At 43.4% G+C, this 461373-nt stretch carries 384 protein-coding genes, 2 tRNA genes, 1 pseudogene and 1 riboswitch (2 of these 388 cut by a window edge); of the genes and pseudogenes, 171 read left to right on the plus strand and 216 right to left on the minus strand.

Annotated elements, in window-relative coordinates:
* Together hemW and ACO067_RS10870 are read left to right on the plus strand one after the other, a co-directional pair.
* Positions 1 to 614, plus strand: the 3' portion of a protein-coding gene (gene hemW / locus ACO067_RS10865) for a radical SAM family heme chaperone HemW (protein WP_421873942.1). It extends 517 nt beyond the left edge of the window; only the last 614 of its 1131 coding nucleotides appear in the window; its start codon lies beyond the left edge, outside the window; its stop codon occupies positions 612 to 614.
* Between the two features lie 35 nt (positions 615 to 649).
* Positions 650 to 1015, plus strand: a complete 366-nt coding sequence (locus tag ACO067_RS10870; protein WP_421873944.1) for a hypothetical protein — start codon at positions 650 to 652, stop codon at positions 1013 to 1015.
* Here ACO067_RS10870 and ACO067_RS10875 read toward each other — a convergent pair.
* The 5 genes from ACO067_RS10875 to ACO067_RS10895 all read right to left on the minus strand — a co-directional run bounded on the left by ACO067_RS10875 (position 1012) and on the right by ACO067_RS10895 (position 7404).
* On the minus strand, positions 1012 to 1734 hold the full coding sequence (locus ACO067_RS10875; protein ID WP_421873946.1) for a LytR/AlgR family response regulator transcription factor: 723 nt from the start codon (positions 1732 to 1734) through the stop codon (positions 1012 to 1014). The two genes, ACO067_RS10870 and ACO067_RS10875, sit on opposite strands and share 4 nt — an antisense overlap.
* Entirely contained in the window at positions 1731 to 2762 is a 1032-nt protein-coding gene (locus tag ACO067_RS10880; protein WP_421873948.1) for a sensor histidine kinase, read from the minus strand. Before ACO067_RS10880 ends, ACO067_RS10875 begins: the two co-directional genes overlap by 4 nt.
* A gap of 81 nt (positions 2763 to 2843) precedes the next feature.
* Positions 2844 to 5699 (minus strand): excinuclease ABC subunit UvrA, encoded by a 2856-nt coding sequence (gene uvrA, locus ACO067_RS10885; protein WP_421873950.1) that lies wholly within the window; start codon positions 5697 to 5699, stop codon positions 2844 to 2846.
* Positions 5700 to 5727: 28 nt separating this feature from the next.
* Positions 5728 to 6447, minus strand: a complete 720-nt coding sequence (locus tag ACO067_RS10890) for a TIGR00730 family Rossman fold protein (RefSeq protein WP_421873951.1) — start codon at positions 6445 to 6447, stop codon at positions 5728 to 5730.
* 54 nt (positions 6448 to 6501) lie between these two features.
* Positions 6502 to 7404 carry a TIGR01777 family oxidoreductase gene (locus ACO067_RS10895; RefSeq protein WP_421873953.1) on the minus strand — a complete coding sequence of 301 codons (903 nt, stop codon included), beginning with the start codon at positions 7402 to 7404 and terminating at the stop codon, positions 6502 to 6504.
* A gap of 14 nt (positions 7405 to 7418) precedes the next feature.
* On the opposite strand from ACO067_RS10895, the gene ACO067_RS10900 reads away from it, so the two are divergent.
* Positions 7419 to 8006, plus strand: a complete 588-nt coding sequence (locus ACO067_RS10900; protein WP_421873955.1) for a hypothetical protein — start codon at positions 7419 to 7421, stop codon at positions 8004 to 8006.
* A 74-nt stretch (positions 8007 to 8080) separates the two neighbouring features.
* Here ACO067_RS10900 and ACO067_RS10905 read toward each other — a convergent pair whose 3' ends face one another.
* The 3 genes from ACO067_RS10905 to ACO067_RS10915 all read right to left on the minus strand — a co-directional run bounded on the left by ACO067_RS10905 (position 8081) and on the right by ACO067_RS10915 (position 13518).
* On the minus strand, positions 8081 to 10870 hold the full coding sequence (locus ACO067_RS10905) for a TonB-dependent receptor domain-containing protein (protein ID WP_421873957.1): 2790 nt from the start codon (positions 10868 to 10870) through the stop codon (positions 8081 to 8083).
* A gap of 217 nt (positions 10871 to 11087) precedes the next feature.
* Positions 11088 to 12317 carry a hypothetical protein gene (locus ACO067_RS10910; RefSeq protein WP_421873959.1) on the minus strand — a complete coding sequence of 410 codons (1230 nt, stop codon included), beginning with the start codon at positions 12315 to 12317 and terminating at the stop codon, positions 11088 to 11090.
* Positions 12318 to 12531: 214 nt separating this feature from the next.
* Positions 12532 to 13518, minus strand: a complete 987-nt coding sequence (locus ACO067_RS10915; protein ID WP_421873961.1) for an AAA family ATPase — start codon at positions 13516 to 13518, stop codon at positions 12532 to 12534.
* Between the two features lie 125 nt (positions 13519 to 13643).
* Between ACO067_RS10915 and ACO067_RS10920 the strand changes: the two genes are divergently transcribed.
* Positions 13644 to 13979 (plus strand): TraR/DksA family transcriptional regulator, encoded by a 336-nt coding sequence (locus ACO067_RS10920; protein WP_421873963.1) that lies wholly within the window; start codon positions 13644 to 13646, stop codon positions 13977 to 13979.
* Between the two features lies 1 nt (position 13980).
* Here ACO067_RS10920 and ACO067_RS10925 read toward each other — a convergent pair whose 3' ends face one another.
* The 3 genes from ACO067_RS10925 to ACO067_RS10935 form a co-directional block, all read right to left on the minus strand.
* Complete coding sequence (locus ACO067_RS10925; RefSeq protein WP_421873965.1) at positions 13981 to 15030, minus strand: ArsO family NAD(P)H-dependent flavin-containing monooxygenase; 1050 nt, start codon at positions 15028 to 15030, stop codon at positions 13981 to 13983.
* A complete protein-coding gene (locus tag ACO067_RS10930; protein ID WP_421873967.1) occupies positions 15027 to 15647 on the minus strand; it encodes a protein-tyrosine-phosphatase in 621 nt (206 codons plus the stop codon). The genes ACO067_RS10925 and ACO067_RS10930 overlap by 4 nt, the downstream gene beginning before the upstream one ends.
* Positions 15648 to 15831: 184 nt before the next feature.
* On the minus strand, positions 15832 to 16038 hold the full coding sequence (locus ACO067_RS10935) for a hypothetical protein (RefSeq protein ID WP_421873969.1): 207 nt from the start codon (positions 16036 to 16038) through the stop codon (positions 15832 to 15834).
* Between the two features lie 184 nt (positions 16039 to 16222).
* On the opposite strand from ACO067_RS10935, the gene ACO067_RS10940 reads away from it, so the two are divergent.
* The 4 genes from ACO067_RS10940 to ACO067_RS10955 all read left to right on the plus strand — a co-directional run bounded on the left by ACO067_RS10940 (position 16223) and on the right by ACO067_RS10955 (position 20716).
* A complete protein-coding gene (locus ACO067_RS10940; protein ID WP_421873971.1) occupies positions 16223 to 19324 on the plus strand; it encodes a sensor histidine kinase in 3102 nt (1033 codons plus the stop codon).
* 115 nt (positions 19325 to 19439) lie between these two features.
* Positions 19440 to 19512 (plus strand) — tRNA-Gly (locus ACO067_RS10945).
* A gap of 233 nt (positions 19513 to 19745) precedes the next feature.
* Positions 19746 to 19831: transfer RNA gene (locus tag ACO067_RS10950), tRNA-Leu, on the plus strand.
* 282 nt (positions 19832 to 20113) lie between these two features.
* Positions 20114 to 20716 (plus strand): Abi-alpha family protein, encoded by a 603-nt coding sequence (locus ACO067_RS10955; RefSeq protein ID WP_421873973.1) that lies wholly within the window; start codon positions 20114 to 20116, stop codon positions 20714 to 20716.
* Between the two features lie 90 nt (positions 20717 to 20806).
* Here the strand turns inward: ACO067_RS10955 and ACO067_RS10960 are convergent, their stop codons facing one another.
* Both ACO067_RS10960 and avs2 read right to left on the minus strand, forming a co-directional pair.
* Positions 20807 to 21883 carry a hypothetical protein gene (locus ACO067_RS10960; protein WP_421873975.1) on the minus strand — a complete coding sequence of 359 codons (1077 nt, stop codon included), beginning with the start codon at positions 21881 to 21883 and terminating at the stop codon, positions 20807 to 20809.
* A 1-nt stretch (position 21884) separates the two neighbouring features.
* Entirely contained in the window at positions 21885 to 26603 is a 4719-nt protein-coding gene (avs2, locus tag ACO067_RS10965; RefSeq protein WP_421873977.1) for an AVAST type 2 anti-phage system protein Avs2, read from the minus strand.
* A 206-nt stretch (positions 26604 to 26809) separates the two neighbouring features.
* On the opposite strand from avs2, the gene ACO067_RS10970 reads away from it, so the two are divergent.
* Together ACO067_RS10970 and ACO067_RS10975 are read left to right on the plus strand one after the other, a co-directional pair.
* On the plus strand, positions 26810 to 29128 hold the full coding sequence (locus tag ACO067_RS10970; protein ID WP_421873978.1) for an AAA family ATPase: 2319 nt from the start codon (positions 26810 to 26812) through the stop codon (positions 29126 to 29128).
* On the plus strand, positions 29125 to 30063 hold the full coding sequence (locus ACO067_RS10975; protein WP_421873980.1) for an HNH endonuclease: 939 nt from the start codon (positions 29125 to 29127) through the stop codon (positions 30061 to 30063). The genes ACO067_RS10970 and ACO067_RS10975 overlap by 4 nt, the downstream gene beginning before the upstream one ends.
* A gap of 5 nt (positions 30064 to 30068) precedes the next feature.
* Here ACO067_RS10975 and ACO067_RS10980 read toward each other — a convergent pair whose 3' ends face one another.
* The gene (locus ACO067_RS10980) at positions 30069 to 30647 is read right to left on the minus strand and encodes a hypothetical protein (RefSeq protein ID WP_421873982.1); all 579 of its coding nucleotides are present in this window, start codon (positions 30645 to 30647) and stop codon (positions 30069 to 30071) included.
* A gap of 22 nt (positions 30648 to 30669) precedes the next feature.
* Here ACO067_RS10980 and ACO067_RS10985 point away from each other — a divergent pair, with 22 nt between their 5' ends.
* Positions 30670 to 31206, plus strand: coding sequence for a hypothetical protein (locus ACO067_RS10985; protein ID WP_421873984.1), 537 nt, complete (start codon positions 30670 to 30672; stop codon positions 31204 to 31206).
* Between the two features lie 607 nt (positions 31207 to 31813).
* Here ACO067_RS10985 and ACO067_RS10990 read toward each other — a convergent pair.
* Complete coding sequence (locus tag ACO067_RS10990; RefSeq protein WP_421873986.1) at positions 31814 to 32635, minus strand: hypothetical protein; 822 nt, start codon at positions 32633 to 32635, stop codon at positions 31814 to 31816.
* Positions 32636 to 32884: 249 nt separating this feature from the next.
* Positions 32885 to 33358, minus strand: a complete 474-nt coding sequence (locus ACO067_RS10995; protein ID WP_421873988.1) for a JAB domain-containing protein — start codon at positions 33356 to 33358, stop codon at positions 32885 to 32887.
* A 251-nt stretch (positions 33359 to 33609) separates the two neighbouring features.
* Between ACO067_RS10995 and ACO067_RS11000 the strand changes: the two genes are divergently transcribed.
* The 4 genes from ACO067_RS11000 to ACO067_RS11015 all read left to right on the plus strand — a co-directional run bounded on the left by ACO067_RS11000 (position 33610) and on the right by ACO067_RS11015 (position 37571).
* On the plus strand, positions 33610 to 34662 hold the full coding sequence (locus tag ACO067_RS11000) for a tail fiber domain-containing protein (protein WP_421873990.1): 1053 nt from the start codon (positions 33610 to 33612) through the stop codon (positions 34660 to 34662).
* Position 34663: 1 nt separating this feature from the next.
* The gene (locus ACO067_RS11005) at positions 34664 to 35281 is read left to right on the plus strand and encodes a hypothetical protein (protein WP_421873992.1); all 618 of its coding nucleotides are present in this window, start codon (positions 34664 to 34666) and stop codon (positions 35279 to 35281) included.
* 53 nt (positions 35282 to 35334) lie between these two features.
* Entirely contained in the window at positions 35335 to 36309 is a 975-nt protein-coding gene (locus tag ACO067_RS11010) for a M43 family zinc metalloprotease (protein ID WP_421873994.1), read from the plus strand.
* A 482-nt stretch (positions 36310 to 36791) separates the two neighbouring features.
* On the plus strand, positions 36792 to 37571 hold the full coding sequence (locus ACO067_RS11015; protein ID WP_421873996.1) for a metallophosphoesterase: 780 nt from the start codon (positions 36792 to 36794) through the stop codon (positions 37569 to 37571).
* 593 nt (positions 37572 to 38164) lie between these two features.
* On the opposite strand, the gene ACO067_RS11020 is transcribed toward ACO067_RS11015, so the two are convergent.
* From ACO067_RS11020 to ACO067_RS11075, 12 genes are all read right to left on the minus strand, one after another.
* Positions 38165 to 38767 (minus strand): hypothetical protein, encoded by a 603-nt coding sequence (locus ACO067_RS11020; protein ID WP_421873998.1) that lies wholly within the window; start codon positions 38765 to 38767, stop codon positions 38165 to 38167.
* Positions 38768 to 38784: 17 nt separating this feature from the next.
* Entirely contained in the window at positions 38785 to 39009 is a 225-nt protein-coding gene (locus tag ACO067_RS11025; RefSeq protein WP_421874000.1) for a hypothetical protein, read from the minus strand.
* Positions 39010 to 39022: 13 nt separating this feature from the next.
* Complete coding sequence (locus tag ACO067_RS11030; protein WP_421874002.1) at positions 39023 to 39853, minus strand: M48 family metalloprotease; 831 nt, start codon at positions 39851 to 39853, stop codon at positions 39023 to 39025.
* Between the two features lie 2 nt (positions 39854 to 39855).
* A complete protein-coding gene (locus ACO067_RS11035) occupies positions 39856 to 41151 on the minus strand; it encodes a type IV secretory system conjugative DNA transfer family protein (RefSeq protein ID WP_421874004.1) in 1296 nt (431 codons plus the stop codon).
* Positions 41148 to 41720: a hypothetical protein gene (locus ACO067_RS11040; RefSeq protein ID WP_421874007.1), complete on the minus strand. Its 573-nt coding sequence runs from the start codon at positions 41718 to 41720 to the stop codon at positions 41148 to 41150. The genes ACO067_RS11035 and ACO067_RS11040 overlap by 4 nt, the downstream gene beginning before the upstream one ends.
* Before the next feature lie 216 nt (positions 41721 to 41936).
* On the minus strand, positions 41937 to 42479 hold the full coding sequence (locus tag ACO067_RS11045; RefSeq protein ID WP_421874009.1) for a hypothetical protein: 543 nt from the start codon (positions 42477 to 42479) through the stop codon (positions 41937 to 41939).
* A gap of 7 nt (positions 42480 to 42486) precedes the next feature.
* Positions 42487 to 43176, minus strand: coding sequence for a hypothetical protein (locus ACO067_RS11050; RefSeq protein WP_421874011.1), 690 nt, complete (start codon positions 43174 to 43176; stop codon positions 42487 to 42489).
* Entirely contained in the window at positions 43173 to 43454 is a 282-nt protein-coding gene (locus tag ACO067_RS11055; protein ID WP_421874013.1) for a hypothetical protein, read from the minus strand. Before ACO067_RS11055 ends, ACO067_RS11050 begins: the two co-directional genes overlap by 4 nt.
* Entirely contained in the window at positions 43451 to 44485 is a 1035-nt protein-coding gene (locus tag ACO067_RS11060; RefSeq protein ID WP_421874015.1) for a hypothetical protein, read from the minus strand. The genes ACO067_RS11055 and ACO067_RS11060 overlap by 4 nt, the downstream gene beginning before the upstream one ends.
* Before the next feature lie 114 nt (positions 44486 to 44599).
* Complete coding sequence (locus tag ACO067_RS11065) at positions 44600 to 44896, minus strand: helix-turn-helix domain-containing protein (RefSeq protein ID WP_421878298.1); 297 nt, start codon at positions 44894 to 44896, stop codon at positions 44600 to 44602.
* 121 nt (positions 44897 to 45017) lie between these two features.
* Positions 45018 to 46085 (minus strand): hypothetical protein, encoded by a 1068-nt coding sequence (locus ACO067_RS11070; protein WP_421874018.1) that lies wholly within the window; start codon positions 46083 to 46085, stop codon positions 45018 to 45020.
* Positions 46076 to 47311, minus strand: coding sequence for a tyrosine-type recombinase/integrase (locus tag ACO067_RS11075; protein ID WP_421874020.1), 1236 nt, complete (start codon positions 47309 to 47311; stop codon positions 46076 to 46078). The genes ACO067_RS11070 and ACO067_RS11075 overlap by 10 nt, the downstream gene beginning before the upstream one ends.
* Before the next feature lie 385 nt (positions 47312 to 47696).
* On the opposite strand from ACO067_RS11075, the gene ACO067_RS11080 reads away from it, so the two are divergent.
* The 4 genes from ACO067_RS11080 (at position 47697) to ACO067_RS11095 (ending at position 54528) form a co-directional block, all read left to right on the plus strand.
* Positions 47697 to 49367, plus strand: a complete 1671-nt coding sequence (locus ACO067_RS11080; RefSeq protein ID WP_421874022.1) for a tetratricopeptide repeat protein — start codon at positions 47697 to 47699, stop codon at positions 49365 to 49367.
* A gap of 210 nt (positions 49368 to 49577) precedes the next feature.
* Entirely contained in the window at positions 49578 to 52394 is a 2817-nt protein-coding gene (locus ACO067_RS11085) for a TonB-dependent receptor (RefSeq protein WP_421874024.1), read from the plus strand.
* 61 nt (positions 52395 to 52455) lie between these two features.
* A complete protein-coding gene (locus ACO067_RS11090; protein WP_421874027.1) occupies positions 52456 to 53511 on the plus strand; it encodes a phytase in 1056 nt (351 codons plus the stop codon).
* Between the two features lie 63 nt (positions 53512 to 53574).
* Positions 53575 to 54528 (plus strand): metallophosphoesterase, encoded by a 954-nt coding sequence (locus tag ACO067_RS11095; protein ID WP_421874028.1) that lies wholly within the window; start codon positions 53575 to 53577, stop codon positions 54526 to 54528.
* A gap of 174 nt (positions 54529 to 54702) precedes the next feature.
* On the opposite strand, the gene ACO067_RS11100 is transcribed toward ACO067_RS11095, so the two are convergent.
* Positions 54703 to 61824, minus strand: coding sequence for a cadherin domain-containing protein (locus tag ACO067_RS11100; protein WP_421874030.1), 7122 nt, complete (start codon positions 61822 to 61824; stop codon positions 54703 to 54705).
* A gap of 361 nt (positions 61825 to 62185) precedes the next feature.
* Here ACO067_RS11100 and ACO067_RS11105 point away from each other — a divergent pair, with 361 nt between their 5' ends.
* The 8 genes from ACO067_RS11105 (at position 62186) to ACO067_RS11140 (ending at position 69603) form a co-directional block, all read left to right on the plus strand.
* A complete protein-coding gene (locus tag ACO067_RS11105; RefSeq protein WP_421874032.1) occupies positions 62186 to 65293 on the plus strand; it encodes a histidine kinase dimerization/phosphoacceptor domain -containing protein in 3108 nt (1035 codons plus the stop codon).
* Entirely contained in the window at positions 65290 to 65988 is a 699-nt protein-coding gene (locus tag ACO067_RS11110; RefSeq protein WP_421874033.1) for a LytR/AlgR family response regulator transcription factor, read from the plus strand. The genes ACO067_RS11105 and ACO067_RS11110 overlap by 4 nt, the downstream gene beginning before the upstream one ends.
* A 97-nt stretch (positions 65989 to 66085) precedes the next feature.
* Positions 66086 to 66946, plus strand: coding sequence for a hypothetical protein (locus ACO067_RS11115; protein ID WP_421874035.1), 861 nt, complete (start codon positions 66086 to 66088; stop codon positions 66944 to 66946).
* A gap of 150 nt (positions 66947 to 67096) precedes the next feature.
* Positions 67097 to 67324, plus strand: a complete 228-nt coding sequence (locus ACO067_RS11120; protein ID WP_421874038.1) for a hypothetical protein — start codon at positions 67097 to 67099, stop codon at positions 67322 to 67324.
* 61 nt (positions 67325 to 67385) lie between these two features.
* Complete coding sequence (locus ACO067_RS11125; RefSeq protein ID WP_421874040.1) at positions 67386 to 67559, plus strand: hypothetical protein; 174 nt, start codon at positions 67386 to 67388, stop codon at positions 67557 to 67559.
* Between the two features lie 417 nt (positions 67560 to 67976).
* The gene (locus ACO067_RS11130; protein ID WP_421874042.1) at positions 67977 to 68288 is read left to right on the plus strand and encodes a Spi family protease inhibitor; all 312 of its coding nucleotides are present in this window, start codon (positions 67977 to 67979) and stop codon (positions 68286 to 68288) included.
* A gap of 197 nt (positions 68289 to 68485) precedes the next feature.
* A complete protein-coding gene (locus ACO067_RS11135) occupies positions 68486 to 69157 on the plus strand; it encodes a C10 family peptidase (protein ID WP_421874044.1) in 672 nt (223 codons plus the stop codon).
* Between the two features lie 47 nt (positions 69158 to 69204).
* Positions 69205 to 69603, plus strand: coding sequence for a hypothetical protein (locus ACO067_RS11140; protein ID WP_421874046.1), 399 nt, complete (start codon positions 69205 to 69207; stop codon positions 69601 to 69603).
* A gap of 11 nt (positions 69604 to 69614) precedes the next feature.
* Here the strand turns inward: ACO067_RS11140 and mutS are convergent, their stop codons facing one another.
* Entirely contained in the window at positions 69615 to 72227 is a 2613-nt protein-coding gene (gene mutS, locus ACO067_RS11145) for a DNA mismatch repair protein MutS (protein ID WP_421874048.1), read from the minus strand.
* A gap of 62 nt (positions 72228 to 72289) precedes the next feature.
* On the opposite strand from mutS, the gene ACO067_RS11150 reads away from it, so the two are divergent.
* The 3 genes from ACO067_RS11150 to ACO067_RS11160 are packed head-to-tail and all read left to right on the plus strand — an operon-like array spanning position 72290 to position 74248.
* Positions 72290 to 72829, plus strand: a complete 540-nt coding sequence (locus ACO067_RS11150) for an RNA methyltransferase (RefSeq protein ID WP_421874050.1) — start codon at positions 72290 to 72292, stop codon at positions 72827 to 72829.
* A 6-nt stretch (positions 72830 to 72835) separates the two neighbouring features.
* Entirely contained in the window at positions 72836 to 73534 is a 699-nt protein-coding gene (locus ACO067_RS11155; RefSeq protein ID WP_421874052.1) for a hypothetical protein, read from the plus strand.
* Positions 73535 to 73546: 12 nt separating this feature from the next.
* Positions 73547 to 74248: a hypothetical protein gene (locus tag ACO067_RS11160; RefSeq protein WP_421874054.1), complete on the plus strand. Its 702-nt coding sequence runs from the start codon at positions 73547 to 73549 to the stop codon at positions 74246 to 74248.
* On the opposite strand, the gene ACO067_RS11165 is transcribed toward ACO067_RS11160, so the two are convergent.
* From ACO067_RS11165 to ACO067_RS11245, 17 genes are all read right to left on the minus strand, one after another.
* The gene (locus tag ACO067_RS11165) at positions 74245 to 76713 is read right to left on the minus strand and encodes a TonB-dependent receptor domain-containing protein (RefSeq protein ID WP_421874056.1); all 2469 of its coding nucleotides are present in this window, start codon (positions 76711 to 76713) and stop codon (positions 74245 to 74247) included. The two genes, ACO067_RS11160 and ACO067_RS11165, sit on opposite strands and share 4 nt — an antisense overlap.
* Positions 76673 to 78016 carry an HTTM domain-containing protein gene (locus ACO067_RS11170; RefSeq protein WP_421874058.1) on the minus strand — a complete coding sequence of 448 codons (1344 nt, stop codon included), beginning with the start codon at positions 78014 to 78016 and terminating at the stop codon, positions 76673 to 76675. The genes ACO067_RS11165 and ACO067_RS11170 overlap by 41 nt, the downstream gene beginning before the upstream one ends.
* Entirely contained in the window at positions 78003 to 79091 is a 1089-nt protein-coding gene (locus tag ACO067_RS11175; protein WP_421874060.1) for an imelysin family protein, read from the minus strand. Before ACO067_RS11175 ends, ACO067_RS11170 begins: the two co-directional genes overlap by 14 nt.
* 38 nt (positions 79092 to 79129) lie before the next feature.
* Positions 79130 to 80251 carry a DUF4856 domain-containing protein gene (locus ACO067_RS11180; RefSeq protein ID WP_421874062.1) on the minus strand — a complete coding sequence of 374 codons (1122 nt, stop codon included), beginning with the start codon at positions 80249 to 80251 and terminating at the stop codon, positions 79130 to 79132.
* A 179-nt stretch (positions 80252 to 80430) separates the two neighbouring features.
* Entirely contained in the window at positions 80431 to 81987 is a 1557-nt protein-coding gene (locus ACO067_RS11185; protein WP_421874065.1) for a PepSY-associated TM helix domain-containing protein, read from the minus strand.
* Positions 81984 to 82262: a hypothetical protein gene (locus ACO067_RS11190; RefSeq protein ID WP_421874067.1), complete on the minus strand. Its 279-nt coding sequence runs from the start codon at positions 82260 to 82262 to the stop codon at positions 81984 to 81986. Before ACO067_RS11190 ends, ACO067_RS11185 begins: the two co-directional genes overlap by 4 nt.
* Positions 82252 to 82590 (minus strand): hypothetical protein, encoded by a 339-nt coding sequence (locus ACO067_RS11195; protein ID WP_421874069.1) that lies wholly within the window; start codon positions 82588 to 82590, stop codon positions 82252 to 82254. The genes ACO067_RS11190 and ACO067_RS11195 overlap by 11 nt, the downstream gene beginning before the upstream one ends.
* 1 nt (position 82591) lies before the next feature.
* A complete protein-coding gene (locus ACO067_RS11200) occupies positions 82592 to 83329 on the minus strand; it encodes a DUF4198 domain-containing protein (protein WP_421874071.1) in 738 nt (245 codons plus the stop codon).
* A gap of 55 nt (positions 83330 to 83384) precedes the next feature.
* On the minus strand, positions 83385 to 84641 hold the full coding sequence (locus tag ACO067_RS11205) for a DUF4374 domain-containing protein (RefSeq protein WP_421874073.1): 1257 nt from the start codon (positions 84639 to 84641) through the stop codon (positions 83385 to 83387).
* A gap of 28 nt (positions 84642 to 84669) precedes the next feature.
* On the minus strand, positions 84670 to 87009 hold the full coding sequence (locus ACO067_RS11210; RefSeq protein ID WP_421874075.1) for a TonB-dependent receptor: 2340 nt from the start codon (positions 87007 to 87009) through the stop codon (positions 84670 to 84672).
* 560 nt (positions 87010 to 87569) lie between these two features.
* Positions 87570 to 88100, minus strand: coding sequence for a ferritin (locus ACO067_RS11215; RefSeq protein ID WP_421874076.1), 531 nt, complete (start codon positions 88098 to 88100; stop codon positions 87570 to 87572).
* A gap of 102 nt (positions 88101 to 88202) precedes the next feature.
* On the minus strand, positions 88203 to 88541 hold the full coding sequence (locus ACO067_RS11220; protein ID WP_421874078.1) for a hypothetical protein: 339 nt from the start codon (positions 88539 to 88541) through the stop codon (positions 88203 to 88205).
* Between the two features lie 100 nt (positions 88542 to 88641).
* Positions 88642 to 88797, minus strand: a complete 156-nt coding sequence (locus tag ACO067_RS11225) for a hypothetical protein (RefSeq protein ID WP_421874080.1) — start codon at positions 88795 to 88797, stop codon at positions 88642 to 88644.
* A 105-nt stretch (positions 88798 to 88902) separates the two neighbouring features.
* Positions 88903 to 89040, minus strand: coding sequence for a hypothetical protein (locus tag ACO067_RS11230; protein WP_421874082.1), 138 nt, complete (start codon positions 89038 to 89040; stop codon positions 88903 to 88905).
* Complete coding sequence (feoB, locus tag ACO067_RS11235) at positions 89040 to 91007, minus strand: ferrous iron transport protein B (RefSeq protein ID WP_421874084.1); 1968 nt, start codon at positions 91005 to 91007, stop codon at positions 89040 to 89042. The genes ACO067_RS11230 and feoB overlap by 1 nt, the downstream gene beginning before the upstream one ends.
* Position 91008: 1 nt before the next feature.
* Positions 91009 to 91227: a FeoA family protein gene (locus tag ACO067_RS11240; protein WP_421874086.1), complete on the minus strand. Its 219-nt coding sequence runs from the start codon at positions 91225 to 91227 to the stop codon at positions 91009 to 91011.
* A gap of 65 nt (positions 91228 to 91292) precedes the next feature.
* The gene (locus ACO067_RS11245) at positions 91293 to 91934 is read right to left on the minus strand and encodes a response regulator transcription factor (RefSeq protein ID WP_421874088.1); all 642 of its coding nucleotides are present in this window, start codon (positions 91932 to 91934) and stop codon (positions 91293 to 91295) included.
* Between the two features lie 147 nt (positions 91935 to 92081).
* On the opposite strand from ACO067_RS11245, the gene fumC reads away from it, so the two are divergent.
* The 3 genes from fumC (at position 92082) to map (ending at position 95060) form a co-directional block, all read left to right on the plus strand.
* Positions 92082 to 93485 (plus strand): class II fumarate hydratase, encoded by a 1404-nt coding sequence (fumC, locus tag ACO067_RS11250; RefSeq protein WP_421874090.1) that lies wholly within the window; start codon positions 92082 to 92084, stop codon positions 93483 to 93485.
* Positions 93486 to 93562: 77 nt separating this feature from the next.
* Entirely contained in the window at positions 93563 to 94174 is a 612-nt protein-coding gene (locus tag ACO067_RS11255; protein WP_421874093.1) for an Ezrin/radixin/moesin family protein, read from the plus strand.
* 94 nt (positions 94175 to 94268) lie between these two features.
* Positions 94269 to 95060, plus strand: coding sequence for a type I methionyl aminopeptidase (gene map, locus ACO067_RS11260; RefSeq protein WP_421874095.1), 792 nt, complete (start codon positions 94269 to 94271; stop codon positions 95058 to 95060).
* 132 nt (positions 95061 to 95192) lie between these two features.
* Here map and ACO067_RS11265 read toward each other — a convergent pair whose 3' ends face one another.
* Positions 95193 to 95876, minus strand: a complete 684-nt coding sequence (locus ACO067_RS11265) for an OmpA family protein (RefSeq protein WP_421874097.1) — start codon at positions 95874 to 95876, stop codon at positions 95193 to 95195.
* 127 nt (positions 95877 to 96003) lie between these two features.
* The gene (locus tag ACO067_RS11270; protein ID WP_421874099.1) at positions 96004 to 96393 is read right to left on the minus strand and encodes a VOC family protein; all 390 of its coding nucleotides are present in this window, start codon (positions 96391 to 96393) and stop codon (positions 96004 to 96006) included.
* 91 nt (positions 96394 to 96484) lie between these two features.
* Here ACO067_RS11270 and ACO067_RS11275 point away from each other — a divergent pair, with 91 nt between their 5' ends.
* The 3 genes from ACO067_RS11275 (at position 96485) to ACO067_RS11285 (ending at position 99768) form a co-directional block, all read left to right on the plus strand.
* Entirely contained in the window at positions 96485 to 98242 is a 1758-nt protein-coding gene (locus tag ACO067_RS11275; RefSeq protein ID WP_421874101.1) for a chloride channel protein, read from the plus strand.
* A 399-nt stretch (positions 98243 to 98641) separates the two neighbouring features.
* Positions 98642 to 99130: a TlpA family protein disulfide reductase gene (locus tag ACO067_RS11280; protein ID WP_421874103.1), complete on the plus strand. Its 489-nt coding sequence runs from the start codon at positions 98642 to 98644 to the stop codon at positions 99128 to 99130.
* Between the two features lie 8 nt (positions 99131 to 99138).
* Positions 99139 to 99768 carry a thioredoxin family protein gene (locus ACO067_RS11285; protein ID WP_421874105.1) on the plus strand — a complete coding sequence of 210 codons (630 nt, stop codon included), beginning with the start codon at positions 99139 to 99141 and terminating at the stop codon, positions 99766 to 99768.
* 40 nt (positions 99769 to 99808) lie between these two features.
* On the opposite strand, the gene ACO067_RS11290 is transcribed toward ACO067_RS11285, so the two are convergent.
* The 5 genes from ACO067_RS11290 to mazG all read right to left on the minus strand — a co-directional run bounded on the left by ACO067_RS11290 (position 99809) and on the right by mazG (position 104380).
* Complete coding sequence (locus ACO067_RS11290) at positions 99809 to 100258, minus strand: SRPBCC family protein (RefSeq protein WP_421874107.1); 450 nt, start codon at positions 100256 to 100258, stop codon at positions 99809 to 99811.
* Positions 100259 to 100347: 89 nt separating this feature from the next.
* Positions 100348 to 101604 carry a DUF418 domain-containing protein gene (locus ACO067_RS11295; protein WP_421874109.1) on the minus strand — a complete coding sequence of 419 codons (1257 nt, stop codon included), beginning with the start codon at positions 101602 to 101604 and terminating at the stop codon, positions 100348 to 100350.
* A gap of 1 nt (position 101605) precedes the next feature.
* Positions 101606 to 103039: an N-acetylmuramoyl-L-alanine amidase gene (locus ACO067_RS11300; RefSeq protein WP_421874111.1), complete on the minus strand. Its 1434-nt coding sequence runs from the start codon at positions 103037 to 103039 to the stop codon at positions 101606 to 101608.
* Positions 103036 to 103413, minus strand: coding sequence for a BlaI/MecI/CopY family transcriptional regulator (locus ACO067_RS11305; protein WP_421874114.1), 378 nt, complete (start codon positions 103411 to 103413; stop codon positions 103036 to 103038). The genes ACO067_RS11300 and ACO067_RS11305 overlap by 4 nt, the downstream gene beginning before the upstream one ends.
* Before the next feature lie 151 nt (positions 103414 to 103564).
* The gene (gene mazG / locus ACO067_RS11310) at positions 103565 to 104380 is read right to left on the minus strand and encodes a nucleoside triphosphate pyrophosphohydrolase (RefSeq protein ID WP_421874116.1); all 816 of its coding nucleotides are present in this window, start codon (positions 104378 to 104380) and stop codon (positions 103565 to 103567) included.
* Positions 104381 to 104516: 136 nt separating this feature from the next.
* Here mazG and ACO067_RS11315 point away from each other — a divergent pair, with 136 nt between their 5' ends.
* Entirely contained in the window at positions 104517 to 104747 is a 231-nt protein-coding gene (locus ACO067_RS11315; protein WP_421874118.1) for a hypothetical protein, read from the plus strand.
* A gap of 88 nt (positions 104748 to 104835) precedes the next feature.
* A complete protein-coding gene (glmM, locus tag ACO067_RS11320) occupies positions 104836 to 106233 on the plus strand; it encodes a phosphoglucosamine mutase (RefSeq protein WP_421874120.1) in 1398 nt (465 codons plus the stop codon).
* Between the two features lie 9 nt (positions 106234 to 106242).
* On the opposite strand, the gene ACO067_RS11325 is transcribed toward glmM, so the two are convergent.
* Complete coding sequence (locus tag ACO067_RS11325) at positions 106243 to 106707, minus strand: YHS domain-containing (seleno)protein (RefSeq protein ID WP_421874122.1); 465 nt, start codon at positions 106705 to 106707, stop codon at positions 106243 to 106245.
* Positions 106708 to 106713: 6 nt separating this feature from the next.
* Positions 106714 to 107346 (minus strand): NUDIX hydrolase, encoded by a 633-nt coding sequence (locus tag ACO067_RS11330; RefSeq protein ID WP_421874124.1) that lies wholly within the window; start codon positions 107344 to 107346, stop codon positions 106714 to 106716.
* 65 nt (positions 107347 to 107411) lie between these two features.
* Between ACO067_RS11330 and ACO067_RS11335 the strand changes: the two genes are divergently transcribed.
* On the plus strand, positions 107412 to 108554 hold the full coding sequence (locus ACO067_RS11335) for a cysteine desulfurase family protein (RefSeq protein WP_421874127.1): 1143 nt from the start codon (positions 107412 to 107414) through the stop codon (positions 108552 to 108554).
* Positions 108547 to 109953 carry an N-acetylmuramoyl-L-alanine amidase gene (locus tag ACO067_RS11340; RefSeq protein WP_421874129.1) on the plus strand — a complete coding sequence of 469 codons (1407 nt, stop codon included), beginning with the start codon at positions 108547 to 108549 and terminating at the stop codon, positions 109951 to 109953. Before ACO067_RS11335 ends, ACO067_RS11340 begins: the two co-directional genes overlap by 8 nt.
* On the opposite strand, the gene hemH is transcribed toward ACO067_RS11340, so the two are convergent.
* The 3 genes from hemH to ACO067_RS11355 form a co-directional block, all read right to left on the minus strand.
* Complete coding sequence (hemH, locus tag ACO067_RS11345) at positions 109950 to 110957, minus strand: ferrochelatase (protein ID WP_421874131.1); 1008 nt, start codon at positions 110955 to 110957, stop codon at positions 109950 to 109952. The genes ACO067_RS11340 and hemH overlap by 4 nt on opposite strands.
* 20 nt (positions 110958 to 110977) lie before the next feature.
* Positions 110978 to 111568, minus strand: a complete 591-nt coding sequence (locus ACO067_RS11350; protein WP_421874133.1) for a YqaA family protein — start codon at positions 111566 to 111568, stop codon at positions 110978 to 110980.
* A 77-nt stretch (positions 111569 to 111645) separates the two neighbouring features.
* Entirely contained in the window at positions 111646 to 112290 is a 645-nt protein-coding gene (locus ACO067_RS11355) for a hypothetical protein (protein WP_421874135.1), read from the minus strand.
* A 153-nt stretch (positions 112291 to 112443) separates the two neighbouring features.
* Between ACO067_RS11355 and ACO067_RS11360 the strand changes: the two genes are divergently transcribed.
* From ACO067_RS11360 to ACO067_RS11375, 4 genes are all read left to right on the plus strand, one after another.
* Positions 112444 to 112665, plus strand: coding sequence for a hypothetical protein (locus ACO067_RS11360; protein ID WP_421874137.1), 222 nt, complete (start codon positions 112444 to 112446; stop codon positions 112663 to 112665).
* Between the two features lie 62 nt (positions 112666 to 112727).
* Positions 112728 to 114431: a single-stranded-DNA-specific exonuclease RecJ gene (recJ, locus tag ACO067_RS11365; RefSeq protein WP_421874139.1), complete on the plus strand. Its 1704-nt coding sequence runs from the start codon at positions 112728 to 112730 to the stop codon at positions 114429 to 114431.
* Between the two features lie 24 nt (positions 114432 to 114455).
* The gene (gene lptB, locus ACO067_RS11370; protein ID WP_421874141.1) at positions 114456 to 115193 is read left to right on the plus strand and encodes an LPS export ABC transporter ATP-binding protein; all 738 of its coding nucleotides are present in this window, start codon (positions 114456 to 114458) and stop codon (positions 115191 to 115193) included.
* A complete protein-coding gene (locus tag ACO067_RS11375; protein WP_421874143.1) occupies positions 115193 to 116710 on the plus strand; it encodes a GH3 auxin-responsive promoter family protein in 1518 nt (505 codons plus the stop codon). Before lptB ends, ACO067_RS11375 begins: the two co-directional genes overlap by 1 nt.
* Here the strand turns inward: ACO067_RS11375 and ACO067_RS11380 are convergent.
* Positions 116707 to 117903, minus strand: a complete 1197-nt coding sequence (locus tag ACO067_RS11380; protein WP_421874145.1) for a hypothetical protein — start codon at positions 117901 to 117903, stop codon at positions 116707 to 116709. The genes ACO067_RS11375 and ACO067_RS11380 overlap by 4 nt on opposite strands.
* Before the next feature lie 214 nt (positions 117904 to 118117).
* Positions 118118 to 119155 carry an RluA family pseudouridine synthase gene (locus ACO067_RS11385; protein WP_421874148.1) on the minus strand — a complete coding sequence of 346 codons (1038 nt, stop codon included), beginning with the start codon at positions 119153 to 119155 and terminating at the stop codon, positions 118118 to 118120.
* A gap of 26 nt (positions 119156 to 119181) precedes the next feature.
* Between ACO067_RS11385 and ACO067_RS11390 the strand changes: the two genes are divergently transcribed.
* From ACO067_RS11390 to ACO067_RS11400, 3 genes are read left to right on the plus strand one after another with little or no spacing between them, the layout of a single operon-like run.
* Complete coding sequence (locus tag ACO067_RS11390) at positions 119182 to 120084, plus strand: 1-aminocyclopropane-1-carboxylate deaminase/D-cysteine desulfhydrase (RefSeq protein WP_421874150.1); 903 nt, start codon at positions 119182 to 119184, stop codon at positions 120082 to 120084.
* A 24-nt stretch (positions 120085 to 120108) separates the two neighbouring features.
* Positions 120109 to 121701, plus strand: a complete 1593-nt coding sequence (locus ACO067_RS11395) for a hypothetical protein (RefSeq protein WP_421874153.1) — start codon at positions 120109 to 120111, stop codon at positions 121699 to 121701.
* Positions 121698 to 123422: a DUF5723 family protein gene (locus ACO067_RS11400; protein ID WP_421874155.1), complete on the plus strand. Its 1725-nt coding sequence runs from the start codon at positions 121698 to 121700 to the stop codon at positions 123420 to 123422. Before ACO067_RS11395 ends, ACO067_RS11400 begins: the two co-directional genes overlap by 4 nt.
* Here ACO067_RS11400 and radA read toward each other — a convergent pair.
* Positions 123419 to 124792, minus strand: a complete 1374-nt coding sequence (gene radA, locus ACO067_RS11405) for a DNA repair protein RadA (RefSeq protein WP_421874157.1) — start codon at positions 124790 to 124792, stop codon at positions 123419 to 123421. The genes ACO067_RS11400 and radA overlap by 4 nt on opposite strands.
* A gap of 20 nt (positions 124793 to 124812) precedes the next feature.
* Positions 124813 to 125877, minus strand: coding sequence for a prephenate dehydratase (gene pheA / locus ACO067_RS11410; RefSeq protein WP_421874159.1), 1065 nt, complete (start codon positions 125875 to 125877; stop codon positions 124813 to 124815).
* Between the two features lie 154 nt (positions 125878 to 126031).
* On the opposite strand from pheA, the gene glyA reads away from it, so the two are divergent.
* Genes glyA through rpiB form a run of 3 tightly spaced genes read left to right on the plus strand, consistent with a single transcriptional unit; the run spans position 126032 to position 128573 of the window.
* Positions 126032 to 127303 (plus strand): serine hydroxymethyltransferase, encoded by a 1272-nt coding sequence (glyA, locus tag ACO067_RS11415; RefSeq protein WP_421874161.1) that lies wholly within the window; start codon positions 126032 to 126034, stop codon positions 127301 to 127303.
* 6 nt (positions 127304 to 127309) lie between these two features.
* On the plus strand, positions 127310 to 128146 hold the full coding sequence (gene tatC / locus ACO067_RS11420; RefSeq protein ID WP_421874163.1) for a twin-arginine translocase subunit TatC: 837 nt from the start codon (positions 127310 to 127312) through the stop codon (positions 128144 to 128146).
* Positions 128139 to 128573, plus strand: a complete 435-nt coding sequence (rpiB, locus tag ACO067_RS11425) for a ribose 5-phosphate isomerase B (RefSeq protein WP_421874164.1) — start codon at positions 128139 to 128141, stop codon at positions 128571 to 128573. The genes tatC and rpiB overlap by 8 nt, the downstream gene beginning before the upstream one ends.
* Here rpiB and ACO067_RS11430 read toward each other — a convergent pair.
* Complete coding sequence (locus ACO067_RS11430; protein ID WP_421874166.1) at positions 128563 to 129942, minus strand: hypothetical protein; 1380 nt, start codon at positions 129940 to 129942, stop codon at positions 128563 to 128565. The genes rpiB and ACO067_RS11430 overlap by 11 nt on opposite strands.
* 87 nt (positions 129943 to 130029) lie before the next feature.
* Between ACO067_RS11430 and rbfA the strand changes: the two genes are divergently transcribed.
* The 5 genes from rbfA (at position 130030) to ACO067_RS11455 (ending at position 137313) form a co-directional block, all read left to right on the plus strand.
* The gene (gene rbfA, locus ACO067_RS11435; RefSeq protein WP_421874168.1) at positions 130030 to 130410 is read left to right on the plus strand and encodes a 30S ribosome-binding factor RbfA; all 381 of its coding nucleotides are present in this window, start codon (positions 130030 to 130032) and stop codon (positions 130408 to 130410) included.
* Positions 130407 to 131633 (plus strand): ABC transporter permease, encoded by a 1227-nt coding sequence (locus ACO067_RS11440; protein WP_421874170.1) that lies wholly within the window; start codon positions 130407 to 130409, stop codon positions 131631 to 131633. The genes rbfA and ACO067_RS11440 overlap by 4 nt, the downstream gene beginning before the upstream one ends.
* A 116-nt stretch (positions 131634 to 131749) precedes the next feature.
* Entirely contained in the window at positions 131750 to 134689 is a 2940-nt protein-coding gene (locus ACO067_RS11445) for a DEAD/DEAH box helicase (RefSeq protein ID WP_421874172.1), read from the plus strand.
* 206 nt (positions 134690 to 134895) lie between these two features.
* Positions 134896 to 136152: a PDZ domain-containing protein gene (locus ACO067_RS11450; RefSeq protein WP_421874174.1), complete on the plus strand. Its 1257-nt coding sequence runs from the start codon at positions 134896 to 134898 to the stop codon at positions 136150 to 136152.
* A 27-nt stretch (positions 136153 to 136179) separates the two neighbouring features.
* Positions 136180 to 137313 (plus strand): NAD(P)/FAD-dependent oxidoreductase, encoded by a 1134-nt coding sequence (locus tag ACO067_RS11455; RefSeq protein WP_421874176.1) that lies wholly within the window; start codon positions 136180 to 136182, stop codon positions 137311 to 137313.
* Here the strand turns inward: ACO067_RS11455 and ACO067_RS11460 are convergent.
* Positions 137291 to 138145 carry a UbiA family prenyltransferase gene (locus tag ACO067_RS11460; protein ID WP_421874178.1) on the minus strand — a complete coding sequence of 285 codons (855 nt, stop codon included), beginning with the start codon at positions 138143 to 138145 and terminating at the stop codon, positions 137291 to 137293. The genes ACO067_RS11455 and ACO067_RS11460 overlap by 23 nt on opposite strands.
* 55 nt (positions 138146 to 138200) lie before the next feature.
* On the opposite strand from ACO067_RS11460, the gene ACO067_RS11465 reads away from it, so the two are divergent.
* Both ACO067_RS11465 and ACO067_RS11470 read left to right on the plus strand, forming a co-directional pair.
* Positions 138201 to 139298 carry a type III polyketide synthase gene (locus ACO067_RS11465; RefSeq protein WP_421874181.1) on the plus strand — a complete coding sequence of 366 codons (1098 nt, stop codon included), beginning with the start codon at positions 138201 to 138203 and terminating at the stop codon, positions 139296 to 139298.
* Positions 139295 to 139984, plus strand: a complete 690-nt coding sequence (locus tag ACO067_RS11470) for a methyltransferase domain-containing protein (protein WP_421874183.1) — start codon at positions 139295 to 139297, stop codon at positions 139982 to 139984. The genes ACO067_RS11465 and ACO067_RS11470 overlap by 4 nt, the downstream gene beginning before the upstream one ends.
* 334 nt (positions 139985 to 140318) lie before the next feature.
* On the opposite strand, the gene ACO067_RS11475 is transcribed toward ACO067_RS11470, so the two are convergent.
* Positions 140319 to 146084 carry a LamG-like jellyroll fold domain-containing protein gene (locus ACO067_RS11475; protein ID WP_421874185.1) on the minus strand — a complete coding sequence of 1922 codons (5766 nt, stop codon included), beginning with the start codon at positions 146082 to 146084 and terminating at the stop codon, positions 140319 to 140321.
* A gap of 224 nt (positions 146085 to 146308) precedes the next feature.
* Here ACO067_RS11475 and ACO067_RS11480 point away from each other — a divergent pair, with 224 nt between their 5' ends.
* Together ACO067_RS11480 and ACO067_RS11485 are read left to right on the plus strand one after the other, a co-directional pair.
* Positions 146309 to 149350: a SusC/RagA family TonB-linked outer membrane protein gene (locus ACO067_RS11480; RefSeq protein ID WP_421874187.1), complete on the plus strand. Its 3042-nt coding sequence runs from the start codon at positions 146309 to 146311 to the stop codon at positions 149348 to 149350.
* A gap of 2 nt (positions 149351 to 149352) precedes the next feature.
* Entirely contained in the window at positions 149353 to 150882 is a 1530-nt protein-coding gene (locus ACO067_RS11485; RefSeq protein ID WP_421874189.1) for a RagB/SusD family nutrient uptake outer membrane protein, read from the plus strand.
* A gap of 55 nt (positions 150883 to 150937) precedes the next feature.
* Here ACO067_RS11485 and ACO067_RS11490 read toward each other — a convergent pair whose 3' ends face one another.
* The 7 genes from ACO067_RS11490 to ACO067_RS11520 all read right to left on the minus strand — a co-directional run bounded on the left by ACO067_RS11490 (position 150938) and on the right by ACO067_RS11520 (position 189001).
* Positions 150938 to 151636 carry a LytR/AlgR family response regulator transcription factor gene (locus tag ACO067_RS11490; protein WP_421874190.1) on the minus strand — a complete coding sequence of 233 codons (699 nt, stop codon included), beginning with the start codon at positions 151634 to 151636 and terminating at the stop codon, positions 150938 to 150940.
* Positions 151636 to 153501, minus strand: coding sequence for a histidine kinase dimerization/phosphoacceptor domain -containing protein (locus tag ACO067_RS11495; protein WP_421874192.1), 1866 nt, complete (start codon positions 153499 to 153501; stop codon positions 151636 to 151638). Before ACO067_RS11495 ends, ACO067_RS11490 begins: the two co-directional genes overlap by 1 nt.
* A gap of 106 nt (positions 153502 to 153607) precedes the next feature.
* Positions 153608 to 160327 (minus strand): Ig-like domain-containing protein, encoded by a 6720-nt coding sequence (locus tag ACO067_RS11500; RefSeq protein WP_421874194.1) that lies wholly within the window; start codon positions 160325 to 160327, stop codon positions 153608 to 153610.
* Positions 160328 to 160714: 387 nt separating this feature from the next.
* Positions 160715 to 163792, minus strand: a complete 3078-nt coding sequence (locus ACO067_RS11505; RefSeq protein ID WP_421874196.1) for a T9SS type A sorting domain-containing protein — start codon at positions 163790 to 163792, stop codon at positions 160715 to 160717.
* Positions 163793 to 163811: 19 nt separating this feature from the next.
* The gene (locus ACO067_RS11510) at positions 163812 to 165998 is read right to left on the minus strand and encodes a hypothetical protein (protein WP_421874198.1); all 2187 of its coding nucleotides are present in this window, start codon (positions 165996 to 165998) and stop codon (positions 163812 to 163814) included.
* Positions 165999 to 166109: 111 nt separating this feature from the next.
* On the minus strand, positions 166110 to 169796 hold the full coding sequence (locus tag ACO067_RS11515) for a beta strand repeat-containing protein (protein ID WP_421874200.1): 3687 nt from the start codon (positions 169794 to 169796) through the stop codon (positions 166110 to 166112).
* 392 nt (positions 169797 to 170188) lie between these two features.
* A complete protein-coding gene (locus ACO067_RS11520) occupies positions 170189 to 189001 on the minus strand; it encodes a LamG-like jellyroll fold domain-containing protein (RefSeq protein WP_421874202.1) in 18813 nt (6270 codons plus the stop codon).
* A gap of 294 nt (positions 189002 to 189295) precedes the next feature.
* Here ACO067_RS11520 and ACO067_RS11525 point away from each other — a divergent pair, with 294 nt between their 5' ends.
* The 4 genes from ACO067_RS11525 to ACO067_RS11540 all read left to right on the plus strand — a co-directional run bounded on the left by ACO067_RS11525 (position 189296) and on the right by ACO067_RS11540 (position 196182).
* On the plus strand, positions 189296 to 192472 hold the full coding sequence (locus tag ACO067_RS11525) for a CHAT domain-containing protein (RefSeq protein ID WP_421874204.1): 3177 nt from the start codon (positions 189296 to 189298) through the stop codon (positions 192470 to 192472).
* Positions 192473 to 192514: 42 nt separating this feature from the next.
* The gene (locus ACO067_RS11530; protein ID WP_421874206.1) at positions 192515 to 193720 is read left to right on the plus strand and encodes a zinc-dependent metalloprotease; all 1206 of its coding nucleotides are present in this window, start codon (positions 192515 to 192517) and stop codon (positions 193718 to 193720) included.
* Positions 193721 to 193878: 158 nt separating this feature from the next.
* Complete coding sequence (locus ACO067_RS11535) at positions 193879 to 195249, plus strand: sensor histidine kinase (RefSeq protein WP_421874208.1); 1371 nt, start codon at positions 193879 to 193881, stop codon at positions 195247 to 195249.
* Between the two features lie 48 nt (positions 195250 to 195297).
* Positions 195298 to 196182, plus strand: coding sequence for a dienelactone hydrolase family protein (locus tag ACO067_RS11540; RefSeq protein ID WP_421874210.1), 885 nt, complete (start codon positions 195298 to 195300; stop codon positions 196180 to 196182).
* Between the two features lie 55 nt (positions 196183 to 196237).
* Here the strand turns inward: ACO067_RS11540 and ACO067_RS11545 are convergent, their stop codons facing one another.
* Positions 196238 to 196591, minus strand: a complete 354-nt coding sequence (locus tag ACO067_RS11545; RefSeq protein ID WP_421874212.1) for an STAS/SEC14 domain-containing protein — start codon at positions 196589 to 196591, stop codon at positions 196238 to 196240.
* Between the two features lie 165 nt (positions 196592 to 196756).
* Between ACO067_RS11545 and polA the strand changes: the two genes are divergently transcribed.
* The 4 genes from polA (at position 196757) to ACO067_RS11565 (ending at position 203775) form a co-directional block, all read left to right on the plus strand.
* Positions 196757 to 199528 (plus strand): DNA polymerase I, encoded by a 2772-nt coding sequence (gene polA / locus ACO067_RS11550; RefSeq protein WP_421874214.1) that lies wholly within the window; start codon positions 196757 to 196759, stop codon positions 199526 to 199528.
* A 131-nt stretch (positions 199529 to 199659) separates the two neighbouring features.
* Positions 199660 to 200607, plus strand: coding sequence for a threonine ammonia-lyase (locus ACO067_RS11555; protein WP_421874216.1), 948 nt, complete (start codon positions 199660 to 199662; stop codon positions 200605 to 200607).
* A 33-nt stretch (positions 200608 to 200640) separates the two neighbouring features.
* Positions 200641 to 202794 carry a S9 family peptidase gene (locus ACO067_RS11560; protein ID WP_421874219.1) on the plus strand — a complete coding sequence of 718 codons (2154 nt, stop codon included), beginning with the start codon at positions 200641 to 200643 and terminating at the stop codon, positions 202792 to 202794.
* A 102-nt stretch (positions 202795 to 202896) separates the two neighbouring features.
* Positions 202897 to 203775, plus strand: a complete 879-nt coding sequence (locus ACO067_RS11565; protein ID WP_421874221.1) for a diacylglycerol/lipid kinase family protein — start codon at positions 202897 to 202899, stop codon at positions 203773 to 203775.
* Here the strand turns inward: ACO067_RS11565 and lgt are convergent.
* Together lgt and ACO067_RS11575 are read right to left on the minus strand one after the other, a co-directional pair.
* Positions 203772 to 204548 (minus strand): prolipoprotein diacylglyceryl transferase, encoded by a 777-nt coding sequence (gene lgt, locus ACO067_RS11570; protein ID WP_421874223.1) that lies wholly within the window; start codon positions 204546 to 204548, stop codon positions 203772 to 203774. The two genes, ACO067_RS11565 and lgt, sit on opposite strands and share 4 nt — an antisense overlap.
* A gap of 186 nt (positions 204549 to 204734) precedes the next feature.
* Entirely contained in the window at positions 204735 to 205217 is a 483-nt protein-coding gene (locus ACO067_RS11575; RefSeq protein ID WP_421874225.1) for a PaaI family thioesterase, read from the minus strand.
* Positions 205218 to 205425: 208 nt separating this feature from the next.
* Here ACO067_RS11575 and ACO067_RS11580 point away from each other — a divergent pair, with 208 nt between their 5' ends.
* Positions 205426 to 206310 (plus strand): MBL fold metallo-hydrolase, encoded by an 885-nt coding sequence (locus tag ACO067_RS11580; protein WP_421874227.1) that lies wholly within the window; start codon positions 205426 to 205428, stop codon positions 206308 to 206310.
* 58 nt (positions 206311 to 206368) lie between these two features.
* Positions 206369 to 208516, plus strand: a complete 2148-nt coding sequence (locus tag ACO067_RS11585) for a DUF2339 domain-containing protein (protein WP_421874229.1) — start codon at positions 206369 to 206371, stop codon at positions 208514 to 208516.
* A 2-nt stretch (positions 208517 to 208518) separates the two neighbouring features.
* On the opposite strand, the gene ACO067_RS11590 is transcribed toward ACO067_RS11585, so the two are convergent.
* The gene (locus ACO067_RS11590; protein ID WP_421874231.1) at positions 208519 to 209154 is read right to left on the minus strand and encodes a response regulator; all 636 of its coding nucleotides are present in this window, start codon (positions 209152 to 209154) and stop codon (positions 208519 to 208521) included.
* Between the two features lie 202 nt (positions 209155 to 209356).
* Between ACO067_RS11590 and ACO067_RS11595 the strand changes: the two genes are divergently transcribed.
* Positions 209357 to 210184 (plus strand): universal stress protein, encoded by an 828-nt coding sequence (locus ACO067_RS11595; protein WP_421874233.1) that lies wholly within the window; start codon positions 209357 to 209359, stop codon positions 210182 to 210184.
* Between the two features lie 200 nt (positions 210185 to 210384).
* Positions 210385 to 212457, plus strand: coding sequence for a glycoside hydrolase family 97 protein (locus tag ACO067_RS11600; RefSeq protein ID WP_421874234.1), 2073 nt, complete (start codon positions 210385 to 210387; stop codon positions 212455 to 212457).
* A 71-nt stretch (positions 212458 to 212528) separates the two neighbouring features.
* Here ACO067_RS11600 and ACO067_RS11605 read toward each other — a convergent pair whose 3' ends face one another.
* The 3 genes from ACO067_RS11605 to ACO067_RS11615 all read right to left on the minus strand — a co-directional run bounded on the left by ACO067_RS11605 (position 212529) and on the right by ACO067_RS11615 (position 214695).
* Positions 212529 to 213398, minus strand: a complete 870-nt coding sequence (locus ACO067_RS11605) for a tetratricopeptide repeat protein (RefSeq protein WP_421874238.1) — start codon at positions 213396 to 213398, stop codon at positions 212529 to 212531.
* Positions 213399 to 213709: 311 nt separating this feature from the next.
* Complete coding sequence (locus ACO067_RS11610; RefSeq protein WP_421874241.1) at positions 213710 to 214141, minus strand: hypothetical protein; 432 nt, start codon at positions 214139 to 214141, stop codon at positions 213710 to 213712.
* A complete protein-coding gene (locus tag ACO067_RS11615) occupies positions 214138 to 214695 on the minus strand; it encodes an RNA polymerase sigma factor (RefSeq protein WP_421874243.1) in 558 nt (185 codons plus the stop codon). The genes ACO067_RS11610 and ACO067_RS11615 overlap by 4 nt, the downstream gene beginning before the upstream one ends.
* Positions 214696 to 214813: 118 nt before the next feature.
* On the opposite strand from ACO067_RS11615, the gene ACO067_RS11620 reads away from it, so the two are divergent.
* Together ACO067_RS11620 and ACO067_RS11625 are read left to right on the plus strand one after the other, a co-directional pair.
* Positions 214814 to 215167 (plus strand): DUF6249 domain-containing protein, encoded by a 354-nt coding sequence (locus tag ACO067_RS11620; RefSeq protein ID WP_421874245.1) that lies wholly within the window; start codon positions 214814 to 214816, stop codon positions 215165 to 215167.
* Between the two features lie 67 nt (positions 215168 to 215234).
* Positions 215235 to 215696 carry a hypothetical protein gene (locus tag ACO067_RS11625; RefSeq protein ID WP_421874247.1) on the plus strand — a complete coding sequence of 154 codons (462 nt, stop codon included), beginning with the start codon at positions 215235 to 215237 and terminating at the stop codon, positions 215694 to 215696.
* On the opposite strand, the gene ACO067_RS11630 is transcribed toward ACO067_RS11625, so the two are convergent.
* From ACO067_RS11630 to ACO067_RS11645, 4 genes are read right to left on the minus strand one after another with little or no spacing between them, the layout of a single operon-like run.
* On the minus strand, positions 215683 to 216234 hold the full coding sequence (locus tag ACO067_RS11630; RefSeq protein ID WP_421874249.1) for a DinB family protein: 552 nt from the start codon (positions 216232 to 216234) through the stop codon (positions 215683 to 215685). The genes ACO067_RS11625 and ACO067_RS11630 overlap by 14 nt on opposite strands.
* Entirely contained in the window at positions 216212 to 216484 is a 273-nt protein-coding gene (locus ACO067_RS11635; RefSeq protein ID WP_421874251.1) for a UBP-type zinc finger domain-containing protein, read from the minus strand. The genes ACO067_RS11630 and ACO067_RS11635 overlap by 23 nt, the downstream gene beginning before the upstream one ends.
* A gap of 11 nt (positions 216485 to 216495) precedes the next feature.
* Positions 216496 to 218151, minus strand: a complete 1656-nt coding sequence (locus ACO067_RS11640; RefSeq protein WP_421874253.1) for an FAD-dependent oxidoreductase — start codon at positions 218149 to 218151, stop codon at positions 216496 to 216498.
* Between the two features lie 16 nt (positions 218152 to 218167).
* Entirely contained in the window at positions 218168 to 219559 is a 1392-nt protein-coding gene (locus ACO067_RS11645) for an ATP-binding protein (RefSeq protein ID WP_421874255.1), read from the minus strand.
* A gap of 131 nt (positions 219560 to 219690) precedes the next feature.
* Here ACO067_RS11645 and ACO067_RS11650 point away from each other — a divergent pair, with 131 nt between their 5' ends.
* Together ACO067_RS11650 and ACO067_RS11655 are read left to right on the plus strand one after the other, a co-directional pair.
* Positions 219691 to 222564: a M16 family metallopeptidase gene (locus tag ACO067_RS11650; RefSeq protein ID WP_421874257.1), complete on the plus strand. Its 2874-nt coding sequence runs from the start codon at positions 219691 to 219693 to the stop codon at positions 222562 to 222564.
* A gap of 2 nt (positions 222565 to 222566) precedes the next feature.
* Positions 222567 to 223610, plus strand: coding sequence for a hypothetical protein (locus tag ACO067_RS11655; protein ID WP_421874259.1), 1044 nt, complete (start codon positions 222567 to 222569; stop codon positions 223608 to 223610).
* Positions 223611 to 223663: 53 nt separating this feature from the next.
* Here the strand turns inward: ACO067_RS11655 and ACO067_RS11660 are convergent, their stop codons facing one another.
* The 4 genes from ACO067_RS11660 to ACO067_RS11675 form a co-directional block, all read right to left on the minus strand.
* Positions 223664 to 224311, minus strand: a complete 648-nt coding sequence (locus tag ACO067_RS11660; protein WP_421874261.1) for a DUF4097 family beta strand repeat-containing protein — start codon at positions 224309 to 224311, stop codon at positions 223664 to 223666.
* Between the two features lie 20 nt (positions 224312 to 224331).
* The gene (locus ACO067_RS11665) at positions 224332 to 225114 is read right to left on the minus strand and encodes a DUF4097 family beta strand repeat-containing protein (RefSeq protein WP_421874263.1); all 783 of its coding nucleotides are present in this window, start codon (positions 225112 to 225114) and stop codon (positions 224332 to 224334) included.
* A gap of 69 nt (positions 225115 to 225183) precedes the next feature.
* Entirely contained in the window at positions 225184 to 225930 is a 747-nt protein-coding gene (locus tag ACO067_RS11670; protein ID WP_421874265.1) for a hypothetical protein, read from the minus strand.
* Between the two features lie 7 nt (positions 225931 to 225937).
* The gene (locus ACO067_RS11675) at positions 225938 to 226486 is read right to left on the minus strand and encodes an RNA polymerase sigma factor (protein WP_421874267.1); all 549 of its coding nucleotides are present in this window, start codon (positions 226484 to 226486) and stop codon (positions 225938 to 225940) included.
* 135 nt (positions 226487 to 226621) lie between these two features.
* On the opposite strand from ACO067_RS11675, the gene ACO067_RS11680 reads away from it, so the two are divergent.
* Both ACO067_RS11680 and ACO067_RS11685 read left to right on the plus strand, forming a co-directional pair.
* On the plus strand, positions 226622 to 226846 hold the full coding sequence (locus ACO067_RS11680; protein ID WP_421874269.1) for a hypothetical protein: 225 nt from the start codon (positions 226622 to 226624) through the stop codon (positions 226844 to 226846).
* A complete protein-coding gene (locus ACO067_RS11685; RefSeq protein WP_421874271.1) occupies positions 226831 to 227130 on the plus strand; it encodes a type II toxin-antitoxin system RelE/ParE family toxin in 300 nt (99 codons plus the stop codon). Before ACO067_RS11680 ends, ACO067_RS11685 begins: the two co-directional genes overlap by 16 nt.
* Here ACO067_RS11685 and ACO067_RS11690 read toward each other — a convergent pair.
* A complete protein-coding gene (locus ACO067_RS11690) occupies positions 227127 to 227873 on the minus strand; it encodes a DUF3667 domain-containing protein (RefSeq protein ID WP_421874274.1) in 747 nt (248 codons plus the stop codon). The two genes, ACO067_RS11685 and ACO067_RS11690, sit on opposite strands and share 4 nt — an antisense overlap.
* Positions 227874 to 227916: 43 nt before the next feature.
* Here ACO067_RS11690 and ACO067_RS11695 point away from each other — a divergent pair, with 43 nt between their 5' ends.
* Entirely contained in the window at positions 227917 to 228234 is a 318-nt protein-coding gene (locus ACO067_RS11695) for a hypothetical protein (RefSeq protein WP_421874276.1), read from the plus strand.
* On the opposite strand, the gene ACO067_RS11700 is transcribed toward ACO067_RS11695, so the two are convergent.
* Entirely contained in the window at positions 228231 to 229169 is a 939-nt protein-coding gene (locus ACO067_RS11700; protein ID WP_421874278.1) for an ion channel, read from the minus strand. The genes ACO067_RS11695 and ACO067_RS11700 overlap by 4 nt on opposite strands.
* Before the next feature lie 360 nt (positions 229170 to 229529).
* Between ACO067_RS11700 and ACO067_RS11705 the strand changes: the two genes are divergently transcribed.
* Complete coding sequence (locus ACO067_RS11705) at positions 229530 to 231089, plus strand: ATP-binding protein (protein ID WP_421874280.1); 1560 nt, start codon at positions 229530 to 229532, stop codon at positions 231087 to 231089.
* 76 nt (positions 231090 to 231165) lie between these two features.
* Positions 231166 to 232059, plus strand: a complete 894-nt coding sequence (locus ACO067_RS11710; RefSeq protein WP_421874282.1) for a YitT family protein — start codon at positions 231166 to 231168, stop codon at positions 232057 to 232059.
* Here ACO067_RS11710 and ACO067_RS11715 read toward each other — a convergent pair whose 3' ends face one another.
* From ACO067_RS11715 to prfA, 8 genes are all read right to left on the minus strand, one after another.
* Entirely contained in the window at positions 232060 to 232818 is a 759-nt protein-coding gene (locus ACO067_RS11715) for a LytR/AlgR family response regulator transcription factor (RefSeq protein ID WP_421874285.1), read from the minus strand. It abuts the gene before it with no gap.
* Positions 232815 to 233837, minus strand: a complete 1023-nt coding sequence (locus ACO067_RS11720; RefSeq protein ID WP_421874287.1) for a histidine kinase — start codon at positions 233835 to 233837, stop codon at positions 232815 to 232817. The genes ACO067_RS11715 and ACO067_RS11720 overlap by 4 nt, the downstream gene beginning before the upstream one ends.
* A complete protein-coding gene (locus ACO067_RS11725) occupies positions 233834 to 234829 on the minus strand; it encodes a sensor histidine kinase (protein ID WP_421874290.1) in 996 nt (331 codons plus the stop codon). Before ACO067_RS11725 ends, ACO067_RS11720 begins: the two co-directional genes overlap by 4 nt.
* Before the next feature lie 78 nt (positions 234830 to 234907).
* Positions 234908 to 236449: a hypothetical protein gene (locus ACO067_RS11730; RefSeq protein WP_421874292.1), complete on the minus strand. Its 1542-nt coding sequence runs from the start codon at positions 236447 to 236449 to the stop codon at positions 234908 to 234910.
* Between the two features lie 104 nt (positions 236450 to 236553).
* On the minus strand, positions 236554 to 237870 hold the full coding sequence (locus ACO067_RS11735; RefSeq protein ID WP_421874294.1) for a DASH family cryptochrome: 1317 nt from the start codon (positions 237868 to 237870) through the stop codon (positions 236554 to 236556).
* Between the two features lie 31 nt (positions 237871 to 237901).
* Positions 237902 to 238336, minus strand: a complete 435-nt coding sequence (locus ACO067_RS11740; protein ID WP_421874297.1) for a secondary thiamine-phosphate synthase enzyme YjbQ — start codon at positions 238334 to 238336, stop codon at positions 237902 to 237904.
* Positions 238333 to 239712 carry a right-handed parallel beta-helix repeat-containing protein gene (locus tag ACO067_RS11745; RefSeq protein WP_421874299.1) on the minus strand — a complete coding sequence of 460 codons (1380 nt, stop codon included), beginning with the start codon at positions 239710 to 239712 and terminating at the stop codon, positions 238333 to 238335. The genes ACO067_RS11740 and ACO067_RS11745 overlap by 4 nt, the downstream gene beginning before the upstream one ends.
* A gap of 26 nt (positions 239713 to 239738) precedes the next feature.
* The gene (prfA, locus tag ACO067_RS11750) at positions 239739 to 240812 is read right to left on the minus strand and encodes a peptide chain release factor 1 (protein WP_421874301.1); all 1074 of its coding nucleotides are present in this window, start codon (positions 240810 to 240812) and stop codon (positions 239739 to 239741) included.
* Between the two features lie 47 nt (positions 240813 to 240859).
* On the opposite strand from prfA, the gene ACO067_RS11755 reads away from it, so the two are divergent.
* On the plus strand, positions 240860 to 241519 hold the full coding sequence (locus ACO067_RS11755; protein WP_421874303.1) for a Tll0287-like domain-containing protein: 660 nt from the start codon (positions 240860 to 240862) through the stop codon (positions 241517 to 241519).
* Positions 241520 to 241538: 19 nt separating this feature from the next.
* Entirely contained in the window at positions 241539 to 243065 is a 1527-nt protein-coding gene (locus ACO067_RS11760) for a M61 family metallopeptidase (protein ID WP_421874305.1), read from the plus strand.
* Between the two features lie 58 nt (positions 243066 to 243123).
* Here ACO067_RS11760 and ACO067_RS11765 read toward each other — a convergent pair whose 3' ends face one another.
* Positions 243124 to 243696: a DNA-3-methyladenine glycosylase I gene (locus ACO067_RS11765; RefSeq protein WP_421874307.1), complete on the minus strand. Its 573-nt coding sequence runs from the start codon at positions 243694 to 243696 to the stop codon at positions 243124 to 243126.
* A 54-nt stretch (positions 243697 to 243750) separates the two neighbouring features.
* On the opposite strand from ACO067_RS11765, the gene ACO067_RS11770 reads away from it, so the two are divergent.
* Positions 243751 to 244866: a hypothetical protein gene (locus ACO067_RS11770; protein WP_421874309.1), complete on the plus strand. Its 1116-nt coding sequence runs from the start codon at positions 243751 to 243753 to the stop codon at positions 244864 to 244866.
* A gap of 7 nt (positions 244867 to 244873) precedes the next feature.
* Complete coding sequence (locus ACO067_RS11775; RefSeq protein WP_421874311.1) at positions 244874 to 245680, plus strand: arylamine N-acetyltransferase family protein; 807 nt, start codon at positions 244874 to 244876, stop codon at positions 245678 to 245680.
* Here ACO067_RS11775 and ACO067_RS11780 read toward each other — a convergent pair.
* The 4 genes from ACO067_RS11780 to ACO067_RS11795 form a co-directional block, all read right to left on the minus strand.
* Entirely contained in the window at positions 245657 to 246514 is an 858-nt protein-coding gene (locus ACO067_RS11780; RefSeq protein WP_421874314.1) for a hypothetical protein, read from the minus strand. The two genes, ACO067_RS11775 and ACO067_RS11780, sit on opposite strands and share 24 nt — an antisense overlap.
* Positions 246515 to 246558: 44 nt before the next feature.
* Entirely contained in the window at positions 246559 to 246960 is a 402-nt protein-coding gene (locus ACO067_RS11785) for a TerB family tellurite resistance protein (RefSeq protein ID WP_421874316.1), read from the minus strand.
* A 66-nt stretch (positions 246961 to 247026) separates the two neighbouring features.
* The gene (locus ACO067_RS11790; protein ID WP_421874317.1) at positions 247027 to 247440 is read right to left on the minus strand and encodes a TerB family tellurite resistance protein; all 414 of its coding nucleotides are present in this window, start codon (positions 247438 to 247440) and stop codon (positions 247027 to 247029) included.
* A gap of 43 nt (positions 247441 to 247483) precedes the next feature.
* Positions 247484 to 248245: an SDR family NAD(P)-dependent oxidoreductase gene (locus ACO067_RS11795; protein ID WP_421874319.1), complete on the minus strand. Its 762-nt coding sequence runs from the start codon at positions 248243 to 248245 to the stop codon at positions 247484 to 247486.
* Positions 248246 to 248524: 279 nt separating this feature from the next.
* Between ACO067_RS11795 and ACO067_RS11800 the strand changes: the two genes are divergently transcribed.
* The gene (locus ACO067_RS11800; protein WP_421874321.1) at positions 248525 to 249721 is read left to right on the plus strand and encodes a sodium:calcium antiporter; all 1197 of its coding nucleotides are present in this window, start codon (positions 248525 to 248527) and stop codon (positions 249719 to 249721) included.
* Here the strand turns inward: ACO067_RS11800 and ACO067_RS11805 are convergent.
* Positions 249718 to 250041: a Rieske (2Fe-2S) protein gene (locus ACO067_RS11805; protein WP_421874323.1), complete on the minus strand. Its 324-nt coding sequence runs from the start codon at positions 250039 to 250041 to the stop codon at positions 249718 to 249720. The two genes, ACO067_RS11800 and ACO067_RS11805, sit on opposite strands and share 4 nt — an antisense overlap.
* A gap of 69 nt (positions 250042 to 250110) precedes the next feature.
* Here ACO067_RS11805 and ACO067_RS11810 point away from each other — a divergent pair, with 69 nt between their 5' ends.
* Together ACO067_RS11810 and ACO067_RS11815 are read left to right on the plus strand one after the other, a co-directional pair.
* The gene (locus tag ACO067_RS11810) at positions 250111 to 250242 is read left to right on the plus strand and encodes a hypothetical protein (RefSeq protein ID WP_421874325.1); all 132 of its coding nucleotides are present in this window, start codon (positions 250111 to 250113) and stop codon (positions 250240 to 250242) included.
* Between the two features lie 3 nt (positions 250243 to 250245).
* Positions 250246 to 250941, plus strand: coding sequence for a metallophosphoesterase (locus tag ACO067_RS11815; protein WP_421874327.1), 696 nt, complete (start codon positions 250246 to 250248; stop codon positions 250939 to 250941).
* Between the two features lie 173 nt (positions 250942 to 251114).
* On the opposite strand, the gene gdhA is transcribed toward ACO067_RS11815, so the two are convergent.
* Positions 251115 to 252467 carry an NADP-specific glutamate dehydrogenase gene (gene gdhA, locus ACO067_RS11820; protein ID WP_421874329.1) on the minus strand — a complete coding sequence of 451 codons (1353 nt, stop codon included), beginning with the start codon at positions 252465 to 252467 and terminating at the stop codon, positions 251115 to 251117.
* A gap of 190 nt (positions 252468 to 252657) precedes the next feature.
* Between gdhA and ACO067_RS11825 the strand changes: the two genes are divergently transcribed.
* Positions 252658 to 252834: a hypothetical protein gene (locus ACO067_RS11825; protein WP_421874330.1), complete on the plus strand. Its 177-nt coding sequence runs from the start codon at positions 252658 to 252660 to the stop codon at positions 252832 to 252834.
* A gap of 8 nt (positions 252835 to 252842) precedes the next feature.
* Here ACO067_RS11825 and ACO067_RS11830 read toward each other — a convergent pair whose 3' ends face one another.
* Positions 252843 to 254744 carry a CASTOR/POLLUX-related putative ion channel gene (locus tag ACO067_RS11830; protein WP_421874332.1) on the minus strand — a complete coding sequence of 634 codons (1902 nt, stop codon included), beginning with the start codon at positions 254742 to 254744 and terminating at the stop codon, positions 252843 to 252845.
* A 153-nt stretch (positions 254745 to 254897) separates the two neighbouring features.
* The gene (locus tag ACO067_RS11835; protein WP_421874335.1) at positions 254898 to 255395 is read right to left on the minus strand and encodes a hypothetical protein; all 498 of its coding nucleotides are present in this window, start codon (positions 255393 to 255395) and stop codon (positions 254898 to 254900) included.
* A 94-nt stretch (positions 255396 to 255489) separates the two neighbouring features.
* Here ACO067_RS11835 and ACO067_RS11840 point away from each other — a divergent pair, with 94 nt between their 5' ends.
* Together ACO067_RS11840 and ACO067_RS11845 are read left to right on the plus strand one after the other, a co-directional pair.
* Positions 255490 to 256149 (plus strand): response regulator, encoded by a 660-nt coding sequence (locus ACO067_RS11840; protein ID WP_421874337.1) that lies wholly within the window; start codon positions 255490 to 255492, stop codon positions 256147 to 256149.
* A gap of 492 nt (positions 256150 to 256641) precedes the next feature.
* Complete coding sequence (locus ACO067_RS11845) at positions 256642 to 257022, plus strand: TerB family tellurite resistance protein (protein ID WP_421874339.1); 381 nt, start codon at positions 256642 to 256644, stop codon at positions 257020 to 257022.
* A gap of 170 nt (positions 257023 to 257192) precedes the next feature.
* Here the strand turns inward: ACO067_RS11845 and ACO067_RS11850 are convergent, their stop codons facing one another.
* The 4 genes from ACO067_RS11850 to ACO067_RS11865 are packed head-to-tail and all read right to left on the minus strand — an operon-like array spanning position 257193 to position 261656.
* The gene (locus tag ACO067_RS11850) at positions 257193 to 258365 is read right to left on the minus strand and encodes a thiolase family protein (RefSeq protein ID WP_421874341.1); all 1173 of its coding nucleotides are present in this window, start codon (positions 258363 to 258365) and stop codon (positions 257193 to 257195) included.
* Between the two features lie 27 nt (positions 258366 to 258392).
* The gene (locus ACO067_RS11855; RefSeq protein WP_421874343.1) at positions 258393 to 258755 is read right to left on the minus strand and encodes a four helix bundle protein; all 363 of its coding nucleotides are present in this window, start codon (positions 258753 to 258755) and stop codon (positions 258393 to 258395) included.
* 41 nt (positions 258756 to 258796) lie between these two features.
* Positions 258797 to 261199, minus strand: a complete 2403-nt coding sequence (locus ACO067_RS11860) for a 3-hydroxyacyl-CoA dehydrogenase NAD-binding domain-containing protein (protein ID WP_421874345.1) — start codon at positions 261197 to 261199, stop codon at positions 258797 to 258799.
* A complete protein-coding gene (locus ACO067_RS11865; protein ID WP_421874347.1) occupies positions 261183 to 261656 on the minus strand; it encodes a MarR family winged helix-turn-helix transcriptional regulator in 474 nt (157 codons plus the stop codon). The genes ACO067_RS11860 and ACO067_RS11865 overlap by 17 nt, the downstream gene beginning before the upstream one ends.
* Before the next feature lie 129 nt (positions 261657 to 261785).
* On the opposite strand from ACO067_RS11865, the gene ACO067_RS11870 reads away from it, so the two are divergent.
* Positions 261786 to 262361 (plus strand): hypothetical protein, encoded by a 576-nt coding sequence (locus ACO067_RS11870; RefSeq protein ID WP_421874348.1) that lies wholly within the window; start codon positions 261786 to 261788, stop codon positions 262359 to 262361.
* On the opposite strand, the gene ACO067_RS11875 is transcribed toward ACO067_RS11870, so the two are convergent.
* Positions 262358 to 263155 carry a hypothetical protein gene (locus tag ACO067_RS11875; RefSeq protein ID WP_421874350.1) on the minus strand — a complete coding sequence of 266 codons (798 nt, stop codon included), beginning with the start codon at positions 263153 to 263155 and terminating at the stop codon, positions 262358 to 262360. The two genes, ACO067_RS11870 and ACO067_RS11875, sit on opposite strands and share 4 nt — an antisense overlap.
* Positions 263156 to 263266: 111 nt before the next feature.
* Between ACO067_RS11875 and ACO067_RS11880 the strand changes: the two genes are divergently transcribed.
* Positions 263267 to 263722, plus strand: coding sequence for a GNAT family N-acetyltransferase (locus tag ACO067_RS11880; RefSeq protein WP_421874352.1), 456 nt, complete (start codon positions 263267 to 263269; stop codon positions 263720 to 263722).
* Positions 263723 to 263819: 97 nt separating this feature from the next.
* The gene (locus ACO067_RS11885; protein WP_421874354.1) at positions 263820 to 264182 is read left to right on the plus strand and encodes a hypothetical protein; all 363 of its coding nucleotides are present in this window, start codon (positions 263820 to 263822) and stop codon (positions 264180 to 264182) included.
* 1 nt (position 264183) lies between these two features.
* On the opposite strand, the gene ACO067_RS11890 is transcribed toward ACO067_RS11885, so the two are convergent.
* The 8 genes from ACO067_RS11890 to ACO067_RS11925 form a co-directional block, all read right to left on the minus strand.
* Entirely contained in the window at positions 264184 to 266001 is a 1818-nt protein-coding gene (locus tag ACO067_RS11890; protein WP_421874356.1) for a tetratricopeptide repeat protein, read from the minus strand.
* Between the two features lie 392 nt (positions 266002 to 266393).
* Complete coding sequence (locus ACO067_RS11895; protein ID WP_421874358.1) at positions 266394 to 268100, minus strand: Ig-like domain-containing protein; 1707 nt, start codon at positions 268098 to 268100, stop codon at positions 266394 to 266396.
* Complete coding sequence (locus tag ACO067_RS11900; RefSeq protein ID WP_421874360.1) at positions 268097 to 268870, minus strand: class I SAM-dependent methyltransferase; 774 nt, start codon at positions 268868 to 268870, stop codon at positions 268097 to 268099. Before ACO067_RS11900 ends, ACO067_RS11895 begins: the two co-directional genes overlap by 4 nt.
* A gap of 103 nt (positions 268871 to 268973) precedes the next feature.
* A complete protein-coding gene (gene mnmG, locus ACO067_RS11905) occupies positions 268974 to 270839 on the minus strand; it encodes a tRNA uridine-5-carboxymethylaminomethyl(34) synthesis enzyme MnmG (protein ID WP_421874362.1) in 1866 nt (621 codons plus the stop codon).
* 72 nt (positions 270840 to 270911) lie between these two features.
* Positions 270912 to 271337, minus strand: a complete 426-nt coding sequence (ybeY, locus tag ACO067_RS11910; protein WP_421874364.1) for an rRNA maturation RNase YbeY — start codon at positions 271335 to 271337, stop codon at positions 270912 to 270914.
* Entirely contained in the window at positions 271337 to 271738 is a 402-nt protein-coding gene (locus ACO067_RS11915) for an ATP-binding protein (RefSeq protein ID WP_421874367.1), read from the minus strand. Before ACO067_RS11915 ends, ybeY begins: the two co-directional genes overlap by 1 nt.
* The gene (locus ACO067_RS11920) at positions 271738 to 275115 is read right to left on the minus strand and encodes a DUF4175 family protein (protein WP_421874369.1); all 3378 of its coding nucleotides are present in this window, start codon (positions 275113 to 275115) and stop codon (positions 271738 to 271740) included. The genes ACO067_RS11915 and ACO067_RS11920 overlap by 1 nt, the downstream gene beginning before the upstream one ends.
* Positions 275116 to 275147: 32 nt before the next feature.
* Positions 275148 to 275507 carry a hypothetical protein gene (locus ACO067_RS11925; protein ID WP_421874370.1) on the minus strand — a complete coding sequence of 120 codons (360 nt, stop codon included), beginning with the start codon at positions 275505 to 275507 and terminating at the stop codon, positions 275148 to 275150.
* A gap of 200 nt (positions 275508 to 275707) precedes the next feature.
* Between ACO067_RS11925 and ACO067_RS11930 the strand changes: the two genes are divergently transcribed.
* Complete coding sequence (locus ACO067_RS11930; protein ID WP_421874372.1) at positions 275708 to 276235, plus strand: ComF family protein; 528 nt, start codon at positions 275708 to 275710, stop codon at positions 276233 to 276235.
* An 89-nt stretch (positions 276236 to 276324) separates the two neighbouring features.
* On the opposite strand, the gene gldJ is transcribed toward ACO067_RS11930, so the two are convergent.
* Both gldJ and mfd read right to left on the minus strand, forming a co-directional pair.
* Positions 276325 to 277650, minus strand: a complete 1326-nt coding sequence (gldJ, locus tag ACO067_RS11935) for a gliding motility lipoprotein GldJ (RefSeq protein WP_421874374.1) — start codon at positions 277648 to 277650, stop codon at positions 276325 to 276327.
* A 144-nt stretch (positions 277651 to 277794) separates the two neighbouring features.
* On the minus strand, positions 277795 to 281154 hold the full coding sequence (gene mfd, locus ACO067_RS11940) for a transcription-repair coupling factor (protein WP_421874376.1): 3360 nt from the start codon (positions 281152 to 281154) through the stop codon (positions 277795 to 277797).
* Between the two features lie 369 nt (positions 281155 to 281523).
* On the opposite strand from mfd, the gene ACO067_RS11945 reads away from it, so the two are divergent.
* Positions 281524 to 282288, plus strand: coding sequence for a S1/P1 nuclease (locus tag ACO067_RS11945; protein ID WP_421874379.1), 765 nt, complete (start codon positions 281524 to 281526; stop codon positions 282286 to 282288).
* 47 nt (positions 282289 to 282335) lie between these two features.
* Here ACO067_RS11945 and ACO067_RS11950 read toward each other — a convergent pair whose 3' ends face one another.
* Positions 282336 to 282794, minus strand: a complete 459-nt coding sequence (locus tag ACO067_RS11950; protein ID WP_421874381.1) for a hypothetical protein — start codon at positions 282792 to 282794, stop codon at positions 282336 to 282338.
* Positions 282795 to 282992: 198 nt separating this feature from the next.
* Between ACO067_RS11950 and ACO067_RS11955 the strand changes: the two genes are divergently transcribed.
* Positions 282993 to 284537: a DUF4301 family protein gene (locus ACO067_RS11955; RefSeq protein ID WP_421874383.1), complete on the plus strand. Its 1545-nt coding sequence runs from the start codon at positions 282993 to 282995 to the stop codon at positions 284535 to 284537.
* Positions 284538 to 284597: 60 nt separating this feature from the next.
* Here ACO067_RS11955 and ACO067_RS11960 read toward each other — a convergent pair whose 3' ends face one another.
* The 3 genes from ACO067_RS11960 to ACO067_RS11970 form a co-directional block, all read right to left on the minus strand.
* On the minus strand, positions 284598 to 286022 hold the full coding sequence (locus ACO067_RS11960) for a hypothetical protein (protein ID WP_421874385.1): 1425 nt from the start codon (positions 286020 to 286022) through the stop codon (positions 284598 to 284600).
* Between the two features lie 99 nt (positions 286023 to 286121).
* Entirely contained in the window at positions 286122 to 289082 is a 2961-nt protein-coding gene (locus ACO067_RS11965) for a VPS10 domain-containing protein (protein ID WP_421874387.1), read from the minus strand.
* Between the two features lie 99 nt (positions 289083 to 289181).
* A complete protein-coding gene (locus tag ACO067_RS11970; protein WP_421874389.1) occupies positions 289182 to 291620 on the minus strand; it encodes a zinc-dependent metalloprotease in 2439 nt (812 codons plus the stop codon).
* A gap of 163 nt (positions 291621 to 291783) precedes the next feature.
* Between ACO067_RS11970 and ACO067_RS11975 the strand changes: the two genes are divergently transcribed.
* Positions 291784 to 292347, plus strand: coding sequence for a 2'-5' RNA ligase family protein (locus ACO067_RS11975; RefSeq protein WP_421874391.1), 564 nt, complete (start codon positions 291784 to 291786; stop codon positions 292345 to 292347).
* Here the strand turns inward: ACO067_RS11975 and ACO067_RS11980 are convergent.
* Complete coding sequence (locus ACO067_RS11980) at positions 292331 to 292795, minus strand: DUF6702 family protein (protein ID WP_421874393.1); 465 nt, start codon at positions 292793 to 292795, stop codon at positions 292331 to 292333. The two genes, ACO067_RS11975 and ACO067_RS11980, sit on opposite strands and share 17 nt — an antisense overlap.
* A 149-nt stretch (positions 292796 to 292944) precedes the next feature.
* Between ACO067_RS11980 and ACO067_RS11985 the strand changes: the two genes are divergently transcribed.
* The 4 genes from ACO067_RS11985 (at position 292945) to ACO067_RS12000 (ending at position 296971) form a co-directional block, all read left to right on the plus strand.
* Entirely contained in the window at positions 292945 to 293178 is a 234-nt protein-coding gene (locus ACO067_RS11985; protein WP_421874395.1) for a hypothetical protein, read from the plus strand.
* 169 nt (positions 293179 to 293347) lie between these two features.
* Positions 293348 to 293926 carry a HupE/UreJ family protein gene (locus ACO067_RS11990; protein ID WP_421874397.1) on the plus strand — a complete coding sequence of 193 codons (579 nt, stop codon included), beginning with the start codon at positions 293348 to 293350 and terminating at the stop codon, positions 293924 to 293926.
* A gap of 13 nt (positions 293927 to 293939) precedes the next feature.
* Positions 293940 to 296153 (plus strand): M1 family metallopeptidase, encoded by a 2214-nt coding sequence (locus tag ACO067_RS11995; protein ID WP_421874399.1) that lies wholly within the window; start codon positions 293940 to 293942, stop codon positions 296151 to 296153.
* A complete protein-coding gene (locus tag ACO067_RS12000) occupies positions 296153 to 296971 on the plus strand; it encodes a hypothetical protein (RefSeq protein ID WP_421874401.1) in 819 nt (272 codons plus the stop codon). The genes ACO067_RS11995 and ACO067_RS12000 overlap by 1 nt, the downstream gene beginning before the upstream one ends.
* Here ACO067_RS12000 and ACO067_RS12005 read toward each other — a convergent pair.
* Positions 296968 to 297975: a potassium channel family protein gene (locus ACO067_RS12005; RefSeq protein ID WP_421874403.1), complete on the minus strand. Its 1008-nt coding sequence runs from the start codon at positions 297973 to 297975 to the stop codon at positions 296968 to 296970. The two genes, ACO067_RS12000 and ACO067_RS12005, sit on opposite strands and share 4 nt — an antisense overlap.
* A 74-nt stretch (positions 297976 to 298049) precedes the next feature.
* On the opposite strand from ACO067_RS12005, the gene ACO067_RS12010 reads away from it, so the two are divergent.
* Together ACO067_RS12010 and ACO067_RS12015 are read left to right on the plus strand one after the other, a co-directional pair.
* Positions 298050 to 298721 carry a hypothetical protein gene (locus ACO067_RS12010; RefSeq protein WP_421874405.1) on the plus strand — a complete coding sequence of 224 codons (672 nt, stop codon included), beginning with the start codon at positions 298050 to 298052 and terminating at the stop codon, positions 298719 to 298721.
* 75 nt (positions 298722 to 298796) lie between these two features.
* The gene (locus tag ACO067_RS12015; protein WP_421874407.1) at positions 298797 to 299078 is read left to right on the plus strand and encodes a DUF427 domain-containing protein; all 282 of its coding nucleotides are present in this window, start codon (positions 298797 to 298799) and stop codon (positions 299076 to 299078) included.
* 37 nt (positions 299079 to 299115) lie between these two features.
* Here the strand turns inward: ACO067_RS12015 and ACO067_RS12020 are convergent, their stop codons facing one another.
* A complete protein-coding gene (locus tag ACO067_RS12020; RefSeq protein ID WP_421874409.1) occupies positions 299116 to 299769 on the minus strand; it encodes a LiaF transmembrane domain-containing protein in 654 nt (217 codons plus the stop codon).
* Between the two features lie 211 nt (positions 299770 to 299980).
* Between ACO067_RS12020 and ACO067_RS12025 the strand changes: the two genes are divergently transcribed.
* Positions 299981 to 300367, plus strand: coding sequence for an Hsp20/alpha crystallin family protein (locus tag ACO067_RS12025; protein ID WP_421874411.1), 387 nt, complete (start codon positions 299981 to 299983; stop codon positions 300365 to 300367).
* A gap of 42 nt (positions 300368 to 300409) precedes the next feature.
* Here the strand turns inward: ACO067_RS12025 and ACO067_RS12030 are convergent, their stop codons facing one another.
* The 6 genes from ACO067_RS12030 to mutY all read right to left on the minus strand — a co-directional run bounded on the left by ACO067_RS12030 (position 300410) and on the right by mutY (position 307319).
* Positions 300410 to 300841, minus strand: coding sequence for a hypothetical protein (locus tag ACO067_RS12030; RefSeq protein ID WP_421874413.1), 432 nt, complete (start codon positions 300839 to 300841; stop codon positions 300410 to 300412).
* Positions 300842 to 301524: 683 nt separating this feature from the next.
* On the minus strand, positions 301525 to 303618 hold the full coding sequence (gene recG, locus ACO067_RS12035; protein WP_421874415.1) for an ATP-dependent DNA helicase RecG: 2094 nt from the start codon (positions 303616 to 303618) through the stop codon (positions 301525 to 301527).
* A gap of 204 nt (positions 303619 to 303822) precedes the next feature.
* Complete coding sequence (gene gldD / locus ACO067_RS12040; RefSeq protein WP_421874418.1) at positions 303823 to 304395, minus strand: gliding motility lipoprotein GldD; 573 nt, start codon at positions 304393 to 304395, stop codon at positions 303823 to 303825.
* On the minus strand, positions 304395 to 305756 hold the full coding sequence (gene gldE, locus ACO067_RS12045; protein WP_421874420.1) for a gliding motility-associated protein GldE: 1362 nt from the start codon (positions 305754 to 305756) through the stop codon (positions 304395 to 304397). The genes gldD and gldE overlap by 1 nt, the downstream gene beginning before the upstream one ends.
* 22 nt (positions 305757 to 305778) lie before the next feature.
* A complete protein-coding gene (locus ACO067_RS12050; RefSeq protein WP_421874423.1) occupies positions 305779 to 306246 on the minus strand; it encodes a single-stranded DNA-binding protein in 468 nt (155 codons plus the stop codon).
* 14 nt (positions 306247 to 306260) lie between these two features.
* Complete coding sequence (gene mutY, locus ACO067_RS12055; RefSeq protein WP_421874426.1) at positions 306261 to 307319, minus strand: A/G-specific adenine glycosylase; 1059 nt, start codon at positions 307317 to 307319, stop codon at positions 306261 to 306263.
* Between the two features lie 103 nt (positions 307320 to 307422).
* On the opposite strand from mutY, the gene ACO067_RS12060 reads away from it, so the two are divergent.
* From ACO067_RS12060 to ACO067_RS12070, 3 genes are all read left to right on the plus strand, one after another.
* Positions 307423 to 307713, plus strand: coding sequence for an HU family DNA-binding protein (locus ACO067_RS12060; RefSeq protein ID WP_421874428.1), 291 nt, complete (start codon positions 307423 to 307425; stop codon positions 307711 to 307713).
* A gap of 5 nt (positions 307714 to 307718) precedes the next feature.
* A complete protein-coding gene (locus ACO067_RS12065) occupies positions 307719 to 308510 on the plus strand; it encodes a tetratricopeptide repeat protein (RefSeq protein WP_421874431.1) in 792 nt (263 codons plus the stop codon).
* A 136-nt stretch (positions 308511 to 308646) separates the two neighbouring features.
* A complete protein-coding gene (locus ACO067_RS12070; protein ID WP_421874435.1) occupies positions 308647 to 310197 on the plus strand; it encodes an Rne/Rng family ribonuclease in 1551 nt (516 codons plus the stop codon).
* A gap of 59 nt (positions 310198 to 310256) precedes the next feature.
* On the opposite strand, the gene ACO067_RS12075 is transcribed toward ACO067_RS12070, so the two are convergent.
* On the minus strand, positions 310257 to 310916 hold the full coding sequence (locus tag ACO067_RS12075) for an outer membrane beta-barrel protein (protein WP_421874439.1): 660 nt from the start codon (positions 310914 to 310916) through the stop codon (positions 310257 to 310259).
* A gap of 83 nt (positions 310917 to 310999) precedes the next feature.
* On the opposite strand from ACO067_RS12075, the gene ACO067_RS12080 reads away from it, so the two are divergent.
* On the plus strand, positions 311000 to 311986 hold the full coding sequence (locus tag ACO067_RS12080; RefSeq protein WP_421874441.1) for a gliding motility lipoprotein GldB: 987 nt from the start codon (positions 311000 to 311002) through the stop codon (positions 311984 to 311986).
* Here the strand turns inward: ACO067_RS12080 and ACO067_RS12085 are convergent.
* Positions 311952 to 313157, minus strand: a complete 1206-nt coding sequence (locus ACO067_RS12085; protein WP_421874443.1) for a glycosyltransferase family 4 protein — start codon at positions 313155 to 313157, stop codon at positions 311952 to 311954. The two genes, ACO067_RS12080 and ACO067_RS12085, sit on opposite strands and share 35 nt — an antisense overlap.
* A 102-nt stretch (positions 313158 to 313259) precedes the next feature.
* Between ACO067_RS12085 and ACO067_RS12090 the strand changes: the two genes are divergently transcribed.
* The gene (locus ACO067_RS12090; protein ID WP_421874445.1) at positions 313260 to 314816 is read left to right on the plus strand and encodes a hypothetical protein; all 1557 of its coding nucleotides are present in this window, start codon (positions 313260 to 313262) and stop codon (positions 314814 to 314816) included.
* A 19-nt stretch (positions 314817 to 314835) separates the two neighbouring features.
* On the opposite strand, the gene ACO067_RS12095 is transcribed toward ACO067_RS12090, so the two are convergent.
* Positions 314836 to 316236 (minus strand): pyridoxal phosphate-dependent decarboxylase family protein, encoded by a 1401-nt coding sequence (locus tag ACO067_RS12095; protein WP_421874447.1) that lies wholly within the window; start codon positions 316234 to 316236, stop codon positions 314836 to 314838.
* Between the two features lie 101 nt (positions 316237 to 316337).
* Between ACO067_RS12095 and ACO067_RS12100 the strand changes: the two genes are divergently transcribed.
* Positions 316338 to 316910, plus strand: coding sequence for a DUF2911 domain-containing protein (locus tag ACO067_RS12100; protein WP_421874449.1), 573 nt, complete (start codon positions 316338 to 316340; stop codon positions 316908 to 316910).
* Between the two features lie 53 nt (positions 316911 to 316963).
* Here the strand turns inward: ACO067_RS12100 and ACO067_RS12105 are convergent, their stop codons facing one another.
* The 6 genes from ACO067_RS12105 to ACO067_RS12130 all read right to left on the minus strand — a co-directional run bounded on the left by ACO067_RS12105 (position 316964) and on the right by ACO067_RS12130 (position 320541).
* The gene (locus ACO067_RS12105) at positions 316964 to 317386 is read right to left on the minus strand and encodes a hypothetical protein (RefSeq protein WP_421874451.1); all 423 of its coding nucleotides are present in this window, start codon (positions 317384 to 317386) and stop codon (positions 316964 to 316966) included.
* A gap of 75 nt (positions 317387 to 317461) precedes the next feature.
* Positions 317462 to 318157, minus strand: coding sequence for a DUF6090 family protein (locus tag ACO067_RS12110; RefSeq protein ID WP_421874453.1), 696 nt, complete (start codon positions 318155 to 318157; stop codon positions 317462 to 317464).
* On the minus strand, positions 318154 to 318915 hold the full coding sequence (locus tag ACO067_RS12115) for a DUF6090 family protein (RefSeq protein ID WP_421874455.1): 762 nt from the start codon (positions 318913 to 318915) through the stop codon (positions 318154 to 318156). The genes ACO067_RS12110 and ACO067_RS12115 overlap by 4 nt, the downstream gene beginning before the upstream one ends.
* A 75-nt stretch (positions 318916 to 318990) precedes the next feature.
* The gene (gene nth, locus ACO067_RS12120; RefSeq protein ID WP_421874457.1) at positions 318991 to 319638 is read right to left on the minus strand and encodes an endonuclease III; all 648 of its coding nucleotides are present in this window, start codon (positions 319636 to 319638) and stop codon (positions 318991 to 318993) included.
* 95 nt (positions 319639 to 319733) lie between these two features.
* A complete protein-coding gene (locus tag ACO067_RS12125; RefSeq protein WP_421874459.1) occupies positions 319734 to 319967 on the minus strand; it encodes an anti-sigma factor family protein in 234 nt (77 codons plus the stop codon).
* On the minus strand, positions 319942 to 320541 hold the full coding sequence (locus ACO067_RS12130) for an RNA polymerase sigma factor (RefSeq protein WP_421874461.1): 600 nt from the start codon (positions 320539 to 320541) through the stop codon (positions 319942 to 319944). The genes ACO067_RS12125 and ACO067_RS12130 overlap by 26 nt, the downstream gene beginning before the upstream one ends.
* Positions 320542 to 320750: 209 nt before the next feature.
* Between ACO067_RS12130 and uvrA (ACO067_RS12135) the strand changes: the two genes are divergently transcribed.
* From uvrA (ACO067_RS12135) to ACO067_RS12175, 9 genes are all read left to right on the plus strand, one after another.
* Positions 320751 to 323540 carry an excinuclease ABC subunit UvrA gene (uvrA, locus tag ACO067_RS12135; protein ID WP_421878300.1) on the plus strand — a complete coding sequence of 930 codons (2790 nt, stop codon included), beginning with the start codon at positions 320751 to 320753 and terminating at the stop codon, positions 323538 to 323540.
* A gap of 60 nt (positions 323541 to 323600) precedes the next feature.
* Positions 323601 to 324362, plus strand: a complete 762-nt coding sequence (gene tpiA / locus ACO067_RS12140) for a triose-phosphate isomerase (protein ID WP_421874463.1) — start codon at positions 323601 to 323603, stop codon at positions 324360 to 324362.
* Positions 324362 to 325180: a 50S ribosomal protein L11 methyltransferase gene (prmA, locus tag ACO067_RS12145; protein ID WP_421874466.1), complete on the plus strand. Its 819-nt coding sequence runs from the start codon at positions 324362 to 324364 to the stop codon at positions 325178 to 325180. The genes tpiA and prmA overlap by 1 nt, the downstream gene beginning before the upstream one ends.
* Before the next feature lie 25 nt (positions 325181 to 325205).
* Positions 325206 to 330083 carry a hypothetical protein gene (locus ACO067_RS12150; protein ID WP_421874468.1) on the plus strand — a complete coding sequence of 1626 codons (4878 nt, stop codon included), beginning with the start codon at positions 325206 to 325208 and terminating at the stop codon, positions 330081 to 330083.
* A gap of 33 nt (positions 330084 to 330116) precedes the next feature.
* Positions 330117 to 331481: a dipeptidase gene (locus tag ACO067_RS12155; RefSeq protein ID WP_421874470.1), complete on the plus strand. Its 1365-nt coding sequence runs from the start codon at positions 330117 to 330119 to the stop codon at positions 331479 to 331481.
* 25 nt (positions 331482 to 331506) lie between these two features.
* Positions 331507 to 333492, plus strand: a complete 1986-nt coding sequence (locus ACO067_RS12160; RefSeq protein WP_421874472.1) for a protein-disulfide reductase DsbD family protein — start codon at positions 331507 to 331509, stop codon at positions 333490 to 333492.
* Between the two features lie 12 nt (positions 333493 to 333504).
* On the plus strand, positions 333505 to 334812 hold the full coding sequence (locus ACO067_RS12165; RefSeq protein WP_421874474.1) for a peptidoglycan DD-metalloendopeptidase family protein: 1308 nt from the start codon (positions 333505 to 333507) through the stop codon (positions 334810 to 334812).
* A gap of 70 nt (positions 334813 to 334882) precedes the next feature.
* Positions 334883 to 335563, plus strand: coding sequence for an OmpA family protein (locus ACO067_RS12170; RefSeq protein WP_421874476.1), 681 nt, complete (start codon positions 334883 to 334885; stop codon positions 335561 to 335563).
* Between the two features lie 8 nt (positions 335564 to 335571).
* Positions 335572 to 337629, plus strand: a complete 2058-nt coding sequence (locus tag ACO067_RS12175; RefSeq protein WP_421874478.1) for an OmpA family protein — start codon at positions 335572 to 335574, stop codon at positions 337627 to 337629.
* Between the two features lie 5 nt (positions 337630 to 337634).
* Here the strand turns inward: ACO067_RS12175 and ACO067_RS12180 are convergent, their stop codons facing one another.
* Entirely contained in the window at positions 337635 to 338402 is a 768-nt protein-coding gene (locus ACO067_RS12180) for a hypothetical protein (RefSeq protein ID WP_421874479.1), read from the minus strand.
* An 86-nt stretch (positions 338403 to 338488) separates the two neighbouring features.
* Between ACO067_RS12180 and ACO067_RS12185 the strand changes: the two genes are divergently transcribed.
* Together ACO067_RS12185 and ACO067_RS12190 are read left to right on the plus strand one after the other, a co-directional pair.
* Positions 338489 to 339898 carry an aldehyde dehydrogenase family protein gene (locus ACO067_RS12185; RefSeq protein ID WP_421874482.1) on the plus strand — a complete coding sequence of 470 codons (1410 nt, stop codon included), beginning with the start codon at positions 338489 to 338491 and terminating at the stop codon, positions 339896 to 339898.
* Between the two features lie 20 nt (positions 339899 to 339918).
* Positions 339919 to 340320, plus strand: a complete 402-nt coding sequence (locus tag ACO067_RS12190; protein WP_421874484.1) for a hypothetical protein — start codon at positions 339919 to 339921, stop codon at positions 340318 to 340320.
* Positions 340321 to 340326: 6 nt separating this feature from the next.
* Here the strand turns inward: ACO067_RS12190 and ACO067_RS12195 are convergent, their stop codons facing one another.
* Together ACO067_RS12195 and ACO067_RS12200 are read right to left on the minus strand one after the other, a co-directional pair.
* Complete coding sequence (locus ACO067_RS12195) at positions 340327 to 341859, minus strand: cryptochrome/photolyase family protein (protein ID WP_421874486.1); 1533 nt, start codon at positions 341857 to 341859, stop codon at positions 340327 to 340329.
* A gap of 32 nt (positions 341860 to 341891) precedes the next feature.
* A complete protein-coding gene (locus tag ACO067_RS12200; protein ID WP_421874488.1) occupies positions 341892 to 342593 on the minus strand; it encodes a hypothetical protein in 702 nt (233 codons plus the stop codon).
* Between the two features lie 162 nt (positions 342594 to 342755).
* Between ACO067_RS12200 and ACO067_RS12205 the strand changes: the two genes are divergently transcribed.
* The gene (locus ACO067_RS12205) at positions 342756 to 343538 is read left to right on the plus strand and encodes a TerC family protein (protein ID WP_421874490.1); all 783 of its coding nucleotides are present in this window, start codon (positions 342756 to 342758) and stop codon (positions 343536 to 343538) included.
* Positions 343539 to 343547: 9 nt separating this feature from the next.
* Entirely contained in the window at positions 343548 to 344708 is a 1161-nt protein-coding gene (locus tag ACO067_RS12210; RefSeq protein WP_421874492.1) for a class I SAM-dependent rRNA methyltransferase, read from the plus strand.
* Between the two features lie 5 nt (positions 344709 to 344713).
* Here ACO067_RS12210 and ACO067_RS12215 read toward each other — a convergent pair whose 3' ends face one another.
* The 7 genes from ACO067_RS12215 to ACO067_RS12245 all read right to left on the minus strand — a co-directional run bounded on the left by ACO067_RS12215 (position 344714) and on the right by ACO067_RS12245 (position 349153).
* Complete coding sequence (locus ACO067_RS12215) at positions 344714 to 344998, minus strand: Trm112 family protein (protein WP_421874494.1); 285 nt, start codon at positions 344996 to 344998, stop codon at positions 344714 to 344716.
* The gene (locus ACO067_RS12220; protein WP_421874496.1) at positions 344995 to 345636 is read right to left on the minus strand and encodes a thiamine phosphate synthase; all 642 of its coding nucleotides are present in this window, start codon (positions 345634 to 345636) and stop codon (positions 344995 to 344997) included. Before ACO067_RS12220 ends, ACO067_RS12215 begins: the two co-directional genes overlap by 4 nt.
* Entirely contained in the window at positions 345633 to 346694 is a 1062-nt protein-coding gene (locus tag ACO067_RS12225; protein ID WP_421874498.1) for an AIR synthase family protein, read from the minus strand. Before ACO067_RS12225 ends, ACO067_RS12220 begins: the two co-directional genes overlap by 4 nt.
* 3 nt (positions 346695 to 346697) lie before the next feature.
* Positions 346698 to 347423 carry a class I SAM-dependent methyltransferase gene (locus tag ACO067_RS12230; protein ID WP_421874500.1) on the minus strand — a complete coding sequence of 242 codons (726 nt, stop codon included), beginning with the start codon at positions 347421 to 347423 and terminating at the stop codon, positions 346698 to 346700.
* 58 nt (positions 347424 to 347481) lie between these two features.
* A riboswitch (TPP riboswitch) is annotated at positions 347482 to 347577 on the minus strand.
* Positions 347578 to 347682: 105 nt separating this feature from the next.
* Positions 347683 to 348216, minus strand: a complete 534-nt coding sequence (locus tag ACO067_RS12235; protein WP_421874502.1) for a TonB-dependent receptor plug domain-containing protein — start codon at positions 348214 to 348216, stop codon at positions 347683 to 347685.
* 30 nt (positions 348217 to 348246) lie between these two features.
* Positions 348247 to 348660 carry a hypothetical protein gene (locus ACO067_RS12240; RefSeq protein WP_421874504.1) on the minus strand — a complete coding sequence of 138 codons (414 nt, stop codon included), beginning with the start codon at positions 348658 to 348660 and terminating at the stop codon, positions 348247 to 348249.
* On the minus strand, positions 348653 to 349153 hold the full coding sequence (locus ACO067_RS12245; protein ID WP_421874506.1) for an RNA polymerase sigma factor: 501 nt from the start codon (positions 349151 to 349153) through the stop codon (positions 348653 to 348655). The genes ACO067_RS12240 and ACO067_RS12245 overlap by 8 nt, the downstream gene beginning before the upstream one ends.
* 78 nt (positions 349154 to 349231) lie before the next feature.
* On the opposite strand from ACO067_RS12245, the gene ACO067_RS12250 reads away from it, so the two are divergent.
* From ACO067_RS12250 to ACO067_RS12260, 3 genes are all read left to right on the plus strand, one after another.
* Positions 349232 to 349951 (plus strand): hypothetical protein, encoded by a 720-nt coding sequence (locus tag ACO067_RS12250; RefSeq protein ID WP_421874508.1) that lies wholly within the window; start codon positions 349232 to 349234, stop codon positions 349949 to 349951.
* 172 nt (positions 349952 to 350123) lie between these two features.
* Positions 350124 to 352790 (plus strand): AsmA-like C-terminal region-containing protein, encoded by a 2667-nt coding sequence (locus ACO067_RS12255; RefSeq protein WP_421874510.1) that lies wholly within the window; start codon positions 350124 to 350126, stop codon positions 352788 to 352790.
* Positions 352791 to 352797: 7 nt separating this feature from the next.
* The gene (locus ACO067_RS12260) at positions 352798 to 353334 is read left to right on the plus strand and encodes a RidA family protein (protein ID WP_421874512.1); all 537 of its coding nucleotides are present in this window, start codon (positions 352798 to 352800) and stop codon (positions 353332 to 353334) included.
* Between the two features lie 122 nt (positions 353335 to 353456).
* On the opposite strand, the gene ACO067_RS12265 is transcribed toward ACO067_RS12260, so the two are convergent.
* Entirely contained in the window at positions 353457 to 355790 is a 2334-nt protein-coding gene (locus tag ACO067_RS12265) for a TonB-dependent receptor (RefSeq protein ID WP_421874514.1), read from the minus strand.
* Between the two features lie 139 nt (positions 355791 to 355929).
* Here ACO067_RS12265 and ACO067_RS12270 point away from each other — a divergent pair, with 139 nt between their 5' ends.
* The gene (locus ACO067_RS12270) at positions 355930 to 356043 is read left to right on the plus strand and encodes a DUF433 domain-containing protein (protein ID WP_421874516.1); all 114 of its coding nucleotides are present in this window, start codon (positions 355930 to 355932) and stop codon (positions 356041 to 356043) included.
* Positions 356044 to 356160: 117 nt separating this feature from the next.
* The gene (locus tag ACO067_RS12275; protein WP_421874518.1) at positions 356161 to 356514 is read left to right on the plus strand and encodes a DUF5615 family PIN-like protein; all 354 of its coding nucleotides are present in this window, start codon (positions 356161 to 356163) and stop codon (positions 356512 to 356514) included.
* A 7-nt stretch (positions 356515 to 356521) separates the two neighbouring features.
* Here ACO067_RS12275 and ACO067_RS12280 read toward each other — a convergent pair whose 3' ends face one another.
* The 14 genes from ACO067_RS12280 to ACO067_RS12345 all read right to left on the minus strand — a co-directional run bounded on the left by ACO067_RS12280 (position 356522) and on the right by ACO067_RS12345 (position 368539).
* On the minus strand, positions 356522 to 358156 hold the full coding sequence (locus tag ACO067_RS12280) for a hypothetical protein (RefSeq protein WP_421874520.1): 1635 nt from the start codon (positions 358154 to 358156) through the stop codon (positions 356522 to 356524).
* A complete protein-coding gene (locus ACO067_RS12285) occupies positions 358144 to 359130 on the minus strand; it encodes a FecR family protein (RefSeq protein ID WP_421874522.1) in 987 nt (328 codons plus the stop codon). The genes ACO067_RS12280 and ACO067_RS12285 overlap by 13 nt, the downstream gene beginning before the upstream one ends.
* A gap of 19 nt (positions 359131 to 359149) precedes the next feature.
* On the minus strand, positions 359150 to 359686 hold the full coding sequence (locus ACO067_RS12290) for an RNA polymerase sigma-70 factor (RefSeq protein ID WP_421874524.1): 537 nt from the start codon (positions 359684 to 359686) through the stop codon (positions 359150 to 359152).
* Positions 359687 to 359698: 12 nt separating this feature from the next.
* Positions 359699 to 360649, minus strand: coding sequence for an aldo/keto reductase (locus tag ACO067_RS12295; protein WP_421874526.1), 951 nt, complete (start codon positions 360647 to 360649; stop codon positions 359699 to 359701).
* Between the two features lie 71 nt (positions 360650 to 360720).
* A complete protein-coding gene (locus ACO067_RS12300) occupies positions 360721 to 361164 on the minus strand; it encodes a hypothetical protein (RefSeq protein WP_421874528.1) in 444 nt (147 codons plus the stop codon).
* A 2-nt stretch (positions 361165 to 361166) separates the two neighbouring features.
* Positions 361167 to 361604 carry a DUF6265 family protein gene (locus tag ACO067_RS12305; RefSeq protein WP_421874530.1) on the minus strand — a complete coding sequence of 146 codons (438 nt, stop codon included), beginning with the start codon at positions 361602 to 361604 and terminating at the stop codon, positions 361167 to 361169.
* A 65-nt stretch (positions 361605 to 361669) separates the two neighbouring features.
* The gene (gene rfbD / locus ACO067_RS12310; protein ID WP_421874532.1) at positions 361670 to 362578 is read right to left on the minus strand and encodes a dTDP-4-dehydrorhamnose reductase; all 909 of its coding nucleotides are present in this window, start codon (positions 362576 to 362578) and stop codon (positions 361670 to 361672) included.
* Between the two features lie 9 nt (positions 362579 to 362587).
* Complete coding sequence (locus ACO067_RS12315) at positions 362588 to 363427, minus strand: peptidylprolyl isomerase (protein WP_421874534.1); 840 nt, start codon at positions 363425 to 363427, stop codon at positions 362588 to 362590.
* A 53-nt stretch (positions 363428 to 363480) separates the two neighbouring features.
* The gene (hemC, locus tag ACO067_RS12320; RefSeq protein ID WP_421874535.1) at positions 363481 to 364398 is read right to left on the minus strand and encodes a hydroxymethylbilane synthase; all 918 of its coding nucleotides are present in this window, start codon (positions 364396 to 364398) and stop codon (positions 363481 to 363483) included.
* On the minus strand, positions 364398 to 365300 hold the full coding sequence (rimK, locus tag ACO067_RS12325) for a 30S ribosomal protein S6--L-glutamate ligase (RefSeq protein ID WP_421874537.1): 903 nt from the start codon (positions 365298 to 365300) through the stop codon (positions 364398 to 364400). Before rimK ends, hemC begins: the two co-directional genes overlap by 1 nt.
* A 76-nt stretch (positions 365301 to 365376) precedes the next feature.
* The gene (locus ACO067_RS12330) at positions 365377 to 365808 is read right to left on the minus strand and encodes an ATP-dependent zinc protease (RefSeq protein ID WP_421874539.1); all 432 of its coding nucleotides are present in this window, start codon (positions 365806 to 365808) and stop codon (positions 365377 to 365379) included.
* A gap of 62 nt (positions 365809 to 365870) precedes the next feature.
* On the minus strand, positions 365871 to 366995 hold the full coding sequence (locus tag ACO067_RS12335) for an ATP-binding protein (protein ID WP_421874541.1): 1125 nt from the start codon (positions 366993 to 366995) through the stop codon (positions 365871 to 365873).
* Positions 366996 to 366997: 2 nt separating this feature from the next.
* Positions 366998 to 368194 (minus strand): GlmU family protein, encoded by a 1197-nt coding sequence (locus ACO067_RS12340; RefSeq protein WP_421874543.1) that lies wholly within the window; start codon positions 368192 to 368194, stop codon positions 366998 to 367000.
* Positions 368195 to 368293: 99 nt separating this feature from the next.
* Entirely contained in the window at positions 368294 to 368539 is a 246-nt protein-coding gene (locus ACO067_RS12345) for a type B 50S ribosomal protein L31 (protein WP_421874546.1), read from the minus strand.
* A gap of 89 nt (positions 368540 to 368628) precedes the next feature.
* Here ACO067_RS12345 and ACO067_RS12350 point away from each other — a divergent pair, with 89 nt between their 5' ends.
* From ACO067_RS12350 to ACO067_RS12365, 4 genes are all read left to right on the plus strand, one after another.
* Entirely contained in the window at positions 368629 to 370278 is a 1650-nt protein-coding gene (locus ACO067_RS12350; protein WP_421874548.1) for a hypothetical protein, read from the plus strand.
* The gene (locus tag ACO067_RS12355; protein ID WP_421874550.1) at positions 370278 to 372089 is read left to right on the plus strand and encodes an ABC transporter ATP-binding protein; all 1812 of its coding nucleotides are present in this window, start codon (positions 370278 to 370280) and stop codon (positions 372087 to 372089) included. Before ACO067_RS12350 ends, ACO067_RS12355 begins: the two co-directional genes overlap by 1 nt.
* Positions 372090 to 372160: 71 nt before the next feature.
* Positions 372161 to 372544 carry a hypothetical protein gene (locus ACO067_RS12360; RefSeq protein WP_421874552.1) on the plus strand — a complete coding sequence of 128 codons (384 nt, stop codon included), beginning with the start codon at positions 372161 to 372163 and terminating at the stop codon, positions 372542 to 372544.
* A 252-nt stretch (positions 372545 to 372796) separates the two neighbouring features.
* Positions 372797 to 374335, plus strand: coding sequence for a YifB family Mg chelatase-like AAA ATPase (locus tag ACO067_RS12365; protein ID WP_421874554.1), 1539 nt, complete (start codon positions 372797 to 372799; stop codon positions 374333 to 374335).
* Positions 374336 to 374784: 449 nt separating this feature from the next.
* Here the strand turns inward: ACO067_RS12365 and ACO067_RS12370 are convergent, their stop codons facing one another.
* Positions 374785 to 375255: a hypothetical protein gene (locus ACO067_RS12370; RefSeq protein WP_421874557.1), complete on the minus strand. Its 471-nt coding sequence runs from the start codon at positions 375253 to 375255 to the stop codon at positions 374785 to 374787.
* A gap of 7 nt (positions 375256 to 375262) precedes the next feature.
* Here ACO067_RS12370 and ACO067_RS12375 point away from each other — a divergent pair, with 7 nt between their 5' ends.
* Positions 375263 to 375592, plus strand: a complete 330-nt coding sequence (locus ACO067_RS12375) for an SOS response-associated peptidase family protein (RefSeq protein WP_421874561.1) — start codon at positions 375263 to 375265, stop codon at positions 375590 to 375592.
* Positions 375593 to 376231: 639 nt separating this feature from the next.
* Complete coding sequence (locus ACO067_RS12380; protein ID WP_421874563.1) at positions 376232 to 376459, plus strand: hypothetical protein; 228 nt, start codon at positions 376232 to 376234, stop codon at positions 376457 to 376459.
* 38 nt (positions 376460 to 376497) lie between these two features.
* Here the strand turns inward: ACO067_RS12380 and ACO067_RS12385 are convergent, their stop codons facing one another.
* The 3 genes from ACO067_RS12385 to ACO067_RS12395 all read right to left on the minus strand — a co-directional run bounded on the left by ACO067_RS12385 (position 376498) and on the right by ACO067_RS12395 (position 379257).
* Positions 376498 to 377772, minus strand: a complete 1275-nt coding sequence (locus tag ACO067_RS12385) for a sensor histidine kinase (protein WP_421874565.1) — start codon at positions 377770 to 377772, stop codon at positions 376498 to 376500.
* Between the two features lie 124 nt (positions 377773 to 377896).
* A complete protein-coding gene (locus ACO067_RS12390) occupies positions 377897 to 378517 on the minus strand; it encodes a thioredoxin family protein (RefSeq protein WP_421874567.1) in 621 nt (206 codons plus the stop codon).
* A 53-nt stretch (positions 378518 to 378570) separates the two neighbouring features.
* On the minus strand, positions 378571 to 379257 hold the full coding sequence (locus tag ACO067_RS12395; protein ID WP_421874569.1) for a DUF6962 family protein: 687 nt from the start codon (positions 379255 to 379257) through the stop codon (positions 378571 to 378573).
* 69 nt (positions 379258 to 379326) lie between these two features.
* Here ACO067_RS12395 and ACO067_RS12400 point away from each other — a divergent pair, with 69 nt between their 5' ends.
* The 4 genes from ACO067_RS12400 to ACO067_RS12415 are packed head-to-tail and all read left to right on the plus strand — an operon-like array spanning position 379327 to position 383755.
* Positions 379327 to 380703: a neutral/alkaline non-lysosomal ceramidase N-terminal domain-containing protein gene (locus ACO067_RS12400; protein ID WP_421874571.1), complete on the plus strand. Its 1377-nt coding sequence runs from the start codon at positions 379327 to 379329 to the stop codon at positions 380701 to 380703.
* Positions 380669 to 381754: an alanine racemase gene (locus ACO067_RS12405; protein ID WP_421874573.1), complete on the plus strand. Its 1086-nt coding sequence runs from the start codon at positions 380669 to 380671 to the stop codon at positions 381752 to 381754. The genes ACO067_RS12400 and ACO067_RS12405 overlap by 35 nt, the downstream gene beginning before the upstream one ends.
* Complete coding sequence (locus ACO067_RS12410; protein ID WP_421874575.1) at positions 381751 to 382866, plus strand: glycoside hydrolase family 3 protein; 1116 nt, start codon at positions 381751 to 381753, stop codon at positions 382864 to 382866. Before ACO067_RS12405 ends, ACO067_RS12410 begins: the two co-directional genes overlap by 4 nt.
* A 16-nt stretch (positions 382867 to 382882) precedes the next feature.
* Positions 382883 to 383755, plus strand: a complete 873-nt coding sequence (locus ACO067_RS12415) for a bestrophin family protein (protein WP_421874577.1) — start codon at positions 382883 to 382885, stop codon at positions 383753 to 383755.
* Between the two features lie 104 nt (positions 383756 to 383859).
* Here ACO067_RS12415 and ACO067_RS12420 read toward each other — a convergent pair whose 3' ends face one another.
* Positions 383860 to 386289, minus strand: coding sequence for an ABC transporter permease (locus ACO067_RS12420; RefSeq protein ID WP_421874579.1), 2430 nt, complete (start codon positions 386287 to 386289; stop codon positions 383860 to 383862).
* A 232-nt stretch (positions 386290 to 386521) separates the two neighbouring features.
* Between ACO067_RS12420 and ACO067_RS12425 the strand changes: the two genes are divergently transcribed.
* Both ACO067_RS12425 and ACO067_RS12430 read left to right on the plus strand, forming a co-directional pair.
* A complete protein-coding gene (locus ACO067_RS12425; RefSeq protein ID WP_421874581.1) occupies positions 386522 to 386911 on the plus strand; it encodes a hypothetical protein in 390 nt (129 codons plus the stop codon).
* A gap of 127 nt (positions 386912 to 387038) precedes the next feature.
* Positions 387039 to 387422, plus strand: coding sequence for a hypothetical protein (locus ACO067_RS12430; RefSeq protein ID WP_421874584.1), 384 nt, complete (start codon positions 387039 to 387041; stop codon positions 387420 to 387422).
* Here ACO067_RS12430 and lipA read toward each other — a convergent pair.
* The 5 genes from lipA to ACO067_RS12455 form a co-directional block, all read right to left on the minus strand.
* On the minus strand, positions 387415 to 388314 hold the full coding sequence (lipA, locus tag ACO067_RS12435; RefSeq protein ID WP_421874586.1) for a lipoyl synthase: 900 nt from the start codon (positions 388312 to 388314) through the stop codon (positions 387415 to 387417). The two genes, ACO067_RS12430 and lipA, sit on opposite strands and share 8 nt — an antisense overlap.
* A 59-nt stretch (positions 388315 to 388373) precedes the next feature.
* Positions 388374 to 389075, minus strand: coding sequence for a hypothetical protein (locus ACO067_RS12440; RefSeq protein ID WP_421874589.1), 702 nt, complete (start codon positions 389073 to 389075; stop codon positions 388374 to 388376).
* A gap of 35 nt (positions 389076 to 389110) precedes the next feature.
* Positions 389111 to 389461 carry a bacillithiol system redox-active protein YtxJ gene (ytxJ, locus tag ACO067_RS12445; protein WP_421874592.1) on the minus strand — a complete coding sequence of 117 codons (351 nt, stop codon included), beginning with the start codon at positions 389459 to 389461 and terminating at the stop codon, positions 389111 to 389113.
* A 1-nt stretch (position 389462) separates the two neighbouring features.
* Positions 389463 to 391094 carry a hypothetical protein gene (locus ACO067_RS12450; RefSeq protein ID WP_421874595.1) on the minus strand — a complete coding sequence of 544 codons (1632 nt, stop codon included), beginning with the start codon at positions 391092 to 391094 and terminating at the stop codon, positions 389463 to 389465.
* A 71-nt stretch (positions 391095 to 391165) separates the two neighbouring features.
* Positions 391166 to 393142, minus strand: a complete 1977-nt coding sequence (locus tag ACO067_RS12455; RefSeq protein ID WP_421874598.1) for an alpha-ketoacid dehydrogenase subunit alpha/beta — start codon at positions 393140 to 393142, stop codon at positions 391166 to 391168.
* A gap of 222 nt (positions 393143 to 393364) precedes the next feature.
* Here ACO067_RS12455 and ACO067_RS12460 point away from each other — a divergent pair, with 222 nt between their 5' ends.
* The 3 genes from ACO067_RS12460 to mnmD are packed head-to-tail and all read left to right on the plus strand — an operon-like array spanning position 393365 to position 395759.
* Positions 393365 to 394600 (plus strand): M16 family metallopeptidase, encoded by a 1236-nt coding sequence (locus tag ACO067_RS12460; RefSeq protein ID WP_421874601.1) that lies wholly within the window; start codon positions 393365 to 393367, stop codon positions 394598 to 394600.
* Positions 394597 to 395082: a 2-C-methyl-D-erythritol 2,4-cyclodiphosphate synthase gene (gene ispF / locus ACO067_RS12465; RefSeq protein ID WP_421874604.1), complete on the plus strand. Its 486-nt coding sequence runs from the start codon at positions 394597 to 394599 to the stop codon at positions 395080 to 395082. Before ACO067_RS12460 ends, ispF begins: the two co-directional genes overlap by 4 nt.
* On the plus strand, positions 395082 to 395759 hold the full coding sequence (gene mnmD, locus ACO067_RS12470) for a tRNA (5-methylaminomethyl-2-thiouridine)(34)-methyltransferase MnmD (protein ID WP_421874606.1): 678 nt from the start codon (positions 395082 to 395084) through the stop codon (positions 395757 to 395759). The genes ispF and mnmD overlap by 1 nt, the downstream gene beginning before the upstream one ends.
* 59 nt (positions 395760 to 395818) lie before the next feature.
* Here the strand turns inward: mnmD and ACO067_RS12475 are convergent, their stop codons facing one another.
* Positions 395819 to 396454 (minus strand): pyridoxamine 5'-phosphate oxidase family protein, encoded by a 636-nt coding sequence (locus ACO067_RS12475; RefSeq protein ID WP_421874610.1) that lies wholly within the window; start codon positions 396452 to 396454, stop codon positions 395819 to 395821.
* Between the two features lie 83 nt (positions 396455 to 396537).
* Between ACO067_RS12475 and ACO067_RS12480 the strand changes: the two genes are divergently transcribed.
* On the plus strand, positions 396538 to 397983 hold the full coding sequence (locus tag ACO067_RS12480; protein ID WP_421874613.1) for a PLP-dependent aminotransferase family protein: 1446 nt from the start codon (positions 396538 to 396540) through the stop codon (positions 397981 to 397983).
* Here ACO067_RS12480 and ACO067_RS12485 read toward each other — a convergent pair.
* Positions 397969 to 398712: a hypothetical protein gene (locus ACO067_RS12485; RefSeq protein ID WP_421874615.1), complete on the minus strand. Its 744-nt coding sequence runs from the start codon at positions 398710 to 398712 to the stop codon at positions 397969 to 397971. The two genes, ACO067_RS12480 and ACO067_RS12485, sit on opposite strands and share 15 nt — an antisense overlap.
* A gap of 151 nt (positions 398713 to 398863) precedes the next feature.
* Here ACO067_RS12485 and ACO067_RS12490 point away from each other — a divergent pair, with 151 nt between their 5' ends.
* Positions 398864 to 399985, plus strand: a complete 1122-nt coding sequence (locus ACO067_RS12490; protein ID WP_421874618.1) for a Fic family protein — start codon at positions 398864 to 398866, stop codon at positions 399983 to 399985.
* Here the strand turns inward: ACO067_RS12490 and ACO067_RS12495 are convergent.
* Genes ACO067_RS12495 through ACO067_RS12505 form a run of 3 tightly spaced genes read right to left on the minus strand, consistent with a single transcriptional unit; the run spans position 399982 to position 404666 of the window.
* Entirely contained in the window at positions 399982 to 401187 is a 1206-nt protein-coding gene (locus ACO067_RS12495; RefSeq protein ID WP_421874622.1) for an MDR family MFS transporter, read from the minus strand. The genes ACO067_RS12490 and ACO067_RS12495 overlap by 4 nt on opposite strands.
* Before the next feature lie 12 nt (positions 401188 to 401199).
* Positions 401200 to 402291 (minus strand): DUF4249 family protein, encoded by a 1092-nt coding sequence (locus ACO067_RS12500; protein ID WP_421874624.1) that lies wholly within the window; start codon positions 402289 to 402291, stop codon positions 401200 to 401202.
* Between the two features lie 5 nt (positions 402292 to 402296).
* Positions 402297 to 404666: a TonB-dependent receptor gene (locus ACO067_RS12505; RefSeq protein WP_421874626.1), complete on the minus strand. Its 2370-nt coding sequence runs from the start codon at positions 404664 to 404666 to the stop codon at positions 402297 to 402299.
* Between the two features lie 267 nt (positions 404667 to 404933).
* On the opposite strand from ACO067_RS12505, the gene ACO067_RS12510 reads away from it, so the two are divergent.
* On the plus strand, positions 404934 to 405908 hold the full coding sequence (locus ACO067_RS12510; RefSeq protein WP_421874628.1) for an endonuclease/exonuclease/phosphatase family protein: 975 nt from the start codon (positions 404934 to 404936) through the stop codon (positions 405906 to 405908).
* Here ACO067_RS12510 and ACO067_RS12515 read toward each other — a convergent pair.
* The 5 genes and pseudogenes from ACO067_RS12515 to ACO067_RS12535 all read right to left on the minus strand — a co-directional run bounded on the left by ACO067_RS12515 (position 405897) and on the right by ACO067_RS12535 (position 411431).
* Positions 405897 to 407522 (minus strand): arylsulfotransferase family protein, encoded by a 1626-nt coding sequence (locus tag ACO067_RS12515; RefSeq protein ID WP_421874630.1) that lies wholly within the window; start codon positions 407520 to 407522, stop codon positions 405897 to 405899. The genes ACO067_RS12510 and ACO067_RS12515 overlap by 12 nt on opposite strands.
* 37 nt (positions 407523 to 407559) lie before the next feature.
* On the minus strand, positions 407560 to 408435 hold the full coding sequence (locus ACO067_RS12520; protein ID WP_421874634.1) for a pirin family protein: 876 nt from the start codon (positions 408433 to 408435) through the stop codon (positions 407560 to 407562).
* Positions 408436 to 408495: 60 nt separating this feature from the next.
* Positions 408496 to 410871 (minus strand): ABC transporter permease, encoded by a 2376-nt coding sequence (locus ACO067_RS12525; protein ID WP_421878302.1) that lies wholly within the window; start codon positions 410869 to 410871, stop codon positions 408496 to 408498.
* Positions 410872 to 410919: 48 nt separating this feature from the next.
* Positions 410920 to 411096 (minus strand): annotated as a pseudogene (locus tag ACO067_RS12530) (permease prefix domain 2-containing transporter); the annotation flags it as partial.
* Entirely contained in the window at positions 411093 to 411431 is a 339-nt protein-coding gene (locus ACO067_RS12535) for a PadR family transcriptional regulator (protein WP_421874637.1), read from the minus strand. The pseudogene ACO067_RS12530 and the gene ACO067_RS12535, both read right to left, overlap by 4 nt.
* Positions 411432 to 411593: 162 nt before the next feature.
* Here ACO067_RS12535 and ACO067_RS12540 point away from each other — a divergent pair, with 162 nt between their 5' ends.
* Positions 411594 to 411791, plus strand: a complete 198-nt coding sequence (locus tag ACO067_RS12540; RefSeq protein ID WP_421874639.1) for a hypothetical protein — start codon at positions 411594 to 411596, stop codon at positions 411789 to 411791.
* Here ACO067_RS12540 and ACO067_RS12545 read toward each other — a convergent pair.
* The 4 genes from ACO067_RS12545 to rimO all read right to left on the minus strand — a co-directional run bounded on the left by ACO067_RS12545 (position 411788) and on the right by rimO (position 416405).
* Entirely contained in the window at positions 411788 to 412774 is a 987-nt protein-coding gene (locus ACO067_RS12545; RefSeq protein ID WP_421874642.1) for a YpdA family putative bacillithiol disulfide reductase, read from the minus strand. The genes ACO067_RS12540 and ACO067_RS12545 overlap by 4 nt on opposite strands.
* A gap of 149 nt (positions 412775 to 412923) precedes the next feature.
* Entirely contained in the window at positions 412924 to 413499 is a 576-nt protein-coding gene (locus tag ACO067_RS12550; RefSeq protein ID WP_421874645.1) for a 5-formyltetrahydrofolate cyclo-ligase, read from the minus strand.
* A complete protein-coding gene (gene bshC, locus ACO067_RS12555; RefSeq protein ID WP_421874648.1) occupies positions 413500 to 415059 on the minus strand; it encodes a bacillithiol biosynthesis cysteine-adding enzyme BshC in 1560 nt (519 codons plus the stop codon).
* Positions 415060 to 415091: 32 nt separating this feature from the next.
* Complete coding sequence (rimO, locus tag ACO067_RS12560; RefSeq protein WP_421874650.1) at positions 415092 to 416405, minus strand: 30S ribosomal protein S12 methylthiotransferase RimO; 1314 nt, start codon at positions 416403 to 416405, stop codon at positions 415092 to 415094.
* A 199-nt stretch (positions 416406 to 416604) separates the two neighbouring features.
* Here rimO and ACO067_RS12565 point away from each other — a divergent pair, with 199 nt between their 5' ends.
* Together ACO067_RS12565 and ACO067_RS12570 are read left to right on the plus strand one after the other, a co-directional pair.
* Positions 416605 to 417072 (plus strand): hypothetical protein, encoded by a 468-nt coding sequence (locus ACO067_RS12565; RefSeq protein ID WP_421874652.1) that lies wholly within the window; start codon positions 416605 to 416607, stop codon positions 417070 to 417072.
* The gene (locus tag ACO067_RS12570; protein WP_421874655.1) at positions 417072 to 417857 is read left to right on the plus strand and encodes a DUF6048 family protein; all 786 of its coding nucleotides are present in this window, start codon (positions 417072 to 417074) and stop codon (positions 417855 to 417857) included. Before ACO067_RS12565 ends, ACO067_RS12570 begins: the two co-directional genes overlap by 1 nt.
* Here the strand turns inward: ACO067_RS12570 and ACO067_RS12575 are convergent.
* Positions 417850 to 418134: a DUF721 domain-containing protein gene (locus ACO067_RS12575; RefSeq protein ID WP_421874658.1), complete on the minus strand. Its 285-nt coding sequence runs from the start codon at positions 418132 to 418134 to the stop codon at positions 417850 to 417852. The two genes, ACO067_RS12570 and ACO067_RS12575, sit on opposite strands and share 8 nt — an antisense overlap.
* Positions 418131 to 419228 carry a DNA replication/repair protein RecF gene (gene recF, locus ACO067_RS12580; protein WP_421874660.1) on the minus strand — a complete coding sequence of 366 codons (1098 nt, stop codon included), beginning with the start codon at positions 419226 to 419228 and terminating at the stop codon, positions 418131 to 418133. Before recF ends, ACO067_RS12575 begins: the two co-directional genes overlap by 4 nt.
* A 95-nt stretch (positions 419229 to 419323) precedes the next feature.
* Between recF and pdhA the strand changes: the two genes are divergently transcribed.
* The 4 genes from pdhA to ACO067_RS12600 all read left to right on the plus strand — a co-directional run bounded on the left by pdhA (position 419324) and on the right by ACO067_RS12600 (position 423005).
* The gene (pdhA, locus tag ACO067_RS12585) at positions 419324 to 420337 is read left to right on the plus strand and encodes a pyruvate dehydrogenase (acetyl-transferring) E1 component subunit alpha (RefSeq protein WP_421874663.1); all 1014 of its coding nucleotides are present in this window, start codon (positions 419324 to 419326) and stop codon (positions 420335 to 420337) included.
* A gap of 44 nt (positions 420338 to 420381) precedes the next feature.
* Complete coding sequence (locus ACO067_RS12590; RefSeq protein ID WP_421874666.1) at positions 420382 to 421083, plus strand: tetratricopeptide repeat protein; 702 nt, start codon at positions 420382 to 420384, stop codon at positions 421081 to 421083.
* Positions 421084 to 421151: 68 nt separating this feature from the next.
* Positions 421152 to 421634, plus strand: a complete 483-nt coding sequence (gene ribH, locus ACO067_RS12595; protein WP_421874668.1) for a 6,7-dimethyl-8-ribityllumazine synthase — start codon at positions 421152 to 421154, stop codon at positions 421632 to 421634.
* A 54-nt stretch (positions 421635 to 421688) separates the two neighbouring features.
* On the plus strand, positions 421689 to 423005 hold the full coding sequence (locus ACO067_RS12600; RefSeq protein ID WP_421874670.1) for an aspartate kinase: 1317 nt from the start codon (positions 421689 to 421691) through the stop codon (positions 423003 to 423005).
* A gap of 167 nt (positions 423006 to 423172) precedes the next feature.
* On the opposite strand, the gene ACO067_RS12605 is transcribed toward ACO067_RS12600, so the two are convergent.
* The 3 genes from ACO067_RS12605 to ACO067_RS12615 all read right to left on the minus strand — a co-directional run bounded on the left by ACO067_RS12605 (position 423173) and on the right by ACO067_RS12615 (position 427069).
* Positions 423173 to 424669: a sodium:proton antiporter gene (locus tag ACO067_RS12605; RefSeq protein ID WP_421874672.1), complete on the minus strand. Its 1497-nt coding sequence runs from the start codon at positions 424667 to 424669 to the stop codon at positions 423173 to 423175.
* Positions 424670 to 424733: 64 nt separating this feature from the next.
* Positions 424734 to 425966 (minus strand): Glu/Leu/Phe/Val dehydrogenase dimerization domain-containing protein, encoded by a 1233-nt coding sequence (locus ACO067_RS12610; RefSeq protein ID WP_421874674.1) that lies wholly within the window; start codon positions 425964 to 425966, stop codon positions 424734 to 424736.
* Between the two features lie 65 nt (positions 425967 to 426031).
* Entirely contained in the window at positions 426032 to 427069 is a 1038-nt protein-coding gene (locus ACO067_RS12615; protein ID WP_421874676.1) for an anhydro-N-acetylmuramic acid kinase, read from the minus strand.
* Between the two features lie 12 nt (positions 427070 to 427081).
* On the opposite strand from ACO067_RS12615, the gene ACO067_RS12620 reads away from it, so the two are divergent.
* From ACO067_RS12620 to ACO067_RS12670, 11 genes are all read left to right on the plus strand, one after another.
* Positions 427082 to 427864, plus strand: coding sequence for a type III pantothenate kinase (locus ACO067_RS12620; RefSeq protein ID WP_421874678.1), 783 nt, complete (start codon positions 427082 to 427084; stop codon positions 427862 to 427864).
* Complete coding sequence (locus ACO067_RS12625; protein ID WP_421874680.1) at positions 427861 to 429114, plus strand: hypothetical protein; 1254 nt, start codon at positions 427861 to 427863, stop codon at positions 429112 to 429114. Before ACO067_RS12620 ends, ACO067_RS12625 begins: the two co-directional genes overlap by 4 nt.
* Before the next feature lie 15 nt (positions 429115 to 429129).
* Complete coding sequence (locus ACO067_RS12630) at positions 429130 to 430437, plus strand: hypothetical protein (protein ID WP_421874682.1); 1308 nt, start codon at positions 429130 to 429132, stop codon at positions 430435 to 430437.
* On the plus strand, positions 430415 to 431011 hold the full coding sequence (gene lptC, locus ACO067_RS12635; RefSeq protein WP_421874684.1) for an LPS export ABC transporter periplasmic protein LptC: 597 nt from the start codon (positions 430415 to 430417) through the stop codon (positions 431009 to 431011). Before ACO067_RS12630 ends, lptC begins: the two co-directional genes overlap by 23 nt.
* 182 nt (positions 431012 to 431193) lie before the next feature.
* A complete protein-coding gene (locus ACO067_RS12640) occupies positions 431194 to 432480 on the plus strand; it encodes a hemolysin family protein (protein WP_421874686.1) in 1287 nt (428 codons plus the stop codon).
* 81 nt (positions 432481 to 432561) lie between these two features.
* Positions 432562 to 434712 carry a peptidylprolyl isomerase gene (locus tag ACO067_RS12645; RefSeq protein WP_421874688.1) on the plus strand — a complete coding sequence of 717 codons (2151 nt, stop codon included), beginning with the start codon at positions 432562 to 432564 and terminating at the stop codon, positions 434710 to 434712.
* Between the two features lie 65 nt (positions 434713 to 434777).
* A complete protein-coding gene (locus tag ACO067_RS12650) occupies positions 434778 to 435038 on the plus strand; it encodes a DUF493 family protein (RefSeq protein ID WP_421874690.1) in 261 nt (86 codons plus the stop codon).
* Positions 435039 to 435050: 12 nt separating this feature from the next.
* The gene (locus ACO067_RS12655) at positions 435051 to 435284 is read left to right on the plus strand and encodes a 4a-hydroxytetrahydrobiopterin dehydratase (protein WP_421874692.1); all 234 of its coding nucleotides are present in this window, start codon (positions 435051 to 435053) and stop codon (positions 435282 to 435284) included.
* Positions 435285 to 435287: 3 nt separating this feature from the next.
* The gene (rsmI, locus tag ACO067_RS12660) at positions 435288 to 435971 is read left to right on the plus strand and encodes a 16S rRNA (cytidine(1402)-2'-O)-methyltransferase (RefSeq protein ID WP_421874694.1); all 684 of its coding nucleotides are present in this window, start codon (positions 435288 to 435290) and stop codon (positions 435969 to 435971) included.
* Complete coding sequence (locus ACO067_RS12665; protein ID WP_421874696.1) at positions 435964 to 436755, plus strand: inositol monophosphatase family protein; 792 nt, start codon at positions 435964 to 435966, stop codon at positions 436753 to 436755. The genes rsmI and ACO067_RS12665 overlap by 8 nt, the downstream gene beginning before the upstream one ends.
* 44 nt (positions 436756 to 436799) lie before the next feature.
* Positions 436800 to 437342 carry a hypothetical protein gene (locus tag ACO067_RS12670; protein WP_421874698.1) on the plus strand — a complete coding sequence of 181 codons (543 nt, stop codon included), beginning with the start codon at positions 436800 to 436802 and terminating at the stop codon, positions 437340 to 437342.
* On the opposite strand, the gene ACO067_RS12675 is transcribed toward ACO067_RS12670, so the two are convergent.
* Positions 437339 to 438361, minus strand: a complete 1023-nt coding sequence (locus ACO067_RS12675; RefSeq protein WP_421874700.1) for an SPASM domain-containing protein — start codon at positions 438359 to 438361, stop codon at positions 437339 to 437341. The two genes, ACO067_RS12670 and ACO067_RS12675, sit on opposite strands and share 4 nt — an antisense overlap.
* Before the next feature lie 29 nt (positions 438362 to 438390).
* On the opposite strand from ACO067_RS12675, the gene ACO067_RS12680 reads away from it, so the two are divergent.
* Positions 438391 to 439608: a DUF4105 domain-containing protein gene (locus ACO067_RS12680; RefSeq protein WP_421874702.1), complete on the plus strand. Its 1218-nt coding sequence runs from the start codon at positions 438391 to 438393 to the stop codon at positions 439606 to 439608.
* Here the strand turns inward: ACO067_RS12680 and ACO067_RS12685 are convergent.
* The 8 genes from ACO067_RS12685 to ACO067_RS12720 are packed head-to-tail and all read right to left on the minus strand — an operon-like array spanning position 439598 to position 444516.
* Positions 439598 to 440218: a LysE family translocator gene (locus ACO067_RS12685; protein WP_421874704.1), complete on the minus strand. Its 621-nt coding sequence runs from the start codon at positions 440216 to 440218 to the stop codon at positions 439598 to 439600. The genes ACO067_RS12680 and ACO067_RS12685 overlap by 11 nt on opposite strands.
* Positions 440215 to 441252, minus strand: a complete 1038-nt coding sequence (locus ACO067_RS12690; protein ID WP_421874705.1) for a hypothetical protein — start codon at positions 441250 to 441252, stop codon at positions 440215 to 440217. The genes ACO067_RS12685 and ACO067_RS12690 overlap by 4 nt, the downstream gene beginning before the upstream one ends.
* The gene (locus ACO067_RS12695) at positions 441252 to 441761 is read right to left on the minus strand and encodes a DinB family protein (RefSeq protein WP_421874706.1); all 510 of its coding nucleotides are present in this window, start codon (positions 441759 to 441761) and stop codon (positions 441252 to 441254) included. The genes ACO067_RS12690 and ACO067_RS12695 overlap by 1 nt, the downstream gene beginning before the upstream one ends.
* Positions 441762 to 441776: 15 nt before the next feature.
* The gene (locus ACO067_RS12700; protein WP_421874707.1) at positions 441777 to 442208 is read right to left on the minus strand and encodes a YHS domain-containing (seleno)protein; all 432 of its coding nucleotides are present in this window, start codon (positions 442206 to 442208) and stop codon (positions 441777 to 441779) included.
* A gap of 54 nt (positions 442209 to 442262) precedes the next feature.
* Positions 442263 to 442742, minus strand: a complete 480-nt coding sequence (locus ACO067_RS12705) for a regulatory protein RecX (protein ID WP_421874708.1) — start codon at positions 442740 to 442742, stop codon at positions 442263 to 442265.
* The gene (locus ACO067_RS12710) at positions 442739 to 443215 is read right to left on the minus strand and encodes a YcxB family protein (protein ID WP_421874709.1); all 477 of its coding nucleotides are present in this window, start codon (positions 443213 to 443215) and stop codon (positions 442739 to 442741) included. The genes ACO067_RS12705 and ACO067_RS12710 overlap by 4 nt, the downstream gene beginning before the upstream one ends.
* A 3-nt stretch (positions 443216 to 443218) precedes the next feature.
* Positions 443219 to 444079 carry a carboxylating nicotinate-nucleotide diphosphorylase gene (nadC, locus tag ACO067_RS12715; RefSeq protein ID WP_421874710.1) on the minus strand — a complete coding sequence of 287 codons (861 nt, stop codon included), beginning with the start codon at positions 444077 to 444079 and terminating at the stop codon, positions 443219 to 443221.
* Positions 444080 to 444129: 50 nt separating this feature from the next.
* Positions 444130 to 444516 (minus strand): DUF4783 domain-containing protein, encoded by a 387-nt coding sequence (locus ACO067_RS12720; RefSeq protein WP_421874711.1) that lies wholly within the window; start codon positions 444514 to 444516, stop codon positions 444130 to 444132.
* Positions 444517 to 444679: 163 nt separating this feature from the next.
* On the opposite strand from ACO067_RS12720, the gene gpmI reads away from it, so the two are divergent.
* The 3 genes from gpmI to ACO067_RS12735 are packed head-to-tail and all read left to right on the plus strand — an operon-like array spanning position 444680 to position 448507.
* A complete protein-coding gene (gene gpmI / locus ACO067_RS12725; protein ID WP_421874712.1) occupies positions 444680 to 446188 on the plus strand; it encodes a 2,3-bisphosphoglycerate-independent phosphoglycerate mutase in 1509 nt (502 codons plus the stop codon).
* A 1-nt stretch (position 446189) separates the two neighbouring features.
* Positions 446190 to 446741: a hypothetical protein gene (locus tag ACO067_RS12730; RefSeq protein ID WP_421874714.1), complete on the plus strand. Its 552-nt coding sequence runs from the start codon at positions 446190 to 446192 to the stop codon at positions 446739 to 446741.
* The gene (locus ACO067_RS12735; RefSeq protein ID WP_421874715.1) at positions 446738 to 448507 is read left to right on the plus strand and encodes an ABC transporter ATP-binding protein; all 1770 of its coding nucleotides are present in this window, start codon (positions 446738 to 446740) and stop codon (positions 448505 to 448507) included. The genes ACO067_RS12730 and ACO067_RS12735 overlap by 4 nt, the downstream gene beginning before the upstream one ends.
* Positions 448508 to 448517: 10 nt before the next feature.
* Here ACO067_RS12735 and corA read toward each other — a convergent pair whose 3' ends face one another.
* Positions 448518 to 449645, minus strand: coding sequence for a magnesium/cobalt transporter CorA (corA, locus tag ACO067_RS12740; RefSeq protein ID WP_421874716.1), 1128 nt, complete (start codon positions 449643 to 449645; stop codon positions 448518 to 448520).
* Positions 449642 to 449863 carry a hypothetical protein gene (locus ACO067_RS12745; RefSeq protein WP_421874718.1) on the minus strand — a complete coding sequence of 74 codons (222 nt, stop codon included), beginning with the start codon at positions 449861 to 449863 and terminating at the stop codon, positions 449642 to 449644. The genes corA and ACO067_RS12745 overlap by 4 nt, the downstream gene beginning before the upstream one ends.
* A gap of 182 nt (positions 449864 to 450045) precedes the next feature.
* Here ACO067_RS12745 and ACO067_RS12750 point away from each other — a divergent pair, with 182 nt between their 5' ends.
* Complete coding sequence (locus ACO067_RS12750; RefSeq protein ID WP_421874719.1) at positions 450046 to 451056, plus strand: TerC/Alx family metal homeostasis membrane protein; 1011 nt, start codon at positions 450046 to 450048, stop codon at positions 451054 to 451056.
* A 3-nt stretch (positions 451057 to 451059) separates the two neighbouring features.
* On the opposite strand, the gene purE is transcribed toward ACO067_RS12750, so the two are convergent.
* Both purE and ACO067_RS12760 read right to left on the minus strand, forming a co-directional pair.
* Positions 451060 to 451587, minus strand: coding sequence for a 5-(carboxyamino)imidazole ribonucleotide mutase (gene purE / locus ACO067_RS12755; RefSeq protein WP_421874720.1), 528 nt, complete (start codon positions 451585 to 451587; stop codon positions 451060 to 451062).
* On the minus strand, positions 451584 to 452723 hold the full coding sequence (locus ACO067_RS12760; RefSeq protein ID WP_421874721.1) for a 5-(carboxyamino)imidazole ribonucleotide synthase: 1140 nt from the start codon (positions 452721 to 452723) through the stop codon (positions 451584 to 451586). The genes purE and ACO067_RS12760 overlap by 4 nt, the downstream gene beginning before the upstream one ends.
* A gap of 135 nt (positions 452724 to 452858) precedes the next feature.
* Between ACO067_RS12760 and ACO067_RS12765 the strand changes: the two genes are divergently transcribed.
* The gene (locus ACO067_RS12765; protein WP_421874722.1) at positions 452859 to 453011 is read left to right on the plus strand and encodes a hypothetical protein; all 153 of its coding nucleotides are present in this window, start codon (positions 452859 to 452861) and stop codon (positions 453009 to 453011) included.
* Here ACO067_RS12765 and ACO067_RS12770 read toward each other — a convergent pair whose 3' ends face one another.
* The 4 genes from ACO067_RS12770 to ACO067_RS12785 all read right to left on the minus strand — a co-directional run bounded on the left by ACO067_RS12770 (position 453012) and on the right by ACO067_RS12785 (position 457177).
* A complete protein-coding gene (locus tag ACO067_RS12770) occupies positions 453012 to 453410 on the minus strand; it encodes a hypothetical protein (RefSeq protein ID WP_421874723.1) in 399 nt (132 codons plus the stop codon).
* 55 nt (positions 453411 to 453465) lie between these two features.
* Entirely contained in the window at positions 453466 to 454707 is a 1242-nt protein-coding gene (locus ACO067_RS12775; protein ID WP_421874724.1) for a DEAD/DEAH box helicase, read from the minus strand.
* Positions 454708 to 454808: 101 nt separating this feature from the next.
* The gene (locus ACO067_RS12780) at positions 454809 to 455447 is read right to left on the minus strand and encodes a response regulator (protein WP_421874726.1); all 639 of its coding nucleotides are present in this window, start codon (positions 455445 to 455447) and stop codon (positions 454809 to 454811) included.
* Positions 455444 to 457177, minus strand: coding sequence for a tetratricopeptide repeat-containing sensor histidine kinase (locus ACO067_RS12785; RefSeq protein WP_421874727.1), 1734 nt, complete (start codon positions 457175 to 457177; stop codon positions 455444 to 455446). The genes ACO067_RS12780 and ACO067_RS12785 overlap by 4 nt, the downstream gene beginning before the upstream one ends.
* 163 nt (positions 457178 to 457340) lie before the next feature.
* Between ACO067_RS12785 and ACO067_RS12790 the strand changes: the two genes are divergently transcribed.
* On the plus strand, positions 457341 to 459107 hold the full coding sequence (locus ACO067_RS12790) for a hypothetical protein (protein WP_421874728.1): 1767 nt from the start codon (positions 457341 to 457343) through the stop codon (positions 459105 to 459107).
* A gap of 104 nt (positions 459108 to 459211) precedes the next feature.
* Here ACO067_RS12790 and ACO067_RS12795 read toward each other — a convergent pair whose 3' ends face one another.
* Positions 459212 to 461373, minus strand: partial view of a bifunctional UDP-N-acetylmuramoyl-tripeptide:D-alanyl-D-alanine ligase/alanine racemase gene (locus tag ACO067_RS12795; RefSeq protein ID WP_421874729.1) — the 3' portion only. Its footprint extends 253 nt past the window's final position; 2162 of the gene's 2415 nt are visible here — the last part of the coding sequence; its start codon lies off the right edge, out of view; its stop codon occupies positions 459212 to 459214.

The raw sequence follows: 461373 nt of genomic DNA on the forward strand, positions 1-461373 counted from the left end.
TGAACACACTACTGAGCTTCGACCTGGAGCACCTTTCTCTTTATGGACTCACTATTGAGGAGCGGACCGTATTTGGAAACTGGCACAAAAAAGGGCGGATCAGTGAAGTCTCAGAAGATACAGCTGCCAGACAATATGAAATGGCGATCAAAACAATGAAGGCTGCAGGATATGAACACTATGAAGTGTCCAACTTTGGTAAACCCGGATTTGAATCCAAACACAATACGGGCTATTGGGAGAATAAGAAATACCTGGGAATAGGCCCGGGAGCTCACTCATATGATGGGGTGAATCGTTCTTTTAACGTAAGTAACAATGCACAATACATCCGGTCTATCAAGGATGGGAAGTTGCCTTCCAGTGTTGAATCACTTTCAGAAACCGAAAGACTAAATGACTATTTATTTACTCACTTACGAACAAAAAAAGGACTGGACTGTACAGAAGTTTTGAAAAAATTCGGCGTGGATTTGCTGATGGATTACAAAAACCTCTTCGACCAGTGGCTGGACGAACATCTGATCCAATTAAACGAAAATAGATTGTCTCTTACCTCAAAAGGTTTCATGATTGCTGATGAAATCACGTGGAGATTGTTTTATGAGGATTAGAATTCTTACTTTTAGCATCAACCACCTTTGCATTAATGGATAAAGAACAGAAAAAGGCCGTTATGCTCTTGAAATCATTGATCCTGCACTACCATGGATTGGATGATGATGAGCGAGAGATATTGGAGAATGCTGCTACGAGGTTAGACAGTAAGGAAGAACTGGATTGGGCCAATTCGTTTATCTCAGAAGACTATTTATCAGCATTTGAAAGGTCCCGAGACTTTTTCGCCAAGATCATAGTGAAGTTTACAAATGAAGAGCGAATCGCCCACCTGCAAGATGCTTGGGAAGAAAACCACCAAAAAGGCTATGTCACTGAAATGGAAACCACAGCAATGATCAACTTATCCAAAGACTGGCAAGTGGAAAAAGAATTTCTGGAGGTGATCCAGAACTAAAGAGACATCTTTTCTTTGAACCGTGCTGCTTGTCTCCGGCTTACTTCGATCTTCTCGCCTCCTTTTAGCTGCACCAGCAACCCTCCATTGAACCAGGTATCAATATTCTCCACCCAACCCAAGTTGATGATATGCTTCCGACTGGCTCTAAAAAAAGTACGATCGTCCAGTCTTTCGTCCAGAGCATTTAGTGATTTGTGGATCATCGGCTTATTACCGGCGAAATAAACCTTGATGTAATTCCCGTCAGATTCAAACAGGCGTACATCAGCCAATTTTACGAACCAGCATTTGTCTCCATCTTTCACAAACACCTGGTCTTCTTTACCCAACGTTCGCTTATCCGATGATTTGGAGGCCTTACTATCTTCAGTTTCTACTTTCAATTTGCCAATAGCTTCTTCTAATCGTTCTGGTTGAATTGGTTTGAGTAAATAGTCGAGGGCGTTGACTTCAAAAGCTTTTAACGCATATTCGTCGTAGGCTGTTGTGAAAATAACTTTTGGCACGGAATCTAACGCCTCCAGCAAATCAAATCCTGTTTTGCCAGGCATCTGAATATCCAGAAAGATCAACTCCGGATTGAGCTGATTGATCTTCTCCAAAGCATCATCCACATCCGTAGCTTCACCAATTACTTCAATTTTTTTATGTGGCTCTAACAAGGAGATCAGCTCTTTGCGTGCCAATCGTTCATCATCTACAATTAGTGTTTTCATAAAGTCTTCGGTAAAACTACTTCTGTTAATACAGTCTTTTTGTTTTCATTAAATATCTGAAATGAAGCCTGATCACCATAGATCAGCTCCAATCTCTTGCGTGTGTTATTAAGCCCAAAGCCGGACTTCATATCTGTTTTGCCCGTTTCGTATTGGCCCGCATTTCTTACCTGTATTAGCAACCGTTCGTTATCCACTCGAGATATTATCTCGATCACTCCACCATTACGCAGTGTAGACACTCCATGTTTGATTCCGTTTTCTACGAGTGTTTGGATCATCAATGGAGGAATGAGGTAGTCGAGTGAATTTTCATCAATGTCGAACTTTGTCTTCAAACGCTCCTCATAGCGAATGGTTTCAAGTTCCAGATAATCCTTGACCATTTCTAACTCTTCTGCAAAGGTTACCAGCCGTTGGCGATCTACAGTGAGGGAGTTTCTGAGTATGTTGGATAGCTGTGTAATCGCACTCTTAGACTTAATTGGATTTTCGTCTACGAGTGCTCGAATGCTATTCAGAGCATTGAAAATAAAATGTGGATTGAGTTGTGATCTCAAGTTTCGCAATTCTATCTCTTTGGCCGCAGCCTCATATTTCAGCGACTTATTGTACCGCTCGAAATAATGAAAGATAAAATAGAATATAGTCCATATGAAGTATATGAACATGGTAAACAATACATTGAAAAATATGGTAAATGGAGCAAAATCCTGGCTGTTGAGTTCATCGATCAGCGACGAGTAGCCAAGTAAAAAGATGAAATTGAGCGCACTCAAAACGAAAATGAGTGAGAAGAGCCTCGGTATCAGCTGGACGAAACTGAGATTTAGCCAGTTGCGATTGATGACAATAAACCGTAGAAGATGAGTTGACCAGAGATAAAATAGCACCAGCAATAGCTCACCAATGATGTGATAGATATCAGGAGAGTTCTGGTTGGCCGTGGCGTACAAAAAGATCTGTAAAAGTCCATATAGGGACCACCCACCAATCTGACATACCCAGTAAATTCTCCGTTTATTCATGAATACTCCTCACACTAAACTCCCAAAAGAAATAAAATTTGGGAGCTCCGATAAACCAAAGACCTTTTTTTACACCAATGGTCACTTGAGTTCATCTCTTAAAAACTGTGCGGTATAACTTTCTTTGCTCTTCGCCACTTCTTCTGGAGTCCCCTGTGCTATGATCTGTCCTCCGCCTTCACCGCCTTCTGGTCCAAGGTCCACGATGTGATCGGCTACTTTGATCACATCCAGATTGTGCTCAATAATCAACACCGAGTTTCCTTTGGACACTAACTTTTGGACCACTTCCAACAAATGCTGAATATCCTGGAAATGCAGCCCAGTGGTTGGTTCATCCAGGATATAAAATGTCTTGCCGGTATCTCGTTTGGACAGCTCAGTCGCAAGTTTTACTCGCTGCGCTTCACCTCCAGACAGGGTAGTCGCATGCTGACCCAGAGAGATATATCCCAGCCCAACTTCATTGAGCGTCTCAATCTTCTTCAGAATTTTAGGTTGGTTTTCAAAAAACTCTACCGCCTGTTCCACGGTCATATCCAGCACATCAGAGATGGACTTACCTTTGAAGCGTACTTCCAGCGTTTCCCGGTTGTAGCGCTTACCTTTGCAGGTTTCACAGGGAACATGTACATCTGGTAAGAAGTCCATTTCGATCACGCGCATACCTCCTCCCTGGCAGGTTTCACAGCGACCACCCTTCACATTGAATGAAAAGCGGCCCGGCTTATATCCACGTATTTTGGCTTCTGGCAGCTCTGAAAATAACGCTCTAATGTCCGTGAAAACACCAGTATAGGTAGCTGGGTTAGACCTTGGCGTACGCCCAATAGGGGACTGATCTACTTCGATCACCTTATCTATCTGCTCCAAGCCTTTCAGCTCTTTGTGTGGTAAGGCTTCCGCTCTTGATTTGTAGAAAAACTTCCTCAGTATAGGATAGAGCGTTTCGTGGATCAGGGATGATTTACCGCTGCCAGAAACTCCAGTCACACAAAGCAATACACCTAGCGGCAATTTGAGGTTTACGTTTTTGAGGTTGTGACCTGTTGCACCTTTCAGTTCCAGGAATTCTCCGTTGCCTTTTCTTCTTTCTTTTGGTACTTCTATGGAGAGTTTACCAGTCAAATAATCCGACGTGAGGGACTTATTGTTGAGAAAATCCTTAGGTGGCTGAGCCGCCATGATATGACCTCCATGCCGACCTGCTCCCGGACCAATATCCACGATGAAATCAGACTCCAACATCATGTCTTTGTCATGCTCGACCACAATAACCGTATTTCCCAGGTCCCGCAGATCTTTAAGTGCCTGGATCAATTTCACATTGTCGCGTTGGTGCAATCCGATGCTCGGTTCGTCAAGGATGTAGAGTACATTAACCAGCTGAGTACCAATCTGAGTAGCCAGGCGGATACGCTGTGCTTCTCCACCTGATAGTGTTCTGAGCGGCCGATTGAGGCTGAGGTAGGTGAGGCCTACATCTAGCAAGAACCCAATTCGTTTTCGGATTTCTTTCAAAATCTCAGCCGCGATCACATTTTGACGATCGTCCAGTCGGCTCTCCAGGTCCACGAACCATTCAGCCAGTCGATTGATGTTGAGCTCTGCAAGCTCACCAATGTGTTTATCTGCAATTTTGAAGTGGAGTGACTCCTTTTTGAGCCGGTAACCCTCACAGTCCGGGCAAGTAGCTACATCAGTGAACTCTTCCACCCACTGACGGATTTTATCGCTTCCCGCATCCTTTTGCTTTTCAAGAAACTTGATGATTCCTTCAAACTTGGTATTCCAGTCGGTACCGGGATATTTCACAGAACTCACCGCCACAGGAATGCTGTCGCCATAAAGCAGCAAATCCATCACCTTCTCCGGAATGTCTTTGATCGGTGTAGTCAGGTTTACTTTGTTGCGCTTAAGGATGGCCTCTATTTTTTTGAAGATCCAGATATCCCGATACTCTCCTAATGGAGCAATACCACCTCGACTGATGGACAACTTATCATCAGGAATGACTGATTCTCTTGAGATCTCTTCAATGACTCCCAGTCCATTACACTTCTGGCAGGCTCCATAGGGGCTATTGAACGAAAATGTATTCGGTGCTGGCTCATCGTAGGATAGACCAGACTCTGGATCCATCAGGTATTTGGAAAAATGGGCAATCTCACCATTCTGGTCCTGTACCATCAAGATGCCATTGGCCTGCTTGAAAGCCGTCTGAATGGACTGGCGGATGCGTTTTTCATCCGTACTCTTTACAATTACACGGTCTACTACAATTTCTATATCATGAGTCTTGTAGCGATCTACTTGCATTTTGGGTACCAAATCCTGGATCTCACCATTCACTCGCACTTTGGTGAAGCCCATTTTTCTGATTTGTACAAATAACTCGCGGTAATGACCTTTACGACCTTTTACTACTGGCGCCAGTATAATTAGCTTCTCTCCATCGTAACTTTTCAGGATGTGTTCGAGAATCTGATCTTCAGATTGCTTGACCATTTTCTTACCCGAGAGGTAGGAGTAGGCCTCTCCGGCTCGTGCATAAAGCAACCGCAGAAAGTCATAAATTTCGGTAACGGTCCCAACCGTGGAGCGAGGGTTTCTGGAAGTCGTTTTTTGTTCGATTGATATTACCGGACTCAGTCCATTGATCTTGTCTACATCCGGCCGCTCCATGTCGCCAATGAAGGATCTGGCGTAGGCAGAAAAACTCTCCATGTATCTACGCTGACCTTCGGCATAGATGGTATCAAAAGCCAACGAAGATTTACCACTCCCGCTGATGCCGGTGATCACCACCAGTTGATTCCTGGGGATGGTCAGATTGACCTCTTTCAGGTTGTGCTCTCGGGCACCAAATATTTCTATGGATTGCTGTTTTTCTACTGAATCGCTCGGGCGATCCACTTCTGCATTTACCAGGGTCATTCTGCTATGGTTTCTTAAGCTCGAGTTCTTAGAAGTTCGGACTCAATAGATACTTGCTGTAGAAGTCGTCTATCTCGTGGACAGCCTCCTCCGCGGTATCTACCATCTTGAATAAATCAAGATCGTCTTCATTAATATTTTTCTCTGCCAGGAGTACATTTTTTACCCAATCAAATAGTCCTCCCCAGTACTCTTTGCCTACCAGCACAATGGGGAACTGTCCTATTTTCTTGGTTTGAATGAGTGTGATGGCCTCAAAGAGTTCATCCAATGTGCCAAATCCTCCTGGCATCACAATAAAGCCTTGTGAATACTTGACGAACATCACCTTCCTGACGAAGAAGTAGTCAAAATTAATGAGTTTATCTCGATCTATGTAAATGTTGTTGTGCTGTTCGAATGGAAGGTCAATATTTAAACCTACGGACTTACCTCCTTGCTTGTGAGCTCCACGGTTACCCGCTTCCATGATACCAGGCCCGCCACCGGTGATCACACCATATCCATGCCTAACTAGCCTTGCAGCAATGTCTTCGGCCATTTTGAAATATTTGTGGTCCTCTTTGGTCCTTGCAGAACCGAATATGGATACACATGGTCCTATTTTGGCAAGCTTCTCGAAACCATCCACAAACTCTGACATGATCTTAAAAATAGCCCATGAATCGGAGCTTTTGATTTCATTCCAATCACGATCCTTGAAGGCTTCCAGGATCTTTTCTTCTTGCTTGCTTTCCTTCTCTGTCATAAAAAATGTATTAGGGTTAATATAGGGCTGAAGATAAGTGGTTTCGTATTAACTTCAGGAGTTGATCAAATCTTTAACAGCAGCTTCAACCTCAGTAAACTTAAACTTAAAACCAGTGGACTGGATTTTATCTGAGAGCACGTAGTTACCTCCCAGTACCATTTCCGCCATTTCGCCAAGCATCAAACGCATGACAAATGCAGGAACATTTGGCAACCACAGTGGCTTATTCAGTACTCTGGCCAGCGTTTTGGTTAGCGCCTCATTTGATACGGGATTTGGTGCCGTAGCGTTGTAGGTTCCACTGAGTTTTTGCTCCAACACATGCTTAAAAACCAGACAAAGATCTTCGATGTGAATCCAACTCATGTATTGGAGACCAGTGCCTAACGGAGCACCCACATAAAATTTGATTGGTTTGACTATCTCGGCCATCGCTCCACCCTCGTCAGACAGTACCACACCTATCCTGACTTTGGCAACTGAGGTAATATCCGAGAACGTGTCTGCTTCTGACTCCCATTTTTTAACCACTTGAGCGAGAAAATCTTCGCCAGAACTGGAGTCTTCTTTCAAATGAGCCTCTCCAGTATCCATACCGTAGTAGCCAATGGCACTGGCACTGATGAATGATTTCAAGGTTATGCCCAGGTTGGAAACTTGTTCTTTAAGCAAGCGTGTAGAGTTCACCCGACTATCGATGATCACTTGCTTTCGTTCCATACTCCATCGCTTGTCGGCTACTCCAGCTCCTGCCAGGTGGATGATGTGGTCTATTCCGTCAAATGCTTTCGGGTCTATGTATTTTTCCTGTATATTCCACTTAAAGGTGGGATATGTTGCGTCTGGATCAGCTGATCTACTCAAGTGTGAAATCTCATGACCACTTTTGGAAAGAATTTTGCTGAGATGGGTACCAACAAGGCCGGTTCCTCCGGTGATTAATATCTTTGCCATAACTAGGACAACATATGACAAGCCGAATCCTCTTTTTTTCTACGCTATTTTTTTTGTGTCTGACAGGATGGAGTCAAGCATTCGACCCGAGGATTGAGGAAACCACACTGGCAGTGGGTGGATCCAATCGAAAGGGCTATTTAACTCGTTTTGATGTCTCCGCAAAAAAACTTGAAAAAGCCTGGTGGAGGTATTGTCGCGAATTTGGTCGGCCCTTAAACATGAAAGGATACTATCAAGTGACCATACCCAGTGAGTTGAATAGTGGCAATGTGAACCTCAACCTACTGAGCAAGTCCATGGCTAATAAGAATGGAAGTGCATTTTTTCTCACCCTAGACAAAAGTGGAGTGCCCGAGAGTAAGCAAGATTCCTACTACCAACAGGTGAAACTGATCATGCAGTCTTTCAAAGTTTCCTTTGCGGTGGATCAGTTAGAAGAAAAACTGGAGGACCTGGAAAAGGATGCCAAAAAAACGAGTAAGAAAGTGGCCAAATCTGATGGTGCCTCTAGAAAGCGTTATTTGACCCAGCTCCGAACTATTGAAGCACAAATCTCCACGGTGAAAGATCAGCTGATGCAGGTAAACAATGCTTATTAAAGCTTAAAACAAAAAAAGCCCCGACGCGTCCGTCAGGGCTATAATCCATTTTAAATGTAATGAAGATGAGTTATTTAAAATGAATAGCTGTAAGAAACAGTAAAGGTTCTACCAGGGTTTCTGTTTTGGAACACTGCTGTTTCAGATTCGGTACGATAAGTCAACTCATTATTATCGTCCAGAATATTTTGAATTCTTAGGCTTACTGATGATCCCAGGTCTTTGCCAAAGCTTTTTGATACTTTGAAATTCAAGCTGTGGAATGGACTAGTGTAAACCTCAGGAACGATAGACGCACTCACATAGGTTAGCGTTTGGCCCTGTACGTTATAAGAAAGGTTTGCTTGCCAATCTTGTTCTTGTGTCTCATAGTTTAAGAAAGCATTGATGGAGAATGGAGCCTGCATACTCATATTTCTATATCTATCCAATCCATTTTCAGTTCCCTTAAATGCAACCTCACTTTGGTACTCGTTTACTTCTACTCCGTCTACCTCTCCAACAGTAACAGTTTGTCGATCTACCCTTGAAATGGTGTAGGTGAAATTACCGCCTGTAGAGAAATTGTTGAACAATGGACCCAAGAATGAAAGATTCTTACGGGCTTCAAATTCAGCTCCAAAAGCTACCGCGCTGCCCACATTTCTAGGAGTCACCTGATTTGGTGCTACTTCATAAGAAACGATTGCGATGTGGTTAGTAAAATCCTTGTAGAATAATGATGCAGAAACCATTTCACCCGGATTATAGAAGTTTTCCCATCTCAGGTCGTAGTTCAGAATTTCAGCCTGCTTCACATCGATGTTACCAATAAATGTTAGTCCTGATACCGGATCATCTATAAAAGCACCTGATTTTTCTCTAAAGGATGGTCTAGCCAAAGTCTTGGTAAATGACCCTCTCACATTCATGTTTTCGGATAGGTTATAAATCAAACTCACAGAGGGCAAGAAGTTGGTTTCATCAAGTGTTTTCTCATCGATTTCCACATCATTACCATTTTCGGAAATCACGCCAGCGTAGTTCATACCTACCTTTTCCATTCGTACCCCATAGACAGATTTTAACTTGTCAGTGACCTGCATCTCATTCATTGCATAGATGCCAAGGATTGTTTGGGTACCATCGTAGAAGTTACTTATATCGGTACTATTTTGAATTACCAGTCCTTGTGGTCTGTCAGCACTGATAAAATTATCTCTCAGGTCATTTGGGTCCGAGCTATCTACGTTTTGAGATATCAGGTTGTCATAGAAATAGTTATACACTGAGAATTCACGGTCACGATAGTTGATCATAGATCCAAATTTGATCGTATTTTTCTCGTTCAGGTCATAATCAAAATCTAGCTTGAAGCTTTCATTCAGTTCATCCAGATTTCTCCAGAATCGATTGATTTTACCACCGTTTCTAAATGCATATTCTCCATCGTCATTGTTGATGCCTGTTTCTCTATAATCAGGCTCATATTGGTTTGATAGAATCAAAGAATTGGTCCAGTTGATACGAAAATCTCCAATCTGATGCTTACCGTAGGTAATGTTGTTAAACATATGTCTTTCGGTGTAGCTCAGAATGTCATTGTAAATAAATGCCGGGTTATTGAGAGCCGTATTTCTTCTGGTTCTTTTCAGCGCAGTGCTTTGTCCGTTCTGGATATTGATGAAGGTTGTTCCAATAGTAGTATTGGTTGATTTAGCTGCAATGGAAGCCAACCCACTCCATAGGACTTCATTAGTTGCAAGATCACCAATGGAGCGATAATCTCTCACCAGGTCAAGGTTACCCCCTGTGGTGTTCCTCTCGTACTGCTGTCTTTCAAAATCCTTGAAATAATTAGATCTATTTCTGTAAGTCAACAAGGCATTGTAACCCCAAGTCAGTTTCTTACCAACGATTTGATTTCTATGAGAAAAAGAGAAGCTACTATTCATAAAATTTGTGCCCCTTTTTCCTCCAAGTGTTGGGTCGAATTTATTGGTTGTTTCGTTGGTTCTCGGCAAGGATGTATTTGGCTCCACCGGCAAATCCCTCTTTCCATCATCAAAGCCCAACCAATCCGTAGATGAGCCATTGTAGGAAAGATAGTTGGAGTTAAAGTGCATGTCTGGATTATATCCTAAGCTCATGGATACTGACGTGCTGGGTACTTCAGGAAATGCTTTGGTCTGTATATCTATCAGACCACCAGTAAACGATCCAGGCAGGTTAGGAGTAAAGGTTTTGTATACCAATACGTTTTCCAGAATACCGGTAGGAAAGATATCGATCTGAACGTCGTTTCTATCTGGGTCCAGACCAGGGATGATCATCCCATTAACTGAGGTAAGGGTGTATCGATCTCCCAGCCCTCTCACATACACATACTTATCTCCTTGTATAGAAACTCCTGTTACACGTTTCATAGCAGAAGACAAATTACTGTCACCTATTTTTCTAAAAGTGGTAGATGAAATCCCGTCCAGTGTATTGACAGATTTCTTTTGTACTAGCATCACCCCTATGTCATTGTCTTTGGCAACTGTGGCCGTCACGACAACTTCTCCGAGTTGCTGTACATCTTCTTTCATGACCACATCGAGGATGGTGGGCTCGTCTGCCTTCACCTCTACTCCTTCTAGCACGATGGTTTGGAATGAAACTGATTGGAATACAATGTCATGTGTTCCTGCCGGTAGCTTGATGGAGTAGTTGCCATCAAAATCAGTTGAGGCACCAGTAGTAGTACCTTTTTTTACGACAGTCGCACCAAATAGTGGTTCTCCAGTGGCCTCCTCTAGGACCTTCCCTCTGACAAAGCCATCCTGAGCAAAAGCCTGGACAGCAGCAATCGCCACGATTAATGTTAATACCGTTTTTCTCATCTTCATAATAAAATTTGATGCAAAAGTAAATTGGCAGGATAGCCCCATCGTTACAGAAGTTTTACCCTTTGATTACCAATGATTTTGAGAAGGCGGGGATTTAGTAACATTCGGATAACAAATGTTACATTGGCTTTACACTCCTTAAAAACAAAAGCATCCGTCGACTGACGGATGCTTTGCGAAAAATTCTACTTAATTATGTGGATCTATGATCTTATTCTTCAAGAAGAGCTGGTAGATCGTCAGTGTATACTTCCCATGTAGCATTTACTGTGCTGAATGTGAGTGTACCGTCCACTACGTTTTGTGCCGCATTCTCCGTAGACTCAAATGCATCATCAAAAGAAGCATCCAATTTGATCTTACCGCCGTTGGCATTCAGGTTAGTAACGGAGCCCATTGCTTTTGATTTGAAATCACAGTGTACAGAAGCACCACCAACAGCTTCGATTGTTCCGTTTACCAATTTGAAAGAAGCTTTCATGTCTCCTTCTCTACCGTCGATCTCAAGGCCTTCGTCAGAGTCACCTACCCATACCAGGTAGTTAGTGATTGTTCCAGCGTAAGACTGGTCGATATCAAGACCGTCATCACCTACCTGGTTAACTACTACGTTGGTTACGTTTACTGTACCACCGAAGAATTCAACTCCGTCATCGCTATTAGCGTAGATTTCAATGTTTGTGATCGTAGTTCCTGAACCAACACCACCTAGTGTAAGACCGTTGATTTCATCACCTGCATCAGCATCGATGATAGCACCACCATGTCTGATAGATACATAAGAGATAGTACCAGAGTTATCAGAAGCATTGCTACCTCCGTATAGACCGTTAGCGTCACTAGCAGGAACACCTTCGATTTGCGCTGGAGAAGTTTCAGCAGAGATTGGTGCGTTACCAAGAACAACCAAACCACCCCACTTACCTCTAGTAGTAGCTGCTCCATTTTCTTCGTCAGTAGCAGTCATGATGATAGGCTCATCGGCAGTACCGATTGCGTTGATTTTCGATCCTTTAGCAATCATCAATACTGAAGCATCAACTCCTTGAAGAACTGTTCCGTCTACTTCTGTAGCTCCTTCTACTCTTGTTCCAGCCTCGATTGTCAAAGTAGCCCCGTTGATAACAGCTACTCTTCCCTGGATTTCCCATATTTTGTCAGATGTGAAAGTCATATCTTCAGTGATATTACCAGATACGATCTCACGCTCAGTAGCGTCAGTGTTGTAAGTACCTCCTTTAGTAAGTGTCCATCCGAATACTGATTCATCAGCACCAGAAGCTGACTCGTCTGTAGATACTTTACCTGCTACTGCTGCAGATACTGCATCAAGTGCAGCTTGCTGAACCTCTGCATCAGATGGTTCGTCATCGTCATCACTACATGAAGTGAATACTAGCGTTCCAGATAGGAACAATGCCATTGCAAAAAACTTTCTCATAATTAATACCTTTAATTCGTTTCGTTGTTGTTGATAGATTCAATCAATTACGAATGCAAAGGTGTCTGTGGAATGTTAACTGCTATAGCTTGGCTTGTTACGATATCATTAAACTAATATTGCATTTTTTACTTGTGAGTTACGTTTGTTAAGAAACCATGAACAATAAAAAAGCAGCCCGAAAGCTGCCATCTTTTATTGATTTGGGTGGGTCTTACTTGGATAGCTGAACCTTACCCAGTATCCTCCGAATGATTTCGTGTGTGGTGACTCCATCTGCTTCCGCTTCATAATTAAGCAAAATACGGTGGTTCATCACGTCATCGGCGATCTCTTTAATGTCTTCAGGAAGCACGTAATCCCGTTCATTGAAGAAGGCTACCGCTTTAGCCGCCAAATTCAAATTAATGGATGCTCTAGGTGATGCTCCAAACTGAATGTACTGTGCTTCTTCTGTGAGCCCATAGTCCTTAGGGTTTCGAGTGGCAAAGACGAGTTCGATAATATATCGCTCCAGACTTTCTGAAAGGCTGACCTGATTGATCTCCTCTCTGATGGAGAAAATGTCATCTTTAGTCAATACCGTGTTGATCTCCTGGCTGAAAGACATATTGGCCATTCGGCGCATTACTTCCAGCTCTTCTTCTTTGGTAGGGTAGTCTACATGCACCTTCAGCATGAATCGGTCTACCTGCGCTTCAGGCAGTGGATAAGTACCTTCCTGATCTACCGGGTTTTGAGTGGCTAGCACCAGGAATGGCCTGTCCAGCTTGAAAGTAGTCTCGCCAATAGTGACTGTTTTTTCCTGCATCGCTTCCAACAAAGCAGACTGCACCTTGGCTGGAGATCGGTTGACCTCATCAGCAAGAATCAGGTTAGCAAAGATTGGCCCTTTCTTTACTTCAAAATCGGCTTTTTGTTGATTGTAAATCATGGTACCGATCAGATCGGCTGGTAGTAGATCTGGTGTAAACTGAATTCGTTTAAAATCAAGTTTTAACACATCCGACAGGGTATTTACTGTCAGCGTTTTTGCCAGACCCGGAACACCTTCTAGTAAGATGTGACCTTGTGTAAACAATCCGATCAACAGTCTATTGACCATGTACTCCTGTCCCACAACGATCTTTCCTACTTCGCTGATGACCTGCTTGATCTTGGCCTGGTGTTCTTTCTTTAAGTCCTGATCTACTTGCTCCATATCTTTACTAATGTCTCATTAATTGGCTGCAAAAATAACCGCCTTTCGTTCAAACTGAAAATGATCGTCTACATGCACGCGGTTAATTAACGGGAAGTTTCATAAAAAGTGTTAAAATAGTCTTTATGGATCTAAATGAAAAAAGAGAAGTACAAGCGGCCATCGAAGAAAAGATCACAGAACTCACCAGCCGAATCAAAGATTTGCAGGAGGCTACCAAGCCCATGGGACTAGACAGTGCGGTGGGTAGACTCAGTCGGATGGATTACATTAACAACAAAACCATTGATGAAGCAAACTTGCGCCAATCAGAAGTTAAACTCAAAGCCCTGGAGCGGTGGTTAAGCCTCATTGATTCTGATCAATTCGGAAAATGTAGCAGATGCGGAAACGAGATTAATCCAAAAAGGCTGCTGTTTATGCCAGAAAGTACTAAGTGCGTTCATTGCGCAGGCAAATAACTCAACTTAGATACTCCTTTACTTCATGAGCCGTGGCTTTGGCTGATCTACCTACGCCTATAACAGTGGCAGACGCAAAGCCTGTCCAGCTTCCATAGCCGACCATCCACAGTCCTGGTAATTCACGAGATCGGGTGCCGTGGGTATCCACCTTGTTGTGGCGGAAGCTAATGTTCAAACCTCTTAAGTAATCAATCACTGGCAAATATCCGGTACAAAAGATGATGGCATCTAGCAGTATGGTTGTGCCGTCTGAGAGATGTATTCCTTTAGCAGTAAAAGTCTCCAGACCCACATGGTGCTTCAAAACACCCCGCTCACGTGCATCTACTACCGAAGGCACCATAACGATATGTCCAAGTGATGGTGGAATAAATTTCTTCCCTTTCTTTTTGGCCTCATAGAGCTGAGAGGCGGCATCAAAGAGGTACTTACCGTCTACATGATCTGGTAGAAAGTCAGGATCGTCTTTGGTAATCCAATAGGTATCTGCAACTTTTGACACTTCCGCCAATATTTGCGCCCCACTATTACCCTCCCCGATAATGCCCACACGTTTTCCCTCAAAAGAAGTGGGACTTTGATACTTCGCTGAATGGATGATTGATCCGTTAAAACTGTCCAGTCCGGTAAAGTCCGGAATTATGGGCTTCTTAAAACTACCAGTAGTACTGATCAAAACTTTACATCTGTAGTCGCCACCATCAGTGTTTAGGTAAAAGAGCTCTCCTTCTTTTGTTACGGACTTAACTTCAATCGGACGCTGTACCTTCAGCCGATAATGCTTTTCGTAATCAGTCAGATACTGGATCATTTCTTCCCTGGTGGGGTAATGCGACGTTCCTCCCTGCAGAATTCTCCCTGGCAGTGAGCTCCATTGAGCCGGCGAAAAGAGCTTAATAGAATCCCAATAATGCTGCCAGGATCCTCCGGGCTCATTTTCAGCATCGAGTATGAGATAGTCAAGTTTTAGTCGTCGCAAATAATAGGCAACTGCCAGTCCACTTTGCCCACCGCCTACTATAATGATGTCACAGTATTGTTCGGTCATGAGGCCACTAACCCAAACACATAAAACATTTCAGTAGCTATTTGGAAGGATCGCTCTTCATACTTAGACTGCTGCTGTGGGGTGCCATCATAGTGTTTAGGGTCTTCATAGCGCAAGGGTATTCGTACATCTGCGCCAGGAATGATAGGACAATTCGCATCAGCCTCCTCACACGTCATTATAGCTGCAAAATCCTTTTGAGGATTGGTAGAATCATCAAAGGTTTTACTCCAGGCAGTGAGGTAAGTGCTTTCGTTGATACCAATGGTATATCTTGGGTTGCTTTCTCCGACCATTGATACTGAGAAACCCGCCTTCTTAATAGCTGCAACCGCATTTGGGTGAAATGCCGTGGCTGCTGTACCACCAGAGTACGTATTGCACGATACCTGATAGTAATAGGCTGCTGTAAATGCCCAAATCTGGCTGAGATGACTTCTGCGAGAATTATGAGTGCAGATAAAATTGAGCCGAGGTGTTTCTCCAGACTGACTAGGGTTGCTTAAATAGTCAACTAATTGGTGAAGAACTCCCTTTCTGTCCTCATTGATGGCATTGGCATTATTGATAGCTTTTTCACAATAGCGTTGTAACTCTTTATTTAGTAGGTCATTCATCAGATTCATAATGGTTCCTCGAGCACAAGTTAGTGGAAAGCTTGCTGAAGACAGGAAATGCAGTTTCAATTTCTGCCCGCCAAAAGTTTGGACATTAAAAAACCCCGACGGTAAACGTCGGGGCCCCAACCAGCTATAGACAAGACCGTTGCAGCGCAACGGACTTACTTTTATTCTCTTTTATTCAAGCACTCGCTATCCTTCCAGGTGATTCATTTCTGGCATTGTTGAGCTGTGCCACTATTTTTTTTACTAATACCATTTCCGATTCTTCTAATTCGTAAAGTACTTCGAGACTTTCTCCGGTGAGGGACTCGTTTACTTTATGATCCATTTCAGATCCGTGGTTGTAAGCACCACTGTTAGGACTGTACCAAATCAAATACTTCATCAGTCGGCGGTCTTGATTACATTACGAAGATGGGACTTAATTATCAACCAATCCTGCCAAAGTGCTTTAAAATCCTGCCAATTCATAAAAATCAGCTATTTTGGTAGATAGAAGCAGTTTTTACAAGGAAAATTCCTAAGTTTTTCTCAATTTCTGCTGAAAAATAATACGTTCAATAGCTCGAATGTCACTTAAAATCGGTCCAATATTCTTTCATTCACTACTCGTGTTGAGCCTTTTACTCACGAATTATTCGGCTTCATCGCAAGTATTTCCTGCCTCAGTATATAAGGATCAGAAAGGTATGGCGTCTAACCGAATCACAGATATTATTCAGATGCCAAACGGAGAGATATGGATTGCTACACAAGATGGTGTGAGCAGATTTGATGGCATGTATTGGTCCACCTTTCCCGATTCACTACCCATTCCCTACGGTGTCGGCAAGGTGAGGATGGAACTCCTGGCGGACTCTAGTCTGATCATGGCTAGCTCCAATTCTGATGGATTCCGACTGTCTCTATTTCAAAGGGGTAGTTGGTCAGCTATTCAGCCACCAGCTGCAATCAGTGAGGCAACTTCCTTCAATTTCCAAATGATGAAAGGGGTAGGAGGCAAACCTTCTTATCCCGCCTTTTCATTTGGGCGGCAGGTCTATTTCCTCATTAACGGCGTATGGCAATCCATTTCCCTACCGGGATCCTCAGAAAAGTATGCTGTGACCCTGCTTCAATACAGGGACAAAATCTTAGTGGCCACAAGAGATGAGGTTTATAGGATAACCGATGGTAAAAAGGTATCCAAACTATACTCCCACCCTGACATCCGTAAAATGACCATGAGTGCCGATGGTCAATACATCTATTTATTGCACGAGAGAGCCATATCACAAATCAGTGCAGACGGTAGCCAACATCAGTACATTATCCAAAACGAGCCGCTCGGAAATTATGCCACGGTTGGTCAGACTTGTCTCTTTCTATTTCAAGATCAACTCTATTATAGTCTCAATTCACCCTTGACCCAAGTCAACCTTAAAACTGGTGACAGAAAACAAATACTGACTGACTACTACACTGCCGACCACACCTGCATGTCAGCCATGGTAGACAGTGAGGGCAGCATATGGGTAGCTACGCTAAGAGGGGCTTTCAGAGTAAAAGACCTTTCCATCCTCAACTATGATAAAGAGGTCCTGATAGAAGATGAAGTCACAGCCATCTATGAAGATGCTAATGGGGATAGGTACTTAGGCTCCAATGTCGGCTTATCGGTACTAACTAAAAATGGAAACGTTACCCATTATCCCTTTAACAATGTAGCCATCAAAAACAGAATCATGGACATCATCAAGCATGATGAAGAGATTTATTTAAGTGTCTCTTATGAGGGTATCATGAAATTCAATGGAGATGGCCTGGAACTTGTTCCCTCAAGCAAGCAATTGATCGGAGCATCAGATCTACATAGTTTTGATGGGGAGCTCTACTGCTCTGCCGGTCCTGTGATGTATCGACGCGTAGACAATGATTGGACCGTAGCATTGGATCTTCGTCCCATTAAGGAGGCCATGATTCGCAAAATCCTGATTGATGATATTCATCAGCTGTTATTGACGGATGCCGGAGTGATCAGCCTCATAGATTCCACGGTCATTCAGTCAGCGGATCTGTATAAAAACAATGTGTATTCAGCCATCAACTTTCAAAATCAACTTTACCTTGGCACCGCTGCGGGCATCTCCAGAATTGAAAATGAACAAATTATTGAATCAGGCTACTCCGTAGAATCACCCGTGTATGCACTCAGCTCTCCCAATGATAGAGATCTCTGGGTCGGCACTGGTTCGGGAATGCTCTGCTTCACTCCGCAGAACACCTATCAATACACCAAAAATAACGGACTGGTAGGAAATGAGATCAATAGAAACGCGTTTCTCTTTGCTGAGGACGGGTCATTACTGGTAGGAACAGATGAAGGCATGTCCGTCATTGACCCAACTCATAAACGAAAAGCTCCAGTGCCGAACATAGAAATTGTTGGAATAGAAGCCAATCAAAAACCAATAGATCAGTATGACCTTTCTTTCCAAATCAACAGTCTTAAGTTCAGCTTTAGGTCCACTTCCTATTACAATATTGAAGAGCTAAGTTATCGAGTAAGACTACTTGGTCTGAATGAGGATTGGGAATACATTCCCTTTGCTGAACAGAACACGGTCAGCTATCCGAATCTATCTCCCGGAGCATACCAGTTTGAGGTGCAAGCTCATATAGGCAATGGTGAATGGAGCAAAGTGGCCAGAAGTCCAAAAGTTCACATTGAAGCGGCATTCTATGAGCAAGTTTGGTTTCGGATTGTTTTTGTCATTTTCATCGTCAGTTCATTAGTTTATATCTATCGATTTAGAAGTCGTTTACTTAAGGAGCGAAATGAAGAACTTGAAAACCGTGTACTTGAAAAAACCCAGGAACTAGAACATAGAAATCGTGAACTGATTCACACGATAGAGGACCTCAAGGCTGCACAGGGCCAGTTGATCCAGTCGGAAAAACTGGCATCTATGGGTCATCTCACTTCGGGAATAGCCCATGAACTCAACAATCCACTCAACTACATCCGTGGAGGTGCCGAATGTATCATGCGAAACCTGGAAGAACTCACCGTCTTGCTCAATGGGTGGAAAAAGAGACCTGCCAATATGGAGATGATCATGGAGGAGAGTCGCATGCTGGCAGAGTCCATCCTGGAAGGTGCCAACAAAAGCACTGGTATTGTCAAAAGCCTTGGATCCTTTACAGCCGATTCACAAAACTTTTATTCTTTCACAGATTTGCAAAAAGAAGTTGAAACTTCACTGACACTTCTAAACAACGAAATCGGCTTTCGTATCATTATCAACAAAATGTTTGGCAACATCCCACCGATAGAGTGTTATCCTGCAAAAATCAACCAAATGCTGGTGAATATCCTGCTGAACTCTATCCAGTCCATTAAAGATCGGGGTGAGATCACCATTCGATACTACAGGAAAGACGATCAACGAATAGCCCTGGAAATATCAGATGATGGCGAGGGTGTGCCAACCCATCTCCATGAAAAGGTATTCGAGCCATTTTTCACCACAAAAGATTCCAATCCAGGATTAGGCCTTACCATTGCCAAATCGATCGTTCAGGAACATAAAGGGACCATTGTATTTATCTCCAAGCCAGGTCTGGGCACCAAAGTGAAAATTCAACTACCCGTCAGTCAAACCTATCATCCAGAATTGGAGGAGGAATAGTAAAAACCCTGTGCAAACCTTTAACTAAAATTCATTTTAAGAATTTTTCTTACCTGACCATTGCAATTTTCAAGTGTTCATTTAAATTTGCAGTCCCTTTGAACGAGAGGGACAAGCGAGAGTAGCTCAGCTGGTAGAGCACAACCTTGCCAAGGTTGGGGTCGCGGGTTCGAATCCCGTCTCCCGCTCATAGGAAGCTTTTAAGAACAATTGCTGAATCGTTATTAAAAACGACAAGCATAACCTTGAAAGATTGGGGTCGCGGACGGTCCGCCGCAGCGGTTCGAATCCCGTCTCCCGCTCAAAAAAAAGAGCCGCAGAAAAGCGGCTTTTCTTTTTTATGAAGGATGGTTAGAAAGTGGCCATCACATATATTAAAGAAATTGGCTAGCCAATAGCCACATCTAGAATCTAGATGGACGCCTCGGTGGTGGAATTGGTAGACACGCAGGACTTAAAATCCTGTGACCCTTAAAGGTCGTGCGGGTTCAAGTCCCGCCCGAGGTACACTTAAGCCTGATAACTAATTGATTATCAGGCTTTTGTTTTTTATAGGTGGCAGATTTGGTGGTAAAACTTTTTTTAAATATTTATTCGGAGTTTCTAAATGCCTCTAAAAATCCAAATTCCTCTCCCTCTTGGGCCTAAACAGCCGAGGATTTTTTCAGGTATAATGGCAAATACGAATGGGTTGAGTTTTATATTCTAAATCTCGACTCCAGAAAGCACTCAACCGGATCTTCATATTGATTAGCCAAAATTTTAATTACAAACAACTATATTTCTTCTATGAACGAAATTGTAGAAAAAGCTTTTTCTTATCTGGATTTGTTGGTAACTCCACCTTTAAAGGAGCTAGGAGGTCTGCTTGCCGATCAAGCCAAGATGTTTAGATATAAAAATCAACTTAGGCTTATATCCAATGTAGAAAAAATTCATAAAAAACGCGGAATTGCTCCTCGCAAAATCCCTTTAAAATTAGCCTATAATTTAATTGATGAAGCATCGTGGGAAGAAGATGAAAACTTGGTTAATATGTGGTCCCAACTATTAGCTAATGCAACAGATTCAAAAAACCCAATTAATTTTCATAATGTATTTGTGAAGATATTATCCGAATTGTCGAGTCAAGAGGCATCCTTACTTTCTAAATTCATCTCAGAGGAAGGAAAAACTCAATACCTTTTTCCAGGCAACTTAAACAGCATGCTAGGAAAAGACTCTAATGACAGTCAAGGTCGAATTATTGCAAATAATCTGGAAAGGTTAGGGATTCTCCAGTCTCAAAGGACTAATAGCTTAAAAGGGATTGGTGCGCTTAGAGCCAATTACTATATTCTGACTGATTTAGGCAGGCTTTTTATTAAAGAGTGTTCTAGTAGGCCCATCTGATTCTACACATTGGTTTATAACCTGCCCTTATTGTATTTCTTTTTTTCCAAAATTCTGGGGATTATTATATTGACATCTGTGTAAATTCATTTACTCTTTGACTATGAATGGTGTATTATCAGTCATAAAGTGAGTGCTAAAGTTAAGTTTGTCATATATGTCCTTTCCATCCACGCGGAATATATTTCGAAGTGTGGGATTATCGTAGGTAAAGTGTAGTTCGATATGATCAGTTATGTTTCGATTTTCGTGTTTAAGAACTCTTACAAGGCATTCTTTATTTGGTAATAAATGTTTGTTTTCTCCATTCGCACTTATCAAATACTTTTTGCAATAAATCATCTCAAATAGTTCAACACTGTTATTTCCTACGCTTCCATGATGTGACAATTTTACCCATTCACAAATAAGTGGGTTAGCCGGTGAATAACCTTTTTTACGTAGGCTATTAATAATTTCTGAAGGAATGGAATCAGCTAACCAAAGAATTCGTCTGTTCTGGTACTCTGAGATAAATGATATACTGCTTGCGTTTTCGACCGAGCTGTCTTCCTCCCACTTTTGCAAGTCAAAATCATCAATTGGAATGTGGTAATCACTTTGATTGGTCGAAACCGTGCTGCTGATAGTCTCACCCTCAATCCTTTCATATGGAGTGGAAATGTTCCCGTATTTTTCTCTCAAAGAATTTAATTGGTTTTGAGAGGGTGAAAGAAAAATAATTTTAAGACCAAACAATTCCACATCATTCCAGGTGTTCACAACATTGTCGTGCCAGTGAATATTTGAACCAATAAGGTAGCTTTCTAATTGCTCTCCCTGCTTGATGCTTGCTGCACCACTCCAAATGGAGGTATTATTACTACTTGCAAAGCCACGAGCTGAGTTATAGAATGCGGACTCGATTAAATTATTTTGTTCGCCATTTTCTACTGATTTTAGATAAGCCAAAATACCTCCAATGTGATCTTCATGGATATGGGAGATGATCCAAGAGCCAATCGATTCACTATTCTTTTGGATTTCTTTTATTTCATTGAAAAGTACGGATCGAAAGGTTCGTTTAAAGCCAGAATCAATGAAAACATTATGGCTCTTGTTATCTGTTCCTTTGAAATGGATGCGTGCAGCATCACCACATTCAGCTTGATAAAAAGTTACCTCCATTTCAATCCCTTTTTGCTAGTCGAAGTGATCCCTTTAATCGTTTTCCTGAATAATTGTATATGCCATTAATTACTTTGAACTCACTTTTGTCTCTACCCTTTCGCTCAGATATAAAGTTTTTCTCTCCAAGAAGCGTCCATATGATCTTTAGATTTTTGCTTTTGAGATAGTTTAAAAAGGGCTGCTTTTTAATAAGTACTTGATTTCTGTTCGGATTCAAAACAACCAGCTCACCATTAGCATCGTGAAACTCTCCATCCCTTTGAGAATACTGAAGCCCCATTTCCTTAAAAATCATTTCGCAAGGCATGTCGTAAATAAAGTGGGTGCCTGATTTATCATCACTCATTTCACCCACAGCGTCAGAAGTAGTTACGATGACCTGATAGCCCGAATCATCTAGTTCTTGCCATTCTCCTTGGTTTGACTCCTTTGACACATCAGACCAATAGTTCTCTCTATTGCAAAGACCAGTGTTTGGGTGAGGGTTTTCAGGTAACCATCTTCCCCAAAAACTTTGTTCTTTCAGCCAAGTCAAAGTAACCTCTTCCTCTTCAGTGCTAACTAAATAAGCTTGGATCAGGTACCATATTTCCTTTCTGTCAGCCTCGTACTTATCCTTTCCTATCGGCTTTGGTTCTTCCCAATTGATGTTAGCCTTTAAGTATATCCACTCCTCACCAACTTCATCTTTTCTCTCAATTATTTGTCGTGGATCGGGGAGATCTTTATGACTTACAATCCATTCAGAAACAGGAATATGCCAATGCGAATACTTCCAATCCATCCACCAGTTATTCGATAATTCAATATTTCTATCTTCATCATTGGAATTCTTCCTTGTAATAAATGCTGGATCAATATCCCGTAAATAATTTTGCCAAGGCCCTTTATAGTATTGATATTTAGTTTTTTCTCCATATGGTTCCTTAAACTTATAATTGTCAGCCACCTTCGCCATTATCTCATGAAATGCTATCCATTGATATTTCTTACCAATTCGCTCAATGCTTGCCCCATCTGTTTCAGCACGCCTTTCGGCCATGCGATCATATTCGCCATGGAGCTCTAAATCGTATCCTAAATCGAACACTCGTTTGACTATCCATCTTTTTATAGGTGTACTATCTAATGAATCATGAAGATAATTATGGCTTTTCTGCTTGGAAAGGAAGTGACTTATGAGCTTCGTCTTGAAAAAATGATATTCATTTTCATCTAGGAGCCTTTTTAATTCCCCATCCACTGTTTCAGTACCTTCTTCAAAACTTTGTATCCATTCATTGTACTTGTCCAGAGTGAGTCTCCTAACTAGGTTTTCTTTGTTTTGAGAGTACATGCTTTTCAGTTCAATAAGTTGTTTATAAGCTCTTATCGCCTGTCTCGCATCTTTTCTTAAGTTTTTCAGAAAGTCTATATATGCCAGGTCAACTTTAAAACTTGAACGCTGAAAGCCTCTCAAAGCACTTGAGATCGTATATTTTCCGAAATCCCACTCGAGAACAGAAAACGAAATCTTGTTTTGCATTCTCCCATTTCCCTTTTCGAAATCGGGAGTATTATAATCAAGCTTATAGGTTTTGAGCTCATCTTCATCGGGAATTGACTCTGGCATATTACTCCCATACGGTGGCTGTATTCTGTTTATATCTCCGATCAGCTCAATACCTTGGTGAACTGCATATTCCACGGTATTCTTAGCGTAATCTCTGAGTAAAACATGCTCAGGGGGATTCTTCGAGAAAACACTCGTAAGAACATACTGAGCAATTTGCTTGAGGGACTCTGCTTTTGTGGTCCTTAATGCGCATCCATAGGCAACAGCATATAATCTTTCGAGTATGTATAGATCATCAATTCCTTCAAAGGCATTAAGGACTTTCAAGAGGGTTTTAGGTTGTTCCTGCAATAGGTTTACCAAGGCCTTAGTTGTCTGATCTCTAAGAGATCGTTTGGTCGATGATAGTACCCAAGCCAACGTCTGAGCTGTCAATCTTGCTGTTTCATCATCTGTTTTGTCCGAGATATGATCTTGCCAAGCCCAATCAATTAATCTACGTATAGGATGTGCATTGCCATAATCGTCAGATGAAGAAAAATAATGTAAGTGTAGTTGCCAAAAGGAATCTCTTTCCGGCATATTCATGCCCATCATTCCTCGATGGAATCGGTCGCTATTGAAAGGATGGTTGTTATAAGATGTTAATTCTATCAAACTGAAAAGCCAGGAATCTTCATTCAAGTAGAACAGATCGCTCTTAATCCAATTGTTCAGCTTATCCAAATCCATCGATGATGACTCTCGCCACCTTAGACTATCAACAAATAATCTACTAACAAGTTCTTTGTTTCCACTAAAGTCATTTTCTTCATTCTCATGAAAAACCCAATTGAATACCTCAAAAATCTCCAACTGATACTTTTCGGGTAATATAATGGCAATGGCCTCAAGGGTGCCTCTATGATAAAAAGATCCGTTTTCTATAAGTTTTCCTAGACGCTCTTCGTGGAGAAATGCCTTTTTGATTGCCTCTGAATTCTGATATGGCTCCAGAAGTTCTTTTGCGACTAAGAAATCCCCAAATCGTTCATAAGAAAAATAAATAAATTCTATTTTTCGATCGCAACTGTAATCGTCATATAGGTTTTGAATTAAAACACCTTCCAATATCAGATCATCTAATAGATTAGGGCAGTTCGCATATTTAGAGTCAAAGAACTCTACAGCCTCGCTCAGCTTGAAAACCGTTCTTCCCTTTTCATCGAAACAAGCTATCGCTAATTCGTGTATGGCTTGTTTAAGTATGTGATTTCTGCGAGCATATTCTTCCCTCTTGGAGATTAGTTTTTGGATAACTGCCTCTTCATAGAGATCGAAAATCTTTCCAATACCATTAAATCCTGATGGAAACTTTTTTTGACCAGCTTGTTTCAGGCCATCACATATTAGCAACAAAAAGAGTGGCCTTGTGAATTCTGGTGACAGGAGGGGGAAGTTCGGTTGCTCTAGATCATAGTGTTTACAAAACAAGCGTAGAGCTTCATACTCATTACCTTTAAAGCCTTGGTGTTCTATTTTCGCAATAGTTTCATCTGCATCAAGTTGACTTGGAATAATAGAGGAATAGTATGTGCTACGAACTGATACGGCAAGACCTATGTATGAAAATTCCGACACTTCTTTTACAAAACCAGAAAGCTCGTTGAACCACAGTCGCTTTCCGTCGCCTTCATTTAAAGCATCTATTAAGATTAAAGCTCGGCTACCAATTTGCTCGCCTATTGAATTCAGGGAAGATAAGAATTCTTCTTTGGTGCATGAAAGTCCCAATTGATCGAAAATGTTCTGCCACACACTTCTACCATTATGAAATAATTGACCAAGCAATAATATTGTAGGCTGCTCATTACGACCTCTTTCATGAGCGATATCCCCAAACAGATGAGATTTTCCTGATCCTGCTTCCCCTTGAACAATTAGGCAAGGGTGATTCGATAGCGAAATATTGATTTCATTAAGATTTGAGATAAAAGTATGATTGAATCTCTGGATTTGATTTAGCTTGTGAATTTCCTTTTCAAAAGGAGGGTTATAGCTGTAGTCTTGCTTTGATGGTCTATTTGTTTTTTCAATTTCCCTGCGCTGATCATAGAGTTCATAACTTTTTTCTCTTGCAGCTTTACTCAAAGCGTTTATCCTATCCTTATAATCTGAAATATCAATGGTTTTATCTGGACTCCAATCAATAGTAGGTAACCATTCAATCAAATCCTTTTTTAAAGACTCGTATCCTAACTCAATCTCTCTAATGGTTTCGTAATGCTTAGATGATGAGTAAAATCGAGCTGTTAACCACTCATCAAATAAGTGGGTAAGGCGAGATTTAAATATCCTGTCTTTTGTCAGATCATTGAATAGCAAAGCTATGGGCAATCTGAAATTTAATTTCGAATCAAATCTTGGACCCAGATTGGCAATAGCCGTTTTAAGGTGCTTACTAAAGAAAGAGGGCGTTAACTGATGCTTGCCCAAATAACTAAATGATAATTCTTCTAGGTAATTTCTTTTTATGATTTCATTGACTGTGTCCAAGTATTGACAATAGATAACCTTACCTTTCTCTTCCTCCCTATACCGGGTAAAGATTCCAAATAAGTAAACCTCATGATCTGATTTCAGAAACACCCCGCTTCCGGAGAAGCCTTTGACGGACCATTCTAAATAATCATCTTTTAGTTCAACCTGAAACCTATTGCTTTCGGTCATTTGTTGGAGCCAAGTGGGGTTAATGCACGCTAATTCCTTTCCTTGGGTAGCGTTGGGAAAGCCTTTAAGTGTAAATTCATTTAGATCCAACCGATCCCTAATAGCTCTAATTTTTGGAAGAGTTCCAGTTACAATCTCCACCATTTCCTTTTCAAAAACGAGAATAGCAATATCCTCATCTGCAGATGTTGAAACTAAAGAGTAATCTATCTCCTTTTCTAAGGAAATATATTTATTGGAGTTTGGGTCAAGGAAATCAACTAAAACTAGTTTTCTTGGGGATGTAAATGATTCTGAATTTTCAAATAAGTTATGAGCTGCTGTGAGAACATAGATTTTATTATATAGCTCAGAGCCATGATAGATAATCCCTGTTCCAATAGGAAGCTTACTCGAAATGGATTTAATTCTTACCGTAAGGGTGGATAATAATTGGTCGTTGGCGGCAGTCATATATTCCTTTTTTCAATTTCTTATTAACCCATCAGACTTTAGACGTGAATCAGGTAAATCAAATAAATTTTGGGTAATCCCACCAAGAACTCTGATTAAACTAGAAGTAGTGGATTTTTCTCCATGACAACCATTATCATTATTAGCGGAATGAGTTATGAATATAGTAAATTATCGCGTTGTATCAGTTCTAAAATTCAAATCAAGTGGAAGATCGAAAAGTCTATTTTGGAGGTTACCATTATGGTCATGACAGTTTACTAAATCGCTTTATTGAGAAGGGTATCTGGGAACAAGGTGGAGAGGAATCAGATGGAGTTTCTGCTGTACCAGTGGGATCCATTTTCTTTCTTAAAACCACTTCTACAAAGAAAAAAACCCTTTTCTTAACTGCTGCTGGACTTGTAACTGACAACCCACAAGATGGCTCAACTTTAATTATTAATTGGATTTACAAACCTCAAGACCTGGAAGAAGTAAGAATTCCGAATCTTGCTGCAAATTATCCTTCACGATTTGGTGAGTTTAACAAAGAACATCACTTATTAATCTCAGAGTTCTTTCAACCCTATCGATTTGAAAAATTGCTGAACCCAGAACCTACTTGGGAATTACTTTATTATTGGGTCAATGATGAAAGGACCGATTACGGGCCTGGCATTTGCTTATCCAATAGGTTCAATATTCAATTGTATTGGGAAAATGGAGAACCTCCTAGCTTATCCCTTACAAAAAACCATGACTATATCCCTAACTTCTTCGGTCACCAAGTTTCTAATCTCTCCGTAATAATTGGTGAAAATGGGGCTGGGAAAACTAATCTGACGTATTCAATTATTTCAAAATTAACAGGCTATAAGCACATTTATGGCTATGAGTATGTCTTGGTTTTTTACAATGGTGTTGATAAAATATCTATCCATGAAAGCCTTACCACTAATGGTGATGCCAAGGAATTAAGGGTTAAATCAAGCCTCCCTATTCGTTATGATGTTATAAAATCAGAAAATGGCAGAGGTTTTTATGGTCAACCACATGAAGTAGAACTGCTACCGGAGGACTCAGGACTTATCTACTTCAATCCTATCTACGATTTCCGTGACTACCCTTATCACTTCGATACTCGTAATTTCTCTGACGTATCATCCAATTACCTACTTTTCAATGACAATCAATACCGCAATACTGGAGATTATGACATGATGGCCTTACACAGATCACAGGATATTCACAGAAACATTAATCTTTTGAATCTTCTACAAGAGAGTTTGGCCGTTATTGACCAGATCAATATTCCTGATCGCCTCGAAATCGAAGTGTTAAAGACAAATAATATTGAAAAAAGTGATCTAGGATGGAAAGCAAGATCTTTGATGGAATTGATAAGAACATATGGCTCCTTGACAGCCGGAGGGGTTCATAATACTAATATTGATAAATCCAGAGATTCAGAAAGCAAATTGGAAATGGCTCTGAAGGAAAAAGCCATTACGTGGTTGCTAATTAATCTATTTGACCATTTTTTCTACTGCTATGCAGACATAAAGGATCTAGACGATGAGCTCTTAGGATTAACGTCTGAAGATTTTGTTCATTTTAGAGGGAATAATCTTAATGTGGAAAAATCTCTTGATTGGCCTACAATAGGTGTAGAACAGTACCGCGAAATCGTTTTGGATTTCTTCGACAGACAAAAGTTACTTCAAGACAAAGAACCCAATTTAATTATCAAAATTAGAAGGTTGATTGAAATTGTTATAGCACATGCAGTAGTAAAGGAAGAGAATGAAGCTACATTCATTTTACCAATTGAACAGGGTTATGAGTTCTTATCAATATGCGAAGAATATGCTTCAATTTTTCACAACAAATACCGAAAAAGCATAACACGCGTTCAATGGAGAAATATTAGTTCAGGAGAACTTAGCCTATTAAATCTATTTTCAAGAATCCATTTTGGAATAGAAAACCTTAATACCGAAAACAACCAATTTACAGTTCCTAAGTCCATATTTCTTATAGTTGACGAAGGCGATCATGGGCTACATCCCCAATGGCAGAAACAATTCTTAGATACTCTTCTTAGTTTCTTAAAAAGCTACGAGGACATTAAATTTCAAATTTTCATTGTTTCTCATTCTCCTATCATACTTTCTGATATTCCAAAATCACATGTGGTCTACTTACAAAAGAATACTGAATCCTTAAGTCAAATAAGATCAGACGAGCATTCGGAAACCTTCGGATCGAATATTCATACACTATTCCGAGACACTTTTTTTATTAGAGACGGCTTGATCGGTTCATTTGCCAAAAAGAAAATAGATGAGCTTTTTGAAAGGGTTAGCAAGGCAAAATCATTAGATGAGAACGAGATAGATCTACTATTGAAAGAGATAGAACTAATCGGTGAGCCAATACTTCGTAAAGCCCTCCAGGAAAAGCTCTATGAAAGTCGGGGTTATGATGAGTTAGAAGAATACTATGAAAATCAATTGAAACGGATTCGAAATATAAGGAGATGAGAAGACTGGAAGGAATAAATCAAACAACTGATGTTCTAGCTTATAAACATCGAAAATCGCTAAGTGATAATTCTGGAGGATTTCGATGCCCTAAAAAACAACTCGAAAAGTTCTTGAAAAAGAAGCATCAACGAAAATGGAAGACAGAGTTTATCACTAAAATTATTGCGGATTTTGAGAAAATCATCGTCGCAAAACCCATGGAACTTTTCCGTTTAGCTAAAAAGCTAGGACCTGTAACTAATGCTAATTTCTCAAAATTCATTAGACAAAATCTTAAATACGAAAAGTTTAGATCAAGTAAGTTAGCTCTAGATTTCATTGGTAACCTGGGTATCAAATCTTGCCCTTATTGTAATGCCCAGTATGTATTGTCATTAGATAAAGAAGGGAAAGCTCTATGCCAATTCGATCATGTAATATCGAAAGACTTATACCCCTATCTTTCAATTTCTTATTTCAACTTAGTTCCTTGTTGTGCTTCCTGCAATCACATGAAATCAAATACGGACGTATTAAATGAGGCTAGTTTTGTACACCCTTTCAACGATTCTTTTGCTGATAAAATCTTATTTAAGGCTTCTCCCAGTGCAATTAATAAGTTCTATACCAATGGTAGAACTGTAAGGGGGGATGTTAATATCATAATCGATAAACTGGACAATGTAGATTATCATTTAGATACTTTCAAGCTTCTAGAAGTCTACAATGAACACCATGATTATATAGATGAAATCTACCTTAAATCAATCATGTACAATTCATCACGTAGAAAAGAACTTACCAGGTTATATGTACACACAAAACAAATGACACAAGAAGAACTTGATAGGTTAATATATTCTACATATATGTCAAAAGAAGATATCAACAAAAGGCCTCTAGCCAAATTCCAACAGGACTTGATCGATCAATTTAATGGATTAAACTCTTGAAGCGATTACAATAAATAGTTCTCGTATATAAAGTATTTGGTAATAATCCGTTCATAGTAATGGTTAGGCCTTATTTTTTGAGATTCCTTATCAATCAAACTTCTAATTACCTGAATTAAATTACTCTGCGCTGCAGTAGATGGAGACTTTTGCCCGTTAATCAATTGTTCAATTTTTAATCGATACAAAGTCAAGAACTTTATTTCTTGTTTGGTGAAGAACTTATTATCAAGGACATTTAAATTTATTTTGAAATTATAATTCTTTTCTATTGGCTTAGTTTTCACCTTGTTTCCTAAGTAGTCTGAACCTAGATCAAAATACCAGTGGTACCTTCCATTCCGATCTATATCGTAATCAGCAAGGTTAGTAAGTAAGTCTCTGTTATTACTTTGTATTAAATCTTTCAAAAGACTAGTAACATGCTTATATCCTAGCTGCTTACATAGCACTTTAATCTTTTGCCTTTCCTCTATTTCTGTAGATCTAATTGGCCTTTGATAAGGTGGCGTATTATTTATTATCTCTTTTATGATTGAATTTAACTCTACCGCTATATTTGATTTATTTTCGTGTCTTCTCATAATCTCGTCAAAATTAGTAGTATTGAATTATTCAAGCATTCCTCATTACTATAATGGAATTCGTTTCGACTCACAACTGGAGTTAAAGTTTGCTCTACTCATTGAACATAATTTCGTTTATGCTGCCCATCCTAAAGAATTTTTCCAGAAAGATCTGGAGACAGGTAAAATCATTCTTACACCTGAGATTCATTCATATAAGCCTGACTTCTACATTCGTTCATTAAAAGACAACATTGCCTCATATATTGAAATTAAACCAAGTCCAAGATTTGAAAAATCTAAAGAATTGAGACTGAGTATAATGACTGAAAACCTAGCTCAATCCGATACCGATTTCAAGTGGATCTTTGAAGATCAAATCGTATTGCCTAATGATCAATACGAAAAATTAAAAATGTTAATTGCTAATCAGAGCTTAGAAAGAAAATTCTATAATCTGGCAAACAAGTTCTATCGTAACCTCTACAAGTATCCATTTAACCTAATAAAAGGTTGGTCTTTTCAGGAATACAAGAGCTTTTTACATGAGGGCACATATCCATTTAGAGAAGAGTAATATTTGATAGGCGTAGCAATTAAATGCGACTTAAGATCCTGCGAATCTGCAGTATTATTAAAATTGCAGCCCCCTTAACGTAAACATTCATCTGAAAAGGAGAAATGCCAAGTATCAAGGTGTTAGTTATAAACTATTGCGAGAATTTACTCCAAGTATCAGGTTCGAAACCTTTAACTTTGGTTAATCGTTTTAACGAACATAGTGCACTTTGCACGTACATTAGCAGAAAATAAAGATAGCATTTCCTAAAGGACTTGCTATTTTTTGCCCTTATTGCGAGCGGTAACCCTTGGGATTAATTGATTGCTTTGAATTTCGTGATAAGAGATTTAATTACTCTATAATACCGTCAATTGGGCGATAGTTAATGAACTGTAAATGATCCCTCGCAATTTAAAGAAGGCCTTCAAAAGCCTACGTTTAGTTGGTTCTAACTGACTCCTCGAGGGTAACTATTTTCTGCGACGTAAGATCTGCTGTTACTCTTCAATGATTAAATTCAGTATATTTCATTGACACTAAATAACTGATTAAAATGTTGTCTATGCCGATGATATGTAGATCTATTTAAATAGATGTAAGCCTCAAAATGTAAATTATAAATTTAAAAACTACTCCCATCGATTATTAACGGCTTATTAACTTCCCTTTGTCCGCTAAATATTGTTTTTAAAGAATTGAATAGAGTTTTCTGGAATGGATTGAGACTATTATCTAAAATTTTAGGAGCTTCTTTTAATACGCTGGAACTGAAAGCACCTCCAGTTCTCCAATCCATGCCCTTTGGTTGTCCCCAGCCCAACACATTATATCCAAATGGAGCGTTTTCAATATCATCGTATATTGATCCCAAACTTCTGACAATTGCGTCATTGAAATCTGCGTTATGTGGAGCTCCCCAACTTATAGATTGTCCTGGTTCAACAGCTCTAGGTTTTCTTATAATCGCATGTGTAAGATAAGTTCTTGTAAAACCCATTTCTACAGTTTTTGAGGTCTGCTTTCGACCAAAACCTGTAGAAAATGCTTTCAGAGTATTTATACTTTCTATTTTTCGAATTTTCACTTGAAACCCAATTGCACTATTAGTATCGATAGCTCCATCTCCTTTCAAGAAATTTCCAGCAATAATGTCTAGGTCACCTGGTTTGCTATGAGGCCATTCTGGAATAAGATCTTTGGTTTTAATTTCTATTCCAATCCAACAGTTTGGATATTCAATGCCAACGGATCTAAAAAACTGATAACAAAGCGTGGAATTGGTTAAGAGCTTTCTTACAATATCTAATTCACCAAACGAAAACAATATTTCGTTTTCTTCACTATTAGAACTATCCTCACCAAAAGTGAATTTATATTCAGTCTTTCCCGGTTCAAGTTCAAATCGTTGATAAATCGTAACCGGTTCTATTTGGATTTTAGCCATAAATTCAGTCTGTAAATATCTTAGAACTACTTAGTTGAAGTTACTAAATATGCAGGGATTTCCATTTATGAACAGCTCCATTATAAACCTAAGAATAGCTTTAGCTGAACAATTATGAAATAAAAGTTTCTTTCAACAGATATTAAGAAATGAATGAGATTACTCATTAGAATAATGAGTTATGGAGCCGCAAAGTTCTGCTAAACTCAACGATAGTAGAGGTGTGAAATATTAACGCTTTTGAGAGCATTAGATCATGCACTCATCAGAAAAGGAAAAATACTTACCTCTCTCTTCTGTAACAATGATATGGTCTAGGAGTGATATTTCCATCACTTCACAAGCAGCCTTTACCTTTTTGGTTACATTCAGGTCAGCTTGTGACGCCTTGAGATTTCCTGACGGATGATTGTGGGCAATGATAATTGATGACGCATTTGACATTAAAGCATGCTGCATAATGACCTTCACATCAACCACAGTTGATGATATACCTCCTATGCTAATTAAGGCATATGACAATGGTTTGTTGCCACGATCTAAGTTAAGAGAAATGAAGGCCTCCCGGTAATTGAGAGCCACCGGCCAGATTGAACATAGTAATTCAGCAACGTCCCTTGAAGAGTGGATTTTGATCTGTTCGAAATGGGCATCTGGTTCTTTCACTATTTGAATTTCCTGGATTGATTTTTTGAATGGTTGGATAATTTGTTCTTGTGACATTGGTATATGCATTAAGTGAAACATGATTTATGCCTCACCTACATCAAGAACTCAATGACCAAAAGGAAGCGCAATAAACAAGTATAGGCCAAAGGGAAGGCTTTATGGCGAACCTTTTCAGTGGCATTTAGGGATGGGAGTACTTTGAGGGCTTGATGTTAGCTTTGTATTGAATTAATTTTTCATTGGGATATTTGTGTTTTTATCTATTTGTTGCGTTATTCAATATCTTAATAACTTTTATTCGCCTAATGAAAACTATAAGTACCACATTTCTATTGTTGCTTTCTGGAATTGTCTTTGCTCAATTAAAGTACTCTGGATCTAGTTTGGGTATAGGGACATCTAGCCCAAGTTCTAGATTAAACGTTCATGGATCTTCTGCAAATCTTGAAATTAGTAACCCTACTGAAAGTGAATCAGGAATACTATTTTATGATCACGGATACGAGAGTTCTCAATATGCCAAAATTCTGTTTGATTGTGCAGGGTCTAATGCTCTAAACTTTTATTTCAAAAGTACAACTCCGTCACTATCACTTAGCGGCAGTACCGTTACAGTAAAAAATCATTCTTTCTCAACAACTGCTTTAACACTTAGTGGAAATCTTTACACCTCTGTTGGAAACGCTCAGCTTGGCTCTAATAGTACTCCATGGTATCAGGGAAGAATTAGGTATTTATATCGTGACTATGAATATTCACTTTCAGATAAATCGGTCAAAAAAGAAATCAAACCAATTGAACATGGAATAGGTATCATAAACAAACTAAATCCGGTCTCATACTTTATGCGCGATACCTCTAATACAAAAAAACAGTATGGATTTATTGCTCAAGAAGTTAATGAGGTTTTGCCCGAACTTACTTCATATGATGAAGAAATGGATCTAATGTATCTCAATTATGAGGGAATTATTCCGATTCTGGTTCATGCATTACAAATGCAACAGAAACATATTGATAAACTTGACAGCATCATTGCTTTTCGGGGACCAAAAAACGAGAAAAATACCGAAGATGTCTCTGAGCTCAATTCACCAACATCTAGGTTAGGTCAGAATCATCCTAACCCATTCAATAAATCAACAAAAATAGATTTGTACATTAAGCAAAAAGCAATATCTGCATATCTCTATATTTTCGATTTCAACGGAATACTAAAAAGATCATTTACCATTACTAATCGGGGAAATTCATCAGTTCTGATTGAAGCCAATCAGTTTAGTCCAGGTATTTACCATTATTCGTTGGTTGTTGATGGTAAAGAGGTTGATACAAAAAAAATGATTTTGACCAATTAGGATGATTTCAACTCATGATAAGATATTGATTATTATTTTATCTCTGGTTACAACTCTTGTAACGCTAGGAGGATGTAAAGAGGACATTTCAAGTCCTCGAGAAGCAGACACTACCGATATTGATAGCGTAGATTCTTCTTTGATAATTGATAGCACCTTGATTTATCCAAAATGCATACCTTCAGCTTCTAATGAATACAATACCTCTGCATGCTTAAATATATTTTTCGCTAAAGCTATTGATAATTCAGGAACGGGATACGTCGCTGTTGCAATTGATCCAGAAGATGTAACTATAGGAACAGAATGCCAACGGTTTGAATTACCAATGGATGGGATCGAAGTCTTGTATTTGAAATCCAAACAAAATCCGGACAGCGTTTATTTCAATTTTTGTTCAGATGCATGTTGCGCCCCCAATTATGCAGAGCCGATCAAATATGATCTTTTGAAAGGATCGCTTGAGGTATCAAGTGATCTAGAGAAAGTAACGTCTGAAATGGGTGAATTCCATATTTCAGCAAGACTTGATACACTACATTTTTCCGATGGAACTGCTGATACAACTATTACTAACATTATTGTAAATGAAATTACTGTAGGATGGTGGCCAGGATAATTTTTCTTTTAATTCTTCTTCAATCTCAGTATATAACTCTAAAAGCTCAGCTTTTGGAGTTAGAAATGTGTAACGATTTTTTCACTGAAAACGATATTAACAATCTTCCAACTGCACCACCAGGTGGTATTCAACTTCCTCCCGGTGGCGGGACTCTTGAATTTCAGGTCAATCACCATGTTTTTTACGATGCCTCTGGTGATCCAAACTCAATTGATATGGACGAGGAAATTATAGCGCGATTAATGGATGACCTTAATGAAGAATTTACTGCAATTTCTGTTGAGTTCCGATTGGGCTGTATTTATTATCATAATAGTAACACATACAACAACTCATTAATCAATAATCTTTTAGCCGAAGCTCATGGAATTTATGGTATTCCTGGGTCGTTTAATGTATACTATTCTAATTCAGGAGCGTGTGGTCAAGCGTACATCGGAGAACGATCATTTGCCTACAGTGGCATATCAATAACCGATATTTGTGTTCAAACTGAAAGTAAAACTTTCGTTCACGAATTCGGTCATAGGTTTGGTCTACTACATACACATGAGGGTAATTACTCATTAAGTTGCACTCAAGGCAATGAATTAGTCGATGGAAGTAACTGTCTTACAAAAGGCGATAGAATATGTGACACACCAGCTGATCCAAATTTGCAAGGGAGAATGTCAGGTTGCTCCTATACCGGGACTTGCACAGATTCGAATGGTGATACATACAATCCTCTAACGAATAATTACATGAGCTATGGAACAAGGGAATGCTCAACAAGCTTTACAAGTGATCAATATGCCATAATGAGTGTATTAGCAAATGGTTCGAACTTCAGTCAGTTTCTGATTTCAGAGAGCAACCTTGGAACAAAGACTTACAGCTCCAATAATCAGATAAGTAATCAAGCGGTTACCTATAGTAATTTGACCATAACAAGTGGAGCTAATCTAACCATAGATGCATGCGAAATGACCATTGAGAATTCGCTTACAATAAACCCGGGATCACAGTTAACCATTGATAATTAGACCGTAAGATGCAGCCCCAATCATATTCAACCTTCTAAAGCACTATGGACTTGAATCATACACTCCCGAGAGAATTTCCTTGTTGGCATTCCTGTAGAGTTTTCAGGCTGATTTTCTTTGGGACATAAAACATGAAGGATATCTACCGTCTTTTAACACCATACCAAATCTGCCTGTAACATCAACATTTCTAAATCATTTAGAATAAGGCTGGTTTGCGCTGATCACTCGAAGCAAAGTATTCCTAGAACAAATTCGTCAGTGTCCAGATTATACCAATGTTAGCTTTGCATAGATCAAGATTCGCTGAGTTTGGCTTGAAATTAGCTCTAGCTAGCTGAGGTGGTGTTCAGCTTGGCTGAAGTAATTAAACCCATTTTAAATCTTGGCTCAAGTTCAACGTAAACTGGCTGATGATCCGCAACATTTGACAAGTTGATTTACGATATTTGAACAACTACCCGATTTTAAATTCTCGACTATTGACTATACAGTACGCTTCAGACCTTCACCTTGAATTTCCTGCCAATCAACAATATCTCCTTAAGAATCCCATTGAGCCTATCGCAAAGGTTTTGTTACTCGCTGGAGATTCGATATTACTAAATGATACAGTGAATAGCTCTAAGGTCTTGGATCTATTATCTGAAGGTTTTGAGAAGGTCTACATGATTCCTGGTAATCATGAATTCTACGGAAAGCATTTCCCAATTGCTGCAGCACTACCTTCATTCAGGAAACAGGTCCGAGAGAACATGCATTATGTTAATAATGAAACGATTATAATTGGTGATGTGAGGATTCTATTCACAACATTGTTCTCACAAATTCCTGATAGTGAATCAAGCAATATCAAAAAGTCAATTCAGGACTTTCATAGAACCAGGTACCACGAAGACTCTATGCTTTCTCTTTCAATAGATGAATTTAACCACTGCCATAAAGTTTGCCTGGGTTATTTGTTACTTGAATTAGAAAGACCATTTTATGGCAAGACTGTAGTGGTAAGTCACTTCCCACCATTCACTAAAAAATGGATCAAGGACTATCCTGAATTTCCTATGGATCTCTCTCCATATTTTCATGCAGATCTAGAATGGGTCTGTAAAGAGCATGCGATTGATCATTGGATATCCGGCCACACACATATAAACTTTGAGTCATTTAAAATTGGTAATACCTGGATGCATAGTAACATGCTCGGCTATGTGGAGCACGATGACTATAATCAATTTAACAAGAGAGCCATTCTAGATATTTGAATCACTCCTGTCTCAGTTTCTTTGATCTATCAGTTCAATTTATGTGTATCAAAGGGCTTGGATTGGATCGCATCAAAAAAGACCTTACCATTATTCTCTTCCTTTGACATCATGATAAATTACCGAATGTATGTTGTCATTGGTGACTTGCAAGTACAAAGGGGTGTAAATTGACTTGTTAGTTCTTCTTGGATCAAGATTAACTGGATTCCGCTAACATATGGCTCACGGCCGGCTGCTTCTAGCAAAAGATTGGCTCAATTGTAGCTCAACCAAAAAGAAATTTGGCTGCTGCAGATATATGGTTTGTTCAGAATAACTGAAGCACTTGAATACTAAGTAAAAATTTGCAAGTAGAAGGAGTTATTTTCTATAGAGATAATGTAATGCAATCGTTTATCGATCAGAATCAATAATTGAGGATGAACTTTTAAGTCCTCGAATGTAATTTCTCCAGTATGCCTGATTTCATACAATTCAAACCTTAGTTCTTTCAGTATGAGATGGCTGCTTAAAGTGTATTTCATAAGGCTTAAAATTGAAAGAGGGATACTCTGAACCCTCTCTCTGTGTTTACCTATAGACAAGAAGTTTCAATTCACCTCAGGCTGTTTACTATCTATGAATGCTTCAATTAATTTCTCCATATTATACTGGATGTCGATATGCATTGGGGTTATAGTTCTATGTTGTTTGAACACCAATCCATCAAATGGATCAAACTTAAAAAAGTGCATGTTAAAGTTTAATTTCTCAAACAAGTAACGCATAACACTAAGCGTATCAATATTGAAATTGTAAGTTTGCCCTACTACGTGGGTGTGAAACCTTATGTTGCCGTTATCACAGAACAGCTTTATCATATCGTTGGTTTGAAGATATCGTTCGATAAAATGTAGATATCGCAATACCTGTCCAGCAACATTCAAATTCAATTCATTACGCTTTAGCTCTACAATATGAATATCAAAGTACTTATTATTATCACCGGTTGTGTGGTGATAACAGAGTAAATCGATGTAGCCAGCATCACCTGCATTAAACTCTGATGAAATGGATACTTCACCGTGGATCTCTTCATTTTGACCAAGTGCGTATTCCAGAATACGGTCTTGTAATAAAGTAATGCCATCTTCATTTGTTTCTAATAGTGATTGATGCAGATCCTTTTCCTTTTTAAAATAAATATTCGACATGATCATTGTTGGTTTAGTTATTCAACATAAGTACTCATCAAGTACATTTTGGTATCCTCCAATGCCATCTCCCTCACCTGAGGATAGTTCCAGCTTGGATAGCTAACGGTAATTCTAGTTTCAGCCTTCTCGAAAACCTGAAGGGCTTCAGCATAAATTTCCATGTAGTCAATTTCATTTTGGTCGATTTTCAGATCCTGTATCAACCCAAAAATGATCGGATTTAATTCATGATTACTCATACTCTTGTATTGATTAGTTAAAGACAGATTCTAATTTTAAAATTCTCTTGGGGGAAGAGGGGTGTGTATCTAGTACCCCTTCAATCCAACTCTTCTTGGTTTCTCGTTGACTCATTTTATGAAGAAATGACATTAAGCCATCTTTAAAACCGTGAGTTGCAGAAAACCAATCTGCTCTATACTCCTCGTATCTTGAGATACTCAACACTATCAGGTTAATCAAGAATGTAATAAGCTGAAGAGGAAGTAACACTAGCAAAAAGGGTAATCCAATGATCATCAATGGAGGAAAACCTTTACAAAAGCCCACAATAGAGTCAAGAATTTTAATTAGGAAAATCATTGGTATTTGAAGTGTCGATCTCACACTTGAGAAATAAGAATCCCGGTATTTCATATGTGCATATTCATGTGCAATGACTCCCCTTAATTCATCAGCTGAAGTAGATTGAATCAATGCTGAATGGAATACCATATAGTGTCCAATCACAAAAGCATTAGCTTCCATATTTTCATCGATCACACTTAGATAAATTCCTTTTAGATAATCCACCTCTTGAGCCACTTCCTCAATGGCTGGCAGGAGTAATTCTCGTTCACTTTCCAAAAGCCTTCTACCTCCATAAAAGCGAATAACAATGGGTGTAAACATGACTGACAACAGTGAAAGCACTACCCAAACAACAGATATTACTCCCCAGGTAACAAAGACATACAGCATTGTCACGTCAATAAAGAATCCTACAGCCAATAGGGCTACAAATGAAAAAAAGAATAATGGAAGCGCCGTTTGGAAAATCGTGCATAGCACAAATACGATAGCTCGTTTAATTAATGTTATCATGATTATAAATAGTTGATTTGAACTTTCTTTATTCTTGACTTATCCTTTTGGCAAATGAAGCATTCGCCCACCTTCAAGCTTTTTAAATCATCAGGATGAACATGGAATTCTCTGGTGTTTCTGGCCGACCCTACATTCAAAGATTGTCCCTCTTTAAGCTGCTGAGTTATTTGAATACTTTGCCTGGTTCCGAAGTACTTACTCACACTTTCAGCGGTATTATTGCTGTGTACCCGGTGACATATCAATAGATTGGCATTGTTTAAAATTTGGTCTGACCATTCCTTGAGATCCTCTAGTGATTGAGTTCCTACAATGGTGTGAGCACCAAATTCTCTTCCCTGGTTAATGAGGTTCAAAACCTGACCACCAGCAAACACACTGAATTCATCGAATATCAAGAGAACAGGCTTCCTGACACGCTCAATGGTAGATTTGATATCATTGATCACCACCTTCCCAATGAAAGAAGCAAACTCCGGAAATTTTAGTGCTGGCAATTTGAAGTAAACAGATTCATTCCGGCTGATAATGTCCTCTAGCACAATAACATTGGAGTCATGTTTGGTGATGTAATCTCCAAAGTCGCTATGAATCACCATTGAAAGATGATTATAGATGCCCTTCAGCTCACTGGACTTGATTGAGTCTGTTAGGTTAACAATATGTTCCACAAGGGAACTTCTAGAATTCCTCGCTTCTTTAATAAGGTTGCTGGGATTGAGCAGATTCAATAGAGTCTCCAAAGTAAACTTTTGGTCTTTCTCCTTGAGTAATTTGAGTGTAATCTGGAGATAGTCACTAGCAAGCGTTTTGTAGTAGTCACTTTCCCACTGGTCTTTTATACAAATGATTCGATCTTTAATTTCGCTAGGAGAGCCTTTCAGAAAATCATACGACGAGTGATCTAAACAATTGAAGCCATGTATTTTCCCATTAGATTCAGTATGTAAGAATTCAATTAAATCATCTGAAGACTTACCATCCACATAGATTATTGGAAAGCCAAGATTCTTAAATGCCTTATAGAAATTTTTTATAGTTACAGTTTTACCTGCTCCTGTTGTCCCTAGCAGTAGACAAAACTTACTAATGTCCTTAGTTTCCAGTCGAAAATCAGATTTAAAAGACTTACCGATTAAAAACTCAGCCTCTCTATCTTTTGTCAGATGTGTATCCTTGTTCTGTTGAACTCTTACTGAATTGGAAGAACTTTTGGCCCATCTGATCAACAAATAGGCCATGAAAACAAAAACTGATCCTACCAATACATAGAGCTTATAGTCTTCCCAATTCATATCAATTCTCTAGTTTCAATAAAGTCTATGCCGTCAAAACAGCTATTCAAATAATCCATCAATTCCCGAGGAACGAAATAAACCACCTTGTCTATCTCCATATTCTTCAAATAGAAATTTCGAATATTCTCCATTCTATTTTTTGACTTCCTGCTCAACTCTATCTCCAGTGAAATTCTTTCCTTCCCATGCCTCAAAATCATATCTGGATAGTGATCCCAATCACAATTTTTTCTTATTTCTCTCTCAGTCATAAAGGACTCTACCCGATCATTTCCACACATTCCTAGAAACACATCCACAACTGATAAATCATGTTTCAATGTCGCTATATGTAGCTCTCTCAACTTCTCATTTTCAGTAAACTTTGCTCCATCTGTAGTACATGTAAAGACCCCACACTCATTATGAAAAACTCTTGTATGATCCACCATACCTATCTTCTTCAGTCGACTCATTACCTGGTAAGCCCTCACCTGACTCAATCCAAAATATTTACTGATTTGATCAATATTCACTCTTCCAAATCGATTGATAAACTCAAGTATTTCTGTATCTCTTCTGGTCATTTCTTCACTAAATATTTTCCAATTACATAGTTATCATCACGCGTTATTCACTCCTCCATCCACCCCACCCGTGACCCCTTGCTCTGACGTAGTGAGTGAGGGGTCACGGGTGAAGGGTGGTTTAATTAAAGCCGAAAACGCGTGATGGACCATGTATTGAGGTATTATTGAATACTGACATATATAATTCGTCTTAACAGTGTTTTATTGGGTGTATTACTGGGTAAGAGTCCTTCCAAATAGGACCATCCTTCCACAAAATCCATGGACTATCACTTCGTATTGTATATAATCCAGGTTACTCGTTAAGCCATCAGTTGGAATTCTAATAACTGGATTCTCCGGACAAATAGTTTGACAACCTACTCTATCTGGTAAAGCTGGAAATTGATTTGTTTGGCAGTCAAAAGGTGATCCGTCCTGATATGAGCATTTAGACCAGTCATTAATCTTGACTCTGAGTTCCCAGGTCACAGTCATCCAAAATGGAACTTGATCCATAATTACATAGTCCGCATCCTCGCGAAAAACAACATCTAAATTCTCAACTCCTATTTTCAAATAGTTGCATGATCTACCTGTGTTTCTCCAGTAATCTCTAGGCGCATTTAGCGTATCAAACGCCATTTGGCAATGAGTTGAGGACTCATAAAAACAATCTCCAACTTGTGGATCTTTATGCTTAAGAACTGGAAGTTCTTCCTCAGAACAACCAAACATTAGGAGACTAAGAATCGACAGACTAATTAGATTTCTCATAGAGATATTATTTTGATTTAGGTGTGATACTTTTTATTAATTCAGGCGATGAGGAACATGATCTGAGGTGTCCATTCCTTTGATTTGAGTTTTCAAATTCTTGACCACAACGTGGGCATACCTTTGGGTCATCTCTGGCAATAAGTTGGCTCAATTTGGCAACATAGTCGCTTAGACTCTGCTCCACCTGGCTCAGCTCTTGCTTTCCTTCGCTCAGCTGAGCATTCAATTGCTCAATGTTCGCATGTACCTTACCTAGTTCGGCTCGTTCATTCCATCTGGATATAAATAAGTGATTGTAGGCAAAATCGAAGATTGCAAAGAACACTGAGATTGTGGCTTTAAAGGCGTAAGACAGAATGGGGAATCTTATTTCTTTCCCCGGAACAATTTTGGGATTCCACACCTCCCAGAAGTAGGCATTAATAAATAAAGTAAAAATGAACATTACCCATTTTATCCACTCTCCTGAATCATCCTTAGATATTTTAAATCGGTCAAGATGAGAGCTAAAAACTAGCAGTGAAAAAACAACCACAACAGATACCAACCCAGAGGCTAGAGTTCTAACATTTTCATCAAGCGGTAGGTAATTATAAAAAAGGAACTGTACCTCAAAATACCTATAACCCACAAATATGATCAACCCTAAAACTACCGAATCAAAGCCCGTTAGAAACTGTGCAACTCTTTTCATAGATCAGAAATTTCAAGTCCATTTTTAAATCGCATCATCTCTTGACCGGTCTTATTGTTGTAGATAATAGCAATCTCATACATGGAGGATAGACGATCTGATTTAGCCAAACCTACAAGCTTCTCCATACCGTATGTTATATCCTGATTTCTCAAAGATTTAGATGTCTCAAAACTGTAATAGATCATTTCTCCATAGCCATTTACTAACCGTTTCCACTTAACCCACATTCTGGTCTGAGCTTGTCTTTTCATCTTTTCTGTGAACTGGATACTCATGGTTTCAGATATTTCGGGTAGGAGTACACAAACCATTTATTGAGGCGTTCATTCTCGAATGAGCCAATCTGTGAGCCATGTTTAACAATCATTCTCGAAAGGCCATTACCCAAAGTGGCTTGAGAGGATTGTTTCACTTCCTTTTCTAGAGATAGACGGGTTCGTCGCATCTGAATATTGATCTTCTTCTGATTGTCCCAGGCTTCAATTCGAATAAACCTGAACCCCTTTCTCTCATAAGAGAAGAAATGATAAGGATCTGGGGGAGTCACCTCAGGATGTTTTTCAAACCAAGTTGCAGCGTAGCTCAGATAATTCATCTGCCGGAAATAGACATCCCAAAGGCTTTTTTGTGACTGGGCCATTTTGATAGTCAGTAAATCCTCAATCAGCTCGAGGATGACGGATTCCCGCTTGTTTGAAAACGACCGGTCCCAATAAATTTTGCGCTTGGCAAATGTCCAAAAGTCTTTAGCGTGATCAGAAATAGAGCCCGTTCCCGGACGCTTGACGTACGGAACGTCATTTGTGTCTCGGGAAACACGGTGCTCCTCAATGTTCTTGGAAGAGTTCTTGGTTGTGTTATCAACACCTGTCAATTTATTTTTTACAAGATCAGGTTCAAGAACTAAAGGATGATCTTTTTTCCGATCAGGGTCAAAAGAGAATAATATTACCTCCGGATTAATATATACTTTCAACCCTCGGCCAGTCATTTCAGTAGTTAATACAATACCTACATCTATTAATCTCATTAATTGATTTCTTATGCTCCGAGGTGTACAATCACAAAGCCGAGCCAAAGAAGTACAGTTAGATGAAGTGTAGAATCCTAATGCTCGATCCTGGTAACTAGACTGGTTCCAGTTTTCAATCACAAAATTCAATAGATATCTGGCTAGCAGTTGATGAGATCCTCTCAACATCCCTGGAGAGATTCTCTCTTCTTTGAATTTTTTCAATGACTTAAAGGCATCCCGTTTAGGTATGTTGTAATCCAACACCCATTCAGGCATCTGTGAATTGTTCATAGTGATATTTTGATTTACTATCCACTATGGCTACCTTAGTCGTGCAAGAACATTGAGGAGCACATAGCGTGTTCTTTAAAAGGAAGCAACCCAAATAAATTGAGTTGCTTTTTTTTATGATCTTGCTGCTTGTAAAAGGTGCGGGTTTTTTTGCACTACTTTTCTCAGCTGCGACTTATAATATCTGATTCGAGAACTCCCTTCTATTTGTTGATAAGGAACTTTGCCGTCTTTCTTCCATTTGATAATGGTAGTTTGACTTACACCCAGAAATTCAGCGGCTTCTTTTTGGTTGAGAGTCTCATCTTCTTCATTCAGTTCTTTTGGAATCAAGTTTTGCTCTTGTAAAACCTCCTTTAAGAATTGTTTAAACTCACTCAAGCTTAAGCTAATTGTAACTGCTCTTTCCATATCCAATTAAATCAATATTTATTGGCTAAAGTCAGCTTCAACTTTGTTCTTTAAAACGATTCTTCAAAAACGCCCAGGAAAAAATTAAGATCGGCTTTAATTTAAATTAGATGGCACTAATTCAGGATGCCAAAATTTGACAAACGCCCATGAATTCAGATTCTGTTATCTCCTTAAACTTCATTCTCGTACTTGGTTTAAGCGAATTTTCAATTGAACGCTTGCTTAAACCATCAATTGCAAATACTCGACTGACCATATTAGCAATATCAACGACTCTTCCAGATATCACCTGATCATTATGCCAATATCTAAGGGCACATTTGAGATCATTCGCAAAATTGTTTGAGACAATCTTGAACCTGGGTATTTCAAGTGGATATTTCGATAAATACTTGCTTGGCATATCGAATAAGAGTCTAACTAATGAGTTTATATCACTTTTCTCAATGTATATCATTTCGATTTTGCTCATATACTCTATGAAACGACTAATAACTGATGGTTTTCCACAATAGACGGCTGATCTTGAATGATTAAACAGATCAGGAAAAGTTTTATCCCATTCATACTGATCATAATAGAGGCTGAGGTATAACGCATTTTTAGTATAGAAACGGCGACATACAGAAATATCCCCTTTCCAATTTCCTGATGAACTAAGCTGAGGGATAAAATCAAATGTGGCAACTCGCACACCCAGCAGCTTCGAAAGCTTTTCATAGTCTATCTTATTGATATATTCCTCTAGTATCGATAGTGCGAAAACTGACCTCTCTCTCAAATCATTTGACCGGAAAATATCATCATTTCTTTGGATAGTTTTGAGAAATATTTTTGGGTAATTAGACATTTGAAAGCTAATTCCAAGTTTTAGTAATGCATGTGCTTCAAATTTGCTAGCCAATCTAATAGCTAGTGACTGACTCATTGAATAATAGTCCAGGTGCCTATTAATATTATCAACTCCAATTCTTGATACTTGAATCTCATGAATTACCTGGCATAAGTAACTTCCATATAAAAATTCAAATTTGTAGTTTTCAAATCCAGAAGGAGTTAAACACTTTAGAATTCGATGTAATAAATGAAGCTGATTAATTCTATCCTCAGATAGTTGATCAAGAGATCGTTTTCCTCCTTCTTTCAATGCTAACTCTAAAAAATTATTACTTGGTGTCAACCCCATGCTTTTGCCATTTCACTTTTTCTATAACTATCAGCCACTTTCACATACCTTCTAAACGACTCCTGTTTCTTGTGGCCTGTAATCTCCTTAACCACTGTCTCATGCATTCCTAGAATCAAGGAATTAGTCACAAAAGTCTTTCTGGCCGTATGGCTTGTAATCAGCTCGTATTTTGGCTTTGTTTCTTGTGTTCTGACTCCCCCAGAATCATTATAAACAGTAATTGGTTTATTGATGCCGACTTCCTGACAACACTCTTTGATGTAATTATTGAATTTCTGAGCAGAAATCTTTGGAAGAGGATCCCATATGGTTTGTTTATACTTATTCAAGATTTGTTTGCTGAATCGATTGAGTGGAATTGTAACATTGACTTCATTGGTTTTATGTATCCGCTTCAGAATATGATCTTTATAAACCTCTGAAGGTTTCAAGTTAATAACATCAGAGAATCGAAGGCCAGTAGAACAGGCAAAACAATATATATCTCTAACGTGGGATAATCTTTTAGATTCAAACGGATAATCAAACAGTATCTGAAATTCTTCCATAGTCAAGTAGATAATTTCCTTCTCCGACTCCTTTGCTTTAAATTTTTTGTAATTGACATTTGAATGGTATCCTCTGTCACTGGACCACTGCATAAATGCTTTTAATACCTGAATGATCTTCTTGAAGTAATTGATGCTCCACTTCTTTTCCTGGAAACTATAGCTCCGGAGTAATTCAAAAAACTCCTGGTCGATTTCCTCAAAGTCTATCGTAATCAACTTGTCATTCTGATAAGTCTCCAGGAGGCTTCTTACTGTTTGAATTCCTTTGATCGTTCGCTCCTTCTTGTAAGACTTACTAACCTCAATGAACTCATCAAACGTTTGGAAAAATGACTTTCTATCTACCTCGATCAAATTCGGGTTGTCTATTCTTTTCAGGATAAACTCCTTCGATAGCTTTGACCCAAACTTCAGTATATGCCGATTGATCTTATGAACAGATTCTCGGATATTCTCCAGACGTTCATTAAATTCTTCATGGCCATTGTAATCTTCGGAAGATCCAGATCTCTTTACAACTTCCTTGGCAGTATTCCAGTGACCGGGTTTTACTCGTACCTGCTTCACTGCTTTCCGGATTCTTTGACCGTTGAAAGTAATGAGCATATAGATCGGAGCATATCCGGACTGAGAAATTTTTTGACTATTTATGTAAAAGCTCAGATTAATCATAGGTGGAAAGATTGGTGGCAAAGAATAAATAAAAGTTCATTTAACATCATTTAAGCGGATTAAATCAAAAGACATAATTTGAATTTAAGATAAAAAAAATGAACAAAATGCAATGCCAGAAACGGCTATGTCCCGCCCGAGGTACAGAAAGGTGATTCAGCAACGGATCACCTTTTTTCGTTTTAACAGAATTTAAGCACGACCGTAAAAGGTCGTCGGGTTCAAGGCGCACGGCTAGTGGCCCGCCCGAGGTACTTGAAAAGCAACTCACTATTGGGTTGCTTTTTTTGTTTCCCCCACATTAAACCTTCGTTATCCTTCTTTTAAATCTGCTATTCTCTACTTGTAGACGCTTATTTTCGTAAGAAACCCATCGATCTATGCTATGAATCGACAGTGGCTTCTGCCGATTTTAATCGCTTTGCTCGGCCTCTATTCCTGCCGGGACTACACCGCTAATGAGGAGCACCTACCAATAGACGGTCTGCTTGCCCTTGCAGACAATATCCAGTTTACCCAGAGCGATACTGCTCTTGCTATTGTGCGCCAGGCGTTGGAAGAAAGCCAATCCATTGGTTATACCCACGGAATCGCACGGAGTTCCCAGCTGATGGGAGATCTCCTATACCACATAGGCGGTCTTGGTCCCGCCACCCAACATCTCAATAAGGCACTTAGCCTCTACCAGTCTGAGGGCAACCCACTGCAACAAGCTTATGTTAATCTCTCTTTGTCCAAAGTATACCAGCGCTCTGGCAACCAAAACCAGTCTTTCCTTTACCTTCACCAGGCACGCCAGTTGTTTGGTGAGTTAAATCACGAGTTGGGGATGTCCATGGTTTTTAGCAGTCTGGGTCACTTTTATGAAAAAGCCCAGCAATACGACAGTGCGCTACAATATCAAAAACGTGCATTGACACTGCTGGAAAAAATCGGGGAGAGCGCTGGCTTGTCCGAAATCCATGACAACATTGGTAGTATCTATGAAGACCTCAATCAGTTTGATCAAGCTCAGAAACACTTCGAAATAGCACTCGAACTCAACGAAAAAAACAACAACCAGGCCTCAGCAATCGTCAACCTCAACAACATTGGCGACACCTACCGCAAGCGTGAGCAGTATGAACAAGCCCTCAATTACAGCTTGCAAGCCCTTGATCTCGCCGAGTCTGCTAACCTCGATTACCAGATCAAAAGCGCCTGCCGAGATCTATCTAAAATCTATGAGGCACTCAGACAGCCAGAAAAGGCCCTTTCTTATCTCACCCGCAGCTATGAAATCACCGACGACCTTTTCAGCGAGCAGATTGCGGCGGAAATCGCCAACACGCAAGCCGTCTACGAACTCGAGCAGAAGCAACAGCGGATTTCCATTCTAGAAAAAGAACAAGGTTTCAACCGAACAATCACCATTCTATCATCGACGGGAGTCTTACTGTTTCTCATTCTGGGTGGTGCAGTTTCCTATCAGCAAAAATCCAAGAATATCAAAAAACGAAAACTCCTTGAAGCTGAAGCTACTCTTGCCAAAACGCAACTGGAAGTGACTCAATTGAGTGAACTAAAATTAAAAACCGAACTAGAGAATATAGCCCTGAAGGAAGAGCAGCTCCAGCAGGAACTCGAGCTGAAGAGCAAGTCACTGACTAAAAGTGCTCTGCACATGATTCAAAAAAACGAGTTTCTTCATGACATCCGCAAGAAACTGAAAGATGTGCGCAAAGGAGAACCTGAGCTACAGGACAAACGCATCAAAAAGCTTATCAAGTCCATCGAACTTAACTTCAATATGGATGATGACTGGCAAGAGTTCGAAACCATTTTCCAGCAGGTTCACTCGGTGTTCTTTGAGAAACTAAAAATGCTCTATCCGAACCTTTCACCAGCTGAAGTAAGACTCTGCGCGATGCTCCGGCTCAACCTACACTCTAAGGACATGGCTGCCATTATGGGCATCTCTCAAGACAGCCTGCGAATAGCCCGCTACAGACTCCGCAAAAAACTTGGACTGAGTAAGGGCTCGAATTTGTATTCGTTCATCATGAATATCAGCTAAAACATGAATTCGCAGATAACTTGTAAAAGAGTCATATTAATACAGAATTAACATTTAGCACATTGATATACTGATAGTTACAAAATCTTGTTGCCTTTTTGTTGACCCTTACTTACCCCTATGTTGCTGTTTTGTTGATAGGGCTTTCACACCCAGTTAATACGCCAAATCTACATTGGCACCACGAAACAAAACACTGACAAACAACCGATGAAAAAACAACTACTTATCACATCACTTTGCTTGCTATCAGCTGTGTTGCTCAACGCACAGGCAAGCTTAAAGGGACGCGTATTAGACGAGAATGGTTTGGGTCTGCCGGGTGCTACCATTCAGGTAACTGACCTGGCTAACGTGGGAGGCATCTCTGATGCAGATGGATTTTACCTTATTCAAAACCTACCGGAAGGACCACACACCGTAAAGATCTCCTTTATAGGATATGCCGCTATCGAAAAGGAAGTAACTCTAAGTAGTGGAATCAACGAATTGGATACGGATATGGAACCCGGTGTGATCATCGGAGATGGCGTGCTGGTACTTGGTGATCGACTGAAAGGTCAGGCCAAAGCCCTGAACCAGCAGCGAACCAATGAAAACATCACCAATGTAGTAGCTGCAGACCAGATCGGACGGTTTCCAGATGCGAACGTAGGAGATGCCATGAAGCGTATCCCGGGCATCACCATGCAGGGAGATCAGGGCGAGGCACGAAACATTATCATCCGTGGACTTGCGCCTCAGCTGAATTCAGTTATGATCAACGGAAACAGAATTCCGTCAGCTGAAGGAGATAATCGAAACATTCAGATGGACCTGATTCCTTCAGATATGATCCAGATGATCGAAGTGAATAAAGCCATCACTCCAGACATGGATGCAGATGCCATTGGTGGATCGGTGAATTTGGTCACCCGTTCGAATCCTTCAGGAGAGCGTATCTCAGGAACTCTGGCCAGTGGTTACAACGCACTATCTCAACAGCCTATTTGGACAGGCGCTTTCATCTACGGTAACCGATTCCTAAACAACAAACTGGGAGCAGTAGCTTCCCTGTCTTACAACAACCACGACTTTGGCTCCGACAATGTGGAAGCTGAATGGGCAGAAGGAGATAATGGTGCATTTATCGAAGAGTTTCAGATCAGAACTTATGAGGTCCAGCGAATCAGAAGAAGTGCTTCACTGAATTTGGATTATGAATTTAACAAAAAGCATAAAATCTTCCTAAATGGCATGTACAACTGGCGAGATGACTGGGAAAATCGTTACCGACTGGTATTAGCGGAAATTGAGGTACCTGATGCCAATGGTGTATCATTCGTAGGCGCTCTGGAAAGAGAAACCAAAGGTGGAATCGGCAATGATCGTGTGGACTACAGCAGACTGGAAGATCAGCGGGTAAGAACCTTCTCATTGGGCGGTGAGCACCTATTTGGAAACGCAGAACTTACCTGGATGGGAGCCTGGTCACGTGCCTCTGAAGAACGTCCGAATGAGCGCTATGTAGTCTATACTGCAGAACCAGAAGTGGAAGTAGACGGTGAAGATGAAGCGCAAGGCATTCTCTTTTACCAGGACATATCCAACCCAAGAAAACCACGATTCACTGGAGCTCCTGGTGATGGGTTCTCTTATGGTGGCAATGACCCTGAAGTAACCGGACTTTCACTATTTGAACTGGATGAGATCACTGAAGAAGAGCAGTACACTCAGGAGACAGATATCAACGGAAGAATTGACCTGAAATTACCAATCGCACAGAAAGGCTACATCAAACTAGGAACCAGATATCGATTCAAAGAAAAGGAAAGAAATAACTCTTCTTTCTTTGAATACAGTTTCCTCAATGATGAGTTTGAGACATTGGATCAGGTACCTCTTCTAAACAAAACCGACAAAGGATTCTTGCCTGGAGAACAGTATGCGTCGGGTTCATTTGCCTCCAACATTTGGCTCGGTGATCTGGATCTTGGCAATGCTGGAAGATTTGAAAGTGAGTCCAAACCAGACGAATACCTGGCTGAAAACTACCTGGCGACTGAAACCATCATTGCGGGCTATGCCATGGCAAAGTATGACTTGACTCCAACTTTGAGTACCACGGTTGGTGTCCGAATTGAAAATACTTCATTGGAATACACTGGAAACGAAGTAGAAAATGAAGAGGACTTTGTGCGCTCCATCACAAATACTGACAGCTACACCAACTTCCTTCCCGGTGTACATTTCAAATACAACGCTACCGACAACCTGGTGCTAAGAGCAGCATGGACCAACTCTTTGGCCAGACCAAATTACTTCGACCTGGTGCCTTATGTTGACAACCGCCCGGATGATGAAGAGATCTTTTTGGGTAACCCAGAGTTGGAGCCTACCACTTCCATGAATATTGACTTCATGGCTGAGAATTATTTTGAGTCGATCGGTTTGATTTCATTTGGCTATTTCAACAAGAACATCGACGGATTCATCTACGTGCAGGCCTCTGAAAATGCAGATGGTTTTGAGGTGTACCAGCCTCAAAATGGCGGTACTGGTACAATTAACGGTATCGAAACCTCTTTCCAACGTCAGCTAGACTTTTTGCCGGGAGCGCTAAAAGGATTGGGAGTATACCTCAACTATACCTACACCAACTCCAGTGCAGATGGTGTAGCCAACGAAGATGGCGAAGAGCGTGAGGAACTGGGTCTTCCTGGCACTGCCAAGAACCTTTTCAACGCTTCTCTTTCGTTCGAAACCAAAAAGCTGATCATCAGAGCTTCATTGAATTACTCTGGAGACTACATCGATGAAGTAGGTGGTGAAGCATTCACTGACAGGTACTACGACGAGCAAATGTTCCTGGACATCAATGCCTCTTATGCATTTACGAACAACTGGAGATTCTTTGTGGAGGCCAATAACCTCACCAACCAGCCATTGAGATACTATCAGGGTGTTCAGGACAGAACCATGCAGATGGAATATTACAATGCCCGTTTCAACGCGGGAGTGAAATTCGACCTGTTCAACAGTAAATAAATAACCTAACCAAAATGGGTATCTCGTTCTCGGGATACCCACATTTTTAAAATCCAACTCAATGAAGTATTGCATTTATGCAGCTGTAGGTTTAGTGCTAGCAGCATGTGGTTCTAAACAACCAGAACTTGCTCGGGTGCAACCGAAATATGTAACCGATACGGTCAGCTATGACAGTGACGATCCAGCCATCTGGATCAACAAAGAAGACCCAGCCAACAGCTTAATTCTTGGAACAGACAAACAAGAACTGGACGGTGGGTTATATGCCTTTGATTTAAAGGGAAAGAAACTAACGGATCGACAAGCGTATCCGCTAGATCGACCCAATAATGTGGATCTGGCTTATGATGTCACCATCGGAGCAGATACCTTCGATGTAGCCGTGGTTACCGAACGCGGAAAAGGACAGATTCGAGTGTTCAGTCTTCCAGACCTGACGCCACTTGATAATGGAGGAATACCCGTATTCGTGGATGACAGTGTGAACAACAAAGTAATGGGTGTCGCCCTTTACAAACGACCCACCGACGGTAAACTCTTTGCTATTGTGAGTAGAAAAGAGGGGACCGCCAATACAAACCAGTACCTGTACCAATATGAACTGAAAAGTGATAGTGTAGCTATCTATGGAGAATTGGTCAGGAAGTTTGGTCAGTTTAGCGGCACCAAGGAAATAGAAGCTGTGGCTGTTGATACCGAACTTGGTTATGTCTATTATTCTGATGAACACTATGCGGTACGGAAATACTTTGCGGACCCTGACAAAGGAGATGAAGAACTTGCTCAGTTTGCCCTAAATGGGTTTGCGGATGATCGGGAAGGAATCTCGATTTATAAAACAGGACCTAAGACGGGTTACATTCTCGTTTCAGATCAAGGAGCGAATCAGTTTCAGGTGTTTCCAAGAGAAGGTTCTCCAGAAAACCCTCATGACCATCGCGTGATCGCTACCATCCCAGTCACAGCTATGTCGAGCGATGGATCAGAGGCTACTTCTATGGCACTAGGGGAAGATTTTCCGAAAGGCCTGTTTGTGGCCATGTCTGACAACAAGACCTTTGAAATCTACGACTGGCGCGATCTGGAAAAGCACATTACTCAATCAATACAATAGTTTTTCTCTAATACCTCAAAGGGCTTCCATTGATTTGGGAGCCCTTATTTTTACCACTTTCCTATGAAGAAACTTATCTATATCACACTCATTCTGACATTTTTCGCCTGTCAGCCCACCAAATCTCCTGAAAAATCCGTGCCTCAGTTATCGGAAGACTTCCAGGAAATAGAAGATGCCTACTATGTCTACACCATTGGGGACTGGGGCAGAAATGGCGAAGATGGCCAGCAGGAATTGGCAGACATGATGGGAATTGCCGCCAGGAAAATAGAGCCAGAGTTCATCATTGCCACAGGAGATAATTTTTACCCCAATGGAGTGGCCAGTGTACAAGATCCACTTTGGCAGTCTTCCTATGAGGAAGTCTACTCCGCACATTCACTCAATGTAGACTGGTACGTAGTGCTGGGCAATCACGACTATCGGGGCAATCCACAAGCCGAAGTGGACTACACGAACATCAGCCGAAGGTGGAACATGCCCTCGCGCTACTTCCATAAAGACATTACCACAGACGATGGTGCCTCTATTCGGTTGGTATTTATTGACACTTCGCCACTGAATGACGAATACTATCATGAGGAAAAATACAAAGATAAAGTCATCGGACAGGATACAACGGCCCAGCTTCAGTGGATGGATAGTTTGCTAGCCGAGAAATTTGACTGGAAAATTGTAGTAGGGCATCATCCACTCTACTCAGGAGGCAAAAGGATTGACGATCAAAACTTCGTGCGTCCTCATCTCGAACCAAGATTTGAAAAGTTCGGTGTGCATGCCTACCTGGCAGGGCATGAGCATGACTTGCAGCACATCAAACCAGCTGACAAAGTCACCCATCATTTCATCTCCGGAGCAGGATCGGAAGTGCGACCAACAGGGATGTTGGAGTCTTCACTTTTTGCTGAATCAATTCAAGGTTTTTTATCCACAGCCATCACCAAAGACTCGCTCTACTTTGAGTTTGTGAGCTATGAGGGAAACAGACTCTATCAGTTTTCTCAGAAAAAATAGCCATTCCTCTCACTACAAAAAATAAGGGCAGCCACCTGGGACTGCCCTTTTGCAAATCCGCCAGCTGGCGTACTTGCTGCCTTAGTTTTATATACAAGTTTTTCTTTTTTACCCTTCCCGATAGCTATCGGGACTAAAGGGAAAGAAAAACAATGAGTACTGATTTAGTATCAATTACTTCTTAATCAGCTTCCTCAAAGAAACCCCATCTGCATTTCGGATTTCCATCAGGTAGATGCTCTCTTTTAGGGTTTCTACATTCAGCTCTATTTCATTGGTAAATGATCGCTCGGTAATGACCGTTCCTTTCAGATCCATGATGCGAATAGAAGCTTCACCAGTCACCTGCACGTTGACAAAACTGGTAGCCGGATTCGGGTAAACGGATAGTTCAATTTCATCTTCAGCGCCGAGTACTTCTACCACAGAAACAGTAATAGAAACACCCTCTTCACTCACGACAGCCGTTACGTCCAGCGATGATTGATTTTCATCAAAGGTGACTGTAGAATTACCTAAATCAACAGGAACGCCATCTATATTAACTACCAGTTGATATTCACCATTCGGAATCCCATTGATCTCAAACGCTCCGTTTTCATCTGTAACCACTTCGGTCATGATCCTTTCATCTGAAGTACGAATCAGGAAGACTGAGACACCTACAATAGGCGTGCCTTGCAGGATGCGCCCCTGAACAATTCGTCCACCACCATTCTCACCTTCGATCACCGCACCGCTGATCTTACCTTCTCCGTTGAGCAGGTTCTCCTGGGCTTTCGCAATCATCTTGATGTTCTGCTCTGATCTATTTTCTGTATGCTTGGTTGAGGAAGAAGACTGCACGGTATTGCCAAGATAAGTGCGGAAATAATCATCCAAAGCCGTAGGAATAACCGAGACAAAGTACTCTTTAGCCGGTATATCGGCATAATAGGTTCCATCTGCTTCCAGTGGCAAATCTAATGGATCAGTGTTCTGATTTTCTCTTACCCTCACATAGCCTGCTGAAAATGCTTCGTCATTTTCATCTACTATTACACCCTCGATGAAGATTTCAGGGTCTTGCTCTTTGAACCAAGCGTGGATAGGATAACCCGTCTCCTGATCCATTTGCCAAACTTCACTTTCTCCATTTATGGTTTCTCCAGTAAAGTCCCACCCTGTCTCAATGAATGTCTTTAGACGTTGCATTTCAACAGTTGTTTTAGCAGTACCTGCCTCTACAAGTACCTGGTCATTAACATCTGAATCCCAAAAGGAATTACGGATCGTTCCGTCAGAATAACCCACTAGAGCACCAATATAATCCATATAATCTGCATCCAGTATCTCCCCTGCAGCGTACGAATTTTCAATCGTTCCTGCATTTGCACCAACCAGGCCACCAACAAATTGTGCTCCCTCAAGTGTATTATCCATAGATACCAATGAATAACTATTGGATATAGTACCCAGATTAGTCCCTACCAAGCCACCAGTGTATACAGTGGAATTGGCAACTGGATTAATGGTACCAGTAACAAAGCATTCTCTAACTGTTCCATAATTATAATAAACTAAGCCAGCACCATAGCAATTATTTAAGTCTACCACGCCGAGGCGTTCAATGACAGCCTCGGTTGAAGTATATAAGAATATGGATGTCAAAGTTAGATCAGTGCTACTTCTATTGTTTGAAATTACATGTCCGTTACCATCATAAATACCTGAAAACATAATCTCCAAAGGATCTTCCTCAGATAGAATACTCCCATCAGGAATGTTTAATGCAGTAGCCCCAACCAGACTGATGTCATTCATCTGTCGGAAATGAAGACCAAGGTCCTCTTCAGACACACTCAAATGACGTAGCTCACTCTCTGCGGTTATTAGGTAGGGTGATTCTGCTGTTCCATTCCCTCCGCTGTAATCAAAGCGATCCGTAATGGACACTGCAATTTCAACCGTGCTAGTCAGCCCCACATTATCAGTAGCGGTCAGATCCAACTTGAAAATATTATCACCATCACTATCTAGTGGAGTCTCAAAATCAGGAATGGTCAGAAAACTGATTTCATTGCCATTGGCCAGGCTAAACAACGCTTCATCTTTATCGGTACCAAGCGTGAAGGTCACTTCTTCATCTGCCGTAGCAGTGTAGGCTACTCCTGTGCCATCTTCTACGAAATCAACGGCCAACTCTGATGTGATAGATGGTGCAGTATCATCAACATTAGTTACTGTTATTGTGACACTCAAAACCGATTGTCTTTCTGTATTATCTGTGGCAACTACCTCAACCAAATACACATTATCCTTATCCGCATCCTGAGGATCTTCAAAATCAGGGGTTGCCTTAAAAGTCAACACTCCTTCCGTGTTGATTGAGAATAGATCCCCATCAGTCCCAGCTAAGCCCCAGGTTACCTCCTGGCTGGAAGTATAAGTGCTTGACGAAAAAGAGTTTTCCTCCCAGCTCAACAGGCTTTCTCCACCAATCTCAGCAGGACAAATTGGTTGATGCGCAAACAGGCGCGGGTACCCGCTGCATCCGACTCCATTGTCCATAATCCAAACAGGATCAATGTTATTGTCAGGATCACCTATGAAATCCCAACCAACATCTTCAAATGTGCTTTGATTAAATAACTCGAACGTTGTTTTAGCGGTACCAAGTCCTGCCGGTACGCCGCTGACATCTGAATCCCAAAAGGAATTACGGATCGTTCCGTCAGAATAACCCACTAGAGCACCAATATAATCCATATAATCTGCATCCAGTATCTCCCCTGCAGCGTACGAATTTTCAATCGTTCCTGCATTTGCACCAACCAGGCCACCAACAAATTGTGCTCCCTCAAGTGTATTATCCATAGATACCAATGAATAACTATTGGATATGGTACCCAGATTAGTCCCTACCAAGCCACCAGTGTATACAGTGGAATTGGCAACTGGATTAATGGTACCAGTAACAAAGCATTCTCTAACTGTTCCATAATTATAATAAACTAAGCCAGCACCATAGCAATTATTTAAGTCTACCACGCCGAGGCGTTCAATGACAGCCTCGGTTGAAGTATATAAGAATATGGATGTCAAAGTTAGATCAGTGCTACTTCTATTGTTTGAAATTACATGTCCGTTACCATCATAAATACCTGAAAACATAATCTCCAAAGGATCTTCCTCAGATAGAATACTCCCATCAGGAATGTTTAATGCAGTAGCCCCAACCAGACTGATGTCATTCATCTGTCGGAAATGAAGACCAAGGTCCTCTTCAGACACACTCAAATGACGTAGCTCACTCTCTGCGGTTATTAGGTAGGGTGATTCTGCTGTTCCATTCCCTCCGCTGTAATCAAAGCGATCCGTAATGGACACTGCAATTTCAACCGTGCTAGTCAGCCCCACATTATCAGTAGCGGTCAGATCCAACTTGAAAATATTATCACCATCACTATCTAGTGGAGTCTCAAAATCAGGAATGGTCAGAAAACTGATTTCATTGCCATTGGCCAGGCTAAACAACGCTTCATCTTTATCGGTACCAAGCGTGAAGGTCACTTCTTCATCTGCCGTAGCAGTGTAGGCTACTCCTGTGCCATCTTCTACGAAATCAACGGCCAACTCTGATGTGATAGATGGTGCTGTTTCATCAGCGTCTGTCACAGTAATACTTATTTCAAATGTAGCAACGTTACCGGCTGCATCCATTGCAACCAGATCAATCAGATACGTATTGTCTTGATCAGCATCTTGAGGTGTTTCGAAATCAGGTGCAGTGACGAAACTAATTTCATTTCCCTGCAATAAGAAAAAAGCTTCATCTTTGGTTGTGCCAAGCGCAATGGTAGCTTCAGGATCATCGGTTACCACCAAATAGGCTGCCACGGTTGCATTCTCCTCAAAAGTCACTGCACTTTCAGATGAAAGACTTGGAGCAGTAAGGTCCGTTACCGTAATTGTAAAACTTTGATTTGCAGTACCTCCGTTTCCATCATTAAGAGTTAATGTTATTGCAAAATCACCTGACTGACCAGCCGGGTCCCCAGTGAGTTCAGCTTCATTAATAGAAGTTCTTCGAATACTGCTATTTCGATTGTCTGAAATAAACAAAGCACCAGATGCATCAATTGCGATTCCCTCTGGTTCATTGAAGCTCGCCTCTTCTCCTACACCATTAATATTTCCTGCCGTTGCTGATCCCGCCAAAGTGCCAACTACTCCCTGAGGAGAGATGGTCCGAATACGGTGATTCATCCGATCTGTAACATAGATCATACCTGATGCACTCACCGAAACATCGCTCGGCCAATTGAAACGGGCTGTTTCAGGTGATCCATCCAAATAACCTGGCTGTCCTGAACCAGCCAATGTGGTCACCACTCCTTCAGGAGTGACTTTTCGTATGCGATTGCCCCCTTTTTCAGTGACAAGAATATTACCTAATCCATCTATCCCCAAACCATACGGAATATTAAAACTGGCCCCTGTCCCAGTCCCATCAACACTCGCTGTAGCCCCTGATCCCGCCAATGTACTCACTACTCCGCCTGGAGTCACCTTTAGGATTCGGTTGGTGTTGCCGTCTGAAACGTATACATTCCCCGCAGCATCACAGACTATCCCTATTGGTCCGTCAAAACCTGTTGCAACTGTTGTAACCTCTCCCGCAGGTGTAATTTTTCTAAGCCTATTGCCAACAGTCTCTATTACATATACGTTGTTGGAAGCATCCACAGTAACGTCTGTAGGTCCATCAAAGGATGCTGAAGTCCCCTGACCGTCCTGACTCCCGGGATCACCAGAGCCTGCAAATACAGTATGTTCTCCTTCAGAGCTTATTTTATAGATTCGGCTTTGAAATAAACCTGCGTAGTATAGGTTGCCTGAATCATCAACAGCTAACCCAAATGGTCTTGACACACCCATTTCTGCACCAACCTGAGTGCTTGTAATAACACCCCCTAAATCCAAAGATAGCCATTCAGGTAGTGCTGATGAGGATAACGATAATTCATCTCCATCAGGGTCTTCCTTAAGTATTACATAATTATAAATTTCATTGTCATCTACAGCTGTAATAGGACTAGACGTAAAGTAGGGGTCCTCGTTAACATTGGTTACCATAACTGAAACAATCTCCGGATCAGAGGTATTCGTCCCATCACTTACCGTCAATGTAAGCGTATAACTGGTTGATGTTTCAAAATCAAGGTTGGTATTGTCGGTGACTGTAAGTTCACCTGTGACTGCATTTACCGCAAAGACACCGTCTCCATTACCAGAGGTGATCGACCAGCCACTAAATGTCGTATTGGAATCGTCATCTGTGGCCTCTAACGTTCCCAGACTGGTCAGGTTGACAGCATCTTCGGCTATAGTAAAACTTTGAGAGGCCGTGATTACAGGCAAATTGTCATTGATGTCTATTACAGTTATTTCAATTGTTTCTTCTGCAGAAGTGGCCACACCATCACTTACAGTAAGCGTAAGTGTATAACTGGAGTTAATTTCGAAATCAAGCGTGGTATTATCAGCGACAGTGATTTCGCCAGAAGTGGCATTGATATCAAACAGACCATCATCATTTCCAGCTGTGATCATCCAGTTGCTAAAGGAGGTGTTCGCATCCCCATCTGTCGCCACTACCGAACCAATAACAGTCAGATTTTCAGCATCCTCTGAAACACCAAAAGTTTGAGAAGCAGTAATAACCGGACTTATGTCATTCACATCATTTACAGATATCGTAATAGTTTCTTCCGCCGAGGTGGCTATTCCATCGCCTACAGTTAGTGTGAGCGTGTAGCTGGTAGAGTTCTCAAAATCAAGCGTGGCATTATCAGCTACGGTGATTTCGCCAGAAGAAGTACCAATCGCGAATACACCATCATCATTTCCGGAAGCGATCGTCCAGTTGACCAGATTATCTGACTCAGCGTCCACCGCAGCCACTGTGCCCACTACCGTTAGGTTCTCAGCGTCTTCATTGACATTGTAGCTCTGAGAAGCTGTAATCACAGGAGCGGTATTATCACGAGGACCATAACTAAACATTCCGGCTTGACCAGCACCGCTATTATGAATAGTACTAGTAGCCGCAATAGTCAAACCATCCGCTGATATTGCTACGGCACTTCCAAATCCATCATTCGAATCATCACCTGGAATGGAATCGCCCACTATTTCCCATGCAGTGCCTGACCAATTGTAAATTTCAACGCGCCCATTTGGAGAAACAGTTGCTTCCTGAAGCGGAGCACCGATAATTGCATAGCTTCCATCACTCGAAAGTCTTACGGCCTTACCAAATTCGTCTCCATCCACCTGAGAACCATCTCCCTCCAGGGATGGAATGCTGTCGCCCATTTGCAACCAATCCGAGCCATCATATTCAAATATTTTGGCTATGCCATAGTAATTGTCAGAAGCGAACAAATCCTGTGGTGCACCCACGGCGATTCGATTCTGGTCCGCACTTAAGCTAACCGACCAGCCGAAATAATCGTGGGGTTGACCAATGAGTACATCGGGTGAAGACCAGGAACCTCCCCAGCTTCCTTCAGAATACTGGTAGATCAACACCCTCCCAGCATTATCGAAGGCACTGGTAGTGGTCTCATAAGCTGGAGATCCTACTACTAATAAACTATCAGTATCAGACACTTGTAAACTAACAGAAGTGCCTGAATTCTCAGAATCGAAAGTTCCTTCGACATCCGCACCAATTTGTGACCAGCTCGTACCTGTCCACTTATAAACTCTTGTGACACCTCTAAAGGAACCTGCTCCATTATATCCGGGTGCGCCAACAGCCAGTACTTCACCATCTGATGACAAACTCACTGATTGCCCAAAAAACTCTCCTGAATTTGATGCGATCAACTTTGATCCTTTTAGTACCCATGTATCGCCACTTCGTTCATAAACCTTCACATATCCTGAAGCAGCAAAATCATCAAAGATATCGCTGGTATTGGCTCCTATAGCCACCACAGAACCATCATCACTTAGACTCACAGAAAGCCCGAAGCTATCATTCATTTCGTCTCCCGAAATATCTGTCCCTATCTGATTCCAATTCGCTCCTGATTTTTCATAAACCCGCACTACACCTGTATTATCGGCACTGGAGGCGCCAATTGCGACAATTGTACCATCGGCAGACATGGCTATAGCCGACCCAAGACCATCGCCACTACTTCCATCAATATCATCACCCAGTTGATTCCAGGTAGATTGTGCCAAGATGGTAGTGGTTATGGTCCACACTGCAGCGGTAAGAAAGAGTTTTAAACGTTCCATATTAATTGGGTTGGTTTTAATCTAATGATTCCAAAAACGGTTATTCGTTTCTTATCGACCCATCACGCGAATCGGTACTGATAAATCTTATGAACAGATCATAACTTGAGATGAAGTCGAATTAAGTCACCTGAAATCTAGCTTTTGAAATGTTTCGGATACAAAAAATGTTGAGTTTGACCATTTTTTGTATGAGTTTGACATGGTCTTGATGCTGATCTACCCAAAATAGGGTAGGTATTTTACCGAAGAATTATAAAGGATTGGTCGATGAATAAACCGTCATTACCTAAGAACTTTAGGAGATTATGCATTTCTTTAAGCATCTTTTCATGAGCAAAGAGCAAGTGAAGTTTCCCGAATGAAGTTCGTAACGAAGAGTGCTTTCCTGGTGATCATTTTATGCGGTTGGACGCCCTGTTCAGCTCAGGAATATGTAATTACTAAAAAAGTCATTAGCGTTGAAAATGGACTGGCGGACAGGAGAATTCAGGATGTATTTCGTGATAGCAGAGGATTTACCTGGTTTAGTACGGCAAATGGTTTGAATCGATATGATGGGCACCAGCTGACCTCCTTTACACAAGAAGATGGACACTTGTTACATAGTCAGGTAGGCGAAATCAACGAAGATGCTCGAGGTAATCTCTGGATCGCGCATAGTATTCCCCCCAACAATCAGGTCATTGAATTAAGTATTTTCGATCCGCGGGTTAACCAGAGTACCTCGCTGGAGACCTACCTGGGTTATGAACTTCCCTTCAAACAAACAGCTATCAAACTCATATCAGACTCCCATGAAGCTGGCGACATTTTACTGACGACTTTAGATCATGAAGTGTATGTAGGTGGTGGTGACTCCCTGAAGTTGTCCTTTCTATACCAGCATGATGAATCTATCGATAGAGTATTTATACGAGGAGAGCACATCTGGATTATTGGTAGGTCCAAAGTGATCAAGCTGGATCACTCAGGTGCGATCAAAAAAGAACTACCACGGCCTGGATACCACTACTGGCTTGGCATTGATGCCGACGGGCGAATTTTATCCAGCTCATTTGATCGGGATCTGGGATTTAACAGCCTGGTTTTCGCTGATACCCAACCACTCTTCTTTCTACCTGCCGAATCACCCGTTTCTTATCGAGTACTTGGAGTAGATATTTATAATAATCGAGTATGGATTGAATCTTACACTTCTCAAACCTTGGAAGTCTATACTTTGGAGGGAGAATTGCTTGCTATAGCCCAAAATGATGAAGTGTACGATCCTTATGCTCCCACTAGCTGGATCGACGAAGCAGGGAATTTTTGGGACAAGCAGGGCGGCAAAATATTCTCATACACACTCACTCAGTCCAATTTTAGAACCTTTCTCACTGATGGAGACTCTTATGGCACACAGAGTTACAACACGCGTGGTATGGTAGTCATTGGTGACACACTCTATACTAACGGATTGGGTCACACCTTTGCGATCCACCTTGAAACTGGTGAGAAGAAACCCATCATATCCGGGACGGAATATTACACGAAAAGACGAAACCTCTATGACCCACTGGATGAGCGAAAGCGTCATGCTTTTTGGCTAGACTCTGACCAAAAACTATGGTTTACCGATGAAGGGTTTCGGCTCTCCTGGTTTGAACCCACAAACAGGATACACCAGGATTACTATTATGCAGTAGAAACAGAACAAAGAGATCCATACCCGAACATGCAGTGGGCCATTCATCGGGATAGTCAAGGCCAATTATGGATCGGCCATGGATCCGGAATTTCTTATCTCAATGATGTGGATAGCCTACAGGTTTTGGCGATTGATCCAGCGTTTTCAGAGTTGAGTGCCTCAACTGTTTACCACATTCATGAGCGTGGAGATACACTCTGGCTGGCCACTACTTCGGGTATTTATCTACTGAATACCCAGGAGCAAAAAATTGTGGACCGTTATCACAGTAAGGGTGCTACTAATCGCTTCATCCCACATGACCACATTGCTCATATCAACGAATTTGAATCAGATATTCTCTGGATGGCATCCAAAGGAGGCGGGATTATAAAACTGGACTTAAGCGATAACTCCTTCCGACAGTGGACTACCAAAGATGGTCTTACGCACAATGAAACCTATGGGATCTACCAGGATGACTTTGGGTTCCTGTGGGCCAGTAGTGCCAATGGGATCATGCAAATCATGCCTGGAAGTTTTGAGATCAATAGCTACTTTGAATCCGATGGGCTGGCACATAATGAGTGCAACACCATTTCGCACTATCAGGCACCGAACGGGAAGCTGTTCTTCGGGGGGATCAATGGGATCAACATGTTAGATCCCAAAGACTTTCTGCAGAACTCTAATCCTTCAAAAATCTACATTACTGCTTTCAATAAACAATCCCGTGAAGATGGTTCATTCGAAAATAGCATTCGTGAATTCCTGGATCAGGATAGTGTATTTCACATTTACCCATCTGATTTGGGGTTTCAGGTGACTTACTCCATCATTGACTACCAAAGTGAAAAGCTCCAATATGCTTATAGAATTGAAAACTTTGATCCCCAGTGGAGCTATAGTGACAAGCCTGAAATCAGCGTTCGATCACTACCGTATGGTGAGTATACTCTGGTGCTGACTGGAAAGGGGACGGCCAACCGATCAGCAGAAACCATTAGAATACCCGTTATTATCCACAGGCCGTTTTACCTCCAGACATGGTTTATCATGTTAGTCGTAATCATCAGTGGTATTGGCATAGGACTGATTGTCAAATGGCGCGAAAGAAGCTTAAAAGAGGCCAAGATACAGCTAGAGCAACAAGTCCGGGATCGTACGCAGGAACTGCAAGTTGAAAAAGAGCAGGTAGTGAAACAACTACATGAGAAAGAGCTACTGAGACAAGAGGTCCATCATCGAGTGAAAAACAACCTGACCTTTTTGAAGGGACTTTTGTATCTGAGAGCCAACGCGAGCACGAGTGCAGAGGTTAAAATGGTATTGGATGAATGTCAGGCCAGAATACAAACAATGGCTCTCGTTCATCAAAACCTCTATGATGTCGACAATACAAGTGAAGTGGACTTCAAATCATTTATCAATGAACTCTTTGGTGAGCTGCATACCCTCTTCGATACGGAAAATAAAGTGAAACTTGAGATTGAATCAGCAGGCTTGAAACTAGACATGAGGCTATGTATTTTTATCGGCTTGATCTTAAATGAACTGATCACCAATTCTTATAAATATGCCTTTCACAAAGTGGAGCAAGGACATGTGTACATTCAAGTACATGAAACCATAGATTGTATTAAATTAGAATATGCTGACAATGGCCAGGGACTGAACGAAGGTTTCCATCCAGAAAACTCTAAAGGCTTTGGCTTTAAAATAATCAGTATACTTCTTCGCCAGACTGATGCGGAACTGACTTATTCGGACAAAATATTTAGACTTTCTATTCCCAAATGAAGAAGCTTTTCAAAATCCTCATAGTAGAAGATGAACTCATGATCGCCGAGATGCTGCGAGAGATGCTGATGGAGCTTGGCTACTCGGTGGTGGCTACGGCCAAAAACTACAAAGAAGCCGTACAACATCTGGAAAACGGACCAGATCTCGATTTGGTGATCTTAGATATTAATTTGAGTGATGAAAAAAATGGATTGGATTTAGGACAGCTAATCAAGGAAGATTTCCGAAAACCATTCATCTACCTCACGTCCTATTCAGACCCCAAAACGATCAACCAAGCGGCCAGCACCGAACCTGCTGCATACATCTTGAAACCATTTACCAAGGGCGATCTTCATGCGACTATTGAGGTGATCAAGGCCAGGCAAAAACCCAGTGGCCAATCCGTGACCATTCGAGATCATGACATGACCGTCAAAATTCAAATAGATGATGTGCTGTATGTGAAATCTGATAACATCTACCTGGAGATCTATACAGAATCCAAAAAATACATCCATCGCAGTTCGCTAGAGGGTCTGCTCGATGAAGTCAATCATTCCAACCTTGTAAGAACACATCGATCTTATCTGGTCAATATCAACAGAGTACAGGCAATTAACGGTCAAAACGCCATCATCAATGGAAAAAAAGTGCCTATATCCAGAAAACACAAAGAGGAACTCACGGAATTATTCATCTCGAAAGGTTAACATCAGGTCATAAGTCATCTTCAAAAAGATTTATTATTTTGCCAACCACCAGCGTATAGAGAAGATCGTTTACTTTTTCACGATCAAACAGTATTCCATGAGATTTTGGCAACTTATCCTGCTGGGTGCACTTGTAGCATGCCAGTCCAACAAAGACCCTCGAGATAGCAATTACCCAATTAATACCAGCACTTATGAAAGTGGACTGGCAGTTGGGTCCATCACTGACCAGCGACTATTGGAAATATCCGGACTAGAGTACAGTCTCAAAAACGCGCATCATCTGTGGACACACAATGATAGCCAGGGTCAGCCCTCACTCTACCTGATAGACACTTCAGGTACACTCCGCATGACCGTTTACCTCCAGGGAGCGGAAAATTATGACTGGGAAGACATTACTTCCGATGGCGAACACCTTTACATCGCTGATATTGGAGACAACCGCGCAGTGAGACCTTCCACCAAAATCTACATGCTGGAAGAGCCTTTAAGGATGTCTGAAGATTCAGTGGTGGTGAAAGACTGGTTAGAAATGACACTTTCGTATAGTAACGGACCAAGAGATGCGGAAACATTGATGTATGATTACCTATCAGGTAAATTAGTCATCGTCTCCAAGCGGGATGATTCTTGCATGATCTATTCGTTTGAATTTAGCGCCGGTGATAGCATCAACATCACCCCGAAAGGTCAAGTGGACCTCCGCATGTTCACGGCCGGAGATATGGATGAATCCGGTGCAGTGGTGCTCAAAAACTACAACTCCATGTTTTACTGGTCAGCCAGCAATGAGCCTTTCGTAGAGCGATTTGTCAACGGACCTGATTCACGAATACCTTACACGGTGGAGCCACAAGGAGAAGCGGTCACTTTTGCCTCAGAAGGTTCCTTATATACGGCCAGTGAGTTCAATGAGCATGCAAAACAGCAACTTTACCTTTATCGAAGAAAATAGGCTTTTAGTCAGAAAGACTATTACTTGGGTAGAATAATATTATGTAATTAGCAAATTACATGATATATTTCATCAACAGATTTTCATTTTTTGAAATATTATATAGATTCGTTGCAATTTTTTAACCGAATGTTTTTAAAGCCCTCAACCATGAACTTAAACAATCCCATCAACTATGACCATGAGTTGCTCATGCTCGAATTGCAACCAGATGAACTGGAAATGGCCAAAGTATGTGCCATTAAAGTAAAGGCTCATTTGGAAAAACTCTGCAGACAGAATGCTCATTACCTACCAAATCTGACGGTGGTCAATAGCATCATTTCACAATACGAAGAGGCTCTAAACTGCGGCAACCGCAGATCTGGTTGGAATTAATTTCACTACTCAAAAATCCATGGATAATCTTTGGTTCGTATGTGTCTTAAAAAAATAGAACATGGATTATCAACCAGACCACTCAGACCGTTTGAGAGAACTTCAAATCGCCCAAAGAATACATCGCAGACTTAGCGAACGAGCCATAGAAGAGAATACTGCTGAGGCTTTGAGCAGATTAAATACCATCAACTCAACCATCAATCAACTAAAGTCTCAATTGACTGTCCATTGACGAGAAGGCTTCTTTTTTCCAATCACGGAGGTTTACCTTCCTGCGCCAACACTAGGGCAAGTCTACAGTCATCGAGTGCTTTTAATGCTCAGATTCGGCATTATCCTGAAAAGTTGGTTTGAGGGAATTCACCCCTTGCTCTTCAAGATTTCTTTCATCTCATTCACAATTTAATCAATAGAACTACCTTTTCAATGGCATATACTGACCAGATAGCATTTTTTCAGTTAATGTAATTTTTTGCTCTTCTAAATTAACGTTAAATTGGAATTTAATTCCGTTCACAAAAAACAAAAATGAGATTAACTAAACATTCCCAAATCATCTTTGGCTGTATTATTATGTTTTTGGGTGCCTGTAATGAAGAAAAGATTCCAGGAATCGAGATAGAAACTCCAGAATCAATCGCAAATTCGCTTGAAAAGATACTATTCTCCTGAAAATCAAAAGGAACACGGTTATGAGGTAGCCCAAAATCATGCGATACGCATAGCTCAAAACCATTTTGACCTTCGAGCTGAATATTTTGGAAAGCAAAAAATATTAAAACAGGTTAAAAATCTTGAGATAATCAGAGATTCCATTTCCCAAAAACCACTTCTATATGTTATCCAGTACAAATCTGGTTTCTGTATAATGTCAGCTGATTCAAGAGAACAACCAATTCTAGCCTACTCAGAAGACAATGATTGGATAGGATCTTCATTGAGAGGTCCTGATATTTTTTAAAAATCTACGGAAATAACATTAAGAAAATCAAAAATAAAAATGAAAAGCAAAGAGTCGAAATCGGAGGTGTTTGGAAAAAGCTTTCTTCGGTTAATCCTAAAGGTGGAGCGGCCGATCTAATCATTGAACCAACTGGATGTAATCCGGATAACTGTAATTACTACAGTAGTGTAGCAACTACCCGCTTTGTTGATGCTTTGGCTAGGTGGGGTCAAGATTTTTCATTCAATTTTTATTTACCAGCTAAAAGTAACTGCGATGATTGTGACAGGATTGCGGCAGGGTGTGGACCAGTAGCCATTGGAATGTTACTCCGTTACCACGAATTTCCAGTAATGAATATGTCTTTCAATGGACAAACGGCATTTACCGACTGTGCAAATATGCCGAGGTTTGCAGGTGGTTGTAGTAACAATACGGTTGGATTCAGAAGTAGTGCAATGTTGATAAGAATAGCAGGCAATGTTATGAGCTCCGATTATGGAGGTGTATTTGGTTGTGAAACTGCCACTTATCCCGCTAATATTGGTGATGGGCTAGATTTCTTTGGATACTCCCACGATGGTAAAGGGAAGTTATCAGATCGATTCTTTGATGTACAAAATGACCTTGAGAATCAGATTCCTGTCATTTTTAGTGGTGCTACCAGTCCTGTTGGAAACAATTGGCACATTTGGTTGGCTGATGGTTTCCAACAGACCTCTTATGAACAATGTCATAATAATGTATGCAGCTATTATAGCTACAGCAGTTGGAGTATGAATTGGGGACAACATGGAGATGGTAATGGATGGTATTCTACGAGTCCAAACTCCATAGATGAATACGATGAACTGCTCCGAGTCTACACGAATATACGTCCAATTTAATCGTGAGTAATTTGAAAACTTTGATACCACTCCTGATCTCAGTTCTAATGACAGCCTTTTCATGTCATCAAGAAGAAGCGCAACGAATTCATTTTCTATATGGATCCTATCAACACACAGAAGATACGTCCCTCTATTTTTCGATCGGATTGGTTCCAATAGGTAAAAATAAAATCAATACGGTACAGTATTTCTATTCTGTAAAGGATAGTATTTATGATAATTTCTATGAACTAGACCGAAAATATGACTCTGATAGCAAGCAATCGCTGATTACTACAAGCGAAAATCAACACCTAATGATCCATCACATAACTGACACTCATATAGAAGTTCACGGTCCCTCTGAAGACATGGAAGACTTGCAAACCAATGCTAACGAATATAAAAGATTACCCGAAGGAATTCAGATTTTACCCGATTCGGTATTATTTCCATCAGATTGATGCAGACATCTCTAGCCTTTGCTTTTCAAGATTTCCTTCATTTCATTTACCTTCAGCAAAGCTTCCACTGGAGAAATGGTATTAATATCGATACCACGAAGTAGCTTCATCACTTGCTCAAAGCGAGGATCACTTTCAAACAAGTTGAGCTGAAACTGGCTACTAGGCACCTCTGCCAGTTTTTCCTTTTCACTCTCAGAAAGCTTATCAGCTTCCAGATGCTTTAATATGGTATTGGCACGAATCACCACCTGATTGGGCATACCGGCCAGCTGAGCCACATGGATACCAAAGCTGTGCTCACTTCCTCCTGGCTGTAGCTTCCTGACAAAGATGATCTTGTTGTCCAGTTCTTTTACTGCCACATTGAAATTTTTCACACGCGGCAGATCATTTGTCAATTCATTGAGCTCGTGATAGTGCGTAGCAAAAAGGGTTTTGGCCTTGTAACTTTCGTGATTGTGCAAATACTCTACAATAGACCAGGCAATGCTGATTCCATCATAGGTACTCGTTCCCCGGCCGATTTCATCCATCAGTACCAGAGAGCGATTGCTCAGGTTGTTGAGAATGCTGGCGGTCTCAGTCATCTCCACCATAAAAGTAGACTCTCCTCGAGACAAGTTATCCGAAGCACCCACTCTGGTAAACACTTTATCCACCAACCCGACTCGGGCATAACCTGCTGGAACGAAGCAGCCCATTTGAGCCATCAAAACGATCAATGCTGTCTGTCTTAGTAATGCCGACTTACCGGCCATATTCGGTCCGGTGATGATCATGATCTGCTGGCTTTCATCATCCAGGTACACATCATTGGGGATGTAGTCCTCCTCGGGTGGCATGTTCTGCTCGATCACTGGATGTCTGCCTTCTTTGATATCGAGTGAAAATTCCTCAGTAATGTTTGGCTTGATGTAACTGTTGCGCTTGGCCAGGTAGGCAAAAGAAGTCAGACAGTCTAAGGATGCAATGGTGCGGGCATTCTGCTGAATCACCTCGATGTATTCTGCTGCAAACGAGACCAACTCCTGATAAAGCTTCTGCTCGATGACAAAAATCTGGCTTTCTGCATTGAGGATTTTCTCCTCATAAACTTTCAACTCCTCGGTGATGTAGCGCTCTGCATTCACCAACGTCTGCTTTCGGATCCAATCACCAGGCACCTTGTCTTTGTGTGCATTGGTTACCTCCAGGTAGTAGCCAAACACCTTGTTGTAGGCGATTTTCAAAGAGGAAATACCTGTGCGCTCCGTCTCTCGCTCCTGAATTCCTTTTAGGTAGTCCTTGCCAGAAAAGGCCAGCTTTCTCAGCTCGTCCAGTTCCTCATTCACTCCATCTTTGATAATGTTTCCCTGGGTGGCGTTTATCGGTGCATCATCTTTTAGCGAAGCATCCACATTTTCGAGAAGCGCTTCACACTCGTTTAGTTGATCCAGGTACTGTGCAAAAACGGCATTCTCAGACTTTCTTAGTTCTTCTTTGATCGGCCTGATTTGGTTCAGACTTTTCTTCAGCTGGCCAAGTTCTCGTGGGTTGATCCGGGCGGTTGCCACTTTAGAAATCAATCGCTCCAGATCACCAATTTGTTTCAGGTAAACATTGACTTCATTGAGCAACTCCTCCTCATTCATAAACGCCTCCACAGTGGCCAGTCGGCGTTCGATCTGTTCTTTGTTCTTGAGTGGTAGCACCATCCATTTGCGCAGCAGCCGACTCCCCATAGGGGTCTGTGTGTTGTCCATGATGTCTATCAGTGCAGTACCATCGGATTGGCTTGGATGGATCAATTCCAGATTCCTGATGGTAAACTTATCCAACCATACATACTGCTGCTCATCGATTCGCGATAGCTGTCCGATGTGTTTGACCTCCCGGTGCTCCGTTTCCTCCAGGTAAAACAAGATCGCTCCGGCAGCAATGACGCCCAGCTTCATTTCTTCTACGCCATAGCCCTTTAGGTTGTTGGTATTGAAATGACGGGTGAGCTTTTCATAGCCATACTCGATGCTGAAGATCCAGTCCTCCAGGTGGAAGTTAATGTAGTTATTGCCAAAAGCTTTCTCAAACTTCTCACGCTCTCCCTTCGAGTAAATGATCTCCGATGGCTGGAAGCCCTGGATAAGTTTCTCCACATAATCAATGGTGCCCTCGGCCACCAAAAACTCACCCGTGCTCAGATCCAGAAAGGAAACGCCACAGCCTTTTTCACCATAGTGAATGGACGCCAGGAAGTTGTTTCGGCGCTGCTCCAGCACATTGTCATTCATGGACAGGCCAGGAGTGACCAACTCAGTAACGCCTCGCTTCACTATCCCTTTGACCGACTTGGGATCTTCCAGCTGATCACAGATGGCCACCCGATTACCAGCCCTTACCAGACGAGGCAAATACGCATCCAGTGAATGGTGTGGGAATCCCGCCAGTTCGATGTGTGAGGCAGAACCATTGGCGCGTTTGGTCAGCACTATGTCCAACACCTTACTGGCCTTCACTGCATCTTCTCCAAAGGTCTCGTAAAAATCTCCTACTCTAAACAGTAGCAAGGCGCCAGGATACTTAGCCTTGATGGCATTGTACTGTTTCATCAGGGGAGTTTCCGCACTTTTTTTTGCTTTGGCCATCGTGGAGAATTGGTGGTAGTTTTGACGTGAAATTGGTCACAATATTAAAGAAAGACGAGCGCATGCGAAAACTAAAAAACGAAGAGCTGGGCAGATTGAAACCTGAAGCATTTGCTGAGAGTGAGAAACTTAATGCCTGCATCATCTTGGACGACATCCGTAGCATGAACAACGTGGGAAGTGCCTTTCGTACCGCTGATGCTTTTCGAGTAGAGAAAATCCATTTGTGTGGAATTACTGCGACTCCACCTCATCGGGATATTAATAAAACTGCTCTGGGAGCCACAGAAACGGTTGCCTGGGAGCATCACAGAGATATTTTAGACGTTATAGAAGAACTCAAACAGCATGGATATCAGATTGTAGCCGTAGAGCAAGCTGATATGAGTACCATGCTGGATACTTTTCTACCTAAGCCCGATCAAAAATACGCATTCGTGTTTGGTAATGAAGTCTTTGGAGTGAATGACAGGGTAGTGGCTGAGTCAGATGTTGTATTAGAAATACCGCAGTTCGGAACAAAACATTCGTTAAATATTGCTGTAAGTTTGGGAATCGTCGTTTGGGATTTTTATAATAAGGCTGGAACTTTTGAAAACTAATCAACTATGAACAAACTATTTTTTGGATTAGGAATGATGCTCACATGGATGGCAACCGCACAGGAAAGTACCATCGTTGGTGGAGATGTACAGGATTTGTCCAGAGTAAATAACTCGGGGATACTTTTCAACAATCGTGGCTATGCGGTCTCCAAGTATTCAGGTTCACCTTTTTTAGCCGAAGAGTGGGCGAAGGGCTCAGTCACTCTAAAAGACGAAGGGAAAATTGATGACCTGTTGTTGGTTTTGGACTTCTATAAGAAAGAACTCTACGTAGAGAAAAACGGGAAGAGCATTGCCGTGCCTAAAGCCAACCTGGAAGCATTCAGTTTAACCCTGAATGGTCAACAGGTGAATTTCATTCCAGTGGAAATGGGAAATGAAACGGTCTACGGAGAGCTGCTTTATCGGTCTGAAAAATTCGATCTGTTAAAAATTACTGAGGTGACCTTCATCGATGCAGATCAGTACGACCAAACCTTCAAATCAGGTAATCCAAATGACGAGTACCGCCAGTCTGCCAAATTTTACATGGACAGAGCGGGAGAGTTAATCAAACTGCCATCATCAAAAGGCAGATTCAGCAAGCTGTTTCCGGGAGAGGAAAAGGCGGTAAAAAGCTATCTGAAAAATCAAAACATTGACTTAAGCAGTCAAAGAGATCTCGTCATTACTTTTGAAAAGCTGGATAACATGATTCGATAATTTGAGAAAACTATGAAAGAGCTCATAAAATACAGCTTCACCGTGATTAGTTGTACAATTGGTTGCCTGGCACAAGCGCAGCAAGGTCAGGCTTTCATGCAGGAAAACCTGCAGGAAATCGGTCAGGCAAATAATTACCAGATGGTTTACACCTACAACAACATTTCTTCAACTACTGTTGGCTCTCCGTACCTCAGTGATGACTGGGCTGCTGGTAGTGTAAAGTTGGAAGATGATCAGGTACTGAAAAACCTTCAGTTGAAGCTGGATCTCTATCAAAATGAACTCATTCTCAAGAAAACAACCTCTGAAATCTACTTTCCTAAAGACCGCATCAGCAGCTTTGACTTGACTACCGATGGATCGAAACTAGAGTTCATCAAAACCCAACTGGATGATGAGGCGGTGTTTTTACAGGTGCTAGTTACCAATGAATCCTTACGACTACTCAAACAAAGAAAAGTCACGTTTATCCCCGCAAGAAACGAAGGTGCTTACAAATCAGCCAGCCCCAATGACGAATACAAAGAATCCGCAAAGTTCTACCTGCGGCAAAATGGAGAGCTGATCAAAGTGCCTAAAGCATACGGTAAGTTTGCCAAGCTTTTTCCTGACCAGAAGAACACCATCAAAGATTACTTAATCGACAATCGAATTGACTTGCAAAAAGAGGCGGACCTGATCGTCACTATCAACTACATCAGCGACCTCTAAAACTGGAATTCTACGCCAATGTAAACGTTTCTAGGCTTGGCCGGAATGATCCCCGGACCGGGATATCCTGCAGCACGCCGGGTGAAGTAGCTCTGATCTGTGAGATTGTTAATACCCGCTTCAACTTTCAAGAACCGTATGGTATAGTTCATGGACAAGTCCATCACATAATAGGATGGAATAATCCCCTCTACAGCAGTTGGGACTGGTGGTGTGCTATCGGCATTGGAGGCGTCTGAGAAGTGCTCGGCCACATAAGTGTATAGGTAAGAGATACCCAAATTGCCCCTGCGATAGGTCAAGCCTGTCTTGATATTAATAGGAGGTACCAACTCTACTTCATTTCCCTCGATCCCCTGTTCCTGATTGCTGATGTAGCGCGAATAAATCACGGCCAGGTTCAGAAAAGTAGTCAGTGACGTCTCACTAGTAGGCTTGATCCATTTGATGATATCCGTCTCTATGAAGTTTTCGAGTCCAACAATCGCCGCATCGGCAATATTGGTTCGGTATCGGAAGGTCCGGTCTACCAGGTTATTGAATCGTGGATCGGGTTCTGTACGCAACACACTTCCTATTCGATCTCTGTAAGACAAGAAGAAGGCAGAAATATCGTATCTAAACTTACCCTGTTTTGCTCCACGGATTCCCAGGTCTATATTGAAGCCGCGCTCATCATCTATGTTTTCGTCCACTTCTAGCGATGGATTGTCTACTCGGATGTCATTGAAATTGATGGCACGGAAGTTCTGCGAAAAGTTAGCATACAGCTCCAAGACCTCAATGTGTTTATAACTTACACCAAGCCCGACCAACGCAAAACTTCTGACCTTTCCTTTGTCTTCATTGATCCGCTCTTCGTACAAAACATTGCCGGCTAAGTCTTCTCGTCGATCGTAGTAGTAGCCAATGGCTTCTGTATCGATATACTCATAACGGAGTCCCGGAGTGACACTCAGTTTTGGTGTGATGTTCCAGATGTTTTCTGCAAAGAAGGCAAGATTGCTACTGGGAAACTCAAAATCCGAATCATCAGGTTCACCAGGATTGACGAAGGTAAAATCGGCTCCAGAGCCATTAGACCCTTCTCCCTGTTCTCGGAGTGTGCGACCACTATACAGCCGGTTACCCACGAGCAGTACAGATCGCTGACCCAAGAGTGGATAGTGGTAAATCACCCGAAACTCATTTCCCCAGTTGTTATAATCGTCTTTTAGCAAGTTTCGGTTTTCATCTTCCACATCCGGCCGGTCTATTCGACCAAGATTGCCAACAGCATATCGGTTAGCAGAGAGATGAAACGTTCGGTTATTGAATTTGAGCCTCGATGAAACGCGGTAGTTCCATTCCATAGCTGTCAAGTTCCAGCCTACATCAAACCAATTGCGTGCACGCTTGGACTGAGTTGGGTCCTGGTAAAACTCCAGATCGGTCAGTCCCCCAGGTTGCTGCGCCTGATAGGTCATGTAGGTATGCTCAAGCTTTACATCCACAAAGGGAGTGAAGCTGTACTTCACTGAAGCAAAAAAGTTGTGCTGGTCTTGCTGCGAGTTGGGTCGCCAGCCTTTGCTGCGTTTGTACTGATAAAAGGTGTAATAATTGAATTTGCCTACGGTCCCGCCCACACTTTGGAAGGCATTGTACAACCCGAAGGATCCAAACGTTTGATTGAATAAAAATGCCAGCTTCTTGTCAGCGGGACCTTCTTTGAAATCAAAGTTGAGCATGCCACCAAACTGCGTTCCATACTGCAAGCCAGCTGCGCCGCGCACGAGTTCTATTCGGTCGAGTGCTTGAACAGGTGGGGTGTAGTAGCTCTCTGGATATCCCAATGCATCTGCTGAAATGTCATAGCCGTTTTGCCGGACATTGAAATTAGAAGTTCGGTTAGGATTCAAGCCGCGTCCACCGATTCCCAGATTGATTCCAGCTCCGTCATTCTCCCAAATGTTCAACCCTGGAACTCGAGAGTACACCTGCCGACCCACATTGGCTGCCTTGTTGCCAATGATGCGGTCTACTTCGATCAACTCAGTCTTCTTGGCCTCATAAATGGCAGATCCCGAAACTGATTCCAGCCATCCTATTCCCAAGTCCTCTGAGCGGCTATCACTGATGGTTACTTCATCTAGTTCCGTCTCCAGCTCTGACAGAGTGAAGCCAACCTTGAGATCGTCACTGGCTACCTCTATTTCCTTGTAAGCTGTCTTGTAGCCTGGCACAAAAGCCACAACTTTGTAGTTTCCGGCTTTCACCTTGGTAAAGCGGTAAAAACCTTGTTCGTTGGATTCCGCCTTTAAGCCAGTGCCATCTAGAAACACCATTCCCTGAACAGGCTGGCCTTGTACATCCACTAACGTTCCTGAGATGGACTGAGCGAACAACACATTGCCTAGCACTAGCAGCACGATGGTCCAAAGGCATTTATTCATAGTCCAGAATCCAGTCTTTCGTTCTCCAGTCATTCTTCACTTCTGTTAGATCTACCATGGGATCAATAAATCGTTTATTCGGCTGCCCATTCAGCGTCACATACACATCGGCAGTGATCACGGGATCGGTCATTCCTTGTTGCTGAAATTCTTCTTCCAACATTTTGGCATACTGCACCATCATATCCGGCTGAGTGGACATCATCTTCTCCTGCTGCGGCGTTAGATACTCATAGTTAGCAACCATCGTGCGCTTATCCGAACCTTTATTCTGAACATAGAACGTGGCCTGCCCAGCCTTTTCCATGAGCATCACTCGCCAGGAAAACCGATAGCCTTGCTCGGTCCAGAATAAGTTGCCCGGATACATCAGATGCCTAAAGGGAAGTAGCAGTTGGATCACAATGAATATAGTGAATACCCATTTGACACCTAGTTTTAACTCTGACGTAACCACTGATCTCCGCTTCCAATGGAATACTCGTTTCAGTTTGTTCAATAGGCCTTCGTGGAATTCTGGACTGAAGAAAATGGTTGTTATCACGATCATGATGAATGGAAACATCCCAATTGGGAAAAGCCACCAGGTCATTAAATGAAATGCTATCACCAGCAGATAAGCGATCCCACGAGTCTTGTTCCAGGCTAAAAAGAATGGGATGGTGGTGTCATATACCATTCCAAACCAGCTAAAGATGTATGCAGTCAGCTTGTACTGAAATACCCAACCGATTACAGGTTGATAAACATTGGCGGAGAGCCACATTTTCAACGGTTGTGCTTCCAATAGCCACGTCGCATTCATCTTGGCAATGCCTGCAAAGAAATAGAGTACTCCCATTTGGAACCGAAGGATGTTAAGGAATGCAATTGGCACCTCCACTAGTGGTTTGGTCCAACCAAATTTGACATCCAGAGAAAAATCTCGATGCGCTGGCAACCAACACATGAGGAAAGCTATGAGGCTGACGAAGTAGTAATGGTTGAGGTAGTTGGTCTTGTCCAGCAGCTCCACATAGGTGAAGAGTACAAGAAAGGAGATGCTGCTCACCCGATAGGCCAGGCCTAGCACAATCAACAAAGAGCAGAGGACCATTCCTGCGAATACTCCATACATGCCTATCTCTGGTAATGGACGAATACTGTCGATAAAAGGAAAATAGAACTTAGGCGCAACGTAAAGATCATGGATCCAGCCTTTAGCCCAAAAACGAATGGTGGATGCTAACATTAGCATCCCAAATAAAATCCGAAAGGTTACCAACGGAGCAATGGTAACCTTTCTGTGGATCAGTCGATCAAATAGTATGGTACTATAGGCGCTAGTCCCCGTCATTGTCCTGATAGGTGATAACCACTCCCATACTGGATGCCATGTCCGTTTTGAACATCACAATGAGCCGTTGCATTTCGGCAAATACCTGAAGCACCGGACCTATGTCATTGGTGATTTGGTCTGTGAGTGGGTCATTGAGTGAGACACCCTGAATCACCTGGAACTGTGAATCAATCTTTTCCGAAAGATCTTCATTGGATGTGGTCGTTGCTTCGATGGCTTTCAAGTACTCTTCTATACCTACATCATCACCTCCTTTGTACAGCTGATAATAAGCATCCATATTAGCCTCGAACAACTCCACGGAATAGCCTGCATAATAAGCCTCTGTGGCTGTTAAGATTGGTTCTCCGAGCGAACGTACACCAGCGGGGATGCCAATTTTGCCATCTCTCGTATTTCGCTCAAAATTCAGATTCATGGCGTTCACCAACTTCCCAACAGAACTGCCCACATTTACTCCATAGGAATCCTCACTTGTAAATGTGCCAATGTAGTTGCCACCCTCGGCAGTCCAGGCAGTATAAACAGCACTGGCAGCAGCTGCTATCTGACTGGATACGGCTTTTACATACTCAAGCTGCTGTGAGGTGAATGCACTGACCAGTTCTTCATCGGTCATCTCTGACGAATATATAAAATATCCCAATGTTTGAAATCCTCTCGCGTCGGCATTGCTGAGTGTGCTGAGGTCGTAAGTTCCTTCTTTCAGATTTCTTTCGATCTGGTTGAGGTCTATCGGGTAAATATTCAGCACACCAGAAAGTGCGTAGGTTTCCGCAGGACCAAACTGATAAGGACTGCAATATTGCCACGCTAGACGCGCTTCCTTCAAGTTAGTTCTGGCTGAGGCGAGATTGACTACTGAAGGGTCAGCAGCCAAAGCCTGAATGCTTGTATTTAGTGCTTCTGCCGTCTCCTTAAGGTTTTGGTAAGCAGGTAAAATGAGGTTATTCCCAAGGTTTTCCAACATCGGTCCCTGATCGAAATCATTTATCTTGCCAAGTAGGTCTCCATCAGAAGAACATGAACTAATCATCACTGGGAGGAAGAGTAGAGTGAATAGCTTTCTCATTTTATCTGCTTAGGCCAATTATCGTTTTGAAAGAGTGTTTATAGGTCGTCGGCAAATTCGGCCAATGAAGGGTACGATGTAACAAGGATCTCTTTTGCATTATTGAAGCTTTCAGCAGAAATTGTCCAAAAATCTCCATCCGTGCCAAAGCCACTGTTTAATACCTGATCCAGGTCCTCTGATGTAATCTGCCTGTTTGGACTATATTTCAGGGATAGTGCAAAACCATATCCCTCTGAAGCATGGTGAAACAGACTGCCAATTTCCCCATTACTGAGATCCGTAAGACCTTCGTTGATGTAGTGAATGGCCGTGGCAGCTGCAATCAGTTCAAACTGCTCATAAATGATTTCACGTTGCTCGTCTTTAATGTCATAGGCTTTGTTGACAATGGCAGTTCGTCCCTTGAGAAAGGCATCCTTGAGTATAGCCGCACTGCCTAGGTAGGCTTCCCGACCATACGTATAGTTGCCCCAAAAACGGTTTTCACCATCTTCGTCAAACTCCACATTGACACCCCAGTAGCCAAAGGCTTCATCCCAATGATGTTCCATCGCCGTATAGTTTGCCCCATCGGAAAGCTCAGTGTTCTCCACATCATTACCAATTTTGGCATCTGTTAGGTATTCATTGTAAATCTGGTTTAAGAAAGTGGCTCCCATCAGACCTTTCTCCATCAGCTGCGTGTATTCCCAGCCTTTCTCATCTACGAGGATAAATCTGTCTGAACTTCGAGCAATCAAACCAGCCTGGCCTTGGGTAGCTGGTTCTACTGACATGCTCGCCGCAGCAGCAGATGACAAGATATCCTTGAAAAAAGTGACGTCAGCCAGGAAAGTTTTATTCTCCACTTGTTTGCCGCTTTCATTTAGCTCCGTGCTAGCGAAAGGGTCATTCTGATTGGCAAACATATCTAATAGAGTGGCTTCTGAAAGTTCGGCTCCATCATTGGCGGTACCAATGTAAGCCTTCAGCTCAGCTAACATATCTAGTCTGGCAGTCTGTCCTGAAAAGCTGACTGTAGACTCGCCGTTTCGGGTAAATTCATAGGTTGCTGGTACTTCCATTACTACCTCCGGATCTTCCGCATCATTGCATGCACTCAATAGAGCGGCCACCAGAAGTACTACATATTGTTTGATCCCTTTGATCTGATTCATTGCTAGTTTGCTTATTTAAATTAATTCTAAATAAGCGCAAAGTTGATTCAACGAAGGAGACTTGACAATCGCTATCGATAGGCAATTAGCAATTCACTAGTAGTAGTGACTAGTGACTAATAGTAGTAATGAATCACGAGGCAATGAGCCGCTTACTAGTTTTAGTCCCTGATAGTGATTTAGTAATCAGGTGCTTTCATAATTGCCCCAATAAAAAGTGTAATGACGGAAGTTATGCTCCAAAAGACATCCACCACAAAGATCTGAATGCGTCCGTCTTGCCAAGTTTCCCACATCCAATTACCAGTGACCAACCCATTGACTATGGGCACCATAAAACCCAGTAAAGCACCAGAGATCAAGCAAAACCTGGTGGTGAAAAAATGGTCGCGCCTAATGCCAAGCATTAGCGATACCACCAACCAAGTAATGAAGAAGAATTTATAGATCATCAGGTGTGGCATTGGGTTCGTAGCATCTTTGAAGATTTTAATAAACGAAAAGCTTAGCGCAATAACGGGATACATGGAGAGAGAAACCGCCATGAAGATACTGGCCACCCAGAGGTTTGCCCGTCGTTTCCACTGAGCATTGCTGCGTTTGTCCCGAGCTTCTACCCAGATCAATACTCCAGATAAAATCACGAAACAGGAAATGATACCAAATGTAAAGAAGATGATTCTCAAGCCATGGCCACCAAAATCACCAAAGTGCAACCGATGAATGGTTTGATCGGCACCTACTACATAGCTGAGATTATCCTCTTCAGTGATACGGATCAGGTCGCCAGAAGCATCGAATATTGCTCGGCCTAGTCCAGCAAAAGCGTGGTCTGGATTTGGTCTGGCTTCTACGATGACACGCATGCTTGCATCGCCATAGTTCTGAACGACCACTCGGCTTAGGTTGCTGTGAGTCCAATATGAAGATGCTTCCTCGATCAGCATATTCAAAGAAAGATTTCCAGATATCGGTAAGTTTTGGAACCGTTGAGGTGCTGGCTGTTCCATGAGTTCTCGATACATGTGCTCACGGTCATTTTTGTAAATAAGCGAACTGGCAGGCGCTAACATCACCGTAGTACCTATCATCAGCACTGCGCCAGTCACTGCAAATACGAATTGAAAGGGGAGTCCTATTAGCCCCAAAGCTGTATGTGCATCAGTCCAAACTGTCTTCAGCTTGGCCCAGGGACGAAACACATAAAAGTTGGAGATGATTTTTTTCCAATGAACGATCACTCCTGTGATGATCGCAAACAAAAAGAAAAACGCTACAAACCCAGACATCAGATAACCATAAGGATAAGGTATCTGCGCAAAAAAATGAAGGCGGTAAATGAACTCTCCCAGAGTGTATGAGGAAAAATAATTGGTCTCCTCATAGGTGCTGCTATCTATGTAGGTAAACACACTCTTGAGTTGTACTTCAGTAGCAGCGGAATCCATCGATGGCTCCATTGATACCATGATGTTGCGCTCTTGATGTGGTTGGCGAATGTTGATATTTCTACCATAAAGACTCCCATGCCCGGCCTCTAGAGAATCGAGAATTTGATCATAATCCGTATTCATCTGTGTGCCAGGTGCCACCGTTTGATTTCGCTCCCAGGCGATAATGTCATCCCTAAAGAAACTGATCGAACCGGCAAAGAAAATGACGTACAGAGCCACACTGATAACCAGACCGCTTACTGTATGCGTGTGAAACAGTATGTTGTAAATGCGATTGCTCATGAGTGGAGGTAATAGAGTGTGGAAAATATTACTGTCAGGCAGAAGTACAGACCCCAGGCTATCCACCCATTTTTGAAAAGAAAGGCACAGACCATGAGGCCGGCCCAAACAATAAAACCACCAAAAATGAGTGTGACCATGGTGCCTGCTTGATCTGTCCAGAGTGATAAAGCCATAAAAAAACTCACTGACACGAAGTAACCACCCAGAAAGCCGGCGGTTATTTTGACAAATCGCTGAACAGGTGAGCTGAAATATTTCTTGTTAGCGGGCATTAGCAAGCATTTCTAAAAGGAATGAAACGGTACACACCATACTCGCTGAACGGAGGGATATGTAGCCCATCGGGGCTAGCAGAATGACAAGACTGCCGACCGACGAGAGCAAAACCAAATAAGCAAACAGACCTGATCCCAATCCAAACACGAGCACAAAACCAACCAAACCGATCAGTAGGAAACCCAAACCAATTACGTTTCCTACTCTAGCATCTGAGCGAACGAATTGCTCTAGTTTATTGGGTGGGGCGAGATCGGCTTTGGTGGATGTCTGATAGCAACCCCAAAATCCTAGAAAGGTCAGGTAAGTACTTAATGAGATCATCCTACAGAGCTATTGCATAAGTGGCGCAGTGCCAGATAAATTCATATTCTTCCCCTTTGTAGGTACCGGGAACTTCCTCCTTTTTAGTGGTCTCTACAGTATAGGTGGTAGCCCATGGCAGTTTGAAGCCTACTTGTCCATTGGCATCTGTATGGAGCTTTTTACTCCAGAGATCGGAGACAAATACTGAAACTTCCTGGCCTTCTATAGGTTCACCTTTAAACAATACTTTTAAGACAACTTCGCCATCTTTCGCAGCTGTTTTTTCGGAAGCATTGACCACAACAAGTCCACTGCTGTTAGTAGCAGCCGAGCTCTCTACTTCTTTACCCACTACAACTTTAGCTGTAGAGTGATAGTGCGTTTTGAAAATTCCAAAATCATACTGCGTATAGTCGATTACATCTATCTCGTCATTGTTGAGCACGACGGTGTAGGTTCCAATCTCAGAAGGGATGAACTCCCCAACAAAGGCCTCTTTACCTGCGGTAGTCACTATCTCTACTTTATCTCCAGAAGGAGCTATGGCCCATAGTTGAAAGTTCTTCACTCCAGCGAAGTTTTCACCTGCCGGATCTTCAATCACACCGTAGGTATATTCCCCGAAGTAAACGGTCACTTCGTGGGCTTTACCTACATCACCAGTCTCAGCGGTCTGCACCCACAGGTAGTGAGCTGAAGCAGGACCGAAGGTAAACGCAGCAGCTATTAGTAGCATACTTTTGATTAAGTTGATCATGTCTGAATTGGCTAGAATGGGGGAGTGACTCACTCACCCCATTGTAAAACATCGATTAATTGTGCTTAAAAATTCCTTGTAGTTCTATACCATCAATCTGGGCGCCTCTTTCTGCAGTAGCCGTTTCAGGATCGATTAGATACACATAGGCCTCACCCGTTGAGTTTTGTCGGATAGACATGTAGACTTTGCCATCCTCTACCAGATATGGTGTTTGGTACTGACCTGCATGTACCGGAATGTCGTTCACGTCGGTGATGGTCTGAGCCTCCAGGTCAACAATCACCACTTTCAACACATCATAGTTGCCAAAGCCTGCCCACTGTAGATCGGCAGATATGTCTTCCGAAGCTTCAGACACTCGAGCCACTGCTTTGCCATTGCCCACGTACTTCGCATTGAGAATTTTGTATCCGTATTCTTCCTCCACATTGAAGAAATAATCGCTATCGAACTCAGTCTCTCCAGCATTGATTTTGAGAATTCCGGATGGTTTACTCACGTGTGTGAAGCCGGCAAAGAAAGAAGAAGAAGAGATGGTGTAGATGTCGCCACCTTCATCTACCACTAGCGAAGGCTGACCACCGTAGTAGCCGACCGGGCTGGTGCGGTCATCTTCGAAGGTTTTGATATATTCCAAATCAGGATACGAGTACACACTGACCAGAGCTTTATCCACATTGGGTGTAAGCCAAGACGTGCCGTGAAGCGGATAAAGAGAAACGTAAACTCTGTCACCTGCACGGTGAACACTGGTAGGCCACGCGTTTAGCTGAACCTCTGCATCAAGCGAATCCACATAGTAAAACGACTCATAGATTGGGTGGTTAACTGTGCGAGTAATGGAAACATCATTGGCATCCACCACCTGCAGTTGACAGTCAAAAGAACCGCCACCCCACGGAGCACCGATGGCTAGGAAGGTGTCATCATCCAGTTCACCCACTACATCGATTCGCTCAAAGACGAATTTTGAATTTAGGTACAATTCCCCTTCGTCTATACGATACCCAATACATTCGTTTAGCGTGTAACCGAGCGAAAAATAATTGTCTCCGTATGAAGCGTAGTACGACCAGCCTGCCTGCTCGATCCCCTGTCCATCAGAGGTAATTGTCCCAGACATCAAATCATCTGCTGTAACGATATAGTCCGCTGAGGCATCACCCTCCGTAGCTCTCAAACCCACCACATAGCCAGACCATCCTTCGGTACCTTCACCTGGTTCCGGATCGTCACTGTCACATGAGCTAAATACTGTTGTTGCTAGTAGGGCTATCAATGCCCAGATATTGAATTTGTTGGTTTTCATTAATCGTATTATTTAAAATTTCTAAAAGTCAATTGGATAGGAACCAGCTCAGCTTTAGGCTGAATGATCTCCCGGGTTTTTGCATGGCGAAGTTGTCATAGACCACCGCGTCAGTAATGTTGTTGCATGCCAGCGAAGCATTGTATTTTCCCTCACCAAATGAGTAGGAGGCTGTCAGATTGTGCGATAGCTGTCTGGGGATATCGTACTTGTATCTCCTCGTACCCTGGCTTGGCCATTTCCAGTAAAACTTGTCCACAAATACACTGAGCCAATTGATAGCAAGCTTGCTACCTTGATAGCCCACATCGTGGAATTGCAGCCCTGCACTGAAATTGCCGAATAGGAATGGCTGATTCGGCAGGTCATCCTTGTACAATCTGTCACTCTCATCGGCATTGATGTTCTTTTGCTTGGTCACGTTGAGACCCAGATTCAATAAGCTCTTGTAGGTGTATTTGACGCCTGCCTCAATGCTTGTAAGATTGACTTTTTCCTGGTTGAGGTAGTTAGAGTTTCTCGGCTGGGACGCATCCAACCGGATAAAATTGGAAGCCTGGCGAAATAGGTAGTTCCCTTCAAATCTCAAGGTTTGGTTTTGGAATACCTTGCTAAAAAGTACTCCTGCATTGTAGTTGTTGCTCTGCTCTGGTTCGAGCTCAGTGTTGTAGGTGATGGTCAGTCCATTGCCAAACATCTCAGATCCATCTGGCAGCCGATAAGTGTTTTCATAGGATAGCTTTAGTTGTATCCACTTGGTGAGGAAGTAGGTGGATGCCACTCCAAATCCATATTTTTCAAAACTCATCTCGAACTCCTCAAACTCACCCGTTAAATCATCCTCCACACGAGTATTGGCCTCCATTGCAAATCGCTTGGCAAAGAGTGAAGTCTTCCACTGATCATCAAGCAAGACCAGGTTGTAGGCAAGTGCGGAAATATTTTTAGTGATCGTGTTGGGTGTGGTGAAAGGAATTTCATAAGACTCTCTAAGTGGGTCCTGACCAACTCTCGAAAAGCGGTTGTAGGAATGATTGAAAGAAACAGACTGGCTCTGGCCAATGCGGTAGCTGATGTTTCCCGTTACTAGCTGAGACTCATCATCAAAGGTGAAATGTGATTTGTTGTAAGTAAACTCTCCGGCATTGTTGATGCGCTCAGTAAAGTCGCCATACCAGTTGTAGGTTCTGGAACTGGTATCCACACGAGCAGACTGCCTCTTTGTGAGCATGCCGTAGAGTCTCACATCCAGTCCATTGAATAGCAAATCCTTTTTCAGGTACTTGAATGTAGGGATGAGCACCTGATCTTCAGTTTCCACTTCACCAAATACATCCTGCATGTTCAGGCCAGTCTGGACTTCTTTGTCATTGCCTGAAGCGATCAACCCGACAAACAGTCGATCTGCGTATGGCTTACCCACCACACCAATTTCCAGCTGGGCAGTTCTAGACACGTAGGCATCATGAAACCGACGAACATTCACAGTATCTAACTTTCCAGACCCATCGGACCTGGGGACTTCCACATCACGCATCAGGTAGTTGTTGTCTGAATAGTTGTAAAACAGGTTGGCATTAAATGTCAGACCAGTGCCCGGCTCGGTATATCTACCCAGGATGGAGGCTCGATGTGTATTGAATGACCCAATAGAATAGGAAGCATTCACAAAGTTTTTGATGTTTTGATCGGTGGTTACATTGACTGCTCCTCCCAGTGCGTCGGCACCCAGGTGAACAGGCACCACACCCTTGTACACCTCTATACCAGAGATCATGTTCACCGGAATGTTATTGAGAGATAGAGAGGTGCCAAAATTGTCCATCGGTACCCCATCCAGGAAAAATTTTACTTGCTTACCCGTGAATCCATTCAGAGAAAAATCAAAGGAAGACCCGAGTCCTCCTTGTTCTCTGATTCTCACACCAGACACAGTACCTAGCACTTGATTGACGTCCAGGTTCTGCACTTTTAGAGGCTTCACATCTACCACAGAAACGGCATAGGGTTGCTCTCTGACTTCTGCCGCCTCAGACTTACCTACCACTTGCACTGCATTGAGTTCTGTGGTGCTTACCTTCATCAGGATAGTCGGTAGCTCTATGGATTTTATTAATTCAACTGATTCCTGATGATCCTCAAACCCCACACCTGAAAAGGTCAACGTGTAAGACCCTTTTGATAATCCCGAAAAACGAAAACGACCATCAACATCCGTGGATACTCCTTTACTTATTTCAGCTATCTGTACCGTGATCCCAGGAATTCCTTCCTGAGAATCGTCCATGATGTTACCAGATATTGACAACTGCCCGAATCCAGAAGACACAAGGAAAAAAATGAATAGAAAGTAAAAGGTTGGTTTCATTTTGCACTTTGCTTATTTAGAATGTTTCTAAACAACATTGCAAAAGTGTATCAGCAACACTTACCTGTCAATCGCTATTGATGAGGGTTTTTTACGGTGCTAGTAGTAGCTAAGCGTGCTCACTACTCATAGTGTTAGGTCCCTAACCCTAGCACCATCTGCATCCCTAGTGTTAGCTAGTGATGATTGTAGCGGCACTAACTACCGTGGAAGGGAATCCTTTCTCTTGATTTTGATCTGATATACCCTGTGAAGCTCTTTGATGCGCGCTTTCAGATAAGGACAAGAAGATTGATTTACCGCATCCCTGATTATACACTCACATTTTGAGGGATCGCATTCAATGCGCTGTTCTAGCTGAGTGAAGAATTGGTCGAACTGTTGGATGTCCATGACTTGGTGGTTGATCTATACAAAGATTCTGAATCCCAGAATCTCAATCAATCGCTAGATATCAGGGTTTTGTAACTACCAGTAGTAGTGAGTACCTCACTAGAAGTAGGCACAAAAAAAGGAGAACCATTTCTAGTTCTCCTTTATACAGGTGTATGAATGTATTCTTATGCTTCGGGATTGTATTCAATGCTCAGGATTCGCTCCTCTACCATTCCAAGGCCTATTTTATCCTCTCCCAGTACATCAAATAGTTCGAGGCATCTTCTCGCTACGTATTCCTCCTCGATCTGCTCTGTCACAAACCATCTTAGAAATTCTTCGGTAGCGATATCTCCAACTTTTCTGACCACCCGCACCATATCGTGGATAGAATCCGTAACGGCGATTTCCATTTCCAATTGTTTCTCAAAAACGGTTCTCAGCTTGTCAAATTCGTGCTGTGAATCCCCCACTGAAGGTGATATAGCGTCACATTCCATATCCACCAGGTAATGGAAAAATTTCATCTGATGCTCACGCTCCTGATCTGCCTGTTTGAAGAAATGCTCCGCACAGTTGTCATAGCCAGCTTTGTCGCACCAGGCGGCCATCGCCAGGTAAGCTGCCGAGGACTGAGCCTCCATTTTTATTTGTTTGTTGATTATATCTACTACTTCGTCCTGAAGTACTGAATGTCTCCTCAAAATATCCTTCATAGCTTCAAAAAGTGTTTAATACTACTATACAAAGGAACACGAAAAGATCGTGAAAGGTCTTATTAGGCCATAATTTAAAACTATTCTAAAGAAGCGGTTTCCCTAAAAAACCTTTCTTACCAGCTGCTTGTGAATCACACTATTGAGCTCCAGCATGGTAAAGGCACCAGCAAAAAGTTCTTTTAGCTCCATTACATTGTGGATGGTCAAGGCGAAAATACGGTCGCAGTGTGGCATGTGTACAATCTCCACATCGGGAGTATCACTGGACAGCAGTGTAACCAGGTCTATTTTCTGAATTTTCCGTTTGAAGGTGATCAGTTCACAGGCACGAAATGTCACCGTATCTCCTCCGAAATGGAGAATGTAGTGCTCGGTAGCATCGCATTGATGCAAGGAGGCATTGGCTGTTTCGTAAATAAGTTCTTTGGTACTTTCCATTCTACCTATCCTTCCTAATTCCTAAATAATTGTGTGAATTGATTCATTGCTGCTTATAACCAATGCCGGTTCTCAATTTCAAATTCCTGGATTATCCAGGTTAAATCTTCGGACACTTCTTGCAGTGTCTACCCTTCTTCTTGTACTTCTTGCAGCATTTCTTGAAAACACACTCCGTGCGCTCCATCACCGATCCATTGTCAAATGGGCAAAATGACTGAAATTCCTGCTCCTCTATCGGTGTTTCCTTGATCATTATTTAGAATAATTCTAGATAGCAAAAATCACTCAAATTTCAAGGGTTTACAATAGCTATGCGTAGGTAATTGTATCACTAGAAGTAGTGATTTCGAACTAGTGATTATTTGGAGGCAATTTCGTTAGCGGCACACTTCTCACAGCCGGGCTGCTTCTTCCCTGAAAACTGATTGTACAGCCTTCTGCCCAGCAGAAACCCTGCTACTAAAAACAATCCGATTACGATCAGTGTCTGTACCATTAGCTCATCAATTGATAAGTGATCCATGCAGCGACATATGCCAGAGCGGTCATATACACCAACTGTATCAATGGATATTTCCAGTTTTTAGTTTCACGAAATACGATCGCAAGAGTACTCATGCACTGCATAGCAAAGGCATAGAAGATCATCAGCGATAACCCGGTAGCAAAAGTGTAAACTGGTTCATTAGTACCCCGAATTTTTTCATTCCGCATTCGATCCAGCAGCGTCTCTTCGGTATCAAAATCTTCCCCAACTGAGTAGATAGTGGCCATCGACCCTACAAAAACCTCCCGAGCCGCAAAGGACGTAATCAGAGCTATACCAATTTGCCAGTTGTAACCGAGTGGTTTGATAGCCGGCTCTATCGCATGTCCCAAAATTCCAATGTATGAATTGGACAAACTAACAGAGGATACTTCCTTTTCATAAGCTTCTACTTGCGATTCCGTAGCAGGTTCTGGAATTTCGGATACAGCCTCTTCTATACGATCCCCAGGACCGTACGAAGCGAGCACCCACAGGATGATGGAAATACTAAAAATGACTTTACCGGCATCAAACACAAAAAGCCTCACCTTTTCCCAAAGTGTTACCACCAGATTGTTCCATCGCGGCATCTTGTACAATGGAAGTTCCATGACGAGGAAGCTCTTCTGGCGTGTTTTCACGAATACCTTAAAAGCCAATGCAGCTAGTAATGCCGCAACAACACCAATCAGGTACAAACCAAGTAGCACCAACCCCTTCAGGTTGATGACTCCTCCGACCATCGTATCTGGTACTACCAGCGCAATGAGCAAGGTATAAACAGGTAGTCGAGCTGAGCAGCTCATCAATGGAGTGACCATAATCGTGATGAGTCGTTCCTTCCAGTTATCAATAGTTCGAGTGGCCATAATAGCTGGTATTGCACAAGCCACACCAGAAATCAGTGGCACGACGCTACGACCATTCAATCCAAAGGGCCGCATAAAGCGATCCAGAATGAACACTACACGACTCATATACCCTGTTTCTTCCAGGATGAAAATAAATCCAAAAAGCAACGTGATTTGAGGAATAAAAATGACCACTCCTCCCAGGCCAGGAATGATTCCTTCGGCCAGAAGGTTGGTTAGTACACCGGCTGGCATGGTGTCTTTTGCCCATTTACTGGCTGAAATAAACAACGAGTCGATCAGGTCCATGGGCCACTCTGCCCAGGCGTAGATCGCCTGAAAAATAATAAATAGCACAGCCAGGAAAATGACATATCCAAAAAAGGGATGTGTCAGTATTTTATCCGCTGTGCGGTGTCTCTTGAGGAGAGATTTGGGAAGGGGCCTTTCTTTCACCACAAACGAGAGGACCTGACGAATCTTTTTATAACGGTTTTCTACTCGCTGCTTTCTTACCTCCGGATCATCGATCAGGAATTGGCCTTTGTCAAATTCTCCACCTAGAAATGGCTCGCGCGTCTGGCTGGGTTTGTTTTCTTTCAGGTGATCTATCAATTCACTTACCCCCTTGCCCGTGCGAGCGATGATCGGTAAGATGTCCACACCACCCAATACCTCACTCAGTTTTTCAATGTCAATCACCAAACCCTTCTTGTCAGCTACATCGGTCATGTTCAGTGCCATGGTCACCGGCACTCCCAGGTCCATCACTTGAGTAAATAGCAACAGGTTACGCTCCAGATTAGAAGCATCTACCACCACCACGATTCGGTCAGGATAATCACTGTGCTGTTGATTGCGTAAAAGATCGTAAACGACCTTCTCATCTTGTGTTTTTGGATATAGGCTGTAGATACCAGGCAGGTCCAGGATGGAGATAGCACTCTCCGAACGCTTGAGTTTACCGGATTTCTTATCTACCGTAACTCCTGGAAAATTCCCGATTTTTTGATTGAGCCCGGTTAGTTGATTAAAAAGTGATGTTTTGCCAGAGTTGGGGTTGCCAACCAACGAGATCTTCATATTACTCCACTTCTACAAGTGATGCCTCATCTTTTCTCAGAGACAATGTATATCCATCCAGATCGATTGCTATAGGTCCACCAAATGGAGCTTTAAAGACAACTTCTACAAGCTTACCTGGATACAAACCCATGTCTACTAATTTGGAGGTGACTCCATTCTGTGAAAGACTCTTCACAGTCATGGTTTTGTTCAGCTGAAGTAAATCAAGTGTTGTCATTTATTCTTGGATTGATGCAAAATAAAAGAGTTGAGTAATCAGATACAATCGCTAATGCTAGTGAATTATGCTTTGACCAACCCAGTCTCCATCGCGTAAACAATAAGCTCAGTTGGCGACTTCAAATTAAGCTTCTTTAAAATATTCTTTCTATGACTATTGATAGTATGAACACTGACATTTAACTCATCAGCAATCTGAACGGTCTTATGCCCTTTGGTGATTAACTGCAGTACTTCATACTCTCTGGGAGAAAGGTCGGTGGGTTCACAGTCTACCTCCTTCTCCTCACTGCTATTATCAATAAGTAGGTCCAGGATACGATTGCAGTAAAAGCGACTGTTTTTAGATACCGACTCGATGGCATTGAGGATTTCTCCCTGGCTGCACTTCTTCGTGACGATACCTTTGATCCCCATATCCAACAAGGGTTTGATGTGCTCTTTCTTGTCTTCATTGGTAATGATGAGCACATTAGTGGCCTTCGAAGCAACTACCTGATTGAGCAGTGATCTCAGCACTGGATCATCACTCTGATAGTCCATCAGCAGCACATCAGGATGCTGCTGCAGCACTGATTTCATCAATTCCTCCGCACCTTCTACAACTCCTGCCAGCTCAAACGCATCTTTCTCCTGCACCATGTGGATGAGTCCCTCACGCGTCAAAAACTGAAAATCAGAAATCAGAACCTTGATCTTTTTCATTTATTTAGAATGATTCTAAACAGCAAATCTAGTTTGTTAACTTGAAATAGACAATTTGGTTGCGATTTGGTTGAATAAACAATTGAAATCAGCCTGTTTGAGTTAATTTTGGGTCGATAACATTCATATAAAAACCTATTTAGTGATATGGAATTCCGTACCGAGCACGATACCATGGGGGAAGTCAAAGTACCCGCTGACAAATACTGGGGAGCGCAAACAGAACGCTCCAGAAACAACTTTAAAATAGGAGGTGCCAATATGCAGATGCCACTGGAAGTGGTTCATGCATTTGCCATCCTCAAAAAGTCAGCCGCACAGGCCAACCATGAGCTGGGTGTGTTGCCAGAAGAAAAAAAGAATCTTATCGCTCAGGTATGTGATGAAATCCTGGAAGGAAAACTAGATGATCAGTTTCCACTGGTCATCTGGCAGACTGGATCGGGCACTCAGTCCAACATGAACTGCAATGAAGTGGTGGCTAACCGGGCTCATGTGATCAACGGTGGATCACTGAGTGATGAGAAAAAAGCTATTCATCCAAATGATGATGTGAATAAGAGCCAATCATCCAATGACACCTTCCCAACAGCCATGCACATTGCCTCTTACAAGCTGATCGTGGAAAACACTATCCCTAAAGTGAAAAAGCTTAGAGATACTTTGAAGTCCAAATCAGATCAATTCCAGGATGTGGTGAAAATTGGCCGTACGCACTTTATGGATGCCACTCCCTTGAGCTTGGGACAGGAGTTTTCCGGTTATGTGTCCCAACTTGACCATGGACTGAAAGCATTGGAAAACACTTTTGCGCACCTGAGTGAACTAGCACTGGGTGGAACTGCTGTAGGAACTGGATTAAATACTCCACAGGGATATGATGTGCTGGTCGCTAAGAAAATTGCAGAAAATTCAGGACTGCCTTTCATTACCGCCGAGAATAAATTTGAAGCGCTGGCTGCTCATGATGCCATGGTGGAAACTCACGGAGCTTTGAAGCAATTAGCTGTGAGCTTAATGAAAATAGGCAATGACATCCGTATGCTGTGCTCCGGTCCTAGAAGTGGTATCGGCGAAATTGTCATTCCAGAAAACGAACCAGGATCCTCCATTATGCCTGGTAAAGTAAACCCAACGCAGTGTGAAGCCCTGACGATGGTTTGTGCACAAGTCGTTGGTAACGATGTAGCAGTATCCGCAGGAGGCATGTACGGACAGTTTGAGCTCAATGTATTTAAGCCTATGATGGTTTACAATGTGCTCACTTCTGCCAGACTGATTGGCGATGCATGTGAGTCATTCAATGATAACTGTGCCGTGGGAATTGAGCCAAATTATCCGGTCATCAAAGATAAACTGGAAAAATCCCTAATGCTTGTGACAGCTTTAAATACGCATATTGGATATGAAAATGCGGCTAAAATTGCTAAAAAAGCGCATAAAGAAGGAACAACCTTAAGAGAAGCAGCTGTAGAGCTAGGCTTACTTACCAGCCAACAGTTTGACGAATGGGTACGTCCAGAAGATATGATTGGTAGTTTAAAAAAGTAAATTTTTGACTTTTTTTTAGTTATTTTAGTACTTTAGTGTTAGTTATGTAATTAATTATGAATCAACAGATTATAAGTATGAAAAGAATTGTCGCACTTTCAGTATTTGTTTTGTTCGTTGCAATGGGATACAATGCAAATGCGCAGTTGTCCAAACAAGAGAAAAAAGAGTGGAAAAAAAGAATCAAAGCTTTGGAACCAGAGCAATTCAAAACTCTTGTAGAGGAGAACAAATCTTTAAAAAGTCAAACAGCTAGTTTGAAAAACGAACTTGCTGGAGTAGATGATAAAATCGCCGATAAGGATGATCAGATTTCATCTTTGCAAAAGCAGGTATCTTCTCTAAGAGATGAGTTGGCAGAAGCAAACTCTAAACCTAAGCAACCTGCACAGCAGGCGGCAGACCAGGGAGGCATCAATGAGAATGTCGGCGTGGTATTCAAGGTGCAGATAGGAGCTTACAATGCAAAGGATCTAAGCAAATATGGTAGCAAGGCTAAAAACTTCTCACAAGAAACTGAGAATGGTCTGAACAAGTTTACTGTAGGAGCATTCAGAGACTACTGGGAAGCTGATACGTTCAAGAAATACCTTCGGGAAATGGGCGTAAAAGATGCATTCATTGTTTCTTACAAAGATGGTCAGCGAGTAGACATCAAAGAAGTTTTGGAAGGTGTGACCAAATCATAACTTATAAATACCGAACAATATAAAAGCAACAAAAACCCTTCGGCATGCCGAAGGGTTTTTTGTTTGTGTTAATTTTGTAGGCTCATTTAGCATTATGACCCATTACAAGACCAAAGAAGAAATTGAAATCATGCGCGAAAGCGCTTTGATCGTGTCAAAAACACTCGGTCTCATGGCTGAGCATATCAAGCCTGGAGTCACGCCACTGGAGTTGGATAAGATAGCGGAGGAGTTCATTAGGGATCAAGGTGCAGAACCGGGTTTTTTAGGTTTGTATGATTATCCGAACACGATCATCACATCGGTAAACGAACAAGTAGTACATGGTCTGCCCACCAAAAGACCACTGCAGGAAGGTGATATAGTTGGTCTGGATTGCGGAGCACTAAAAAACGGATTCTATGGAGATCATGCCTACACTTTTGCTGTGGGAGAAGTGAGTGATGACATCAAGCAGTTGTTAAAAGTAACGAAAGAGAGTCTTTACAAAGGTATTGAGCAGACCGTGGCTGGTAACCGCATCGGAGACATTGGTTATGCGATCCAGACATACACTGAAAGCTTCGGCTATGGCGTAGTGCGCGAACTGGTTGGTCACGGATTGGGTAAGAAGATGCATGAGTCTCCTGAGGTACCCAACTATGGCAAAAGAGGACGTGGCGCTAAGTTAAAAGAAGGTCTGGTCATTGCGATTGAACCTATGATCAACATGGGAACTCGCAGAGTGGTGCAGCTATCAGATGGATGGACCATCGTGACGGCCGACCGAAAGCCATCGGCACACTTCGAGCACGATGTGGCCATCGTGGATGGTAAACCGGAGATTCTGTCCTCCTACCAGTTCATCGAAGAAGCCTTAGAAAAAGTAAATGGACTAGTGGTGTAGGACACCGAGTCTAGAACATTATAAAAGAGGCCGTCTCAAAAGCAATTTCAACGGCCTCTAGTTTTTTGTATAAGTGAGTTTCCCCAGATAGGTACCCGAATATGCTTCCCTGTTGGGACGAGCTTTTTTCACTTAGAGCTCTCCATTTTCAGCCATTTTTTTCATTTTGTCATTGGCATAGATAGCAACTTCTACTCGCCGGTTTTGAGCCCTGCCTTCCGCCGTAGAATTGTCTGCTACTGGCTGTGATTCTCCATAGCCCATGGTGGTTAATCTGCTGGCTTTCACTTGCTGAGAAGTGAGATAAGTGGCCACGGTATTGGCTCGTTGCTCAGAAAGTGTTTGATTGTAAGCATCTGGGCCAGTGGCATCTGTATGACCCTCTATCAGAATATTCGTATTCTCATACTTATTGAGGGTTTCAGAGAGTTCGCTGAGGTTGCTCCTTGTCTCCGATTTCAAATCATATGAATCCAATGCGAAAAGTAATCCTGAGTCAAAAGTGATTTTAATCCCTTCACCGACTCGTTCCACATCAGCACCTTCCAGGTCTTGCCTAAGCTCTTCTGCCTGCTTGTCCATTTGCCTACCGATCAGTGCGCCTGCTGTACCGCCAACTGCGGCACCTATGATGGCCCCAACTGCTGTGTTGTCTTTGGAGTTTCCAATCACCGCACCAATAGCTCCTCCTGCGGCGGTACCGATACCAGCACCTTTGCTAGCATTGGATGCTTTGCAGCTCCCTAGGATTATGGCTGTGGAAGCTACAGTCAACGACAAGATGAGAGGCATTAATTGTATTGGTAGTTTTTTCATGATCCTTTGTGGTATTTGGTTCTACACCACCTCTTGCCAAACTTGTACCATGTCACCAGAATGGTAAAACAGCCAATCACAAGCGATCCTTCTATTCAAAATGAAGTGTGTCTTCTCATTTTAAGAATTATTCCCACATGCCCGCCGGAACAATTTCCAGCACATGGCCATCTGGATCTTCGAAGTAAAAAGACTCAAAATCTGCGGGCCATTTTTGCTCGCAGGTAATTTCGATCCCCCGATCCATGCATTGCTGCTTTACAGAAAGATAATCTCGCTGCTCTACCTCAAAAGCAATGTGTTGCTTGCCACTAGCAAAGTGTGGAGGCAGTACCTTCTCATTTTTGGTAACCTCGGCTATAAAACACAACAAGACCGAGCTACCTACCCGAAAGAAAATATGCCTACCATCCACCTGGGAGATTACAGGCATTCCCAGCTGGTCATGGTAGAATCTCCGGGTCTCGCCCAGCTTGGAGACATATAGACAGGTCTCTTTTATTTGCGTGAAATCCATGAAATTTTTGCTTTTATTAAAGTTATCCCTAATTGTGAAGTTTTACCTTTGCGCGGTGTCCGATATAAATAAGAAGTTAACGCACGTCTTGATGCGCTTCCTGGTCTGGCGACTGAAGCATATTAGTGATAATAATTTCCTTCTTATCGTTGCCAGCCTCGTTGGTCTCATTGCAGGATTAGCTGCGGTGACCTTGAAAACCACCGTCCACTATGTACAGCACCTGCTTCAGCAAAATCTGGACCTTACCAAAATTAACTACCTCTACATTGTCTACCCTGCCATTGGAATTGTTTTGACTATTCTGGTCAGGAAATTTGTACTTAAAGACACACCTGGACACGGGATCACCAGGATACTCCGGGCTATCTCCAAAAACTCCAGCAGAATCCGTAGACGATACATGTTTAGCAACATGATCAAAAGTGCGATCACTGTTGGTTTTGGTGGATCCGTAGGACTGGAGGCCCCCATTGTGGTAACTGGCTCAGCTATTGGGTCCAATTTTGGTCAATTTGTCCATCTGGATTACAAAAAAAGAACACTACTCATCGGGTGTGGAGCAGCAGGTGCCATCTCAGCCATTTTTAACTCGCCCATAGCCGGTGTGATCTTCGCTATTGAGGTAATTCTGACCGAAGTGAAAATCAGCAAGTTCATCCCCATACTGATAGCATCTGTCAGTGGGCAGTTGATCTCCATCATTTTGCTCGGTGAAGATGTACTCTTCTCCTTTAAGATTGTGGATAGCTTCCAGGCATCCGATACGGGGTATTACATCGCCCTGGGTGTGCTGTCTGGTCTGGCTTCCCTCTATTTTACCCGTGTAACATACTGGACGGAAGGCTTCATCGATGAAATCAAAAATATCTATGGCCGTGCGGCTATTGGGGGTCTAGCTCTGGCATTAATTATCTTCATATTTCCTCCGATATATGGTGAAGGCTATGACTCCATTCTGTCTTTGCTCAAAGGCAATCATGAAGGGTTCTTCAGTGGCAGCTTCTTTTACTCCCTGGCAGACCAGGATCTGGTAATAGCTGGTGTTCTGTTTCTAATCATATTGGCGAAACCATTTGCCACAGCACTGACCATCGGCTCTGGCGGCAGTGGTGGGGTATTTGCACCTTCGTTATTTATGGGAGGAGTTGTGGGGTTCTTTTTTACCCGAGTGATTGAAGTCCTGCATCCTTCTGGAAATATCAGTTCTAGCAACTTTACTCTGGTAGGGATGTGCGGCGTAATGAGTGGCGTATTGCATGCACCACTTACGGCGATCTTCCTGATTGCCGAGATCACTGGCGGATATACACTATTCGTTCCATTAATGATTGTCTCGGCCATCAGTTTCACCACCATATCCTACTTTGAAAAACACAGCATTTATACGAAGAAGCTTATCGAGAAAGGGGACTTGATTCAATACGATCGGGATCGAATCGTCCTTAGTCTAATCGATCTCAAAAAAATCATTGAGAAAGACCTGCTTTCCATTCATCCAAACGCCCCACTCAAAGATCTGGTAGACCTGGTCAAAATTAGCAAACGAAATATATTTCCGGTGATCAACGAGAATGGTGAGCTAGAGGGAATTGTCACCCTTGATGACATCCGTGACATCATGTTTGATCGGGAGAAACAAGAAAACCTCATTGTGAAGACCATCATGCAGAAACCACCAGCCCAGGTGGGCCCTCAAGAAAAAATGCAATCAGTGATGAATAAATTTGAGTTAACACAAGCCTGGAATCTACCAGTTATTGACAATGGCAAGTATCTTGGGTTCGTATCAAAATCTCGAATTTTCAACGCCTATCGCAAGAAACTTATACGTCAGACCAAGGAATAAGCGTTTTTATTACGAATACGTTCTGTTTAACGTGATTTTTCCACTTTTCATTTCTAATCAGAGATATCCACACTACTTTAATTGAGGATTAGCATTATAACTTACTGTATTACTGAGAGTTATAGTCGTTTTTCAGGGGTGTGTGGATAAAGTGCATAAAATGTGAATAAATAGTTTGAAGTGGTATTGTGCCAAAAACCATCTTTTTGTAAGTTCCCAACCTAAGAATAAGAGCTATAGTAGATAGGTAATTCACGTATAAATATTGTAGCAACAGAAAAGGCATCATTTCCTCATCAAGATGCTTATTAATTTATTAACACAGAATGATCCTCAATAAGCTTCATTCAATAAGCAATCTTGAAATAGTGCAATAAAAAATTTATGGAACATTCTCTCATGAAATTCGTATGCACAAACATGCGATTGTTTTTGATTCTAAGCCTTTTGAGTATTGGCACTTATGCATACAATCAAGAGATTAAATTGATCTCTGTTGAATCACTTGATAATCTTCTAGCAGAACAAAGTGAGTCCGTCAGGGTGTACAATTTCTGGGCTTCCTGGTGCGGGCCGTGCGTGAAAGAAATGCCTCATTTCGAAGAGGTCAATAGCACCAAACAAGCAGAAGTCGTATTCATCAGCCTGGATTTCCCAGAAGATCTCGCCAAGGCACAAAAACTGATTGATAAGAAAGGAATTCAGTCGACTACTTATCTGCTGAACTCTACTAACTACGACGATTACATGCCCAAAATCAGCGAGGCATGGAGCGGCGCAATTCCTGCCACCTTGTTCGTTTCGCCTTCGGGTAAAAGATACTTCTACGAAAAAGCATTTGAAAAAAATGAATTGGTTCAAGTAGTTAAAAATTTAGCTTCAAAATGAGTAATCCTATGAAAAAGACGATTCTAGTAATAACCGGTTTATTAGTGACAGTAGCAGTCTTATTCGTCAATGCTACAGATGCCAACGTCAACGGATACGAAGTGGGTGATTATGCGAAAGACTTCTCTTTGAAAAATATTGATGGTAAAATGGTTTCGATGGCTGACTATGGAAATGCCAAGGGATTCATTGTTGTATTTACTTGCAACACCTGTCCATACGCGAAAGCCTATGAGCAACGAATCATTGATTTGGATAAGAAGTATGCATCCAAAGGATTTCCGGTTATAGCAATTAATCCAAACGATATCACTAAGCAGCCAGATGACTCAATGGACAAAATGGTTGAAAGATCTAAGGAAAAAGGATACACATTCCCTTATTTGCGAGACGACAGTCAAGAAATCACCACAGCATATGGCGCTACCAAAACACCACATGTATATGTGCTGAATAAAGAAGGATCGGACAAATACAAAGTGGAATACATTGGGGCCATCGACGATAGCCCTAGAGAAGCTGCAGATGCCAAAGAAAAATATGTGGAAGATGCAGTGGATGCACTCCTAAGCGGCAAGAAGCCATCAGTCACATCCAAAAGAGCCATCGGATGTACTATCAAGTGGAAAGATGCATGATAGAAAAGAATTGATAGGATCAGGAACAGAGCAGCCCATACTAAGGCTGCTCTTTTTGTTTGAATACTTTTTTGTAGACTGGCTTGCGATAAAGGAATTGAGCAAATAGAACAGGGTACATGATGAAGTCTGTAACGATAGTACCTGTAGAGAACTGAATATCATCAATAATTACCGAACCCGTGTTGGTAGATTGCACAACGTGTCGATGCCTCCAGGTCTTTAAAAAAAATGGCAGCTTCACTCCCTCATCTACAAAATACCACTCCCTCTCACTTTCACCATGATCGGTAATGCCACTCTGCCAAATTTGCTTGAAGAGCAGGAAGTTTAGCTCCAGTACCACTCTGTCTCCTTTTTCACACCCACCAAACTCCAGGAGTTTCACTGGGGGAAAAGGTGGGTTTAGTGCTTTAAATAACTGCTGGTTGAATCCACGACTTACTTTATCCAATCTGGCAAAAACTTTTGTCTCAATCTTTAACCTCATGGCATGACTAACTAACGTTCCTGGCATTGGTTTGCGGCTATCAATGATTTGTGAGCACCTATAGGTCCTTTCCGGTCAGTTAACTAGTATTATGCCGAATAAGTCAGCTTTTTCCAAAGCCACTCCAATGGACCAAACTGATGATTTCTCAACCATAATGTGCTGAACACCATTTGAATTACCCAAATCGCAATCACTATCGGTAAAAGTTCTGTCCTGGAAAATTCATTGTAAAACCCAAGCCCAAAGCCATAGAAGATAAAGGCACAAATAACCGACTGACCGATGTAATTGGTAAGCGCCATACGCCCCACACAGGAGAATGGCTGGTATCGAGAACCGGTGAGCAGTGCTTGGTAAAGGCCGTTCAACATCAGCACATACCCGATAGCTAATACTTCCTTATAAAACAACGCCTGAAAACCATCTGCAACTTTGATAATGGGTTTTTCATAATATTCATAAGTCCAATGATAACTCCAGTTGAAGCTTAGCCATAGTCCTAGTATCAACACGCCAACTGTTACAGGCCAATAAAAAGATACCAATCGATAATTGTGAAAGATACCTAGACGATAGAAAAGCATACCAAGTAGCATAAGCAACAACGTCCGTAATACAATTCCTTGAAAATAAAACCGCCCACTTGATACCTCTACATGACCAAGATTCTCTAAAACATTACTCCAGTAGCCACCCGATCTCGCCTGAATGATACTTTCACCATCTGGTGAGGGAATGGAAGTAATTCTGTCCCAGGTTTCAATAGCCTGCAGCTGTTCAAGGGTTCTGCTTAAAGAGTCAACAGTCAAAGCCTCCTCGTAAGCGTAAAATTTTTCCGCTCGTGCCACAGTCGATTGGTAGGACCGATAGCCCAGCGTAGTGATGATAATCATCATCATTAACACCAGATACTTATTGTTGAATAACCTGAAAGGGAAAAGCAATAGTCCACACACGGCATAATGATACAGGATGTCTCCATTCCAAATAAATATGGCATGCACCACCCCAAAAATAAACAGCCAAAATAACCTCCTGGCGTAAATATCCATCCCCCGAAGCCCAATGCTTTTGGACTCCATCCGCTCCAGGAAGATGTAAAAACCAACCCCAAAAAGCAGTGCAAACATGGAAAAGAACTTACCTTGAAAAAACAGGTACACCCAAAATCGAACTTCTCGATCTAGTGGCCCATCAAACCCAAAGGTATTTGGCAAAAAGGGGTTCGGGTAAGAAAACGATTCGACATTGATCATCAAAATGCCCAAAACGGCTATCCCTCGAATAAAATCTAAAGTCCCCAACCGCTGAGCTGCAGGAATAGGATCAATCTTGCCGGCCAAACTACCTCGCTGCTAATTTGATCGCTTTGACCAGACGCTGGGCTATCTCCCTTTGCCCTACTGATGAAGTCATTTCGGCTTCCATCTCTGGATTGGAGAAAACACCTATTATAGCCATTACGGAAGGACATTTGGCATTCTTCAAAACGTAATAGTCAGAATACCCTACCTCATTGTAGTCTTCATCGCCAAACTGTGCCGCTATAATTCTTGCCAGGTACTCCGACTCTTGTGCATATCGCATAGCCTCATTATAAATGAATAACCGCTGCTCCTTATCAGTGCCTTGCATGACTTCCACATGAAGTGAAATGTTCAGGTCCGCATCTTTCGTTTTGTTCACACGCTCTTCAAGTGACAAGAAATCATCATCAGATCTAGTGGTGATAATTTTAACATTAGATCCCTTAAATTCTAGCTGAACTAACCGAGCTACATTAAGAACCACGTCCTTTTCGAAGAAGCCAGATTTACCAATCGCACCATGATCCTTTCCTCCGTGTCCTGGATCTAACACTACAACAAATTCTTCATCACGATTCAATTGTGATTCAGGCTTTATTACAAAGGAGCAAATAAATATGCTTAACAACAGTAATACTGTAATCCATCTAGATATACTGAGTATTCTTGTCGGTCGATTTTTGTAGATCATCTTCAATCTATTCTTAAGTGATAAATAAGAGAAATTACTAGTTAGGGGAATGTTGATCGGATTATACTGAGCGGCTTCTATCAGACTAGACAGGTAATTCTTCAGTTTATGGGGATGTTTAATGACACGATCATCTACTTGATACTCATGGTTCAATCTAATTGCCCTTCGATAACAATAAACCAATGGGTTAAACCAACATAGAACTGTCAGTATTTCAATGATCAGGACGTCTACGCTATGCATAAAGTAAACGTGTGATTGCTCGTGAGACATGAGGTCATCATCCTGCATTTGATCTCTTCTTTGTATAAAGATGTATTTCCAAAATGTAAATGGCTGTTTGATTTGATCATTAAGAACCACATGGTATCCATTTACATCCGAAATTAGTCCGCTAATAATCAGTTTACGAATTGATACTAGTCCTCTCAACATTCTTACCAGCATGATCAAGATGCCAACTACGTAGAGGTAATTAAGAAGAACGTTTAAGGTTAAATTGTCTTTGGGAAGAGTTGTGCTTTCAGAAGCAACATCTGCAAATCGATCAACCCTAATGAGGCTGGAAACCTCTATTGCTTCAGATAACCCATTAACTGCATCACTAGATTCTATGGCAATGGGAATACTGATTAAGGGTACAACTAAAGACAGTATGGCAGATGCTAAAAGATAAATCCTATTGATGGCAAATGACTTTTCTTTTATTAATAGCAGATAATACATAAGTAAGAATACCGCCATAGGTAGCATAGAAACGGCAACAAGTCTAGTCATGATTTCTCGCGTTTTGCCTCTATCTCCTCTTCAATCAATTGCTTAAGTTCTTCCAACTGATCAACTGACAACTCTGTTTTTTTAGCGAAAAATGATCCGAACTGACTTGCAGAATTGTTGAAAAAGTCCTTCATCATGGATTTTATCTGACTGGAGAAGTAGTCAGTCTTTTTCACTTTGGGATAATATTCTCTGACACTTCCTCTTTGATAGAAACCAACATAATCCTTCTTAATCATCCTCGTAACCATAGTTGCCACCGTGGTATAGGCAGGTTTGGGATCTGGAAATTGCTCTACTAGATCTTTCATGTATGCAGTGTCCAGTTTCCAGAGATACTTCATGATCTGCTCCTCGCTTTGATTAAATTTCATAACTACACTAGTAATTTATATACTACAAATGTAGTAATTATTTTCAAAGTAAAAAGCGCGATTCTGGCGGACCTTTTGATCACCCGGAGTTTGACAAGAGAATTCTCCTTCGTTTACTTTACCCTATACCAGTAAACAATGCTAGTTCCAACTAAAGAGATTTCGCTTCATTCCAATACTTATCCATCTCCTCCAGGGTCATTTCGGATAAGGTTTTGCCGTCTTTTTTGGATTCAGATTCCAGATAGTTGAAGCGCTTGATAAACTTCTTATTGGTACGCTCGAGAGCCTCCTCAGGATTGATATCAATAAACCTAGAATAGTTGATCAGCGAGAAAAGTAAGTCGCCAAATTCATTTTGTGCCTTCTCACGATCGATTTGATTTTCGTCTTCAAGGTTGAATTCTGCCATGAACTCGTTCATTTCTTCTTCTACCTTCTCCCAGACCTGCTCCTTTTTCTCCCAATCAAACCCAGCTCCACGTGCCTTTTCCTGGATACGCATCGCTTTGACCATTGCCGGCAAGGAAGTAGGCACCCCTCCCAGCACAGATTTGTTGCCCTTCTCCTTCAGCTTGATCTTTTCCCAGTTCTCCTTCACTGCTTGCTCATCCTCTGCTTTAGTATCTCCATAAATATGCGGATGCCTTCTGATGAGTTTTTCACATACTTCGTTGAGCACATCAGCTACATCAAATGCTCCTTTTTCCGATCCGATTCGTGCATAAAAAATCATATGCAGCATCAAATCTCCCAGCTCCTTTTTGACTTCCTCCAGATCGTTTTCCAAAATAGCATCACCCAGTTCATAGGTCTCCTCGATGGTCAGGTGTCGTAGTGTCTCCATCGTTTGTTTTTTGTCCCAGGGACAGTTTTCCCGTAGCTCGTCCATGATCGTGAGCAGCCGATCAAATGCGTTCAATTTCGATGCTCTCTTGGGATCAGGTTTTGTCAGAATTTTGGACATAGGGAAATCATTAATGATTTAGGATTGTTAAGCTTAATGATCAGGAAAAAGAAGATTTGTCTAACGGGTATAGAAATCTATCTGATGGTTCCTGATGAACACAAATATTCTTATTTTTGCGTCAAATTGTAACCCTATGGCTACTGTATTACTTGGAATCGGATTTATTGCGTTGTTTTTTGTGCTGATGTCAGTACGCCTCATTTTCAAAAAAAATGGAGAGTTTAAAGGTACATGTGCTTCTCAGAGCCCTTTTCTGAATAAAGAAGGAGCGACATGCGGCTATTGTGGAAAGACCATGACCGGAGACGAATCATGTGGAAATTCAGATTCTGAGGTAAATAAAGTGATGGCTAAATTCAGCTAGTCAATCCCTAAAGCCAGTAGCAGATTATCATAATTATCGTCAACACTGACAGGCTTTCACCCGCCTTGTCCTAAATATTCATAATCGATTGTCACTAATTAAATCAATCTCAGGTCTAAGAGGGACCGTAGGAGGTAAAATAGGAGAGACCCTCACGCCAATTGATGTTGCTAAGTTTTCTGCCGGGTATGGTATGTGGATCAAAGAGCGGCACGACTCACCAAAAGTAGTTATCGGTAGAGACGCCCGGCCCTCTGGTCGTGTGTTCCGCTCCATAGTGGAAAGCACACTCAGAGCTCAGGGAATAGATGTGGTAGACCTGGGACTATCCACTACCCCTACTGTAGAAATGGCAGTAGTCAACGAGCAGGCCCAGGGAGGAATCATCCTTACAGCAAGCCATAATCCATCTGGTTGGAATGCCCTGAAGCTACTCAACGAGAATGGGGAGTTCATCTCCGCTGAAGATGGGAAAAAAGTATTGGAATGGGCCGAGTCTGCCGATTTAGAGTTCGTGGACCCAAAGAAATTTGGGGAGTATCGCGAAGATGATACATACATCGACTGGCACATTGACCAAATACTCGCTCTGGATCTTGTCAATGTAGAAGCAATCAAAGCCGCCAATTTCAAAGTAGCGGTAGATGCTGTCAATAGTACCGGAGGTATTGCTGTTCCCAGACTATTGAAGAAACTAAACGTGGAAGTGACCGAGCTCTACTGTGAGCCAAACGGAGTATTTCCACATAATCCAGAGCCTCTCCCAGAGAATATTACCCACATCTGCAATGAAATTGCCGGAGGACAATATGATCTTGGGTTTGTCGTAGATCCTGATGTGGATCGCCTGGTCATGGTATGTGAAGACGGTGTTTCTTTTGGTGAAGAATACACGCTCGTGGCAATAGCAGATTATGTGCTGAAAAAGAAGCCTGGCAATACCGTTTCTAACCTGTCTTCTACCCGTGCACTGAGAGATGTCACAGAAAAACATGGTGGTCAATACACCGCCTCGGCAGTTGGAGAAGTAAATGTAGTCACGGAGATGAAAGCTGAAAAGGCGGTGATCGGTGGTGAAGGAAATGGAGGTGTGATTCTTCCAGAACTGCACTATGGGCGAGATGCTTTGGCTGGAATCGCATTGTTCCTTTCTCATTTGGCAGAGTTTGGAAAGAGTGCTTCGATGCTTCGCTCCACCTATCCAAGCTATCACATTTCCAAAAATAAAATTGAGCTCGATCCGACACTTAATCTCGATGAAGTGCTAGAGAAGTTAAAAGCGCAGTACGCAAAAAATAAGTCAACGACCATTGATGGGTTGAAGATTGAGTTTGATAAAGAGTGGGTACACCTGAGAAAATCCAATACCGAACCGATTATCCGAATTTACGCAGAGTCAGAGAGCCAGTCTACGGCAGATCACCTGGCCCAAAAGCTCATGATGGATATTAAGGAATTGATCTCCAATAATGGAGATAGGATCTAAGCCCATTAGTCACGCAAATAGGTCCTTACCAAAAAGCTTTAAGAGCAGGTACTTCCAATAAATGAAGTACCTGTTTGCTTTTATAGGGATGGTGTCTTTAGTCATAGACCACCGATCGTCCGCTGATGTAATTTTTGACTCTTTATCTTCTTCCCACCTGGCCTGCACGTATTTGGCAAAGTTCAGATAAAGCTTGCCATGGTAAATGGTAAAGGCGTCCATTTTCGGTTTCGCTTTGTAGCCGTTAGCAGCTCCAAATGCGCAATAACCTGCATATTGAGGAAGGTATTTCTCCGGTTCCGCTTTGAACAAATCCAAATGACGATTCTCTGAAAAATACCAGGTCAGCTCCTGGTATACAAAGCTGATCGCTGGTCGTCCTTTAACAGCTTGATGTTTCACAAAATATGCAACCGGATCATAGCCTTCCAGTGCCACACCCCGCTGATGATAACATGTTCCTAAATGCTCCATTGCCTATTAATCATATTCAATAGACCCTAAGGACCCGGCCAGCTCAATAAGTTTCCTGATTTGCGCTTCCGTATTTCGATGAAGCGACAAAGGTGGCAGCTCATCCAACCCAAAGAACCCACCATCAAGTGCCTCGTGGCCTACGTTCAATTCACCTTCGACGATCTCACACAAAAAATTAATCTTATAAACCGACCGCAAATCATCGGGATGGTTGTGCTTGGCTTTGTCCCATACTGACAGTACTCTGACAGGTTTCACCTTCAATCCGGCCTCTTCATAAACCTCTTTTACGATATTCTCAGAGGGCGAATACCCAATATCACACCAGCCACCAGGCATGGCCCATTTTTGATCACTTTTTTCCTGGATTAGTAATATTTTGTGATCTCTTATAACCACTCCTCGCACATCTACCTTGGGAGTGGGGTAATCGTTATCCAGCTGTTCAAATTGAAATTGCACCTGATCCAAATTGGCATTCGACAGCTCGGCCAGCAGCGCATTGGTGGTATCTCTCATTTCTTCATAGCGCTCCACATCATACGGGTTTTCTGTGTACGACAGTCCTGTTTTGGCCATCGCCTGGATGCGCTTCAAATACTCCAATATTTTCCGGTTCATCTGCTTATCTGACATGATCTGTGTGCTTCGCTAGATTAAATCATTAATTTTGCAACGTTACTAAATCATACCCCAAACCAATGGAGAAAGTTTATTTAGATAATGCTGCCACCACCCCTTTAGATGAAGCGGTATTTGAAGAAATGAAGCCTTACATGCTGAATTACTTTGGCAATCCTTCGTCCATTCATTCGCATGGCCGGCAGGTACGTGCAGCAATAGAAAAGGCACGAAAAAAGGTGGCTGACCTACTGAACACTTCTCCCTCTGAAATCTTCTTCACCTCTGGTGGCACGGAAGCAGACAATACAGCCATTAGATGCACTGTAGAAGAATATGGGGTAAAAAACATTATTACTACTGGCCTGGAACACCATGCAGTACTCCACACGGTAGAGATGCTCGCCAAAAGAGGAGATGTTAATCTGCACTTACTGGACTTAGATCCTCAGGGACGTGTTGATCTAAATCAAATAGATGAACTACTGAAAAAGGATCCCAATACCCTGGTCTCTCTCATGCATGCCAACAATGAAATTGGTACGCTCAATGACATAGATGCCATTGCCAACCTGACCAGGGAACATGGAGCCATTTTCCATACGGATACCGTCCAGACGATGGGTCATTTCAAGCATGATTTGCAAGAACTGAAAGCCAATTTCATAGTTGGATCGGCGCATAAATTTCATGGGCCAAAAGGTGTGGGCTTCTTGTATGTCAATCACGAAAGGAAAATTCATCCGTTCATTCATGGAGGTGCCCAAGAACGCAACATGCGCGGTGGTACGGAAAATGTCTATGGAATCATCGGCTTGGCCAAGGCACTTGAGCTAGCCTATTCTCATATGGATGAGCACCGTAAGCACATTGAAGGGGTGAAGCAGTATATGATCGATCAGTTGAAGATTAACATTGACGGGGTAGAGTTCAATGGAACTTCGGCTGATCTGGACAACAGTCTCTATACTGTACTGAACGTGAGCTTGCCACCAAGTGATGACAATGACATGCTGCTTTTCAACCTGGATATCAATGGCATCTCCGCCTCTGGAGGTAGCGCTTGCAGCAGTGGATCCAATGTGGGTTCGCATGTGCTCACAGCCTTGGGATCAGACCCCATGAGAGGAGCTATACGTTTTTCATTCAGCCGGTTCAATACCAAAGAGCAGGTAGATTACGTTATAAGTAAACTGAATGAAATACTAACAATTCGTGTATAGAAAAACAGCTTTACTTCTTGTCTTTTGCGGGTTGTCTTTCTGGGCACTTGGTCAACAGAAGTTCATCACCAAATTTGAAATAGAACCATCGTTCCGAAAGCTGATCGATGAGCCTACTACGGCGGTTGTATTTAAATCAAATGCAGATCTTGGTGACTTCATCACGCTCACAATCAACGGAGAAAAAGTAGCCATTCCTTTCGATCCTGATGCGCCAGACTTCACTTACTTCAAGTCATTGGATGGGCAACTAATCATCAAAGCGATCAGTTCTGAATCTGCGGGCTCCATTCACTTGATTAATACCGCCTCTGCTCCAAAACTCAAAAAACCGACCCGTACAGATCAGGAAGTGTGTCACTTTACACTGGACCCGATTCCTCAGGCTGAGTGGCGGAATGGACTTCCAGCACCTTCCTACTCCAGAACGTTTACGGACGTAGAGCATGTCATCGTACACCATTCAGCAGGATCGAATACAGCTACGAACTATACCCAAGTAGTACGAGACATTTACATTTACCATACTCAGTCCAATGGATGGTCGGACATTGGCTACAATTATCTCATCGCTCAGAATGGCGCACTCTATGCTGGTCGGGATCCTGGAGCAGGAGAGCAGGACAATGTGATGGGTGCCCATTTTTGTGGACGCAACAGCACCACGATGGGAATTTGCCTGTTGGGAAACTACCAAACGGCAGAAGTTTCCTCGGACACCTGGATGACGCTACAGCAAGTGGCTGCATTCAAAATGCAAAAAGAGGGTCTGGACCCTACAGCCAGTGCTTCACATCCTTTAGGGACTATAGGACACATTGCTGGACATAAGGATGGCTGCAGTACGCTCTGCCCTGGACAAGATGTTTATGATCAATTGGCGATGCTGAGAACACAAGTAAATGATTTAGTTCAGACATGCGGTCGATCGCTCGAGATCAGCTTGAGTCAGCAAACCATTGATGCTGGCGAGCAGATTGCTTTTGAGAATCTTAGCAGTGGGTATGATTCCTTCATTTGGCATTTTGATGGAGGCAATCCAGCTTTAGCTTACTGGAGCGAAGGTATTGTCACCTATGATTATGCTGGTGTTTTTGATGTCCGGCTGATCGGAATAGTCGGAGACATTCAAGACACTCTGGAGTATGATCATCTGGTGGTAGTTCGAGATGAGCTTTCCATTTTTCCGAACCCGACCTCAGCCCTCTCAGATTTATCCATTGCTACAGGTCGCTCCATAAGTAAGGTGAAAATCACTGGCTTGGATGGTAAATTATATTACAATAACGCCAGCATTGAGGAGCATGGCTTTCAAGTACCACCACTCAGGCAAGGGCTTTACCTTATGGAAATCTATACTGATCAAGGTTTGGAAAAACGAAAGTTGGTCATCAATTAACCCTTCACCAAACCTGCCAAACTCTCAATCCACAGGGGATCATCATTCAGGCTCTCTACCAGATCCCATTGCTCACCGCCAGCTTCTTCAAACTCTTCCTTGTATTCCTGGCCTACTTCGATGGTCGTCTCCAGACAATCCGAAACAAATGCAGGAGAGAATGCCAGTACTTTGGTCTTCCCATTTTTCGCGAGTTCTTTGAGCACATCTTCTGTATATGGCTTGATCCATGGGTCCTTACCCAGACGTGATTGGAAACAAACCGTGTATTTCTCTTCCGGTATTCCCAATCGCTCAGCCACCAGACGAGTAGTCTGAAAACACTGCGCTCGATAGCAAAACTGGTTGCGCTCGTGAAACTTACTACAACAGCTTCCTAGCTGGCATTGGTTACCCACCGAGCCTTTACGTATCTGCCGCTCAGGCAATCCATGGTAGCTGAATACGAAATGGTCGTAAGCTGTTTTCTCCATCCATTGGCGGCCATTTTTGGCAATGACTTCCAAAAACTTGTCATCTTCTAAAAACTGTGAGGTGAATTTGATCTCTGGTATTATTTGCCACGTTTTGGTGATATCCATCACTTTGTCAATCACCGAACCAGTAGTGGCTGAAGCATACTGGGGAAACAAAGGAATAACATGGATACTGGAGACGTTCTTTTCCTTGAGCTTTAGCAAGCCCGACTTTACTGATGGATTTTGATAGCGCATGGCATATTCCACCACATACTCATCACCCAGCAATTTTCTCAAAGGGTCCAGAAGATCTTCCGTATAATATTTCAATGGAGATCCTCTTTCGGTAAATAGTTTACGGTATTCTCCAGCAGATTTAGGAGCTCGAAAAGGTGCTATAATCAAATTGACTAGCATCCATCTGGGTACTGCCGGGATGTCAATCACCCGTTTATCACTCAAAAACTCTCTCAGGTATTTCCTTACGTCTGATACTTCTGTAGAATCTGGTGTACCAAGATTGACCAGTAAAACCCCTTTTTTCATGAAATGCTTCTCTAATTCACTCACAAGATGTGAGCCTCCCAAATGATCATTGCATAGACGATGAACCTGGCAAACCTTAAGGTAGAAAATGCGAGGAATCTCCTATAAGGATACTTGACCGTGCCCATTAGCATGCAAATACCTGAAAACGGCAAAGGTGTCAATGCAGCTACAATAACTAAGAATCCACCAAAGCGGTTTAGATGTTTTTCGAATCTGCCTAAATAATTCTTCCGAACCGTCTGATAAAACTGGGTGGTACTAAAATGAGACCCGATATAATACCCTAGAACACCAGCCAGATAAGAAATCACGGACAAACCGATGATATTGGCGATGTATAGTGTCATCACTTCATCCCTCAGAGACCAAATCATAAACAACTCAGGTGGAATAATTCCAAACACCGTTTCAGACACGAAAAATATTCCGTAGATGATCAATGGCTGGTCGTAGAGATCTCCCAACACTCCTTTGAGAGTGAAATCATAGTTGGCCTCCAGGTAGAAGTAACCTCCCACCACCACTATCAACCAAATGATGCCACGAAATAGATTTCGCAAGAAAAATCGAATGCGCTCCTGGCGGTCACTTTGAGGGTTTACGTCCATGTGATCAAGGTTGGGAAACGTTTATTTTCGAACATACGAAGTGTCTAAATCTAAGGTTTGACAGTCGGTCGCCAAAACTAAGATTTTTCTTTCTCCTTAGTTGGTTTTGTCTCCGCCTTTTCGACCTTTTTACGCTGCTGGTAGATGACTTCCCAGAATGGATCAGTTAATTCGGTGTATTTGCCGTTAAACTGGGTGAGCATCACCTTGACCGCATAGTTCAATCGGTTGACTGCATCGCGGTAGTAGTCCAGTCTGTTTTGTGGATGAAATATGAAAAACTTGATAATAGGAAATGCTTCTGTTCTAAATATGCCCAACGTCTTGTTGACTGATAGCTTACCTTCTTCCAGACTGGTGATGGCCTTTTCACAGCTTTGGGCCAGTCCTTGCAGCAGCTGGCTATAGATAGCGAAGGTGTTCACTTCTGATTCTTCATATGCGCCTATTGTTTCCTCACAGTGCGCTTTGAGGATGCGCACTCCCGGCAGACTACTGACGGATTCAGTAAACACATCTGGTTGCCAGAGGATTTCCCGAAAAGTGAATATGCTTGGGAGCAACTCCGTATCGTAAGACTCATCAGACTTGAGCTCCACTAACATGTCGTGTGAAATGTCCCTAACTACAAAGTCTCCAGCCACCAGGTTGTAGGACCACCCTTTCTCACTGGAGTCAATGAGATCAGAAAAGTTCCATATTTCACTCAAGGATATCTTCATACTGCAATTTAGACCCTCAATATAAATCATTTATCCACTTAGGGGAAGTCATTCTCAAAATTGCCTACTAACCAAACGTAACAAATACATAATGTCCGAAAGCAGGCAAATTACCAGCAATATAGTATGCTTGCATAATAATTTGATAGCTCTATGACTCGTAAAGCATCGCCTATTTACTATGAAGGGAACAAAATTGTCAGAATATCTGACTTGCCTTTCTCACAGTCCTCACTTTTCTCCGGATGGATTCAGCCCAATCATTTTGTTATTCTGGGTGAGAAGAATGACTTTGACTGTGTGAAATATGAAGATTACGAATACTGGTACCAAAACTATTTCATTGGTGAAATGGATTTGGATGACATGATCTGATCCTCTTTCAATCATTCCAAAAGCTAGACCGGTATCTTGCCATTTTTTCTTAATTTCCCATCATGGAAAAAAGGTGGGTGCAGAAAGAACCAATTCACAACGAGTCAAAAGAATCGCTAGCAAAGGCGCTGAACATCAGTGTCGATCTCACCGAACTGCTCCTCCAGCGAGGCGTCACCACCTTTGAAGAAGCAAAAACCTTTTTCCGTCCCTCGCTAAACCACCTTCATGATCCGTTCCTGATGAAAAATATGGACAGAGCTGTAAACAGGCTCTGTGACGCTATATTCTCACAAGAGAAGATCTTAATCTATGGCGACTATGATGTGGATGGAACCACCTCGGTATCCTTAGTCCATGGATTTCTCAGTAAGTATTCTGAGCAAATGTCCTATTATATACCGGATCGATACACCGAAGGCTACGGCATCTCCTTTCAAGGCATTGAGCACGCCAAAGCGGAAGGGGTACGGTTAATCATCAGTTTGGACTGTGGCATTCGGGCAGTAGATCAGGCGGCATTAGCACGATCATATGGTATCGATCTGATCATCTGTGATCACCACCTTCCAGGTGAAGTATTGCCAGACGCGTTGGCTGTGTTGGACCCAAAACAAGCCGATGACCACTATCCATACAAAGAACTATCAGGCTGTGGTGTTGGCTTCAAGTTGCTCCAGGGGTTTTGCATGCAAAACTCCATTGATTTGGAAGAGCTATTCCAGTTTATGGACCTGCTGGCTGTGAGTATCGCTTCGGACATAGTGCCGATCACCGGAGAGAACAGAGTCATGGCATTCTACGGTCTGAAAAAGCTCAACCAGTCACCTTGCCCGGGACTCAAGGCGCTCATTGAGATAAGTGGCTTGAAGGGAGAGTTGGATATCTCTAGCATTGTGTTCTATATCGGCCCCAGAATTAATGCCACAGGACGGCTCACACATGCGCATGACTCTGTGAGGCTACTCACGGCCAAAGACACTTCAGAAACTGAAGCATTTGCCGAGGTGCTCAATGCTAAAAACAGTGAACGAAAAGAGTTTGATAAGAGCATCACAGAAGAAGCACTGGAAATGGTGGCTGCTGACGAGCAGTTGAAAATTGCACGGAGCACTGTGCTCTTCAAAAACGACTGGCACAAAGGGGTGATTGGCATAGTAGCATCTCGCTGCATTGAAAAGTACTACCGCCCTACGATTATTCTGACCGAATCTTCAGAAAAAGCAACCGGAAGCGCCAGGTCCATTGAAGGTTTTGACATTCATGATGCCATTTCGCAGTGCAGCGACCTGCTCGAGCAGTTTGGTGGACACACTCATGCAGCAGGTCTGACATTGCCAATCGAAAATGTACCTGCCTTTCAGCAGCGCTTTGAAGAAGTCGTCGCTAGCTCCATCGCCAGTGAAATTCTCACTCCAAAAATAGACGTAGACCTGGAAGTCCAACTGGATTTTGTAAACTATAAGAACTACTCCATTATTAAACAAATGTCTCCTTTTGGGCCGCACAATCAACAGCCTGTTTTTGTGACCCGTGGGGTCACGCTCAAATACCCTCCAAAAATTGTCAAGGAAGAACATCTTAAAGTTTCCATATATCAAGATGACCCTAAGTTCGTTTATGAAGCAATAGGATTTGGACTGGCAGAAAAAGCCGAGCTAATTCAACAAAACCAAACATTTGACATAGCTTACCAGATCGAGGAAAATGATTTCAGGGGAAACAAAAGCCTGCAATTGAATATTAAGGATGTAAAAATTGCTTAATATCTTGCAAGGCCAATCTAGATTATGGAATTAAGAGCAGAGCACTTAGTCAAGAAGTACAAAAACAGAAAAGTAGTCAACGATATTTCCGTATCGGTGAATCAAGGCGAGATAGTTGGACTCCTGGGACCTAATGGAGCTGGAAAAACCACTTCCTTTTACATGATTGTGGGACTGATCAAACCCAACACCGGTAATATATTTCTGGACAAAGAGGACATTACTGGCCTGGCCATGTACCGAAGAGCCAAGAAGGGGATTGGGTATCTGGCGCAGGAAGCGTCGGTGTTCAGGAAGCTATCCGTAGAAGACAACATCCTGGCTGTATTGGAGATGACCAAGCTTTCCAAAGCAGAACAGAAAGAAAAAATGGAGTCTCTCCTCGAAGAATTCAGCCTCACACATGTGCGGAAAAACCTTGGGATGGTACTCTCTGGAGGCGAACGCCGAAGAACGGAGATAGCACGTGCTCTTGCAGTTGATCCAAAATTTGTTTTATTAGATGAACCATTTGCGGGTGTGGACCCTATTGCCGTAGAAGAAATACAGTCCATAGTAGCGCAGCTAAAAGAAAAGAACATTGGGATATTGATCACAGATCACAATGTGGACGAGACGCTCTCGATCACCGATCGAGCTTACCTCATGTTCGAAGGAAACCTGCTCAAAGCGGGTACTCCAGAGGAGCTGGCTGCAGATGAACAGGTTCGGCGGGTTTACCTCGGCAAAAACTTTGAGCTGAGACGACCAAAAAAGAATTAATGGAGATTATCAATTCCATATTGACCTGGGTCATGAAAAAACGAATTCATGACATTGAGCTGTTCATGAAATATCCGCATGAGGTGCAGGAAGAACTGCGCATCTCTCTGCTCAACCGTGCAGCCAAAACCGAATATGGGTTAAAATATGGGTTTGAGTCCATCACCACTCGTGAGGAATACCAGCGCAACGTACCCATCGTCTCGTATGAAGACCTTTTTCCTTACATAGAGCGCTTGATGAAAGGAAGACAAAATGTACTCTGGCCGTCAGAGGTACGGTGGTTCGCCAAATCGTCTGGCACTACCAATGCCCGAAGCAAATTCATCCCCGTATCGCCAGAAGCTCTCGAAGACTGTCACTACAAAGGAGGCAAAGACTTACTTTCCATCTATGTGAATAATTACCCTGACACCAAGATGTTCACCGGAAAAAACCTGGTAATAGGTGGTAGTCAGCAAGTCAATCAGTTTGACAAAAACGCCAAATCTTACTACGGTGACGTGTCGGCGGTCCTGATCAAAAACCTGCCCTTTTGGGCACAGATGGTCCGAACCCCCTCATTGGACATTGCTCTGATGGACGAGTGGGAAGAGAAAATTGAGAAAATGGCGCATTACACCATCGATGAAAATGTGACCTCTATCTCCGGAGTACCTACCTGGACCATTGTGCTGCTAGAGCGCATATTGGAACTAAGAGGTGTTGATTCCATACTGGATGTCTGGCCAAACCTGGAGGCCTTTATTCATGGTGCTGTGGCTTTCAAGCCATACCGGCAGCTGTTTAAAAGCCTGATCCCTTCGGAGAACATGCGGTACATGGAGACCTACAATGCTTCTGAGGGCTTTTTTGGCATTCAAGATCTTACCGACTCCACTGAAATGCTCTTGATGCTAGATTATGGCATTTATTATGAGTTCATCCCTGTAGAGGAATGGGATAACGAAAACCCGAAAACGCTCAGTTTGGAAGAAGTGGAAGTTGGGAAGAACTATGCCATCATCATCTCCACCAACGCCGGCCTGTGGCGATATAAAATCGGAGATACAGTCCGATTTACCTCAGTGGATCCTTACCGCATCAAAATCAGCGGCCGCACTAAACATTTCATCAATGCTTTTGGTGAGGAGCTTATCATTGAAAACGCTGAGGAAGCCATCTCTGCTGCCTGTGAACGAACCATGGCCGAAATGGAAAACTTCACTGCTGGGCCCAGATATTTACAAGCAGGTGCCAAGGGATGTCATGAGTGGGTGATTGAGTTTAATAAGCACCCAGATGACCTGGAGCGATTCAAGCAGATACTGGACGAAAAACTCCGAGAGATCAACTCCGATTATGATGCCAAACGTCATAAGGATATGGCTCTCACTGCACCCATTATCCATCAGGTACCAAAAGGAACCTTTTATAGCTGGATGAAAGGTAGAGGTAAACTAGGAGGGCAGAACAAAGTTCCTCGCCTATCAAATAACCGCGAATACCTGGACGATTTACTAGGTGTGTTGGCCTAATTCTTTACATCTACCACAAACAAATCTAAGTCCCCAGTCGAAAAAATTCTGTCGGAAGAGATCAGCGCCTTAGACTCAGAGGTCATAGAAAAACTAATATCGTCATCTACTGAGTTTATTGGGATTCCTGCATTGACTGGATTACTCCACATACTGGTTTCCGGATCTTTCTCCACAAAATAGATATCATGCTTCCCAACACCGCCAGGCCGGTTAGATGAAAAATACAGCCGCTTTCGATCATCTGTCAAGAATGGATAATCCTCATCATATGGACTGTTTGCCAGACCGGGGATAGGTGTTGGTTGCAGCCATTCTCCCGTAGATCTCAGTTTAAATGATTCAAACAGATCCAAACCATTCGTGCCATTGGGTTTAGAAAAAATGATCCTTGTTTTATATTCATTTACGTAGATATGACTAGCATCCTTCAGAAATGGCAAATCCTCATCATCGGTTACATCCCATCCCTGATCAGAAAGCTGTACGGTATATAAATGCTGCTGTGTTGGATCAAAAAGAACAAGAGATTCCTTCACACTAAGTACATCGAGCATCTCAGTGCTAATCGGTACTGTAGAGATAACCGCCGGCTTTCCCCAGCCAGATTTGGTCTTGTCGGTTTTGAATATTTCAAACTTGCCTTCACTATTTCGGTCGGACAGAAAAACCAATTGACTTTCGTCTGCCAGCAGGACCCCGGGCATTTCAGCATTTCGCGAATTGATAGGCCCTTCAAAAGGAAATATAGAAGACTGATCGGAGGCGCTTATGATCAACTTCAACTTGGCATTCGCATCTGCCTTGTATTCATCCAATCCGTCCACAGAAGCTACTTCATTTAGAAATCGATTGAATGATTGATCTGCCTCGGCTAGCAAAAAGCGTTTTAGCTGAACAAGGCCTACCCAGTAATGAAACAACGAGCCTGCTTCTGGAGCACCCTCAAATGCCAAGAGCTTGTCGATCGGCGTGTTTCGGTACTTATGACTGAGCATCGCACATAAGACCGAGCGATAGTTGGCATCTTTATAATCATGGATGTAACTGAACGATTCGATTGCCAGATCGTACTGTTCCTGATCCATGTATTTCACGGCCTTGTTGTAAGTAGCTAAATCATCTTGTGCGTTACTCCTAAATGCAAATAACAGCAGGGATGCACACAGAATAGATTGTGTAATTCGTAACATCTGAGTCTAGTGGTTGGTTAGTCGCACAGAAATTACCAATAATTTTATAAATATCATAGCTCACACAGAGCGAATAAATGCACGATACAGGCATTGAATCAGTTAATTGTTAAGAATCTGATAATAGATCAACTCATAAATTCTCAAAATCATCATTGAGAAGCGAATAGGAGAATCACATCTATGAAGAATGTAATATTAAGTCAACGAATATTTATTCGGACTCACTGTGGTGGGTGACATAACTCTCCCACTTGTCTAACACGCTCTTAAAATCCTCCGGTAATTCGGAATCGAACTGTACCTGTTTGCCGGTGACCGGATGAACGAACCCAAGGGTCTTAGCATGCAAAGCCTGTCTTGGCATCACTTTGAAGCAATTCTGAACAAACTGCTTGTACTTAGTAAATACCGTTCCTTTCAGAACCTGATCTCCACCGTACAATGCATCGTTAAACAACGGATGTCCGAGATACCTCATGTGCGCTCTGATCTGGTGAGTCCGACCAGTCTCGAGATTGCATTGGATTAGTGATACATAGCGGAGGTTTTTCAATGTTTTGAAATGGGTAATGGCATTTTTACCAAAATCTCCGTCAGGAAAAGCTGTCGTCACCCTGCGATCTTTTAGACTCCTGCCCACATGTACATCTATAGTACCATCAGCTGGATCAGGCTCTCCCCACACCAGCGCATAATAGGTCCTTTCGATACTATGATCAAAGAATTGCTTGGCCAGACCATTCATGGCTTGCTCTGTCTTGGCAATCACGAGCAGGCCTGAAGTATCCTTGTCGATTCGGTGGACCAGTCCCGGACGACCTTCATTTCCCTTCATTTCGGGCAAATTCTGAAAATGGTGAGCAAGTGCATTTACTAGTGTCCCAGACCAGTTTTGATGGGCAGGATGTACCACCATTCCAGCATCTTTGTTGACCACCAGCAAATGTTGATCTTCGTAGACAATGTTGATGGGGATATCTTCTGGAATGACCTCATCCTCCCTGGGAGGCTCTTGTAAATAGACATGAACCGAGTCTCCGGGGTGTACTTTATAATTTGGTTTCACGGCTTGACCATTGACCTTCACGAAACCATTCTTAATTTCTTGCTGCACCTTATTACGCGTCACGTTTGGCAAACGATCCATTAAAAACTTATCGATACGCAAAAGTTCTTGCCTAGGGTCAGCCACAATGTGGTGATGCTCAAACAACTCCTCTTCCTGCGACTCTTCTTCTATCTCACTCATGGGGCAAATTTATCTAACTTCGTCTTATGGTGAGCATCCCGTCTCCAGTACAGCGAATCCAGTCAGTTGATTTTGACCAACATGAAGTAGAAGTATGGGTCAAAAGAGAGGATTTGATTCACCCTGAAATAATGGGAAACAAATGGCGCAAGCTCAAATACAACCTGATCGAGGCTCAAAAGTCAGACTCCAGCACTCTAGTGACATTTGGTGGAGCTTATTCCAATCACATTGCTGCCACGGCCGCTGCTGCCAGGGAGTGCGGACTCCCATCTGTTGGCATCATCCGAGGAGATGAGCTCTCTACTGACTCGAATCATACACTGCGGGAAGCTGCGGCTAATGGCATGGAACTTCGGTTTGTGGACAGACAATTGTTTCGCACATTGAAAGCCGACCCGAAACTGATACCTCATTATAACGACTATTACGTGCTGCCAGAGGGAGGAACGAACCACCTGGCGATCAAAGGCTGTGAAGAAATCGTGTGGGAATTGGAGGAGCACTATGACTATGTGGTCACAGCGGTAGGAACGGGTGGTACTATGGCAGGTGTGCTGAAAGGATTAAAAGGGAGGTCAGAGGTGATAGGTATCTCCTCTTTGAAGGGTGCGTGGATAGATCAAGAGTTTGCGCTGCTGTGTCAACAGTTTGACATCACCGAGACTAACTACCAGATCATCAAAGACTTCCATTTTGGTGGGTATGGTAAGGTAACCGATGAGCTAATTGACTTCATTAATCGAACGAAACAGAAAAATGGCCTGCAATTGGACCCGATTTACACTGGGAAAATGTATTTTGGCGTTAGTAAACTAATCAAAGACCAGTTTTTTCCACTTAATTCAAAGATTCTTGTCCTTCATACTGGGGGTTTGCAGGGGATTGCGGGTTATAATGAAAAAGCAGAAAAAAAGATCTTGCTTTAGTTGAAAATTACCAATTTTGTAGTTGTGAAGAACATTCTGATCACCGCCTTGATACTCTTTACGTGCCTAGCGTGCAACGTAAACGAACTTGATTTCTCTGATCTTGAGAAACCAAAACTACAGCAGACTGTTGCCATCCCTCTTGGCACCATCTCCTACACCATGAGAGAACTGATCGACAAGATCGGGGATACTTCATTGGATCTTCAGGAGGACAGCACCTCGCTTATTCAATTGAATTATTATGATACCGCAAGTTTTGACTCTGGCGAAGACATCATATTCATAGATGATGTACTGAACTCTGAATCAATCTATGTGGATGCTACCCCTGCCAGCAGTGAAAGTCAGGTGATACAGGTACTGGATAACTTCACATTTAACTATCCTTCTGAGGACAATAAGCAGGTGGACAGTGTCTTTTACAAGGCTGGCCAAATGACGCTAACCGTGAGTTCGTATTTGTCACAGGACATTTCTTATGATATAGCTATCCAGAATACTCGCCGGGTGTCCAATGACACGCCGGTTCAGTTTTCAGGTAACCTTGCAGGCAACTCAAGTGCCTCCTCATCCATTGATCTTTCTGGACATAAGACGTTCTTGGCTTTTTCAGAAACTGAGGGCAACACCTTTTCCTTAGATGCGGATATTTCTATCTTCCTCAACCCAGGGGAGTCTATCGCTCAGAATGACAGCATTGCTATAACGCTGGTTTACGAAGATCAGGAATTTGAAATTCTCTATGGCAAGTTTGGTCAGGACCGTATCAATGTAGGGAATGAAACCCTTGACGTGAAGTTCTTCTCCGATCTTGGTGAAAGTGGACTCCGATTTGGCAGTCCAGAAATCAATTTTTATTTCAGCAGCTCCTTTGGGCTGCCTATGGGTGTTTTGTTTGATGGCATGTATGCTGTGGACAGTGCGGTCTCAGGTAATGACACCATTTATTTGCAAGGAGATGCCACTGTGGATCCGCAAGTGGTAGACGCAGCAGCGTCACCAGGCCAGTTTGTGGCTTCTGTGGTTACCCTTAATCCAGAAAACTCCTCACTTAGAGAACTCTTAGGAGTATCACCAAACACCATTGGTTTTAGTCTCACGGCATTGACCAACCCCGAGGACGCTTCAGCATCCAACTTTGTGATGGATACGAGTAGAATCTCCACCAACATTGAAATGAAATTGCCACTAGAGCTCTCATTAGATAATCTCACCAGAGAGATTGATTTTGACCTGGGTGATGGACTTAGCTTTGACGAGACCGACTCGGTGAGCATACGAGTAGTCACAGAAAATGAATTTCCTTTTTCTGCACAGCTTGGACTTCAGATTCTGAATGAAAATGATAGCATCCTTCATGAAGTAGCCTCTAACCTGATTGTAGAAATTCCATTCCTGAACCTACAAGGGATAGTAACGCAGAGCAGAAAGCAAGTATCAGACGTACCACTAAACAAGGATGGTATAGAAGCTCTCAAAGTCGGTAAAAAGCTGAACCTGATTCTGACGCTCAATACACCAAAAGGCAATCGGGATGTTTTTGTAAAAGTATTGGCTGACTACAAGATCGACATTAAGGTATCAGCAGTAGGCAAACTGAACATTGAACTATGAGGTTAAAAAAACATATTGCATGGTTCATAGTCGGGCTGTTCTTTTGCTTCACTATCAGTGCACAGACAGGAATCAGCTTCTTTAACCTTGGTAACACTACCTTTCAAAACAGTTTTTACAATCCATCATTCATTCCAGAAGGCAAAGTATTTATAGGCCTGCCAGCACTCTCTGGGGTTCATGTCAATATCAACAACAAGTTTGACTACTCAGATGTCATCACTAAAGGTGAATCTGGCGGAAATCAAATCAACCTTAACACCTTTCTCTCATCTCTTCAGAGGAATAATTATGTAAGTACCAGTCTGGACATCAGCCTGTTACATGTTGCTTACTCTACAGACAATGGACTGAATTTCTCACTCTTTGCCAACGAACGTGTCGAAGCAGACGTCATCTATACCCGTCAGCTGATGGAATTTGGAATCGACGGAAACCTGTCACAGCTAGGCGAAGCGGTTCGTATAGATAAGACAGCTGCCTCTGCCTCCTATTTTCGTGAAATCGGTGTGGGGTTTGCCGGTGCGATCCCAAGATATAAAATCTCTGTTGGCGCCCGGTTGAAATATCTTCAGGGTTTTGCCAATGCGAGCACTTCAAAATATACAGCAGAGCTTACCACCAACAACGTAGATTATCGGCTGGACCTAGACTTACGGGACGCAGCTTTAAGAACCAGTGGTTTTGACATATTGCAGGGTAAATCTGGTGATATTGGATCTCATCTGATCAACAACCCTAACAAAGGATTTGCTACTGACCTGGGATTCTCCATGGAGCTCAACAGGTATGTGAACGTTTCTGCATCTATCGTGGATCTGGGATTTATTTCCTGGAAAGAAGACATTACCAATTACACCATTCCCGATACAGTGATGCGCTACTCAGGATTGGATCTACGTGAACCATCCAATCTGGAACAGAATATTGAGGACTCTCTGATCAACCGGTTTAAAGACCGTGTGGTAAAAACTCAGGACACTTACACCACCATGCTCAATCCAAAAATGTACGCTAGCATGTCATACAAAACACCAATAGGAGGCGATGTGGTAGGGTCACTTGGTACCAGATATATTAAGGGACGCCTGAATTACCTACTAGGTGTGGGATACAGACATCAGTTCGGAAAAGTCTTCACTGGATCTGCAAGTGTGACCAGACTTCCACAGCAGTTTATGAATATTGGGGCGGCACTGGCAGTAAAAGGTGGGCCAGCTCAGCTCTATTTGGCCGTAGATCACATTTGGAATTTCGACCTGACAAAAGCCAAAGCTTTCGATTTTAGAGTAGGAATGAACTTCATTTTTGGCAAGCGCAATAAAGACAAATCAGATTCTCCATTTGCTGCCGGAACCCAAAAGAGAGCTACAAACAGCGCCTCCTCCAACAGTTTCCTTGGAAGCAAAGTAAAAGTCAAAGGCCAGGAAGGTATCTATACGATTATAAGGAAACAAGATCGCAGAAAGAAAAAGGATTACACCAACCCGGGGTCAGACATCCCTAGTGAAAATGAGAATTTCAACGGAGAAGTGAAAAGCGCACCGATCCCTACTGGTGACAATAAGGTAACTGGAGGTCAAAGTGATCCGATTCCATCTTCTAGCAAAAAAGTAAGAGGGGGTAAGTCAGATCCAATTCCGTCGGGTAACCGCAAGGTGAAAACCAAAAGGAGCTCACCTATCCCCAAAGACAAGAAGAAACGTCGTAAAAACAACTAGGAGAACAAATCCTGAAAAGCATCTGCCAGCCGTGTGAATGCTTTTACTTTGATGTCAAACTTCGATAAATCTACACCTTTGATGTTGTGTTTGGAGACATAAATCTCTGCAAACCCCAAACGTGCTGCTTCGGTAATTCGTGATTCTATCCGGTTAACTGCGCGGATCTCACCACCCAGACCAACTTCTGCCGAAAAACACACCGAACTAGGAATAGCCACATCGTCAAATGAAGAATATATACTTGCACAAATGGATAAGTCCAATGCGGGATCGTTCACTTTGATACCTCCAGCGAGGTTTAAGAAAATATCCTGAGTGCTCAGACGAACACCCAAACGCTTTTCCAAAACAGCCAGAAGCATGTTAAGTCGCTTCACATCAAAGCCAGTAGTACTTCGCTGTGGATTGCCATAAGTGGCAGGACTAACTAAAGATTGTACTTCTATAAGTAGTGGCCGATTACCTTCCAAGGTAGCGCCAATTCCTACTCCACTTAAAAAACCATCACGCGGAGAGATAAGTACCTCTGATGGGTTGGTTACTTCTCTGAGGCCAGACTCTCGCATTTCATAAATGCCAATCTCGGAAGTAGACCCAAAACGATTCTTGGACGTACGAAGAATCCGATAAGACAAATGGCGATCCCCTTCAAACTGCAAGACCGTATCTACCATATGCTCCAGCACTTTTGGCCCGGCGATCGCTCCATCTTTATTGACATGGCCGATCAGGAAAACGGGCACATTGGTCTGTTTGGCATATTTCATCAATTTGCCTGTGCACTCTCTGACTTGTGAAATAGAACCTACCGACGCTTCGATGGCATCTGTATAAAGGGTCTGGATGGAGTCAACGATCAGTACATCCGGCTTAAGCTGAGCCGCATGTGTCAGTATATCAGCCAGAGAGGTTTCGGCGAGCAAGTAGCAATCCTCGGCGCGAATCCCGATACGTTCGGCTCGCATCCGGATCTGCTCCAGGCTCTCTTCACCAGACGCATACAAGGTCTTCACATTCTTCATGTGGATGGACATCTGTAAGAGCAAGGTGGATTTGCCAATACCCGGCTCACCACCTATTAGCACCAGCGATCCTGGCACAATTCCTCCACCTAACGTCCGGTCCAGCTCGATACTTCCCGTACGAATCCGGCGCTGATCATCAAATTGGAGTTCCTGAATCCTGGTTGGCTTATTTCTTGGTCTCGAATCATCCTGCCAAACTTCCTTGTCGGAAGCTCCTCCTGATTTCGAAACCACTTCCTCTACATAGGTATTCCATTCACCACATGCAGGGCATTTACCAATCCATTTGGGAGAATTAGCACCACAGTTTTGACAGAAATAAGCTGTTTTGGTCTTCGCCAATGACTTTAGTTTTTATAGGTCTAGCAGATCTGTACGTAGCTTCCCAGCCACATCAGATTGTCCGCGTAAGGTTTGATTGTATTCTGAACTTTCTCTTCATGGAAGTGTCCTTCGAATTCTACAAAGAACACATACTTGAAAGTAGTTCCTTTTTTAGCGGGTCGGCTTTCCACCTTGCAAAGGTTAATACCAGCATTCTGGAAATTCTGAAGGAAGCGCACCAACGATCCTGGCTCGTCGGGCAGTTTAGCAATCACAGAAGTCTTGTCCTGGCCACTCATTTGATTGACAAAATTTTGACTGATGATCAAAAAGCGTGTTTGATTGTCCGCCGAGTCTTGAATGTTTTGATACAGAATGGGAAGCCCATATTGCCTCGCCGCTATTGGCGCACAAATGGCAGCTGCACCTTCTTCCTCTCCCGCCATCTGGCAGGCACGGCTAGTTGAACTCACCGGCACCAGTTTCACTGGATGCTTGAAATAGTCGTTGAGGAAATTTTTGCACTGTCTGAATGCAATATCTCGTGAGTATACTACCTGCACATTTTCCAGATTATCCTCTTTGCTGGCAAAGGCAAAGTGAATAGGTAGCACCACTTCCGCGGCTATGGTCAGTTTGTGCTGTGCCAGCAGATCTATTGTCTCCTGAACAGTCCCTTCTTGATTGTTTTCAATAGGAACCACCCCAAATCGTGCTCTTGAGGTTTTCACCGCCTCAAACACAGATGGAATAGTATCCAGAGGAATGTAATCACTCATGGCTCCATAGCGACTTTCTGCTGCCTGGTGAGTAAAACTACCCTCTGGACCGAGGTAGGCAATCCGCTCTGGAAGTTCATAATTTCGGCTTACCGCGAAAATCTCAAAAAAGATCGCCTCGATTGCCGCCCGATTAAGTATTCCGTTGCTGTTGGCTTCAAGCCTGTCTACAATAGCTTTTTCTCTCTCAGGCCTGTAAATAGCACTTTTGTCATTTCGTTTGAGAGCCCCAACTTCCTTGACAATCTCCATACGGCTATTGAGCAGCTTGATGAGTTCATCATCTATTTCATCTATACGCTTTCTTAAGTCATCTAACATCACGATCTCCTAAAAATTTGAAAAGCTAAAATAACCTTTTGCCATAAGAATAACGAGCAAAATTCAGATTGGTAAAGTGAGGGTGTTCCACTAATTTTGGCGCTCAATTACTAAACCACCTACCCGCTTTACCCCGGCAGGTAAAACCACATAGGACATGAAAAGAGACGAAAAGCTATTTGCCTTAATCGAAGCTGAAAAGAAAAGACAAATCGAAGGGATTGAACTGATCGCATCGGAGAACTTTACTTCACCCCAGGTGATGGAAGCTGCTGGCAGTGTACTGACCAACAAATATGCGGAAGGTCTCCCAGGGAAGCGATACTATGGTGGGTGTGAAGTAGTTGATGAGGTGGAGACATTAGCCATTGAGCGAATTAAAGAACTCTTTGGTGCCAGCTGGGCCAACGTACAACCGCACTCCGGAGCCCAGGCCAACGCCGCAGTATTTCTGGCTTGTCTCCAACCGGGTGATAGCATCCTGGGGTTTGACTTATCACATGGAGGTCACTTGTCGCATGGCTCTCCAGTTAACCTTTCGGGAAAATACTATGATGCCCACTTCTACGGTGTAGAAAAAGAAACTGGACTAATCAATATGGACGTGGTGGAAGAAACCGCTAAAAAAGTTCAGCCAAAGATGATCATATGTGGAGCTTCGGCTTACAGCAGAGATTGGGACTATGAGCGATTTAGAACCATCGCAGACGAAGTAGGTGCGGTATTGCTTGCAGATATTTCTCACCCATCGGGTTTGATTGCCAGGGGGCTACTGAATGATCCGCTGGATCACTGCCATATAGTGACCACCACCACTCACAAGACACTAAGAGGTCCACGAGGTGGCCTGATCATGGTACGAGAAGACAATGAAAACCCATGGGGAATCAAAACACCTAAAGGAGTAGTGCGAAAAATGAGTTCAATTTTGGACTCTGGCGTTTTCCCAGGCACACAAGGAGGTCCTTTGGAGCACATTATTGCTGCTAAAGCTGTTGCCTTTGGAGAGGCTTTATCTGATGAATACATGGAATATGTCCTCCAGGTACAAAAGAATGCCAAGGTAATGGCTCAGGCCTTTATCAACAAAGGGTATGATCTGATCTCTGGTGGAACCGATAACCACCTGATGCTACTGGATCTTCGCAGCAAAGGCATTACCGGTAAGGACGCTGAGCAAGCACTTGTCAGTGCAGATATTACCGTCAATAAAAACATGGTTCCTTTCGATGACAAATCACCGTTCATTACGTCTGGTATCAGAGTAGGTACGGCAGCCATCACTACGCGTGGCATGAAAGAAGCCGACATGGAAAAAACAGTGGAGTTTATTGACACAGTAATTACCAACCATGATAACGAAGCAAAACTGAAGGAAGTGAAATCTGCGATCAACGAGTGGATGAAAAAGTTTCCTTTGTATCAATAAATCCATATGCCGCTAGATCAGATAGAGGACGAGATAGAGATGACCTTTCTGGATCACCTGGAAGAACTCAGGTGGCACTTGATAAGGTCTCTTGCAGCCATTATGGTATTTGCAGTGGCGGCCTTTTTTGCAAAAACATTGGTATTTCACACCATTTTGTTAGGACCAAGTAGAGTAGACTTCTGGACCTATGAGATGCTTTGTAAACTCTCAGATATTCTCAAATCTGAGGCCTTGTGTATTGATGAATTGCCCTTTATCATTCAGAGCCGAAAGATGACCGGGCAGTTTTCCATGCACGTCACTTCTTCTTTTGTGATTGGTATCATCTGTGCTTTTCCTTATGCATTTTGGGAGATTTGGAGATTTATCAAGCCTGGTCTTTACCCGAGAGAACGAAAGGCAGCCAGAGGAGCCACCTTCTTTGTGAGCTTGCTGTTCATCCTGGGAGTAGTGTTTGGATACTTCATCGTCACACCAATCTCTATCAACTTTCTGTCCAACTATCAGCTGGACCCAACCATCCTGAATGAATTTGATATCATCTCGTACATCTCAACGGTAATTACTTTAGTCCTGGCTTGCGGGATTTTATTTCAGCTGCCGATTGTTGTGTATTTCCTGACTAAAGCCGGACTGATCACACCGCAGATATTAAGGACCTACAGGCGACACGCCATCATAGTAATACTGATATTGGGTGCGATGCTGACACCACCAGATCCATTTAGTCAGATATTAATAGCGATTCCTCTGCTTGGTCTGTACCAGGTGAGTATTTATATTTCTGCCAGAGTGATTAAAAAAGAAGCAACTACAGAAATCCAAAAAGTAGATGAGTAAAAGAATAGCCATAGGCGGAGATCACGCCGGATACCACCACAAAGAAAAAATGGTCGAATTCCTGGAGTCTAAGGGATATGAGGTGAAGGACTTTGGTCCGTATTCTGCGGACTCTGCGGATTATCCAGATTTCGTTCACCCAGTATGTCAATCCATCGAAAGTGGCAATCATGATTTTGGGGTGTTGATTTGTGGGTCAGGCCAAGGAGTAACCATCACGGCCAACAAACACCAAAAAATCCGTGCCGCATTGTGCTGGGACACCGACCTGGCCGCTGTGACCAGACAGCATAACAATTCGAATGTGGTGTGTCTGGCAGCCCGCTGGACTGCCTACGAGCTAGCTGAGTCGATTGTGGACACTTTTCTCAACACAGAGTTTGAAGGAGGTCGCCATCAGCGACGGGTAGATAAAATCAGTTGCTAACTCGAGTATATTCCTCTGGAGCAGTTTGTTGATAGTGCTCGCCAAAGTGAGGAAATCGGTGAAATAGTTTAGATGCCACTTCACCTTCACGGTCTATAATCAGATCTGGTTGAGACTTAACTATGCCACGATACAATCCCGAAACGCCATCAAAGTAATCTAACTGCTCGATCTTCCTTGCACTTACAAAAGGATCTAAGAAAGGGCCTCCTATGGGGTTATTCTGGTAGTCATCGATTTCCAGACCTATTCCCATCAGTGTTCGATCCTGTGGCTCAGATTCAGAGCTAACTATGATTCCTTTTAGTTCTTCTGACTTCAGCCAGAAGTACGGATAGATGATCATACCTATGACCAAAGCATATGGAACGAATACTTTCCAAAAACGTCTTTTCAAACCAAGAAAATAATAGGTTAGAAAAAAGGTGATTGAAGGGACGAAAAAGACCAAATCTGCGGTAGTTAACTCAGCATTTAGCATCAACACTACACCACCTGCTGCTATGAACAACAACATCACTTGCTGCATCTTTTGCTGAAAATTGGTTACTCTCTGAGTGAACACCACAGACACACCAAAGAGCATGGTCAGGGCCAGCATACCACCAACCTTAGTTAAGTCCAGAAAATTAATATACCAGGTCTTTTCTTTTAAAAATGGGGTAAGAAAAAAGTCATAGAGGAAATCACCATTGGCATCAAACCAAAAATAATATGCCCAAACCACCAGCAAAACCACTCCAGCACCATAGATAAAAAGCAATATGCGTCGGGTCACTGCAGATGAGAAGAGAACCAAGCTGAGCAAGACAATCAAAAAGTAAATCGCAGATGGCAGATAACAAAGCATCGCCAGGCCAAGGTAGAGACCACTGTATAGAAACAATTCGTCGGTGACTACATTGTCTATCCGTCTGAAGACGTGGTTCAGTGCCATCAAAATGAAAGTAACCGCGATGAGCTGAGGACTCAGCGCAAAAAAGTCCATAGTGGCTGACATGCAGATGACATATAGAAAGGCTGGCAGGTAATTGTTTTCAGCATATGCCTTGTTGCGAATGAGCATCCTATTGAAAAGGCCTGCCTGCAAAGTGATCAATAGCGTGCTGAAAATGACATGTACCCATCGGGATCGGCCAAAGAAAATGTCCAGCCACTTATAGAAGAACACCGCCACAGGACCCGTGTAATCATATAGATCGCGATACATAGTAAACCCATCTCCCAATCGCTGACCTACGAGCATCCACTTCAACTCAGGAATAGACAGAGGCATGCCTACGATGCTCCAAACCACCCGGATCATCACCAGGATTAAGAATACAAAGATGATTCTATAAGGGTCGTTTATTCTAAAAAACTTTAGCAAGCTGTCGGGTTTTCTGCCTTTTGAGTTTCGAAATTAACAAATTAAATTGATGCTGGGAGAGCCAAAATCCTTGATATTTGCAGCAAGATGACACAAAGTAAAAGACAAGTTAAGTACGGCCGCCAGATTCAAAAGGATTTGGGTCAAATCTTTCAGAAAGATCCAAGACACTTTTTTGGCAACAGCCTGGTGACCATTACCGGCGTGGAAATGTCTCCAGACCTGAGTCTGGCCAGAGTGTATCTGAGTGTCTTCCCGATAAAAGACGCTGAAGAGGTGTTTTTCAACCTGGATGAGAAGAAAAGTGAAGTACGCAGAAACCTGGGTCGCCTCATCGGCAAGCAGGTTCGAATCGTACCGGAGCTTGCTTTCTTCCACGATGATACAGAAGAAAAAGCCTCCAAAATGGATCAACTCATAGACAACCTGAACATTCCGCCGGCAGAAGATAACGACGAAGAAGAGTGAACCTATCTTACTTCATAGCCAGACGCTACTTTTTGTCTAAAAAGAAAAAAAGCTTCATCAACGTGATCTCTATCATTTCCATGTTGGTAGTGGCTATCGGTACCATGGCGCTGGTGATTGTTCTCTCTGTTTTCAATGGGATGGAAGATCTCTTGAGAGGACTTTACAGCAATGTAGATTCCAACCTGGTGGTGACACCCTCAAGTGGTAAAACCTTTGACTACACCCCAAACCTAAGGGATCAAATCTCGGCTATTGATGAAGTAACCTACATCACAGATGTAATAGAAGACAATGCGCTCATCGGCTATAACAATGCCAAACGAGTAGCCACTGTCAAAGGAGTGGCAGAAAACTTTATCGACGAAGGTCGGCTGGATAACTACCTGGTATTTGGAGAACTGAAACTGCGGGAAGACAATGTCAATTATGCCATAGTAGGCAGAGGCGTGCAATATGATCTGTCCATTAATCCGAAAAATGATTTCCACACCATTCAGATGTACTTTCCTGATGAAATCAAACCTGGCCAGCTCAATCCAGATAAAATGTACCGCCTGCGCAATATCATGCCCGGAGGTGTTTTTGCCATCGAGAAATCGTATGACGAAAACCTCATATATGTCCCTGTATCATTTGCTGAGGAGCTGTTTAACAAAAAAGGACAGAGAAGCTCCCTGGAAGTGCAGTTAGATACAAAAGCAGATACCAGGGCTGTAAAAGAACAATTGCAACAAGTACTCGGTGCAGACTTTCGGGTCCTGACAAATGACGAAGTACATGGCGGACTTTACAAAGTACTGTCGTATGAAAAATTCTTCGTCTTTCTGACATTTTCAGTTATCATAGCCATAGCCTCAATCAACATCTTCTTCTCACTCAATATGCTTGCTATTGATAAGAAGAAAGATGTAGCCATCCTCACCGCTCAAGGTGCCTCAAGTAAACTCATCAGGAGTATCTTTTTGTATGAAGGGTGCATAGTGGCATTTACCGGAGCCTTCACCGGATTGTTTCTGGGCCTTGCCATCGTGCTGCTTCAACAGGAATTTGGGTTGGTGACCATGGGCATGCAGACGGCTATTATGGATGCATATCCGGTCAAGATCGAGTGGGCGGATATCTTCTTCACCATTTTATGCATCATTATAGTCACCTTAATCACCGCCATCCAACCCGCCATTAACGCTGCGAAAAACGTAAGACTTAGCGAGTTACAATAGACATTTCATTCATAACGTAATGGTAAAGTGCAAAACTTCACAATCTCTTACCAAAGAAGTTTGTGATTTTTAGTCGGTTTTTTATTAGCTTCGAAATTTGCCCGGTATAAAAAGTTATGAAAGTATCCCCGGATCAGCCTTTTCAAATTGTCTATTCTCTCTTTGAGCACGAATACCTCGGATTCTTGTTTGAATCCTTTGTGATCCAGCTCAACGAGAAAGGAAATCTCACCTTTTCCCACCAGAACATCTCGGCGCAGAATGCCGATGAATTTGACTCTGGGCTGGATGCCAATGATTATGAGCTGATCAAGACAATGGATCAAATGCAGCAAAAAGCTGTTTTCAATCATTTTCATAAGAAGAAGCTGAAAATGGATGAGTTTTTCCTGAAAGTCTTCGATAAGAAAAATGAAAATGAGGCTGACAAGATACTGCGCGACGAAATAGACCGGTACCTGGAGAGAAGACGCTCAAAAGTGCTCTCACTGATGGCGGGCAAACAGCTCTACGAAATGGGCAAAGACGGGGAACCGGCGTGGAAACAAATTCATATCTCCGATGAGAAAGCTTCTATACTCTTTCATTTCAGACGTAACGAAGACAACACTCATTACTTTCCCACCATCAAACTGAAGGAGGAGAAGGTTCATTTCTATCAGAATAATAGCCTCCTCTTGTGCAAGGAGCCTGCCTGGTTGGTCGTTAATGACACGCTCTTCACATTTGAGAAAGAGGTGAATGGCAAGAAGATCAAACCTTTCTTCAATAAGAAATTCATTCTCATTCCTAAAAACGTAGAAGAAACCTACTACAAAAAGTTTGTGGCTCCGCTCATTGCTTCGTTTGATGTGTATGCCAAGGGGTTTGAGATCAAATCAGAGGCACTGACCCCTACACCGGTGCTTACGTTCTCAGAGCTGGCTTCAGCCTCCCAAAGTACAGGATCTTTGTTTGACTCTAATAATGATGAAAATGGTGAGCCATCAGTTTCTAAAATACTCTTTGAGCTCAGCTTTAAATATGGAACCTATTCCTACAAGGCAGATAAGCTAAAGCAAGTCAGTGTCTCAGTAGAAAAGAAGGAGGATGATTATGTTTTTCATCGGATCAAACGAGATTCAGCCCAAGAGAAAGACTTCATCGAAACCCTAAATAAAACTGGGCTGCAGCTTAAAAGCTCCAGATCTACCCTGAATAAAACCAATGCGATCTCCTGGTTAAATGAAAACCTGGAAGCTTTGAAAGCCAGCGGCTTTGAAATCAATCAGCAAGACGAGTCTGTAAAGAAATACTTTCTGGGTACTACCAATATCGACCTGGAAATTTCCGAAAACATCGATTGGTTCGATATCAAAGCCATCATCCGGTTTGGTGATTATGAAGTATCGTTCTCTGACATTCGCAAGTACATCCTAAACCATCAGCGGGAATTCAAACTCCCAAGTGGAGAATATGCGGTAATTCCAGACAGATGGGTTGATGAATACAGCGATCTCTTTGCCTTTGCCAAGGAAGGAGAAGATAACCTGACACTCAATAAAATGCACGTGTCACTGGTCAAAGACCTCAAGGACAGTAACAATGCCAAGGTAGCAATGACCCGAAAGCTGGAAAAGCTACTCGACTTTGATACGATAGAAAACGTCACTCTACCTGCCAAATTCAATGGTGAGCTTCGTCCATATCAGCAGGCTGGTTTTAACTGGCTGCACTTTCTCAATGAATATGCCTTTGGCGGATGCCTGGCAGATGACATGGGTCTTGGTAAGACGGTTCAGACCCTGACTTTGCTACAGAGTGAAAAAGAAAAGGACAATGGTTCCACGAGTTTGCTCATTATGCCCACCTCGTTGATTTACAACTGGGAAATGGAAGCCAATAAGTTCACTCCAGACTTGAAAATACTGAATTATACAGGCACGAATAGAGATAAAGATCCAGAGAAGTTTGCCAGATATGACATAGTGATTACAAGCTATGGTATCACCAGAATTGATACGGACATTCTACAGGAGTTCTATTTCAACTACATCATCCTGGATGAATCTCAGGCGATCAAAAATCCAGACTCCATTATCTCCAAGTCGGTAAGAGAACTGAAATCAAGAAGAAAACTGATCCTCACAGGTACCCCTATAGAGAATAGTACGCTGGACCTCTGGTCACAGATGTCATTCGTCAATCCGGGACTACTCGGCTCTCAAAAATTCTTCAAGACAGAATACCAGATTCCTATTGAAAAGAAACGGGATGAACTGCGTACTAAAAAACTCAATGCGTTGATCAAGCCGTTCATCCTCAGACGCGAGAAAACCCAGGTAGCTAAAGACCTGCCAGAAAAAGTAGAGAACGTTCGCTATTGCGACCTGTCTGAGAAGCAACGTGAATACTACGATAAAGAGCGCGACAACTACCGCAATAAAATCCTGGACGTGATCGAGCACGACGGCATTCAAAAATCGCAGATGATATTACTGCAGGGATTGACCAAACTGCGGCAAATCGCCAATCATCCATCCATGGTGGATGAAGGCTATGATGGAGATTCAGGAAAATTCGAAGATATCTGCCACATGATCTCCAATGCTTTGGGTAAGGATCACAAACTCCTGATTTTTTCTCAGTTTGTGAAGCATCTAAAAATCATAGAGAAGTATCTAAAAGAAGAAAAAATCAATTATTCCTATCTGGATGGGTCTGTAAAAGACCGAAAAGGAGAGGTGGAGAAGTTTCAAAACAGCGATGATGTACCTGTCTTCTTAATTTCTTTGAAAGCAGGTGGTCTTGGTCTCAATTTGACACAAGCTGACTATGTATTCTTGTTAGATCCCTGGTGGAACCCTGCCATAGAAGCACAAGCTGTGGATAGAGCTCACCGCATAGGCCAAACCAACAAAGTGTTTACTTACAAGTTCATAGCACGAGATACAGTAGAAGAGAAAATCCTGAAACTACAGCAAAACAAACTGCAGCTTGCCCAGGACTTGATCACCATAGAAGAGAGTTTTGTTAAAAGCCTTACCAAAGAGGATATCACCAAGCTATTTGACTGACAACCCCCTTATTCTTGTAGTCGATTTATAGTTAACTCTCAGTTGGAAATCTCGCTACCGCACTTTGTCAGATTAGCAAACAATGATATTGTCCTAGTGTTATTGTATCTTCAGTAGCATATCTGACCTATCAGGTGGGCGCCGAAAAGAAAGAAATATCACCATTCACATTAGGGAAGCTTTGGCCTGTGTTGTTAATCCAACACATGCTGAAGAAACTAGGCCTATATTGTCTTTTGATCAATTTCACACTCATGCTGAGTGCCGTCACCATAGCCAACAATGGGAATGGTCAGAATAAGATCGGTTTTGTGATGCCTAGTAAGACTCGAAAGGTAGAAATCCCTTTTGATATGTATAACAACCTTATTGTTATACCCGTGCACATTAACAACACCCTCACTCTAAAATTTATCTTGGATACAGGCGCTGAGTCAGCCATTCTTACTGAAAAACTATTCGGAGATCTTTTAGGACTGAATTATGTGCGCCAGATCAACATCAATGCACCCGGGGAGCGTGACTCATTACAAGCATTTGTGGCCACTAATGTGACCATGTCGTTGCCTGGAGGCATCACTGGCCGGGGCATGAACATGCTCGTTCTTAAAGAAGACTATCTGGAGCTCAACAAAAACCTTGGAGAGGAGGTTTACGGCATTATCGGTTATGATGTTTTTAGCAGATTTACGATCAGTATTGATTATGACGATCGGGTACTCACTGTATATGAACCTGACTCCTTCAAACCCCGACGATCTCACACCAAGATTCCCATGGAGATCGTTAATACTAAACCATACATCTCCATGACGGTCAAGCAAAAAGACCGAGAAGACACTGTGACCCTAATGGTGGATTCGGGGGCCAGCCACGCCATGCTGCTAGATGTAGATAACACTGAGGAGATCATTGTTCCGCAGGAGGTCCTACCAACGGCATTGGGCTATGGACTTGCTGGGGAAATCCCCGGATTCATAGGTCGCATGGGGGCCTGTGTGGTCAATGATTTTAGTTTTGATGAACCTCTGGTGTCCATCCCCATGTCAGGCTCTTACATGAAAGCCATCAAGCGAGGCTCCAGACAAGGCACGGTCGGTGGAGACATCCTTTCACGCCTCAATGCCACATTTGATTATCAAAACAATGTGCTCTACGCCTCCAAGGGCAACCGGTACAAGGACAAATTTGAATATAATATGAGTGGAATGATACTGGCTGTAGTAGGTGAGGACCTGGACTCTATGAAAGTAAGCCGCGTCAGCCCCGACTCTCCCGCAGAAAAAGTGGGCATTTTGCCAGGAGACATCATTAAAAAAATCAATGGAAAAACACTCTACAATAGCACTTTCACCGAGATCAATTCATTGCTACGCTCGCGAGAAGGCAAAAAAATTCGGGTAGTACTGTGGAGAGATGATAAAAAGATGAAACTAAAGTTCCGCTTGAAGAGATTGATATAATATTGTGTATCACTAATCCGAAGTGGAATGTATGATATCGCCATCATAGGTGGAGGTTTGAGTGGATTGATCAGCAGCATACTCCTACGTAAGTCTGGGCTTGAAGTAGTGCTGTTGGAAAAGAATACGTATCCATTTCATCGGGTATGTGGAGAGTACATATCCAATGAGGTGATTCCTTTTTTAGAAGAGCACGACCTCTACCCTGCAGATTTAGCTCCCGCATCAATTGACAAACTGATCATTAGCTCCACGAACGGCCGGTCATTTAAGTCGGATTTGGCGCTTGGTGGATTTGGTATCAGCCGCTACCGGTATGATCACTGGCTCATGACCCGTGCACAACAGCTTGGAGTGAAGGTGATGGAAAACACCACCGTGCAAACTGTAGAACGAACGGCAGAAGGATGGAGTCTGAAGGCAGGTCAGCAGCACCTTAGCAGCCGGTTAGTAATCGCTGCGCACGGTAAACGCTCCAAACTTGATCAAAAGCTCAACCGAAGATTTCTTCAAGAGCATTCTCCGTACGTAGGAGTGAAGTACCACGTACAGACAGACTTTGCTCCAGATACGATCGCACTTCACAACTTTAGAGGAGGCTACTGTGGCTTCAGTAAAATAGAAGGTGACCTCTATAACCTGTGCTACCTTACCCACAGAGATCAAATAAAAAAAGCAGGTGATATATCCACTTTTGAACGCCAGGTATTACATAAAAATCCCCACCTGAGATCCCTATGGGAGTCATCGGACTTTGTGTTTGAAAAGCCCGCAGTAATCAATGAGATCTCATTTAAGCCAAAAGAGCTCATCCATGAAGGCATCCTGATGGCAGGAGACTCCGCCGGTATGATCACGCCACTTGCTGGAAACGGCATGGCCATGGCCATTCGCTCAGCCACAATACTATCCAACATTATTGCCACGCATCATCACAACGGTGAGTTCGATCTGGAAAAGATCTACGCAGTGTACGAACTAACCTGGAAACAGACATTCGAGACCAAACTCTGGAAAGGACGGCAAATTCAAAAAATATTTTTTAGCCACCCAATCTCTTCTTCTGTGGCTGTCTTCACCGGAAAGTTCTTTTCCAATATCACCCAGTCGATCATCCGTCAGACGCACGGCGAACCGTTTAGTACAGCAACAGCCATGTGAAAAAAGCATTGAGACAGGCAGATGAAACCAGGTTGAGTCGCATGGTATTCTCAAAATTGGCCTGTTCCTGTGACCTCCGCACCTGCAAATACCAGTATCCAAAATAAATGAGTACAGGAGACAAACTGACCAGAAACAGGAGCGCCATGGTGAATGAGAAGTAAGTAGTGAAAAACCAGTAAAACAAAGCCATTGATATGCTGAAACAAACCGCAGTGAAGTGAAAGGTGTCCAAAACACCTAGAATCAAACTCAAAGTAATATCCCCGCGTCGGGCATCCTCCTCATGCTGGTAGACTTGCGTCATTGGATATGATCCAAATAGTAGCAACGTACTTAACAACCCAGCCCACTGCAGCATTGGAGAGAAGAGAAGTGATTGGTATCCCATCCCTACACATACCATCATAAAGGTGAAATACCCCTGAAAGACTCCAGCAGTAAGCCAGCCAATGATTGGCCGTTTCTTCAGCCGGATCGATGGATGGCTATACGCCTTACTCACCAGTCCATAAACCAGCATCATGGCCGCAAACTGCCAGGAGAGCACCAAACCGATCACTATGGCTATCACATCCATAACCCATGATACATAATACAGCTCCTTTGTCACTTTGGGAGGAACCTTTACTCCGCCAATGCTTCCTTCGTCTTTGTCATAGTAGCTATTGTACCCATTGCTGGCTGGATAGAGAAAGAAGTGCAGCAGCACAAATATCAGTGCCAGTTTCAACCAGTCCGTTTCTGGCAAACAAGCAGCGGCAAAGAGAAATACTGGCAGCAGAAAAAAGGAGAACGGAAATCGTAAATGGACGATTGTTGACTTTTTCATAAGTTGAGTGAACCTCTTGCGAAAAGTTAGTTATTATTACTTAGCTTCAGCTTATATGACGTCATACATTTCTTCGATCGGAACAGCCGTACCACCCAATCGGGTCAGTCAACACCAAATCAGTGAATTCATGGTGCGACATCTGGGCCATTCAGAAGAAGTAAGCAAAATGATTCAGTTACTCTATCGGGCCAGTGGAATTAACTATCGTCATTCGGTAATTGAAGATTTTGGTAGAGAAATAGGGAACTACTCTTTCTTTCCCAATAACCAGGAGCTTGAGCCGTTTCCATCAGTCTCCGTGCGTATGAACCTCTATAAGCAAAACGCAGTAGAGTTGGCTATCAATGCCATTCATGACTGCATCTCTTTGAATGAGGCAAGACAGATCACACATCTGGTCACGGTTTCCTGCACTGGGATGTACGCCCCAGGTATAGATATCGAGATCATCGAAAGGCTTGGTCTAAGTACAAACATTCAGAGGACTTCCATCAATTTTATGGGCTGCTATGCTGCATTCAATGCGCTGAAAGTAGCCGATGCTTTGATTAAATCTCAACCAGATAGCAAGGTCTTACTAGTGGCGGTGGAGCTGTGTAGCATCCATCTGCTGAAGAATACATCCGAAGATAGCCTCCTGTCAAATGCCCTTTTTGGAGATGGTGCTGCTGCAGTTTACCTCACCGGCAACCCATCTGGGATTTCCTTGGAACTCGCTTCCTTCTATACCGACATTGACTCACGTGGCAAAGATGCCATGGCCTGGCACATTAGTGATTTCGGCTTTGAAATGACTCTATCCAGTGAAGTACCAAACGTGATCAAAGAGGGCATCGGTGAGCTCACCAGAAAACTCCTTGATAAAATTGGTTTGAAAGTACGGGACATAGCGCATTTTGCCATACACCCGGGAGGTAAGCGCATACTTCAGGTAATCGAAGAAGAATTGGCGCTATCCAAAGCGCAAAACGAACCGGCTTACCAGATTTTGAAAAACTTTGGCAACATGAGTTCGCCTACAGTATTATTTGTAATCAAGGCTATCATGGAGCAACTGACCACCGCCAACAGTGGAGAGAATATCCTCAGTTTTGCGTTTGGGCCCGGCCTTACTCTAGAAAGTATGCTCCTTAAAGTTCATACCAGATGAACCTACAGCAGCGATCGGAAGAACTAGAGATTATGGATGACCTGAATATATCAGGTGATGTGGTTCCACAAACGCTTCATGAACTAGATGTAATCAATCGTTTGCTCGGTGGCAATCAAATTAGTCTGTCTGCCTTTCGAAGTGTGATCAAAAAAGGGCCAGTCCGATCACTAGTGGATCTGGGCTGTGGAAGCGGCGATATCCTCATTCATATGAGTCGTATTAGTCCTAATACTGAGTTTACGGGTATTGATGCCAACAAACACATCATCGATTATGCCTCCAATCACACCAGGCAATTTGACACTGTTCATACTGTGTGCGAAAACATTTTTTCGGATAGTTTCAAAGAAAGGACTTATGATGTCATCCATTGCTGTCTGTTCTTACATCACTTTACAAAAGAGGAATTAATCCAGCTCTTTACCCAATTCAAATCACAAGCCCAAAAGGCTGTTATCGTTAACGATCTGCATCGACATTTTTTGGCTTATCACTCTATCAAGTGGATTACCAGGCTTTTTTCAAAATCCTATATGGTCAGAAATGATGCCGCTGTATCCGTGGCAAGAGGGTTCAAACGCAAAGAACTGGAAGAAATTCTCACTGCTGCGGGTATTGGTAACTATTCACTCAAGTGGAAGTGGGCCTTTCGTTGGAAATTGATCATCCAAATCAGCGAATAGATTAATCGAGTCTTATGCTCGATAACCTGGAAAGCAAGAAGGCCGTCAGGTTGAATACCTGCCGGCCCTCCAAAAAATCTATGCCTTTGCTACCACTTTCTGAATCTATCTACAGGGCATCCTGAATAGTGCTTTAGCAAGGCTTATAAGGGGCACGGCCACATTGTATGCAGTGTGCTTACCTGCTCCATCAGAGATGAAACAGGTCTCTGGTTGAGGTCCCCAGTCTTTCGACGTAAGCCAAAACTAAAAATTTAACGGTAATACATGGTACTATTTCAATATTATTTTTAAATATACCATTATTATGGTAGTCTGATCTACTCTTAATGGGTTAGTGTTTCACCACCAGTTTAGTGGAAATCACCCGGTTTCGATGCGTGATATCTACTACGTTTAGGAAATAAACTCCATTCCTTACTTCAGAGCAGTCCCATTCGATAGGTTCGTTGTTCTCCGAACTATAGGTGGTGCGGTACAGCTCTCGTCCATTTAGGTCCAGTACCCGTATTAGGTGTCCGTCCAGTAGATCCGGTAATTCAAATACCATGCGTTCACTTGCCGGGTTAGGATAGGCAAACACCTCAGGCTTCCAGCCTATGGCCAGCAGATTGGTTCGTTCTACGAAGATTCCGTCCTCAGTCACAGTAGCCTGGAGTACAATGGTATTATTGGTGGTCCCAGCTTCTCCGATTTCGAACTCTACATAAGAGTCAGGGTCCATCGGGATACCCGGGTACTCGATGTTGAATCGGTAAAGACCTGCAGGAATATTCTCAATAAGGAACCTTCCTTCATCGTCGGACTCCACATAAGCCACCAATTCAAATTCGCCATCTTCCTGATCGATCCTGCCCTTTGGCACAAATCGTCGTATTGAACAACCGGCTCTTTTTACCTTTCTTCTTGCATCGATTCTCCCATCGGTTTCATCCTCACCAAAGTCGGATTCCACACCTCCAGAGAGCGTTCCTGAACCGTCATCTGGTGTCAAAGGAGGAGGAATAACAGTCATTTGCATGGTGTCCTGTAACGCCTCTCGAAAAACCAAGGTGTCTGCCTCCTCCCATAAGAAGGTGTTTTTATAATAGGTAGGTAAATACTGATCTGGGTTAGACCGGATACCAATGAGGTAGTCTCCTAGTAGTAGGTTTTCAAACAGGACATACCCCTCTGTGAAACTTAAGCCATCAGGATCACCTCCACCAGATGCCAATCGCGGGATAGAGTCAAAAGGCAATTTAGGTCCTCGGTTTCGAAGAGCATATGCTGCTCCTTCAGCTAATAATTCGTCTCCACCATACACAGCGATCTCCAGATTGGCCGTAGCCCACAGTTGTACTGGAGCAGTTTCTAGTGTCAAGCCTGGCAACAACTCATTGGTGACGGTTAATTTGAAGCTGCCCATGTTGTCATAGTCCAATGACTCTACTAGATAGAATGCGCTCGTTCCTGTCTCCAGGTCATTAAACTGCCTGTCAAACGTGTTGAAATTATCCACACTCCATTGGTACTGATTTTGTTCTCCTCCTATGCTCGATTGAAAAGTATAAGAAGAGCCTTTCGGCAAAGCAAGGCTATCGGTCTGGCCGATTATCGCTTGTGGAGCATAGTCATCAGATGTGCCAAATAATGCGGCATTACTTTCCAGATCTCCAAAATCCAACTGATTATTAGCAACATTCACTGTGTTTAATGCCTGCAAAGAAGTAAGGGTAGGTATACCAGAAAGAAGGTTGTCTGAAAGATTCAGCACGATCAATGAATCCAACTGCAACACAGTAGTGGTTAGACTCCCTTCCATACCTTTTTCTGCAAGATTCAGCACTGTGATTCTTCCGTCCTCTACAGCCAGCTCACTGCGATCTGCCAGACTCAGCGTGTTCCAGTCAGCAGCTGTATTAGCCCATGTCTCCCCATTCATTTCCACATAAATGTTGGCAACTGCAATGGAGTCCTGCTCCAGTGGGGTGTATTGAGCCAACACATTGGGCACCGACTGCCCCGGATTTAGGTTGGCTTCTGCATCCTCCGCGGTAAAGTACACATCGTAAAGAGCCATCCGCTCAAATGACGCAGTGACCATTTCTGAGATGGTCTGATCTGTGGTTTCATAAGAGAATGATCCAATGGCTACTTGTCCTGTAAGTGCGGCACCTCCACTGGCAGCATCTTTTACCTGAGTGGCAGTCGGTAGGCTGTTCCCATCTTCAAGCACGACCATGTATATGCTTCCAACTTCATTCAGCTGATAGGTGGCTGTCAATTCATCACCGACAATAGCCACAGATAGTTCTTGAAATGCAGGCGCAGTATTTGGCTCGTTGATTGCAAATACAGCATCAGAAGTATCCCCAACGGAGTATCCAGCAACTGTAGCTCGTATAAGTGCAGATGTGGTCACTGGCTGGGTAACAGTCCATGAAAAGGAAGAATCTCCATAGGTGTACAAAGCGGCTTCTGAAAGAGTATAAGGGAATGACGAACCACCGTCAATGCTCAAGTCGATGGTAATGATATCTGTCGTGTCTAAATCGGTCACCTCAAATGCAATATCATAAGTCTCATTCTGAACCCACTGTTCGCCCCCGTTTGGACTGGTCAAGGTTAGCGATCTGTTGACCACACCAATTGTAAATACGGAATCAGAGGTGTCACTCAGGTTCTGTGTCGTGTTTTGTACCAAGATCAGGGCATTTGCTGTTGGTGTATTGTCAACTGTCCAGGCAAACGTATTGTCACCATATGTAGTACCTGCAATACCGGATGACAAGGCGCTGTACGTTTGACCTCCATCCGTGCTGAGACTAATGGTCACCTCATCCGTGCTGACCCACTGAGCAGCATCCCATGTCACCACTTCGGTAGTTCCCACTTCTACAAACTCACCCCCGTTAGGACTAGTCACAGTTACAGATGGTTCGATAAATTCCTGTATGGTGAAAAATGCATCACTTACATCCTCTACTCCCTGAGTGGTATTGGCCACTTTGATCAATGCGCTGGTACTCACACTATCCGGAACGGTCCAGGTGTAAGATTGTCCTAATTGGGATGAGATGTCTTTGATGATCAGTGCATAAGGACCATCATCTACGGACAAACTCACAGCAATACTATCGGTGTCCTCAATATTTGCTTCGGTCCAGGAGATTGTCACTTCATCACCTACCGTGTATGTAGCTCCGCCATTAGGTGTAGTGACAGTGATGATCGGTGACAGGTTAGACATGGCTCCAGATATCTGCCACAATGAAGTAGTATTACTACCAGAAGGTCCAGTCCAAGTTCCTTCCAGATTATACAATCCTCTGTCTGGAAGGTAATCACCACTTTGCAGATCAAATCGGTAATAAGCCAGTAGGTTTTCGGAGTTCTCTGGTACAGTAGTAGAAATGAATTCCTGTATTTCTGTAAGTGTACGAGCATCACTCCAAAACCGAAGCTCATCCAGCTCTCCGGCAAAGTAAAACGAACTACCAGAAGGCTGCTGACCAATGGTCATAGGTATCGTACTTTGGAGATTTCGTGATCCCAGACCCGACTGAGAGGCCTCCAATGCTCCGTTTAAATAGATAGAAGCTGAGTCTCCTGCTCGTACCAGCGCCATATGGTACCAGGTATCTGTTTCTACAGAAGTAGTAGAGGTCAGATCTGGGCTATTGCTACCTATGTATGCAGCTATGGTACCGTCTGTTTGTACGTAAATCCCTTGAGAACCTGAGGTTGATCCATTAAAGTCTGAAACAATAATTCTACTGGAACTCAAATCTGCTATTTTAAACCAGGCTTCAATGGTATACGCATCTGTACCAAAGTCAAAGGCTTGTGCACTGTCCAGAGTCACCTTGTCATCGGTGCCATCAAAGCTCAGTGATCGCCCGGGAGGAATGTAATTGGTACCATAACGCGGCTCTGATGCAGTAGTCAACGTAGCGTTTACTGCTACCACCCGCCACCAAAAACCAGCATTGCTACCGATGGTTGATGTGGTGTATTGTGTTGAGTTCACCGCCAGGTTATTGGCGTAATTGGTCCAGGTCTGTCTGTCAGCAGAATATTGCACCCGATAGCTCGTTTCGGAGGTGTCATTGTCTACCCAGTGTAGCGTCAGGGTACTGTTTGTATTCTCTATCACATAAAGATCTGTAGGTGCTAATGGTGGTGCCGCAATCGAAAAGTTCGCGTCACTCACATCAGTGATACTTTGTGTGGAATTGGTAATTCGGACCAGCCCTTGAGAGGTCACTGTATTCGGTACAGTCCAGGTGTAAGTGTTTCCAGTCAGATCTGAATAAGCTCCATCGAAAATAGTCGTGTAGTTTGTTCCATTGTCTGTGGAGTAGTCAATGACCACATTGTCAGTGCCTGGCCAGGTAGACCCGAGCGACCAGCCAATCTCCTGTGAACTCCCCACGGGCAATACCTCTCCTCCATTGGGATAATACAAAGAAGCTGCCGGACAAGTAGCGCATATTGTAAACGATAAGGTGGTGTCAGCAATATTGCGGGAAGTATTTCGTACGATCAACTTAGCCGAGGTACTTTCCACTGCTGGTACCGTCCAGTTATAGGTACTGCTGTCTCCATTATTGGTAAAAAAGCTATGGTTGAAGCTATTGATGTTGACAGAAGTCGCTCCACCATCAAGGCTATACCGCAGATTAAAAGCATCATTGGTACCAAGGTCGGCGTTGAGCCACGTGATTGGCAATACCGAACCCTGGAGTACGTACTGCCCATTTACTGGAGAAAGGATATCCACTGTAGGCTCGAAGTATACCCTTATAGCCGAGCTAGTATCTGAAATATTTCTGCTGGTGTTCCGCACAATGAAGGTAATGTCCTGATCCAGATTGGTCCCAAAGTCAGGAAGGGTCCAGGTGTAGGTAGATGAGTCTCCATTGTTGGTAAAAAAGCTATGGTTGAAGCTATTGATATTCACGGAAGTCACTCCGCCATCCAGACTATACCGCAGGTTGAATGCATCGTTGGTTCCCAGGTCAGCATTGAGCCAGGTAATATCGATCGTTTCGAAAAACTTCCGCTCTTCTGTCCCCTCAGGTGACAAGATGCTCACATCCGGCTCAAAGTATACCCTAATAGCTGAACTGGTGTCTGAGATATTTCGGCTGGTGTTCCGTACAATGAAAGTAATGTCCTGGTCCAGATTGGTCCCAAAGTCAGGAAGCGTCCAGGTGTAGGTAGATGAGTCTCCATTGTTGGTAAAGAAGCTATGGTTGAAGCTATTGATATTCACGGAAGTAACTCCACCATCCAAGCTGTACCGCAGGTTGAATGCATCGTTGGTTCCCAGATCGGCATTCAGCCAGGTAATGTCAATCGTCTCGAAAAACTTCCGCTCTTCGGTCCCCTCAGGTGACAAGATGTTCACATCAGGCTCAAAGTAGACACGTATTGCCGAACTGGTGTCAGAAATATTTCTGCTGGTGTTACGCACAATAAAGGTAATGTCCTGGTCCAGATTGGTCCCAAAGTCAGGAAGTGTCCAGGTGTAGGTAGACGAGTCTCCATTGTTGGTAAAAAAGCTATGGTTGAAGCTATTGATATTCACGGAAGTCACTCCACCATCCAGGCTGTAACGCAGGTTGAATGCATCGTTGGTTCCCAGGTCGGCATTGAGCCAGGTAATATCGATCGTCTCGAAAAACTTGCGCTCTTCGGTCCCCTCAGGTGACAAGATGCTCACGTCTGGTTCAAAATAAACGCGCATGGCAGCACTAGTATCCGCAACACCTGCTGTGGTATTTCGCACGATAAACTGGATGTTTTGATCAAGATTCGTCCCAAAGTCTGGCAGTGTCCAGGTGTAGGTAGACGTACTACCGCTGTTGGTAAATGAGGAATGATTGAAGGAGTTGATATTGACAGAGGTGACACCACCATCCAGACTGTAGCGGATGTTAAATGCATCATTTGCCCCCAGGTCGCCGTTTTCCCAGGTGATATCAATCGTCTCAAAAAACTTCAGCTCTTCACTACCTGAAGGTGAAGTGATAGCAACAGATGCCTGAGCGAATACGAATGTGGCTGAAAGGGTTAAAACAGCGGCGAATACTATATGTGTTAGCGACTTCATAGACAGTTTATTTCAAGTTGATAAAATTAGACCATCGAGAAAGTCACCGGAATACCCTGCTCACGGTATATGACCTGCGTACTGCAAAGTATTTTCATTTAAATTGATGTGATTTGCCTAAGGAATTCGTGGATTCGTCCATCTAATTAGGAATAAGGCTGACAAAACTTTATTTTGGAGTGTTTATTCTAGCTATTTTTATACGCCTACAAATAATTCAACACATGAGAATAATTATCACCTGCCTGGCTGTAATCCTTTGCGCTCATTTCGGGTACGCTCAAGAGATGATGCTCAAAGGCAAAATCATTGATCAGCGGACCAATGAGCCCTTGGCTGGAGCTAAAGTTTCCACTGGTCCTGACAACTCCACGCTGACCAATCAAAATGGAGAATTCCAGCTGGCCATCACAGATAGTTACCAAAGTGTGACCATCACTGCCGAAGGTTATACCACACAAACCATTTTCCTTGGAGGAAAAACCACTCTGGATCTACAAATGACCTCCACGACAGATTCCGATAAACAAGGCAATACACTTGGTAGCGATGACCTGGGCAACCAGCCTGTGGTAGACCTGGAGCAATCTACGCAAGGAAGAGCTGCTGGGGTGTTTGTACAGAATAGTGGTGGACAGCTTGGTCAGGGGACCAAAGTTAGAATCCGTGGTGGTTCTTCTCTTACTGGCTCCAACGACCCACTGTATGTGGTAGATGGTGTGCCTTTGACTTCAGATAATCAATCAGACATTGATCCATCCTCAGTGGAGTCCATTGAAATACTTAAAGATGCTGCTGCCACTGCTCTTTATGGATCAAGAGCTTCCAATGGTGTAGTGCTTATCACTACCAAAAAAGGTAAAAGTGGCAAGTTGAAAGCTGATATAGAGTATCAGTTTGGTATCAGTCAGGCACCAAGAAGACTCGACATGATGGACGCTGATCAGTACCGCATTTTGTTTTTTGAGTATACCATCAGAGCACTGCTTAATAATCCTCTTCTCATTCCTGATGGAGAGATTTCAGCTACCAACTTGGGTGATTTTGTATCACGACAAAGCCTGGAGACCTGGTACAATGATCTGGTAGCACTTCGTGAGACTGCCATCAGCAATGGACAGGATGAACTCACCTATGCGTTCCCAAATGATGACGAAATTACGATCAGTACGAACAATCCAATTTTCCGAATCAACTACGATACAGACTGGCATGATAAAGCTTTTCGTACAGGTATTTCACAAAAAGGAAACGTAAACCTTTCAGGCGGCTCAGGCAAACAAAAAGTATTTACCAACTTCAATTACCTAAACCAGGAAGGTATACTGATCGGCAACTCCTACGAACGATTTGGGACGCGCCTCAACCTCAATAGTGAGTGGAGCGATCGCATCAGCTCTAATATCAGTTTTGGGTATGCGCGCACTAGCAACAACAAGGTGCCAGATGAAGCCAATGATGGTAACCCTGTGCAAATGGTACTGCTGCCACCTGCAGACGAATCAGACCCCAATAACAATTATGTATTGCGAGTGAGGTCTTCTGAGTACAACCCTGAAACAGAAATCTACGGTTCTACTTACCTGGAGACAACCAATCGATTGAATGGAAATGCTTCCATTAACGTGGATCTTACTGATAATCTCACACTAAGTGTGGACGGAGGTCTGGATTATCTCGATCTAAGAGACGAACGCAGACAAGGTCCAGCCACACAAGAAGGCACTCCAACAGGTTTCTCCCAACAGTCGACTGCTGAGGTCGTCAATTACCTGTTCAACGGATCATTGGATTACAACAAAACAATTGGTGAGAACCAGCTGTCAGTTCTGGTCGGAACCTCCTACCAGAATTCTAACACTTTATATACCTTTCGGTCTGCACGCATCAACTCCATCTCCGATTTGGAGTCGCTCACCGAAAATGACCCATCCTTGCTGACAGTACCTGTGCCTGGATCTGCTTTTGCTTTCCTCTCGTTTTTTGGATCGGTGGGATATGACATTCAGAATAAATACTCCATACAGGTAAATGCTCGTGCTGATGGATCTTCGCGCTTTAGTGAAGAGAACCAATTTGGGGTATTCCCAGCCATTGGTGCAGGATGGACCATTTCCAATGAGTCATTCCTGGCAGGAAACCCTACAGTGAGCTTCCTCAAACTAGACGCGAGTTTTGGTTTGTTAGGAAACACTCCTTTCGACGATTTCTTGTATCGGACCAACTATTTCAATGTGATCTATGGCAACAATAGTGGTATCCGTATCTCCAACCTGGCCAACTCTCAGCTCAAATGGGAGTCCACGCAGCAGTTTGATTTATCACTAAGTTATGGCCTGATTAACAATCGAATCACTGGGTCAATCAGCTATTATTTGAAAAACACTTCGGACCTACTATTTCCTGTTCCGGTCACCCAGACCTCAGGTTTTGGCAATGTGATCAAAAATGGCGGTCAGTTGCAAAACTCAGGAGTTGAGTTTGACATCACCTCCACGAATGTTGACAATGGTACATTTAGATGGTCCACAAGCTTCAACATTTCTACCAACAAAAATGAGATCAAGGATATAGGAGGAACTCCTCTTATCTCAGGTGTCAATGCCTTTATAGAAGGAGAGCCAGCTGGGGTTTTCTATATGCCAAAATATATTGGAGTGAATCCAAATAATGGTAAAGCCCAATACGAAGATGCCAATGGGCTGCCTCGTGAGGATTACGATTTCGTGTTGAGCAATGGTGGACGGCAGGTAGTTGGAAATCCCAACCCAAAATTCTATGGCGGATTTAGCAACAGCCTGAGCTACGGACCGGTAGACTTCAACTTCATGTTTCAGTTTGTGCAAGGAATAGATCTTTACTGGGAGTCTGGTGAAATCATTGCTAATAGCGGATATGGCCTTTACAACCAAACCAATGATCAGGAAAACAGATGGTACGCTCCTGGTGACAATGCGGATTATCCAGTGCTGGACCCAGCTGTGGAAACCCCAAATCCATCCAGCAGATGGATAGTGGATGGAAGCTACATCCGGTTGAAAACAGTCACTTTATCATACAATGTACCGGTCAACTTTGGTTCGCTTTCCATATATGTAGGTGGTCAAAACCTGTTTACCATCACGGATTACCCGGGATTTGATGCTGATGTGTCTTACTCAGACCCAGCTGGTGGGGCATTTGCCGCCAATATCAACCGTGGTATAGACTTCTTCTCTACGCCGCAACCTAGAATATTTACTACAGGAGTTAAAATCGGATTTTAGTCATGAAAAAGTATTATCCATATATCATCATCGCCATCATCTCGCTGAGCAGCTCATGTAGTAGTCTGCTAGACGTGGAGGCAGAAAATACCATCAGTGGCAACGTGCTCACTGATGCAGAAACCATACAAAAAGCACTTACCGGGTGCTACTACACTTTTAACGGGATCAGTGATGGGACCGAAGGTGGAGAGCTCATGGGAGGTGATTTCATTATCATTCCCGAACTGCTGGCCAGAGTGTCGCCCAATGGAGCTCAAGAGTACGCCTGGCAGACCATTCTAGCACCAAACTCTTATCGAAACTTCGTGAATAAGGAGGTAATAGAAAGCAATGATCGAGTAGCCACCAACTGGCGTAAAGCTTTTGAAGTCTTCAACCTGCTGAATAACATCCTGGCCAATGTGGATGTGATTACCGATACCAATGAGCGCAACAGGATTCAAGGTGAAGCTTTGGCAATGCGTGGGATTTTGCTTTTTGAAATGGTCGTGCTCTGGGCACCACAATACGATGCTACAGGAGTAGATCCGGCTTCAGATGATGCGTTTCCATTCACCACAGAGCCAATTACAGATATTAATGAAATCCCAAAATTGAGCTCGGCTGATATCAAAACAATCGATCAGATCTATGATCAGGCCGAAGCGGATTTGAGTCAGGCTTCCGGTCTATTGGAGTCATTTGGCACCAATGGAACTAGCCTTTCCTACTTTGCTTGTCAGGCATATCTTGCTAAACTCAGCCTTCAAAAGGGTGAGTTCGGCGATGCAGAAGATTACGCTGATGAGGTCATTTCTAGCGGTGAGTATTCTCTTGCTTCAAATTCGTTGCTGGCATTTAACAACAACAGCAACAGCAGTGAAGACATCTATGCCATCCAGCAAACCCTGGCCAACAATGTAGGTGATAGAAGTAGCGGCTATGGACTAACAGCTTATTTTTCTTCATTGACTGAAAGTGGAATAGGAGTCTACAGACTGTTTAGCCCTACTTTCTTTAACCCAAATAGCTGGCACAATTCACCAAACTTTGAAGCTGCTGATCTGCGTGGATCCATTGACCTGAGCGTGGATGAAAACACCACTAGCAGTCAGATTACTACCGCATACTACAAGAGTGTGGTGGATAATTTTGATGAAGCGGTTTCCACTTCTAAATACACCAGCAGTGAACACGTACTACCTATCATCCGATTGGCAGAAATGTACCTCATACGTGCAGAGGCTAATTATACCAATCTAGGCGATGTTTTAACTCCACAGGCACTAGCTGACCTCAATGCGATCCGAACTAGAGCAGGAATAGCTGAACTGACACTTGCTGACTTCCCAGATCAGGCAGCATTCTTTGACAGCCTGGTAGTGGAGCGCACCAGAGAGTTTATGCACGAAGGAATGCTGCTCGAAGATCTGAAAAGATGGGGAGGATTTATCGGAAGTGCTGTAACTTCGGCTAGTGAATACGATCCGTGGGACGAAGAGTTTGTGCTCCCTATCCCTAGATCGGAAAGAGATACGTGGACTGACTAAGATTTTACCTATTACCAACTAACCTGAAGAGGCCTCTTTTGAGGCCTTTTCTCTTTTATAACGTCACCAAAAAGGCCTGGAGATCGGCTTTATAAGCCTTACCAATAGGCAGCTGGTGATCTCCAAGGTGAACCATACCTTCGGTGATGATATCAATCCGTTCAAAATTGATGAGGTACGACTTATGGATGCGCAAAAAGCCTTTATCTGCCAGCTTCTCCTCGGTCTTTTTCAATGTATGCGCCAGAATAAATGGTCCCTTGTCCGAATACACGCGACAGTAGTTGTCATCCGCCTCCAAATAGATAATCTCAGATGGCAGTATTGCCACCAGGTCCTGATTGTTTTTGACAAATAACTTGGAAGACTCGAACCGCTCTACCGTTTTGCGCTTCTTTAGCAAAGCCAGATCAATATTGATTTTCAGGTCTTCTTCATCAAAGGGTTTTAGTACATAAGCTGCTGGAAAGGTATGTTTAGCCCGCTCTACAGTAGGCTTGTCATAAAATGAAGTAATGTAAATAAACTGAATATGGAGCTCTGTATATAGCTTTTGACCCAGGTCTATTCCGTCTTTGTCACCATCCAGATTGATATCAAGTAACGTCAAGTCTGGTTGTAACCGACTAATCTCAGCAATTGCCTTTTCATAATTAGAAGCCTGACCAACCACTTCATGTCCTAGATCTTCCACACAAAACACCAGGTCTTGCCGAATTATTGGTTCATCTTCTACGATATAAATGCTTGCCATTATGCCAGTTTATAGTTGGAAATACGAATTAAAAACCGGGTGCCATTTTCCTGTACGGACTCTACTGTGGCATTGAGTTTCTCTGCCAGAGAATCAATAAGTGTCATCCCAAAAGAGCCTTCGGACTTGCGCGATGAGTCCATACCGACTCCATTGTCTGCTACTTCCAGCATCAATGTCTCAGCTTCCTGAAGCAAGCTAATCTTCAAAGCTCCTTTTTCATTTTCAGGAAAGGCATATTTCAAGGAATTGGTGAGCAGTTCATTCAGAATTAAACCCAATGGAATGGCAGTATCAATATCGAGATTAATAGATGCAACATTCTTATCAACTGTGATTCGTTCATCTTTGATTTTATAAGAAGTGAGTAAGGCACGAGTCAAATTGTCAATGTACTCAGGCATATTAATACCTTCTATGTTTTCCTGCTGATAGAGTTTCTGGTGAATCAATGCCATGGATTTCACACGATTTCTCCCTTCCTGCACGGCATCTATTGCACTCTTATCTTTAATGAATCGAGCCTGCAGGTTGAGCAAACTAGAAATGATTTGTAGGTTATTTTTAACCCGATGATGGATTTCCTTTAATAGCACTTCTCGTTCGTGAAGAGCTTTGGATATCGTTCCGTTCTTATCTGTAAGTATCCTATTGAACTTGGACTTTTGGCTGAATTGCCAGAGAACCAACCCAACCACAATCAGCAGGGTAACAATTGCTACCAGATACAGCATTCTTTCTGAGGCTTGTTTTTCCAGCTGTAACTCATTCTGTTCGTTTTTCAGTGCAAGGGTCTCTATTTCACGCTCCTTTTTCTCAGTCTCGTATTTTTTCTCCAGTTCATTCAGCGCATTGATTGCTTCCGTATTTACCAGAGAGTCCTTATACACCATATAGTCCTCATGCGCGGCTAATGCACGTCTATAATCCCCTTGGATCTGATACGCCGTATACAGCAGGTGGTGTGCGTCCCTAATATGCGAAATCATTTTGCGCTCTGTTGCTTCTGCTAATAGTTGTGAGGCTAGGCCAATAGCTTCCTTGGTGTGACCAGCCTGGTTTTGCATCTTGGATAAGTTTGCCAATGCAGAAAGATTCACTTCTATGTTGACTGTTGGGTCAACGATAAGCTCCTTATACGTTTTTTCTGCATTCTGTAGTTGATTCTGGCGTTCATAAATCTCTGCTAGATTGAGCTTGTTGAATCCACGCAAATAATCCACGTGATGTTCGTCGATGTATTTAGCAGCTTCTTTATGAGCCAAGATAGCTTCTTCCCATTTTCCTTCGTTATCCGCAATCAGAGCAAGCCCCACATAGCTATATGCCAGCTGATCACCATCGTCAAGTTCCTTTGCACGTGCAATACTTCTTTCTGTAAATTCACGAGCCTTATCCAGCTGACCCATATCAAAATAAATTCCCGAAAGGTTGTTGATGATTGACGCCTCAAAACGAACACTTGGCGTGTCCTTCTTGTCCTGAAGTATGTTTAAGGCTTTAAGGAAATTATCCAGAGACTCCTGGTTTTGACCTGCTCGTCGCTGCACATTTCCAAGACCATTGTATGCGCGAGCAAGCTGATAGTGCTGACCATCACCTGCTACTTCTATCAACTTGTGGAAATATCCCTGTGCGGAATCAGCCGAACCAAGCATTCCATAAGAAATACCGAAATTCAAAAGGTACTCCCCAAAAAGTGAGTCAGAGTAATTCTGATCCAGATTTACCTGATTCAATAGTAGCAATCGTTCATTAGGATTTTTTACGGTGTCTAGCGCGGATAGTGTTTCTTTCATTGATTGGCCACAGACGGACAAAGCAATGAAGCTGCTAATGCAAGCGATAACAATTCTAGGGCTCATAAATAAGGCAGTTGGGTAATCGAATTTACCCAATTTTCATTATCAAAAACGAAAAAAGGCCCCAAAAGAGGCCTTTTAATGATATCACCTGTTTTAATATGGTTTGTTAATGATGCTTCACGTAGACTTTGAAGGTGGTGATCTTAGCTGCCCCTTCGCTGGTGTCTACGAAGTTGAGCAGGTAGATGCCGCCACTCACGCCGCTCACATCAAAGGTCAACTCTTTGTCATAGCCCTTCTCGATCACCTGCTGGCTGACCACATTGCCCTCCAGGTCGATCAACCGTACCTCCACCGTAGCACTCATCAGCTTGCTGTAGCTGATCTGCACATAGTTGTCTGCTGGGTTCGGGTACACGCTCAGGTCTTTGAAGTATTTCCGGTAAAAGCCCAACCGCTCGATCTTCTCTACCACAATCCCATCTTCGGTAACCGTAGCCTGTAGCACCAGCACCTCATCTTCTATGCCATCGCCTCCAATCGTAAACTCTACATACGAGTCCGGATCCATCGGGATACCCGGATACTCGATGTTGAAGCGATACTTGCCGTCTTCCAGTCCCGTAAACTCAAACCTTCCCTCGTCATCTGACTGTACATACGCATACAGCACATACTCGCCCTCTTCATCTTCCTGATCCGTTCTACCCTTAGGCACAAACCGCCTCACCGAACAACCCGCTCGCTTCACTTTCCTTCGTGCATCGATCCGATCTCCACTATCCACTGGCTTGTCCGGTAGGTCTGCCTCTACGCCCCCTTCTATCTTCGCTCCTACTGTCCCCGGTGGTGGTGGAATCTGTGCCATCAACAGCTCTTCTGAAAAGTCCTCGCGAAGCTCGATCGTGTCAGCCTCCGTCCACAAGTCGGTGTTCGAATAGTAGGTCGGAAGGTACTCATCCAGATCATCCGGTGCTACAGCTATCAGGTAGTCCGCCAGCAGCAGCTCCTCAAACAAGAAGCCTGTGCCCGCACCTCGTACCGTCTGGATCGTGTCATACCCCGAACTCGTTTTTGTCGCTTTCAGTGCATAGGCCTCTCCGTCTATAAACGGCTGGCCATCCAGATCCAATGCCGTGAACTCCAGGTTCGCTGTGGCCATCACCACCGTGGAGCGGACCGTCAGCGTCAGGTTCGGTACCAAAGTGCTCGTCACCGTAGCACGGTATCTACCCTGCGTCTCATAGCTCAGTGATGGAATGTCTATGGTAGAAGCGCTGTTGTCTAGTTGGGCTGTGTCCAGATCGTTTTCCAGCGTCCAGCTGTACACATTCGCCGTACCGCCTACTGTCGCTTTTACCTGGTAGGTGCTGCCTACCGGGATCGTGTCTCGTACTGCTGTACCTACCAACCTCTGGTCGCCATAGCTGAACGTCGGGGCCGCAAGGTCCATGTTCTTCTCCAGGTCATCAAACTCCAGGTTGTTACCGCTGATGTCCAATGTCGTCAGGTTCGATAGTCTTGAGAAGTCCGGTACCGTCGAGATCCGGTTGCCTCCCAAATCAATAGTGGTCAGCCCCTGGATGTCCAGGATGTCTCGTGGCAACGTGCCCGTGATGTTGAAGTCCGGTAGTTCCAGACCTACCACTCGTTCTGGGTCCGTACTGATCGCTACTCCTTCCCAGGCAGTCTGGTCGGTTTCCTCGTCCCAGTTATTGCCCGTCCAGTCCCAACTAGCTCCATTCATCTTGGTGTAGATGTTTCTAAGCGCCGCAAAGTCTCTTTCCAGTGATGAGACCTTCAGCACAATAGGCTGGGTCGTCAATGTGCCAGTTACTGTGCTGTTGGTTACCTCTGCATAGTAAGCTCCCTCATCACTAAAGTCACTGATCGACAATGTCCAGCTACCTCCGGTCTCGCTTACTGCACTAACCTCTCCGCTAACCAAATCCTGCTTAAACCAGCTATAGCTGTTCGCACTACCACTGATCGTTCGGTCGATCAGGTAATCGGTGCCCTGTTGCTCCAACGTCTCTATGTAGGTACTCACGCTATCCTGTGGCAGGTAATCAAAGTTCGTTACTCCTGCATTCGCCTCCAGTGAGCCAAACTCCAGTCGGTTGTTAGTAACTGTCAGTGTTGTCAGGCTCGTTAAGCTGGTCAATGCCGGGATGCTCGTGATCTGGTTATCACTTAAGTCCAGGTTCGTTAACGATTCCAGTCCTACCGTGATCTCTGGAAAGTCTCCTGTCAGGTTTTGATCGGTCAGATCCAGGCCGGTCACTCGTGTATCGGTCATCGTCACGCCACTCCAATCCGGTAGGTTCGCCCCACTCATCCAGTTGTTGTTCGTCCAGTTCGATCCATCCAAAGCATCATAGATACTCATCAGGGCTAAAGAATCAAGCACCGTGTTCGGGTCCAATAGGGTGGTCACGCTGATCACGTTACTATTCTCTGAAATGTCTGAAGATGGATAAACGGCTCTGACTCGATAGTAGTACGTCTGGCCATAAGTCAGCCCTAGCACTACCAGGCCAGTCTCGCTTGCATTCACACTCAGGTTGTCATAGCCACTCAGGTTACTGCCAAAGCCTGCATCAGCTGATACATCTACCTGATAGCTCTCTACTCCTGCACGGGCATTCCACTGCGCGGTGAAGCCAAAGTAACCCACTTCACTCGCTGCGATCGCTGTAGGTGCCCCAGGTAAAATCGTCAGTTCATCTGTTGTACTGTCGCTGCCCGTATTGCCGGCCTCATCGGTAGCTGTTACTGCTACATCATAAGTGCCTACAGCCAAAGATGCTATCGTGCCTTGTGCCAGGGCCCAAGTGCCATCTCCATTGTTTGTAGCAGTATAGCTGCCTCCGTCTACAATTACCTCAACCACAGCACTCGTGTCATTTACTGTCCCGCTTAAGGAAGGCCGGTCCTGAAGGGTTTCCACACTGTCCACTGCCACTGCTGGAGAGGTCAAATCGATGGTAATCACAGCAGTGGTGGTGTCCGCATTACCGGTAGGGTCTGTAGCAATTGCTTCAACGGTGTAGACTCCCTCGCTCAAATCTGCAATAGAGCCTTGAGCCAGGGTCCACGTGCTATCCCCGTTGTTAGTAGCAGCATAGTTAGCACCTTCTGCAATGACGGTAATAGATGCGTTGACGTCATTAATCGTACCCGTTAGTTCAGGGCTTATGTCGTTGGTATAAATATCTGTAGCTGTAATAATCGGACTGGTCAGGTCAATAGTGATCACAGCTGTGGTGGTATCTGCATTACCTAAAGAATCTATCGCAAATGCTTCAAAGGTGTAGACTCCCTCGCTCAAATCTGCAATAGAGCCTTGAGCCAGGGTCCACGTACTATCACCGTTGTTAGTTGCAGCATAGTTAGCACCTTCTGCAATGACGGTAATAGATGCGTTGACGTCATTAATCGTACCCGTTAGTTCAGGGCTTATGTCGTTGGTCAGTAAGTCACCCAAAGTGATTATTGGAGCGGTACTATCGATTAGTAATTCGTCCGTAGTAGTATCTGTCCCAACATTACCAACCGAATCGGTAGCCGTAACTGCCACATCATAGATACCATCAGCCAGAGCAGCGATAGTACCAGATACGATCGTCCAGGAAGTACCATTATTAGTAGCAGAGTAGGTGTTTCCGTTTACTTCTACCTCGATCGACGCTGAAGGGTCATCAATCATACCTCCTAATTCAGGACTGGTCTCAGAAGTAGCCAGCAGATTGACCGTAACAACGGGTGGTTGTCCATCTAATGGCACACCTGATGTAATCCAGTTAGATCCAGCAGTGAAGTTGAAATTGGTAAGTGTACCATGGTTAGCTGCTGTACTCTGGTCCAAAGTCAAAGTTCCTGAACCTTCATCTAACTGATAGTATCCCAAAAGATCTGATTCATTACCCAATAGAGGAGTTGTTCTATCAGAGAAATCAGTTTTGGCAAAGGCCCAGAATTTCACCTCATCTAATGCAGCATCTCCTGCTAGTTTTGCCTCCACGCCATTAGCCGGGAAGGTGATATCACCTGTGAGCATGTTTGCAGTGCCATCCAAAACACCGTCAATATAAATCGAAATGATGGTGTCTGAACGGACATACGCTACATGGTGCCAGGTATCGTCATTGATTGTGGTGCCATTCTGTATGGACCCTCCGCTTCCTCCATCTGTTGTTCTTATGAAAAAGTATGGGGACCCCTGATAAACTCCAGCTATCAGAATTTGAGGCTGACCTGATCCGTTCGCATCCACTTGCTCGAAATAATTGTACTGACTGGAACTGGCCGCAGGTACCTTCATCCACATTTCGATCGTGAAGTCAGCCCAGTTCTGAAGCACATGATTGCTAAGGACCACCTGATCATCTACACCGTCAAACTGAAGTGCAGAACCCGGAAAATCTATCGCATTCTCCACTATAGTGAAGGTGCTTCCTGCAGATAGTCCGCCATCAAGCTTATTCTTAGGGTCTGCGATACCAAAATTTTCAATTACTGGTAACGCCACATTGAAGGAATTACCAACAGTGGCCGCAGGACTTATATCTGCAGTGACATAAAAGTAATACGTCTCTCCATCCTGAAGGGTAGGACTCGGTGCTACACCTACTCCACCTGGAACATTGGCCCCATAGGAGTCAATATTTAGTGGTGTGGCACTGGCAAAATCATCCGCATCCACCGAATAGAAAACTTCAAAGCCATCCTGAGCAAAATCCAATGAATCGAATGCCCCTTCCAGGTAAAGTCCGGCACCTGTTGGGCTAATTGTATCCCCACTAGCCATGTAGCTGAACTTGTAGATTAAAGCATCTTGAGCTCCCTGCTCTAGATCCGCATTACTGAGTGGCAGTGTCTGGATAGTCACATCAGGAATTGCTTCTGCAATAGTGAAGGTACTTCCTGCTGCCAAGCCATTGTCAAAGGCATCCAATAGGTTCGCCTCCTCAAAGGCAAAATAACCTTCTTCCGCTGGCTGGTCAAAATCAATGGAGTTTCCAACTGTTGCTGTAGGTGAAACATCTGCAGCCACATAATAATATATAGTGTCCCCCCCATCGTAAATTCTGTTTGGGTAGGTCATACCAACAGAGCCGTCAGGAATTCCTAGCGGATCATTTAATGCAAATAACGTCGTCCCTAGTTCAGTGGCATTGGCAAAATCGTCCACACCAATTGATTCATAGAAAGTAAAATTGGTAAAGTCTGATTGGGCGTAGTTCAGTGTAGTGTCTTGTAAGAAGAATCCCAGTATTTCTATCGGCCCTCCACTGGCTACAATTCGATATTGATAGATAAGGTTGTTTGTACTACCCTGATATATTTCACCTCCGGGCAATGGAACTGTAGAAAGTAAGGCATTTCCTGGCAGCTGGGTAGTTGTGAGGGTGTCAGATGCAACTGCGGAAACTTGCCTATCTACATTGTCAACCACCACATATACATTGTAAAATGTTTCAGGTGCAACGGGGCCAATTTCGAAACTAGATGTTCCTGATACATTGGAGAAGCTTCCGCTCAACTCAGCTGCAATATCCTCCTCATCTGTCCCAGCAATAATTTGCGTAGCTGTAGGTGAGATCGACGATTGAGTCACCACGTAATATAGTGTAACGTTCTGATCCACAGTAGCCGTCAACTCAAAGCTTTCACTCCAGGGTTTAGTTACCGCTACATCCGAGAGTACAGGCGGCCCCAATACTGTAAAGGTCTCTGTGGTTATACAACCATTTTCTGAATCGGTTATTTCCACGGTGTAGTCTCCTTCACTTAATCCTTCGATTCGTACACTTGTAGAGTCAGCCAATGGTGTAGAGTTGTCAGAACCCAAATACCATTGGTAGCTATAACTGCCACTTGCTCCAGTGACTGCAGAATCAAGGCCCAGCACTCCGTCATTGCCACCCGTGGTGGAGACATTGATGTAACCAACTACCCCAGGGTTAACCACAGGTGCATTTGGAACATCATTGATTATGACAGTATCTAAAACAACACAAACAGGAGAGTAGAAGTCTGTAATAACAATCGTATACACATCGGGGGCGAGACTAAACTCACCTACTGTGGATAGATAATAAAGCGTATCTTTAGCAAACGGGGCAATAGTAGTATCTGTGCCCACATAATACTCAACTATGTAATCAGATAACCCACCTGTTTCACTCACATCAATACTTCCATTAGAAGAGCTACAATTGGTATTATCCGATAGTGTGTAACTAATTTCTGGCAATTGCTCAACAAGCGTTGTGTCTATTGAATTAGATTGAACCCCATCATATTCTATGTATATGTTGGTATAATTACCGGAAGGTAAAGCTGAGATGTAAATTCCCTCTGTTTGCTCAATCGATATTGGACCGACGGGAATACCATCCTGAGTATAGTATAAATCATAGAAAATACCATATATCCCTCCATCCAAGGCAATCTCACCATCTACACTTCCACATGAAGGATCGTAGGTATAGCCAAAAGAAATACTCGGGGCCAGTATATTGACTTGTACAGAATCTTTAAAAGTCCCTGTTTGATTGGTGACGTTGGTAATTTTCAACCAGACTCCATTTTGCGCGGGTGCTCCGACATCCCATTGATAGTTATTGAGCGTGAGCTCATTTATGGTCTTTCCGGTTTCTAATAAATTGTAAGTAGCACCGCCATCATAACTGACACTAATGTCAATAAGGTCAGTGGTGGCATAACCAGCGGCATCAAACTCCACATCCTGCAGCTCTGCGATCTCTATATCAGAGGCGTCCGAAGGATTGGTAATGGAGATTTGGGCTTGTACTTGTGTAGTAAATAACCAGGCGGATAGGGTTGCTATTGCTGCTAAAGTTTTTCCAGTTAAACTCATAACGGCGTTTTCAGGAATTAAAATTGAATATTCAGTTGCGTTAGCTAGTAAACGAGGTGCGAAATTCAAGACACTGTCAGTCACATCTACATCCGCTGTGACATCTACAGTTTCCACCAAAGTTGAATCTAGCCTATTGCGAATTTCAATATTTCCAGAACCAATTGCAATATTCTATTGAAAGTTACCTGAATTGGGGTATGGGGAACCGCCTCATTCTCACCAATTTAGGGTACTATGAGCGTGCTCATCGAAATTAAATAAAGAGTAATGGAGGTAATCTATATCTTCAAAATCAGCAAATATATCCAGAGTCACTTCCAACAATTGCCCCTTTCACAGCAATGAATTCGTTGCCTTCGTCACCAGTAAGCTAAAGTAGTTACCCTACTTGTGATGCTTCACATATACCTTAAACGTGGTAATCTTCTCAGCCCCGAGATTCGTGTCCACAAAATTGAGCAGGTAAATACCGCCGCTGATATCACTCACATCCATATTGAGTTCCTGATTATATCCCTTTTTGATTTTTTGCTCTTTCAGCACCTGACCCTCTAGGTCCATTAAGCGTACTGTCACACTTGCACTCATCAGCTTGCTGTAGGCAATCTTCAGGTAGTCTTGGGCTGGATTTGGATATATACTCAGGTCTTTGAAATACTTTCTGTAGAACCCAAGACGTTCGATCTTCTCCACCACAATCCCGTCTTCGGTAACTGTGGCCTGCAGCACTAGCACCTCTTCCTCTATGCCGCCCTCGCCGACGGTAAACTCCACGTAGGAATCTGGATCCATTGGTATGCCGGGATATTCAATGTTGAAGCGATATTTACCATCTTCCAGACCAGTAAATTCAAAACGACCTTCGTCATCTGACTGTGCATAGGCATACAGGACATACTCGCCTTCTTCTTCCTGATTGGTTCGGCCTTTTGGAACAAATCTACGCACACTGCACCCAGCTCGTTTCACTTTTCTCCTCGCATTGATACGCCCTTCCTCCGGATCAACAGGCTCTTCTTCAAAGTCACTCTCTACAGTCCCACTGACAGCTGCACCATCTGGGTTGTTGGTCTCATCTGGTATCTCTGCCATGTACAAAGTATCGCTTGCGTCCACCCGTAGAATGAACTCTTCAGCATCCGTCCACAAATCTGTACTCGGATAATAAGTAGGTAAAAACTCATTGAGGTTATCCGGGCTTACCGCAACGAGGTAATCGCCTAAAATGAGTTTATCAAATTTAAATCCAGTTCCAGCACCCCTGACTGTTTTGATGGTGTCGTATGGATTTCCCGGTAATGTAACCCGAAGTGCATAAGCCTCTGCGGCTATGAAAGGTTGATCACCCAGATCCAAAGCCGTGAAATCTAAATCTGCAAATGCCATCACTCGATGAAATCTACTTTTGAGTATCAAATCCGGAACTAGTGGACTAGCCACTCGCAGCTCGTAACGACCCATATTTTCATACGTCAATGAGTCAATGATCAAGTCAGCACCATTTGCTCCTGCTAACACAGAATCAGTAGCAAGATCATTTGTCAAGTACCACTGGTACTCGTTTTGACTTCCCCCTACTGGTTTGGAAATCTCATAAGCTGATCCTGCACGGATGGTATCGGCAACTCGAACGCCGAAGCGTTTCTGATTGGAATAATCCAAAGGAGCAAATGCCACATTGGACTCCAGGTCTTCAAAGGTCAATAGGTTCTCCGCAAAATTCAGACTGGTTACATTGGGTAATGATCCAGTCAAGGTTGGCAACCCGAAAATGTCATTTCCCGAGAAGTCTGCAGAAACAAGACTCTGAATATCCAAAAGTTCTTCTGGCACTTCACCTGACAAATTCAGACCTGACATATCTAAAGACGTCACCCTGCTGCTGGTAATATCCACCTCATCCCATTCAGACATAGGCAAATTAGGCCAGTCAGTAATGGTACTGCTTTCTGTGACCAATGCATCGTACAGGACCAAAAGAGAAGCCGAATCACGCTCTGTACTAGAAACTCTGAGTACTACCGGAGCGGTCGTTAAAGTCAACCCTGGCACATTGGTATTGGTGACCTGCGCCACGTAACTTCCATCTGCCGTAAAATCATCGATGGATACATCAAATGAACTACTGGTCTGACTTATGGCTGTACTATTCTTAGTCCATGAATATGAGTTGGCAGATCCACTTACCGTACGGTCTATGGTGTAAGTATTCCCGATTTGCTCAAGTGTACGAACCCTTTTGAGTACTTCTTGCTGTGGAGCGTAGGTAGCATCAGGATGTGTGGACAATACACTTTCCAGTGTGCCAAACTGAAGCACATTTCCAGATACGTCGAGTGATTGAAGTGCTGTGAGATTGCTGAGATCACCTATAGCAGTCAACTCATTATCCTGAAGGTTTAGAGCAACCATGGCTTCCAGTCCTTCTGAAATTGATGGGAAATCATTGGTCAGATTGTTGTTAGAGAGGTCCAGTTCGGCAACTCGCTTGTCTACCAATGTCACCTGCCCCCAAAGATCCAGGTTGTTATCCAGCCAACCGCTTGCGGCGGCCCAGTTGGTTCCTCCGGTACTTTCATAAATCTGCAATAAGGCTAACGAATCAGCTTCGCGAAGTTCCTCATCGAACAGTTTACCGATCGCATAGATTCCTGCCATTGAAAGCTCATTAGCCGTCACAGTACCTTCAGTTAGCGTACCAGAGGTAGTCAGCTGTCCAAGACCCCTAAAGCGAGCATCCGTAGAGGCGCCATAAGCCACGGCAAGATCTGTGGTGTTATCGACTACCGATTCGTTGACAACAGGCAGTTGCACTCTCATAGAGGATAGTGTGCCGGAGGCTTCAGAGATATTCCAGTAGCGTTCATTGGACACGTCAAGTAAACTATTGCCAGCTATAGCCAGAGGGTCTGCTGCAATAGCTTCCACAGCAATGGCCGGGGAGGAGCCGGTAATACTGGTGAGCATCACCGGGGTATAGGTGGTTCCATCAGAAACTGGATAGTATAAAGTATCTGCGCCCGATCGAATGAGTCGTCCAGTGATATAGGCATTCGAATCAAAACCAGATAAGTCCCCTGTCACTTCTAATCGAGCAGTATCTACCATGATTATTGCATTGTCGAGCGTAAGGTTTGATACCGTGAATCCTGAAAGCAGAAATTTGTTACCCGGTGACATTTCAATGGTGCTAATGGTGTTCCCATTGAAATCGAGGTACTGATCCACTCCATTAGCTAGCAATGTACCGGCGCCTGTATAGGAAGCAACACTGATGGAATCATTGAAAGATAGTGTGCCTTCATTGGTAAGGGTAGATGCCACCGCTAGAGGACCCTGGATGCTAACTGGCAATCCTGACTCGATGGTAACAGGCAGTCCGGATTCTAGTACTACCTGTGATATCAATGGACTTGAGACCAGATAACAAAGAAGATAAAGATATTTAATTCGCTTAGGCATAGGGGTTGAATTTTACATTCTAGACGTTGTTGCTAAGTACAGTTTTTACTACAAACCAGTTATTTCCTACTGCACGCAGGGTGATGCATACAATCTCCCCATATACAATACTCAAGGTAAAAGGCGTTGTGGAGGACATCCCTTCGTATAAAAAGCTATCACCACTTTGTAGCGTCAGAGAATGACTGACGGTAGTGGTAGATGTGACCATGATGATTAATTCTCTTCCCGTGTTGGATGAAGCGAAAGGCAAAGTCACTGTCTGTCCTTCAACATTGCTACTCAGTGCTACTATATGATCAGTATTGGAAATGTTGTAGGCCGTCGCTCCAGTGGAGATCAAATTGGACACTACCGCTCCTCCTGTGGTCAGGTTACCAGTAGTTGTAACATTTCCGTTAAGTTCCGTATCCCCAACCACATCCAGACGTGCAGAAGGAGTAATGCCTCCTATGGCCAGATCGCCGGAGATATTGGATGTAAACTCTCCAAAACTGGTTGAGCTACCACCATTATAAATGGTCAATCCAGATCCTGTTCCGCTGTTCTGAATCTCAACAGTGGAGATACTGGTTCCGGTATTTGAGTTGGAAAAATAAGCCGTACTGTTGGTGCCGTTTGAGTTAACACTAAAGGCGATGGAGCCATTGGAGTTGTTATCAACAGTGAATCTCCCTGCCTGACCGAGTCCTGTGGTATAAGCATTAATCGCTCTGCCCGTTCCATTAATTATCCGAGCATCCACTGCATAGCCGTTGTTAGAGCCATTGTCTATTTCAAAATATCCTGCAGATCCGATTCCCGTGGTACGAGCGGCTATGGCATCCTCAGCATTCGTCACATCGGTTATATTGAATTCGGCCACAGGACCCAACCCGTCATGATTGACATAGAGTGCAGCGGTACCATTGTTATCAGAATTAGAAATAATATTGACGGCATTATTGGTGTTAGAAGGATTGCTGGAGTTGAAATAAGCCACACTTCCAAAGCCGGTATTTTCCAGGTCAAACATGTTACTACCGGAGTTTTCAGTCGCATTGAATGGGAAAGTCAACCCACCAAAATTGATCCATTCACCACCTGTATAGCCATAAAAAGAACCTCCTGTATAGGCGATAAGACCAGAGGAAATATCTGCACTGTCTCTGACCTGTCCTATTTCAACAGCCCCACGAAACTCAGCATGGCGGTTATCTTTTAAGGTGAGTGTGGTATTAATGCTATTGAAAGCATCGGTGCCAGCACCCAAAGAATCCCCAGTTAAAAACTCGATGTTTCCGTCTGACATGAATATAAATGATGAACGACCATCTTCCACATTCAGTAATCCACCACCATCATAACTAATATTATCTGAGATGATTCGGCCATCCACTCCGAGAGAATCTACCCGAAAGTCAAAGAAATGCATTCGATCTTGCACCTGGAAAGCAGAAAGAGGTGTACTCGTACCCACTCCAACTTTGCCTTGAGTGTAGTGAAGATCGCCACCATTGTAAGACCATAGGGCTGTATCAACTGACCCTAGTTGTGAATCTATGTAGTTTTTAGTAGCAGCGTCCTGAGCATTGACTGGATCAGACAAGTTAGTAATAGAGCTACTACCGGCATCATTACTGCTCACTAGTAGTTCAGAGAGGGTAGGAGTAGCAATGCCTGCTACTGAAGTGTCTACATAATTTTTTGTTGCCACATCCTGAGCATTTGTAGGGTCAGATACATTGATGATTGCTTGTGATCCTGCATCATTATCAGCAATGAGCAATTCACTAAACGTAGGGGTCTCAACTGTTGCCACAATTGAATCAGCATAATGCTTGTTCACTGCGTCAGCATCATTTACAGGTGCTGCCAGGTCCGTGATACTCAATCCCCCAGCACTGTTTTCTGTGGTAAGAAGCTCACTAAGTGACTGGTTGGCCATAGTCAGCCACTGACCACTATACCAGAAATAGAGTGCACCTTCATCCGTGTCAAAAACCAATAATCCATTGTCCGTATCGGTGAGATTATCAGTAAAAGCGGTAGCTGTGCGTTGTGCGGTTGTGTATCTGGGAATGAGAATTCCCTGATTCCCTGTAGGAGAGACAATTTCCAGCACGGCATTTGGGTTAGGCGTATCTGTACCAACTCCCATGGAATTTTGGGCCATTGAAGCAGCAGATAATAATAAGAATAGTACAAGTAGATCTAAGCGTTTCATGTGTATTGGTGATCTGGTGGAGATTCAATTCTATATTGAAATAGTATAATTATTTCACTTCTTATTACAATCTAATTAAATCCTTGAAAATCAGCAAATTGAATTAATCACTCAATCGGGTTTTGTAACCTGATAGTATATCTTAACTCCGGTCAGGCTAGCCTGCGAAGAGTATGCTTGAAAAGTAACCAAGTAGTTGTCTGTGCTATTATCTATCGTAATACTCAATGTATTGTTTGAAAATGAAGTCACGCCACTTGTTGATCCTGGAATGGAGGTAACCACCGTGGGAGTTGAAGCTGTACTATAAGATTTCTCAATGAACCTGAACTCTGCCGGGCCACCATTAGTATTTCTTCCCCAAACGTCTATTTGTGTCACAACTGCACCATCAGGCAAATGCACAGGAGCTCCTATCAATATGCTAGTCCCTGGTGTGCCCGAGTAAGTTCCTACCTCCGCTCCTGAGTTATAAGTGGTCGTGAAATCTTCCAAGCCTGTGATTTTCAGTGCTTTGAAATCAACAGGAGTAAGCGCGAGTATCTTCGTCTTGGCTGTGGCATACTTCACATCACCAGTGAGCTGAATATTACCTGTCACATCCAAAGCCTCAGCAGGTGAGACTTTGTTAATGCCCACATTGCCAATACTGTAATAGATATCACTCCCCGAATTAGACCATTGTGAGGGCACAATTGCTCCGACCTGAGTATCTACGTATCCTCTGGTGGCAGCATCCGTAGAGACGGAGGGTGAAGCCAGGTTGGTTAACGTATTTCCACCCATACTAACATCCGCCACAGCTGCACCAAAACCACTAAGGGGAATTGCCGCTTTATTTAAATCAGCATTGGCGATAGTACCATCAAGAATAGCAGAGGAGGTCACCGATGCAGCCAAGACAGAACTAGCTGTAACGTTGCTCAAGCCGGACCCATCTCCGGAAAACGAGGCTGCTGTAACTGTGCCATTCACGTCTAGCTCAGTTGACGGGTTGTTGGTGTTGACGCCCACATTGTATGTTGAGCCTGGCTGTCCATCTCCCAACACGATGGTGTTGGCTGTACTGGCGTTGACATTGGATCCTATGGCTACTGCCGCGCTGGCATCTGCAAATGCTCCAGCTCCAAGTGCCATGGCATCATCAGCAATAGCAATTGCAGAATTTCCGACTGCAATGGTGTTATTATAAATTCCATTACCAGATGATGGACCAGCATTGGTTCCTATAGCGATGTTAAAACTACCAGTGGTATTGAAACGGCCTGTATTATAGCCCAAGTATGTATTACCTATACCAATGGTATTTGACACTCCTGCGCGATAACCAACCATGGTGTTATTGTTCGCCGTTGTTCCGTTTCCGGCTAACCATCCAATTATCGTGTTGCTAGATTCGGTTGTCAGAGAATTACCCGTTGCACGGCCATAGAGCACATTGTAAGTACCAGTGGTCAACGAACTTCCAGATAGCACACCAGCAGAAAGGTTACCCTCAGTTTCCATCTCACGAATTGGAAGCGTAAGGTTAGTTAACCCACTTCCATCTCCAGTGAATGAAGTGGCAGTTACATCACCGGCGCCATTTAGCGTATAATTAGACGAGTTGACGGTATACAAGGCAGAACCAGCTCCTGCACTTACTGTAATATTCTGTGCGTTGGTCCCGAGGCTGATTCCTGCATCACCAGACACTGCAAAGTTGTTGCCTGGAGTAGTGACAATTGATGGATTTACATTGTAAGCGCTTTGAAGACTGATGGAGGTAATTTCACCATCCACATAAGACTTGGTAGCTGCATCTGTTGAGTTGGTGGGAGTGCCCAGAGCTGTCAGGTTGAACCCTCCCATACTCACATCAGTAGTGGGAGCACCAAATCCACTTAGAGCTATATTGGACTTATCCAAATCCACATTGGCGATAGACCCATTGGTGATTTCAGCTGATCCCACTGTACTGGAAGTAGCCAGAGATCCCAATCCCAGATTAACTCGTGCAGATGCTGCGGTACCTGAGAGTTCACTGAGGTTATTGGTGATCAGAAGTGTGTTGGCAAGAGAAGAGTTGATGATGCTTATGTCACTTGTATTAGTCGCAATATTGGATTCATTGGTTCCGACCTGGGCATCAAGTAAGTCGTCTGCACTAGCTAAACTGGAAGCACCGGAGATATAATTGGCTCCACCATTCGCCTGATAGGTACCATCTGGGTTTAAACCAGAACCTGTCTGAGTATCATTCAATTCCGATTGAAGTGTGGAAATATTGGACGCATTGTTAGCTATATCTCCAGTTGCCAGGTCAATATCACCTTGCAGTTCCACCAATCCCGCCTGTACATCTGTGGCTGTAAGATTTCCAGATGCAGTAACTGCCACTTCTGTTGCCGTTTGGTTATCACCATCAGCGATCCCAGCCGGAATTCCAGATAGTTTGCTCCAGTCAACACTATTTATTTTGATATCCGTAACGGCTCCATCCACAATATCTCCGGTATTTACAGAAGTGATCCCTACGTCATCTCCATCAGAAAGCCCAGACGGAATTCCAGAAATACTGGTAAAAGGAAGTTGTCCGGCCTGCCATGATCCAAGTGTATAAACCATCGCATCTCCCTCACTTGCCAAGACACCGATCTTCGCCCCAGTTACAGCACCATTGGCCAATTTTGGAGAAGATATGCCATTGTCTCGAACCTCTATTCCATTTGCTGCTATACTGTAAGCCAGCGTAATGCCATCTACAAAACTGACCGACAAACTATCAGCTGCGTCAACCACACCACTTCCATCAATGTCGTACACACTTTGCAACATATCTCCACCAGAAGATCCTGCATCAATGTCAGCCTGTAGTTCTACCAGTGCTCCCTGAACATCTGTGGAAGTCAGATTTCCAGTAGGTGTTACTGCTACTTGGGTAGCCGTCTGAGAATCTGTGAAGGTTGCTCCAGCTGGAACTGACGTTTCAACAGTGAACCCATTTAAGGTATTCGCCACTTCCGCAGTATCGGCATAGCCATCAGTGTTAAAATCATAGACCGCTTGTAGCATATCTCCCGTTCCAGCTCCAAGTATTTCAGTTTGTAGTTCTTCCAATGCGGCCTGTACATCAGTAGATGTGAGATCTCCTGTTGCAGTGACTTCCACATCAGCGGCAGCTTGGTCATCCGTAAAGTCTGCCGCAGCTGGCACGGAAGATTCTATAGTAAAACCGCTCAAGCTACTTGCCACTGTGGCCGTATCGACAAAACCATCTCCATCTACATCATAGGAGGACTGCAACATATCTCCATTCCCTGCTCCTAAAATCTCAGTCTGTAGTTCTTCCAGAGCACCTTGTACATCCGTAGCTAACAGATCACCAGTTGCAGTGACCTCCACATCGGCAGCTGTTTGTGAATCGGTGAAGACTGCATTTAGTGGTACGGAAGTCTCTATCGTATAGCCATTCAATGAATTAGCTACAGTCGCGGTATCTACTTCTCCGTTTGAATCCTGATCATAGATGGATTGTAGCATGTCACCAGATGCAGCAGATACAAGGGCCCAATCATCTGTAAGCCAATAGTAAAAGACACTTTCATCTGTATCAAACACGAGGAGTCCATTGTCAGTATCGGATAGGTTCTGAACAAATGCCGTGGCAGTACGCTCTGCTGTGGTGTATGATGGTACTAAAAACCCCTGATTATTGGTAGGTGAAACCAGGTGTAGTACTGCATTGGCATTGGGTGCAGTGGTCCCAACACCCATCGAGTTTTGCGCATTTACCTGCGAGCCCGCTAAGAACAGCATGAAACATGCTAATGCGAATTTGGTATAAGAAGAGGTGGAAAACGGTAGCCAACAAAGAAGTAGCCCTAGAACCCTCTGTCCGGCTACCGGTTTTCCCTTGAATCCCCAACCAGCTAAATATTTGGATTCAATTCTCTTACACAATTTTTGGTGAATACTTGACCAGTCAATCCTGATCGGGTGATGCGATTGATACTTCATAGGGCTTTGTAAATTTTAAATGCTGGGGGTAATAAAACATATTGAAATTGTAAAATATGGACCATCCCAGCAAACGAGTTTTAGTAAACGTCCAATTGAGTTAAGTAAACCGTATGAAATATTTAGGCATTAAATACAAAAGGCTCCGAAATTGGAGCCCTTCATATCATCACCTGTTTTAATAATGTTTGCTAATGATGCTTCACGTAGACTTTGAAGGTGGTGATCTTAGCTGCCCCTTCGCTGGTGTCTACGAAGTTGAGCAGGTAGATGCCGCCACTCACGCCGCTCACATCAAAGGTCAACTCTTTGTCATAGCCCTTCTCGATCACCTGCTGGCTGACCACATTGCCCTCCAGGTCGATCAACCGTACCTCCACCGTAGCACTCATCAGCTTGCTGTAGCTGATCTGCACATAGTTGTCTGCTGGGTTCGGGTACACGCTCAGGTCTTTGAAGTATTTCCGGTAAAAGCCCAACCGCTCGATCTTCTCTACCACAATCCCATCTTCGGTAACCGTAGCCTGTAGCACCAGCACCTCATCTTCTATGCCATCGCCTCCAATCGTAAACTCTACATACGAGTCCGGATCCATCGGGATACCCGGATACTCGATGTTGAAGCGATACTTGCCGTCTTCCAGTCCCGTAAACTCAAACCTTCCCTCGTCATCTGACTGTACATACGCATACAGCACATACTCGCCCTCTTCATCTTCCTGATCCGTTCTACCCTTAGGCACAAACCGCCTCACCGAACAACCCGCTCGCTTCACTTTCCTTCGTGCATCGATCCGATCTCCACTATCCACTGGCTTGTCCGGTAGGTCTGCCTCTACGCCCCCTTCTATCTTCGCTCCTACTGTCCCCGGTGGTGGTGGAATCTGTGCCATCAACAGCTCTTCTGAAAAGTCCTCGCGAAGCTCGATCGTGTCAGCCTCCGTCCACAAGTCGGTGTTCGAATAGTAGGTCGGAAGGTACTCATCCAGATCATCCGGTGCTACAGCTATCAGGTAGTCCGCCAGCAGCAGCTCCTCAAACAAGAAGCCTGTGCCCGCACCTCGTACCGTCTGGATCGTGTCATACCCCGAACTCGTTTTTGTCGCTTTCAGTGCATAGGCCTCTCCGTCTATAAACGGCTGGCCATCCAGATCCAATGCCGTGAACTCCAGGTTCGCTGTGGCCATCACCACCGTGGAGCGGACCGTCAGCGTCAGGTTCGGTACCAAAGTGCTCGTCACCGTAGCACGGTATCTACCCTGCGTCTCATAGCTCAGTGATGGAATGTCTATGGTAGAAGCGCTGTTGTCTAGTTGGGCTGTGTCCAGATCGTTTTCCAGCGTCCAGCTGTACACATTCGCCGTACCGCCTACTGTCGCTTTTACCTGGTAGGTGCTGCCTACCGGGATCGTGTCTCGTACTGCTGTACCTACCAACCTCTGGTCGCCATAGCTGAACGTCGGGGCCGCAAGGTCCATGTTCTTCTCCAGGTCATCAAACTCCAGGTTGTTACCGCTGATGTCCAATGTCGTCAGGTTCGATAGTCTTGAGAAGTCCGGTACCGTCGAGATCCGGTTGCCTCCCAAATCAATAGTGGTCAGCCCCTGGATGTCCAGGATGTCTCGTGGCAACGTGCCCGTGATGTTGAAGTCCGGTAGTTCCAGACCTACCACTCGTTCTGGGTCCGTACTGATCGCTACTCCTTCCCAGGCAGTCTGGTCGGTTTCCTCGTCCCAGTTATTGCCCGTCCAGTCCCAACTAGCTCCATTCATCTTGGTGTAGATGTTTCTAAGCGCCGCAAAGTCTCTTTCCAGTGATGAGACCTTCAGCACAATAGGCTGGGTCGTCAATGTGCCAGTTACTGTGCTGTTGGTTACCTCTGCATAGTAAGCTCCCTCATCACTAAAGTCACTGATCGACAATGTCCAGCTACCTCCGGTCTCGCTTACTGCACTAACCTCTCCGCTAACCAAATCCTGCTTAAACCAGCTATAGCTATTCGCACTACCACTGATCGTTCGGTCGATCAGGTAATCGGTGCCCTGTTGCTCCAACGTCTCTATGTAGGTACTCACGCTATCCTGTGGCAGGTAATCAAAGTTCGTTACTCCTGCATTCGCCTCCAGTGAGCCAAACTCCAGTCGGTTGTTAGTAACTGTCAGTGTTGTCAGGCTCGTTAAGCTGGTCAATGCCGGGATGCTCGTGATCTGGTTATCACTTAAGTCCAGGTTCGTTAACGATTCCAGTCCTACCGTGATCTCTGGAAAGTCTCCTGTCAGGTTTTGATCGGTCAGATCCAGGCCGGTCACTCGTGTATCGGTCATCGTCACGCCACTCCAATCCGGTAGGTTCGCCCCACTCATCCAGTTGTTGTTCGTCCAGTTCGATCCATCCAAAGCATCATAGATACTCACCAAAGCCAAAGAGTCCAGGACGGTGTTCGGGTCCAATAGGGTGGTCACGCTGATCACGTTACTATTCTCTGAAATGTCTGAAGATGGATAAACGGCTCTGACTCGATAGTAGTACGTCTGGCCATAAGTCAGCCCTAGCACTACCAGGCCAGTCTCGCTTGCATTCACACTCAGGTTGTCATAGCCACTCAGGTTACTGCCAAAGCCTGCATCAGCTGATACATCTACCTGGTAGCTCTCTACTCCTGCACGGGCATTCCACTGCGCGGTGAAGCCAAAGTAACCTACTTCACTCGCTGCGATCGCTGTAGGCGCACCCGGTAAAATCGTCAATTCATCTGTCGTACTGTCGCTGCCCGTATTGCCGGCCACATCGGTAGCTGTTACTGCTACATCATAAGTGCCTACAGCCAAAGATGCTATCGTGCCTTGTGCCAGGGCCCAAGTGCCATCTCCATTGTTTGTAGCAGTATAGCTGCCTCCGTCTACAATTACCTCAACCACAGCACTCGTGTCATTTACTGTCCCGCTTATGGAAGGGCGGTCTTGAAGGGTTTCTTTAATGCTGATCGATACATCAGGTGCCGTTAGGTCCACTGTTAAATTAGCTGTAGTTGTATCGGCATTGCCTACTGCATCGGTAGCAATGGCCTCCAGGGTGTAAACTCCTTCTGCTAAATCGCCAATCGTGCCTTGTGTTAAAGTCCATGTGTTATCACCATTGTTAGTCCCTGCATAACTGGAGCCATCTACATTCACTGTTATGGTGGCATCTGCATCGTCAACAGTACCTACTAGCTCTGGACTTGGATCACTTGTCACTAAGTCGGCCAGAGTAATGGTCGGTGAGGTCAGATCAATAGTCAATGTCGCCGTTGCAGTATCCGCATTACCTACGGCATCCGTAGCGATAGCCTCCATGGTGTAAACTCCTTCTGCTAAATCGCCAATTGTGCCTTGTGCTAAAGTCCAGGTGTTATCACCATTGTTAGTCCCTGCATAACTGGAGCCATCTACATTCACGGATATAGTGGCATCAGCATCGTCAACGGTACCTACTAGCTCGGGACTTGGGTCGCTTGTCACTAAGTCGGCCAGAGTAATGGTCGGAGCTGTCAAGTCTTCTACTACATCGTTCACATCTATTTGAACATCTAAAGTATCTGCATTTACTCCATCGGTTAGTCGGACAGCAAGCGTGAATGAAGTATTCAACTCAAAATCAACATCAGCAGAGTCAGCCACACTGATCGATCCGTCAGCAATGGCAAAAGCTGAGTTTCCATCACTATTCACATCCGTGTTGCCTGACACAATGCTCCAGCTGTAAACGGTGCTTGTAGTATCTGCATCACTGTAGGTAAGAGTTAATACCTCGGTGCCAGAAGCACTGTTCTCATCAATAGACACTACTCCAGGGTCAGTGATGATTGGAGCATTATCGTTCTCATCCTGAACGGTGATTTCCATGGCAAGAGTACCCACGTTACCAGCCGTATCTGTTGCCTCTATAGTTACATTGTAGATGTTGTCCGCTCCATCATCCTGAGGTGTTTCAAAATCAGGAGCTGTTGCAAAGACAAGATTTCCATCTACATCGATGGTAAAGAATCCAGCATCTATACCACTCAAGGACCAGGTGGCGATCTCATTGGAGGTGTAAACATCAAGTGCTGTCGCATTTTCTGTTCGCGTGATATTCGTCGGTCCAGTGATCACTGGAGGCACAGTGTCCATCACCGTTTGATTTAGTATCCAATCCGTAGCAGGATCCATGTTGGTCAACACTCCATTGTATCCCTTTCCAGTCAAATCCTCGACAATTGTATTGCCAGGGCCGTCATTGAATGAATAGTAGAGCTCCAAACCAGCAGTGGTTGCATCCACAGAATCCATTGCATTGTTAATCTCAGCTTCTGTTCTGGCTATAGACCAGATTCTGAATTCATCCAGTACAACACCCTCAGGTGAAGCATAGCCAAGGATCAGGTTACCCAATCCACCGAAGTTCATAAATGACATGGTTCCCATAGTAAGTGGTACACCATCTAAATAGGCAACTGCACTAATCCCTCCACCATCACTCACTATAGCAAAGTGGTGCCATGCCGAATCATTAGGGTTTGCTTCGTAAATCTGGTAATTGCCAAGTGCTCCGAATAGCTGCACATCACCTGGGTCAGAGCCTAGCATCATAAAATCAATTTCTCCATCGAACTGGAAGACATTGAAGTTGTTGCCTGGCACCATGCTGGAGTTAAATTCAAACTCGATCGTGAATGTAGACAAACCATGAAGTGGGTTGCCATTTACATTGATTTGCTCTGAGCCTCCCTGAAAATCAATTGCATAATCTCCCGAATTAATTGGCCCGGCATCCACCAGCAACTCATTGGTGGTAGCATCTGATGCCACATTTCCCGCCAGGTCACTGGCTTCTACCAGTACATCATAAATTCCATCGGCTAATCCTGAATAAGAATTACTCCAAACTCCTGCATCTACCGTCAAAGTATCCCAAGTCGTTCCCGCATCGATTGAAACTCTTAAGTAATCTGTCTCCAGATCATCGTAAGTACCAGACAAAGTCGGTGAGTCGCTGGTAGTAGACAACACGTCAACAGTGGGAACACCTGGCGCCGTTTGATCAATGATTAGCGTTTCCTCAATGGTAGATATGTTGCCGGCAGTATCCATTGCATCCACTCTGAAGAAGTCATAAGTACCGATACCTGTCCAATCTGGGTGAGTAGTCAAATCAAAGCTCCAGGTATTACCGGTTACTGTAGCCGATGCAAAATCACCACGGTCTGCTAAAACCACCGTTACAGTGGCCGTTTCGTCATCGATCGTTCCAGTGAGTGTAGTGCTATTGGTATATCCGCTATTGGTATTTACAGTAAAGGTTGGTGCTGTGATATCAGTGGACTCATAGGGAACAAAAGACCAACTATCAATGAAGATATTACTTTCACTGGCATCATCTGCCGTAACTCTTACGTAAAGCGGCTCACCAGGATCACCTACATTTTCCACTTTCGTCGGGCCGAATGATGCCGAGTTTATCAGCAATGTATCATAGGCAGAGAAAGTAATTCCATCACCAGAAACTTCAATATAAGCCGTGGCTGGTGCTCCATTAGATGCATAGAAAAACTGTATTTCGTGACCTGCATCGGCAACAGGTGCGATAACCGAACCTGAAGAACCTGCATAAAGACCCAATGAAACAGCACCATCCTCCACAGGACCGTCATTTCCATAAGCTGTGGCAAACATCCATTCACCAGTACTTAGTAAAAGCGTCTCATCATAGTTGACATACTCAAGCTCTTCAAAGCTCTCTACTACTGGTGCAACAGACGGTTCCTCAGTTGTTCCATCTGATTTAAAATCATCCAAAATTAGGTTTTGAGCACCTCCGGTAGTTTCAATTTTTACGGATCCATTTACGGATTCACCAAAGTCATACCTAAAGTTTATTGGCTCAGAAGGATAGGTGAGTGCTCCAATAGCAGAATAGCTTTGACCTCCATCATCAGTAAATAAAATGTCTCCAGCTACCCCATCAGTACCTTCCTGATCGTAGGTAAATTCGATGTAGGTCATACCGTATAATGTTGGTGTCTCAAGTGAATTTCCAATTCCCTGGATCAAGGAGACATAATCAAGATTTCCATTAAGATTGACAGCATTCCATTCACCAGAAGATAGAGTTAATGTACCTGTGTAGCCAGTGAGGTCCAGATTTTCGTCATTGAAGTCTTCTTCAAATGCTGGACTTTCCGTGACGTTATTTCCAAATACAAATTCATCTAAGAAGAGGTTGTCTACACTGTTAAAGTCATCAATAACAAGGCTAAGCTTGACAGTAGATCCCGGATAATTTGGCTCATACATATACTGAGTCCATTCTCCTTGCTCTTCGTAAATCGTCTCCACTGGAGTAGGTGTTCCTCCATCAACTATCTCATAGATGGTAAACTCTGTGCCTACGGTGTTGTACCAGAAAGACAATGATGTCTCACCGTCAAACTCTGGTGTCATCAATGAACCAGAGTTTACATAGCTAAGCTCCACAGCATAAGAGCCTTCAAAAACAGTAGACATTGTACCATTAGCAAAGATTAACTCCCATTCACCGGTAGGTAAAACCACTGTTCCATTATATGGTACCTGCCCAAGTGACTCAAAGCTTTCTACCAATTCATTGCCTGACTGCTGAGCTGCAGTCAACTGGAAGTTATCAAAAATTGCCGCATCAAAAGACTCCAACAATATCACTTTGACAGTGCCGGTAAAAGGTACTGTGAAATCGTAGTGATACGTTTCGTAAGCGGTGGATGTGGTACTGATAGGACCAACAGGTGTTGGTAATCCACCATCAGATAGTTCTATTAAGAAACTGGCTTCAGCACCCCCCAATGATCGATAATCAACATCAAATGATTCTATTTCGGTAAATCCAAAGGACTGCAGTGCGTCACCAGCGGAAGCCAATAAAATTGAGTTACCTGAACCACCAAACACCTCTCCGGGATCTGTAGTAACCTCAGCATTTGTGAGTGTCCATACTCCTTCGGTAAAATCAAAATCACCCGAAACAGGCGTTCCCGTATCTCCAATATAGGTGTCAAAATCTTCATAATAGCTGATACCGCCTTCGCCACCAGTACCTCCGTCCCAATTGATGGTACCAGCATCTCCTGTAAAGTGGAAATCCGAACCGGCAAAAGGCCCTGTTGCAGAAGGTAAGTTGATAGTTTGCGCTATCCCGTTATTGATAAAGACGTTATACACAGGTCCTGTATTGAAGAAGAAATCATTAAATGTCTTTTCTCCTAAATCAGCAATGAAAGTCATGTATGCCGTACCTGTTCCACCAGAGAATGACAGCTTGTTGAGGTTGACATCTCCGCCAGAAAAAGCGAGTCCCGCTCCACCCAAACCGATCAGTTCTACATAATCCAGATTGATAGACCCACTATTCTGAGTGATGCTGAACGACCCTTCATCCGCAAAAATGAATGAAGGAGAACCCTCTACATCATCCCATCCGGTGATGTCCACCGATCCACCATCTATGATCATCTGCGCTCCGTTGTTCAATACAAGGGAGTTTTGGTTCATATTAAAGTATCCACCATTGACAACTATTCCGCCAGAACTATCAAATGAACCTCCGTAGAAGTTCATGTCTCCATCGTCCAGAATTAAGAACTGGTTGGTAGCGAATGTCATTGGTGCGTCTGCATAGAAGTACCCACCTGGGATATTCATACTCATGGTAGGAAGAGGAACATCCGTAGCATCAAAACTCTCCATGTTTCCATCTACCACCAGCTGCGCACCTAGCTCAAAACCAAGTGAATCAGCACTGTAGAAAGTGAAATATTCACCAAGATTCAGGTCATAATTATCCAGATAGAATATCGACCCGTATTCGTTGGTTACAAATTCATAGTCATAGTTAAAGTCACTGAGAAGCGTGACTGTACTCGCACTCTGGTAACTAAACGAATAGAAATCTCCACCATAAATGGTGTGCTCCGTACCATCAGAAACTAGCCTCCATTTATAGCTGGAGGTGATATCTCCATAGCTTTCAAAAATGGCATCTTCGGTGAGTATCAAATCTGAGTTGTCTGTAAACTGCACATCTAACCCCGCTCCAATGCGAAGTGTGTCTGCCACAAAAAGCACATTATTGCTGTAGAAGTCCATGGTCAAGCTACCCGTACCCTCAAAGATCAACGACCCATAGGTAATATCTCCTGCGTGCTTGTATGTCTGATCCACTCCATTCAAAATAACCCTTCCATAGTTATGTGTAAATGTTGGGAAATTCGGACTGGACATTTTATTGAAATCGCCACCTACCATTAGGGTGTTAGCGTTTAGGTCAAATGTGCCCGCTGATAATGTGAAGTCGTTTATCTGCGCCTCAGCAACATCCAGGGTTACGTCATGTAAAATTTCTACATTTGATACCTCGATTGGGACAGAGCCTCCCCAGGTAGCTGGGTCACTCCAGTTACCCGCCTGCACTGTCTGGAGCACTCCAGATGATATATATCTTTCGAAGCTGAAGTCATCAATGTACAAATCACCACTAGTACCACCAGCAACAGCTATTTGGATTCTAACTGCTGACCCTGGAGCTTCTACCGAGCCACTGAATTGCATAAAAGATGATGACGTTACTGTGGTACTGGTAGCAGGAGGATTATCGAATGGTTCAAACGCCCCTCCATCCACTGATTTGTAAACATCAAAGCTCACATCAGTTCCATTTGTAGCGTAATAAAATGAAATGTTGCCTCCACCATTTACATAGGGCGAGACAATAAAGCCATTAGCGAGTCTTTCCAACCCGACCGAAGATGCTCCAGAATAAACCGTACTAGCATTACCATAAGCATCGCTAAATTCCCATGTTCCAGAAGATAACTGCTCCTCACCAACATACGACACTGTATTGAGAGTTTCAAAATCCTCCAACGTAGGTGCTACGGCACTTTCCAGATCAAAATAGGAGGTACCCGCAGCTGGAGTCGTGACCGTAGCGGTCAGAGTAGGGGAGTCATCAAAACTACCCGAAATGGACCAGGCTGTACCGCCGTAGATGGTGGTTTGTCCTCGTTGTGTTTTTCCCTGGGTACCCGTAACTGGATCTACCTCATAGATGTGGATGGTCGCAGAGTCGGCAAAGGCTTCTACTGTACCTGACACATCCGATGTGCCGATTGTGCCGATCACTGGCGGTAACAATCCGCCATCAGAGCCCCCTAACAGTTCGATCCCATGGCCATTCTCAAAGATGCTGTTGTTTTCTATCCTGGTATATAAGTATGAATCACTCACCAATTGGATGGCCGGACCATCATTGAAAGCAATGACATTTGTCTGGCCCGTGGTACCCCCAATAAGGATTGGGTCGCCATAAGAAGGAATACCTGATCCGTCCTCTGAGCCTATTCCGATACCATTCGGAAATGCATTCAAAAGATCATCAGCACCTATATAATTGCCATGGATATGAAGTTCGTTGGTGGTATTGTATGGGTTTTGTAACAGTATACCATAAGTTGTATTACCAGAAATAATGTTGCTTTCCAGTACACCTCGACCACCAGCATAAACACCTATATCGTTAGGAATAGCTGATGATTTATCGGCAGACAACCCGATGATGTTGCCAGAAATGGTATTGGTCCCATAGCCGATGGCAAGGCCAATTTCATTGTTTCCAGAGATGACGTTGTTGTCAATCACATAGTCACTAGCTTCCACATAAGTATAACCCAGATCAATACCAATTTCATTAGGCACAGCAAAAGAACCAGTCGGGTCAAGTCCGACGTAGTTGTGACTAATGGTGTTGGTATAGCCATATTCGATTTTAATCCCTGTTTGATTGCCAAATATGGCATTGCGCTTGTTGGCCGCACCGATGATAGCATTATCCAGGTTGTCTGCATAGATACCATAGTCAAATCCGGTAATACCCAGACCATAAACTGCAGTGCCTTCGTAACCTCCGAGATACAAGCCATAACCTGTTCCCTGACCCACAATGACCACCATTTTGTCATTATCCGGATCAAACCCTGGCTGAGTGGAAGCGTCCAATTGCACCGTGTAAGAATAATAGTTGTAGACATCTGGCAAATCAGACTCCAACACAATCTCCCAGGATCCATCACTTCCATCTCCAGGAAGGTTAAACTCAATGATAGAATTTCCTTCAAGAGCGGTAGCGTCGTAGATTGCTTCTCGTAGTGACCCGGCACCATCATCTGCATTGGAGGTCACGGTAAATACCGTGGTGCTACTCAGTGTAGATATATCTAGTTTGATTGGTGTACTTTGCCGGTTGGAAGGATCGGAAAAATCCTCCGCAACAAGATATAGATCGTAATCAGTTTCCTCTGTTAAATCCGTAATACTGGTAGAAGCGGTCGTGCCAATATTAAAGAAGGTCTCGGCAGTAGCTCCCCCTGAGCCAGTACCACTGACCACTTCCGCAGAAGTTGGAGCGGTAGCACCATCAATCAGTAGTACCCCAAATACCAACCCACCTTCATTCGACTCCACAGCCAGGTCAAAGCTGGTGCCTGTGATGTTGGAGATGGTCGGTGTACCATTGATAAATACTGGAGCAAATACATCCAAATCAAAGGCTGTTGATGCACTATAGACAGGTGCTCCTGTAACAACCCCGCTGTGAGCATTTCCAGAAATATCAGACACATCACCAGAGGTAGTATTGAAGCTAAACGATAGTTGAGGCCCCGAACTCTGTTCGGTATAGGCATCTTCGATGATTTCCACAGCGCTCCTTGCTGTATTCCAAATCTGGAAGTTGTCCATTCCACCTTGTAAGAAGAATGAACCAGCGTATGCACCAATATCTAGACTATAAGTAGCCGGAGATGATGAAAACGCAGAGAATGTACCAAGATCTGTAGGGTTGCCATCTTTGTAAATGGTAAGGCCAGTGCCATCACCTACCAGCGCATAGTGGTGCCAATCGGTGTCTGTGATGAAGTCGGTGTCCGTTCTTGCATCGAGGACATACTGACCAGATGCTCCTCGAAGAATAGCCATGCGAAGACTGTGGTCATTCGTACCATTATTGAACTCCAGGAAGAATCCGTGATCCAAAGTGCCGGCTCCTGTTATGGCGATGGTTTGTCCGGTTTTTTCGAGCTCATCTATTCGCAACCAAAACTCCATGGTAAACACTCCTGATTGCTGGATGAAGTCCGTGTTGACAGTTGCTACATCGATCTGATCATTAGATCCATCAAACGTGATGGCGTTTTGAATTGTGGGTGTACTAAAGTCCGATGGCACAAAAGTAGCGCCAGTGATTGTTCCGTCATTTGTATTCACAGAGCGGTCTACTATTGCAGCACCTCCGTTTTCATCCATGGAGTAGTATGCAGCTAGTTTTGGTTCGTTACCTACCAGTGGAGTAAAGCGGTCTGAGAAGTCAGTTTTTACTGAGTCAGACCAAATTCTAAACTCATCAATTGTTCCAACAAAGGAATTCGGATTACATTCTCCACCTGATGAATTCAAAACATTGCCAATACCAAAATGGGAAGTACCATCCTGAATGTCAAATGGAAAACTACCCGATGATGCATCCAAAGAACTAGTACTGGCAGACCCGTTGAGGTAAAATTGAACACGATCAAGACCATCATTGGTGTCAATTGATCCATCATAGGAAATAGCCAGATGATACCATGTGTTAGCTTGGAGTGGCTGGTCCATTTTGATTCTCCGTTCACTAGACCCATTTAAGGTTAAATAACTGAACAGTACTACATCGTTAGCGGCATCAAACTGCACTGTAATTTGCCGTTGATTTTCTCCACAATTCGAGTTTCCAGACTTACCGAAAATCGGAAAGCTTTGGTCGAGGTTATCAAGTTTCAGCCAAGTAGAAATGGTGAATTTTTTATCCACTCCAGCGATAACCTCGTCAAAAGAATCTCCAAGGTCAAGGAAATCTCCTGATCCATCAAAACTCAATGCATTACCAGGAGTGACCATGAAAGCAGTTCCTTCCGATTCAGCGCTCCATACTATGCCGTTATTAGCGCTGATTCGGTAGTAATAAACCGTACCTGTCGTAAGCGAAACACTCACCGGATCAGAACCATCCGGAGTAGATATCAATAGATCTTCTTCAACAAATGACCCAAATGCTGGATCAGTGGATACATCCACATTGATCTGATTAACACTTCCGACTTCCCAGTTTGCTGTGAACCCTGTAGTCGTAACATCTGTAGCGTTATAAATGATTGGTCCCCCAACTGCAAAGGCCTCAGAAGTCACCCAATTGGTACTCGTTCCGGTTTTGGCAAATCCTGAAAGAGTCCCTGAATTGGAGTTTCCGGAGAGATCAGTAATAGCATCTGCATCAGCAATCCCCGAATTATCTGCATCAGCAATCCCTTCGTCAAATCTGTAATAGGCCACTAATCCTCCTTCACTACCCGAGAGGGTGTTGTCCATGTTAGCTCTAATATCCGTATCCAGCTTGGCATAATTCCATACACGAACTTCATCAATCAAGCCATCGAAACTTCCTGCTCCACTATTGAATGAGCCGATAAACAATCCGTCATTACCTGTAGTAGGGTTTTGAGTGGTAGATGTCTGAGCTTCCTCCACGCCGTCTACAAAGATTGTTAGTGTATTGGCACTATTACTAAATACTCCAGCAATATGGTGCCACTTTCCATCATTGACTAGAGACGTTCCCTGAGCCTGAACACCACCACTAGCATCAAAGCGTACTTGCGCATAGCCATTATGAACCACTAGTGAATAGTTTTGATTTCCGGATGCTGGCTTGGTAATTATTCTCTTGTATGAACCAGAAGCTTGTGAAGTTTTAATCCAGGCCTCCAAAGTAAAACTGGACAAGTCTAACTCACTACTTTCAGCGATACTGACAAAATTCGTTTCATTAAAACCTAATGCAGCACCAGGTTCAACCTGAAAGGCTTTACCATCAGATTCTTCACTCCACACGGATCCATCAGTATAGCTGATTCGATAATAATAAACAGTCCCCGGTGTGAGAGAAACACTCACTGGGTCAGAACCATCTGGGGTGGAAATAAAGAGATCCTCTTCAACAAATGAGCCAAAACCCGGATCTGTCGATACATCCACATTGATCTGAGTGGCTGATCCAAGTTCCCAATTGGCAGTGAAGCCAGTGGTGGTAACTAATGTGGCATTGTAAACCGTAGGGGCCACTAATACCCCAGCTTGTGAAGGTGTGTAAGTAGCATCAGTCACCACCCCATCATTCATGTTGACCGATCTATCTATCAAAGTTGTCGATCCCGGTCCTTCATCAAATGCGAAGTAAAGCCCCAATTTAGGCTCATTACCCTGAGCTGAGGCATAGCGATCTGAAAAGTCCGTTTTTACACTATCAAACCATATTTTGGTCTCATCCAGCTCTGCATCAATCACATAGGCATTGTCTGAATCGAAGGTGCCCAATTGGAGTTTAGGATTGACTGGTGTATTTAGCGCAACATTGTTATCAATTGTTTCTACAAAGCTGCCGTTGATATAAACATCCGACAGGTTACTGCCATTGTAAACGATAGCCAAATGTGTCCATTGGTCAACAGGTATGGAAGCAGTAGTAGCAGTGGCGTCATTGCTGCTCAGGCGGTGAAGTTTTACTAATCCGCTGGCTCCATCATACCCAATTATCAGCGTTTGGTCAGCAACTGGAGTATCCGCTCCCCACCAGGTTATCCATCGGTCACCTGTTTGACTGGACCTTTTGATCCATGTTTCGAACGTGAAAGAACCGTTGGATGAAGGAATGTTACTAGAAGGTACTGTTACATAATCAGCATCTGCATCAAAACTCAATGCATGCCCTGGAAATGCTTCCGTTGTTGCAAATTCTATGTTTGATTGGCTGGAGGCATCTTCATTTCCATTAGTAGCAGTCACCCGAAAGAAATAGCCCTGATTCGTAGGAAGACCCACTATAGCACCAACAGCGGTACCAGCACCAACAGTACTACTGCTCACAATATTTGCGTCGAAGTTGTCATAGCTGGTAGACCACTCTACGAGGTAATCGGTGTTGTCGGTAGCTACATCCGTCCATGCCAATTCGATGCTGGTTGCATCGCGGTAATACCCAACTAAATCGGTTGGTGCTGCTGGAGGAGGCACGGTATTCAGATAAAGGGCTGTGACACCCCCGCTATAATCATCTGTACCTGTTAATAGCAAATCCAGATCACCATCTCCATCATAGTCACCCCAAGAAACTGTACCGTATGCAAAGTTGTCGAGCGTAAAACCGGCATCTTCGAATGTGCCGGCATTGTTCGTATAAATCGTAGTGGCAAAGTCTGTATCTCCGCTTCCATTGATAACCAGGTCAAGATCACCATCGCCATCATAATCTCCCCATGAGACATCTCCCTCAGCATTTGGCATCAAAGTGGCATTGATATTGATAAACGAACCAGCATCATTTCGATAAATGAAAGGTTCATTACTAAATGATGCATCAGACCCTGTTACGATCACATCCAAGTCTCCGTCATTGTCATAATCACCCCAATCCGCCTTACCCCATGCTTTACCCTCAAGACCTGCGGCAATGTCTGTAAATACACCATTATTATTACTATAAATGATCGCATTTCTTGAAGTATTGTTGTCCGTAAAGCCACTGGAAAGCAAGTCCAAATCACCATCTGCGTCATAGTCCCCCCATTTAAGACCACCTTTGTTGTGACCTGTTAAACCAGCTCCTATATTGGTGAAAACTCCGCCATCATTTTCATAAATCGTGGTTGAGGCGAGAATTGATCCGCCATCATATAGACCTTGAACAGCCAGGTCCAAATCTCCATCATTATCATAGTCACCCCAGTCCGCACTTGCATAATAGACGCCTTGAAGTCCGGCAGAAATGTCCGTGAAAGTGCCTGCATTATTCTGATAGATAATCGACACTGGAGTACCACCACCGTCGGCTCCAGCAATAAAAAGGTCCATATCACCATCATTGTCATAGTCACCCCAAACAGATGCTCCATTGTATACTGGAGTGAGGGAAGCTCCTATATTGGTGAAAACCCCGGCACTGTTGTTGTAAATGATCGCTAGCTCCGAGCCATACTCAAAATCAAATCCAGTGAGGACCACATCCAAATCTCCATCATTGTCGTAATCTCCCCATGACGCAGAACTCTCTACTACTCCGTCCATAGTCGTAGTGGTTTTGACAAATCCACCTTCAAATGAACCAGATTCCACTTTGAATGATAGCGTGAAAGGTTTCGCCGTTTCGCCGCCTGTTCCGAGTACTCCCGAAGTAATCACCACTGATACATTTTCCCCAGCTAAAAAGTCATTGTCTGGATTAATGGTGAGCGAAGTAGTACCTCCTCCGGCATAAGTAGCAGTAACCAGACCAGATTGACTACCCCATACCTTGATATTAGATGACGTGAGAGAAGCTCCATCCAGCATGGCATCAAAATCGATAATGATATCGTCACTAGCAACGATGTTGTTTTCTAACTGTACGGGAGTAGTAGTGGTAACGGACATAAACTCCGTTAGGGCACTAGAGGTAACCCAGTCTGCGGCACTCATTCCGCCTGATAGGGCTCCATCATTGCTATTCCCAGACAAGTCTGGCAGCAAGGTCCCTGTGGTTTCGTCAAACCGGTAGTAGGCTACTAATCCTTGTTCATTACCTTGGACGGAGTTGTAAGTATGATCACTTATTTCAGTAGGTGTGCGGAGGTCATTCCAGATTCGGATTTCGTCTATCTCCCCAGTAAAATACTGCTGATCAGCATTTCTACCGATGTTAAGGTTGGAAGTGATTCCCGTGTTCCCATTGTGAGTAAATGCAGACCCAACAGCTGCGCCATCAACATAGAACTGCCCGGTACCTCCGTGCTGAAAAGTCATGGCCACATGGTGCCACTCTCCATCGGCCACAAATACACCGGAAGTTTCTATTTGTACCGCATCCCACGTAACCAAAACTCCCGCATCGACAAATAAACCATACATTGGGTCATTGGCCAAAATGGATTTAAAGCCAGCTGTGGCATCACTCGTTTTAATCCAGGCCTCTACAGTTCCCTCAGATAGGTCATCAATAGAAGCGGCATTTGGGACATTCACGTACTCTGAAGTTTGGCTGCCATCGAAAGTCAAAGCATTTCCCGGCTGCACCATAAAGGAGACTGGATCAGAACCTTCACTGTAACCACTGCCATCATCATAAAAGATTTGATAGTAGAGCTGCTGCCCAACATAGCCGGACAGATCCTGACCAAACGTAAACCTGGTAGCCGTACTCGGACTTGGTATGGATATGCCCGAAGCAAATGGAGACTGCATGTCCTCATTGTCATCTACATGAATCAATATGCTGGAAGCAACCGGTATGAGTTGAAAATTGATTCTAATACTTGATTCACTGACATTGGTGGCCTGATAGGTGATTGGAACCATCGCCGTGGAAGGCGTCCACACGGGGTTGTTGTAGGATATAGCAAACGTCGAATTAGTAGCTGGTGTCTGAGGGTAGCCAGTTTCTACCGTAAATGTTGTGGTGGTATTGGAGGTGATGTTTTGATCAAAGGCTGCTGGCGTTATCTCATCAAAGGTCCTTAATACAAATCCAGCCATGTTGTCACTGGCAAAGTCAAATCGATCATAGGTCGGATTGGAAGTAATGACATTAGTAGCGACCGTGGATATCATTCCCACTTCACCAAAGAGTCTGGCACTATATCCGTTGGGACTTTCATCATTTAGCGTAAAACCAGCTATCTGATCAAAGCTAAAATACGCCTCCAGGTTATCGTCAGCTGATGGATAATGCTCATACATGTCATTCAGCACTTCACCTGAGCTTCTGCCATCATTCCATATTTTCAGCTCATCTATCTCTCCACCGAAGAAGTACTCTATGCGCTGCCCAGGAGTATTGCCAGTTGCCTGTGCTCCAATGAATGCTTGAGTTCTATTGGTGTAGGTGCCAGAAATGTCTGCTGTAATAGCACTATCAATCTGATTACCATTTACAAACAGCCTGTAATCCGCTCCTGACTTGGTCAAAGCTGCATGATACCACTTGTCTGGGGCTATTTTCGGTCCCGTTAACGTCACTTCAGCCGTGGTAGCATCGTTTCTCTTCGAAAAGGTCAACACACCAGTGGTTGGTGCGATGTACAGCCAGTTGACAGCTTCATTGTTTGAAACTCCAGTGCCATACCCAAAAATAGTTTGATAATCTGCCGTAATTCCATCGAGCTTGAACCACATTTCATAACTGTAGCTATCCGAAGCATCGTTCATTATTTTGATATCAGAGGCATCCACAAAGTCATTATATCCATCGAAGTATAGGGAATGGTTGCCTACCTCACCCACAGTCATCACACTACCGGCAGTTACACCAGATCCAATGTAATTGATCTCGTTGGTAAAATTGAAGGTGTTGAAGCTACTTGTCTCCGGCTCTATTATGGAAAAGGTATTCCCGGCAGTAGCTCCAGCATCCATGTCAGCCGTCACCCAGAAATAAGTAGTGGAACCTGTCGTATACGTCTGATTATATATAAGAGCAATCATCGCTCCCCCTGGGTTGCCTGCCGTATCGATGCTACACCGGGTACCAACAGGCGAGGCTGTACCAAAGTCATTGGTCGTGTTCTCCCAAAGCTGGAATGCGTTAAGGGCAAAATCGGCACTATCAAAAGTGCCTGTCAGATCGAAGAGATATCCCTGGCTTTCAATGCTAGTGGTAGCCACATCCATCTGCCACCCGTAGATGACGTTATTAGTAGATCCAGGCACCAGATCTGAAGCTGGAACGCTAAGGGTGTTGAATGTGACGTCTGCAAGAGTGAGGGTAGTGAACTCCTGAGCTAGTACTACTGATTGGTCATTAGTTGTTGCAGTATTGGCATCAATATCTGCCACAAAATATATATAATATTGAGTGCCGGAGAGCAGGTCATTGCCTCCCGAATGTTCCGTACTTCCCAAATCATTGAAGGTATAGTTTCCACTACCTAAACTCCAGTTTTTCCAGTTATATGCTGGAGACCCTGTGTGATCTGTACTATCAATTATCTGCAATGCTGTTGGCTGAGTAGGTGAAGTAGTTATCACATAATATAGTGTAGCTGAATTATCAATCGTCACATTGGTCACGTTGAGTGAATTGGTTCCAATTTCTAATTGTAAATCATATAGATTAATAGCCGGTGCTGGATTTAAAGCAGGGCCAGATGTAGTCCAGGTTGGAGTACCGTTAATCGTTCCGTCATTATCTCCGATGGTCTTATCACTTACATTAGGACCTGATCCATCAGAAAAATCATAATAGGCAAGTAAGCCAGATTCACTTCCAGTAAGCTCATTGGAGTAATTGGCCTGTATGTCTGTCGCACTTCTAACTTCATTCCATACTCGCACCTCATCGATTTGTCCACTAAAAAAGTCCCCGTCGGTCGGACCAGCACTAATGTAAGAAGATCCAATTCGGTTCACTGCCATCGCCGTTTGGTAAGTGGTGGTATAGGACGTTTCGTCAAGAACACCATCAATATATATGTTCACTTCGAAGGAAATTGGATCATGAGTAATCGCTATGTGGTGCCAGTTTCCATCGTTAACCGATGTAATGCTCTCTATGATATCATAGTTGGTTGACACTCCTGTCCAATGAGTGTACCGTACTTTACCAGCATTGATTCCGAACGAACCACGAATATTGTTATCTGTATCACCAATTACAGAAAGGGCAGAGTTGCCAACATAACTAGGTGTACTGGCTGTAGATGTAGTACTGATCCATGCCTCATAGCTGAGACCGGTATTCAAAGAGGACCGTGTGGTTTGAACTCTCGTAGCACCATCAAAAGTGAGGGCACTGTTCTGCCCCACACCCCTCCAGGAAAGCAGCATGAACAAACTCAGAAATAAGAAGGACTTAAAGATAGTTTTCCCCTGGCGGATGGGTGTTGTGGTGTAGGTCATAGCAGTGATATGTTGCGGTTTTGCGATAGATGCCGGAAAATTAGGCCTTCATCTCCAAAATTCGAATACCATATACTTGGTATTTACATGATTCTATTACCTAAATTACTTGCAACGAGGCGTTTAGCCACCATATGTTTCGATAAACACTTCCACTGACGCGATCAATGACCATAATTACAAATCGGTTCATACTTATTACATTTACTCTCGTCGAAAGTCTGATTTGGAATTTGTTTGCATCAAAAAATATTAGTTATTTTATATTTTCTATTAAAAAAATTTAATTCCGCCATGGTTCGAATAGCATTTTCAACCCTACTGACCCTCTTTTGTCTTCAACTGGCAATGGCTCAATCTCCATTCAAAGACAAGAAAGACCAGAAGTTTTACACTAAGATTGACAACTTCTACAATAATGGAGAATATGAAAAAATTCTCGATAACGAAGAGGCTATCCTCACCTATGTAGAAGGCCGGGAAGATACTGTAGCTGCAGTAATGAACTTCTTTCTCGGGGATGCCTACTTGCTTCTCTACAATGATCTGGAGACTAGTGTAGGCTTTTTCCGCAAGGAATATGAACTCCGCAAAAAAGCTGGTTTCAAAGACGAGGCCTTCACCCAGGCTGCCTTCAATTTGGGTTATACACTCGATGAACTGGGTTATTACCGAGAGACAGAAGATATCTACCTGGAGCTATTAGATGTTGAGAAAGACCTCAATGGCAAAAAGAGTCAGAGTTATTTTGTGACTGCATCATCACTAATGGAGCACTATGTCTACACCCAGGAATACAAGAAGGGGTTAGATCTGGTAAAGGAACTGCAACGAACAGTCGATAAGAATTCCCTGAATGATGCCATGGTTTTACGTTTTGAGGGGGATTTTCTGGAAATGTCTGGTAATCAAAGCAAGAGTTTGCGCACCTTGATCAAATCCCTGGATATCCTTGAAGAGTTGGGCATGTATGCCTCTCTGGAATACGTGGGTGTACTCAACAGTCTCGGTGGTGTGGCCAATTACATGGGAAAACTACCGCTAGCTGAAGAAGCTTACCGTGAAGCAATAAGTATTTTGGACAGACTTCCTGCAGATTATTCTGATTACAAAATTGCCGCCAAAAGTAACCTGGCCAACACCTTGTACACTCTTGGCAACTATGATGAGGCAATATCCATCTACAAAGAAAACTTGAAAGTAGATGAAGAGTACTTCGGTAAAGAATCATTCTACTACGGCACTGACTCTTACATCTTAGGCACCTGCTATGAAAAAGCTGGAAAGTACAAAGAAGCCGAAGAGCAGCTACTAACCGCCGGAGAAGTCTTCAAAAGTGTCACTGGAGAGGAGAGCATCTGGTATGCCAGAGTATTGGAGCACTTAACTTCACTTTATACCCAAACCAGAGAACTGGAAAAAGCCAAAGATACTGGGCTCAAAGCTGTGGCCATAATCGAAAAAGTATCTTCTGACCCACAACAGATTAGCAAGGCTTACTACTACGTGGGTGATGCTTACTATACAGAAGGCGAGATAGATGAAGCCACAGACTACCATGAGAGAGCCCTGAGTATTCGGGCAAAAGGATTGGGTAAGAGCCATGCCGACTATGCGGAGAGCACCAACAAAATGGCTATTCTCAATTGGAACAAGCAAAAGCTAGAGGAAGCCAGAAAACTATATGACGAGACTTTCGAAAACTACTTCCAACAAATCAACCTGATCTTCCCAATACTGAGTGAAGAAGAAAAAGCTAAGTTCTATTACAACAGACTAAGACCGACCTTTGAACAATACAACTCCTTCATTGTGGAAACCAGCCGTGAAGACAAAGAGCTAATCGGTGAGATGTACAACTACCAATTGTCCACCAAAGGTTTGATTCTTTCTGCTACTAACAAGGTGCGTGAGTCCATCATGAATAGTGGAGATACTGCACTAGTAAACAAGTATGAAAACTGGGTGGCACAAAAAGAAAAACTAGCCAAACTGTTCAGTGCTACTGATGTGCCGGTGGAAGTGAGAAATGTAAAAATCGATTCCTTAAACCAATTGGCAGATGGCCTGGAACGAGAGCTGAGCAGGGAATCAGCTGTTTTCGCACAGACGTTTGCTGATAGGGATCTGACCTGGAAGGATGTACAGTCTAAGCTTAAACCAGGGGAAGCGGCCGTGGAAGTGGTTCGGTTTAGAGATTTTACACCTGACTCAGCAGGGGTGTTTACCGATGAGGTGTATTATGCTGCGCTCATTGTGACCGCTGAAACCACGGATTACCCGGATATGGTTTTGATGAGGAACGGTAAACTGATGGAGACAAAATACTTATCCAATTATAGAAATGCCATCAAATACAAAGTGGATGAAGACTTTTCATATCGATTATTCTGGAGACCAATTGCCAATAGGCTGAGAGGAATAAAGAAGGTATACTTCTCACCTGATGGAGTATTCAACCAAATCAGCATCTACACCTTGCGTAATCCAGACACAGGTAACTTCACTATCGACGAGATGGAAATCCATGTGATCAACAACACCAAAGATCTGGTGGCATTTAACTCTTCTTCCAACCCAGGAAACAAATCCTATTTATTCGGATACCCTAACTACAACATGGGTGCCATAGACCAGAAGCAAGAGGAATCTGGAGGCACTGATGCTTCCAGCATTGCCAATGCGGCTAAGGAAGACCGTAGCGTGGGGCGAGGAGTGCGTGGTGCACGTGGAGCTAGAGGTGCTGACGACAACTTGCAAGCACTCAGTCGTGGTGGTACCATTCCAAGAGGACTAAGAGGCAACTTACTTCGATACATGCGCTCTAATCAGATGCTGGCATTGCTACCTGGTACCAAGAAAGAGGTGAATCTTATCGATAGCCTGTACAATACTAAACAACTGCCAGCAACCACTTACTTGAGCAATGAGGCATTGGAAGATAGCATCAAGCGCCTAAACAATCCACGTACCTTGCACATAGCTACGCACGGGTTCTTCCTGGAGAGCGATCACGATGATCAGACGCAAGACGAATATGTCCAAAACCCATTGCTTCGATCAGGGTTGATTCTTGCCGGGGCTAACAGCTTTATCAGCGAGGGTCAGATCTCAGAGGAAGTAAGACATGACGAAGATGGCATTCTGACTGCCTATGAAGCCATGAACCTGAAACTAGATGGTACAGAACTAGTAGTGCTCTCAGCTTGTGAAACCGGACTGGGTGAGGTGAAAAATGGAGAAGGAGTATACGGTTTGCAGCGAGCCTTCCAGGTAGCCGGAGCAGATGCCATCATTATGTCTATGTGGACTGTGGATGATGATGCCACACAAGAGCTCATGACCAATTTCTACGAGGAGTGGCTCAGTGGAAGTGACAAACAGACTGCTTTCATTACTGCTCAGAAGCGATTGAAAGACAAGTGGAAATCGCCCTACTACTGGGGTGCTTTTGTGATGATTGGGAACTAAGTCCCTCCTTCGCCCATAGGTGTCTGGATAAACGGTTAATGAATGCACATCAAATATTTGATCACCGTTTTGGCTTTAATTTTCAGCCAACAACTGATTGGCCAAAACGGTGATTGTTCCTATGACAGCTTTCTGAAAAGATATGACCTTACCGACCAGGAGATAGCCAACTCTTCCAGAAGCACCTTTTCACATAGTCAGTCATTTGTCTATGTAATCCCCACAGTAGTTCACGTCTTTCACGACAGTACTTTCGGGAAAATCTCTATTGGGCAGGTGAAGTCTGGCTTAAAAATTCTAAATGATGACTTTGCGGGAAGGAATGATGGATGGAATACCATCAGTCCCGAGTTTGACAGTATCAAAGCAATCATGAACATCCAGTTTGTGTTGGCAACAATCGACCCTGATGGCAACCCAACGGATGGAATTGTCTATCATGAGGACCCCGACCTGGTTTATAACATTGAAGAAAAGCCTTTCGAATACGGTTGGGATAACTACAAGTATTTTAATATTTACCTCCCTAAATATGTTTATGATTCTGGATCAAACTTTTCGGGATATACCTCTTTTCCTAGTCAATATGTGACCAATCTAGGTGAAGATGGAATAGTGCTCAGTTCAGCAAGGTGGGGTTTTGGCGAACAGTCCACACTCCAAGCAGGCGATGACTGGTCTTCTATTGTGACACATGAGGCTGGACATTGGCTTAACCTGAGACATACGTTCAGTGGCGGATGCGAAGAAGGCGATTTGGTAGATGATACACCTCCCACGCTAGGTGGTACAATAGAACTAGAGGGCTGTTTCAACAATGATTACAGCTGTGGAGTAAGAACCAATGGTGAGAATTTCATGGACTATAATCACCGGTGCAAGAAGATGTTCACAGAAGGACAAGTGGATAGAATGCTGGAGGCACTTCAAGGGCCCACAAGATTTCCGCTTTGGCAAAAAGAAAATCTCGAAGCAACTGGTTGTCTAGAGTTTTACGTTGAGCTAGCTGGAGAAGTGGCAACAAATCACATTGATTTCTACCCAAACCCCAGTAGTCAGTCTGTTAACTTCAACTCATCACAGGCCGGGGAACTGTTCGTCTTTAGTCTTGCCGGAAGGAAACACTATGTATGCTCTATCTCAACAGGTGTGAGCCAAATAGATGTGAGCCAATGGCCTCATGGCACTTATATTATAAAATTTGTTGTTGGTGATAAAGTCAAAACAAGCAAACTGAAAGTGCATTGATTGTATTTCACATATTCATGGTAAAGGACTTTTCAGGTACAACCAAAGATTAATTCATATAGAAAATATCTTAAATAAGGGCTCGGTATTCCACACGACTTGTTTATTTTATCTCTTAAATATCCAACTCGGTTATTGCCCAATAACTTCTGCTCATTTTGAAAACCGCTCCTCACGATACTGGACCAGACCAGCTTGAAAAAGTATTATTTGAAATCATCTGTCTGATGATCTTAATGGTGATGCTGCATGGAATGATCCAGGGTATGCTGCTCTATGGACTCACCGTCCTCTCAGTGGTGGAGTTTGGGGTTTCTCTCATAGCCATAGCCTTCTTTTACTCGTCACGGTATCGTGGCAAGTTTGAGACTCTTCGCATACCACTAGTTCTTTTTACCAATACCTGTCTGGTCTTTTTTTGGTTCTGGCTGTCAGGGTTTGTTGGGCCAACAGGCATCGGGGCTGCAGCCATTGGCATTATTTCCATCATTATACTTCCGTCCAAACATCGGAATGTTTATTTACTTCTCAATTTCTCACTTCTGGTGAGTCTGGTCATCATCCAGCGGTATACAGACTGGGTGCGGCAATCGGTCAATGACTATGACACCTTGCCATATGACTATTTGGTGATTCTATTTAGCCTCCTACTCATTGTCAACTACTTGAAAACCGAGTACGATAAAGAACGAAAGCGAGCTCACTATCAACGAAGAGATCTGGAATACCTCAACCAAAGTCTGGAAACAGCTCTCCAGGAAAAACAGCACACTATTCAAACCCTCCAATCGACACAGTCCAAACTCATCGACTCGGAAAAAATGGCCTCAGTGGGACGCCTCACTGCTGGCCTGGCACATGAGCTAAACAATCCACTCAACTTCATTGGTGGTAACGTGAAACCAATAATCAATGACCTGGAAGAAATCAAGGAATCTATGTCCAGTGAGGCGCTGGAAAAGAATAAGGAGGTGTTTCTAGAAATAGAACAACTGCTGGACAATGTGCTCACAGGGTCGCAACGCGCCACAGACGTAATCAACAACCTGCTCAAAATCTCTCCCAGAGCTAAAGATGATCAGATAAGCACCATCCTCCTCAACGAACTGGTCAACAGAACATGCTTGCTGCTAAAAAATGCTCACCCAGACGTAGCATTCAAACTGGAGCTGAACGATCCAGTATATATCAGCGGCAATTCCATTGAAATCAATCAAGTCCTGCTAAACATTCTTAAGAATGCGCTCGATGCGCTCCCATCAAAGCGTGCACGAATCTCAGTCAAGCTGTATTTGGAAGAAGGAATGGCCGTGACGGAAGTGTGTGACAATGGGATTGGCGTACCAGCTCAGCATCGATCGCAGATATTCGAACCATTTTTCACCACCAAGGATGAAAAAAAAGGAACAGGACTTGGGTTGTACATCTCCTACGGCATTGTCAAAAAACATGATGGTGAAATCCTATATGAGGCTCTGGATAAAGGATCCTGCTTTAAAATCATGCTCCCTTATTTGGATAAGCAATAAACAAACACCCCATATTATTGCTTAATATCGAACAAACCAATATGTAACATGAAACTCACCATTCAAACATTCCCGTTGATTGCCTTATTCATTCTTGGCAGTCTTACTACCAACACAGAATCCCCTAAACCCAACAGTGCAGAAAAGACAAGATTGGATGCCGGGCTTACCCAGTGCCATGCCACCACGCAGCGTTTTGCTGCGTTTGGTAATGATGCATCGTTTCTGGCAGAACATGAAAAACCTCTACCGTTTACTTTTCAAGGACAAGGGGAAATGATCACTTATGAAGTGCCTGGAGGTAGCAAGGCCAACGCCTTTATGGTCAAATCCGCAAAACCTTCAAATGACTACCTATTTGTTGTTCATGAGTGGTATGGCTTGAATGCCTACGTTAAAAATGAATCAGTAAAATTCGCAGAAAGATTTCCAGAAATGAATGTCCTGGCCCTTGATCTATATGATGGCAAAGTGGCCGATAATAGCGAAGATGCCGGCAAGTACATGCAATCTGTCAAAACAGAAAGAGCTTTGGCCATCATCAATGCGGCCCAGGATTTTGTTGGGTCAGATGCAAATATCTACACCGTGGGGTGGTGCTTTGGAGGCGGCTGGTCTTTGCAAACCGCTATCGAGATGGGTGACCAGGCCAAAGCGGCTGTTATGTTTTATGGCATGCCTGAGCAAGACATGGACCGGTTGAAAACACTGAACTGCGATGTACTGGCGATATTTGCTGAGCAAGACAAGTGGATCACACCGGAAGTAGCTTCAAAATTTGATGAGGCCATGGCCAAATTGGATAATAAACTGGTCCTGAAATCCTATGATGCAGATCACGGGTTTGCCAATCCGAGCAACCCTAAATACAATGAAGAAGCTGCAACGGATGCTTACAAGAACATGTTCGAATTCGTAAGCGCAAGAAGATAAAATGACGACTGAGGGTCATATCTTTAACTCATGGACATGATCCTTTTTTCAATCCTCATGATACCAACCATTCCTTAGCCTCCTCCAGATCATCAAAAGCTCTGGCATTGTTTCCGGTGAATCGGTTGAATGCATTGAACAAAACTCTTTTGGCACCTGTAATCCCAACCGCGGCTCTTTTGATGGTGAGGTGTTTGGTCCGTTTGCCACTTTGCTTGGCTTTTTCTACCACGCTAGATACTGCAAAGACATTGGTCATGTTTGACAACCTCAGCATGGGGCGCCCTTCTTTAAGCGCAAAATCTGTGGCTTTGTCCATTTCCTCTAGAATCTCACCTTCTTTCATCCCCTGGTAATCCACATATAAAATTTCCTTCCCTTTATAAGTAATGATTGAATGTCCGGCCATTGCGTTGATTTCTTTGGCCGTAAGTTTAATTTGAATCGCAACTTTTTGCAAGAGCGATTCGACGAAAAACAAAACAATGCCATTCATTCACATTTCCTCAAACTCCCCTGCCATCAGTCCCAATCTTTAGAGCAAATTATCCTTTGACTTCTTACCTTTACTCGCATGAGTGAAAAGAAGACCCTGTTTTTACTAGACGCAATGGCGCTGATCTATCGCGCCCACTTCGCATTGAGCAAAAACCCACGAATTACTTCAAAAGGTATCAATACTGGAGCCATTATGGGCTTCACTAATTCCGTATTGGAAATACTGACCAAAAAAGATCCATCTCATATAGGTGTGGCATTCGATACACATGCTCCAACATTCCGCCACCAGGAATACAAAGAGTACAAAGCAAACCGGGAGTCTCAACCAGAGGAGATTGCTGTGGCCATTCCATACTGCAAGCAGATACTGAAGGGACTAAATATTCCCATTTTGGAGCTCGATGGCTATGAGGCTGATGACCTCATTGGTACCCTGGCAAAAAAAGCCGCCAAAGAAGGATTTGAGGTATACATGATGACCCCTGACAAAGATTATGCACAGCTCGTGGAGGAGCACATATACCTCTACAAACCGGCCTATATGGGCAATGCTGTTGATGTGCTAGGGATTCCAGAAGTACTGGAAAAGTTTGACATTGAGCGGGTGGAACAGGTCATCGACATCCTGGGATTAAAGGGAGATTCCGTGGATAACATTCCTGGCATACCTGGTGTGGGAGACAAAACAGCCTCCAAACTGCTCAAAGAATATGGCAGTGTCGAGAACATCGTGGCTCATGTAGACGAACTAAAAGGTGCCTTACAGAAAAGGATTCAGGAGTTTGGGGAACAGGGCATCTTTTCCAAGAAATTGGCCACCATTGACATTAACTCACCTGTAGATTTTGATGAAGAGCTCCTCAGTCGCAAAGAACCTATCAAAGATGAGCTGGTACCGATATTTGAAGAACTGGAGTTGCGAACCATCGCAAAGCGGATATTTGTAGAGCAAGTAGCTGGTAAGCCTGCCAAGGATAGTTCACAGTTGGGCCTCTTTGGTGGTGGTGAAGAACCCGCAGAACTTGAAACATCCAAAGACACGTTTGATCCGACAAAAAGCAAGTATCATTTGGTGAAAACTCAAGAGGAGCGAGGCAAGCTGATCAAATTGCTGGAGGCTGAAAAATCCATCTGCTTCGACACAGAAACGGATAGCCTGGAAACCAGAGAAGCCAAGTTAGTCGGAGTAGCATTTTCCATAAAGAGGAATGAAGCCTACTATGTGGTGATTCCAGAAGGTGATGCCGAAGCAAAAGCAATCATTACAGAGTTTAAAGACCTATTAGAAAATGAAAAAATCCTGAAAGTAGGACAAAACCTGAAGTATGACATTCAGGTACTCAGAAACTACGACATTCATATAAGAGGCAAGATCTTCGATACCATGCTGGCGCATTACCTGATCGACCCGGAGACTCAGCACGGTATGGACATACTGGCCGAAAATTATCTCAACTACAAGCCTGTGAAGTTCACCGAACTCGTGGGCACCGGCAAAAAGCAAAAGTCCATACGGGAGATCGATGAGGAAGAAGTGAAAAACTACGCCTGCGAAGATGCCGACATTACGCTTCAGCTAATGGAAAAACTCGAGCCCGAGATCAAAGAAAGAAAGTTGGAGAGTTTACTACATGATGTGGAAGCACCTCTATCGTTCGTACTGGCCGATATGGAATATGAGGGAGTGAAAATAGATGAAGATGCGCTGGCCACCATGTCCAAAGAGTTAGAGTCAGAGAGCTTGAGGGTGCAAACGGAGATTTTTGAGATCGCAGGGCAGGAGTTCAATATTGGCTCTCCCAAGCAACTCGGCGAAATTCTGTTTGATAAACTGAAGTTGGTCGAAAAGCCCAAAAAAACCAAGACCGGCCAATATGCCACAGGAGAGGAAATCCTATCCAAACTGGCAGATGAGCACGAGATAGCCGCCAAAATTCTGGAATTCCGGGAATACAATAAGCTAAAGTCTACCTACGTAGATGCGCTCCCCAAAATGGTCAGTGTGGCAGATGGTAAAGTACACACTGACTATCGCCAGACCATTGCTGCAACTGGACGATTGAGTTCGAACAATCCGAATCTCCAAAACATCCCGATACGTACGGAAAAAGGAAGGGAAATTCGCAAGGCATTTATTCCTCGCAGCGAAGACTTTGTGATTATGTCGGCTGACTACTCACAGATTGAACTGCGGATCATGGCTGCATTCTCAGGAGATGAAAGCATGGTAGATGCCTTCAAAAGTGGTGTGGACATTCACAGCAATACAGCCAGCAAAGTATTCAAAGTTCCGCTGGATGAAGTGGATGCAACTATGCGGCGCAAAGCTAAAGAGGTAAACTTCGGGATCATCTATGGCATCTCAGCCTTTGGCCTGAGTCAAAACCTGAACATACCAAGGTCAGAAGCTGCAGACATCATTTCTGCCTATTTCGAGCAGTTTCCAAAAGTGAAAACCTACATGGACAAAACCATCGAAAAGGCTCATCAGGATGAATACGTGGAAACAATCCTCGGCAGACGAAGATACTTGCGCGATATCAACACCAAAAACTTTACCCAACGTGGATTTGCTGAACGCAACGCCATCAATGCTCCGATCCAGGGTAGTGCCGCTGATATGATCAAAATGGCCATGATCAAGATTCATAACTGGATGAATAAAGAAAACCTCAAATCTAAAATGATCATGCAGGTACATGATGAATTGGTATTTGATGCACACAAGGATGAAGTGGAAATGCTCAAAGAAAACGTAGACCAATTCATGAAAACAGCCCTGGAGCTTGATGTCCCAATGGAAATTGGAATAGGAAGTGGCAAAAACTGGCTGGAGGCTCATTGATGTAAGCCTCCCCCTTCGGTAATCCTGCTTCATTCACAATAATCACTCATTTAATACTGTCCAATTAGATTTCAATCATATTTTCCCTACTTTCGATACTAGAGTTCGAGACCTAGAACCTACCAACAACCATGGAAAACATTCCCAACCTTAGTGACATCAAACGCGCTCATCAGCGGATTTCCAAGATCATCTTAGAAACACCCGTGATGACCTCACACTCGATCAATGAAATGGCAGGCTGTGACATCTTCTTCAAGTGTGAAAATTTTCAAAAAGTAGGTGCCTTCAAAATGCGAGGAGCGGCCAATATGATATTGGGTTTTCGTCCAGAAGAACGCGAAAACGGATTTGCCACTCACTCTTCTGGAAACCACGCCCAGGCAGTGGCTTTAGCGGCTAAGCTTTCTGGCACCAAAGCCTATGTGGTCATGCCCAAAAACAGCACCACAGTAAAAATAGAAGCCACAAAAGGCTATGGAGCAGAAGTGATCCTGTGTGAGCCAAATGAAGCTTCCAGGATAAAAACCTGTGATGAAGTAATCGAGCGAACAGGTGCCATTTTTGTCCCTCCTTTTGATGATTACCGCATCATTGCTGGTCAGGCCACAGTGGCCAAAGAGCTCATGGAAGAGGTTCCTGATTTGGACATCCTCATGACCCCCGTGGGTGGTGGAGGATTAGCGGCAGGCACCGCGCTGGCAGCTCATCTACTGGACCCAAATACGGAGGTGATTTTGGGAGAACCCAAAAACGCTGATGATTGCTTCCAGTCATTGAAAAAAGGCAAAATTATTCCAGTGAAAACCCCTGACACCATCGCTGATGGACTGAAAACAACAGTAGGTGAGCGGAATTTTGACATCATTAAAAACCATGTGAGTGACATCTATACCGTCACGGAGGATGAAATCATAGATGCCATGAAAATGATTTGGGAACGAATGAAAATCATCATCGAGCCCTCATGTGCAGTGCCATTTGCGGCTTTGCTCAAACACAAAGAACGATTTGCAGGCAAACAGGTAGGGATCATCCTCACTGGAGGAAATGTGGACCTGGCCAACCTGCCTTTCTAATACAGTTGAAACATTTCAAATAAACACACAGACATGAAGTACTATTTATCCTGTCTATTGCTGGCTGCCCTTTTTATAGCATCAGCTCAGAAGCAAATCAGTGTAGACAACATCACAGACCGTACGTTCTCCCAACAATCCGTACGAAGCGTAAACTGGATGAACGATGGACAGTTTTATTCAGCACTGTCCCAAAACAAAGTGCAGAAATACGATGTGACCACCGGCGAGGTGGTGGAAGTAATCGTGGATGGAGAGAAGTTGGATATAGCTATAAACGACTACCGGTTCAGTGCAGATGAATCTCAAGTGCTCCTATTGACCGAGCGCAAGTCTATTTACAGGAGATCATTTACGGCTGTTTACTATGTATACGATCGCACATCCAGTAGGTCTCAAAAGTTAAGCGATGGCGTGCAGTCTTATGCTACCTTCTCTCCAGATGGCAGTAAAATCGCCTTTACCAGAGACAATAACTTGTTTTACAAAGATCTGGCATCAGGCAGAGAAGTGGCAATCACCACCGACGGAGAGTTTAATAAAATTATCAACGGTAGCAGTGATTGGGTGTATGAAGAAGAACTTTACATCACCAAAGCGTTCGAATGGTCGGTAGATAGTAAAAAAATCGTCTACTATCGATTTGATGAAAGCAACGTGAAGGAATACAACATGCCGCTGTGGAATGATGCCGCTTTGTACCCGGAAGATTATGTCTATAAGTATCCAAAGGCTGGTGAAGACAATTCGGTAATCGAGCTATTTGTGTATCACCTTGATGATGCTAAAAATGTGCCGGTAAACATTGGAGAAGAAACTGACATTTACATTCCAAGAGTATACTGGACGGAAGATGCCAACCTCATTTCTGTGCAGCGGCTAAATCGCTTGCAAAACAAACTAGACATACTCCATGTAAATGCCTCCACCGGAGACTCAAAAGTAGTCCTCACAGATCAGAGCGAAACCTACATAGATTTTACCTTCTGCGATGACCTGACCTATTTGGAAAATGGCAAGCAGTTTTTATTTAGTAGTGAGAAAAGTGGTTACAAGCACTTTTACTTGTACAACATGGACGGCAGTCTCGTAAGACAGGTGACGTCTGGGGAGTTTGAAGCCGTATCTCTGGTAGGGCTGGATCAATCTCCAAAAACACCTGTACTGTATTACACTTCCACAGAGGTGTCAGCGCTGGAACGTCACTTTTACAGTATAGACCTGAAGGGTAAAAACAAAAAGAAGCTAAGTGCTGCCGCCGGTACTAGCTATATCAATATGAGCAATGACTGCAGTTACTACATGAATTATCACAGTGCTGCAGATCAGCCTTTGAGTGTATCTCTTTACAAAACTGCCGGAAACCAGCTCATCAAAGTCTTGGAAGATAATGCCGATCTAGCCAAAGTCACAGAAGATTACGGTTTGTCGGACAAAGAATTCTTCACCTTCAAAACGGAAAACGGAACGAGCCTCAATGGCTTCTACCTGAAGCCTAAGGATTTTTCAGCTGGCAAGGAGTATCCAGTATTGCTGTATCAGTACTCAGGACCTGGCTCTCAGAACGTATCCAATAGCTGGTCTGGAAGTCATTTCATCTTCCATCAGTACCTGGTACAGCAGGGCTACATTGTGGCTGTGGTAGACACTCGTGGTACCGGATACCGGGGTGAGGCGTTCAAAAAAACCACCTACAAGCAACTAGGAAAATATGAAACCGAAGACCTGATTGCTACAGGTAAATTCCTCGCGAGCCAACCTTTCATTGATGCCAAACGTGTTGGAGTTTGGGGCTGGAGCTACGGCGGTTATATGTCGTCTCTTGCCATCTTGAAAGGATCTGATGTCTTTAGCACAGCTATTGCCGTGGCTCCAGTGACAACCTGGAGGTTTTACGACACCATCTACACCGAGCGGTACTTGCAGCGGCCACAGGATAATGCCTCTGGATATGATGACAACAGTCCGATCTTCTTTGCTGATCAACTAAAAGGTAAATTTCTGCTAGTTCATGGCACCGGAGATGACAATGTACACTTCCAGAATGCCATCGCTCTTCAAAACGAACTGATCAAAGCAGATAAACAGTTTGAGTCGTTTTATTATCCTGACAAAGCACACAGCCTTAGTGGCCGACGTGGACACCTCTATCAGATGATGGCAGACTTTTTATTGGAAAATTTGTAAATATTGGATTCAGGTGACTGGTCTCCAGAGAAAACATAGTTTTTGTGGAGACCAGTTATTATTTTGCCCTCTTTCTCAGCAACTAGACCGACAAGAAAGTCCATGAACAGACGGCTTTTCATAGTAGCCAATCCATCCACAGGTACCAAAAAGCTAGAGTACATCCTTCGTGAACTGATGGATTTCTGTGTAGCTCGGGACTTTGATTTTGAAGTCTTTCTAACTGCTGCCACCCAGAATGCCTGGAAAACTGTGGAGAAACACCTGGATGAGTCCTACACAGATCTGGTGATAGTAGGCGGTGATGGCACCATCAATGAAGCGGTTAACGGCTTAAAACACGATATCCCTGTAACGATCATTCCGAATGGAACTGGCAATGATTTTGCGAAAAATATTGATATCGGTGAGGGTCTCGAAGAACACATTCAAGTGATCCGGTCTGGAAAAATCCAAACGATAGACCTGGGAGTATGTAACAACCGAAAGTTTGTAAATGGAGTGGGTGTGGGCTTTGATGGGCAAATAGTGGCCGACATGACGAAGAAGAAGAGCATCCTGACTGGGCCTGCCAAATACTATTATTTCGTGTTAAGAATTTTAGCCACTTACAAGTCAAGATCTTTTCGATTTACACAGGACAAACGCTTACAACAAAAAGAGCTTATACTAATGACTGTGGCCAACGGTACAACGTTTGGCGGTAGCTTCAAGCTAACACCAGAGGCTGAAATCAATGACAGTATACTGGATGTGTGCGAAGTAGGTAAAATGAGTGGACTGAAACGCTTCATGAACATCCACCGGCTACAAGAAGGTACTCATGACAAACTCAAAGAAGTAGTTTTTTCGCGGTGCAAGCACCTGCACATTGATGAAAACCCAGACCTCAATGCGCATATTGATGGAGAATACTTTGGCACTCCACCTTTCGAATTTGGGATACTGCCCAATGCGCTAAAAATTCGGGTAAAGGCTTAATTCAGCTTTTGCTTCCTTTTCAACCACACCATAGTAATGATGGTGCCTGCAATGATCACCAGTGAAATGGCCTGGCTATGTGATAAGATTCCATCAATGATGAAGCCCCTGCGCACATCTCCTCGGAATATTTCGATGATGCTACGGCCCACTGAGTACATGATGATATAGATAAAAAACAGCTGTCCTTCAAAACGCTTGTGCCGCTTAAACATGATTAATGTGATCATGATGATTAGTATCCAGGTCACTTCATAAAGCTGCGTTGGGTGAAGGGGAGTATTAAGTGGCTCTGCCTGGCTGACAGGATCAGTAAATGTGACACCCAAAAAACTCTCCGTTGGCAACCCATGACAGCATCCCGCAAAAAAGCAACCCAACCGACCGCATACATGAATGATACATCCTGCAATGGCAATTCTGTCCAGCATGGGAAGGACTGGCCACTTGTTTTTGCGGAAGTACCAAATCACCGTAGGTATGGCAAAAAGCAACGAACCATAAAACACAAACCCGGTTCGGAAGCCTTTGAACATATTAGCAGGTGTACCGAAGTAATAACCTGGATCTTCAAAATAGAAGAAGACCTTTCCACCAACAAATGCAGCCACAATAATGAGGATGGCCAGATTTTGGATCTTCTCAGCTGGAATACCCAGCTCCTTTTTAACGACAGTGGACATGTAAAAATAGCCCAGAGTGGCTCCAAGCATGATCATGAAGCCATATGTATGGACTGTAAAATCGCCAATGGTGAAAAGTTCGGGATGCATGGAAAACGAATTTGTTTAGGTTCTATGTTCTAAGTTAGCATGAAGCAGGGTTAATCAAATATTAGAGAGTCTCATAAGTTTCGTTTCGTTGGAATCTTACTATTGAATTGTCCACAAATAGCTCAAAACCAAAACTTAAAACTTCGAAACCCAAAACTTAAAAACCTAAAACCTAAAGATTAAAGCTTACTTAAACGGATTATCTCCTTTATGTGTACTGCTATCAAACACACGGATAGCGATTACATCGGCTTCTGCAGTAACTTCCCCATTTACAGAGGCCGTACAAGTCATGACTGTTTTCTTGCCCTTTACCTCAGTGACTTTAGCGCGCAGCTCTATCATTTGATCGTTTGGGGTTGGTTTGACATATTTAACCGTGATGGTTCCTGTGGCATATCGATACATTGGTTCGCTATCCAAAGACCGGTCTTCACGCCTGTAGGCATCGGCCATAGCTGTACCCATACAGTGACAATCGATCAAAGTCGCTAGTATTCCTCCATTGAGCAAATTGGCCCATCCGTGGTACTTTTCCTCTGACTCCCAATGACAAACGGAATCTTCTCCTTCCCAAAAACTTTTGATCTGCAATCCTTCTTCGTTGCTTGCACCGCATCCAAAACACACGTTTTCGGGCATGTGAGCTTGAAAATAATCTCTCTTCATTACTGATTTTGCTGTTTATTGATGATCTAAAATTAACAATATGTTCCTGGGATTACCAGAAGGAACAAGAACTGCCTCCAATTCTCATGTACTGGCTTATGACAGTAGCTGATCTTCATCATTTAGTTATAAATCGATGCTCGCACCATATGGGATTACGCGCGAGGAGACTTAGTTTTAGGTTTGGAACCAACAAACGTTATCCCAAATGCTACACATCCTAGACCTAAATTTCCAGGGAATCGACCATGCCATTGCTTCCTTTCTGATAGAGTCTTCAGCTGGACCTATTCTGATTGAGACAGGTCCTCATTCCACTTTTGAATCTATGAAAGCCCAACTGGCCAAGCATGGATACCGGCCAGAAGATGTAAAACATGTCCTGCTTACTCACATTCATTTTGATCATGCAGGTGCGGCATGGGCTTTCGCGGCTCATGGAGCAAAAATCTACCTACATCCGTTTGGGAAGATACATATGGAAGACCCAACCAAGCTCTACAACTCAGCCAAAATGATCTATGGTGACGAAATGGAGCGCCTCTGGGGAGCAATGGAAAAAATACCGGCGGATCAGCTCTATACGCCAAACCATCTGGAAGAAGTGGAGATAGGAGATCGGATATTTTCTGCACTGCACAGTCCGGGACATGCCAAGCACCACATCGCCTGGCAACTAGATGATATTCTATTTACCGGAGATGTGGCCGGGGTAAAGATAGAAAACGGTCCTGTGGTACCCCCGTGTCCTCCGCCAGATATCCATCTGGAAGATTGGAACCAATCACTAGACATCCTGATGGAACGTAAAGCCAAGGCTCTTTACCTTACTCATTACGGCAAAGTCACGGCTATAGGAGACCACATTCATGACCTCCGAAACATCCTCAATGACTGGGCTCATTGGGTGAAAGACAAATGGGAATCAGGCTTGAATGCAGATGAGATCACTCCACAGTTCTCAACATACACGGCCAATCAGCTGAAAGAATTCGGAGTTTCAGAACACGGAGTTAAACAATACGAAGCAGCCAACCCGAGCTGGATGAGTGTAGCAGGTCTCATCCGGTATTGGAAGAAAAAAGCTCAATAAAGTTTCCTTTAGAGGCGTTACTTTCTGAAACATCCACCGCCTTGCCAACTGACTGACTATGGAAGACCGTCGAATAGAGGAGCTGCAAAATAAAGTGCAGGAACTGATCCAGCAACAAAACAAGATCTCCAGGGAAATAAGAGATCTGCAGATAACGCTGGATTCTCTGGCTTACCAGGAGCATAAAAAAAGCACCCCTGGTAAAAATCAACTGATTGAGCCTGACAAGGAAAACACAAAGGTTCCTGTAAAAAAAGTCAAGCGGGACCTGGAGCGATTCATCGGAGAAAACCTCATCAGCAAACTCGGTATACTAATAACCGTGGTAGGAGTGGGAATTGGCACCAAATATGCCATAGATAGTGGAATAGTGAACGCAACCACGCGGGTCATTCTCGGGTATCTGTTCTCCTTTAGTTTGATGGGCTTTGCTCTGTTCCTCAAAAAATCCTACCAATCGTTCAGTGCAGTTTTACTAAGCGGAGCCTTTGCCATATTGTATTTCCTGACCTTTGCATCGTACGATTTCTATGGGTTCATTGGAAAGGGTCCGGCGTTTGGTGGCATGGTACTACTGACTATCGCAACAGTCTATTCTGCCATTCACTACAACAAATCAATCATTGCCCACATGGGATTGGTAGGCTCCTATGCTGTGCCCTTTTTGCTCAGTGATGGAAGTGGCGAAGTTTTGTACTTGTTTATTTACATGTCCATTATCAACCTGGGTATCCTGGCAGTTAGCATCAAGAAATACTGGCAATCACTGCATTACTCAGCGCTCTTTTTTACCTGGCTGATAGTTACTGCCTGGTTTTTGGATAGGTATACCAATGAAGAATTCGTCCTGGGCATGAGCTTCCTGTTCGTTTTCTTTTTGCTGTTTTATGCTTCCTTTATCGCCAACAAAGTCATTTATCAAAAAGCCTTTTCTCGTGGAGATATCTTTTTGATATCTACTAACTCGCTGATCTTTTATGTGATCGGATTTGCACTAACCTCCAAATATTACAACACTGATGCTTACCTCGGCTACTTCACTCTGGTCAATGCAGCGGTTCACTATCTGGTGGGGATAGTAGCCAGATGGAGCGATAAAGACAACCAGTCCATGTTTCGATTCATTGTCGGGTTGGCGATCGTATATGTGACACTTACGATCCCGGTCTTGCTAGATGGCGGCTGGATAACAGTCCTTTGGATAGGAGAAGCGGCCGTACTTTCCTGGGCTGGTATGAGCAAGAATGGCTTGCCCTACCAGCGAATGTCCCATGGGCTGGTCCTGTTATCTTTTATCAGTCTTTTGCTCGAATGGGGAGAGCGTAGTATCACAACATCAGTAGCACCCTTTGCCAATCACTTTATGATCGTGTCGTTTCTATTTGCCGGCGGTATGTCTGTGATCACCTGGTTTAGTCTTCGGGATCATAGAGTACCTACTCGCTGGTATGAACACGTCATGAAGTATGCTTCTCCAGGTTTATTGATTGTCTCATTGTATGTCACCTTCGCTCTGGAAATTCATGGGTATTGGACCCGTGATACAAGGGGAGTCAGCAGTGAAATGGAATTGGTCCTGCTGATTAGCTATTCCTTTCTTTTTCTGAGTGGATTAGAGTTGATCAACCGAATGTTCGTTCAAAACCGTATACTGTGGTATGCATTTCCTACAGTTATTGTTCTGATTATTCCTTCTTTACTAAACTCCACTGCGGCATTGAGCGACTTAACAGCTCATTACCAAACAGCTCAGGGAAGTTTAGTAGACTTATTGGTGAGATATCTGCTATTTAGTTCCATGGCTCTTTTCACCTGGTCAATGTGGAGAGTGTATAAAAGAAATGTGCTCAGCAACCCAATTAAGAAAGCACTGGATACCCTTTTGTTCTTAACCATTCTTTGGATCTCTAGTGTAGAGCTGGTACACTGGCAGGAACTTTTTGGACTAGAGTCCACCACCAAATTAACTCTAAGCATCCTATGGGGAGTGAGTGCGGTAGTTTGGATAGGAGTTGGTATCAACTACTCCAAAAAGCATCTTCGTATTGCAAGCATCTGTCTCTTGGGGTTGACCTTGTTGAAGGTATTCTTTTATGATATTTCGCACCTAAGCAACCTGTCCAAAACGGTGGTTTTAGTGATTCTGGGAGTGTTGATGCTTATTGCATCTTTCTTGTATAATCGATTGACTGGTGAGGAAAAGTAGATTCAATTCATCTCGTACTTCTTCATTTGGGCACTGCCGACGCGCAGGTGACCAATCTCTCCTATTTTGTTGCCTTTGGAGTCTTTAATTGGGCGAAACTCCACTGGCACCTTCAGGTCTCTGGTACCCACCACATCTGTGGCGCTTCTACCCAGATGCAGGCAGGCAATATCACTGATATGTGTGATGAACCCAAAATTGTTTCTGATCACAATGGGGTCTGAAATCTGAGAAAGAATCGTCACCAGGATGTTCGCCTCTTCGTTTGTCTGAGTCTGAAGCAGAGCATGTTCAACTACATCTGGTAATCGCTCTACTTCCATTTTGTTCAAAACATCCGAAGCACCGTCCGAAATCAACTTGGACCGGATATTGATAACTGATGATTTGGTCAAAAACACGAAGGGAACATCCGGTATTTCAATGCGGCAGGTCTTTAAGAAAACCTCACCAGAATGATTGGCCAATCCATAGTCAGAAATGACAATATCAGGAGTCCTATTCTCGATGTGTTCAATAAAATCTGAGAGGTTATCCACATTGGTATACATACAATCAGGAAAGTGCATTAACAGCACTCTTTCTACCAATCGGGAGTCCTTCGTATTCTCTTCTATATGTAGTGCGGAAAACTTCATTTTGAAATAAGAACATGAAATTAGGTATTGCAAGTGAAAATCCATTAGTGTCTTCGATCAACCATGGAATAAATCAGATCACCCAACGGTTTTTACTGATAAGATTTTGACCACAATCATTTTTATATCTGACGGCTGTCATTCACTAAGGCTGTAAAAGAGCATAACTTAATTTCTCAATAAGGGCGCAAGCCTAATAGCCATGAAAAAGATTCTTGTTCCAACTGATTTTTCCGAATGCGCAAACAACGCTACGGACATAGCCATAGATATCGCCAAGCACTATGGAGCGGAATTGCATTTTTACCACTTTGTATCTGTCCCGATAGACTGGGTGCATCTGGATTTTGCTCAAAATACCATCTATCCTGACGTGACACAGGAGGTAGACCGAGTGCAAAAGGAGATTAAAAAACTGGTGACCTATGCTGAAGGTAAAGGTGTGAAGGCTTACTCCTATGTGGACTTTGATAACAGCACCGGGGCGGTAGCCACTTATGCTAAAAAGAATGACATTTCATTCATTGTGATGGGATCACACGGAGCAAAAGGAATTCAGGAGTTTTTCCTTGGCTCCAATGCACAAAAAGTAGTTCGCTATGCAGAAATCCCCGTACTTATAGTGAAAACCAAACTAGACAGCATCCATGTCAATGACATTTTATTCGTTTCTGATTTTCAGGAAGAGATGACTAAACCGTTCGAACATGTGATACAATTTGCCAAAGTCATTGACGCAAAGATCCATCTGGTTTATTTGAATACCCCGTCTGACTTCCAACGCTCCTGGGTAATACGTGAACGAATGGAGAGCTTCGAAAAATTAGCCTCCGGCCTACTCGCCAAAAGTGAAGTGGTTAACTGCCTCTTTTTGGAAGAAGGAATGGAGCAATACTGCAAGGATAACCATATAGGAATGATCGCCATGGCGACCCACCATAGAAAGGGATTGTCCAGAACTTTTCTGGGCAGCTTAACTGAAGAAGTGGTCAACCATATGGATATACCAGTAGTAAGCTTTCCCATATAATACCTATTCATCAATCAATATGAGAAACATCTAGAAAAAGGAGGCTTTGTCCTCCTTTTTTGCTGGTCACACTCACCTATCAGAAAATACAAACCTTTGCATAAAGTTTCTCAACGGCCATCTGCCTATCTAGTGCCTCATTCCCACTGCAATGTGTTAGTTTTATGCCACGTAATATTGTTAAGTAAGTATAAAGAAGTATGAAAAATTTTTTGATCCTAACCCTGGCAGGTTTGCTCCTGCTAAGTTGTGGTGGTCCTTCTGATTTAGCCTATCAGGTCAACTCCCCTGACAATCAGATCACCATCACATTCATGACACTAAATGGCAAAGCCGCCTACACTGTAGGTTATAAAGGCAATACGCAAATTGATACCTCGTTCGTCGGGTTTGAATTTCAAGGGCAAGCTCCACTCACCGGAAACCTTGAAGTAACATCTCAGCAAATTTCTACAGCTGACGAAACCTGGGAAATGGTCTGGGGTGAGCAGCGTGAAGTACGCAATAACTACAACCAGCTGAAAGTAACCCTCCAGGAAACAGCGGCTCCAAACCGAACCTTCGATATAGTATTCAAAGCCTATAATGATGGTGTGGGATTCCGATACGAGTTTCCAGAGCAAGATGCTTTTGGTGAAGAAGTAGTCATCACAGAAGAAATGACTGAGTTCAACCTCACCGGTGACCACAAAGTGTGGTGGATTCCTGGTGACTGGGATATCTATGAGTACCTCTACACTGAAAGTAAATTTTCTGAAATCAATGCATACGAGCAGTTCATAGAAGGAGATCACCTGGGCCAGGTGTACCTTAATAGTAACTCGGTAAACACTCCGGTCACCATGAAATCAGATGATGAAATCTATTTGAGTTTTCACGAGGCAGACCTTACAGACTATGCAGGGATGACACTAAAAGTAGACACTGCTAACCTGGCTATGGTCAGTGAGCTAGTGGGTAACGACTCAGGTATTAAGGTCAAAACCTCCGCACCGTTTGTTACCCCATGGAGAACCATCCAAATCACAGACAGAGCAGGTGACTTATTGGAGTCGAAGCTTATTGTCAATCTCAACGACCCGAACGAACTGGGAGATATCGACTGGTTCCAGCCTATGAAATACATCGGCATCTGGTGGGACATGCACCTGGCCAGAAGAACGTGGGATTACGCCTCTGGCAACCATGGCGCTACTACCGAGTACACGAAAGAACTCATTGACTTTGCCGCGGAAAACGACATGGGCGGAGTGCTCGTGGAGGGCTGGAATACTGGCTGGGAGACCTGGACAGATCCCAACATGCGTGATACGATATTTGACTTTACTACTCCGTATCCGGATTATGACCTGGAGTACCTAGCCAATTATGCCAACAGTAAAGGAGTGCAAATCATCATGCATCATGAAACCTCTGGAGCCGTAGCTCGCTATGAAGAGCGCATGGATACAGCCTATCAGTTAATGAACAAGCTTGGGATTCACTCCGTGAAAACTGGCTATGTAGGTACCATCATTCCTGATGGCGAATACCACCACGGACAGTGGATGGTCAATCATTACCAGAATACGCTCGACAAAGGTGCCAAATACCAGGTGGCCATCAATATGCACGAGCCGATCAAAGCCACGGGCCTCAGAAGAACCTATCCAAACGCCATCTCTCGCGAAGGAGCAAGAGGTCAGGAATACAATGCGTGGGCCGGAGACGGAGCCAGTCCTCCATCTCACTTGCCAACCATCGCATTCACCCGAATGCTATCTGGACCATTTGACTACACTCCGGGTATCTTCAACCTGAGCTTAAAACCCTACAAAGAGAATCACCCGATCAAATCAACTTTGGCTTTACAGCTTGGACTATATGTCAATATCTACAGCCCCATCCAAATGGCAGCTGACTTGATCGACTACTACAAGGGCAACCCAGCGTTCCAGTTTATTCTGGATGTGGGAGTGGACTGGGAGCAGAGTAAAGTGCTAGACGGTGAGCCTGGAGACTTCCTGGTTACAGCCCGTCAGGAGAAAGGAACTGATGACTGGTTTGTGGGTGGTATGACCGATGAAAACGCCAGACCTTACACACTAAAGCTAGACTTCCTGGAAGAAGGAAAGACCTACACAGCTAAAGTGTATCGCGACGCAGATGACACCCACTACCTGGATAATCCTACGGCCATTGACATTGTGGAAATGGAAGTGAAAAAAGGAGATGAAATTTCAGTGAACATGAAAGAAGCTGGTGGATTTGCCGTTAGTCTTTTAGCTAAGTAATTAGCGAAATTCATATTAATCGTAACCCTGACCTCAGCAATGAGCGTCAGGGTTTTTTGTTTCACATTAGATTATTCACCCAGTAAGCCGAGTTGCTTCTTGGCGTTTTCGTTATCAGGGTCCAGCTCCAGCACTTTTTCATAGTTAGCAATGGCGTTGGTAGTATCTCCAGCCACCATCAGTGCTTCACCATAGCTGTCATAGACATTTGGGTCATGGCGATAAATGTAAGTGTTGAAGTGAAAAGCCACCAATGCCTCCTCTGTACGGCCCGACCGTAAGTACACATAACCCAGCGTATTGAGCTCAGAGCTTTTGCCTACCACTTTATATACTTTTTGAAAGTGGGCGTTCACATCCTTGTACAGGTCTTCACTTGACATCTCATTCAGTACACTCTGTAAATAAGTGGCCGCTCTGTAGCTTGGTTCTGGAGGATAGCCTAGTGCTATTTGTGCTACATCGGTGACTAGATCAGAGGCAGGAAACTCCACGATTCGGGCATATTCCTTATTGTTTTCCTTAAAAATAAATGTGGGGACACGATGGATATCCAAACCTGCTTCTTCATTATTTGGGCCTTGCTTGTACTTTTCCTGACCATCATAAAGCGCAATGAAATTCAGCTGATTACGATCAAGACCAAGATCATCCCACAAATGCAAAAACTTCGGTACCCAGTACTTGCTGTCACCACACCAGGTGCCGAGGTAAATATCAACTTCCGTGTCTTTTAAGCTCTTTTTCCATTTGTAATTGGTCAACTCAGTGGTGCAGTCATTGTAAGACTCATGGAACCAATCGCCATGGGCTTCTAAATCTGAAATGGTAATGGGGCCGCAGAGGTGCGTCTCGTCACGCTGGTTCACATAAGTTGCTGCTGACTGGGCATAAAGAAGTGATGCCATGCAAAACATGGCCAAAATCAAAATAGGTTTCATTTAGTTTGGTTTTGGTTTACCAGCTAAACGAAGGTGTGTGCCGAAAGGCTGTTAATGAAATGTTAAAGGTCTGGAATGGATCGATTTCAAATCAGTTCAAGTGAAAATCTCAAGCCCGCAGAACGCTATCCATGAGCATAAAGCATTCTCGATTTCTCTTTTTCTCCAAAAATGTGATAGTGACAGTAGGTCTCAATGAGCAGAGTTAGATTTCATAGAGAGATGAACCTCTCAAACTCTGATCTCTTCGAGTGCTCTGTGGTTGGAAATGGTGATTTTGTAGGGTAACCAGTGAAGTCGATACGCGAAAATCAATGCAGATTGTGCATCACCTTATTCTTATAGCTGACCACAAAAGCCACTCCCGTCAAAAGAATTACACCCAAAGATGCCACCAGTATGGAAGAAACCTCTGGAAGCTGAAGCGAAAATCCATTAAAGGCATTGGTCATTTTGGTGGACCATTCTGATAACGCACTAAAATCGAGGGTCGGGATGTCCAGATCGAAATAGGGCTTGCCTCCTTCTCCTTTATAAGCAAACAGTAAGTAACCAATTGTGGATAGAAAAACGGAGTAAATGACCCTCCAGGCTTTTTTACTGATCACTGGCTCATACTCAAACGCAGGACGAGCTTCAATAGAGCGCATGATCTCTTCTTTCAGGCTACCTTTTGGAGTGGTAGCTGACTGTTGGAAAAGCTCATTTAAAAACTGGTCCTCTGAATTCAATTGATTTTTCATGATACCCACTCGGTTATACCCATTCGGGTTAGTTCTTTGTTCAATTTCTTACGAGACCTGTGCAAGATAATCTTCACATTGGAATCTGTCAGCCCTGTGATCTCCATGATTTCTTTGATGGATTGTTCATTGTAATAAAATAATGTCACAATCCCTTTTTCATCATCTGACAACCCCTTCATGGCCTGGTTCAGGACAGCCCGCATATCTGAAAGTTCTGTCTGTTCATGCACGGTGTTGTCTTCAAACTGTCCGGAATGCTTGTCAATATCCACTAAAGACGGCTTGACTTTTCGCAACCTCGTCATGCATGCATAATATGCTATGCGCAGCATCCAGGTAGACAGCTTGGATTCATTCCTAAAGGTGCTCAACGAACGAAACACCTTCATGAAGGTATCCTGAGTCACTTCATGTGCTTCCTCCTCCTGACGTAAGATTTTCAGCGCGAAGTTATACACCTGCACCTGGTACTTATCCACGAGCTCACCAAAGGCACGGTGGTTTCCGGCCAGGATTTGCTCAATCAAATAGGTGTCGTCAGGTTGGTGCATTTATAGTACTTAGACTACCTAATGTACGAAGCGGTTACAGTTTTTTTCTAAATGTTGTAACCGATCTCCAAACCGTGTAGTCAATAAGGGCAAATCACGAAAAACTAAATCGACTAATATGGAACCAATGATTGTATTCCTGGCACTTTTCGCAACGATCTTCGGAATTGCCTATGTATTCCTAACTACTAGAAACAAAGAACGCCTTTCACTAATCGAAAAAGGAGCGGACGCCACTTTGTTTGAGCGCAAAGGCACCAAATTCTCGATTGCCAAGTTCATTCTGAACATTGCGCTACTATTTGTTGGAATTGGGATTGGAATATTTACTGGATGGGTAGCAGTAGAGTCCTTTGGTGAACTAAGATATAGCGAAGTATATATCATGTCAAGCGTGTTCGTCTTTGGAGGGTTTGGCCTGATCACAGGGTTTTTCGTTACCCGCAAAATTGAAAAAGCCGATAACCAATAAAAGGACATCTCCTTCGGTTAACCCTGACAAGCTCTGCCTCGTCAGGGGTTTTTTGTATCTTCCATATATGAAACTAAACTGTACCGTCCTCATATTGATCGTGGTAATGAGCTGCAGCACTAAAACCGAACCACAATCTGAAGTAGTCAATCTAGAAATTTCTCGACTGTCCTATAACAACTTTGAGGTCTCTCTGGAAGAACCATTGATGTTATCCATTACAGCCGATGATGAAACGCCGACTTCTTTAGGAATAACTACCAATCCGCAGCTAGGAGTTAAGTTCTCTTCCAATTTGATCGTCAAAGAGGTCGTAGATGGACGAGAAGAAGCTAAAAAAGACACATCTCACCAACTAACGCTTATGAAACTAGTGGATAATCAGTGGGAACTATTGGTGCCCTTACATACTTCAAAAGAAGCAGAAAAAATCAGCATTAATAATTGCGGCAACATCACCATGAGCTTGGATATGGAGGACGATCAGTTAGTAATGGACTACACTTATCGCCTGGCTATGAACGATTAGCCAAAACTCCTAAATACTGAATCCACGGTCCTACTGCTTCCCGATACTGTCTGGCCATCACTCGCGAAATCTGATGAATGTGTCCCAGGTCATGTACTGTCCAGGTAGCCAATAGTTGTTTTAAGGTGATCTCTCCGAACTCTGGATGAATCCCCACCATCTCCAGATCCAATGCCGATAGTTGGCTAGCCTTTAGCGTGTTTATATTTTCTTCTCGCAACTGGCTGAAGCCTTGGAGCAACTCCTGCATAGTTTTTCCAGCGCTTTCCTCAAATTGCGCAAACCGATCAAAGACCGGAAAAGGCTCTTGACTTCCTGCCAGTATCAACTGCATTCTGGGAATCCAGTCGGTCTTTTCTCCATGGATCAGGTGCCCCACCACATCAAACGGACTCCAGGTCTCCAGTCCTTCGTTACTCATCGTCCATTCTGCAGACAGCCCAGAAAGCAGAGTATGAAGTACTTGAGGGGTCCGTTCGAGTATCTCAATAGACTTTTCCAGATCAAACTGCATCTCAGTATTCTTTAAATGACTCATCTGCATAGCACCAGGCCCATTCTTCACCAGGCTCTGCTGAAATCACTACGGGATGCCCTGTTTCATGAAAGTGCGACGTAGCGTGCTTATTGGGTGATGAGTCACAACAGAGTGTCACTCCACAGGTCTGACAGGTACGCAGATGCACCCAGCGATCTCCTGATTTGATACACTCCTCACATTCGTAAGCTCTTGCCTCATGTGATACCTCAAAGTTTTCGAGGTGCGAACAGGCTTTTGTAGTCAACATAGTATTTCCGGTTAGTTTTCAGCTAAATATTCATGAACAAACTTGATAGCCATGGAGCCTTCACCTACAGCAGAGGCCACTCTGTTCATCGCTCCGGCACGTACATCTCCCGCTGCAAAAATGCCCGGGACGCACGTTTCCAAAAGAAATGGCTCACGCTCCAGTTTCCATACTTTCTTGAAGTTAGGATAGCGCATGAGCGCATTGCCAGTTTCAATAAATCCTTTTCCATCTTTAATCAGCGACATATCCAACCAATCAGTAATGGGCTTAGCACCAATAAATATGAACAGTGCTCCAGCCGGAACTTCCTTTTCCGTTCCGTTGGTCTTCAGCGTTAGCCTTTCCAGCCGTTCCTTTCCGGCCACTTTGGTGACTTCCGTGTGACCCAGCACTTGAATATTCGGCGTTTGTTCAATCTGATCGATCAGATACTGTGACATACTCGAGCTCAGATCTGGCTTTCGAATAACGATGTAAACTGCCCTGGCAAATTGCGACAAATACATTGCCCCTTGACCAGCACTATTTCCGCCTCCCACAATGTAGACCTCTTCGTTCATGCAGGCATTGGCCTCTGTGGTGGCTGCCCCGTAGTAAACGCCTGCTCCGGTAAAGTCATCTATGCCCTCGGCTGGGTGCTTTTTATAATCTACCCCGGTGGTGATGATCACACTCTTACTGTTGATCTCCGATCCATCAGCTAGTTGAATCAGTTTGTAGTTATCCTTCAAAGAAATAGCCTTTACTTCCTGTGGAGAGAGAAACTCCACTCCAAACCGGGAGGCTTGGCTGATCGCTCTTCTGGAAAGATCCGAGCCACTTAATCCTTTCGGAAATCCCAAATAATTTTCTATTCTTGAGCTGGTCCCAGCCTGACCTCCAGGCGCTCGCTTCTCAATCAAAAGTGAATTCAACCCTTCAGAACCACCGTATACTGCAGCTGCCAATCCTGCCGGACCAGCACCAATGATCGTCACGTCATACATGGTTTTGCTCGCCTGCACATTCATCCCGGTTTTGCTTCCCACCTCAGCTATTGTGGGTTTAGTCAGAAAAGATCCATCTTCAAAAAATACAGTAGGAAGCGATTTAGAATCTATGTGGTTGATTTGAAGAAGGTTTTTAGCGTCTTCTGAAGTTTCTACATCCAGCCATTGATAAGGAATCAAGTTACCACTGAGAAAGTCCTTAATGGCGTGAGAGTTCGGTGACCATTGATACCCCAAAATCTTAATCCCATCAAAATCAGGTTTGAAAGTGCTCTGCCATTCATCCAGCTGATCGTTGAGGACTGGATACATTTTCTCTTGCGGTGGGTCCCAGGGTTTGAGTAAATAATAATCTAACTGTACTTCATTAATTGCCCGTATGGCTGCATCCGTATCAGAGTAAGCTGTCAACAAAATCCGCTTCGCTTCAGGATAAAATGTCCTTGCCCGCTCCAAGAATTCTACACCAAGCATTTCTGGCATCCGCTGATCAGAGATAAATAGTGCGATGGTTTCACCTTTATTTTTTAACTCCTTTAGGGCCTCCAGGGCTTCACTGGCTGAATCAGTGGCCATGATTTTATAGTCACTCCGATACTCCGAACGGACATCTCGTTTGACAGCATTGAGTACCGCAGGGTCATCGTCGAGAAGAAATATGATGGGTTGTTTCATTGATTATACTTGTCGGTTAGGTGATAGGAAGACAAACTTTAAACGCTGTGCCGGATGCATTGGATTCAAAGGTAATGGCACCATTGTGCTGTGTAGTTACTATCTGGTGAACCACTTCCAAACCCAGGCCAGTGCCTTTGCCAATGTCTTTGGTAGTGAAAAACGGATCAAATATCTGATCTTGAATATCCTCGGGAATTCCCGATCCAGAATCTTTAATGATCACATTAATGAATTCTTTGTCTTGTACGGTTTTAATCAGGAGCTTTCTGGATTCAGCATTTTCCATGGCATCAATGGCATTGTCAATAAGATTCGTCCATACCTGGTTCATCTCACTGACCAGGATTCGTGGTTTGGCCAGGTTCGGGGAAAATTCCTTTTCAACTGAAATATTAGCCTTGCGCAGCTTGTGGCCGAGCATGTTCAGGGTGTTCTCGATTCCTTCGTGCAAATCCACGGGCTTTTTCTCCGGTGCCTGGTCCATGTGTGTATAGCTTTTCACGGAAGTGACCAGTGTGTTGATCCTTCCTGAAGCCTCCTCAATTTCCGAAACCAAAAGCTCTGTAGTCAGCACCTGATCCAGCCAGTTGAGGATGGGTCCCAGGTCTTTATCCTGTACATAATTCGTTAGATCATCCAGATCATCACTGTTGAATCCAAAAGTGACCAATGTATCTGTCAGCGACTCAGCATGGTCTATTTCATTCTCCTCCAACCAGTCCAGCAAATCATCCTCCAGTGAGGAACGCTCCATCATCGATAGTTTGGGTTTTGGATGCTCAAGCTTTGCAAAAAGCATCTCATTTACCGCATCCACTTGCTCATCGGTCATGTCAATTTTGATGACGCGTTTGAAGCCTTCTGGCAAGAGTTTTAAGTGGGATGAAAGTGATTGAGCACTTCGGACGATGGCCGCAGATGGGTTATTGAGCTCATGAGCCAGTCCGGCAGACAGTTTTCCCAATGCCATCATTTTATCATTCTGCTGCTGAGCTTTGGTAAACTGACGAATCCGGGAGCTCATGACATGAACCAAAGCAGTCGTCAACTCTTCCTGCTGAGTGATCATGTCGTGAAATCGGCTCTTCGGCAAAATCAGCACTCTGGCTTCCTGCATGACTTGTGCATACCCGTTGGCCACATCTGCCCGAGAATATGGTAAGTAACCAGAGATACTTCCAGGTACAAAATTGCCAATGACTCGAAACTGGTTTCCTTGCTTGGATTTAAGCACCACATTGCCCTCTAGCAATATAAGCAGCTTGTCAATCGGATCTCCAGGTTTGAACAAGTGGTCACCTTCCTGATAGGTCACTATCTGACCTTCATCGAGCAGCCACTGCAGTTGCTCGGTAGGTACATCCTTCAATGATTCAACTGCTTTTAACAGATCTAATGGGGCCATGAGATTTTTACTGGAGTTTACGTTATTCAATTTATTTGTTTGTCGGTTTAAAAACCAATGTCTTATGGACGACCTTCGACTAATCCGGTCAATCCGCTATCTTTCCATTATCAAAATTGTCCAATCAACGCATGAAAAAATTAATCGCCTTATTGCTGATGGTAGGATGTTCCTCCGTCTTTGCTCAAAAAAATGACTTGCTGCAGGTAGAGTCCTATCAACTCACCAATGGTCTAACTGTATTTCTCAATCCTGACAGTACAACTACCAAGGTCTTTGGGGCGGTGATGGTCAACGCTGGAGCTAAAAATGAAGACCCAACAGCAACGGGCATGGCACATTATCTAGAGCATATGCTTTTTAAGGGTACCGATCGAATGGGCACATGGGATTTCTCCTCTGAGAAGCCTCACCTGGACTCAATTAACTTGCTGTATGAACAGCTGGCTGATGCAAGTACTCCTGAGCGCAAGTCTGCGATCCAGCAAGAAATCAACAAGCAATCCATCGCTGCATCTACTTATGGTTTGCCCAATGAATTTGATAAGTTGCTCAAAAGCATTGGTAGCACAGGGGTGAATGCCTTCACCAACTATGAGATGACTTACTACCACAATTATTTCCCTCCGCATGAGATCGATAAGTGGTTGGACCTGTATGCCGAAAGGTTTGAGCGACCCATTTTTCGCTCCTTTCAGTCGGAGCTTGAGGTAGTTTACGAAGAAAAGAATCGTGCTGAGGACAGCTTCGAAAGGCGGGTGTTCGAAAAAATGGAGTCGCTGATCTTTCCTAACCTTCCCTATGGTCAGTGGTCCGTTTTGGGTACAACAGATCACCTGAAAAATCCATCCCTTACTAAAATGTACGACTTCTATGAGAAGAACTATGTGCCGGGTAATATGGCATTGATCCTAAGCGGCAACTTTGATAAGGAAGAAGTAAAGCCCAGCATCGAAGCACGTTTTGGTGATTGGGAAGCTCGAGAAGTACCAGTGCTGAACCTACCACAAGCCCAACCAATAAAAGGTGAGCGAGTAGAGAAAGTGCGGATCACCCCGGTGAAGGCTGGATTCCTAGGTTTCCAAACTGTTCCTTACAGACATCCAGACCGATATGCCATGGATGTCTGCGAATACCTGCTCTACAATGAAGGGGAAACGGGTTTTATCAATCAGATCGAGCTGAATAATGAAATGATCTATGCTGGCTCGTTCAATTCAGTCTACAATGATGCCGGAGCATTTGTGATCTTCTTTGTTCCCAAAATCCTCATTCAGAGTATTGGCAATGCCGAAAAGAAAATAGAGGCAGCACTGGAAAGAGTACGAACCGGAGACTTTTCAGATGAACTCTTGCAAGCAGCAAAAAATGAAATCAGCAGAAATTTTCAGGAAAGCCTGGAAGACCTGGAAGAAAGAAGTGTGCTCATAGGAGGCGCTTTCAACGCAGGGCTTAGTTGGGAGGAAGTACTTGCTTATCCTGAAACAGTGCAAAATATTACCAAAGCTGATATCCAGCGAGTGGCCAATGCCTATCTGGGCGACAATCGTGTGAAGATGATCTCCAGAACCGGGTTTCCTAAAAAAGACAAACTGGACAAACCCCCTTACAAACCGGTGGTAACAGAGCAGGAAAAAGAATCGGCCTATGCCCAATCCTTTGAAGAGATTCCGGCCAGACCATTTGAACCACAGTTCCTCGATCTGGAAGAAGATGTAGAGCGAACGAAGCTCTCAGGCGGTCATGAATTGATTGTCTCTAAAAACCCGATCAACAATGTGTTCAACCTGGAACTAAGGTTCAAAAAGGGAACCATTAACGAACCAAAGCTGGAATACGTAGCAGCAATAGGCACACTCTCAGGTGCCGGGGACTACAGCATGAATGAGCTTAAAAATGCATTCGCCAGCATTGGTAGCACCTACAGTGTGTACGCCGGACTGAATCATTTTGTGGTGGAGATCACAGGTACCGAGAACAATCTGGAAGAGGCACTAAAACTTGCCAACATTTTGCTCACCGATATCAAACCAGATGATAATTCACTAAAAGTCCTTTACAACAGTGAGAAGACCGAACGCAAACTAGAAAAGCGCACTCCACAGTCCTTGAGCGTAGCTCTGCTCAATTATGCTTCGTATGGAGAGGAGTCCTATTACCTCAAACGCTTCGGACAGAAGCAAATCAAAAAACTGGATGCTGAGGACCTGAAGAACGATTTCCTGGCAATCATGAAAAACTACCAGGCGGAAGTGATCTTCTCTGGAAAGACAAATACCTCTGAATTGGCAGATTTATTAATTAAGCATCTGGACTTAGCTGAAAATGGTACCGCTAACAAAATGCAGGTGCGAGAGATGCAACCGGTGAGCAAACCACAAATACTCTTTGTAAACAATAAAAAAGCGGTACAAAGTCAGGTGTATTTTTATATGCCTGGTCCTCCAGTCACCAGGGAGGAATATCCATATCACCAGGCCTTTAACCAGTACTTCGGAGGTGGTTTTTCTGGGTTAGTCTTACAAGAAATCCGAGAATACAGGTCACTTGCTTACTCAGCAGGAGGCTGGTACCAAACAGCTCCTTTAGAAGGGTCAAAAGCTCGCTTGCTCACCTATATTGGGTGCCAGGCCGATAAAACTACTGATGCCATTGCCGTGATGAAAGGACTAATCGAAGACATGCCGCAGAAAGCAGAACGCATTCCTTCCTTACGCAAAAACCTGCAGTTAGAGACCGTCACTGAATACCCGGATTTCAGAAATATCCCGGATCAGGTGATCAACCTGGAGCTTAGAGGTTTTGATGAGGACCCCAATAAGAAAGCGTTTGATACCTACGCGGAGTTATCGATGGACGACATCTATCAGTTCTATGCCGAGCGAATCAAGGATAAGCCGTATACAATTACCGTATTGGGAGATTCACGCCGCATCAACCTGGATAAACTACGGCAGCTAGGTGATGTGGTAGAGCTGGATTATGACGACTTCATGACGAAATAGCCATGAAGAAGTTCCCAATCGCATTCGGAGTTCTCCTATTGATTGTTGGAGGTATAGTGCTCCACATACTGATATCAGGTGGGTTTTTTCGTGAAATAAAACCAGGCTATAGTGGGAACATCAGCAGAATGATCGGTGTAAAAGGAGCCGAAGACCTGGCAATTTCCAGAGAAGATTCCTTTCTGATCATCAGCAGTGACGATCGGGCGGCGCGGTTTCACGGGCGTCACCGAGAAGGTGGTCTGTACAAACTCGATCTCAAGAACCCTGAAGCAACTCCTGTGCTGCTATCGGGAGCGATAGATTTTCCATTTTTCCCTCATGGTATCTCCATGCTCAAAATTGACTCTGGTGTCTATAAGCTCTGGGTAATCAACCACCCAAGGAGAAATCATACAGTAGAAGTCTTCAAGTTATTTGGTGATACTCTGGTTCATGAACTTACCCTGGAGGACGATGCCTTGGTGAGCCCTAATGACCTGATTGCCATCAACGAAGATCAATTTTATGTAACTAATGACCACCAGTATCGGTATGGCTGGAGGCGAATAGCCGAAGATTACCTGGGTCTGGCGCTTTCGGATGTTCGGTTTTATGATGGCACTAACTATACCAAAGTTGCCGATGATATTGCTTACGCTAACGGCATCAACTACGATGCGGACCGAAACTTGCTCTTTGTTGCTTCTCCAAGAGGGTTTCTGGTAAAGGTGTTTGAGCCAAAAGAAACAGGCGAACTGGAGTTCATCGAAGATATTGATACCGGAACAGGTGTGGACAACATCGAATTTGATGCAAATGGTAAACTCTGGATTGGGTGTCATCCCAACCTGCTGGCTTTCGCCAAATACGCCTCAGGTAAGGCGGGTTATTCTCCATCAGAGATCATTATCATTGATTATCGTGCGGAGGGCGACTATTCTGTTGAGTCTGTCTTTATAGATGAGGGTGAGTTGATTTCTGCCTCCACCGTCGCGATTCCTTTCCATAACCAGGTTTACATAGGTAATGTGATGGATGATGAGCTCGTTGTTTGGAAACCATAAAAACCCTGAGCTCCAAATGAGCATCAGGGTTCAGACTTGGAAAATTATGGTTCCTATCCTTTTCTCAGAAAAATATCTCCACTGATTGTTTCTAGCTCCATGGGGATTCCACCATTATTGATTCTACCTTTCACCTTCATTCCCACTATCTGTCGCAAGCCGTCTTTTCCTTCTGGGTAGGCTATATTGAGATCTGAGTAAATTTCTCCAGAGATGGTTTTTGCATCGAAATCAATACCCTCAGTAGAAGGCACAGAGATATCGATATCTCCGGAGATAGTTTTCAACTTCATGTCTCGTGGATAATTGGTTAGGATAAAGTCACCACTGATGGTATATGCATCCACCTTCATGTTTTTAGGCATGTACACTGTATAGTAGAGGTCCGTTTGCCAGCTGCAGTTGTTATCCTTGCGGTCTATCTTGTCCCACATGTCCTTATCCATTTCGATGGTAATGGATCGTGAAGTTTCACGCTTCTCCAGGGAGAAAATATGGTCGTATTCGCCATCGTTGATTGAGACGCTGACTTCCACATAAACTTCCTGTTTGTCCCAGGTCTTTACAGTGATTTCATCAGCAAAGTCAAATTTCAACTCCAGCAGGTCCTGATCGCTGACCGTGGCTCTTTCGGTCACTTTGGTCTGGGCAAATCCCACCCAGGTAGCTGTTACAAACAGCGCAGTTAAAAGATTTTTCATGATTTTAGATTTTTTGTTTCTTACTTCTTGCGGATGTACACGTCCCCGCTGATGCTTTTCAAAGTGATTTCTACCCCACCTCCATTGAGTGTTGCTTCCGAAGACATTCCTCCACCCAGTCGTTTCATTTTTTCGTCATTACCAAACTGGAAGTCCATGTCAGTGTAAATCTCACCAGAGATGGAGCTTAGCTTAAAGTTGCCCTTGGTGCTGGCTGGAAGCGTCACATCCACATCTCCGCTCGTTGTTGTAATCGATGTTGGGGTAGCTTGACTGATGGTAGAAAAATCAACCTCAATGTCACCACTCAATGAATAGGCTACTAAAGGACCAGTAATATTCTTAAGGTCCAGGTCCCCATTCTGTGTTTTTACCTCCACCTCGTTGGATAGTCCTGTGGCTGAAAAGTCTCCCCCTTGCCAGGAGTTAAGATCCACTTTGAGCTTGATATTCTTGGGTACTTTGAAGTAATACTCTCCGTCCGCCTTTTTACTGGCTCCAGAGATCTTGATGAGGTTTCCTTCTTGCTGCACACTCAGGCCTATTCCTGTATTTTCTGGTCCAGTAGCTGACAGAGGTTTGAGTCCCTTTGCTTTTTCAGGAATCCCTTCATAGTCATCAGTTTCGATGCTAATCTCACTACCACTCGTACCCTCTATGATCACGTCTGCATACAGGTTCTCAATGACGATAGTCGTCTGTGACACATCTCCTTTAGGAGAAAGCTTGTATTCCTTAGCCATTTGGCTGAAGCCCAAAAAAGTCAGGCACATCAGCGCGGATATTATGGTTATTTTTTTCATTGTCTTTTCGGTTTGTCTTTTGAGTTTTGAAAATTTGATCTATTCCAATTGGCCTAATTGAATGCTTTATTAGATGAGAATGTCCAAAGCAATTTTCGCTTGCTTTTTCACCTCTGGGTTGGTCGATTCCTGATCCAACAAATGTCTTAGCGGCTTCACAGCCTGTTTTTCTTGCGCCTCGGCTAGAATGCTGATCAGTGAAATTTGAATCAATGGGTCTGTTTGAATTTCCAGGGATTCTGCCATCCGAGTCCGCACAGTCTCCTGGTCCATGAAGCGCACCAGAGCTTGTGCAGCCGCATAGCGCACATTCGGACTTTCATCGGTATTCAGCGTTTTGAATAATGAGCTCAATAATTTTTCACTATAAACAGGTTTTTCTGATTCAATTCTGTTGACCACCTGGAGGCGCTCACTGGCAGATGCCGGATTCAGTGCATTCACCATGGACACTTCTTTCAGTATCTCTAGCTGTGCCTTCAAAGCCACCAGCTCCTCAGACTGATCATCTGCAGAAAACTTACCAATGGAAAACCCCAAAACCAGCAGTGCCACCGCGGCAGCTACCTGCCACCAGGCAAATGATCCTGATCGGTTTTCTTTGGCGACCTCCTCGGCAATAGCCGTGCTGACCTGAAACTGGACGGCATCAGGCACTGGTACCTCTTCCATTTGATCCATCGTTTTAATTACCTGCTGGTACTGTTCCAGCTCAGAACTGCAGTCTTCACAGGTGTTCAAGTGGTGGCTTAGCTCCTGTTCTAACTCACCTGTTTCCAGGTATTCAATAATTTCTTCTTCTGTGATATGTCTCATCCTCTGGTCAGTTGAGGTTCTTTTCTATTTCAAAATAAATTTCCTTAAGCTGCTTGATGGTACGATGGACCTGCACTTTGATGGCGCTCACTGACGTTTCCCTCAGCTCGGCAATCTGCTCGTATTTCATGCCTTGAAACTTGCTGAGCACTAACAGCTCCCGTTTGTCATCGGGCAGTTGCTTCATGGCCAGCATCAAGGTCTGTTCGCGTTCATATTGTAGCTCATCTTGATGGTCTTCCTTTTCTGGAAGCACTTCTACCGGATTGAACCGATCAGAGTGTACTTTCATTTTCTTAAAATGATCCTTCACCTGGTTGCGAGCGATCTGAAACAGCCACGTCTCGAAACTATTTCCGGCTTTGTACGACTTCCGATACTTCATCACCCGGATGAAGGTATTCTGAGTCAGGTCCGCACTATCGGCCGCATCCATCGTTGCCCTCAGAAAGTAGTTGTACACACGCTGTTGATAGCGGATCACCAGGGCATTGAGCATGTCTAGTTGCCCACGTTGCACCGTCATCATTAACAGCTCGTCACTTGCTTCGCTCAAGTTCTAATTCAGTTTAGATTTTTGTGAATTCGGATAAGTTACCTGAAAAGGAAAGGAAGGTTACAGGGGTTTGAGAATTTTTATCAGCTTCAGAATGTTTCTTGTTCAATGTCGAATTATCATTACATTTAGACTATGACTCGAATCAAAGAAAGACTCATTGGCAAAATTCAGGAAAGTGAAGACCTTGAACTTCTCGAAGATATCTTATCTATTCTGGATGAGAGTTCAGATGAAGTCATCCGATTAACTACCCACCAAAAATCAAGTGTTGAGAGTTCTCTAAAAGATATAAATGAGGGTAGGGTACTGAGTGAGAAAGATTTCGAAGACAAAATGAATCAATGGTCAAGCGAATAGTTTGGACACAAACTGCTATTCAGGAATTGGAAGAAACTCTTGATTACTGGAAAAAGAACAATCAATCAACGACTTATCCCAAAAAAATTCTTGGTAATTTGAAGTATGTTCTGAGACTCTTGAAAAAACACCCTCATTTAGGTCTACCGACTGATTATCCGAATGTCTGCGCACGAACTTTTATGAGTCATTTTCAAATAATTTACTCAGTGCGGCAGGATGCCATTTTTATTTTAAGTTTTTGGGACTCCCGGCAAGACCCGGAATCAAATAGATACACCTAATACTGCGTCTGATATATCAACACAGCGATCCCAAGGAACACAGCCGCTACCGAAAATATGTAAAACAGGTTAAGCACGATCAGGCGCCACCAGGTAGCAAACCACCCTTTGTCATAAACCCGCTTAAGGGAAAGCAACAGGTAGATTTCCGTGATCCCGATACAGCCAAGCAATAGTTGCTGATTTACCCCATACATGGAATCGAAGACATAGGTGGTCAAGAGAATGTAAAGGGTAAACAACAAGAGAACGAATGCGTGAAAATGGACTGAGTAAATAAAGGAGGACAAATAGAACCGTCCTTTCTGCCGAAAGAGGATGTATGTAAAAAAGGCAAAAAGCGGAAGAAGAAAGAAAAACAGTCTCGGCATCCAGATATCAAAATACGCATCGAAGAAAGCTGCGTCCAGGTTTTCTCCCTCGAGCTGAATCGGTTCTTTACTACCACTGAGGAAGAGAAAAAAGAAAATACTAATGAAGATATACATCCGCAAAGGAGGAATGTATCGGACTCTTCTTCCATCCAGGTATTCATTGGTCAGAAAACCCGGCTTAATTAGTAATGGTACCACACTACGAATGATCTTGGAATCGAAGGTGAAATAATCTCCCAGAAAATCCACAATGAACTCCTTAAAATAAATGACGCGTTCTTTGTGCTCTTGTCCACAATTAGGACAGAAATGATGAGTGGTTTCTAACTGAAACCCACAATTCTTGCATATTTTAGTGGTATCCTTCACCTTTAGGTAGATTCAAAACGAAAATAAGGGGTTGCACCACTAAATGAAAACTTTTTGCCTGGTATGCTTCTGTTTGATAGCGATTGGCTACTCAGCTTCTGCGCAGAAGATCGTGGTGGATTCCTCTTTTGCCAGTGCGTATAAAAAGGCGGAAGTAAACAAGGAACAGCAAATGGCCGCTCCGGTCGAAGAAGAAAAAGTGGAGTCCTTCGGTGATCTGGTAGGCAAAATAGGTGAAGGTATCTGGAAGCGTCTGAAATACCGCCTCAATCTGGAAGGAGTCCAGGAAAGCCTGGAAGCCAAGAAAGAAAAGTTTACCGGTGGTAAAGATGAGGAAGAGGATGAAGACAAGGAAGGTTAGACCTTGTGAAAATCACTGATCTTATTGAGGTGTACCACCGTTTCGCCCTGAGCCGCCGGATCAAACATGGGATCAAAATCAGCATCAAAAACTAGCTCATCCATATTGTATTCGTGAATTTGATGTACATAGGTGTTGAACGTGTCATCATACCCCTTCAGAATGATCAGGAACTCCGCTCGCTCATCGCTCAGATCTAGCATCCCTTTGCCAAATATTGGACTGTTTTCATCTATCGGGTGTACAATGGTCCAGGGCAGCGGAAACATATTGATGAAATTGATCTCCAGGTCCAGCGACATGTAGCGCCGCTTCACGTCTTCACCATCCTTTTGTAAAAACGAGTACATCACGCGTGCTTCCATGTCGATGAGTTGACTCTCCCGCATGTTGGCAATTCTAAACTTGAGGCCTTTTGCACCTCGATACGGACTAATCAGTATTTTCTCACTAAATGCGATCTTAGACCGAGCTTTAGAAAACCTCCCATACAGGATACCAGTGGCAAATGCAAAGCCTAAAAGACCTATCATGGCCTCTACAGCAGCCACAAAACTAGTTAAAGGTCCGACCGGACTAATGCGACCGTAACCCACCGTAGTAAGGGTCTGAGTAGAAAAGAAAAAACAATGAGTAAACTCATTGAGTGAATTGTCATTATATTCGGTAAGGTATTCGATCCCGATGAGGTAATAGATGGTACCAAATAAGGTGTTGACCAGGAAGTACGAGAGTGTGACGAAAACAAAAAACCGCGACCAGGACATATTGATCAGCCAGTGATACAATGAAAACCCGCTGAGTCCCGCACCGCGATTGATTACATTGAACTGACCATCTTTACTAATAAAGCGATCGGTAGAAAGCCGTTTGGTTCCCAGACCGAGCTCACGGAACCGTTCGGAAAGATTGTTGGTGCGTTTGTTTCGTGCCACTAGTGAGTTTTGAGAATCAAATTAACGATTCTCATCAAAATATGGTTATTGAAACCCGGTCATTTAACGGTTGATTGCATGAGAAATGAAAGATTGACACACCTTCGGAGTCTGTCGGACGATGTAGAAGGTTTATTTGTCGAAAGGGTGATGCACCTTTTACAATCTACGAGTAATTTACATTGATTAACAACGAATAATACAATTTTAACTAAAATAAAACATATCCTTACTGGAGAGCTACCTGCTCACTTCACCGAGAAGGAACGAGCCAGAATTCTTGCAATCAATATTTTCGGAATTGTGATTGTCCTAGTGTGTTTGGTGTATTCTGTGGTATTCCAGCAAATCGAGGAATATATGGCTAGCTACATCACGTTATCCGTGGTGTTTGTCTGCCTCATGCCCATCACACTCAACTATCTGGGCAAATACGATTTTGCCAGGTGGTTGTATGTTTTCTTTTCCCCTATTCTGATCTTCTACTATAGTTCATTGCTGGGCAAGGAGTTTGGGATTAGTTATTTCTTTATCGTGGTATTTGCACTTCCATTTGTCTTTTTAAAGCCTACTGAGAAGGTACTGGCCACTATTTTTTTTGTTTACAATTGTGCCTGTATGTTTTTCCATGAGTTTGGCGATGTACAGTTCATCAAGCCGATGGTATTCTCAGAAACACTAGCCATCGCTGTAAAAGTCACCATTTTTAGCATGGTGATCTTTTTTGCCTTTGTGCTGTTCTTTGCCTTCTACCAGACCATTATCAAAAACGAACAACGGCTCATTCAAACCAATACGGAGCTTGAAAAGGCTTCACAGGTCAAGCAAGAGTTTTTGGCCACAATGAGCCATGAATTGCGAACTCCTCTCAACGCAGTGGTGACCATCACTTCGCTGCTGGATGAAAACCCCAACCATAAGGACCGCCTTACTTTTCACAAACTGCTTAAGCATTCAGCACACAACTTACTTTCTATTGTCAACGACATTTTGGACTTCAGTAAGCTGGAAGCCAACAAAATGCAGCTTGAACTCCAATCACTAGAAATCAGGGATGTACTGAAAAAAACACTGGAGATGTACACTACCCTGGCAGAAGAAAAAGGACTTGCACTAAACCTGAACATTGAAGAGGAGGTAGGCAAGGTCTATAAACTGGATGAAATCAAACTTGGCCAGATCATTGGAAACCTGATCTCCAATGCCATTAAGTACACTACTCAGGGAGAAGTCACCCTGAATGTACAGCGCTACAGAAGTGAGGGTCTCTTTGATGAGTTATACTTTGAGGTAATAGACACCGGGCAGGGGATTTCGGCTGAAGATCTTGAAAACATTTTCGAAAGCTTTAGCCAAATCAAATCAGTGCTCACACGCAACGAAGGTGGTACTGGGCTTGGACTGGCTATAGTCAAAAGGCTACTGAGCCTGCATGGTAGTGACATTGGCGTAGAAAGCCAGCCTGGTATAGGTTCCAAATTCTACTTTTCACTTAGGCTGAAAAGTATGTCTAAAAGCAACAAGCCTGAAAATCAGAAATTCCGAATCACTGAAAACAAGAACGTACTTTTGGTGGAAGACAATGCTGTAAATGCTATGGTAGCCACCAAGCTGTTACAAAACTGGGGCTTGAAAATCGAAACAGCCGCTAATGGTGAAGTAGCCGTAAACGCGTGTTCTGAAAAAACCTATGATGTCATTCTCATGGACCTGCACATGCCAATAATGGACGGTTTCACAGCGGCTAAGACCATACGCGAGACTGATAACCCCAACAAGTTTGTTCCTATTTTTGCATTGACAGCTGATGTAAATGGGGAAAACAACCTGGATTACAACAAATATTTTGATGGGTTTATCACCAAGCCTATTCAGCAGGAGAAGCTCCACCATGCACTCATGAGTCGACTGACCAAATAATTCATAACTGCTTCGCTCTTATTTTTGTCATTATTCGTCTTTTGGATGATATCTTTATCGCTTAAGAAAATCTCCAATGGACACATCATTCAATATTCCTTCTTTTAGACAAATCGCCAGAGAAAGTTTCTTAATGCTTCTGGGTGTGTTTTGTGCCGCAGTGGGGTTGGAGAGCTTTCTGCTTCCTAATGATGTGCTTGATGGAGGCGTAACCGGTATTTCACTGTTGATGGCCATGATTACTTCAGGTCGTCCTTCCATCTATATCTTCCTGATCAACATCCCATTTCTCATACTCGGGTGGTTTCAGATTGGTAAGTTCTTCGCCATCAAGAGTTTCCTTACTATTTCTTTGCTGGCCATTGTCATTTACAATTTTCATTTCCCGGTTATAACAGATGACTCCTTGCTGGTAGCAGTTTTCGGTGGATTCTTTCTTGGTTTGGGTATTGGGTTTTCTATCCGTGGTGGAGCAATTATTGATGGTACGGAGGTGCTGGCCATCTACCTGGGTAAAAAAACAGGCTTTTCCGTAGGAGAACTTATTCTCATTTTCAACATCATTATCTTCTCCGTAGCGGCTTACTTGCTGTCTATCGAAACAGCGCTATACTCGATCATCACTTATTTTGCGGCATCTCGTACTGTAGACTTTGTGCTGGAAGGGTTTGATGAGTACATTGGTGTTACGGTCATTTCTGACAAACATGTAGAGGTGAGAGAAATGATCCTCAATACACTCAGACGTGGAGCTACCATCTACCATGGCAGCAAAGGATTTAGTGTGATGCAACAGGAAGAAGCACATACTAACATCATTTACACTGTGATCACTCGCCTGGAGCTGGCTCGATTGGAATCAGAAATTCACCAGATTGATCCAAGTGCGTTTATCGTCATGTCCAAGGTGAAAGACATCCGTGGTGGCATGATCAAGAAACTGCCACTGAAAAAGCTGAAGAAGAAATAATCAGCTATTGCCTTCCAACCAGTTTTTGAAGTATGCTACTTTTTCCCGACTTACAATTATTTCCTTTTCCAGATTTGCACAAGTTTGTATCTTCAGTCGGCTATTGGTGAAGACCGTGACATCCCTCACCGCGTCAATATTGACTAAATAGGTGCGATTAACTCGAAAAAAATCTTTTGGATCCAACAACTGCTCCAAATCCTCCAGTCGGTAGTCAATGATGTATTTACGATTATCGGACGTCAATAGATAAACCGTGCGTCCATCGGCAAAAAACAGATCCACCTCTCCGGTAGGAACCGTTTGGATGTGTTGACCATGCCTGACCATAAATCGGTCTTTGTAGGTTGGTCTGGCCAGTTCTTTGATTGCCCCAGATACGTTGGGTGAATTGGTCCATTGCTTCATGTCTACAAACTTGCGCAAGGATCTGGACAGATCCGTAAAAGTGATCGGCTTTAACAGGTAATCAATACTATGATGCCTGAAAGCATCCAGAGCAAACTCATCAAAAGCAGTAGTGAAGATAATGGGCAGCTGAACATTCACCTGGCTGAAGATTTCAAAACTGATCCCATCAGACAGTTGTATGTCTACAAATAGTAAATCCGGCAACTGATCGGCCTGCCGAAACCAGTCTATGGCGGACTGCACACTGCGCAACTTCTCCACTACCTCGATTTCCGCATCGTACTTCTCCAAATAGCGCACCAGTTTATCTATCGCTGGTTGTTCATCCTCAATGATCAGAACTTTCATGGTGCCAAGGTTAGTTTGGGTATGGAATAGACGTATTTATCTGTTTGTTTGTTCAGTTTTACTTCCTCTTCTGAATAAAGTCGATAAGACTTGTGAAGTTGGTCCATCAGGTTAGCTGTATTATCGGCCATGTCCAGTTGTTTGATAAATCCAGCCGAGACTCTTAGCAGTTCGTCCTCCTCATTGAGCTCCAGAACCAATGGGTTCTCAGGGCTGACTATCGCCTGCTTGAGTGTCGTTTCTAAGATTTTGAGTAACACTCCTGGTACCACCAAAAAATCAGAATGGACCGATGAGGTGGCTTCTATGGTCCTGGCCGGCAACTCATTCAGCAACCTGACAAGACCATTCAGGGCTTCTACCTCTAGGGCAATGCTCACCAATTCCTTTTTGCGGGAGAGGACATATCGGTAAACAACCGCCAGAAGGTCTAGTAGTTCTTCTGCTCTGTTGATGTCCGTGCGGGAGAGGACAATCAGCTGTTCCAGGCTTTCAAAAAGCAACGCAGGATTTATCCCGTCTTTGAATTGACTAAATTCCTCCACCAAATGCTGTTTCAATTCCTGCTCCTGTTGGAGTTTGAGGTCGTGGGACTTCTTAAGGATATCATACATGACAAACAACGAAAGATAAATCCAGCTAATCATCATAAAAATGGCATTGAAGATGATCAGTTCTGACTGAGCTGGGCTGAACCCGAGTACCTGTTCGAAATAAAGAAATAGGCTGCCCGTGACCACCACCAGCACCATCACAGTACATATCAGGAAGGGTAACGACAAGCCAATAAATGTTGGAGCCAGCCAATGAATTCTGGACAGTGTCATGATAATAAGTCTGGAAAACTCGTGTATCAGGTAGGACAGACCCATGCAGAAATAAAGCTCTTGCCCCAGAAACAACTCATCCAGTGCTGTCACATTATTGTTGATCAGAAGAATCAAAAGGTACACAATGGTCCCACTAAAAAGAGGGCTTATGATCCGAAAGAGCGGCTTATGAATGAAGAGCCTGTTCATAACACGGGAAGCTTTACAGTAAACTCCTCTGCCGACTTCACCTCCACGGGTTTTCCACCCAACAATTGGTAGCGCTCTTTGATATTTCGCAAACCGACCTTGAAGGATGTCACTTGTTTTGGTGGTGCAGTGATATTGTTCGTGACTTGCCACCATCCTCCATTTCTCGAAACAACAATTTCGAGTGGTTGCTTCTTGCCAATTTGGTTATGCTTCAAAGCATTTTCGATCAGCAACTGTAGCGTAAGAGGTGGCATCTGAACCTCCGTGAGCTCAGACACATTGTCCAGCTTCACACTGATAGAACCACCAAAACGCTCTTTTACCAATTCTACATTTGCCTGCACAAAAGCCCATTCTTCCAGAAAAGGGACTAGTTTCTTATCATAGGTTGGCAAAGTGTACTGATAGACCTTGGCCAGGTTGCGGATGTAAGTCTCTGTTACTTGAGGCCCTTTGTGAAGTAGAGACGAAATGGTGTTGAGGCTGTTAAACAGAAAATGTGGTGTAAGCTGGGACTTTAATGCAGCAAGCTGCAAATCCACCTGACGAGACTCTAGTTGTACAGCATCCAGCATGCTTTGTTGCAGATATTGATAGCTAGTGATTACCAAATAGACCACTGCAAAAAGAAGAACCGCTACAAAAGACAGAATCGCCAGCTTCGTATAGACTCCATCCGAAACGGATAGCTCTAAGTATCCTTCATGGAATGTAAATAAATACAACGCTGAAGTACCAAAGACCACTGCAGTATTTCCAACTATAGAACAAAGTAGGTTTAGGCCCGGGCGCTTGTGCCAATGCGTAACTTGAGCAAGCCATTTTGATAGCCAGATGACCAGATAGGCAACAAGTACACCCACAGCAGCCGATAAAAAGATGACGTGCCGGTAAGTATACCACAGATCGGGCTCATTGTAAAACAGAAAAGTGAACAGTAGAACACCGATCACTCCGCCAATGATAAAAATAGCCAGATGTTTTTTCAAAGTTTGGCTGATATGTGATGAAGTGGTATTCAAAGTCAGTCGCTCTCTCTAGACAAGATACCACGACGAACTCTAAAATCAATAGTCAATGGCTTTCATGGCTTTACCATAGTAAGTGTCCGACGAAATCTGTCTAGCTGCACTTCTATATGCTTCCTTTACTTCGTCGCTCATGGAGTTAACCTGACGAGACAAAGCCATAAGCCCATTAGACAAGTAATGATCTGATCCAATGTGACTTGCTGCACCTAATAATTTTACCATGTTAGACTCGGTCAGGCTCTTTTTGGCGGCCTCTTCCAGCACGGTCGTCGCATAGTGATCAGAACCTATTCTCCCTAAAGCAGTAACGAATGCCTCCATTGATCGGCCGGAGAGATCCTGCCTCCTAACTGCGGTCTTCAGCACTTCACTAAGATAATGGTCAGAATCCATTGAGTTACCAGCCAGGTCAAACAGCACAGTCAAGGTTGACTCATCCTGCGCATCCTGTAACAAGTCTATCAATATGCGGGACATGTAAGTGTCGGACTGGATATCGCTGAAGGAGCCCAACACCATCTTCAAAGCATTAGCATTGAGCGTTCTGCTCCCAAGGAGCTCGGAATACACATTGCTCTTATAATGATCCGATTGTATATAATTTGATACCTGGGTGAATTGAGAGATTCGGCCAGCGGATAGCTCTTGAGTCTTTATGACAGTGATCAAGACATTGGAAAGGTAATGGTCAGATTGGATATCCTTTGACTCACTAAGTAGTGCAGCCATTTGATCATCATCCAGCTTTTTTCTTTCCATGATTTCTATCAGTGCATTGGACTTGTAATGGTCAGACGCTATACCATCAGATCCCTTGATTAGTTTGGTAAGTTGTGCTCCTTTGATTTCATCACTCTTAGCCACGGCCATCAGTACATTCGTTTTGTAATGATCGGACTGAATGGCATCAGCAGCTGATACATAGTTGTCCACTGTTTGAGCAGTCAGTCCATACCTTTCCAAATAGCTCATTAGAATCTGGGAGAGGTAGTGATCAGATCCAACCGTCTCACCTGCAATAGCAAGCATTTTAGACTGGTCGGCGTCTGTAAGGTCTTTCTGGAATGCCAGTTTGAAATACGTGTGTTTGACATAATCACCTTCCAGCATACCCAGTTCCTTCACCAAAGCAGCTGATCCTCCCTTTCCATAAATCCTGTCTACACGAGACTCAGCGGCTATGGTAGTACTCCGCACCAGGCTTGGCAGCACTTCTGCCAGCCACTTTCGTCCTTCTGGTTCCCAGTCCTGCTCGGACCATCCCACAAAATACCTTTTGGTCAGTCCATCTCTATCTGATTCAATTTTGATTTTGCGCGAAGAGCCAAATGATGACTTGGACAGCTCGAAATAGCCACCTCTTGATATCCCCACAATGTCCGTGTCGTCATCTGATAGGTCGATCTCACCATCGTACTCTACATCGAAGGAGCCATCCAGGTTTTTGACCTTATAGGTATTCTTCCCATTGCTATTGGTAATGTTGAAAGCCAGCTTCGCCTCGGCAGTGAAAGCAATTGCCGCCAGCGAAAGTGCTGTGAGTAGGGCAATTAAAAGGTTCTTGTACTTTGAGTTCATTAGATCTTTAGGTTTTTGATAATCCAAAGATGTCAACTCAAGTCCTTCCTAAAAAAATCAATGTATTCAACTGTTGAGAAAATGTACTGAATTGTAAAATGCGCCTAATCTATACTGGAAAATAGGTTTGGCTCCAGCCAATGGCGGACATATTCGCCTTTTGGATCGTACTTTTCTGCCTGATTGGGCACATTAAAATACCGGTTTTCTCTTGGGTCGTTTCCCACTCCAGCCACATAGATCCAGTTACCCCAGTTGCTGCAGACATCATAGTCGGCTAGCTGCGACTCAAACCATGCGGCACCCCACTTCCAGTTGACACCTAGATCCTTGACTAGATAACTCGCCACATTTTGACGGCCTCTATTCGACATAAAGCCTGTTTTTAGCAGTTCCTGCATGTTTGCATCTACAAATGGTTGGCCAGTTTTACCGAATCGCCATTGCTCAAAAGATTCTAGATCATCTTTGAGACCAAGGTTAACTTCTTTGATTCCAGTTTTGAAAAACACTTGTTTCCCATACTTCAAGCATACAAACCGAAAATAGTCTCTCCAGATCAACTCAAACACCAGCCAATATGTGGAAATGTTCTTTTTACGCTCCCGCTCATATCGCTGGACTTCATGATAGATACTTCTCGGGGAAATGCATCCATGAGCCAGCCACGGACTGAATTTGGAGGAATAATCTTCACCCAATAAGCCATTTCGTGTCCATTTGTAATTTTTTAGTTGATCGGTTTCCCAGAAATAACGATTGAGCCGGTCCCAGGCGGCACTTTCTCCTCCCGTCAGTTGTATGGCCGTACGCTCATCTTGTTGGGCTTCTTCTGCAGTAAAATCGAAGTGCTCAAATGATGGAACCTCTGTCGACTCCAGTTTTGGTGAATTGATTGCTTCCGGTCTGCCCACTTCAGATCGTATGCCCGAATATTTTTCATGCTTTTTTCGGAAAGCCGTAAAAACATCTGGTAGTTTCCCGACAGGCATCACCAGATCATCTAGATGAAATAGGGTAGATTGCCAGATTAAGTGAAGCTGTTTCCCATCACCTTCCAGCTCCATTTTTAGACGTTCCTCCTGAAGGGTTTCTTCCCAGGTGACTTCTTGAGTGGCATATATTGAATCCACTCCATGTTGATCAGCCAACTTTATAACTTCATCAGGTGGGTTTCCTGTCTTGATGATCAAATCGGATCCCATTTCCTGAAGCTGCCTTTTTAGATCGGACACCGCTTCGAGGATGAACTTTGTTTGGAAAGGACCCGTCTTTCTAAACCCAAGGTCTAGTGACCGCCACCTGGACTCATCAAAAATATAAACAGGAATGACCTGATCGGAATGCTCAATGGCTTCCGATAATGTCACATTATCACGGAGTCTCAGGTCGTTTCGAAACCAAACAATGGATATTTTCATGTGAGGTCAACTGCCTGTCAACCTATTTGGTTTAGTCCTCAGTAGTAGATCCCCAGGCTGTAAGTACCAACTTCCTGGAACCCCCATAATCTCGATGTTCACAGAGATAAATTCCCTGCCATGTTCCTAGGTTCGGTCGCCCATTGGTAATGGGTAGTTGTACTGACGGGCCTAAAAGTGATGCCTTGATATGCGCGGGCATGTCATCTGGCCCCTCGTAGGTGTGCTGATAATAGGGAGCGTTTTCTGGTACCATCTTGTTGAAGTGAGACTCAAAATCACTCCTCACTGTAGGGTCAGCGTTTTCATTGATGGTAAGAGAAGCAGATGTGTGTTTGATAAATACCTGCAAAACACCAACCTTCAGTTCTTTCAGTTCAGGAATTGCATCTAATACTTCCCGTGTGATCAGGTGAAAGCCACGTTTGTAAGATGGAAGTGATATCTCTTTTTGAAAAAAAGTCATTGCGGATCGATTCGTTCAAATGCTCCAATGTCCGGCTTGTCATCCCTTGGCATTCCATTGATATCATCAGAGATTCCGATATGAATGCCCTTATCTCTGGCAAAAGCTAAAGAATCAAGCTGGAAGTCGTTGGCTATTGGGTCAACAAAACCCGGAAAATTACTCTGCTGAGAGGTGAAGTTACCATCAATCTCCTCGGAGAGCTTAATGATGTTGTTAGTCAGGTAGACTTCAAAATCTGCACCACCTTCATTGCTAAAAAGCAACTGCTCTTCCCCCTTGCCCCAGGCAATGCTGTTCGTCATTTCAAGGTACAAATTGGAGGTGATTAGGTTTCCATTTTCCAAAATGATGTTATCCGAAAACTGCAGCAAAGGATCATCGGTTAGAAAGTCACTGGCATTGTTGGCAAAGGTACAGTGCTCGTATTTGTAGGTGCCGCCAGCAAAATTTCCTACGAGGTACTGGTTCACGTTGTAGATCTGTACGTTGTAGGCATACACGTCTGAAGTAAACGCCAAGATGCCTGCGTAAGACATGTTGCGAATAGTGGAGTGAGAGATTTCTACATCAAAATCATTATCCGAATCCGGAGTTCCAATCCGCAGGCCGATCTGGCCATTTTCTATATCAGCATAGCGTATCTCATTTTTCTTGCTGCCTTCCAGGAAAAATATACCTCCCCACTGACCTGGTGCCGCCAGGTAGTCTTCATCAAAGCGGGTATTTCTAAAAGTCACATGATTTCCAGAGTCGCCCAATACTTTTAAGGAACCTTGTACAAACAAGGAAGCATCTGTATCCAGGTATATTTTGGTTCCCGCCTCAATGGTCAGTGTACAGAGTGAGTCTACCAATGCCAAATCGTAAATCACATATGGACGATCTTTGGTCCAAACCTCATCACAGATCAGCTCCGAGTTGATATAATTGGCGTCCTGTCCCCAGGCTACCAGCTTCACATGATCAGAGTTTCCATTCCACTCCACTATCACAGAGTCCTTCACCAAATACGGCAGGTTTTGATCTTGTGGATCGATGGTGACGTCTACTAAAACCAATAGGCTATCCCGGCCAAAAATCACTTCATCCTGAACGCTGGTCCCTGTTTTCCCATTAATAATAACTGAATAGTCTGAATCAGCACCTTTTCCTAATCGTATATCTGATACACTTACCGCTTTGGAATTAGGGTTGTAGATACGAAACCTTCTGGTCAGACTTTTTTTAGCGGTCAACAGCGTGTCAAAGAGAACCGTATCACTACTAAAGGTAAGCTGTAGGTTTTGATCACCACTTACCTGTTCCTCCTCCGGCTCACAAGCAACAAGAAGTACCACCCAAATAGCTATAACAAAATAATAAGCTCTCTTCATGATTGGTCAACGATCGGCAAAGGGCTTTATTCTGTCCCTTGTGCTTTCAACAATTCTGTATTTTCAGCGATACGAAGCTTTTCGATAAACTCCTCCAGATCACCAGCCACTATCGCCGGCAGGTTATAGACTGTGTGATTGATTCGATGATCCGTCACACGACCCTGAGGATAGTTATATGTCCGAATTTTATCCGAGCGGTCTCCAGAACCCACCATGGTCTTTCGCTGAGAGCTAATGGCTTCATTGTGTTTTTTCAGTTCTATTTCATAAAGGCGTGATCGGAGGACTTTCAGCGCCTTGTCATAGTTGGCGTGTTGTGACCGGCCATCCTGGCACTCTACCACCAATCCACTGGGAGCGTGGGTAAGACGTACGGCTGATTCTGTCTTGTTAATGTGCTGGCCACCAGCACCAGATGCCCGGAAAGTATCTTTGCGAATATCTCCCATGTTCAGCTCCACGTCTACTTCTTCGGCTTCCGGCAGCACAGCCACTGTTGCTGCTGAGGTGTGTACTCTTCCTTGAGATTCGGTCTGTGGTACTCGCTGGACACGATGCACTCCAGATTCAAACTTAAGTTTGGCGTACACATCTTCCCCTTCCACACTAGCCACTATTTCTTTAAACCCTCCAGCTGATCCTTCGTTGAGGTTCATGACTGAAAACTTCCATCCCTGAGATGATGCGTATGACTCATACATTTTGAATAAATCCCCTGCAAAAATGGCAGCTTCATCTCCACCCGTTCCTGCTCTAATCTCAAGGATGACATTTTTGCTATCATTGGGATCCTTTGGGATAAGCATGAATTTAAGCTCATCTTCAAGTTCCTCCTCCTGAGGCTCCAATTCATCCAGCTCCATTTTGGCCATTTCCCGAAATTCCTCGTCCTTCTCCTTCTCGAGAACCTCTTTGGCATTTTTGATATTGCCCGTTACTAACTGATACTCTTTGTATTTATCCACAATCTTTTCCAGATCGCGGTACTCCTTATTCAGCTTGGCATAGTTATCCATATCAGCGATAATGTCCGGCTGGACTATAAGCTGACTTACCTCCTCAAACCTTTTTTTGATTGCCTCCAGTTTATCAATCATCTCCTTTAACTTTAGTGTGCAAAATTATACAAAGCGATTCGACTTTTATGAGCACACCCAAAAACATACTTTTTCTAACGTTTTTGTCCATTTTGTCGGGTTTAGGAGTGAGTTGTCGTCCTGACAAACCAGTGGATCGGGAAGCCGTGAAAAAGGAAATGGAAAGCCGCGAACTAAAGCGAGTGACCGACGCGGAGATCATGGCTAAAGGGGAGGAAGTGGCTAAGGAAGCTCTGGAGGCCACTCAACAAACGTTCCAAAAGGAGTTGATGAAGGCTATACAAAGTGAAGGTGTGTCGGGAGCAATCACCTATTGCAACACAAATGCCATGGATATTGTCCGGAAGCTAGAAGACAGCCTGAACATCTCCATCAAAAGAGTGACTGACAAGCCAAGAAACCCAGCAGATAGTTTAACTGGAATTGAAAAAGAAATCTGGGAAGCTTATGCATACGCGCCTGCCAATGCGGCTTCTCAGATTCAGGAGTTAAACCCAACCGAATTGATCTTTACTAAACCCATTCTGATCAGCTCGGGAGTTTGCCTCAACTGTCATGGTAAAATAGGCGAGGATCTTACGGAGAAAAACCATCAACTTATCACCGGGCTCTATCCGTCGGATAGTGCTACCGGTTATAAACTTGGAGATCTACGGGGCATGTGGCGATTGGTCATACCGAAGAAAACGGTTGTGGATCAATTGTAGGATATTAACAAATAACACCATGAAAATACCCGCTCTTTTTACCTTAATACAAGTTGTTCTGGCCTTTTCCGCATGGGGACAAACGGCAATTAGTTATACTCTTTCTGTTTCTGACCCAAAAACCCATCAATATCAGGTGTCAATGAAAATAAGTGGGATAACTGGTGACCAATTGACCTTGAAAATGCCTCAGTGGCATCCTGGGTATTACCGGATCATGGAGTATGGAAAAGATGTTCACGGTTTCAGGGTAAAGGGAGACCTAGAGGTGACGGTCAAACATCCCTCGGTGAATACCTGGCAGTTGACTGGAATAAGCAGGAGTGATCTGGTGGTAGAGTATGCAATACAAACACACAGAAAATTCGTTGCAAACAGCTATGTGGAAGAAGGCAGAGCATATATCATTCCTGAAAACACCTTTATGTATGTTTCGGATAAAATGAATCTGGCTCCACAAGTAAAAATAGTCATCCCAACCGCCAACAGTACGATCGCTACAGGGCTGGACCTGGTAAACGACAATACTCATGTCTACATTGCTGAAAACTATGACATTCTGTATGACTGCCCCATCTTAGTTGGTGATCTGGAAGAGCTTAGTCCTTTTGACGTTGGTGGTAAAATTCACCGGTTTATTGGTTATCAATTAGGCTCTTTTGATCGTGAGCTATTTATGGATCGCCTACAAGCTATTGTGAAGAGCGCATCTGATATTATCGGAGACATTCCATACGAACAATATACTTTTATTGCCATCGGACCCGGCAGAGGTGGGATTGAGCATTTAAACAACACCACGGTGAGTTTCGATGGCAATCAGCTAAAGTCGATTGAAGATTACAACCGGGTTCTGAACTTTCTTGCTCATGAATATTTCCATCATTACAATGTGAAGAGGATACGACCTTATGAGCTCGGACCGTTTGATTACGAAAATGGCAACCGAACCAACTTGCTGTGGGTAAGCGAAGGACTTTCTGTCTACTATGAATACATCATAACCCGCAGAGCAGGCATTTCAAACGACTCCTTGTTTTTAGCCAATTTCAGCAGAGACATCACTTCATTTGAGAACAGCCCGGGCAAATCTCACCAATCGTTAGCAGAATCAAGTTTTTATACGTGGAGCAACGGACCCTTTGGAAGTGAGGGCATCGATCCAGAAAAATCTATTTCTTATTACGTGAAAGGCCCCATCGTCGGGTTATTGCTTGATTTGGCCATCAGACATGCCTCTAAAAATCAGCGGTCTTTGGACGATGTGATGCGCCTCGCCTACCAACGCTATTACCATCAGCTCAACCGAGGGTTTACTGATGTAGAATTCAATAGCTTATGTGAAGAGGTAGCAGGAACTGCCCTCAGTGAACTATTCCAATACGTATACACTCCAAATGCTCTGAATTACGACATGTACCTGGCATATGCTGGGCTGGTTTTGGTCAAGGAAGAAAATGCTGAGAATACAGCTTACACAATCCGAAAGTCACAAGAATCAACCGACTTGAGCGAAGAAATATTTGCTTCGCTGGTTGGCGAGTAAGCATCATGATCACTGCTTATTAATATGATTCTGTGGGTGTGTATGAAATAATGAACACTTATTTCACTTCCCTATACCTAAAGCAATCTACTGTATGGTCATTGACCAGCCCCACTGCCTGCATGTGAGCGTATATGGTAGTAGATCCTAAAAACTTGAAGCCTCGCTTTTTCAAATCCTTTGCTAGTGCATCAGACTCCCGGGTGGTTGCAGGAACATCCTTCATACTTTTTCTATGTCCTACGATCACTTCATTACCGACAAACTGCCAGATATATGAATCGAACGAACCGAACTCTTTTTGCACTTCAATGAAGCGTTTGGCATTGTTTACGGCTGCTTCAATCTTCATCCTGTTTCTGATGATCCCCGGGTTGAGCACTAGTTCATCGATTTTCTGTTGGTCATAGGCAGCCACTTTGTGCACATCAAACTCAGCAAAGGCCTGCCGATATCCATCTCTTTTTTTCAAAATCGTACTCCAGCTAAGACCAGCCTGAGCGCTTTCCAAAATCAGAAATTCAAAATGAATCCGATCATCGTGAACAGGAACACCCCATTCCTCATCGTGGTATTTAATGTATTGGTCAAAAGTATTTTCCGCCCAACCGCATCTTTTAGGTTCACTCATACTAGTCTTGTGCTTTGAAGGTTAATATATAAATTTAATTTTCTCTTTATCCCTATGAAGTTAGTTGTCCGGATATGTTTGTTGTGGAGTCTTGCTGTTTGCAGCCTTCATTCTATTGCTCAAACGGAAATTTTCAATATTGGTGGTCCAAAGTTTCTCCAACTTAGCGAAGAAGTGCCAGCAGATCTAACCAGCCAGCGTGCTCTGGTAGTCATATCTGTACCAACTGAAACGCAAGGTGGATATGACACTCGAGGCAACTGGCGGTTACTGGCACAAAAGAGTCACAAGCTACTCCGACAGATTGGTGTCGATCCGGTGGGGTATGTCTATGTGGACGATCTCAATGCTGGCCCTGAAGTAAAAAATAGTTTTCTGGAGCTGATGCGAGCGCGCAGGGTGAAAAACATTCTATATGTCTCCCGAACAGGAACTCTTCCCAATGAGGAGTTTATGGTAATGGTAACTCCTTTCTCTGAAGCTGAAAATGGATACATCGCCAGCGGTCAGCAAGCCTGGAAAGAAACCCACCAGGAATTGGAGCGTGTGATGATTCGTCTAGGCAGACAAGTATTGCGACAGCAGATAGAACGATCCAACTTTCTGATACCAGAAGGACCCGAGTATTTGAATGACCTGGCGGTGTTTAACGGTACGCGCTATGAAAACTACCCAACCAGACTGCAAAGTTTGAAACTGGCAGTAATAGCCTTTCAAAAAATCAAACCTTCATCTGACATGGACGAAGAGGCCTTGTCTCGAATCAATTATTACAATAGCAAGGTGGATCAGAAAAATGCTTTGCTTAAGGAGATCCTTAAAAATTACCCATACAAGTATGAGTTAGTCGATGTGACTGATGAAGACGAGCTGTATAGGGAAGGTTTTCAATATGCCCTAATGCCTCTGCAAAGCACCGGTAGGTCGATTAAGCGTATCCTCAATTATCAAAACACCTCCAACGAGACGCACCAAATGAGTACAACCTATAAGGTAAATGGAGAAGTCATCCTCAAGAAAATACCTGCAGATGCCAACGTGACCAAGTACTATATCAAGCAAACGATTATTAAGGACATTCATGTAGGGGATGTTTGGGATGCGGATGTGTCCTGGGATCAGGCATTGAACAACTTTGTGTTCAACTTGAGAAAGGCCTTCAAAAGGTAGTGTGGTCATGCATCGATCACCCAGACAACCCGAAGCTATTGATGCAGAAGCCTACCTGGCACGCATTGGAACAAAACATCAACAAGCAAGTGTGAAGTCTTTGAGAAACCTTCACTATGCGCACTTGCTCTCTGTGCCTTACGAAAACCTGGATTTTCATTACCGCAAAAAGATTGTGTTGAGTGTAAAGAATCTCTTCGAAAAGGTCGTTCACAGATGCAGAGGGGGAATAGCCTACGAACTGAATATTCTTTTTTATCACTTACTAGCCCAGCTGGGCTATTCGGTGAGCCTACATTCCGCAAGGATCTATAAAAATGAAGATCTCAGCTCTGAATTCGAACACGTGGTGTGTCTTGTACAAGTTGGCACGGAGCAGTATTTGTGCGATGTGGGTTTTGGGGACCACTTTTGCTTTCCGAAGATTATCCGAGCCAACCATTCACAGTTGGATTACACCAGGTATTATAAGTTGGAGAAGGACATAGATAACAACTGGATCCTAAAAGTTTCTAACGACAACTCCTATTATCAATCTGTATACCAGTTTAATGAGCAGCAAAAGGAGTTTATAGAGTTCATACCCCGGTGCAATTACCACCAGGACAACACCGAATCGCCATATCATCAGGAGAAATTCATCACACAGTTATTCAAAGAAGGTAGGATAAAACTGACCTCCAGAAAACTTAGTATTCACTTAATGGGCGAGAAAGAAGAAAAAGAAATACTCAACGAAGATGCGTTTTTGGCCAACCTGGAACATCACTTTGGTATCCGTACGCGAGAGCTACTTCGTCAATCGCTCGATTAGAAGCTCTGAAGCCTCTTGATAAAAGTACCTCAGGGTTTCTTGCTGGTTAGAGGCCGACTGCACATGTTTGGACAAAATCACTGCACCAGTCCACTCATCACTTATCCATATGGCATGATTAGCAAGTTTTGGAAATGTCTCTGTATCTACGTGAGGCCAACAATTGATGTAGAAATAGGGGTTTTCAAATTGATCATCCCCTGGAGACATCCCCAGTGAAATCTGAGTGTTGGTCTCAGGGTCTCCGGTATCCTTCAGTAAAATATCCATGGCCATGTCAAAATGATGAGGCCAAATATGAATGGTACCTGCTGACTCATGTTGATCTTTGATCTCTCGTAGCACCAAGTAGGTATTGTGATAGCACTTAGCCAGTTCGGCACTACTCCGCCTGGAGCTAATGTGAAAAGGGCTGCCCGCCTCTAAAACCGGCTTTGGAAGCTGATATGGCAAATTAAGCGTGAGGTTTTGGGCATTAAGTCCAAGTTTTCCTATTTGCTCTTCCAACCACAGCATGAGCTGCGTGGTAGTGGCACCCTGCAAATCAAATGAAGCCAAAGTCATTACCTTCTCGTCTACCAGGTATATTTTGAATTCTTCCAAACTAATAGAACTGCGAAAAGAGACATCTCCTTGAACCCACTTACCTGCCATGCGTCGCAAACCTGGCACCCATGTGAGGGTAGCGTTCTCATCATTTTCAGAATGCTCCAAAAACTTGCGCCCGACTGAGGCCACATTCTGCACGGACTGGTGTAATTGTACCCTGGCAGTTCTCACCTCCTCCGGATCTGTCGGAATGAATTTATTCCAGGTAAACGTGTCCATAGCCATGCTGATTGTAGATAAAAAAAGGCCTCTTCTGAGGCCTTGATGCTTTATAAGTTGTTCTGAAATTTTTTGACTTCTCGTTTTAGCGCTTCTCTATTAGAAGTTATAGAAGGATCACTAAACACCTTAGAACTCAACTTGGATATAACTGCCTTTTTGAAGCCCAGCTTCTCAGCCAGTTCTTCACAGTATTTGATTTCACTCAAGTACACCTGACTGTCAATCTTCATGAGCTGAACAATATTGTATAAATACTCAAATCGATCATCGTCAGTCATAGTGGATAGTGCCGGTAGTGGCTCCGGGTTATCTACCAGGTGTAATACGTCATCCTCCGAAAGGCCGTTTGCTTTTCCAAGAATCAAAATGAGCTCGCGCTCTTCGCCTGCAAATTCTCCATCAATTTTGGCCAGCTGTATAAGTGTACTTAGTTGGGATTTAATACTCATGATAACGTCAGGTCAGTTTTTTTGTGCGTTAAAGATAGATTTAGCTTAGCTGAGATACAAATGAAATTATACCTGCAACTTTTTTACTTCAGTTTTGAGTTTCTCTCTGTCCGACGTAATAGAAGGGTCAGAAAAAATTCTAGAGGACATGGTTTTCACTACTTTCCTTTTGAAACCAAGCTTTTCGGCCATGTCTTCACAATACTTGATTTCGCTTAGAAACACCTCGTTATCAATTTTCATCAACTGAATAATGTTGTAGAGATATTCAAATTTATCATCAAACGATAAAGCAGAAAATTGCAGGTCCTGATTTCCTTTATTTACCAGGTTTTCCTCAATTAGCTGGTCAATGTGCGTTTCTGGTACTTTGTGTGCTTTGCCGATGCTGTAGATCAGCATTTTTTCCACCTGAGTAAAATTCTGGTCCGTAACAGCTAGCTGTATGAGTGACTTCAAGTGAGTTTCTAAATTATCCATGCGGTAGTTTCGTTTTAATAAATATAAAAAAATAATTCGGGTCTTAATGCATATAGCTTCCAGCATTGATATCAAACGTGGATCCAGTAGAATGGTCCGCCATGCCACTAGCTATAAAAGTAATCAATGGTGCTAGGTCCTTCGGTTCTGTTAACCGTTCCAGGGCCACATCACCTTTAGTATGTTCTTCTCCATATTGATCCATAAACTCCTTGGCCATGTCTGTGCGAACAAACCCTGGGGCTACTACAAAAGCCTTGATTCCATCCTTTCCATAAGCTCTGGCAATGGATTTTGTCAATGAAACCAAGCCAGCTTTAGATGCCGCGTAGGCCATATACTCTGCTTGATCTCCTCTAAATGCAGCCCTGGAGCTAATGTTGATAATCCGGCCTGCTGCTTTCCTCTGCAAAAAATGATGAATGGCCTTTTTGCACAACATGGCAGAAGCTGTCAGATTAACCATCATGGTCTCATCCCATGCTTTGGTCCAGTCATCATCAGATCCTGAGATCGGAGCTGAAATAGCCACTCCAGCATTATTAATCAGGACCTCCACACTTCCCATCTCCAGGGATACCCGCTCAAAAAGTTTGGCTGCCTCATCAGCTTTGGAGAGATCTGCCTGAAATGCCTTCGATTCATTCCCAAGAATATGAGCCAGATTCTCCGCTTCGCGCACGTTCTTATTGTAATGAATCGCTATAGTGGCGCCAGCTTCAGCCAGTTTGGTGGCTATCGCTTTTCCTATGCCTCGACTAGCTCCAGTTACGAGTATATTAAGACCAGATAGGTTGATATACATGAGAGTTCAAGTTTAAAAGAAAATTAGCCAAAGATCGACAATTTCTTTTCGGTCGCCATATGTTTTCTCTTTCCGATCACCAGAATGGTAAAGTAATAGTGTACGGCACACATTGCATATTGGATATGAGTGAAACGGCAATAAGAAGTCATAAACCAACAAAATCGATTAATTGACCAGATCATTGATATTAAAGAATTACTTGAAGGTGTATGGATAAAATTGTTATCTTAGAGAACCCACAGCTAATTGCATTTTTTCCACCTATAATTTACCTAAATGGGGATCATCTTACCATTAATCCTAATCAGTATATGCTGTCTAGTCATCTGGAGAGCGGGCGATGGGTTCATGACGGCTTCTGAATATGTAGGGCGAAATCTCTCTGATGGAGTCCGTGGAGCTACGATCAATGCTGTGGCCAGTTCAATGCCTGAGGTGTTCACCTCACTGTTTTTCCTGTTTATCATGAAAGATGCCGAGGGGTTTTCTGGAGGAATTGGGACCACCGCGGGATCAGCCATTTTCAACAGTATGGTTATTCCAGCAGTTGCTGTATTGGCCGTTATCGGAATCGGTCTGACAAAGCGCGTGCGAGTTTCGAAAAAAGTAATGCTGCGGGATGGGTTGAGCCTGCTGATCGCAGAACTCATCTTCATCGTACTCATCAGTGGTTCACTGCTGGATTGGTACCATGGTTTACTGCTCATGCTCGTCTATGTGGTGTACATCATCTATATGTTTTGGTCCATGGACAAAAAACAGCGTGAAGAAATGCTGGAAGAGTCCCACGTCAGTGAAGAGGATTTTGAAGATGAAGAGCGAAAACAAAAGCCCTTTCTTTTAGCACTAGTCACTTTGGATTTAGAACGTGTCTTTATTGGAAAAAAGAAGATCAATGATCGGATCGCCTGGTCTCTTTTGATTTTCTCTACACTGTGCATAGCTGCAGTGTGTTACTTGTTGGTATTGGCCTGTGAGTGGATCGGTCATGAAACCTATGAGGTGCCATTCCTAGGAGAATTACATGGACTGGGGATACCGGTAATGTTCGTTGCGCTGATTCTTGCATCTGCTGCATCGTCCTTCCCAGATACCATCATTTCTATAAAAGATGCCCAAAGAGGCCAATATGACGATGCTATCTCCAACGCCCTGGGCAGCAATATTTTCGATATCTGTTTCGCTTTAGGGTTTCCCCTGTTCATTTTCACATTGATGTATGGTCCCATTCCCATGTCTCAGGAGATGGTAGATCTGAGTAGCGAACTAAGGTTTCTACTGTGGCTATTGACCGCTTTGGTTTTGATTATTTTCATTACTGGTGGATACATCGGACGTTTGAAAGCAGGTGTGTTGTTAGTCTTGTATTTCCTGTTTGTAGCCTACGTGGTGGCCCGGGGATCAGGTAATGAATATGCTCAGGCAATCGCCGACTGGTTAGTCTCGGTGGTGCGGTGGTTCAGCATTTCCTAAAGATCCACGGTGAGACTTCCATCAGGCTGCCAGGTAGCTTGGTTTGTTTTCAGTTGCCTACATCGCCTTTGTGATTCTTGACCGGTCAAAAGATCAAATTGGTAATTGTGCCACATGCAAGTGATCTTAGCACTTGGGCTGATAGACGCGTTGGCAAGTGAGTTGTCAAAGTGTGGACATTTGGGCTCAAAAACAAAGACATTATCACCAATTCGAGTCATGTGATATCGGCTTTGCTCCACTTGGATGGTGATTATTCCTCTGTCATTGAGATGATTGTAAAGTTCTTTTTTTGAAGAAAATAGTTGGATCTCTGCCATCGCCACTAAGTCTATTTCTGCTTTGGATTCAAATACGCTATATTCGCAGAAAATAATTTCATCAAAATCATGGACATTACCAACCCTGCAGTTACCGACGGTGTAGATTTATTTGTGAACATAGTAGTGATCCTTGTCGCCTTTGGAGCAGCTATCTCTTTGATTGACTTCAGAAAGACGCAGCAAAAAAGTGAGGATTAATCTATGGCTAACCCTCTGGGAAAAGTAATAGATAAAACTAAGGGCCGCAGACTCGTCATATCTGACATACATGGATGCAGCCAGACACTTGATGCTCTTTTAGATAAACTCTCCATCACCGATGAAGATCAGGTTTTCTTTCTCGGTGATTATGTCAACAAAGGCCCCAACAGTCTGAAGGTATTAGACACACTGATTGGTCTGAACCAGAAAGCCAATCACTATTTTCTCCTGGGTAATCATGACCTTCTCCTACTCGAGTACTTGCAAAATGGTGACAATGGGCACAAGCTTAGATTAGAAGAACTGAACAGTTCTTCCTTCTTTGATTTGTCCGAAACGGACCGCTCAAAATATCAATCGTTTTTAGAAAGCCTGCATCACTACTTTATCAGTGACGAATTCATACTAGTACATGCTGGATTCAATTTCAATCTGCAAAACCCATTTCTGGGTAAGGAAGATATGTTGAATGTTAGATCATTTTACTATGATGGGTCCAAGGCCATGAACAAAACCATAGTTCACGGTCACTATCCTTTCACCAAAAAAGAAATTGAAGAGGCCATCAGCGCTTATCAGAAAGTAATTCCGCTAGACAATGGCTGTGTCTATAAGGGAGAGCGAGATGGAATGGGGGAGTTGTTGTGTCTTAATCTAGATACTCTCGAGCTGATCGGTCAGGAGAAACTTGACTGATCAGACGTGATCTCTTTTGTGATTGCTAACCTTATGGTTTGGAAGGATCATTGGGCACACAATTGCCAAAATGAATAAACCGATAATAATTCCAAGCATTGCCATATCTTTCGTTTTTTATTGGGAAGCAAATATAAGCCCGCGAAGTACAAACGAGCAAAAAAATGGGGTGTTTAAACCACCCCTTGAGCGATCATTGCATCGGCTACTTTGACAAAACCAGCGATATTGGCCCCCTTTACATAATCCACAAAACCATCCGACTCCTTACCATAATCCACGCAGTTGGTATGGATGCTTTTCATGATCATTTTCAGTCGGTAGTCCACTTCATCGCGCGTCCAGTAGAGACGCTGGGCGTTTTGTGACATTTCCAATCCAGATGTAGCGACACCCCCTGCATTGGATGCTTTGCCCGGTGTAAAGAAAAGTTTGTTATCTCTAATATAAGCGAGAGCCTCATCGGTTGTTGGCATGTTGGCTCCCTCAAATACTCCCCGACACCCATTTTTGACAAGCGTCTTGGCATCTTCTAGTGGCAGTTCGTTTTGTGTGGCACATGGAAAGGCAAAATCCACTTTAAAATTCCATGGAGTTACATCAGCGTGGAATTTGGCTGATTTGTACTTATCCGCATACTCGCTGATCCTTCCTCTTTTTACATTCTTCAGTTCCTTGATGAACTCTAGCTTTTCGGTATCGATTCCATCTGGATCATGGATGCATCCTCCTGAATCTGAAACGGTGACCGGTTTGGCCCCAAATTCGATCAGTTTCTCAATGGCATATTGTGCCACATTACCACTACCAGATACTGCACATAGCTTTCCTTCTAAAGTATCATCATGCTCATCCATGACTTCTTTGGCAAAATAAATCAAGCCATATCCAGTCGCCTCTGTTCTGATCAATGAGCCACCATAATCCAGACCCTTGCCAGTAAGCACTCCGGTAAATTCATTGTTGAGTCGCTTGTACTGTCCAAACAAATAGCCAATTTCTCGGGCACCAACTCCAATGTCTCCAGCAGGAATATCTGTATAGCCTCCAATGTGCTTTGAAAGTTCGGTCATGAAACTTTGACAGAAACGCATCACTTCAGCATCAGACTTTCCTTTCGGGTTGAAATCACTCCCTCCTTTACCACCACCGAGAGGCAGTGTAGTGAGACTATTCTTAAACACCTGCTCAAAGGCCAAAAATTTGAGCACTGACAGGTTCACTGTTGGGTGAAAGCGTAGACCTCCTTTGTATGGACCAATTGCCGAATTCATCTGAACCCGAAAGCCACGGTTCACCTGTACATTGTTCTTATCATCAATCCAGGGAACACGAAACATGACCACACGCTCAGGCTCACACATCCGATCCAGCACATTGGCTTCCTTGTATTTGCTGTGTGTTTCCATGAAAGGAACCACAGTCTCAGCTACCTCAGTAACTGCCTGAATAAACTCTGGCTCGTGTGGGTTTCTTTTGGAGATATGATCTACAAATTGAGAAACTTCTTTGCTTAAGTTTGACATAGTATAGATTACTTCATTTTTGGGATTAAGAGTTTTAAGTTAGGCGATTTTTAGGCAAAAACATAGTGCTTGGATTCATCGATCAATAATTAACATTGATCTATTTCCTTAACCTAACCATGATGGTAAACTAAACAGTGGATAAACTTTGATCGTTATATTGGTGTGTGAACAATAAACCACCAATTTTATGTACACTACAAACATTGACAATGAGATCTTCACTAAGCTGAAGCGACTCAATCGAGATCAAAAAACTGACGTGCTGGATTACCTGGAACACATACCAAAAGTAAGCCACAGCACCAGGATCTACAGAAGAAAAGCGATGAAGCAAATTCGAGAAGCACTCGAAAAAGACTGGTAAAAGCCAGCTTAGTCTTCAGAGAGAACAATGACCATGTCATCCGAGCTCAGAGTGAACTGGTCAGATTTTGGAGGGTTTACATATACTCCGTAACCCTTGTTAGCATCTTTTGACTGTTTGATGACGCGGTAGCCTATAGCTACTTCATTTTTTCTGGCCGCTGATTCAAGGATCGTATAAAAGTTGATAGGTTCTCCTGTCTTCACATATTCACGAGCGGGCTTGATATAAATCTCTGAACCATCCGCATCAAACAAGTCTTCAAATACGCGCATCAAGTATTTATTCTCAGAGACCTGACTCATTAGTAACGAGATGAGCTTATCACTAACGATAAAGTCATCTGCACTCGTGATATCCGCCAACTGTCGGTTTCTGATATCTAGCATCTCAGATACAATCTTGTACTTCTCCCCGTTTTTCTCAGTGAAGTTTCTCAAATGAAGCAGCGTAATCAATGTCTGAGCATCCGCCTCCTGAATAGGAAAGTAGTTTTGATAACAGAGCAACATGATGTAATCGTATTGACTAAGATTCATTGATTCAAGCGTCTCACGATCCGTGGTATCCATGACTTCAAAAGACAGTGTAATGTTCTCAACCTGATTCTCTAAACGCTGTACAGCCTTGGCAGCATCATCAAACTTACTGATCACTCGTACATGTGAGCCGGGAGGCACATAGTTGTCAAGTTCTTTGATGATGTATCTGGCTCTGTTATTCCACCCAAGTATTAGGATTTTCTCCTTTTCCTGAATGAGAGGTTCCGTATAGACAATTTTGTTTTCCTCAAGTTCGTGGTGATCTGGAGCATTAGGAACAAGTGTATCATCATCCTCCGTGATCCCGATTACCTGGTCACCTTCTTTAAAAATCGTATCCATTGGAGGGTTGATCTCCACATGTCCATCGGCAAACTGAATACCCATGATGGCCGAATCCTCATATGAAAAGAGAATTTCACGGAAAGTTTTCCCGATTAGCGACCTCTCTTCCATAAAGTAGATTTCATCACCGCCAAAATCCATCAGCTCTATGTAAACCACCGACAGTCCTGACTGACGAGAAGTTTGTACCATGATTCTGGAAATGATTTCATCCGAAAGAATCAACTCTACCTCGTCTTTTCCGACCATCTTAGCCACCTCGAAGTTTCGCTTATCTTCCATCTCAGCAGTGATGTGATAGTTTTCCTCTCTGCGATCTGGATTCGTGACGATAGCCACGATGGTTTTTATAATTTGAGAATCAGAATTCTCATTGTCTTTATCAAGTATAATGATTGACTTGGTGTCAAATGGGTTAGCGATATACAAATCATGCACATCTATTGGGTTACCCGTACGGCATATGACTTTGGTGTTTCCCGTGCTTCCTACTTTATCACGAATCTCGTCCTCCATCAGGACTTTATCCATATCCGCCAAAATCACAATTACGCCTCTTTTCTGATTTTCGTTAGCAATGCAGATTTCAGAAATGATAGTGAAGATTTTGGATGACCAACCCAGGATCAATACGTGATCTTTTTCAATTACAAATGACCGTCCTTTCCTGAGGTCGTCCATTTTGGTGAGGATACCATTGGACACCAAACCGATCAGCGTGGACACAATCACCAGACCAAGGAAAGTAGTGATCATCATGAAAAGTCGGAAAGGCCAGTTGTCTTCATGGTTTCCAAGTACACCAGGATCAAGAACGTGCGTCAGGTTTACCCACAACGACTCAAAGAGTGTGAAGTCTTTATCCGAATCTGGATGCAGCCCGAATACCAACAACATGGTTCCAAAAAAGAGAATAAGAATAAACGACAGAATTCCCAAGCCGTAGATCATCGCTACGGTGCCTTTGGAAATGAAGTTGTCGAACTTGTAATTGAGTCTAGTTTTAAGCGGGATATTGCTCATTCGAAGCCTGCTTCTTGATTATGTCTTGAAAAGATACGCAAAAGTAATCCAAATTATAAATTATTCGGTGGCGCTTAGTAACAATCCGTAAGTTTAATTGATAAACGGGTTCTCATTAAGCTTCAACCAGTTATCAATTCTTCACCGTTGTGTTTACCGAATGTCAACCAGCCGGAGATAATCAAAGAACATACGTCTAAATTCATTGGCTTGTTCGGCAGACTCGAAAAACCCCTGGTTATTTAGTAGGATCGTCTGTTTACTTAAAACGGCATTGTACAGTTTTCTTGCCAGTTCTGCATGGTTTCTGTGATTCCCAGGTTCAAATACTAAACGATCCGAGTCAATAGAGAAAACCATTTCGGTCTCAATAGAATCGTTCGTGTTGAAATAAAAATAGGCCAGGTCTGATCTCCAGTTCAATACTATCACCGGCTCCATATCATTGGCCATTTTCAATCCCATTTTCGAGTAGAGTTCCAAACCCGCTTGCTGTCGCTCTTCCAGCTCATAATCTGATTTGCGCACGTTTTTGAAAAATAGCTCGGACGCATCAGAAGTATTGAAGTTAAGCTCATTGGAATCCACCTGTTTATCTTTATCAGGATGACAGGCAGTAAGTATCAAAAGGATGAAAATGTACCGATACATGACTTTATAGAGTTAATGGAATGATCAGGATTCATTAAAAAAATAAACGTGCAATCACCATTTATTGGTTAAATTTAAAGCACGGTGAATAGATATGGATGATAAAGCAATAAGAGTTCTAATTGCGGATGATCATACTCTCTTTAGGAAAGGTATGTCCATGATGGTGAGGACTTTTCCGGGAGTAGTGTCCGTACATGATGTGGAAAATGGTCAAAAAGCACTGGATTATTTGTCAGAAAATCCGGTGGACATTTTGTTACTTGATTTGGAAATGCCTGTACTTGATGGATGGGAAACCTCCAGAAAAGTAGTTGAGAATTTTCATGACACTTATATCATCATGATCTCAATGCACGACTCACTCAAACTTATTTCTGATCTGATAGAAATAGGCGTGCATTCCTACCTGCTCAAAAGTGCCGAGCCAGAAGAGGTGCAAAAAGCAATGATTTCAGTGATCAACAATGATTTCTACTACAACCAACTGGTAGCGAAGGCGCTTCACCAAAAAGTCAAATCCGGCAATGCGGATAAATTCTTTGACGAAGATAAAAATCAGCTCACCAAGAGAGAAGTTGAAATCCTTGAACTGATCTGTCAGGAGCTAACCATGAAAGAAATTGGTGAGAAACTATTTATCAGTGAGCAAACGATTCACACACATCGCAAAAATCTCATGCGTAAAACAGAAGCTAAGAATGCTGTAGGTCTGGTTAAGTTTGCCATTCAAAATCACATTGTGAGCTTATAAGTACCATAAACTGGGTAGTTTTCAACTTTCCAGTTTTACCTATTTTACTAGGTATATTCCCTATTTTTTTGGACAAAAGGGCTTCCATTGGCCTTAAACGACACCTACCGTTTTTAGTCATGCCGTGCAAAAGAATCCGATTTGTATATTTGAGAAGCAGTTTGTCTAGCTGCTAGGTTGATGGTTGCAGAAAGAGCTAGAAGTGCTATGGAAATTTCGCTTAATCTTTTGGTATAAAATCTCTTCTGTATTTGCTTCGGCTCTTTCTCATTTTTACGCTTCACAGCAACCATCCAAAAAAATTTTCATTCTCTCTTCCAACCATTTGTTGATTTCTTGTGACTTAGGTATAAGTCGTAAGGAAACCTTGTTTTCAAGAGTTTCTTTTTTTGCAAGTCAATAGGTAATCTGAAGAGGTTATCATTAAAAGTCTCCTAATTGTGTGATCATAATGGGAGACTTTTTTAATTTGAGCATACAACAAACAGCTGTATGAGCAAGACCAAACTCTCCGTTCTCATTAACCTGGCCAACTCTGATGGTGAGGTGGATGCATCTGAAAAATCACTAATTTTTAAAATAGGTGGAGCTCATGGCATGAGTCAGGATGAAATTAGTGACCTCATCGACAATCCAATGGAAAAAATTGATCTGAATACATTAAGCGCTGAGGATCGATTCGATACGCTTTATCATCTGGTGCATTTGATGAAGGTGGATGGTGAGATTTTTGATGAGGAAATCATGTATTGCCTGAACATGGCCAGAAAACTCAATTACCCATTGGAGGCGGTGATGGATCTTTATGGTTATGTGCACGCCAATGTCAAACTCACCTCTGAAATCAACAAGATTAAAAGAAAGTACGAGTAATAAAAAAGAGGCTGTCTCAAAAGCGGTGCTCTTGTCATCCTGAACTGGTTTCAGGATCTAAAATGCATTGATATTCAGCTACATAGATTCTGAAATAAACCTGTCTGCCGACAGGCAGGTTCAGAATGACACCAATTTCAGGCTTTTGAGACAGCCCCCTTTTTGGAAATCTAACCTAAATATTCATAAATCCCGGCAACACCCTGGCCACCTCCCACACAGGCGGTAACCATTCCGTACTTGGATTTACGTCTCTTCATTTCATTAAACAGGGTAATGGAAAGTTTTGCTCCGGTACATCCAAGTGGATGGCCTAAAGCAATTGCTCCTCCATTCACATTTAAGATGTCAGTATTCAAATCGAGTCCGCGAATGACAGCTAGCGATTGTGCTGCGAACGCTTCATTCAACTCGATCAAATCCATATCATTTTGTTTCAACCCTGCCTGCTTCAATGCCTTCGGCACAGCTTCCACCGGACCAATACCCATGATTCGTGGATTTACTCCAGCAGCTGTGTAGCTTACCATTCTTGCAATTGGCTCCAGGTTATATTCCTTCACCATTTTCTCAGACATCACCATCACGAAAGCAGCTCCATCTGAAGTAGGAGAAGAGTTTCCTGCAGTCACCTGCCCACCTGCTTTGAAAGCTGGTCGCAAACCAGCCAAAGATTCCATGTTGGTTTCTGGTCGGACACATTCATCTGTATCTACTGTGAATGTCTTTTTCTTCCGTTTCCCATCTTGCATGTAGGTTTCTTCCACTTCTACAGGAACAATCTCATCTTTGAATTTGCCAGTCTGGATGGCTTTGGCTGCTTTTTGGTGCGACTCCATCGCAAACTGGTTAGCGTCATCAGCTGAAATATTGAAGTCCTTAGCTACTTCTTCAGCTGTGAGGCCCATGCTCAGGTAATACTCCGGATTGTCTTTGGCTATTTTCCAGTTGAGTGCGGTTTTGTATCCCAGCATCGGTACCAAAGACATGGATTCTGTTCCTCCAGCGATGATACAGTCCGCCGTACCCGAGTGCACTCGGGCACATGCCAGATGAATCGCTTCTAGTCCCGATCCGCAGTATCTGTTGATGATCATTCCCGGCACTTCAATAGGGAGTGACAATAGGGAAATCATCCGTCCCATTTGCATTCCCTGCTCTGCTTCAGGAATAGCATTTCCTACAATTAAATCGTCAACTCTTTTGGCATCAAAACCATCTACCGAGCCAACTAAATGTTTGATTACGTCTGCTGCCAGGTCATCAGGTCTGTAAAATCGAAAACCTCCTTTTTTGGCTTTCCCAACCGCTGATCTATATCCGGCTACTATGTATGCATCCATGTTTTTAAGATTTTGAGTATTGAGACTCTAGACACTAGATCTTGAAAACTTATCTATTAATGTCCTTGTCATTTTCTGTATTTCATTTAATTCTGATGTAAGCTTTTCGAACTCAGAATGATTAATCAAATCAACCTCCTTCGAGATGATCATCTGTGTTTCCAGTTCGTACTGTGATCCTAAAGAATGAGATAGAAAATTGGATAAATCCTTATCTGTTTTTCTACCACAGCCTTCTGCAATGTTGGATGGAATAGAAACGGCACAGCGACGCATTTGAGAAGTCAATCCAAATTTTTCCGATTCTGGATATGTATCTGTTTGCTTGTATACATCTACTGCAAGTTGAATTCCCTTCTGCCAGACTTTTAATTCTTGGAAATTGTGCATGATCTAAAATCTTTTGTCTTACATCTTTTGTCTGGAGAAACTTAGTTTCTCAATGGTTTTCCCTTGAACAAAATGCTCTGGATCCGTTCCAAAGTTTTCTGTTCACCGCACAAACTCAAGAACGCTTCTCGCTCCAGGTCCAGCAGGTACTCCTCAGAAACCAATGTCTCTGCACTGAGATCACCACCACTCATGACGAATGCGAGCTTACTGGCAATTTTCGCATCGTGATCAGAAATATAAGAACCATACTTCATCCCAATGATTCCAGCTTCAAACATGGCCATACTCGTTTTACCATGTACTTTGATGTCTGTGCGCTGTACTGGTTGCGTATATCCTGCATCGGCTATCTCCAATACACGTTCTTTTGCATCGGCAATGACACGAGATCTATTGAGCGTGATTCTATCTGAAGGACGAACAATGTCCATTCCTCTGGCCTCTTCAGCAGAAGTGGCCACCTTGGCCGTCGCGATATTCATAAAATATTCCTGAAGAATATTTAGTTCCGGATCGTTTGGCATGTACTTATCTGCTGCACGCAGTGTCAGCTCTTTGGTACCACCGCCACCAGGAATCAGTCCAACGCCGAATTCTACCAAACCGATGTAGGTTTCAGCATGTGCCTGGATGGCGTCACAGTGCAGGGAAAGTTCACAACCGCCACCGAGTGCCAAGCCAGCCGTGGCTGCCACCACTGGAACGGAACTAAATCGCGCTCTTGTCATCGTCTGTTGGAATTGACGAATCATTAAGTCGATTTCGTCATATTCCTGATCCACGGCAAACATGAACAACATCGCCAGGTTTGCTCCAGCAGAAAAGTTGGAAGATTCATTTCCTACTACAACACCACGGTAATCTTTCTCGGCCATCGTGATTGCCGTATTGATTCCTTCGATCACTTCCGCACCGATCGCATTCATTTTGGTATGGAACTCCAGGTTTAAAACGCCATCTCCAATATCATAGATCGTGGCACCATCATTTTTCCAAACCACATTGTTGTCTTTGTAAGCATCTAGATAAATAAAGCCTTCCGTTCCTGGAACAACTTTGTACGATTTGGAGGGTATGTCGTAGTAGTGTTTCTTGCCATTTTGATATTTATAGAAGGTCTCGTTTCCTGCTGATAGCATTTCTTCTACCCATGCTGCAGGAGCAAGATCCATTTCCTTCATCTTGTTCAGACAAGCTTGCACACCCATGGCATCCCATGTTTCGAATGGCCCCATTTCCCAGCCAAACCCAGCAGCTACTGCCTGATCTATGCGGTAGAGCTCATCAGAAATTTCAGGAATACGGTTAGTACAGTATCGGAAAAGATCGAAGAACGACTGACGGTAAAAATCACCTTCTCGTCCTTCTGCATTAATGACAATCTGGAATCTTTTCTTTAGATCTTCCTCATTTTTGGTTTTGTCCAGAACATCCAGTTTGATCTTGTCTTTTGATTTATATTCAAAAGTTTTCAGATCAAGTTCCAGGATCTCTTTGTTGCCTTTATCGTCTACTACTTTTTTATAGTAACCTTGCTTCGTTTTGTCTCCCCACCATTTACGGTCATAAAGTTCCTGCACGATTTTCGGGAGTTTGAAGGTGTCTCTGCTTTCGTCTTTTGGCAAGCCTTCGTACAATCCTTGCGCTACTTTCACTGCAGTATCCAAACCGACCACATCCATGGTACGGAAGGTCGCAGATTTTTGTCGGCCGATAACTGGACCAGTGAGTTTATCCACCTCGTTGACTGAAAGTCCCATCTTCTCAATGGTGTGCATGCCCGACATGATGGCGTAGATACCAATTCGGTTGGCAATAAAGGCTGGTGTATCCTTACAAAGGACCGTTTCCTTTCCAAGATAGAGGTCTCCGTATTTCAGGAAGAAGTCAACGATCTCCGGATCTGTTTTCTGTGTCGGGATGATCTCCAATAATCGGAGGTATCTCGGTGGGTTGAAGAAGTGCGTTCCACAAAAGTGTTTTTGGAAATCTTCACTTCGCCCTTCCAGCATGAAATTGATCGGAATCCCTGAGGTGTTGGAGCTAATTAAAGTTCCCGGTTTCCGGTGCTGTTCTACTTTTTCGAAAAGGGATTTTTTAATTTCCAGGTTTTCTACAACTGCCTCAATCACCCAATCATAGTCTCTGATCTTGGCCAGGTCATCATCAAAGTTTCCTGTCTTGATGAGTTTGGCTTTGTCTTGATGATAAAGTGGAGAGGGTTTTGACTTCACTGCCGCATCGAGTGACGAATTGACAATTCGGTTTTTCACATGTGGGGAGTCAAGCGTTAGTCCTTTTGCTTTCTCAGCGTCGGTCAGTTCCTTCGGACTGATGTCCAAAAGCAAAACCTCCAGGCCGATATTCGCAAAGTGGCAAGCGATCCGTGATCCCATGATCCCGGAGCCTAATACTACTGCTTTCTTAATGCTTCGTTTCATAAATAAAGGCTTCTGCTAGTTTATCGAATAAAGATTTATCTTCTATTAATTGTGTTACAGTATTGGTGACGCGGATAAATGCCTGCACATCTTCCTCTGGAACCATCTGACGAATCTTGGTATTGAATTCGCGTACAGCTTTTTTGGAAAACTCTCTTTTCTCTTTGCCGAGTTCCGTTAAGAAAATACGAACAGAACGTCCATCAGTAGGGTCCTTCTCCCGACGAATCCATTTTTTGTCTTCCATGGTTTTGAGCATCCGGGTAAGCGATCGAGCTTCCAATCCCATAAGTGGTGCAATCTTCGTAGCGGGCGTTCCGTTTTCCTGATCAATGTTTAATAACACAAATCCTGTGGAAGCGGTAACATCCATATCCGCACCGTACTGATTATACATCCGTGAGATGGCGTGCCATGCTACCTTGATGTTGTAATCGATGGTTTCTTCTCTTTTCATCTAATCATTTTTGGGCAGTACCAACAGACTGTTTGGTACGCAGTTTTCTGAGTCAATCAAAGATAGTCAAAATTTGTTATGCATGCATACTATTTTTTAATTACCGTGGGATGGTTAGTTTTGAATGACATGGAAGAAAAGCAGCCACAATTCCGAGATATTCCCAGAGATTTTCATTCGTTTGAAAAGGAGGGTCTATTCACTCACTGCATAGAATGTGAACGAGATTTGTTGAAAGGAGATTGTGATTATGTGATCGAAAAAGCCTTTCGTAATTATCAGGGATTTAAGGCTCAGGATGTGATTTTCGATTATGCGATCTGTATGGATTGTGCGATGGAGATTCAAAAGCGAATGTCTAAAGAATCGATGGCGAAAATTCAGGAATACATGCAAAAACAAATGATGGAACGCCAGCAGGAACTGTCCAATCGCGATCTGAGCAATGTAGAAGAACTGTATTCTAAATGCATGTTTACGGATGTAGATAAAGGTGCCTGTGAAGAATACCAGGTTTTTGCCTTTTGCCGTGGTGACCAAATGAATCTCCAGATGCCGCCCTACATGGTATCCGGTCCTATACTCGACGAAATCTCAGAGTTGCTGTCTGATGAAACCAGAGACGAGCTTAACGGATTTTTCAACAAACACTTTTCTCCTGCTCCCGGAATGTTTGAACCCGATCCGAGATTGATTTTGATTTAAAACGAATACTTCAATCCATTCGTCAATGAATACACCCAGTTATTGATGGGAATGATCGGATGGTCTTCGTACTGTGCAGTGAACGTGGTGTTAAAAGCCAGCTGGTTGGTGAGTTTCACATTCAGATCAAAATCACCACTGATTCGGTTTCGGAAAACGGAGGATTCCTGATCATACCCTCCCTGGTAGTAGGCAATCAGATTTAAGTTGACAAATTCATTTAGCTTCTGCTGGTAGTTGATGTAATTGGTTGATTTGAAAATATCTTTTTTAATGAGCATTGATTCATCCTCCAGATTTTTCCAGTTTTCCTGTTCGTGCATCACTCCTATTCCTACATGTAAGCGCGTTTTCTTACTATTAACCAATTGAAAGCGGAAATTCCCGCCATTGAGATATCTGAAAGTCATTTTCCGGCCTTCATCATATTGGACCTGAGTGAATAGTTCGTAGGACAGTTGGTTCTTACGTAGAAAATTGATGCGAAAATGGGTGTAACCTGTACTGAATAGCGGTCCACCAGTGGTTTTGAAGTAATTCAGCTGGTTGATCAGGATATATGCATGTTGGTTGCCGAGATATACCAAATCAGCGCTTGCTTTCAATCCTGTGTAAGTAATATTTTGTTCTGCAGTAGCACTCCGGTTGTTAAGGTTAAAGTCTGCTTTTACACTACCCATGAAAATTCCTGCGGTATCCGCATCCACATTGGTTTTATCTACTTTGAGAATCTGGGCCGTTGCCCACATTGAAGGGATTAGCAGTAGAACAGGAAGAAATACTCGTTTGATCACTGATTTGTCTTTTTTGAAGGAACGTATGATTGCGAAAATAGTATGGAGCTTTTTAAGGTAGAAAGCATTGATGAGTGAATTAGATTTATCGAGTTATTAAATTGATCCTTCATGGAACATTTGGAACTAACTCGTGGCGACTATTCAATCAGTACAGATACTGACAAGCTCAATATTTCATTTATTCACCACTTCTTGTCGGTTGAGTCTGGTTGGAGTAGGGGCATACCACTTGACAAAGTGGAAAAAGCTATTAAAAACTCATTGAATTTTGGCCTGTTTCATCACGAACAACAAATTGGGTATGCTCGAGTCATTTCGGACTATTCCACGATTGCCTACTTAGGAGATGTATTCATAGATACCCAATTTCGTAGGTTGGGTTTGAGCAACTGGTTGATGGAGGTCATCATGAATCACCATGACCTACAGCAATTAAGAAGATGGATTCTGCTGTCGAGTACCGCTCCATGGCTTTACGAAAAATATGGATTTACTCCGCTTGCCAATCCAAAAGTATATATGGAAAAAGTGGATTTAAATGTCTATCAGCCCATAGTTGAGTAGATACTATTTGATATTTCTCATCTTACTTACTGATCAGGTTCATCGGCGACTGCCGATCCAGTTACTACCTTGATACCAGACAGGCCGTAGTAGTATTATGGAAACACGAAAAATCAATACCGAATTTGAGCAAGGGGAACATTTTTTAGAAATGGCTCATGAAGCGATGAATTTTCCTAACAAAGGAGAGATGGCATACCTGACGTGCATCAATGCCAAAAAAGCACTTGTCGATTATCTGACTAGTATGCTGGTGCATTATGGTGAAGAGATCTACAGCAGGGATGCGGAAGTATTGCTCAATCAATGTAGAGAACTCAGTGGTAACTATCTGGATCTAAAAATAGATGGCTTATTGCGATGGGAAAATGGCGAAGAAAAACCGAATCACTATCTAGCTCAAGAAATAGTGCAATCTGCAGAGTTAGCGCGGGAATTGATGTTTTGTGAAATGCTCTGACTTAGTTAATCAAATCGCCCCGCATCGCTCTGATTCTCTGTCGAGCTTCTGCTGCATACATACTTCCAGGATAGTTTTTCAGGAATTCTTGTAGTTGGGTCATGGCTCGACTTTCATCCTGAAGGTAATCTTGAATGATTGTTGCTTTCTTGTAAAACGCATCATCACTTAAAATATCATATCCGTAGGACTCGACGATTTTGTCCAGAAAGTCTATTGCCTGATCGTAAGAGCCAGCCTGGAGGGCAAGTTTGGCTTCCAACCAATAGACCTCATCGGTGATGCTATGTCCTGGGTTTTCGTTTAGGATTTTTTGAAGTTGTGCTCTTGCTTGTTCTGTTTTATTCTGAAATATCAGCAACTCTACATTGGCAAACTGTTGCATCACCACATCGGTGGAATCAAAGGCGGTATTATCAGAAATCAGTAAACTCAGTGCTATGGCATCATTGGAAATTTCACGTGTAGTGGCTAGTTTCAAAATATCCAGGTGACTTTTGGCCAGCGAGAAATTGCCAGTAAAATAATTCAATCGAGCATTTCTCAATTTCGCTTCATAACCTAATGGTGATTCTTTGTTGTCCTTTTCCACCTGGGAGTACAGTAGTGTAGATTCCCAGGGTTCGCCCGTGAGGATATAAATATCTCCCAAATCAAGTTTACACTCCGATACTAATACGCGCGGAGCGCGACGATTTTCGATTACAAAGTTTAAAATGCGTGTAGCCGTATCCAATTCATCCAGATAAAATGCATGGAGCAGCGCTTGGTTGCGCAAAGCCTCCAGTGTGGTATAGTTGGGCCCGATTTGTTCGTACAATTCGGCATATTCTTGTGCCAGGCTACGAATGGCTAAAGTATCAATTGGATATTTGGTTTTGACTTTGTTTTCCTTCGATTTGATCAGAAATCGTCTGGCTTGTGGATAATTGTAGTCATTGCCATATGTGTCAATGACATAAGTATAAATATCAATGGCATCATCCCAGGCTTCATTGTCATAAGCGATTCTGGCTATGCGCATGCTTTGGTCGCCAGGCTTTTGAGTTCGCCGATCGAGAGCTCGTGCTTGTATGAAAGCTGCGTAATAGTTTTTTCGTTGCAGCTCCAGCCAAATGAGCAGATCAGAGTAAAGATCGTCATTCGGATTTTTTTGGATTTTCTGGATGAGGGTTTCTTCTAAAAATTCTTGATCCTCTGGCTCGGTGAGTATGTTTTGAAACAGGTTTTTGACATAGGCAATATTGGCAGGATTACCTTCTGCATAATTGATGTATTCTTCGGTCATTGATCGTTTGTCATTTTTCAAACGATAGAGTGCAGCCATATCCAGTGCAAAAGCCGAGTTTCTTCCATTGATTTTACGTGCTGTTTTATAAAAATCAATAGCCGGTTCGTACATCTGATGTGACACCAGATTTTGAGCTACAGTACTCAACTGATATTGATTGTCCTGATTTTCCTTTTTGAGGTTACTCAAATATTTATCTAATTGATCCTGCTGACCATTGGTATGATAGAGAAATGCAAGATCCACCTGGTAGTTTAGATTACCTGCAAAAGATTTGATAACGCGATCAAGGTATTTTTCTGCAGACTTATAATCCTGCTCTTCTAGCAAAAGCCGAAAATAATTGGAGTGGATCAGTGGAATGGCCGAGCGAGATTTTTCTAAATCCTCAAAAAGCGCGCGGGCCTTTTCAAATTCTCCTTGTTGGAAATATTCATTTGCGAGCTTCGCCTTGTCTGTCTGTGCATGCAGGAGGCTCGTGGCGAAAATTATTAATATGAGAGAAAAATATCTGAAGTACATATTCATGAAGTTATCCACTTTATTCTTCTACCTTATAATGAATAGTTAAGTTTTAATTTAAAAGCTATTTCTATTATTAACCCTGTGGATATGTGGGTAATTCATTAAAATTTGATTTGGTTTTTTATGATGTTCATAAGTAATTGTTCAGGAATTCGTTTTCCACAGTTTATCTCCTGGTTAAGTTATTGATTTACTGTTATTTACGGTTTTATGTCGATAAGTCTTTAGTATGTGTTGTTAATTGTTTTGACTAAAGGAAGTTTGGATAGATAGTTGATAAAGCCGGAGTTATTATGATCTTTTTATTGTGCTTAGACCTGAATCAGCAACCTGAAGAATAACTCCGGATTATTCCACGTGAAACGCTACACTTGTCCACAGATTTAATGGGTTATTCAGAATGAATAATCTAGTTGATTATCGAAATTGGCACGAAGAGTAGTTTCTTCTTTGAAATAGATAATAGGCTCAGCAGGTTGGTTTGTTCTATAGTTTCCAATGTCCCACTGCCCATTTTGATTCGAATCGATCAATATACGTACCCAGTAGTTCCCAGGTTCAAGATTGGTAAAGACACATTCTTTACAATTAGATTGTTGAGCAGCAACTGTTGATTTACTCATCAATTGGACCATGAAATGGGTTTGATCTGTCTGTAAGTTCAAACGGATGATACCAAAGTTTTCAGGTTTGATGAATTGATAGTTGGATTCGACTAAATCTGATGAATCTAGTTCAACTGACACAAATGACTGTGGAAGAATGGCCAGCTTAAAACTACTAGGATTGATTTTCATTAGTCTCTGTTTGAGCAGCATCTGGGTAGTGTCCATATTGGCACTGTCTAGTACGATGGCATCAATGGAAGCTTGCAAGCTATCAGCATATGAAGATGAGGTTATTGGGAGATCAAATGATAGGGTCATTCGCTGATTATCAAATGCAACTGATTTGGGTCGATAATCATAGGTAAGAATAGTATCATATACCACATCCAAAAAATCCGTGTTGAGAATAGTCGTGGGTTTATTGAAAGCAAGAGAAAACCTGGTATCAGAATTAATGGCGGTGCGGTTTTTTGGTGAGAGCGATACAGTAAACTGTTCTGGTTTTCGTGATGACTCCCGGTATTGAATGTAAACGGTATCAACAGTGGTGTTACTTAAACTATCTCTAACATTGATTATGGTAAATAAGCTATCCAGGAAAGATTTGTTATCATAGAATCGGATGGTTTTGTTTTCATCTATCAGTTTGGATGGAAGAAATAGAGAATCAGCATTTTGATAGCTGTAATCAACTATTGGCTTAGAATACCGAACTTCAAAATATCTACCCGTTGGTCGAGCTGAGATAAAATTGAGTTGACTAGCATCTATCTGAATGGTGTGTAAATCAATTGTATCTCCAGATTGAGATCTCATATCTATAGTATCTGGGTAAACTGAATAGGACTCAGTAGCGGCATTAAAGATGAGATTGCGATTTTCATCACCAAAAGCAAACAACCTGTAGTTCGCTGCTTTGATGTTTTGTAAAAAATATTGACCTGATTCGTCAGTGGAACTAAAATAGGTGGGTTTGTTTTCTTCAAAATCTAATGTGTCGCTAATCGTGTATAGGCCGACTGTTATCTTTTCGACAGGTTCGCCCGTAAAGCGATCATATACTTGTCCGGAAAGATTCAGTGAATCAATGAAGTTACCTGTACTAAAAGCTATGATAAGATTTTCTGCGGGTGTCTTTTCTGTAATGTCGGTAATACCATCAAAGAAATTAAAGGTGTAAGTGGTGCTGTCTTCAAATGGTTCAGCAAATTGTAAGGTGATGCTGTATTTTTTGGGTAGGGCCTTATAGTCGATATCTGTAGTTGGAGTAATGATTAGATTTTGTTTGAGTTTATCTGAATTGATAATCTCATCGAACGTAAGGGTAATAGTTTGTCCTTTATAGTTCAGCTGCTGATCCGCTGGAGTGGATTCCAAAAGTGTAGGAGGAATGGTATCCTTTGGACCTCCGGTTGGTGAAATTGGGTTGGCACAACTAAAGGCAATGAACTCAAGAACTGATAAAATGAGAATGACTCGAATGAATATCTTCATGCTTTAAGTACGTAAATAAGGCTGGAATATTCCCCGGTATGCTGAGCTTTTTTATTGGACCTGATTCCAGATCGCAAAGCTGCTAAATAATTTGTATTACCGGTTTTGTTCTTCTCACTTAATAGAGAAACATAGTAGGAGTCAAATACCATGGGATGAACGTCGATCACTTCTAGTTTGCACTTTTTTGCTAAGGTAGACATGGCATTTTGGTCAAAATGATAGAGATGCTTTGGTACATCATATGCTGCCCAAAACTGACCATAATATTTGGCATCATCTGATTGATGATTAGGAACGGCCACAAAGAGAACACCATCATTAGTTAAGGATTTACGCAGTGTTTTAAGTGTGGTTTTTAGGTCATGCACATGTTCTAGTACATGCCAAGCGGTGACTATGTCATATTTGTCCTTGCCAATTGATTTAAGTTCTGAAAGTATCGACACACCAGTAAGATCATGAGCAGCATTAGCCGTTTCTTGATGGGTTTCAAATCCTTCTGCCAAATAACCATGATTCTGCATATAATCAATGAATACACCAGAGCCACAGCCAAAGTCAAGGCAGGATTTACCTGTGGTATAGTTTTGTATGAGTTTCTTTTTCTGTGCCAGGGTAATGGAACGAACTGCTTTATACACCAGGTTTATTGGTGTATTGGCTTTGTTAGTATGAGAGATATAGTTTTTGTCATTATAATACTTCGCTATATGCTGTGCGTCTGGACGGGGATTGGTAATGATCAAACCGCATTTTTCACACTTCATCAAGGCAAAACTTTCACCGGACACGGTATGATCCTTACATATGATGTGGTTAGAAAACTTAGAATGCTTACAAGATGGGCATTCCTCCAACTTTTCGTACATGCTATTTATTTAGATAAACCATTAGAATTGACACATCTGAGGCAGAAACTCCAGATATTCTGGAAGCTTGTCCAAGCGTAGCAGGTTTCAGTTTAAGAAGTTTTTCTTTTGCTTCAGATGATAAAGATGAGATTTGGCTGTAATCAAAATCAGGATTGATTTTTCTATTTTCTAGTGCAGCCATCTTTTCTGAGTTCTCTCGTTCTCTGGCTATGTAAGTTTCATATTTAATTTGAATTTCTGCTTGTTCTAGAATCTCACGGTTGTAGTCCTGAATGTATTCCTTAAATGTAGGATCAATACTGGCAAGCTTGTCTATGGTTATATCTGGTCTCTTCAAAACTTGATACAGGGAAGATGTGTCTTTGACAGGTGCACTATCAATAGAGTCGAGCATGAGATTAAAATCAGCGGGCTTGTGCTTCTTTTGTTTTAAGTCATTAATGAGACGTTTAGTCTCATGCATTTTGTTCATCGTAAGTTCATAGCGATGTTCAGAAGCAAGACCGATTTCATAAGCCAGTGGAGTAAGTCTTAGGTCCGCATTGTCTTGACGAAGAAGAAGTCTGAATTCAGCTCTTGATGTGAACATGCGGTAGGGCTCGTTAGTGCCTTTATTAATCAAATCATCTATCAATACTCCAATGTAGGCATCAGATCTATTGAGTATAAATGGATTCTTTTCCTGGACTTGAAGCGAAGCATTGATACCAGCCATCAAACCCTGACATCCAGCCTCTTCATATCCTGTTGTGCCGTTGATTTGTCCTGCGAAATAGAGGTTATCGATCAGCTTTGTTTCTAGAGTTTGCTTGAGCTGGGTAGGAGGGAAGAAGTCATATTCGATTGCATATCCAGGTCTGAACATCTTTGCGTTCTCAAATCCAGCAATTTTAGTGAGTGCTTTGTACTGTACATCTTCAGGGAGGGAAGTAGAAAAACCATTAACGTAAACTTCTACGGTATTCCAACCTTCCGGTTCTACGAATATCTGATGACGATCTCTTTCTGCAAACCGATTGATTTTATCCTCAATGGATGGACAATATCGTGGACCTAATCCTCTGATGCGTCCATTGAACATTGGTGATTTGTCAAATCCCGTTTGTAAGACTTCATGAACTTCAGGACTGGTATACGTGATATAGCAACTCCTTTGTTCCTGAAGAGGAGTGGTTGTATCTAGATAAGAGAATTTTTGAGGCTCCTCATCTCCAAGCTGTTCTTCCATCCGGGAGTAATTGAGAGACCGACCATCTACTCTTGGAGGAGTACCGGTCTTCATCCTGCCGCTTTCAAATCCCAGCTCAATTAATTGTTCGGTTATTCCTTTAGCTGCACGCTCACCAGATCGTCCACCACCGAACTGCTTTTCACCAATATGTATAAGACCATTAAGGAACGTACCATTGGTCAACACTACAGATTTGGCTTTGATTTCTAAGCCGAGGCTTGTTCGTACACCTATTACACGATGGTCTTTAACAATAATACCTGTGACCATTTCCTGCCAGAAATCGACATTAGGAGTTTGTTCTAATGCCATTCTCCATTCTTCAGCAAACCTCATACGATCGGACTGCACACGTGGACTCCACATGGCAGGACCTTTACTACGGTTCAACATGCGAAACTGAATCATGGATTTATCAGAGATGATCCCTGAATATCCTCCAAGCGCATCAATCTCACGCACAATCTGTCCTTTAGCTACACCACCCATAGCGGGGTTACAGGACATTTGTGCAATGGTATTCATATTCATAGTAGCCAATAGGACCGTCGATCCCATATTGGCAGCAGCTGCAGCAGCTTCACAGCCGGCATGTCCTGCACCTACTACAATTACGTCATATTCTGGAAACATAGATAGTAAAAGGTTTCACGTGAAACAGTTGACCAACGAACACAGAAACACCACAAGGTGTTCCACGTGGAACTATATTTTTAGCAAAGATAAGCAGGCGTCTTCTTTTTGCCTCATTAAGATTTGCTCATCCTCATGTTTGTCATTGTATCCGATCAAGTGGAGCAGACCATGAATAAGCACGCGGTGAAATTCAGTGAGAAATGCTATGCTCTGTTGGGAAGCATTATCCCGCACTCGATCGATGCTTATGAAGATGTCTGATAGGATAGGAGCACTTGGTTCACTATTATCAAAGGTGATAATGTCAGTGTAATAATCGTGATCCAAATATTGTTGATTGATATTTAGTAAGTATTCGTCAGAGCAGATGATGTAGTTGATGGCTTCTATTTCTTGTTGATGTTCAGTGGCTATATGGGTGAGCCATCCACAGATTTGCTCTTCATGTGCTAGTTCGAAATCAACATCCTCAACAAAGAAATGAATACTATTCATTAATTCAGGTAGAAGATTAGTGTAACTGCTCTGCCTTCATCTTCGAAATAAACTTCGTCACATAGGTTCTTCATGAGGAAAATGCCTCTACCTCCAGGTTTGTCCAGGTTCTCAGGTGAAGTAGGATCAGGGAGATTGTTATAGTCAAAGCCTGGACCTTCGTCACTGATGGTAAATTTCAATGTGTTTTCGTCTACATTGAGTTTTAGGAGGACGTTTTTGTCAGATGCTTTTTGATTGCCGTGAACTATGGCGTTGTTGACTGATTCGGTTACCGCGATCATGATATTGCCATAAATGTCATCGTCGAGGTGAAATTTTTCTTTGGCATTGTCAATAAAACTCTCAATGATTCTAATGTTTTCCGAGAGTGAAGGAATCTGTATTTGTATGCTGTCCATTATTGCTCGTCTCCGCTTAAGCGTCTAAAATAGTCGTTTACTTCCTTTTTGTAAAATGGATTTAAATCCAAAGGTATTGTTTTTAATAATTCAATTTCTTCTTTTTTCGCTTTCAAGTATTCTTCGATTGCAGGAGGTAGTTTACGTTGTTGTGGAGATGCGGTTTCACCTTCTCTTTCTGGAGATTCTTTTTGTTCACGCATTGATTCTTCTGCTTCTAACATACGGGTGAGAATCTCCTGCTGACGATCTATTAATTCTTGAGTAAGACGTTTGTTGACCAAATCCACCTCATTTTCTTCCATTTGTTCGATGGCCTTACTCAATTTATCACCTGCTTGTTGCCCGCCATTTTCATCACCCTCTTCACCGGGCTGTTGTTGCCCGGCAAGTTGCTGCTGCATTTGCTCAAGTTGCTGACGGAGTTCTGCTTGCTCTGCAGCTAGTTTTGCGAGCTCCTCCGACAGTTGCCTTCCTGATTTACCACTATTCTTCAGTTCTTGTATTTGCTCACTTAATTGCTGCTGCATTTGAGACATGTTGGGTAGCGATTGTTTCTGACCCTTTCCTTTTTGAGGATTACCCATAGCCTCGGACATGGCCATCTGCATTTGATCCAGTACGTCATCCAGTAGCAGTGCCAGATTATTCATAGAAGTCATGGCAAATTGCTGATAGGAAGCGGCCTTTCCTTTATTCCTGTCGCGTAATTCCTCCATGGTTTTGTCCAAATTCCGATTTATTTCTCCCACTTCTCGTGTAACAAACGTACTGATCTGTGCTACACGCTCCGCCAGAGAAAGTAGACTGTCTTCTATAACCTGTGCGTTACTGATCAGTTGGAGTTGGTCCTGGGATAGTTCTATGAATCTAGGATCAATTTGCTCAACTTCCTTAATCTCATCGATGATCTCTTCTTGTGCAAAAGACAGTTTAATGAGATTGTCAAGAATATCTCTTAGATGATCTATATTTTCCTGCATCATGGTCATCTCCATCCCAGCTTGCATCTGTTGCATGCTGCTCGCCATATTTTTCATTTTTTGGCCAGCGTTTTTCATTTTTTGACCGGCCTTTTGTTTCTGCTGATTCTGAAGATCTTGAGGGATCTCATTAAGCTTTTCTTGGATGTCCTGCTCGTCCTGATTGAAGTTTTCCATCGGTTCAGGATTCTTCAAGTCTTGATTCAACTGTTCCAAGCTGTCAAGTTGCTCTTGGATTTCCTGAAATTCCTGATTGATTTCTTCTTGCTTTCGTTGAGCTTCGGATTGTTTTGATTGCTCGCTGGACTCAGATTCGGATTGGTTATCGGCTTGTTCTGTTTTCGGATCCACTTCATCCAGTACAGCTTCTGCCTTTGTCTGATCACCTAGTTCGTTTTGTTTTTCACTAAGCTTCTCTAATTTGTCTGCCGTTTGTTCCAGACCAGTTTCGAGCTTTAATCGCTTGAATAGCTCTAATGCACGTTCAAGCTCTTTTTCCATGTTTTTTTCATTGTTCCGAATCTTGGAAAGCTCCTCCAGTACTTGATCTGTTTCGCCTTTTTCTTTCAGTAGTTTTTGGAGCTCGTCATATAGCTTTTTGGTCTCTGGATCCAATACATCTTCAATGAGCTTCTGAAGTTGTTTCGCTTTCTCTTGAAGTTTTGGACTTTGTTTACCAAACTCTTTCTGGCTATCTAAAAGCTGTTGATGCTGTTCCGCCAAATTTTCAATTTCCTCGGCAAGCTTTTCTTTGTCCTTGATTAGGTCATTGATCATTTTTTCATCTTGCCAGTCCAGATCTTTCTTATTTCTCAATCGATCTTCCAAATCTCTCAAGCGATTGTTGATTTCTTCAGCTTTACTTGCTGCATTGTCCATGTTATCTTCAGATTCCTTGCTTTTCTCTGAAATCATGGATTCTACTTCTTCCTCACTTGGCATTTTTAAATAAAACTTCTGTGAATAAGCTGATTTATATCCATTTACGGCATCATTGTCCATTACACCGGCATATACTTCTAAAAACTCATTTTCCGCCAAATCTATACTGTCAATATCCCATTGATAGTAAAACTGCTGATTGATTAGTTTGGCGTCATAAGGTATCTTGAGTTTCCTAAATTGTTCCTCGTTTCCTCGTTTGAAGAATAGGTTGAGGCTAGTAAATCCATAATCATCCTGGATGTTTCCCGTGAAAACGATGGACCGGAAACTAATGGTATCAGGTAGGTAGGTAACTTCTATTTGGGGAGATTCATCCTTGATTACTGAAATATCATATAGAATTCTAGATTTATTGGTTGCATACTCATTAGCCAGAGATATTTCATATTTCATCGAATTAGTAATACGCTTATCAATACTAAAGCCAGAATTTGTGGTTTTCATTAGTGTTGAATCCTGGCCAACGATAAAATATCCCTTTTCTGAATCAGAAGACTTGATATCCCAGGAAAGCATGCTGCCCTCCGGAACGACAAAACTACCGGTATTAGAAATCTGCTGATCATTAAGGCCAGTGTAGGCGGGATAATCTACTGTCACAGATAAATCCCGAAGCTCGGGTCTATTGATTACTTCCAGGTGATAATTTTTGGAATCAAATCCTGCGGCTGAGAAGTAAAAATTCTTGTTTTTATTGAGACTGGGATAGCTAAAAATGAATCGACCACCAGACTGTTTATTCATTCTAAACTGCTGATTGTCAGACACTAACATCACGTAATCTGGGATACTTGTACCTTCTAGTAATACCTCAAGATCATAACTGTCACCTTTGAAGGCAATCAATTCACTCTTAACATCATAAGTGAAAGGAGCCGGTTTCTCAAATGCTTTATTGAATTGTACAATACGTGAAGAGCTTTCACTAAACAGGCCTGGACTAACAAATGAAACAAGAAAGACGAAAAAGACAAATGCTGTGAGGTAATAGAGATATTTCTTATTGACTTTAAAATCAACGGCTTCCTTAAAATCGAATACTTTAAGTTCACTTTGTTTTTGCTCGATCGCTGCAAAGACTAGTGAAGACGCGTTATGTGAAGAATCGTTGAGCTGCAAATAATTTAACAGCTTGTCTGCAATATCTGGAAAGTGAAGACCGATCAGCCTGGCAGCTTCCTGATCAGAAATGCCACGATTAATCTGAATGATTCTTAGAATAGGGATAGCAATGCGAAAAGCAAGAAAGTAAAGCAGTAGTCCAACAAGAATGACAAATAGTGAAAGACGAATGGGTTGGTTAAACCAAAAGTATCCCTCTAATAAACTGATAACCAGCCAAATAGCACCGAAAAGTAAGATAGAAATGAGACTTCCACGGATCAATTGGTTCACGTGAAACTTTCGTTTGAATCTAATGATGTTTTCTTTAAGACTGTTTGCTGACATATAATCCTTTTACGAATTGCCGGGCTTTTAGATTAATCGATACCTATCTCCTTCTCAAAATACTCAAGGATATGCATTTTCAATAATTTCTCCTGTTCAAGAAGGTCGAAATGTGGTAACGCTTTGATCAATTTCCAATGTGGCCAGCCATTTTCATCAATACCATCGAGCTCATAATAGCCAGAAAGCGACAACACTTTACAAACTGCGATGTGCATGAGGTCTTGTTTCTCTTCTTTATCGAAATTTTTAGCTCCCAAACCCAATTCCTGAACGCCTATAAGGAACAAAACCGCATTCAGGTCTTTGGGTTTTTTCCCTACGAGATTCTCAAGGCCTTTAATTAGCCGATTCCAGTCTTTTTCTAGTGTAAGATCTTTCTGATAGACCATTATTTGAAATATTGTATCTTGGTAAAGTGAAAATCGCAGCCTTTCTAAAGAGTATTTCCGCCGACTTTGTGAACCTACTGTTCCCGACAGTATGCATTGATTGCAAGACACCGCTGGTACAACAGGAAAATTACCTATGTCTCAAATGTAGACTTTCTCTTCCAAAAACCAACTACCATACTCTACCTGACAATATTCTAATGAAGAAGTTCGTGTTCGAGCCAAAAGTTCAGAAAGCAGCGGCTTATTTATTTTTCAACAAAGGAGGAGTAGCTCAAAAAATCATTCATGAAATAAAGTACAAAAATCAACCAGAGTTTGGTGTACTAATTGGCGAATGGTACGGTCACGATTTGTCTAAAACTAATTGGCCTATTGACTTAATCATTCCAGTACCATTGCATAAATCCAAACTGGCAAGGCGTGGATTCAATCAGAGTGAACGAATTGGAGAAGGGATCTCAAGAAGTACGGGTTGGCCATTAGTATCAGATATTGCTATCCGCACTCGACATACAGTAAGTCAAACACGAAAGTCTAAAGTACAACGCTGGAAAAATATGCAGTCAGTATACAAATTAAAGAGAACTGGTGCAGTGACTGGTAAGAATGTAGCAATCGTTGATGATGTTCTCACCACAGGAGCAACAATTGGTGAGTTGGTGTCTTTGTTGGTTGAGTCCGGCGCTGCAGGAGTTTACATCATCACTCTAGCAGCAGGGAAATAAGGACTTATAGATTACGCCTTATTGTATTAGCAAAAAAAAGCCGTTACAACTTGACGTCATAACGGCTTCTAATATTAAAACAGGTTATCTTAATAATTGGTACCTGCCCGAATCATTGCACATCTAAATCCAATCGTTGATGTTGCAGAATCTTCAAACAAGTATCTTCTAGTACCAGGTGACAACCAATAGGCTACATCAGCCCATGATCCACCTTTGTATACTCTTAATCTCTTCATTGGAGGATTTTCGGTATCATAAGAATTTTGGAGGCCGGTATTGGCCACCCATTCTTCCTCAGTGTATGGTTGCTCATTTCCGATAAAATTCCAACTTGCATCATATCCAGTTTCTGGATCCAAAGTACCATCTCTTCTCACAGGGTTCATGTCTTCAACCATTTGGTGAGAAAGTGGACGGTAAACATCCTGCACCCATTCGTTTACGTTTCCAGCCATGTTGTATAGACCAAAGTCATTTGGAGGATAATCGTAAACATATGTCGGGATCATCGCCCCATCATTCAGCTTACCAGCGATACCTGCATAGTCACCTCGACCTCTCTTGAAGTTAGCAAGGAAGTAACCCATGCTCTTTCCATAAGGATTTCTGAGTGCGTGACCATCCCAAGGATATAGTCTTCTGTGTGTTTGGTTTTCATCTAACCACTGAGTTCCGATAAGAGCTTGAGCAGCATATTCCCACTCAGCTTCAGTTGGGAGACGATAGTTAGGCAGAACCACGCCAGATTCCAATGGAATTCTCGGGAAATCAGTTCCAGAAGTTCCCGGATCACCTTCAGCTCCAGCGAATGCCTGATCTCCTGCATTGGCAACTTCATCATACAATCCAGCATCTTCAGCTAGTTTGATGTTTACCACTCTGGTTCTCCATTTACAATAGTTTACGGCTTGTCTCCAATTCACACCTACTACTGGGAAATATCTAAAACCCGGATATCTGTAGTAATGATCCACATATGAATCGTTGAATGCAAGGTCTTTAGCCCACACTGTGGTATCTGGAAGGTTGTTTTTCCAGTAATATTCGTCTGAGTCTTGTTTGATGTAAAACTCATACTCCAACCAGTTGATATTAGCAACTTCAGTTTCATCCATGTAGAATGAAGCAACTGTTACAGCACGCTCAACATTGTCGTTGGAATTGAGGACATCTTCTTCGAAAGTACCTAGAACGGTTCTTCCACCTTCAATAAAGATCAGGTTGGGTCCTTCTGGCTGACCACTGAAGTCATTCACCACAAAGCCTCCCTCTTCATTGAACTCTAACCCGGTAGTCGTACTGTACTTGCCGGGAGCAGAACTTGTAGGGGTTCCAGACCCACAAGAACTTAGCATTACTGCTACTGCTAACACCGATGCAGAGCCAGTAAGCGCATTAACCAAATTTTTCATAACCTGTTTTACTTTTATTTGAAACGCTCCAAAATAGTAATAAATACAATGATTTCAAAAATAGGCTTTTTGACCGATCTTTTGAACTTATTGTATTCAATTAATAGGAAAATTAGACAATTATTGTGTAAACCTCGGTATAATTCACACACTTACAGTCGAATGCATGTGATTTAACACCTGTAAACCCTCTTCTATATCGTTGATTTCTTTCACCGAAATGATGAGTTTCTTCTTCATATCCTTCATGTTACATCGCCTAGGTTGACTCTGTACGTATTGAAGTATTTGACCAAAAACATCCGATTGGAAGTATGCCTCATCTTTAGAATCGGATAGATAGCAGCGCATCATGCCGTTTTTGATGGTCACTTTTTCAAATCCTAATCTGACAGCTGCCCAACGCAATCGCACAGAGGTCATCAAATCAGATACAGCATCCGGCAATGGCCCAAATCGATCTTTCATTCCGTTGATGAACCCTTCGAGTTCCTCATCATTTTCAAGACTATCCATCCTGGAGTAGAGATTCAGTCGTTCAGATATGTTAGACACATAATCTTGAGGGATGAGAATTTCCAGATCGGTCTCAATTACACACTCTTCCTTAATAGCATGGAATTTTTGATGATCCATTTCATTTTCGAAGAGGTCTTTGAATTCGGTTTCTTTCAGTTCGCTGACGGCTTCATCGAGGATTTTGTGATATACTTCAAATCCCATGTCGTTGATAAATCCACTTTGTTCACTACCTAGCAAATTTCCAGCACCTCGAATATCCAAATCCCGCATAGCTACTTTGAAGCCATCACCCAAATCTGAAAATTCTTCTAAAGTAGTCAACCTTTTTCGTGCATCCGATGAAAGTGCAGAAGTGGGAGGTGTCAGCAGGTAGCAGTAGGCCTTGGTGTTGGAGCGACCGACTCGTCCACGCATCTGGTGAAGATCAGATAAGCCAAACATGTGGGCTCTGTTGATGATGATGGTGTTGGCATTGGGTATGTCAAGTCCAGACTCGATGATGTTAGTAGAAACCAACACATCGTATTCGCCTTCAATGAACTTGAGCATCACTTTCTCTAGTTGTTTGCCGTCCATTTGTCCGTGAGCAATCCCGATTTTCGCATCTGGAACCAGACGGAAAATGATGTTGCCAATTTGCTCGATATCTCCCACGCGGTTGTGGACCATAAATACCTGGCCGCCTCTTCTCAACTCATGACTCACCGCGTCCCGGATAACTTCTTCGTTGAACTCATGAATTTCTGTGGTAACGGGTCTTCTGTTTGGTGGTGGGGTAGAAATGATCGATAAATCCCTGGCCCCCATTAGTGAAAAGTGCAAAGTCCTTGGTATTGGAGTTGCTGTAAGGGTAAGTGCATCCACATTCACCCGCATTTCCTTCAATCGTTCCTTCACCTTCACTCCGAACTTCTGTTCTTCATCAATGATCATCAATCCCAAATCCTTGAACTCAATGTCTTTGTTGACAATTCGGTGTGTTCCAATTAGAATATCGATATGTCCTGCTTTGACCTTTTTCTTGACTTCTGTGATGTCTTTGGTGCTTTTGAAGCGATTGATGTAATCTACCGTGACAGGAAAATCTTCCAACCGCTTCGAAAATGTGTGGAAATGCTGCATGGCTAAAATGGTGGTGGGTACCAGAACGGCCACTTGTTTGCCAGAATCCACCGCTTTGAATGCTGCACGTACTGCAATTTCGGTTTTACCAAATCCCACATCACCACAGACAAGACGATCCATTGGGTGGCCCTGCTCCATGTCTTTCTTTACATCTTCGGTTGCCAGTGCCTGATCCGGAGTATCCTGGTATAAAAACGATGACTCCAACTCGGCTTGCAGATATGTATCTTCTGGAAAAGTGAAACCAGGGGCCGCTTTACGTTTGGCATAGAGGTTGATCAGGTCCTTGGCTATGTCCTTGACCTTTTTCTTGACCTTCTTTTTCTTGTTGTCCCAATCCTGCGTACCCAGTTTGTTGATCGATGGTGGCTGACTGTCTTTGCTTGAATACTTCGAAACTTTATGGAGAGAGTGCACACTCACATAAAGTAGGTCGTCATCTCTGTAAATCAGCCGAAGGGCTTCCTGCTTATTTCCACCAACATCCACCGTGTCCAAACCTGCAAATCGACCAACTCCATAATCGATGTGTACAACATAATCACCAGGTTGTAAAGTCTTGAGCTCGCGTAGGGTGAGGGATTTGGATTTTGAAAACTTTTCCTTCGCCTTGTACTGATGAAAACGATCGAAGATTTGATGATCTGTATAGCAGACAAATTCATGATGATCATCAATAAATCCCTCGCGAAAAGATGCCCCAATCCCCTTGAAGTGAAGTTCGGGATTAATTTCTTTAAAAATACTTTCTAGACGTTCCAGCTGCTTGAAGGACTCGGCTGTGATGACCTTTTGAAAATCCTTTACCTGAAACTGGTACAAGTCTTCTGCCAGTAACTCAAAGTTTTTATGAAAATGTGGCTGTGGTCGAATCCCCAGATTGAATTCGTCATTTGGCTTTAGGTAGTATCTATTGCCAAACTCCACCCGATGAAATTTTTTCAGCAGTAGGTCAAACGATTTTTCTGAATCAAAGAGATCTTCCGGTTTGAATACCACTTGAGTGTATCCACTCACCTTCATGATTTGATCAAAAGAGTCTACCGCTTTGTTGAATCCTTTTTCAATCAGGTCCAATGTCTCGCGATAATCCTTCATCCAGATCACCGTATTTTTTGGTGCAAACTCAAAGAATGATTGTCGCTCTTCGCGAAGCAATCGTGTTTGCACATTAGGAATGAGCGTTACCTCATCCAGAGATTTATTGGAGAGTTGGCTTTCTGGATCGAATTCCCGGATGCTCTCAATTTCATCACCAAAAAGCTCTAGCCTATATGGATAATCATGTGCGAATGAGAAAATGTCAATAATTCCACCACGAACAGAAAACTGCCCGGCCTCATAAACGAAATCACTTCGCTCAAAATCATAACTATTAAGCAGCTCTGTGAGAAATTCAATATTCAGCTGTTCACCAACCGTAGCGGTGAACGTGTTGTCCTGCAAAGATCTTTTATTGATGACTTTTTCATAAAGCGCATCAGGATAAGTGATAATCTGATGACCTGATCGGTTACTTGAATTGATCTGGTTTAAAACTTCTGCCCGCTGTAGGATATTGGCATTTTCTGTTTCTTCAAACTGGTAGGGCTTTTTGTATGAACTGGGAAAAAGAAGCAATTGATCCTCAGGAAGAAAGTTTCTCAGGTCATTGAGAAAGTACTGTGCTTCCTCCTTGTCATGCAAGACAAAAATATTGGTTTGCTTCTGCAAGGAGGCGTGCGCAGCTGCCATGATCGCATCAAAGCTGCCAGCCATTCCCTTGAGCCGAACCGTTTGGTTTTTCATGATCGAATCAGATATGCTTCGGATCATGTCACTGGATGTAAAGTGCTTTAGTATTTCTCCTGCTTCCACGAATTGCGATTAAAGATGCAAAAGTACACGAATCTGGTACTGAACTACGTTAGACAAACAGCAATTGAGGAAAGGAGTTCTGGAAAATGCTCAAAATGCTCTATTGGAGACTAATTGTAACTTATAAATGAATTTTTTAAAGATATTTTTGAAACATTCTTAGAAATAATCAGTATATTAAAATACAATAAACAAGACATTTGTCGTTTTAGACATACATTACTTTTTAGGTTAGGTTGGTGATAAAGGCGCTTGTACTCTCGGTACGGCGCCTTTTCTTTATTCCGGATATACACCACTTATCACCTTTCATTATTTCTTAACTACATTTTGCTATTCTAAAAGTGCTGGTACCTATATCTTCACATCATGAAAAAAATAATAGCATTAGCTCTTTTGATGACGTTGACACTTCAAGCCCTTCCCTGGGGTAAAACTGGTCATCGAGTAATTGGTCTGATAGCCGAACGTCACTTATCGAAAAAAGCCAAAAAACAAATTGAGAAAATACTGAAGGATGAAACGCTGGCTGAAGTTAGCAACTACATGGATTTCATCCGAGCAGATGACCGCTATGACCACATGGCTCCCTGGCATTACTGCACCATTCCTGATGGACAAACTTATGAGGAAGCAGGAACTCCCGAAGAAGGTGACGCGATTGTTGCCATTCAAAAATTCACAGAAGAACTGCGAACAAAAAAATTCACAGAAGGAGATGAGGCATTTACCCTTAAGCTTTTGGTACATCTGATTGGCGACATCCATCAGCCACTACACGTGGGCAATGGTGAAGACAAAGGAGGAAATGATGTGAAACTTGACTATTTCTGGAGTTCTTCTAACCTGCATCGCGTGTGGGACTCTGGAATCATTGATGGCCAGCAGTATGCCTACACCGAATATGCAGACTGGATAGATCACGCTTCAGACTCCAATCGGGAAAAGTGGGAGAACGATGAGTTGATGGACTGGATTTATGAATCTCAGCAATTACGAAATGAGTGTTATGAATTGCCAGAGAATATGAAGATCGCATATGATTACGATTATGAACATCTTGACCTGGTCAACCAACGCTTGCTACAAGCCGGCATTCGACTGGCAGCGGTCTTGAATGAAATTTATGGATAAGGATTGTTTTCAGTAGGAGGATCTGGAAAAGGTCCTCCCTCTGGTTGCTATAAAATCGTCAATCGTAGTTTATTAGCGGCATTTTCTAACTCGACCAGCGCTTCTATAGCCATTACTACTTCCGGGGCCACTTTCAGAATTCTAGCCGCTTCATGAACCTGCTCTTTTTCCTCTAATGCATAATCGCCATCAGCGGAGCTCATCCTAATGGCATCATAGATCAACAGTTTGTTAAATCCTGCCAGCGCAGAACTATTGAAACTGTTGAATAACTCGTCAAGTTCTGCAGATTCAAAATCAAACTCTTCCCAATCGGCCACTATTTCTTCATCTACACCTACTTCTCTTGCCATATCCAGGGTCAGCCATTCCAGCTCAGGATCACTGACTATCCCATCAGATCCAGCGATAGTCAACAATGCATATCCGTATTCGCGCCACTTGTTTTTCGGCACCATACTGATTCCATAAAAAGTCGGAGAGATATTTGTTAAGTCAGAACTCATGGGCGGGAGGTTTGGTCGTTATTAAATAAGTACGTACTAACTATGTAATCTAGCTTTTTCTAGATAAAGAATTCATCTTCCAATTTACATTTCCCTTCAAATTAATCACTATAATTGAAAAGAGAACATCTGATTGTCAACCATTGATCGCACTATTGGTTGAACTAGATAGCTATTGGACTTAATCGAGATAAAGAAATGTTTACAGAATCAGACTTAAAGCAAATTGCGGATCACCAGTTGGACCTTAATGATGTCAACTATCAGATAGATAAATTTAAGAACGGATTCCCACCGACAGAACTTTCCAGAGCTGCAACTGCTCAAAACGGAATAATGGAGGTATCTGATAAGGAAGCTGAAGAGTACATCAGCTTTTACGAAAACAATCTCGGGAAGATAGACCTGGTCAAATTTGTACCTGCTTCCGGCGCAGCAACTCGAATGTTCAAAACCTTATTTGCTTTCCTAAATGAATACAAGGGAAGTGAATCCGACTATGAAAAGATGAAAGCAGATCAATCTTCTGGTTCTGTTTTTACCTTCTTCAAAAAGCTAGAAAGCTTCGCTTTTTATGAAGACCTAAAAGATGCGTACAAACAAGCCACCGGAGAATCACTGGAAGAGGCACATGTAAAACGCAAATTCATAGAAATTCTAGAAGTGTTGCTTTTGGAGAAGGGTCTGGACTATGGTAGCCTACCCAAAGGTCTGCTTCGTTTTCATCAATATGGTGAATCCTCCAGAACCCCCGTGGAGGAACACATTGTGGAAGGAGCTCAATATGCAAAAGACTCTGATGGCAATGTCAAAATTCATTTCACTGTATCACCGGATCATAAAGCTAGGTTTGAAAAGCACGTATCAGAAATCAAAGCGAGCTATGAATCTGAATATGGGGTGAAAGTGGCAGTATCTTACAGTGTACAAAAACCGTCTACCGATACGATCGCTGTAGATATGAACAATGAACCGTTTAGAAATGAAGACGGGTCACTACTTTTCCGGCCAGCAGGACACGGAGCCTTACTGGAAAACCTCAATGACATAGATGCCGATGTGGTTTTCTTGAAAAATATTGACAATGTGGTGCCGGACCACCTAAAAGACGATACCATCAAATACAAGAAGGTGATTGCTGGAATTTTGCTCAAATACTCTGCCAGGATAAACAGTGCCCTGGAATCATTGCAATCAGGGAGTGGACTCTCAGAAGCTGCCGGCCTACTGGCAGAACTAGGATATGAACCGGGTAGCGCATTCAACAATCTGGGAGATAGCGAACGAGTTCACTTGCTCAAAGAAAAGCTAAACCGACCATTTCGGGTTTGTGGGATGGTGAGAAGTGATGGTGATCCAGGCGGCGGGCCGTTCTGGGTCAAAGGTAAGGACGGTTCGAAATCTCTTCAGGTGGTGGAAACAGCACAAATAGATCTGACTACTGAAGATCAAAAAGCTGTTTTCAATCAAGCTACGCACTTCAATCCAGTGGACGTGGTGTGCATGCTCAAAGACAAGAATGGTGAGAAGTTTGATCTGTTAAAATACCGTGATCCAGATACGGGCTTCATCACTCAGAAGTCAAAAGATGGAAAAGACTTGAAAGCTCAGGAATTACCCGGTCTTTGGAATGGAGCCATGGCGGATTGGAACACCATCTTTGTGGAGGTGCCACCAATCACCTTTAATCCTGTAAAATCGGTAAATGATTTATTGAAACTAGAACATCAAGGAGCGGAGTAAACACAAGAGTGCTCAATAGGTTAGAAATTGAAAAGACCTCAAACAGGAGGTCTTTTTGCTTTAAAAGATGGTCAGATCAAAAACCAGCTGGCCATCCATTTCCAGTGGGAGCACAAACTTGGAGTCAGTTAGCCATCTTGGTGTTCCTGGTGTTTTGATGTAACCAGAATTAAAAATCAGCTTAGCCATATCATTGGTGAGCTGATATATTAGCATTCCTGAAGTTTCGAAATCAGCATATTTGGCAATAATAAAATTTCCATCCGGTGAAATGTAATGATCCGTCACGGCTCCACCGATTTGCATTTGTTCACCATTATCCAGGCTTAAGTAAAATGATTCGGGATATTCTGATTCCTGTGTGATGATCAACGCATTGGACTCTGGAAGGTAGGAATTGATATAAAACCCGCCATAATCACCCTGCTCATAAAATCTGGAATTCCCGTTATCAAACTTGATAAGGATGCCGTTTTCAGCTTGCTCATAAAACTGTTCGATACTATCCGTTTCGATAATGACTTGTCCTCCGTCTATGAAGTCTACATAATCAGTTGTGTCAAAAGTGATTTTGGGTAGCGGTTTACCAAAGTATTCATTGACCTCATTTTTCCACTCGGGATCATAGAGGTTAATGATTTTCTCCTGTAACGAATTCAGCTCTTCTGCTGATTCGTCCAGTCCTCTACGCAACCAAAAAGCGGAATAGTGATGCATGTTGGAATTAATAGACACTGATTCGAATTTTGACCAGTAAGGTTCCATATATCGGCTCCAAAACTGATAATAGGAATCGTAATTATCAGAGAACTGCACTTTGCCATCACTTAGGAACCTACCGCGCTGTGCAGCATTAGCATATAGTCGCATTTCATATTCAAAAGAAGAGTAACTAGTTAGTAGCAAATAGGCGAGATGTAGTTTTCTGAATTCATTTCGATAATAGTCATAAATGCGCTGATATACCACTCCGTTATACTGAGAGCTATTTGGGTTTGGGATCAGCTTATTCGAAACCACTGAAGGCAGCCAGGCAGGCACCATATACATTTCGTGTTCTACCGTTGGCAAGAGGTCCGTTCTTCCTCTTTTTCCGGTTTCTTGAATTTTCGGATTGAATAACCTATCGTATTGATCCGCCGACCAATCGTTCTGATCCAGGCACATTCTGACAGCCTGATCAAATCGATACCTCAAATTAAGGATGGAACCATAGTAGGACGGCTCTTGATCTATCTGATCAACCTCGTGTGGAGTAAGCTGGTAGATGTTTTTTAGGTTAAACGACTCGCCCACTTTACAATCCAGCTCTTTTAGATCATAATAATCTTCACTAATTGTCACTTCCTCCTCCGCGGCTTCTTCAGCCACTTCTTCCATAGCCTCTTCAGCGACTTCCTCAGTGGCAGTTTCTTCGGTGCTTTGAGTTTTGTTGCTACATGAGAATAACAAGACGAGGCATGTGATGAAGACCAGATTTTTCATAGGTGGTGATTCTTAGGTTTGGTTTATGAAGATAAAAAAATTACCGACTCGAATCAACTCCGTATGATAACCAAAAAGCCGGCAAACGCCGGCTTTCTGCTACTTCATCAAATTTTCAAATTCCTTTTTGAGTTTTTCGTAGCGCTCTATAGCATCTTTTCCCATCTTCTGATCAGTACTTATAGTCATGCGATACAGGTAATTTATCTGGTCAATCAATTTCGGCATGGGATAAGTGATGTCTTTGGCTTGTAACTCCGCCAATGTGGACTTTGCTTCTTGTACATCTGCTGTTTTGTCTTTTACTTTTTGCTCCAACGTTGCTTCCAGTTGGCGTGCATCTCCCAATAGTCTTCCTACTTGCTTTGCAAACAAGATCTGATCTTCGATCATTTGTTGATTGATTCCCGTTTGTTCAGCTCTTGGATCCAGCACAAGCTCAAAAGTCGTTTCCACGGTGTTTTCACCGGCAGTTATTCGTGCGGTGTATTCACCTGGGGCTACCATCGGTCCGGAGCTCCACCTTCTCCGCTCATTATCACTCCAAGGACCAAAATGCTGCATGTCCCACGCGTAGCGATTATGACCTTTCTTGCCAGATAAACTTTTATCGACAAGAAAGATGAACTCGTTAGTTTCCATTTTTCGCTGGACACTTTCTTCAAAATCGATACTTGTGGTGTCGCGGTAATAGGTATTGATTGCTGTTCCAGCAGCATCTACTATTTCCAGTTTGATTTGTTTTGTTTCTTCCGGCAAAAAATAATCAATCAGTACACTTCCCGTTTCAAAATCCGGAACAGCATCTCCATAACTGCGCATTCGGTAACGGATTGTTTTATCAGGACTGTAAATACTTAGTTTATTCGATTTGTCATATTGCTGGAGCACAGAGGCGTTATCGAGAATCCAGAACCCGCGACCCATTGTTGACATAACCAGGTCATTTCGGTGCAGTTTGATATCGGTGATCGGAACTACCGGAAGGTTGTTTTGAAAAGATTCCCAGTTCGCCCCATCATCATATGATACAAAAAGACCATACTCTGTTCCAGCGAAAAGCAAACCTTCTCGCTCTGGATCTTCCCGAACAACTCGAACAGGATAATCATCAGGAATACCATTGGTAATCAGCTCCCAGCTTTTACCATAATTGGTCGTTTTCACAATGTATGGTTTCCAGTCACCGACTTGATACCGGAGGATGGTGGCATAAGCTTTAGCTGGATTATGTGGTGATGGTTCCACTGCATCTACACGACCACCTTTTGGAATTTTCGACGGGGTGACATTGGACCAATTAGCTCCATTGTCTTGAGTAACATAAATCGGCCCGTCGTTGGCTCCAGTCCAGATGACACCAGCTTTTACAGGTGATTCACGAATGGCATAAATGGTACTGTAGTATTCTTCACCGGTAATGTCTCTGGTGATCGGCGATCCGGAGATTACTTGTTTATCTGCTTCGAATGCCGTTAAATCTGGGCTGATCGTTTCCCAAGAAACTCCTTCGTTTGTTGTTCTATGCACGTATTGTGAAGTGTGATAAATGATTGTCGGATCATGTGGCGAAACATGAATGGGCGATACACGCTGAAAACGGTATTCCAAATCCTTCGGATTGTGCCCATACATGTACGAAGCACCAACATAATAAGCTTTTTCTTCACCCGTCAATTTGTTAAACACCCCAAAGCGACCTTTGCAGTTGGCATAAACAATATTGGGATTTACTGGATTGGGAACAGCTGGTCCGGTTTCACAACCTCCGGTATTGATAATGTACCCAATTTGGTCAGCCTGAATGCTGTAAGGTTCATTGCTCGGTACGGCAATAGTGGAATAGTTGTCTTGCTGACCGCCATACAGCCAGTAGGGATACTGGTTGTCTACTTCTACCTGGTAGATTTCTGAGGTTGGCTGATTGAACTGTGTAGACCAGCTTTCGCCACCATTGAAAGTCACATTGGCACCTCCATCGTTAGATTGGATGAATAGTTTTGGGTTATCAGGATTGATCCACATGTCATGATTGTCTCCGTGAGGAGGGCGAAGGTAATCCCAGTCTTTGCCTCCATTAGTGGATTTGTAGTTTCCGGTAGCCAATGCATAAAGTACCTCTGGGTTCTTAGGATCAACCCTCAAGTTGGTGTAATAGAAGGGCCTTGTACGGATCCCACCAAAGTCTGAGATTTGTTTGAACGTTTTTCCCTGATCTACAGACTTGTACAAACCACCTTCTTTTTCAGGTGCTTCTACCAAAGCATACACGATTTTAGAATCGGCTGGAGTTACCGCGACATCTATTTTACCAATCACATCTGCCGGAAGGCCTGCGGTGAGTTTATCCCACGTTTTCCCATCATCCACAGATTTGTAAATACCGCCTTCGGTTGCGGCATCACCACCGCTGATAATGGTCCAGGGTTTTCTTTCTCCTTTCCAGGCCGCAGCATAAAGCGTGCTGGGATTGCCCGGTAAAAATTCCACATCCGCAAAGCCTACCTGGTCAGAGATGAATAGCACTTTGTTCCAGTTTCTTCCGCCATCGGTGGTTTTGAAAATCCCACGTTCAGGATTCGCATTGAATGCAGAGCCAACTGCTGCTACGTAAACGACATTGTGATTATCCGGATGAATAATAATCGCACCAATTTGTCCTGCATTTCGCAAACCAATGTGTTCCCAGGTTTCACCTCCATTTATTGATTTGTACACTCCCTTTCCGGCAATTACATTACTCCTTAAACCATCCGAGCCAGTAGCCACGTACACAATGTTAGGATCTTGCTGATCTACTGCTATTGCTCCGATGGAAGGTGTTTCGAAATATCCATCAGAGACATTGTTCCAGGTGGTTCCATAGTCTGTTGTCTTCCAAACACCACCACCCGTGGCACCGAGGTAAAAAGTGCCAGGCTCTACTCGAGTACCAGCTACAGCAGTTACCCGACCACCACGAAGAGGCCCAACGTTTCGAAATTTAAAATCGAACTGGCAAAAGCCAGTATGAAAAAGGAGGAGGAAAACCGTGAAAACGGAAAATTTGATCTGCTTCATTTGATGTCGTATCTATGGGCTTATGTTTATGATTCAATCAAGATGATTGGTCACCTTTTTACCCCTTATCCCTAAAGAGAAGGTGACGAAACGTTCTCTTTAATTCGCACAATCCATACCGATCGGGCTACCGTCTGGCGGAGACAAAGGGTTTGGAATAGTAAAGTCACCAGGCTCTTCTTTGAACTGATCATACAAACTCAACACGTGATTGTTGTGTGCTTTGACCAGTAAGTCATTCGTTCGCATTCCCTTAATTTGTCCGACGATGTTGGCCAACTCTTGTGATGCGACAGCTTTGGTCATTTCTGTAGCACCTTTATCGGCAGCCAAATTCATCAAATGATAGATTAAACGCTTTTCGACTACCATTTTGATTTCCTTATTTAAACCAGAGGTGTACTTGCCATTCCAGGTGTGCTTGTACAGACTCACCATTAGGGCATCCCAACCCGGCAAAGCATCATACCGAAGGTTTTGCTGAATCATGCGCTCTATTCGCTCTGGTGTGAAAAGGAAGGAAAGGGTCATTTCAGCTGAAGTTTCCGCTGCGGCAATCGGGTCGAAGGTAACACCGGTATTGGATTTGAAGCTTTCCCTGGTTCGACCGTAGCCTGGTACTTTCGGGCTCAGCAAGTTGAGTAGATTGTTGGGGATACTCAGAAACTCAGGTGATAGTGTATTCACCAGAGCTTTCAATGCTTGATTTTGTTCGTCAGCGCTCACGGGTGATGGAAGCGGTAAATCATCTCCTTTTACTTTATAGCTATAGTTTAAACCCCCCACCATTTTGCTGGCACCTTCTATCTGGTAGCGATGAATGAAATACATTGGTACCAGTACTTCTTCTATGGAAGAAATCGGCTCACCTGTTTGAATGGCATTTTCTGAAAACTTGTTGAGCACAATCGAGCGAATAGTTGCCAACCGGTCAAGCTCCAATCCGGCATTGGTACCATTATCCCACAAATGAGCTTGCGCGTGTGCACCACTTCTGGGTCGGGCGTCACTGTCGTTGATGTATTGATAGCCTGCGGCAATCCATTCATTGATAATACCTTCAAGCTGCTGTTCTTCGTTATCCTGGAAATCCGTGTATCCATAGCGAATAGCGAATTGGTCCCACTCTCCAATGTTCACATCGTAAGCTTCTGACAGGTCAATTTTACCTTTTTCATCCAACTGGATGTAAGGATGCGGATAATCCATCACGGAGGCACGATCGTTGACGCTTGCCGCAAAATTGTGGTAAAGACCCAAAGTATGACCCACTTCGTGCGCCGAAAGCTGACGCAATCTGGCCAGAGCCATCTCCAACATTTCACCGGAAGGTTCTTTCCCTTCTTCATATGGCTGTAGTAGTCCAGTCGCGATTAGAAAATCCTGACGAATGCGCAAAGAGCCCAAAGACACATGGCCTTTAAGAATTTCTCCCGTACGTGGATCCACTACCGATGCTCCGTACGACCAACCCCGTGTAGATCGGTGTACCCACTGGATCACGTTGTAATGAATATCTAGAGGATCTGCAGAATCAGGAAGCACTTTTACCTGAAAGGCGTTTTTATATCCAGCTTTTTCGAATGCCTGATTCCACCAGCTGGCTCCTTCAATGAGTGCCGAACGAACTGGCTCAGGGGCACCCTTATCCACGTAATAGATGATGGGCTCTACTGGCTCACTAATCTCAGCATCCGGGTTTTTCTTCTCTAGTCGGTGACGAACAATAAATCGTTTGACCAATGACTCTTCGATTGGCGTGGCGTAATCCTGATAGGAAATGTTGTAATATCCAGCACGAGGATCAAACTTTCGTTTTTTGTAACCGTCATCGGGAAGCCGCACAAAAGAATGGTGCATGCGGACGGTCACCGCTTCTGCGCTTGGAGTCACCGATCTCAAGTAATATCCAGATGGAGTTCCTTTAAAGGTGATGGTGGCTTCAAATTCGCTATTGTCTATAAAATTCTTAGTTCTTGGTAGATAAACCGCCGAACGAGAGGCATCCAGTGAATAACTGCCCTGACCCGATCGCTTGATACTCTGGGCAACACCGTGAGCATCTGAAAGTAACATATCCGTTATATCAATCAGGATGCGTCCGTTTTCTTCTTTTTCAACTTTGAAACCCTGGATAATACTTTTCGCAAATGCTTCCTCTACAGAAAGCACCTCGTTTTGATTGTCACTTAGTGCGCGGTAGTCCTGATTTGGCTGAACCAGAAAAACTTTCGGGCCGCTACGCTCAAACCGAACTACGCGAGTATCGCCCAACTGGCCTCTGTCCAAACCGATATCATTGGACCCAACTCCAGCAGCCAGTGAGTTGACATACAAGAAGTCTTCACCAAGGTTGTCGATTTCAAGGAAAACTTTTCCTCCTTTCTCATCCCAGTAAAAATTGAAAAAGCCTTCGTACTTTTTGTACTTGGCCACAGTGCTGGAGTATGAACTGGAACTAGAAGATGCTGAAGGCGTGGTAGATGGCGAACAGGCAATAGCGATGATCGCGATCAATGCGAGGTACAAGTGTTTCATTTAATTGAATTTATATGGATCACTAAACCACAGCTGAACCCATCTGTGGCCGGACTGATAATTTACTAGTCAAAGATCAGTTTCATTAAAAACCGTGTGGGTAATTGCTTGTTTGACTTGAAGATTTATATTTTCGGAAAATTGAACAGGTGAATGGCAGGTTATGGATAGTAAAACCCAGCGTCTCTATTTTGTTGCATTGATTCCCCCAGAACCCATCAAGTCAGAGGTTTGGAAAATGAAGGAGGAAATCAGAGACACTTATGGATCGAAAGCAGCCCTGAAATCTATGGCCCACGTGACCTTGCATATGCCATTTACCTTTCGGGTGGACCGTGAAGACCGCATCATCGATAGTTTGATACATGCTGTGGAGGGAAAGAAACCTTTTGAGGTAATTCACGATGGTTTTGGCTGTTTTGAACCCAAAGTGATTTACGTGAATGTCGAGAAAACGGAACCATTGGAAATCCTAAAGGAAGAGGTGGTCCGACAAATGCGTCGTGACTTGAAAGTCAACAATGCAGATTATAAGAACTTACCGTTTCATCCACACATGACCATTGCTTTTAGAGATCTAAAAAAGCCGAACTTTCTCAATGCGTGGCCTACTTACGAAAATCGAGATTATTCCGCAAAATGGACCTGTCAATCCGTCTGCCTGCTGCGACATACCGGTAAGGAATGGGCTGTACTGGAGGAGGTTGGGTTTACTCTGGATAACTAGCCCTCACATCTGTCTCTGTCAGAATGTAGCTTTTCTTTTCGCCACCTATTTTGAAGTGAACCAGATTCTTTTGATCATCGTAGACTTCCGTCAGTATTGTATTGACTAGCGAGATTGATTCTAACTCAGCAACTGCCGTCACTTCCAAATAACACCAGATTACATCGTCTTCTATTTCACCTCCCAGATAGTCATAGTTGGTTTTATTTCCATTTACGGCAATCGTGAAGTTCTTCTCGAAATAGCTCTGGAGATACTCATGAGTTTGGAGGGAGTCTTCCATCATCACAAAATCCGAATCGCCATTTTCTTGCGATACTCCATTTTCCAAATCATCAATAAAGATGCGTTGGGAGATTTGCACGGCTTTTGACGAGTCATTGTAAACGACCTCACAGACACTTACATGATAAGGGTGCAGCAATATGGATAATAGGATCAAAAACATATTCAACGTTTAATTATTGGCAATCTAGAATGAAAGCGCCTCAAGCCAAAATTCCAACTCAATCTGATCTGTGAATGAATCTGTTTCTAAATAACACAAAATTCATTATTTTGATAGCAGATTAGTACCAGCCTAAAACATCAGCCTCTATGTCTAAAACGATTCACAAGCACCTTGTGGGGTCACCTGTTGTGTCTATTCTGAACCCTGCACATGTCATGTTAGTTCGAGAAGTAATCCAGAAACGAGACGGGGAAGACTATCTCTGCTCGTATGTGACAGATGATGGTAAAATTTGCAACACTGTTTTCTGTGGAGCTGACCTTCGTAGTTTATATTCCACAATGAAGCAGGAAGAGTTAAGCAGTAGCAGTACAACCTAAATCTACCGTTTACCGTCCATCAAATTTTGAAGTTAGGAATTCTGCTATGCTGTTCAGTTTGAATATTTTCGCATCAAATGTTTCAATAGACTGATGTGATCAGGTTTGATGCCTGTGTGAAAACAGTTTATTGTCTTTGCGGATTATTTGTGCCATTAGGCACTAGCATATGACAGACTTTCAAACTTTCTACCAACTTGGGTTAGAACACATTTTGGACAAAAACGGGTATGATCACATTATTTTTGTGATTGCGCTTTGTGCCCTGTATCAGGCTGAGGACTGGAAACGAGTGCTTGTGCTCGTTACTTCTTTTACTCTTGGCCACTCTATCACACTAGCCCTTTCTACCTTTTCCATTATTAGTATTGATTCTGACCTAGTGGAGTTTTTGATTCCTGTCACCATTTTTATCACGGCTTTCGCCAACCTGTTTACTAAACCAGACGGGCATAAGGTAAGCATTCGCAATTATGCATTTGCTGGCTTTTTTGGCCTAATCCATGGATTGGGGTTCTCTAATTATCTTAAAAGTCTCCTGGGACGAGATGAATCTATCGTCACCCAACTTTTCGCCTTTAACATTGGTTTGGAAGTTGGGCAGATCATCATTGTGGCGGTGCTGCTTGCTGCCGGTTTTTTAGTGGTAGGTATTGCTGGTGTGAGCCAGAGAGATTGGAAGATAACCATTTCTGCCGCAGTGGCTGGGATTGCCCTGGTTCTCATTATTGAATCGAATTATTTTTAAAATAAACGAACATATGTTGAAACGACTATCCGTAATAACAACCCTGGCACTCGCTATCTGCTGGCAGGCTACTGCACAGGCAGACACTGAGTGGAAGCAAAAGTTTGAGCAATTGGGAGCAATGCTTCCTACGCCAAATACGTACCGTACGGCATCAGGAGCTCCTGGTAAGGACTACTGGCAGATGCAAGCTGATTTCAAAATGGCTGTTGAGTTGGATGACACGAACCAGCGAATTACTGGTCAGGAAACGATCACTTACTACAACAACTCCCCGGATCCGCTGGATTATCTATGGGTCCAACTAGATCAAAACATGCGCGCGGATGATTCGAACACGCCTCTTGCAAGCGCACGTGACTATGATGACACGCTCAACGTAAAGGACTACTATAGCTTGGCTGGAACGCCTGGTTTTGATGGCGGTTTTAATATCGAGTCAGTAAAATCTACCACTGGGGCTAACTTGAGGTATACGATCAACAAGACCATGATGCGTGTAGACTTACCGAAAGCATTGCAACCTGGTGATAAAGTGTCTTTCGATATAGCCTGGAACTTCTTCATCAACGACCGAATGGCAGATGGAGGTCGTTCAGGTTTGGAATACTTCCCGGAGGAGGACAATTACCTGTACACCATTGCACAGTTCTTCCCAAGAATGGCTGTCTACTCAGATAATGAAGGCTGGCAAAATAAACAGTTCCTTGGTTCAGGTGAGTTTGCTCTCAGCTTTGGCTCTTATGAAGTGGCCATTACAGTACCAGAAGACTTTATTGTAGGCTCTACAGGAACACTCCAAAACCCTAAGGATGTTTTGACGAAGGAGCAAATGTCACGTCTTGATAAGGCTAAAAAGACATTTGACAATCCGGTCATGATCGTATCTGAGGAGGAGGCCAGAGCCAATGAGCAAACTAAGGCCACCGGTAAGAAGACCTGGGTGTTTCAGGCTGACAGCATTCGGGACTTTGCCTTTGCTGCATCCAGAAAATTCATATGGGATGCCATGGCTGTAGACATCAACGGCAAAACACCTTTGGCCATGTCATATTACCCAAAAGAGGGAAATCCACTTTGGGAAGAGTACTCCACTCGGGTGGTTGCACAGACACTCAAAACGTATTCCAAATACACTATTGACTATCCATACAGCAAGGCGATTTCTGTTCACACTGCATCTATTGGTATGGAGTATCCGATGATCTGTTTTAACTATGGTCGTCCGGATGATGATGGCACTTACAGTGACAGAACGAAATATGGGATGATCGGTGTGATCATTCACGAGGTAGGACACAACTTCTTCCCGATGATCATCAACTCAGACGAACGTCAGTGGACCTGGATGGACGAGGGGTTAAATACCTTTGTACAGTATCTGACAGAAAAAGATTTTGAGGTGTCTTTTGGTGAAGACTTCCCAAGCAGAAGAGGTCCGGCAGATAAAATCGTTCCTTACATGAGCGGCGAAAGAGGATTGTTCCGACCGATCATGACTAACTCGGAGCAACTTCTACAGTTTGGAAACAATGCCTATGCAAAACCAGCCACTGCACTGAATGTGCTGAGAGAAGTGGTGATGGGACCAGAGCTTTTTGATTATGCGTTCAAAAAATATGCGGAGCGATGGGCATTTAAGAATCCTAGTCCGGCAGATTTCTTCCGAACGATGGAAGATGCCTCTGCAGTGGATCTGGACTGGTTTTGGAGAGGGTGGTTCTACAGCACTGATGCTGTGGATGTGAATGTGGCCAATGTGGAGTGGTACAAAATGGCTAATGAAGACAATCAACTGGAAACCAAAATCAAAAACAGTAAGGACCTTTCAAACAATAACTCTCAGATCAACGATGTGCCTAAGCCGATGGGTTATGAGGATGCCTCATATCGGGAGTTTAAAAATAAGCTGGACGAGGCTGCTCTGAGACAAGACATGTCTGGGAAAAACTTCTATAAGGTTACATTTAAGAATGAAGGAGGGTTGGTGATGCCGTTGATACTGGAGTGGACCTACGAAGATGGCTCTAAAGAAATGGAGAAATTACCGGCAGAAATCTGGAGAAGAAATGAGCAGGAAGTGACCAAACTTTTCGTAAAGGACAAAAAAGTGGTTAGCTTAACCTACGATCCATTTGAGGAAACTGCTGATGTGAACACCTCAGATAACACATTCCCTCGAGTGGACGAACCTTCACGTTTCGAGAAATTTAAAAGTAAGAAATAATGAAAAAGCTCCCTCTCCTGACCCTAATTGCACTCCTGGCTCTAGCATCTTGTAAATCTAGTAATAGCAACAGTGAGTTTTCAGATGACTTTGGAGACAAAGTAAAAACGGAAGTGGTTGTTTACAACAATCCTCCTGCCGAAGGCTTCAATGCCGAAGAATCTTCACCGTTTGCTGTGGTGCTTGCAGACCAGGTGATGCATGCGATGGGTGGACGTGAGGCCTGGGACAAGACCAACGTGCTTTACTGGAATTTCTTCGGAGCCAGGACATTACTGTGGGATAAGGAAAACAATCGAGTAAGAATCGACATTCCCGGAAAGGAGATGGTAATGGCTCTCAATATGGATGACATGAGTGGTAAAGTATGGCAGGGAGGCGAAGAATTACAAAACGCTGATTCTGTGACGAAGTACCTGGAGCAGGGAAAACGTATCTGGATTAACGATTCGTATTGGCTGGTGATGCCGTTCAAAATGAAAGATTCAGGAGTAACACTTTTTTATGTCGGTGAAGACACCACTATGGCTGGCGTGAAAGCCGATGTGGTACGCATGACGTTTGACAATGTAGGCGTCACGCCGGACAATGCATATGAAGTTTGGATCGACTATGATAACAAGCTGGTGCAGCAGTGGGCGTATTACAGCAAGGCCGAAAACCCAGAGCCTAACTTTGTCCTACCATGGACGGACTACAAAGAGTACGGCAAGATTTTGCTTTCGGGTGAGCGTGGCGAAAGAGACCTGACAGATATACAAGTGTTGAAAAAAGCGCCGAAAGGGGCTTTTGAATCGCCAGAACCACTTCAGCTTTAGCTGATTCGGTCTTCGATCGCTTGACGATTTTCAGGGGTAGTCATCAATATGAGTTGGCTACCCTTTTTTAATTCTCTATCCTGCTGGGGGATGTAATCATATGCACCATCTTCCCGCACAGCCAGGAGCAGTGTGTGCTGGTATTTTTCCAGGTTAAGGTCTGCAATTTTTCTTCCAGAGTATTTTTCTCCCACTTTTACTTCCTCTATACGTGTGCTGATGGAGCTATTTCTAGTCATGTCATCCAGAAAAGAAGTGACCGACGGGTGCATCATCTCAGAAGCCATCCGAATGCCTCCAATGTGATTGGGTGAAATGATATTGTCTGCCCCGGCGCGTTTGAGTTTGTTGGTAAGGTTGACATCTTTGGAGCGAACGACGATCTTGATGGAAGAACTCAGCTGTCTTGCCGTAAGGCAAATGACCAGGTTGGTATTGTCCTCTCGTGTACAAATAAAAATTCCTTTGGCGGTTTCAATACTGAGACTATTCAAAAACTCCTCTTCAGTACAGTCCCCAACTAACCAGGGTAGTTCTGACAATTCCTCCGGTAGGTCTTCGAGGTTGTCCTGTTCGATATCTGCCAGCACTACGGCTCTGCGAGTGATGGCCAGTTCTTCGGCAATAGTCCGGCCCACCCTGCCCAGACCACAGACGATGTAGTGGTCCTCCATTTTGCTAATTTTCTTTTCCATTTTTCTTTTATAAAAACTCCTTCGAATGTCACCTTCTATGAATAAAGCGGCGAGGTTTGAAATGAAATAGGTAAAAATACCAATACCTGAAAAAGCCACAAAAACGGTAAACATCCTACCAGCGGGTGAACCACTCAGATCGATTACTTCGTGGAAACCGATAGTGGTCAGCGTCAAAGTAGTCATGTAAAAGGCATTGATCCAGTCTCCGCCGCTGAAGTAAGCAAAGCCCACCGTTCCGATAAGGATGATGGTCAGGAACAAAAGCCCAGCTAATTTGATTCTACGTAATACATCTATTAACCACATAGTCTCGTTATTATTAACACTAAATTTAGAGCAATTCTGATAGTATGTTGAGAATATATTTACTGACTCTAATCATGTCCCCAGTGTCCCTTTTGGCACAGACTGGAATGGGCATACTTGAAAAACACCTGGAAGCTTACGGTCAGGAGGAGTGGAACCAGGTAAGAACTGCTTCAGTGGATGGTAAGTGGGTAGATGAGGATTATCATGCTTATGACATGAAGCTGACCATGAAGCAGCCTGATAAGATTCGGCTGGAAGGAAGTTATAAAGGTCAGAAATATGTGGAAGCATACGATGGTCTGGTGGCCTGGATCATAGCTCCTTGGAAGGATAGCTATGAAGTACTCCGAATGGATGATAGTGAAGAACTTGTGGTCCGAAATGTTTTCAGCTTTGGAAGCCCACTTTATGCACCGCGGGAGCATTTGCAGTTTACGGGGCTCATGGACATGGAAGGCGTTTTGTATAACACATTTACATTGGAGGAAGGGAATTATAAGAAAGTCTTTTACCTGGACCGAGACAATCACCGGCTCTACTATGAGTTGATCGAAAGTAAGTTTGGCAAGGAAACGGTCTCTGTCCTAAAAGTTATTGATAAGTATAAAGTTTACGGTCCGATGCTGGTCCCGACTTCAGTGATTTTTGAAGGGTTGGGTGAGAATCGGGAATTCGTTTTTGATGAAGTTTATCTAGGCACAGGAGCAAATGATGCCATTTTCAGTTATCCCAAAGGTCAGTAAAAGGACATTCCTGGTTTTAGTCTGAATCAATTAGGGGCTTATGGTTGTTCACCTAAAGCAACAACTAAAAATCTTATGAAAGCCTATTGGAACGACACACTTCTGGCTGAAAGCGATGATACGATTGTAGTAGAGGGAAATCATTATTTTCCACCAGATTCCATCAATCAGGAGTTTTTCAAAGAAAGCACCACGCATACCGTTTGTCCCTGGAAGGGAACCGCGAGCTACTACACCGTGCAGGTAAACGATCAACAAAACAAAGATGCAGCCTGGTTCTATCCTGAAACCAAAGAATTGGCTAACAAAATCAAAGGATATGTGGCTTTTTGGAAAGGTGTGGAGGTAAAAGAGTAGCCTGATCTAGTTGTCATCAACAGATCAGGCACCCGATTTATTTAGCACTTTTTAAGGATCCGCCACCAAATAGGGCAAAGCCTTTCACGTATATTTTGTAATCGGTCTTCGCGTTGGATGATTCGCGTTTGTCGTCAAAGGCACCGAATATAGAAGTGGTATCAATGATCATGTCCCACTCTGGTGGTGCTATGATGTCACACCCGCCAAACATGGTGAAAACCTGGATGGTAGCGCCATCCACAGGTTTGGATTCGCGTAAGTCGATGGTGGAGCCACCAAAAATATTGGTGGATTTACCTCCTTCAAAATTCTGACTGGTAATGCGTTTGTTACTGCCACCGAAAATATTGATATCATCAAAATAATTTTCGCTGGTGCCACTTACCCCGCTGGCTTTGTTTTTAATGATAAAAGATATACCAACGGCTACAATGATCAATGGCCAGTAATCTTCAAAGTCCACATAATAGTAGCGATCCAGTGTAAAAAAGGCCCAGATGACCAGGAAAATGAAAGCTGGTTTTCGGTTGCCGGAAAACAGGTTGATTACGGCAATGACCAAAAAGATATTAGCCCAGTGAAAAACATAATGTGGCAATCCTGGTATCAAATGAAGGTTGTCCAGCAGTAGGACCAAACCAACCAGAACCAGAATAATGCCTAGCAGGGTTCGACGTTTTGTTTCCATAGAGTTGATTGTTTAGGTTAGACTGTAAAAAAAGGTATTTCAAGTTAGATCTTTTATTCTATAGTGATGAACTGTTGGAAATTGTTACTGAAGTGTAAATACGACAAAATGACCTGGAGGTTGGCGAACATAGTCAATCTGACATGGTTATATAATCGTAAGTATTTGGTACGGCATTTGTAAGTACTGAATTCAACGAAAGGAGAAAGCTATGAGAGTAGAAGATAGAATACTAATCAAAAACCTGGCTCAAACGGCTGAAATTGTCAATACCATTAACGGCGGGATGACCCAGGCGAGCATGCTCGTGGATAAAGGAGAGGATGAATGGACCGTGATGGTTCGTGTTCCTGGCGTGAGTCCTGAGCGAATGAAGATAGAAGTTCGAGATGGTCAGCTATTCATTTTTCATGTAATGGCTGATGAAAATGCTGCAGCTGTAGAGTTGCCTTTCATGCTGGCGGCTCTGGCATTGGATAAGCGTGTAGACTTTGACGGCATCATGGCCGAGTATGAAGACAAGGAGCTTTATATTCATCTGCCGCTAGATGAAGAAGCTAATGGGTACGAAAGGGAAATAGAAATTTTTAAGCGTTAATTCAGAGTCATCTCGAATGTATTTCGGGATCTTCGCAGTTGCTTATCTGTTTAACAATTTTAAAACGAGTTTTTCTAAATCCTTCTTTTTGAGTTTTGAGATGACTGAGGTTTTGTCTCCAGACTCAGAGAGAAGGATTTTTACTTCCTCATCATCAAAATATTCCTTTAGTAAATCAGAAGGACCATTGGTGGGCACACCAAAAGTATCGATCTCATCAATCGCCGTGGATAGGATCTCCCTGCCTTTGCGTTTGCACGACTCCACCGGTTTGTATTGGGAGTTGCTGTCTCTCAGTGCCCAGGACGAATAGTCGATCTTTAACTGATCAATTTGCTTCACCTTTGGGCTATCTTCTCCAAATATTCTTGTTAGGATAGAAATAGACGAACTTTTCCAGGCTTCCAGATCAAAGTCTTCTGCTTCCAGTTTATCGATTTGTTTTTCAAGGAGTTTGACGAATTGTTTTTTCATCTGACTGTCTATGAGTGATTAATCGGAAGTTAAAGATGTTTGGTTAATTATCGTTGAACATTGTTTAAACATTAAGCAAACCCGTTATTTTTAAGGCATGAGGATTATTGTTATTATTCTTCTTTTTATAGGCTTGATAGCTCTTGAAAGTTGTTACTGCGGGTGGAATGGAAATGGAGCGGATTGTCAAATAAGATGTGCTCAATTTGATGACTATTCAGTAATCGTTGGGGAGGTCTCAAAAAGTGGAAGAGCATGGGAAACAGTTGAAGTTGATAGCATCAAGAATACTATCTAGCTTTCTTACTTTTTAGCTATAGATGAATATTATTTAACAATTGAAATGATGGTTTCAGAAGATTCATTTCTTCTGGATTCAATAAACTCCTATGTCCAGGATAGAAACGATTTTTCAAAGTGTTACTTTGATACCCATTCTTTTTCCATTCGTGATTTTGATATTAACCCAAATGAATGCTGTGAAAATAATCCAAATGGATGTATTTACGCATCAACACCGGGTGAGCTAAGAGCTAATTTTGTGGGAGACATCTTATGTGGAAATGATCCAATCAAATTCAAACTCCAAACTAACTTTCAAACCGTGGAGGACGAAAGTTGTGAATGTTAAATAGTGCTCGTCATACACCGATTCACTGATCACCGGTCTACCCATTCACTGACTAACTAATCCGACTCCAATTCACCGTTCCCTTTCGCTGGGCATCCACTTGCCTTCGGATCAATGCGTTTTCTGGAGCGATCAAATCAGGATCTTTGTTCAAAACTTCTGTAGCTACTGACCTGGCTAGTTTCAGAATCTCTGTGTCTTTTCCCAGATCAGAAATCATCAAATCCATCAACCCACTTTGCTGAGTGCCCATCAGATCACCCGGTCCGCGAAGTTTCAAGTCTACTTCGGCTATTTTGAATCCATCCGTTGTATCTACCATGGTTTGCACCCGGGTTTTTGCTTCGGTGGTTAGCTTGTTTCCCGTCATGAGAATACAGAATGACTGCTCAGCTCCACGTCCCACTCGTCCTCTGAGCTGGTGCAGTTGCGACAAACCAAAACGCTCCGCGTTTTCAATCACCATAATCGATGCGTTTGGGACATTCACCCCAACTTCAATTACCGTAGTAGCCACCATGATGTGCGTTTCGCCTTTCACAAAGCGCTGCATTTCCCATTCTTTGTCTTCCGCCTTCATGCGCCCATGAACGATAGAAAGCTGCAAGTTGGGAAACCGACGACTGATGCTTTCATATCCATCCATCAAATCTTTGAGATCTAAAGTAGAGGACTCCTCAATGAGCGGATAGACGATGTACACCTGACGGCCTTTTTCAATTTCCTTTTCGATGAATCCAAACATTTTCAGTCGATGGCTATCCCGCATGTGGTAGGTTTTAATAGGTTTTCGACCTGCCGGCAATTCATCAATCACCGAAATGTCCAGGTCCCCATAAAGCGTCATGGCCAGAGTTCTTGGGATGGGAGTAGCAGTCATCACCAGGATGTGTGGATGGTTTTTATTTCCTTTTTTCCAAAGGCGAGCACGCTGAGCCACACCAAATCGGTGTTGCTCGTCAATCACGGCCAAACCAAGATTCTTGAATTTTACATTATCTTCCAGCAAAGCATGCGTACCTACGACAATAGGCAGGTCGCCGCTCTGAAGCATTTGGTCGATCACTTTACGCTCCGACTTTTTGCTAGACCCAGTAAGACGGGCAATATGCAGCCCTAGTAAATCAGCGTATTCCTTTAATCCTTTGAAGTGCTGTTCCGCAAGGATTTCGGTTGGAGCCATGAAGGCGCACTGCGTTCCATTGCTGATGGCGATTAGCATACTGAGGAACGCGACCATCGTTTTACCACTACCTACATCACCTTGTACCAGACGGTTCATTTGTTTGCCGGAGCGGAAATCCTGATAAACTTCTTTCACTACGCGTTTTTGTGCACCAGTGAGCTCAAACGGCAAGTGCTCTTTATAGTAAGTGTTTAGTAGTTCACTATTGTTAAACCGAATGCCTGGAAACGAATCGATTCGGGTAATCTTGAGTTTGAGGAGGCGCAGCTGGATGTAGAAAAGCTCTTCGAACTTGAGTCGGTATCGGGCTTTCTGTAGTTCCGGACCGGTTTTGGGAAAGTGAATCTGAATTAGCGCAGACTTTTTGTCCATCAACTTGTATTGCTGGATAATCTGAGGAGGCAAAGTTTCATTGATGTGGTTGACCGCATCGATCAGCAGCATCTTCATCATCTTGTTGATGGTTTTGCTATCAATGAACTTGCGTTTCAGCTTTTCAGTGGTATTGTAAACTGGTTGGAGATAACTTCCTTGTCTGGATTTTTCAGTGAGCGGTTCCACTTCCGGGTGAGCGATGTTGTATTTACTCCCGAATCGAGAGGGCTTTCCGAAAACGATGTAAGGAATACCGATTCCTAGTCTGCCTTGTACCCATTTGATGCCCTGAAACCAGACCAGTTCTACAGTCCCTGTTTCATCGCCAAAAACACCCACCAGCCGTTGCTTTCTCCCAACACCAATAGTCTGAAACGAAATGAATTTCCCAATGATCTGAATGAATGGCTGGTCTTCGCGGATTTGGTTGACTTTGTAAAACTTGGTGCGGTCCTCGTACCGAAAGGGATAGTACTGGATCAGGTCTGCATACTTAAATATGCCTAACTCTTTATTGAGCAACTCGGCCCGCTGAGGTCCAACTCCTTTTAGGAATTCAATACTTCGCTCAAAAAAAGATTGCATGCCGCTAAATTAACCTTTAGTGAAGTAATTGAGTAAGAGATTGATTATCTAAAGTATTATGAAAAAGAGGTTAATAAGCCCCATCAATCTCCCGCGGAAAAACTTGAGTCCTTGAGAAGTGAAATACGCTTAGGTATAGAGAGTGGTTATAGCGAAAGATCTATATCAGATACTATTAAGGAACATCTAGATAAATAGTTTCAATTATTCCCACTTCAAGGTTTCCAGCAGATGCAAAGCATCTTCTTTCATCCATCGGATCACTGGAGCAAGCGAATCGTTTTTGGTGGCCGTTTTGAAATATAAGGCACCTCGCAAAAAGTGCATGCTACTATCCGAGACATGAAACTGTAGCTGAGTTGGCACTTCACCCTCTAGTTCTGTGAAGGAGGCATAATCTCCATTAGGAAGCTGAAGTACTTTTTCTTCGATTGCATAAGCTTTCACATTGTGCTGAGCTGTGAGCTTATAGGAATCGCTGTAGTATTCCTGCATCAACTGATCCTGATTTTTGATCGGTTTGTAAGTCAGCTGGATAGTCGCATCTAGTTCAGGATAGTACACATCGATCCAGTAGCGCTCGGAGATCCACGAACTGTCTTTTACAATTTTTGCATGGCTGGAATATTCAAACCAGTAGGGAAAGGTATCTGCCAGAGTTTGGTAATCATGTGAGGGCAAGTCGATGCGATTATAACCCATTGGCTTGGGCATGTAATCGGAGGATCCACAGCTTACCAATGTCAAAATGGAAACAATAACAATCCAGTACTTCATCAGTCTTCAAATTCTTTTACCGTTCCTACTTTCTCAGAGGAGATGAATACCCTAACGCGTTTGATACGTTTTTGGTCTACCGCTACCACCGTAAATAAGAAATGGCGGAAGTTGATTTTCTCTCCAGCGTGGGGCAGTTTAGTGTTCAGCTCTAGTAGCAAACCTCCGAGGGATTCACTCTCACGTTTCACCTGATCAAAACTAGCAGCATCTTCACCCGTAATTTTACAGAAGTCATTCAACGATGTTTTCCCTTCAAAGATGTACGTATTCGCGTCCAGCTTATTGTAGGCAATATCATTGTCCTCATCAAACTCATCGTTGATCTCACCAACGATCTCCTCAATCACATCTTCCAGAGTAGTCAAGCCTGAAATGCCACCGTACTCGTCCACCACAATGGCCATGTGCACTTGCTTTTCCTGAAAGTCCTTGAACAAGTCATCGATTTTCTTACTCTCAGGCACAAAGAATGCAGGTCTTAAGAGTGTTTGCCATTGGAAGTCTTCTGTTTTATCCAGATGAGGGAGCAGGTCTTTGATGTACAGAATACCATCTATTTTATCGATAGTTTCAGTATAAATAGGAATTCGGGAATACCCCGTTTTATTCACCTTGTCCATCAGATCGTGAAAGTCTGTCTCAATATCAATCGCTGTGATGTCTATTCTTGACTTCATCACCTGCTTGACAGAAAGTGTGCTGAAATTCACTATACCTTTCAGCATGTCTTTTTCTTCCTCGGTGGCTTCCTTCTCAGCTGTTATTTCCAGTGCATGGTTGATTTCATCTACCGAAAGATTGTACCCTTTACGCTCGATGTTTTTTTCGATCACATTACTCAGAGTCATAAGCAACCAGGAGATGGGCCTCAAAATCCGATCAGAAAAAGAAAGAATAGGAGCGGTAAACCTGGCAAAGCTCATAGCATTGTGATTGGCATATACCTTTGGCACAATCTCACCAAAGAAGATAATGAGCACAGTAATCGAAACAGTAAGTACCACTATCACTATTCCTCCGGCATCTTTACTTCCCACCACTCGCCAGGTGGCAAACGTGGAAATGGTCACAATGAAGATATTCACCAGGTTATTCAATATCAGAATAGTCGCTAAAAGTCGCTTCGGATCCAGAACCAGCCGTGTAATGTGCTGGTCGTTTTTGGCCGGTGAATTTTTAGCTTCTTGTATTTGATCATGAGTCAATGAAAAGAAAGCTACTTCAGACCCAGAAACCAAACCGGAAACCAGTAGTAACAATAGAATCCCGACCCCATTGATCAGATAGAATGAAATGGGAAGCTGTGAAATTGCCAGAAAAATGATCGAGGGATAAGGATCGTCTAGTGCCGTCTCCAAATAGGTGTAGTTTAGTTAAACATCAAAAAGGCAGATCATCAGTCGCATCCTCGTCTACCGGAGAATCCATTGAAGAGCTACCACCTTGAGTACTACTTGCTGTACTTGCCGGTTGAGCTTGATTTTCCATACCCATGCCACCGGAGTTTCCACCGCTGCTTCTGCTGCCCAGCATGGTCATGTTATCACCAACCACTTCTGTGGTGTATCGAGTGATTCCGTCCTTTTCCCAGGAACGGGTTCTGAGTTTTCCTTCTATGTAAACCTGGTCGCCTTTTTTGAGGTACTTTTCAGCTACTTCTGCAAGACCTCTCCAAAGAACAATGTTGTGCCATTCGGTTTGCTCACGACGCTCGCCAGTTGTGCGGTCCTTGTATGTTTCTGAAGTGGCAATCGGGAAACTGGTGACCACAGCACCGCTTTCTAAATGACGTACTTCTGGGTCTTTACCCAAATTACCTACCAAGATTACTTTGTTAACTCCTGCCATGAACTAAAAATAAATTAAAATACCACTCGTTGCAAATGGTTTACAATGACTTTTGGTCGAGGCAAAGTTAATACTTCTTCCCAGCTATAAATAGCTAAATCTAATTCTTTGGCTAGAGCTTCCAGATTGGCAGACTCATTGAGCTCCAGATGATAAAAACGAACCCACAGTTTTCTATGACTCAAGAGATGTTTGACTGGCCCGTCTACACTACGCACAGTAAAGTTACTTGCTGGCAGCTGACTGAGAACATCCTCAGGCTCCATACGATCAGGCGATACCACTGAATGAAACTCAAACAAACCATTCCAGATGCTTTCAGTTCGGCGTTTCATAAGGGTTTGTCCATTGTATTCATAGATGATGTAGTTGAGATATAGCTCTTTCACTTTCACCTTCTTCAATTTCACAGGAAGAGCAGTCTGGCATTTATGTTCAAAGGCATAACAGCTTCCCTGAAAAGGACATGCTTCACATTTCGGATTAGTGGGCGTGCAAACAGTGGCTCCAAACTCCATGATAGCCTGGTTGAACTCTCCTGGTTGATTGGGAGAAATCACCTCAGCAAGAGCCTTCTCAAAGAACTTTCGGTTTTTTGCTTCGGCAATGTCATGTTCAATGCCGAAGTAGCGAGCCGCAAAACGAAACACATTTCCATCAACAACTGGTACAGCCTCTTCAAAAGCAAAAGAGGCAATAGCCGCTCCGGTGTACGGCCCAACTCCCTTTAACTGGATCAGTCCGGCATAGTTCTGAGGAAATGATCCATTTAGTTCTCCAGCCACATGTTGAGCGGTAGCATGCAGGTTTCTGGCTCGTGAGTAATAACCAAGTCCTTCCCAAAGTTTGAGAACGTCCTGCTGATCAGCATTGGCCAGATCTGCCACGGTCGGATAATGGTCTACAAAACGTTCGTAATACGGCAGTCCCTGTTCTATACGTGTTTGTTGGAGGATAATCTCCGAAAGCCAAATTTTATAAGGGTCTTTGGTGTTTCTCCAGGGTAAGTCCCTCTTAGCCTTTGAATACCAACTAATTAGCGTTTTACTGAAAGGATTCTCTGTTCGAGTCAAGTATTTGTCTTAAATATGAACTTTCGTTTTTTATTTACCCTGACCAAAATTAAATTTGGGCGCCTGAAAATTAAGGGATCAATATTAATTAAAAGAGAAAGAAGTGACTAAAGCGGATGTGATCAATGAGATATCAGATAAGACTGGTATCGACAAAGCGGATGTTCAAGCAACAGTAGAAGCATTTTTTACTACGGTTAAAAATGCGATGGCTGACGGTGATAACATCTACGTGAGAGGGTTTGGAAGTTTTGTGAATAAGAAAAGAGCGAAGAAGATCGCCCGTAATATCTCTAAGAATACGGCTATAGTAATCGACGAGCACTACGTACCAAGTTTCAAACCATCAAAAATCTTTACTGAGAAAATTAAAAACAGCTCGAAGCTGAAGTAGCTTAGATGAATCGCCAGCAGATTTTTTTGATCGTTGGGGCGGTATTAGCAGTCGTTCTGATCTATCAGCTTCCCAGAGTAGTGGTCGAAAACGAAACCACTACAGAAGTAGAGACTCACGACTTCTCCATCACCAGTGAAGATGAAGCACGCTTTGCGACTCTAAGACAGCAACTTAAGGAGTCGGAGGAAATAAAAAAAAGTGTTAACTTTGCGGACTCTTTGGCCAGGCTATCGCTGAAGTATCAAATGGCAGATAGTGCAGCGAGATATGCACGACTGATTTTGTCATTGGATGGATCACGAGAGGCGGTAGAGAAAGCAGCTTTGATTTACTATCAGGCATTTCAGTCGACCACAGATCCTGAAGTGTCAAAAGAGCTGGCATTGAAGGCTAGAGAGAATTTGGAAGATCTGTTGGTAGATGACCCACAGAATACCTTTTTGAAAAATAAATTGGCCATGACCCTCATGACAACTGAAACCCCAATGGCGGGTGTGCAGATGCTGAGAGAAGTTCTGGCAGCAGAACCGGAAAACAGAGAAGCTATTCTTAATCTGGGGTTGCTAGCAATTCGTTCAGGACAGTTCGACCGAGCTGAAGAGCGATTTACCAACCTTCTGGAGATTGACTCCACGGACTATGAAGCACTCTTCTACTACGGTGTTTCCCTATCTGAGGGCGGCAAAGCAGCTGAGGCCAAAGACGTTTTCGAAAAATTAATCAGTAATTCGGATGCTGACCCTGCATTAAAGGCTACTGCATCAAGTTTGATAAAAGAATTAGAAAATATTTAAGTAACTAAAACATTAAGATTATGCCTTGCGGTAAGAAAAGAAAGAGACATAAGATTGCTACTCACAAGAGAAAGAAAAGACTGAGAAAGAACAGACACAAGAAGAAGTAATTATTTGACATCTAAACTTGAGTGAAGTGAGTAATGAACTAATCATCAACTCAACTCAAAACGGATGTCGGATTGCCCTTCTTAAGAATAAACAACTGGTTGAGTTCCATCACGAAGAAGATGGAAACCAATTCAACGTTGGAGACATTTATCTAGGTAGTGTAAAAAAAGTAGTCCAGGGACTCAATGCTGCATTTATTGACATTGGGTACGAAAAGGATGCATTTTTACACTATTTGGATTTGGGCCCACAGGTCCAGTCTCTCAATAAATTTACCAAGATCGGCTTGAACAAAAACGTTAGCTGGAAGCTGACGGGGTTCAAACATGAGCCGGATATCAACAAGCTTGGTAAAATCAACCAGGTTCTCACCAAAAACCAGAAGATTCTGGTGCAGGTGGTCAAAGAACCAATTTCCACAAAAGGGCCTCGACTTTCATGCGAGTTGTCAATAGCCGGTAGATACCTGGTGTTGGTGCCGTTTTCCAAAGCGGTGAATGTATCGAAACGTATAGGAGACTCCAACGAACGCAAAAGGCTGAGCCGTCTCATAAGCTCAATCAAGCCAGAAAACTTTGGAGTAATCATCCGGACTGTTGCTGAAGGGAAAGACGTCAAAGAGCTTGATAAAGATCTGCGCAACCTGCTTCAAATCTGGGAAGATGGTATAAAAAACCTGAAAGCAGCTAAGCCTCGAGATAAGGTAATCGGTGAAATGAACCGAGCCAATTCTATCCTGCGAGATGTATTGAATGAATCTTTCGACAGCATTGTCGTAGATGACAAGACCCTCCATGAGGAGATCAAGCAGTACATTCAGAAAATAGCTCCGGACAAAGAGAAATTGCTCAAGCTCTACCAGAGCAAGGTCAAAATCTTTGAATCCTTTAGTGTAGAAAAGCAGCTAAAGACCTCTTTTGGCAAATCAGTGAGCATCGCTAATGGTGGCTACCTGATCATAGAACACACCGAGGCACTGCACGTGATCGATGTGAACAGTGGTAACAAGTCTAATCAAGAGGATGATCAGGAGACTACTGCTCTAAAAGTGAACCTGGAAGCTGCTGCAGAAGTTGCTCGACAGCTTCGTCTAAGAGATATGGGTGGAATCATCGTGGTGGACTTCATTGATATGCGCCGGTCGGAGAACCGACGCAAGGTCTATGACCGCATCAAGGAGGAGATGAAGAGCGACCGATCCAAGCACACGGTACTTCCATTGTCTAAGTTTGGTTTGTTGCAGATCACTCGTCAGCGAGTACGACCTGAATTGAATATAGCCACCCGGGAGGTATGTCCTGCATGTGGTGGAACGGGTCAGATTTCAGCTGCTATCTCTATAGCCGATCAGGTGGAGAAGACTCTGGATTACATTCTTACTTCCATGAACGAGAAGAAGATTAACGTGACGCTTCATCCATACTTACATGCCTATTTTACCAAAGGAATTTTCTCCAAGCGAGTGAAGTGGTATTTGAAATATCTCAAGTGGGTCAACCTGATTGAGGATAGTTCATTGGCACTGACTGAGTACCAAGTACTCAACAATCGCGGAGAAATGATTGAAACTAAATAGAGAAGATAATACTATAGAGAAAACCCATTCACTTGATTGTGGATGGGTTTTTTATTGATTTAGAACTTAATTCCGATATCTAAAGATACGAGCGTACTACGGAGAAAGAGTTCTTCCTGGAAACCGAAAGTCTCGGTTTTGATCACATTGGCCAAGCCTCGCTGGTAAGTAAACCCTGCAAACAAGGTGGTGTTGATACCGGCCCGGTATTCTGCACCTCCGCCAAATAGGATGGTAGCGTCGATGGTTCTAAATTCTTCAATGAGGTCATAGTCTTCTTCCAGAGGTTCACTAAACACTTTGATTTCTGGAGCCATTCCTACCTGGAAGTATATACGAGTATCCGGCTGAATTTCATTGGTAAACAATTTAAGAGAAATAGGAACCTGCAGGTAGTTGAGTCTATACTCCTCAATGTTGTTCTTGGTATAGTTGGCACTTGGCTGATCCTGCTCTTCACTCACCTGGAACCCAACATATTTGGGAACGAAAACCAATCCGGTGCTTAGAAAATAAGTTTCGGTGAGTTCATGATCGTAAATCAGGCCAATAGAAAACTTAAATGTGTTATTGTATGGCTCCACATCATAGAGTGAGTCAATGAGAGAAACCCTGTTCGAGGAAATCGCTGGAGAAAACTTAAGACCGAGTTTGGATTGTGCGCTGGCATATTGAAAACTCAAAACAATCATTACCAGAAGTACTAAAATCTTTCTCATGCGGTTCTATTTAAAATCCTGACTCGTGGAATCCTCATGGACTCCATAGAAGTGCTAAATTTGACAGCTTAAAATTAAGACCTATGCGTTCAGTAATCATAATGATTTTTGGCCTTTTATTTATTGGTTGTGGTGATGATGCTTGTCAGCATGATAATGATGTGGTAGCACAGCCGGTGGACATTGAGGTTGGTCGGCTGGAAGAGCGACTCTTTTCGTCCAAATCAGTAGAAGAAATAGAAAGCTTTCTTGATGCAAACCAAAGCGTGGCGGATATTTTTCTGGACGCCCAACAATACCCATCTAATACCATTTTAGCCGAAAAGCTCATGACGCTTGTTCAAAATCCGGGAATGGATACACTGTATCAGGAGGCATCTGCGGAGTTTGCTAGCATCAATGAAATGGTAACGGAACTGGAGTTGGCCTTTGGGAAGCTGCAAGCGATCTATCCAGAAACTAAGACTCCACGGTTAGAAACAATCGTTACTGGTTTGTACAAAGACATTTACATTACTGACACCTTGATTGTGGTCGGGTTGGATTTTTTTATCGGTGATGAAGCCACGTACAAACCACAGCAGATCCCTTATTATATTTTGAGCAGGTATGACAAAGAGCATCTGTCGAGCATCATTGTTAAGTACCTCTCTGGCCAGCTGGTTCTACCAGGGAAAAAGCCAACCCTGCTTTCTGAAATGATCGATTTTGGGAAAACCTACTATCTGGCCCAAAGGCTGCTGCCGTGCACGCCGGATTCCATTTTGCTTGGCTATACGCCACAAGACATGGAGCTGATCAATGACAATGAAGCGGTGATCTGGGCCACATTGCTGGAAAACCAAATTCTCTACGAAACCAGCCACATTACCAAAAGAAAGTTCCTGGGTGAGCGACCAAACATCTATGAAATCAACCAGAAATGCCCGGGAAGAGTTGGAGCATGGGTTGGCTGGCAGATAGTCAATAGTTACATGGAGAAGAATGACGTAGATATCAACTCGTTGCTAATGGAGACCGACAATGAAAAGATTTTTATGCAGTCAGGATATAAACCTCAGAGTCGCTGACACTGAGGTGCTTCTCATTGTTGAGGATTTTCAGCAGCTTGTTTACTTGTAGTTCTTTGCTGTAGTAGGATTCGGCGAGTGCTCTACTTTGTTTCTGATATTGCTGGAGTAGTATTGGGTCCTGGATGAACACCTTAAGTTTTCGAATAAACTCCATCGCGTCCGATGGGTCGTGGTAAAAGCCACATTTGTTTCTTTCTACTAAAGTGCGAATCCATCCACCAAAATTCATCACGATCAATTTGCCTGCAGCCAACCCATCAAAAAATTTATTTGGACTACCGGTTGATAGGATTTCCAGGTTTTTGAATGAGACGTAAACCGCATCTTGAGTTTCCAGTTCTTCTTTCACCTGCTCCGCATTTCCAAATGGAATGACACGGACGTTGGTAAATCTTTTAGTAGCTTTTTTAATGGTGTCGTACTCTTTACCGTCACCCATAAGGGTAAATTCAACAGGAACCTTTAACTCAAGACAGGTTTTGGCCACCGAGAGTAACGCATTCAACCCATTGGCTGGACCAAACGTACCAAAGTACCCGACTTTCAATGGGTTGTCAGTACTGAACTGCTGAATTTTTCTGGTAGCCTCATAGAAATCAGTATCGGCAAAATTGGTGACTACATGAACCTTGGTCTCCGGCGCTGTTACTTCTATGTAGTTGCGGATGGCTGGTGATAATGCGATAACTTTTTGTGCCTCGAAGTAGCATTTTTTTTCAAACTGGTAAAGGAATCGCTTTAAAAATTCGTTTCTAACCGCGCCCATTTTGATTGGGGCTTCCGGCCACAAATCGCCTACTTCGAAGTAATAAGGGATATTTAATCTGGATTTGGCATGCATGGCTATAAGGCCGGTGGTAAGCGGAGTAGTCATGACGTAGGCCAGATCGAATCGCTGAGATAGTTGATTGATCAATTGTTTTGATTTCCAAACGAACCGGAGAAAAGCCCAAACCCTTCTGACAAACCCAAATTCATTCCGATAAGGAATTTTGAAATAGTGTATCTGGATACCATCTAGCTCCTCTCTGCCAGACTTATTATTGTGTCCAGAAAGCATCAATACTTCATGGCCAGCATTAGCCAATCCTTTGGCCAGGTGGTAAGAGCGGACACATCCACCTTCATCAGGTGTTTTGAAATACTGATGTACATATAATATCTTCATACCAAGGTGAGCTACTACTTTACCTTATAAAGATGGGAACAGAATTTTTGGTTTGATAATTTCGTTGATAGTTTTCGACGTAGACATCAAATATTCACTCTTTTGCGATATATCCTTCTTTGTATATGGTGTACATTCCCGCTTTCAGTGGTCAAAGCGCAGCTATCGGATGCCGAATATGTTTATCAGTCAGCAAAACACAGCACGGTTTCTACCTATTCCCCAGATGAAATCTACGAGCATTTGGTGTTGGCTTCAAACTTCTCCAAGGAGACGGTCCAGCAAATTCCATTTACAGATAGAAGAATCATTCGTATAGACCTGGTTTACACTACTTTCAGAGAGAGCGACCAGTTTGATCAGAGGCAACTGGACTTAGCCAGACTTCAGGCCCTTATTGGAATTAATCCACGCATAGTTGAGAATCAGTTTTTCGAGTGGAACATTATTGGCCAGACAGGGTGTGGCTCTTCATCTCAGTGTGGAAAGTTCTTTCATGGTTTTGTCATTTACTATGAAGACTACTTCACCAAAGAAACCACGAGGCAGGAAATAGATAGCATCCAATCCGAGCTGAGGGAGCTGAATCGGTTGATCGTGAAAAACCAGGAGAGCCTTCAAATCAATTATGACCGGATTGATTGCCTCTATCCAGAGTCAAATTACTCGAGTGAATACCTCACTGATCGGCTAGACAAGCTCTACAGATGTAACGAAGACTATAAAGGTCGGGTGTTTTTCGAAGCAGACATGGACTACAAAGGCAGGCCGACCAATGTGTTGGTGAAAGGATCCTTGTTTCCATGTCCGAATGATTTGGCTAAGCGACTGCAGTATGTTTTGCAATGGAATCGGGGTATTGTCATTGGGCGCAAGCAGTATGGTGTAAAGGCCAAAGGCTATGTCAGTTTTCCACTGCGTGGAGAAAGTGTAAACATTACCGGGTTTGAAATACCTGAAAACCTGATCAAAGAATACCAAATGCTGCAGCAATACTCCCAATGCGTGGCTTATGACATGGATACATCTTTTGCTGAATTGATTCCGAAAGTAGAGAAGCGTGTAGTAGCCAAAACACTCCAGCGCAACCAGTGGAACCCTGAACTGTATGTAGTAGATGTCACTGCTAGCATGTATCCGTTTACCGCGGATTTGCTGAAATGGCTCAAGTTGAAGAATGATAGCATCCCGAAGCACTACGTATTTTTCAATGATGGAAATGATAAGCCCACCAACCAAAAAGTAATTGGTCAGACGGGAGGGCTCTATTATGCATATACTTCATCGTTTGAAGAAGTCAGGACTGAAATGTTTGAAGCCATGCGTAATGGAGGCGGAGGAGATTTGCCAGAAAATAACTTTGAAGCCCTGATGGCTGGAATGAACCAAGCCCGGCCGACTGGAGAGATTGTCATGATAGCCGATAATTATTCGTTTCCTCGAGATGAGGCTATGCTGGCAAGGTTTACGGGGAATCTACGAATCATTCTTTGTCATACAGATAAGGGAATCAATACAGACTATCTGACGCTGGCCCGGAAATACGGCTTCACCCTTCATACATTGGATACAGATATCGAAGACTTGAGCAAGACTCGTATTTCCATTGAAAATATCAACTACCAGTTTCAGGATGGCAAGTATTATCGGATGAGGTAGCGACCATGGCTTGATGAGTTCATCTTTCATTTGTTGTGACAGAATGCAGTAATTTGATCAATTGGTCAACCATGTATTCGACATCAGCCGCTGTTCTCTCCGGATTTCCAAAATAGGTCCGTAAATAGGTTTTTCCATAGAGCTTAGTACCTGTTAAAAAGATGCTGCCATCTTTTTCTACTTTACTTAACAATTCGACATTTAGCTTTTCAGCAATGGATTCATCATCGCCTTTTGCTCGGAAACAGAGAATGGACAAGTCATGGAATGGAACCACCTCAAAACCCTTTTCTGTAAGTGCCTTAGCGAATAATGCAGTATGATGAATGTCTTGCTGGATCAACTCTGTCAGCTTTTTAGCACCATAATATTTCAGCGTAAACCACACTTTCAGTGCTCTGAATTCTTTGGACAGTTCAATGGTGTGCTCCGAGGATTCCCACCGTGCTTCCGCATTTTCGGTCATTAAGTAATTGGGAGCAAAATGAATGGCTTTGGGAATTTCCCGAACCAAAACACAGCTTGCTTCGAAGGGGACGTACATCCATTTGTGTGGATTCACGATGATTGAATCAGCTAGTTCGACTCCATTGAATTTTTCTTTTAGCTCTGAGATTCGGATTGCAGGCAATCCATAAGCTCCATCCACATGATACCACACCTTATATTTCTTGGCCAACAGGCCAAGTGCTGCGAGATCATCAATGGATCCCGTGTTGGTGGTGCCCGCATTTCCCACAATAGCCAGCGGCTGAAGGCCTGAACGTATGTCTTCTTTTACGGCCTGTTCAAGTAAGTCCACACGAATTTGGAATTGCTCATTGACAGGAATCTTTCTAAGATAACTCCGCCCCAGCCCCAGAAAAACCATCGCTCGCTCGATGCTGCTGTGCGTTTCCTCTGAGCAATAAACCGTAAAGGGCTTTTGACCATATAACCCGTGATGTTCTCTTTCTGGAAACTTGCTGGCCATGGCAAAATGCAAGGCCATTAGGTTGGACATGGAGCCTCCAGAAGTGAGAACTCCCTTTTTGTGATTTGCAAGCAAGCAAAAATCACTGACCCATTTTACTACCAGCTGCTCGAGTTCAGCGGCAATTGGGGAGTTATTCCACTTGAGGCCGTTTTGGTTGAGGTACCCTTTGATCAGTTCGGCAATGGCACCAACGGGGTTTCCACTACCAGTAATGTAGGCCGCATAGTTTGGGCTTTTATTGTGGTTGAGATAAGGAGCGATTTTCTGTTCAAAATCATCCATCAATGTATCAAAAGATAGGGAGTGAATGGGTAGGGCCTCTGTAATCGTTTGCTTGACTTGCCTAGGATCATTGCTTTTTAGAACGGGTAAATCGTCTTCGTTTAGTCGTAGCAAGCTATCCACTGCCTGGATCACATGGGTTTTGAAGTCACTGGGTTTCATTGTTGCATTTTATTGATACACAAGGTTGGCAATTTGTCATCCTACAAACAAACCATTTGTTTGGTAGTTCTTACCTTACAATTTAAAACGATATGTCACTGATGAAGAAAAACTTACTATTGATTGCGGCTTTTTTGATCATTGGATCTGCTTATGCGCAGGAGTTTCCAAAAATGGATGCTAGCCCGATGGATGCTGCCTATTACCCTAACCGTGCAGCATTCCGCGCTTTTGCTAAAACAGAGGAAGAGAAAAAAGCGGGTGAACCAAAAATACGTGTATTATACTCCAGACCTCAGGCCAAAGACAGAGAAGTATTTGGCAACCTGGTAAAGTATGGTGAAATCTGGAGAGTGGGGGCTAATGAGTCGACTGAAATCCTTTTTTACCAGGACGTAACTGTAGGTGGAACCAAGCTGAAGGCTGGTAGATATACCATTTATGCAGTTCCTCAGAAGGAAAACTGGGAAGTCCACTTCAGCACGGATAAGGATAATTGGGGCCAGTATGCCTTCAAACCAGAAGAAAGCACGGTAGCTAAAATCACCGTACCCACTCAAAAAACCCCTGAAATGGTAGAGGCTATGGCGATTGTATTTGAAGGAACAGACACGGGAGCCAACATGGTGATTGGTTGGGAAAACACGATGGTTAGCGTACCGATCAATTTTTAAGGAGTAGTATTGTTATGAAGAGGATAAGCCTTTCCAATATTGGGGAGGCTTTTTTATTTATATTCAATGATCAAGAACTCAGCTGTATTATCTCCAATATTGAGAACCTCATGAACAGATATGGAATCACTGCCAAATACATACCCTTCTGGTACATTAACCTCACGAGTTCCTCTAGAATCGATCATTCTGAATTTTCCACCAACAAACGTATAACCAACATGCGGCGAATGGAAGTGCTTTTCGTGTCCTACGCCTGCTGGGAAAATGCATTTAAGAATCCGTAACTCTTCGTTTTCTTTCAACACCTCACATACACGTTCGCCATTCCAGCCGGCCTCAAGTGGATCGGGTAAATTAGCTGTGCTGTTTTCTGAGATTTCTGAATGACAACTCGATAAAGCAAGAATTACCAAAACGGTGAATCCGTAGCTAAGAATGTTTGCTTTATTCTTAATGCTTCTCACGTGTTCCATAAATTCCGATGATGAGTACTAGTATCTCTGGGAGGTATTCTGGCCATTCTTCTTTTAGGACAAATAGTATTCGTTTCATTGATCCAAAATTTCTGATTCAACCATACGCAGCAACCATTCAATCTTATTTCCTGTCAATTCATATTGGCTGATCATGTAGGAGCGATAAAACCGATTAACCGTAAGCACATTGTAGAATTCCGGATCACTGTAAATGCCCTCCGGATCTATAGGTTCTGCTCTTTGCCAAAGTTCGTGGACCCTTACTTTTCGCAAGTAAATAGGTACTAAGAGGTCATATTGTGTTTTATGGTCATCATTGGTTTCGAAATACTGTAGATGCTTTTCATAGAAATCATATAAGTTCACCATTTCTCTTCGGAGGGAGTCATTTTGGATGATGTCAATGCCTGCTTTTTGGATCGCTTCAAAGGCTTGTGTATTGGACAAGAAGTGAACCGGAACCAATAGATTGGCCAGGTGATATTGAATGGAATCGGTTATTTCTTCTCGGTTGTTGATGAACTCAATGATTTTGTCGTTTGACTTCTTTTTGTCTATTGTAAAATCCAGGTTATAGGTAATGTCTTCCAGGTCTGTGATCAAATCCGCTTGAAGCTCGGTGAGGTATTCCTGTTCCTTTGCTCGTTCTTTTCGATGTTCGTTCCAGTTTTCCAGGGCGATAGCTCCTAAGATACTAGCCACAATCACCACTCCTTCAATGAGGTATTCGGGCCATTTTTGGGAGAGAGTGATCAATAGCTTCTTCATCTTGATTTGTTAGTAGATTGGCTGGTTTCCAATAGAATCTGATCAATAATAGTCCGAAGGTATTCCAGCTTGAGTAAGAAATTGGTAACTCCCCAGAGCTGATTATCCATGTGATTTTCAAATTCTACCTGGCTAAACAGCAGCAGGTTGCGAGAGGCAAATTTTGACTGCCCATTGTCTTTTAGCAGTCCGTATTGGTCTATGTTTTTCATCGATCCATTTCTGGTTAGGTATGCCAAAGTTTGCGTCTGCGAGATTTCATCCATGGTGGTATACCCTTCATCTTTTTCGCCCATCCCACTTACCCAGTCAAACAGCAACATACGTAGTGAGTCCGATGTGATCAAATCCATTTTACCAGATGCAATCAATTCTGATATGACCGATTCACTCGGGATGTAGTCTGAGTAATCCAGAGTCAGATACAATAAACTATCTATGTTTTGTTGGTTCAGAATGGATTCAGTCTCACCAATCAAGCTCATCACTTTAGCAATGGACTTCTGAATTTTCTGGTGGCGAGTAATAGCTGAATCCAGCGATTGCTGGTTTTTCATGAACTCATGATGCAGGTTTTCGATGACCGCTTTTTCTTTAATGCGATAGGTTCTGTTGGTATTCCAATCGTCAATGGCCACAGCAATCAAGATCCCAATGACCACTAAGATGATTTCTCCAATGGCGTAGAGCAGATAAGAGAGTACTTTAGATTCTCCTGAGAGCAGCTTACGGCGGAGTTTTCGGAAGAGGAAGAGCATTAAATGGAGGTATATACCGGAAGATAAGGATTATCTCATTTTGCTGCAAGAGCATAACTGCCGAACAACAATTGACTATTTAGCTTCCAGCTTGTCCCAGTACCGGCAGAAGTGGGTGATTTTGCATTCGGTGCATTTGGGCTTGCGGGCAAGGCAGACATATCTGCCATGTAGAATCAGCCAATGATGTGCCTTGTGTACATATTCTTTGGGAATGTGACGGATGAGCTGCTTTTCAACCTCAAGAGGTGTTTTGGCTGTTTGTGTCACCAGGCCAAGTCGTTTGGAAACACGAAATACATGCGTGTCCACCGCCATGGCTGGCTGATTGTAAAGGACAGATACTACGACGTTGGCTGTTTTACGTCCTACTCCTGGCAGCTTGTTCAGGTCGGCATGCTTCTCGGGCACTTCGCCACCGTATTCTTCCATGATCATTTTGCTCAGTCCGATCAGGTGCTTGCTCTTATTGTTGGGATAAGAGACACTTCGAATGAGCGCAAAAATCTCATCAAAGGTCGCCTGAGACATGGCTTCCGGTGTAGGGAAAGCCTCGAATAGCGCGGGCGTAACTTTATTGATCCGGACGTCAGTACACTGAGCACTTAAAACCACTGCAACCACCAATTCGAATGGATTGCTATAGTTGAGCTCTGTTTGAGGTTCGGGAAAGGCTTCCGAGAAATAAGATACAAAAGCTTCGTAACGCTCTTTCTTCGTCATGTTTGATAGATTTGTCCGTGAAAATCTGAATCTTCAGATTCTGAAAAAATTGGTTTATTATTTAACAAGTAGCCAATTTTTCGTCACAGACAAAACTAGACAGACTGTTTGTGATATCCTTTCGAGAAATCGAGGATTTTGTTCACACTGCGTTTTGAAGGTGAAAACTGCACGTTGTTCAAGTCCCCTTGCACAGCTCGAAGTTGGTCGAGTTGAGTTTGCAAGTCAGTATCTGTGAGGAGAGCCTGCTCTAGTGCGGATTTTTCATTTTTGGATAATTCGTCGTAAAGAAACCTTACAAGGTCATTTTCTGTAAAAGTTTTGGTCATAGGCAATATTTGAATGATTTAACTTCTTTCTTAAGTTAATCAAAGCATATCTCATTCTGCCTAATGCGGTATTAATACTTACTCCTGTAGCATCTGCTATTTCCTGAAAACTCATCTGCATGTAATGGCGCATGACCAGTACTTCTTTCTGAGCTTCAGGGAGCTCCTGTATGTAACGCTTCAGCAGGTTATGAGTATCCTGCTTGATATGTTCATTTTCAATAGGTGCCTCAGAAAACTCCAGCGTATTAAACACGCTACTCCCATCTTCCATCACAATCTCCGGATAACGCTTCGCTTTCCTGAAGTGATCAATGGCCAAATTGTGCGCAATACGTAGCATCCATGGCAAAAACTTGCCCTCTTCGTTGTATTTGCCCGATTTGATGGTTTTGATTGCCTTGATAAAAGCATCCTGCATCAGGTCTTCTGCCTGGTAGCGGTCTTTTACAATCAAATAAATCGTGGTAAACACCCTGTCTTTGTGTCGTTCGAGTAAAACTGCAAACGCCTCTTCGTTACCGTTCTTGTACTGAGACAGCAATTGGCCGTCGGTCAATTTAGTCTTTCGCATTAAAAATCACCTGTTTAGTTAACGTAGAGGTTTATTGCATATTGTCAGGGTTAGATTGGAAAATCAATTTTTTTTCTACTCGTGTAAAACCAAATGTATATGAATAATATTTTACAAGCAAATCCGTCATCTAATTTCTAATTTTGCCCAACTTTCTGAATCAAAGGAAGCTGACACGAGTTGTAGTAGTTGCTGAAGACGCAAAGAACATGCCGAAAACCATAGACCAATACGATCCGAAAGACTTTATCATCATCAAAGGGGCACGAGTCAACAACCTCAAAAACCTCGATGTAGCCATCCCAAGGGACAAATTGGTGGTGATTACCGGTCTGTCTGGATCCGGAAAATCGTCGCTTGCATTTGATACCCTTTTTGCCGAAGGCCAGCGAAAATATGTGGAGAGTTTGAGCTCCTACGCTCGCCAGTTCCTTGGTCGGATGGAAAAACCAGAAGTGGATTATATCAAAGGTGTCGCTCCGGCAATTGCTATCGAGCAGAAGGTTTCCACTCGAAATCCCCGGTCGACGGTAGGCACTACTACGGAAATATATGATTACATGAAGCTGCTTTTCGCTCGAATAGGCGTCACTTACTCTCCGGTGAGTGGTGAACCGGTGAAGAAAGACAGTGTGAGTGATGTGGTCGATTACATTCTTTCGCATGAGGAAGGTTCTAAACTCATGATCTCTGCGCCGCTGCACATCAAGAAAGGACGTACGGTGGAGGATGAGTTGAAGATCTTGATGAGCAAAGGCTACACCCGTGTGCTGATAGATGATGAAATGGGGTTCATCGAAGATTTGCTTGAGCAAAAGATCACCAAGAAGCACCAGTTTGAAATATTGATTGATCGCTCCGTAGTTAAAAATGACGAAGAGAACCAATTTCGGCTATCAGATTCGGTGCAGACGGCTTTTTTTGAAGGAGAAGGTCGCTGTAAAGTCAATATGGTCAAGAAAGAAATTCGGGAGTTCTCGGATATTTTTGAATTAGATGGTATTCGTTTTGAAGAGCCATCGGTCAATTTTTTCTCTTTCAATAACCCTTATGGCGCTTGTCGTAGATGTGAAGGCTTTGGGAGAATTCTTGGAATAGACCCAGAAATGGTCATTCCCGACCCGAACATGTCCGTCTATGAAGGGGCGATTGCTCCGTGGAGAAGCGAAACCATGCAGCAGTGGTTACAACCCTTGCTTAAAAATGGTATTCGGTTTGACTTCCCAATTCACCGTCCGGTCAATGAATTGACGGAAGCGGAATACAACTTACTGTGGACTGGCAATGAATACTTTGATGGACTGGATGCTTTCTTTAAGCATCTGGAATCCAAAACCCATAAAATCCAGTATCGGGTGATGCTTTCCCGCTACCGGGGAAGAACAGTATGTCCCGATTGTCGCGGAACGAGATTGCGAAAAGATGCGAGCTATGTGAAGATCGATGGCAAATCGATTTCTGATTTGGTACTGATGCCGGTGAGCAAACTGAGTGAGTTTTTTGAGACCATTAAGCTTTCTGAGCACCAGCAAAAAATTGCCAAAAGGATATTAAACGAAATTACCAACCGACTTTCCTACCTAGACAAGGTTGGGTTAGGATATTTGACCTTAAACCGACTTACCAACACCCTCTCTGGTGGAGAGTTTCAGCGAATCAAGCTCGCTACATCACTCGGAAGTGCTTTAGTTGGGTCCATGTACATTTTGGACGAACCTAGCATTGGCCTCCACCCGCGTGATACCGATCGATTGATTGAAGTATTGCTTCATCTGAGAGACCTGGGGAACTCGGTCATCGTGGTGGAGCACGAGGAAAAGGTGATGGAGGCAGCTGATGAAATCATTGATATAGGACCAGCAGCCGGTGTGCACGGCGGAGAGTTGGTGTATCAGGGAAAAGTAAATCAACTGAACGGAGAGTCTAAATCCTTTACCGCCAAATACCTGAAAGGTTTGGAATCGATTGAGCTACCCACTCGCAGAAGAAAGTGGAACCAGTCGTTCGCCATCGAAGGAGCAAGAGAAAACAACCTGAAAAACATCAACGTGGAAATTCCCCTTGGGGTCATGTCGGTTATTACGGGTGTGAGTGGATCTGGCAAGTCCACTTTAGTGAAAAAGATTCTGTATCCGGCCATTGGCAAGATGCTTGGCATCACAGGAGAGGCTACTGGCAAGCACGAGAAAGTTTCAGGTGATTATAAGAAGATCACCCAAATCGAATTTGTAGATCAGAACCCAATTGGTAAAAGTTCGCGCTCCAATCCTGTGACGTATGTGAAAGCTTACGATGGCGTTCGGCAGTTGTTTAGCGAACAGCCGCTATCCAAAAACAATGGATTCAAACCAGCGCATTTTTCTTTCAACGTTGATGGCGGACGCTGCGAAGTATGTGAAGGGGAAGGGACTGTGACTGTAGAAATGCAGTTCATGGCGGATTTGCACCTGGAGTGTGAAAGCTGCAAAGGCCGTCGATTCAAAAAGGAAATTCTGGAAGTCAAATACAAGGACAAGGATATTGCCGATGTGCTTGATCTGACTGTGGAGGAAGCCATTGATTTCTTTGAGGGGATTCCAGCAATTGTTAATAAGATCAAACCACTTTATGACGTGGGGCTAGGATACATCAAGCTGGGCCAATCGTCCAACTCACTTTCTGGCGGAGAAGCACAACGTGTGAAACTGGCCTCATTCCTGGGCAAAGGAGGCAAAGCCAAACAAGACCATGTGATGTTCATCTTTGATGAGCCAACTACTGGGCTACATTTTCACGATATAAAGAAACTCTTGGACGCCATGAATGCGCTGGTTAATCAAGGGAATTCAGTACTGATCATTGAGCACAACATGGAGATTGTGAAAAATGCTGATTGGATCATTGACCTTGGACCTGAAGGCGGGGATAATGGCGGAAAGCTGTGTTTTGCGGGATTGCCAGAGGATATGGTTAAATTAGCCGAAAATCATACTGCAAAGTATTTAAAAGAGAAAGTCTAATTCGCAAGCAATCATTAACCCAAGGATTGAAAACGAATTTAGAAACAAACACAATTTAGAATGAGAAAGAACATTGCGGCTGGAAACTGGAAAATGAATTTGGACCTGGATGCTGGTAAGAAGCTGGCTTCAGAGGTAATCAATATGACTGCAGATGAAGTAAGTAACGATGCAGAGGTCATCTTGATCCCGCCTTTTGTGCACCTAACCAGTGTAAAACAGCTGACCGGATCTGCTAAAAATATCTATGTAGGAGCTCAAAACTGTAGCAATGAAGCAAGCGGCGCTTTTACAGGCGAGATTTCCGTAGAGATGCTAAAATCTGCAGGAGTGACGTATGTGGTAGTTGGGCATAGTGAGCGAAGAGAGATTTTCGGAGAAGATGACGCATTGCTAGCTGCTAAAACCAAGGCAGTATTGGACGGAGGGTTGTTACCAATCTTTTGTTGTGGTGAGAAACTTGAGTCCAGAGAAGCCGAGCAACATTTTGCTGTAAATAAAGAGCAAATAGAGAAAGGGCTTTTTGGGCTTTCGAAAGAAGAGCTATTGAAAGTGGTCATCGCTTATGAACCTGTTTGGGCAATTGGTACAGGTGTGACAGCCTCCTCTGACCAGGCACAAGAAATGCATGCATACATCCGTGGATTGATTGCTGAAAAGTACGATCAGGAGACTGCCGATAGCATTTCTATCCTTTATGGAGGAAGTGTAAAGCCAGGCAATGCTCTGGAGCTTTTTGCTCAACCTGATGTCGATGGAGGACTTGTAGGTGGAGCAAGTTTAAAGAGCAGAGACTTTGTTGACATTATCAAGGCATTTTAATGAGTTTTATTACACTCAACATCACCTGTGATGAAGAAAAGAGAGAGTTACTGCTTGCAGAGCTCTCTCTTTTTCCTTTTGATGCATTCGAAGAAACGGAAATCGGTTTGTTAGCTTCCTGTGAGAAGGAGGCGTATGATCCTGAGGATGTGAAATCAGTGCTTGACCGCTACCAGGTAGACTATCAGCTGGACGAAGTTGAGCGCGTCAACTGGAACTTGGAATGGGAAAAAAACTACGACCCAGTTGTCGTCGGTGATCAATGCATTGTCAGGGCCACCTTTCATGAGCCTAAACCAGAGTTTCCATACGAAATCATCATCACTCCTAAAATGTCCTTTGGAACGGGACACCATGCCACCACCTGGCAGGTGCTCAATTACCAGCTCAAGCTGGATCACCAGGGAAAAAAAGTGATTGATGTGGGCTGTGGTACGGGAGCTCTGGCCATCATGGCGCATAAGCGAGGCGCCAAAGAGATAGCAGCAGTTGATATTGACGACTGGTGTATAGAAAATAGCGCGGAGAATTTTACGTTGAATAATTGTGAGAAGATCAAGCTGAAGCTGGGAAGAATAGAAGTAATTCCCGATTCGGAGCAGTTTGATATCATGCTGGCGAATATCAATAAAAACGTTTTGTTAGAGCAAATGGGCGATTATTATCAACGTTTAGCCGCAGATGGCGTATTGATACTCAGTGGATTTTATGAGGAGGATATCCCAGACTTGAGAGATGCTGCAGAGCAGTTGGGGCTGCAGTATATGGACCAGTCCGAAAGAAATCGCTGGGCGATGCTCGCATTCACAAAACGGTAAATAAGAAGCATTTAGCTACATTTATATGATGAAGCGAATTTGTGTGTTGACCATATTCCTGTTGGCACTGGGCTGGAGTCTAAGTGCCCAACGATCCTTTTCTGAGGACAAACAAGAATTTTTTGGTCAGGTGATGTCCAAACTGAATTCCTATGGTACAGAATCTGCCAGAAAAGTGGCCTATGATTTTAATAATGCCTGGACTGGAAAATTTACCTCTGCTCAGCAAGACCTGATACACAAGATTGCATTAAAAATGCAACGCAAGGGATATTCATTCAACCCTCATTTCCGATATTACTTTAGCTATCTGGCCTTTGCCGATGCACAGGCACACCTGACCAGTGATCAAGTCACTGAAGTGCTCAACATCAATGAGCAAATGGTACAGACACTCGAAGGAGAAGACTATACCAACTATTTGTTGAGCATGAATATCTATATGGCTCGTCGTTACCTTACATTAACGAAAAACCTCACCATAGCTACTGACAATGGATCCTATCAATTCAAACTTCTGGATGACTATGTCCCGGTAGAAGAAGACCCTGTGGAATCGTATATTGAATCCATCCCTGAGCCAGAACCTGAGCCCGAGATTGTGGAGGAAGAAAGCAATGATGATTGGGGTAGTGAAGACGGCTGGGGTGACGACTGGGGAAGCGATGACGGCTGGGGCGATGATTGGGGGAACTCCAATGATACCTATCAGGACAATTGGGTACAGGATGATAAGTCCTGGGATTTTGATCAGTCGGGAGAGGTCATCAAACAAGAACCACAAACCGAACAGCGTCAGTTTGTTTCTGCTGTTGCGCAGGATTACGTTTCCAATCTTCGAGCCCGATACAGACACCCAGTTCTGGAAGGTCCGGTCATTCAGATGGAAAACAATAGCATGCAGATCATCACAAACTATGATTCCTTTAATATCAAAGAGACTGACGGATCCTTTTTGATGAAGAGACGTGTTTATGCCGGCGAGAATGCCGTGATCAACTGGCCAGCACAAAATAAAAACTTTGCTGGTGCAGTGGTTAACCTAAAGCAATTCTACATTCTGGCAGATCACTACGGTTTTTGGACTCCATATGCCACCATTAAGCTCCCTTCATTATTTTCTGGAAGTGTGGAGGGCTATTTTGAGTTTAAAAGTGTGCGGAGACCATCTGGAGAGCTGAGCAACTATCCCATATTCAGGTCTAACAATGCAGATGTGGATCTCAAAATGCCAGGGAATAAAATAAAATATCGGGGTGGAATCGAGATGCGTGGAAATGAACTGTTTGGTGCAGCAGTTTCACAGCAACCTGGTCGGCTTACTTTCCTGGATGGGAAGGGAAATAAGGCCGTTTTTAAAGCAGAACGTTTTGAGTTTCACGGAGACAGCAGCATCTATGCCTCCAATGCGGCGGTGGTCATTCACAACCGAAATGACTCTACCTACCACCCGTCGGTGGAGCTATATTACAACCCTGAAAAAAATGAAGTGGTAGCCATTCGTACCAAAGAATACAATGTCACTCCTTTTTTCAGTACCTACTTTGATGTAAACATTAATGCACAAGCCATAAAATGGAGACTGGATGATGGTGAAATTGAATTCAACATCATGAACGGAAAGGAATTAATTGCCGCTACTGTGGAGTCCAAGGACTACTTTAACCAGGCACGGTTCAGTAAAATAGGCGTTGGGTTTTCCTTTCACCCTGTCATCACCAGTGTATATTATGCCAATAAGTTTGGAACCAGGGAGTTTGTAGATCAGGAGATAGCGGACTATTTCAAGACCGATATCAATCAGGTCAAAGGAGCGATGCGAGCCCTGGAGCGATATGGCTTTGCCAAATACAATCATGAAACCGGTCTTGTCACATTGAATGATAAAGCCTACCTCTACCATGATGCATCTTCCAATGAGGTGGATTTTGATAACTTAATGATTCCTTCACTTACACCAGACAGACCTAACATGATCTGGTTGTTGGATTCTTCTGAAATGCAGATTAATGGTGTTGACCGATTTTTCTTTACCTCAGACTTTAAAGTGTATGCCGAACCAGATAGCGGTATTGTATATCTCCAGGGCAGGAGAAATATTCGCTTTAATGGGATGGTCAATGCAGGAGAATTTCAATATAGAGGGCAAGATCACCTCTTTGACTATGACGCCTTTTTAGTAAACATGCCCACCATTGATTCGATCAGGATCCAAATCAACACCCCAGATTCACTTTTAGCAGAAGGGGCGGACCCCAAGAGTTCATTGTCCAATCACCTCAATGGTACCTCCGGCACTCTTTACCTGGATTACCCGGATAATAAGTCCGGTGTTCAAGATTCTCCACAGTATCCAGACTTTGTTTCTGAGTCAGAGGCGGTGGTCTATTTTGATGGTCCTGAGGTGTTGAATGGAGCTTATGACAAATCAGTGAAGTTTATTATCCCACCATTTGACACTGATAGTCTGGAAAGCGAGTCGGCTATCTCATTTGATGGTACGTTCAACTCCGGAGGTATATTCCCAACTTTCTATGAAACACTGAAACTGCAACCAGATCAATCGTTGGGCTTCACTCACCAGATCCCACCTACTGGATACAATCTGTATGGCACTGAGGCTCGCACCTATGAAAAAATCAGACTCAGCAACCAGGGGATACGTGGAGGAGGTAAAATCGACTTCATTACGTCCACCATTTATTCAGAAGATTTTGTGTACTATCCAGACTCAGTTGCTTCCTATGGAAAAGGCGGAGTAATCAAGCCTGGCGAAGTAAATGGGGCCAGTTATCCTGAAGCGGTACTTGGACCCTATCGAATGCACTGGGAACCGCGTATCGATAGCATGAACCTGAGAAACCTCAGATCACCCTTTAAGTTTTACAACGCCACCGCAACTCTGGATGGCGCAGTGAACATTACCTCCAGGGGTGTTTATGGAATAGGAACCATGCTCACTAGAGGATCCCGATCAGTGTCTGATGAGCTCACGTTTAAGCAGTTCTCCTACAGTGCCCGCCATGCAGACTTTGAAGTTTTGACTGATAACCCACAAAAACCCGCAATGGCAGGAGATGACATCAGTTTGAATTTTGATCTAAATGATAACACCGCAGTAATCCAACCTGAAAAGCAAGGAGTAGCTGCAATCTCATTTCCATATGCCCAGATGAAGACTTCCATCACACGGGCTGTTTGGGATCTGGAAGACTCGGTAGTTACTATGACCAAGCCCAGGAACGTGCCGATTGAGAATTCCTATTTTTATACCACAAGAAAAGAGCTCGATTCACTTGCGTTTAATGCGGAGCAAGCGACTTATGACCTCAACACCAAAGAGCTGAACATTACGGGGATTCCTTACATCATCGTGGCGGACGCCAAGATAATTCCGGAGGATAATCAAACGACCATTCTGGAGAATTCCGAATTGCAATCATTCAACAACGCAGAAGTCATAATAGATACGCTCAACGAATACCACTATCTGTACAATGGCGAAATCAAAATCCTCTCGAGAAATGCATTTATCGGTACGGCGCTTTACCAGCTGATAACCGGAGAGGACACCTTCGCCATTAAATTTGATCGGTTCGTGCTGGAGGATGTATTTGTGGATGAAAAGCCAAAGAGAATGACCGTTTCTGGTGGAGAAGTATTGGCTAAGCAAAATCTGAAAATTGCACCAGGGTTCTACTACAAGGGCGAAGTGAAAATGTTTGCCTACAAAGAAGCCCTGGAATTGAACGGGGCAGTAAAGTTAACACTCAATGATCCAAGCTATGACCGCTGGGTACTCTATGACCGCAAGGATAATAATCCGGAAGTAAGCATAAACTTTGACAATGCTCTGTTTGATGATGAAGAGCCTGCCAATGCCGGGTTGTTTTTTGATCTTCGTGGCAGTGTTTACACCAGTTTTGTGGACAAAAAGAAAAACGAGTCGGATGAGACATTTTTTAAAGCCAGTGGAGTACTGGAATACGATACTGCCTCATTGAGCTATAGAATCGAGAAACCATCCAAGACATTTGGTGAAAGCTATGATGGTCACTCCATGATCTATAATGACAGCACTAAGAACATCATCTTTGAGGGGCCGGTGAGTTTCTTTAACCCTTATGCTCAGGAGGTCACAGTCACCGCTTCAGTCTTAGGCACTGGAAATACTGCTGAAAACACCTATGACATTGATGCTTTTCTTGGCATCAATTTCAAAAACTCAGATAGTTTTATGAAACTGATGGCTGCTGACCTGACAGATATTGTGGAGCGGCTTGGGCCTCCTCTGGCCAACGACATTTCTCTGCCTCTTCTTTACAAACTGGCCAACCTCAGTTCTGATAAGCAGGCCAGAGGTTATGAAACGGCAAGTCTCAAAGACTACAAGCCACTCTATACAGTCTCCGAAAACCTGGTGAAGTCATTGGTAGTTTCTGGAGTGAAGATGAAATGGTCGCAGGCCAATGCCTCCTGGTACAATACGACCAAACTGGCTTTGTCTAATATTTATGAAACAGACATCAACGCTAAACTTGATGGCTTTATAGAAATCAAAAAGGATAAATCGAATAATGATGTTCTGAATCTATTCATCACACCAGCACCCGGTACCTGGTACTTCATCAGCTATGCTAGCAACACCCTGTTGATGTATTCTTCCAACAGTGCCTTTAACGATGCGGTTGCAGGTGCGTCTAATTATGGCAAGGCCAAACCTGATGAGCTGGTATTAGTGCTTGGTGATGAATCGGAAACCCTCACCTTTATCAACAACTTCCGTGAGACCTATTTCGGCATCACCGAACCATATGATCTGGTCTCTCCAGATGATATTAGTTTAGAAGACGAAGAGTTCGAGACCATTCAAGAAGATGATGACGATGGGTTCGGGTTCTGATCCAATCGGTATATTTGCCGAAAAAAACACCTCATGGACCCAATCCAACACTTCGAAGCAAATAAGGAAAACTATCTCAACGAATTATTAGACCTTCTAAGAATTCCGTCTGTCAGTGCCGACTCCAAATTCAAAGGCGATGTGCGAAAGGCAGCAGAGTTTGTAAAAGTCAAATTAGAAGCTGCCGGAGCCACAGCAGAGTTAGTAGAAACTCCCGGTCACCCGATAATCTATGCTGAAAAGATCGTTGACCCGGCTTTGCCTACTGTTTTGGTATATGGTCATTATGACGTGCAACCGGCCGATCCTTATGAGCTGTGGGACTCACCACCCTTCGAGCCGGTGATCAAAAACGAACGAATTTATGCCCGAGGTGCCTGTGATGACAAAGGCCAGATGTACATGCACATCAAGGCGTTTGAGTCATTAATGCAGACGGATTCATTATCATGCAACGCCAAATTCATGATAGAAGGAGAGGAAGAAGTGGGTTCTTCTCATTTGGAAGATTTTGTTAAAAACAATAAGGAAAAGTTAAAAGCGGATGTCATATTGATCTCCGACACCTCGATCATTAGTAATGATACCCCTTCGATTACGGTAGGTTTAAGAGGTTTGAGCTATCTAGAGGTGGAAGTTACTGGTCCGAATAGAGACTTACACTCAGGGGTATACGGAGGAGCGGTGGCTAATCCGATCAATGTGCTGTGTGAAATGATCAATAGCCTTCAGGATGAAAACGGCAAAATCACCATTCCGGGATTTTATGACAAAGTGGAGGAACTCAGCCGTGATCAGCGTGATGAGATGGCTAAGGCGCCCTTTGACCTGGAGGAGTATAAGAAAGACCTGAAGATCGATGATGTCAAAGGAGAAGCAGGCTTCTCCACCATAGAGCGCACCGGAATCCGCCCATCATTGGATGTAAATGGTATCTGGGGCGGTTACATTGGCGAAGGAGCCAAAACAGTACTGCCTTCAAAAGCCCACGCAAAAATCTCCATGCGATTGGTGCCACACCAGGTGAGTGATGAGATCACCGAGTTGTTTGATAAACACTTCAAAGCAATAGCCCCAAAATCAGTGAAGGTAAAAGTGACACCACATCATGGAGGTGAACCAGCTGTGATTAGCACCGAATCTCCTGCTTACCAGGCGGCAAGTAAGGCTTTTGAGAAAGCTTGGGGAAAAACCCCAATACCTACACGAGAGGGTGGAAGTATCCCTATTGTGGCGCTTTTCCAGCAAGAGTTGGAGCTTGATCCAATATTAATGGGTTTCGGTTTGGACTCAGATGCGATCCATTCACCTAATGAAAGTTACGGTTTGTTCAACTTTTATAAGGGAATAGAAACGATTTGTCATTTTTATCAGTTTTTCTCAGAGTTAGAGCGATAAACTAAAATCACACAACCTTAGCTACATGCAGCGATTAGCAGGATTTATCCTTACCGTATGTCTATTTTTCACGGCCCACGCGCAGGTGCTGGAGCCAGCTAGCTGGAACGTAAGCCTGTCCAACAAAACACCTGAAGTTGGCGAGGAGGTCACGGTCACCTTTGATGTGAGAATTGATCCTAATTGGTACTTGTATTCGACAGATTTCGACCCGGATCTTGGACCGATGGTTACTGAGTTTGAGTTCACCCCGCACGAGAGCTTCGAGCTAGTAGGAGAGGTTGTTCCTGTTAACCCTAAGAGGAAGTATGATTCTCTCTGGGAAGGCGAAGTGAGCATTTTTTATGAAAAGGCACAGTTCAAACAGAAGGTTAGGATTCTTGATCCGAGCTATCAAATAAATGGAACGTATAGTTATCAGGTTTGTACGGATGTGGATGGAAAGTGCATTCCATTTGACGATGACTTCTCCATTCAAGCTCAGAAAACCAAGAAGAAGTCTCCAACGACGGACTCTTCTACTGGTGACCAGGGCCTCCTGAACCAGCGCGATTCTAATGATCCGTATTCATTGTTGTCATTTATGCTAGTGGCTTTCCTTGCCGGATTAGCTGCTTTGCTTACTCCATGTGTTTTCCCAATGATTCCTATGACCGTGACTTTCTTCACTGGAAAGGACAATCACAAAAAAGGGAGATATGTAAATAGTCTGTTTTATGGTTTTTCGATTATCCTGATCTATTCGCTCATTGGGTTGGTACTGGCACCTTTTATGGGACCAGAGACGGCCAATGATTTGGCGACCGGTTGGATACCAAACCTGATTTTCTTCACGGTCTTTGTAGTATTTGCTCTGTCTTTCTTCGGGCTATTTGAGATTACTCTTCCCCACAAATGGGTCAATAGTGTGGACGCCATGGGAGATAAAGGTGGGTTAGTAGGCGTGTTTTTCATGGCGCTTACGCTGGTGTTAGTTTCTTTTTCGTGTACTGGCCCGATCGTCGGAAGTATATTGGTAGAATCAGCCGGTGGCCTGGCGTTGAAGCCCGTTTTAGGTATGATTGCTTTCTCAGCAGCTTTTGCCGTTCCGTTCACCTTGTTTGCTTTGTTTCCCAATTGGCTTAACTCCCTTCCAAAATCCGGCGGTTGGCTCAATTCAGTGAAAGTTGTTCTTGGCTTTATCGAGTTGGCTCTGGCATTCAAGTTTTTGAGTATTGCTGATCAGGCTTACCATTGGAGGATTTTGGATCGAGAGATTTACCTGGCTATTTGGATTGTTATTTTCACTTTCCTGGGTTTGTACTTGTTGGGAAAAATCAAGCTGTCTGGTGATAGTGACACCAACAAAGTTTCGGTCACGCGCATGGTGCTGTCCATGCTCACTTTCACATTCGTTATTTATCTGGTCCCAGGGTTATTTGGTGCCCCGCTCAAGGCCCTGGCTGGTTACTTACCTCCCATGTCTACCCATGACTTTAGTCTAGTAGATGCGATCAGAAGTTCTGGTGGTTCACCAGCTCAGCCTGTGAATGAGCAATGCGAAGAACCCCTCTACGACGATTTTCTACATTGGCCACATGGCCTTCAGGGCTACTTTGATTATGAACAAGCACTTGCTTGTGCCAAGGCGACCAATAAACCAGTTTTCATAGACTTTACTGGTCACGGCTGTGTTAACTGTCGGGAAATGGAGGCCAGAGTTTGGTCTGACCCACAGGTTTTAGAGCTATTGAGAAGAGACTTTGTGCTTCTAGCATTGTATGTGGATGATAAAACAGAGCTCCCAGAAAGCAAGTGGTATACCTCCTCATATGACGATAAGGTGAAAAAAACAATAGGTAAGCAGAATGCAGATTTCCAGATCGCTAGATACAACAACAATGCCCAGCCTTTTTATGTAATTGTGAGCCCTGAGGGCGACCTTTTAACGAAACCTACCGCTTATGACTTAAATGTTGATAACTTTGTGTCGTTTTTGAAGAAAGGTAAATCGGCCTTGAAGAAGAGATAGTGTATTATTGATATGTGGAAAAAGGGAATTTTTATCATCTTGATTGGAGCGGCAATAGCTGCTGCGTATTTCTTTACACAAAAATCCAGACTTGCTAGCGAACGCGAGTTGGCCATACAGGACAGTTTAGCGGCTTTGGCTGCCATTCCAGAGCCAACGTTGCTATACGGAATTCCTATCGATTCTTTTGATGTATATGAGGGAAAGGTAAAATGGGGACAGAGTTTGTCCAATATTCTCTCAGAATTTGACGTCTCGAATGAAGACATCTACGAGCTGGCCAATAAAGCTAAAGGCGTGTTTGATGTCAGACTACTAAAGGCAGGCTATCCATTTACGATTATACATGAGCGTGATTCCAGCAAGAAAGCACGTCAGATGATTTTTGAGCCAGATCCTACGCAGTTTGTAGTGTTCAACCTGGCAGACACCATATTTGCTGAAAACGTCAAAAGAGAAGTCATCACAGAAGAAAAAACCTTCGTAGCAACAATTGAAGAAGGTTCAAGCGTGAGCCAGACCATCGCCGATGCAGGAGGCAGTATACTATTGGAAAACAGAATAGTTGAAATATTCGCATGGCAGGTCAGTTTCGTTCATATTCAGGTGGGTGATGAATTTAAAGTCATCTATGAGGAACAGCGAGTTGGAGATAAAGTAGTTGGTATTGGTGAAATCACCGGCGCTTACTTTAAACATTGGGGAAAGGAGTATTATGCAGTTCACTATGAACAAGGTGGAGATTCAGACTACTTTGATGAGGATGGCAACAGCCTCCGCAAAACCTTCCTGAAAGACCCACTTTCTTACAAAAGAATAAGCTCTAGTTACAGCCCCAGGAGGTTTCACCCAGTGCAAAAAAGATACAAGGCACACTTAGGCACAGATTACGCAGCTAATCCGGGAACTCCCATCTGGTCAGTGGGTGAAGGAGTGGTGTTAGAAGCTACCTACGGTAAGTACAATGGAAACTATGTGAAAATCAGGCACAATAGCAATTACACCACCCAGTACTTACACATGCAGAGCATCAAGCGCGGCATTCGTCCGGGCACTACCGTAGAACAAGGCCAGGTGATCGGTTATGTAGGCAGCACTGGTTTGGCGACTGGACCTCACCTTTGTTTTAGATTTTGGAAGAACGGAAGACAAGTTGATTCTCAGCGTGTGGAGCTGCCACCTTCGGAGCCAATCGACCCATCCAAGCTTAATGACTACCTCCACACTAAAAATGTGGTGATGAACAAACTGATGCATTTGGAGTCCAAACAACCTGAAAAGAAAGCAGTATTGGCGCAAATTCCTCTAAACCAGCATTAAAGACCCAACTACTAATTTTATTTATTAGCATATTTTCCGTTAATTTGGCCTTGTCACCAAAATTTACGGAATGCCTAAGATTGCGTTAACCTTCAGCCTAGCATTATTTACATTATTATGTTTTGGTCAGGCATCAGATCAGTACGTTCGTGTATATGGTCAAATACTCAGTGCCAAAGACTCTTCCGCAGTAGCGGCTGCTTCCATGCTGTATGAAAAGCTGCCATACTATGACGATATGGGGATGAATAAGAGTACAGCCGAAGGAGCCTTCGAACTCTACTTACTAAACGGTACAGATTATAATTTCAAACTAACTAAGTCTGGATACGAAGAACTGACCAAGCAGATAACCGTTGGCAATGACGAGATGCAGATGGATCTCTATCTCAAACCAGACGAAGAGCTGGAGCTAATGACCATCGAAAACTTAATTTTCTCACGAGGAAGTGATCGCATTTCTGAAAGCTCCTATTCCAGTCTGGACGAGCTAGTGGCTTATTTAGATGAACGACCCAACATGGTCATACAACTCGAAGGACATACGGATTTTGCTGGGAATGCTGAAGCCAACATGGCTCTTTCACAAGCTAGGGTAGAAGCCGTCAAAGAATATTTGGTGGATAAAGGAATAAAAAAGAATAGAGTTTTTACCAAAGCTTTTGGTGGGACCGACCCACTCACAACTGAGCGGACGGATGAGGCCAAGACCAGAAACAGACGAGTAGAAGTTAGGGTACTCAGAAGATAATCGAAACTATGAAAAAGACATTAGCCCTTTCGTTGCTAGCAATTGCTTCGTTTTTCACGATTAATGCACAAGAAACCATCGTTTGGGGTACAGACGTGGTTGACGTTTCCAGTGAATATTCACCTCTGGAATATTCTGCTATTCAGGCATTACATAAGCCAAACGTATTACCGGCAGGAGGAGACAATCCGAATGCATGGCGACCAAAAACGGAAAGTAATCAGGATTTCATAATGGTCTCTTTTGACAAGCCCATAAAAGCTCGTCAGGTAGCCATTGCAGAGTCTGAAAATCCAGGAGCAGTTACCAAAGTATTCGCTTATGATAGCGAGTACAACGAGTATTTACTGTTCGAACTTACAGCCAGACCAATCCCATTAGAGAGTAGATTGCTCAACTTGTTTTTCGACCCAACACCCTATGATATATATGCCATCAGGGTGGAAATAGACGGAGATGCAGTGCCTGGCTACAATGCTATTGATGCCATTGGAGTGTCAGCATCTAACCTTCCCATTACTGTGCTGATCAATCTGGTGCCAGGTTTAGCTCAAAATGTGGAAGCGGAAAAACTCGGTGCAAACGTCAACAGTCAGTATATTGAACACAGCCCGATCATTTCACCAGATGGTAAGCGACTCTATTTCAGTAGAAGGTATCACCCGGGCAACGTCGGTGGTGCAGATGATGTGGAGGATATATGGTACTCGGAGCTGGATGAAGAAACTGGCGAATGGCTACCAGCTAAAAACGCCGGCCCACCATTAAATACAGCAGGACCAAATTTTATAAGTTCCATAACCATGGTAGACGGAAAGGAAACCTTGGTTCTGGGTAACCGATATGGTAAACAAGGTAGAATGTATTCCGGTGTGTCCATGACCACTCGTAAAGGGGATAAATTTGATGATCCTGAATCTGTAGAGGTATCCAACGACTACAACTATGCTCCTAAAGTGGATTACTTCATGGGTAACTCCGGAGAGCTAATGGTAATCTCTGCCGAACGCGATGACTCCTATGGAGGGAGAGATCTATATGTGAGCTTTAAAGAAGGCAAAACATGGTCCGAGCCAAAAAACCTTGGAAATGAGGTAAACACCGCAGCAGATGACTACTCACCTTTTTTAGGAATGGATAGCAAGACCTTGTACTATTCCACAAGTGGAATCAGCGGATATGGAGGCTCAGATATTTATGTAGCTATACGGCTTGACAACACATGGGAGCGCTGGTCTGCACCAGAGAACCTGGGAGCAAGTGTTAACTCTGAAGCTGATGATCAGTATTTCAGCATTCCATCCTCCGGTAGACATATCTACTTCTCACGAGGAGATGTGGATGAAAACACGGATATATTCAGTTTCAAGGCCAATGAGCTTTTTGTAGATAAGACCAGTAAGTTAATGTCATCGGTAGGGCATCTGGCTATAGGACCTGAAGACTACATCGTTACGGTGAAGGGAAAAGTAATAGAAACCACGAGCAAGCAACCAATGGCTGGCGTACCGGTCATTGTGGAGAGGCTTCCTGATGGTGTAGCAATGGGTGAAACAGAAACCGCAGCGGATGGCAGCTATGAGATGAGTATTCGTGGTGGAGCCCGGTATGGCTTGCACGCCGAGAAGAAAGGATACCTCAGTACGGATGAGAACATTGACTTGAATACTTTAGCTGCCAATGAGACACGAGAGTTGGATCTGCAGCTATCTAAAATTGAAACTGGTGTAACTATCGTTCTAAACAACATTTTCTTTGATTTTGATAAGTCAGTGCTCAAGACCGCTTCATATCCTGAGCTTAATCGCTTACTCGAATACCTCGAAAACAAGGACATTAAGAGAATAGAAATAAGTGGGCACACGGATAATGTAGGAAACGATGCCTACAACCAAAAGCTGTCTGAACGAAGAGCCAAAGCAGTCTACAATTTCTTCCGCGAAAACGGTATTGATTCCGATCGCTTGGTATCCAAAGGCTATGGTGAGAGCAAACCAGTCGTGAAAAATGACACAGATGCTAATCGGGCCAAGAACAGAAGGGTTGAATTTAAGGTGTTGGAGTAGGTGAACTAGTTGCTGGTAACCAGCATAGCCTGGGTTTTAAAAATGCGTTGCATTTCTTTGATTCGCTTGCTTGGGTACAGATAGTTGGCTTTTTCTATATTGGTGTAGGCCTCCTTGTAATCACCTTGATTAAACAGATCTATACCCATATTATAGTATTGTAAACCTGCCAGGTCCTTAAAAGAAATCTCATTTGAAACAGCTTCAAGGTTATCGGTGATTCCTTCCAGTTGGCTAAACTGTTCGATCTGCGCTGCTATCTCTTTTTCATCGGTAATGAATCCATTGATCGCATCGGTTGGTTCGATAAGGACCCGGGAGTCCTCAAACTGAGCAATGAGGAATACATGGTAGTTGAATTCGTAGATTTGGTGAGGGATATCCATTTCACGAAGAATAGCCGCATAAAAAGCTGTGCCTGTTAGGCAGTCGTACTTCCCGGATTCGAAAAGATCTGAAAACAATACCTCGTTATTGTACCAGCTTAGTTTTTTGCGATGACTGTAATAGAAGACCGACTGTAGTACCATTTTGGGATGGAGCTTGTCAGTCTTTTTGTGCAGCTTCTCCAGGTGAATCTGAAAGTCCGCCAGATACTCATTATATTTAGTTGCATCAACTACCGGGTCGGCTGCAAGCATGATCTGTAATGGGTCGGCATTTGCAAAAGCCTGCTGTTCAAATGTAGAATGAAATAGACTTGCACTCAGTTTTTCCTGGGCTGAGGAAGCCAGGGAGATGATTAAAAGAGCTATGGTGAGTCTGATTTTCACGAACGTTTGAAAGGATGTGTGTTCTAATATTACGCTAAAGTTAACAAATTGTTAACATACGAACTAATTATTAACATTGCCCAATCATGTCAGAGCCTCTGATTTCGACAAACATTGACTTTTCTGCTTTGTATGAGCAGCATTCAAGGACTGCTGTGAAGCTGAAAAAACAGCCAATAATAGCCAGAAAGGCAAAATTGAAAGCGCTTAAGCGATGGCTACTGAATCATCAGGATGAAATTCGAGCAGCAGAATACCTCGATCTGAAGAAACCCCAAGATGAAGTTAATGTTACGGAATTGTATCCTGTGTTAACAGAAGTAGGTCATGCCATCGCCAAAATTCATCAATGGACCAGGCCGGATTCAGTAGGCGGCAGTTTGACTTTTCTGGGTACCGCAGCGTATATTCATTATGAGCCCAAAGGCGCTTCGCTAATCATTTCTCCCTGGAATTATCCGTTGCTCCTGGCAGTGGGTCCTCTGATATCAGCAGTGGCTGCAGGGAATACGGTAGTCCTGAAGCCGTCTGAGTTTACTCCTGCCACCAATAAGGTGATCAGTCAGATGGTTCGGGAGGTCTTTACTCAGGATGAGGTACTACTTATAGAGGGAGAAGCCGATGTGGCTGCTAGTTTACTAAAACTTCCTTTTGATCATATTTTCTTTACAGGGAGTCCACAGGTAGGCAAAATAGTGATGGCTGCTGCTGCCCAAAACCTGACCTCTGTTACACTTGAGCTTGGAGGAAAATCTCCAACCATCATAGATCAAACAGCTAGTCTGAAAGATGCCGCAGGAAAAGTGGCCTGGGCCAAATGGACAAATGCTGGTCAGACTTGCGTAGCACCTGATTATCTGTTTGTTCATGAAAAAGTGGCACAGCGATTTATAGGGGAGCTAAAGAAAGCAGCTGATAAGATGTACGCTGAGAAGAAAGACTACACATCTATTATTAATGTGAAGCACTACGAACGACTGAGTGACACTTTAGCCGATGCCCTTGAGAAAGGAGCTAACCTGCTGATGGAAGGTAGTAATTCCCCAGAAGAACTCAGTATAGGACCCATTATCCTGGGGAATGTGAATGACGACATGCGCATCATGCAGGAAGAAATATTCGGCCCTGTGCTGCCCATCATAATCTATCAGGACCTGGATCAGGTCATTGACTACATCAACCAGCGACCAAAGCCTCTCGCACTCTATCTTTATAGTAAAAGCTCCCCTCATAAAAAACGCATATTAAACGAAACCAGCTCTGGTTCTTTAGTCTTCAATGACAGTGTCGTTCAGTTTGGGCATCCCCAATTGCAAATGGGAGGTGTCAATAACAGTGGAATTGGTAAAGCGCATGGACATGCAGGATTCCTCGAATTCACCCACCAAAAGTCCGTAATGAGGCAAATGGTTGGTTTCACGATCGCCTCAACAGTTCGGCCTCCGTACTCTAACTTAAAAAAGAAGCTTATTCAGTTGATGCTTAAGTACTTCTAGCGTGTTATTTTCGCATTGCTATGAAACAGATACTACCTTTTCTTTTTTTCGCAGCCCTAATGTATGCATGTTCCTCTGGCAACAGTGAGCAACCTGCTGGCTGGGATGGTGCGTGGAAAGCCACCTGGGAAACTGACCCAGCCTCATTTGAAGGGATAGATGGGATCACAGATTTTACTATGAACGGACAGTTCACCTTTGAGGACGATCGTTTGAATATCAAGGCCTATGGTTTTGAAGGGTGCGTTTTCAGCCAGGACACCCTGGATCATTCCTTGTCATGGACTGTAAGCAATGACTCACTAATCACCCGAAACGATGAGGAGACACCAGGTATGGTGTTTTTGATCAAGGAGAAACTGGACAGTAAGGTGCGCTTGCAGCTGATGGAAGACATTTTTCTGACACTGGAGAAAAAATAGAGAGAATCACAGATCATCCAGATGGTCTAAATAGTTTGAGGCTTGCTGTAAGATGGCCTCTTTCGTCTCATGGTCCATTTTGTCCCAGGTCCTGTATATCATCCCTATTCGCGGGTTCTTTTCTAACTGCTCACGGTGACGGTCATAGAAATTCCAGTAGAGTGAATTGAAGGGACAAGCTTTTTCACCTACCTTTTTGGACTGGCTGTAGTGACAAGACTTGCAGTAGTCACTCATTTTGTGGATGTAGTTGGAGGAGGAGACGTAGGGCTTTGTGCCGACAATACCACCATCTGCAAACTGGCTCATACCTCTGGTGTTAGTGATTTCCACCCACTCAATCGCATCGATGTAAATGCCCAAATACCACTGATCCACTTCGTTTGGATCTGTACCGGCCAATAGGGCAAAATTACCAGTGATCATCAGCCGCTGGATGTGGTGGGCATAAGCATGATCCAGAGATTGACCGATGGCATGGTGAAGACAGTTCATTTTGGTGTTGCCATCCCAATACCAGGAAGGTAATTTGTTTGTATGATCCAGAGAGTTGAGTTCTGCATAATCGGGCATTTTTGCCCAGTAAATACCCCGCATGTATTCACGCCAGCCAATGATCTGACGCACAAATCCCTCTACCGACGAAATGTCTATTTCCTGTTCATACTGATGCCAGTGATCTACCACTCTGTCCACCACTTCTTTTGGTGAGATAAGCTTTACATTCATAGCAAAGGATAGAAGCGAATGGAACCCAAAAGGGGTGCGGCTGGTCATAGCGTCCTGGTAGTCGCCGAAGCTCTTCAAAAACCGCTTACAAAATAAGTCAAGATCTGCCAACGCCTCTCGTCTGGTAATGGGCCATTGAAAGTTGGAAGGATTCATGCTACCAATGGTTTTCACTCCAGCTTGTTCGATCAAGTCAGCCAACTCAGAGACGTCATGATTTCGTGAGCTTCGCTGAGGGATGTCTACATGCTCAGGTAACTTTTTTCGATTGGACTTATCATAGTTCCATTGACCGCTGACGGGTTCTTTTCCCTCCATCATGACATCATGTTTTTTGCGCATGTGCCGATAGAAGGACTCCATCAGATACGTTTTCTTGCCCTTAAAAAAGTCACCGAGTTCTTCGCGGGTTGTGTAGAAATGCTCTGAATCCACAGCCTTCCATTGAATATCTAGCGTCTGGCAAAATTCGCGCAGTTGTTCGTCCAGACGGTATTCGTCAGGTAGTTGGTATTCAAATAGATTGATTTGATGCGCTTTTATCAACTTATCCAGGTTGTCTGGGATGGATTGCTCATTGGCAGCATCGTCCAGAGTGAAGTAATGCACTTGATGCCCCTGATCACGGAGTTCTTCGCAGAAGTTTCTCATCGCTGCGAAAATCCCCACGACCTTTTGAATATGATGTGGAACATAATCTGTTTCCTGTCGGACTTCCATCAATACATAGTGTATATCAGGATTTTTGGAATCAAACCAACTGTGTTGGTGATTGAGTTGGTCACCGAGGATTAAGCGCAAAACCTTCATAGGTTGCTAAACCTATGATGAACAAAAGAGTTTTACAGGTCCTGGATGGGATAATCAATCTGCACGACCGACAGGGAGTCTAATGATCGCAGCCAGTCATGATAGACGTACGACGCACTATTTCCAAAGGTCTCTTGAAAGTTTTTGGTTTGCCAGAGGGTGAACATTGCGTCTTTGCCAAAGTTTTCGCTCAGGTACTTCACAAAGCTTCCCGCCTGGGGGTAGGAATACAATGAATTGGCTGAATGGAATGATGTGTTGTCCATCAGAGTCTCCAGGGGATATAGGCGGTTTTGTTGCTTCAGATACGCGGCAAGATCATGCAAATTGTGGCCCCACCACTGATTGTCACAGTGGATGGCCATGCCTTCCTCAATCCAGGCAGCACTCTTACCCCAAAAGTTCTCCGAAAGAAGATGAAATAGTTCATGACTGGTTTGGATTACTCCTACTACCTCTACCACCAAGTGTTGCCTGGGGAATGCCATGCCACTAGATTTCTTCTTGATTAGCTGATGCATATGATCAGCGTCCTTTACTACCAACACGGTGACTGACTCTTCGAAAGCACTCGGTGCTACATAAGTTAAGGCTATTTCATAAGCAAGAGTTATTGTTTCCAGGCTTTCACTAGTGTCAATTGATGCTAGGGATTGCTGGTGCAGGTAGACCTTCAGGTTCTCGTGGTTGCTTTGCAAAATCCAATCCGTCTTATTGGAACGCACGGTTCTCATTAATCGCGGGATGGGGCCACAACTGCTTAGAATCACGAAAACCAAGAGGATACATCTCATAAGACGAAGTTGGTCATACAATTTAGTACTATTCCAGATGAAGATAGTTCTGGGGTCTGTTTCACTATCCATATATTTGAACCCCAATAAAAACAATCCATCATGATCGAGAATATCATTACGCTACTCATGCTCATACTGCTTCAGGCTGTACTTGGTTTTGACAATCTGTTGTACATATCACTGGAGTCAAAAGGAGCACCTCCAGAGAAACAAAAAATGGTTCGCACCACTGGTATTGCCATCGCGATCGTATTGAGAATTGGTCTACTATTTATCCTTGTGAACCTGATCAAGTACTTTCAGGATACTCTGTTTAAAGTGGACACGGCCTGGCTGCATGGTGTTTTCAATGGGCATAGTCTGATTGTTCTATTTGGAGGAGGTTTTATACTCTATACTGCCCTCAAGGAAATCTGGCATCTCGTTTATCTTGAAGAACACGACCAAGAAGAACGTAAGAAGGAATCAGTGACTAAGATCATAACCATGATAGTCATTATGAATCTGGTTTTTTCATTTGATTCCATCTTGAGTGCAATGGCATTAAGTGATGTCTTTTGGGTAATGGCGGCAGCCATCGTGATCAGTGGATTGCTCATGATCTGGCTATCAGACAAGGTTTCGGTGTTTTTAGCCAAAAACAGGCTTTATGAGGTTTTAGGGCTATTTATATTATTTCTAGTAGGTGTGATGCTTCTGTCAGAGGGAGGCCACCTGGCACATCTGGAATTTTTTGGCAGTGAGGTTACCCCAATGAGCAAGACCACTTTTTATTTTGTGATAGCGATTCTGGTGTTAATTGATATAGTGCAGGGAAAATATCAGAAAAAGTTGTTGGCTAAGAAAAAGGCCAGAATGCAAGAAGAAGGGAAATCCATTTAATATTGCCTTGTGAAAACAATAGCCTTAAAGCCGGGAAAAGAAAAATCACTTCAACGCCAACATCCGTGGGTGTTTAGTGGTGCGCTGAATAAGCAGGAGGAAATTTCGGATGGTGAGCTGGTAAGAATTACCTCCAAGAATGGCAAGTTCCTGGGCATAGGTCATTATCAAAATGCCTCCATTGCAGTTAGAATTATTTCATTTGAAGATCGATCAATAGATCATGAGTTTTGGGTCCACGCCATCCAAAAGGCGCACGATACCCGAACCAGACTGGACCTGCCGTCTGATGAAACAACTATCTATCGATTAGTACATGGAGAGGGCGATTTGCTTACTGGTCTGGTGGTAGATATCTATGGAGATACTGCAGTCATGCAACCACACAGCGAAGGTATGTATCTCCAGTCTCGAGCAATTGCCGAGGCACTTAAAGAGGTGCTGGGTGATTCACTTAAAACCTGCATTCTCAAACACCCAAGTCATGCAAAGGAAGAGGCTGCAGAAGTGCTCTTTGGGGAGTCTAGAGAAGTTTATGAAGCCAAGGAATGGTCGATAACTTATCAGCTAGATTTACTCAATGGACAAAAAACAGGCTTTTTCGTGGATCAGCGGGAAAACAGGAAGCGGCTTGGCGAATACAGTCGTGGGAAGAAGGTGCTTAATACTTTTTGCTACAATGGGGGCTTTTCTCTATGTGCTCTCCATGCTGGTGCAGACAATGTGGTGTCCATTGATGTCTCAAAATCCGCCATCGATCAAACAATAGAAAACTTAAAGGTGAATGGATTTGATCCTTTACAGCATGAGTGCATTGCTATGGATACTTTTGAGTATTTGCAGCAAAACAGTGAAGACTTTGATGTGATCGTGCTGGACCCACCGGCTTTTGCCAAGCACATGAGTGCCCGACACAATGCACTAAAAGGATATACGCGACTGAACGCAATGGCTCTTCGCCAGATCAAACGAGGTGGGATATTGTTCACTTTTAGCTGCTCGCAGGTGGTGGACAAGACATTGTTTTACAATGCAATAGTCGCTGCGGCCATTCAGTCAGGTAGATCTGTAAAAGTGCTGGAGCGCTTATCGCAACCAGGAGACCATCCCGTCAATATCTTTCACCCAGAAGGTGAATATCTAAAGGGGTTGATACTGGAGGTTTGGTAATGCAATCAATCCCCAATTACCTTTTGAGTGTTTTCCAACCTGAACCTGTCTGGGTTATGAGGATCTACAGAAAGTCCCCACTTTTCCATAACGGGAGCTTCCAGACCTTTTTGCCGGTATTCATCTGGTGTCATGATCGGTATTCCATAGATAATTGGAAAGTAACGCTGACAGTCCGGGCATAACATAATACCCTCATGGATCTCCTCGTCAATTTCCGAAATAATGGTGACCTGAAGATCGTGTTTGTCAAATGGACAGCACATTTTATCGAGTAATGCTTTTCTCATGCTGTTGGTATCTTTTGTATTTTATTTAGTCTATTCCTATATGATTTAACGGCAGTTTCAGGGTCATTAGAACTCATTATTCCTGATATGATCGCTACCCCCTGGAAGTCCAGACCTCTTAGTAGTTCCAGGTTTTCGGGTTTTATTCCCCCAGACAGGAATAGGGGACGTGACGTTATCTCACGAGCTTTCCTAACCGACTCTGGTGTCACTATTTCACAGTTGCCAGCAGATGTGGAGGGAAACATCGCACAAAAACTGAGATATGAAAATCCTTCTTTTTCGGCCAGCTCGATAGTGTGTGGATCGTTGCCCACAGTGAGTCCAGTTATTTTATCTCTGGTATATTCTTTGGCATCAGGCCAGTCAACTGGGAGCTTGTCGAAGTGAACGCCATCCAGTTCTAGTTCCACACACAATTTCCAGTCGTCATGCATCAGCACGGGAACGTTATGTATCCCAGCAAGTTGTTTGATTTGATGGATGAGAGCCGTCTTTTGATGAATGCTAAAGTCTGCTGGCCAATGGTTCCAAACCTGAATCAGGTCAATGCCTCCCAGCAAAGCTTTGGATAGTTGATCCAGCACATGTTCGGCAGAGGGATCTATCACTAGATAAATTCCTTGTAGTCGTCTCATTTCCATCCTTTATTCAACGCTGTAAAAAAAGCTTCCCAATACGGGTCTATCCCTGTGGGGTGATATTTTTTCTCTTGATTTTGATAGTCCGTACATTGAAATACAGACTCATCGGTAAGCTCTCCCACCACGGCACCATCTATTCCTTCTTTTTCTAATGAAGCAATTAATTTTTGCTCACTTCCTGGTTTGACAGCAAAAATCATAGATCCTGCTCCTATCGATTTTAATGGGTTGATATCAAAAAGTTCAGCCACAGATAGTGCCTCTTCGTAAAGTGGGATGGCCTTCAGGTCTACTTGAAATCCACACTCTGATGCGCGTGCCAGTTCGTAGAGAGCGCCCAAGATCCCACCTTCTGTCACATCGTGCATGGCGTGAAGCTCGTCATTGGCTAAAACCCTGCGTGCAGTCAGTGCTTCTGGAAGAGCTGAAAGTTGCCAGAAGTTAGCAGCGGCTTTTTGTTGAATTTCACTTCCTAGTTGATCAGACACCGAATCTGGAAACGCCATAGCCAATAGCGAAGTAGAAGAAAGTCCGGCACTTTTACTCATGATTAGCTTATCACCTGCCTGGGCTCGGTTGCTAGTGATCATTTGATGGATGGGAGCGTGTAAGAACATAGTACCCCCGCCAGATATGGTCGATTCCTGACCGGGTATTTGACCAGTATGGCCCCCGGTGATACTTATGCCCAGCTTTTTACACAAGCTGTGTATGTGTGACCAATAGGAAGAGAAATCTTCTTTGGATAAGCTGGTGGGCAAGTTCAGCACAAACTGTGCATACTGCGGGCAAAAGCCCGTAGTGGCCATATCATTGACCAACAGGTGTACGGAGAGCCAGGCTGAAACCTCCATACCCATGGATGGAATGAGTGAGAGCGGATCGCTGGATATGGCCAGACCTTGCCCACCTCCCAAATCGATGATGGACGTATCCACTCCAAACTGGGCCCCATGGATTACTTCAGGACGCTCTGCCCCGAGTGATCCCAGCAATAATTCCTTGAAATCAATTTCACCTACTTTACCACTTTTGGAATCAAATGCTCCCATTACTTATACGTCGTTCAACTGAATGTGAAAACCGAAAAAGTCACCATAAGGAACTTGCCATTGCTGAGTTGGAAACCACTTTGGAAGTCCGGTTGCACTCCAGCTAATGGTATAATCTCTGTCTGGTAGGGCCTTGGCCACTAGTTCCTTTAGTGTTTTCGGAGTATAAAAATTGGCAGTGACATAGTAATTGTTTTTGTTGAAGGCTTGCTGTACCCTGCGGCGGATGAGTTTCGGGGTATTTCGGTTCATCATGCCCATGATGATACCGTACTTACCTACCCGAACCGCCTCTCGAATGACTGCCACTGGATCTTTGTAGTATTCAAACGTAGTGACGAATGCCAGCGCATCGAAGGAGTGGTCTTTGAAAGGCATGTGATGAGAATCTGCCAGCACCAGATCTCCGTCAAACAGATGCACACCTTGCGCCAGCATGAAAGGAGAAATATCTCCACCGGTTGCTTCAATGCCGATCTCATGCCACCACCTGGTGAATCGAGTTGTTCCGCACCCAAACTCTAGCAGTGTTTTGACTCGCGTATCCTTTTTGATGAGTTGCTCCAGGGTTCTTTTTTGCCAAACTTCCTGTCGTTTGTAGGGACCTTCGTAATAGTCCTCATAGTGGTCCGTGTCGTCACGGTTAAAAAACCACTCCTTACGTCCTTGCCAGTTGCGCAGCTCGCCGGTAGCCACGTCAAACTTTTGTTTTGTTTGAATATTACTCATTGGTCGTTCAGTTTTTGAAAACCTGAGTAATGCCCTGAAAATAGTAGATTATATATCACTTGGTGATGACTACAATTCCTACGCTGGCATTATCCAGATCAGGTCACGGGTATGATCTCAGCTCCTGTTTTGAGGAGCACCCCCTTGTAAATTCTGATTCTCCAAAGGTAAGGAAGAATCGATGGAAGACGAAAAGTATCTAACCCTCTAACAATACCTGTCGATCAAAAAGTAGGCTTGTAGAGGGTTAGATAGTTGTTTAGTTCTTCTTTTTCTTTTTGGTAGTGATAATGATCACCCCACTGGCAGACTGGTATTCCTTAGCCGCTTTCTCACCTTTTACCACTTCTATTACATCAATTTCATCCGGTTTGAGTTGGTCCAGATTGGACTTGGATGAAACCTTGCCATCAATAATTACCAAAGGGTCATCACTTCCACCACTGCGAATCATCACTTTGGTGTCCTGTTGATCATCGCTTTTGCTGATGTCCACTTTTATGGAAGGATTTTCGCGATTGGTGGTGATGAGGATTACGCCGTTTGGCGCATTGTATTCTTTCTTTGCTTCATCCCCTTTGATGACGTTAATCGCTTTGATTTTATCTGGATCTAGTAGTTCCATGATTTCATAGTCATACTTTTTGCCATCTATGTAGATATCTGGTTTGGCACCATCTTTTAAACTGACCTTGACTTCTTTTTCATTTTCCTTGTCACTACTTGGCTCCTGAGCATACAAAGAACTCAAAGACAAAGTCCATAAACTGATTACTATGATTGCATATTTCATTTTTACTCGTTTTCGTTTTTAACAATTGGATTACTTCGTAGCTACATATATTTCAATCAGCTCATCGCTGTAGAGAATTTCTTTTTGATCGTTTTCTTTGGTCTGGAACATGGCTCTCGCATCGTTTAGTAGTGCTTCTTTTTGGCTGACGCTCATCTCACTAGACTCGCTGGTAGTACTGAACCAAAAACCCAGAATGATGGTGATCGATGCTGCAGCCCCAGACAGCCCATAGATCCATCGTTTTTTTTCTTTTCGTTTTTGATGAATGGACCGCCAAATGGTATCCTCCATTCCATCAGGTGCTTGTACTTTGTTTCCTTTGATGTAATCTGCCCATGGCTTTAGGGCTGGCTCTGCTTGGTCAGAGTTGAGCAGTATTTCCTCTTCGGGAATGGAAGACTCACCTTCCAGGTATTTTTTATAGATGTCCTTATCACTCATAGCTATAGATCTTTTTGAGTTTTGACCCGATCTGTTTTCGTGCCCGGGAGAGCAAGACCCGCACGTGTTCGATTTTTAAACCTGTTGTATCAGCAATTTCTGAATACTCCAATCCATCCAGGTCACGCATGGCGAGCACTTCACGCTGACTTTCAGGCAGCTCCATTAGCATCTCTCGGATGATTCCATTCAGCTCCTTCCATTCTATTTCTTTTTGTGAATTGTGGTGGTCCGCAGATTCATAGTCAGCCGCATTCACAAACAAGGGATGCCGTTTTTTTAGTAAATCCAAACAATGATTTTTGGCGGTCAGCAGCACAAAACCAGTTACGTTTGGGTGATTATTGAGCTGTTTACGTTTGTCCCAGAGTTTCAGCATTACTTCTTGTACTGCGTCATGAGCGTCTTCCTTATTGCCCAGCATTCGGTAGACCATTGGATAGATCTTTTGGGTAAGAGGAAGAATGTCTTGTCTGAATTTTGCTCCGTTCATCTGGTAGTAATAACGACATTTTGAACTAGGTATAACAGCACGGCTGAAATAATCTCTGGAATGGACTATTTTTAATCTATGGAAAATGAAAGACCAGACTTTCCCATCACTATTCGTGAAGAGCGAACCATTCAGCGCATTACTGTTACAGGAGTTGTTACAGATGCAATTAGTGCGTTCAATATTGAGCGCGGACTTATTTATACACTTAAACTACTGTTTACAAAACCAGGCCGCTTGTTGAGTCTATATCTTCATGATGGGCGATTTCGGATATTTAACGCGTTTAGACTGTTATTGCTGACTACTGGTCTCAGTTTGTTTCTATTGTATTTGCTAGCTCCTGAAACGTTTTTTACCGACTTTTCTAAGGGGTTTAACGACTATGGGAGTGATGATCAGATCGATCCTAAAAATCTTCAGAACTTTTTCCTGGACTGGTATAACCTTATATTATGGGTCGCTATTCCGGTTTATGCCCTGTTTTCATACCTGTTCAACAGGAAGGCTGGATACAATTATGCGGAACATTTGGTAATGCAGACTTATCAGATTTGTGCTATTAATGTCATCACTATCTTATTAGTGGGATTGACCATTATCACATCTTCCTCCTGGATTTTATATGTAATGTTAGTCATCTCGCTGACTTATTACCTTTGGATGCTGGCTGCATGGATGCACAAGCGTGGTTTTTGGTTTATGTTCAAAAACATTCTGGCCTATGTGCTAGCCAATCTTGTCTACATTGTTATCACTTCTTTAGTATCAGTGTTCATCCTGATAAAAATGCAGTAAAGTAACAGATCGCACTATTAGATCACCTGATTATTAATTCTTGACAACACACTCGACTTGTATCTGTTAAATAAGTAATTTGGTATAGCAAATTTGGAAATATGAAGCCATATCCGGCAATCACTTTCCACTTACTAGAAGATTTTTTAGCATACAATACGAACCACAAGCTATGAAAAAAGTACTCATTATTCTCGCATCTCTCATTGGGTTAATCCTGATTGCAGCGATTGCCCTACCGATCCTATTTAAGGACGACATTCAGGCTGCTATTGATAAGGAGCTGGACAATGCACTCAACGCCAAAGTATACTATGATACGGATGCTTTCAGTGTCACACTCTTCAAAAGCTTTCCCGATATCTCTGTCACAGTCGGTGATTTTGGGATAGTGGGCATAGAACCTTTCGAAACGGATACTCTGGCGGATATCAAGGAGTTTAGTTTGACATTGGACATCATGTCTGTGATTAGCGGTGATCAGATTGAGATTGTGAATGTGTCTTTACTGGAACCCACCATCAATGTGCTGGTGCTACAAGATGGCACAGCCAACTACGACATTGCTAAGCCATCTGAGGAACCCACCGAGGAAGAGGAAACCAGCGAAAGCGCTCCTTTGTCCATCAAGATTCAGGGATGGGAAATTGTCAACGCTAATGTGGTTTATGCGGATGCAGCCACTCCTATGGTAGCAGCTATTTCTGGGCTTAACCACTCCGGATCAGGAGATTTTTCGCAGGATGTTTTTGACATGATCACGACTACCTCAGTAGATGCCATGACGTTCAGCTACGATGGTGTGGACTATATTTATAAAAAGTCCTTAAATGCCGATATCACAATGGCCATGGATCTGGCCAACATGAAATTTACATTTAAGGAAAACCAAGTTAGTCTCAGCAATTTTGGTTTTGGGTTTGATGGCTTCATCAGCTTGCCAGCTGAGGATATTGACATGGACATCTCCTTTGCCGGTAAAGAAATTGATTTGATTAGTGTTCTTTCTTTAATTCCAGGAACCTATCAGGAGTATCTGGATGGCGTCACGGCCTCAGGTACAGTGGGCTTTGATGGATACGTTCGCGGTACCTACAATGAGTCCAGCATGCCTCAGGTACTGGCCAACTTTGGTATTTCAGGCGGTAAGATTGTCTATGCTGAATACCCAGTGCCAATGGAGCAAATAGAGGTAAAGGCCACTTTCGATATGCCATCGGCGAACTTGAGGGAGACGTCTTTTTTGATGGACAAATTCCACATGCTTCTTGACGGAGAAGAGCTGACTGCTTACTTAGACTTTAAGGACTTGGAGGACTATTACTGGGACTTCCGTATGAATGGAAACATCGATCTTGAAAAGATCACCCAGGTGGTCAAGCTGGAAGAAACCATCCTAAAGGGTAAGGTTAATGCGCAACTGAACACTAAAGGAAGAATGTCTGACCTGGAGGCAGAGCGCTATGCCAATTTGCCAACAACCGGAAGCATGGAAATTTCTGATTTTTATTATGAAAGTCCAGATCTTCCGCAAGGGTTTGGTATTGCCAATACCAAGATGACCCTGGACCCAAAAGAAATTACCCTGGCCAACTTCAAAGGAAATGCAGGTAAAACAGACCTCAACATGGATGGAAAAATTTCCAATTACCTGGCATATGCGCTGAACGATAGCGCCATGCTTTATGGTAATCTAAACTTTAGTTCGGCGATGGTAGATGCCAACGAGTGGATGACGGAAAGCGAAGAGGAGGTAACAGAAGATACTGCAGCACTAGAGATTGTTCGAATTCCCGAAAACGTAGACTTTGTGCTGGCTTCTAACATTGAGTCCATTCTATATGATGATTTGGAGTTGAAAAATTTCAATGGAAAATTGATCGTGCGCGATGGAGCCGTTCGAATGGAAAAAGTGGGCTTTAACCTGCTGGATGGACAGTTCGAAATGAGTGGTGCGTACAATTCTGCGATGGCCCTAACTGATCCACTTTATGACTTTGACTTTAGCATCAAGGGGATGTCGATTGCTTCTGCTTTCCAATCCTTTACCACTATTCAGCAATTGGTGCCTGTGGCTGAGAAGATGACCGGTAAGTTCTCCACTGATTTTAAAATAGGCGGCTCGATAGGAGAAGGGATGATGCCTAACTATGACGACATGCAGGGAGCTGGTCTGGTGAAAGTAGCTCAGGCTGCTTTAAAAGATGTAAAGCTGTTATCTGCCGTTTCCAGTGTAAGCAAGTTGGATAAGGGAGATGGTGAGGTCTCGTTGAAAGATGTCATCATGTCTGCAGAAATCCATGACGGCAGACTATGGGTAGAGCCTTTTGATATCAAGTTTGCTGGCCGAAAAGCCACTGTTGGTGGAAGTACAGGTGTAGATGGAAGTTTGGATTATGCCATGGCCATGGATGTTCCTTCGGGTCAGGTAGGTGAAGCACTCAATAGTGCCATTTCTAACTTCGCCGGCATAGACAATGCGGTAGGTAAGGATATTACCCTTAACCTGGGAATTGCTGGTACCTATGACGAACCTAAGGTGAAACTACTTAGTGCTGGACCGAGTGGTGGAGGTGGATCCACTGGAGTAAAAGCAGCCCTTCAGCAGCAAGCCAAAGAGAAGGTGGAAGAGAAAAAAGAGGAGGTGAAAAAAGCAGTGACGGAAGCCAAAGATTCTGCAACAGCAGTAGTCACTCAAAAAGTTGATTCCGCTAAAACTGAAGTGAAAGAAAAAGCCGAAGAGGTGAAGGAAGAAGCCAAAGAAGAGGTAAAAGACAAAGCTAAAGATGCTGTAAAGGACTTGTTTGGCAAGAAGAAAAAAGATGGTGGTGGAAAATGATATCACCATGAAGAATTTATCGATAGTACTGTTATTCTTGATTGCGTGTGCATCTCCCCAGGAGGAGCAACCACTATACCACTATGATGTGGAGGAGCGGATCAAAGAATTGGGGATTGAACTCAAGGAGCCTGGAGCACCGGTGGCCAATTATGTCAATGCCGTACGAAGTGGCAATCTCGTGTTCATGGCAGGAAAAGGGCCTAGACTTCCTGAAGGAGGGAATGTCACGGGAAAAGTTGGTGACAGCCTGACGATAAAGCAAGGTTATGAGGCAGCTCGTCTTTCAGGTATTGCTCAGTTGGCGGCTTTAAAAGCGGAAGTTGGAGATTTGAATCAAGTGGTCCGTATAGTCAAAGTCACTGGTATGGTCAATGCCTCTCCAGACTTTACCAATCACCCTGAAGTAATCAATGGCTTCTCTGACCTGATGGTGGATGTATTCGGTGATCGGGGCAAACATGCACGAGCGGCTGTTGGAATGGGATCTTTACCCAGAAACATAGCCGTGGAAATAGAAATGATCGTGGAGGTAAGCGATTGAAGACAACCCCTCCTGGATAAGGAGGGGTTGTTTGAATAAACTTGATTCACTCCCCGAGAACACTCATAATCGAGGTGACCAAATACCCAACTGTAGGAACGGGATTCGGGTGTGACTAATCGTTAAAACTTGAAAGTATATACCAGGTTAGGAATCATTGGTAGCTGATAGCTTTTCTCGATATCTTCTGTTGGTTGCAAATAGTACTCTCGCACCAGCGCCTGATTGCCAGTAATGTTATTAGCATCCAGCTTCAACTCGCGTGTGGTATTGCCTTTGTTGCGGCGAATCCCGATAGACAAATTCAGGAAAAAGACGTCTTCACCCTGCTGACCAAGTGGGTCAGACTCATCATAGATGGTGTACCCAGCTTCTCTGCTTGCCTGTAGGTCAATAGAAGTGTATCGACCTCCACCTAATAGAGCCAACTTGGTATTTACAAACATTACTCGGTTCTTTTCTGTCTTGCCAATGGCAAATTCCTTACCGCCGATGAAGTTGACAATATAATTTCCATTAAAGGCTGTAGACCGCTCAATACCATCAGCTCCTGTATAAAAGGATTCGTACAGTGAGATGGTGCTCATGTAGTACAGTCCATTATGAAAGAATCGTTCATATGTGAGTTCCAAACCATAATTCCTGCCAGTGCCATCGTTAGTAAGCGGAATAGTTCCGTACGTATCTGATTCATTGAGAATGGAATAGCTGGATCCAGGTGTGTTGTCGATCGGAACCTGGTATAAATGCTGGTAATATACCTCCGCTTTCAGGTGGGTTTGCGGGTTGACCAGGTAGTCATAACCCACTACAAAGTGTGCTGCTTTTGACGGTTTCAAATTTTTATTTGGTTGGAGTATGGAGCCATTTGGCTGGGGAACTCTCGCCAGATAAGTCGAAATGGTGTTGAGTTTACTATGAATTCCAAAACCAGCATTTACTGAGTTTCTGGAATTGATTTTCCATCTCATAGCCGCTCGTGGCTCTACAGAGATTGCCTGATTTAAGTTAAAATAGAGTGAATGAATCCCAGTGGTAAAGGTCCAGTCATCATTGAGTCGGTACTTCCATGAGGTGAATGCCTGAACCGTTTCTGTGGCTCCTTCGTCTTTTAGCACATCTTCCATTTCGTTGATGTCAAAGTTGTAACTCCTTGCATTAGCCACATAGCCAAGTCTGGAGAGGATCACACCAGATTCTATTTTGTGCTGAGCATTGAACTTGTAATTGAACGTAGATAGCAACCGCAAGGTGTTTTTATTGATGTTGGCATGTTCGGTTTCGTAGTATTCCATTTGTTCATTGACCAGTTCATCTATCGATTCCAGTTCGGTACCCGTATAGGCTAATGTGGTTTTCAGGAAGGCTTTTTCATTAAAGAAGCGCACATGTGAGACACCAAATACACCTAGTTTACTACCTAGTTTACCACGGTATGCACGGTCTCCATTGTCATGAAACTCTTCGGCATTGATGCTACTAATCCCACCGAGTCCAAAAATGCTCAAGTGATTGTCTTTGTTTAGTGGCAGGTTCACATTGAGGGCCGCGTCCTGATACTTAGGCACTCCACCGAAATCCACGATGCCTACTTCGTCAAGAAGCTGCAGTGAGCTATAGCGGTAGTTGGCAATGTATGATCCATTATATCCTTTTTGAAAAGGACCTTCTGCAGTGAAGTCAATACCGAGCGTACTGGCGGAGGCAGTATATTCTCTGGTTTGATTGTTTCCTTTTTTGTACTTCATATCAAACACCCCAGATAGGGCATTTCCGTACTCAGGCGCAAAAGCGCCAGTGAGAAAGTCAGAGTTGGCGAGCATATTGCTATTCAGCGCGTTGATAGGGCCGCCAGTAGAGCCTTCATTGGCAAAGTGGTTCGGGTTGGGAATCTCGACTCCCTCCAGTCGCCACAAGATCCCTTTAGGCGAGTTGCCACGTACCACTATGTCGTTATTTCCTTCGGCATTGCTGTTGACCCCCGCAAAGGACGCCACCAAACGAGCTGGGTCATTGAATGCTCCAGCATAGCGCTGTGTTTCTTCTACTGAAAACGAGCGTGCGCTTACCAGTGCCATTTCATTGAGTACTTCAGCCTTGTCCTTTTGGGCGGTGACCACTACTTCTTCCAGTTTTTCAATGGATTCGGTCATTTCGACCGTTAGGATCACTTCCTTGGCAGCCGTCACCAGGATGTTTGGAATGACCTTCTCACTATATCCGACGGATTGTACGAGTAGATCTACTCGACCATAAGGAACTTTGTCCAATCGAAAATTGCCTTGCAAGTCAGCAGAAGAGCCGATTAGTGGCTCATGGTTCAACACTTGAATGGTAGCTCCTATTAGTGGACTTTTAGAATCAGTATCGAGCACGGTGCCTCGGACCACCTGAGTCTGTGCAAAAGCAATGGAAACAGTAAAAGATGCAAGTAAAAAATTGATTTGTCGTTTCATCTGAGTTTAGTTTTTAAGACGATTTCGCCTATAGGAAAACCAACTCGAGATTTACCCCCATAAAGATTTCGTGCAATTCCAGTAATTCTTTGATTTGTGTAGTGTTTAACATATTTGAGCATTTCACTTGACTTTAACTATGGATTGGAAGGATCACATATCATCTAATCAAGAGGTTCTTCTAGGTAAGCCAACGATAAAGGGGACAAGAATTTCAGTTGAGCACATTATTGGATTATTTGCTCAGGGTTGATCAGAACAAGATATTTTGGATAATCATCCACGTTTATCCAATGAGTCGCTTCAGGCAGTGTTTGCTTATATTCAAGACTGCCTGAAAGATGGATTGCTTCATTCTACGGCTTAGTTGGTGAAATTTTTAGCTAACGAAAATATCCCATTAGCCAGCATTAACTATCTCGAGTTGCATGACTTTGGTATCAAATCGATTGGTCAAGGAAGTTTCGGCATTTCTGACGAAGAAGTTATGAAGATAGCCGTAGATGAGGAGTGCTGCATTATCATGTATGATAGCGATTATGGAGAACTCATTTTTAGACATGGTTATCAACCTCAATGTGGAGTCATTTTCATTCGTTTGCCACCTACTGATCCGGAACAGGCTGGAAGAATTATTAAGGACCTAATCAAGAATGAGCAGATAAAGCTAGAAAGAGCATTGACTGTTATTGATTCTAATTCAATCAGACAAAAGAAATACTAGTCCACCCTTAGAACCTAACCGACATTTCATATCCCAGCCAGGCCTTTGAAATCCGGTTGCCATCGTTCGATTCAGCAAAGGCATTTTTCCCAAACCGATCAGCGAATGCTAAATCATCGGGATTGTCGGGATGAAACCAAAAGTAATGGAGGACAGGGCCGCCCAACAGCTGGAGATGATTGGCCAGACGATAGCCAAACCTAATTTGGAATCGTATCTCGGAGCTGTTCCCTTCGATGTAGCCTTTGTCCAATGACTGGATTTCATGATATGTACTTTCAAAATCAATGGAAGCCTTTTTGCGGATGGAGTGGAAGGATCCAAAACCCATACCATAATCCCACAGTTGGCCTTCATGTGGATTGATACCGGCCTTCAGGATGGTGTAGAAAGGAAATACTCCTGATTTGAATGAAATAGTGTATGGAGTAATGTCAGAGGTGCCCACTTCAAAGTGATGGAGTCCATTTTTAGTCCAGTTGACTACACCAACCATGAACCCACTGCTCACACTGTCAGCCACATTGACCACTCCAAATTGAACACCTTGTAGGACTTTGGCATAGTTGAGTCCACCTGATACTTGCCAGCCTTTGTAGAGACCATTGCTGGTATTCATCATTCCAGCCCATTGGCTGCCTTTACCTCCCCTGGCTGTATTGATAGCTCCAGACATCTGAAGGCCATTCATGTATTCAGAATGGTTGGAAAAACCACCTAGCTGTACACCTTTTACCGGACCAAGTGTAATGTTGGAAAAGCCAGCCATTTGGATGCCATCCGTATAATCTCCATTGATATTTCCAAACCCGGAGAGCTGCACCCCTTCGACATAGGAGCGTTCCATATTTAGGAAACCGCCCAGTTCTACACCTTCCAGTGCATAGCTGTATCCTGCGATCATATTGACTGAAAACTTATTGGTAAACTGGCCGGATAAAAACCCATTAGTACTGAGACCGGGTGTGAGAGCCAGGTGCATCCAGCGTCGCTCAGTGAGGTTGATGTTTTTGGCGTGTTTGTCGAGTTGCTTGCCATTGAAAAAGGCAAATACTTTGTCCTTGACTTTAGTCGTATCTTCTTCCTGAAAAAGTTTTTGTCTCAATGCCACAGTCCACTTTTCATTTTTGTGCACTTGAATCACTGTATCCTGGTAGTTTTCTTTGCTGATAGCAATAAAGGCCAGCTCTTCGGGTAGGGAGACATCCAGCTTGTAGTCTCCGGTGGCATTGGTCAAAACCGGCTTTAGCGTATGCACTTCATAGACGGATACCCCCTCCAGTTTTTTGTTAGTCCCAGCATCTAAAACCTCTCCACTAATAGTCAAAGACGGGCCTCTGTTTTGGCTTGCTGTCTGACTTTTTGGAAGTAAAATCACATAGCTTCCGCGGATTTTGTAGTCATAGTGGTTTGCAAATACGATATCAACTGCTTTTTCCAGTGGAGCTTCCTTCACAGAGGCGGTTAGGGTGTTTGACGCCAATATATCGGGATTATACGCAAACCGATAACCTGAGACACTTGAGAACTCCTCTATGGCCACAGTTACGGGCACATCTTTTAAGCTCAAGGTGATCTGGGCAAGGACCTGATGAATGCACCCGGAAAGAAGCAGAATGAATACGGAGATTAAGGTTCGCATCCCTCACCAGTAAGTAAATAGCTATCGTTCGTTTGCTCCACTGTAAGGTTATTTGAAATACTGATAATCTCCAGGATTTCATCGATGCTCTGCCCTTCAAATGTTGCTTTGAGCTTGCAGTTGAGTATTTTTTGATCTGAGACGTTGATGCTTACCTGGTAGACCTCTTCCAGGTCGCTGATAACAGTTCTCAAGGATGACCCCTCAAAGGAGAGTTTACGTGAGGCCCAAAACTGTTCGGTACCAGAGACTGAGGTACTCGTCCTTACTAATTGCTGACTGGAAGCGCTAGCAGTCACCTGATCTCCAGGTTGTAACACTTCTACGCCATACGTGCTTTTTACCTCTACCGTACCCGTCACCACAGATACGATCACCGCCTCTCCCGTTTCGTTGATATTGAAACTTGTCCCTAGTACAGTGACAGTCACTCCTCCAACCTTTACTTTAAATGGCTGCATCGGGTTAGAAGTTACTTCAAAAAATGCTTCACCCTTAAGTTGTACTACCCGCTCCTCTTCTTTGAAAGTCTCCGGATACGAGATCTCGCTGCCTGCATTGATCGCAATTGTAGATCCATCCTGCAGTGTGACTTGATCTACTTGCTTCGCTTGAAACCTGATGGTCTCGGGCTGATTCTTTTCTTGCAATAGAATAAAGACTAAACTGGCAGCCAGTACGCATAAGGCCGCCACCTTCCAGGCATTCCAAAAAGTAGATTTCGAGGAGATTTCTCGAGCATTTTTAAGCGATTTAACCTTGTTAAATGCAGCAGCGGAATCAACAGCTGGCTCTACAAGCTTGAGTGTTCCTACATCTTGCCACACAGAGCGGAAAGTCTCTAGTTCCGTCTGATTATCCCCAGATTGAGCAGCCCAGTTTTTGATTTGGTCAGACTCTTCCTTTGTGCTTTCACCTGCAAAGTACCTGGCAAATGCCTCATGAGTTGGTCGATATGTCTGGTTTGGCTCCATCTATTACTTGACAACTAATTCAAAATTTACCCCCATAGAGGAACACCCACAAAATCAACGGCAGGTAATCTCCGAGTTCTTCCCGCAGGATTTTTAGCGCTTTACCCATTTGATTTTCCACCGTCTTCAGGGACAGATCAAGTTCTTGGGCAATCTCTTTGTATCGCATGCCTTCAAATCGATTTAACTCAAATATGGCACGGCATTTTTCTGGTATCTTATCCATAGCCTGCTCCAGTCTGCTCAGCAGTTCGTCGTACTCCCGGTAGTCAGATGCTGTAGATAATCCTTCATTTGTTTTGGCATAGGCCATCTCAATTTTTTGATGTTTCAGAAAATTCAGACAAGCGTTTCGGGTGGCAGTGTATAGGTAGGATTTTGCGGATGTTTTGATCTCGATGCTTTCTGCTTTTACCCACACATTGGTAAACACTTCTTGCACGAGTTCTTCGGCCTGGTCTTTGTCAGATATATAATTCATGGCGAATCCCACCATTGCCGGATAGTGAAGGTTAAAAAATGCTTCAAACTCTCTTTCTGAAGAAGGAATGGTCACGAGTTGACTAGGTTAGTACTCCCAAATATCTGTGAGTTTATACGGCGAACCATGGCTGGTATGTTCCTCTCCTTTGAAGTATCGAAATTTTGATAATACAATGAGGCTTCTGAGGTCTTCACGGTCCAGTTTCAAATCTTGTGCTTCGAAGTTTTCTTTCAGTCGATCGGGGTTGGAAGAGCGAGGTATAACCGCCATTTTTCTAGTGAGACCATATGCCAGCAATGCCTGTGCTGGTGTCATGCCGTGTTTATTGGCGATTTCAGTTATCGCTGGCTCAGACAGAAGGTCCGGATCATTTGATTTGCGATAGCTCTCAGGTCTACCAGGGGACCCCAGCGGAGCATAGGCGGTCATTTTGATTTTATTGCTTTTACAATAGTCATAGAGTGTTTGCTGCGGCAAGTAGGGGTGCCACTCACATTGGTTGACTTCCGGAGGGTCCATGCATTCCTCCAGTATGAGCTTGAGTTTGGCAATGTTGAAGTTGCTCACACCAATATGTTTGGCGGTACCTTCTGCCATGCAGTCCTCCATTCCGGTCCAGGTGTCTTCTAGTGGAGCTTCTTCTTCGGCCAAGTGGTCTTCCTCGTTTTGTGCCCACTCTACCCCACGCTCTACCGCCACTGGCCAATGGATGAGAAATAAGTCAAAATAATCCAGCCCCATGTTTTCCAGGGATTTTTCACAGGCGGGTTCTACATCGTTGTACCGATGGTCGGAGTTCCATAGTTTAGAGGTGACCCAAAGTTCTTCACGAGTTACTTCTCCATCGTCTATGGCGTCATTGAGCGCCTGACCGACTTCAGCTTCATTTTTATAGATGGGCGAGCAGTCAAAATGGCGGTATCCAATTTCCAGTGCCTTCCTCACCACGTCGTAGGTTTGGTCTGCGGGGATACCTGCAGTGCCCAACCCTATCATGGGCATTTCGTCTCCGTTACTGAATTTGATGTACTTCAAGGTTCTTGTCGTTGGCTTTAACCAAATTTAATCAGATGATCATACTATTATCATTAGATAGTGCTAATAATTCAAATTTTCACTTGGGAAACGTTCTGCCTCATGATATCCAATAATTCATGTAGCTCAGATTGTTTAACGTGCTTCAAGCCTATGGTTTCTTGATGATTATCATTTAGGACGATTCTTAATACCCAATATTTTCTGATACCAATATAAATAAGAGAGGCACCGAAAAGTGTGGCAATCAGATACAAAATGAGGAGGATTAGAGCAGGTTTGGGATTATCTGTTCCTAATCTTGGCCAGACAAAATCTCTAATTGAAATGTAGTGATTAGTGTATATTAAAGCGATCACACCTAAAATGACCGAAATTATTGGGTTTTTACTGTAGGACTCTTTTTTGAATTGAGTATACTGGATTTGTTCAAAGGGAATTTGAACGGAATTGCCCGATTCACTTAAAAAATGGATTTCAGAGCTTGTTAATTTGATAGACTCAGATACAAACACATTTAATACCGTTTCAATTTAAACACCTCTGTGGTCACTGCTTCACCATGTTTCATTTTCAGATGTATTTCCAATTCATTTTCTGATATTAGCTCATAGGTGAGTCCTTTGAGGGTTATTTTATTTTCAGTTGCCTCGATCATCTCAAAATCAACATAGTCCGATTTTTCTTCCCACGCGGTAAAGTCGGGGTTGAAGTGGCGTAGCTTCATTCCGGTTTCATTCAAGATCCAAAACTCATAAAACTGCACAACGCCTGCCGTATCCGAATAGCGAAACATGCCCATTAGGTCTCCATTTGCATCTGGCTCGGACCAGACCTCTTCAAACGAACCACCAAACCCAGGCCCAACCCACCGGCCTGTGATCCAACTAAAATCTGATTGAGAGTAAGTGGCAATAGAATGCGCCAATAGTGCGAGTGTAAAAATGTTTTTCATGGAAGTATGTCTTTAGTACAGCTACATGACGAATGGCTACCGTACAAGTGGACACTGAAGTTAATTTATTTCGCTTGAATTTCGGAGAGCTGCTGTGCTACTAATTTGAGCCCATCGGCAAATGATGTGGGGCGGAAGCCAAGTGACTTTTTTGCCTTGTCGATGTTGAACCCTGTTTTCGGTGGTCGTTTACCAGCTTGAGTAAACGTGCTGCCGTCTACTTCCTGGATGAGCGAGCCGTCCAGGCTATACTCCCGTGCTACTTCCAGTGCCATTTCATAAGGACTCCTCATTCCTTCTCCTGAGATATGATAAATCCCTTCATGCTGGCCTTTCACAACCTCATAGCACCCACGGGCCAGGTCCTCTGCCAGTGTGGGTGTTCTCCACTGATCGTTTACTACTTTGATCTCTTTCCCCTCTTCCAGCGAATTTTTCACCCAAAGCACCAGGTTGGAGCGGCTGGGATCATGAGACGTGCCATAAACGAGTACCGTGCGGACAATGGCGTGTTTTACGTCACTTTCCAACACGAGCTTCTCTGCGGCAAGTTTTGATTTGCCGTAGTGACTGATTGGATTGGGGCTGTCTGTTTCAGAGTATGGGCCATTTAGTCCATCAAACACAAAGTCAGTGGAAACATACAAGAAGTATGAGCCCAGATCTTTGGCTATCTCCAACAGGTTTTGGGTAGCATCCACATTGATTTTCCAGCAAAGGTCCTGGTATTCTTCACATTCGTCCACCTGAGTCATAGCGGCACAGTGAATGATCGCATCAGGTGGTGATAACTCCAAAAAAGCTCGGATACCCTCGAGATTGTGCAGATCTGCTGATAAATAAGCATAGCCACCATCAGGGTTTCTATTGACTCCCCGTCCAGTGGCTATCAGTTCAATATCTCTTTCCTGAGAAAGCAGTGCAACCAGTTTTTGGCCAAGAAGTCCATTTGCACCGGTTACCAATATTTTCATCAATGTCTGTTATTCTGATTCTGGATACTCGTACCCGTATTTTTTGGTAATCTCTTTCTTCGGAACCATTTCCAGCTCCATGGTCATGTAGGATGGTTCAACAGGTCGTTCTCGGTTCGTTTTCAGGTCAGCAATCTTATCGATGATGTCCATGCCCTCTACCACTCGACCAAACACCGTATATTCTCCATCCAGATGTGGTGCTCCAGCGATTTTTGTATACGTTTCCACTAATCTTGGATCCACTTCTTTGTCCAGGTTTACTCCAAGAGAAGACTCCACATAGTCCTTGCAGTCAAGCGCCAGATCATTCATGGCCTGGTAATCACCTTTCTGCTGCAGATCCATAAACAGTTGCTTTAGACTATCATATTCTGGATTTTGAAGCATGCTGCTGATTGACTGGTTAAGCTTCATCTGGTCAGTGGTCAACTCCGCCTCACTAAAAGTACGGCCATCCACGATGTAAAACTGTGAGCTTGAGGACATCTTTTGCGGATTCACCTGATCACCCTGTCTGGCTGCAGCCAATGCACCTTTAGTATGTTGGAATCCATCTACAATCTCAGCCGGGATACGCGCAGCTTCTGGCTCACGCGTGTCATCTTTGGCATAGATATCTCCACCCTGGATCATGAAGTCTTTGATGACACGGTGCCATTGAGTACTGTCGTACTTGCCTTCTTTGACTAGGTTGATAAAGTTCTTTTTATGTAAGGGGGTTTCGTCGTAAAGGATGGCTTTCATATCGCCAAACTCTGTATGGATCACCACGAGATAATCTTTATTTTTATCACAGGCTGTTAAGAACACTGTGAAAATAAGGGCTACTATAAATATTTTCTTCATTTGTTCACTTGATTTCGCCTCAAATATACAAGATCATGGTAGTTTAAAAGACCCTAATCGAGGTGTTTTCTGATCTCCGCCAGGACTTTGTCGCCACCAGCGTTTAGAACCGCTGCGGCTAGTTTTTGACCTAAGGTTTCTGGTTCTGAATGGGTGAGTCGTTTGACAATTCGTGTTTTTCCATCCAGACTCACAATGCCACCTTCTATGCAGATTTCCTTGCCCTGATTGATGGCCAGTGCAAAAACGGGAATGCTGCAACCTCCTTCTAGTTCTGCCAGATAAGCACGCTCAGCCAGTAGTCTGCGTTCGGTTTCTGGATCATTGATCACAGCCCGAATGGCGTTTCTTTTCGCAGCAGGAATGTTCGCATGACTCTCGATGGCGACACTACCTTGCCCAACAGCGGGAATGAATTCATTGGTGCTTAGCTCGTGTTGGATCATGTCGTCATAACCCATTCGATGCACTCCGGCATAGGCAAGTACCAGGCCCTTGCACAGACCATCGCGCATTTTTGCAATTCGCGTTTGTAGGTTGCCTCGCACAGCTACCGTTTGGATGTGTGGATAGAAATGTTTGAACAAAGCAACACGCCTGGTGGAAGAAGTTCCTAAAACCAAGTCTTTATCGTTTAAATCGATCGGATGGTCCGAGACGATCACATCGTTGATTTTTTCTCGCTCGGTAAAGGCAATTAGTTCAAAACCTGCAGGCAGACGGGACTGCATGTCCTTAGCACTATGTACAGCGATATCCACTTCTCCAGATGCTAACTGGTCTTCCAGTTCTTCCGTGAACACCCCCTTGCTACCAATTTTGGCAATGGAGACATCCAGGACTTTGTCTCCTTTTGTTTCTTTTAGTACAAGCTCCGTTTCATATCCGGCGGCTTGTAGTTTTTCTGCCACATACTCTGCCTGCCACAGTGCTAGCTTGCTTTGTCGTGTACCAATTCTGATTTTTTCCACTACGCGTTTCTCTTTCTGCCTCGTTTGTTTTGGTAATTCTGCTCCACGTACTCAATTATTTTCCCTGCTATGTCTTTTTCAGTGGCTTTTTCAATTCCTTCCAGTCCAGGTGAGCTGTTCACTTCCAGAATCAATGGACCTCTGTCTGACTGGAGCATGTCTACTCCGGCAATGCTCAGTCCCATGGCATCTGCAGCCTTAACAGCCGCGGCTTTTTCTGAGCGCTTCAGTTTGATGAGTTCTGCAGTACCACCCCGGTGTAGGTTGGATCGAAACTCGCCTTCTTTGCCTGTTCGCTTCATGGCGCCTACCACTTCTCCATTGACCACAAAGGCTCGAATATCGGAGGCTTTGGCCTCTTTGATAAATTCCTGTACGATAATCCGGGCTTTCAATCCATGAAACGCCTCTATTACCGACTTGGCCGCTTTGATGGTTTCAGCTAGTACCACACCAAGACCTTGTGTTCCTTCGAGGAGCTTAATAATGAGAGGAGCTCCGCCCATATTTTGGACAATCTGCTTTTCTTCCTTAGAGTAGTTGGTAAAGGCTGTTTTGGGAAGTCCAAGTCCTGCTGCTGCCAGCATTTGCATGCTTCTTAGTTTATCTCTGGAGCGGGTGATGGCTATGGATCGATTGGCGCTGAATACGTCCATCATTTCAAACTGACGCAAAACAGCGGTACCATAAAAAGTCACAGAAGCACCTATTCGCGGAATGACCGCATCAAAACCATCTAGTTTTTCTCCCTTATAATACATGGAGAGGGCGTTTTGCTCAATCATGATGTCACACTGAAGGTGATCGATCACCTGAACGTCATGCCCACGTTCTACGGCAGCCTCTACCAGGCGCTTGGTGGAGTATAGATTAGACTGACGAGACAGTACGGCTAGTTTCATTCGAATTGTTTGTTGATTTGGGTTTGTTCAATTTAAGGTAAAATACTCGATGCGTTGCCCTTATCGGGTCAACGATCTATGAAGTTTTCTTTTCGTCATAAGACAGGTTCTTTTGGGAGACATCCACTAAAAACTTTTCTTTGAGAAGCTTTCTACCTAAGAGGATTGGGTTTTTCATGCGTGAGCGATCTGTCAGTGAGAACTCCGCCTGATACGACTTACCGAACAGTACAATGGACGTTTTAATGATATAGCGTTTTTGAGTCTCTCCATTGGAACTACGTATCGATTTTTGAAAGAAATCTTTAGTCTGAAAGTTTTTGACCACTGCTTTGCCCTGCACTTCGGTGGGTAACTGAAAACTCAACACGTTTTCGTTTACTTTGATTCTTTTGCAATGGATAGAAGAAGTATAGGCTCCAGTATCCACTTTGGCTTTAGCATCCATGATTCCTAGATCAGGCAGGTCTACTTTGTCTGCACGTCCTATGATTTTTTTATTCTTCATCAGTTCAGTTTTGCTTAAACCAGGATATCCAGTTAGGGTGTTGCCAGGCTAAATTGTTCCAATCATGACCTTAGAAATTTACTACATTGTAGTGAAAGGTTCATGAAGGTGATTCTTGGGCTCGCATTTCGCGTCAGATGGCCCATTGCTGCGCTGATGTTGGTATAGATTTTTTCCAAAGCAGCTAAACTGGCAAATCCTCCGAATTTCTTAATAAACTCGCCTTCTGCTCCTTCACGGTTGACAAGCTGGTCATTGTCTGCTTTACTGAGAATGGCGTCTCTTATGAGCGTTAGCGCAAACTCCAGTTGGTTTCGCTGCTGAGGTTTGGAGCTTCGTACAAAATCGTCAGTGAAATGTAGCATACCAGAATAATCAGCTTTCAGGCAGATTTGCATCCAGTTCCTGAAAGATTCGTAAGCCATGTTGTCAGCATGATCCAGCTCATAGAATGCTTTGCCCAGACTACCATTGGCTAGTCTGGATACCTTTTCAGCGTTGGTTTGATCTATTCCTTTCTTTTCAATCAAATAGTTTTTGATTATCTCATCCTTGAATGGAGTAACATTAAAAATCTGTGTTCGGGACTTGATCGTTGCCAGGAGGTTATCATAAGCATAGCTCACCAGCAGATAAATAGTTTGAGTCGGTGGCTCTTCCAGTACTTTAAGAATTCCATTCGCAGCGGCAGGGTGCATGAACTCTGGGTACCAAATGATTAGTATTTTGAAATCCCCTTCAAAGGATTTCATACTCACCGTGCGAATGATATTTCGGCTATCTTCTCGTGAGATCAGCACATTTTTGTTTTCGTATCCGTTGTAGCTGATCCAGTCATCAATGTCGCTATAGGGCTTCTCTACCGCAAAAGTTCTCCACTTCTTGAGCGTTTCTGCCTGCAGCTTCTCATAGTCTGAGCTTTTAGAGGCTGATGGCTTTGGGTAAATGTAGTGGACATCCGGGTGAATCAACTTGGCCATTTTCTGACAGTTGGCGCACTGTCCGCAAGAGTCCTGATCCCCTTTGTTCTGGCATAGCAGGTAGGTAGCAAAAGCCATAGCAATGGGCAGTCCACCTCCTCCCATAGCGCTATTGAAAAGCTGGGCATGCGCTATGTGATTGTTCTTGTAGGAGGCTACAAGAGACTGTTTTAGCTCATCAAGTCCGGGGATCTCAGCAAATTGCATACTTAATCTGTTTTCTCCCAAACTCGGTATTGGGCAGAGTCTTCAAAGATATGGTTTAGGATGTCTTTATCTTGTTGGGAGAGGTCTAAATTTCGTCTTTTCATGACGATATCAGCGGTGATGAATGCTTTGCGTGGGTTGTGTGTGACGAACCCAGATGCACCTCCCCAGGCAAAAGACGGTATGATGGTGCGAGGAAAACCTTCCCCAAAAATGTTGGAAGCCACGCCGACGGTGGTGCCGGTGTTGAACTGTGTGCCGATGGCACATTTACTATGATCACCCATGATCAAGCCACAAAACTGAAGCCCCGTATGAGTAAAACTACCTGATGCAAAGTCCCACATGCGCACGGGATCATAGTTGTTTTTCAGGTTAGAGTTATTGGTGCCAGCACCGAAGTTGCACCATTCACCGATTACTGAGTTGCCAAGGAAACCGTCATGACCCTTGTTGCTGTATCCCCAGAATACGGAGTTGGAGATTTCTCCCCCCAGCTTGCAATAAGGACCCGCTGAGGTATCACCTCTGAGCTTGGCTCCCATCCCTATTACGGAGTGGTCACCCATAGCAAAAGGCCCACGAATCAACGCGCCCTCCTGTATTTCGCAACCCTTTCCGATATATATAGGTCCGTTTTCAGCATTAAGAACTGCTGCTTTGATGGTGACTCCTGCTTCTATAAAAATATTGTCAGCACCATAGACGATGGTATGTGGGTCAGTGATGGCCTCCGATTTTTTTCCTGAAGTCAACAACGTGAAGTCTGCTCGAATTTCCTGGCCGTTCAGCCTAAAGATGTCCCACGTGTGGGTAATTTGGTCATATTTTTCTCCAAATGATTTAGTTGAATACGCTGAAGCATCTTGTATCGGATTGGTGGCACCACGCGCCGCTATCCACTGATGATCAGAAGTCAGGACCTCATTTGGTTTCAGCTGTTTGATAGCATCGATAAGTTCTTGCGAAGGAATTATGCCATTGATAATCCAGATGGTATTTTCATTAGGAGAACCAGAAGGGAATTTTGACTGTAAGTACTGTTGCGTTTCATAGCTAAACTCGTCTATTCCAAGATATTTGGACCACTTTTCATCCAGGGTTAATATCCCTACTCGCAGATTAGCTATCGGTCGGGTGTAAGTAAGTGGAAGAAGTTTTTGATGCGCTTCAGGCGCTTCTGCAAACAGGATGTTCATGAAGTAAAATTAATGGCTTTCAAGAGATACAGTACCCACAAACAAAAAAAGTCTTCGAGCATCGCTCGAAGACTTATAAACTCATGTATTTGAAAAGAATTATTTCTTTTTGTATTTCTTATTGAATTTCTCCACTCTACCAGCAGTATCCAAGAAGATTTTCTTACCAGTGTAGAATGGGTGTGAAGCAGAGCTCACTTCTATCTTGATCACAGGATACTCATTACCATCTTCCCACTTGATCGTCTCGTCGCTAGTCATCGTAGATTTGGTGAGGAATTTGAAGTCACTCGTCGTATCTAGAAAGACTACTTCTTTGTATTCTGGATGTATGTCCTTTCTCATAATTTCTTAGATGCTTTTCTTAAAAAGGATTGCAAAGATAGAGTAAAATCTGTGATAATCAAAAGCCTCTTTTTTAATATTTTTACTCCGTGAGAATTACATTAACATTAGTCCTTGTTCTGACTCTCAGTGAGTTATCTGCACAATCTACTGATATTCCATTAAACAGCTGGGCCTATCCGGTCCTTGATGAGTGGGATGTCAAGAGTGAATCTGGAGTTTTTACGGAAATTAAGCCTATAAGCAGAAGATATTTTGCTGAAAAATTGAAAGAAACATCTTGGGTTGAGACCAAGGCTGATCTTTTTGATAAACAGTACGTTTTACAGGAGACACATGAGTTTCAGGATTCCGTAGCGGCTTTGCCCAATCCTCTGTTCAATACCTTTTTTAAGTATCCAGCTGATTTCTATAGTTATTCAGATAAGGATTTCGATTTACATGTCAATCCAGTGGTGGTTCTTGGTGCGGCTAAAGATCAACAGGGGAGATTGGATGAGTTGCTTTTTGAGAACTACCGAGGGCTAGAGCTCCGAGGCACCATAGATGATAAGGTGAGTTTCTATACCATGCTCACTGAAAACCAGGCGCGGTATGCAGACTATGTTCAGGATGTCACTGACACGACCATTGCGGTTCCTTATGAAGGTTTTTGGAAGCAGTATGAAACCACTGGAGTGGATTTTTTGCGTGCACAGGCGTACATTGACATCAATGCTACGAAGCACATTTCTGCCCAATTTGGGTATGGCAAACACTTCATTGGAGATGGTAGGCGATCTTTAATACTCTCTGATGTGGGAAATAATTATCCGTACTTACGCCTCAATACCCGCATCTGGAAAATCCAGTACACCAATATTTTTGCTCAATTAGTAGGTGAAACTCAGGGAGGTGATTTCGGGCTGTTGGGCACGGGTTCTTTCACCAAAAAATATCTAGCCAATCACCATCTTAGTGTGAAGGTACTTCCTAATCTGACAGTGGGTTTGTTTGAATCAGTGATCTATGGAGATTCTACTCAAAACCTCAAGGTCGAATACCTAAACCCGATCATTTTCTACAGGTCACTGGAGCAGCAAGATGGTAGTTCTGATAATGTCCTTTTAGGCCTTGATTTCAAATGGAACTTGTTTCACACCATGTCCCTCTATGGACAGCTGGTCATCGATGAGCTGATCGTGAGTGAGGCTTTTGGTGATTCAGGCTGGTGGGGCAACAAACAAGCATTTCAGCTTGGGGCAAAGTATTTTGATGTTTTGGGTATCCAGGACCTCAATGCGCAGGTTGAACTGAACAGGGTAAGACCATATGTTTACACTCATGAAAACAATTTCACATCTTACAGTCATTACAACATGGCGCTGGCGCATCCTCTTGGCGCTAATTTTCAGGAGGTATTGCTTTCTCTAAATTACCGCCCATTCACCAAGTGGCGGGTGAGTGCCGATGTATTGCTAGCTAGCTATGGTGACGATCTGGGCTCAGCTAGCTACGGACGAGATATCATGAAATCCTACAATAGACGTCCCTCTGACTATGGTGTCGATTTATTACAGGGAAATAAAACGGACTTGACCATGATACAAGGGAAAGTCTCCTACCAATTTTGGCACAATGCCATGATAGACTTGGATGCGATTTATCGCACAGAAACCTCTGAGACAACTTCAAAAGAAAATGTAATACTCGGAGCGACTCTTCGATGGAACTTTCCAGCTAGAAGCTATCTCTTTTGATGCGACTATTATGGCGCATATTGCAATATGCCAGACCAGTCGGCGGTATCCTGCCGCTTTATTTGCTGCTGGTTTTGGGAGCGACGGTGTTTAGCGTCATCAACCTCTCAGCACTGATACCACTGATGCAGGTTCTGTTTGACCAGATAGAACCTGGTGTTGTTTCTGCCTCTAGTTCCAGTTGGAGTGTGGACTATCTTAAATCCCTCTTTTATCAGCAAATGGTACGGCTCATAGAGGATGGAGGGCGGTTGCAAGCACTTTACTTCATCTGTGGGGTTGTTGGTGTGTCGGTTGTTTTGGCCAATTTATTTCGCTACAGTTCGCAGCTAATCCTGGCAAAAGTGCGTGTACGAGTAATTCGTAACCTTCGGTCTAGTGCATTTAATCAGGTATTGCGATTTGATCTGGGGTATTTCCACCAGCAACACAAGGGTGATTTTATCTCGAGACTCACGGTGGATGTTCAGGATGTAGAACAATCAGTGGTGAGTGCCATGAAGGCATTGATCAAGGAACCCTTCCTGCTGTTTGGGTACCTGTTGGCCCTGTTTAGCATCTCTCCTGAACTTACGGTTTACACCCTTATTCTGATCCCCATGGCCGGTTTTGGGGTTTCATTGGTAGCTCGCCGCATTCGTAAGTGGTCTCGCATGTCTCAGGAATCCGTGGGTCAGCTAGGCGGGGTGTTGGATGAAACCTTTAGTGGGATGCGAATCATCAAAGCCTTGAATGCGCAAGAGTGGGTGAGCCATCGCTTCGGTAAAAGTCTTGACTCCTACGCCAGAGAGACCTATCAAATTGCCACTAAATCCAACCTTTCTTCTCCAATCAGTGAGATCACAGGAGTTTTGGTGTTGGTGGTGACGCTGATTCTAGGTGGGCGCATGGTGTTGGTGGAGCAGACCATGAATGCTTCTACATTTATTGGTTTTTTGGTGATCTTCTCGCAGTTACTCAATCCGGCCAAGGCCATATCCGTTGCCAGCTCACAAATCAATAAAGGATTGGCTTCTGCAAAGCGCATATTTGAAGTCTTGGATCAGCCGGTAGAGTCTGATGCCAGCGAAACCAAACAGCCTGTTTTTGATCATCAGGTTCAGTTTGATAACGTGAGCTTTTCCTATAGAGAAAAGAAAGTGCTGGACCAACTCAGTTTTCATTTACAAAAAGGAGAAATACTGGGCCTGGTAGGTCCTTCTGGAGCAGGTAAATCGACTATTGCCGATTTGCTCTGTGCCTTTTATCGACCTACTAGTGGTAGTATTTTGGTTGACGGTTCTGACCTGACGGATATTGATATACATCTATGGAGGGGTAAAACATCGTTTGTAAGTCAGGAGTCTGTTTTGTTTGATGAATCGATTCGTGAAAACATCCTGTTTGGAATGAATCAGGTATCTGACGATGAGCTGCAAAAGGCCGTAATTGCGGCTAGAGTGGATGAGTTTGCCGCGAAGCTGGAGCATGGTTTAGACACTCGAGTTGGCACCAACGGCAGTCGGCTATCTGGTGGTCAGAAACAGCGGATTGCCATTGCAAGGGCCATTCTGCGCAATCCGGAGTTGCTGATCCTGGATGAGGCAACCTCATCACTGGATGCAGAATCTGAGCATCACGTGCAGGAGGCGATGATGAATGTAATGAACGGCCGGACCACACTGTTGATAGCGCACAAGATGAGTACGATCCAACATGCCGACCGAATATTAGTTCTTAATAATGGAGGATTAGTAGAGTTAGGTACACATGCCGAGTTGGTGCAAGCTGACGGCTTATATAGCAAGATGACCCGATTGCAGTCTTTTTGACCGGTTCATCCAATAAGATTGGCTCGCTCAGGGAGTTTTGCCTAACTTTTCGCCAAGATTCAAAATAAAAGATGAGAAAGTTCAAGCTATTTTTTTACCCGATCTACCTAATCGCAGCTTTTTTGGTGCTCTACTATAGCGTGGATATCCTTACCAACATGGAGAGCTATAAAGAACGAATCGATATGACATTCGCCCTACGAAAGCTTCCAGTGTACCTCATGACGGCTTTTATTTTACTTAGTTTGCTCATGCTCATCGAACTGGTGGTGGAAAACTTTCAACTGATCTCACTCAAGCGAAGAGTTAAACGAGCAGAGGAGGAAGTGCTGAAGTACAAAGCCAAACTCTATGACAAGTCTCAAGGCGAAGAAGATGATGATGAGGGGGAGGAAGAACAAAAACCCAGACTTCCAGAGTTTGACCTGGGTGATGACGATGACGATGATGACTAAAATCGCTTGATTCTATCCCACCGACCAGAATAGTTCACCAACTAACGAAAACTATCCCCGACAACTACTTTTGCTGGACACTTTTGAAGAAAAAATCAAAAGTTATGGCTCTTTTCATCACCTTGTTTCTAATAAGTAATGCACTGTTTGGTGTCCTTACTCTTGCCCGGCTGATACACTCTTCAAAGCACCAATCTTAATTTATCCGACACTTTTTGCACAGTTATTTGAGAAAATGGTAATTTCGACACCATGCTCGCAAAGACTTTTGGAAGTGCCGTATATGGTGTCAACGCCTACACCATCACCATAGAAGTAAATGTTGGCCAGGGGACTCGCTTTCACATGGTGGGATTGCCAGACTCTGCCGTCAAGGAAAGCGAACAGCGTGTGGAGTCTGCCCTAAAGTACCATGAGTACCGAATGCCCCGACAGAAGACGGTCGTTAACCTGGCACCAGCAGACATCAAAAAGGAGGGCTCAGCCTACGATTTACCCATTGCTTTGGGGATTCTTCAGGCTTCCGAACAAGCCTCTTTTTCTGATTTGGAACAGTACATCATCATGGGAGAGTTGTCACTTGATGGAATCTTAAGACCCATTAAGGGTGCATTACCCATTGCCATTGAGGCAAGAAAGCAAGGATATAAAGGCTTTATACTACCCAAAGAAAATGCGATCGAAGCAGCAATCGTGGATAATGTAGACGTAATTGGCGTAGAAACGATCAAAGAAGCTATTGAGCACCTGGATGGCACCAAGCCCCTCGAGCCGGTTGCCTATGATACCCGAGATAATTTCTTTTACGATATTGATCAGTTTGAGGCAGACTTTGCGGATGTGCAGGGTCAGGAAAACATTAAACGTGCGATGGAAATTGCCGCAGCAGGAGGTCACAATGTCATCATGATCGGACCTCCGGGAGCAGGGAAAACCATGCTGGCCAAACGACTATCGTCTATACTACCGCCACTCTCTTTGCACGAAGCGTTGGAAACTACCAAGATCCACTCGGTGGCAGGCAAGCTTGGACAAAACGGGAAATTGATTGCGCAAAGGCCATTTCGTAATCCGCACCACACCATTTCGGATGTGGCTCTGGTAGGAGGAGGAGGTATTCCTCAGCCAGGAGAGATCTCACTGGCCAATAATGGAGTTCTTTTTTTGGATGAATTGCCGGAGTTTAAACGGACGGTACTGGAAGTGATGCGCCAGCCACTGGAAGAGCGCCGAGTCACCATCTCCCGCGCCAAAGTGAGCATTGACTATCCTGCCAACTTCATGCTGGTGGCGAGCATGAATCCATGCCCATGTGGCTACTATAATCATCCGGAGAAGGAGTGTGTTTGCGGACCGGGAGTCGTACAGCGCTACCTGAATAAGGTGAGTGGACCATTACTCGACCGGATCGATTTGCATGTGGAAGTGACTCCAGTCTCTTTTGATGAAATGACCTCTGACCGCAAATCTGAGTCCAGTCTGGAAATCAGGGACCGGGTGATTAAAGCCCGGGAAATTCAAAAAGAACGATTTAAAGAAACCCCTGAGATCTTCAACAATGCCATGATGGGCTCCAATACCACCAAAGAAATGTGCAAGATCAATGAGGCAGGCAAAACGCTTTTGAAAACGGCGATGGAGCGACTGGGATTATCGGCGCGGGCTTACGATCGCATTTTAAAAGTCTCCAGAACCATTGCTGATCTGGCGGCAAGTGAGGACATCAAAATCGAGCATCTGGCAGAGGCGATTCAGTATAGAAGTTTGGACCGAGAAGGTTGGGCGGGCTAGACTTGTGTCATTTTTTTCCAAATATTCTTTTTAGAAAACCAGTCTTTTTATCAACAGTCATTGCGTTTAGACATTGGCTTAATGATAACTTGCAACAACCAATGAAAATTCAAAGTCAACGTCATTGGACATTCTTGTGGAATAACAGATAGTACCTTACTAAGGGAAATATTTCAGCACGAAAATTTTGAGAGCTTCCAAGTTTACTATCATAATAAGGAAGCTGATTATATCAATACCTGTATCAGTATTGGAAGACATTTTACTGTCCCGATGGAGTTCAGAAGAAAAGTCGTGCCATTTCAAATTTCTAGTCCCTGTCCTCAACTTATATCTAAATGAAACGTTAGAAAATTTTGTTCTCTATTCTAAAAAGAGCAATAGAAAAACCTAGCCGTAATTCTGGATTTTTTTTATTAGTTGATTCGCGTGAATTGGTCTTTGATTTGTTAACTATTCGTAAAAAGCAGATAAACAAATGCCATAATGGAGGCAGTCAGTGATGTATCTGAAATATTGGAATATAAGTGGGCATAGTCAAATGTGGTAATTGAATATTTCTTTGTGAGATCTAAAGCATGATCATATTCTCTAGCGTCAATGTACTGCAGAATCTCAGAAATATTCTCAGCATCTCTCTTACCTTGAGAATATTCATACTTTACTGAAACCAGATTGCAAATTATTGATACTGCTAAAGTTGCTAAGATGCATTTGCCGATAAAAGAATCTGTATATTGATTTTCTGTAACCAGTAAAGTGAATAGCGCAGAGGCGATTAGAATCGTATAAGTATGAAATCGATTATATTGAATTCTAAGATCTTCATTATTAACTGCCGATTCTCTATTTAAAATATTGGCTAAAATCTCAATCTTTTCTTCTTTAGGTCTATCTAACTTCAGAATTTCCTTAATCATATTGCATGTGTTCTATACTAAATATACCAAAGAACGAGTAATAAAGTGTGCCAAGCGACATGTTCTGGAAGTTGATCCAGATCAGTTTCCTAAAGATATGCACCATGCCTTTGCTTTCTCCAGAAGAGATTTACCAGTCATTCTAGATGGCCAGCCAGAAAAGATCCAGCCCCTGAAATGGGGACTTGTACCATTTTGGACAAAGGATAAAGCCGGAGCTGCCAAGATTGCAAGGAACACGCCGAATGCTATGGGTGAGACCTTCTTTGATAAGCCTGAATTCCGGTTCGCTCATAATTCCAGAGGAATTAAAGCAGGATTGGCTCGACCATTTTGAAGAAGAAGTAGTCGACAAGAAACACCTGAAGAGCCATACCCAATGGAAGAATTACAATATCACACCGTCTCAATGCTCACAGGAAAAAATGGAGTTGGAAATAATCCAGAGGCTAGTGAAAAAACTGTATGGGAGCTTGAAGGAATACCTGATTAAATTAAAATATTTTTAATTAAAAAGATTATAACATACTTTTACGATAAGAAAAAAGCGAGCTTTGGCTCGCTTTTAAAAGAACAGATCAGAAGCTATGGCGCAATAGCAACTGAGGCACTTAAAGACAAACACGGTTGTTCCAGCAATCGTGTTTTTTTATGTCTTTACTTCTCAGAATTTAACCTAAGCTTCTTCTATTTATTTGAGCCTTTCCTAGACTAGAACCTCGCAACACGAAGCGAGCTTAGCCAAAGTTTACATTATGCTCGTAAGAAGAATCAGACCGATAACCTGATCTTTTTCAAAGATAAAAAACAAAATTCAATTTTCTTTTGCTGAATAATAATTGAAAAAGCTAGTTCGTGTGGATAACTGGAGCTGCCTTTCAGGCCAACGAGTGATAGTGTGGATTAGTAATACATAATGTGGATAAAAACTATAGTAAGTTACTATAATTGACATTAGAGGGATAAAAGAGTTTCAATGAAAAATGTGGATAACTTTTTTAAAAAGAAAAGTTTGTCAATGAATTTTGCTCTCTTTTCTAAAAAGAGCCATGGAAAAATCGAGCCGGCCGGGCTGGATTTTTTATTGTTAGACATTTCCTGCCTTCTACAGGTCTACGAAGAAGGAAGCCATGGTTTGAGAGAATATCAAATGGAGAAAGACAAGGAAGTGAAGCACTGGTTTGGAAGATATTTGAAGAATTAGACTGGACTAAGACTTCCGTTCACAATTTTTATTCTTCCTTAAGATTCCAAGGGAATCTTAACTCTGAAAATGGTCCCTTTGCCAAAAGTGGAGTCAAGCACTATTTCCCCGGAAAGTTTATCCACCGACTCTTTGACAGTAAACAGTCCCAGACCAGAGCCACCCATAATGTTGGATGCTCGGTAAAACATGTCGAATACTTTGTCCTGAAATTCAGGCTCTATTCCTGATCCATTATCCTCCACACTGAGGTGTAACCAGCCATTATCCACTCTGCCTGACACTTTAATAAACCGCTTGATTTTGGCTTTGTCATGATATCGGATAGAATTGGTGATCAGGTTATTGAGCATGCCGATAATTCTTCTTTTGTCGGTGACTACCTGGAGATCCCTTGGCATATCCAATATTAGATCAATTCCCTTAGCCTCGGGTGCATGTCTAATGAGCTCCCAGATGACTTCTGCCGTTTCAGAAATGTTAAACTCCTCTTTCTTTACTTCAAAATTTCGGGTCCGGGCTTGTTCGGATACATCCTCTATCAGGCCCCATAGATTCTGCAGGCTTTGCCCCATAGTATCTAAATAATGGTCCCGATTCACTTTATCGATCGATGTAAGCTGGATCAAGTTAAGCATAGAGTGAATGGGACCTTTGAGATCATGAGTGATCGTATAGGAGTATCGGTCTAGTTCATTGTTGAGCTGTTTCAGTTCTTCATTGGTCCTGGTCCTCTCAGCAATGATGTCTTGCAGGTAATCAATCAGCAGTTTAATAGTCATAAGCACACCCACCACACACAGCACAAAATCAACAATCTTGTTGACCTGTAGGGTGCTCTCATCGTACTCCCGTGTAGGGAGCAGAGAAAAATCAACAAAAGAATCCAATAGATAGAGTGCAAACGTGAGGCTCAATAATGAGAAGAGCCTAAACTTCTGGTCATGACCCATTAGCACATATTCCACCACGATGATGGAGAGATAGAAGATTGCCGACATGGAATCCTCGGGAATGCTGGACATGACAATGTAAACAAAGAAATTAAGGGCGACCAGCAGGACTGAACGTCCTGCATCATACTTGCCCAACCTCAACAAGTACAGCGCAAACCCAAAAAGCAGTACAAAAGGAAGATAGACGAATAAGCTACTCGGATATCCAAGGTAAATGTCATATGCTAGAAAGAGTAGGGAGATAAGTATGTAAACGACAATAGTCCCTGCTGAAAATAAAATGCGGGAACGCTCTATTTCTGAGAATACCCTGGCATTGCCCAATATGATTTCCTGAAATCGGCTTTTTTTGAACATGCTGATAGCTTGTGGAAATGCGAATATAATTGATACAATGTTTTGAAGGGATATTCACAGACTTGATGAATCTGAATTTCGATCAAGGAATACGAATTTGTTTGTATGCCTCACTTCTTAGCACTCACTTTTCCATTGTCGATTCGATGAAATGGTTGACTATTTCACTTATTTCATCAACGGTACTCCGTCCCTTATCCTTTAGATACCATTTCTGCAGCTCTACTGAAAACTCGCTATATGGTCTGGGAGTCTCTTCTTTCTTCCAGTTATCAAAAAGCATCTGTGCCTCCTGTGGTCTCGGACCCCAGGATCCAAGTACTTCATGGTTTTCGTCCAGGATGATCAGTTTGGGGATAGATCGGCCACCACGAAAAAGGAACTCATCCATCAGCTCTAGGTTATCGTCTCGCAAGACATAACGGGTGTCAATAAGCGCGTTAGTTTCGGCTAATTTCTGAATAAGAGGTACAGTTTGTGCAGCATCACCACACCAGCTTTCTGTAATGGTCAGCCAGGTTTGTGGTTTATCTATTGCAGGTAAGGCATACTCATCCACAGATGTCGTTTTGATCAGTCGGGTCATTCGCTGGTTGTTCAGCTTGGTATAATGTATCAAGCTCTCCGACTGGGTAGGACCAGAGGCACGACCAGTTTCCGTCAGTGAAGTCATGAGTTTTAAGTACTCTTCATAACTCATGGATTGCTCCATTGCCTGGTTGATGATTTTTGACAAACTATTCATTGATTTCATTTTGGTGAGACTGATTAGTAAATCAAAATGCATAACATTTGGTTCTATGCTTCCCTGGGATTTTGATCAATTGTCGCCGTGTTGCTATTGAGTGAGCTTTCTTGATATCCTTTCACCCCTTTAAAAAACATCCAATACATCACCAACATGATCACATGTGCCACATCGTCACGGTTAAACCACGCCGGGTGAATGTCCACCTGACCTATTTTGGCAATGCCGATGGCCAACAGGCACGCAATGCCATACAAGAAGTATTTGTAACTGTGCTCACCTGCTTTGAAACGACCGTAGGAAAGAATGCCTGTCAGGATAAAAAACCCTGCACTGTGAATCATGACCCACTTGAATGAAAAATCAAAAACCAACATGGCGAATGTGGCAAAGACTTTAGCCCGGATAACGGTGGTGAGCATTTGTTTTTTCTTTGGGTCTTCCACATCCAGAACCATGGCCAGCTCAGAGGCTACCACTCCCACAATGGCCAGTCCCCAGTTGGTGATCTTGAAGTATTGACCCGTATAGTTGTAGAGTAGGTGTGTAAAGCCCCCGAACACGAAGGCTGCGGCATATGCTAAAAAGAACCACCTCCAACTCTTCTGAAACGGTGTGTCACAACCAGAGAGTTTTTTATAGAAAACATAGGACTGAGCGGCCAGCACCCAGTTCATCAAGGTACTTAGTGGCTCCAGCAATTCCAGCCCAAACAGTTCAAATGCTACTTTTTCCAACGATAGTCAGTTTTTTGAATGAGCGAAACTAAGGAAGATGGGCTAAAGATATTTGCTAACTTGCCTTAAATGATTCGGATCATCCTGAAAATAGTAATGGTTTTGTTCGCCTTTTTTGCCGTGATCGTCCTGTCGGTCACTACGGTAGTGGACACTACTCCCTATGCTCAGAAAGCCTTTTATCAGGAAATGGACCAGCGCCTTGATTCACTGGAACAAAATCTGGTGATTCGATCAGATTCCTCTCAGTTGCAAGTGGCCTGGGCAGAGGTGAATATCACTCCCAATGAGCTACTACCACTCGCGGGCTATGGAGCGCGAGACCCCAAATTGATGGAGGGAATTCTGGATTCGAGCTACGTGCGTACTATCGTGTTCCAGCTCGGCGTGCGTAAGGCGGCAATAGTTACAGCAGACTTACTCATCATTCACCCGGAACTCAGAAATGCGGTATTTCAATCACTCCCGGAAGGCTGGAGTCCAGATGAAGTTTACTTCACAGCCACTCACACCCACAGTGGACAAGGCGGTTGGGCCCCGGGAGTGGTAGGTGAGCTTTTTGCGGGATCATTTCAGCAAGATGAGCTGGATTTCCTCTCGCAAAACATTTCCTATTCAATAGAAGTGGCCTACAGCAAACTGAAACCCGGAACCGTTCAATTTGGAGAGCTTTCATTGGATAATTTGGTTAGGAATCGGCTGGTTAAAGACCGGGGCATTGTGGATCCATGGCTGAAGGTCGTCCGCATTCAGCAAGACACATTGATTGGGCAGTTGATCAGTTTTAGTGCACACGCCACCTGCTATGGCGCAGCAAATCACCGGCTCACATCTGATTACCCGGCACAGCTGGTAGCTTCGTTGAATAACACATTTGACTTCACCGCGTTTGCAGCTGGAGCTGTAGGTAGCATGGCTGTAAATGTGTCAGGAGAAACACCAAAAGAGGTTGCGAACGCTCTTGCAACAGAACTCACCGAGCAAACGCAACTGCTCAGCCTTATTGGCATGAGCCAGCAGCCACCACAGACTTTAACCAGTTTCAGGTTGCACTTGCCTTTGCGAGATCCCTATGTCAAGCTCACTAATCGCCTGGCTTTGCGCCCTTACCTTTTTGAAAATGCTTTTGGCAATTACAGTAATGATATCAATGTGATGGTGCTGGGCCAAGCCATCTTTGTTGGACTGCCGTGTGACTTTTCTGGCGAATTGGCAGTGCCACTTTATGAGGAGGCCAGAGCACTCGGGTACCAGCTTTTCATTACTTCTTTTAACGGCGGCTATGCCGGTTATGTCATCAAAGATGAATGGTATGACTTGAATAAATATGAAGCAAGAACCATGAGCTGGTACGGCCCTGATACCGGCTCATATCTATCAGAAATAGTCTCACGATTGATTCACACAATACATGAAAATAGTCAAACCAACCTTGCTCATCGATGAGCAGAAAGCCAAAAGGAACATTCGCAAAATGCTGCAAAAGGCCCGCTCAAATGGTGCTGAATTGCGGCCTCATTTTAAAACGCATCAATCAGCCGATGTAGGGGAGTGGTTCAAAGACGAAGGGATTACCAAAGCGACTGTTTCATCGGTTGACATGGCGCGGTATTTTGCGGATGCGGGCTGGGACGACATTACGATTGCCTTTCCCTACAACCCACTGGAAGCAGAAGAAGTGGAAAAACTGGCTAAGAGAGTCACGCTAAATGTGACTATCGTGTCCAAAATGGCGCTTTATCATCTAAACCAGCACGTATCTGCTCCCATCAACTACTACATCAAAGTAGATGTTGGGACTCACCGAACGGGGATACTGCCCTCCCAAACGGAACAAATAAAAGAAATGAGCCTCAGCGAAAACCCTAACCATCACTTGGTGGGGCTGCTCGCTCACGCGGGACATACGTACCAGCCTATGACCAAATCCAGTGCTGAGAAGGTTTTCATGCAATCGATGAAGGCGTTCAGAACGGTTTCTGAAATAATCGGACGCCATGACCTGATCATTTCCTATGGCGATACACCTTCGTGTTCCATATTGGATGACCTACCTGGAGTAAACGAATGGCGGCCGGGTAACTTCGTTTTTTATGATATCATGCAGGAATATTTTAACAGCTGTACCTATGACGATATTGCCGTATGCATGGCATGTCCGGTGGTAGCCATCCACGAAGACCGAAACGAGGTGGTAGTGTACGGTGGAGGTGTTCACCTGTCAAAGGACTTTATCGAACCGGATGGCGAAAGAGTGTATGGCAAGGTGGTTGCATTATCAGATGATGGTTGGAGTACCGAGCCTATAGCATCTGTTGTGCGTCTTTCTCAAGAGCATGGTATTCTTCGGGTTTCAGATGAGTTGCTCAGTTCGCTAGAGATTGGCAGTTTGGTAGGGATTTTGCCTGTGCATAGTTGCCTGACAGCTGACCTTCAGGGTTACTATGTATCTTTGGCTGGTCGTAAACTCAACAAGTTCAACAAAGCAGAAGCATGAAAAAGCTTTTATTAATGGCCGGATCGGTTTTTTTGATCCTACAAGTATCAGCACAAACAGATTCGTTGACGGTGAAAGATTCCCTGGATCAGATGATCGGCCAGATGATCATGGTAGGTATTGGTGATTTCAATACCCTCGATCAGCAGGCTACAGTGTTTGAAGCGATTAGAGCCGAACAAGTAGGAGGCGTGATTTTGTTTGAGAAAAACCTATCACCAAATAATACGGTAGAGAATCTTCAAGGAATTTTGAGGTTTACACAAAAACAAGCGAGGGTACCGCTTTTCATAAGTATCGATGAGGAAGGTGGTCGGGTGAATCGGCTGAAGACGAAGTATGGATTTCCCAAGACTGTTACGGCACAGTATTTAGGTGAATTAGACAACCTGGACAGCACTTCCTTTTATGCGAAGCAAACCGCCGGGATTCTGTATAAATTAGGAGTGAACATGAATTTTGCTCCTTCAGTAGATGTCAACATTAACCCAAATAATCCTGTGATAGGGAAAATCGGGAGATCCTATTCTGCAGACCCAATGGTGGTGACCAGACATGCTCAGGCTTTTGTAGAAGGCCACGAGCTTTTTGGCGTGGCGACTGTTTTGAAGCATTTTCCTGGTCACGGGAGCTCCATGAGTGATTCACATCTTGGCCTGACTGATGTGTCCGACACCTGGAAGTTTGAGGAGCTCTTACCGTATAAAGCACTGATGGATTCTGGAAAAGTCAGAGCCGTTATGACGGCCCATATAGTGAATGATGTGCTGGATGATAGCAAGTTACCAGCGACTCTTTCGGATAAAGTCATCTCAGAGGTACTGCGAGGATTTATGGGCTACGAGGGAGTGGTGGTCTCCGATGACATGCAGATGAAGGCGATCAGTGCGCAGTATGGATTAGAAGAGGGCATTAAGATGGCTGTGCTAGCAGGAGTGGATGTGCTGTTGTTTGCCAACAATGTGCCAGACTATGAATTAGTTACCGCACAACAAATTCATGCAATCGTTAAGAATCTCGTTAAAAATGGAGATATTAGTAGGGATCGCATTGAGCAATCCTACCGTCGAATCATAACTTTGAAGAAAGACCTGGGACTAGTAAATCCCTAGAACTGTCACCTAACCTATGATCCAGTACAACCCTAAAACCTGGTTTTCGCTCATTTTTGATGTGTATAGCCGGTATGTCATCAAGTTACTGTTCCCGTTGCTCTTGTTCGTGGGGGTATTTTCATTGGGCTTGTGTTTTCTGGTGCTGACGGTATTTGACTATCACTTTGCGGGTACCATTGCCTTTCACTCCATACTTGGGGTAATCCTTGGTTTATTTTTGGTCTTACGGACCAATACTGCTTATGATAGGTGGTGGGAAGGTCGCAAGCTGTGGGGACAACTCGTTAACGACAGCAGACAGATGGCGATCAAAATTCACGCTTTCTTGCCCAAAGAAGCAGAAGAGCATCGGGAGTTTTTTCGACGCATGATCCCCAATGAGGCATTTTCCATGAAGGAACACCTAAGAGATAGTATCCTCGTGGGCGAGATGGACCTGATCGATGAGCCTATCAAACAGCGGGTAATCAAAAGCAAGCATCGGCCGAACATGATCAACAAGCTGCTGATGGAACGTGTAATGCAGTGTCATCGGGAGGGACTGGTCAACGACCAGCAGCTGTTCATTCTGGACAAAGAAGTCAAAGGTTTTACCGACATTATCGGAGCTTGCGAGCGAATCAAATCCACACCGATTCCTTATTCGTATAGCATGTTCATCAAGAAATTTCTTTTCATATACTCACTGACCCTGCCAGTGAGTTTCATGTGGGAGCTGCACTACTGGACAGTACCTGTAGTGATGTTGGCTTTTTACTTCCTGGTGAGTGTGGAGCTGATTGCCGAGGAGATTGAAGATCCTTTTGGTAATGACATCAATGACTTGCCGCTGAATGACCTGGCACTGAAAATCAAGCGCAATGTGTCGGAGATTCTGCATACATAGGGGCCTTAGAGTGAGACCAAGGTAATGATGCATGACACTCACTTTTTTCAAAGCATTTGCACACAGGATTTTGAATGGAATATGAGAGTTGGATGATCAATAAATCAATCATCCTTCAGTGTCTCTGCTGGATTGATCAAAGCTGCGGCGATTGTTTTATGGCTAATGGTCAGGAGCGCTATCACCAGAGTAGTGATCAGCGCAGTTACGAAGAAGCTCACACCAATATCTATTCGGAACGAGAAGTTGTCCAACCAAAGGTTCAAGAAATAAAAGGCCAGTGGTGCTGTCACTACAAAGGAAATCACCATCAGGATGACCACTTCTTTAGAAAAGATAGTCAGGATGTTCAGTGGAGTAGCTCCGAGTACTTTTCTCACACCGATCTCCTTGATGCGGTTCATTGCTATGAATGATACCAAACCATACAATCCAAGGCATCCAATGAGAATAGAAATCACCGCGAAAATGCGCATCAACGCTGTGATGTTTTGAACGTCTTCATAGCGCTCGGCAAGAGATTGGTCATAGAAGTCATAATCCAGCACATACTCTGGATACACTTGGTTCCAAACACTTTCAAAATGAGCTTTGGCCTCATCTATACTTGCCAGGCTAGGTGTTTTGAAAGACAAGCTATAAAAAGCTTCTGGATAATGAAATAATAATACAAAGTCCAGGTCTTCCTCCAGAGAGTAGGTGTGAAAGTCTTCCATCACGCCGACTACTGTTTTATTTCCGCCCCAACCAGTCTCTAGGGTTTCACCAATGGCTTTGTCATATTCTCCTTTTTGAAAACCCATTAATCGAGCTATTTTTTCATTGATCACCACATTGTTGGAGTCTCCTTCCTGTACGGTTCTTCCGGCTAAAATCTCAATATCGAAGAAGTCTGTATAATAAGGGTCTACAGGTTTAAAATTCGCGTGATAATCCTTCTCTGATTCCAGCGGAGCATAGTTGATGTTGCTATGAGAATCGGAGTTTCCTGTTGGTTCACTTAGCCCATACGTGACACTTTCGATGGCAGGGGAAGTCAACATAGCCTGTCGAAAGCGTTCCATTTTCACCAAATCCCGTTCTGGCAAGTAGGTGGTCAGGATTGCTTCGGTGGCAAAGCCCAGATCTTTGTTTAGAAAATAATCTGACTGTGAAGACACGATTAGCGTGCCGATGATCAAGAACTGGGAGATCGCAAACTGGACGATGACCAGTCCTTTGCGCAAGCTCAATCCACCAGAATGGGCTTCTGAGGTGATTTTCTTTTTGAGCGCCTGCACCGTGTTCATTCTGGATAATAATACCGCCGGATAAAACCCCGACAACAGACTGACCACAATAAAGAGGATAAACAAGAAGAGAAACGTCTCTGGATTTCCAAAAAGATCTACTGAGAGCTGATAACCGATGATATCTGACAGCAAATTAAACATCATCTCGGCGATGGCCAGGGCAATCACCACGGCAAAAAAGGTGATGAGAGCGATCTCCGAAAGGAATTGTACCAGCAGTTGTGAGGTCATGCTACCTATAGCTTTGCGTATGCCGATTTCTTTAGCCCGGTTGGATGCCTGAGCAGTAGCCAGGTTCACAAAGTTGATGCAGGCGGTCAACACTAAAAAAATACCGATCAGCCCCAAAGCATACAGGAACTGTAGTGAAGTGGCTCCCGTGTAGGATCCATACTCCTGATCGAAATGAATTTCACTGAAGGACTGAGCCAAGTACCTTCGATCTTCTGACCTTCCCTCACCATGGTGTTTTTCTACAAAGGCGATCATCTCCTGATTGAATGCTGTCGGATTGAAATGATCTCCAGGAATGAAATAGGTGTTGGTGTTGGAGCTGGTGCTATTCCAGCTGGTGCCACCACCAAAATAGGGGTTTACCTCGTCTTGACTTTCATAGTCAAACAAGTATGTAAAGGGGAGCGAAGTAGGTTCTTTAGGATCTTCGATCACACCGACTACCTTAAAATCTTTGAGGTTATTGAAATTGATGAGTTTGCCGAGTGCTTCCTGCTCCATCCCTTCTGGCAGTTTGAAGAGTTTTCTTGCCTCGGAAGCAGAGACTACCACAGACTGAGGATTGGTAAGTGCGGTTTGGGGGTTTCCAGCAATCCATTCCACTGTGAAAACCTCAAAGTAAGAGTTCTCAGTAAAAGCGATTCCATCATCGATCATGAATTTTTGCATTTCACCATTGCCGTCATAGACATTGAGCTGGTTACCATACACGTAGTTGGTTCGCACAACGGATTTTACATTCGACATGTCAGCCTGAATGGCAGGACCAACCGGATGCGGTGTGCCCATACCCTTGACTACCTGATCTGGATAGATGTTCTCATTGACCACCCGATAGATTTCGCCGTAATGCTCATGGTGCTTGTCATAGCTAAACTCATAGCTGATTACCTTATAAATCACCAGTGAGCAGCCAATACCCATGGCAAGGCCAAAAACATTCAATAAGGTGTAGACTTTATTCCGCTTGAGATTGCGAAGGGCGGTGATTAGGTAGTTTCTAAACATGAGCAGTCAAATTGTATGATCTCTGGTAACCAATATATGTGCCAACAGTCATTAACAGCTTTTTTGGTGGTTTTTGTATCAGAAACAGTCCCCTTATGTACACATCATTGTCCAATAGTGGACACCAGCTGACAGAGTATATAGGTAAAAAACCTAAGTTCGTCGATTATGAATAGGCGATTTGCCTACACAATGTGTTATTTGTACACGTAATCATCAAGCCTAGTTCATCATGTATTCATCACCTTGCCTGGAGATAAAATCCGAGGAGTTCATCGGTGCCCCTGCACTGGAGTTTTATTTTAAAGGGAAACTTTCACTGGATATGAGCAGACAAGCTACAGCTGCCTGGTCTCAGTTCATTGAAGAAAATGCTACCACATCCTATTTATTTATCTGGGATTGTATGGAGATGACCGGTTTCGAAATGGCGGCCAGAAGGGAGTGGTTATCCGCGCTTACCAAAACTATTGGTCACATCAAAAAGGTAATTATTATCTCAGATAATATGCTTATTCGTGGCTCAGCCCGACTCATGCTGAAGCTCTTGAATGTGCAGGTAGAAATCTACAAATCCAATCAAGAACTCATGATCAGTCCGTTTGGGCGCTACCTGGCATAAGGAACACTCATAGGCATATCACTTACTCTAAACAATAGGTAAAACACTTAGTTAATCGAAAAGCAATTTAGTGAGTGTGTCATATGATATGCTTATTCTAATAAACCAATCGACCTAAAATAATATCATGTTACTAAAATCAACTAACGTCGACCTGAGCTACAACGATCAATTTGATCTTCCATGCCTGGTGTTCACGTTCAAAGGGAAGTTTACACAACTGGCGAGTGAGGAGTCTACACAAGTATGGAAAAAAGTATTCGATAAGTCCAACAGTAAGCATATTCTTGTCTGGGATTGCTCACAAATGACTGGTTTTGAGATGTCGGCCCGCAGGGAATGGCTCAAATACATGCAGTTACTCAGCAATCGAATCGATCGGGTATTGGTCATTTCTGACTCGGTACTGATAAGAGGTTCCGCTCGATTGATGCTGAAGCTATTTAACTTCAAATCCGAGATATACTCCAATCAACGAGAAGTATGGGATAAGTATCCAGCCTTTATCTAATGGCTTGGATAGGCACGTCCACATGACGCTCTGCGTGGTACGATGATCTAACCAAAGGGCCTGACTCTACATATTTCAATCCTCTTTTTAGGCCTTCTTCGCGGTATGCATCAAATTGATCTGGATGAATGAACTCTGCCACCTCTATGTGCATCTTAGTAGGTTGTAGGTACTGGCCTAGTGTCAGGATGTCCAGACCATTAGCCACCAAATCATCCATTGCTTTGTGTACTTCATCCTGGGTTTCACCCAGGCCGAGCATAATTCCGGATTTGGTTCTTTTGCCTGCTTCTTTGGTCAGTCGGGTTTGTTCCAGGCTTCTGGCATATTTGGCCTGTGGACGTACCCTACGATACAGTCGCTCCACTGTTTCCATGTTGTGTGAGACCACTTCCTGTCCAGCATCTATCATGCGGTAAAGTGCATCCCAGTTACCTTTCACGTCAGGAATGAGGGTTTCAATGGTCGTTTCTGGGCTTAGTTCTTTCACTTTTACCACAGTTTGGTACCAAATCTCCGCACCTCTATCTTTAAGTTCGTCACGGTTTACAGAAGTAAGTACGGCATGTTTTACGCCCATGGTTTTGATGGCTTCTGCCACGCGCTGTGGCTCTTGCTCATCGTACTCAGGTGGTCTTCCGGTAGCTACTGCGCAGAATGTGCAGCTTCGGGTACACACATTTCCCAGGATCATGAAGGTGGCTGTACCAGCTCCCCAGCACTCACCCATGTTGGGGCAGTTACCACTCTCACAGATGGTGTGAAGTTTGTTTTCATCCACAACCTTTCGCACTTGAGCATATTCCTTTCCCACCGGCAGCTTCACACGGAGCCAGTTAGGTTTTTTTACTTTTTGTGCTTTGTCTTGAGATATAGTAGGTAATTCGATCATGTCCTTCAAAATGTTGTGCAAAGAAAGCTTCGCTATGTTAAAGTTCCAAACAGAGGAATTTACTTCCTTGTTCCCCAGTACATACTAAAGTATAGTGCTGTAAATATGGCACGGTTATCCTGGGTGGGAATGATGACGATTTCTTTCGGGAATGCTTCCATAGATATGCCTACCTCTACGCCCGCCACATTGTTTTTAAAAGCACCAAATTCGAACGAAAGGCCGGCTTTTGCATTCAGACCCAGAGTAATATTGGATTCGCCCAACCCTTGAAACAGCTTGCCTGATCCCTGGATAGAACCTCTGCTGGTATGCTTCTGAGGGTCATATTGCTCATAACCCGAGCTCGTCAGCACGTAATAGGGTGCGATGATCCCGATGGTTGGTCCGGCAGCAACAATTCCACTGATTTGTACCCCTTGCTGTGGAGCTTTTTTGAAAAAGAGTTTTTCTCGTCCATAATTACCTCGGATCGAATAGAGAAAGTTCTGCTTACCAAACGTAAAATAAGTCCCCGATGGAGATGGATATCGGTATTCCTTAGGATGCTTTACATTGACAATTTCTACACCATAGGTGGTAAATACATTGTCTTTCTGTCTTCTGGCCAGTTTAAAAATACCACCACCTATTAGCCCACTGTTGGTATTTTTTGTGAGTCCCCAGATTATTTCTGTGTTGTAATCGTCCTCATCGTTTTGCGCCTGGCTTACCAGAAACAAAAACAGGAATGTAAGGGACAAAAGGGACTTCAGTTTCATAAGTATCAAGTTAACAATTTAGGGTAAGATTACCCTCAGGCGGCTACTGGTTTAATGTTACCCACCACTTCATCAAAGGAAATGCCAAAGTGAGAATTGTCATACACGCATGTGCCGTTTTGTATCAATAGCACTTGCGGGCTTTGATGGTCAATGCCGAATTGTTCGGCTACAGCATTCGACAGTGCTCTGTTGGCAATAAGGTCCAGAAAGTACGCTTCCAGGTTATGCGCTTTGTCAGGGTTCCACTTGCGTTCGAGTCTGTTCAGTGACGCTGCGCTTATGGAGCATCGTGTGCTGTGCTTAAAAATAAGTACGGGTCGCTTCTTTGAAATTTCGGTGATCTCTTCCAGCTGGGACAAATCAGTAAGTTGCTTCCAATTCATATCAGTTATTCCAGATTTCTGCTTCTTTTCTATCAAACTTTGGTTTAGAAATTTTATCAGTAACAGCATCTGGCTGCGCTTTGTTCCAGTTAAATCGTGTCCAGAAAATATTCCACTTGCGCATACTCTTTCTGATGAGCTCACTGTCACTGTTTACCTTGTTGCTGCGGAAGCTTGGATGCATGTCTTTTTCACTGATCCATTTACGTTTGAAGTTGCCAGAGAAATTAGCCGAAGGGCTCTGCTTTGGATCAAACCTGGGTACTTCGTTGCCTTCATACCGTTTTTGTTGATTAGAGGTCCAGAGGTTGTTTATGGTAAATCCAACTTTGGATCGCCCTTTGTCAGTTCCTTTGTATTTACTGCTGTAGAAGTTATAAGGCCTGTTTGCCTCTTTCTGTCGGTCATTCCCGTCAAAGCGGTGTTTGTTGGTAGAATATCTTGGCTTAATCCAGTTCCATTTCATACTAGCATAAGGAGACCCCTGTGAGTATCGCGGTTGGGTCTTCTTGTTCAATAGGCGATCGAGAACAGACTGATACTCTGGACTACCAACGGAGTATCTAGGTGTGACGGATTTTTGTTTTCGAGTGAAAGGTGATCCAGCTGAGTAGCGCACATCCGGTTTTGAATGAAAGATTTTCTCAAACAAGTTGAGTTCATATGGGCTTCCCTGAGAATAACGTGGCGTGATGTTCTTATCCTTCCTGGTGAATGGAGATCCTGCTGAATAGCGTGGAGTAACGGATAGCTGTTTCCTGGTAAATGGTGACCCAGCAGAATACCTGACTTGAGACTTAGGGCTGAACAGTCGCTCCAGGAAGGTGTCTCCCTCAGAGCTCCTTTGAGAGTATCGAGGAGCTACTTTTTTATCCTTGCTCGTAAAAGGTGACCCTGCCGAATACCTTGGATTTACGGAAAGTTGTTTTTTGGAGAATGGTGAACCTGATTCTGATCTTGGGCCTGAGTTTCTATTAAACAATTGGCTCAGAAAGTTTTGCTCGAATGGTGTGCCTGCTGAATAGCGGGGAGTTACAGACTTCTGTTTTCTGGAAAAGGGTGATCCAGCCGAATATCTTGGCGCCACTGACAATTGCTTTTTCGTAAAGGGAGATCCAGAAGAATATCGTGGCCCGCGATCCCGATTGAAAAACTGGGCAAAAAGTGATTGTTGAAAAGGCTTGCCACTGGAAGTTCGCGGAGATACGCGTTTATCCTTTTTGGTGAAAGGAGGTCGGGATCCACTGGTGCGAATTGGTTTCTTTTTCCCTGACAATAGCCCTGCCAATCCAGATGAGGAATACCTTGGTGAGGTGTACCGCTGCTTTTTGAAGAGGTCTCTTCGTTTCGATGTTACAGATCTTGGTGTAGTACTTTTCCGTTTGTTAAATGCTGCAAATGGCGAGCCTGATGAATATCGTGGAGAGGTGCCTCGTTTGCGTCGTTGCAAAGCACCTCTACTGCTCGACTTACCCTTATCCTGATGAAAAAGGTTATATAGCCATCCTTTCTTGTCGCTTTTCTGAGTCTTCAGCCGCTTATCAGAATCAGTGATTAACTGACCGTAGGCTTCATTCCCAGAATACGCTATAAGTATCAGGAAAAAGGAAGATATGATTAGAAATCTTTTCAACACAAACTTACATTCATACCAAAGATTTCAAATTTACTTCGTAATCCCAATCAATTAACGGTATATCCCGACTAATAGCGTATCAGTTGGTCGATTTTATCTTTAATTCGGTTCTTTGGTAAGAAATTCTCTTCCAGTGCTTTAGCGAAGGGCACAGGCGTATCCAAACTTGCTTCACGCATGACCGGTGCATCCAGATACTCAAAGCAATGTTCGCTAATCCAAGCCGCTATTTCACCACCGATTCCGCCTGTCAGACAGTCTTCATGAAGAATGATTGCTTTACCTGTTTTTCGTACAGAAGCGGCTACAGCTTCTTGGTCCCATGGTAGGAGAGTGCGTAGGTCCAGAATATCTGCTGAAATGCCTTTTTCTTTGACGGCTTCTAGTGCCCAGTGAACTCCCATACCATAAGTGATAATGGATAGTTCATCGCCCTTGGCTGCCAGAGCTGCTTTTCCTACCTCAGTGGTGTAGTAGTCATCTGGTACTTCCGCACTCAACGAGCGGTACAACGCCTTATGCTCAAAATACAAATATGGATTTGGATCCTCGATTGCTGCATTGAGGAGGCCTTTGGCATCTACTGGGTTAGATGGATAAACAATTCTCAACCCCGGAGTATGGAAAAACCATGCTTCATTGGACTGACTGTGAAATGGACCAGCACCCACACCGGCGCCAGTAGGCATTCGTACCACCACATCTGCATTTTGGCCCCATCGGTAATGTATCTTGGCCAGGTTGTTGACGATCTGGTTAAATCCACAGGTGACAAAATCTGCAAACTGCATTTCCACTACAGATTTCATTCCGCGGATGGAAAGTCCCAGCCCAGTGCCCACAATAGCAGATTCGCAAAGTGGAGTATTTCTTATTCGATCTTTACCAAACAGGTCCACGAAGCCTTCAGAGATTTTGAATACGCCACCATAGTCAGCCACATCCTGACCCATCAAGATCAGATCAGGGTATTTCTCAAGACTTTGTTTTAAGCCGTCAGAAATGGCATCTACAAAACGTTTGGCAGTTGTTTTCCTGGTTTTTGGGTGGATGACCTTTTGAGAGAATGGAGCAAACAAGTCTGACACTTCCATTTCTGTATGTGCTTCTACATCCGGTTGGTCAAATGCTTTTTTTACTGAGGCATTGATCTCTTTCTTAATTTTTTCTTTGACCTTATCCAGTTCCGTTTTAGTGGCTACTTTCTCCTTGAGTAACCACCTTTCGTAATTTTCAATCGGATCCTTTTTGGACCAGTATTCCATGAGTTCGTTGGGGACGTATTTGGTACCTGAAGCCTCTTCATGTCCGCGCATTCTGAACGTTCGAGCTTCGAAGATGACCGGGCGTGGGTTTTTTCGGATGTCTGCAACGAGGGGTTCTAGTTCGTTTAGAACCTCCAGAATGTTGTTGCCTTCCACGCTGACAGCATCTATTCCATAAGCGGGACCTTTTACGGTAAAGGACTCAAAGTTGAATTGCTCGTGGCTGGGTGTAGACAGTCCGTAACCATTGTTCTCGATGATGAAAATAACTGGCAGGTTCCAAACAGAGGCCACATTCACTGCTTCGTGAAAGTCCCCTTCACTGGTCCCACCATCACCACTAAAGACGATGGTCGCTTTTGGTTCGTTTTTTAGAAGCCTGGCGAGTGCTATTCCATCTGCTATACCAAGCTGAGGACCAAGGTGTGAGATCATTCCCACGATATTGTGAGCCTTGGATCCGAAATGAAAGGAACGATCCCGACCTTTAGTGAAGCCGTTGATTTTCCCTTGAAACTGCTCAAATAGCTGAGTAAACTCAACTCCTCTTGATGTGAAAACCCCCAGGTTTCTGTGCATGGGTAGGATGTATTCGTCGTTGGTGAGTGCCAGGGCAGCACCTACGGAGATGGCTTCTTGCCCAATTCCTGAAAACCATTTGCTAATCTTTCCCTGTCTGAGTAGAATTAGCATTTTTTCCTCAATGAGCCGTGGAGTTACCAGCTCGGAGTAGATCTCCAATAGTTGTTTATCGGTTCTTTTTTTGCGAACAAAATTCATCGGTTCTGTCTTTGTTTAGGGGTGTGATGTTTTTGGGTCCCATTTTGACGGGTGGGGTTAAAAAATTTGCCCAAAGGTATAAGGAATCTTATTTCTGCAGAATGTTTTTACCTTGCTTACCTCAAAAATCTTTAGTGATATGCAAGCCGCTCATGCCCCTTTGCAAAGAACCCAATAACTTCCACCTTTCATTGCCGACACATTCTGTAATTTTGACTCTTTATGGTTGACTACAAAGAACATAAACTCCCCAATGGCCTTCAGCTCATAGTGCATGAAGATCATGATACTCCACTGGTTTGCCTAAATGTCCTGTATAAGGTAGGCTCTAGAAATGAACTGCCACACAAAACAGGGTTTGCACATCTGTTTGAGCACCTGATGTTTGGTGGCTCCAAGAATGTACCCAATTTTGACGAACCCTTACAAGCTGTGGGTGGGGACAATAATGCCTTTACCAATACCGATATTACTAACTATTACATCACCGTGCCTTCGGCCAATGTGGAAACCGCCTTTTGGTTGGAGTCTGACCGAATGATGAGTTTGTCATTTGATCCGGAAGTACTGGAGGTGCAACGCAAAGTTGTGATAGAAGAATTTAAGCAGCGATACCTCAACCAACCCTATGGAGATGTATGGCTGAAACTACGACCAGTGGCATTTGAGAAGCATCCCTATCGTTGGCCCACTATCGGTAAGGAGATCAGTCATATTGAGGAGGCCACCATGGAGGATGTCAAGAGTTTTTTTGAGACCCACTACCATCCTGGTAATGCCATCCTGGTCCTGGCAGGAGATATTACAGAAGAAAAAGCATTGGAACTTACCACCAAATGGTTTGGACCAATACCTGGCAAGGATCAGCCAGTGGCTTCCGTGGAGCAAGAGCCACAGCAAAAAGCTGCCCGCAAAATGGAAGTTAAAGCCAGAGTACCTGCGGATGCGCTGTACAAAGTCTTCCACATGCCCGGACGAATAGGCAAAGAGTACCATTCCGCTGATTTGTTGAGTGATTTGCTGGGAAGAGGTAAGTCATCCATACTGCATCAGCAGCTGGTTAAGAAAAACCCGATGTTTTCGGGACTTTCTGCACATGTGACTGGAAGTTTAGACCCTGGACTTTTTGTGATTTCAGGCAAGTTGTTGCCAGGAGTTCAAATAGCAGATGCAGATGCCGAACTAACCCAGCTACTTGCTTCAGCTCTTGATACACTGGAGGAAAAGGAAGTGGAAAAAGTGAAAAACCAGGCAGAAGCGACTACTGTGTTTGCTGAAGTAGACTTGCTCAATCGAGCGATGGGTCTGGCTTATGCTTCATTCCTGGGTGATATCGACCTGATCAATATGGAGCTCGACCTGATCAAGTCCGTAACGAAAGATGACATTGTAGCTGCTGCGAAAAAGATATTAAGAGAAGAAAACAGTACCACACTTTATTACTTGTCAGAAGAATGAAACCAAATATTAGAATTGGATACGGATATGATGTGCATGCGCTTGCTGAGGGTGTAGATTTCTGGATTGGGGGAATTAAAGTGCCACACACGCATGGTGCTTTTGGACATTCGGATGCTGACGTGCTCATTCACGTGATATGTGATGCACTCTTGGGAGCTGCCAACATGCGTGACATTGGCTTTCATTTTTCGGACAAGGATCCACAATACAAAGGAATAGATAGTAAAATACTTCTTCGCAAAGTGGTTGACTTGCTGAATGATGCCGGCTATGGCATTGTCAACATCGATGCGACGGTATGCTTGCAACTGCCCAAACTAAGCCCACACATTGAGGCGATGAAAAAAACCCTTGCGCAGACCATGGATATTCCAGTTGAAGATGTGTCCGTTAAGGCAACAACTACCGAGAAACTCGGTTTCGTAGGTAAGGAAGAAGGTGTGGCTGCACATGCGGTCGCATTGATATATAAAAAGTGATGCAAGAACGACCCAAGCTTAAACTCATAACAACACAAGATGGCTCTCATAGCCTGATGCGTGAGGACCTGAACGAAACCTACCATTCGTTTCATGGAGCGATGGGTGAGTCAAAGTATGTGTTCATTGAGCAAGGTCTTGACTGGAGAGCACAGCAAGGAAATTCGGAATCACTGAAAGTGTTCGAAGTAGGATTTGGTACCGGATTGAATGCTTATTTGGCAGCAGAGTGGGCCGTGAAAAAAGAGGTGACCATTGAATTTCATTCAGTAGAACCTTTTCCTGTTCCTCGGGAACTATACGAGCAATTCAATTATGCACAGAGTGAGGAAGGCAATCAGCTTCTGCAAAAGCTTCATGACGTTCCCTGGGATAGTTTACAGAATATCAATGACCACTTTTCTTTAGTCAAATACACCTCAACGTTGGAGGAATTTAGGTCGTCCTTAAAATTTGATCTGATCTTTTTTGATGCTTTTGCACCAAGCAAACAGGCTGAAGTCTGGAACCTGGAAAACCTCCAAAAATGCTTCGAGATGACCAATGCTCGTGGATACTTAACCACTTACTGCGCCCAGGGCCAGTTCAAGCGCAACCTGGCAGCAGCGGGCTATGAAGTAGAAACGCTGAAAGGCGCCATGGGCAAAAAGGAAATGGTAAGAGGGTTGAAGTTTTAAGTTCTAGGTTTTAAGTTTTAGTAGATCATACATAGAACTTAAAACTTCCAACCTAAAACCTAGAATCTAAGATGCTTCGGCAATTCAACTTCCTTCCCTGGCTCATCAGGAACCGGCGCTTGTCTCTGAGGCTTGATAGGAATCAGCCCGGTCCAGATAGGTAAATCTTTTTCGCTTTCTTCATGACTTGGTGGGCCTTGCCGGCACTTGGCTGAGGCCTCATCTAATGAGAAACGAATGGCAGTGGTTTTGGCCATTTCTTTTAGTGTCATTGGTTTCAAGTAATCCCAGCTGTTGGGAACCATTTTTTCAGTCAGCGCTTTGAAAGCCTTGAATTTCTCGTTCTCATCTTCAATCAACTCACCCTTGGCAAAGACAACTACCGACCGATAATTCACTGAATGGTGGAAGGCCGTTTTGGCTACTACCAGTTCATCCGCGAGCATCACACTCACGCATGCCATCCGTCCATCACTGAGAGTGCGCATCAGGTGGGAGCCAACTGATCCGTGCAGGTAGATGTAATTATCCAGACGCACGAAGGATTGAGGAATGCTGAAGGGTAGGTTGTCTTCCGCATAGCTAACGGTGCAAAAAAGGGCTTCATCCAGGATGCTGTAGATGGTCTCATCGTCATAGTGCGCACGCTGATTGGCCATGCGGCTTGGTATGGTCTTAGGCGTTTTTCGATTCATATTTATTGTTTTTGATCAATCAAATGTAGAGATTCATCGGACTATTGAGTTAGTCCACTTTTTAAATACTGACTAGTCCACTTATGTTAATTGAATTACTAAAGATCGATCGGCAAAATACTGAGGAGCCACTGTTTCGCCAGTTGACATTGCAGATTACGGACCTGATCAAGACGGAAGTGATCAAGCCGGGCTATGCCTTGCCAGGAACACGTAAGCTTGCGGAGCAGTTGGGGTTGCATCGGCAGACGGTAGTATCGGCCATCGACCAATTGGTAATCGAGGGTTGGTTGGAAACCACCCCTGGAAGAGGAACTTTTGTGGCGGAAAAAATAGATACTACACCGGTTGAATTCGCCTCACAAAGTTGCGGGAAAGGTCAGGCACCGCATTTGAACATTCCTATTACGCTGCAGCGCGATTTACACCTTACTACTCAGCGATACCATTTGGATGATGGCCTTCCAGACCCGAGATTGGCACCTTCTGGTGAATTGGCCAGAGCCTACAAATCATATCTCACAGGTGGCAATGCCTACCCGCGATTCTCCTACGGTGATACCAAAGGACAGCTATATCTGAGAAAACAACTTTGTGACTACTTGCAGGAAACTCGAGGGATGCAGGTGTCCCCAGATCAAATCCTCATTACCAGAGGCGTTACGCAGGCGCTGTATTTATGCATCAATGGTTTACTAAAACCTGGCGATAAGGTGGTCGTAGGCGAATTGAACTGGGAGTCTGCCAATGCCAACTTTCTCCACCACGGCATGGAATTGATTAAAGTACGTGTAGATGAAGAAGGTCTGGACGTTGATCACCTGGAGGAGCTGATGAGCCAGAATGAGATCAAAATGGTGTACGTCACGCCACACCATCAGTATCCAACCACGGTGATCATGCCAGCAGCGAGACGCATCAAGTTGATTCAGCTGGCCAGAGCTTATGGGGTTTACTTATTCGAGGATGATTATGACTATGACTTCTATTATTCTGCACATCCCGTGATGCCATTGGCTTCAGCCGAAAATGGTCATTATGTCTTGTATGCGGGATCCTTTACTAAGGCGATTTCACCGGTCTTTCGTGTTGGCTATCTCGTGGCGAATGAGAATCAAATAGACTACCTGGCACGAATACGTAGAATGGTAGACCGGCAGGGTGATGGACTGTTGGAGTTGGCTATTGGTGATCTATTACATACAGGTGTGATCCAGCGTTACCTCCGCAAAAACAGAAAAATCTATCAACAGCGCAGAGACCACTTTGGCCAACTATTACTCAAATATCTCAGTGATTACGTTCGATTTAATCTACCTCTCGGAGGAATGTCTGTTTGGACCCACTTCCACAATCCAATAGATCTGAAAAAGCTTTATCACCAAGCATTGAAACGGGATCTATTCATTACCAGTGGAGAACAGATAGCTGGTGCGAAGTTCAACGCTACCCGATTGGGCTTTGCGTCGAGTAATGAGGAAGAACTAGAGGAGTGTGTAAGAATTTTGCGTCGACTACTGATTTCGTAAAGCTGCTTTCTCCTGACCATTGGCTCTCCTAAAATCAAAACGGAGTGACAGCCCATTGGCTTCTACATGGATTTGGTAATACTTCATAATGACTTCATTGCGGAAAAGCAGTTTTCCCGAGTGCGACTCGCCCGGTGGTATAGCCTGAAGCAGAAACATTTCAGAAGGAAGATACCGAAGCTCTTCTTTGGCCGATAGCTTGCTATCCTGTGCTGATGCAAAAGCCACATCACTGGCAAATAAACCAAGATCGGTTACTGCATTTCTGGTTTGATACTTGCGCTCATCTTTCCTGGTCCAGGTTTCTTTGTTGTGGTCTCGGATATCTGCAGAAGCATCGGCCACCACCAATACGGCCCCAAAGATGACCGAAGCTACCGCAAGTGTCCGTGCATTTCTCACTTTCTCCTGATAGAAGTATTCAATGTCTTTTTCTGATAAAACTCCCTCGGCAATAATCTCAGAGTCGGGTTCAAAATGTGTGGGACTCGTGTAGCTCATGAGCCGACGATCGTTGAGGAATACCGTGTCCTCGCTTTGATTGTCGATGTGCATCCAGAAGGTAACCAGTTGGTCGGTAGCCTTGACGAACTCCATGGTGTAGGAGACATCACCCACTTCTATAAATGATTGGGTATTGTCGAGCTCAGGTTGAAAATCTAGCGGTACTAGTTGGGAGTTGCAGGCAGCACAACTCAAGAGTACAAGGGAGTAAAAGAGTGGCTTCATGATTGGATTAAAACAATAATTGGGCCAGTTTCATCCAATGGAGCATTTTCAAGAAATCACAATCTCTACGGTTGCTCGATGAGCTATATCAACTTCATTTATAGCCCAAAAATTAGCTATATTTGAGCTATAAAAGTTGTCGATATAGCCCATGTTGTGGAATTGGAAGCGTCGTAATTGGCCAAACTTTAGTTTTTCAAGTGACCATCTTAAGAGTTATGAAAGAGAATTTCTTCGTAAAGCAGGCGAGCTTTCAGGTAGTCTAAAGCATATCAGTGAAGATGAGCACGAAAGTTTGAAGGTCGACCTCATGAGTAATGAAGCATACAAAACTTCAGAAATTGAGGGAGAAATTCTCGATAGAGCCTCTCTTCAATCTTCTATAAAACGACATTTTGGACTTAGATCAGATCATCGAAAAATACCTCCAGCTGAACATGGAATCGCTGAAATGATGGTAGATCTATATCGTACTTATGACAAGCCATTGACCCATGATCAGCTGTTTAAATGGCATAGTATGATTACGATTGGTCGCAGAGATTTGCTTGCTATTGGTAAATACCGAACACATGAAGACCCCATGCAGATCGTTTCGGGCCGAGTGGATTTACCTCAGGTTCATTTTGAAGCACCACCATCCAGCCAGGTTCCAAAGGAAATGCAAGCCTTTGTGAATTGGTACAATCAAACGAAATCAATAGAGCCACTTACCAAAGCTGGGATTGCACATTTGTACTTTGAAAGTATTCATCCTTTTGAAGATGGGAATGGCAGGATCGGTAGAGCCATTTCAGAGAAAGTGTTATCTCAGAGTCTTGGAAGGCCTACATTAATTGCGATTTCCTCATTGATTGAACAAGATAAAAAGGCATACTATTCTAAGCTACAGAAGAACAGCTCAGATCTGGAAATCACGGATTGGCTGGAGTACTTCTGTGAGCTGGTTTTAAAAGCACAAGAATATACTCAGCGTATGATAGACTTTCTGATTGAGAAGAGTAAATACTACAGGATGTACGATCATGAATTAAACGAAAGGCAGAAAAAAGTAATTGATCGTGTTTTCAGGGCTGGAGTGAATGGTTTTAAAGGCGGATTGAGTGCCGATAACTATATGTCCGTAAGTGGAACATCTGCCTCTACGGCAACAAGAGACTTGCAAAAATTAGTCGATCTAGGAGCCTTGGTAAGGAAAGGTGAGAGAAAGGGAACAAGATATTATTTAACTATTGATCATCCTGTTGGGAACGCTCACGGACTGATCCCTTAACTTTCCTTTGACCTCTTTCTTCTTAAAGAAAAATAGAACCCAATCGCAACGAATAAGCCAAACACTCCTGCATATAGCCAGGATTCATGAAAGCCAATTTTGGCGACAAGATTAGTACCTACCAATGGCGCAAACATGAATGCACTCGCAAAGCCAACAGAATAAAGTCCCATGTAAGCTCCTTTGTTGCGTTTACCACTGCTATGGACTGTATGAGTAACCATAAACGGCATGGCAAAGATCTCTGCAAAGGAGATAATTACACATGCCAGGTAAAGACCAATCTTTGCATCAATGGTGAACAGACAGAAAAATGCCAAAGCATTCAAGACGGTACCAAAAACAATCAACCGGTGAATTGGTATGCGTTCACCGATTTTGTAGACCAGGATCATTTCAAAGAAAAAGACGATGAATCCATTCAGTCCCAGTAGAATACCTATTTCTTGTTCGGAAAGCTGGAATTGTTCTCTGTGATAGATTGGCCATGTGGTAAATAACTGGAAGAACATCATCGCAAAACCCATCACTAGTAGGATGAAGAGTAAGAACTGGTAATCCTTCCAGACGCTCCGCTCGGCCGGTTCTTCAATCGATTTGTTAGGAGTATTTCTTGGTTGTTTATGACGGAAGTAAAAGAAAAACACCAGACCGGCACTGATGCATGTAACTCCATCCGCTATGAATAGAGAGTCATATGATATGGCAGCTAACAGTCCACCGAGAGCAGGTCCGAAAGAAAACCCCAGGTTGATAGCCATGCGGTTGAGGCTGAAGGCTCTGGTTACATTCTCCGGTTTGGCATATGAGGCCACAGATATCTGATTGGCCGGACGCATCATTTCAGTCACCACACTCACACAAAAGATGAAAATTGTCAGCGGATAGAACTCTTTGACTTGAGATAGCGCAAAGAACAAGCAACCACCACCTATCAGGCTAAACGTCTGTATCTTAAAATTGCCGATCTTATCAGTGAGCCAGCCACCAAGGAAGGAACCACATATGGCTCCTAGTCCGAAGGCGCTCATCACCCAACCAGTTTCCACCAGTGTAAAACCAAGAGAGCTGGTCAGGTACACGCTCAGAAAGGGAATGACCATGGTGCCACTACGGTTGATCAGGATGACCAAAGCGAGCATCCATGCGGCAGGTGATAGTCCGCCAAATGCATTTTTGTATAGATTAATGACGGACTTCATCTCATTGCTTATCTATTCATCAAACCTGACACTCTGTTCATTTAAGCGTTGGCCTAAGCTACTGCTATTGGAGAAATTGAAGAAACCCGCCACAGAGATTTCTTCATCATCCACCAAGATATTGGTCGGCAGGTTTGCAGGAGGTGTGGCAAACAATGCTCCGAACCCTTCTGGTCTGTTGGCTTCTTGCTGCAGTCTGGTTAGAAAGAACCACGCCTCTGGTGAAATTGCATGTAGTTCCAGATAGAGTGAATCGGCTTTTTTACCAATCGTGTTGTTATCTATCTGGAAGTATGGCTCTCCATCCAGTGGATACCTGGAGACTCCTCCATCGTTCTTCTCGCCATCTAAAATGACCGATAAATGATCTCCACTCATCTCCACTTTGGATTCATTGATAGTGAAGGTGCCATCATTATTCGCAGCAATGGTATCAGCCACATCATAGTTTGGAATAAAGTTGCCATTAATATCTGATAGGAATGGGTTTGCAAAAGTCCTGATGGGAAAAATAAACGGAATGCCATCTCCATTTCCTTCTGAAAACGAAGCGTCAAAGAATAAATAGATCTGTTCAGGTTCACCGAGAAACTTACCATTTCTCCAGGCTTTTAACCAATAGGCATCACCAACGCCATCTGGATCTAATCCGTAGAATTGACTGTAATAGTAAGCCGGCCCGAACGCAGACTTAGGTTCATAAGTATAAGTGATGCTGTCGATGCTCACATGCCTTGGGAGTGTCGCGGATGCGCCATAGGTGTGTCCATCATAGTCTATTTGGAGGTAATAGGTCTCACCAGCCACTCCAAAGGTGTCTGGCGAGTTGTAGATGTATTCGCCATTGTCCTGATCTATGAAGTCATAGCTATTGCCATTGGAATCCATCACACGTACAGAGGCGTCTGTGACTACTGGCGGTAGCTGATTATCATAATAAGGCTGGGTGGTAGTGAGCTTAATGGTGTGATCCCCGGGTCCTCTTGTGAGCCATGCGTCCACTACCAGATAGGTCTCAGTTTCATTCACTTTTACATCCACTATGGTTTCACAAGCGAAAAGAGAAAGTGCGGCTACAATCGATAGTATGTAATTAGATTTCATCAGTATCAGAACTTAAAGTTGTAAGAGATGCCCGGTATCAGAGCAGCAAAAATGGATACCTGTACCGCCTCAGTAGTGTAGGGCTGACCTTCCTGCGGCGTTTCTTTACCTTGTCGGAAGTAGATGGTGAATGGGTTCTGACGGGCATACACATTGTAAGCGGTGAACACCATACTGTGTTCTCCTCTTCGTGGTTTGCCATTGCGCTTCACATCTTTGAAGGTCCAGGTGGCGGAAACGTCCAATCGGTGACTGGGTGGTATTCGGCCAGCATTTCGCGTATCAATGGTGGATGCCAGATAGCCTTGCTGGGTAAATCGACCGTTCGGTGAGGTGAATGGTGTGCCGCTGATCACACTAAGATTGGAAGAAAGTGTCCACCATTTATTGAGCTCGTAGAAGGTGGAAAACGTGACATTGTGTAATTGATCAAATCGGGTTGGGTACCATTCATCACCAATGCCATCCACCTTCAACTCAGATCTGCCCAGGGTATAGCTTAACCAACCAGTGAAAACTCCTTTGTTTTTCTTGACATACAGTTCCAGACCATAAGCTCGACCATCTCCGGATAGCAGCTCGCCTTCTAATGTCTCGTTGAAAAAGAGGATGGCCCCATCAATGTAATCAATCTGATTTTGGTTTCGTTTTAGATACACTTCGGCGGAGGCTTCATAGGCATTGTCTTTGAAGTTTCTAAAGTATCCAAATGCTATTTGATGCCCGATCTGCGGCTTGATGTTGTTGGTCGTTGGGGTCCAAAGATCGAGTGGATTGGATGCCGTGGTATTTGAGATCAGGTGGATGTACTGTGCCATCCGATTGTAACTAGCCTTGAGCGATGAAGTGGGAGACAGCTGGTACTTCATGGAGAAGCGAGGTTCCAGGTTATGGTAAGTCTTTACTATGTCGCCTTGCTCTGTTTCTTCCACTGACTCTACTGGCTTTTTATAGCCAGGAATCGTGTCACCGTATGTAAACACCTTGGCTCCTCCCAGATAATTGAAATTGGAGTAGCGAAGACCTCCCTGCACCGTGAAATTGCCCGCTTTTTGCTCTAATCCCACATAAGCAGAGCTTTCCAAAGCACGTTTTTCGTCTAGGGAGATATCTATTTCTTCACCTACACTGACACCACGAGCTTCTGCAGGTTTGAACCGATAGAAGATAGCATCACCGCCAAAAGTCAACTCACTATTGGTATTGATGAAGTAGCTGAATTCTGGCTTGAGCTGATAGGAAATAATATTGGAGTCCCACTCAAACAGATCTTCGTCATCATCACCAAACGCCAGGGAGTAATCATAATCACTTACCAGTAAGGTTAGATTGGAAAACAGCTGGTCACTGAACAGGTGATTCCATCTCAAAGTGGCTGTCTTGTTTCCCCATGTAAATCCCTGTTGTTTGTCGAACATGAAGACATCCCGACCAAGATATGCTGAAAGGAAGATTCTGTTCTTGTCGTTATAGGTGTAGTTGGTCTTGAGTGTAAGGTCATAAAAGTATAGCTGTGCTCCATCTTGCAATGCTTCTACAAATGGTCTAAAAAGAACATCAGCATAAGATCTTCGTCCCGCAATAATGAATGATGCTTTTTCTTTGGCGATAGGTCCCTCTACCGCAAAACGGCTAAAAATGGTGCCGATTCCCCCACTTGCGGCATATCGCTTGCTATTTCCTTCTTTCATCCGCACATCGAGCACTGAGGAGATCCGACCACCATACTTGGCGGGTATCCCACCTTTGTACAATTTCACATCCTTGACAGCATCAGGATTAAATACCGAGAAAAATCCTAGTAAGTGAGAAGAGTTATAAACTGGAGCCTCATCAAGGAGAATAAGGTTTTGTCCTACGCTTCCCCCTCTCACATTAAATCCTGAAGCACCTTCACCTACTGAAGACACACCTGGCAATAGCTGGATGCTTTTGATCACATCTACTTCGCCCAGGAAGGCCGGTATCTTTTCGATCGTTTTGATATCCATCTCCTGCGTACTCATCTCCACTTCTGAGACATTGGCATCTTCGGCCCTGGCACTGACTACTACTTCCTGAAGTTGCTGACTTCCGGCCGAGAGCTCTACATCCAGCCGTTGATTGGAATTGAGGTTGATGACTTTGGTAATGGTTTCATATCCCACATATCTGAAGTCCACAGTGTACTCTCCTGGTGGTATGGTAATGGAGTAGAAGCCGTAGACATTGGTAATATTGCCACTACTCAGTTCTGTCACCACTACGGTAGCTCCAATGAGTGTTTCTCCGTTTTCGGCATCTTTCACATAGCCACTTAGCGTTAGTTTTTCTTGTGCCTGAAGATGAAATGAAAGACTTCCAACGAACAGGAGGGTTAGGTAAAAATTTTTCAAGAGCGGTTTGAGTTTAGATTGATCTTCGTAAAAAACGAGCATTGCCTAAAGAAGTTCTGTAATTCTGAAAAAATTCTCATGAAGAAAAGGTTAAGGACACAGCTGTCCACGTTTGAAGACTGAATCCGTTAGCATTTGTTACATAATAGAAAACAGAACCATGATTTACCCCTATACTGATGTATCTTGTGAGACATAACTATTTGCCAAACACTGTAGTGATTGGTGGGTTGGTTTAAGTATTGGTGTTTAAATAAACCACTTGACTTGAAGACTGTACTCTTAATTTTTTCATGCCTTCTCTTCCTTACTGTATTGTTTCCGCTGGTTCGTAATGACTACTGGGTGTTCCGAGTATTTGAATTTCCACGGTATCAGAAGTGGTGGATTTGTGGCATCCTGATGGCGGTAACTCTAGCCTATTTGTTTGATTCTAATGATATCTGGGTAGGTAGGCTTTTTGGCACCCAAACCCTGGTCTTTGTTTATCTCAGCTACCAGATCTTCCCCTTCACCCCATTTGCCAAAAAGCACTTGAGAGGCAACAAAAACCCCAATAAGCCGAACATCAGATTTGTCATCAGCAATGTGTATCAATACAACCGAAAGCAGCACAAGTTGATAGCTGAAGTTACCCGATATGAGAGTGAGCTGATGGTGTTTGTGGAAACTGACAACTGGTGGAAGGATCAACTCAAAGCAGCATTGAACGATCAGTATCCACATCAGGTGCTACGTCCTATTGACAATACTTATGGCATGTTACTCTTCTCCAAATTGCCAATTAAATCACATGAAGTCAGGTACCTGATTAAAGAGGGTATTCCATCATTTCGGTGCGTGTTGGAGCATGAGGTGGGTGAAATCACCTTTTTTGCGGTGCACCCTGAGCCGCCCGTTCCAGGTGAGAACCTGAAGTCTACTGCCCGTGACAAAGAACTGGCCAAAGTTGCCGAAGAAGCGAAACAGATTAAGGGACCAGTGGTAGTGGCCGGAGACCTGAATGACGTGGCGTGGAGCTTCACCACTGAGGAGTTTGTACACCAATCAGGTCTTTATGATCCCCGGCGAGGGCGAGGGATGTTTAGTACTTTTCATGCAAAATACCCTTTCCTCAGATGGCCGTTAGATCATTTGTTTTGTTCGAATCATTTCCAGCTCAATCGCATGCGCTGCTTGCGTAGCTGTGGTTCAGACCATTTGCCCATTTATGTGGATTTGGCTCTTGATCTAAAGGCCTAGTGCCTCAGCACCAGAGTAGTCTTTGTCGTAGCTATAAGCCCTCCAAATTCGAAACGGGGAAGCTGCTAGTTCAAACTGCCATGCCAATTCCTCATTGGGTGTAACTTCTATGATTAACCCCTGAACTCCAGACGCGATAAGCGTATTACCGTTAGGTAGTCTTTCTGCACCGGATAGTATTGGTGAGCTAATATCTGAGCTGACATACTGCCAAAGGACTTGGGGTGGATTATCGAATGATAAGTCATCTGGAAGAGCGATTTCAGTCACTGCTGATTCTAATTCAGCGTATTCGTTATTAAAGATCAAGAGGTTCCCTTTACCGGGTACATCTCCATCCAGAAAGTTTGGACTGTGTTGTTTAAATAAAATTCTTTCGCCCGGGCCATTCCATGTTTCAGGATTTCCAAATCGATAAACCAGGTCACCGTCAGAACCCTGTGCTTCTTCAGATGTGATGCTGTGGTCTATAACCCATATTTCGCTATACATACGTGCACTGATAAAGATCAGGTCATTTTCAGCATCATAATCTACGCCATTGCAATGCATGAATTCCGGCGTATCAGTGACATAATTGAGATTAACCTTTTGCGGGTTTTCAACCAGTTGGCCATAAGTAGTTGATGTTTCCACCTGATCCTGAATCAAATGATCCCATACATGCCATTCCCATACGATCTCATCGCTCTCAGGGTTGATTTCATAGATGGATTCCGTATTGAGCGTAGATGCTGTCCCTACATAACCTTTATCAATTATATCCTCTTGATTACGGACTTCCCAGACCATCACCAATATGTTGCCATTTGGTAGCACTTCCAGATCATGATGCTGTAATCCATCCAATGTTGATAGAGAATATTGCCAGGTCACATTTCTGTTGGGGTCCCTTATTACTACCTTTCCTCCATACCCACCTTGAGTAAATGGTGCCGGATCTATTTTATGTGCAGAAAGAAGCCTGCCATCTTCGAGCAATTCAGCATCATTGCCTAACTGTTCAGATTCCGTGAACTCCCAGGAAGCTTTCACCGTTCCGTCCTTTGACATGAGTCGAATGGTATTGCTTCCTAATTCATTTAGCAAAACATATCCTTCATAAGCCAGATCAGGATTGTATAGGATCAATTCTTCTGTGGCTGTTAACCCATTAGCATCATCTGGATCGTCTGCATTATCTACATAATTCAAGGGCCTATTGCAGTTTAGCTTGGATACCTCTGGGTTACCCAAACCATCACCATCATTGTCCAGATACCAGGTTTTCTGACAATCACTATCGTCTGGATCATCACCATTAAGCACATAACCCTCAGGCTCATCACAGCTTTCTATAGAAGTGTCAGGATCACCTAAGCCGTCATTATCTGAATCTAAAAACCAGGTTGTTGGGTTTTCACAGGAAGAGTCTCCCATTGAGTCATTGTCATCATCACCATTATCTACATAGCCGGTGGGTTGATCACAGTCTTCAACAGTCATGTCAGGATTCCCTTTACCATCTCCGTCAAGATCTTCAAACCAGGTTCTTTGGACGCATGTCTCATTGTCTTGACATGCTGTGAGTAGGAGGCTCAGGACAAATCCAAAAAGGAGAGAATATTTAGTCATTAGTAACTGTACGGGAAGTTTGATGTGGGTAAGTTAGTTAATCTGCTGGGAAAGGAATATACGTTTCGTCTCCCGGAACTTTGGGAAATCGCTTGTTTTGCCAGTCTTCTTTTGCTTGCTTTAGCGTCTCCTTGTTGGTAGCTACCCAGTTCCAGTAGATCAGTCGTTCTTCCTCAAATGGCTTTCCTCCGAAAAGAAAGAGATGTGTGCCGGCGTACATTGTGAGGCTACATGCATCTTCAGATTTAGATACCAGCATGCTGCCAGCATCCACATGATGCTCACATGCCTGAATAGATCCTTCTACAATGCAGACACCAATTTCACCTTCCAATTGTCCCTCAATATTTAGCTCAAAGTCCTTCTCCGCTTTTACTTCCACCATGAATAAGTCAGAGTGGACAGGAAGTGGGGATTCGTGTCCAAACCCTTTTCCTGCCACCAGCACAAATTGAGCAGATTGATCCGACCAGGCTGGCAAGTCAGAACGATCTACATGATGAAACTCCGGTTCCATGAACTCCTTTTCCTTTGGGAGAGCAACCCATATCTGATAACCATGGACCCTGTGCGTCTGTCCATTTCGCAGTTGCTCAGGTGTTCGCTCAGTATGGGTCACTCCCTTACCGGCAGTCATCCAGTTAACTGAACCCGGTTTAATGACTTGCTCAGTACCCATACTGTCCCGGTGCAATATTTCACCTTCCAGCAGGAACGTCAGAGTAGAAAGGCCCATATGAGGGTGCTGGTCCACATCCAGATACTTTTCTGGACCCATAGTGCTGGGACCCATATGATCGATAAAGATGAATGGACCCACCATTCGTTTTTTGCGAAACGGTAGCAAGCGACCTACCAGAAAGTCACCGATATCCCGACTTCTTTCCTCAATGATTAAATCTGAATTGGACATGAACGTATACGTTAGTGAATTAAGTTAAGCAACCTGATTCGCTACCGCAATGTTCTTGGTTTATTCATTTCTCAGGTTTTCTGCCGGATTTACATGAGCGGCTTTCAACAGTTGGCCGACAATACTCAGAGAGAGCGTGATTAGCATAATGACAATGGCAAGAGCAAACGGGACCCAGTCTGTGGGCTTGGGATCGGGATAAATGCTTTGTATCATCGAATTGATCAATAAATATCCTAATGGGGCCCCAACTACAAACCCAATGATAATCACCCACAAATACTGTCGGGAGGCAACTCGAATGATTTCGGCGAGCTGTGCACCAAGAATTTTTCGCACACTGAATTCTTTAAGTCGACTCTGGATATTGAAGGATAACAAGCCAAACAATCCGAGACATGCCAGTATGATTGCTACAACGGAAATGAAACTAATAATAATGATGTTACTGTCCATTTCGTTCATGAATTCATCGTATGCGTTCATTTGAATCACACGATCGTACGGATCATTCGGTGCTATGGACAGCCACGCGGCTTTCAGCTGTTCATCTAGTTTAGATAGACTACCAGCTGTTGATTTAAAAACCGCATAGTGGTATTCTTGCTCGGGAACCACTCGTACTACAGCCGGCAGCATCTGATCATAAGCAAACCAGACCTGATACTGAAAGTTTTTCACCACCCCAACTACAGTATACTTCGTGCTATCAATTGTTAGTTTTTGGCCCAAAGGATCTGACCAGTCCATTTTATCAACCATGTGTTGGTTGACGAGAATTTCCCGATTTACCTGATCATCTAGTTGATCATTGATCATTTGTCCTTCAACGAGCTGCATGTTCATCAGCTGTGGGTACGAAGGGGATACGCCCATTACCACTGATCGGATTTCTGTATCGAGGTGCTTGATGGACTTTACGTCAAAATCTTGGGTGAAGTGGCCGCTCGAACCAACCATTTCTTTCACATTGGTATTGTGATCTGCAAACTCCCGAAGCGCAGCATACTGCGAAAGATCGTTCACCCATACACTCAGAATGTCTTCACCATCGTAGCCCCAGTCCTGGTTCTTTAAATGAATGGCATTGTCGCTAAAAAGAAAGCAGGAGACCACCGTACAGAATGCAAATGTGAGCTGAAAACCAAGGAGAATTTTACTAAAAAGGTTGCGGCTACCAAACTTGGTTTTGCCTTTGAAGATGCTCACAGGTTGAAATCTGGAAACATACAGTGCAGGGTATAAACTGGAAATGAGTCCAACGAAAAGCAAAATACCCAGAAAGAATAGCATCATCAAAGGAATAGAGGCAAACCGAAAAGGTACGGTGAAAGGCAACACACTGTTGAACCCAGGCATAAACAGGAAGTAAGAAATCAAACTGCCCATGATCAATGCCAAGAAGACTTGTAGGAAGTTTTCTATTAAAAACTGGATGGTAATCCCTCGGCGTTCACTTCCCATGACTTTTCGCAAGGCGATTTCCTTGAGCCGTTTGGTGGAGGAAGCCACCGCAATGTTCATGTAATTGAAACATGCTAGTACTGTGAGGAGGATAGCGATGACGCCAAGAGCAAGCTGTCCGGATGGATGCGAGCTACCCGCCACTGGGCTGATAATCTCAAAATTTCGCTGAGCAAGTTCGTCCAAAGAGATCAAGTCAAAGTTCTGGACCTTCCACTCTGGATCGTAAGAGTTTTGAATCTTTACGTATTCTGCCATTTCAGACTTCAAAACATTTGGGTCTGATCCATCACTGAGTACTATAAAAGTGGCATCAGTCAGATAGGACCAATCTAATTTTTCCACAAGTTGAAGATCCTCAAAGTTGGCCATGGGTAACATGAAATCGAAACGGATGCTGGTGTTATATCGGTATTTATCCAGAACGGCCCCAACGGTGAAGGTCTTCACACGACCGTTATTGAACTTGAGTGTGAATTGCTTTCCTATTGGATCTTCATCAGCAAAATACTTTTCTGCCATGTTGTAAGAAATGACCAATTGATCTTTTAGGTCAAGGGTGCTATGGTTTCCGCTTAGAAAGTCATAGTCCAATTGTGAGAGATATCCAGGATCAACAAAAGTTAGTAATTCGCTGAATACCTTATCAGTATACTTCACATTGGCATACTGAAATTCTATCCGAAACATGTCTCTGACTTGCGGATGGTTTGCTAAAAGAGCAGGCCCAAGAGCAATGGGCGAGTCGCCCCAGGTGTTGAGATTGCCCTCTTCGCTTTCTACCTGATTGACGACCTGATAGATATTAGCAGCGTTGGAATGGTATCTATCCATGTTGCGCTGCATGTCAATGAAAATGAACAAGGTGATCAGGCAGCCTAAGGCTAGCGCGAGTCCAAGAATGTTAATGACCGATGTGGTCCAGTTTCTGGTGAGGTTTCGATAACCGGATTTGAGGTAATTAGTAAACATAGGGATTGAGTTTGATCTTTGATTGATTGATTGAGTCCTTTTAAAATTTGACCATCGGCAAAAACGGACGACATCCCAAACAAATTTCCGTTTGGCATAGCTGACGCCTTTTTCTTCTATTCTACGGTCAAAGAGTTCGTAGATATCTCCTTCGATTTCCTCTAATAGATCAGGATGGCAATACCACCTGAGAAATTTCTCTGCCCAATGTGGAGGGTTGATCATGAGGAGAAGTTGAATGAAATGTCAGGGATATTTTTGTACAGTCGCATGCGATAGCTCATGGACTGATCAAGTACGGCTTTGCCAGCTTGAGTCAAAGTGAAGTATCGCTTGCGCCGACCACCTCGCTCCTGAGTGGCACCACCCATCCAGGATTTTAGAAAACCCTTGGTCTCTAGTCTCTTGAGCACTGCGTGTACAGCACTCACATTGAGGTCTCTTCCAGACTGAGCTTTGATTTCGTCCATTATAGACACCCCATATGCTTCGTCATGAAGCGACCCTACAGTCAAAAGAATTAGTTCTTCGAGTTCTCCTAAATGCTCTCCTTTGCTCATGGATGCTTGTTTTATTTGTTATACAAACGTGAATGTAATGTATTAGTTGCTGTTTTGTATAACTAATTGTAAAAGAAATTTATAAGCCAACTTTAAACCGACTGGTAGGGTATTTGTCTAAGGGTTCGTTATACATTCATACAACACAAAAACACTTAAGACATGATTTACCTTTGGCACAACAGCAACACCGGGATTTACGAAATGGGGAATGAGCAGAATATGAAAATTGAGCTAGCAATGCATCAGGTGACTATCGTTCATGAGTTTGAAGCAGATGAACAGCGATTTGCCGAGAAGATTTTGACCAACTTAAACAGGGCTGCGGGAGAAAAGAGGTATTCGCTGGCAGTGGCTTAAGCCTCAACCCCAGCCCATTTTTTCTTCAAGTCCTCCACGATCATCTCCGCATGTACCCTGGAGTTTTCAATGAACCAGATATTGGTTTTCAACCCTCCGCAGATCACACCGGCGAGATAAACGTTTTCCACATTGGTTTCCATGGTTTCATCATCGTAATGTGGAGTCATAAATTCATCTGATCCGATTTCTACACCTACTTTCTTCAAGAAACTAAAGTCTGGCTGATATCCAGTCATGGCTAATACAAAATCATTCTTCAGAGTCTTAGGGCCTTCTGGAGTGATGATTTCTACTGATCGTTCTTTGATCTCCGAAATGCTCGACTGGAAGTATGCCTTGATCGATCCTTCTTTGATGCGGTTGTCAATATCTGGTCGCACCCAGTATTTGACTCTTGGATTGATCTCTTCTTCGCGGATGACCATGGTTACAGACTTGGCTCCTTTGCGCCATGTTTCCAATGCCACATCCACTGATGAGTTGGCAGCACCTACCACGATCACATCCATGTCATAATAGGGGTGCGGCTCGTCGTAATAGTGTTTCACTTTTGGCAGCTCTTCTCCCGGCACGTTTAGTAAGAATGGCAAATCGTAAAAACCAGTGGCAATCACAATGGCCTTTGCCAGGAACTCTCCCTTTGAAGTGGTGACTTTATATAAATCATCGATTTTGTCGATCGCACTCACAGACTCATATAGCCTTGTATTGAGCTTCCAGGAGGAAGCGACGCGTCTAAAATACTCCAGTGCTTCGGCCCTTGTGGGTTTAGGATTATGTGAAATGAACGGTACTTCCCCAACTTCCAGTTTATCCGAAGTACTGAAGAAGGTCATGTTCTTCGGGTAATTGTACAGCGAGTTGACCAGGCATCCTTTGTCAACAATGACATGACTCATACCAGCCTTTGTTGCCTCTATTCCACATGCGAGCCCTATAGGTCCGGCTCCAATGATCAAGATATCTGTTGGTTTAGTCATTACTAATTCTCCGTTTATTTATTCTTCTAAAGATTGAATTGAGGGATGATTTATGTTTTGACCACCCCTTCGCCACTCCTTATTTAGGAGGGGTTGGGTCCTTTAATTCTTGTTTGTTATTAACCTGCTCATAACCCATACCCGACCATTCATTTACACTTCACAGTTTCAAACGGGGTAATTACAAAATCAAGGCTAATGTCGTGGGGCTCAGCAAAACTAAAGTGATCAAACAAAGGTCCCAAAGTAACCCCAACTTTCAACAAGCCTGGTGCCATTTCTGTTAGTAAGCGATCATAATAGCCTTTACCATAGCCTACTCTATTGCCGGATTTATCGGCAGCCAATAGTGGAATGATGACCATATCGACCTTGCTCATCTCAGCTACTATACCATTAGTGGGGGTGGGTATGCCAAAAGCATCATTTTCAAAAATCAGCTCTGGAGAATACATGAAGTGAGACATGGTCTGTTTCTTAAAATCGGTAGCTGAGACAACCACTTCCACCTTTGCCTGAATAAGCTGTTCAATCAAAGGCCAGGTATTGACCTCTTTGTTACGGGTGATAGGTAGAAAACAATGAGCTAGTTTCACCTTTTGTTCTAAGCACCAATTGAGGCTTTGCTTTATCAAAAGTGCATTGCGCTCTTCGAATACACGATCAGACAGCAAGCGTCGGTTAAAAAGAACTCCTTTTCTTATTTTAGATTTAGCATCAGACATTTAGGCATCATGCAGTACATGGAAGCGGAAATCAAACGCGTCGAATTTCTCAAGTAGCTCCTGGATAAATTCAGGATGATTCAGATAGAAATTTAAGAAATTATCATGTCGCTCCTGCAAGCCTCCATTTGGAAAAAGCTTATCCTTGATGTTGTCTATCTGAGACATGGCCGTTTCGTTGTTGTTTTCCTCGGCTTTTTTCAGTCGCTTGGAGATGTTGTCCAGAGATTTGAAGCCTTTAGCACCCTCTGCTCCAATGAACCCAGTGAGTGAGCCATCAATAGTTTCGGCCTTGCTCTTTATTTTTTCAAATACTTTGGCCAATTCAGCACGCTCTTCCTCCAGGCCAAATCCATTCTCACCGTGCTTTTTGAGGTATTCTTCTTTGAGTACATGTGCGGATTTGAAAATATCCTTGCTCGTCAGGTTGAGCTTCTCCACTTTTTTCTCATTGGCCTTGTTCACGATCATGCTGAAAACTCGAGGTAGCAACGCCGGGAAAAAGGTCTTGTAATGATCGAAAACCCCTTTGAGCTGCAGCCAATAGGCCACCTCAGCAGGTCCACCGCAGTAAGCGAGGTTCGGCAAGATCGTTTCCTGATAGAGTGGTCGCATGATCACATTGGGGCTGAAACATTCTGGATTGGTCTTAATCAATGCCTCCATTTCGGCAGCTGAAAAGACTTTGTCCGTATTCAATACTTTGAATTGGTCGCCTTCTTTCACGATCCGTTCGCGAAGACCTTTTTCCATGTAGAAAAAATTAATCTCCCGGCTGAAGGCCTGATTCTTGTACCCTGCGGCATCCAACTCCTGAGATTTTTGTTCTACCAGGCCATTAGAGGTATTCTCAAATATCTCTCGCTCAATAACCGAACTAAAGAGTCGCTTGAGTTTGGGGTTGTCTGCATCAAGGACGACCAATCCCTGATCACCGAATAGTTCATTGACATAATACCGTACTGCGTCCGCGAGCGTATCGTGATCCAAATAGGCTTGTTCAAAAAGCGGAACTTCTTCAGGCAGCTGATCGATCACACTGTTCAGTGAATGAGGTTTCATGCGCCCCACTGGACCTTTCTGATCCGTTTCCCACTTATAGTCTTTACCAAAAAGGTGGAAGTGACTTATTTCCTCCAGGTCGTGATCTTCGCTGGCCATCCAGTAGACCGGCACAAAATGGTAATCTGGATATTTAGCTTTCAATGCTTTGCAGGCATTGATCACTGTCACGATTTTGTAGATAAAGTAGAGCGGACCGGTGAAAATATTGAGTTGATGCCCGGTTGTTACCGTAAACGTTTTGTCATTTCCCAGGCTATGAATGTTGAAATCGACCGCTTCGTGGTTGTCCAAGGCACCGTATTGCCTGTTTAAGACATGCACCAGTATGGCGCGGTGGTCATCAGATAACCTTCGGGTTTTGATCAGCTCATCAAAATTCTCAATACTCGGAAAAGCATTGTAGAATGGTTTAAGAGCGTCTTGTTGATTGATATAGTCTAGAAAAATCGGAGCAAAACACTCCGTTTCATCAAAATTTACCGTTTCTAATTTCATCAGCTTTTGTCCTGATCGTTGGCTATTAAAGGTTATTCTACTGGTGTACCATAGAGATCAAAAGCACTGGCACTGTCTATCTTAATATTGGCAAAGTCACCGATCCTCAAGTAGTGTTTGTTGGCGTCAATGAGTACTTCATTGTCTACTTCAGGAGAGTCGTGTTCTGTTCTGCCTATAAACTGCCCAGCTTCTTTTCTATCTATTAAAACCTTAAAAGTCTTACCCACTTTTTGGTTATTGATCTCTTCGGAAATATTTTCTTGTATCTCCATAACGCGTTCGGCCCGCTGAAGTTTGATTTCTTCCGGCACATTGTCTTCCATGGTGAATGCGTGGGTATTGTCTTCGTGTGAGTAAGGAAAAATACCAAGTCGCTCAAATCGTGATTTCTCTACGAAATCAAGCATATCCTCAAATTCTTTCTCTGTTTCACCAGGATGACCAGCTATCAATGTGGTGCGGATAGCAATCCCGGGTACTTTTTCGCGAATGGTATTGAGCAGGCGTTCGGTTTTCTCACGAGTAGTTCCCCGTCTCATGATTTTGAGCATCTCTGTACTTCCATGCTGAAGCGGGATATCCAGATAGTTGCAGATATTGCTACGCCTGGCCATCACGTCCAGGATATCTTCTGGAAACCCTGTGGGAAATGCATAATGAAGACGAATCCATTCCAGTCCGTCTACATCAGCTAATCGGTCCAATAGCTCAGCAAGATTTCTTTTTTTATAGATATCCAGCCCATAATAGGTAGAGTCTTGCGCGATCAATAATATTTCCTTCGTGCCATTTCTAACCAGGGATTGGGCTTCCTTCACTACTTGCTCAATTGGTTTGGATACGTGCTTGCCCCGCATGATTGGTATGGCGCAAAAGCTACATGGCCTATCACACCCTTCAGAAATTTTGAGATAGGCATAGTGCTGATCCGTGGTTACGATTCGCTCACCCAGTAGCTCATGCTTGTAATCTGCCTTGAATTTTTTTAGAAGTAATGGGAGTTCCATAGTGCCAAACCAGGAGTCTACCTGCGGAATCTCTTTTTCCAGATCTTCACGATAGCGCTGCGATAAACATCCGGTCACATATACTTTTTCTACAATACCCTCTTCTTTAGCATCCACATACCTCAGAATGGTATCAATGGATTCTTGCTTGGCATTGTCAATAAACCCACATGTGTTAATAATCACAATATTGGAATCATCCTTCATCGACTCATGTGACGCATCTATGTTGTTTCCTTTGAGCTGAGTGAGCATTACCTCAGAATCCACCAGGTTTTTGGAGCAGCCCAGTGTCACAATGTTCACCTTATCTTTTTTGATCTTTTTCGTCTTCACTTCACGTCCTTTAGAATATTCAACCGGCAATTAAGCCCCTACTTGTATTTTGGCAAACCACTGAAAGTAAATAAGTTACGCCAAATCCTTTCTTGAATTATTTCAACTTAGTTGATAATCTGCAAAGCTAATACAAATTGAGCCCGATAATAAGTTCAATAGTTATCGGTTATTATAACTTTACGGCCATTCTGAAAATATGCGAAAAGGGTTTTTCATTATTGTGGGTGTGTGGTTGGCAATAAGCTGCCAGGAGATCAAGGATTGTGAGCTGGAGAGTAGCAGAGAATTTGCCATCGTACGGTTTTATCGTGCAGACACCTCTGTACAAGTTACCAAGGAGGTTGCTTTTTCCCTGGTTACGGATCCTCAGAGTGAATATTATATTTCCAGCACGGCAGATACCATCGACGATGACACGGTGAGAGTAATGGGATTGTGGTTAAATCCTCAGGGTACAGAGGTGAACTATGTGATGACCACAGATTCAATCGACTATGAGTTGAAAATCCTTTATACTCCGCATTTGAGAATTTACTATGACGAATGTGATCCAGTATATAGTTTCAAGCTGGATTCGGTGTACAGTCCCAATTTTGATTCGGTGGCTATCGCCAATCGTGTATTGGATCTCGCGGTACCAACCAACGTGGAGGTTTATTTCTGATGAGAAGGTTAAAAGAAACCATATTGATCTTTTGCTTACTCCTATGGGTGTATGACTTGAGTGCACAGGGTTTACAAGGGAGAGTCAATCAGATACAGGGAGCAACCGGCAGTAAGTCTTCCAATCAGCCACGATCCATTTCCGAATTGCGAAAGAATAGGGTGAAAATCCCCAGAGATTGGAAGCCATCCATGCTCAAGATCAACTATGACATGGTACCAGCATTTTCCTCTGTATTTGGAGCTGAACGGACTGGGCAGGCATTCCAGGCAAGTATTGATTTTGACCAATTCTTTTTCACCGCTGAGTATGGGCAGGAATCCACAAGAAGAGGTGAAACATTTGATTACCGAAGTGATGGTACTTATTTCAGTTTTGGTCCGGAGGTCAATTTCTTAAGACTCAACACCGAAGGGCATGGAATCATCTTTGGCCTGCGCTATGGACATGCGGAGTTTAGTGATCAGCTCTCTTTTACCAGAGACTCTACTTATTTTGGAGGACCTGACCCTCAATTGATCTCCAATGGGAACCCCAACCTCAAAGCCAACTGGATGGAGATGACACTGGGTTTAAGTGCTAAAGTCTGGAAAAATCTATATATGGGCTATACCGTGCGGTACAAGGTGCTCAGACATGTGAAAGGAATCGGAGATATGGCGCCTTATGATGTGACAGGTTTTGGATTGTACGAAGACAATACAGGCGTTCGGTTCAACTATTACGTTGGCTGGGCTATCCAGTTTAGAGAGAAATACGAAGAGCTTCCTCCAGAGGCTAAATGAACCTTATCTCATGAAACAGATCGCCAAAATCTTTATCCAGTAGTTCTTTCACCTTCTCCTTATTATTATTTAGCTCTTGCTTGAGTGGAGCCGAGGTGAGCTTCACAAACAGGATTTTATTGGAAATGTACAGGTTGCTGGTTCTTGAGGCAATCGGTTTTCCAACCAGCTCGCCCCATGATTCAGCTAGTAGCTTTTCCCGATAGCGGCTATCAAGTTTCTCGTTAACAAGAAACTTCCTAAACGCATTGGTAAATGAATTGGATTCTTCACTCATCTTAATTCTCCATCTTCAATTTCAAAAAAGCTCACTTGATCTTTTCCCTCAAAAAAGGCGCGCGACCGCTCTGCACGGGCATCAGTGATAAATATTTGACTAAATCTGGTTGAGTCAGTTAGCAAATTTACCAGACTTTCGATCCGTTCATCATCCAGCTTGTCAAAAATATCATCCAAAAGGAGGAGAGGATTGAAGCCCTTCAGTGATTTGAGGTAATCGTACTCGGCTAGCTTCAGAGCCAGGATGAATGATTTTTGTTGACCCTGGGATCCAAACTTTTTGATAGGACGTTCATTCAGTTTGAAAATATAGTCATCCTTATGCGCTCCCAATGTGGTGCGCTCCAGTATGATGTCCTTTTCGAGCGCCTCTTTGAACTGGCTTTCAAAATCCTCTTTCTGCACACTCGATCGAAAGCTAATCACCGGAAGCTCATTTCCTTGAAAGATCTGCTGATAATTCTCAGCAAAGTAGGGTTCGAAAGCTGCTATGAACTCATTCCGTTTTTCAGAAACAGTTCGGAAAAGTGGGACCAATGATTCGTCATAAACCGCTAGCAAGTTCTTATTAATATTTCTTCTACCCTGATTCTGCTTCAGAAAACTATTTCGTTGCTTGAGCAGACGCTGCATGGCCATCAGATCTTCCAGGTAATGTCTGTCATGCTGAGAGATCACACTGTCAAAGAATTTGCGCCGAACTTCACTACCTTCTTTGATGATCTCCGTATCATCAGGGGTGATTAGTACCGATGGGATCATGCCAATATGATCACTGAGTTTGTCCACCTCTTTGCCGTCAACCTTCACAATTTTCTTTTTGCCCTGCTCGAAATAACAGTTTACGGAATGCTCTTTCTTATTAATCTCCAATTTGCTATTGATAGCGAAAAAAGGCTGGTCGTAGCTGATGTTTTGCTGATCCACTGAGTTGAGTGCACTTCTCGTCATGGACAGGTAATGTAAGGCATCCAGTAAGTTGGTTTTACCCATGCCATTTTTACCTACTACACAGTTGATTCCGGCCGAAAAGGCGATGTTCAGCGCCTCATAGTTTTTAAAATGTGTGAGTTTCAGACTTAAGAGCTTCATAGATTTTGCTGCACGGCCTTTTTCGGTTAATTTCGCAAGGCTTGAAGAATACTGAAGGCGCAAAACTAAACATTAGATAGTAAGCTTATTTGCACATGGCAGCCAAATCAAAGACAAAAAAGGAAGAATTCAGCAAAGAGCAGTACATGGACTGGTTTGAGTCTATGTTGTTCATGAGAAGATTTGAGGAGAAAGCTGGTCAGCTATACGGTCAGCAGAAAATCCGTGGATTCTGTCATTTATATATAGGACAAGAGGCATGTGTCTCTGGTGCGGTATCAGCATTGAAAAAAGGGGACAAATACATTACAGCATATCGAGATCATGCACACCCGATTGCATTGGGTAGTGACCCGAAAGCCATCATGGCTGAGCTTTTCGGAAAGGTAACTGGTATCTCCAAAGGAAAAGGAGGCTCCATGCACATGTTTGACAAAGAGAATGGTTTCTTTGGAGGTCATGGGATCGTTGGTGGACAAATTCCGCTAGGAGCTGGAATTGGCTTTGCTGAAAAGTACAGTGGCACTGACAACCTGTGTGTATGCTACATGGGAGATGGTGCAGTGCGTCAGGGAGCATTTCATGAAGCGCTAAACCTGGCTATGACCATGAAACTTCCAGTGATTTTCTGTATTGAAAACAATGGATATGCGATGGGTACTTCTGTAAAGAGAACGTCAAATGTGACGGATCTTTACGTACTGGGTGAAGCATATGAGATGCCATCGGCGCCAGTTGATGCCATGTCAGTAGAGGCAGTACACCATGCAGTAGCTGAAGCCGCAGAAAGAGCGAGAAAAGGTGACGGACCTACATTGCTGGAGTTTAGAACCTATAGATACAAAGGACACTCTATGTCCGACCCTGCTAAGTACAGGACCAAGGAAGAGCTGGAGGAGTACAAGCAAAAAGATCCAATTGAGCAGGTTCGTGCTGTCATCTTAAAGAAAAAGTGGGCAACTGAGGATGAGCTTAAGGATTTGGATAAAAAATTAAAAGCTCAGGTACAGGAATGTGTAGATTTTGCAGAAGAATCTGACTGGCCTCCTGCATCTGACGCATACACAGACGTTTACGAAGAAGAAAATTATCCGTTCGTTACGGATTAATGCAAAAAGTATATCTTTGCGTCCTTAAAATTTTGATTTGAGAAATGGCTAACACAAAAACCAAGAAGGAAGAGGGGATCGACATACTCGAGGATCCAGATGTGCTTGCTGGCAGAGCTGAGGAGTTTTTCAACAATAAGAAGAACAAAAACCTCGTGTTTGGGATCGGAGGAGTAATCGCCGTGGCAATTTTGGCGTTCCTTGGATACAAATACTACATCACTGGGCAAAATGCAGAAGCACAGCAGGAGATGTTTCAGGCTGTATTCTACTTTGAAGCAGATAGCCTGGGTAAAGCATTGAATGGTGATGGAATCAACTATGGTTTTCTGGACATTATAGACAACTATGGTGGTACGGATGCTGCAAACCTTTCTAATTTTTACGTGGGAGCTACTTACCTGAAGCTTGGTAATCCTGACAATGCCATCAACTATCTGGAGTCTTTCAGTAGTGATGATTATCTGGTTCAAGCTAGAGCTTATGCTTTGATCGGTGACGCCCAGATGGAACTAGAAGATTATGCTGCAGCGGCATCTGCATATGATCAGGCTGCTAGTCATAAACCTAATAAGGAATACACACCTATCTATTTGCAAAAATTAGCTATTGCTCGGGAAAACCTGGGCAACTATGGAGAGGCTGCAAAGGCGTACGCTCAGATTGTAGAGGAGTATCCAAACGCTGCTTTGGTACAAGAAGCAAAGAAACACAAGGCCAGGCTACAAGGACTGGCTGCCGAATAATATTTAGAATTTTCAATAAAGAAATCTAAAGGGGTGAGCCAGTAAAGGATCATCCCTTTTTTTATTTTATGGCAACATCACTAAAAAGTCTAAGCGACAATAAGGTTTCCGGGATCAAGGACATTTCGGGTTACAAATTTGGAATCGTGGTATCTGAGTGGAACGAAGAGGTGACCGAAGCGCTCTATTCTGGAGCATTGGGTACTTTGATAGGTCTGGGTGCGGTGCGTGAAAATGTGGTGCGAATGGATGTGCCCGGTAGCTTTGAGCTTAGTCTTGGTGCACAGTGGATGGCCCAGAGAGAAGATATCGACGCGGTGATCACGCTGGGTTGTGTGATTCAAGGTGAGACACGTCATTTTGATTTTATCTGTCAGGCATGTGCTCAGGGTGTTACTGATGTGGGCTTGAAATATGACAAACCGGTTATTTTCGGTGTGCTCACCACAGATAATCAAAAACAGGCGATGGATCGTGCTGGTGGAAAACACGGCAATAAAGGTGACGAAGCAGCTGCTACGGCAGTGAAAATGCTCTTAGCCAGAGCTTAGTTGATCAACAACATTACCCCCACAATTGTCAAATCATAAATCTCAAAAGATACCATGAAGGTTTTAAAATTTGGAGGCACCTCGGTTGGTTCCCCAGAGCGAATGATGCAAGTAGCTGACATCATTGCAGGAGTGCAGGGTAAGAAAATAGTAGTTCTCTCAGCAGTGTCAGGAACTACAAATACGCTTGTTAGTATTTCCGACTACAGTGCGAATGATCAGAAAAAGGAAGCCGAAAAAGTGGCGAAAGAGCTCCATCTGTCGTACCACCAGTTCATCAAAAGGTTGTTTAGTGATCAGCACTACATTGACGAAAACATCGCATTTGTAGATCAGAAGTTTCAAGACATTAAAAACCTCATCACTGAGGAATTTTCAGAGCAAGTGGCGAAAATGTTTGTGGCACAAGGTGAGTTGATCTCTACTCATTTGTTTACCCAATACCTCACATCTATTGGTAAGTCGGCGGTGCTGCTGCCAGCCCTGGACTTCATGACGCTCGATGACTTTGCTGAACCAGATCTCAAAACCACTCGTACCAAACTGGAGCATCAGCTTGCTGCCGTGGATCAAAATGTGATCATTACTCAAGGATATATTGCCAGAAATGCCGCCGGTGGCACCGACAATTTACGTCGTGGGGGAAGCGATTATTCTGCCACCATCATAGGAGCAGTGCTCAATGCAGAAGAAGTCCAGATCTGGACGGATATTGATGGCATGCACAATAATGATCCTAGGGTGGTACAGCCAACACACCCATTGGCTAACTTGAGTTTTGAGGAGGCCAGTGAGTTAGCGTATTTTGGAGCTAAAGTACTGCACCCGCATTGCATCATTCCCGCGCAAATGCATGAGGTTCCAGTGAGAATCAAAAACACCATGGACCCGAAGGCACATGGAACCTTAATATCAGCAGAGAAGGACACCCAATCTGCAATCAAAGCCATTGCGGCGAAGGACCACATCACTGCGATTAAAGTAAAATCCAACCGAATGGTGATGGCGTATGGTTTTCTGAAGAGGGTTTTCGAGGTGTTCGAGAAGTATCGCACTCCTATTGACATGATTACTACTTCGGAAATTGCCGTTTCACTTACCATAGACAATGACGAGCACTTGCGTCAGATCAAGCAGGAAATCGCTCAATACGCTACAGTAGAGATTGACAAGGACCAAACGATCATTTGTATAGTCGGAGACTTAATTGCGGAACGTAAAGGAGTAGGTTCTGCCATTTTTGAGGCACTGGATGATATTCCAATACGGATGATCTCCTACGGTGGTAGTAGAAATAACATTTCTCTGCTTGTTCCCCAGGAGTACAAAAAGGACTCACTGATCAAGTTGCACAAGGCACTCTTCACCTAGAGCAGGAGGCTGTCCCAAAAGGAAAATAATAGGAACATTTTGTCACATTGAGGTTCTCGAAATGTGGTCTTATGATCAATAAATAGGGTTCGAGAGTCCTGCCTACCGTCAGGCAGGCTTACCCTGACCATCTATTAACCTTTTGAATCGGCCTTTTTTTATACTATTTATAGAATTTCCCAGTAGAAAAACACCAGCCAAACCAGCACCAAAAGAGGCACCAAAAACGGGATGGAGAATCGGATGATGTATCCAAAAAAGGAAGGCATCTTGATACCGACTTGCTCAGCTATTGACTTCACCATGAAGTTGGGTCCATTACCGATGTAGGTCATGGCACCAAAGAATACCGCGGCAACCGAGATTGCTTTTAACTCGATGATGGAGTCTTTAAACATGCCAGAGGCATAACCTACCACATCACTCACACTGTTGATGCTGGCTCCATCTGCAGCCATTCCTGCAGTGAGGAAATTGACATATGTTGGCGCATTGTCCAGAAAACCAGAGAGCATCCCAGTACCCCAGTAGAGGGTGTTATGCGTGATCAACTCTACGCCGGCTGGTGATTTGGCAAAAGCTCCCACGAGCTCTAGTGCCGGCATCATGGTGCCAAATATCCCAATAAAGATAAAGGCCACTTCGCGGATCGGCTCGAAACTAAAATCATTACCATTCAATGCCTGTTTGTCGGCAAATCTATAGGAGCAATAGGCAGCTGTGAGCATGATGATTTCTCGAATGTAGGAGAACTTCTGTCCTTCGTACATGATACCAGGCACCCAATCAAATACGTTTGGATCCAGGAATACCGCGGCTACAATCACACCAAGCCAGATGAAATTTCGGGTACCTCTCAAGCCCAATTTTCCAGAAGGTTCGGCTATTTCTTCACCAAACGAATAGTCTGCCTTGTTGCTCTTATCCATAAAAAAGAACACTATCAGCAAGAGAATGATCGCAAAAGCCCAAGGAAGCAGGTTATGACTAAGCGTCCAGAAAAATGGAATTCCCTTTAGAAAGCCTAGAAACAGCGGGGGATCACCAATAGGTGTTAGCGAGCCTCCTATGTTACTTACCACGAAAATGAAGAAAATGATGTGATATGCCTTAATCCGGTTTTTATTTAAACGGATGAATGGTCTGATGAGCAGCATCGATGCTCCTGTAGTTCCGATAATGTTTGCTATAACCGCACCCAGGGCAAGAATGCCAATGTTGACACCCGGTGTGGATTTCTTGTCTACAATGATCATGATGCCCCCTGAAGCTACGAAGAGACCAGTAAGTAGCGCAATGAACTGAAAGTACTCAAAAAACGCATGTACCGGGCCGTGATGGTTGTGCAATACAAATAAATAATAGCCTACAACAATAGCGGCAAGAGCAACAGCAACTTTCGGATAGTTTTTGTGCCAGAAGTGTTCGTAAAACAAAGGTCCGGTGGCAATCATCAGGAGTAGAACCACAAAAGGGATCACGCTCCATCCTGCTGGTCCGTGGTGTTCGCCCTCTTCACTGTCGCTACTTATGGCTTCAGATTCAGAAGTGTCGTCCGCCACCAGTTCCATGTCATCGTTGGCACGATCAGATGCTAAAGCCTCATGTCCTATGTTCCCAATTAAAGAAAAGGCAATAAGAAATGTAAAAATTGTTCTATTCATCAAGGCTTTCGGGTCATCTATATCACTAAAATTATCATTTGCAGGCTGAAAAACAAGCCAGAATTTAAATTAGTTGGGAGAGCGCAATCTCAAAAGCAGTCTGTGCCAACCCAGTTTTTTCCGGGTTTTTATCGTAAACTTTTTTTAGCGCTTTTTCAATCGTTTGCGAGGTGTCACTGAAGATCTCGTCATCGGTCACCTTCCGGTCATTTTTTGGATCCATCAAATAAGCGAATGTTCTTGCCATACCACAGTTGGAGATAAAATCTGTAATGAGAGCGACTCGCTGATCCACATATTCGGCAATTGGTCCATAGAATATTTCACGGTCTTCAAACGGTACATTGGCACCACAGGCCACTACTTCCAAATCGTTGGCAATGAGCCTTTCAGCTTGTTGCTTAGATACCAATCTGGAAGCCGCCGCAGGGATAAAGATTTCTGCTCCAGTAGACCAGATTTGCTCATTGCATTGATCAAAGGGAATAGCATTATCTGCTACCAATTGATTACCATTTCGATCAAAAAACAGTTTTTTCACTCCCTCCAGGTCTAGACCACTGGTGTCAATGATACCTCCTTCCCGATCTATGATCCCTACGATCTTCACCCCATATTTAGCCAGATAAAGAGCGGCGGTAGCACCTACATTGCCCCAGCCTTGAATAATTGCACGCTTGGAAGAAAGATCGCCACCCCAGATTTCGTAGTAGTGACGTACCGATTCAGCCACACCAAACCCAGTGATCATATCTGAAACGGTATACTTGGTATCAGACGTAGGCACATAGTTCTGATCCTCCAATATCTTAGAAACACCCTGACGCAATCGGCCAATCATATGGATTTTCTGAGGCTTTGGTGGATCATAGTGTCCGTTAACTACCCCCTCTTGTGGATGCCAAAGGCCAAACCCTTCTGTGATGGGAATCACCTCGTGAATCTCATCCACGTTCAAGTCTCCACCAGTTCCATAGTAGGATTTGAGTAATGGAAATACGGCTTTGTACCAGCGTTTGAGTACGTCTTTTTTGCGAGGATCCTTCGGGTCAAAGTTGATACCTGACTTGGCACCACCTATTTGAGGTCCAGAAACAGTAAACTTGATTTCCATGGTTTTGGCGAGGGATTCCACCTCACGTCGGTCCAGGCCTTTTCGCATTCGGGTTCCACCTCCGGCAGCACCGTTTCTTAGTGAATTGATGACCGCCCAGCCTTCTGCTTCGGTTTCAGAATCAGACCATTCAAAAACAATTTCAGGGGTTTTGTCTTCAAACTTTTTTAGTAATTCTTTCATTGGGGCAATTGATGTTTGTACATGAATCGGCCGCAAATTTAATCAAATAAAGGTCTTCTGTGCGTCTAACCGACATCATGAAGGTCTCCGGATACACTATCTCGCTGAGCGCCAGTTACTGACGCGTACACATTGGGAATATTAAGTTTCCTTAACAGAGCCAGAAATCCGAAAATGAGTGCCTCCTTGTAGGCTATCAACCCAGGATCAGGAATGGTGAGCGTTTCTCCGGCAATTAACCTGGATTTGATCTGATCCACTAGGAATTGATTCAAGGCGCCACCTCCAGTTACTAGCACATTCACCTCTTCCGCTTGTCTAATGTGTATGGCATCTGCGATGAGCTGGCTCACGGTAACGGCATAGGTATGTAGAGCATCTTCAGCCCTTTGAGGGGCATGTGCCAGTACTTTTTGCGTCCACTGATTACTTAGTGATTTGGGAGGAAGCTGTTTAAAATAGTCGAGCGATCGGATATACTTCGACCATTCTCGGTGGTACTGACCAGATCGAGCCATATTTCCGCCAGAATCATATTTTTGACCTTGTAGTTGAGCAAAGTGATTGAATACCTGATTGCATGGAGCAATATCCCAGGCAGTGATGCCATCTGCACTATGAATGGATAAATTACAAATACCACCAAGGTTAAGGAAGATACTGTGCTGTGGAAACAGGTGGTGTTCTCCTGCAGGGACAAGAGGTGCCCCTTGACCACCAAGTGAAATGTCTGCCATTCTGAAATTATCCACCACCGCAATACCAGTGCTTTCACTGATAACCACTCCATTGCCTATTTGTAGAGAAATCTTTTTATCAATTGGGTCATGAAAAACAGTGTGCCCGTGAATGCCGATGAGTTCAGGACGTATCGGACAGGTCTTGAGAAATACTTTCAACACTTCCCCAATCCACGATCCATAGCTCAGATCTAGAGTTGTCAATTCCTCTGCACTAAGCTGATCAGCAGTCCTCAATTGCTCCATTAGAGTTTGTGGGAGCTCTAACGTAGTTGTATTCAATAGCTTATAGTTCCAGCCGTGATCGGAATGGTCAAACTCACACAAGCAAACATCCAGTCCATCCAGGGATGATCCCGACATGACACCTAAAACATGGTATTGATTCAAGCTATTCTTATTTTTGTCATTGCACTAAACTTCCACAAGAGCGGAAATATGCCGAATGTAGCTGTAGATATCGGAAATACGCGAATTAAATCTGCCCTTTTTGCAGAATCTGCCAAGGAGCCAACATACACCTGCAAGGGATATGAGGATCTATTGGATCATTATGGACGCAAGGAACATCAATGGATTTTCGGTTCGGTCAGCGATGATCAGCAGGTCTTAAAAGAGGTGTTTTCTGACGAGGATGTTTTGTTTCTGGACCACAATACTCCTCTTCCCATTAGGGTCAACTATGATACTCCAGAAACCCTCGGTGTTGATCGATTAGCGGCAGCAGCAGGCGCTGCCTATCAGTTTCCTGAAAGAAATGTGCTTGTCATCGATTGTGGTACCTGCATCACCTATGATATCATTGATTCGGCGGGTATTTTCCAGGGCGGAGTAATTGCTCCAGGATTGACCATGCGTATGAAAGCTATGAGTGACTACACTCGACGATTGCCAGACATAAGTGGTGAGATGTCACAAATTATGTTAAAAAATTTGGGTAAGTCTACCAGAGAATGTTTGTTAGCGGGCTCATTATCGGCTTCAGTTCACGAAATAGACGGTTTTATCTCCTCCTTTTTGAAAGAATATGACCAATTGGTCGTTATGATGACCGGTGGAGATACCAACCACTTTGAATCCAAAGTAAAAGCACCCATCTTTGCGGACTTTGATTTGGTGCTGACCGGCTTAAATAGAATTTTGATAAAGAATCAATGAAGATCATAAAACTTGGCTTACTGGGATTAACTCTTTGTTTCTCCAGCATTTTGAGTGCTCAGTCCATTAGTTCTCCGTACTCCAACTATGGAGTAGGTGAGTTTCTCTATGAAGGGCTGCCGCATAACTATGCAATGGGTCAGGTGGGTATAGGTACTCCTACTCCATGGCATATCAATTTACAGAATCCCGCCATGCTGACTTACAACACTTTCAGCACCTTCCAGGTAGGTCTTCAGACCGATTTCAGAAGATATGCTACTGAGCAGGCGAGCTCCCACACTGAATCAATCAGCCTGCGTTACCTGGCGATGAGTTATCCTATCGTGAGAAACAAATGGTCCTCAGCACTAGCCGTGCTGCCTTTGACTACTACCAAGTATAACACGTTTAGTCGAGATACGCTGGACAATGTCGCCAGGACCGTGCAGTATATTGGTGATGGCGGACTTACGCAAGTAGTATGGGCAAATGGTTTTCGACTATTTGATCAATTGAATGTGGGGGTGAAAGCTGCATACATATTCGGCAATATCAATAAAGACTCGCGTGTAGCACTTTCAGGAGAGGATCTATCTACTAACTATCTGGTGTCGTATTATGAGACTTCCAGGTACTCAGACATCAATTTCTCCTTAGGTGTTTCTTATCAGATGAAATTGAAAGAAAGAAACCTAATGACCTTCGGTGCTGTCTCTGGATTATCCAAAGCAATCGAAGGCACACAGGACATTACATTAAGACGTTTGAGTTTTGGAGGTACCATCGTTCAGCAACAGGTGATTGCTGATGGTCAGCAGACAGAATTTACCTTGCCCCAATATATTGGCGGAGGAATTTCTTATGAAAATTTAAACAAATTACGAGTTGGACTAGATTTTACTTATACCAACTGGGTAAATGCAGATGACTCAGATGCAAATGAGGTTCGAAATACGCTGTTAGTGGCAGCAGGAGCGGAGTTTATACCAGATTACCAGAGTGTAAACAGTTACCTGAGTCGTACGTCATATCGTCTTGGTTTCAACTTTAAGCAGCTACCTTATCTGGAGAATAGTACAGAAATTAATGATTTTGGTATTAATTTTGGTGCTTCTTTTCCTGTAAGTGGCTATTCCAGTATGGATGTTGCTTTCAAATATGGGTTTAGGGGCACCACAGATAATAACCTGATTAGGGAAAATTATTTTCAGGTGGTTGTAGGTGCAACGATTAACGACAGATGGTTTAGAAAAGTACTATACGATTGATTAAAAAGTAAGCTTATGAATTCGATTACTAAGCACCTTTTAAGTCTTGTGTTTGTGGTCTCAGTTGCGGTGATAGCTACTGCGCAGCCTGGTTGGAACTGGGGAGATTCTGTAGATAAGGCTAAGGAGAAGAATGCACTTTACGCAGATTTTGTAAAAGCAGAGAACTGGAAAGCGGCCATAGGGCCACACTCCTGGTTGTTGAAAAACACGCCAGACCTCAATGCTTCCATTTACATCAATGGTGCGAAAATTTATGAAGGGTTAGCAGATAACACGCCGGATAAACAGCAAACACTGGAGTATCAAGCTAAGGCACTGGAGATGTACGATCTGAGGATCAAATACTTCGATAATGAAGCAGAGGTGATGAATAGAAAGGCGAACACTGCTTATAAATATTATAAGGATGATCAGCCGAAGTATCCTGAACTCTATAAAATCTTTAATAGAGCTTTTGAATTAAACGGAGCAGATTTCTTCTCTTCTAATCTTGTGTCTTACATGGACGTGATAAGACGTTATAAGTTAACGGGAGGTGAAATTTCCGACGAAGAAGTGTTTGAAAAATATACTCAGATAACTGATGTAATTGCAGAGCAAAAGGCTAGTGGTGGCAACGCGGACCGTCTGGATAAAATTTCCGAATACGTGGACAAGCTATTGACTGCTACGGTAGATGTAGATTGTGACTTTATCGTGGAGAAGCTTGGACCTAAGTTCAGAGAAACAAAAGATCCTAAGCTGGCAAGAAAAATCTTCGCTTTGATGATTCAGCAAAAATGTACCGACAATCCGCTGGCAATGGAAACTGCTGAGTTAGTGATTGTTGAAGCTCCTGACTATGGTATTGCCAAGTTTATTGCACAGAAAGCAGCAGCTGATGGTGACAAAGCTAAGGCACAGAAATATTTTGAGCAGGCGGTAGAGTTAACAGACGATAATTCTAAAAAATCGGAAGTCTATCTTTCATTGGCAAGAACTCAGTCAGCTGCAAGTAAATCACAAGCTAGAGCAAGTGCCAGAAGAGCACTAGCCTTTGATCCTTCTAATAAGGAGGCCTATGTCTTCATCGGCGACTTGTACATGAATAGCTTTGAAGAATGCAAAGCTGGTGAAAGTAGAGTAACGGATAGAGGCGTATTCCTGGCAGCATACGAAATGTATCAAAAAGGTGGTGACTCTGAGCGGATGGCTTCTGCAAAAGCACAGTTTCCGTCCATCGAGGAGATCTTCAATGAGAACATGGAAGAAGGACAAAGTCTGACTGTGGGCTGCTGGATCAACGAAACAGTGAAACTTGAAAGAAGACCTGCTAATTAATAAGGTAAGAACATACATTCAAACGGTCATGACGATGGTTCATGACCGTTTTTTTGTTTGGGCTGTAGTGATATTAAGCCTGGGCTGGGTTTCCTGTGAGGATCGCAAAGAAATCATGAACGATGAGTTGTACGATGGACCGTTGCTGGAAATGGACAGTATCCATACCAAAATGAGTGATTCGGCAAGAATAAAACTGATCCTTAAGGCTCCAAAGCAGCGAAACTATGAGTCAGGTGATAGAGAGTGGCCAAATGGTCTGTACCTGGAATACCTCGACGATGAGGGAACTATTGTTTCTACGTTCAAAGCTGACTTTGTTTATTATAACTCTAAAGACAACTTGTATAAGTCCGAGGGCAACGTGGTAGTGACCAATACTGAAACTGGCGATGAACTAAATACCGAAGAGCTCTATTGGAGCCCTGAAGACGAAGAGTTTTTTACAGAGCGCTTTGTAACCATCCAATCTGGAGACGAAATCCATAAAGGAGAAGGCTTAAGAGCTGATCAGGATTTCTCGTCTTATCGAATACTGAAGCCTCAGGGAACCATCTTCATTGAGGACTTATGAAATTGCTGGATTACATCCTTTTTTCACTAGCGGTTGCTTTTTTTGTTATTGGCATCTACGAGGTAATGGTTCTTGGTATGGGTGAAGCCTACGGAATCTTCATGGTATCCCTTGGGCTACTTTTTGTATTTTGGTATCGAAAAGGTCAAAGAGAGCGTAATAAATAGTATTTTTAGTCACCAATGGAAGACCCCTCCCTCTACATCGGCATTTTAATTTGCCTACTATTCTCTGCATTTTTCTCAGGTATTGAGATAGCCTTCATCTCTGCGGATAAGCTGCACATCGAAGTAATGAGCAAAAAGGGGACCTTCACGGGGAAGATCCTCTCTGAGTTTGTGACGAAAAAATCGCATTTCCTGGCTACGATGTTGGTAGGAAACAATCTAAGTATTGTGCTTTATGGTATCCTGATGGCCAAATTGCTGGAGCCTTGGCTTTATGATGTCCTGCCACCTACTCTTTCCACCGATGTGGTGATTTTGGTGTCCCAGTCTTTGCTGTCTACCATCATTGTATTAATTACTGCGGAGTTTTTACCCAAGAGTCTTTTTATGCTCAACCCGGATACCATGCTCACAGTGTTTGCATTACCGATGGCAGCCATCTACTTCATTCTGTTTCCTGTGGTATGGCTGATCACCGGAGTTTCGAGATTCATCATTACCAAAGGCCTGAGGTTCGATTACTCGGAAGATAAACCTGTATATGGACTCACTGACCTTAACAACTACATCAAAAAGAATATCCTAAACATCGAACAGGAGGAAGAGCCAGAAATCGACGCTAAGATCTTCAACAATGCCATTGAATTCAAAACTATTAGGGTGCGTGAGTGCATGATTCCGCGGACTGAGATTGTGGCCGTGGATGTGAATGATGACATAGAGGAGTTGAAGGAGGAGTTTATTGAAAGTGGGCATTCGAAAATTTTGGTTTATAAAGAATCCATAGATGAGGTGATTGGTTATTGCCATTCTCTAGAGCTGTTCAAAAAACCAGAAAAAATCAAAGACATCCTTACTTCAATCTTGATTGTGCCTGAAACCATGCTGGCCAATGAGCTGCTAATCCAATTCATCACGGAGCGGAAAAGCATAGCGCTCGTGGTAGATGAATATGGCGGTACCTCAGGGATAGTCACTATGGAAGACGTCATAGAAGAGATTTTTGGGGAGATCCGTGACGAACACGATGATGAATACCTGGAAGAGGAGCAGATAGATGATCACAACTACATCTTGAGTGCGCGACACGAAGTGGACTACCTTAATGATAAGTATAATTGGGAGCTTCCTGTTGGCGAATACGATACGTTGGGAGGACTGATACTGGCATTTCATGAAGACATTCCATCGGTCAATGAGGCCATTCTGATACCGCCATTTCACTTCACCATTTTCACCATGGAGGAGAATCGAATCGATAAGGTGAAGCTTACCATTCTGGACAAGGAAGAAGCCTTGTAAATCAAAGGTTTAGAATCATTTTTTAATTAGTGCACATGTGGTTATTTTTGCCGTCTTCAAAAAAACTACGCATAAGAAAATATGGCGCTGATAAACACATTAAGGAAGAGAATGGGCAAGATAGTGGTGGCTTTCGTCGCATTCTCAATGTTTGCATTCATTCTAACGAATCTTTTCCAATCCAATTCATTCCTATTCGGTGGAAACGATCGAAATATTGCTGAAATAGCGGGAAAGGACATTTCTTATGAAGAGTTCCAGGCTAAAGTAGACGAGCTTTCTTACGTATTTGCTGTTAACAATGGTAGAGAGCCTCAGGCCAATGAGCAAAAAACCATTCGAGAGCAAGCATGGAATGCCTTGATTCTGGACAATGCATATTACCCACAATTCGCAGCGCTTGGTATCCAAGTGACAGAAACCGAGCAGGTAGACATGGTACAGGGAAACAATATAGATCCACAGATCAAGCAATTTTTCACAGATCCTAACACCGGACAGTTTGCCAGATCCAACGTAACCCAGTTCCTTTCATCGCTTGGCTCTGCTCCGGCTACACAGAGAGCGTCATGGTTGACTTTCGAGCAAAGTCTGATTCAGAGCAGACTGACCAAGAAATACAGCAACCTAATGGACCTCACCAGCTATGTGACTACTGCTGAGGCCAAAGGAAAATATGTAGCTCAGAATAGCAACATGTCAGTGGACTACTTCTACGTGCCGTTCTTCAGCGTAAGCGATAGCATGTTTAGCGTTTCTGATTCAGAGCTGCAATCATACCTTTCGGATCATAGTGAGGAATACCAAAGAGAAGAATCTAGAAGCATCAGCTATGTTTCCTTCCCGATAGAGCCTTCTGCAGATGATAGTGCTTTCGTGAAAGAAGAGATCATGTCATTGGCTCAAGGTTTGGCAGACGCAGAGAATGATTCTGTTTTCGCAATGAGAAACTCTGATGGTGCCAATTATTACCGATCTATCAGCGACCCAAGTTTAGTGCCGGTGAGCCTGGTAGGCGCAGAGATAGGAACAGTAAGTGAGCCAGTACTCTCTGCAGGGAAATATACCATTCAAAAGTTATCTGATATTTCAGAAGGAGATGAGGCTTTCGTGAAAGCAAGACATATCCTGATCGAATCAGATGGCACATCAGAGTCAGCGAAAGCTGAAGCTCGATCAAAAGCAAATGACATCCTTAGACAGCTGAAAAGAGGAGCTGATTTCAATGAGCTCGCAGCGGCAAATAGTGCCGACCAGTCAAACGCTAACAACGGTGGTGACCTTGGGTGGTTTGGTGAAAATGGAAGTTTTGTGCAGGCATTTAAAGACGCTGTATTTGCTCACCGAGGTACTGGTCTTTTAGCGGAGCCAGTGGAGACCACTTTCGGATTCCACATTATCAGAATCGACGAGCCTAAGACATACACTACATACAAAGTAGCTGTGATCGAAAAAGAATTGTTTGAGAGTGACGCTACACTCAATGAGATCTATAGACAAGCAGACCTTCTTGCTGCCAACAGTGACGATACGGAATCATTCACTAGCAACGCACAAGAGGCTGGATTGAAGGTGAGAAACGCTACCAGCCTGGCGAAAAATGACTCCAGAGTTGGTACGATCACGGATGCTAGAGCGGTTACACTTTGGCTATATAATGAGGGAGATGTAGATAAGGTATCTGATGTATTCGAACTAGAAAACAGCTATGTGGTGGCCGTGATGACCGGACGTCAAATGGAAGGAACTGCGAAACTTAGCCAGGTGAGAAACGAGATTGAAAGCAAAGTACTTAACGAGAAGAAAACAAAATACATCAAGGATAAATTGGCAGGAATTAGCGCTGATAACTTCGATGCAATGAAAGAAGCATACGGTTCTGAAGCAAGAACTGGTTCTGCAGATCTTACATTGAGCAGCAACTCGTTCCCTAATGTTGGGTTTGCTCCTGAGGCGGTGGGTGTAGCTTTTTCTTTGGAGGAAGGTGAGAAAACTGCTCCTTTTGAAATTACAAATGGTGTCCTAGTGCTTTCTGCTACTACCAAGAGTTTGGCTGCAGATCAGGAGAACTATGAATCCTACAAAGCAACTGTGGCTAGTGAGAGAAGATCCAGACAAGCTGTTATTGCAAACTTCCCACTGAGTTTTACTCCTCTATTTGTACCACAGTCACTTGACAATGCCGTCAAGGAATTTGCAGAGATCGAAGACAAACGCTACAAATTCTTCTAAATAAGAAATACGAATAACAATTTAGAAGCCAGTGAATTTCACTGGCTTTTTTTTACTTTCAGATTATGAGTTGGGATATCGAGTCATTTCGTCAAAAGCTTGAAGATCAGCATACGTTTCCTGGAACCTACATTTTCAAGTTCATTGTGCCTCATGAGAAGCGTGATGATGTGGTAGAAATTTTGCCTTTTGCGGATATCAAATACCGCGAAAGCTCCAATGGGAAGTACATTAGTGTGACCGCATCTGCGGAAATGAAAACAAGTCAGGGGGTGTTGGACGTTTACATAGAAGCAAACAAGATAGAAGGTTGTATTGCACTATAAAAGAACAACATTATGTGGAAAGAAGAAGACAATAAGCTGAAGAAGACATTTGAATTCAATAATTTCATCGAAGCGTTTGGCTTCATGAGTTCAGTGGCAATCATCGCTGAAAAGATGAATCACCACCCCAACTGGAGCAACGTGTACAATACGGTGTCCTTTGAGCTCAATACGCACGACGCTGGTGACAAGGTCACTGACAAAGACCGACAGTTAGCAGCAGCAATCGATGAACTGGTGAATTAATTTATGGAAAACAGTACGAGTCTCTATCTGGTACCCACGCCTATTGGCAATCTGGCTGATATGACATACCGTGCTGTAGACGTTTTAAATACCGTAGATAAAATATTGGCGGAAGATACCCGCACGTCTGGAGTGTTGCTGAAGCACTACGGGATCACCACTCCAACAGAAAGCTTTCATGCCTTCAATGAGCACAAACGAACCGATGCAATCATTGAGCGGCTGAAGAATGGAGAAACGCTGGCGTTGATCACTGATGCCGGTACACCTGGAATTTCTGACCCAGGATTTTTATTAGCCAGAGCTGCTGCCGAGGCAGACCTAAAGGTAGAGTGCTTGCCGGGTGCTACGGCTTTTGTGCCGGCATTGGTGAAGTCCGGCTTGCCATCTGATAAGTTTGTCTTTGAGGGCTTTTTACCTCATAAAAAGGGGCGTCAAACCCGATTGAAACTGTTGGCTGAAGAAGAGCGAACCATCGTATTTTATGAGTCTCCTCATCGGCTACTCAAAACACTCGAGCAGTTCGTGGAGTACATGGGAGCAGCACGAAAAGTTTCTGTTTCCAGGGAGCTCACCAAGAAATTTGAAGAGACGGTAACAGGCTCGTTGCCAGAGGTGATTGATCATTTCAACAATCATACGGTAAAAGGAGAGTTTGTCATTATCTTAGAAGGGAGAAATGATTGACCTTCAAAAAATCACATTATCTACGGCCACATTAGCTCGGGTGGCAGGTGAATTCATCAGAGAAGAATCAAAAAAATTTTCTGTAGATCAGGTAGAGCTCAAGGGAAAGAGTGATCTGGTATCCTATGTGGATAAGGAAACCGAAAAAAAGCTGGTGGAAGGACTGAAGAATATCCTTCCTGAAGCAGGTTTTATTACAGAGGAAAACACGATCTCACAAGATCAAAAGGCGTACACCTGGGTAATTGATCCACTAGATGGTACAACCAACTTCGTCCATGGTTTGCCTACCTACGCGGTAAGTGTTGGGCTGATGGCAGGTGACGTGGTAGTAGCCGGAGTGGTCTACGAGGTGAATCGCGATGAATGCTTTTATGCCTGGAAAGGTGGAGGGTCGTTTCTAAATGATGAGCCCATCAAAGTGACTCCAGCGTCTACTATCGATGAAAGTCTTTTTGCCACAGGATTCCCAGTGCATAACTTCGAAAAGCTGCATGACTACCTGGCCATCCTCAATGAACTGATGAAAGATGCACACGGCCTGCGACGCGTAGGAAGTGCTGCAACGGACATGGCGTATGTGGCCTGTGGTCGATACGAAGCTTTTTTTGAGTACAACCTCAACCCATGGGATGTAGCTGCTGGAGTGATCATCGTGCAGGAAGCTGGTGGTACCATCACCGATTTCAAAGGCCAAAATGACTTTCTATTTGGAAAGGAAATGGTCGCTGCAGGGCCTGTTCATGCGGAACTACTAAAGGTGATTAAGAAGCATTGGTTTTGATTACCCATATTTCAAAATTTCTAATTGCTTCAAATCTTATCTTATTGTCCTTTGTAGTTCACGGACAGTATTTGAAATCCCCTTCTGATATCATACTTTCTAAGACATCACTAAGAAAGACACTTTTTGAGGCTAATTTTCAGAGAATCTTTGTATTTAATGAGATATCTTTTTGGTTTAAAAGCCGTGAATATTATGTGATTAAACAGCGAGATAAGGATATTGAGTCCTTTAAGGTGAGTATTAAGAAAAGAAAGAATTTTAGGCTGGGTAGAACTAAATCACAGAGAATAAACATAGATACAAAGAAAGTACTGCGAGTTATTGATTACATGGATTCAGTAGGTTTTTGGAGTTTTAGTGGTGATTCCTTGAATTTAGACTCTAAGGCTAATCCTAATGGTGGGATGCTCACCATCTCAGTTTTTGATGGGTCAAGCTATGAGTTTGAGATGATAAATGATTCGGCAAGAGTATTAATTTCAGTTACCAATCCAGAACCGCGACAAAGATTTGTACCTACACAGCAACGAGCTATTTTCATTAACTGTAAGAATGATCTTTTTGACCTGTTCAAGAAGAATTAAATCCACACCTTCGTTCCCTCTGTACAGTTTTTGCACATGTCTATCTGATCTCGGGATTGGAGTAGTGTTCCCCTGAAATTCTGGTAAGCTTCCGAGTGCCAGATATCTGAAAATGAGTTCTCTGATGTGTTGCCGAGCACATGGTGTGCGTCTTTGTCAAAGCAGCAAGGAACCACCCGACCATCCCAGGTCATTACGCAGGAGTGCCACATCTTCCAGCATTCGTTGTTCATGGCGTTTTTAATCGCAAAGCGGCCATCATCCAGCTGTTCATATCGGGCATACTTTTCAATCGTTGGAATCAGGTCATTCCCAAACTCATAGTCGTAAATCTGTGCTGTTTTAAACCCAAGTTGATCTACACCGTATTCTTTAGCCATTTCCCTGATGGTGGGAATCTCGTGCTCATTTGGCCGCACGACGAGGAACTGCCAAACGATGTGTGGGTTTTTCTTCCCAAGCGCTTTTTTGACCTTGACCAAGTTTTTAGTGCCTTCGAGTACTTTGTCCAGTTTACCAGTCTTGCGATAAGACTCGTAAGTTTCCTGAGTAGCGCCATCAATGGAAATGATTAGCCGGTCCAGACCAGACTCCACCGTTTTAATGGCCGTTTCTTCATCGAGAAAGTGGGCATTAGTAGAAGTAGCTGTGTAGATGCCACGGTCACTGGCGTACCGGATCATCTCATGCAGTTGTTTATGGAGATAGGGCTCTCCCTGAAAGTAAAAAATCAAATAGGAGAGCGTATCTCCAATCTCATCTATTAGATTGTAAAAGAGCGTTGGGTCCAGATTTCCGGTAGGTCGGGTGAAAGATCGAAGACCGCTAGGACACTCCGGGCAGCGGAGGTTGCAGGCAGTGGTTGGCTCCACGGAAATACTGACTGGCAAACCTGTAATCTCCGGAACGCCTGTTTTCCGCGCTTTCTGAAACGAGCTGTATACCTTCCATGCGTTATTTAGCCGTTTAAGGGTTAGCTTTGAAGCCAATCGGACACTATCGTTCAGATTGATATACATAGGATAAACTTATAAATCATTACCCGGACATGAACTGGAAAACACTCCTTTTTTCGATTTTTCTTCTCAGTGGAACGGTGCTGTTGGCACAAGACGTCAAGTTGTCGGATCAGGCAGAGATTTATGTGATGACTCTGGGACCATATCAGGGAGAGTTGTATTCTGCTTTCGGACACAGCGCTATTCATCTGAAAGATCCTGTTCGGAAAATTGATTGGGTCTATAACTATGGGGTGTTTGATTTCGATCAGGAAAATTTCTATTGGAATTTTGCTCGGGGTAAGATGCTATATAAACTCGGCATGTCGCGGTATGCTAATTTCAGAAGAGCCTACGAAAAAGACAATCGGTACATCATTGAGCAGCGACTGAATCTGACACAGGCAGAAAAACAGCAACTAGTGGATTTTCTGGCTGAAAACTATAAACCCGAAAACAGGGAGTACTACTACAATTATGTGTATGACAACTGTGCAACGAAGATCCGGGATGTGATCGTTGATAACTTTCCCGGGAGAATTCAGTTCGATACCAGCTATGTAGAGGAAGGCAAAACTATCCGAGATCTAATGGATGATTATCTACAGTATCAGCCATGGGGAGATTGGATCATTGATATCGGTTTGGGTATGCAGATAGATAAGGAAGCCACAGCGACAGAATACATGTTCCTACCGGATTATATCGCTCGTGGTTTCGAAGGGGCCACATTGTCCAGAGATTCGGTATCTGTTCCGTTAATAGCCGAAACCATTCAGGTATATGAGCCGACTCCAGAGGATTTATCCAATGGTGTTTTTACCCCTTTCAATGTGTTTGTGTTCCTGTTTTTTGTGGTTGGTTTTATCACCAATCGAGATTTCAAAAAAGAGAAACGTACCAAATGGATTGATCCAATTGTTTTTACACTTACTGGAGTGATCGGCTGGTGGTTGGTATTCCTTTGGGCCGGAACTGAGCATCTGTCCAAAGAGAACATGAATGTGCTCTGGGCGATACCGGTGTTTATACCTTTCGCTTACATGCTTAATGTGAAAAAGTTACAGAAATTCCTGAGCGGATTTTTCTTAATCGTGAGTGCATGGTACCTCTTGCTACTCTTACTGTGGACAGCATTGCCTCAGCCGCTACACGAAGCACTTGTTCCATTGGTGCTCACTATGGTACTGCGCGGGTTTTATATTTATTTTGATTTAAAAAAGCAGTTAGAGAAACGAGCAAAGGCAGACACTTTGCCTAAAAATTAGCCCATTGATATAAGTTGTAAATCCCAAGACCAATAAAGACGATTCCCGGCACTTTGTGAACAAGAAACTGATTACTGGCAATGCTCGTAAATTTCTGACCCAGGCTATTCACAGTCAGTAGAAGGCAAAACGTTCCTGTAGAGATTCCCACCAAATACAACCAATAATGGCTTGCTTCCAGGTCGACCCATTCGTTGGCTTGTAAGTAGGCAGTCACTGCCAGCCAGAAAGGAATTGTTAGCGGATTCAATACTCCAAGTATTACACCTCGTTTGAAGCCATTCCTGCCTTTCATTTCACTGGCTCTGGTAATCAGCTTGTTGGTGTCGGTGGTGCTGAACATGTTGATCACACCAATCACTATCATGGCTATGGCTGTGATGATGGTGAAGTTTTCTGTAAATGCAGGATGCTTGCTCAGGTAGATTTGAAATCTCACGGTGATACCTGCATAGATAAACTCAGTGAGTGAAGCCGCAAGTGCAAAAAAGAAGGCAGGACGCTTCAACCCCTGCACAGACAGCTGCATGCTGGTGATATTGATAGTGCCAGGAGGAATGGATCCCAGATAACTTACCACAAAAGCCACGATCAGAACCTGTAAACTCATTTTTTCTGAGCGATTTTGTTGTACGCTTTAATCGCTCGCATTTTAGTGATTCCTTGTTTCAATGTCCAGTATTTCACACCTCTTTTGTGATTGGCGCGACTCACTTTGGCCAATAGTTTCAGGTGCTGCAAAATGGCTTGATAGCCTTTCCATAGCGGGTAGCCCGGTTGATAAATGTGGCCTGGTTCCGCTCCAGCTCCGTTTAGTTCTAAAATCTTGAAACTCTCGAGTCGTTCCAGCTTCTCAAAACTTTTACATCGCAGGTCAAACCGCCCAAAATAGAAACCATTTATTTCATTCGCTAACTGATTGAAGGCTTCATTGAGCGGTGGAGTGACCTGGCCAGTTTGATTGAGGAAAGTGGTGCCGCGACAGTGATTGCCGATGGGTTCCACTATCACTTTTTGACCTTCATTTGGTACCTGATCTAGAAGCTCCTGAAACCGAGGATGATCAATGTCCAGCTGAAGCATGGCTCTTTCACTTCTACGAAGCAGCTTTTCAACTGAATTTTGCCCATCTCCGATAACATGTAAAAAATCCTTTTGGACGATGGAAGTGATTTTTCCCTTTGACTCACCAGGTATTTTCACAAAAAAGACACCCAACTCAATGGAATAATCAATCAGCTCCTGCATTAAGAAAGGAACAGGGCATTTGGCCAGATATTTTTCTAGTTCGCTTTCACTGCCAATGACTTCCACCAGATTTCCACGCTCACCAATATCGGGTTTGCAAATGAGCGGGTAGTTCAGCTTTTCACCTACCGATAGTGCTGTAGGCAAGTCTCCAGGCTCCACAAGACTGTATTCAGGAATGAACCGATTCGGTATCAGTTTGAAGATCTCGTCTTTGCTTTCACCGAGCATTCCACCAAAATCGATGGATGGATTGGCTGCTGTGAAAAAGAAAAAAGATCTACACCGGATTGCGAGCCACGTAAAGTAAAAGTAGACAGGGAAGTAAAGCACGCCAAAGGGCCAGTATTCCCAATGAGTTAATTTATGCCAAAACCTACTAAAGCCTGAGGTCATCAGGCATTTTGAGATTTTTGATAACGAACCGTGGAGCTGGCCACCCCAAAGTGATCGGGCAGATTGATGCCAGGGAAACATGACTTGACGCCCACTTTGATCAGCGCCATGTGGTGAATGGCATGCTCAATATTGTACGCCAACTCGCGCAAATAGCTGGATGGAATACTGGTGGTCTCATCCTTGTCTATTTCATAGTTGGCTTCCATCACGAGTGCAAAATCGTCACACTCCTGAGCAAAAAAGTCCTTGGCCGTATCAATGATGTCAGAGGCCAGTTTTGGGTCTTTTTCGATGAAGGGGTCGTGCTTTCTCTGGTCATAGTTGATGGCACGGTCGTTTTCAGCATCCATTAGACAGATGAAAAACTCCAGGGTATGTCGTACATGTTGGCCAACGCTGCTATTGCTTAGAGTTGGTACGGGTTTAGAAAAACTTTCTGCTGAGAATTGATCCACTACATCTTGTAATTGATCCAATAAGTTGATTGCAGATTGATTGATTGACATAAACTCTCTTAGCCGCTAGTGTTGATACTTGGTTTGCCAGTTGATTAGTGATTTTTTGATCAACTCAGACTCATTTTCTTTCCAGGGCTTCAGTGTATTGTTTCCAAGCCGATTATAAAATAAAAAAAGCTTACCATCAGTGATGGTGTAGGTTTCAGGGTCAATGGAGACTTTGTCGCCAGACTCGGCCATTGCATATGCACACCATCCACCATATGCTGGGGCATATTTTTCTGGTTTTTCTTTGAATTTATTCAGGTTGACCTGGTTGCTAAAATAGAACCTGCCACCCTGGTAGGTGGTCACAAACTGTTCATTGCCGTTTTTGGGCGTACCGTCAAAGTAGCTAACTACGTCATAGCCTTCGGCTACCACTCCTTTTTTGTTGGTATTCCAGTCCGTGTCTTGCACGAATAGAATTGCCAGGATACAGATTAATTTTAGCATAGTTGTAAGGATTTAAGGACTTAATTTATAAAATATCTGACTAAAGCGATTCATTTAATGTTGGCTGTCAGACAATCGGTTCACAATTTCTATACAGAAGTCCATTTCAAATCCCTTACGTAATAAATAAGCAGTGGTTTTTTGTTTGCGCTTCCAAGGGTCCGTTTCAGTGCGCAGTGATTCGTACTTTTTTTTACCAAGACCTTGGAGGATTTCCCAGTAGTGATCAGGATCAATGCTGTTTAAACCCTCCTGAATGAGATCCTCACCAACTTTCAGTCGACTGAGTTCCATGCGAATACGTTGCTTCCCCCACTTGTTGAACTCAAACTTGTCATGGCAGTAAGCACGAGCAAATCGCTCTTCATTGACATAGTTTTCCTGAACCAGCTCAGTGAGTATTTGATGTGCCACGTTTTCCTCTAGCTCCCATCCCAGGAGTTTTTCCATCACTTGAGAGGGCGCTCGTTCTCGTAAGGAGCAGTATTTGGCGGCTTTAGCCTTAGCTTGCTTGACTAACCGCTCTGTACTCATTCTTTGAGATAGCCTTTTCGTTTAAGGACAGTCTCTATGAAACGAATTTCATTGTCGTTGTTGAAGATTTTGAAAGGGAAGTAAAGCAACTGGGCTTTACTAGCAAATAACACAAAGTGATCTTTGCCTTTCTTAGCTCGTTTGATTTGATCCCACTTCATCGGCATTCCCTGCTTAGGGTTGAGTTTCAGCAATATCTGTTGGCTGGAAATCTCATAGCTCATTTTTTGAAACATGAACTTGCCCTGTTCCAACTGAGTCACTCCAGCAAACTGGATCAACCAAAACAATATGTACAGCGCCAAGGCAATGGTGGCACCGATGACCCACCACCAATTTGGGATCCACAGGTATCCTGCACAGATGGCCAGGTAGATAAGCCCCACCCACCACTGCTGTTTTAGCACAGAGCCAAGGGCCGTTTTGATGTAGGTATTGGTTGGGAGTTGATACTTTTTAGTTCTTACAATCATCTTCTATCTAATCGCTTTTAAGCTAATGTCTAAACTTTTATAGGAATGTGTGAGCGCTCCTACCGAAATAAAATCTACTCCGGTTTCGGCTATCTCACTGATGTTTTTTTCATTGATACCGCCGCTAGCTTCAGTTTCCATACGGCCGCCTATCATGCGGATGGCTTCTCGAATATCAGATGGCAACATGTTGTCAAGGAGTACTCGATCTACATGTCCCGTATCTATTACTTCCTGTAGCTCTCTAAGGTTCCGTACTTCCACTTCAATTTTCAGATCGAGCTGGTTACTTTTCAGATAATCAACTGTGGATAGGATAGCATTTCGCACGCCACCTGCATAGTCCACATGATTGTCTTTGAGCATCACCATATCAAACAGACCAAATCGATGATTGACACCACCACCAATTGCTACGGCCCATTTTTCAGGAAGTCGGAAATTCGGAGTGGTTTTTCGTGTATCTAGTAGCCGAGAGCGCGACCCTTTGATCAGCTGGGTCATTCGGCGCGTGTAAGTGGCTATGGCACTCATCCGCTGCAGACAGTTTAGTGCCAGACGTTCAGCACTCAATATAGCCTGGGCATTACCCTTCACGATGAACCCTATATCCCCGTTGGTCACATAGTCTCCATCTTTCTTAAAAAACTCAATCTCAATCTTCTTGTCAACGTAATGAAAGATCCGTTCTGCCAGAGTAAGACCAGCAATGATGCCTTCATCTTTGATGAGTAACTGCGCCTCACTCACCTGATCAGCAGGAATGCTGCCCAGCGAACTATGATCGCCATCACCAATATCTTCTGATAGTGCGGTCTTGATGAAATAGCGAATGTTTTGCTCTGTGAGGTACGGTCCCGTCATAAGACCGCAAAATTAGGAAAGAAACCCATTTTACGGCTCATTTAAACCGTTTATTCTTTGCTGAAGTTGATCGTGTCGATTTTGAACTCCTCTTTCACCTTTTTGATGACCATCACCACACGAAATTTACCGCCATCCACACTGTAGGTACCTATGGTGTATTTCAGTCCTTCAGGAGAGGCTCCCTGATGAATGTATTGAAATCCTTTTGGAGGATTTTTGAGAAAGAAATCTTTCAGAATGACCTCTGCCTGTGCCACGCTGTAATTGGACGTTTTGCCATCCATCTTAATTTCCATGTTGGCATTACAGTATTTGATCAGCTCTTTGGAACTGCCCGCTTTCATGGCCGTGCTGATGTTGGCCAGTATTTGGTCTTGCTGTATGTTGAATAAGCCTAAAGTGATGGCAACCCAAATGAGTGATGCATTGATCATGAGATAAAGTTATCGAAAATTATGCCACAATTGAATTATTGTTCCGCTTTAACCCAAATTCACGCCAAGTGCTTGAATTGGCCAATCAAATAATCTGTAGCAAAAAGCCGGATAACCCGGTTTTCTTGTAAATGCCTTGAGTCATGGATGTTATATTTGCCCTATGAATAAGAAAGTAATTTTGATGATCCTTGACGGCTGGGGAATTGCCCAGGACACTTCCGTCTCAGCAATAGATAAAGCCAATACTCCATTTGTAGATAGCCTTTATGGCAAATACGCTCATAGTAAGCTGGAAGCCTCCGGACTTGCGGTGGGTTTGCCGGAAGGCCAAATGGGGAACTCAGAAGTAGGCCACATGAATATAGGTGCGGGTAGAATCGTCTACCAGGATCTGGTAAAAATCAACAACGCCGCGGAAGATGGATCTCTGGCGAAGGAACAAGAACTAGTGGCGGCATTTGACTATGCTAAAACTAACGGCAAGAAAGTACATTTCATTGGATTAGTTTCTGATGGTGGAGTGCACTCACATATCAAGCATTTGAAAGGGCTGTTGTCTGCGGCTAAAGCAAATGATTGTGAGAATGTTTTTGTACATGCGTTCACCGATGGGCGTGATTGTGATCCTAAAAGTGGTAAGGGTTTCTTAAAAGAACTTCAGGAGCATATGGACCAGACGACAGGCACTATAGCCTCCATCACTGGAAGGTACTACGCCATGGATCGTGATAAGCGATGGGAGCGAGTAAAGCTGGCCTATGATGCCATGGTGAATGCTCAGGGAGAAGTAGAATCAGATGACCTACAGGCCGCTATTCAGGCTTCCTATGATGCGGATGTCACTGACGAATTCATCAAACCAATTATTCATACCAAGGGAGCAAAGATCGAAGAAGGTGATGTGGTGATGTGCTTCAACTTCCGTACGGATAGAGGCCGTGAGATCACCCAGGTATTGACTCAGGACGATTTTCCTGATCATGGCATGAAGAAACTGGATCTATACTACCTCACCATGACCAACTATGACGATACGTTCAAAGATGTGAAGGTCGTGTTTGACAAGGACAACTTGAAAATGACCTTAGGTGAAGTGTTGGCCAATAATGGCAAAAAACAGATCCGAATTGCAGAAACTGAAAAATACCCTCACGTAACTTTCTTTTTCTCAGGTGGTCGCGAGACGGAGTTTGAAGGTGAGACCAGGCTGATGTGTCCATCACCAAAAGTGGCGACCTACGATTTGCAGCCAGAGATGAGTGCAGGAGATATTCGTGATAAAATCATTCCTGAGCTTGAGAAAGAAGAGGTTGATTTTGTGTGTCTCAACTTTGCCAACCCTGACATGGTAGGTCATACGGGTGTGTTTGAAGCAGCCGTAAAGGCCTGTGAAACAGTAGACGCTTGCGCCAAAGCTGTGGTAGAAACTGCATTGGAACATGGCTACAGTAGCATTATCATAGCCGATCATGGAAACTCTGACATCATGGTCAACCCTGACGGTTCTCCAAACACAGCGCATACCACAAACCTGGTGCCTTGCATTTTGGTAGATAATGAGTACACTGGTTCTCTCAAAGATGGAAAACTCGGAGATTTGGCCCCTACTATTTTGAAAATGATGGGAGTGCCTAAGCCAGCCGAGATGACTGGAGATGAATTGCTATAACATGAGAAAAATCCTTCTGGCGTTGATTGTTCTTGGGGCTTTGGCGAGCTGTGAAGAGAACAAGGAATCAGTCCGCCAACTTCATGCATATTTCAATCTGGATTCCCTTCTGGAGCAGCAAGTATTTGTTTTGTATGATAGGGGAGCCGAAGTACAAAAAGTGGTGAGAATGGATGGAGAAGAGGAGGTGCGAACGTTTGTGCCGGATACCTCGCAGTGGCGTGATGAGTTTGCCATTATCAAAGATTTCAATATCAATAAGCCGTATTACGTAGGTTCATTCAATGAGGTAAAAAAGGCGGGTAAAGTCATCTTTCAGCCGAATAGTGAAGATTTGGCAGTTACTCAGTTTGAGTTAACCTACTCTGAAGATGAGCTGATTCGCATTGAATCATTTCTCGACGAGGAAAAATACATTTATACCAACAAGCGAAAATTGACCATGGAGTTTGCAGAGGGTCTACTCAAATCTTATCAGATTGATGGAAGTCAGAAGATGATTTTGCAAGATGAAGTAGACTATGTGATATCCGGGTCGATCAGTGTGCAATGAGCAAAGAGCAGAAGAAGAGGATAAGCAGGGATGGGTTTAATAACCTGCTGGGCATTTTTAAGTACATGTGGCCATACAAGGCCTCATTCATCATTGGCCTCATTTTATTAATAGTTTCCAGTTCAATATTTATGGTTTTCCCATATGTTTCGGGAAAGCTTATCGATCTCGCTTCCGGTGATCAGGATTGGTTTATTGATAACATAGGCACTGCGGCTTTAGTCTTGCTTGGTGTACTCTTTTTTCAGAGTGTTGTTTCCTTTTTCAGAGTGGTTTTGTTTGCCCGAGTGACTGAAAATGCCATGGCGAGCATTCGGGTGGAGCTTTACGAAAGGCTCATGGCTTTGCCGATTACTTTTTTTGATAAGAACCGAGCTGGGGATTTGATCAGTCGCATCTCCAATGATGTGTCCATATTGCAAAACACCTTTTCCACTACACTGGCCGAGTTGATCCGACAGTTCATCATACTCATCACCGGTGTTGGGTTGATTTTTTATCTCACTCCGGCTTTGAGTGTGTTCATGTTGGCTACCTTTCCTGTAATCATTTTAGTAGCCATTTTCTTCGGCCGATTTATTCGAAAACTGTCCAAGCAAACCCAGGAAGAGTTGGCTGCTGCCAATGTGATTGTAGAAGAAACGGTTCAGAGCATTCATGCGGTGAAGTCTTACACTTCCGAGCTGTTCGAAATAGCCCGATATGGCAAATCGATGAATCAGGTGGTGAAAACTGCACTGCGAGTTGCCAATTGGCGTGGGGCATTCATCTCCTTTATTATATTCATGCTGTTTGGCGGGATAGTGGCCATCATGTGGTACGGTGCTAAGCTTGTTCAGTCTGGTGAGATGACTGTTGGTGACCTGTTGCAGTTCATTTTGTATACCACATTTATTGGGGCTTCTATTGCCGGTCTCGGAGATTTATTCGGACAAGTAGCCAGGGCAGTTGGAGCTGCTGAGCGCATCCTGGAAATACAGGATGAAACTCCTGAGTGGGAAGAGAAGGCTGCAGAGAGCACTGATTTGAAAGGAGATATTTCTTTTGAGTCCATTGAGTTTACTTACCCGACGCGTCCAGAAGTGCAGGTCTTAAATTCTATTAGTCTGAAAATCAAGAAAGGACAGAAGGCTGCTTTGGTCGGACACAGTGGAGCTGGGAAGTCTACCATTGTACAGCTTCTAATGAAGTTTTATCCTTTGGATAAAGGAAAGATTAGCATTGGTGGCAAAAGCATTGCAGATTTGGATGTACAGTCGTTGCGGTCACATATTGGTATTGTGCCGCAAGAAGTGATATTGTTTGGAGGAACCATTGAAGAAAACATCAAATATGGTAAACCGGAAGCCACTCACCAAGAAGTGGTGGAAGCAGCGAGAAAAGCCAATGCGCTTGACTTTATAGAGCAGTTTCCAGAAAGCTTTGAGACGACTGTTGGTGAGAGAGGAATCAAGCTTAGTGGTGGTCAGCGTCAGCGAATAGCCATTGCCCGAGCCGTGCTCAAGGATCCGGATATTCTAATTTTGGATGAGGCAACTAGTTCCCTTGATGCGGAATCAGAGCATCTGGTGCAGCAGGCACTTAATGAGTTAATGAAAGGCAGAACCACCATCATCATCGCACACCGATTGGCCACTATTCGTAGTGTCGATCAAATTTATGTTTTAGACCAGGGTAAAATTGTGGAGTCCGGTACCCATGAAGAATTGCTTGCTCAACAGGATGGAGCCTACAAGAGTTTTATTGAGCTGCAGCTACAGGACTAAAGATGCTTGGTTAGAGCCATTTCCTGCTTTTCATGAAAATGACCATGAAGAGCGCCACAGCTCCCAATAAAGTATAAAACCCTTTCGGATAAGCCCATTCCCAACCCAGCTCTGGCATGTGTTCGAAGTTCATTCCATAAATCCCCGCAATGAACGTGAGCGGTATGAAAATGGACGACATCACAGTCAGAACTTTCATTACCTCGTTCATCTTGTTGCTGAGTTGCGAGAGGTAGAGGTCCATCACAGAGTTGAGTATTTCTCGGTAGGTATCCAGATTCTCTACCACTTGCACGGCATGATCGTAGGAGTCTCTGACAAACATGGATGTTTGCTCACTAAAAAAGTGTGCATTTTGATCTTTGGAAAGTGAGTGTATGACATCTCTTACCGGATACATGTATCTCCTGAGCTGAATGAGATCACGCCTGATCACCTGAATATCTGCCAATTCAATTTTTTGTGGACGTCTCACCACCAAATCATCCAATCGCTCGATCTTGGACCAAACCTGATCCAGCGTTTCGTAGTAAAAGTCAATCACCACATCCATCAGCATGTATGCCAGGTAATCAGCACCACGTTTACGCGCTCTACCTTTTCCATTTCGCAATCTGTTTCTGATGTCATCAAAGACATCACCCGGTTTTTCCTGGAAACAAATCACATAATGCTTGTGAGCAATGATACTTACCTGCTCAATATCAATCTTATTGTGAGATTCGATGTGGTTGATCATCTTCATGGAGATGTAGAGATGATCTTCAAATTCTTCTACTTTCGGACGTTGGTTGGTGTCCAGAATATCCTCCATGGTAAGCGGATGCAGTCCCATGAGCTGGCCGATGGAGGAGATGGTTTCGATTTCATGCAATCCCTGGATATTGATCCACGTAACCGAGTTGGGGTGGTTGAATTGTTCTAACTCTGTGACGTCATTGATTTCTACCTCATTGATATAGTCATCTGTGTAGTCAATCACCTGGATTTTGATTTCATCACTGTAAACCTTACCAGTGTAAATGAGGCTCCCCGGAGCTAGTCCGGTTTTTGGTCGTTTGCGACTGACTGATAGGGGAACGTATTTGATGGGGTTAAGCTTGTTAAGCTTTTTGAGTTCGTTTAATGGATTGTTCATGCAAAGACCTCTTCGGTTTCGGGTTGTGTATTCTTTGGCCTATCATCTGGCAGGCAAATACCTGGCGGCAGATCGATATCAGGCGGCAAAGATACAGGCAATCCTCCCTCATCATCACCATCTGAGTCGTTGTTGCCTCGCTTTTTGTTCGTGCGCACAAAGACGAAAACGATCAGAATCGTGTAAAGTATACCACAAAGAATGACATCCCAAAGCATAGATTGACCTCAATGAAATAGTGATTTCGATAAAAGTTAATCAAAAAACGTCCATTTCATCACTTTGTTCGGTAGAAATAAACGGAATGGATGGGCTAGTTTTCTAATTCCTATATATTTACTTACTTTGTGCTTCCAAAAAATGCCAGCTTTTGGGAACGCCCTAAAATTATTCGTGACGTATGCTGTTAACCTTGTTCTCTGGTGAAAATGAAGGACTTCTGTTCGGAGTCTTTGGAGTAGTAATCATCGCCTTTCTTTTGGTTGACTTGGGTGTTTTTCACAAAGCGCACCACAAGGTCTCTCAACGCGAAGCACTTTTACAGACATTATTCTGGGTGGCAGTATCGGTGGTATACGGTATGGTCATCTATTTTTATGGTGATGGCCCACAGGCGAGTTTCGAATTTTTCTCTGCTTATGTTACAGAAAAAGCCTTATCAGTAGACAATATTTTCGTCATTCTTCTGATCCTTCGTTACTTCAACATAAAGGAAGAATACTACCACAATATCCTATTTTGGGGAATACTGGGAGCTATCGTATTTAGAGCTATCTTCATTTTTGTAGGGGCATTCTTGATTGCTCAGTTTCATTGGATTCTTTACATTTTCGGAGCATTCCTTATCTACTCTGGAATTAAAATCTTTGGTGAGGAAGAAGATCCTGAGCTCGAACCAGAGAAAAACCCATTGCTCAAATGGGCTAAGAAGATATTACCATTTACGGATAAACCGGCTGAGGGCAGGTTTTGGATTAAAGAAAATGGAAAGCGCTTGTTCACTTCTCTGTTTTTAGTGATCATTTTGATTGAATCTACCGATTTGATTTTTGCCGTAGATTCTATTCCAGCAGCTTTCGCCATATCTCAGAATGAGTTTGTCATCTATACTTCCAACATCTTTGCAGTGATGGGGCTTAGAGCCATGTTCTTCTTGCTGGCCAACGTTTTGGACAAGTTCTATTTATTGCAGAAAGGTCTCTCTATCGTCTTGATTTTCATCGGGGCTAAAATGATGCTGGAGATGGAGATTATTCAGAAAGGATTAGGCTGGGTTTTTGGGACCGATCACGTCCAGATACCTATTTTCCTATCGTTTGGAGTAATCATGTTGGTGCTAGCCGGATCAATAATCTTCTCATTGATTTTCCCGAAAAAACCGGAAATGGTAGAGGCAGAAGTAGACGCTTAAGGCCTACTTCTTAAAACCGATTTTATTTCCTCTCCACCCATTTTCTTCCATGGATTTGGCAGATTCGAGCACTTTTTCTTTGAGTGATTCTTTGTAGTCTTGTAGGTTTTTACCGATTTTTTGATCGAATGCACCAATGATTTCAGCAGCTAGTATTCCTGCATTTTTGGCTCCGTCAAGAGCGACTGTAGCCACAGGTATTCCCCCTGGCATCTGTAGGATGGATAGCACTGAATCCCATCCGTCAATCGAATTTCTTGATTTCACTGGTACGCCTATCACAGGAAGTGTAGTCAGAGATGCAACCATCCCAGGTAAGTGTGCCGCACCCCCAGCTCCAGCAATAATCACTTTGAGATCTCTGGATGCAGCTTTTTCGGCATATTCTACCATACGGTGTGGTGTCCGATGGGCAGACACTACGGTGACTTCAATAGTGACACCTAATTCCTCTAAAATATCTGCAGCTTCTGACATCACTGGAAGATCCGATTGGCTACCCATGATAATTCCGACCTGTGGCTTGCTCATGCTTTTACTTTTAATATTTCTTTTACTTTCAATGCTTTCTCTTTTAAAGATACCGTGTTTTCATCGGTGATGGTAATGTGACCCATTTTGCGGAATGGTTTGGTGAGTTTCTTGCCATACAAGTGCAAGTGCACTCCTGGTAATGCTAACAACTCTTCCAGGCCTTCATACTGTGCGTTACCTGTATAGCCATCTTCGCCGAGTACGTTGACCATGGCTGCTGGCTTGATCATTTCGGTTGATCCTAATGGTAGGTTAAGAATGGCTCTTAGGTGCTGCTCGAACTGGGAGGTGATGTTTGCCTCAATCGTTTGGTGGCCTGAGTTGTGGGTGCGTGGAGCGATCTCATTGACCAAAATCTCGTCTTCTTGTGTGAGGAACATCTCCACGGCAAGTAGCCCCACCATATCCAGTTTGGTGATGACCTCTTCTGCCAGTTGGTAGGCTTTGTCTTCGATTGCTTTGGCTACATCTGCTGGAGCAAAAAGAAACTCCACCAAATTGGCCGTGGGGTGAAAGGCCATTTCTACTAACGGAAAGCATTTGACTTCTCCCGCTTCATTTCTAGCCACAATGACACTAAGTTCTTTTTTGAAATCAATCAGTTTTTCCAGTAATGAGGGAGCATCAAAGGACTTGTCCAGGTCCACCTCTGACTTAATGATTTGAACTCCTTGTCCGTCATATCCGCCTTTTCCCAATTTGTTCACCGCTGGTAGAAAGTTTTTGTGTTGCATGACTTCCTCTTTGTTTTCGGTCAGTATAAAGTCAGCGGTTGGAATTCTGTTGGCTTTATAAAAAGTTTTCTGCTTACGCTTGTCCTGGATCATTTCGACGATGGCAGGCTGTGGAAAAACCTTTTTGCCTTGGGCCTCCAGCTCTTTCAATGCTTGTGAATTGACTGTTTCTATCTCTATGGTCAGCACATCTTTGTCTGATCCGAATGCCATGATCGTATCATAATCAGTCAGCGCTCCTTGCGTAAACGAACTGGCCATTTTGCTACACGGTGCATTAGGATCAGGATCTATCATGTGGATGTCCAGGTTGAAGTCAGTTGCAGACTGGAGCATCATTCTGCCTAGTTGGCCACCACCCAATACACCTATTTTGAGGTCAGTTATGTCTTTTTTCATGTCTTGTCAATTTTGCAGTGTTCAGATATTCTTGAACTCAGGGGACTGCCTTTAATCTGGCAAAGATGTGAAGTTTTAGATTAAATTATCTTTTAGATAAGCAAACTGATCCAAGTCTGGGGATGTTCTAATATTATGGACAAGAAAAAAGAAGCAGAAGCCAAAAAACGCCTGGAAGAGATGAAGAAGAAAGCCCGGGAAACTGAAAAGGGTCACGAGGGATCTGACCAAAAGAGCACAGAAATCCCAAGAGATGCCTTCAGAAAGAATATGGGCTGCGGTGGTTAGCTACTTAAAGTGATAGCGTATGCCCCATGAACCTCTAAATATTTGATTGTCACTAAAAACCGCGGCAAGCTCTGTTTGAAAACCAAATTGCTTGTTTTCGAGTGGGTAGATATTTACTCCTAGCGGGAGTACTATTCCTTCATCTATCTGGAGACGGCCACCTAGGCCTGCATAAACCTGATAGTCTTCTTTTTTTACAAACTGGTAGTTGATTACCAACTCAGGGGCAAAGTTATCTAGCAGGACGTTGGCGCCCATCCTAAATTCGGGCAGAAACCGCTCGCCCAGCTGGTAATTAACCCCGGCAAAGGACAAGTTTGATTGGTGGTAAGAAACGCCTAATTGTCCGTAGCAGTAAACTGACGCTACGAAGAGAAGAGTGGTAAGGAGTGCTTTCATGAGTGCTTTTTCGGTTGCTTAGCACAAAAATAATACCACCTCTTACATCAATCTTTTAATTTTTTGGTTTCCTTCTGAAAGGACGTTTTCCCTGGCCGTGCTTTTTATTCCTGTTTTTGGAATTCGGTTTTTTGCTTGCAGGTTTCTTCACATCTCCAGGCTTTTCGGTCGGCTCAAAACCCTCGATCACCTGAAGTGGCAAGGAAACGCCAGTGAGCTTTTCGATGTTCTTCAAATACTCTACTTCATCCAAACAGACCAATGAAATGGCTTCTCCCTCAGCTCCAGCCCTTCCGGTTCTGCCTATGCGGTGCACATAATCCTCAGGAACATTAGGAAGTTCATAGTTGATCACATGTGGTAGCTGAGGGATATCGAGTCCGCGAGCAGCAATGTCAGTGGCTACCATCACGCGAATCTTCTTTTCGTGCAGTGCTGCAAGCGCCTTTGTCCGGGCTGATTGGCTTTTATTGCCATGTATGGCCAAGGCCGAAACATCACACTTATTCATTTTTTCTGTTAGCCGGTTTGCTGCATGTTTCGTTCGGGTGAACACAAGGACTTGTTGCCACCGGCCCCCAGCTATCAAGTCTATGATGGCGTCAGATTTTCGCTTTTTATCTACCTGATAGGCTATTTGATTGATTTTCTCTACTGTGGTGTTCTCTGGAGTGGCTTCCACCACTGCTGGATTGATCAGAAACTCTTCGGTGAGCTTTTTGATTTCTTTGGAGAATGTTGCTGAAAAAAGCAGTGTCTGCCTCCGGTGAGGTAGCAAATCCATGATTTTTCTAATATCTCGTACGAAACCCATGTCGAGCATTCTGTCGGCCTCATCCAATACAAGGATTTGGATTTTTGATAGCGATAGCAATCGCTGATTGTGGAGGTCTAGCAATCTGCCGGGAGTAGCCACCAGGATGTCCACGCCATTTCGAATGGCTCGTACCTGAGGGTTTTGATTGACGCCCCCAAAAATCACAGCAGATTTCAGTTGGAGGTTGGCGCCATAGGTTTCTACATTACTAGCTACCTGAGCAGCGAGCTCTCTAGTGGGTGTGAGCACCAGCGCGCGTATACCTTTTTGTTTGGATGGCTGCTGGCTGGATAGCTTTTGCAAAATGGGCAGTGTAAACCCGGCTGTCTTGCCACTTCCCGTTTGTGAAGAGGCAAGTAGGTCTCTTCCAGCTAGGATTTGCGGAATGGCTTTTTCTTGAATGATCGATGGCTTTTCGTACCCTTTTTTGCGAATGGCCGAGAGGATGGATTCGTTTAAACCCAGATGATTGAATGACATATAAACTGTTTTTGAGATGACAATTCATGAAAATGTCATTTCTAATGAATGCAAAGGTAATCCAATTAACAATGCTTGTCAGATAAAGTGGATGTTCTAATTTAAACCAGTCCTTCTTGCACAGCGATCCGCACGAGACTCGCTACTTTGTTGACTTGTAGCTTTTCCATGATTGTTTTGCGATGTGTCTCAACAGTTCGTACTGCTATGAACAGTTCTTCACTGATTTCTTTGTTGGAAAGGCCCTCAGCTACCAGCTTTAACACTTCGATTTCCCTGGCAGTAAGTGCACTGAGTTTGGCTACATTGGACTTACCTATAGTGCTGGAGTTGTTTAAAAGAGCTTGCATGGCATCTTGAGAAAAGTATTTTTGACCCGTAGCTACTTTTTCTACACAAGTGATGAAGTCGTTTTCATCGGCATTTTTGGATACATAGCCCATAGCTCCCTGGTCCATCGCCTTTTTCACAGTGTTCTTATCTACATGCATGGTAAGAATGACAAAGTGTGTGTCAGGGAGGAGTTTGTGCACTTTTTCCAGAAGCTCCAGGCCGTTGAGTCGGGGCATATCCAGATCAAGAAGTGCAATGTCTGGTTTGATGATCGGGAGCTTATCCGCGGCTTCCAAGGCATCATTGATGATGCTGATCACCTCAAAATCAGGGTGATTAGTAAAAAACTGGCTCACACCTTTAGCTACCAACTCGTGATCATCTACTATGACAATGTTTTTTTTCATATGATAGGAATACTGACTGTTGCCGATGTGCCACTGTCCGGACTCGGTGTGTAATTTACGGATCCTTTGACCATATCCAGTCTACTCTTGATGTTTAAAAAGCCATGACCATTCGTTTTGGCTCCATCCATACCTTTGCCATTGTCTTCTACAAATAGGACCAGGCGGTCTTTGTTTTTGAGTAGCTGCACGGAGACTTCAGTGGCTTCCGAATGCTTAATCACATTATTGATGAGCTCCTGCAGTACTCTATACAAGCTTATTTCAATTCGCTCATCAAACCGCTGATCTACATGATGGTGCTCAAATTCGAACTGAATATCAGAGAACTTAAAGCTGTTTTGGAGGAGGTCCTCTATGGCACCAATCAGACCGTAATCCATGAGCGTACATGGCATCATTTGATGTGAAACTTGCCGCACTTCTTCGGCTGACTTGGAAAACTGCTCAGAAATGAGCTCCAGATCCTCTCGCTGCTGGTCGTCGCTGACTTTACCTACCAGATTGTTGAGTGCCATTTTAAGGGCGCTAAGTTGCTGGCCAATGCCATCATGAAGGTCTTTACTAATTCGTTTGCGTTCTTCCTCTGTAGCAATGATGACACTTTCAAAGCCACGCTCTTTCTCTTTGAGAATCGCTGCCTGTAGTTGAGCCTTTTGTGCAGCCTTGTTGCGATTGTAATAGACTATACCAATAAGGATGGCTATTCCAAATCCCGCTACCAACAGGACAATGAAGTTCTGTTTTTCAGCAACGTTCGCACGTTGAATTTCCAGTTCCAGCTGCTGGTTAGCAATCTGTTGTTCTTTTTCGGCGGTTTCATATTTGGTTTGTAACTCGGAGATGGCCTTGGACTTTCGGTCATTAAACAAGCTATCGGCGAGCTCTCTGGCCTGTGTCTGATACTGATAGGCATTGGTAAAATCCCCTATACTGGAGTAGCATTGATGTAGCATGTCCAGTGCATATCTGGCCAAATCGGCATAACCAATTTCACTGGCTAGCTGTAGCGTCTTTTTGAATTGGGGAATGGCTAGTGAGTATAGTTCACGCTGTTGGTACATCTCTGCTAAGGTTACGGTATTGATTGCCAACCCACTTTGGTCTCCGAGCTTTTCACGTATGCTAGAGGATTGGTTTAGGTAGTCCATGCCCAGTTCAAACTTCTTTTTGACGAAATAGTAAGTGGCCAACCGCTTGAGTTCATAACCCATACCAATGGAGTCGTTGAGTTGTTGCTTTACCTCCAAAGCCTCACTCATCAGCGGAAAGGCCTCATCATGCTCACCGAGCTTGAATAGTGTCATACCCTGATTGGAAAGACTAATGGCCAGTTCCTTCAGAAAACTGTTTTCAGTGGCTATTTTCTGAGCTCGGGCATAATAGTCGCTAGAGGCATCATAGTCCTCTTGTTTGGAATAAAATACGCCCAACTCATTACATACCTGAGCCATTCCCTGCAGATCGTTGACCTCTTCGAAAAGCGCCAGACTGGTGAGGTAGCATTCCTGTGCCTTGTCGAAGCTACCCAGGTAAAAATGCCCTATGCCCAGATATTTGTAAGCCTGTGCGGCTTCCTGGGTCCATTCATTCTTTTCGGCAGCTTTCAGTGCATATTGCATCCTATCAATGGCTTTTTCCGAGCTGATGTTGAGTAGCTCCTGTCCATGTGATAGGATGCTATCTACCCTGTCTTTGGTGACGGTCTGGGAGAGAGCAGAATGGAACAATATGAATAGAGTTAAAGAAGAAAGAAACTTTCCTGGCATGGTGACGAACTGTGTTGACGGGTGAAAATACCAAAAAACCACGAGGGATCTACCGAGATACCACGACTGGTCGCCTGAAAATACTAAGAGAGCTTTGGGATATCAAATAATAAATCTCAAAGCCATGAAAAAAGTATTCATTTTAGTCGTTTTGGTCTTATCAGTAGGATATGCATCCGCACAGAAACTCGATATTAATACCGAAGCACTTCCAATCAGTAAAAAAGCACGGAAATTTGGTCAGTACAGCGGGTCTTATTGGGATGTCTCTGGTGAAAAGTTGCAAACCATCTACACCTATCGTGAAAAAAGGAAAAGTCCCAGGAGTTATGACTTGATCAATGTCAGTTTAGATGGAAAAATTACAGGTCCTGAAACTGAGCTACTAACTCCAGATAATATCTCAAAACTGGACCTACAGATAGATGAAACGCTTCTTGAGGAAGATGAATTCGAAAACTTCGACCAGGAAATGGTTTGGATCAAACGAGTTGATCTGGGTTGGAACGCAGTAGCTTTTGACGGGTATTTTGAACCTCAGTCTGACATTTACGGATTTGTAGGTTACGAATTTCAAAAAGAATCCAATAAGACGAGATTGATGGGTGATGAAAATCAAAGTCTGATGCTCGATTTCGTATTGGCAGATGGACCCATGGTGGAAAAATACAGCTCTAAAGTCCTCTCACAAGGTTTTCTCGGTTTGTCTTCTTTGTCTACTTACGCTTTCGTTCCTAAAGGAGATAAAGTCATTATCGGTGGGCTAATGAACGGTAGAGTGAAGATCGGTCTCGATGCCAGTCCAGATTGGTTAACTACCAGATATCTAGTGGGTACCTACAATACAGGAACCATGGAGTGGGAAGAACAGAACTTCATTGAATTTGACTATACCATGCATACACTCACTTCCCTAAAAACGGATGATGGAGTAGCGGTATTACTTAGAAAGGATAGCAAAGGAACCATTGAAAATAACAGGGTTCGCTTCAATGATTCTGTGTATAAAGGTGTGGTGATGCTGCTGTTTGATAACAAAGGAAAACTTACTTCACAGCTTGACCTGGATTTTGGAGATTTCAATTTTCCACCAATTGGAACATCACTGAGCAATACAATTCCTCCCAAATTTGATATTCGAAAAGTCAAAGACTCTTATTATGTTTCTGCTGTAGGATTTGGTAGAGGGACTCAGTTTGAATCATTGAACATTTACAAAATAACGGATGGTCAAATTGATTTTAAAAAGAAATTCCTAACAGATGATTTGAATGATTTCGTGACTCCTGATGGTGAAAAAGTGAAGTACTTAATCAAAAAGCGAGAGGTTCCGGTGATTGATGAAATCATTGCTTCTGATGATGAGGTGTTATTTCTGGGATCCATCAAGGAAATCGGAAATTTTGTCATCAGACTTGATGCCAATACAGGGAGCCTCAACCAGTTGATAGTCAGTGAGCACTGGGTACCTAAACAGGGAGTTACCATTCCACTTGGAGTAAGGGGTTGGAGTAAGACGAAATCTTCGAGAAGTAGTGAAGGATTTCTGGAATACCCTGTTACCGTAGAAGAACATGGGGATTATTACTACATTCTTTATCGGAAAATGAATTTGGGTATGACTCCAGGGTCATCCGTCAGCTCAACTTCCTCGTCTAGTAATGGTGTGATCAAAACCACCTATACTAAAAGTGTGAGAATAGACGAGCTTTTTGCCTTTGCTAAACTCGTTCTTATCAATAAGAAAACCGGTGCCATCGCTGAGCCATTGGTCATTGATGATGAAATACTTGTTGGTGCATACGGTATGTATGTTGGAAAAGATGGAACAGCATTCTTACACGGATATGACGGCAAGAAATATCAAATGACCTCTGTCAAGATTAAGTAAATGTATCAAAGCCACAGTTGCTCCGATGTGGCTTTGAGAACTTCTGAGGAGCCGCACCCTCAGTTTATTTGAGGGTGCTAATCTTCACCTCCTTACCAAATGGCCTACTCACTCACGAAGACTCGTTTCACTCGCTGGCTTACATTGGTGAGAATTTCATATGGGATGGTTTGGCTCCACTGAGCCAGCTCTTCAATGGTAGGCTGCTGACCAAATACAATCACCTCATCACCTTCTGACGCTTCGATACCAGTTACATCGATCATGGTCATATCCATACAGACATTCCCAATGGTGGGAGCTTGCTGGCCATTGACCATGACGTATGCTTGGCCATTACCAAAAAGACGGGTATAGCCATCCGCATAACCTAAAGCAATGGTCGCAATGAGTGAGTCTCTTTTCGCTTTGCCCATCCTGGAGTAGCCTATTGATTCTCCAGCCTTCACCTGTTTGATTTGTGATATTTTAGTTTTGAGTTGACTGATAGGTTTCAATCCATCCAGTTCAGCAGAGCTATCAAATCCATATAGGCCTATCCCCAACCGAACCATGTCATAGTGATAATTTGGCCAGCGCACGATTCCAGCAGAGTTTACTGCATGTTTGATGGGGCTATAACCAAGGTGATCTGCCAGACGCCGATAGGCCACATCAAACAGCGCCGCCTGGTGCCGGGTAAATGCATCTTCGTTGGCATTATCTGAGCTGCTAAAGTGAGTGAATATCCCAGCAACTTTCACTTGCGGGTTTCGGGACAGTAGATCTATCAGCGAATCGATTGCTTCGGTATCAAATCCAAGTCGATTCATGCCGGTTTCAATTTTGATGTGAACGGGTGGGGGCGTTTCCTCTTCGTCCAGAAGCTTTTGTAGCATGGACAGGCTGTAGATTTCAGGCTCCAGGTTGAACGCGGAAAGCAATCCCAGACTGTCCCAGTCCACATTCATGATCATGATAGGAAGCTGGATTCCCTTTCTGCGAAGATTGATGGCTTCATCCAGATAAGCCACACCCAAGTAATCCACTTGGTGGTACTGTAATAAGTGGGAGATTTCCTCCACACCTACTCCATAGGCAAAGGCTTTGACCATGACCATGAGCCTGGTGTTTGGACTGAGTCTTGAGCGATACAAGTTAAGGTTGTGTGTAATCGCCTCAAAGTTTACCTCCAGTACAGTCCCGTGACTTTTTTCCTCCAGATAGGCTACCACTTTTTCCAGACCGAAATTTCTGGCACCTTTTACCAGGATAATCTCATTGTTGAAGTCTGGAGCTGTCTTTAAAAAACTGAAGACGTCTTCATAGTATTCAAAGGCTCTAGAGAAAAGCGCATTGTGGGCTACCAGGTCTGGTCCGATTCCTATTACTCGATCAATGGCGTGATTTTTCAGCAGCTCATTCACTCTACTATAAAGAATTTTCGGTTCTTTACCGGATTGTAGAATGTCCGAGATGATGACCGTTTTTCTTTGTTTATGAGGTTGTTGTTTGAGGTAATCAAGTGCCACTTGCAAGCCAAGCAGGTCGTTGTTGTATGAGTCATCCAGGATGTGTGTGCTGTTTCGTCCTCTCTTTAGCTCCAGCCGCATTGGCACAGGTCTGAGATCAGCGATACCTTTTTGGATGTGTGCATTATCCTCCTGAAGTACAATGGCTGCTGTAATGCTGTGAAACAGGTTTTCCTGGTCTTGCTCATTTTGCCAACTCACCTCCAATGTGAAGTTTTGTCCCGGTAAGCTCGTAGTGTATTGGTTTCCGGCCTGATGGTAATTGATGCTCGCTTCTGGCGTATTGATTCCCCAAGTAATCAATTCAAATGCATGCTTTTCCAGCTCTTCTTTTACCGCACTATGCTGATACTTACAGATCACCCGCTGGCAATTCTCGAAGAGCTTCGCTTTTTCTTCTAGTTTGGCGCTCAAACTCTTAAATCCTTCTGCATGGGCTTCACCAATGTTGGTGAAAATGCCTAGTTGCGGTTGGATTATCGGTGCTAGTCGAGTCATTTCTCCAGTCTTCGAAACTCCTGCTTCGAAGACACCGACTTCATGATGGGGAAGGATACTTAAGACTGAGAGTGGAACGCCGAGCTGTGAATTGAAGCTTTTAGGGCTTTTCACCACCTGAAATTGGTGACTTAGTAGTGTGCTCAGCCATTCTTTGACAATAGTCTTTCCGTTACTGCCTGTGATCCCCACCACTGGCAATTGAAATTGCCGCCTATGGTAGGCAGCCAGCTGCTGCAGACTCTCGAGCACATGCT

Source organism: Marinoscillum sp. (assembly GCF_965229915.1).
In the GTDB taxonomy this organism is placed as follows: domain Bacteria; phylum Bacteroidota; class Bacteroidia; order Cytophagales; family Cyclobacteriaceae; genus Marinoscillum.

What these genes read in the sequence shown, in the direction of transcription:
- ACO067_RS12005 (WP_421874403.1), bottom strand. Translation starts at nt 297,975, where the DNA reads ATGTGGTTAATAGATGTATTACGTAGAATCAAATTAGCTGGGCTTTTG.
- ACO067_RS11745 (WP_421874299.1), bottom strand. Translation starts at nt 239,712, where the DNA reads ATGAAGAGAGCTTATTATTTTGTTATAGCTATTTGGGTGGTACTTCTT.
- ACO067_RS11790 (WP_421874317.1), bottom strand. Translation starts at nt 247,440, where the DNA reads ATGGATAATTTAGAAACTCACTTGAAGTCACTCATACAGCTAGCTGTT.
- ACO067_RS11525 (WP_421874204.1), top strand. Translation starts at nt 189,296, where the DNA reads ATGGTTCGAATAGCATTTTCAACCCTACTGACCCTCTTTTGTCTTCAA.
- ACO067_RS11925 (WP_421874370.1), bottom strand. Translation starts at nt 275,507, where the DNA reads ATGGTCTATCAGAAAGATCTTACACTAGAAAAAGACTGGAATCGGCTA.
- ACO067_RS12200 (WP_421874488.1), bottom strand. Translation starts at nt 342,593, where the DNA reads ATGAGAACCGTGCGTTCCAATAAGACGGATTGGATTTTGCAAAGCAAC.
- ACO067_RS12515 (WP_421874630.1), bottom strand. Translation starts at nt 407,522, where the DNA reads ATGACTAAATATTCTCTCCTTTTTGGATTTGTCCTGAGCCTCCTACTC.
- ACO067_RS12550 (WP_421874645.1), bottom strand. Translation starts at nt 413,499, where the DNA reads ATGTCTGATGCTAAATCTAAAATAAGAAAAGGAGTTCTTTTTAACCGA.
- ACO067_RS11170 (WP_421874058.1), bottom strand. Translation starts at nt 78,016, where the DNA reads ATGACGGGGACTAGCGCCTATAGTACCATACTATTTGATCGACTGATC.
- ACO067_RS12475 (WP_421874610.1), bottom strand. Translation starts at nt 396,454, where the DNA reads ATGAATCGAAAAACGCCTAAGACCATACCAAGCCGCATGGCCAATCAG.
- ACO067_RS10935 (WP_421873969.1), bottom strand. Translation starts at nt 16,038, where the DNA reads ATGAAGTATTTGATTTGGTACAGTCCTAACAGTGGTGCTTACAACCAC.
- ACO067_RS12230 (WP_421874500.1), bottom strand. Translation starts at nt 347,423, where the DNA reads ATGAGTAATATTCAAACAAAACAAAAGTTTGACGTGGCTACCGGCGAG.
- ACO067_RS11125 (WP_421874040.1), top strand. Translation starts at nt 67,386, where the DNA reads ATGGATTATCAACCAGACCACTCAGACCGTTTGAGAGAACTTCAAATC.
- ACO067_RS11530 (WP_421874206.1), top strand. Translation starts at nt 192,515, where the DNA reads ATGCACATCAAATATTTGATCACCGTTTTGGCTTTAATTTTCAGCCAA.
- ACO067_RS11540 (WP_421874210.1), top strand. Translation starts at nt 195,298, where the DNA reads ATGAAACTCACCATTCAAACATTCCCGTTGATTGCCTTATTCATTCTT.
- ACO067_RS11815 (WP_421874327.1), top strand. Translation starts at nt 250,246, where the DNA reads ATGGCTAACCCTCTGGGAAAAGTAATAGATAAAACTAAGGGCCGCAGA.
- ACO067_RS11825 (WP_421874330.1), top strand. Translation starts at nt 252,658, where the DNA reads ATGTACACTACAAACATTGACAATGAGATCTTCACTAAGCTGAAGCGA.
- ACO067_RS11780 (WP_421874314.1), bottom strand. Translation starts at nt 246,514, where the DNA reads ATGGCTATGGACACGTTTACCTGGAATAAATTCATTCCGACAGATCCG.
- ACO067_RS11460 (WP_421874178.1), bottom strand. Translation starts at nt 138,145, where the DNA reads ATGAAAAAGTCAACAATCGTCCATTTACGATTTCCGTTCTCCTTTTTT.
- ACO067_RS11485 (WP_421874189.1), top strand. Translation starts at nt 149,353, where the DNA reads ATGAAAAAGTATTATCCATATATCATCATCGCCATCATCTCGCTGAGC.
- rsmI (WP_421874694.1), top strand. Translation starts at nt 435,288, where the DNA reads ATGGAAAACAGTACGAGTCTCTATCTGGTACCCACGCCTATTGGCAAT.
- ACO067_RS10930 (WP_421873967.1), bottom strand. Translation starts at nt 15,647, where the DNA reads ATGAATGACCTACTAAATAAAGAGTTACAACGCTATTGTGAAAAAGCT.
- corA (WP_421874716.1), bottom strand. Translation starts at nt 449,645, where the DNA reads ATGAACAATCCATTAAACGAACTCAAAAAGCTTAACAAGCTTAACCCC.
- ACO067_RS12705 (WP_421874708.1), bottom strand. Translation starts at nt 442,742, where the DNA reads ATGAGTACAGAGCGGTTAGTCAAGCAAGCTAAGGCTAAAGCCGCCAAA.
- ACO067_RS12215 (WP_421874494.1), bottom strand. Translation starts at nt 344,998, where the DNA reads ATGAGAAAAGCATTACTCGATAAAATGTGCTGTCCATTTGACAAACAC.
- ACO067_RS11400 (WP_421874155.1), top strand. Translation starts at nt 121,698, where the DNA reads ATGAGGTTAAAAAAACATATTGCATGGTTCATAGTCGGGCTGTTCTTT.
- ACO067_RS12165 (WP_421874474.1), top strand. Translation starts at nt 333,505, where the DNA reads ATGTGGAAAAAGGGAATTTTTATCATCTTGATTGGAGCGGCAATAGCT.
- ACO067_RS10875 (WP_421873946.1), bottom strand. Translation starts at nt 1,734, where the DNA reads ATGAAAACACTAATTGTAGATGATGAACGATTGGCACGCAAAGAGCTG.
- ACO067_RS11880 (WP_421874352.1), top strand. Translation starts at nt 263,267, where the DNA reads ATGGAACATTTGGAACTAACTCGTGGCGACTATTCAATCAGTACAGAT.
- ACO067_RS11155 (WP_421874052.1), top strand. Translation starts at nt 72,836, where the DNA reads ATGAACAAACTATTTTTTGGATTAGGAATGATGCTCACATGGATGGCA.
- ACO067_RS12500 (WP_421874624.1), bottom strand. Translation starts at nt 402,291, where the DNA reads ATGAAATCTAATTACATACTATCGATTGTAGCCGCACTTTCTCTTTTC.
- ACO067_RS12425 (WP_421874581.1), top strand. Translation starts at nt 386,522, where the DNA reads ATGTATTCATCACCTTGCCTGGAGATAAAATCCGAGGAGTTCATCGGT.
- ACO067_RS12365 (WP_421874554.1), top strand. Translation starts at nt 372,797, where the DNA reads ATGCTCGCAAAGACTTTTGGAAGTGCCGTATATGGTGTCAACGCCTAC.
- ACO067_RS12490 (WP_421874618.1), top strand. Translation starts at nt 398,864, where the DNA reads ATGTTGTGGAATTGGAAGCGTCGTAATTGGCCAAACTTTAGTTTTTCA.
- ACO067_RS11195 (WP_421874069.1), bottom strand. Translation starts at nt 82,590, where the DNA reads ATGATCTCATTAAGTACTTACCTGACCTTTCTAGGATTTTGGGGTTGC.
- ACO067_RS11640 (WP_421874253.1), bottom strand. Translation starts at nt 218,151, where the DNA reads ATGAAACAACCCATCATATTTCTTCTCGACGATGACCCTGCGGTACTC.
- fumC (WP_421874090.1), top strand. Translation starts at nt 92,082, where the DNA reads ATGGAATTCCGTACCGAGCACGATACCATGGGGGAAGTCAAAGTACCC.
- ACO067_RS12710 (WP_421874709.1), bottom strand. Translation starts at nt 443,215, where the DNA reads ATGATTGTAAGAACTAAAAAGTATCAACTCCCAACCAATACCTACATC.
- ACO067_RS12225 (WP_421874498.1), bottom strand. Translation starts at nt 346,694, where the DNA reads ATGGGAGCATTTGATTCCAAAAGTGGTAAAGTAGGTGAAATTGATTTC.
- mnmG (WP_421874362.1), bottom strand. Translation starts at nt 270,839, where the DNA reads ATGTTTCCAGAATATGACGTAATTGTAGTAGGTGCAGGACATGCCGGC.
- ACO067_RS12495 (WP_421874622.1), bottom strand. Translation starts at nt 401,187, where the DNA reads ATGAAGTCCGTCATTAATCTATACAAAAATGCATTTGGCGGACTATCA.
- ACO067_RS11510 (WP_421874198.1), bottom strand. Translation starts at nt 165,998, where the DNA reads ATGAAACGCTTAGATCTACTTGTACTATTCTTATTATTATCTGCTGCT.
- ACO067_RS12085 (WP_421874443.1), bottom strand. Translation starts at nt 313,157, where the DNA reads ATGAAGATATTATATGTACATCAGTATTTCAAAACACCTGATGAAGGT.
- ACO067_RS11275 (WP_421874101.1), top strand. Translation starts at nt 96,485, where the DNA reads ATGCGCTTCCTGGTCTGGCGACTGAAGCATATTAGTGATAATAATTTC.
- ACO067_RS11835 (WP_421874335.1), bottom strand. Translation starts at nt 255,395, where the DNA reads ATGTATCGGTACATTTTCATCCTTTTGATACTTACTGCCTGTCATCCT.
- ACO067_RS11255 (WP_421874093.1), top strand. Translation starts at nt 93,563, where the DNA reads ATGAAAAGAATTGTCGCACTTTCAGTATTTGTTTTGTTCGTTGCAATG.
- ACO067_RS11685 (WP_421874271.1), top strand. Translation starts at nt 226,831, where the DNA reads ATGGTCAAGCGAATAGTTTGGACACAAACTGCTATTCAGGAATTGGAA.
- ACO067_RS11100 (WP_421874030.1), bottom strand. Translation starts at nt 61,824, where the DNA reads ATGGAACGTTTAAAACTCTTTCTTACCGCTGCAGTGTGGACCATAACC.
- ACO067_RS11350 (WP_421874133.1), bottom strand. Translation starts at nt 111,568, where the DNA reads ATGGACGTAAACCCTCAAAGTGACCGCCAGGAGCGCATTCGATTTTTC.
- ACO067_RS12605 (WP_421874672.1), bottom strand. Translation starts at nt 424,669, where the DNA reads ATGAATAGAACAATTTTTACATTTCTTATTGCCTTTTCTTTAATTGGG.
- rimK (WP_421874537.1), bottom strand. Translation starts at nt 365,300, where the DNA reads ATGAAACTAGCCGTACTGTCTCGTCAGTCTAATCTATACTCCACCAAG.
- ACO067_RS12400 (WP_421874571.1), top strand. Translation starts at nt 379,327, where the DNA reads ATGATTCGGATCATCCTGAAAATAGTAATGGTTTTGTTCGCCTTTTTT.
- ACO067_RS12010 (WP_421874405.1), top strand. Translation starts at nt 298,050, where the DNA reads ATGTCCCCAGTGTCCCTTTTGGCACAGACTGGAATGGGCATACTTGAA.
- ACO067_RS12245 (WP_421874506.1), bottom strand. Translation starts at nt 349,153, where the DNA reads ATGAACGGAGCAAAATTCAGACAAGACATTCTTCCTCTTACCCAAAAG.
- ACO067_RS10975 (WP_421873980.1), top strand. Translation starts at nt 29,125, where the DNA reads ATGAGAAGACTGGAAGGAATAAATCAAACAACTGATGTTCTAGCTTAT.
- ACO067_RS11520 (WP_421874202.1), bottom strand. Translation starts at nt 189,001, where the DNA reads ATGACCTACACCACAACACCCATCCGCCAGGGGAAAACTATCTTTAAG.
- ACO067_RS12080 (WP_421874441.1), top strand. Translation starts at nt 311,000, where the DNA reads ATGCGTTCAGTAATCATAATGATTTTTGGCCTTTTATTTATTGGTTGT.
- ACO067_RS12285 (WP_421874522.1), bottom strand. Translation starts at nt 359,130, where the DNA reads ATGGAGCCAAACCAGACATATCGACCAACTCATGAGGCATTTGCCAGG.
- ACO067_RS11855 (WP_421874343.1), bottom strand. Translation starts at nt 258,755, where the DNA reads ATGCACAATTTCCAAGAATTAAAAGTCTGGCAGAAGGGAATTCAACTT.
- ACO067_RS11095 (WP_421874028.1), top strand. Translation starts at nt 53,575, where the DNA reads ATGAAGAAACTTATCTATATCACACTCATTCTGACATTTTTCGCCTGT.
- ACO067_RS12020 (WP_421874409.1), bottom strand. Translation starts at nt 299,769, where the DNA reads ATGGAAACAAAACGTCGAACCCTGCTAGGCATTATTCTGGTTCTGGTT.
- ACO067_RS10905 (WP_421873957.1), bottom strand. Translation starts at nt 10,870, where the DNA reads ATGAGAAAAACGGTATTAACATTAATCGTGGCGATTGCTGCTGTCCAG.
- prmA (WP_421874466.1), top strand. Translation starts at nt 324,362, where the DNA reads ATGAGTTTTATTACACTCAACATCACCTGTGATGAAGAAAAGAGAGAG.
- ACO067_RS12130 (WP_421874461.1), bottom strand. Translation starts at nt 320,541, where the DNA reads ATGCGAAAGACTAAATTGACCGACGGCCAATTGCTGTCTCAGTACAAG.
- ACO067_RS12655 (WP_421874692.1), top strand. Translation starts at nt 435,051, where the DNA reads ATGTGGAAAGAAGAAGACAATAAGCTGAAGAAGACATTTGAATTCAAT.
- ACO067_RS11385 (WP_421874148.1), bottom strand. Translation starts at nt 119,155, where the DNA reads ATGAGTGAGATAGAAGAAGAGTCGCAGGAAGAGGAGTTGTTTGAGCAT.
- ACO067_RS12000 (WP_421874401.1), top strand. Translation starts at nt 296,153, where the DNA reads ATGAAAAAGCTCCCTCTCCTGACCCTAATTGCACTCCTGGCTCTAGCA.
- glyA (WP_421874161.1), top strand. Translation starts at nt 126,032, where the DNA reads ATGAAAAGAGACGAAAAGCTATTTGCCTTAATCGAAGCTGAAAAGAAA.
- ACO067_RS12790 (WP_421874728.1), top strand. Translation starts at nt 457,341, where the DNA reads ATGAAAAAAGTATTCATTTTAGTCGTTTTGGTCTTATCAGTAGGATAT.
- ACO067_RS12760 (WP_421874721.1), bottom strand. Translation starts at nt 452,723, where the DNA reads ATGAAAAAAGACATAACTGACCTCAAAATAGGTGTATTGGGTGGTGGC.
- ACO067_RS12485 (WP_421874615.1), bottom strand. Translation starts at nt 398,712, where the DNA reads ATGAAGCCACTCTTTTACTCCCTTGTACTCTTGAGTTGTGCTGCCTGC.
- ACO067_RS12410 (WP_421874575.1), top strand. Translation starts at nt 381,751, where the DNA reads ATGAAAAAGCTTTTATTAATGGCCGGATCGGTTTTTTTGATCCTACAA.
- tatC (WP_421874163.1), top strand. Translation starts at nt 127,310, where the DNA reads ATGCCGCTAGATCAGATAGAGGACGAGATAGAGATGACCTTTCTGGAT.
- ACO067_RS12105 (WP_421874451.1), bottom strand. Translation starts at nt 317,386, where the DNA reads ATGGAACACGTGAGAAGCATTAAGAATAAAGCAAACATTCTTAGCTAC.
- ACO067_RS11805 (WP_421874323.1), bottom strand. Translation starts at nt 250,041, where the DNA reads ATGGCAGAGATCCAACTATTTTCTTCAAAAAAAGAACTTTACAATCAT.
- ACO067_RS12420 (WP_421874579.1), bottom strand. Translation starts at nt 386,289, where the DNA reads ATGTTTAGAAACTACCTAATCACCGCCCTTCGCAATCTCAAGCGGAAT.
- ACO067_RS12775 (WP_421874724.1), bottom strand. Translation starts at nt 454,707, where the DNA reads ATGTCATTCAATCATCTGGGTTTAAACGAATCCATCCTCTCGGCCATT.
- ACO067_RS11175 (WP_421874060.1), bottom strand. Translation starts at nt 79,091, where the DNA reads ATGAGAAAGCTATTCACTCTACTCTTCCTCCCAGTGATGATTAGTTCA.
- ACO067_RS11615 (WP_421874243.1), bottom strand. Translation starts at nt 214,695, where the DNA reads ATGCACCAACCTGACGACACCTATTTGATTGAGCAAATCCTGGCCGGA.
- ACO067_RS12675 (WP_421874700.1), bottom strand. Translation starts at nt 438,361, where the DNA reads ATGTATATCAATCTGAACGATAGTGTCCGATTGGCTTCAAAGCTAACC.
- gldJ (WP_421874374.1), bottom strand. Translation starts at nt 277,650, where the DNA reads ATGAAAAATTTGGTTAATGCGCTTACTGGCTCTGCATCGGTGTTAGCA.
- ACO067_RS12455 (WP_421874598.1), bottom strand. Translation starts at nt 393,142, where the DNA reads ATGAATTTTGTTCGCAAAAAAAGAACCGATAAACAACTATTGGAGATC.
- ACO067_RS12100 (WP_421874449.1), top strand. Translation starts at nt 316,338, where the DNA reads ATGAAGAAAAACTTACTATTGATTGCGGCTTTTTTGATCATTGGATCT.
- ACO067_RS12190 (WP_421874484.1), top strand. Translation starts at nt 339,919, where the DNA reads ATGAAACAGATACTACCTTTTCTTTTTTTCGCAGCCCTAATGTATGCA.
- ACO067_RS11915 (WP_421874367.1), bottom strand. Translation starts at nt 271,738, where the DNA reads ATGGACAGCATACAAATACAGATTCCTTCACTCTCGGAAAACATTAGA.
- prfA (WP_421874301.1), bottom strand. Translation starts at nt 240,812, where the DNA reads ATGATTGATAAACTGGAGGCAATCAAAAAAAGGTTTGAGGAGGTAAGT.
- ACO067_RS11060 (WP_421874015.1), bottom strand. Translation starts at nt 44,485, where the DNA reads ATGAACAATTCACAGATGCCTGAATGGGTGTTGGATTACAACATACCT.
- ACO067_RS11070 (WP_421874018.1), bottom strand. Translation starts at nt 46,085, where the DNA reads ATGGGGTTGACACCAAGTAATAATTTTTTAGAGTTAGCATTGAAAGAA.
- ACO067_RS11810 (WP_421874325.1), top strand. Translation starts at nt 250,111, where the DNA reads ATGGACATTACCAACCCTGCAGTTACCGACGGTGTAGATTTATTTGTG.
- rpiB (WP_421874164.1), top strand. Translation starts at nt 128,139, where the DNA reads ATGAGTAAAAGAATAGCCATAGGCGGAGATCACGCCGGATACCACCAC.
- bshC (WP_421874648.1), bottom strand. Translation starts at nt 415,059, where the DNA reads ATGAAATTAGAAACGGTAAATTTTGATGAAACGGAGTGTTTTGCTCCG.
- ACO067_RS12610 (WP_421874674.1), bottom strand. Translation starts at nt 425,966, where the DNA reads ATGAAAGAATTACTAAAAAAGTTTGAAGACAAAACCCCTGAAATTGTT.
- ACO067_RS11105 (WP_421874032.1), top strand. Translation starts at nt 62,186, where the DNA reads ATGAAGTTCGTAACGAAGAGTGCTTTCCTGGTGATCATTTTATGCGGT.
- ACO067_RS10890 (WP_421873951.1), bottom strand. Translation starts at nt 6,447, where the DNA reads ATGACAGAGAAGGAAAGCAAGCAAGAAGAAAAGATCCTGGAAGCCTTC.
- ACO067_RS11830 (WP_421874332.1), bottom strand. Translation starts at nt 254,744, where the DNA reads ATGAGCAATATCCCGCTTAAAACTAGACTCAATTACAAGTTCGACAAC.
- ACO067_RS10990 (WP_421873986.1), bottom strand. Translation starts at nt 32,635, where the DNA reads ATGGCTAAAATCCAAATAGAACCGGTTACGATTTATCAACGATTTGAA.
- nadC (WP_421874710.1), bottom strand. Translation starts at nt 444,079, where the DNA reads ATGACGGGACCGTACCTCACAGAGCAAAACATTCGCTATTTCATCAAG.
- nth (WP_421874457.1), bottom strand. Translation starts at nt 319,638, where the DNA reads ATGACGAAGAAAGAGCGTTACGAAGCTTTTGTATCTTATTTCTCGGAA.
- ACO067_RS11620 (WP_421874245.1), top strand. Translation starts at nt 214,814, where the DNA reads ATGGAACCAATGATTGTATTCCTGGCACTTTTCGCAACGATCTTCGGA.
- ACO067_RS12260 (WP_421874512.1), top strand. Translation starts at nt 352,798, where the DNA reads ATGAAGAATTTATCGATAGTACTGTTATTCTTGATTGCGTGTGCATCT.
- ACO067_RS11020 (WP_421873998.1), bottom strand. Translation starts at nt 38,767, where the DNA reads ATGTCGAATATTTATTTTAAAAAGGAAAAGGATCTGCATCAATCACTA.
- ACO067_RS11770 (WP_421874309.1), top strand. Translation starts at nt 243,751, where the DNA reads ATGAAGTTAGTTGTCCGGATATGTTTGTTGTGGAGTCTTGCTGTTTGC.
- ACO067_RS11245 (WP_421874088.1), bottom strand. Translation starts at nt 91,934, where the DNA reads ATGAAAAAGATCAAGGTTCTGATTTCTGATTTTCAGTTTTTGACGCGT.
- ACO067_RS12175 (WP_421874478.1), top strand. Translation starts at nt 335,572, where the DNA reads ATGAAAAAGACATTAGCCCTTTCGTTGCTAGCAATTGCTTCGTTTTTC.
- ACO067_RS11265 (WP_421874097.1), bottom strand. Translation starts at nt 95,876, where the DNA reads ATGAAAAAACTACCAATACAATTAATGCCTCTCATCTTGTCGTTGACT.
- ACO067_RS12355 (WP_421874550.1), top strand. Translation starts at nt 370,278, where the DNA reads ATGCGACTATTATGGCGCATATTGCAATATGCCAGACCAGTCGGCGGT.
- ACO067_RS12535 (WP_421874637.1), bottom strand. Translation starts at nt 411,431, where the DNA reads ATGAGCAAAGGAGAGCATTTAGGAGAACTCGAAGAACTAATTCTTTTG.
- ACO067_RS11995 (WP_421874399.1), top strand. Translation starts at nt 293,940, where the DNA reads ATGTTGAAACGACTATCCGTAATAACAACCCTGGCACTCGCTATCTGC.
- ACO067_RS11305 (WP_421874114.1), bottom strand. Translation starts at nt 103,413, where the DNA reads ATGAAATTTAATCAAAGCGAGGAGCAGATCATGAAGTATCTCTGGAAA.
- ACO067_RS12280 (WP_421874520.1), bottom strand. Translation starts at nt 358,156, where the DNA reads ATGCGAACCTTAATCTCCGTATTCATTCTGCTTCTTTCCGGGTGCATT.
- ACO067_RS11775 (WP_421874311.1), top strand. Translation starts at nt 244,874, where the DNA reads ATGCATCGATCACCCAGACAACCCGAAGCTATTGATGCAGAAGCCTAC.
- ACO067_RS12440 (WP_421874589.1), bottom strand. Translation starts at nt 389,075, where the DNA reads ATGAAACTGAAGTCCCTTTTGTCCCTTACATTCCTGTTTTTGTTTCTG.
- ACO067_RS11150 (WP_421874050.1), top strand. Translation starts at nt 72,290, where the DNA reads ATGCGAAAACTAAAAAACGAAGAGCTGGGCAGATTGAAACCTGAAGCA.
- ACO067_RS10910 (WP_421873959.1), bottom strand. Translation starts at nt 12,317, where the DNA reads ATGAGAAAGTTTTTTGCAATGGCATTGTTCCTATCTGGAACGCTAGTA.
- ACO067_RS11375 (WP_421874143.1), top strand. Translation starts at nt 115,193, where the DNA reads ATGGAGATTATCAATTCCATATTGACCTGGGTCATGAAAAAACGAATT.
- recG (WP_421874415.1), bottom strand. Translation starts at nt 303,618, where the DNA reads ATGCAATCTTTTTTTGAGCGAAGTATTGAATTCCTAAAAGGAGTTGGA.
- ACO067_RS11230 (WP_421874082.1), bottom strand. Translation starts at nt 89,040, where the DNA reads ATGGTACAGACACTGATCGTAATCGGATTGTTTTTAGTAGCAGGGTTT.
- ACO067_RS11450 (WP_421874174.1), top strand. Translation starts at nt 134,896, where the DNA reads ATGCTGAAGAAACTAGGCCTATATTGTCTTTTGATCAATTTCACACTC.
- ACO067_RS11600 (WP_421874234.1), top strand. Translation starts at nt 210,385, where the DNA reads ATGAAAAATTTTTTGATCCTAACCCTGGCAGGTTTGCTCCTGCTAAGT.
- ACO067_RS11655 (WP_421874259.1), top strand. Translation starts at nt 222,567, where the DNA reads ATGAAGAAGTTCCCAATCGCATTCGGAGTTCTCCTATTGATTGTTGGA.
- ACO067_RS12415 (WP_421874577.1), top strand. Translation starts at nt 382,883, where the DNA reads ATGATCCAGTACAACCCTAAAACCTGGTTTTCGCTCATTTTTGATGTG.
- ACO067_RS12690 (WP_421874705.1), bottom strand. Translation starts at nt 441,252, where the DNA reads ATGACCTCAGGCTTTAGTAGGTTTTGGCATAAATTAACTCATTGGGAA.
- ACO067_RS11695 (WP_421874276.1), top strand. Translation starts at nt 227,917, where the DNA reads ATGAAAACTTTTTGCCTGGTATGCTTCTGTTTGATAGCGATTGGCTAC.
- ACO067_RS11075 (WP_421874020.1), bottom strand. Translation starts at nt 47,311, where the DNA reads ATGATTAATCTGAGCTTTTACATAAATAGTCAAAAAATTTCTCAGTCC.
- rfbD (WP_421874532.1), bottom strand. Translation starts at nt 362,578, where the DNA reads ATGAAAATATTGGTAACCGGTGCAAATGGACTTCTTGGCCAAAAACTG.
- ACO067_RS11720 (WP_421874287.1), bottom strand. Translation starts at nt 233,837, where the DNA reads ATGAACAGGCTCTTCATTCATAAGCCGCTCTTTCGGATCATAAGCCCT.
- ACO067_RS12155 (WP_421874470.1), top strand. Translation starts at nt 330,117, where the DNA reads ATGGACCCAATCCAACACTTCGAAGCAAATAAGGAAAACTATCTCAAC.
- ACO067_RS12340 (WP_421874543.1), bottom strand. Translation starts at nt 368,194, where the DNA reads ATGAACATCCTGTTTGCAGAAGCGCCTGAAGCGCATCAAAAACTTCTT.
- ACO067_RS12750 (WP_421874719.1), top strand. Translation starts at nt 450,046, where the DNA reads ATGCTGTTAACCTTGTTCTCTGGTGAAAATGAAGGACTTCTGTTCGGA.
- ACO067_RS12360 (WP_421874552.1), top strand. Translation starts at nt 372,161, where the DNA reads ATGAGAAAGTTCAAGCTATTTTTTTACCCGATCTACCTAATCGCAGCT.
- ACO067_RS11705 (WP_421874280.1), top strand. Translation starts at nt 229,530, where the DNA reads ATGGCTAGCTACATCACGTTATCCGTGGTGTTTGTCTGCCTCATGCCC.
- recF (WP_421874660.1), bottom strand. Translation starts at nt 419,228, where the DNA reads ATGAAGCTCTTAAGTCTGAAACTCACACATTTTAAAAACTATGAGGCG.
- ACO067_RS11325 (WP_421874122.1), bottom strand. Translation starts at nt 106,707, where the DNA reads ATGGAGCATTTAGGAACATGTTATCATCAGCGGGGTGTGGCACTGGAA.
- ACO067_RS11800 (WP_421874321.1), top strand. Translation starts at nt 248,525, where the DNA reads ATGGGGATCATCTTACCATTAATCCTAATCAGTATATGCTGTCTAGTC.
- gldD (WP_421874418.1), bottom strand. Translation starts at nt 304,395, where the DNA reads ATGAAGTACTGGATTGTTATTGTTTCCATTTTGACATTGGTAAGCTGT.
- ACO067_RS12250 (WP_421874508.1), top strand. Translation starts at nt 349,232, where the DNA reads ATGGAAAATGAAAGACCAGACTTTCCCATCACTATTCGTGAAGAGCGA.
- ACO067_RS11025 (WP_421874000.1), bottom strand. Translation starts at nt 39,009, where the DNA reads ATGAGTAATCATGAATTAAATCCGATCATTTTTGGGTTGATACAGGAT.
- ACO067_RS12430 (WP_421874584.1), top strand. Translation starts at nt 387,039, where the DNA reads ATGTTACTAAAATCAACTAACGTCGACCTGAGCTACAACGATCAATTT.
- ACO067_RS11595 (WP_421874233.1), top strand. Translation starts at nt 209,357, where the DNA reads ATGAAAAAGATTCTTGTTCCAACTGATTTTTCCGAATGCGCAAACAAC.
- ACO067_RS10870 (WP_421873944.1), top strand. Translation starts at nt 650, where the DNA reads ATGGATAAAGAACAGAAAAAGGCCGTTATGCTCTTGAAATCATTGATC.
- ACO067_RS12405 (WP_421874573.1), top strand. Translation starts at nt 380,669, where the DNA reads ATGAAAATAGTCAAACCAACCTTGCTCATCGATGAGCAGAAAGCCAAA.
- ACO067_RS12520 (WP_421874634.1), bottom strand. Translation starts at nt 408,435, where the DNA reads ATGTCCAATTCAGATTTAATCATTGAGGAAAGAAGTCGGGATATCGGT.
- ACO067_RS11605 (WP_421874238.1), bottom strand. Translation starts at nt 213,398, where the DNA reads ATGAAACCTATTTTGATTTTGGCCATGTTTTGCATGGCATCACTTCTT.
- ACO067_RS12235 (WP_421874502.1), bottom strand. Translation starts at nt 348,216, where the DNA reads ATGAAATATGCAATCATAGTAATCAGTTTATGGACTTTGTCTTTGAGT.
- ACO067_RS11795 (WP_421874319.1), bottom strand. Translation starts at nt 248,245, where the DNA reads ATGTATATCAACCTATCTGGTCTTAATATACTCGTAACTGGAGCTAGT.
- ACO067_RS12160 (WP_421874472.1), top strand. Translation starts at nt 331,507, where the DNA reads ATGCAGCGATTAGCAGGATTTATCCTTACCGTATGTCTATTTTTCACG.
- ACO067_RS11280 (WP_421874103.1), top strand. Translation starts at nt 98,642, where the DNA reads ATGAAATTCGTATGCACAAACATGCGATTGTTTTTGATTCTAAGCCTT.
- ACO067_RS11220 (WP_421874078.1), bottom strand. Translation starts at nt 88,541, where the DNA reads ATGGAAAGTACCAAAGAACTTATTTACGAAACAGCCAATGCCTCCTTG.
- ACO067_RS12220 (WP_421874496.1), bottom strand. Translation starts at nt 345,636, where the DNA reads ATGAGACGACTACAAGGAATTTATCTAGTGATAGATCCCTCTGCCGAA.
- gdhA (WP_421874329.1), bottom strand. Translation starts at nt 252,467, where the DNA reads ATGTCAAACTTAAGCAAAGAAGTTTCTCAATTTGTAGATCATATCTCC.
- ACO067_RS12695 (WP_421874706.1), bottom strand. Translation starts at nt 441,761, where the DNA reads ATGTCAATCAATCAATCTGCAATCAACTTATTGGATCAATTACAAGAT.
- map (WP_421874095.1), top strand. Translation starts at nt 94,269, where the DNA reads ATGACCCATTACAAGACCAAAGAAGAAATTGAAATCATGCGCGAAAGC.
- ACO067_RS12735 (WP_421874715.1), top strand. Translation starts at nt 446,738, where the DNA reads ATGAGCAAAGAGCAGAAGAAGAGGATAAGCAGGGATGGGTTTAATAAC.
- ACO067_RS10940 (WP_421873971.1), top strand. Translation starts at nt 16,223, where the DNA reads ATGTCACTTAAAATCGGTCCAATATTCTTTCATTCACTACTCGTGTTG.
- ACO067_RS12315 (WP_421874534.1), bottom strand. Translation starts at nt 363,427, where the DNA reads ATGAAGAAAATATTTATAGTAGCCCTTATTTTCACAGTGTTCTTAACA.
- ACO067_RS11955 (WP_421874383.1), top strand. Translation starts at nt 282,993, where the DNA reads ATGTTTACAGAATCAGACTTAAAGCAAATTGCGGATCACCAGTTGGAC.
- ACO067_RS12170 (WP_421874476.1), top strand. Translation starts at nt 334,883, where the DNA reads ATGCCTAAGATTGCGTTAACCTTCAGCCTAGCATTATTTACATTATTA.
- ACO067_RS10980 (WP_421873982.1), bottom strand. Translation starts at nt 30,647, where the DNA reads ATGAGAAGACACGAAAATAAATCAAATATAGCGGTAGAGTTAAATTCA.
- ACO067_RS11740 (WP_421874297.1), bottom strand. Translation starts at nt 238,336, where the DNA reads ATGACTTTTTTTCAAAAAGAGATATCACTTCCATCTTACAAACGTGGC.
- ACO067_RS11495 (WP_421874192.1), bottom strand. Translation starts at nt 153,501, where the DNA reads ATGAGCCCTAGAATTGTTATCGCTTGCATTAGCAGCTTCATTGCTTTG.
- ACO067_RS12770 (WP_421874723.1), bottom strand. Translation starts at nt 453,410, where the DNA reads ATGAAAGCACTCCTTACCACTCTTCTCTTCGTAGCGTCAGTTTACTGC.
- ACO067_RS11040 (WP_421874007.1), bottom strand. Translation starts at nt 41,720, where the DNA reads ATGACCAGAAGAGATACAGAAATACTTGAGTTTATCAATCGATTTGGA.
- ACO067_RS12590 (WP_421874666.1), top strand. Translation starts at nt 420,382, where the DNA reads ATGGCTAACACAAAAACCAAGAAGGAAGAGGGGATCGACATACTCGAG.
- ACO067_RS10915 (WP_421873961.1), bottom strand. Translation starts at nt 13,518, where the DNA reads ATGGAGCAAGTAGATCAGGACTTAAAGAAAGAACACCAGGCCAAGATC.
- ACO067_RS11465 (WP_421874181.1), top strand. Translation starts at nt 138,201, where the DNA reads ATGACGTCATACATTTCTTCGATCGGAACAGCCGTACCACCCAATCGG.
- ACO067_RS12205 (WP_421874490.1), top strand. Translation starts at nt 342,756, where the DNA reads ATGATCGAGAATATCATTACGCTACTCATGCTCATACTGCTTCAGGCT.
- ribH (WP_421874668.1), top strand. Translation starts at nt 421,152, where the DNA reads ATGGCAACATCACTAAAAAGTCTAAGCGACAATAAGGTTTCCGGGATC.
- ACO067_RS12680 (WP_421874702.1), top strand. Translation starts at nt 438,391, where the DNA reads ATGAACTGGAAAACACTCCTTTTTTCGATTTTTCTTCTCAGTGGAACG.
- ACO067_RS11330 (WP_421874124.1), bottom strand. Translation starts at nt 107,346, where the DNA reads ATGTCAGATAAGCAGATGAACCGGAAAATATTGGAGTATTTGAAGCGC.
- ACO067_RS11455 (WP_421874176.1), top strand. Translation starts at nt 136,180, where the DNA reads ATGTATGATATCGCCATCATAGGTGGAGGTTTGAGTGGATTGATCAGC.
- ACO067_RS12150 (WP_421874468.1), top strand. Translation starts at nt 325,206, where the DNA reads ATGATGAAGCGAATTTGTGTGTTGACCATATTCCTGTTGGCACTGGGC.
- ACO067_RS12640 (WP_421874686.1), top strand. Translation starts at nt 431,194, where the DNA reads ATGGAAGACCCCTCCCTCTACATCGGCATTTTAATTTGCCTACTATTC.
- ACO067_RS11030 (WP_421874002.1), bottom strand. Translation starts at nt 39,853, where the DNA reads ATGATAACATTAATTAAACGAGCTATCGTATTTGTGCTATGCACGATT.
- ACO067_RS11840 (WP_421874337.1), top strand. Translation starts at nt 255,490, where the DNA reads ATGGATGATAAAGCAATAAGAGTTCTAATTGCGGATGATCATACTCTC.
- ACO067_RS11315 (WP_421874118.1), top strand. Translation starts at nt 104,517, where the DNA reads ATGGCTACTGTATTACTTGGAATCGGATTTATTGCGTTGTTTTTTGTG.
- ACO067_RS11090 (WP_421874027.1), top strand. Translation starts at nt 52,456, where the DNA reads ATGAAGTATTGCATTTATGCAGCTGTAGGTTTAGTGCTAGCAGCATGT.
- ACO067_RS12110 (WP_421874453.1), bottom strand. Translation starts at nt 318,157, where the DNA reads ATGAAGAAGCTATTGATCACTCTCTCCCAAAAATGGCCCGAATACCTC.
- ACO067_RS11480 (WP_421874187.1), top strand. Translation starts at nt 146,309, where the DNA reads ATGAGAATAATTATCACCTGCCTGGCTGTAATCCTTTGCGCTCATTTC.
- rbfA (WP_421874168.1), top strand. Translation starts at nt 130,030, where the DNA reads ATGACACAAAGTAAAAGACAAGTTAAGTACGGCCGCCAGATTCAAAAG.
- lptB (WP_421874141.1), top strand. Translation starts at nt 114,456, where the DNA reads ATGGAATTAAGAGCAGAGCACTTAGTCAAGAAGTACAAAAACAGAAAA.
- ACO067_RS11185 (WP_421874065.1), bottom strand. Translation starts at nt 81,987, where the DNA reads ATGAGCAATCGCATTTACAACATACTGTTTCACACGCATACAGTAAGC.
- ACO067_RS11210 (WP_421874075.1), bottom strand. Translation starts at nt 87,009, where the DNA reads ATGAAACCAACCTTTTACTTTCTATTCATTTTTTTCCTTGTGTCTTCT.
- ACO067_RS11885 (WP_421874354.1), top strand. Translation starts at nt 263,820, where the DNA reads ATGGAAACACGAAAAATCAATACCGAATTTGAGCAAGGGGAACATTTT.
- ACO067_RS12700 (WP_421874707.1), bottom strand. Translation starts at nt 442,208, where the DNA reads ATGCTAAAATTAATCTGTATCCTGGCAATTCTATTCGTGCAAGACACG.
- ACO067_RS12065 (WP_421874431.1), top strand. Translation starts at nt 307,719, where the DNA reads ATGAATCGCCAGCAGATTTTTTTGATCGTTGGGGCGGTATTAGCAGTC.
- ACO067_RS11560 (WP_421874219.1), top strand. Translation starts at nt 200,641, where the DNA reads ATGAAGTACTATTTATCCTGTCTATTGCTGGCTGCCCTTTTTATAGCA.
- ACO067_RS12650 (WP_421874690.1), top strand. Translation starts at nt 434,778, where the DNA reads ATGAGTTGGGATATCGAGTCATTTCGTCAAAAGCTTGAAGATCAGCAT.
- ACO067_RS11575 (WP_421874225.1), bottom strand. Translation starts at nt 205,217, where the DNA reads ATGAAGAGAGATTATTTTCAAGCTCACATGCCCGAAAACGTGTGTTTT.
- ACO067_RS11300 (WP_421874111.1), bottom strand. Translation starts at nt 103,039, where the DNA reads ATGACTAGACTTGTTGCCGTTTCTATGCTACCTATGGCGGTATTCTTA.
- ACO067_RS11505 (WP_421874196.1), bottom strand. Translation starts at nt 163,792, where the DNA reads ATGCCTAAGCGAATTAAATATCTTTATCTTCTTTGTTATCTGGTCTCA.
- feoB (WP_421874084.1), bottom strand. Translation starts at nt 91,007, where the DNA reads ATGAAGATCTCGTTGGTTGGCAACCCCAACTCTGGCAAAACATCACTT.
- ACO067_RS11785 (WP_421874316.1), bottom strand. Translation starts at nt 246,960, where the DNA reads ATGAGTATTAAATCCCAACTAAGTACACTTATACAGCTGGCCAAAATT.
- ACO067_RS11660 (WP_421874261.1), bottom strand. Translation starts at nt 224,311, where the DNA reads ATGAAAAATCTTTTAACTGCGCTGTTTGTAACAGCTACCTGGGTGGGA.
- ACO067_RS12720 (WP_421874711.1), bottom strand. Translation starts at nt 444,516, where the DNA reads ATGATCAATGCATCACTCATTTGGGTTGCCATCACTTTAGGCTTATTC.
- ACO067_RS12565 (WP_421874652.1), top strand. Translation starts at nt 416,605, where the DNA reads ATGCGAAAAGGGTTTTTCATTATTGTGGGTGTGTGGTTGGCAATAAGC.
- purE (WP_421874720.1), bottom strand. Translation starts at nt 451,587, where the DNA reads ATGAGCAAGCCACAGGTCGGAATTATCATGGGTAGCCAATCGGATCTT.
- ACO067_RS11985 (WP_421874395.1), top strand. Translation starts at nt 292,945, where the DNA reads ATGTCTAAAACGATTCACAAGCACCTTGTGGGGTCACCTGTTGTGTCT.
- ACO067_RS12545 (WP_421874642.1), bottom strand. Translation starts at nt 412,774, where the DNA reads ATGACTAAACCAACAGATATCTTGATCATTGGAGCCGGACCTATAGGG.
- ACO067_RS11975 (WP_421874391.1), top strand. Translation starts at nt 291,784, where the DNA reads ATGGATAGTAAAACCCAGCGTCTCTATTTTGTTGCATTGATTCCCCCA.
- ACO067_RS11490 (WP_421874190.1), bottom strand. Translation starts at nt 151,636, where the DNA reads ATGGCAAGCATTTATATCGTAGAAGATGAACCAATAATTCGGCAAGAC.
- ACO067_RS11980 (WP_421874393.1), bottom strand. Translation starts at nt 292,795, where the DNA reads ATGTTTTTGATCCTATTATCCATATTGCTGCACCCTTATCATGTAAGT.
- ACO067_RS12630 (WP_421874682.1), top strand. Translation starts at nt 429,130, where the DNA reads ATGAATTCGATTACTAAGCACCTTTTAAGTCTTGTGTTTGTGGTCTCA.
- ACO067_RS11005 (WP_421873992.1), top strand. Translation starts at nt 34,664, where the DNA reads ATGATTTCAACTCATGATAAGATATTGATTATTATTTTATCTCTGGTT.
- ACO067_RS11360 (WP_421874137.1), top strand. Translation starts at nt 112,444, where the DNA reads ATGACTCGTAAAGCATCGCCTATTTACTATGAAGGGAACAAAATTGTC.
- ACO067_RS12370 (WP_421874557.1), bottom strand. Translation starts at nt 375,255, where the DNA reads ATGATTAAGGAAATTCTGAAGTTAGATAGACCTAAAGAAGAAAAGATT.
- ACO067_RS12665 (WP_421874696.1), top strand. Translation starts at nt 435,964, where the DNA reads ATGATTGACCTTCAAAAAATCACATTATCTACGGCCACATTAGCTCGG.
- ACO067_RS11735 (WP_421874294.1), bottom strand. Translation starts at nt 237,870, where the DNA reads ATGAAAATATCCATTGTTTGGTTTCGAAACGACCTGAGACTCCGTGAT.
- ACO067_RS12195 (WP_421874486.1), bottom strand. Translation starts at nt 341,859, where the DNA reads ATGAAGGTTTTGCGCTTAATCCTCGGTGACCAACTCAATCACCAACAC.
- ispF (WP_421874604.1), top strand. Translation starts at nt 394,597, where the DNA reads ATGAAACCAAATATTAGAATTGGATACGGATATGATGTGCATGCGCTT.
- ACO067_RS12480 (WP_421874613.1), top strand. Translation starts at nt 396,538, where the DNA reads ATGTTAATTGAATTACTAAAGATCGATCGGCAAAATACTGAGGAGCCA.
- ACO067_RS12330 (WP_421874539.1), bottom strand. Translation starts at nt 365,808, where the DNA reads ATGAAGAATAAAAAAATCATAGGACGTGCAGACAAAGTAGACCTGCCT.
- ACO067_RS12460 (WP_421874601.1), top strand. Translation starts at nt 393,365, where the DNA reads ATGGTTGACTACAAAGAACATAAACTCCCCAATGGCCTTCAGCTCATA.
- uvrA (WP_421878300.1), top strand. Translation starts at nt 320,751, where the DNA reads ATGCCGAAAACCATAGACCAATACGATCCGAAAGACTTTATCATCATC.
- ACO067_RS12765 (WP_421874722.1), top strand. Translation starts at nt 452,859, where the DNA reads ATGGACAAGAAAAAAGAAGCAGAAGCCAAAAAACGCCTGGAAGAGATG.
- ACO067_RS12540 (WP_421874639.1), top strand. Translation starts at nt 411,594, where the DNA reads ATGATTTACCTTTGGCACAACAGCAACACCGGGATTTACGAAATGGGG.
- ACO067_RS11625 (WP_421874247.1), top strand. Translation starts at nt 215,235, where the DNA reads ATGAAACTAAACTGTACCGTCCTCATATTGATCGTGGTAATGAGCTGC.
- ACO067_RS11760 (WP_421874305.1), top strand. Translation starts at nt 241,539, where the DNA reads ATGAAAATACCCGCTCTTTTTACCTTAATACAAGTTGTTCTGGCCTTT.
- hemH (WP_421874131.1), bottom strand. Translation starts at nt 110,957, where the DNA reads ATGAAAAAAGGGGTTTTACTGGTCAATCTTGGTACACCAGATTCTACA.
- polA (WP_421874214.1), top strand. Translation starts at nt 196,757, where the DNA reads ATGAGTGAAAAGAAGACCCTGTTTTTACTAGACGCAATGGCGCTGATC.
- ACO067_RS11850 (WP_421874341.1), bottom strand. Translation starts at nt 258,365, where the DNA reads ATGGATGCATACATAGTAGCCGGATATAGATCAGCGGTTGGGAAAGCC.
- ACO067_RS11650 (WP_421874257.1), top strand. Translation starts at nt 219,691, where the DNA reads ATGAAAAAATTAATCGCCTTATTGCTGATGGTAGGATGTTCCTCCGTC.
- ACO067_RS11945 (WP_421874379.1), top strand. Translation starts at nt 281,524, where the DNA reads ATGAAAAAAATAATAGCATTAGCTCTTTTGATGACGTTGACACTTCAA.
- ACO067_RS12525 (WP_421878302.1), bottom strand. Translation starts at nt 410,871, where the DNA reads ATGTTTACTAATTACCTCAAATCCGGTTATCGAAACCTCACCAGAAAC.
- ACO067_RS11515 (WP_421874200.1), bottom strand. Translation starts at nt 169,796, where the DNA reads ATGCTGTTCTTAGCGGGCTCGCAGGTAAATGCGCAAAACTCGATGGGT.
- ACO067_RS12390 (WP_421874567.1), bottom strand. Translation starts at nt 378,517, where the DNA reads ATGAATAGTTTGTCAAAAATCATCAACCAGGCAATGGAGCAATCCATG.
- ACO067_RS12730 (WP_421874714.1), top strand. Translation starts at nt 446,190, where the DNA reads ATGAGAAAAATCCTTCTGGCGTTGATTGTTCTTGGGGCTTTGGCGAGC.
- ACO067_RS12270 (WP_421874516.1), top strand. Translation starts at nt 355,930, where the DNA reads ATGGATTGGAAGGATCACATATCATCTAATCAAGAGGTTCTTCTAGGT.
- ACO067_RS11200 (WP_421874071.1), bottom strand. Translation starts at nt 83,329, where the DNA reads ATGATCAACTTAATCAAAAGTATGCTACTAATAGCTGCTGCGTTTACC.
- avs2 (WP_421873977.1), bottom strand. Translation starts at nt 26,603, where the DNA reads ATGACTGCCGCCAACGACCAATTATTATCCACCCTTACGGTAAGAATT.
- ACO067_RS12645 (WP_421874688.1), top strand. Translation starts at nt 432,562, where the DNA reads ATGGCGCTGATAAACACATTAAGGAAGAGAATGGGCAAGATAGTGGTG.
- ACO067_RS11895 (WP_421874358.1), bottom strand. Translation starts at nt 268,100, where the DNA reads ATGAAGATATTCATTCGAGTCATTCTCATTTTATCAGTTCTTGAGTTC.
- ACO067_RS11335 (WP_421874127.1), top strand. Translation starts at nt 107,412, where the DNA reads ATGGAGAAAGTTTATTTAGATAATGCTGCCACCACCCCTTTAGATGAA.
- ACO067_RS12305 (WP_421874530.1), bottom strand. Translation starts at nt 361,604, where the DNA reads ATGAAAAACATTTTTACACTCGCACTATTGGCGCATTCTATTGCCACT.
- ACO067_RS11965 (WP_421874387.1), bottom strand. Translation starts at nt 289,082, where the DNA reads ATGAAGCAGATCAAATTTTCCGTTTTCACGGTTTTCCTCCTCCTTTTT.
- ACO067_RS11285 (WP_421874105.1), top strand. Translation starts at nt 99,139, where the DNA reads ATGAAAAAGACGATTCTAGTAATAACCGGTTTATTAGTGACAGTAGCA.
- ACO067_RS11270 (WP_421874099.1), bottom strand. Translation starts at nt 96,393, where the DNA reads ATGGATTTCACGCAAATAAAAGAGACCTGTCTATATGTCTCCAAGCTG.
- lgt (WP_421874223.1), bottom strand. Translation starts at nt 204,548, where the DNA reads ATGCATCCCGAACTTTTCACCATTGGCGATTTTACAGTCCATACATAT.
- ACO067_RS11715 (WP_421874285.1), bottom strand. Translation starts at nt 232,818, where the DNA reads ATGAAAGTTCTGATCATTGAGGATGAACAACCAGCGATAGATAAACTG.
- ACO067_RS11240 (WP_421874086.1), bottom strand. Translation starts at nt 91,227, where the DNA reads ATGACAACACTTGATTTACTTCAGCTGAACAAAACCATGACTGTGAAG.
- ACO067_RS11390 (WP_421874150.1), top strand. Translation starts at nt 119,182, where the DNA reads ATGGTGAGCATCCCGTCTCCAGTACAGCGAATCCAGTCAGTTGATTTT.
- ACO067_RS11290 (WP_421874107.1), bottom strand. Translation starts at nt 100,258, where the DNA reads ATGAGGTTAAAGATTGAGACAAAAGTTTTTGCCAGATTGGATAAAGTA.
- ACO067_RS11680 (WP_421874269.1), top strand. Translation starts at nt 226,622, where the DNA reads ATGACTCGAATCAAAGAAAGACTCATTGGCAAAATTCAGGAAAGTGAA.
- ACO067_RS12685 (WP_421874704.1), bottom strand. Translation starts at nt 440,218, where the DNA reads ATGAGTTTACAGGTTCTGATCGTGGCTTTTGTGGTAAGTTATCTGGGA.
- ACO067_RS12115 (WP_421874455.1), bottom strand. Translation starts at nt 318,915, where the DNA reads ATGCTCTTCCTCTTCCGAAAACTCCGCCGTAAGCTGCTCTCAGGAGAA.
- ACO067_RS12255 (WP_421874510.1), top strand. Translation starts at nt 350,124, where the DNA reads ATGAAAAAAGTACTCATTATTCTCGCATCTCTCATTGGGTTAATCCTG.
- ACO067_RS12570 (WP_421874655.1), top strand. Translation starts at nt 417,072, where the DNA reads ATGAGAAGGTTAAAAGAAACCATATTGATCTTTTGCTTACTCCTATGG.
- ACO067_RS11565 (WP_421874221.1), top strand. Translation starts at nt 202,897, where the DNA reads ATGAACAGACGGCTTTTCATAGTAGCCAATCCATCCACAGGTACCAAA.
- ACO067_RS12615 (WP_421874676.1), bottom strand. Translation starts at nt 427,069, where the DNA reads ATGTCGGGATCATCCCTGGATGGACTGGATGTTTGCTTGTGTGAGTTT.
- ACO067_RS11610 (WP_421874241.1), bottom strand. Translation starts at nt 214,141, where the DNA reads ATGAAAAATCAATTGAATTCAGAGGACCAGTTTTTAAATGAGCTTTTC.
- ACO067_RS11920 (WP_421874369.1), bottom strand. Translation starts at nt 275,115, where the DNA reads ATGTCAGCAAACAGTCTTAAAGAAAACATCATTAGATTCAAACGAAAG.
- ACO067_RS12185 (WP_421874482.1), top strand. Translation starts at nt 338,489, where the DNA reads ATGTCAGAGCCTCTGATTTCGACAAACATTGACTTTTCTGCTTTGTAT.
- ACO067_RS11470 (WP_421874183.1), top strand. Translation starts at nt 139,295, where the DNA reads ATGAACCTACAGCAGCGATCGGAAGAACTAGAGATTATGGATGACCTG.
- mutS (WP_421874048.1), bottom strand. Translation starts at nt 72,227, where the DNA reads ATGGCCAAAGCAAAAAAAAGTGCGGAAACTCCCCTGATGAAACAGTAC.
- ACO067_RS11845 (WP_421874339.1), top strand. Translation starts at nt 256,642, where the DNA reads ATGAGCAAGACCAAACTCTCCGTTCTCATTAACCTGGCCAACTCTGAT.
- ACO067_RS11870 (WP_421874348.1), top strand. Translation starts at nt 261,786, where the DNA reads ATGGAAGAAAAGCAGCCACAATTCCGAGATATTCCCAGAGATTTTCAT.
- ACO067_RS11190 (WP_421874067.1), bottom strand. Translation starts at nt 82,262, where the DNA reads ATGCCCGCTAACAAGAAATATTTCAGCTCACCTGTTCAGCGATTTGTC.
- ACO067_RS11765 (WP_421874307.1), bottom strand. Translation starts at nt 243,696, where the DNA reads ATGAGTGAACCTAAAAGATGCGGTTGGGCGGAAAATACTTTTGACCAA.
- ACO067_RS11035 (WP_421874004.1), bottom strand. Translation starts at nt 41,151, where the DNA reads ATGAATTGGGAAGACTATAAGCTCTATGTATTGGTAGGATCAGTTTTT.
- ACO067_RS11080 (WP_421874022.1), top strand. Translation starts at nt 47,697, where the DNA reads ATGAATCGACAGTGGCTTCTGCCGATTTTAATCGCTTTGCTCGGCCTC.
- ACO067_RS11890 (WP_421874356.1), bottom strand. Translation starts at nt 266,001, where the DNA reads ATGAATATGTACTTCAGATATTTTTCTCTCATATTAATAATTTTCGCC.
- ACO067_RS11115 (WP_421874035.1), top strand. Translation starts at nt 66,086, where the DNA reads ATGAGATTTTGGCAACTTATCCTGCTGGGTGCACTTGTAGCATGCCAG.
- ACO067_RS11225 (WP_421874080.1), bottom strand. Translation starts at nt 88,797, where the DNA reads ATGATCAAGGAAACACCGATAGAGGAGCAGGAATTTCAGTCATTTTGC.
- ACO067_RS10920 (WP_421873963.1), top strand. Translation starts at nt 13,644, where the DNA reads ATGGATCTAAATGAAAAAAGAGAAGTACAAGCGGCCATCGAAGAAAAG.
- ACO067_RS11755 (WP_421874303.1), top strand. Translation starts at nt 240,860, where the DNA reads ATGAGCACACCCAAAAACATACTTTTTCTAACGTTTTTGTCCATTTTG.
- ACO067_RS12265 (WP_421874514.1), bottom strand. Translation starts at nt 355,790, where the DNA reads ATGAAACGACAAATCAATTTTTTACTTGCATCTTTTACTGTTTCCATT.
- pdhA (WP_421874663.1), top strand. Translation starts at nt 419,324, where the DNA reads ATGGCAGCCAAATCAAAGACAAAAAAGGAAGAATTCAGCAAAGAGCAG.
- ACO067_RS11140 (WP_421874046.1), top strand. Translation starts at nt 69,205, where the DNA reads ATGACAGCCTTTTCATGTCATCAAGAAGAAGCGCAACGAATTCATTTT.
- mazG (WP_421874116.1), bottom strand. Translation starts at nt 104,380, where the DNA reads ATGTCCAAAATTCTGACAAAACCTGATCCCAAGAGAGCATCGAAATTG.
- ACO067_RS12620 (WP_421874678.1), top strand. Translation starts at nt 427,082, where the DNA reads ATGGTATTGATTCAAGCTATTCTTATTTTTGTCATTGCACTAAACTTC.
- ACO067_RS11205 (WP_421874073.1), bottom strand. Translation starts at nt 84,641, where the DNA reads ATGAAAACCAACAAATTCAATATCTGGGCATTGATAGCCCTACTAGCA.
- ACO067_RS11120 (WP_421874038.1), top strand. Translation starts at nt 67,097, where the DNA reads ATGAACTTAAACAATCCCATCAACTATGACCATGAGTTGCTCATGCTC.
- ACO067_RS12095 (WP_421874447.1), bottom strand. Translation starts at nt 316,236, where the DNA reads ATGAAACCCAGTGACTTCAAAACCCATGTGATCCAGGCAGTGGATAGC.
- ACO067_RS11215 (WP_421874076.1), bottom strand. Translation starts at nt 88,100, where the DNA reads ATGAAGGATATTTTGAGGAGACATTCAGTACTTCAGGACGAAGTAGTA.
- ACO067_RS10900 (WP_421873955.1), top strand. Translation starts at nt 7,419, where the DNA reads ATGACAAGCCGAATCCTCTTTTTTTCTACGCTATTTTTTTTGTGTCTG.
- ACO067_RS11085 (WP_421874024.1), top strand. Translation starts at nt 49,578, where the DNA reads ATGAAAAAACAACTACTTATCACATCACTTTGCTTGCTATCAGCTGTG.
- ACO067_RS12600 (WP_421874670.1), top strand. Translation starts at nt 421,689, where the DNA reads ATGAAGGTTTTAAAATTTGGAGGCACCTCGGTTGGTTCCCCAGAGCGA.
- ACO067_RS10960 (WP_421873975.1), bottom strand. Translation starts at nt 21,883, where the DNA reads ATGGAGGTAACTTTTTATCAAGCTGAATGTGGTGATGCTGCACGCATC.
- ACO067_RS12015 (WP_421874407.1), top strand. Translation starts at nt 298,797, where the DNA reads ATGAAAGCCTATTGGAACGACACACTTCTGGCTGAAAGCGATGATACG.
- ACO067_RS11380 (WP_421874145.1), bottom strand. Translation starts at nt 117,903, where the DNA reads ATGTTACGAATTACACAATCTATTCTGTGTGCATCCCTGCTGTTATTT.
- ACO067_RS11635 (WP_421874251.1), bottom strand. Translation starts at nt 216,484, where the DNA reads ATGTTGACTACAAAAGCCTGTTCGCACCTCGAAAACTTTGAGGTATCA.
- ACO067_RS12575 (WP_421874658.1), bottom strand. Translation starts at nt 418,134, where the DNA reads ATGAGTGAAGAATCCAATTCATTTACCAATGCGTTTAGGAAGTTTCTT.
- recJ (WP_421874139.1), top strand. Translation starts at nt 112,728, where the DNA reads ATGGAAAAAAGGTGGGTGCAGAAAGAACCAATTCACAACGAGTCAAAA.
- ACO067_RS10925 (WP_421873965.1), bottom strand. Translation starts at nt 15,030, where the DNA reads ATGACCGAACAATACTGTGACATCATTATAGTAGGCGGTGGGCAAAGT.
- tpiA (WP_421874463.1), top strand. Translation starts at nt 323,601, where the DNA reads ATGAGAAAGAACATTGCGGCTGGAAACTGGAAAATGAATTTGGACCTG.
- ACO067_RS12030 (WP_421874413.1), bottom strand. Translation starts at nt 300,841, where the DNA reads ATGAAAAAACAATTCGTCAAACTCCTTGAAAAACAAATCGATAAACTG.
- ACO067_RS12125 (WP_421874459.1), bottom strand. Translation starts at nt 319,967, where the DNA reads ATGACCAAAACTTTTACAGAAAATGACCTTGTAAGGTTTCTTTACGAC.
- ACO067_RS11865 (WP_421874347.1), bottom strand. Translation starts at nt 261,656, where the DNA reads ATGAAAAGAGAAGAAACCATCGATTACAACATCAAGGTAGCATGGCAC.
- ACO067_RS12240 (WP_421874504.1), bottom strand. Translation starts at nt 348,660, where the DNA reads ATGAGTGATAAGGACATCTATAAAAAATACCTGGAAGGTGAGTCTTCC.
- ACO067_RS12385 (WP_421874565.1), bottom strand. Translation starts at nt 377,772, where the DNA reads ATGTTCAAAAAAAGCCGATTTCAGGAAATCATATTGGGCAATGCCAGG.
- ACO067_RS11180 (WP_421874062.1), bottom strand. Translation starts at nt 80,251, where the DNA reads ATGAATCAGATCAAAGGGATCAAACAATATGTAGTACTTCTGGTGGCC.
- ybeY (WP_421874364.1), bottom strand. Translation starts at nt 271,337, where the DNA reads ATGAATAGTATTCATTTCTTTGTTGAGGATGTTGATTTCGAACTAGCA.
- ACO067_RS11110 (WP_421874033.1), top strand. Translation starts at nt 65,290, where the DNA reads ATGAAGAAGCTTTTCAAAATCCTCATAGTAGAAGATGAACTCATGATC.
- ACO067_RS11065 (WP_421878298.1), bottom strand. Translation starts at nt 44,896, where the DNA reads ATGGAAAGAGCAGTTACAATTAGCTTAAGCTTGAGTGAGTTTAAACAA.
- mnmD (WP_421874606.1), top strand. Translation starts at nt 395,082, where the DNA reads ATGCAAGAACGACCCAAGCTTAAACTCATAACAACACAAGATGGCTCT.
- ACO067_RS11990 (WP_421874397.1), top strand. Translation starts at nt 293,348, where the DNA reads ATGACAGACTTTCAAACTTTCTACCAACTTGGGTTAGAACACATTTTG.
- ACO067_RS12075 (WP_421874439.1), bottom strand. Translation starts at nt 310,916, where the DNA reads ATGAGAAAGATTTTAGTACTTCTGGTAATGATTGTTTTGAGTTTTCAA.
- ACO067_RS11900 (WP_421874360.1), bottom strand. Translation starts at nt 268,870, where the DNA reads ATGAAGTGTGAAAAATGCGGTTTGATCATTACCAATCCCCGTCCAGAC.
- ACO067_RS12050 (WP_421874423.1), bottom strand. Translation starts at nt 306,246, where the DNA reads ATGGCAGGAGTTAACAAAGTAATCTTGGTAGGTAATTTGGGTAAAGAC.
- ACO067_RS11555 (WP_421874216.1), top strand. Translation starts at nt 199,660, where the DNA reads ATGGAAAACATTCCCAACCTTAGTGACATCAAACGCGCTCATCAGCGG.
- ACO067_RS12025 (WP_421874411.1), top strand. Translation starts at nt 299,981, where the DNA reads ATGAGAGTAGAAGATAGAATACTAATCAAAAACCTGGCTCAAACGGCT.
- ACO067_RS11960 (WP_421874385.1), bottom strand. Translation starts at nt 286,022, where the DNA reads ATGAAAAATCTGGTCTTCATCACATGCCTCGTCTTGTTATTCTCATGT.
- ACO067_RS11500 (WP_421874194.1), bottom strand. Translation starts at nt 160,327, where the DNA reads ATGAGTTTAACTGGAAAAACTTTAGCAGCAATAGCAACCCTATCCGCC.
- ACO067_RS11580 (WP_421874227.1), top strand. Translation starts at nt 205,426, where the DNA reads ATGCTACACATCCTAGACCTAAATTTCCAGGGAATCGACCATGCCATT.
- ACO067_RS11045 (WP_421874009.1), bottom strand. Translation starts at nt 42,479, where the DNA reads ATGAGAAATCTAATTAGTCTGTCGATTCTTAGTCTCCTAATGTTTGGT.
- ACO067_RS11055 (WP_421874013.1), bottom strand. Translation starts at nt 43,454, where the DNA reads ATGAGTATCCAGTTCACAGAAAAGATGAAAAGACAAGCTCAGACCAGA.
- ACO067_RS11050 (WP_421874011.1), bottom strand. Translation starts at nt 43,176, where the DNA reads ATGAAAAGAGTTGCACAGTTTCTAACGGGCTTTGATTCGGTAGTTTTA.
- ACO067_RS10995 (WP_421873988.1), bottom strand. Translation starts at nt 33,358, where the DNA reads ATGTCACAAGAACAAATTATCCAACCATTCAAAAAATCAATCCAGGAA.
- lipA (WP_421874586.1), bottom strand. Translation starts at nt 388,314, where the DNA reads ATGATCGAATTACCTACTATATCTCAAGACAAAGCACAAAAAGTAAAA.
- ACO067_RS11445 (WP_421874172.1), top strand. Translation starts at nt 131,750, where the DNA reads ATGAAAGTATCCCCGGATCAGCCTTTTCAAATTGTCTATTCTCTCTTT.
- ACO067_RS11590 (WP_421874231.1), bottom strand. Translation starts at nt 209,154, where the DNA reads ATGAAGTTTTCCGCACTACATATAGAAGAGAATACGAAGGACTCCCGA.
- ACO067_RS12335 (WP_421874541.1), bottom strand. Translation starts at nt 366,995, where the DNA reads ATGCAATTTGCTGAGATCCCCGGACTTGATGAGCTAAAACAGTCTCTT.
- ACO067_RS12745 (WP_421874718.1), bottom strand. Translation starts at nt 449,863, where the DNA reads ATGCTTTGGGATGTCATTCTTTGTGGTATACTTTACACGATTCTGATC.
- ACO067_RS11860 (WP_421874345.1), bottom strand. Translation starts at nt 261,199, where the DNA reads ATGAAACGAAGCATTAAGAAAGCAGTAGTATTAGGCTCCGGGATCATG.
- ACO067_RS11710 (WP_421874282.1), top strand. Translation starts at nt 231,166, where the DNA reads ATGGACACATCATTCAATATTCCTTCTTTTAGACAAATCGCCAGAGAA.
- gpmI (WP_421874712.1), top strand. Translation starts at nt 444,680, where the DNA reads ATGAATAAGAAAGTAATTTTGATGATCCTTGACGGCTGGGGAATTGCC.
- uvrA (WP_421873950.1), bottom strand. Translation starts at nt 5,699, where the DNA reads ATGACCCTGGTAAATGCAGAAGTGGATCGCCCGAGCGATTCAGTAGAA.
- ACO067_RS11545 (WP_421874212.1), bottom strand. Translation starts at nt 196,591, where the DNA reads ATGGCCGGACATTCAATCATTACTTATAAAGGGAAGGAAATTTTATAT.
- ACO067_RS11930 (WP_421874372.1), top strand. Translation starts at nt 275,708, where the DNA reads ATGAAGAAGTTCGTGTTCGAGCCAAAAGTTCAGAAAGCAGCGGCTTAT.
- ACO067_RS11645 (WP_421874255.1), bottom strand. Translation starts at nt 219,559, where the DNA reads ATGGCCCCATTAGATCTGTTAAAAGCAGTTGAATCATTGAAGGATGTA.
- ytxJ (WP_421874592.1), bottom strand. Translation starts at nt 389,461, where the DNA reads ATGAATTGGAAGCAACTTACTGATTTGTCCCAGCTGGAAGAGATCACC.
- ACO067_RS10895 (WP_421873953.1), bottom strand. Translation starts at nt 7,404, where the DNA reads ATGGCAAAGATATTAATCACCGGAGGAACCGGCCTTGTTGGTACCCAT.
- ACO067_RS10880 (WP_421873948.1), bottom strand. Translation starts at nt 2,762, where the DNA reads ATGAATAAACGGAGAATTTACTGGGTATGTCAGATTGGTGGGTGGTCC.
- ACO067_RS10955 (WP_421873973.1), top strand. Translation starts at nt 20,114, where the DNA reads ATGAACGAAATTGTAGAAAAAGCTTTTTCTTATCTGGATTTGTTGGTA.
- ACO067_RS11585 (WP_421874229.1), top strand. Translation starts at nt 206,369, where the DNA reads ATGGAAGACCGTCGAATAGAGGAGCTGCAAAATAAAGTGCAGGAACTG.
- ACO067_RS11970 (WP_421874389.1), bottom strand. Translation starts at nt 291,620, where the DNA reads ATGAAACACTTGTACCTCGCATTGATCGCGATCATCGCTATTGCCTGT.
- ACO067_RS12780 (WP_421874726.1), bottom strand. Translation starts at nt 455,447, where the DNA reads ATGAAAAAAAACATTGTCATAGTAGATGATCACGAGTTGGTAGCTAAA.
- ACO067_RS11630 (WP_421874249.1), bottom strand. Translation starts at nt 216,234, where the DNA reads ATGAGTCATTTAAAGAATACTGAGATGCAGTTTGATCTGGAAAAGTCT.
- ACO067_RS11160 (WP_421874054.1), top strand. Translation starts at nt 73,547, where the DNA reads ATGAAAGAGCTCATAAAATACAGCTTCACCGTGATTAGTTGTACAATT.
- ACO067_RS11000 (WP_421873990.1), top strand. Translation starts at nt 33,610, where the DNA reads ATGAAAACTATAAGTACCACATTTCTATTGTTGCTTTCTGGAATTGTC.
- ACO067_RS11475 (WP_421874185.1), bottom strand. Translation starts at nt 146,084, where the DNA reads ATGAAGTCGCTAACACATATAGTATTCGCCGCTGTTTTAACCCTTTCA.
- ACO067_RS11950 (WP_421874381.1), bottom strand. Translation starts at nt 282,794, where the DNA reads ATGAGTTCTGACTTAACAAATATCTCTCCGACTTTTTATGGAATCAGT.
- ACO067_RS12380 (WP_421874563.1), top strand. Translation starts at nt 376,232, where the DNA reads ATGAAAAATGTGGATAACTTTTTTAAAAAGAAAAGTTTGTCAATGAAT.
- ACO067_RS12345 (WP_421874546.1), bottom strand. Translation starts at nt 368,539, where the DNA reads ATGAGAAAGGACATACATCCAGAATACAAAGAAGTAGTCTTTCTAGAT.
- ACO067_RS11730 (WP_421874292.1), bottom strand. Translation starts at nt 236,449, where the DNA reads ATGAACTCAAAGTACAAGAACCTTTTAATTGCCCTACTCACAGCACTT.
- ACO067_RS11665 (WP_421874263.1), bottom strand. Translation starts at nt 225,114, where the DNA reads ATGAAAAAAATAACCATAATATCCGCGCTGATGTGCCTGACTTTTTTG.
- ACO067_RS12625 (WP_421874680.1), top strand. Translation starts at nt 427,861, where the DNA reads ATGAAGATCATAAAACTTGGCTTACTGGGATTAACTCTTTGTTTCTCC.
- ACO067_RS11165 (WP_421874056.1), bottom strand. Translation starts at nt 76,713, where the DNA reads ATGACTGGAGAACGAAAGACTGGATTCTGGACTATGAATAAATGCCTT.
- ACO067_RS11670 (WP_421874265.1), bottom strand. Translation starts at nt 225,930, where the DNA reads ATGAGACATATCACAGAAGAAGAAATTATTGAATACCTGGAAACAGGT.
- ACO067_RS11355 (WP_421874135.1), bottom strand. Translation starts at nt 112,290, where the DNA reads ATGAAGATATCCTTGAGTGAAATATGGAACTTTTCTGATCTCATTGAC.